At 71.9% G+C, this 450,708-nt stretch carries 451 protein-coding genes, 6 tRNA genes, 2 pseudogenes and 2 riboswitches (1 of these 461 only partly in view); of the genes and pseudogenes, 310 read left to right on the top strand and 149 right to left on the bottom strand.

Annotated features, from left to right (window positions below; translation table 11 throughout):
* On the top strand, positions 1-136 hold the final stretch of the coding sequence (locus IRX98_RS02280; protein WP_224273530.1) for a DUF4193 domain-containing protein. The gene continues 161 nt to the left of window position 1, outside the view; only the last 136 of its 297 coding nucleotides appear in the window; its start codon lies off the left edge, out of view; it ends in the stop codon at positions 134-136.
* A 485-nt stretch (positions 137-621) separates the two neighbouring features.
* Here the strand turns inward: IRX98_RS02280 and IRX98_RS02275 are convergent, their stop codons facing one another.
* The 8 genes from IRX98_RS02275 to IRX98_RS23285 all read right to left on the bottom strand — a co-directional run bounded on the left by IRX98_RS02275 (position 622) and on the right by IRX98_RS23285 (position 9,416).
* Positions 622-2,133: a sodium/solute symporter gene (locus IRX98_RS02275; RefSeq protein ID WP_224273529.1), complete on the bottom strand. Its 1,512-nt coding sequence runs from the start codon at positions 2,131-2,133 to the stop codon at positions 622-624.
* Positions 2,134-2,140: 7 nt separating this feature from the next.
* Positions 2,141-2,533, bottom strand: coding sequence for a hypothetical protein (locus tag IRX98_RS02270; protein ID WP_224273528.1), 393 nt, complete (start codon positions 2,531-2,533; stop codon positions 2,141-2,143).
* Positions 2,530-3,252: a LytR/AlgR family response regulator transcription factor gene (locus tag IRX98_RS02265; protein WP_224273527.1), complete on the bottom strand. Its 723-nt coding sequence runs from the start codon at positions 3,250-3,252 to the stop codon at positions 2,530-2,532. Before IRX98_RS02265 ends, IRX98_RS02270 begins: the two co-directional genes overlap by 4 nt.
* On the bottom strand, positions 3,249-4,379 hold the full coding sequence (locus IRX98_RS02260; protein ID WP_224273526.1) for a sensor histidine kinase: 1,131 nt from the start codon (positions 4,377-4,379) through the stop codon (positions 3,249-3,251). The genes IRX98_RS02265 and IRX98_RS02260 overlap by 4 nt, the downstream gene beginning before the upstream one ends.
* A 27-nt stretch (positions 4,380-4,406) precedes the next feature.
* Positions 4,407-5,681, bottom strand: a complete 1,275-nt coding sequence (locus IRX98_RS02255; RefSeq protein WP_224273525.1) for a calcium-binding protein — start codon at positions 5,679-5,681, stop codon at positions 4,407-4,409.
* On the bottom strand, positions 5,678-7,150 hold the full coding sequence (locus tag IRX98_RS22945) for a calcium-binding protein (RefSeq protein ID WP_268928593.1): 1,473 nt from the start codon (positions 7,148-7,150) through the stop codon (positions 5,678-5,680). The genes IRX98_RS02255 and IRX98_RS22945 overlap by 4 nt, the downstream gene beginning before the upstream one ends.
* 68 nt (positions 7,151-7,218) lie before the next feature.
* On the bottom strand, positions 7,219-8,085 hold the full coding sequence (locus IRX98_RS02245; RefSeq protein ID WP_224273524.1) for a class I SAM-dependent methyltransferase: 867 nt from the start codon (positions 8,083-8,085) through the stop codon (positions 7,219-7,221).
* A 20-nt stretch (positions 8,086-8,105) separates the two neighbouring features.
* Positions 8,106-9,416, bottom strand: coding sequence for a hypothetical protein (locus IRX98_RS23285; RefSeq protein ID WP_308044383.1), 1,311 nt, complete (start codon positions 9,414-9,416; stop codon positions 8,106-8,108).
* 98 nt (positions 9,417-9,514) lie between these two features.
* Between IRX98_RS23285 and IRX98_RS02235 the strand changes: the two genes are divergently transcribed.
* A complete protein-coding gene (locus tag IRX98_RS02235) occupies positions 9,515-10,231 on the top strand; it encodes a Fic family protein (RefSeq protein ID WP_224273522.1) in 717 nt (238 codons plus the stop codon).
* A 275-nt stretch (positions 10,232-10,506) separates the two neighbouring features.
* On the opposite strand, the gene IRX98_RS02230 is transcribed toward IRX98_RS02235, so the two are convergent.
* On the bottom strand, positions 10,507-11,298 hold the full coding sequence (locus IRX98_RS02230; protein ID WP_224273520.1) for an HAD family hydrolase: 792 nt from the start codon (positions 11,296-11,298) through the stop codon (positions 10,507-10,509).
* A gap of 134 nt (positions 11,299-11,432) precedes the next feature.
* Between IRX98_RS02230 and ssd the strand changes: the two genes are divergently transcribed.
* The 7 genes from ssd to IRX98_RS02195 all read left to right on the top strand — a co-directional run bounded on the left by ssd (position 11,433) and on the right by IRX98_RS02195 (position 15,989).
* Positions 11,433-12,440 (top strand): septum site-determining protein Ssd, encoded by a 1,008-nt coding sequence (gene ssd, locus IRX98_RS02225; protein WP_224273518.1) that lies wholly within the window; start codon positions 11,433-11,435, stop codon positions 12,438-12,440.
* Positions 12,437-13,612, top strand: coding sequence for a TadA family conjugal transfer-associated ATPase (locus IRX98_RS02220; protein ID WP_224273517.1), 1,176 nt, complete (start codon positions 12,437-12,439; stop codon positions 13,610-13,612). The genes ssd and IRX98_RS02220 overlap by 4 nt, the downstream gene beginning before the upstream one ends.
* Positions 13,609-14,286: a type II secretion system F family protein gene (locus IRX98_RS02215; protein ID WP_224273516.1), complete on the top strand. Its 678-nt coding sequence runs from the start codon at positions 13,609-13,611 to the stop codon at positions 14,284-14,286. The genes IRX98_RS02220 and IRX98_RS02215 overlap by 4 nt, the downstream gene beginning before the upstream one ends.
* Positions 14,283-14,969, top strand: coding sequence for a type II secretion system F family protein (locus IRX98_RS02210; RefSeq protein WP_224273515.1), 687 nt, complete (start codon positions 14,283-14,285; stop codon positions 14,967-14,969). Before IRX98_RS02215 ends, IRX98_RS02210 begins: the two co-directional genes overlap by 4 nt.
* Positions 14,970-15,109: 140 nt before the next feature.
* Positions 15,110-15,283 carry a DUF4244 domain-containing protein gene (locus IRX98_RS02205; protein ID WP_224273514.1) on the top strand — a complete coding sequence of 58 codons (174 nt, stop codon included), beginning with the start codon at positions 15,110-15,112 and terminating at the stop codon, positions 15,281-15,283.
* The gene (locus IRX98_RS02200; RefSeq protein WP_224273513.1) at positions 15,283-15,645 is read left to right on the top strand and encodes a TadE family type IV pilus minor pilin; all 363 of its coding nucleotides are present in this window, start codon (positions 15,283-15,285) and stop codon (positions 15,643-15,645) included. Before IRX98_RS02205 ends, IRX98_RS02200 begins: the two co-directional genes overlap by 1 nt.
* Positions 15,642-15,989 (top strand): Rv3654c family TadE-like protein, encoded by a 348-nt coding sequence (locus tag IRX98_RS02195; protein ID WP_224273512.1) that lies wholly within the window; start codon positions 15,642-15,644, stop codon positions 15,987-15,989. Before IRX98_RS02200 ends, IRX98_RS02195 begins: the two co-directional genes overlap by 4 nt.
* Positions 15,990-15,993: 4 nt before the next feature.
* Here IRX98_RS02195 and IRX98_RS02190 read toward each other — a convergent pair whose 3' ends face one another.
* Positions 15,994-16,299 (bottom strand): CgeB family protein, encoded by a 306-nt coding sequence (locus IRX98_RS02190; protein WP_224273511.1) that lies wholly within the window; start codon positions 16,297-16,299, stop codon positions 15,994-15,996.
* 15 nt (positions 16,300-16,314) lie between these two features.
* Positions 16,315-18,657 carry a DEAD/DEAH box helicase gene (gene sftH / locus IRX98_RS02185; RefSeq protein ID WP_224273510.1) on the bottom strand — a complete coding sequence of 781 codons (2,343 nt, stop codon included), beginning with the start codon at positions 18,655-18,657 and terminating at the stop codon, positions 16,315-16,317.
* 177 nt (positions 18,658-18,834) lie between these two features.
* On the opposite strand from sftH, the gene IRX98_RS02180 reads away from it, so the two are divergent.
* Both IRX98_RS02180 and IRX98_RS02175 read left to right on the top strand, forming a co-directional pair.
* Positions 18,835-19,170, top strand: a complete 336-nt coding sequence (locus IRX98_RS02180) for an anti-sigma factor antagonist (protein ID WP_224273509.1) — start codon at positions 18,835-18,837, stop codon at positions 19,168-19,170.
* Positions 19,171-19,340: 170 nt separating this feature from the next.
* Positions 19,341-21,674: a sodium-translocating pyrophosphatase gene (locus IRX98_RS02175; RefSeq protein WP_224273507.1), complete on the top strand. Its 2,334-nt coding sequence runs from the start codon at positions 19,341-19,343 to the stop codon at positions 21,672-21,674.
* Positions 21,675-21,784: 110 nt separating this feature from the next.
* Here IRX98_RS02175 and IRX98_RS02170 read toward each other — a convergent pair whose 3' ends face one another.
* Positions 21,785-22,678, bottom strand: coding sequence for an aminoglycoside phosphotransferase/kinase family protein (locus tag IRX98_RS02170; RefSeq protein WP_224273505.1), 894 nt, complete (start codon positions 22,676-22,678; stop codon positions 21,785-21,787).
* A 38-nt stretch (positions 22,679-22,716) separates the two neighbouring features.
* Here IRX98_RS02170 and IRX98_RS02165 point away from each other — a divergent pair, with 38 nt between their 5' ends.
* A complete protein-coding gene (locus IRX98_RS02165; RefSeq protein ID WP_224273503.1) occupies positions 22,717-24,201 on the top strand; it encodes a DUF7059 domain-containing protein in 1,485 nt (494 codons plus the stop codon).
* On the opposite strand, the gene IRX98_RS02160 is transcribed toward IRX98_RS02165, so the two are convergent.
* On the bottom strand, positions 24,185-24,976 hold the full coding sequence (locus IRX98_RS02160) for a hypothetical protein (protein WP_224273501.1): 792 nt from the start codon (positions 24,974-24,976) through the stop codon (positions 24,185-24,187). The genes IRX98_RS02165 and IRX98_RS02160 overlap by 17 nt on opposite strands.
* Before the next feature lie 160 nt (positions 24,977-25,136).
* Here IRX98_RS02160 and IRX98_RS02155 point away from each other — a divergent pair, with 160 nt between their 5' ends.
* The 8 genes from IRX98_RS02155 (at position 25,137) to IRX98_RS02120 (ending at position 34,114) form a co-directional block, all read left to right on the top strand.
* Positions 25,137-26,285, top strand: a complete 1,149-nt coding sequence (locus IRX98_RS02155; protein ID WP_224273500.1) for a baeRF2 domain-containing protein — start codon at positions 25,137-25,139, stop codon at positions 26,283-26,285.
* Positions 26,285-26,626, top strand: coding sequence for a DUF3140 domain-containing protein (locus IRX98_RS02150; RefSeq protein WP_224273499.1), 342 nt, complete (start codon positions 26,285-26,287; stop codon positions 26,624-26,626). Before IRX98_RS02155 ends, IRX98_RS02150 begins: the two co-directional genes overlap by 1 nt.
* Positions 26,627-26,751: 125 nt before the next feature.
* Positions 26,752-29,466, top strand: a complete 2,715-nt coding sequence (topA, locus tag IRX98_RS02145; RefSeq protein WP_224273498.1) for a type I DNA topoisomerase — start codon at positions 26,752-26,754, stop codon at positions 29,464-29,466.
* 52 nt (positions 29,467-29,518) lie between these two features.
* Entirely contained in the window at positions 29,519-30,226 is a 708-nt protein-coding gene (locus tag IRX98_RS02140) for a hypothetical protein (RefSeq protein ID WP_224273497.1), read from the top strand.
* 100 nt (positions 30,227-30,326) lie between these two features.
* Complete coding sequence (locus tag IRX98_RS02135) at positions 30,327-30,716, top strand: hypothetical protein (RefSeq protein ID WP_224273496.1); 390 nt, start codon at positions 30,327-30,329, stop codon at positions 30,714-30,716.
* 46 nt (positions 30,717-30,762) lie between these two features.
* Positions 30,763-31,401, top strand: a complete 639-nt coding sequence (gene tmk / locus IRX98_RS02130) for a dTMP kinase (RefSeq protein ID WP_224273495.1) — start codon at positions 30,763-30,765, stop codon at positions 31,399-31,401.
* Positions 31,398-32,555, top strand: a complete 1,158-nt coding sequence (locus IRX98_RS02125) for a DNA polymerase III subunit delta' (protein ID WP_224273493.1) — start codon at positions 31,398-31,400, stop codon at positions 32,553-32,555. Before tmk ends, IRX98_RS02125 begins: the two co-directional genes overlap by 4 nt.
* A complete protein-coding gene (locus tag IRX98_RS02120; protein WP_224273491.1) occupies positions 32,552-34,114 on the top strand; it encodes an alpha/beta hydrolase in 1,563 nt (520 codons plus the stop codon). Before IRX98_RS02125 ends, IRX98_RS02120 begins: the two co-directional genes overlap by 4 nt.
* A 64-nt stretch (positions 34,115-34,178) precedes the next feature.
* Here IRX98_RS02120 and IRX98_RS02115 read toward each other — a convergent pair whose 3' ends face one another.
* Positions 34,179-34,622, bottom strand: coding sequence for an OsmC family protein (locus IRX98_RS02115; protein WP_224273489.1), 444 nt, complete (start codon positions 34,620-34,622; stop codon positions 34,179-34,181).
* Positions 34,623-34,760: 138 nt separating this feature from the next.
* Here IRX98_RS02115 and IRX98_RS02110 point away from each other — a divergent pair.
* Positions 34,761-34,833 (top strand) — tRNA-Thr (locus tag IRX98_RS02110).
* Here IRX98_RS02110 and IRX98_RS02105 read toward each other — a convergent pair.
* The gene (locus IRX98_RS02105) at positions 34,802-35,290 is read right to left on the bottom strand and encodes a GtrA family protein (protein ID WP_224273488.1); all 489 of its coding nucleotides are present in this window, start codon (positions 35,288-35,290) and stop codon (positions 34,802-34,804) included. The genes IRX98_RS02110 and IRX98_RS02105 overlap by 32 nt on opposite strands.
* Positions 35,291-35,334: 44 nt before the next feature.
* Between IRX98_RS02105 and IRX98_RS02100 the strand changes: the two genes are divergently transcribed.
* From IRX98_RS02100 to IRX98_RS02085, 4 genes are read left to right on the top strand one after another with little or no spacing between them, the layout of a single operon-like run.
* A complete protein-coding gene (locus IRX98_RS02100; RefSeq protein ID WP_372455982.1) occupies positions 35,335-36,075 on the top strand; it encodes a (Fe-S)-binding protein in 741 nt (246 codons plus the stop codon).
* The gene (locus tag IRX98_RS02095) at positions 36,072-37,562 is read left to right on the top strand and encodes a lactate utilization protein B (RefSeq protein WP_224273486.1); all 1,491 of its coding nucleotides are present in this window, start codon (positions 36,072-36,074) and stop codon (positions 37,560-37,562) included. Before IRX98_RS02100 ends, IRX98_RS02095 begins: the two co-directional genes overlap by 4 nt.
* Positions 37,559-38,143 (top strand): LutC/YkgG family protein, encoded by a 585-nt coding sequence (locus IRX98_RS02090; RefSeq protein ID WP_224273485.1) that lies wholly within the window; start codon positions 37,559-37,561, stop codon positions 38,141-38,143. Before IRX98_RS02095 ends, IRX98_RS02090 begins: the two co-directional genes overlap by 4 nt.
* 53 nt (positions 38,144-38,196) lie before the next feature.
* The gene (locus IRX98_RS02085; RefSeq protein WP_224273484.1) at positions 38,197-38,721 is read left to right on the top strand and encodes a flavin reductase family protein; all 525 of its coding nucleotides are present in this window, start codon (positions 38,197-38,199) and stop codon (positions 38,719-38,721) included.
* Here IRX98_RS02085 and IRX98_RS02080 read toward each other — a convergent pair.
* The 5 genes and pseudogenes from IRX98_RS02080 to IRX98_RS23695 all read right to left on the bottom strand — a co-directional run.
* Positions 38,691-40,307: an ABC transporter permease gene (locus tag IRX98_RS02080; RefSeq protein WP_224273483.1), complete on the bottom strand. Its 1,617-nt coding sequence runs from the start codon at positions 40,305-40,307 to the stop codon at positions 38,691-38,693. The genes IRX98_RS02085 and IRX98_RS02080 overlap by 31 nt on opposite strands.
* Positions 40,304-41,194, bottom strand: coding sequence for an ABC transporter ATP-binding protein (locus tag IRX98_RS02075; RefSeq protein ID WP_224273481.1), 891 nt, complete (start codon positions 41,192-41,194; stop codon positions 40,304-40,306). The genes IRX98_RS02080 and IRX98_RS02075 overlap by 4 nt, the downstream gene beginning before the upstream one ends.
* Before the next feature lie 26 nt (positions 41,195-41,220).
* Positions 41,221-42,033: an IclR family transcriptional regulator domain-containing protein gene (locus IRX98_RS02070; RefSeq protein WP_224273479.1), complete on the bottom strand. Its 813-nt coding sequence runs from the start codon at positions 42,031-42,033 to the stop codon at positions 41,221-41,223.
* Positions 42,034-42,036: 3 nt separating this feature from the next.
* Positions 42,037-42,657 carry an amidohydrolase family protein gene (locus IRX98_RS23700; protein ID WP_372455981.1) on the bottom strand — a complete coding sequence of 207 codons (621 nt, stop codon included), beginning with the start codon at positions 42,655-42,657 and terminating at the stop codon, positions 42,037-42,039.
* A gap of 64 nt (positions 42,658-42,721) precedes the next feature.
* Positions 42,722-43,333, bottom strand: a pseudogene (locus IRX98_RS23695) (amidohydrolase family protein); the annotation flags it as partial.
* Positions 43,334-43,693: 360 nt separating this feature from the next.
* On the opposite strand from IRX98_RS23695, the gene IRX98_RS02060 reads away from it, so the two are divergent.
* The 7 genes from IRX98_RS02060 (at position 43,694) to IRX98_RS02030 (ending at position 50,230) form a co-directional block, all read left to right on the top strand.
* Complete coding sequence (locus IRX98_RS02060; protein WP_224273478.1) at positions 43,694-44,863, top strand: CaiB/BaiF CoA transferase family protein; 1,170 nt, start codon at positions 43,694-43,696, stop codon at positions 44,861-44,863.
* The gene (locus IRX98_RS02055) at positions 44,860-45,654 is read left to right on the top strand and encodes a citryl-CoA lyase (RefSeq protein ID WP_224273477.1); all 795 of its coding nucleotides are present in this window, start codon (positions 44,860-44,862) and stop codon (positions 45,652-45,654) included. Before IRX98_RS02060 ends, IRX98_RS02055 begins: the two co-directional genes overlap by 4 nt.
* A gap of 11 nt (positions 45,655-45,665) precedes the next feature.
* Positions 45,666-46,544: a DODA-type extradiol aromatic ring-opening family dioxygenase gene (locus tag IRX98_RS02050; RefSeq protein ID WP_224273476.1), complete on the top strand. Its 879-nt coding sequence runs from the start codon at positions 45,666-45,668 to the stop codon at positions 46,542-46,544.
* On the top strand, positions 46,541-46,900 hold the full coding sequence (locus IRX98_RS02045) for a hypothetical protein (protein ID WP_224273475.1): 360 nt from the start codon (positions 46,541-46,543) through the stop codon (positions 46,898-46,900). Before IRX98_RS02050 ends, IRX98_RS02045 begins: the two co-directional genes overlap by 4 nt.
* An 11-nt stretch (positions 46,901-46,911) precedes the next feature.
* The gene (locus IRX98_RS02040) at positions 46,912-47,883 is read left to right on the top strand and encodes a quinone oxidoreductase family protein (protein ID WP_224273474.1); all 972 of its coding nucleotides are present in this window, start codon (positions 46,912-46,914) and stop codon (positions 47,881-47,883) included.
* A gap of 75 nt (positions 47,884-47,958) precedes the next feature.
* A complete protein-coding gene (locus IRX98_RS02035; protein ID WP_224273473.1) occupies positions 47,959-49,158 on the top strand; it encodes a thiolase family protein in 1,200 nt (399 codons plus the stop codon).
* Positions 49,159-49,216: 58 nt separating this feature from the next.
* A complete protein-coding gene (locus IRX98_RS02030) occupies positions 49,217-50,230 on the top strand; it encodes an NADPH:quinone reductase (protein WP_224273472.1) in 1,014 nt (337 codons plus the stop codon).
* Here IRX98_RS02030 and IRX98_RS02025 read toward each other — a convergent pair whose 3' ends face one another.
* Positions 50,231-51,436, bottom strand: coding sequence for an ROK family transcriptional regulator (locus tag IRX98_RS02025; RefSeq protein WP_224273471.1), 1,206 nt, complete (start codon positions 51,434-51,436; stop codon positions 50,231-50,233).
* A 92-nt stretch (positions 51,437-51,528) separates the two neighbouring features.
* Here IRX98_RS02025 and zwf (IRX98_RS02020) point away from each other — a divergent pair, with 92 nt between their 5' ends.
* From zwf (IRX98_RS02020) to IRX98_RS01990, 7 genes are all read left to right on the top strand, one after another.
* Positions 51,529-53,007, top strand: coding sequence for a glucose-6-phosphate dehydrogenase (gene zwf / locus IRX98_RS02020; RefSeq protein ID WP_224273470.1), 1,479 nt, complete (start codon positions 51,529-51,531; stop codon positions 53,005-53,007).
* Positions 53,004-54,887, top strand: a complete 1,884-nt coding sequence (gene edd, locus IRX98_RS02015; protein WP_224273469.1) for a phosphogluconate dehydratase — start codon at positions 53,004-53,006, stop codon at positions 54,885-54,887. The genes zwf (IRX98_RS02020) and edd overlap by 4 nt, the downstream gene beginning before the upstream one ends.
* Positions 54,871-55,515, top strand: a complete 645-nt coding sequence (eda, locus tag IRX98_RS02010) for a bifunctional 4-hydroxy-2-oxoglutarate aldolase/2-dehydro-3-deoxy-phosphogluconate aldolase (RefSeq protein ID WP_224273468.1) — start codon at positions 54,871-54,873, stop codon at positions 55,513-55,515. Before edd ends, eda begins: the two co-directional genes overlap by 17 nt.
* 11 nt (positions 55,516-55,526) lie before the next feature.
* Positions 55,527-56,531 carry an aldo/keto reductase gene (locus tag IRX98_RS02005; RefSeq protein WP_224273467.1) on the top strand — a complete coding sequence of 335 codons (1,005 nt, stop codon included), beginning with the start codon at positions 55,527-55,529 and terminating at the stop codon, positions 56,529-56,531.
* 36 nt (positions 56,532-56,567) lie between these two features.
* On the top strand, positions 56,568-57,134 hold the full coding sequence (locus IRX98_RS02000; protein WP_224273466.1) for an ankyrin repeat domain-containing protein: 567 nt from the start codon (positions 56,568-56,570) through the stop codon (positions 57,132-57,134).
* 70 nt (positions 57,135-57,204) lie between these two features.
* Positions 57,205-58,218 carry an App1 family protein phosphatidate phosphatase gene (locus IRX98_RS01995; protein ID WP_224273465.1) on the top strand — a complete coding sequence of 338 codons (1,014 nt, stop codon included), beginning with the start codon at positions 57,205-57,207 and terminating at the stop codon, positions 58,216-58,218.
* An 11-nt stretch (positions 58,219-58,229) separates the two neighbouring features.
* Positions 58,230-58,898, top strand: a complete 669-nt coding sequence (locus IRX98_RS01990) for a Type 1 glutamine amidotransferase-like domain-containing protein (RefSeq protein ID WP_224273464.1) — start codon at positions 58,230-58,232, stop codon at positions 58,896-58,898.
* On the opposite strand, the gene IRX98_RS01985 is transcribed toward IRX98_RS01990, so the two are convergent.
* A complete protein-coding gene (locus IRX98_RS01985) occupies positions 58,877-60,298 on the bottom strand; it encodes a hypothetical protein (RefSeq protein WP_224273463.1) in 1,422 nt (473 codons plus the stop codon). The two genes, IRX98_RS01990 and IRX98_RS01985, sit on opposite strands and share 22 nt — an antisense overlap.
* Positions 60,299-60,386: 88 nt before the next feature.
* Here IRX98_RS01985 and IRX98_RS01980 point away from each other — a divergent pair, with 88 nt between their 5' ends.
* The 3 genes from IRX98_RS01980 (at position 60,387) to IRX98_RS01970 (ending at position 63,277) form a co-directional block, all read left to right on the top strand.
* A complete protein-coding gene (locus IRX98_RS01980; protein ID WP_224273462.1) occupies positions 60,387-61,427 on the top strand; it encodes an aldose epimerase family protein in 1,041 nt (346 codons plus the stop codon).
* Between the two features lie 53 nt (positions 61,428-61,480).
* Entirely contained in the window at positions 61,481-62,464 is a 984-nt protein-coding gene (locus IRX98_RS01975) for a hypothetical protein (RefSeq protein ID WP_224273460.1), read from the top strand.
* 132 nt (positions 62,465-62,596) lie between these two features.
* Positions 62,597-63,277 (top strand): GAF and ANTAR domain-containing protein, encoded by a 681-nt coding sequence (locus IRX98_RS01970; protein WP_224273459.1) that lies wholly within the window; start codon positions 62,597-62,599, stop codon positions 63,275-63,277.
* A gap of 18 nt (positions 63,278-63,295) precedes the next feature.
* Here the strand turns inward: IRX98_RS01970 and IRX98_RS01965 are convergent, their stop codons facing one another.
* Positions 63,296-63,736 (bottom strand): SRPBCC family protein, encoded by a 441-nt coding sequence (locus IRX98_RS01965; RefSeq protein WP_224273458.1) that lies wholly within the window; start codon positions 63,734-63,736, stop codon positions 63,296-63,298.
* Between the two features lie 70 nt (positions 63,737-63,806).
* On the opposite strand from IRX98_RS01965, the gene IRX98_RS01960 reads away from it, so the two are divergent.
* From IRX98_RS01960 to IRX98_RS01950, 3 genes are read left to right on the top strand one after another with little or no spacing between them, the layout of a single operon-like run.
* Positions 63,807-64,280 (top strand): PPOX class F420-dependent oxidoreductase, encoded by a 474-nt coding sequence (locus IRX98_RS01960; protein WP_224273457.1) that lies wholly within the window; start codon positions 63,807-63,809, stop codon positions 64,278-64,280.
* Between the two features lie 5 nt (positions 64,281-64,285).
* Positions 64,286-64,876 carry a rhomboid family intramembrane serine protease gene (locus tag IRX98_RS01955; RefSeq protein WP_224273456.1) on the top strand — a complete coding sequence of 197 codons (591 nt, stop codon included), beginning with the start codon at positions 64,286-64,288 and terminating at the stop codon, positions 64,874-64,876.
* A 50-nt stretch (positions 64,877-64,926) separates the two neighbouring features.
* Positions 64,927-65,367 carry a hypothetical protein gene (locus IRX98_RS01950; protein WP_224273455.1) on the top strand — a complete coding sequence of 147 codons (441 nt, stop codon included), beginning with the start codon at positions 64,927-64,929 and terminating at the stop codon, positions 65,365-65,367.
* Here IRX98_RS01950 and IRX98_RS01945 read toward each other — a convergent pair.
* Positions 65,339-66,772, bottom strand: a complete 1,434-nt coding sequence (locus IRX98_RS01945) for an FAD-dependent oxidoreductase (protein ID WP_224273454.1) — start codon at positions 66,770-66,772, stop codon at positions 65,339-65,341. The genes IRX98_RS01950 and IRX98_RS01945 overlap by 29 nt on opposite strands.
* A 324-nt stretch (positions 66,773-67,096) precedes the next feature.
* Complete coding sequence (locus IRX98_RS01940) at positions 67,097-67,777, bottom strand: HAD family hydrolase (RefSeq protein WP_224273453.1); 681 nt, start codon at positions 67,775-67,777, stop codon at positions 67,097-67,099.
* A gap of 133 nt (positions 67,778-67,910) precedes the next feature.
* Between IRX98_RS01940 and IRX98_RS01935 the strand changes: the two genes are divergently transcribed.
* Positions 67,911-68,579, top strand: a complete 669-nt coding sequence (locus tag IRX98_RS01935; protein WP_224273452.1) for an ANTAR domain-containing protein — start codon at positions 67,911-67,913, stop codon at positions 68,577-68,579.
* Positions 68,580-68,654: 75 nt separating this feature from the next.
* Positions 68,655-69,320 (top strand): helix-turn-helix transcriptional regulator, encoded by a 666-nt coding sequence (locus tag IRX98_RS01930; protein ID WP_224273451.1) that lies wholly within the window; start codon positions 68,655-68,657, stop codon positions 69,318-69,320.
* A 7-nt stretch (positions 69,321-69,327) separates the two neighbouring features.
* Here IRX98_RS01930 and IRX98_RS01925 read toward each other — a convergent pair whose 3' ends face one another.
* The 4 genes from IRX98_RS01925 to IRX98_RS01910 all read right to left on the bottom strand — a co-directional run bounded on the left by IRX98_RS01925 (position 69,328) and on the right by IRX98_RS01910 (position 71,745).
* Positions 69,328-69,780 (bottom strand): hypothetical protein, encoded by a 453-nt coding sequence (locus tag IRX98_RS01925; protein WP_224273450.1) that lies wholly within the window; start codon positions 69,778-69,780, stop codon positions 69,328-69,330.
* Between the two features lie 10 nt (positions 69,781-69,790).
* Positions 69,791-70,510, bottom strand: coding sequence for a GAF and ANTAR domain-containing protein (locus tag IRX98_RS01920; RefSeq protein ID WP_224273449.1), 720 nt, complete (start codon positions 70,508-70,510; stop codon positions 69,791-69,793).
* A 70-nt stretch (positions 70,511-70,580) separates the two neighbouring features.
* The gene (locus IRX98_RS01915) at positions 70,581-71,255 is read right to left on the bottom strand and encodes a DUF6766 family protein (RefSeq protein ID WP_224273448.1); all 675 of its coding nucleotides are present in this window, start codon (positions 71,253-71,255) and stop codon (positions 70,581-70,583) included.
* An 82-nt stretch (positions 71,256-71,337) separates the two neighbouring features.
* Complete coding sequence (locus IRX98_RS01910; protein WP_224273447.1) at positions 71,338-71,745, bottom strand: hypothetical protein; 408 nt, start codon at positions 71,743-71,745, stop codon at positions 71,338-71,340.
* 135 nt (positions 71,746-71,880) lie between these two features.
* Here IRX98_RS01910 and IRX98_RS01905 point away from each other — a divergent pair, with 135 nt between their 5' ends.
* The 4 genes from IRX98_RS01905 (at position 71,881) to IRX98_RS01890 (ending at position 74,768) form a co-directional block, all read left to right on the top strand.
* Positions 71,881-72,309, top strand: a complete 429-nt coding sequence (locus IRX98_RS01905) for a CBS domain-containing protein (protein WP_224273446.1) — start codon at positions 71,881-71,883, stop codon at positions 72,307-72,309.
* A 118-nt stretch (positions 72,310-72,427) separates the two neighbouring features.
* Complete coding sequence (locus IRX98_RS01900) at positions 72,428-73,609, top strand: zinc-dependent alcohol dehydrogenase (protein WP_224273445.1); 1,182 nt, start codon at positions 72,428-72,430, stop codon at positions 73,607-73,609.
* Between the two features lie 20 nt (positions 73,610-73,629).
* Positions 73,630-74,562, top strand: coding sequence for an iron-containing redox enzyme family protein (locus tag IRX98_RS01895; RefSeq protein WP_224273444.1), 933 nt, complete (start codon positions 73,630-73,632; stop codon positions 74,560-74,562).
* Positions 74,559-74,768: a CDGSH iron-sulfur domain-containing protein gene (locus tag IRX98_RS01890; protein ID WP_224273443.1), complete on the top strand. Its 210-nt coding sequence runs from the start codon at positions 74,559-74,561 to the stop codon at positions 74,766-74,768. Before IRX98_RS01895 ends, IRX98_RS01890 begins: the two co-directional genes overlap by 4 nt.
* Here the strand turns inward: IRX98_RS01890 and IRX98_RS01885 are convergent.
* Genes IRX98_RS01885 through IRX98_RS01875 form a run of 3 tightly spaced genes read right to left on the bottom strand, consistent with a single transcriptional unit; the run spans position 74,765 to position 77,438 of the window.
* Positions 74,765-75,385, bottom strand: coding sequence for a methyltransferase domain-containing protein (locus IRX98_RS01885; RefSeq protein ID WP_224273442.1), 621 nt, complete (start codon positions 75,383-75,385; stop codon positions 74,765-74,767). The genes IRX98_RS01890 and IRX98_RS01885 overlap by 4 nt on opposite strands.
* Entirely contained in the window at positions 75,382-77,004 is a 1,623-nt protein-coding gene (locus IRX98_RS01880; protein ID WP_224273441.1) for a phytoene desaturase family protein, read from the bottom strand. Before IRX98_RS01880 ends, IRX98_RS01885 begins: the two co-directional genes overlap by 4 nt.
* Positions 77,001-77,438: an SRPBCC family protein gene (locus IRX98_RS01875; RefSeq protein ID WP_224273440.1), complete on the bottom strand. Its 438-nt coding sequence runs from the start codon at positions 77,436-77,438 to the stop codon at positions 77,001-77,003. Before IRX98_RS01875 ends, IRX98_RS01880 begins: the two co-directional genes overlap by 4 nt.
* A gap of 166 nt (positions 77,439-77,604) precedes the next feature.
* Here IRX98_RS01875 and IRX98_RS01870 point away from each other — a divergent pair, with 166 nt between their 5' ends.
* Positions 77,605-78,315, top strand: coding sequence for a GAF and ANTAR domain-containing protein (locus IRX98_RS01870; RefSeq protein WP_224273438.1), 711 nt, complete (start codon positions 77,605-77,607; stop codon positions 78,313-78,315).
* A 9-nt stretch (positions 78,316-78,324) separates the two neighbouring features.
* Here the strand turns inward: IRX98_RS01870 and IRX98_RS01865 are convergent, their stop codons facing one another.
* Entirely contained in the window at positions 78,325-79,035 is a 711-nt protein-coding gene (locus IRX98_RS01865; protein WP_224273436.1) for a GAF and ANTAR domain-containing protein, read from the bottom strand.
* A complete protein-coding gene (locus IRX98_RS01860; protein ID WP_224273434.1) occupies positions 79,032-79,379 on the bottom strand; it encodes an ANTAR domain-containing protein in 348 nt (115 codons plus the stop codon). Before IRX98_RS01860 ends, IRX98_RS01865 begins: the two co-directional genes overlap by 4 nt.
* 174 nt (positions 79,380-79,553) lie before the next feature.
* On the opposite strand from IRX98_RS01860, the gene IRX98_RS23280 reads away from it, so the two are divergent.
* Together IRX98_RS23280 and IRX98_RS01850 are read left to right on the top strand one after the other, a co-directional pair.
* Positions 79,554-80,525: a helix-turn-helix transcriptional regulator gene (locus IRX98_RS23280; RefSeq protein WP_224273432.1), complete on the top strand. Its 972-nt coding sequence runs from the start codon at positions 79,554-79,556 to the stop codon at positions 80,523-80,525.
* Between the two features lie 109 nt (positions 80,526-80,634).
* Positions 80,635-81,402: a sigma-70 family RNA polymerase sigma factor gene (locus IRX98_RS01850; RefSeq protein WP_224273430.1), complete on the top strand. Its 768-nt coding sequence runs from the start codon at positions 80,635-80,637 to the stop codon at positions 81,400-81,402.
* A gap of 7 nt (positions 81,403-81,409) precedes the next feature.
* Here the strand turns inward: IRX98_RS01850 and IRX98_RS01845 are convergent, their stop codons facing one another.
* On the bottom strand, positions 81,410-81,982 hold the full coding sequence (locus IRX98_RS01845) for a carboxymuconolactone decarboxylase family protein (protein WP_224273428.1): 573 nt from the start codon (positions 81,980-81,982) through the stop codon (positions 81,410-81,412).
* Between the two features lie 45 nt (positions 81,983-82,027).
* Here IRX98_RS01845 and IRX98_RS01840 point away from each other — a divergent pair, with 45 nt between their 5' ends.
* The 3 genes from IRX98_RS01840 (at position 82,028) to IRX98_RS01830 (ending at position 85,365) form a co-directional block, all read left to right on the top strand.
* Positions 82,028-82,423 carry a hypothetical protein gene (locus IRX98_RS01840; protein WP_224273426.1) on the top strand — a complete coding sequence of 132 codons (396 nt, stop codon included), beginning with the start codon at positions 82,028-82,030 and terminating at the stop codon, positions 82,421-82,423.
* A 55-nt stretch (positions 82,424-82,478) separates the two neighbouring features.
* Positions 82,479-83,228: a SurA N-terminal domain-containing protein gene (locus tag IRX98_RS01835; protein ID WP_235744549.1), complete on the top strand. Its 750-nt coding sequence runs from the start codon at positions 82,479-82,481 to the stop codon at positions 83,226-83,228.
* Positions 83,229-83,349: 121 nt separating this feature from the next.
* A complete protein-coding gene (locus IRX98_RS01830; protein ID WP_224273424.1) occupies positions 83,350-85,365 on the top strand; it encodes a sensor histidine kinase in 2,016 nt (671 codons plus the stop codon).
* A 21-nt stretch (positions 85,366-85,386) separates the two neighbouring features.
* Here IRX98_RS01830 and icmF read toward each other — a convergent pair whose 3' ends face one another.
* From icmF to IRX98_RS23275, 4 genes are read right to left on the bottom strand one after another with little or no spacing between them, the layout of a single operon-like run.
* Positions 85,387-88,665, bottom strand: coding sequence for a fused isobutyryl-CoA mutase/GTPase IcmF (icmF, locus tag IRX98_RS01825; protein WP_224273423.1), 3,279 nt, complete (start codon positions 88,663-88,665; stop codon positions 85,387-85,389).
* 55 nt (positions 88,666-88,720) lie between these two features.
* Positions 88,721-89,212: a MarR family winged helix-turn-helix transcriptional regulator gene (locus IRX98_RS01820; RefSeq protein ID WP_224273422.1), complete on the bottom strand. Its 492-nt coding sequence runs from the start codon at positions 89,210-89,212 to the stop codon at positions 88,721-88,723.
* Positions 89,213-89,221: 9 nt separating this feature from the next.
* On the bottom strand, positions 89,222-89,965 hold the full coding sequence (locus IRX98_RS01815) for a helical backbone metal receptor (RefSeq protein ID WP_224273421.1): 744 nt from the start codon (positions 89,963-89,965) through the stop codon (positions 89,222-89,224).
* 15 nt (positions 89,966-89,980) lie between these two features.
* Positions 89,981-91,198 carry an FAD-binding domain-containing protein gene (locus IRX98_RS23275; RefSeq protein WP_224273420.1) on the bottom strand — a complete coding sequence of 406 codons (1,218 nt, stop codon included), beginning with the start codon at positions 91,196-91,198 and terminating at the stop codon, positions 89,981-89,983.
* A 75-nt stretch (positions 91,199-91,273) separates the two neighbouring features.
* Between IRX98_RS23275 and IRX98_RS01805 the strand changes: the two genes are divergently transcribed.
* Complete coding sequence (locus IRX98_RS01805) at positions 91,274-92,413, top strand: aldehyde dehydrogenase family protein (protein WP_224273418.1); 1,140 nt, start codon at positions 91,274-91,276, stop codon at positions 92,411-92,413.
* Here the strand turns inward: IRX98_RS01805 and IRX98_RS01800 are convergent.
* Positions 92,341-92,793, bottom strand: a complete 453-nt coding sequence (locus IRX98_RS01800) for a hypothetical protein (protein ID WP_224273416.1) — start codon at positions 92,791-92,793, stop codon at positions 92,341-92,343. The genes IRX98_RS01805 and IRX98_RS01800 overlap by 73 nt on opposite strands.
* Before the next feature lie 290 nt (positions 92,794-93,083).
* On the opposite strand from IRX98_RS01800, the gene IRX98_RS01795 reads away from it, so the two are divergent.
* Both IRX98_RS01795 and IRX98_RS01790 read left to right on the top strand, forming a co-directional pair.
* The gene (locus IRX98_RS01795) at positions 93,084-93,362 is read left to right on the top strand and encodes a DUF4212 domain-containing protein (RefSeq protein ID WP_224273414.1); all 279 of its coding nucleotides are present in this window, start codon (positions 93,084-93,086) and stop codon (positions 93,360-93,362) included.
* Positions 93,359-95,044, top strand: coding sequence for a sodium:solute symporter family protein (locus tag IRX98_RS01790; protein ID WP_224273412.1), 1,686 nt, complete (start codon positions 93,359-93,361; stop codon positions 95,042-95,044). The genes IRX98_RS01795 and IRX98_RS01790 overlap by 4 nt, the downstream gene beginning before the upstream one ends.
* Positions 95,045-95,050: 6 nt before the next feature.
* Here IRX98_RS01790 and IRX98_RS01785 read toward each other — a convergent pair whose 3' ends face one another.
* The 4 genes from IRX98_RS01785 to IRX98_RS01770 are packed head-to-tail and all read right to left on the bottom strand — an operon-like array spanning position 95,051 to position 98,920.
* Positions 95,051-95,686 carry a 3'-5' exonuclease gene (locus tag IRX98_RS01785; protein ID WP_224273411.1) on the bottom strand — a complete coding sequence of 212 codons (636 nt, stop codon included), beginning with the start codon at positions 95,684-95,686 and terminating at the stop codon, positions 95,051-95,053.
* A complete protein-coding gene (locus IRX98_RS01780) occupies positions 95,683-97,557 on the bottom strand; it encodes a putative nucleotidyltransferase substrate binding domain-containing protein (protein ID WP_224273410.1) in 1,875 nt (624 codons plus the stop codon). Before IRX98_RS01780 ends, IRX98_RS01785 begins: the two co-directional genes overlap by 4 nt.
* A gap of 26 nt (positions 97,558-97,583) precedes the next feature.
* Positions 97,584-98,024 (bottom strand): GNAT family N-acetyltransferase, encoded by a 441-nt coding sequence (locus IRX98_RS01775; RefSeq protein ID WP_224273409.1) that lies wholly within the window; start codon positions 98,022-98,024, stop codon positions 97,584-97,586.
* Complete coding sequence (locus IRX98_RS01770) at positions 98,021-98,920, bottom strand: alpha/beta hydrolase (protein ID WP_224273408.1); 900 nt, start codon at positions 98,918-98,920, stop codon at positions 98,021-98,023. Before IRX98_RS01770 ends, IRX98_RS01775 begins: the two co-directional genes overlap by 4 nt.
* Before the next feature lie 40 nt (positions 98,921-98,960).
* Positions 98,961-99,070: riboswitch (TPP riboswitch) on the top strand.
* Here IRX98_RS01770 and IRX98_RS01765 point away from each other — a divergent pair.
* From IRX98_RS01765 to IRX98_RS01745, 5 genes are all read left to right on the top strand, one after another.
* Positions 99,060-100,142, top strand: coding sequence for a thiamine ABC transporter substrate-binding protein (locus tag IRX98_RS01765; protein WP_224273407.1), 1,083 nt, complete (start codon positions 99,060-99,062; stop codon positions 100,140-100,142). (Overlaps the previous riboswitch by 11 nt.)
* Positions 100,143-100,152: 10 nt before the next feature.
* On the top strand, positions 100,153-101,787 hold the full coding sequence (locus IRX98_RS01760; protein WP_224273406.1) for an ABC transporter permease: 1,635 nt from the start codon (positions 100,153-100,155) through the stop codon (positions 101,785-101,787).
* Positions 101,788-101,807: 20 nt separating this feature from the next.
* Complete coding sequence (locus IRX98_RS01755) at positions 101,808-102,803, top strand: ABC transporter ATP-binding protein (RefSeq protein ID WP_224273405.1); 996 nt, start codon at positions 101,808-101,810, stop codon at positions 102,801-102,803.
* 21 nt (positions 102,804-102,824) lie between these two features.
* Positions 102,825-103,871 (top strand): phosphatase PAP2 family protein, encoded by a 1,047-nt coding sequence (locus tag IRX98_RS01750; RefSeq protein WP_224273403.1) that lies wholly within the window; start codon positions 102,825-102,827, stop codon positions 103,869-103,871.
* A 319-nt stretch (positions 103,872-104,190) separates the two neighbouring features.
* Entirely contained in the window at positions 104,191-105,660 is a 1,470-nt protein-coding gene (locus IRX98_RS01745) for a C40 family peptidase (protein ID WP_224273401.1), read from the top strand.
* Positions 105,661-105,682: 22 nt separating this feature from the next.
* On the opposite strand, the gene IRX98_RS01740 is transcribed toward IRX98_RS01745, so the two are convergent.
* Positions 105,683-106,558, bottom strand: a complete 876-nt coding sequence (locus IRX98_RS01740) for a sulfotransferase domain-containing protein (RefSeq protein WP_224273400.1) — start codon at positions 106,556-106,558, stop codon at positions 105,683-105,685.
* A gap of 36 nt (positions 106,559-106,594) precedes the next feature.
* On the opposite strand from IRX98_RS01740, the gene IRX98_RS01735 reads away from it, so the two are divergent.
* Genes IRX98_RS01735 through IRX98_RS01715 form a run of 5 tightly spaced genes read left to right on the top strand, consistent with a single transcriptional unit; the run spans position 106,595 to position 111,416 of the window.
* On the top strand, positions 106,595-108,667 hold the full coding sequence (locus tag IRX98_RS01735) for an acyl-CoA dehydrogenase family protein (protein ID WP_224273399.1): 2,073 nt from the start codon (positions 106,595-106,597) through the stop codon (positions 108,665-108,667).
* Between the two features lies 1 nt (position 108,668).
* Complete coding sequence (locus IRX98_RS01730) at positions 108,669-109,334, top strand: class I SAM-dependent methyltransferase (protein WP_224273398.1); 666 nt, start codon at positions 108,669-108,671, stop codon at positions 109,332-109,334.
* Positions 109,335-109,341: 7 nt separating this feature from the next.
* A complete protein-coding gene (locus IRX98_RS01725) occupies positions 109,342-109,917 on the top strand; it encodes a hypothetical protein (protein WP_224273397.1) in 576 nt (191 codons plus the stop codon).
* A 51-nt stretch (positions 109,918-109,968) separates the two neighbouring features.
* Complete coding sequence (locus IRX98_RS01720) at positions 109,969-110,556, top strand: carboxymuconolactone decarboxylase family protein (RefSeq protein ID WP_224273396.1); 588 nt, start codon at positions 109,969-109,971, stop codon at positions 110,554-110,556.
* A complete protein-coding gene (locus tag IRX98_RS01715) occupies positions 110,553-111,416 on the top strand; it encodes an RNA polymerase sigma-70 factor (RefSeq protein ID WP_224273395.1) in 864 nt (287 codons plus the stop codon). Before IRX98_RS01720 ends, IRX98_RS01715 begins: the two co-directional genes overlap by 4 nt.
* 16 nt (positions 111,417-111,432) lie before the next feature.
* Here the strand turns inward: IRX98_RS01715 and IRX98_RS01710 are convergent, their stop codons facing one another.
* Positions 111,433-111,969, bottom strand: coding sequence for an inorganic diphosphatase (locus IRX98_RS01710; protein WP_207085351.1), 537 nt, complete (start codon positions 111,967-111,969; stop codon positions 111,433-111,435).
* 130 nt (positions 111,970-112,099) lie between these two features.
* Between IRX98_RS01710 and dacB the strand changes: the two genes are divergently transcribed.
* The 13 genes from dacB (at position 112,100) to IRX98_RS23270 (ending at position 124,293) form a co-directional block, all read left to right on the top strand.
* Positions 112,100-113,587, top strand: coding sequence for a D-alanyl-D-alanine carboxypeptidase/D-alanyl-D-alanine endopeptidase (gene dacB / locus IRX98_RS01705; protein WP_224273394.1), 1,488 nt, complete (start codon positions 112,100-112,102; stop codon positions 113,585-113,587).
* A gap of 9 nt (positions 113,588-113,596) precedes the next feature.
* On the top strand, positions 113,597-114,613 hold the full coding sequence (locus IRX98_RS01700; protein ID WP_224273392.1) for an Rv3626c family coenzyme F420 biosynthesis-associated protein: 1,017 nt from the start codon (positions 113,597-113,599) through the stop codon (positions 114,611-114,613).
* Positions 114,610-115,584, top strand: coding sequence for a tRNA lysidine(34) synthetase TilS (tilS, locus tag IRX98_RS01695; protein WP_224273390.1), 975 nt, complete (start codon positions 114,610-114,612; stop codon positions 115,582-115,584). Before IRX98_RS01700 ends, tilS begins: the two co-directional genes overlap by 4 nt.
* Before the next feature lie 185 nt (positions 115,585-115,769).
* Positions 115,770-116,705, top strand: a complete 936-nt coding sequence (locus IRX98_RS01690; RefSeq protein WP_224273388.1) for a DUF559 domain-containing protein — start codon at positions 115,770-115,772, stop codon at positions 116,703-116,705.
* Positions 116,706-116,841: 136 nt separating this feature from the next.
* Positions 116,842-117,393 (top strand): hypoxanthine phosphoribosyltransferase, encoded by a 552-nt coding sequence (gene hpt, locus IRX98_RS01685; protein WP_224273387.1) that lies wholly within the window; start codon positions 116,842-116,844, stop codon positions 117,391-117,393.
* A 101-nt stretch (positions 117,394-117,494) separates the two neighbouring features.
* Positions 117,495-119,558 (top strand): ATP-dependent zinc metalloprotease FtsH, encoded by a 2,064-nt coding sequence (gene ftsH / locus IRX98_RS01680; protein ID WP_224273386.1) that lies wholly within the window; start codon positions 117,495-117,497, stop codon positions 119,556-119,558.
* Entirely contained in the window at positions 119,555-120,175 is a 621-nt protein-coding gene (gene folE, locus IRX98_RS01675; protein WP_224273385.1) for a GTP cyclohydrolase I FolE, read from the top strand. The genes ftsH and folE overlap by 4 nt, the downstream gene beginning before the upstream one ends.
* Positions 120,176-120,207: 32 nt before the next feature.
* Entirely contained in the window at positions 120,208-121,050 is an 843-nt protein-coding gene (gene folP, locus IRX98_RS01670; protein ID WP_224273384.1) for a dihydropteroate synthase, read from the top strand.
* Positions 121,047-121,460: a dihydroneopterin aldolase gene (gene folB / locus IRX98_RS01665; protein ID WP_224273383.1), complete on the top strand. Its 414-nt coding sequence runs from the start codon at positions 121,047-121,049 to the stop codon at positions 121,458-121,460. Before folP ends, folB begins: the two co-directional genes overlap by 4 nt.
* Entirely contained in the window at positions 121,453-122,022 is a 570-nt protein-coding gene (gene folK, locus IRX98_RS01660) for a 2-amino-4-hydroxy-6-hydroxymethyldihydropteridine diphosphokinase (protein WP_224273382.1), read from the top strand. The genes folB and folK overlap by 8 nt, the downstream gene beginning before the upstream one ends.
* Complete coding sequence (locus tag IRX98_RS01655) at positions 122,019-122,513, top strand: DUF3180 domain-containing protein (RefSeq protein WP_224273380.1); 495 nt, start codon at positions 122,019-122,021, stop codon at positions 122,511-122,513. The genes folK and IRX98_RS01655 overlap by 4 nt, the downstream gene beginning before the upstream one ends.
* Before the next feature lie 9 nt (positions 122,514-122,522).
* Positions 122,523-123,140 (top strand): hypothetical protein, encoded by a 618-nt coding sequence (locus IRX98_RS01650; RefSeq protein ID WP_224273379.1) that lies wholly within the window; start codon positions 122,523-122,525, stop codon positions 123,138-123,140.
* Positions 123,141-123,201: 61 nt separating this feature from the next.
* The gene (locus IRX98_RS23270; RefSeq protein WP_224273378.1) at positions 123,202-124,293 is read left to right on the top strand and encodes a GNAT family N-acetyltransferase; all 1,092 of its coding nucleotides are present in this window, start codon (positions 123,202-123,204) and stop codon (positions 124,291-124,293) included.
* A 3-nt stretch (positions 124,294-124,296) separates the two neighbouring features.
* On the opposite strand, the gene IRX98_RS01640 is transcribed toward IRX98_RS23270, so the two are convergent.
* The gene (locus tag IRX98_RS01640) at positions 124,297-125,280 is read right to left on the bottom strand and encodes an ABC transporter ATP-binding protein (protein ID WP_308044382.1); all 984 of its coding nucleotides are present in this window, start codon (positions 125,278-125,280) and stop codon (positions 124,297-124,299) included.
* 3 nt (positions 125,281-125,283) lie between these two features.
* On the opposite strand from IRX98_RS01640, the gene IRX98_RS01635 reads away from it, so the two are divergent.
* The 3 genes from IRX98_RS01635 to IRX98_RS01625 all read left to right on the top strand — a co-directional run bounded on the left by IRX98_RS01635 (position 125,284) and on the right by IRX98_RS01625 (position 127,764).
* A complete protein-coding gene (locus IRX98_RS01635; RefSeq protein WP_224273377.1) occupies positions 125,284-125,982 on the top strand; it encodes an ABC transporter permease in 699 nt (232 codons plus the stop codon).
* A complete protein-coding gene (locus IRX98_RS01630) occupies positions 125,982-126,752 on the top strand; it encodes an ABC transporter permease (protein ID WP_224273376.1) in 771 nt (256 codons plus the stop codon). Before IRX98_RS01635 ends, IRX98_RS01630 begins: the two co-directional genes overlap by 1 nt.
* A 64-nt stretch (positions 126,753-126,816) precedes the next feature.
* Positions 126,817-127,764 carry a glycine betaine ABC transporter substrate-binding protein gene (locus IRX98_RS01625; protein WP_224273375.1) on the top strand — a complete coding sequence of 316 codons (948 nt, stop codon included), beginning with the start codon at positions 126,817-126,819 and terminating at the stop codon, positions 127,762-127,764.
* Between the two features lie 105 nt (positions 127,765-127,869).
* Here the strand turns inward: IRX98_RS01625 and IRX98_RS01620 are convergent, their stop codons facing one another.
* Positions 127,870-128,988, bottom strand: a complete 1,119-nt coding sequence (locus IRX98_RS01620) for a glycosyltransferase family 2 protein (protein WP_224273374.1) — start codon at positions 128,986-128,988, stop codon at positions 127,870-127,872.
* 58 nt (positions 128,989-129,046) lie between these two features.
* On the opposite strand from IRX98_RS01620, the gene IRX98_RS01615 reads away from it, so the two are divergent.
* Positions 129,047-130,153, top strand: a complete 1,107-nt coding sequence (locus IRX98_RS01615; protein ID WP_224273372.1) for a sulfotransferase family protein — start codon at positions 129,047-129,049, stop codon at positions 130,151-130,153.
* Positions 130,150-131,100 carry a glycosyltransferase family protein gene (locus tag IRX98_RS01610; protein ID WP_224273370.1) on the top strand — a complete coding sequence of 317 codons (951 nt, stop codon included), beginning with the start codon at positions 130,150-130,152 and terminating at the stop codon, positions 131,098-131,100. Before IRX98_RS01615 ends, IRX98_RS01610 begins: the two co-directional genes overlap by 4 nt.
* Positions 131,101-131,107: 7 nt before the next feature.
* Here the strand turns inward: IRX98_RS01610 and IRX98_RS01605 are convergent, their stop codons facing one another.
* Both IRX98_RS01605 and IRX98_RS01600 read right to left on the bottom strand, forming a co-directional pair.
* A complete protein-coding gene (locus IRX98_RS01605; RefSeq protein WP_224273368.1) occupies positions 131,108-131,836 on the bottom strand; it encodes a hypothetical protein in 729 nt (242 codons plus the stop codon).
* Positions 131,833-132,144, bottom strand: coding sequence for a PadR family transcriptional regulator (locus IRX98_RS01600; protein WP_308044387.1), 312 nt, complete (start codon positions 132,142-132,144; stop codon positions 131,833-131,835). The genes IRX98_RS01605 and IRX98_RS01600 overlap by 4 nt, the downstream gene beginning before the upstream one ends.
* Before the next feature lie 225 nt (positions 132,145-132,369).
* Here IRX98_RS01600 and IRX98_RS01595 point away from each other — a divergent pair, with 225 nt between their 5' ends.
* From IRX98_RS01595 to IRX98_RS01560, 8 genes are all read left to right on the top strand, one after another.
* Positions 132,370-133,281, top strand: a complete 912-nt coding sequence (locus tag IRX98_RS01595; RefSeq protein ID WP_224273366.1) for a Rossmann-like and DUF2520 domain-containing protein — start codon at positions 132,370-132,372, stop codon at positions 133,279-133,281.
* Entirely contained in the window at positions 133,278-134,213 is a 936-nt protein-coding gene (gene panC, locus IRX98_RS01590; protein WP_224273365.1) for a pantoate--beta-alanine ligase, read from the top strand. Before IRX98_RS01595 ends, panC begins: the two co-directional genes overlap by 4 nt.
* Positions 134,213-134,629 (top strand): aspartate 1-decarboxylase, encoded by a 417-nt coding sequence (panD, locus tag IRX98_RS01585; RefSeq protein ID WP_224273364.1) that lies wholly within the window; start codon positions 134,213-134,215, stop codon positions 134,627-134,629. Before panC ends, panD begins: the two co-directional genes overlap by 1 nt.
* Before the next feature lie 9 nt (positions 134,630-134,638).
* A complete protein-coding gene (locus IRX98_RS01580; protein ID WP_224273363.1) occupies positions 134,639-136,309 on the top strand; it encodes an L-aspartate oxidase in 1,671 nt (556 codons plus the stop codon).
* Complete coding sequence (gene nadC / locus IRX98_RS01575; RefSeq protein ID WP_224273362.1) at positions 136,306-137,211, top strand: carboxylating nicotinate-nucleotide diphosphorylase; 906 nt, start codon at positions 136,306-136,308, stop codon at positions 137,209-137,211. The genes IRX98_RS01580 and nadC overlap by 4 nt, the downstream gene beginning before the upstream one ends.
* 7 nt (positions 137,212-137,218) lie before the next feature.
* On the top strand, positions 137,219-137,989 hold the full coding sequence (locus IRX98_RS01570; RefSeq protein WP_224273361.1) for a type III pantothenate kinase: 771 nt from the start codon (positions 137,219-137,221) through the stop codon (positions 137,987-137,989).
* Positions 137,990-138,064: 75 nt separating this feature from the next.
* A complete protein-coding gene (locus tag IRX98_RS01565) occupies positions 138,065-138,388 on the top strand; it encodes a histone-like nucleoid-structuring protein Lsr2 (RefSeq protein ID WP_224273360.1) in 324 nt (107 codons plus the stop codon).
* A gap of 163 nt (positions 138,389-138,551) precedes the next feature.
* Positions 138,552-141,131 carry an ATP-dependent Clp protease ATP-binding subunit gene (locus IRX98_RS01560; protein ID WP_224273359.1) on the top strand — a complete coding sequence of 860 codons (2,580 nt, stop codon included), beginning with the start codon at positions 138,552-138,554 and terminating at the stop codon, positions 141,129-141,131.
* A gap of 37 nt (positions 141,132-141,168) precedes the next feature.
* On the opposite strand, the gene IRX98_RS01555 is transcribed toward IRX98_RS01560, so the two are convergent.
* The gene (locus IRX98_RS01555) at positions 141,169-142,053 is read right to left on the bottom strand and encodes an iron-sulfur binding domain-containing protein (protein WP_224273358.1); all 885 of its coding nucleotides are present in this window, start codon (positions 142,051-142,053) and stop codon (positions 141,169-141,171) included.
* Between the two features lie 67 nt (positions 142,054-142,120).
* Here IRX98_RS01555 and IRX98_RS01550 point away from each other — a divergent pair, with 67 nt between their 5' ends.
* The gene (locus tag IRX98_RS01550) at positions 142,121-142,927 is read left to right on the top strand and encodes a hypothetical protein (protein ID WP_224273357.1); all 807 of its coding nucleotides are present in this window, start codon (positions 142,121-142,123) and stop codon (positions 142,925-142,927) included.
* Positions 142,928-143,317: 390 nt separating this feature from the next.
* Here the strand turns inward: IRX98_RS01550 and disA are convergent, their stop codons facing one another.
* On the bottom strand, positions 143,318-144,400 hold the full coding sequence (disA, locus tag IRX98_RS01545) for a DNA integrity scanning diadenylate cyclase DisA (RefSeq protein WP_207083819.1): 1,083 nt from the start codon (positions 144,398-144,400) through the stop codon (positions 143,318-143,320).
* A gap of 119 nt (positions 144,401-144,519) precedes the next feature.
* Complete coding sequence (gene radA, locus IRX98_RS01540) at positions 144,520-145,914, bottom strand: DNA repair protein RadA (RefSeq protein ID WP_224273356.1); 1,395 nt, start codon at positions 145,912-145,914, stop codon at positions 144,520-144,522.
* Between the two features lie 255 nt (positions 145,915-146,169).
* Here radA and IRX98_RS01535 point away from each other — a divergent pair, with 255 nt between their 5' ends.
* A complete protein-coding gene (locus IRX98_RS01535; protein WP_224273355.1) occupies positions 146,170-147,213 on the top strand; it encodes a LacI family DNA-binding transcriptional regulator in 1,044 nt (347 codons plus the stop codon).
* Here IRX98_RS01535 and IRX98_RS01530 read toward each other — a convergent pair.
* The 3 genes from IRX98_RS01530 to IRX98_RS01520 all read right to left on the bottom strand — a co-directional run bounded on the left by IRX98_RS01530 (position 147,210) and on the right by IRX98_RS01520 (position 149,410).
* A complete protein-coding gene (locus IRX98_RS01530; RefSeq protein WP_224273354.1) occupies positions 147,210-147,893 on the bottom strand; it encodes a class I SAM-dependent methyltransferase in 684 nt (227 codons plus the stop codon). The two genes, IRX98_RS01535 and IRX98_RS01530, sit on opposite strands and share 4 nt — an antisense overlap.
* Positions 147,894-147,900: 7 nt before the next feature.
* Positions 147,901-148,539 carry a VOC family protein gene (locus tag IRX98_RS01525; protein ID WP_224273353.1) on the bottom strand — a complete coding sequence of 213 codons (639 nt, stop codon included), beginning with the start codon at positions 148,537-148,539 and terminating at the stop codon, positions 147,901-147,903.
* 94 nt (positions 148,540-148,633) lie between these two features.
* Positions 148,634-149,410, bottom strand: coding sequence for a DUF3109 family protein (locus tag IRX98_RS01520; protein WP_224273352.1), 777 nt, complete (start codon positions 149,408-149,410; stop codon positions 148,634-148,636).
* Between the two features lie 45 nt (positions 149,411-149,455).
* Here IRX98_RS01520 and IRX98_RS01515 point away from each other — a divergent pair, with 45 nt between their 5' ends.
* From IRX98_RS01515 to IRX98_RS01495, 5 genes are all read left to right on the top strand, one after another.
* Complete coding sequence (locus IRX98_RS01515; protein WP_224273351.1) at positions 149,456-150,400, top strand: Ppx/GppA family phosphatase; 945 nt, start codon at positions 149,456-149,458, stop codon at positions 150,398-150,400.
* A 3-nt stretch (positions 150,401-150,403) separates the two neighbouring features.
* Complete coding sequence (locus tag IRX98_RS01510) at positions 150,404-151,201, top strand: sugar phosphate isomerase/epimerase family protein (protein ID WP_224273349.1); 798 nt, start codon at positions 150,404-150,406, stop codon at positions 151,199-151,201.
* Positions 151,198-151,791, top strand: a complete 594-nt coding sequence (locus tag IRX98_RS01505) for a TetR/AcrR family transcriptional regulator (protein WP_224273347.1) — start codon at positions 151,198-151,200, stop codon at positions 151,789-151,791. Before IRX98_RS01510 ends, IRX98_RS01505 begins: the two co-directional genes overlap by 4 nt.
* Positions 151,792-151,910: 119 nt before the next feature.
* Complete coding sequence (locus IRX98_RS01500; protein WP_224273345.1) at positions 151,911-152,624, top strand: ABC transporter ATP-binding protein; 714 nt, start codon at positions 151,911-151,913, stop codon at positions 152,622-152,624.
* The gene (locus tag IRX98_RS01495) at positions 152,621-153,358 is read left to right on the top strand and encodes an ABC transporter permease (RefSeq protein WP_224273343.1); all 738 of its coding nucleotides are present in this window, start codon (positions 152,621-152,623) and stop codon (positions 153,356-153,358) included. The genes IRX98_RS01500 and IRX98_RS01495 overlap by 4 nt, the downstream gene beginning before the upstream one ends.
* 3 nt (positions 153,359-153,361) lie before the next feature.
* Here IRX98_RS01495 and IRX98_RS01490 read toward each other — a convergent pair whose 3' ends face one another.
* Positions 153,362-153,754 (bottom strand): hypothetical protein, encoded by a 393-nt coding sequence (locus IRX98_RS01490; protein WP_224273340.1) that lies wholly within the window; start codon positions 153,752-153,754, stop codon positions 153,362-153,364.
* A gap of 83 nt (positions 153,755-153,837) precedes the next feature.
* On the opposite strand from IRX98_RS01490, the gene IRX98_RS01485 reads away from it, so the two are divergent.
* From IRX98_RS01485 to IRX98_RS01450, 8 genes are all read left to right on the top strand, one after another.
* Positions 153,838-154,773 (top strand): proline dehydrogenase family protein, encoded by a 936-nt coding sequence (locus IRX98_RS01485; RefSeq protein ID WP_224273338.1) that lies wholly within the window; start codon positions 153,838-153,840, stop codon positions 154,771-154,773.
* A gap of 9 nt (positions 154,774-154,782) precedes the next feature.
* On the top strand, positions 154,783-155,583 hold the full coding sequence (proC, locus tag IRX98_RS01480; RefSeq protein WP_224273336.1) for a pyrroline-5-carboxylate reductase: 801 nt from the start codon (positions 154,783-154,785) through the stop codon (positions 155,581-155,583).
* Positions 155,584-155,617: 34 nt separating this feature from the next.
* A complete protein-coding gene (locus IRX98_RS01475) occupies positions 155,618-156,757 on the top strand; it encodes a Kelch repeat-containing protein (protein WP_224273334.1) in 1,140 nt (379 codons plus the stop codon).
* Positions 156,758-156,832: 75 nt separating this feature from the next.
* Complete coding sequence (locus IRX98_RS01470; RefSeq protein WP_224273332.1) at positions 156,833-158,014, top strand: acetoin utilization protein AcuC; 1,182 nt, start codon at positions 156,833-156,835, stop codon at positions 158,012-158,014.
* Positions 158,015-158,202: 188 nt separating this feature from the next.
* Positions 158,203-158,409 (top strand): helix-turn-helix domain-containing protein, encoded by a 207-nt coding sequence (locus IRX98_RS01465; RefSeq protein WP_129424401.1) that lies wholly within the window; start codon positions 158,203-158,205, stop codon positions 158,407-158,409.
* Between the two features lie 97 nt (positions 158,410-158,506).
* The gene (locus tag IRX98_RS01460; RefSeq protein WP_008356322.1) at positions 158,507-158,608 is read left to right on the top strand and encodes a 30S ribosomal protein bS22; all 102 of its coding nucleotides are present in this window, start codon (positions 158,507-158,509) and stop codon (positions 158,606-158,608) included.
* 13 nt (positions 158,609-158,621) lie between these two features.
* Positions 158,622-159,599, top strand: coding sequence for an SDR family oxidoreductase (locus tag IRX98_RS01455; protein ID WP_224273330.1), 978 nt, complete (start codon positions 158,622-158,624; stop codon positions 159,597-159,599).
* A complete protein-coding gene (locus tag IRX98_RS01450) occupies positions 159,592-160,746 on the top strand; it encodes a lysophospholipid acyltransferase family protein (RefSeq protein WP_224273328.1) in 1,155 nt (384 codons plus the stop codon). The genes IRX98_RS01455 and IRX98_RS01450 overlap by 8 nt, the downstream gene beginning before the upstream one ends.
* 9 nt (positions 160,747-160,755) lie before the next feature.
* Here IRX98_RS01450 and IRX98_RS01445 read toward each other — a convergent pair whose 3' ends face one another.
* The 3 genes from IRX98_RS01445 to IRX98_RS01435 form a co-directional block, all read right to left on the bottom strand.
* Entirely contained in the window at positions 160,756-161,988 is a 1,233-nt protein-coding gene (locus tag IRX98_RS01445) for a DUF5667 domain-containing protein (RefSeq protein ID WP_224273326.1), read from the bottom strand.
* Between the two features lie 79 nt (positions 161,989-162,067).
* On the bottom strand, positions 162,068-162,805 hold the full coding sequence (locus tag IRX98_RS01440) for a sigma-70 family RNA polymerase sigma factor (RefSeq protein WP_224273324.1): 738 nt from the start codon (positions 162,803-162,805) through the stop codon (positions 162,068-162,070).
* Positions 162,806-162,932: 127 nt separating this feature from the next.
* Entirely contained in the window at positions 162,933-163,820 is an 888-nt protein-coding gene (locus IRX98_RS01435; RefSeq protein ID WP_224273322.1) for an HAD family hydrolase, read from the bottom strand.
* A 31-nt stretch (positions 163,821-163,851) separates the two neighbouring features.
* Between IRX98_RS01435 and IRX98_RS01430 the strand changes: the two genes are divergently transcribed.
* Both IRX98_RS01430 and IRX98_RS01425 read left to right on the top strand, forming a co-directional pair.
* A complete protein-coding gene (locus IRX98_RS01430; RefSeq protein WP_224273321.1) occupies positions 163,852-165,408 on the top strand; it encodes a class I adenylate-forming enzyme family protein in 1,557 nt (518 codons plus the stop codon).
* Positions 165,405-165,650, top strand: a complete 246-nt coding sequence (locus IRX98_RS01425) for a glutaredoxin family protein (RefSeq protein ID WP_224273320.1) — start codon at positions 165,405-165,407, stop codon at positions 165,648-165,650. The genes IRX98_RS01430 and IRX98_RS01425 overlap by 4 nt, the downstream gene beginning before the upstream one ends.
* A gap of 21 nt (positions 165,651-165,671) precedes the next feature.
* Here IRX98_RS01425 and IRX98_RS01420 read toward each other — a convergent pair whose 3' ends face one another.
* A complete protein-coding gene (locus tag IRX98_RS01420; RefSeq protein ID WP_224273319.1) occupies positions 165,672-166,265 on the bottom strand; it encodes a hypothetical protein in 594 nt (197 codons plus the stop codon).
* A gap of 419 nt (positions 166,266-166,684) precedes the next feature.
* Between IRX98_RS01420 and IRX98_RS01415 the strand changes: the two genes are divergently transcribed.
* The 5 genes from IRX98_RS01415 to hemB are packed head-to-tail and all read left to right on the top strand — an operon-like array spanning position 166,685 to position 172,251.
* Positions 166,685-167,359: a redox-sensing transcriptional repressor Rex gene (locus IRX98_RS01415; RefSeq protein ID WP_224273318.1), complete on the top strand. Its 675-nt coding sequence runs from the start codon at positions 166,685-166,687 to the stop codon at positions 167,357-167,359.
* Entirely contained in the window at positions 167,356-168,642 is a 1,287-nt protein-coding gene (locus tag IRX98_RS01410; RefSeq protein WP_224273317.1) for a glutamyl-tRNA reductase, read from the top strand. The genes IRX98_RS01415 and IRX98_RS01410 overlap by 4 nt, the downstream gene beginning before the upstream one ends.
* Positions 168,639-169,604 (top strand): hydroxymethylbilane synthase, encoded by a 966-nt coding sequence (hemC, locus tag IRX98_RS01405; RefSeq protein WP_224273316.1) that lies wholly within the window; start codon positions 168,639-168,641, stop codon positions 169,602-169,604. Before IRX98_RS01410 ends, hemC begins: the two co-directional genes overlap by 4 nt.
* Positions 169,601-171,256, top strand: coding sequence for a bifunctional uroporphyrinogen-III C-methyltransferase/uroporphyrinogen-III synthase (locus IRX98_RS01400; protein ID WP_224273315.1), 1,656 nt, complete (start codon positions 169,601-169,603; stop codon positions 171,254-171,256). Before hemC ends, IRX98_RS01400 begins: the two co-directional genes overlap by 4 nt.
* Positions 171,253-172,251 (top strand): porphobilinogen synthase, encoded by a 999-nt coding sequence (gene hemB / locus IRX98_RS01395; protein WP_224273313.1) that lies wholly within the window; start codon positions 171,253-171,255, stop codon positions 172,249-172,251. The genes IRX98_RS01400 and hemB overlap by 4 nt, the downstream gene beginning before the upstream one ends.
* Before the next feature lie 9 nt (positions 172,252-172,260).
* Here the strand turns inward: hemB and IRX98_RS01390 are convergent, their stop codons facing one another.
* Positions 172,261-173,448 (bottom strand): lytic transglycosylase domain-containing protein, encoded by a 1,188-nt coding sequence (locus IRX98_RS01390; protein WP_224273312.1) that lies wholly within the window; start codon positions 173,446-173,448, stop codon positions 172,261-172,263.
* A 182-nt stretch (positions 173,449-173,630) separates the two neighbouring features.
* Here IRX98_RS01390 and hemL point away from each other — a divergent pair, with 182 nt between their 5' ends.
* The 6 genes from hemL to ccsB are packed head-to-tail and all read left to right on the top strand — an operon-like array spanning position 173,631 to position 179,590.
* Complete coding sequence (gene hemL / locus IRX98_RS01385; protein WP_224273311.1) at positions 173,631-174,959, top strand: glutamate-1-semialdehyde 2,1-aminomutase; 1,329 nt, start codon at positions 173,631-173,633, stop codon at positions 174,957-174,959.
* Position 174,960: 1 nt separating this feature from the next.
* Complete coding sequence (locus IRX98_RS01380; protein WP_224273310.1) at positions 174,961-175,638, top strand: histidine phosphatase family protein; 678 nt, start codon at positions 174,961-174,963, stop codon at positions 175,636-175,638.
* A gap of 2 nt (positions 175,639-175,640) precedes the next feature.
* Positions 175,641-176,207: a TlpA family protein disulfide reductase gene (locus IRX98_RS01375; RefSeq protein ID WP_224273309.1), complete on the top strand. Its 567-nt coding sequence runs from the start codon at positions 175,641-175,643 to the stop codon at positions 176,205-176,207.
* Complete coding sequence (locus IRX98_RS01370; protein WP_224273308.1) at positions 176,200-176,949, top strand: cytochrome c biogenesis CcdA family protein; 750 nt, start codon at positions 176,200-176,202, stop codon at positions 176,947-176,949. The genes IRX98_RS01375 and IRX98_RS01370 overlap by 8 nt, the downstream gene beginning before the upstream one ends.
* A complete protein-coding gene (gene resB, locus IRX98_RS01365) occupies positions 176,946-178,604 on the top strand; it encodes a cytochrome c biogenesis protein ResB (RefSeq protein ID WP_224273307.1) in 1,659 nt (552 codons plus the stop codon). Before IRX98_RS01370 ends, resB begins: the two co-directional genes overlap by 4 nt.
* Positions 178,601-179,590 (top strand): c-type cytochrome biogenesis protein CcsB, encoded by a 990-nt coding sequence (ccsB, locus tag IRX98_RS01360; protein ID WP_224273306.1) that lies wholly within the window; start codon positions 178,601-178,603, stop codon positions 179,588-179,590. The genes resB and ccsB overlap by 4 nt, the downstream gene beginning before the upstream one ends.
* Here ccsB and IRX98_RS01355 read toward each other — a convergent pair.
* A complete protein-coding gene (locus IRX98_RS01355; RefSeq protein WP_224273305.1) occupies positions 179,504-179,689 on the bottom strand; it encodes a hypothetical protein in 186 nt (61 codons plus the stop codon). The genes ccsB and IRX98_RS01355 overlap by 87 nt on opposite strands.
* Before the next feature lie 37 nt (positions 179,690-179,726).
* Between IRX98_RS01355 and IRX98_RS01350 the strand changes: the two genes are divergently transcribed.
* Positions 179,727-180,008, top strand: a complete 282-nt coding sequence (locus IRX98_RS01350; protein ID WP_224273303.1) for a DUF4229 domain-containing protein — start codon at positions 179,727-179,729, stop codon at positions 180,006-180,008.
* Positions 180,009-180,026: 18 nt separating this feature from the next.
* Here the strand turns inward: IRX98_RS01350 and IRX98_RS23265 are convergent, their stop codons facing one another.
* From IRX98_RS23265 to IRX98_RS01325, 5 genes are read right to left on the bottom strand one after another with little or no spacing between them, the layout of a single operon-like run.
* Positions 180,027-181,283, bottom strand: coding sequence for a GNAT family N-acetyltransferase (locus IRX98_RS23265; protein ID WP_224273301.1), 1,257 nt, complete (start codon positions 181,281-181,283; stop codon positions 180,027-180,029).
* Between the two features lie 39 nt (positions 181,284-181,322).
* Positions 181,323-182,198: a 1,4-dihydroxy-2-naphthoate polyprenyltransferase gene (locus tag IRX98_RS01340; RefSeq protein WP_224273299.1), complete on the bottom strand. Its 876-nt coding sequence runs from the start codon at positions 182,196-182,198 to the stop codon at positions 181,323-181,325.
* The gene (locus IRX98_RS01335) at positions 182,182-183,537 is read right to left on the bottom strand and encodes an MFS transporter (protein ID WP_224273297.1); all 1,356 of its coding nucleotides are present in this window, start codon (positions 183,535-183,537) and stop codon (positions 182,182-182,184) included. Before IRX98_RS01335 ends, IRX98_RS01340 begins: the two co-directional genes overlap by 17 nt.
* Positions 183,538-183,580: 43 nt before the next feature.
* Positions 183,581-183,745, bottom strand: coding sequence for a hypothetical protein (locus IRX98_RS01330; protein WP_224273295.1), 165 nt, complete (start codon positions 183,743-183,745; stop codon positions 183,581-183,583).
* Between the two features lies 1 nt (position 183,746).
* Entirely contained in the window at positions 183,747-184,034 is a 288-nt protein-coding gene (locus tag IRX98_RS01325) for a DUF1330 domain-containing protein (protein ID WP_224273293.1), read from the bottom strand.
* A 34-nt stretch (positions 184,035-184,068) separates the two neighbouring features.
* On the opposite strand from IRX98_RS01325, the gene IRX98_RS01320 reads away from it, so the two are divergent.
* From IRX98_RS01320 to menD, 3 genes are read left to right on the top strand one after another with little or no spacing between them, the layout of a single operon-like run.
* The gene (locus tag IRX98_RS01320) at positions 184,069-185,088 is read left to right on the top strand and encodes an AMP-binding protein (protein ID WP_224273291.1); all 1,020 of its coding nucleotides are present in this window, start codon (positions 184,069-184,071) and stop codon (positions 185,086-185,088) included.
* Entirely contained in the window at positions 185,088-186,038 is a 951-nt protein-coding gene (locus IRX98_RS01315) for an o-succinylbenzoate synthase (RefSeq protein ID WP_224273289.1), read from the top strand. The genes IRX98_RS01320 and IRX98_RS01315 overlap by 1 nt, the downstream gene beginning before the upstream one ends.
* Complete coding sequence (menD, locus tag IRX98_RS01310; RefSeq protein ID WP_224273287.1) at positions 186,035-187,639, top strand: 2-succinyl-5-enolpyruvyl-6-hydroxy-3-cyclohexene-1-carboxylic-acid synthase; 1,605 nt, start codon at positions 186,035-186,037, stop codon at positions 187,637-187,639. Before IRX98_RS01315 ends, menD begins: the two co-directional genes overlap by 4 nt.
* A gap of 55 nt (positions 187,640-187,694) precedes the next feature.
* Here menD and IRX98_RS01305 read toward each other — a convergent pair whose 3' ends face one another.
* A complete protein-coding gene (locus IRX98_RS01305) occupies positions 187,695-188,894 on the bottom strand; it encodes a glycoside hydrolase family 16 protein (RefSeq protein WP_224273285.1) in 1,200 nt (399 codons plus the stop codon).
* Between the two features lie 138 nt (positions 188,895-189,032).
* Here IRX98_RS01305 and IRX98_RS01300 point away from each other — a divergent pair, with 138 nt between their 5' ends.
* Positions 189,033-189,668, top strand: a complete 636-nt coding sequence (locus IRX98_RS01300; protein ID WP_224273283.1) for an MBL fold metallo-hydrolase — start codon at positions 189,033-189,035, stop codon at positions 189,666-189,668.
* Positions 189,669-189,689: 21 nt separating this feature from the next.
* Here IRX98_RS01300 and IRX98_RS01295 read toward each other — a convergent pair whose 3' ends face one another.
* Positions 189,690-190,943 (bottom strand): isochorismate synthase, encoded by a 1,254-nt coding sequence (locus IRX98_RS01295; protein ID WP_224273282.1) that lies wholly within the window; start codon positions 190,941-190,943, stop codon positions 189,690-189,692.
* Between the two features lie 119 nt (positions 190,944-191,062).
* Between IRX98_RS01295 and IRX98_RS01290 the strand changes: the two genes are divergently transcribed.
* Positions 191,063-192,250: an AMP-binding protein gene (locus IRX98_RS01290; protein WP_224273281.1), complete on the top strand. Its 1,188-nt coding sequence runs from the start codon at positions 191,063-191,065 to the stop codon at positions 192,248-192,250.
* 2 nt (positions 192,251-192,252) lie between these two features.
* Here the strand turns inward: IRX98_RS01290 and IRX98_RS01285 are convergent, their stop codons facing one another.
* A complete protein-coding gene (locus IRX98_RS01285; protein ID WP_224273280.1) occupies positions 192,253-193,272 on the bottom strand; it encodes a L,D-transpeptidase family protein in 1,020 nt (339 codons plus the stop codon).
* Between the two features lie 112 nt (positions 193,273-193,384).
* On the opposite strand from IRX98_RS01285, the gene IRX98_RS01280 reads away from it, so the two are divergent.
* The 18 genes from IRX98_RS01280 to IRX98_RS01195 all read left to right on the top strand — a co-directional run bounded on the left by IRX98_RS01280 (position 193,385) and on the right by IRX98_RS01195 (position 212,717).
* Entirely contained in the window at positions 193,385-194,074 is a 690-nt protein-coding gene (locus IRX98_RS01280) for a demethylmenaquinone methyltransferase (protein WP_224273279.1), read from the top strand.
* A gap of 182 nt (positions 194,075-194,256) precedes the next feature.
* The gene (locus tag IRX98_RS01275) at positions 194,257-194,616 is read left to right on the top strand and encodes an NADH-quinone oxidoreductase subunit A (protein WP_207083869.1); all 360 of its coding nucleotides are present in this window, start codon (positions 194,257-194,259) and stop codon (positions 194,614-194,616) included.
* Positions 194,617-194,618: 2 nt separating this feature from the next.
* Positions 194,619-195,173, top strand: coding sequence for a NuoB/complex I 20 kDa subunit family protein (locus IRX98_RS01270; protein WP_207083870.1), 555 nt, complete (start codon positions 194,619-194,621; stop codon positions 195,171-195,173).
* The gene (locus tag IRX98_RS01265) at positions 195,170-195,976 is read left to right on the top strand and encodes an NADH-quinone oxidoreductase subunit C (protein WP_224273278.1); all 807 of its coding nucleotides are present in this window, start codon (positions 195,170-195,172) and stop codon (positions 195,974-195,976) included. Before IRX98_RS01270 ends, IRX98_RS01265 begins: the two co-directional genes overlap by 4 nt.
* Positions 195,976-197,334, top strand: coding sequence for an NADH-quinone oxidoreductase subunit D (locus IRX98_RS01260; RefSeq protein WP_224273277.1), 1,359 nt, complete (start codon positions 195,976-195,978; stop codon positions 197,332-197,334). Before IRX98_RS01265 ends, IRX98_RS01260 begins: the two co-directional genes overlap by 1 nt.
* The gene (nuoE, locus tag IRX98_RS01255; protein WP_224273276.1) at positions 197,331-197,993 is read left to right on the top strand and encodes an NADH-quinone oxidoreductase subunit NuoE; all 663 of its coding nucleotides are present in this window, start codon (positions 197,331-197,333) and stop codon (positions 197,991-197,993) included. The genes IRX98_RS01260 and nuoE overlap by 4 nt, the downstream gene beginning before the upstream one ends.
* A complete protein-coding gene (nuoF, locus tag IRX98_RS01250) occupies positions 197,990-199,300 on the top strand; it encodes an NADH-quinone oxidoreductase subunit NuoF (RefSeq protein ID WP_224273275.1) in 1,311 nt (436 codons plus the stop codon). Before nuoE ends, nuoF begins: the two co-directional genes overlap by 4 nt.
* Positions 199,297-201,705, top strand: a complete 2,409-nt coding sequence (locus tag IRX98_RS01245) for an NADH-quinone oxidoreductase subunit G (protein WP_224273274.1) — start codon at positions 199,297-199,299, stop codon at positions 201,703-201,705. The genes nuoF and IRX98_RS01245 overlap by 4 nt, the downstream gene beginning before the upstream one ends.
* A 5-nt stretch (positions 201,706-201,710) precedes the next feature.
* Positions 201,711-203,039: an NADH-quinone oxidoreductase subunit NuoH gene (nuoH, locus tag IRX98_RS01240; protein WP_372455986.1), complete on the top strand. Its 1,329-nt coding sequence runs from the start codon at positions 201,711-201,713 to the stop codon at positions 203,037-203,039.
* On the top strand, positions 203,032-203,574 hold the full coding sequence (gene nuoI, locus IRX98_RS01235; RefSeq protein ID WP_224273272.1) for an NADH-quinone oxidoreductase subunit NuoI: 543 nt from the start codon (positions 203,032-203,034) through the stop codon (positions 203,572-203,574). Before nuoH ends, nuoI begins: the two co-directional genes overlap by 8 nt.
* Positions 203,571-204,416 carry an NADH-quinone oxidoreductase subunit J gene (locus IRX98_RS01230; protein WP_224273271.1) on the top strand — a complete coding sequence of 282 codons (846 nt, stop codon included), beginning with the start codon at positions 203,571-203,573 and terminating at the stop codon, positions 204,414-204,416. Before nuoI ends, IRX98_RS01230 begins: the two co-directional genes overlap by 4 nt.
* Positions 204,413-204,706, top strand: coding sequence for an NADH-quinone oxidoreductase subunit NuoK (gene nuoK / locus IRX98_RS01225; protein WP_207083879.1), 294 nt, complete (start codon positions 204,413-204,415; stop codon positions 204,704-204,706). Before IRX98_RS01230 ends, nuoK begins: the two co-directional genes overlap by 4 nt.
* Before the next feature lie 58 nt (positions 204,707-204,764).
* Positions 204,765-206,696 carry an NADH-quinone oxidoreductase subunit L gene (nuoL, locus tag IRX98_RS01220; RefSeq protein ID WP_224273641.1) on the top strand — a complete coding sequence of 644 codons (1,932 nt, stop codon included), beginning with the start codon at positions 204,765-204,767 and terminating at the stop codon, positions 206,694-206,696.
* Positions 206,696-208,180, top strand: coding sequence for an NADH-quinone oxidoreductase subunit M (locus tag IRX98_RS01215; RefSeq protein ID WP_224273270.1), 1,485 nt, complete (start codon positions 206,696-206,698; stop codon positions 208,178-208,180). Before nuoL ends, IRX98_RS01215 begins: the two co-directional genes overlap by 1 nt.
* Entirely contained in the window at positions 208,177-209,769 is a 1,593-nt protein-coding gene (gene nuoN / locus IRX98_RS01210; protein ID WP_224273269.1) for an NADH-quinone oxidoreductase subunit NuoN, read from the top strand. The genes IRX98_RS01215 and nuoN overlap by 4 nt, the downstream gene beginning before the upstream one ends.
* Positions 209,766-210,764 (top strand): polyprenyl synthetase family protein, encoded by a 999-nt coding sequence (locus IRX98_RS01205; RefSeq protein WP_224273267.1) that lies wholly within the window; start codon positions 209,766-209,768, stop codon positions 210,762-210,764. The genes nuoN and IRX98_RS01205 overlap by 4 nt, the downstream gene beginning before the upstream one ends.
* 4 nt (positions 210,765-210,768) lie before the next feature.
* On the top strand, positions 210,769-211,461 hold the full coding sequence (locus tag IRX98_RS01200; RefSeq protein ID WP_224273265.1) for a hypothetical protein: 693 nt from the start codon (positions 210,769-210,771) through the stop codon (positions 211,459-211,461).
* A gap of 26 nt (positions 211,462-211,487) precedes the next feature.
* Positions 211,488-212,717, top strand: coding sequence for an MFS transporter (locus IRX98_RS01195; RefSeq protein WP_224273264.1), 1,230 nt, complete (start codon positions 211,488-211,490; stop codon positions 212,715-212,717).
* Positions 212,718-212,778: 61 nt separating this feature from the next.
* Here the strand turns inward: IRX98_RS01195 and IRX98_RS01190 are convergent, their stop codons facing one another.
* Positions 212,779-214,239, bottom strand: coding sequence for an HNH endonuclease signature motif containing protein (locus IRX98_RS01190; RefSeq protein ID WP_224273262.1), 1,461 nt, complete (start codon positions 214,237-214,239; stop codon positions 212,779-212,781).
* A gap of 202 nt (positions 214,240-214,441) precedes the next feature.
* Positions 214,442-215,350 (bottom strand): EamA family transporter RarD, encoded by a 909-nt coding sequence (gene rarD / locus IRX98_RS01185; RefSeq protein ID WP_224273261.1) that lies wholly within the window; start codon positions 215,348-215,350, stop codon positions 214,442-214,444.
* Positions 215,351-215,450: 100 nt separating this feature from the next.
* Between rarD and IRX98_RS01180 the strand changes: the two genes are divergently transcribed.
* Positions 215,451-215,861 (top strand): hypothetical protein, encoded by a 411-nt coding sequence (locus tag IRX98_RS01180; RefSeq protein WP_224273260.1) that lies wholly within the window; start codon positions 215,451-215,453, stop codon positions 215,859-215,861.
* 43 nt (positions 215,862-215,904) lie between these two features.
* Here the strand turns inward: IRX98_RS01180 and IRX98_RS01175 are convergent, their stop codons facing one another.
* Entirely contained in the window at positions 215,905-217,011 is a 1,107-nt protein-coding gene (locus tag IRX98_RS01175) for a 2-oxoacid:ferredoxin oxidoreductase subunit beta (protein WP_224273259.1), read from the bottom strand.
* Positions 217,004-218,929 (bottom strand): 2-oxoacid:acceptor oxidoreductase subunit alpha, encoded by a 1,926-nt coding sequence (locus tag IRX98_RS01170; RefSeq protein WP_224273258.1) that lies wholly within the window; start codon positions 218,927-218,929, stop codon positions 217,004-217,006. Before IRX98_RS01170 ends, IRX98_RS01175 begins: the two co-directional genes overlap by 8 nt.
* 180 nt (positions 218,930-219,109) lie before the next feature.
* Between IRX98_RS01170 and IRX98_RS01165 the strand changes: the two genes are divergently transcribed.
* A complete protein-coding gene (locus IRX98_RS01165; protein ID WP_224273257.1) occupies positions 219,110-219,766 on the top strand; it encodes a cobalamin B12-binding domain-containing protein in 657 nt (218 codons plus the stop codon).
* Between the two features lie 268 nt (positions 219,767-220,034).
* Here IRX98_RS01165 and IRX98_RS01160 read toward each other — a convergent pair whose 3' ends face one another.
* Both IRX98_RS01160 and IRX98_RS01155 read right to left on the bottom strand, forming a co-directional pair.
* The gene (locus IRX98_RS01160; protein WP_224273256.1) at positions 220,035-220,775 is read right to left on the bottom strand and encodes an HAD family hydrolase; all 741 of its coding nucleotides are present in this window, start codon (positions 220,773-220,775) and stop codon (positions 220,035-220,037) included.
* A gap of 122 nt (positions 220,776-220,897) precedes the next feature.
* Positions 220,898-221,389: a YajQ family cyclic di-GMP-binding protein gene (locus IRX98_RS01155; protein ID WP_207083894.1), complete on the bottom strand. Its 492-nt coding sequence runs from the start codon at positions 221,387-221,389 to the stop codon at positions 220,898-220,900.
* A gap of 82 nt (positions 221,390-221,471) precedes the next feature.
* Between IRX98_RS01155 and IRX98_RS01150 the strand changes: the two genes are divergently transcribed.
* From IRX98_RS01150 to IRX98_RS01135, 4 genes are all read left to right on the top strand, one after another.
* Positions 221,472-221,553, top strand: a tRNA-Tyr gene (locus IRX98_RS01150).
* Between the two features lie 63 nt (positions 221,554-221,616).
* Positions 221,617-222,846, top strand: coding sequence for an AGE family epimerase/isomerase (locus IRX98_RS01145; protein WP_224273255.1), 1,230 nt, complete (start codon positions 221,617-221,619; stop codon positions 222,844-222,846).
* A 7-nt stretch (positions 222,847-222,853) separates the two neighbouring features.
* Positions 222,854-223,810 carry a carbohydrate kinase family protein gene (locus IRX98_RS01140; protein ID WP_224273254.1) on the top strand — a complete coding sequence of 319 codons (957 nt, stop codon included), beginning with the start codon at positions 222,854-222,856 and terminating at the stop codon, positions 223,808-223,810.
* Complete coding sequence (locus IRX98_RS01135; protein WP_224273253.1) at positions 223,807-225,147, top strand: MFS transporter; 1,341 nt, start codon at positions 223,807-223,809, stop codon at positions 225,145-225,147. Before IRX98_RS01140 ends, IRX98_RS01135 begins: the two co-directional genes overlap by 4 nt.
* Here IRX98_RS01135 and IRX98_RS01130 read toward each other — a convergent pair.
* Together IRX98_RS01130 and IRX98_RS01125 are read right to left on the bottom strand one after the other, a co-directional pair.
* The gene (locus IRX98_RS01130) at positions 225,144-225,824 is read right to left on the bottom strand and encodes a histidine phosphatase family protein (RefSeq protein WP_224273251.1); all 681 of its coding nucleotides are present in this window, start codon (positions 225,822-225,824) and stop codon (positions 225,144-225,146) included. The genes IRX98_RS01135 and IRX98_RS01130 overlap by 4 nt on opposite strands.
* An 8-nt stretch (positions 225,825-225,832) precedes the next feature.
* On the bottom strand, positions 225,833-226,747 hold the full coding sequence (locus tag IRX98_RS01125; protein WP_224273250.1) for a metallophosphoesterase: 915 nt from the start codon (positions 226,745-226,747) through the stop codon (positions 225,833-225,835).
* A gap of 25 nt (positions 226,748-226,772) precedes the next feature.
* Here IRX98_RS01125 and mptB point away from each other — a divergent pair.
* Positions 226,773-228,206, top strand: a pseudogene (gene mptB / locus IRX98_RS01120) (polyprenol phosphomannose-dependent alpha 1,6 mannosyltransferase MptB); the annotation flags it as partial.
* Here the strand turns inward: mptB and IRX98_RS01115 are convergent.
* The 3 genes from IRX98_RS01115 to IRX98_RS01105 are packed head-to-tail and all read right to left on the bottom strand — an operon-like array spanning position 228,200 to position 231,507.
* Positions 228,200-229,381: a glycosyltransferase gene (locus IRX98_RS01115; RefSeq protein WP_224273249.1), complete on the bottom strand. Its 1,182-nt coding sequence runs from the start codon at positions 229,379-229,381 to the stop codon at positions 228,200-228,202. The pseudogene mptB and the gene IRX98_RS01115 overlap by 7 nt on opposite strands.
* A gap of 51 nt (positions 229,382-229,432) precedes the next feature.
* A complete protein-coding gene (gene fahA / locus IRX98_RS01110) occupies positions 229,433-230,653 on the bottom strand; it encodes a fumarylacetoacetase (RefSeq protein WP_224273248.1) in 1,221 nt (406 codons plus the stop codon).
* Positions 230,650-231,507 carry a hypothetical protein gene (locus tag IRX98_RS01105; RefSeq protein ID WP_224273247.1) on the bottom strand — a complete coding sequence of 286 codons (858 nt, stop codon included), beginning with the start codon at positions 231,505-231,507 and terminating at the stop codon, positions 230,650-230,652. The genes fahA and IRX98_RS01105 overlap by 4 nt, the downstream gene beginning before the upstream one ends.
* Positions 231,508-231,573: 66 nt before the next feature.
* Here IRX98_RS01105 and IRX98_RS01100 point away from each other — a divergent pair, with 66 nt between their 5' ends.
* From IRX98_RS01100 to IRX98_RS01085, 4 genes are read left to right on the top strand one after another with little or no spacing between them, the layout of a single operon-like run.
* Positions 231,574-232,806 (top strand): homogentisate 1,2-dioxygenase, encoded by a 1,233-nt coding sequence (locus tag IRX98_RS01100; RefSeq protein ID WP_224273246.1) that lies wholly within the window; start codon positions 231,574-231,576, stop codon positions 232,804-232,806.
* Positions 232,807-232,845: 39 nt separating this feature from the next.
* Entirely contained in the window at positions 232,846-234,279 is a 1,434-nt protein-coding gene (gene zwf / locus IRX98_RS01095) for a glucose-6-phosphate dehydrogenase (protein WP_224273245.1), read from the top strand.
* Complete coding sequence (locus IRX98_RS01090) at positions 234,269-236,104, top strand: glycoside hydrolase family 15 protein (RefSeq protein WP_224273243.1); 1,836 nt, start codon at positions 234,269-234,271, stop codon at positions 236,102-236,104. Before zwf (IRX98_RS01095) ends, IRX98_RS01090 begins: the two co-directional genes overlap by 11 nt.
* Positions 236,101-237,330 (top strand): multidrug effflux MFS transporter, encoded by a 1,230-nt coding sequence (locus IRX98_RS01085; RefSeq protein WP_224273241.1) that lies wholly within the window; start codon positions 236,101-236,103, stop codon positions 237,328-237,330. Before IRX98_RS01090 ends, IRX98_RS01085 begins: the two co-directional genes overlap by 4 nt.
* Before the next feature lie 73 nt (positions 237,331-237,403).
* Here the strand turns inward: IRX98_RS01085 and IRX98_RS01080 are convergent, their stop codons facing one another.
* The 3 genes from IRX98_RS01080 to nemA form a co-directional block, all read right to left on the bottom strand.
* Complete coding sequence (locus IRX98_RS01080) at positions 237,404-239,329, bottom strand: ABC transporter ATP-binding protein (RefSeq protein WP_224273239.1); 1,926 nt, start codon at positions 239,327-239,329, stop codon at positions 237,404-237,406.
* Positions 239,326-241,209: an ABC transporter ATP-binding protein gene (locus IRX98_RS01075; RefSeq protein WP_224273238.1), complete on the bottom strand. Its 1,884-nt coding sequence runs from the start codon at positions 241,207-241,209 to the stop codon at positions 239,326-239,328. The genes IRX98_RS01080 and IRX98_RS01075 overlap by 4 nt, the downstream gene beginning before the upstream one ends.
* Positions 241,210-241,270: 61 nt before the next feature.
* Positions 241,271-242,365 carry an N-ethylmaleimide reductase gene (gene nemA, locus IRX98_RS01070; protein ID WP_224273237.1) on the bottom strand — a complete coding sequence of 365 codons (1,095 nt, stop codon included), beginning with the start codon at positions 242,363-242,365 and terminating at the stop codon, positions 241,271-241,273.
* 96 nt (positions 242,366-242,461) lie between these two features.
* Between nemA and IRX98_RS01065 the strand changes: the two genes are divergently transcribed.
* The 10 genes from IRX98_RS01065 to IRX98_RS01020 all read left to right on the top strand — a co-directional run bounded on the left by IRX98_RS01065 (position 242,462) and on the right by IRX98_RS01020 (position 250,396).
* Positions 242,462-244,870, top strand: coding sequence for an FdhF/YdeP family oxidoreductase (locus tag IRX98_RS01065; RefSeq protein WP_224273236.1), 2,409 nt, complete (start codon positions 242,462-242,464; stop codon positions 244,868-244,870).
* Between the two features lie 41 nt (positions 244,871-244,911).
* Complete coding sequence (locus IRX98_RS01060) at positions 244,912-245,853, top strand: pirin family protein (RefSeq protein ID WP_224273235.1); 942 nt, start codon at positions 244,912-244,914, stop codon at positions 245,851-245,853.
* 5 nt (positions 245,854-245,858) lie between these two features.
* Entirely contained in the window at positions 245,859-246,443 is a 585-nt protein-coding gene (locus IRX98_RS01055; protein WP_224273234.1) for a DNA-3-methyladenine glycosylase I, read from the top strand.
* A gap of 55 nt (positions 246,444-246,498) precedes the next feature.
* On the top strand, positions 246,499-247,905 hold the full coding sequence (locus IRX98_RS01050; RefSeq protein ID WP_224273233.1) for an amidase: 1,407 nt from the start codon (positions 246,499-246,501) through the stop codon (positions 247,903-247,905).
* Between the two features lie 58 nt (positions 247,906-247,963).
* Positions 247,964-248,036 (top strand) — tRNA-Thr (locus IRX98_RS01045).
* Positions 248,037-248,072: 36 nt separating this feature from the next.
* Positions 248,073-248,149, top strand: a tRNA-Met gene (locus IRX98_RS01040).
* Positions 248,150-248,201: 52 nt separating this feature from the next.
* On the top strand, positions 248,202-248,372 hold the full coding sequence (gene rpmG, locus IRX98_RS01035; protein ID WP_056602159.1) for a 50S ribosomal protein L33: 171 nt from the start codon (positions 248,202-248,204) through the stop codon (positions 248,370-248,372).
* Positions 248,373-248,542: 170 nt separating this feature from the next.
* A complete protein-coding gene (locus tag IRX98_RS01030) occupies positions 248,543-248,950 on the top strand; it encodes an FAS1-like dehydratase domain-containing protein (RefSeq protein ID WP_224273232.1) in 408 nt (135 codons plus the stop codon).
* Entirely contained in the window at positions 248,947-249,351 is a 405-nt protein-coding gene (locus tag IRX98_RS01025) for a MaoC/PaaZ C-terminal domain-containing protein (RefSeq protein WP_224273230.1), read from the top strand. The genes IRX98_RS01030 and IRX98_RS01025 overlap by 4 nt, the downstream gene beginning before the upstream one ends.
* A complete protein-coding gene (locus tag IRX98_RS01020; protein WP_224273229.1) occupies positions 249,344-250,396 on the top strand; it encodes a UDP-N-acetylmuramate dehydrogenase in 1,053 nt (350 codons plus the stop codon). The genes IRX98_RS01025 and IRX98_RS01020 overlap by 8 nt, the downstream gene beginning before the upstream one ends.
* A 4-nt stretch (positions 250,397-250,400) precedes the next feature.
* Here IRX98_RS01020 and IRX98_RS01015 read toward each other — a convergent pair whose 3' ends face one another.
* Positions 250,401-251,432 (bottom strand): adenosine deaminase, encoded by a 1,032-nt coding sequence (locus tag IRX98_RS01015; protein ID WP_224273228.1) that lies wholly within the window; start codon positions 251,430-251,432, stop codon positions 250,401-250,403.
* A gap of 126 nt (positions 251,433-251,558) precedes the next feature.
* On the opposite strand from IRX98_RS01015, the gene IRX98_RS01010 reads away from it, so the two are divergent.
* The 6 genes from IRX98_RS01010 (at position 251,559) to IRX98_RS00985 (ending at position 255,306) form a co-directional block, all read left to right on the top strand.
* A tRNA-Trp gene (locus IRX98_RS01010) sits at positions 251,559-251,631 on the top strand.
* Between the two features lie 41 nt (positions 251,632-251,672).
* Positions 251,673-251,927 (top strand): preprotein translocase subunit SecE, encoded by a 255-nt coding sequence (gene secE, locus IRX98_RS01005; protein ID WP_207083917.1) that lies wholly within the window; start codon positions 251,673-251,675, stop codon positions 251,925-251,927.
* Between the two features lie 109 nt (positions 251,928-252,036).
* Positions 252,037-252,828 carry a transcription termination/antitermination protein NusG gene (gene nusG / locus IRX98_RS01000; RefSeq protein WP_224273227.1) on the top strand — a complete coding sequence of 264 codons (792 nt, stop codon included), beginning with the start codon at positions 252,037-252,039 and terminating at the stop codon, positions 252,826-252,828.
* A 214-nt stretch (positions 252,829-253,042) separates the two neighbouring features.
* A complete protein-coding gene (gene rplK, locus IRX98_RS00995; protein WP_207083919.1) occupies positions 253,043-253,471 on the top strand; it encodes a 50S ribosomal protein L11 in 429 nt (142 codons plus the stop codon).
* Between the two features lie 62 nt (positions 253,472-253,533).
* On the top strand, positions 253,534-254,256 hold the full coding sequence (gene rplA / locus IRX98_RS00990; RefSeq protein ID WP_224273226.1) for a 50S ribosomal protein L1: 723 nt from the start codon (positions 253,534-253,536) through the stop codon (positions 254,254-254,256).
* A 186-nt stretch (positions 254,257-254,442) separates the two neighbouring features.
* Entirely contained in the window at positions 254,443-255,306 is an 864-nt protein-coding gene (locus IRX98_RS00985; RefSeq protein ID WP_224273225.1) for an SCO4651 family lipoprotein, read from the top strand.
* Between the two features lie 86 nt (positions 255,307-255,392).
* On the opposite strand, the gene IRX98_RS00980 is transcribed toward IRX98_RS00985, so the two are convergent.
* The gene (locus tag IRX98_RS00980) at positions 255,393-256,382 is read right to left on the bottom strand and encodes a DnaB-like helicase C-terminal domain-containing protein (RefSeq protein ID WP_207083922.1); all 990 of its coding nucleotides are present in this window, start codon (positions 256,380-256,382) and stop codon (positions 255,393-255,395) included.
* Positions 256,383-256,669: 287 nt separating this feature from the next.
* Between IRX98_RS00980 and rplJ the strand changes: the two genes are divergently transcribed.
* The 15 genes from rplJ (at position 256,670) to IRX98_RS00905 (ending at position 277,122) form a co-directional block, all read left to right on the top strand.
* The gene (rplJ, locus tag IRX98_RS00975; RefSeq protein WP_224273224.1) at positions 256,670-257,326 is read left to right on the top strand and encodes a 50S ribosomal protein L10; all 657 of its coding nucleotides are present in this window, start codon (positions 256,670-256,672) and stop codon (positions 257,324-257,326) included.
* A gap of 78 nt (positions 257,327-257,404) precedes the next feature.
* A complete protein-coding gene (rplL, locus tag IRX98_RS00970; protein WP_207083924.1) occupies positions 257,405-257,791 on the top strand; it encodes a 50S ribosomal protein L7/L12 in 387 nt (128 codons plus the stop codon).
* 226 nt (positions 257,792-258,017) lie between these two features.
* A complete protein-coding gene (locus tag IRX98_RS00965) occupies positions 258,018-258,974 on the top strand; it encodes an ABC transporter ATP-binding protein (protein ID WP_224273223.1) in 957 nt (318 codons plus the stop codon).
* Positions 258,975-258,994: 20 nt separating this feature from the next.
* Complete coding sequence (locus IRX98_RS00960; RefSeq protein WP_207085364.1) at positions 258,995-259,768, top strand: MlaE family ABC transporter permease; 774 nt, start codon at positions 258,995-258,997, stop codon at positions 259,766-259,768.
* A gap of 1 nt (position 259,769) precedes the next feature.
* Positions 259,770-260,594, top strand: a complete 825-nt coding sequence (locus tag IRX98_RS00955) for an MlaE family ABC transporter permease (RefSeq protein ID WP_207083926.1) — start codon at positions 259,770-259,772, stop codon at positions 260,592-260,594.
* 5 nt (positions 260,595-260,599) lie between these two features.
* A complete protein-coding gene (locus IRX98_RS00950) occupies positions 260,600-261,874 on the top strand; it encodes an MCE family protein (protein ID WP_224273222.1) in 1,275 nt (424 codons plus the stop codon).
* A complete protein-coding gene (locus IRX98_RS00945; RefSeq protein ID WP_224273221.1) occupies positions 261,871-262,908 on the top strand; it encodes an MCE family protein in 1,038 nt (345 codons plus the stop codon). The genes IRX98_RS00950 and IRX98_RS00945 overlap by 4 nt, the downstream gene beginning before the upstream one ends.
* A 64-nt stretch (positions 262,909-262,972) precedes the next feature.
* On the top strand, positions 262,973-263,935 hold the full coding sequence (locus tag IRX98_RS00940) for an MCE family protein (RefSeq protein ID WP_224273220.1): 963 nt from the start codon (positions 262,973-262,975) through the stop codon (positions 263,933-263,935).
* Between the two features lie 3 nt (positions 263,936-263,938).
* A complete protein-coding gene (locus IRX98_RS00935; RefSeq protein WP_224273219.1) occupies positions 263,939-265,084 on the top strand; it encodes an MCE family protein in 1,146 nt (381 codons plus the stop codon).
* Entirely contained in the window at positions 265,081-266,520 is a 1,440-nt protein-coding gene (locus IRX98_RS00930; RefSeq protein WP_224273218.1) for an MCE family protein, read from the top strand. The genes IRX98_RS00935 and IRX98_RS00930 overlap by 4 nt, the downstream gene beginning before the upstream one ends.
* The gene (locus IRX98_RS00925) at positions 266,517-267,830 is read left to right on the top strand and encodes an MCE family protein (protein ID WP_224273217.1); all 1,314 of its coding nucleotides are present in this window, start codon (positions 266,517-266,519) and stop codon (positions 267,828-267,830) included. Before IRX98_RS00930 ends, IRX98_RS00925 begins: the two co-directional genes overlap by 4 nt.
* A gap of 51 nt (positions 267,831-267,881) precedes the next feature.
* Complete coding sequence (locus tag IRX98_RS00920; protein ID WP_224273215.1) at positions 267,882-268,592, top strand: hypothetical protein; 711 nt, start codon at positions 267,882-267,884, stop codon at positions 268,590-268,592.
* Complete coding sequence (locus tag IRX98_RS00915) at positions 268,589-269,374, top strand: J domain-containing protein (protein ID WP_224273213.1); 786 nt, start codon at positions 268,589-268,591, stop codon at positions 269,372-269,374. The genes IRX98_RS00920 and IRX98_RS00915 overlap by 4 nt, the downstream gene beginning before the upstream one ends.
* 232 nt (positions 269,375-269,606) lie before the next feature.
* The gene (gene rpoB / locus IRX98_RS00910) at positions 269,607-273,188 is read left to right on the top strand and encodes a DNA-directed RNA polymerase subunit beta (protein ID WP_224273211.1); all 3,582 of its coding nucleotides are present in this window, start codon (positions 269,607-269,609) and stop codon (positions 273,186-273,188) included.
* Between the two features lie 88 nt (positions 273,189-273,276).
* Positions 273,277-277,122: a DNA-directed RNA polymerase subunit beta' gene (locus tag IRX98_RS00905; protein WP_224273210.1), complete on the top strand. Its 3,846-nt coding sequence runs from the start codon at positions 273,277-273,279 to the stop codon at positions 277,120-277,122.
* Positions 277,123-277,255: 133 nt separating this feature from the next.
* Here the strand turns inward: IRX98_RS00905 and IRX98_RS00900 are convergent, their stop codons facing one another.
* A complete protein-coding gene (locus IRX98_RS00900) occupies positions 277,256-278,029 on the bottom strand; it encodes a cytochrome c biogenesis CcdA family protein (protein ID WP_224273209.1) in 774 nt (257 codons plus the stop codon).
* A gap of 15 nt (positions 278,030-278,044) precedes the next feature.
* Positions 278,045-278,638 (bottom strand): TlpA family protein disulfide reductase, encoded by a 594-nt coding sequence (locus IRX98_RS00895; protein WP_224273208.1) that lies wholly within the window; start codon positions 278,636-278,638, stop codon positions 278,045-278,047.
* 108 nt (positions 278,639-278,746) lie between these two features.
* Between IRX98_RS00895 and IRX98_RS00890 the strand changes: the two genes are divergently transcribed.
* Both IRX98_RS00890 and IRX98_RS00885 read left to right on the top strand, forming a co-directional pair.
* Entirely contained in the window at positions 278,747-279,994 is a 1,248-nt protein-coding gene (locus IRX98_RS00890; protein ID WP_224273207.1) for a geranylgeranyl reductase family protein, read from the top strand.
* Positions 279,995-280,058: 64 nt separating this feature from the next.
* The gene (locus IRX98_RS00885) at positions 280,059-280,850 is read left to right on the top strand and encodes a lysophospholipid acyltransferase family protein (RefSeq protein ID WP_224273206.1); all 792 of its coding nucleotides are present in this window, start codon (positions 280,059-280,061) and stop codon (positions 280,848-280,850) included.
* Here the strand turns inward: IRX98_RS00885 and IRX98_RS00880 are convergent.
* Positions 280,842-281,894, bottom strand: a complete 1,053-nt coding sequence (locus IRX98_RS00880; RefSeq protein WP_224273205.1) for an acyltransferase family protein — start codon at positions 281,892-281,894, stop codon at positions 280,842-280,844. The genes IRX98_RS00885 and IRX98_RS00880 overlap by 9 nt on opposite strands.
* Positions 281,895-281,924: 30 nt before the next feature.
* Between IRX98_RS00880 and IRX98_RS00875 the strand changes: the two genes are divergently transcribed.
* Together IRX98_RS00875 and IRX98_RS00870 are read left to right on the top strand one after the other, a co-directional pair.
* The gene (locus IRX98_RS00875; protein WP_224273204.1) at positions 281,925-282,809 is read left to right on the top strand and encodes an NUDIX hydrolase; all 885 of its coding nucleotides are present in this window, start codon (positions 281,925-281,927) and stop codon (positions 282,807-282,809) included.
* A gap of 103 nt (positions 282,810-282,912) precedes the next feature.
* Positions 282,913-284,163 carry a class I SAM-dependent methyltransferase gene (locus tag IRX98_RS00870; protein ID WP_224273203.1) on the top strand — a complete coding sequence of 417 codons (1,251 nt, stop codon included), beginning with the start codon at positions 282,913-282,915 and terminating at the stop codon, positions 284,161-284,163.
* Here the strand turns inward: IRX98_RS00870 and IRX98_RS22935 are convergent.
* Genes IRX98_RS22935 through IRX98_RS22930 form a run of 3 tightly spaced genes read right to left on the bottom strand, consistent with a single transcriptional unit; the run spans position 284,153 to position 285,542 of the window.
* A complete protein-coding gene (locus IRX98_RS22935; protein ID WP_268928586.1) occupies positions 284,153-284,281 on the bottom strand; it encodes an MFS transporter small subunit in 129 nt (42 codons plus the stop codon). The two genes, IRX98_RS00870 and IRX98_RS22935, sit on opposite strands and share 11 nt — an antisense overlap.
* Positions 284,278-285,261: an MFS transporter gene (locus IRX98_RS00865; RefSeq protein ID WP_308044381.1), complete on the bottom strand. Its 984-nt coding sequence runs from the start codon at positions 285,259-285,261 to the stop codon at positions 284,278-284,280. Before IRX98_RS00865 ends, IRX98_RS22935 begins: the two co-directional genes overlap by 4 nt.
* A complete protein-coding gene (locus IRX98_RS22930) occupies positions 285,195-285,542 on the bottom strand; it encodes an MFS transporter (RefSeq protein WP_268928604.1) in 348 nt (115 codons plus the stop codon). The genes IRX98_RS00865 and IRX98_RS22930 overlap by 67 nt, the downstream gene beginning before the upstream one ends.
* 305 nt (positions 285,543-285,847) lie before the next feature.
* On the opposite strand from IRX98_RS22930, the gene IRX98_RS00860 reads away from it, so the two are divergent.
* Positions 285,848-286,690 carry a hypothetical protein gene (locus IRX98_RS00860; RefSeq protein WP_224273202.1) on the top strand — a complete coding sequence of 281 codons (843 nt, stop codon included), beginning with the start codon at positions 285,848-285,850 and terminating at the stop codon, positions 286,688-286,690.
* Positions 286,691-286,696: 6 nt separating this feature from the next.
* Here IRX98_RS00860 and IRX98_RS00855 read toward each other — a convergent pair whose 3' ends face one another.
* The gene (locus tag IRX98_RS00855) at positions 286,697-287,386 is read right to left on the bottom strand and encodes an aspartate/glutamate racemase family protein (protein WP_224273201.1); all 690 of its coding nucleotides are present in this window, start codon (positions 287,384-287,386) and stop codon (positions 286,697-286,699) included.
* 17 nt (positions 287,387-287,403) lie between these two features.
* Complete coding sequence (locus tag IRX98_RS00850; protein ID WP_224273200.1) at positions 287,404-288,162, bottom strand: SDR family NAD(P)-dependent oxidoreductase; 759 nt, start codon at positions 288,160-288,162, stop codon at positions 287,404-287,406.
* A 42-nt stretch (positions 288,163-288,204) separates the two neighbouring features.
* Here IRX98_RS00850 and IRX98_RS00845 point away from each other — a divergent pair, with 42 nt between their 5' ends.
* From IRX98_RS00845 to IRX98_RS00830, 4 genes are all read left to right on the top strand, one after another.
* Entirely contained in the window at positions 288,205-289,080 is an 876-nt protein-coding gene (locus tag IRX98_RS00845) for a ribonuclease HI family protein (protein ID WP_224273199.1), read from the top strand.
* A gap of 38 nt (positions 289,081-289,118) precedes the next feature.
* On the top strand, positions 289,119-289,484 hold the full coding sequence (locus IRX98_RS00840) for a hypothetical protein (RefSeq protein ID WP_224273198.1): 366 nt from the start codon (positions 289,119-289,121) through the stop codon (positions 289,482-289,484).
* Between the two features lie 97 nt (positions 289,485-289,581).
* Positions 289,582-290,838, top strand: a complete 1,257-nt coding sequence (gene mshA / locus IRX98_RS00835) for a D-inositol-3-phosphate glycosyltransferase (RefSeq protein WP_224273197.1) — start codon at positions 289,582-289,584, stop codon at positions 290,836-290,838.
* Entirely contained in the window at positions 290,835-291,332 is a 498-nt protein-coding gene (locus IRX98_RS00830) for a type III secretion system chaperone family protein (protein WP_224273196.1), read from the top strand. The genes mshA and IRX98_RS00830 overlap by 4 nt, the downstream gene beginning before the upstream one ends.
* A 3-nt stretch (positions 291,333-291,335) precedes the next feature.
* On the opposite strand, the gene IRX98_RS00825 is transcribed toward IRX98_RS00830, so the two are convergent.
* The 3 genes from IRX98_RS00825 to IRX98_RS00815 all read right to left on the bottom strand — a co-directional run bounded on the left by IRX98_RS00825 (position 291,336) and on the right by IRX98_RS00815 (position 294,268).
* The gene (locus tag IRX98_RS00825; RefSeq protein WP_224273195.1) at positions 291,336-292,253 is read right to left on the bottom strand and encodes a DMT family transporter; all 918 of its coding nucleotides are present in this window, start codon (positions 292,251-292,253) and stop codon (positions 291,336-291,338) included.
* Positions 292,254-292,337: 84 nt separating this feature from the next.
* On the bottom strand, positions 292,338-293,015 hold the full coding sequence (locus tag IRX98_RS00820) for a response regulator (protein WP_207083951.1): 678 nt from the start codon (positions 293,013-293,015) through the stop codon (positions 292,338-292,340).
* Positions 293,012-294,268, bottom strand: coding sequence for a sensor histidine kinase (locus IRX98_RS00815; protein WP_224273194.1), 1,257 nt, complete (start codon positions 294,266-294,268; stop codon positions 293,012-293,014). Before IRX98_RS00815 ends, IRX98_RS00820 begins: the two co-directional genes overlap by 4 nt.
* 120 nt (positions 294,269-294,388) lie before the next feature.
* On the opposite strand from IRX98_RS00815, the gene phoU reads away from it, so the two are divergent.
* The gene (gene phoU / locus IRX98_RS00810) at positions 294,389-295,039 is read left to right on the top strand and encodes a phosphate signaling complex protein PhoU (protein WP_224273193.1); all 651 of its coding nucleotides are present in this window, start codon (positions 294,389-294,391) and stop codon (positions 295,037-295,039) included.
* Between the two features lie 138 nt (positions 295,040-295,177).
* On the opposite strand, the gene IRX98_RS00805 is transcribed toward phoU, so the two are convergent.
* From IRX98_RS00805 to IRX98_RS00795, 3 genes are read right to left on the bottom strand one after another with little or no spacing between them, the layout of a single operon-like run.
* Positions 295,178-295,921, bottom strand: coding sequence for a phosphoglyceromutase (locus IRX98_RS00805; RefSeq protein ID WP_224273192.1), 744 nt, complete (start codon positions 295,919-295,921; stop codon positions 295,178-295,180).
* On the bottom strand, positions 295,918-296,391 hold the full coding sequence (locus IRX98_RS00800; protein WP_224273191.1) for a hypothetical protein: 474 nt from the start codon (positions 296,389-296,391) through the stop codon (positions 295,918-295,920). Before IRX98_RS00800 ends, IRX98_RS00805 begins: the two co-directional genes overlap by 4 nt.
* 21 nt (positions 296,392-296,412) lie before the next feature.
* Positions 296,413-297,123 carry a UbiA prenyltransferase family protein gene (locus tag IRX98_RS00795; RefSeq protein WP_224273190.1) on the bottom strand — a complete coding sequence of 237 codons (711 nt, stop codon included), beginning with the start codon at positions 297,121-297,123 and terminating at the stop codon, positions 296,413-296,415.
* 157 nt (positions 297,124-297,280) lie between these two features.
* Here IRX98_RS00795 and IRX98_RS00790 point away from each other — a divergent pair, with 157 nt between their 5' ends.
* Both IRX98_RS00790 and IRX98_RS00785 read left to right on the top strand, forming a co-directional pair.
* Positions 297,281-297,766, top strand: a complete 486-nt coding sequence (locus tag IRX98_RS00790) for a CarD family transcriptional regulator (protein WP_056602200.1) — start codon at positions 297,281-297,283, stop codon at positions 297,764-297,766.
* A 2-nt stretch (positions 297,767-297,768) separates the two neighbouring features.
* Entirely contained in the window at positions 297,769-298,350 is a 582-nt protein-coding gene (locus IRX98_RS00785; protein WP_224273188.1) for a 2-C-methyl-D-erythritol 4-phosphate cytidylyltransferase, read from the top strand.
* On the opposite strand, the gene IRX98_RS00780 is transcribed toward IRX98_RS00785, so the two are convergent.
* Positions 298,331-299,014: an IspD/TarI family cytidylyltransferase gene (locus tag IRX98_RS00780; RefSeq protein WP_224273186.1), complete on the bottom strand. Its 684-nt coding sequence runs from the start codon at positions 299,012-299,014 to the stop codon at positions 298,331-298,333. The genes IRX98_RS00785 and IRX98_RS00780 overlap by 20 nt on opposite strands.
* Positions 299,014-299,520 (bottom strand): 2-C-methyl-D-erythritol 2,4-cyclodiphosphate synthase, encoded by a 507-nt coding sequence (gene ispF, locus IRX98_RS00775; protein WP_308044380.1) that lies wholly within the window; start codon positions 299,518-299,520, stop codon positions 299,014-299,016. The genes IRX98_RS00780 and ispF overlap by 1 nt, the downstream gene beginning before the upstream one ends.
* 37 nt (positions 299,521-299,557) lie before the next feature.
* Here ispF and IRX98_RS00770 point away from each other — a divergent pair, with 37 nt between their 5' ends.
* A complete protein-coding gene (locus IRX98_RS00770; RefSeq protein WP_224273184.1) occupies positions 299,558-301,075 on the top strand; it encodes a molybdopterin-dependent oxidoreductase in 1,518 nt (505 codons plus the stop codon).
* A 6-nt stretch (positions 301,076-301,081) separates the two neighbouring features.
* Here IRX98_RS00770 and IRX98_RS23260 read toward each other — a convergent pair whose 3' ends face one another.
* A complete protein-coding gene (locus IRX98_RS23260) occupies positions 301,082-302,284 on the bottom strand; it encodes a C39 family peptidase (RefSeq protein ID WP_224273182.1) in 1,203 nt (400 codons plus the stop codon).
* Positions 302,285-302,398: 114 nt separating this feature from the next.
* On the opposite strand from IRX98_RS23260, the gene cysS reads away from it, so the two are divergent.
* The 4 genes from cysS to IRX98_RS00745 all read left to right on the top strand — a co-directional run bounded on the left by cysS (position 302,399) and on the right by IRX98_RS00745 (position 308,037).
* The gene (gene cysS / locus IRX98_RS00760) at positions 302,399-303,799 is read left to right on the top strand and encodes a cysteine--tRNA ligase (protein WP_224273181.1); all 1,401 of its coding nucleotides are present in this window, start codon (positions 302,399-302,401) and stop codon (positions 303,797-303,799) included.
* 73 nt (positions 303,800-303,872) lie between these two features.
* The gene (rlmB, locus tag IRX98_RS00755) at positions 303,873-304,832 is read left to right on the top strand and encodes a 23S rRNA (guanosine(2251)-2'-O)-methyltransferase RlmB (protein WP_224273180.1); all 960 of its coding nucleotides are present in this window, start codon (positions 303,873-303,875) and stop codon (positions 304,830-304,832) included.
* The gene (locus IRX98_RS00750) at positions 304,829-306,334 is read left to right on the top strand and encodes a metallophosphoesterase (RefSeq protein ID WP_224273179.1); all 1,506 of its coding nucleotides are present in this window, start codon (positions 304,829-304,831) and stop codon (positions 306,332-306,334) included. The genes rlmB and IRX98_RS00750 overlap by 4 nt, the downstream gene beginning before the upstream one ends.
* A gap of 194 nt (positions 306,335-306,528) precedes the next feature.
* Positions 306,529-308,037 carry a hypothetical protein gene (locus tag IRX98_RS00745; protein WP_224273178.1) on the top strand — a complete coding sequence of 503 codons (1,509 nt, stop codon included), beginning with the start codon at positions 306,529-306,531 and terminating at the stop codon, positions 308,035-308,037.
* 3 nt (positions 308,038-308,040) lie between these two features.
* Here IRX98_RS00745 and IRX98_RS00740 read toward each other — a convergent pair whose 3' ends face one another.
* Together IRX98_RS00740 and IRX98_RS00735 are read right to left on the bottom strand one after the other, a co-directional pair.
* Positions 308,041-309,249: a DUF4032 domain-containing protein gene (locus IRX98_RS00740; protein ID WP_224273177.1), complete on the bottom strand. Its 1,209-nt coding sequence runs from the start codon at positions 309,247-309,249 to the stop codon at positions 308,041-308,043.
* A gap of 10 nt (positions 309,250-309,259) precedes the next feature.
* Entirely contained in the window at positions 309,260-311,089 is a 1,830-nt protein-coding gene (locus IRX98_RS00735; protein WP_224273176.1) for a glycoside hydrolase family 13 protein, read from the bottom strand.
* A gap of 61 nt (positions 311,090-311,150) precedes the next feature.
* Here IRX98_RS00735 and IRX98_RS00730 point away from each other — a divergent pair.
* A tRNA-Thr gene (locus IRX98_RS00730) sits at positions 311,151-311,222 on the top strand.
* Between the two features lie 71 nt (positions 311,223-311,293).
* Here the strand turns inward: IRX98_RS00730 and pdxY are convergent.
* The 5 genes from pdxY to IRX98_RS00705 are packed head-to-tail and all read right to left on the bottom strand — an operon-like array spanning position 311,294 to position 316,502.
* Positions 311,294-312,157, bottom strand: a complete 864-nt coding sequence (gene pdxY / locus IRX98_RS00725; protein ID WP_224273174.1) for a pyridoxal kinase PdxY — start codon at positions 312,155-312,157, stop codon at positions 311,294-311,296.
* Positions 312,158-312,181: 24 nt separating this feature from the next.
* Positions 312,182-312,955, bottom strand: a complete 774-nt coding sequence (locus IRX98_RS00720; RefSeq protein ID WP_224273172.1) for a dioxygenase family protein — start codon at positions 312,953-312,955, stop codon at positions 312,182-312,184.
* A gap of 39 nt (positions 312,956-312,994) precedes the next feature.
* Positions 312,995-313,657: a uracil-DNA glycosylase gene (locus IRX98_RS00715; RefSeq protein WP_224273637.1), complete on the bottom strand. Its 663-nt coding sequence runs from the start codon at positions 313,655-313,657 to the stop codon at positions 312,995-312,997.
* Between the two features lie 32 nt (positions 313,658-313,689).
* Entirely contained in the window at positions 313,690-315,123 is a 1,434-nt protein-coding gene (locus tag IRX98_RS00710; RefSeq protein ID WP_224273171.1) for a pyridoxal phosphate-dependent decarboxylase family protein, read from the bottom strand.
* On the bottom strand, positions 315,120-316,502 hold the full coding sequence (locus tag IRX98_RS00705; RefSeq protein WP_224273169.1) for an MFS transporter: 1,383 nt from the start codon (positions 316,500-316,502) through the stop codon (positions 315,120-315,122). Before IRX98_RS00705 ends, IRX98_RS00710 begins: the two co-directional genes overlap by 4 nt.
* A 94-nt stretch (positions 316,503-316,596) precedes the next feature.
* Here IRX98_RS00705 and IRX98_RS00700 point away from each other — a divergent pair, with 94 nt between their 5' ends.
* Genes IRX98_RS00700 through IRX98_RS00680 form a run of 5 tightly spaced genes read left to right on the top strand, consistent with a single transcriptional unit; the run spans position 316,597 to position 319,272 of the window.
* Positions 316,597-316,920, top strand: a complete 324-nt coding sequence (locus IRX98_RS00700; protein WP_224273167.1) for a WXG100 family type VII secretion target — start codon at positions 316,597-316,599, stop codon at positions 316,918-316,920.
* On the top strand, positions 316,920-317,222 hold the full coding sequence (locus tag IRX98_RS00695) for a WXG100 family type VII secretion target (protein WP_224273166.1): 303 nt from the start codon (positions 316,920-316,922) through the stop codon (positions 317,220-317,222). The genes IRX98_RS00700 and IRX98_RS00695 overlap by 1 nt, the downstream gene beginning before the upstream one ends.
* Positions 317,219-318,517, top strand: a complete 1,299-nt coding sequence (locus IRX98_RS00690) for a WXG100-like domain-containing protein (protein ID WP_224273165.1) — start codon at positions 317,219-317,221, stop codon at positions 318,515-318,517. The genes IRX98_RS00695 and IRX98_RS00690 overlap by 4 nt, the downstream gene beginning before the upstream one ends.
* A gap of 12 nt (positions 318,518-318,529) precedes the next feature.
* The gene (locus IRX98_RS00685; RefSeq protein WP_224273164.1) at positions 318,530-318,931 is read left to right on the top strand and encodes a hypothetical protein; all 402 of its coding nucleotides are present in this window, start codon (positions 318,530-318,532) and stop codon (positions 318,929-318,931) included.
* The gene (locus tag IRX98_RS00680) at positions 318,928-319,272 is read left to right on the top strand and encodes a hypothetical protein (RefSeq protein WP_224273163.1); all 345 of its coding nucleotides are present in this window, start codon (positions 318,928-318,930) and stop codon (positions 319,270-319,272) included. The genes IRX98_RS00685 and IRX98_RS00680 overlap by 4 nt, the downstream gene beginning before the upstream one ends.
* Here the strand turns inward: IRX98_RS00680 and IRX98_RS00675 are convergent.
* A complete protein-coding gene (locus tag IRX98_RS00675) occupies positions 319,233-320,549 on the bottom strand; it encodes an alpha/beta fold hydrolase (protein ID WP_224273162.1) in 1,317 nt (438 codons plus the stop codon). The two genes, IRX98_RS00680 and IRX98_RS00675, sit on opposite strands and share 40 nt — an antisense overlap.
* 96 nt (positions 320,550-320,645) lie before the next feature.
* Here IRX98_RS00675 and IRX98_RS00670 point away from each other — a divergent pair, with 96 nt between their 5' ends.
* The 4 genes from IRX98_RS00670 to IRX98_RS00655 all read left to right on the top strand — a co-directional run bounded on the left by IRX98_RS00670 (position 320,646) and on the right by IRX98_RS00655 (position 324,361).
* Entirely contained in the window at positions 320,646-321,284 is a 639-nt protein-coding gene (locus tag IRX98_RS00670; RefSeq protein ID WP_224273161.1) for a fasciclin domain-containing protein, read from the top strand.
* A gap of 112 nt (positions 321,285-321,396) precedes the next feature.
* A complete protein-coding gene (locus IRX98_RS00665; protein WP_224273159.1) occupies positions 321,397-321,984 on the top strand; it encodes an RNA polymerase sigma factor in 588 nt (195 codons plus the stop codon).
* On the top strand, positions 321,971-322,708 hold the full coding sequence (locus tag IRX98_RS00660; RefSeq protein WP_224273158.1) for an anti-sigma factor: 738 nt from the start codon (positions 321,971-321,973) through the stop codon (positions 322,706-322,708). Before IRX98_RS00665 ends, IRX98_RS00660 begins: the two co-directional genes overlap by 14 nt.
* A 57-nt stretch (positions 322,709-322,765) precedes the next feature.
* Positions 322,766-324,361 (top strand): FMN-binding glutamate synthase family protein, encoded by a 1,596-nt coding sequence (locus tag IRX98_RS00655; protein ID WP_224273157.1) that lies wholly within the window; start codon positions 322,766-322,768, stop codon positions 324,359-324,361.
* 4 nt (positions 324,362-324,365) lie between these two features.
* Here the strand turns inward: IRX98_RS00655 and IRX98_RS00650 are convergent, their stop codons facing one another.
* Positions 324,366-325,808: an alpha,alpha-trehalose-phosphate synthase (UDP-forming) gene (locus IRX98_RS00650; RefSeq protein WP_224273156.1), complete on the bottom strand. Its 1,443-nt coding sequence runs from the start codon at positions 325,806-325,808 to the stop codon at positions 324,366-324,368.
* Between the two features lie 195 nt (positions 325,809-326,003).
* Here IRX98_RS00650 and napA point away from each other — a divergent pair, with 195 nt between their 5' ends.
* From napA to IRX98_RS00625, 5 genes are all read left to right on the top strand, one after another.
* Positions 326,004-326,297 (top strand): nucleoid-associated protein NapA, encoded by a 294-nt coding sequence (gene napA, locus IRX98_RS00645; RefSeq protein WP_224273155.1) that lies wholly within the window; start codon positions 326,004-326,006, stop codon positions 326,295-326,297.
* A gap of 104 nt (positions 326,298-326,401) precedes the next feature.
* On the top strand, positions 326,402-326,875 hold the full coding sequence (locus IRX98_RS00640) for a LytR C-terminal domain-containing protein (RefSeq protein WP_224273154.1): 474 nt from the start codon (positions 326,402-326,404) through the stop codon (positions 326,873-326,875).
* 55 nt (positions 326,876-326,930) lie between these two features.
* Positions 326,931-327,761, top strand: coding sequence for a trehalose-phosphatase (gene otsB, locus IRX98_RS00635; protein WP_224273153.1), 831 nt, complete (start codon positions 326,931-326,933; stop codon positions 327,759-327,761).
* A 76-nt stretch (positions 327,762-327,837) separates the two neighbouring features.
* A riboswitch (SAM riboswitch) is annotated at positions 327,838-327,977 on the top strand.
* 10 nt (positions 327,978-327,987) lie between these two features.
* Positions 327,988-329,259 (top strand): threonine synthase, encoded by a 1,272-nt coding sequence (thrC, locus tag IRX98_RS00630; protein WP_224273151.1) that lies wholly within the window; start codon positions 327,988-327,990, stop codon positions 329,257-329,259.
* Between the two features lie 52 nt (positions 329,260-329,311).
* Complete coding sequence (locus IRX98_RS00625) at positions 329,312-329,587, top strand: MoaD/ThiS family protein (protein WP_224273149.1); 276 nt, start codon at positions 329,312-329,314, stop codon at positions 329,585-329,587.
* Positions 329,588-329,594: 7 nt separating this feature from the next.
* On the opposite strand, the gene IRX98_RS00620 is transcribed toward IRX98_RS00625, so the two are convergent.
* The gene (locus tag IRX98_RS00620; RefSeq protein WP_224273148.1) at positions 329,595-330,092 is read right to left on the bottom strand and encodes a GDYXXLXY domain-containing protein; all 498 of its coding nucleotides are present in this window, start codon (positions 330,090-330,092) and stop codon (positions 329,595-329,597) included.
* Positions 330,089-331,318: a DUF2157 domain-containing protein gene (locus IRX98_RS00615; protein ID WP_224273147.1), complete on the bottom strand. Its 1,230-nt coding sequence runs from the start codon at positions 331,316-331,318 to the stop codon at positions 330,089-330,091. The genes IRX98_RS00620 and IRX98_RS00615 overlap by 4 nt, the downstream gene beginning before the upstream one ends.
* 123 nt (positions 331,319-331,441) lie before the next feature.
* Here IRX98_RS00615 and IRX98_RS00610 point away from each other — a divergent pair, with 123 nt between their 5' ends.
* The 8 genes from IRX98_RS00610 (at position 331,442) to IRX98_RS00575 (ending at position 339,460) form a co-directional block, all read left to right on the top strand.
* Entirely contained in the window at positions 331,442-332,296 is an 855-nt protein-coding gene (locus IRX98_RS00610) for an SGNH/GDSL hydrolase family protein (RefSeq protein ID WP_224273146.1), read from the top strand.
* Between the two features lie 9 nt (positions 332,297-332,305).
* Positions 332,306-333,163 carry a hypothetical protein gene (locus IRX98_RS00605; RefSeq protein ID WP_224273145.1) on the top strand — a complete coding sequence of 286 codons (858 nt, stop codon included), beginning with the start codon at positions 332,306-332,308 and terminating at the stop codon, positions 333,161-333,163.
* Positions 333,160-334,377 (top strand): ATP-grasp domain-containing protein, encoded by a 1,218-nt coding sequence (locus tag IRX98_RS00600; RefSeq protein WP_224273144.1) that lies wholly within the window; start codon positions 333,160-333,162, stop codon positions 334,375-334,377. Before IRX98_RS00605 ends, IRX98_RS00600 begins: the two co-directional genes overlap by 4 nt.
* Positions 334,301-334,630, top strand: coding sequence for a TadE/TadG family type IV pilus assembly protein (locus IRX98_RS00595; protein ID WP_235744544.1), 330 nt, complete (start codon positions 334,301-334,303; stop codon positions 334,628-334,630). Before IRX98_RS00600 ends, IRX98_RS00595 begins: the two co-directional genes overlap by 77 nt.
* A complete protein-coding gene (locus tag IRX98_RS00590; RefSeq protein WP_224273143.1) occupies positions 334,630-336,114 on the top strand; it encodes a pilus assembly protein in 1,485 nt (494 codons plus the stop codon). Before IRX98_RS00595 ends, IRX98_RS00590 begins: the two co-directional genes overlap by 1 nt.
* A 251-nt stretch (positions 336,115-336,365) precedes the next feature.
* Entirely contained in the window at positions 336,366-338,000 is a 1,635-nt protein-coding gene (gene groL / locus IRX98_RS00585) for a chaperonin GroEL (RefSeq protein ID WP_224273142.1), read from the top strand.
* A 234-nt stretch (positions 338,001-338,234) separates the two neighbouring features.
* On the top strand, positions 338,235-338,903 hold the full coding sequence (locus tag IRX98_RS00580; protein WP_224273140.1) for a hypothetical protein: 669 nt from the start codon (positions 338,235-338,237) through the stop codon (positions 338,901-338,903).
* A 41-nt stretch (positions 338,904-338,944) separates the two neighbouring features.
* Positions 338,945-339,460, top strand: coding sequence for a hypothetical protein (locus tag IRX98_RS00575; protein WP_224273138.1), 516 nt, complete (start codon positions 338,945-338,947; stop codon positions 339,458-339,460).
* Positions 339,461-339,473: 13 nt separating this feature from the next.
* On the opposite strand, the gene IRX98_RS00570 is transcribed toward IRX98_RS00575, so the two are convergent.
* Both IRX98_RS00570 and IRX98_RS00565 read right to left on the bottom strand, forming a co-directional pair.
* Entirely contained in the window at positions 339,474-340,871 is a 1,398-nt protein-coding gene (locus IRX98_RS00570) for an MFS transporter (protein ID WP_224273136.1), read from the bottom strand.
* Positions 340,868-342,208 (bottom strand): MFS transporter, encoded by a 1,341-nt coding sequence (locus IRX98_RS00565; protein WP_224273134.1) that lies wholly within the window; start codon positions 342,206-342,208, stop codon positions 340,868-340,870. The genes IRX98_RS00570 and IRX98_RS00565 overlap by 4 nt, the downstream gene beginning before the upstream one ends.
* A gap of 222 nt (positions 342,209-342,430) precedes the next feature.
* Here IRX98_RS00565 and IRX98_RS00560 point away from each other — a divergent pair, with 222 nt between their 5' ends.
* The 12 genes from IRX98_RS00560 (at position 342,431) to IRX98_RS00505 (ending at position 355,197) form a co-directional block, all read left to right on the top strand.
* Entirely contained in the window at positions 342,431-346,132 is a 3,702-nt protein-coding gene (locus tag IRX98_RS00560; protein WP_224273132.1) for a nitrate reductase subunit alpha, read from the top strand.
* A gap of 20 nt (positions 346,133-346,152) precedes the next feature.
* Complete coding sequence (narH, locus tag IRX98_RS00555) at positions 346,153-347,817, top strand: nitrate reductase subunit beta (protein ID WP_224273130.1); 1,665 nt, start codon at positions 346,153-346,155, stop codon at positions 347,815-347,817.
* Positions 347,817-348,518, top strand: a complete 702-nt coding sequence (narJ, locus tag IRX98_RS00550) for a nitrate reductase molybdenum cofactor assembly chaperone (RefSeq protein ID WP_224273128.1) — start codon at positions 347,817-347,819, stop codon at positions 348,516-348,518. Before narH ends, narJ begins: the two co-directional genes overlap by 1 nt.
* On the top strand, positions 348,515-349,249 hold the full coding sequence (gene narI / locus IRX98_RS00545) for a respiratory nitrate reductase subunit gamma (RefSeq protein WP_224273126.1): 735 nt from the start codon (positions 348,515-348,517) through the stop codon (positions 349,247-349,249). The genes narJ and narI overlap by 4 nt, the downstream gene beginning before the upstream one ends.
* A gap of 5 nt (positions 349,250-349,254) precedes the next feature.
* Positions 349,255-349,716 carry a hemerythrin domain-containing protein gene (locus tag IRX98_RS00540; RefSeq protein WP_224273124.1) on the top strand — a complete coding sequence of 154 codons (462 nt, stop codon included), beginning with the start codon at positions 349,255-349,257 and terminating at the stop codon, positions 349,714-349,716.
* 35 nt (positions 349,717-349,751) lie between these two features.
* Positions 349,752-350,084, top strand: a complete 333-nt coding sequence (locus IRX98_RS00535; protein ID WP_224273123.1) for a cupin domain-containing protein — start codon at positions 349,752-349,754, stop codon at positions 350,082-350,084.
* Between the two features lie 16 nt (positions 350,085-350,100).
* Positions 350,101-350,646 carry a nucleotidyltransferase family protein gene (locus tag IRX98_RS00530; protein WP_224273122.1) on the top strand — a complete coding sequence of 182 codons (546 nt, stop codon included), beginning with the start codon at positions 350,101-350,103 and terminating at the stop codon, positions 350,644-350,646.
* Between the two features lie 54 nt (positions 350,647-350,700).
* Positions 350,701-351,591, top strand: a complete 891-nt coding sequence (locus tag IRX98_RS00525) for an AAA family ATPase (RefSeq protein WP_372455975.1) — start codon at positions 350,701-350,703, stop codon at positions 351,589-351,591.
* Entirely contained in the window at positions 351,588-352,727 is a 1,140-nt protein-coding gene (locus IRX98_RS00520; RefSeq protein ID WP_224273121.1) for a vWA domain-containing protein, read from the top strand. The genes IRX98_RS00525 and IRX98_RS00520 overlap by 4 nt, the downstream gene beginning before the upstream one ends.
* Complete coding sequence (locus tag IRX98_RS00515; protein WP_224273120.1) at positions 352,720-353,853, top strand: XdhC family protein; 1,134 nt, start codon at positions 352,720-352,722, stop codon at positions 353,851-353,853. Before IRX98_RS00520 ends, IRX98_RS00515 begins: the two co-directional genes overlap by 8 nt.
* A gap of 65 nt (positions 353,854-353,918) precedes the next feature.
* On the top strand, positions 353,919-354,818 hold the full coding sequence (locus tag IRX98_RS00510; RefSeq protein ID WP_224273119.1) for an exonuclease/endonuclease/phosphatase family protein: 900 nt from the start codon (positions 353,919-353,921) through the stop codon (positions 354,816-354,818).
* 67 nt (positions 354,819-354,885) lie between these two features.
* Complete coding sequence (locus IRX98_RS00505) at positions 354,886-355,197, top strand: hypothetical protein (protein ID WP_224273117.1); 312 nt, start codon at positions 354,886-354,888, stop codon at positions 355,195-355,197.
* A 510-nt stretch (positions 355,198-355,707) separates the two neighbouring features.
* On the opposite strand, the gene IRX98_RS00500 is transcribed toward IRX98_RS00505, so the two are convergent.
* Positions 355,708-357,168: an HNH endonuclease signature motif containing protein gene (locus IRX98_RS00500; protein WP_224273115.1), complete on the bottom strand. Its 1,461-nt coding sequence runs from the start codon at positions 357,166-357,168 to the stop codon at positions 355,708-355,710.
* Between the two features lie 190 nt (positions 357,169-357,358).
* Between IRX98_RS00500 and IRX98_RS00495 the strand changes: the two genes are divergently transcribed.
* From IRX98_RS00495 to IRX98_RS00475, 5 genes are all read left to right on the top strand, one after another.
* A complete protein-coding gene (locus IRX98_RS00495) occupies positions 357,359-358,585 on the top strand; it encodes a sigma-54-dependent transcriptional regulator family protein (RefSeq protein WP_224273114.1) in 1,227 nt (408 codons plus the stop codon).
* Between the two features lie 100 nt (positions 358,586-358,685).
* The gene (locus IRX98_RS00490) at positions 358,686-359,159 is read left to right on the top strand and encodes a (2Fe-2S)-binding protein (RefSeq protein ID WP_224273113.1); all 474 of its coding nucleotides are present in this window, start codon (positions 358,686-358,688) and stop codon (positions 359,157-359,159) included.
* On the top strand, positions 359,156-361,618 hold the full coding sequence (locus tag IRX98_RS00485; RefSeq protein WP_224273112.1) for a xanthine dehydrogenase family protein molybdopterin-binding subunit: 2,463 nt from the start codon (positions 359,156-359,158) through the stop codon (positions 361,616-361,618). Before IRX98_RS00490 ends, IRX98_RS00485 begins: the two co-directional genes overlap by 4 nt.
* Entirely contained in the window at positions 361,615-362,460 is an 846-nt protein-coding gene (locus IRX98_RS00480) for an FAD binding domain-containing protein (protein WP_224273111.1), read from the top strand. Before IRX98_RS00485 ends, IRX98_RS00480 begins: the two co-directional genes overlap by 4 nt.
* Before the next feature lie 2 nt (positions 362,461-362,462).
* Positions 362,463-363,143 (top strand): SRPBCC family protein, encoded by a 681-nt coding sequence (locus tag IRX98_RS00475; protein ID WP_224273110.1) that lies wholly within the window; start codon positions 362,463-362,465, stop codon positions 363,141-363,143.
* Positions 363,144-363,149: 6 nt separating this feature from the next.
* On the opposite strand, the gene IRX98_RS00470 is transcribed toward IRX98_RS00475, so the two are convergent.
* Positions 363,150-363,761: an alpha-ketoglutarate-dependent dioxygenase AlkB gene (locus IRX98_RS00470; protein ID WP_224273109.1), complete on the bottom strand. Its 612-nt coding sequence runs from the start codon at positions 363,759-363,761 to the stop codon at positions 363,150-363,152.
* A 116-nt stretch (positions 363,762-363,877) separates the two neighbouring features.
* Here IRX98_RS00470 and IRX98_RS00465 point away from each other — a divergent pair, with 116 nt between their 5' ends.
* A complete protein-coding gene (locus tag IRX98_RS00465) occupies positions 363,878-364,600 on the top strand; it encodes a GntR family transcriptional regulator (RefSeq protein ID WP_224273107.1) in 723 nt (240 codons plus the stop codon).
* An 18-nt stretch (positions 364,601-364,618) separates the two neighbouring features.
* Here IRX98_RS00465 and IRX98_RS00460 read toward each other — a convergent pair whose 3' ends face one another.
* Together IRX98_RS00460 and IRX98_RS00455 are read right to left on the bottom strand one after the other, a co-directional pair.
* Positions 364,619-365,197 (bottom strand): HD domain-containing protein, encoded by a 579-nt coding sequence (locus IRX98_RS00460; RefSeq protein ID WP_224273105.1) that lies wholly within the window; start codon positions 365,195-365,197, stop codon positions 364,619-364,621.
* A complete protein-coding gene (locus IRX98_RS00455; protein ID WP_224273104.1) occupies positions 365,194-366,063 on the bottom strand; it encodes an oxygenase MpaB family protein in 870 nt (289 codons plus the stop codon). Before IRX98_RS00455 ends, IRX98_RS00460 begins: the two co-directional genes overlap by 4 nt.
* Positions 366,064-366,143: 80 nt before the next feature.
* On the opposite strand from IRX98_RS00455, the gene IRX98_RS00450 reads away from it, so the two are divergent.
* Both IRX98_RS00450 and IRX98_RS00445 read left to right on the top strand, forming a co-directional pair.
* Positions 366,144-366,605 (top strand): MerR family transcriptional regulator, encoded by a 462-nt coding sequence (locus IRX98_RS00450; protein WP_224273103.1) that lies wholly within the window; start codon positions 366,144-366,146, stop codon positions 366,603-366,605.
* Between the two features lie 51 nt (positions 366,606-366,656).
* Positions 366,657-367,697, top strand: coding sequence for an NAD(P)-dependent alcohol dehydrogenase (locus IRX98_RS00445; protein ID WP_224273102.1), 1,041 nt, complete (start codon positions 366,657-366,659; stop codon positions 367,695-367,697).
* A 10-nt stretch (positions 367,698-367,707) separates the two neighbouring features.
* Here IRX98_RS00445 and IRX98_RS00440 read toward each other — a convergent pair whose 3' ends face one another.
* The 3 genes from IRX98_RS00440 to IRX98_RS00430 are packed head-to-tail and all read right to left on the bottom strand — an operon-like array spanning position 367,708 to position 372,212.
* A complete protein-coding gene (locus tag IRX98_RS00440) occupies positions 367,708-369,357 on the bottom strand; it encodes a DNA repair helicase XPB (protein WP_224273101.1) in 1,650 nt (549 codons plus the stop codon).
* Between the two features lie 27 nt (positions 369,358-369,384).
* Positions 369,385-369,912: a CGNR zinc finger domain-containing protein gene (locus IRX98_RS23255; RefSeq protein WP_224273100.1), complete on the bottom strand. Its 528-nt coding sequence runs from the start codon at positions 369,910-369,912 to the stop codon at positions 369,385-369,387.
* Between the two features lie 32 nt (positions 369,913-369,944).
* Positions 369,945-372,212 (bottom strand): helicase C-terminal domain-containing protein, encoded by a 2,268-nt coding sequence (locus IRX98_RS00430; RefSeq protein WP_224273098.1) that lies wholly within the window; start codon positions 372,210-372,212, stop codon positions 369,945-369,947.
* A gap of 69 nt (positions 372,213-372,281) precedes the next feature.
* On the opposite strand from IRX98_RS00430, the gene IRX98_RS00425 reads away from it, so the two are divergent.
* The 3 genes from IRX98_RS00425 to IRX98_RS00415 are packed head-to-tail and all read left to right on the top strand — an operon-like array spanning position 372,282 to position 375,396.
* Positions 372,282-373,097: a PP2C family protein-serine/threonine phosphatase gene (locus tag IRX98_RS00425; RefSeq protein ID WP_224273097.1), complete on the top strand. Its 816-nt coding sequence runs from the start codon at positions 372,282-372,284 to the stop codon at positions 373,095-373,097.
* Positions 373,094-374,227: an FHA domain-containing protein gene (locus IRX98_RS00420; RefSeq protein WP_224273096.1), complete on the top strand. Its 1,134-nt coding sequence runs from the start codon at positions 373,094-373,096 to the stop codon at positions 374,225-374,227. Before IRX98_RS00425 ends, IRX98_RS00420 begins: the two co-directional genes overlap by 4 nt.
* 11 nt (positions 374,228-374,238) lie before the next feature.
* Positions 374,239-375,396, top strand: a complete 1,158-nt coding sequence (locus IRX98_RS00415) for an RDD family protein (RefSeq protein ID WP_224273095.1) — start codon at positions 374,239-374,241, stop codon at positions 375,394-375,396.
* Between the two features lie 27 nt (positions 375,397-375,423).
* Here the strand turns inward: IRX98_RS00415 and IRX98_RS00410 are convergent, their stop codons facing one another.
* Positions 375,424-377,529 carry a S8 family serine peptidase gene (locus IRX98_RS00410; RefSeq protein ID WP_224273094.1) on the bottom strand — a complete coding sequence of 702 codons (2,106 nt, stop codon included), beginning with the start codon at positions 377,527-377,529 and terminating at the stop codon, positions 375,424-375,426.
* Positions 377,530-377,739: 210 nt separating this feature from the next.
* Between IRX98_RS00410 and IRX98_RS00405 the strand changes: the two genes are divergently transcribed.
* Positions 377,740-378,135: a cold-shock protein gene (locus tag IRX98_RS00405; RefSeq protein ID WP_224273093.1), complete on the top strand. Its 396-nt coding sequence runs from the start codon at positions 377,740-377,742 to the stop codon at positions 378,133-378,135.
* Between the two features lie 24 nt (positions 378,136-378,159).
* Here IRX98_RS00405 and IRX98_RS00400 read toward each other — a convergent pair whose 3' ends face one another.
* Positions 378,160-379,590 (bottom strand): MFS transporter, encoded by a 1,431-nt coding sequence (locus IRX98_RS00400; protein ID WP_224273091.1) that lies wholly within the window; start codon positions 379,588-379,590, stop codon positions 378,160-378,162.
* Between the two features lie 100 nt (positions 379,591-379,690).
* Between IRX98_RS00400 and IRX98_RS00395 the strand changes: the two genes are divergently transcribed.
* The gene (locus tag IRX98_RS00395) at positions 379,691-380,485 is read left to right on the top strand and encodes a DUF3027 domain-containing protein (RefSeq protein ID WP_224273089.1); all 795 of its coding nucleotides are present in this window, start codon (positions 379,691-379,693) and stop codon (positions 380,483-380,485) included.
* A 122-nt stretch (positions 380,486-380,607) separates the two neighbouring features.
* On the opposite strand, the gene IRX98_RS00390 is transcribed toward IRX98_RS00395, so the two are convergent.
* Entirely contained in the window at positions 380,608-381,249 is a 642-nt protein-coding gene (locus IRX98_RS00390) for a class I SAM-dependent methyltransferase (protein ID WP_224273087.1), read from the bottom strand.
* Entirely contained in the window at positions 381,246-381,536 is a 291-nt protein-coding gene (locus IRX98_RS00385; RefSeq protein ID WP_224273085.1) for a DUF2530 domain-containing protein, read from the bottom strand. Before IRX98_RS00385 ends, IRX98_RS00390 begins: the two co-directional genes overlap by 4 nt.
* Positions 381,537-381,607: 71 nt before the next feature.
* On the opposite strand from IRX98_RS00385, the gene IRX98_RS00380 reads away from it, so the two are divergent.
* The 7 genes from IRX98_RS00380 (at position 381,608) to tuf (ending at position 389,528) form a co-directional block, all read left to right on the top strand.
* A complete protein-coding gene (locus tag IRX98_RS00380; protein WP_224273083.1) occupies positions 381,608-383,089 on the top strand; it encodes an NCS2 family permease in 1,482 nt (493 codons plus the stop codon).
* Positions 383,090-383,259: 170 nt separating this feature from the next.
* Positions 383,260-383,703, top strand: a complete 444-nt coding sequence (locus tag IRX98_RS00375; protein ID WP_224273082.1) for a MarR family winged helix-turn-helix transcriptional regulator — start codon at positions 383,260-383,262, stop codon at positions 383,701-383,703.
* Between the two features lie 13 nt (positions 383,704-383,716).
* The gene (locus IRX98_RS00370) at positions 383,717-385,000 is read left to right on the top strand and encodes an MFS transporter (protein WP_224273634.1); all 1,284 of its coding nucleotides are present in this window, start codon (positions 383,717-383,719) and stop codon (positions 384,998-385,000) included.
* 208 nt (positions 385,001-385,208) lie between these two features.
* On the top strand, positions 385,209-385,580 hold the full coding sequence (gene rpsL / locus IRX98_RS00365; RefSeq protein WP_056599611.1) for a 30S ribosomal protein S12: 372 nt from the start codon (positions 385,209-385,211) through the stop codon (positions 385,578-385,580).
* The gene (gene rpsG / locus IRX98_RS00360) at positions 385,580-386,050 is read left to right on the top strand and encodes a 30S ribosomal protein S7 (RefSeq protein WP_207084035.1); all 471 of its coding nucleotides are present in this window, start codon (positions 385,580-385,582) and stop codon (positions 386,048-386,050) included. The genes rpsL and rpsG overlap by 1 nt, the downstream gene beginning before the upstream one ends.
* A gap of 137 nt (positions 386,051-386,187) precedes the next feature.
* Positions 386,188-388,254, top strand: a complete 2,067-nt coding sequence (fusA, locus tag IRX98_RS00355; RefSeq protein ID WP_235744565.1) for an elongation factor G — start codon at positions 386,188-386,190, stop codon at positions 388,252-388,254.
* An 80-nt stretch (positions 388,255-388,334) separates the two neighbouring features.
* Positions 388,335-389,528 (top strand): elongation factor Tu, encoded by a 1,194-nt coding sequence (gene tuf / locus IRX98_RS00350; RefSeq protein ID WP_224273081.1) that lies wholly within the window; start codon positions 388,335-388,337, stop codon positions 389,526-389,528.
* Between the two features lie 90 nt (positions 389,529-389,618).
* Here tuf and IRX98_RS00345 read toward each other — a convergent pair whose 3' ends face one another.
* Positions 389,619-390,047, bottom strand: coding sequence for a hypothetical protein (locus IRX98_RS00345; RefSeq protein WP_224273080.1), 429 nt, complete (start codon positions 390,045-390,047; stop codon positions 389,619-389,621).
* 72 nt (positions 390,048-390,119) lie between these two features.
* Between IRX98_RS00345 and IRX98_RS00340 the strand changes: the two genes are divergently transcribed.
* Positions 390,120-390,743, top strand: a complete 624-nt coding sequence (locus tag IRX98_RS00340) for a mismatch-specific DNA-glycosylase (RefSeq protein ID WP_224273079.1) — start codon at positions 390,120-390,122, stop codon at positions 390,741-390,743.
* Here the strand turns inward: IRX98_RS00340 and IRX98_RS00335 are convergent.
* The 11 genes from IRX98_RS00335 to IRX98_RS00285 form a co-directional block, all read right to left on the bottom strand.
* Positions 390,704-391,114, bottom strand: coding sequence for a VOC family protein (locus IRX98_RS00335; protein WP_224273078.1), 411 nt, complete (start codon positions 391,112-391,114; stop codon positions 390,704-390,706). The two genes, IRX98_RS00340 and IRX98_RS00335, sit on opposite strands and share 40 nt — an antisense overlap.
* Positions 391,115-391,157: 43 nt before the next feature.
* Positions 391,158-391,607 (bottom strand): helix-turn-helix domain-containing protein, encoded by a 450-nt coding sequence (locus IRX98_RS00330; RefSeq protein WP_224273077.1) that lies wholly within the window; start codon positions 391,605-391,607, stop codon positions 391,158-391,160.
* Positions 391,604-392,962: a transaminase gene (locus IRX98_RS00325; RefSeq protein ID WP_224273076.1), complete on the bottom strand. Its 1,359-nt coding sequence runs from the start codon at positions 392,960-392,962 to the stop codon at positions 391,604-391,606. The genes IRX98_RS00330 and IRX98_RS00325 overlap by 4 nt, the downstream gene beginning before the upstream one ends.
* 7 nt (positions 392,963-392,969) lie before the next feature.
* Positions 392,970-394,427: an NAD-dependent succinate-semialdehyde dehydrogenase gene (locus IRX98_RS00320; protein ID WP_224273075.1), complete on the bottom strand. Its 1,458-nt coding sequence runs from the start codon at positions 394,425-394,427 to the stop codon at positions 392,970-392,972.
* A complete protein-coding gene (gabT, locus tag IRX98_RS00315; RefSeq protein WP_224273073.1) occupies positions 394,427-395,779 on the bottom strand; it encodes a 4-aminobutyrate--2-oxoglutarate transaminase in 1,353 nt (450 codons plus the stop codon). Before gabT ends, IRX98_RS00320 begins: the two co-directional genes overlap by 1 nt.
* A complete protein-coding gene (locus IRX98_RS00310; RefSeq protein WP_224273072.1) occupies positions 395,776-397,059 on the bottom strand; it encodes a saccharopine dehydrogenase family protein in 1,284 nt (427 codons plus the stop codon). The genes gabT and IRX98_RS00310 overlap by 4 nt, the downstream gene beginning before the upstream one ends.
* 10 nt (positions 397,060-397,069) lie before the next feature.
* Positions 397,070-397,939 carry an ABC transporter permease gene (locus IRX98_RS00305; protein WP_224273071.1) on the bottom strand — a complete coding sequence of 290 codons (870 nt, stop codon included), beginning with the start codon at positions 397,937-397,939 and terminating at the stop codon, positions 397,070-397,072.
* A gap of 10 nt (positions 397,940-397,949) precedes the next feature.
* Positions 397,950-398,870 (bottom strand): ABC transporter permease, encoded by a 921-nt coding sequence (locus IRX98_RS00300; RefSeq protein WP_224273070.1) that lies wholly within the window; start codon positions 398,868-398,870, stop codon positions 397,950-397,952.
* On the bottom strand, positions 398,867-399,922 hold the full coding sequence (locus tag IRX98_RS00295) for an ABC transporter ATP-binding protein (RefSeq protein WP_224273069.1): 1,056 nt from the start codon (positions 399,920-399,922) through the stop codon (positions 398,867-398,869). Before IRX98_RS00295 ends, IRX98_RS00300 begins: the two co-directional genes overlap by 4 nt.
* A gap of 46 nt (positions 399,923-399,968) precedes the next feature.
* Positions 399,969-401,219, bottom strand: a complete 1,251-nt coding sequence (locus IRX98_RS00290; protein WP_224273068.1) for an ABC transporter substrate-binding protein — start codon at positions 401,217-401,219, stop codon at positions 399,969-399,971.
* Between the two features lie 62 nt (positions 401,220-401,281).
* Positions 401,282-402,727, bottom strand: a complete 1,446-nt coding sequence (locus IRX98_RS00285; protein WP_224273066.1) for a gamma-aminobutyraldehyde dehydrogenase — start codon at positions 402,725-402,727, stop codon at positions 401,282-401,284.
* A 169-nt stretch (positions 402,728-402,896) separates the two neighbouring features.
* On the opposite strand from IRX98_RS00285, the gene IRX98_RS00280 reads away from it, so the two are divergent.
* The 28 genes from IRX98_RS00280 to IRX98_RS00145 all read left to right on the top strand — a co-directional run bounded on the left by IRX98_RS00280 (position 402,897) and on the right by IRX98_RS00145 (position 420,067).
* On the top strand, positions 402,897-403,355 hold the full coding sequence (locus IRX98_RS00280; protein WP_224273064.1) for an Lrp/AsnC family transcriptional regulator: 459 nt from the start codon (positions 402,897-402,899) through the stop codon (positions 403,353-403,355).
* On the top strand, positions 403,352-404,743 hold the full coding sequence (locus IRX98_RS00275; RefSeq protein ID WP_224273062.1) for an aspartate aminotransferase family protein: 1,392 nt from the start codon (positions 403,352-403,354) through the stop codon (positions 404,741-404,743). The genes IRX98_RS00280 and IRX98_RS00275 overlap by 4 nt, the downstream gene beginning before the upstream one ends.
* Before the next feature lie 45 nt (positions 404,744-404,788).
* On the top strand, positions 404,789-405,523 hold the full coding sequence (gene trmB, locus IRX98_RS00270) for a tRNA (guanine(46)-N(7))-methyltransferase TrmB (protein ID WP_224273060.1): 735 nt from the start codon (positions 404,789-404,791) through the stop codon (positions 405,521-405,523).
* A 467-nt stretch (positions 405,524-405,990) separates the two neighbouring features.
* Positions 405,991-406,299: a 30S ribosomal protein S10 gene (gene rpsJ, locus IRX98_RS00265; RefSeq protein ID WP_008360994.1), complete on the top strand. Its 309-nt coding sequence runs from the start codon at positions 405,991-405,993 to the stop codon at positions 406,297-406,299.
* A 7-nt stretch (positions 406,300-406,306) separates the two neighbouring features.
* Positions 406,307-406,972: a 50S ribosomal protein L3 gene (gene rplC, locus IRX98_RS00260; RefSeq protein ID WP_207084052.1), complete on the top strand. Its 666-nt coding sequence runs from the start codon at positions 406,307-406,309 to the stop codon at positions 406,970-406,972.
* A gap of 2 nt (positions 406,973-406,974) precedes the next feature.
* Positions 406,975-407,898: a 50S ribosomal protein L4, sunset domain variant gene (gene rplD, locus IRX98_RS00255; RefSeq protein WP_224273058.1), complete on the top strand. Its 924-nt coding sequence runs from the start codon at positions 406,975-406,977 to the stop codon at positions 407,896-407,898.
* The gene (gene rplW, locus IRX98_RS00250; RefSeq protein WP_129453375.1) at positions 407,895-408,200 is read left to right on the top strand and encodes a 50S ribosomal protein L23; all 306 of its coding nucleotides are present in this window, start codon (positions 407,895-407,897) and stop codon (positions 408,198-408,200) included. The genes rplD and rplW overlap by 4 nt, the downstream gene beginning before the upstream one ends.
* Positions 408,201-408,224: 24 nt before the next feature.
* Complete coding sequence (gene rplB, locus IRX98_RS00245) at positions 408,225-409,061, top strand: 50S ribosomal protein L2 (RefSeq protein WP_207084054.1); 837 nt, start codon at positions 408,225-408,227, stop codon at positions 409,059-409,061.
* Positions 409,062-409,066: 5 nt separating this feature from the next.
* Complete coding sequence (rpsS, locus tag IRX98_RS00240; protein WP_091109718.1) at positions 409,067-409,348, top strand: 30S ribosomal protein S19; 282 nt, start codon at positions 409,067-409,069, stop codon at positions 409,346-409,348.
* Positions 409,345-409,794: a 50S ribosomal protein L22 gene (gene rplV, locus IRX98_RS00235; protein WP_224273056.1), complete on the top strand. Its 450-nt coding sequence runs from the start codon at positions 409,345-409,347 to the stop codon at positions 409,792-409,794. The genes rpsS and rplV overlap by 4 nt, the downstream gene beginning before the upstream one ends.
* A complete protein-coding gene (gene rpsC / locus IRX98_RS00230; RefSeq protein WP_207084056.1) occupies positions 409,794-410,615 on the top strand; it encodes a 30S ribosomal protein S3 in 822 nt (273 codons plus the stop codon). Before rplV ends, rpsC begins: the two co-directional genes overlap by 1 nt.
* Positions 410,616-410,619: 4 nt before the next feature.
* Positions 410,620-411,039 (top strand): 50S ribosomal protein L16, encoded by a 420-nt coding sequence (rplP, locus tag IRX98_RS00225; protein WP_207084057.1) that lies wholly within the window; start codon positions 410,620-410,622, stop codon positions 411,037-411,039.
* Positions 411,039-411,281: a 50S ribosomal protein L29 gene (gene rpmC / locus IRX98_RS00220; RefSeq protein ID WP_207084058.1), complete on the top strand. Its 243-nt coding sequence runs from the start codon at positions 411,039-411,041 to the stop codon at positions 411,279-411,281. The genes rplP and rpmC overlap by 1 nt, the downstream gene beginning before the upstream one ends.
* Complete coding sequence (gene rpsQ / locus IRX98_RS00215) at positions 411,278-411,562, top strand: 30S ribosomal protein S17 (RefSeq protein WP_224273055.1); 285 nt, start codon at positions 411,278-411,280, stop codon at positions 411,560-411,562. Before rpmC ends, rpsQ begins: the two co-directional genes overlap by 4 nt.
* Positions 411,563-411,686: 124 nt before the next feature.
* Positions 411,687-412,055 carry a 50S ribosomal protein L14 gene (gene rplN, locus IRX98_RS00210; protein ID WP_056599693.1) on the top strand — a complete coding sequence of 123 codons (369 nt, stop codon included), beginning with the start codon at positions 411,687-411,689 and terminating at the stop codon, positions 412,053-412,055.
* A 3-nt stretch (positions 412,056-412,058) separates the two neighbouring features.
* Positions 412,059-412,412: a 50S ribosomal protein L24 gene (rplX, locus tag IRX98_RS00205; protein ID WP_224273054.1), complete on the top strand. Its 354-nt coding sequence runs from the start codon at positions 412,059-412,061 to the stop codon at positions 412,410-412,412.
* A 1-nt stretch (position 412,413) separates the two neighbouring features.
* Positions 412,414-412,983 carry a 50S ribosomal protein L5 gene (gene rplE / locus IRX98_RS00200; protein WP_207084061.1) on the top strand — a complete coding sequence of 190 codons (570 nt, stop codon included), beginning with the start codon at positions 412,414-412,416 and terminating at the stop codon, positions 412,981-412,983.
* Position 412,984: 1 nt separating this feature from the next.
* A complete protein-coding gene (locus tag IRX98_RS00195) occupies positions 412,985-413,170 on the top strand; it encodes a type Z 30S ribosomal protein S14 (RefSeq protein ID WP_056599702.1) in 186 nt (61 codons plus the stop codon).
* Positions 413,171-413,255: 85 nt separating this feature from the next.
* The gene (gene rpsH, locus IRX98_RS00190; RefSeq protein ID WP_224273053.1) at positions 413,256-413,675 is read left to right on the top strand and encodes a 30S ribosomal protein S8; all 420 of its coding nucleotides are present in this window, start codon (positions 413,256-413,258) and stop codon (positions 413,673-413,675) included.
* A gap of 34 nt (positions 413,676-413,709) precedes the next feature.
* On the top strand, positions 413,710-414,252 hold the full coding sequence (gene rplF / locus IRX98_RS00185; RefSeq protein WP_224273052.1) for a 50S ribosomal protein L6: 543 nt from the start codon (positions 413,710-413,712) through the stop codon (positions 414,250-414,252).
* Position 414,253: 1 nt separating this feature from the next.
* Entirely contained in the window at positions 414,254-414,637 is a 384-nt protein-coding gene (gene rplR / locus IRX98_RS00180; RefSeq protein WP_207084063.1) for a 50S ribosomal protein L18, read from the top strand.
* 46 nt (positions 414,638-414,683) lie between these two features.
* The gene (gene rpsE, locus IRX98_RS00175) at positions 414,684-415,304 is read left to right on the top strand and encodes a 30S ribosomal protein S5 (protein WP_224273051.1); all 621 of its coding nucleotides are present in this window, start codon (positions 414,684-414,686) and stop codon (positions 415,302-415,304) included.
* Positions 415,304-415,486, top strand: coding sequence for a 50S ribosomal protein L30 (gene rpmD / locus IRX98_RS00170; RefSeq protein ID WP_056599717.1), 183 nt, complete (start codon positions 415,304-415,306; stop codon positions 415,484-415,486). Before rpsE ends, rpmD begins: the two co-directional genes overlap by 1 nt.
* 1 nt (position 415,487) lies before the next feature.
* Complete coding sequence (rplO, locus tag IRX98_RS00165; RefSeq protein WP_224273050.1) at positions 415,488-415,928, top strand: 50S ribosomal protein L15; 441 nt, start codon at positions 415,488-415,490, stop codon at positions 415,926-415,928.
* Between the two features lie 200 nt (positions 415,929-416,128).
* The gene (gene secY / locus IRX98_RS00160; RefSeq protein ID WP_224273049.1) at positions 416,129-417,424 is read left to right on the top strand and encodes a preprotein translocase subunit SecY; all 1,296 of its coding nucleotides are present in this window, start codon (positions 416,129-416,131) and stop codon (positions 417,422-417,424) included.
* Entirely contained in the window at positions 417,425-418,000 is a 576-nt protein-coding gene (locus tag IRX98_RS00155; protein ID WP_224273047.1) for an adenylate kinase, read from the top strand. It begins immediately after the preceding gene.
* Positions 418,001-418,007: 7 nt separating this feature from the next.
* Positions 418,008-418,832 carry a type I methionyl aminopeptidase gene (gene map, locus IRX98_RS00150; protein ID WP_224273046.1) on the top strand — a complete coding sequence of 275 codons (825 nt, stop codon included), beginning with the start codon at positions 418,008-418,010 and terminating at the stop codon, positions 418,830-418,832.
* A 203-nt stretch (positions 418,833-419,035) separates the two neighbouring features.
* The gene (locus tag IRX98_RS00145; RefSeq protein ID WP_224273045.1) at positions 419,036-420,067 is read left to right on the top strand and encodes a TerC family protein; all 1,032 of its coding nucleotides are present in this window, start codon (positions 419,036-419,038) and stop codon (positions 420,065-420,067) included.
* A gap of 75 nt (positions 420,068-420,142) precedes the next feature.
* On the opposite strand, the gene IRX98_RS00140 is transcribed toward IRX98_RS00145, so the two are convergent.
* Positions 420,143-421,555, bottom strand: a complete 1,413-nt coding sequence (locus IRX98_RS00140; RefSeq protein ID WP_224273044.1) for a serine/threonine-protein kinase — start codon at positions 421,553-421,555, stop codon at positions 420,143-420,145.
* Positions 421,552-422,730: an FHA domain-containing protein gene (locus IRX98_RS23250; RefSeq protein ID WP_224273043.1), complete on the bottom strand. Its 1,179-nt coding sequence runs from the start codon at positions 422,728-422,730 to the stop codon at positions 421,552-421,554. The genes IRX98_RS00140 and IRX98_RS23250 overlap by 4 nt, the downstream gene beginning before the upstream one ends.
* 164 nt (positions 422,731-422,894) lie before the next feature.
* On the opposite strand from IRX98_RS23250, the gene IRX98_RS00130 reads away from it, so the two are divergent.
* From IRX98_RS00130 to rplQ, 11 genes are all read left to right on the top strand, one after another.
* Positions 422,895-429,155: a fibronectin type III domain-containing protein gene (locus IRX98_RS00130; RefSeq protein WP_224273042.1), complete on the top strand. Its 6,261-nt coding sequence runs from the start codon at positions 422,895-422,897 to the stop codon at positions 429,153-429,155.
* Between the two features lie 61 nt (positions 429,156-429,216).
* A complete protein-coding gene (locus tag IRX98_RS00125; RefSeq protein WP_224273041.1) occupies positions 429,217-430,188 on the top strand; it encodes an AAA family ATPase in 972 nt (323 codons plus the stop codon).
* A 7-nt stretch (positions 430,189-430,195) separates the two neighbouring features.
* Positions 430,196-431,374, top strand: coding sequence for a DUF58 domain-containing protein (locus IRX98_RS00120; RefSeq protein ID WP_224273039.1), 1,179 nt, complete (start codon positions 430,196-430,198; stop codon positions 431,372-431,374).
* Positions 431,371-433,833, top strand: a complete 2,463-nt coding sequence (locus IRX98_RS00115) for a transglutaminase-like domain-containing protein (RefSeq protein WP_224273037.1) — start codon at positions 431,371-431,373, stop codon at positions 433,831-433,833. Before IRX98_RS00120 ends, IRX98_RS00115 begins: the two co-directional genes overlap by 4 nt.
* Positions 433,834-434,055: 222 nt before the next feature.
* Complete coding sequence (gene infA, locus IRX98_RS00110) at positions 434,056-434,277, top strand: translation initiation factor IF-1 (protein WP_056599768.1); 222 nt, start codon at positions 434,056-434,058, stop codon at positions 434,275-434,277.
* Between the two features lie 32 nt (positions 434,278-434,309).
* Positions 434,310-434,423, top strand: coding sequence for a 50S ribosomal protein L36 (gene rpmJ, locus IRX98_RS00105; protein WP_038272979.1), 114 nt, complete (start codon positions 434,310-434,312; stop codon positions 434,421-434,423).
* Between the two features lie 154 nt (positions 434,424-434,577).
* Positions 434,578-434,952, top strand: a complete 375-nt coding sequence (rpsM, locus tag IRX98_RS00100; RefSeq protein ID WP_056599771.1) for a 30S ribosomal protein S13 — start codon at positions 434,578-434,580, stop codon at positions 434,950-434,952.
* 70 nt (positions 434,953-435,022) lie between these two features.
* On the top strand, positions 435,023-435,418 hold the full coding sequence (gene rpsK, locus IRX98_RS00095; protein ID WP_010831742.1) for a 30S ribosomal protein S11: 396 nt from the start codon (positions 435,023-435,025) through the stop codon (positions 435,416-435,418).
* A gap of 30 nt (positions 435,419-435,448) precedes the next feature.
* Positions 435,449-436,057 carry a 30S ribosomal protein S4 gene (gene rpsD / locus IRX98_RS00090; RefSeq protein WP_224273035.1) on the top strand — a complete coding sequence of 203 codons (609 nt, stop codon included), beginning with the start codon at positions 435,449-435,451 and terminating at the stop codon, positions 436,055-436,057.
* 127 nt (positions 436,058-436,184) lie between these two features.
* Positions 436,185-437,201, top strand: coding sequence for a DNA-directed RNA polymerase subunit alpha (locus tag IRX98_RS00085; RefSeq protein WP_056599781.1), 1,017 nt, complete (start codon positions 436,185-436,187; stop codon positions 437,199-437,201).
* A 99-nt stretch (positions 437,202-437,300) separates the two neighbouring features.
* Positions 437,301-437,876 (top strand): 50S ribosomal protein L17, encoded by a 576-nt coding sequence (gene rplQ / locus IRX98_RS00080; protein WP_224273033.1) that lies wholly within the window; start codon positions 437,301-437,303, stop codon positions 437,874-437,876.
* Between the two features lie 67 nt (positions 437,877-437,943).
* On the opposite strand, the gene IRX98_RS00075 is transcribed toward rplQ, so the two are convergent.
* From IRX98_RS00075 to IRX98_RS00050, 6 genes are all read right to left on the bottom strand, one after another.
* On the bottom strand, positions 437,944-438,900 hold the full coding sequence (locus tag IRX98_RS00075; protein ID WP_224273031.1) for a ketopantoate reductase family protein: 957 nt from the start codon (positions 438,898-438,900) through the stop codon (positions 437,944-437,946).
* A gap of 51 nt (positions 438,901-438,951) precedes the next feature.
* Positions 438,952-439,551, bottom strand: coding sequence for a dihydrofolate reductase family protein (locus tag IRX98_RS00070; protein WP_224273030.1), 600 nt, complete (start codon positions 439,549-439,551; stop codon positions 438,952-438,954).
* Entirely contained in the window at positions 439,548-440,126 is a 579-nt protein-coding gene (locus IRX98_RS00065; protein WP_224273029.1) for a maleylpyruvate isomerase family mycothiol-dependent enzyme, read from the bottom strand. The genes IRX98_RS00070 and IRX98_RS00065 overlap by 4 nt, the downstream gene beginning before the upstream one ends.
* A complete protein-coding gene (locus IRX98_RS00060; RefSeq protein ID WP_224273028.1) occupies positions 440,126-440,641 on the bottom strand; it encodes an SRPBCC domain-containing protein in 516 nt (171 codons plus the stop codon). The genes IRX98_RS00065 and IRX98_RS00060 overlap by 1 nt, the downstream gene beginning before the upstream one ends.
* Positions 440,638-441,000, bottom strand: a complete 363-nt coding sequence (locus IRX98_RS00055; protein WP_224273027.1) for an ArsR/SmtB family transcription factor — start codon at positions 440,998-441,000, stop codon at positions 440,638-440,640. Before IRX98_RS00055 ends, IRX98_RS00060 begins: the two co-directional genes overlap by 4 nt.
* Before the next feature lie 83 nt (positions 441,001-441,083).
* Positions 441,084-441,605, bottom strand: coding sequence for a hypothetical protein (locus IRX98_RS00050; protein ID WP_224273026.1), 522 nt, complete (start codon positions 441,603-441,605; stop codon positions 441,084-441,086).
* Between the two features lie 43 nt (positions 441,606-441,648).
* On the opposite strand from IRX98_RS00050, the gene truA reads away from it, so the two are divergent.
* Together truA and IRX98_RS00040 are read left to right on the top strand one after the other, a co-directional pair.
* Positions 441,649-442,485 (top strand): tRNA pseudouridine(38-40) synthase TruA, encoded by an 837-nt coding sequence (gene truA / locus IRX98_RS00045; protein WP_224273025.1) that lies wholly within the window; start codon positions 441,649-441,651, stop codon positions 442,483-442,485.
* Positions 442,478-443,080 carry a class I SAM-dependent methyltransferase gene (locus IRX98_RS00040; RefSeq protein WP_224273024.1) on the top strand — a complete coding sequence of 201 codons (603 nt, stop codon included), beginning with the start codon at positions 442,478-442,480 and terminating at the stop codon, positions 443,078-443,080. Before truA ends, IRX98_RS00040 begins: the two co-directional genes overlap by 8 nt.
* On the opposite strand, the gene IRX98_RS22925 is transcribed toward IRX98_RS00040, so the two are convergent.
* Positions 443,077-443,799 carry a class E sortase gene (locus tag IRX98_RS22925; RefSeq protein WP_224273022.1) on the bottom strand — a complete coding sequence of 241 codons (723 nt, stop codon included), beginning with the start codon at positions 443,797-443,799 and terminating at the stop codon, positions 443,077-443,079. The genes IRX98_RS00040 and IRX98_RS22925 overlap by 4 nt on opposite strands.
* A 62-nt stretch (positions 443,800-443,861) precedes the next feature.
* Here IRX98_RS22925 and mgrA point away from each other — a divergent pair, with 62 nt between their 5' ends.
* From mgrA to IRX98_RS00005, 6 genes are all read left to right on the top strand, one after another.
* Positions 443,862-444,893 (top strand): L-glyceraldehyde 3-phosphate reductase, encoded by a 1,032-nt coding sequence (gene mgrA / locus IRX98_RS00030; protein ID WP_224273021.1) that lies wholly within the window; start codon positions 443,862-443,864, stop codon positions 444,891-444,893.
* A complete protein-coding gene (locus tag IRX98_RS00025) occupies positions 444,890-446,272 on the top strand; it encodes an FAD-dependent oxidoreductase (protein WP_224273020.1) in 1,383 nt (460 codons plus the stop codon). Before mgrA ends, IRX98_RS00025 begins: the two co-directional genes overlap by 4 nt.
* Positions 446,273-446,421: 149 nt before the next feature.
* Positions 446,422-447,165, top strand: coding sequence for an N-acetyltransferase (locus IRX98_RS00020; RefSeq protein ID WP_224273019.1), 744 nt, complete (start codon positions 446,422-446,424; stop codon positions 447,163-447,165).
* Between the two features lie 42 nt (positions 447,166-447,207).
* Positions 447,208-448,887 (top strand): ABC-F family ATP-binding cassette domain-containing protein, encoded by a 1,680-nt coding sequence (locus tag IRX98_RS00015; protein ID WP_224273018.1) that lies wholly within the window; start codon positions 447,208-447,210, stop codon positions 448,885-448,887.
* Complete coding sequence (locus IRX98_RS00010) at positions 448,884-449,921, top strand: GNAT family N-acetyltransferase (protein ID WP_224273017.1); 1,038 nt, start codon at positions 448,884-448,886, stop codon at positions 449,919-449,921. Before IRX98_RS00015 ends, IRX98_RS00010 begins: the two co-directional genes overlap by 4 nt.
* A gap of 32 nt (positions 449,922-449,953) precedes the next feature.
* Positions 449,954-450,565 (top strand): nucleotidyltransferase domain-containing protein, encoded by a 612-nt coding sequence (locus tag IRX98_RS00005; protein WP_224273016.1) that lies wholly within the window; start codon positions 449,954-449,956, stop codon positions 450,563-450,565.
* Positions 450,566-450,708 lie beyond the last annotated feature (143 nt).

The raw sequence follows: 450,708 nt of genomic DNA, 5'->3' as shown, positions 1-450,708 counted from the left end.
CCTGTCGAACGAGGAGCTCAGCATCGAGGTGGTGCCGAAGCAGGACGACGAGTTCACGTGTTCGGTCTGCTTCCTCGTGCACCACCGCAGCGCGAGGATCACAGACACCCCGCCCGTTTGTCGCGACTGCGCGTAGTCGCGCGCACCGGTCGGTCTGACGGTCTGTACCGGGGACGCGGTCAGCGTTGACCTGTCGTTGACGGAGCGGTCGGCACGGCGGCAACGGACGTCCCCTCCTCACGCGTCGCACGCGGCGGAATGTCGGGGCTGGGGTGACCGCCTCGGTCACCACACCTCACGCCCTGTGTGGAGCGCAGAACGTACGCGCGAGCGAGCGGGCCGCCCACCATCGTTGGTCATCGACGGCGCTGCGGGAGTCTGCTTCGCTGGGCTCATGAGGGACCGGGAGCGATGGGCTGTCAGTGCTCTCTTCTTCACCAATGGCGCACTCTTCGCCTCGTTGCTCCCTCGTCTCCCTGAGATCAAGTCGGCCCTCGACCGCTACTCGACCAGCGAAGGGCGGAGAGTGGGTCTCGATACGCCGAGCTCGTTCCTCGCTCGGCTACTCGACCAGCGAAGAAGAGGAGCTCGGCTACTCGACCAGCGAGGGAGTGCGACGAATCAGCGCTGGAGGTCGACGGCCTCGGGCGTGTGGAGCCGCACCATGAACCGTCCGGCGTGCGCAGGCACCGACGCAGCGGTCAGCTTGGAGACGACGACCATCGTGGCGAGCGACGCCGGCACCGACCACGCAGCCGGCTGCCCGAGCAGCGCAGCAGCCCAGCCCGACGACGACGAGGTCGCCAAGGTCCAGGCGACAGCAGCTCCGGACCCCAGCCCGCCCACGAGCAGCCCCGCCACGGCACCGGCCGGAGTCAACCCCCGCCACCAGATCCCCAGCATCAGCAGGGGAGCGAAGGTCGAGGCGGTCACGGCGAAGGCCAGGCCGACGGTCCGCGCCACCGCGACGTCCTGCGCAGGCAGCGACATCAGCAGCGGCACCACCACCGCGATGGCCGCGGCGACGCGGAACGACGCGACGCCGCCGAGGCGGTAGGAGCCCCACCGCCGCCCGGTCACGTCCTGCGACAGCACGCCCGCGACCGCGATCGTCAGCCCCGAGCTGGTCGACAGGAAGGCCGCGAAGGCGCCCGCGGTGACCAGCCCGGTGAGCACGGCGCCCAGTAGCCCGCCCACCATCAGCGACGGCAGCTCGAGCACGAGCACGTCGGACCGGCCGTCGATCAGGTCGGGGGCGTAGATCCGGCCCAGGGCGGCGTACAGCGGGGGCAGGACGTAGAAGACGCCCAGCAGCACCAGCACCGCAAGGGTCGTACGACGCGCGGCCCGGCCGTCGGGGTTGGTGTAGAACCGCACGACCACGTGCGGCAGGCCCATCGTGCCGAGGAAGGTCGCGACGATGAGGGAGTACGTCGTGTAGAGCCCGACACCACCGCCCGAGGCCAGCGGGGTCGACCACGACGAGGCTGCGGTGGTGGTCGGGTCCGGCGCGCCGTCGGCCGCCCAGACCGCCAGCAGGACGAAGACGGGGACGAGCAGCGCGGTCAGCTTCAGCCAGAACTGGAAGGCCTGCACGAAGGTGATCGAGCGCATCCCGCCCGGGCTCACCGACGCGAGCACCACGAGCGCGACGACCAGCGACCCCGCCCACGGCGGCGCCCCGATCGTGGAGCGCAGCGTCACGCCGGCGCCCTGGAACTGCGGCAGGAGGTAGAGCCAGCCGATGCCGACGACCAGCACCGAGCAGAGCTTGCGCACCCCGCGCGAGCCCAGCCGCGCCTCGGCGAAGTCGGGCAGCGTGTAGGCCCCCGAGCGCCGCAGCGGGGCGGCGACGAGCACCAGCAGGACGAGGTAGCCCGCGGTCCAGCCGACGGGATACCAGAGCATCTCCGCGCCGAAGGTCAGCAGCAGCCCGGCGACGCCGAGGAAGGACGCGGCCGAGAGGTACTCCCCACCGATTGCGCTCGCGTTGAGCCGCGGCCGCACCGTGCGCGAGGCGACGAGGAAGTCGCTCGTGGTGCGCGAGATCCGCAGCCCCCACGTGCCGATCGCCAGCGTCGCGACCGAGACCAGGATGACCGCGACGACGCCGGGGACGACGTCGGCGTTCACGAGGCCCTCACCGTGGCTCCTCCGGCAGGACCGATCCGACCAGGTCGGCGAAGTCGCGCTCGTTGGCCTCGGAGCGGCGGATGTAGAGCCAGCCCAGCAGCACCAGCCACGGGTAGGTCAGCGCCCCGAGCAGCAGCCACGCCAGCGGGAACGGCCCCACGCGCACGTCGCCGAGCGCGGGAAAGAGGTGGAAGGCCAGCGGCAGCAGCCCGAGGGTGAGCGCCAGCGCCGCCAGCACCCGCAGCGCCAGGAGGAGCTGCTCGCGCAGCAGCGAGCGCATGAAGACCTCGCCCAGGGCGGTCTCGGCGTCGATCTCGCGTGTCCCGGCGGACCGTACGCCGGACGCGCGCCGCCGCGGCGGGCCGGTGACCCGGACCCGTGGCGGCGGCTGGTCGCTCACGCGAGCGGCTCCCGCTTCGTCAGGACGGATCGCAGCTCGCGGGTGTGGCGCCGGCTCACCGGCAGCTCGATCCCGCCGACCACCACGCTGACCCGACCGCCCTCGCTGCGCACCTCCTCGACGTGGGGGAGCGCGACCAGCACCGAGCGGTGGATCCGCACGAAGCCGGCCGGCGCCCACTGCTCGGCGAGAGACGACAGGGGAGTGCGCACCAGGTGCGAGCCCTCGGCGGTGTGCAGCCGGGCATAGTCGCCCTGCGCCTCGACGTGGGTGATCTCGGAGCGGTTGATGAAGCGGGTGACGCCGCCGCGCTCGACGGGGATCTGCACGTCGCCGGACGGCACCGGGGCGCCGGCCTCCACCACGCGGCGTACGGCCTCGGCGAGGCGCTCCTCGCGCACCGGCTTGAGGACGTAGTCGACCGCGCGCAGCTCGAAGGCCGCGACCGCGTGCTCCTCGTGGGCGGTCACGAAGACCACCGGCGGCGGGGCCTTGAAGCGCGACAGCACCTGGGCCAGGTCGAGTCCGGTCAGCCCGGGCATCTGGATGTCGAGGAAGACCGCGTCGACCTCCTCGGCCTGCAGCACCCGCAGCGCCTCGGTGGCGGAGTCGGTGCCGCGGACCTCGCCGATGCGCGGGTCGCGGCCGAGCAGGAAGGTCAGCTCGTCGAGGGCGGGGCGCTCGTCGTCGATGACGAGCACCTTCAGCGGTGGCGTCATACCTGGACTCCCGGGGCGAACTTGGGCACCCGCACGATGACCTTCGTGCCGGCGCCGGGTGCGGTCTCGACGACCAGACCGTAGTCGTCGCCGTAGGCGTTGCGCAGCCTCGCATCCACATTGCCCAGACCGACCGAGTCCATCGAGGCGTCGCCGGCCAGTGCCTGCCGCACCCGCTCGGGGTCCTCGCCGGTGCCGTCGTCCTCGACCTCGATGACGCACTCCTGGTCGAGGTCGCGCGCGGTGATGGAGAGCCGGCCGACGCCGTCCTCCTTGTCGGCGCTGGCCTCCAGCCCGTGGCGTACGGCGTTCTCCACCAGCGGCTGGATGCACAGGAACGGCACCGCCACCGGCAGCACCTCCGGCGCGATCTTGAGCCGCACCTGGAGCCGCTCGCCGAAGCGGGCCTGCTCGAGGAGGAGGTAGCGCTCGACGGAGCGAAGCTCCTCGGCGAGCGTCGTGTACTCCCCGTGGCGGCGGAAGGAGTAACGGGTGAAGTCGGCGAACTCCAGCAGCAGCTCGCGGGCGCGGTCGGGATCCGTACGCACGAAGCTGGCGATCGCGCCGAGCGAGTTGTAGATGAAGTGCGGGCTGATCTGGGCCCGCAGCGCGCGCACCTCGGCCTCCATCAGCCGGTTGCGCGAGAGGTCGAGCTCGGCCAGCTCGAGCTGCCCGCTCACCCACGACGCCACCTCGTCGGCCGCGCGCACGAGCCCGCCGGTGGTGTGCGGGGCGCCGACCACGAGCGCGCCGACGAGGGTGTCCTCGACGACCAGCGGGCTCACGATCGCCTGCCGCACCTGGCAGGCTCCGTCGTCACACACGAGCGTGCGCTCGTCGACGATCATCGTCCGCCCGGTCTCCGCGACCTGGCTGATCGTGGCGGCGAGCTGGCTGCGGTGGTGGCCGCCGAGGCCGTCCCACCCCAGCAGCCCGCTGGTGTCGCCGAGCCCGGCGGCCGGGGTGCCGAGCAGCGCCCGAAGGTGGCCGACCGACTTCTCCGCGCTGGCGGTGGTCAGGCCCTCCCGCAGCGCGGGGCTGGCGAGCGAGGCGTTGTGGAGGGCGCGGAAGGCCGCGCGGTCGGCCTCGCCGCCCAGCGACGTACGCCGCCACTTCCACCTCGCCACGTCCGCGACCCTAGTCGCGGACGGGCCTCAGCGCTCGCAGCGCTGCTTGCGCTCGGCCGCGCACTGGTCGCGCCCGGTGCCGCCGTCGGCGGTGTCGCGCCCCTTGCCGCCGCGCAGCACGTCCTTGTCGGCCTGGCCGACCAGCCGGTCGTCCCCGCCCCCGCCGACGAGGCGGTCGTCGCCGAAGCCGCCCTTCAGCACGTCCTTGCCCGCGCCACCCTTCAACGTGTCGTCCCCGCGCGTGCCGGAGAGCTTGTCGTCGCCGGAACCGCCGTTGGCGGTGAGCGTCTCGGCGCAGCGGATGTCGGTCTCGTAGCTGGAGTCGTACTGCCGGCGCACCGAGTCGTTGCCGCCGCCGAGGCGTACGACGCCGGCGCAGGCCGTGAGGCCGATGTCGTTGGGACCGTCGGTGCCGCGCACGGTGACGTTCGGCGCGAAGAGGTCGGCGTCCTCGAAGTCCGAGGCCGTCACGACGTACGCCGCAGGTGCGGCGACGGCCATCGTGCCGGCAGGCATGTCGAGGTCGATGCCGGCCTCCACGGACGCCATGTAGATGCTGTCGCGGCCAGGACCACCGACGAGGCGGCTCGTCGGCGTGAGCGCGGTCGCGCTGGACCAGCGGTCGTCACCGCGTCCCAAAGTCACGTCGAGGACGGCGTCGTCCACCGATGAGGTGGAGACCGACTCGTCGGCGGCGGTGCCGACGAAGGTCATCCGCTGGGACCCGGCGGACTGGTGGATCCCGAAGCCCTCGACCTTCGTCCACGTGGCGCGGACCTCGCTGCCGGAGGTGAAGTGCCCGATCGCGTTGTCGACGACCACGTCGCCGGGGCCGGTCTGGAGGCTGATGGTGTCGGAGCCGCCCCGCCCGTCGACGGTGTCGACACCGCCCGCGGCGTCGGGGTAGTCGAGCTCGACGGCGTCGTCGCCGCCTCCGCCGACGAAGGTGTCGGCGCCGGAGCCGAAGGACGCGTGGACCGGCTGCCGCCCCGCCCCGCTGGCGTCGACCACGTCGTTGCCGTCGCCGGCGCGGACGTCCACGGGGTAGTACTTGCCGAGGAAGCGGCCGGTGACGCAGACGAGGTCGTCGCCGCCCTTGGCGTAGACCGACCGGGCACCGTTCGTGACGATGACGTCCGGGCCCTCGGTGCCCTGGATGCTGTGCCCGGACCCGACGATCGTCGCGGTCCTGCCCTGGCAGGTCTCGGCTGCGCCGCTGGCCGCGGTCGGGCCGAGCAGGGCCAGCCCCGGGGCGGTCAGGCAGACCAGTGCTGCGGCGGTCAGGGAGGTCGTACGCCTCATCGCTCGCACCGCGTCTTCCGCTCGGCGACGCAGCGGTCGCGGCCGTTGCTGCCGTCGACCCGGTCGCGACCGGGGCCGCCGAACAGCACGTCGTCGGCCGCACGGCCCTTGAGCACGTCGTTGCCGGCTCCACCGCTGACCTTGTCGCGGCCCTCGCCGCCGTCGACCTCGTCGTTGCCGCGGCTGCCGCGGACCCGGTCGTCGCCGCCGCGTCCCTCGATCGTGTCGTGCCCGCGACCGCCGATGAGCAGGTCGCCCTTGTTCGATCCGCGCAGGGTGTCGCGGCCGTCACCGGCGTTCATCGAGACCTCGCCGGTGCAGTCGAACTTGTAGGACTCGAAGATCCCGTCGAACTGCCAGCCGAGGTAGTCGTCGCCCAGGCCGCCGCGCAGCGTGGCGTCGCAGCCGTTCCACCGGAGCTCGTTGTCGCCGTCGTCGCCGTTCATCACGACCTCGGGCGCCATCAGGAAGGCGTCCTCCAGCCCGACGGCGACCGCGTCGACCCCGCCGACACCGAAGCGCTGCGTCGCCAGGTCGAGGGACAGGCGGCCGGTGTCGGTCGCCGCGACGAGGTAGTCGGTGCCCGCGCCGGTGTCGATGCGGCTGCCGGTCCCGATCGCGGTGGCGGGCTCGATGGTGACGTCGTCGTCGCCACCACCAGCGGTCACGTCGAGCGTGGGTACGCCGTCGGTGGGCCGCAGCTCCACGTCGTCGTCGCCCTCGGTGCCGCGGTAGGTGACCGTGCCGGTCCCGACCTCGAGACTGGTGAAGTCGAACGCCGTGAAGGCGGCCGTGCCCTGCGGGGAGGTGAAGGTGCCCGCTGCCATGTCGAGGGTGAGGTCGCCCGACCCGCCGGTGAGGCGGAGGCCGTCGAGGCCCTCGCCGCCGTCGAGGACCGCGTCGGACGTGGCGTTGGCGGCGCCGAGGTAGAGCCGGTCGGTGCCGACGCCGAGGCGGACCACGTCGCGGTTCGGGGTGCCGGCAGCGCCGGTCCACGCGGTGTCGTCGCCCTCGCCGGTCTCGATCGTGTCCTTCTCGGTGTCGGCGCCGTGGGAGTAGCCGCCGTTGCTGGTGATCGCCTTCTCACCGGCGTAGACCGTGTCGGAGGCCGGGCCACCGGCGAACGTGTCGACGCCGCCGCCCAGGACGGTGCTGACGTAGAACCCCGCCGCGAGGGCGGTGGTGTCGACCACGTCGTCGCCGTTGCCGGCGTCGACGGACAGCAGGTTGGAGCTGCCGCCCGGGCCGGTCACGCAGACGAGGTCGTCGCCACCGAGCGCTTCGACCACGCCGGCCGATGCGGTCACGATGACGTCGCGACCCTCGGTGCCGGTCACGGTGGGCCCCGTCCCGACGATGGTGGCCGCCTCGCCGCGGCAGGTCTCGCCCGCGGCGGTGGCCGCGGTCGCCGGCGTGAGCAGGGCCAGGCCGAGCAGCGCGGCAGTGGTCAGTGGCGTCGTACGTCGCATGGGATCCCCCGAGTTCGTCGTCGTGCTTGCGGACGTGTGATGCGCGTGCGGCCCCGAAGGTTGCGGACTCAGCGGAAGTCGATGAGGAGCATGTCGGTGTCGGTCCCGTCGCTCACGACGGGACCGTTGGGCTGCTCGTCGTCGGGACCGTCAGTGCCGTCCGGGTGGGCCGGCGGCTCGTCGCGGTCCACGACCACCGCGCGGTAGCAGCGGGTGACGTAGGGGACCCGCATGCCGTCCATGCCGCGGCCGTAGTCGTCGTAGAAGGCGAGCACCTCGGCGAGGTGACGTTCGCGCTCGGCCTCGTCCATCACCGCGAAGCTCGAGCGCGAGCGGGCCATGTCGAGGATCGACTCGCGATCGATCTCCTGCCAGTGCTTGAAGGTCGTCTCCTCCATGAAGCCGAAGAGGTCGCTGTGCACGAGCTGCTCGGCCGACGACGTGTCGAGGTCCTGGCGCCCGAGGATGTCGCCCATCCGCCGCACCCACGGGATCCGCTCGTCGCGGCTGTTCCACACGAGCGCGACGTGGCCGCCCGGCTTGAGCACGCGCGCGATCTCGGGCAGCGCCGCCTCGTGGTCGAACCAGTGGAACGCCTGCGCGACCACGACCACGTCGACGGAGCGGTCGTTGGCCGGGATCTCCTCGGCCGTCGCGACCTTCGCGCTCACCTCCGGCACCCGCTCGCGCAGCACCTCCAGCATCGCCTCGTCGGGCTCGGTGGCGAAGACGGCGTGGCCCTGGTCGACGAGCTGACGGGTCAGCTTGCCGGTGCCCGCGGCGAGCTCGAGGACGACCTTGGCCTCCCCGCCGGCGAGCCACGCGGCCGCCTCGGCGGGGTAGCCCGGACGACCCCGGTCGTACGCCTCGGCGACGGGGCCGAAGGACCGCGCGCGGTCGACGGTGGCGGGGGACTCGGGGACTTCGTCGCTCATCCCCCTCACCGTATCGGGCGTCAGATCTTGCGCTCGCAGCCGCGGCGCTTCTCGCCCTGGCACACGTCGCGACCCGAGCCGCCGTCGAGGGTGTCCCGGCCCGCACCGCCGATCAGCCGGTCGTTGCCGGGCCCGCCGAAGAGCATGTCCTTGCCGCGCCCCCCGCTGAGGTAGGCCGAGTAGCGCCGGCAGTCGCGCACCGGCCACACGTCGTCGAGCTCGTCGGTGGCCGCGACGAAGTCCTTGCCGCGGTCGCCGCTGATGTTGACCCGGCAGGCGGCGACGATGATCTGCTCGCTGGCAGGGGTGCCGTCGACGACGCCGCGTCGGGCGGTGAGGGTGAGGTCCTCGAAGCCGGTCGTCTTCACGATCTTCTTGGTGCGGCCCTTGCGTGCGACGGCGCGGCCGCCGTCGAGGTCGGCGGTGACGTCGTACTTGGGCAGGGCCAGGAGCACCTCGTCGTGTCCGGTGCCGCCGCGCGCCTTCGACGAGCGGGTCCCGGTGCCGTTCGTGCCGTAGAAGTCGTCCCCGCCGCCCATCGTGACGTCGCGCTCGACGCCGTCGGGGGCGAAGACCTCGAGGCGCTCGTCGGCGTCGGTGCCGCGGAAGGTCAGCGTGTCGCCGGCGGTCCCGCCGCTGAAGGTGAACCCGGTGAACCCGGTGAAGGCCAGCGAGGTCGACTCCGAGGTGGCGTAGCCGATGCCGCCCCGGCTGGCGTCGATCACCGTGGATCCGGTGATCCCGCCGAGGACGAGGTTGCCCCGACCAGCGGCCGTCACGGGGCCGGGGCCGCTGGAACGGCCGCTCCACACGACGGTCCCGTCGTTGATCGCCACGGTGTCGCGGTTCTCGGTGTTGGGCTGGCCGCTGGTGACCGACGCGTTGCCGAGGGTGATCCGGATGCTGTCGGCCTCGATGTCGGTGCTCGAGGCGAGGCGGGAGGTGCCGGCGTACACCGAGTGCTCGGCGCCGTTGCCGGAGATGAACGTGTCCGCGCCGGCGCCCAGCGTCGTGGCGGTGCCTCGGCCCTGGACGGACGCCTCGACGTAGTCGTCGCCCGCGCCCGCGTCGATGTCGATGATCGCCTGGCCCGCGGTCACCGGCGTACCGGTCACGCAGATGGTGTCGTTGCCGCCGAGCGCGGTGAGGGACTGCGCACCGTTGGTGACGATGACGTCCGGGCCCTCGGTGCCGACGAGGCGCTGGTTGTCGGCGCCGACGATCGTGGCGGGCAGGCCCCGGCACGTGTCGGCGGCGGCCTGTGCGCCGGTCGGGACGAGGAGCGCGAGCCCCAGCAGTGCGGCGGTGGTCAGGGTGGTGGTGCGGATCATCGAGTCCCCCCGGGAGATCGGTGCGTGCGTCTGTTCGACCGTACTGCGATAGGACGCAGGGTCCGAGCCGAAGGTTGTCACGACTACCGTTCCTTCCCATGACCGATCCGCTCGCCTGGCTCACCGACCTCGAAGGGGTCCGCTCGGCCTACGCCGGCACCCGCGACGGGATCGACGTGATGCTGCGCGACCGCGGCCTGCGACGTACGTCGCCGGAGCTGACCGCCGAGTCGCTGCTGCGCGGCGCCCATGCCAGCGCCGTGCTCGAGGGCTCGTCCTCGACGCTGGACGAGGTCCGTGCGGGGGAGACCGACGAGATCGCCGCCGACGCCGTACGCCTCTCCACCTCGATGCTGGGACTCGCCCCGCTGCTCAAGACCGCGCCCCTGCAGGCGATCGCGCGGCTGCACGCCGTCGTCGGCTCCGCAGCGCTGGGCGCCGACGAGCTCGGCCGTCCGCGCGACGCGGCCTCGGCCGACCGGCTGCGCGGGGTCGCCGAGCTCCTGCTGTCCGACACCGACGCCCCCGCGCTCCTGGTGGCAGCGATCGCGCACGCCGACGTCGCCACCGCCGCCCCCTTCGCCTCTCACAACGGGATCGTCGCCCGCGCGCTCGAGCGCCTCGTGCTGGTCTCGCGCGGCGTCGACGCCAAGTCGCTGGTCGTGCCCGAGGCCGGGCACCTGGCCCAGCGGGCGGCGTACGAGTCGAACCTGCGCGCCTACAGCGACGGCGGGCCGCGCGGCGTGCACGCGTGGGCGCTCTACGGGGCGGAGGCGTTCTCCGCGGGCGCCGAGGCCTCGCCGCTGCGCAGCTGAGCCCTCACCGGTCCGGGCATGCGAGCGGCACCCGTTCACGAGGATCGGGTGCCGCCGCTGACACGTGATGCCTGGCTACCAAGCGTGCATTCTCTAAGTCGCCGCCCTCGGGAACATCCCGAATGGCTAGCACCCCATCGGATGGGTGGATCGCCGCGTGGGTACCTGGATCACGTGCTGCTCTGGAGTTCTGACTCAGTTGTAGTCCTGCCGGGCGGCACCTTCAAGGGTTGACTTCTGCCCCCGGCGGTGGGTGCACGGGGATCGGGCGGGGATCAGGTCGTCCGGCGGCGATGATTGGCCCACATCACGCCGCCAGCAGCCATCGCACCGCCCACGGCGAGGGCGGCGAGCGTCTGGCGCGCCGGCGGGAGCGGCACCCGCGAGCGCAGCGCGACCGGTCGCACGAAGCTCAGCACCGGCCAGTCCTTCGCGGTCGCGATCCGCCGCAGCTCACGGTCGGGGTTCACCGCGAACGGGTGGCCCACCACCTCGAGCATGTGCACGTCGGTGACCGAGTCGCTGTAGGCGTAGCACTCGTCGAGGTCGTAGCCGATGGTGGCGGAGAGGTGCTCGATCGCCCGCGCCTTCTCCTCGGCGTAGGCGTAGTAGTCGATCTCGCCGGTGTACTTGCCGTCGACGATCTCCATCCGGGTGGCGATCACCCGGTCCGCGCCGAGCATCTGGCCGATCGGCTCGACCACCTCGGCGCCGGACGCGGAGACGATGACGATGTCGCGCCCCTCCGCGCGGTGCTCCTCCATCAGCCGCACGGCCTCCTCGTAGACGAGGGGCTCGACGATGTTGTTGAGCGTGTCATGGACGATCTCGCGCACCGTCGCCACGTCCCAGCCGGCGCACAGCTGCGACATGAACAGCCGCATCTTGTCCATCTGGTCGTGGTCGGCGCCGCCGGTGAAGAAGACGAACTGCGCGTAGGCCGAGCGCAGCATCGCGCGTCTCGAGATGAGGCCGCCCGCCTGGAACTCGCGGCTGAAGGCCAACGTGCTCGACTTGGCGATGATCGTCTTGTCGAGGTCGAAGAAGGCCGCGGTGGGGCGGGTCATGGGCTCATCGTAGGGGGCTCCGGGCCTGCGGGACGGGCCATCTACCGTCCACAGGCGGGCTCCGGGACGCGTCGTCCACAGGGATCCGTACGCCGCACTGGCCGGCGTGGGTGGCCCGGCGCAGGCTCGTCGCCATGCCCGTCCTCCTCCTCACCCGCTCCGGTCCCGTCCACGACGCCGTCGTCCCGCTCTGCGCGGCGGCGGGCGTCGAGGTGGAGGTGGGTGGCGACCCCGCGCTCTGCCTGGCGACCTGGATCCGCGCCGACCTCGTGCTGGTCGGGGTCGATCTTGCCGACGAGGTCGTGGCGCTCGCCCCGCCGCGTCGACCCGACGTGCACGTCGTCGGCCTGTCGCCGGCCGACATCGTCTTCCGGGCCGCGGTGACGATCGGGGCGGCGTCGGTGGTCGACCTGCCGGATGCGGCTCCGTGGTTGGTGGAGGCCCTGGCCGACGTGGGTGAGCGGGCCTCGCCGGGGCGCACCGTCGGCGTGGTGGGCGGCGCGGGCGGGGCCGGGGCGACGACGCTCGCCTGCGCGCTCGCCCAGTGGCACTCCCTGAGTGCCCCGACGCTGCTGGTCGACGCCGACCCGCTGGGGGCGGGGCTGGACCGGTTGCTCGGGATGGAGGAGCGCCCGGGCGTGCGGTGGGAGGGCCTGGTCGACACGGCCGGACGCCTCGGCGCGCGGGCTCTGCGGGAGGCGGTCCCGCGGCGCGACCACCTCGGCGTGCTGACGTGGTCGGGCCTGCAGCGGCGGCTCGACGTGCCGACCGCGCGCCGGATCCTCCCGTCGGCGGCGCGGGGCCACGACCTCGTCGTGCTCGACCTCGCCCGGCAGGACCCGTGCCTGGCCGAGCTCGTCGAGAGGTGCGACGACCTGCTCGTCGTCACGCCCGCCACGGTGCCGGCCCTCGCCGCCACCGCACGCCTCGTCGCGACGCTGGGCCGCGACGCCGACGCCGGACTGGTGGTGCGACCCGGGGCGCTCGGCGACGCCGACGCGGAGCGCGTGACCGGGTTGCCGGTGGTGGCGTCCGTCGCCGACCAGCGCGGCCTGGCCGCCTCGGTCGACCGTGGGCTCGGCCCGCTCACCGGCCGCGGTCCGCTCGCGCGGGCCGCGCGGAGCCTCCTGGAGGCGGCATGAGTGCCCCCGCGGTCCCGGCGGTGCCCACGGCCGTCCTCGACGACGTACGCCGCCGGCTGGCCGGCTCCGTCGGCGACCTGACGCCCCACCGGGTGGCCGAGGCGCTGCGGGCGTCGGGATCACCGGTGGGGGACGCGACCGTGCTCGCCGTGCACGACCTGCTCCGACGCGACGTGCTCGGTGCGGGGCCGCTCGAGGAGCTGCTGCGGCTGCCCGACGTGACCGACGTGCTGGTCAACGGGCCCGACGACGTGTGGATCGACCGCGGCGCGGGGCTCGAGCGTGCTGCGGTGTCCTTCCCCGACGACGCCGCGGTGCGCCGCCTCGCGCAGCGGCTCGCGGCCTCCGCCGGGCGGCGCCTCGACGACGCGACCCCGCACGCCGACGTACGCCTCCCCGACGGCACCCGCTTCCACGCGGTGCTGGCCCCGGTCGCCCGCTCGGGCACGGTCGTGTCGCTGCGGGTGCCTCGCGGCCGGGTCTGGACGCTGCCCGAGCTCGTCGCGGCCGGAGCGGTGCCGCCTGACGGGGCCTTCCTGCTCGAGGAGGTCGTCGACTCCCGCTGCGCGTTCCTCGTGACCGGCGGGACCGGCACCGGCAAGACCTCGGTGCTGTCGGCCCTGCTGTCCCTGGTCGACGCCGGCGAGCGGATCGTGCTGGTCGAGGACGCCAGCGAGCTGAGGCCCGAGCACCCGCACGTGGTCGCGATGGAGAGCCGGCCACCCAACATCGAGGGCGCCGGCGAGATCACGCTGCAGACGCTCGTGCGCCAGGCGCTGCGGATGCGACCCGACCGGCTGGTGGTCGGGGAGGTGCGCGGGGCCGAGGTGGTCGACCTGCTCGCGGCGCTCAACACCGGCCACGGCGGCGGCTGCGGCACCCTCCACGCCAACTCCGCGGCCGACGTGCCCGCCCGGATCGAGGCCCTGTCGTTGGCCGCCGGGCTGCCGCGGGAGGCGGCGCACAGCCAGCTCGCCGCCGCGCTCGACGTGGTGATCCACCTGGGCCGCGGGCGTGACGGCCGACGCCGCGTCCTCGAGCTCGGGGTGCCCGAGCGCGACGCGTCGGGAATGGTGGTGCTGCGCACCGCGGTGACCTTCGAGGCCGACCGGGTGGTGCGCGGGCCGGCCGCGTCCACCCTCGCCGCACGGCTCGGGTCGGCGGTCCCGTGAGCGCCTGGCTGGTGGCGCTCCTCGCCGCGGCTGCGGTGGCAGCGTGGGTCCCGGCGGGAGGGACGAGTGCCGTCCGCGGGCCGGGGAGACCCGGCCGACCACGACCGCGCCCCGCGGTGCCCTGGGCCGGACGCCGCGAGACCGCGGCGACGCAGGCGGCGGTGCTCGAGGTGTGCGACCTGCTCGCCGCCGAGCTGGCAGCCGGCCGCCCTGCCGCCGCCGCGCTGGCCTCGGCGGCGGAGCGATGGCCACCGCTCGACGTCGCGGTGGAGGCCGCCCGCCTCGGCGCGGACGTCCCCGACGCGATGCGCCGCTTGGCCCACGAGCGCCGCGGCGCCACGGACCTGCGATGGGTCGCAGGCGCCTGGCAGGTCGCGCACGACTCGGGGCACGGCCTCGCGGCCGCGCTCGAACGCACCGCCCGCGGCCTGCGCGCCCACCGGCGCACTCGCCGCCTCATCGACTCCGAGCTGGCCTCGGCCCGGGCCACCGCCCGTCTCGTGGCCTGCCTGCCGCTGGCGGTCCTGCTCATGGGCTCGGGTGCGGGCTCGGACCCGTGGGCCTTCCTGCTGGCGACGCCCGTCGGGCTGGGCTGCCTCGTGCTGGGACTGGGCCTGCTGGGGCTGGGGCTGTGGTGGATCGAGCGGCTGGCGGACCGGGCGGCCGCGCCATGACGTGGGTGACGGTTCTCGCCGCGACCGCTGCCGTGCTGTGCTGGCTGCCCCCGTCGGTGGCGCCACCTCGGCAGCGCACCGCCGCCCGGCCCGGCGTGCGCCCGGTCGCCGTGGTGGGCGTCGCGCTCGCTGCCTGGCTCGTCGTCGGCGGTGTTGCCGGCATGGTGGCCGCGGTCGTCGCTGGTCTCGGTGCCCGGCACGTGCTGGCGCGGGCTGAGTCCTCGGCCTCGCGCCGCGAGAGGGAGGAGGTGGAGCGCTCGCTGCCGCACCTCGTCTCCCTCTTCGCCTCCACCCTGCGAGCGGGAGCCGAACCCGTCTCCGGGCTGGCCCGGGTCTGCGCGGCCATGCCCGGCCCGACGGCCGAGCGCCTGGCGCCCGTCGTGGAGCGCTCACGCTGGGGCGCGTCGGGTGCCGAGGCCTGGGACACCCTCGCCCGCGACCCCGCGCTCGCTCCGCTGGCCCGCGCGATGGTGCGTTCCCAGGCCTCCGGCGCCTCGGTCGTGCAAGCCGTCGAGCGGCTCGCCGACGAGCTCGAGCGCGAGTCGCTGGGCCGCGCCGAGGACGCCGCCCGCAAGGTCGGGGTGTCGGCCGCGGTCCCGCTCGGGGTGTGCCTGCTGCCGGCCTTCCTGCTGCTCGGGGTGGTGCCGACCGTCGCCTCCCTCTTCGGGTCGGTGGCCCCGTGACGGGCCACCAACCGTCCACAGGTCGCCCGCGGAGGACGCGATCCACAGGCCCGGGAACGGGCGGGTGCGCGGCGTCGGTCGGGCGGCCGAGGGTGGAGCCAGCGGGGCTCATCGGGAGCCCCGGGACGACAGGGGAAGCGATGAAGATCCGACGCCACGACGAGTCCGGCATCACCACGGCGGAGTACGCCGTCGGGACAGCTGCCGGGGCCGGCTTCGCGGGACTGCTCTACACGCTGCTCACCGGCAAGTTCGGTGACCAGCTGCTCGAGCGGCTCTTCGACCACGTCATGGGCCTGCTGGGCATCGGCTGATGGGCAGGCGGGCTCGGCGCGAGCGGGGAGCGGCCACCGCCGAGCTCGCCCTCGGCATCCCGCTGCTCGTCGCGCTGACCGCCGGGCTGGTGTGGATGCTGGCGCTCGGCGCGGCCCAGGTGCGGGTCATCGACGCCTCGCGGGAGGCGGCGCGCGCGGTGGCGCGGGGTGACGACGTCTCCTCGGCTCGCGCGGTGGCGCTCCGCATCGCCCCCGACGGGGCCCGGGTGAGCGTGGACGAAGGGGCCGGTCAGGTCGAGGTCACCACGAGCGTCCGGGTGGCCGGCCCGGGAGGGCTGCTCGGCGCGCTGCCGGGTGTCACGGTGTCGGCCCACGCGGTCGCGCTGGCCGAGGCGTCGTGAGCGCGGCGGGTCGGTCGCGCCGCGACGACGGTGCCGCGACGGTCCTGGTGGTGGCGATGGCGGGGGTGCTGATGTTCGTCGCAGCGGGGCTCGCCGCCGTCGGAGGCCTGGTGACCGCGCAGCGTCAGGCGCAGGCGGCTGCCGACCTGGCCGCCCTCGGAGGGGCCGACGACCCGGCGACGGGGTGCGACGCGGCCGCCCGGGTCGCGGCGGCCAACGCGGCCTCCCTCGACCGGTGCCAGGTGGTCGGGCGCGAGGTCACGGTCACCGTCTCGGTGCCCGGACCGCGGGTCCCGTGGCGTGACGTGCGGGTGAGCGCGGAGGCGAGGGCCGGTCCTGGCTAGGCCCTCAGACGGCGTCGCGGCGCTCGGGGTCGTCCGACCGGCGCTCGGCCTCGACCCGCTCGAGCTTCGCGTTGAGCTCGGTCAGCTCCTTGCGTTCCTTGCGGTGCGCGAGGCTGCGACGGGTGCCCCACTTGAGGATCGAGAAGCCCCACAGGATGGCCGCGCCCGCGGCGACGCCGACGAAGAAGGACTCGAGCGTGGTCACGTCGAAACCGAGCAGCTCACCACCCGACCCGGGCTCGCTGACGAAGACGGCGGAGAGGATCGCGATGCCGCCGAGGATCAGCAGGCCAAGACCGAGGATCACCATGTGCCGAATCTAGCGTCATTCCCCCTCGCGGGGTGCACCCGCGAGGAGGGCGTCCAGCAGGGCGATGGCGCCGGGCTTGTCGAGGGGGTTGTTCTGGTTGCCGCACTTCGGTGACTGGATGCACGACGGGCACCCGCTCGCGCACTCGCAGCTCGCGATCGCCTCGCGGGTGGCCGACAACCACGCCACCGCGGTGCGGAAGCCCCGCTCGGCGAAACCCGCGCCGCCCGGGTGGCCGTCGTACACGAAGACGGTGAGCAGGCCCGTGTCGGCGTGGCGGGCGGTCGAGACCCCGCCGATGTCCCACCGGTCGCACGTGGCGAAGAGGGGGAGGAGGCCGATCGAGCAGTGCTCGGCGGCGTGCGCCGCGCCCGGCACGTCGAGCATCGGGACGCCCGACTCGGTGACCACGTCGTCGGGGACCGTCCACCAGACGGCGCTCGTGCGCAAGGTCCGCTCGGGCAGGTCGAGCGGCTCCTCGGCGAGCACCTCCCCGCCGGGCTGGCGACGCTTGAGGAAGGACACGACCTGGTGAGACACGTCGACCTCGCCGAGCGCGAGCTCGCAGCCGCCCCACGACCGGCGCTCGTGGGTGGCGACGATGCTGATGTCGGTGGTCTCGCGCGCCGTGGTGCTGTACGCCGGCTCGTCGCGCCGCATCGTCGCAACGTGGTGCTCGAGGTCGAGCTCCTCGACCAGCCAGGTCTCGCCCTGGTGGACGTAGACCGCGCCCGGGTGCGCCTGGTTGTGCGCGCCACCGGCGTCGACCGTGCCGACCACACGGCCCGTGTCGGCCTCGACCAGCTGCACCGGCGACCCGCCCGCCGAGCGGATGTCGGCGAGGTCGGCCGCGCGTCCGGAGTCGGTCCAGAACCAGCCGCGCGGGCGCCGCCGCAGGAGTCCGAGCTCGACGAGCCGGTCCAGGACCTCGCGTGCCGTCGTCCCGAAGAGCGGCAGGTCCACCTCGGTGAGGGGCGCCTCCTGCGCCGCCGCGCACAGGTGCGGGCCCATGACGTGCGGGTTGGACGGGTCGAAGACCGACGCCTCGACCGGCGCCCCGATGAGCATCTCGGGGTGGGTGACGAGGTAGGTGTCGAGCGGGTCGTCCTTGGCCACCAGCACGCCGAGCGCGTCCTGCGCGCCGCGGCCGGCGCGCCCGACCTGTTGCCAGAAGGCCGCACGGGTGCCGGGGAAGCCGGCGATCAGGACCGCGTCGAGGCCGCTGATGTCGATGCCGAGCTCGAGCGCGTTGGTGGCGGCGAGCCCGACGAGGTCGCCGCGTCGCAGCGCCGACTCCAGTGCCCGGCGCTCCTCCGGTAGGTAGCCGCCGCGGTAGGCCGCGACGCGTCCCGGCAGCGACGGGTCGACCTCGGCGAGCAGCTCGGCGGCGGTCGATGCCACCTGCTCGGCGCCGCGGCGCGAGCGGATGAAGGCCAGGGTGCGCACGTCCTCGGCGACGAGGTCGGCCAACAGGTCGGCGACCTCCGACGACGCGGCGCGCCGCACGGGGGCGCCGTTCTCCCCGGCGTGCGAGGTGAAGGGCGGCTCCCACAGGAGCAGCGACACCCTGCCGCGCGGCGAGTCGTCGCGGGTCAGCGCGACGACGTCGAGCCCGGTCAACCGCGACGCGGTCACCTCCGGCTGCGCGACAGTGGCCGAGGCGAGCACGAAGGTCGGGTGCGCGCCGTACATCGCGCACACGCGTCGCAGGCGCCGCAGCACGTGGGAGACGTGCGCGCCGAAGACCCCGCGGTAGTGGTGGCACTCGTCGACCACGACGTACTTCACCGACCCGAGCAGCCGCGCCCAGCGGTGGTGCGAGGGGAGCAGTGAGCGGTGCAGCATGTCGGGGTTCGTCAGGACGTACTCCGCGTGGTCGCGGGTCCAGTCCCGCTCCTCGCGCGAGCTGTCGCCGTCGTGCGCGGAGAGGCGTACGTCGAGGCGCAGCGACTCCAGGCCGGCGAGCTGGTCGTGCGCCAGCGCCTTGGTCGGCGCGAGGTAGAGCACCGAGGCGCCCCGCTCGCCGCGGGGGCCGCGGGCCGCGCGGATCGCCGACAGGCCCGGCACCTGGTAGGCCAGCGACTTCCCGGACGCGGTCCCGGTGGCGACGATGACGTGGTCGCCGGCGTGCGCGGCGTCGGCGGCGACGACCTGGTGGCGCCACGGACGGGCCACGCCCTGGGCGGCGAAGGCGCCGCGTACGTCGTCGGGCACCCAGTCCGGCCAGTCCTCGTGGACCGCCTCACGGGCCGGCAGCACCTCGAGGTGCTGCAGCCGCTCCTCACGCCCCGGCACCCCCGTCAGCCGTCGGACCAGCGCGTCGACCGAGGGCAGCGCGCGGACTGGGGAGTGGCTCACCCACGCAGTCTGGCAAACGCCTGCGACGGTGAGCGGTGCGCGTGGCCCGTTCCCAAGTGCCGGGGACTCCTGCGCAACCCTTGTGACTCGTGGTTTGATACCACCCGGAAAGAACAAGGGGCACTCGCGTGCCCGCAGACGCACTGTCCGAACGAGTTCGGGGACCGGGGAGCAGTCGTGGATCTCACCCTTGCTACGCGCGAGGTGGACGGCCGCGCCGTCGTGGCCGTCGGCGGGGAGATCGACGTCTACACCGCACCCAAGCTGCGCGACTGCATCACCGACCTCGTCGGCGCCGGCACCTACGACATCGTCATCGACCTCGAGGCCGTCGAGTTCCTCGACTCCACCGGCCTCGGTGTGCTGGTCGGGGGGCTGAAGAAGGTCCGCGCCCACGACGGGTCGCTCGACCTGGTCTGCACCCAGGAGCGCCTGCTCAAGATCTTCCGCATCACCGGCCTGGCCAAGGTCTTCGTCATCCACGACGCCGTCGGCCTCGCGCCCGGCGCCTGACGCTTCTTGCGCCGCTCCACCTCACCCCTCCGAGCAGGTTCGGAGGGGTTTGTCGTGCGCCGGTCTGGTCGCCCGGTGTGGCGTAGGTCACGCCGCCACGTGATCTGGGTCACGTCTGCGTAGACTCCGGCGCGTTCGAGGTTGACGTTCACAGTCCTAGGAGGACGCGCATGACGGGGATCCTGCCCGCGGTCGTGAAGCCGGAGCTCGAAGGCAGCAACTTGGTCCTGGTCGTCGTCGTCGCCCTGATCGCGCTCGGCGCGCTCGGGATGGCCGCGATGTTCAGGTCCCAGGTGCTGGCCGCCGGCGAAGGCACCGACAGCATGAAGACCATCGCCCAGGCCGTGCAGGAAGGCGCCAACGCCTACCTGACCCGGCAGTTCCGGACCCTTGCCATCTTCGCGGCGATCGCGTTCTTCGCGCTGCTCGTGCTGCCGGCCGACGACATGACCGTGCGCATCTTCCGCTCGGTGTTCTTCATCGTCGGCGCCGGCTTCTCGGCAGCCGTGGGCTATCTCGGGATGAACCTCGCCGTGCGCGCCAACCTGCGCGTCGCGGCAGCTGCCGAGTCCACCGGCCGCGAGCCGGCCATGACGATCGGCCTGCGCACCGGCGCGATGGTCGGCATGCTGACCGTTGGCCTCGGCCTGCTGGGTGCCAGCCTCGTCGTGCTGTTCTTCCAGGCCTCTGCGCCCGAGGTGCTCGAGGGCTTCGGCTTCGGTGCGGCGCTGCTCGCCATGTTCATGCGCGTCGGCGGCGGCATCTTCACCAAGGCCGCCGACGTCGGCGCCGACCTGGTCGGCAAGGTCGAGCAGGGAATCCCCGAGGACGACCCGCGCAACGCCGCGACCATCGCCGACAACGTGGGCGACAACGTCGGTGACTGTGCCGGCATGGCTGCCGACCTCTTCGAGTCGTACGCCGTCACGCTGGTCGCCGCGCTGATCCTCGGCTCGCAGGCCTTCGGCGACAAGGGCCTCGTGTTCCCGCTGCTGATCCCGGCCATCGGTGCCCTCACCGCGGTCGCGGGCGTCTACCTGACCAAGCCCAAGGCCGACGAGAACGGCCTGACGACGATCAACAAGTCGTTCTACATCTCCTCGGGCATCGCGGCCGTGGCGAGCGTCGTGCTGTCCTACCTCTACCTGCCGAGCAGCTTCTCCGAGTTCACCAACATCGCCGCCGACCTCACCGGCGCCGAGGGTGACCCCCGGTTCATCGCCGCCTCCGCAGTGGTCATCGGCATCGTGATGTCCGCGGGCATCCTGGCCCTCACCGGCTACTACACCGGCACCGAGTACCGCCCCGTCAAGGACGTCGGCAAGACCTCGATCACCGGCCCGGCCACCGTCATCCTGTCCGGCCTCTCGGTCGGCTTCGAGTCGGCGGTCTACACGACCCTCGTCATCGGCGCCGCGGTCTTTGGTGCCTACCTCCTCGGTGGCGCCGCTCTCACGGTGTCGCTGTTCGCCGTGGCCCTGGCCGGCTGCGGCCTGCTGACCACCGTCGGCGTCATCGTCGCGATGGACACCTTCGGCCCGGTCTCCGACAACGCGCAGGGCATCGCCGAGATGTCGGGCGACGTCAGCCCCGAGGGCGCGCAGATCCTCACCGAGCTCGACGCGGTCGGCAACACCACGAAGGCCATCACCAAGGGCATCGCGATCGCCACGGCGGTGCTTGCCGCGACGGCGCTGTTCGGCTCCTACGCCACCTCGGTGTTCGAGTCGCTCGCCGAGGCCAATGTCGGCCTCGACGAGGCCTACCTGCTGGACTTCAGCGTCTTCAACCCGGCGGTCATCGTCGGCGTGCTGCTCGGTGCGGCCGTGGTGTTCCTCTTCTCCGGCCTCGCCATCAACGCGGTCGCCCGCGCTGCCGGGGCGGTCGTGATGGAGGTCCGCCGCCAGTTCCGCGAGATCCCCGGGATCATGGAGGGCACCGGTCGTCCGGAGTACGGCAAGGTCGTCGACATCGTCACCAAGGACTCGCTGCGCGAGCTCGTGACGCCCGGCATCCTCGCCGTCCTGGCGCCGATCGCCGTGGGCTTCGGCCTCGGTGCGACCGCCCTGGCCGGCTTCCTCGCCGGCGCCATCGGCACCGGCACCCTGATGGCCGTCTTCCTGGCCAACGCGGGTGGCGCGTGGGACAACGCCAAGAAGCTGGTCGAGGACGGCCACCACGGTGGCAAGGGCTCGTCGGCCCACGAGGCGACCATCATCGGTGACACCGTCGGTGACCCGTTCAAGGACACCGCCGGCCCGGCCATCAACCCGCTGATCAAGGTGATGAACCTCGTCTCGCTGCTCATCGCGAGCGCGGTCGTCTCCCTGAGCGTCGGTGACGACCAGAACGACGTGCTCCGCATCGTGATCGCGCTCGTCGCGGTCGCGATCATCGCGGGCGCGGTGATCGTCTCCAAGCGGCGCGAGGTGGCGATCGCCGACGACGGTGACAACACCGGCTCGTCGTCGTTCACCCCGCACCCGCACCCGGACCACGCCTGACGCTTCGGCGTCGGCCCCCCTCGGTCGCGATCCCCGGGTACCCGGGGAAACTGGAGCCTCACCCCCGAAACTTCGGGGGTGAGGCTCCAGTTTTGGTAGGGAAGCCCGCCTCAGCGCTCGCCGAAGTGCGGCCGGGTCAGCTCCTCGGTGAGCCCGCCGAGCGCGGTGTGGTCGTCGTCGTCCCCGACGTGCGGTCCCTGCAGCCACTGGGCGAACGACCAGATCTCACCGAGGCGCCACTCGAGGTCGAAGAGCCGCAGCATCCGAGGGTCGTGGTCGACGTCGCGGCCCTCGTGCACCAGCGTCGCGAGGTCCCGCTCGCGCGGCGCGAGCACCAGCGACTCCCAGTCGATCAGCCACGTCCGACCGCGCGCGACCCACTGGTTGCGCACGTGCGGCTCACCGTGCGTGACGACGTACGGCGACGGGTCGGCAAGGGCGAGCAGGCGCTCGTGCTCGCGTGCCCACCCGCCGACCTGGGACAGGTGCTCGACGACCAGCTCGCGTGCCGCGGGACCGAGCGGTCCGGACCAGTCCTGCTGGAGCAGGTCGCGGAGCCGGTCGCCCAGCAGGGGCTCGACCTCGGTCGACCAGGTGCGGGCGCCGGGCGGAGGCTGAGCCGCGTGCAGGCGGGCGAGCAGGTCGGGCAGCTCGGCCACCGACTCGGCCGGGCGCGACCCGTCGAGCCACCCGGTCACGCTGGCCTTCCGTGAGCGGAGAGGGACGACGTACGCCCCTCTGCGGGTCGGCAGCGACGGCCAGACGAAGTCGAGGTCGAGCGCGGCCGCGGAGGAGTACGCCGCCTCGAGGCTGGCGAGCGTGTGGCGCGGAAGGTCGATGTCGAGGGTCAGGAAGAGGGTCGGCTCGCCGGTGACCTCGACGCGCCAGTGGTGCGCGCCCCAGCCGACGGGAAGGTGCTCGACGGCGTCGGCGCGGTCGTCCCACTCCGCGCGGACCAGGTCGAGGATCTCGTCGTCGGTCACGTCGGGCGGTCGCTCGTGCACCCGCCGATGGTGGCACGCCAGTCTGGGAGGCTGGAGCCATGCCCCACGACCTCGACCTCGCCGCCCCGCTCCGTGAGGCGCTGCTCGCCGCCGACTTCACCTACGACCGCGTGGCCGAGGCGATCGGCGAGGACGCGCACCGCGCGCTCGGTCGCAACGAGACGCTCCCCGCGCTGCGGCGTACGTCGTCGGGCTCGGCGCTCGACACGCTGGTGCGGCTCTTCCTGCTCCAGACCCCCGTGGCGCGCGACGAGGCGGAGCGGGCGCTGCCCGGCCTGGTCGACCGGCTCTGCAACGCCGGGCTGCTCGAGCAGAGCGTCGGCGAGGTCGCCGCGCGGATGGACTGCCGGCCCTACGCCACCGAGGATCGTGACCTCTGGATCGTCTCCGACCTGACGCCCGGCCTCGACGGCGCGCCGGTCGCGGTCGGCCCCGACCACGTGCTCGGCATCTCGAGCGCGTCCACCAGCCTGGCCCAGCTCACCATGCGCGAGCCCGTCGGTCGCGCCCTCGACCTCGGCACCGGGTGCGGCGTCCAGGCGCTGCACCTCGCAGCCCACGCGGGCCACGTCGTCGCCACCGATGTCAACGCCCGTGCGCTGTGGATGACCCGCCTCAACGCCGCGCTCAACGACGTCTCCGTCGACGTGCGCGACGGCTCCTTCTTCGAGCCCGTCGCCGGCGAGCAGTTCGACCTGATCGCCACCAACCCGCCCTTCGTCATCTCACCGGCGACCGGCGAGCGTCTGGTCTACCGCGACTCCGGCCTGCCCGGCGACCGCGTGGTCGAGCACATCGTGCGCACCGGCCCCGACCACCTCACCGACGGCGGCTGGCTGCAGGTCCTGGCCAACTGGTCGATCGTCGACGGCCGGCCCTGGGACGAGCGCCTCGGATCCTGGCTGCGCGCCGACTGCGACGCCCTCGTCGTTCAGCGCGAGACCCTCGACCCGGCGTCCTACGTCGAGCTGTGGCTCAAGGACAGCGGCCACCACGGAGGACCGGACTACGCCCGCCGCTACGACACCTGGCTGTCCTGGCTGGAGGAGACCGGCATCGAGGGCATCGGGTTCGGCTGGATCAACGTGCGACTCGGCGCCGGGGCCAGCGGCCGCCACGAGCTCCTCGAGTGGCGCTACGACGTCGAGCAGCCCATCGGCCCGGCGATCCACGACTGGGGCACCGCCGTGGACGACCTGCGCGACCTCAGCGACGAGGCGCTGATGGGTACCTCGTTGCGTGCTCGCGAGGACGTGCAGCAGGAGACGGTCGGCCGTCCGGGCGCGGAGGACCCCGAGGCGATCGTGCTGCGCCAGCAGCGCGGCTTCCGTCGTGCCCGCACCGCCGACACTGTCGAGGCTGCCTTCCTCGGCGCGTGCGACGGCGACCTGGCTGTCGGCCAGCTCTTCGGGGCGCTCGCCCAGCTCACCGACACCGACGCCGACAAGCTGCGGAGCACCTACCTCCCCGTCGTGCGCGAGCTCGTCGGCGAGGGCTTCCTGGAGGTCATCCGACCGGCGTGAGCGCTGTGTCGGCGCGCGCCTGCTCGGCCAGCGACGTGTCGCGCAGCTCGACCAGGTCGCGACGCACCGACGCCGCGAGCAGCTCGACCCGACCGACCGCGAGCAGCGCCGGGGCACCGCACGACCACGGCCGGGCGCTGTCCCAGCCGAGGCGGCGTACGTGTCCGAGGACCTGGTTGCCGCACGCGTTGAGCGAGGTGGTGCCGAGCAGGTCGGCGACCCGGACCTGGGTGATCGGCCCCTCCGGGCCGATGGCGGCGTTGGCCTTGCCGACGACCCAGGCGACGCCTCCCGCGAGCCGGGCGGGCGTCATCCGCTCGGCGAGCTCGGGCAGCCGGTCACGGGCGAGCAGCAGGCACTCCCGCAGTGGCGCGGCCAGGTCGGCGGGCAGCAGTGTCTCGCGCAGGTCGCCCAGCAGCTCGTCGGCGACCAGCCACGCCTCGTCGGCGACCGGGTCGAGGTGGTCGCGCAGGCGCGGCAGCGCGACGGGGGAGCCGGTCATCGCCAGCAGCTCCTCGCGGCTGCCGGCCACGCAGTCCAGCCAGCGCAGCGCCTGCTGGTGGTGCGGGAGCGGCGGCGGGGCCTGGACGGCCGGGGGCCGCAGGTCCTCGTCGTGGCGTCGCGCCACGTCGGCGTACGTGCTGTCCTCGACGCGCTCGCTCCAGGCATCGACGAGCCGTCCGTCGACGAAGACGAGGTGGCTGAGCCGGCCGCCCTCGTGCAGTCGCTCGCGGGGCTCGCGCCAGAGAAAGGGGTCGTAGTGGTGGTCGTACATCGGTCCTCCTGGGTCGTGGGCGTGGGTCCACCGTCGGCAGCGGCTCCGACACCGGCGCGCGGTCGTCCACAGGTCGCCCCCGGAGCACTGTCGTCCACAGGCCCACGGTGCGTAAGTGGGCCGGGTCATGGACCCGCGGGGTCGTGGGTACAGGCCGCGCATGACCAACAGACGAGGACAGGCCCTGTCCATGCTGCGTCCCGCGGCCGAGCTCCACGGCGACGTGGTGACCGCCTACGTCGACGTCAGCCGGACCACGGAGAACGGCGCGCAGGAGGTGGAGACCCGCATCGCCAACCTGGTGCGTGACGCCGGAGCGAGCGGTGCCGACGAGGCGACCGTGCGCGAGGTGGCCGAACGCCTGGCGCGCCCGACCGGGCACGGGGGTGAGGCGTCGCGGGTCGTGGTCGCACGGGACGGCACGGTGGCGACCGACCTCGTGCTGGGCGGCGGCGCCGAGGACCACCACCACGTCGGCCCGATCGCCCACCTGCTGCCGCTGGGCCGCGCGCTGGCGGACGTGGTGTCCTACGTGCTGGTCCGGGTCGACCACTCGGGCGCGGAAATCGCCGTGAGCGACACGCTGGGCCTGGACGAGCGCGAGATGGTGAGCGAGGGCGACCACGACGTGCTGCACAAGGTGCCGGGCGGTGGATGGTCGCACCGGCGGTTCCAGACCCGCGCCGAGGACTCGTGGGACCGCAACGCCGACACGGTCGCAGGCGACCTCGACACCCTCGTCCGCGAGGTGGACCCGGACCTGGTCCTGCTCACCGGGGACTTGCGCGGGGTCGCTCGGGTCCGCGAGTCCGTCGCCGGCCACGTGACCGAGCGCCTCGAGGTGCTCGAGCACGGCAGCCGCGCCGAGGGGGCCTCCGACGAGCGGCTCGACGAGGAGGTCGCCGCGGCCGTCCGGCGGTGCCGGGCCCGCCGCATCGACGACGTGCTCGACCGCCTCGGCCCCGCCGACGCGCCCAAGGCCGTCGGAGTCGCCGAGACGCTGGAGGCGCTGCGACGCGGCGAGGTGGAGACGCTGGTGCTGCTGGCGGGCGCGCTCGAGGGCCGCGAGGCGTACGCCGGGCCGGCGCCGCTGCTGCTCGCCACCGACCCCGAGGAGCTCCGGGCGCTCGGCGTCGGGGAGCCGGGACGCGTCGTGCTCGAGGAGGCGATGTTCCGTGCCGCCCTCGGCCAGGACGCGGACCTGCTCCCGTTGCACGCCCCCGTCGGTGCGCTTCCCGACGGCGTGGGCGCGGTGCTCCGCTTCTCCACCCGACCCGACCCGACCCACAACGAAGGTGAGGACCAGTGATGGCCGAGTCCCTGATCGACGACGAGCTGTGGCAGGAGTTCCACGACGTGGTCAACATGACCTCGCGCGAGCTCTCCGACTGGCTGCGCACCGAGGCGTCCGACGAGGTGACCGCCGTCGACGGACCGCTGCCCGAGCTGGAGGTGGGCGAGCAGGTGGTGGCGATCCTCGGCAAGCGCCGCACGGACCTCACCCCCGACGACGTCGACACGATGCGCCACGTCGTCGAGCAGGTGCGCACCCTGCGCGGGGACGAGCCCGAGCCGGAGGCGTACGACGACCAGATCCGGCACGTGCTGATGTCGTTCGGGCACGACCCGCTCAGGCCGTCGGGCGCCTGAGCGACCCACCCGCGGACGCCACCCCGCGGCGGCCTGTGGACGCCGCGGGGTGGCGAACTGACGTTGTGGCGCTACCGTTGCGGCGCTGAGCAACATCGCAGCGCACACCTGAGGGAGCAACAGAAGTGGCAAAGCTCGTCATCGTCGAGTCCCCGGCCAAGGCCCGCACCATCGGCGGCTACCTGGGCTCGGACTACGTCGTCGAGTCCTCGATCGGTCACATCCGCGACCTGCCCAACAACGCCGCGGACACCCCGGCCAAGATCAAGGACAAGCCGTGGGGCCGCCTCGCGGTCGACGTCGACAACGGGTTCGAGCCCTACTACGTCGTGCCCCGCGACAAGAAGAGCCACATCGCCAAGCTGAAGAAGCTGGTGAAGGAGGCCGACGCCCTCTACCTCGCCACCGATGAGGACCGCGAGGGCGAGGCGATCGCCTGGCACCTCCTCGACGAGCTCAAGCCCCCGAAGGGCCTGCCGGTCCACCGGATGGTCTTCCACGAGATCACCAAGCCCGCGATCCTCGCCGCGGTCGACAACCCGCGCCAGATCAATGACGACCTCGTCGAGGCCCAGGAGGCGCGCCGCATCCTCGACCGCCTCTACGGCTACGAGGTCTCCCCGGTGCTGTGGAAGAAGGTCATGTCCGGCCTCTCCGCCGGCCGCGTGCAGTCGGTGGCGACCCGCCTGGTCGTCGACCGCGAGCGCGAGCGGATGAAGTTCCGCGTCGCGTCCTACTGGGACCTCGACGCCACCTTCGACGCCGGCACCGGCCACGACCCGCGGATGTTCCCCGCCAAGCTCTACAGCGTCGACGACGTCCGCGTCGCCCGCGGCTCCGACTTCGACAACACCGGCGAGCTCAAGGGCAAGGCCGAGCGCGTCCACCTCAGCCGCGCCGACGCCGAGGCGCTGGCCTCCGGCCTCACCGACACGGCGTACGACGTCCGCTCGGTCGAGTCCAAGCCCTACCGCCGCTCGCCGTACGCCCCCTTCCGCACCACCACGCTGCAGCAGGAGGCCAGCCGCAAGCTCGGCATGAGCGCGAGCGTGACGATGTCGGTCGCGCAGCGGCTCTACGAGAACGGCTTCATCACCTACATGCGTACGGACTCCACGACCCTGTCGGGAGCGGCCGTCGGCGCCGCCCGCGACCAGGTCCGCGAGCTCTACGGTGCTGAATACCTCCCCGACTCGCCGCGCACCTACGCCTCCAAGGTCAAGAACGCCCAGGAGGCGCACGAGGCCATCCGCCCGGCCGGCGAGTCCCTCCGCACGCCGGCCCAGACGGGGCTGTCGGGCGAGCAGTTCCGCCTCTACGAGCTGATCTGGATGCGCACCGTCGCCTCGCAGATGAAGGACGCGGTCGGCAACTCGGTCACGATCCGCATCGGCGGCGCCGCGGCCGACGGGCGCGACGTCGTCTTCAGCTCCAGCGGTCGCACGATCACCTTCCACGGGTTCCTCAAGGCCTACGTCGAGGACATCGACGACGCGTCCAAGCGCAAGGACGACGCCGAGACCCGCCTGCCCAACCTCACCAAGGGTGCTGCGGTCTCGGCCGCCACGCTGTCGCCGGAGGGCCACGAGACCAAGCCGCCGTCGCGCTACACCGAGGCGACGCTGATCAAGGAGCTCGAGGACCGCGAGATCGGCCGCCCGTCGACGTACGCCTCGATCATCGGCACCATCCTCAACCGCGGCTACGTCTACAAGAAGGGCACCGCGCTGGTGCCGGCGTGGCTGGCCTTCTCGGTGATCCGGCTGCTGGAGGAGCACTTCCCGCGCCAGGTGTCCTACGAGTTCACCGCCTCGATGGAGGACGTGCTCGACGAGATCGCGGGCGGTCGCAAGGACCGCGCCACCGAGCTCGGCGAGTTCTACTACGGCGCCGGCGACGTGGTCGGGCTCAAGACGCTCGTCACCGACCTCGGCGAGATCGACGCCAAGGAGATGGCGACCTTCCCGATCGGCGAGGGCATCGACCTCCGCGTGGGTCGCTACGGCCCCTACGTCGAGGGCCCGGGCGATGACGAGGCCGGCGCGCCGGTGCGCGCCAACGTCCCCGACGACCTCCCGCCCGACGAGCTCACCGTGGCCAAGGCCAAGGAGCTGCTGGCCAACCCGGCCGGCGAGGAGCAGGTCGTCGGCAACCACCCCGAGACCGGCCTCCAGATCGTGGCGAAGAACGGTCGCTTCGGCCCCTACGTCACCGAGGTGCTGCCCGAGGACGCGCCGAAGAGCGCCAAGCCGCGCACCGGCTCGCTCTTCAAGTCGATGACCCTCGACACGGTCTCCCTCGAGGAGGCGGTCAAGCTCCTCGACCTGCCCCGCGTCGTCGGCACCGACGAGGACGGCACCGAGATCACCGCGCAGAACGGTCGCTACGGGCCCTACCTCAAGAAGGGCACCGACTCCCGCAGCCTGACCTCCGAGGACCAGATCTTCGACATCACCCTCGACCAGGCCAAGGCGATCTACGCCCAGCCCAAGCAGCGCGGTCGCGGTGCGGCCACCCCGCCGCTCAAGGAGCTCGGCAACGACCCCGTCTCCGGGCAGCCGGTGGTCGTGAAGGCGGGCCGCTTCGGCGAGTACGTCACCGACGGCGAGTACAACGCCACGCTCCGCAAGGACGACACCGTCGAGTCGATCACCCTCGAGCGCGCGGCCGAGCTGCTCGCCGAGCGGCGCGAGCGCGGTCCGGCGAAGAAGGCGGCCAAGAAGGGCGCGAAGAAGGCCCCGGCCAAGAAGACCGCCGCCAAGAAGACTCCGGCGAAGAAGACCGCTGCGAAGAAGACGGCCGCCAAGAAGACGACGAAGGCCGCGGCGAAGAAGGCCTGACGCCCGTCTCCGTCGCCCACTACGCTGCCGATCACGGCAACGGGGGTAGGGCATGACGACGGTGACGGCGCAGCCGGCGCGGACGGCGTACGACGGGTGGGGCGAGCGCCGCTGGCGGACGACCGGCGGGTTCTTGGGCCTGCTGGCGGTGCTGGTCGCCGTGCTCTTCGTGACGTCCGGCGAGAAGCGCAGCGACTACGGCGACCTCCTTGGCGCAGTTGCGCGGGGCGAGGTGTCTGAGGTCGCCGTGGTCGGCCTCGACGGTGACCAGTGGCAGGGCCGACGCACCGTGGAGCTGCGCTGGACCGCGATGGTGGACCGCTATGCCGAGGTGGTGGTCGTCCGCGACGCCGACGCGCCACCGTCGTCGGCCGGGCGGGTCGTGACCGACCGTGACCCTCGAGCTGTCCTGCGCGCCATCGATCCGGACATCGAGCTTAGCTCCGCCTCCTACGCCGGCGGGTCATCGAGCTTCATGGACTGGCGGGTCGCGGGACCTGGAGCGCTGCTCCCGCTGGTCGCCTGGCTGTCGGTCCTCCTCCTGCTCGTCGGCGGCCCCGCGCCGTGGCGCGCCACCCGGTGGGCGTGGGCATGGATCGTCCTGCTGTGCGGCCCGCTCGGAAGCCTTGCCTACCTCTTGGTCGGCGGTCCGCTGGGCGTGCTACGGCCCCACTCCGGGCACCGACGGCTGACCGGCGGCTGGGCCTTCCTGCTCGCCTGGGTGCTCTTTGCCGGGTGGCGCGAGGCCAACGGGTGGTGACCGTCGTACGGACCCAACGACGCCGTACGCCGCCGGCGCACGCAGGTCGCGACGGCGAGGCCGACCGTTCGGTCCGTTCGGCGGCAGGGAGGGTGAGCGAGTGAAGCGCTGGTGGCTGGCCGCGGCCGTGCTCCTGCTGGCGGTGGGGACCCATGCCCTCGTCGGCCTGTGGACCCTCCTCGAGACCTGCGCGGTCACCGACACCGCGACGGAGGTTCCCGCGCCCGCGTCGGCGCAGGGCCGCGTGTGCGACGCGCAGGACCACTGGCTCAACCTCGCACCGTGGGTCCTCCTCGCCCTCGGCGTCGTCGCCTCGGTGGCGCTCGCCGTCCGACTGGTGGGGTCGCGCTGGCGCTGGGTTGGCCTCACGGCGTGCCTGTGGGTGCCGCTGGTCGTCGCGGGCGCGCTCGCGGTCCCGCCGGACGCGTGCTCGCCGGAGCAGTACGCCGACGCGCCGGCGTACGCCTGCTCCCGGACCGGCAACGGCTGAGCCGGCGCCGCGGCGGGTGTGGGCGCCCGCCCGTAGGGTGTGCCACGTGAGCGCTGGAGTGGTGTCGGAGACCGGGCTCTTCGTCTGCTTCGAGGGCGGCGAGGGAGCTGGCAAGTCGACCCAGTCGCGCCTGCTGCACGACTGGCTGGTCGCGCGCGGCGAGACGGTGCTGCTGACCTTCGAGCCGGGCGACACCCCGGTCGGCAAGGAGCTGCGGCGGATCGTGCTCGACCCGGCCACCGGCGATCTGTCCGACCGCACCGAGGCGCTGCTCTACGCCGCCGACAAGGCCGAGCACGTCGACCACGTGGTGCTGCCCGCGCTGGAGCGTGGCGAGGTGGTCATCACCGACCGCTACGTCGACTCGACCCTGGCCTACCAGGGCGCCGGCCGCACGCTCGACGTCGCCGAGGTGGAGGCGGTCGCTCGCTGGGCCACCCACGACCTGCGCCCCCACCTGACCGTCGTCCTCGACCTCGCGCCGGAGGCCGGCCTGGGTCGCTTCGACGAGCGCGACCGGATCGAGGGGCAGTCGCTGGAGTTCCACGAGCGCGTCCGGCAGGGCTTCCTCGACCTCGCGGCCGCCGACCCGGACCACTACGTCGTCCTCGACGCCCGCGCCCCGATCGAGGAGATCGCCGCCGCGATCCAGAAGCGCATCTCGCTCCTGCTGGGGACGCGATGAGCGTCTGGGACGACCTGGTCGGCCAGCGTGCCGTCCTCGACACGCTTCGCCACGCGGCCGCGGGCGAGGGGATGACCCACGCGTGGCTCTTCACCGGACCGCCCGGATCGGGCCGATCCAACGTCGCGCGGGCCTTCGCCGCGGCGCTGCAGTGCGAGACGCGCACCGGGTGCGGCGAGTGCGAGGCATGCCGTCTCGGCATCAAGGGCTCGCACCCCGACATCAAGTGGGTGCGTTCCGAGACGTCCGTGCTCTACGTCGACGACATGCGCGACCTCGTGCAGGCGGCGGCGAAGTTCCCGTCGGTGGGTCGCTGGCAGATCGTGGTCATCGAGGACGCCGACCGCCTCGGCACGCCCGAGAACCCGCGCACCGGCAACGCCCTGCTCAAGGCGATCGAGGAGCCCACCCCGCGCACGGTCTGGCTGCTCTGTGCGCCGACCCGTGCCGACGTGCTGCCCACGATCGCCTCCCGCTCGCGCCACGTCACCCTCGCCACCCCGACCGGCGAGCAGATCACCGACTTCCTCGTCCGGTCCGGGATCGACGCCACAGTCGCGTCCTTCGCCGCGCGCGCCAGCCAGGGCCACATCGGCCGGGCCCGCGCCCTCTGCGTCGACGAAGGCACCCGGAGCCGGCGCCGCGAGATCGTGTCGCTGCCCGCGCGGCTGACGGGCATCGGGAGCTGCATGACCGCGGCCACCAACCTCAACGAGCTGGCCAAGGAGGAGACCGAGGCGATCACCGCCGAGACCGAGCAGCGCGAGCTGAAGGACCTCCAGTCGATCTTCGGCAACGAGCGCAAGGACCTCGCCAGCCGCTCCTACCGCGCTGCCCTCTCCTCGCTGGAGAAGCTGCAGAAGCAGAAGGCCAAGCGCCGCGTGCTCGACGTCATCGACCGGGCGCTGATGGACCTCGTCTCCGTCTACCGCGACGCCATCGCGCTGTCGATGGGCGCCCCGGGCATGCTCGTCAACGAGGAGCTGCGCGGCGACGTCGAGACCATCGCGCGCGCCGCGACGTCCGAGGAGCTGCTGCGCATGATCGACGCGATCTTCACCGCCCGCGAGCAGATGCTGGAGTTCAACGTGCCCCCACAGCTGGCCCTGGAGTCGATGATGGTCGCGCTGCGACTGCCGGCAGGTCGTCCGTGAAGCGGGTCGTCGCCGTGATCGCCGTTCTCGTCCTCGCGGTCACCACCTTCGCCGCCGTCGGGCTCGCGATCCGCGGTGCGCTGCCCGACGACAGTGGCCCCACCGCGCAGCCGACGCCGTCGCCCACCACGCCGCCGCCCGCGTCGGTCACCGAGGCGCCCGCGCCGGACCTCGCCGACCTCTACTCCCAGCGCATCGACTGGCAGCCGTGCGAGAGCAACGACGACCACGACTGCGGCTTCCTCACCGTTCCCGTCGACTACGCCGAGCCGCAGGGCGAGACCATCGACCTCGCGCTGCTGCGCGTGCCCGCCAGCGGCGAGCGCGTCGGCTCGATGGTGGTGAACCCCGGCGGCCCCGGCGCCCGCGGGACGACGTACGCCGCTGCTGCCGGGCAGGTCTTCCGCGAGCCGCTGCTCCAGGGCTTCGACGTCGTCGGCTTCGACCCCCGCGGCGTCGGCCGCTCCGCCCCGATCGACTGCCTCAGCGACGAGGAGCTCACCGCCTCCCTGGCCGGTGACCCGACCCCGGACACCCCCGAGGAGCAGGCCGCCTTCAAGGACGGTGTGCTGTCCTACGGCGACAAGTGCGTCGAGAACTCCGGCCCGGTCATCGGGCACGTGACCACCGCCGAGGCCGCCCGCGACATGGACGTGCTCCGCGCGGCGCTGGGGGAGGAGACGCTGACCTACTTCGGCGCGTCCTACGGCACCAAGCTCGGCGCGACCTACGCCGAGCTGTTCCCCGAGCAGGTCGGGCGGTTCGTGCTCGACGGCGCCGTCGACGTCGCGCTCGACCCGCAGTCGCTGTCGCTCGACCAGGCCGAGGGCTTCGAGACCGCGCTGCGCGCCTACGTGCAGAACTGCGTCGACTCCACCGACAACTGCTTCCTCGGCGACAGCGTCGAGGAGGGCCTCGACACGATCACCGGGCTCCTCGACACGATGGAGGAGGAGCCGCTGCCGGCGGGCGACCGCGAGCTCACAGTCGGCAGCGCGTTCTACGGCATCATCACGCCTCTCTACAACCGCGACTACTGGTTCCTGCTCAGCACCGCGCTCGCCTCGGCCCTGGAGGGCAAGGGCTCGGCGCTGATGCAGCTCGCCGACGCGTACGCCTCGCGCAACGCCGACGGCACCTACCTCGACAACTCGGTCGAGGCCAACTACGCCATCAACTGCCTCGACGACCCGACGTCGGTGCCGTTCGGCAAGGTGCCGTCGCTGTTCGAGGTCTTCGAGGAGGCGTCGCCGACGTTCGGGCGCGTCTTCGCCTGGGGGATGACGAGCTGCCGCGGGATCGCGGTGACCTCGAGCGAGGAGCCGCTGACGATCCGCGGCGAGGGCGCCGCGCCGATCGTCGTGCTCGGCACCAGCCGTGACCCTGCGACACCGCTGAAGTGGGCGCGCACGCTCGCCGGCCAGCTCGACTCCGGCGTGCTGGTCGAGCGCGACGGCGACGGCCACACCGCGTACAACGCCGGCAACGAGTGCATCGACACGCTCGTCGAGGACTACCTGCTGGCCGGCGACGTGCCGCCTGGCGGCACGACCTGCTGAACGTCATACGGACCCGCACCCATGGGTGCAGGTCCGTATGACGCAGAGAGGTGCGGCGGCGAGGTCAGCCCTCGAGCGCCGCGTCGAGCGTGATGTCGACGCCTGCGAGCGCCTTGCTGATCGGGCAGCCGGCCTTGGCCTTCTCGGCCGCGTCCTTGAAGCCGGCCTCGTCGAGGCCCTCGACCTCACCGCGCACGGTGAGCTTGATGCCGGTGAGCTTGAACCCGCCGGCCTCCTTATCCTCGCCGAGCGCGACGTCGGCGGTGACCTCGAGGGACTGCGGGGTGCCGCCGGCCTCGGCGATGAGCGCCGAGAGCTGCATGGCGTAGCACGAGGAGTGCGCAGCAGCCACGAGCTCCTCGGGGCTGGTGGTGCCTCCGGCCTCCTCTGCGGCGCGCTTGGGGAACGAGACGTCGTACGTCCCGACGCCGGAGCTGGTCAGCTCGACCTGGCCGGAGCCGTCCTGCAGTCCGCCGTTCCAGGCGGTGCGTGCGGAGCGAGTGGGCATGGATCCTCCTCGTTGAAAGTTCTACGGACGCCTCGACCCTAGCCCGGCCGTCCACGGCGGGGCGGGGCTGATTTCAGTCCCGGGGCGCGCGCTCCGTATACTCGCCCGCGGTCCACTGAGCACTCCTCGGCGGACCACGCCGCCTTAGCTCAGTCGGTAGAGCGAGTCACTCGTAATGACTAGGTCGTCGGTTCGATTCCGACAGGCGGCTCTGACGCCCCCGGGGACCCGAGACCCTGGGGGCGTCTTCTATTTCGACCCACCATGACCACGCGGAACACGAAGAACCGTACGAGGCCCGTGCCGAGGTTGGCTGCGATCAGCACCGCCACCTCCTGCGTGCGCGATGGCGCGTCCACCAGCGCCCCCAGCAGCCACAGCGATCCGGCCGTCACGGCGAGGCTGAAGCCCAGCAGCGCCAGGCCCAGCGCCTGGTGGGTCGCGGTCCGCTCCGTGCCCCGGACGCCGAAGGTGATCCGGCGGTGCCCGAAGGTGCCGGCGATGGTCGACAGCACCAGGGCGATCGCGTTCGCCGGCTGGGCGCTCAGCTCCGCGCGCAGCAGGACGTAGAGCAGTCCGTAGAGCACGTTGAAGGCGCCGCCCACGCACGCGAAGACGACCAGCTGGACGAGGATCGCCTTCAACCGCGCGACATCGACCCGGCCCATGGCGCGAGGCTACTCGGCACGCGTCCGTGGCAGGATGCCGAGGCGTGAGAATCGCCCTCCAGATCACCTGCGTCAACGACGCCATGTTCCCCGACACGGGGAAGGCCGTCGTGAGGCTGCTGCGCCGTCTCGGCGTCGAGGTCGACTTCCCACGGGAGCAGACGTGCTGCGGGCAGCCGATGGTGAACACCGGCTACCTCGACGAGGCCGTCCCGGTCGTACGCCGCTTCGTGGACGCGTTCGCCGGCTACGACGCCATCGTGACGCCGTCGGGGTCGTGCGCGGGATCGGCGCGCCACCAGCACTCGATCGTGGCCGAGCGCTCGGGTGACCCGGCGCTGGCCGCCGCGGTCGCGGAGACCGGGCCGCGGACGTACGAGCTGTCCGAGTTCCTCGTCGACGTGCTGGGCGTGACCGACGTGGGGGCCTACTTCCCGCACCGGACGACCTACCACCCGACGTGCCACAGCTTGCGGATGCTCGGGGTCGGTGACCGGCCGACGCGGTTGCTGGAGGCGGTGCGCGGGATCGAGCTGGTCGACCTGCCGCACGCGACGGAGTGCTGCGGCTTCGGGGGCACCTTCGCGCTGAAGAACGCGGACGCCTCGATCGCGATGGGCGCCGACAAGGCGCGCCACGTGCGCGACACCGGCGCCGAGGTGCTGGTCGCGGGCGACAACTCGTGCCTGATGCACGTCGGGGGGATGCTGTCGCGCCAGCGCGCGGGTGTGCGGGTCATGCACCTGGCCGAGGTGCTGGCCTCGACCGAGGAGGACGAGGGATGAGCGGGACGTTCGTCGGGATGCCGGCCTTCCCCACCGCCGCGCGCGAGGCGCTCGGCGACACCCAGCTGCGCCGCAACTTGGCCCACGCCACCCACGTGATCCGTGACAAGCGGGCGAAGGTCGTGGCCGAGGTTGAGGACTGGGAGGAGCTGCGGCTCGCTGGGGCCGGGGTGAAGGAGGCCGCGCTGCGCGACCTCGCCACCCACCTGGAGACGCTCGAGGCGTCCTTGGTCCGCGCCGGCGCGACCGTCCACTGGGCGCGCGACGCCGAGGAGGCGTGCGCGATCGTCGCGCAGGTGACGAAGGCCCACGGCGTCGACGAGGTGGTCAAGGTGAAGTCGATGGCCACCGCCGAGATCGGCCTCAACGAGGCGCTCGAAGCCGAGGGCATCGCCGCGTGGGAGACCGACCTGGCCGAGCTCATCGTGCAGCTCGGCGACGACCTGCCGTCGCACATCCTGGTGCCGGCGATCCACCGCAACCGCGCCGAGATCCGTGAGATCTTCCTGCGCCGCATGGGCGACGTGGGCCGTCCCGCCCCGGTGGACCTGACCGACGAGCCGGCGGTCCTGGCCGCCGCCGCCCGCGCGCACCTGCGCGAGAAGTTCCTGCGCGCGAAGGTCGCCGTGTCCGGCGCCAACTTCGCGGTCGCCGAGACCGGCACCCTCGTGGTGGTCGAGTCCGAGGGCAACGGGCGGATGTGCCTGACGCTGCCCGAGGTGCTGATCAGTGTCGTCGGCATCGAGAAGGTCGTCGCGACCTGGGCCGACCTCGACCCGCTGCTGCGGCTGCTGCCGCGGTCCTCGACGGGCGAGCGGATGAACCCCTACACCTCGACCTGGTCCGGCGTGACGCCCGGGGACGGCCCGCAGGAGGTGCACGTCGTGCTGCTCGACAACGGCCGCACCCGTGCGCTGGCCGACGACGTCGGCCGCCAGGCGCTGCGCTGCATCCGCTGCTCGGCGTGCCTCAACGTGTGCCCGGTCTACGAGCGCGTCGGCGGCCACGCCTACGGCTCGGTCTACCCCGGCCCGATCGGCGCGATCCTCAACCCGCTGCTCCACGGCGTCTCCGACGAGCAGACCGCGTCGCTGCCGTACGCCTCCTCGCTGTGCGGGGCGTGCTTCGAGGTCTGCCCGGTGCGCATCGACATCCCGTCCGTGCTGGTCGACCAGCGCGCCGCCGTCGTCGACTCGCACCGCGGCGACCGAGTGCCCAAGGCCGAGGCCGTCGCCATGAAGGCGGCTGCGTGGGCGTTCTCCGACTCGCGCCGGCTGGCGTGGGCCGAGAAGGCGTCGGGCCTGGGCGGCCGTCTCCTGCGCCGCTTCGGTCGTACGACGCTCCCCGGCGGCCGTGCCGCAGCGGGCCGACTGCCCGGTCCGGCCGCGGGCTGGACCGGTGCGCGCGACCTGCCCGCGCCTCCGGAGGAGTCGTTCCGCGACTGGTGGGACCGCACCGACGGCGGACGCGACGGGGGAGCTCGATGAGCGCGCGCGACGACATCCTGCGAGGGGTGCGCCAGGCGCTGGCCGGTGTCTCCCCGGCCGTCGAGGTCCCGGCCGCGCCGCGAGTGCCCGACCGCGGCGACCTGGTCGCGCTCTTCGTCGAGCGCGTCGAGGACTACCGCGCCGTGGTCACCCGCTGCGCTCCGGACGAGGTCGACCAGGTGGTCCGCGACGTGCTCGGGTCCGCCCGCGCGGTCGTGCCACCGGACCTCGGACTCGACCTTCCCGGCGCCGTGGTCGACGACGTCTTCACCGCCACCGAGCTCGACGCGTACGACGCCGTGGTGACCCGTGCGGCCGTCGGGATCGCCGAGACCGGCACCGTCGTGCTCGACCACCAGCCCGACCAGGGCCGGCGTGCGATCACCCTGGTGCCCGACCTGCACGTGTGCGTCGTCGACGGCGGCCAGGTCGTCGCCGACGTGCCCGACGCGATCGCCCTGCTCGACCCGGCGCGACCGCTCACCTGGATCAGCGGTCCGTCGGCGACCAGCGACATCGAGCTCGATCGCGTCGAGGGAGTCCACGGTCCGCGGACGCTCCACGTCGTCCTCGTGGGGTGAGGTGTGCCACGACCGCTGGTGCTGAAGTACACCTGAACTCGTACGGTCGTGTCATGCACCGTCCCGCCATCGCCCCAGCACAGGTCGAGCTCTTCAAGCACGCCTTCCGTCGGCACGCCGCTGGCGTGTGCGTCGTGGTCGTGCACGACGACGCCGGCCCCGTCGGCGCGACGATGACCAGCGTGGCGTCGGTGAGTGCCGATCCCGCGGTTGTCTCGTTCTCGGCGGCGAGCTCCAGCCGGCTCGCGCTCGCGCTCGCTGACGGTGCGGAGGTGAGCGTGTACGTCCTCAGCGCGGCGCAGCGCCCGGTGGCCACGGCCCTGGCCAAGCCGGGGCCGGACGCGTACGCCGCGGACCTCGGCTGGGTCGCCGGACCCGACGGACGGCTGGCGCTGACCGGCGCGGCGAGCCAGCTGCACGGTCGGGTGGTGACCCGGGTGCCGGCCGGAGCCTCGGTGCTGGCCCTGATGGAGGTCGACGAGGTGGTGGTCGGGGACCCGGACGTGCGCCCGCTGGTCCACCACGACCGCGACTACTGGGAGCTTGCTCAGCCCGTGACGGCGTCCCGCCTGCGGTAGCCCCACAGCCCGGCCGCGACGAGCGCTGCGGTCAACAGGAGCAGGCCGGTGTAGGGCACGACCTCGAAGTCGTCGACCGGCACCGCTGCCAGGTGCCAGAACGGTGAGATGGCCTGGACGGCGTCGGGGAGCCCGAGGAGCTGTCCGAGGATGACCTGGAGGGCGATGAGCGCGACCGCGGCCCAGGCGAGCCCGGTCCCGCGGGGGAGCAGGCCGTGGAGCGCCACGGCGAGCGCGCCGACGACGAGCGTGCCCGGCAGGTAGGCCAACTGGCCGCCGACCTGGGGGAGCACCCGGTCCCACTCGCCGCTGCCGACGCCGTAGCCGACAGCGAGACCGAGCCCCATGAGGACGGTCAGCTTGGCTGCGGCGATCAGCGCCACGGCGGTGGTCGCCGCCATCCAGCTCGTCCGGCTGACCGGCGTCGCCAGCACCATCTCGGTGCGGCCGGCCTCCTCCTCCGCGCGCAGGCGCAGCACCGAGGAGACGACGAAGCCGCACGCGATGACGGCCATGAAGAGGTAGATGTAGCCCAGGAAGGCGTCGACCAGCGCGTCCTCGGCCGCCTGCCCGGACGCGCCGACGACGTCGGCCATCTCGGGGTTGGAGGCGATCAGGTCGGGCACGGTCGGGATCACCGCGCCGTAGAGCATCCCGAGCAGGAACAGCCCGACCGCCCAGCCGAGGAGCAGGCCGCGCTGGAGGCGGGCAGCGACGCCGAACGGTGTGCTGAGCAATCGGCCCGCGCGGGCCGGCCCGGGCCGGGTGGCGAGCAGGCCGCCGCCGAAGTCGCGGTGCGCCATCAGTCGTGCGGCCACCGCCAGCAGGAGCGCGGTGAACCCGAGCAGCAGCGCGGCCGGCCACCAGCGCTCGTCGCCGAAGGCGTCCATGCCCTGCGCCCAGCCGAAGGGGGAGAGCCACACGAGCGCGTTGTCCTCCATCGCGCCGAGCCCGCGCACGAGGTAGCCGACGGCGACGGCGGCGCCAGCGAGGCCGAGCGCCCCGCGGGCCGAGGTGGACAGCTGTACGGCGACCAGCGTCACGGCGGTGTAGGCCACCCCGAGCAGTGCCAGCCCGGTGCCGTACGTCAGGCTTCCGCCGGCGTCCAGCCCGGCGGCGAGCATCGAGGTCGTGGTGATCGCGCCGACGAGCAGCGCGGTCGCGACGCCGTAGACGAGACCGGCGAGGGTTGCTGCGTCACGGCCCAGGACCGTCGAGCGGAGCAGCTCGGCCCGCCCGGACTCCTCCTCGGCGCGCGTGTGCCGGACGACGAGGAAGACGACCATCAGGCAGATGCCGAGCTGGGCGACCTGGGAGATCTCGTTGGCGACGATGCCGCCGAGCGTGTCGAGCCCGACCTGGCGACCCGACATCAGGTAGCTCACCGGGCTGGCCCCGACGGTCCGGGCGTAGCCCGCGATCTTCTCCGGGGTGTCGTAGAGCGGCGGCACGGCCAGGGCGCTGGCGACGATCGTGCCGCCGAGGCCGACGACCCACAGTGGCAGCCGCACCCGGTCGCGGCGCAGGACCAGCCGCAGGAGGTGTCCGACGCCGGTCACCGACGTGCTGGACATCTGGGTGCTCACGAGTCGACCTCGTCGCCGTACTGGCGCAGGAAGAGCTCCTCCAGCGTGGGCGGGTGCGCGGCGAGGGAGCGTACGCCGAGCCCGGCGAGCGCGGTGACGGCAGCGTCGAGGTGGTCGGAGTCGACGTCGAAGGTGGTGCGGTTGCCGTGGACCTCGGGGTCGTGGACGCCCGGCACCTGGGCGATCCCGTCCGCCGGCCGGTCGGTCTCGACGATGACGGTCGTGCGGGTCAGGTGACGCAGCTCGGCCAGGGTCCCGGACTGCACGACCCGCCCGGCGCGGATGATGCTGATGCGGTCGGCGAGCGCCTCGGCCTCGGCGAGGATGTGGGAGCTGAGCAGGATGGTCGCGCCCTCCTGCTTGAGCTCGAGGACCGCCTCCTGGAACTCGGCCTCCATGAGCGGGTCGAGGCCGGACGTGGGCTCGTCGAGCAGGTAGAGGTCCGCGCGGCTGGCCAGTGCGGCGACGAGCGCGACCTTCTGCCGGTTGCCCTTGGAGTAGGTGCGCGCCTTCTTCGTCGGGTCGAGGTCGAAGCGCTCGAGCATCTCCGTGCGGCGTGCCTCGTCCAGCCCGCCGCGCATCCGGGCGAGGACGTCGATGACCTCACCGCCGCTGAGGTTCGGCCAGAGGGAGACGTCGCCCGGGACGTAGGCGAGCCGGCGGTGCAGGGTCGCTGCGTCGTGCCACGGGTCGCCGCCGAGCATGGTCGCCGTGCCGGAGTCGGCCCGCAGCAGTCCGAGCAGGACCCTGATAGTGGTGGACTTGCCGGCGCCGTTGGGCCCGAGGAAGCCGTGCACCTCGCCCTGCTCGACGGTGAGGTCGAGGTGGTCGAGAGCGTGGGTGGGGCCGAAGGTCTTCACGACGTCGTGCAGCTCGATGACAGCCATGGCCCGAGTCTGGCACCTTGCGCGCGTCAGCTGAGCGCTGCTGCGACCTCGGTGTGCGGGCGTGACTGCCACAGCGCCCAGTCGGCGCTGACCTCGCTGGCGGCGCGGACGAGCTGCGGGAGGTGGTCGTCGACCAGCGTCTCGCGCGACGTCTCGGCGGCGTGCACGGTGACGCTCATGGCCGCGTGCACCTCGCCCTGACCGTCGCGCACCGGGACGGCGATCGACCGGACCCCGGGGGCCAGCTCCTCGTCGGCCAGTGCCCACCCGCGGGCCCGCACCTGGCTGAGCTCGTCCATCAGCTCCTCGACGCTGCGCCCGGCGTACGGCGCCAGGCCGGCGCGGCTCGGGACCTCGAGCACGTCGGCGACCTTCCGGGGCGGCAGCGCGGCGAGCAGCACCTTGCCCTTGGACGTCTGGGCGGCGGGGAAGAGGGTGCCGATCTCCACGCGCAACGCGATGATCTTCGGCACCGACACCCGGGCGGTGTAGACGATGTCGGAGCCGTCGAGCTGCGCCAGCGACACCGACTCCCCGATCCGCGCGACGAGCTCCTCCATGTGCGGGCGGGCGACGTCCCAGAGTCCCAGCGAGCCGACGTACGCCATCCCGAGTCCGATCACCCGCGGCGTCAGCGTGAAGGCGCCGTCGCGCGAGCGGACGTAGCCGAGCTCCTCGAGGGTCAGCAGCAGCCGGCGCGCCGTCGGACGCGCCAGACCGGTGGCGGTCGCCACCTCCGAGAGCGTCATCGACGGCCGCTGGGGGCCGAAGCCGGCCAGCACGTCGAGCCCGCGGGCCAGCGACTCCACGAAGTCGGGCCCGCTGCCTCGACCGGCCATGGGCTACCTCCCCGAGTTCGGCTCGCCGAAGACCGTACCGCGTGCGCCGTGCGTGGTGTCGGAGCGGTAGTCGGTGTACTGGTAAGGGTTGTCGAGCACCTTGTCGTCGTCGCCGCCGGGCAGGTCGGGGTTCATGCCCTGCTGCCAGACCTCCTCGCCCATCGACGAGCGGAGGTGGTCGACGGTGTTCGCGACGTCGGTGCGCACGGACGCCAGGTCCGCGCCGACCAGTCGGTGGTCGCGCTTCACGACGCGACCGTCGACGACGACCGTGTGCACGTCCCCGCGCTGGGCCTGGAAGGCCACGTGGCCGTAGGGGTTCAGCAGCGGGAAGGACACGGGGGAGTCGTCGTTCTTGATGAGCACCACGTCAGCCTTCGCGCCGGCGGTGAGGTGGCCGAGGTCGTCGCGGCCCAGCGCGCGGGCACCACCGCGGGTCGCCCAGTCGACGACCTGCTCGGCGCGCAGGTGCGAGTGGGTGACGGTGTCGCCCGCCGCGTGCGCCTCGAGGTGCTCGCGCGAGCGGTCTGCGCCGAGCGTGGTGCGCATGGCGCTGAACAGGTCGCTGCTCCACCACACCGAGGTGTCCATCGACAGCGAGACGGGGATGTCGTGACGGCGCACCTGCCAGGTCGGGGTAGCCCTGGCCCGCGCTCTGCTCGGACTCCGTCGACACCGAGATGGACCCGCCGGTGGCGGCGATGCGGTGGTAGCTGTCGGTGGTCAGCGTCGCGGCGTGGACGTAGACGGTGTCGGGCTGCATGAAGCCGTGCTCGTGCATCAGCCGGATGCCGTCGTCGTTGGTCGCGCCCCACACCCCGGCGTGGGTGGTGACGGGGAGGCCGAGGTCGCGGGCGAGCTCGAAGGCCGCCTTCTCGGGGAAGGCCGGGTCGCCGGTGACGTCGAAGGCGAGCTGGAAGCCGAGCATGTCGCCGTCGGAGCCGCGGTTGCGGTCGAAGAAGGACCGGACCGCGGGGTCGGCCGTCCACTCCCACGGGGCCGCCTGGATGTTGCCGTAGGCCAGGACGAAGCGGCCCGGCACCGCGCGCAGCGCGTCGACGGCCGCCTCCGCGTGGTCGACGGTCTGGAGGCCGTGCGACCAGTCGACGGTGGTGGTGACCCCCGCCTCGAGCGCGTCCCAGGCCGAGAGCAGGTTGCCGGCGCGGACGTCCTCGGGGCGGAACTTCGCGCCGTGCTCGAGGTAGTACCAGACGAAGTACTGCGTGAGGGTCCAGTCGGCGCCGTAGGCCCGCATCGCGGTCTGCCACATGTGGCGGTGGGTGTCGATCATGCCCGGCATCACGATGCCGCCGCTGGCGTCGATGACCTCCGCGCCGTCGGGGGCGGACAGGCCGCGTCCCACCTCGGCGATCCGGTCGTCGACGACGAGCAAGTCGGCGTCGGACAGCACGGTGTGCTGGTCGTCCATGGTGAGCACGGTGCCACCGGTGAAGAGCACCGGCCGGCGGTCGGGGGTGGGGGGCATGTCGACCCGCTCCTGTTCTCGGACGTGTGTCCGTATGACGGTCGTTGTGGTGCACATCACTGTGATCCCGAGGTCCGGCGGATGTCAAGGGGGAGCCTTGACAAGTCGACACGAGCGTGCGAACACTGTCCGGACCACTTGCGGACACATGTCCGCCGATTGCGGGAGGCATGCGTGAGCGACGCACCAGAGTCGAAGCACGGCCCACTCGACGGTCTGCTCGTCGCGGACCTGTCCCGGATCCTGGCCGGGCCCTACGCCACGATGCTGATGGGCGACCTCGGCGCGGAGGTGGTGAAGGTCGAGGGACCGCAGGGCGACGACACCCGGTCGTGGCAGCCGCCCGTGCGTGACGGGGTGTCGACCTACTTCCTCGGGGTCAACCGCAACAAGCGCTCGATCGCGCTGGACTTCAAGGACGCTGCGGACCTCGAGGTCGCCCGCAAGCTGGTCGCCCGCGCCGACATCGTGCTGGAGAACTTCAAGCCCGGTGCGCTGGAGCGGTTCGGCCTCGACTACGCCACCGTCTCGGCGACCAACCCGGGCGTGGTCTACGCCTCGATCAGCGGCTTCGGCAGCGGCGAGCAGGGCGCGAAGCTGCCCGGCTACGACCTGATCGTCCAGGCCATCAGTGGGTTGATGAGCCTCACCGGCGACCCCGACGGGCAGCCCTTCCGCGCAGGCATCTCCGTCTTCGACGTCCTGGCCGGCCTCCACGCGACGATCGGCGTGCTCTCGGCGCTGCAGGACCGGCACCGCACCGGCCGCGGGCAGCACGTCGAGGTCAACCTGCTCTCCTCGGCGCTGTCGGGGCTGGTCAACCAGTCCAGTGCCTACGTCGCCGGCGGCACCGTGCCGTTCAGGATGGGCAACTCCCACCCCAGCCTGTTCCCCTACGAGCCGCTGCCCTGCTCCGACCGCGACCTCATCGTCACTGCCGGCAACAACGGGCAGTTCCGCAAGCTGACCGAGGTGCTCGGCGTCCCCGAGCTCGCCGACGACCCGCGCTTCGCCCGCAACGAGGACCGCACCGCCAACCGCGACGAGCTGCGCCCGCTGCTCGTCGAGCGGCTCGCCACCCGCACCGCGCAGGAGTGGTTCGAGGACATCATCGGCGCCGGTGTGCCGTGCGGGCCGATCAACACCGTCGACGGAGGCGTCGCCTTCGCCGAGAAGATCGGCCTCGACCCGGTCGTGACGGTCGGCAGCGGCGACGCCGCGCTCCCGGGCGTACGCCACCCGATCCGCTTCTCCGACGCCGAGGCCCGCTACGACCGACCGCCGCCGGCGCTCGACGAGCACGGTGACGAGATCCGTGCCTGGCTCAACGAGGAGACCCCGTGACACCTGAGTACCCCACCTCCCTCGGCACCTCCACGGCCGACGAGATCCGGCTGCTCGGCCAGGACCTCACCGCCGACCTCATGGGCGAGGTCGGGTTCGGTGAGCTCGCCTTCTGGCTGGTCGCGATGCGCCGGCCCACGCCCTCGGAGACGCGCCTCTTCGAGGCCGTGCTCGTCGCGCTCGCCGACCACGGCTTCACCCCGACCGCCATCGCGGCGCGGCTGACCTACCTCTCGGCCCCCGACTCCCTCCAGGGTGCGCTGGCCGCCGGGCTCCTTGGCGGCGGCTCACGCTTCCTCGGCGTGACCGAGGACTGCGGCGGCTGGCTCCACGACGTGGTCGTCGCCGCGGACGGCGACCTGCCCACCGACGACGCGGGCTACGACGCGCTCGCCCTCGACGCCGTACGCCGCACGAAGGAGTCCGGGCGCTTCGTCCCCGGCCTGGGCCACCCGGTCCACAAGGAGCAGGACCCGCGCACGCCCGTGCTGATGCGCATCGCGGAGGAGGAAGGCCTGCTCGGTCCGCACCTCCGGCTCTTCGCCGCAGTCGGCCGGGCGCACCCCGAGGTGCTGGGTCGCACGCTGCCGCTCAACGGCGCCGGCGTCTGCGGCGCCGCGCTGGCCGACCTCGGCCTGCCGGTGGAGATGCTCCGCGGCTTCGCGCTGCTGGCGCGTGCGGCGGGGCTGCTCGGCCAGATCGCGGAGGAGCAGCGCCGGCCGATCGGCATGGACGCCTACCTGAGCATCGACCGCAACGCGGTCTACGTCGACCCGACCGAGAAGAGCTGAGGACCGCTGCCATGGCCGAGATCGTCGCTGTCATCGCCTCGACGCACCACCCCTTCTACTACCGCGCGAGCACGGCGGTCGGCGAGGACCGGCCGCCCTTCGCCGACGAGTGGGTCCGCAAGATCGAGGCCTTCCGCGAGACGCTGACCCGCGCCCGTCCCGACGTCCTGGTGATGGTGGGCAGCGACCACTTCCACCAGCTGTGGCTGGACAACATGCCCCAGTTCCTCGTCGGCAAGGCGCCCTTCTACGACGCCAACTGGTACAACGAGGAGCGCGAGTTCGGCCTGCCGAAGATGACGCTCGCCGGCCAGGAGGACCTGTCTGCGCACGTGCTGCGCGGCGGCCTCGACCTGGGCTTCGACCTCGCCTTCAGCAACGAGCTGCGCATCGACCACAGCATCACCTGCCCGATCATCACGCTGCGTCCCCAGGCCGACCTTCCGATCGTGCCGATCTACACCAACATCTTCGCCCCGCCGCTGCCGCGTCCCGAGCGGTTCGTCGCGCTGGGCAAGGCGATCCGCGAGCTGGTGGAGTCGTGGCCCTCGGACCAGCGCGTGGCGATCATCGGCACCGGTCACCTCTCCCTCGAGCTCGGTGGCCCGCGCCAGTTCGGCGAGCACGGGCCGGACCCGGAGTTCGACCGGCGCGCGGTGGAGTGGATCGCCAACGGCGACATCGACGGCTGCTGCCGCGAGGTCACCCTCGACAGCCTCCACCTGCCGGGCAACGCGACCCACGGCTTCATGGACTTCATGCTGATGATGGGCGTCGCCGGCGAGGGCGCGAAGGCGCACCACGTCGACTCGCTCGACCTCTTCCACACGATGGAGGCCTACTTCACCTGGTACCCGAACGGGGCGCCCCAGATCGGAGTCACACCGTGAGCAAGTACCTGCTGGACAAGTTCCTGTTCACCGTCGACCGCGACCCGGAGTTGGTCGAGCGCTACCGCGAGGACCCGCGCGGCACGGTCGCGTGGTGGGAGGCGGAGGAGGCCAACCGGCTCCTCAACGCCATCTCCGACGAGCGCTCCACCTGGCTGGCCTTCGACGACGACGAGCGCGAGGCGCTCGCGTCGCACGACCACGTGCGGCTCTTCGAGCTCGGCGCCCACCCGTTCCTGACGCTCACCCTCTTCATCGCGATGTTCGAGCGCGACCACGGACCGATGGAGTACCAGCTGGCCTACGGGGCGGCGATGCAACACCTCTCGCTGCCCTATCCCGACATCTCCACCTGATGCGCGCCGCGGTGCTGCACGCACACGGATCCGCGCCGGCGTACGCCGACCACGCGGACCAGGTGGCGGGCGAGGGGGAGGTGCTGGTGCGCGTGACGGCCGCCCCGGTCGTGCCGCTCGACCTGCTGTGCGCCAGCGGCACCTCCTACTTCGGCGCCCGGGCGCTGCCCTACGTGCCGGGCGTGCAGGGCGTGGGCGAGGTGGTGTCCGGCGGGGACCTGCCGCCCGGGACGCGGGTCTTCGTCGCCACCTCGGCCGGGATGGCCGACGGTGACGGGGCGCTGGCCGAGCTGTGCGTCGTGCCGGCGTCCGCCGTCGTGGCCCTGCCGCGGGAGGAGGCCGACGTCGACGACGTCGCCCTCGCTGCGCTGGGGCTCTCCGGTGTCGCCGCGTGGCAGTCCCTGGCCTGGCGGGCCGGGCTGCGTCCCGGCGAGTCCGTCGTGGTGCTGGGTGCCGGCGGCGCCGTCGGGCAGGCGGCGATCGGCGCGGCCCGGGCCCAGGGGGCGGGACGGGTCGTCGCGGTGTGCAGGTCGGGCGGCTCGGCCGGCCGGGCGCGGGCACAGGGCCCAAACGCAGTGGTCGAGATCGGTGAGCCCGACCCGGCGGGCCTCACGGAGGCGCTCCGCGACGCGCTCCCGGACGGCGCGGACGTCGTCATCGACCCGGTCTTCGGCTGGGTGGCCGAGGCTGCGCTGCCGGCGATGGCTCCGGGTGGACGGCTCGTCAACCTGGGCGGGTCTGCCTCCGACGCCGCCACCCTCTCCTCCGCCGGCCTGCGCGGCCGCGGGCTGTCGCTCCTGGGCTACACCAACAACGCGCTCACCGCGGACCAGCGGGCCGAGGCGCTGGGCGCCGTCGCGCGGCTCGCTGCCGACGGGCTCGTCGGGGTCGCCCACGAGGCACGCCCGCTCGCCGACGTCGAGGAGGTCTGGCGCGCGCAGCAGGCCGGCGGGTCCGGCGTACGCCAGGTGCTGGTGCCCTGACGTCCCGGACCGACCCGGACGAACCTGTCGACCTGCGTCACACTCGGGTGTGCACGACGAGGAGAGGGAGACCCCATGACCGACTGCTACGTCTACGCCGCGGTCCGTACGCCGTTCGGCCGCTTCGGCGGTGCCCTCGCCGGGGTGCGCCCCGACGACCTGGCCGCGACCGCGCTGTCCGGCGTGCTGGACCGCGCGCCGGCCCTCGACCCGTCGCAGGTCGGCGACGTGGTCTGGGGCAACGCCAACGGTGCCGGCGAGGACAACCGCAACGTCGGCCGGATGGCCGTGCTGCTGGCCGGGCTGCCCACCTCGGTGCCCGCCACCACGGTCAACCGGCTGTGCGGGTCCTCGCTCGACGCCGTGATGATCGGGTCGCGGACCGTCGAGACCGGGGACGCCGACGTGGTCGTCGCGGGCGGTGTGGAGTCGATGAGTCGCGCGCCGTGGGTGCTGCCCAAGCCGTCCCGAGCGTTCCCCGCCGGTGATGTCACCGCCGTGTCCACGACGCTGGGCTGGCGACTGGTCAACGAGCGGATGCCGGCCGAGTGGACCGTGTCGCTGGGCGAGGCCAACGAGGCGCTCGCCGACCAGCACGACGTGTCGCGCCAGCGCCAGGACAGCTACGCCGCCGCGAGCCACGCGAAGGCGACCGCCGCCTGGGGCTCCGGCTTCTACGACCAGCTCGTCGTGCCGGTCCCCGGCGTCGACCTCGCCCGTGACGAGGGCATCCGCGACGGTGCGAGCCCCGAGTCCCTCGGCGGCCTCCGACCAGCCTTCCGGCCCGACGGCACCATCACCGCGGGCAACGCCTCGCCGCTGAGCGACGGAGCCGCGGCCGTGCTGCTCGGCTCGGCGGCCGCAGCCGACCGGATCGGGACCGCGCCGCTGGCACGGGTCGCCGGGCGGGCGGCGTACGCCCTGGACCCGCAGCAGTTCGGCTACGCGCCCGTCGAGGCGGCCACCATGGCGCTAGAGCACGCCGGCGTCGCGTGGTCGCAGGTAGGGGCCGTCGAGCTCAACGAGGCCTTCGCCGTGCAGAGCCTGGTGTGCGTCGACGCGTGGCTGGCCCGTGGCCTCCCTGCGCCCGAGGTGGTCAACGCGCGCGGTGGAGCCATCGCGATCGGCCACCCGCTGGGCGCCTCCGGCGCCCGGGTCGTGGGGACCCTGGTGGCCAGGATGCGCGAGGAGAACGTGCGGTGGGGCGTCGCCGCCATCTGCATCGGTGTCGGGCAGGGCCTCGCCGTCGTGCTGGAGAACCCGGAGGCGGCATAGTCCGGCGCCCGCCGGTGTTGGGCTCCTCGAACGACGATCCCCCGAGGAAGGACACCTGATGCGTGCAGTGGTCTACACCGAGAGCGGCGACTCCTCCGTGCTGGAGCTGGTCGAGCGCGAGGCGCCGGAGCCCGGACCGGGTGAGGTGCGGGTGCGGATCGTCCGCGCCGGCGTGAACCCGACCGACTGGAAGTTCCGCGCAGGGGGCATGGGCGAGCTCGCCTTCCCCGAGATCGTCCCCGGCCAGGACGGCGCCGGCGACGTCGACGCCGTCGGCCCCGGCGTCACCGACCTCGCGGTCGGCGACCGGGTCTGGACGATGCTCGCCCAGCACACCCGCCCGGGCGGCACGGCGCAGGAGCTCGTGGTCCTCCCGGTGGCCAACGTGGAGAAGCTGCCCGACGCGGCGTCGTACGACCTGGGCGCCTCGCTCGGCGTGCCCGCGGTCACCGCGCACCGGGCCCTCACCACCTCCGAGGACGGACCGGACCGGCTCGCCCCCGGCGCGCTGGCCGGGACGACGGTGCTCGTCGCGGGTGGCGCCGGCGCGGTCGGCAACGCCGCGATCCAGCTCGCTCGCTGGGCCGGTGCGACCGTGATCAGCACGGTGAGCAGCGACGAGAAGGCGGCCCTCGCGCGGGCCGCGGGGGCGCAGCACGTCGTGAACTACCGCGACGGCGACACCGCCGCGGCGATCCGCGACCTCGCGCCCGAGGGCGTCGACCTCGTCGTCGAGGTGGCTCCGGCGCAGAACCTCCGCCTCGACCTCGGCGTGATCAGGCCGCGCGCCACGATCGCGATCTACGCCAACAACGGCGGCGACGAGGTGACGCTCAGCGTGCGCGAGACCTTCTCCACCAACGCACGCTTCCAGTGGGTGCTGCTCTACACCGTGGGCCAGGAAGCGCTGCGTGCGGCGGCGGAGGACGTCAGCGCCGCGGTCGCCGACGGGGCGTACGGCGTCGGCGACGAGCACGGCCTGCCGCTGCACCACTACCCGCTCGAGCGGACCGCCGAGGCGCACGCGGCCGTCGAGGACGGCGCGGTGGGCAAGGTGCTGATCAGCCTCTGATCACGCCCTGAGCGCCGCGTCGACCGCGGCGGGGGAGAGCACAGCGTCGAGAGCGAGCTGGGCACAGCCGACGAGCCCGGCGCCCTCGCCGTGGGCGGCGGGCACGACCTGGAGGTCGCGCCCGGCCAGGGCGGTGGTGCTCCCGAAGAGGCCCTCGCGCAGGCCGGCGGCGAACATGTCGAAGGCACCCGCCATGTCCCCACCGACGGCGACGACGCGCGGGTTGGTGACGATGACGAGGGCGGCGAGGGCCTCGCCGATGTGACGGCCCGACTCGCGCACGACCGAGCGGGCGCCGCTGTCGCCCTGCACCGCCTGGGCGACGAGGTCGCGCACGTGGTGCACCTCGTGCCCGCCTGTCCGCAGCCGCTCGACGAGCGCCCACCCGCCGGCGACGGTCTCCAGGCAACCGACGTCGCCGCAGCGGCACGGCAGCCCGGCGCCGGCCGCGACCTTGACGTGCCCGAGCTGGCCGGCCGCGCCGCGGTGGCCGCGCCAGATCCGGCCGTCGGCGACCATGCCGACGCCGATGCCGGTCGAGGCCTTGAGGACGAGGGCGTCGTCGCGCTCGCGCAGGGTGGTGGGCTCCACGCGCAGCTGCGAGAGCGCCATGACGTTGCAGTCGGTGTCGATGGCGACCGGCGCGGAGGTGACCTGCCGGACCCAGGGGGCGAGGTCGACGCCGTCCCAGCCGACGAGGGCGGGGGACTCGACGCTCATCACTTGAGCGGGGTCGACGACACCGGCCAGCGACATGCCGACTCCCTTGACCTCGGCGGCGGAGCGACCGAGGTCGGCGAGCATCTCGCGCAGGTGGTCGACCACCACCGGCATCACCGTCTCGGGGCCGGCTCCCACCTCCTGCTCGTGGCTGACCTGGGCGAGCACGGTGCCGTGCAGGTCGCACACCGCCACCTGCGAGCGGCTGCGCCCGAGCGCGACGGCCAGCACGAGCCCGGCGTCGGCGTTGAAGACCAGGGTGCTGGCGGGCCGTCCGCCCGTGGCGGACTCCTGGGCCCCCTCGATGACGAGGCCGGCGCGCTCGAGCGAGGCCAGGCGCGCGCTCACCGCCGTACGGGACAGCCCGGTGATCCGGCCGAGCGCCCCGCGCGTCGAGGCGCGACCGGAGCGGATGAGGGCGAGGACGTCGCCCGCGCCGACGGACTGCGCCGGGGAGGGGGTGGGGGCGGTCGACGAGCTGGACATGGTGCGGTGATTGTGGCACCCGCGTCAAATAAGTCTTGAAAACACGGAAGTTCTGTTGCGCGAGGACCTAATCGGTCCGTACCGTCCTCGCCATGGCCTTCCCCTCGCCCGTCGAGCCCTGTGACTTCACGGTCTTCGGTGGCACCGGCGACCTCGCGCTGCGCAAGCTGCTGCCCGCCCTCTACCTCCGCGACCGCGACGGCCAGCTCCCCGACGGCTTCCGCGTCATCGGCGTCTCGCGCCACACCGCCGACGACGACGCCTACCGCGCGATGGTCCGCGACGCCCTCGCCCAGCACGTCAGCCCCGAGGACCTCGACGACGACGTGGTCGCCCGGCTCCTCGGCCGCCTGCACCACGTCGAGCTCGACATCGAGGACGTCGGCGCGTGGCACCTGCTGCACGCGCGGCTCAAGGACGGTGCCGCCAGCGAGGACGTGATCCGCGTCTTCTACCTCGCCGTCGCGCCCGGCCTCTTCGGCACGATCTGCGAGCACCTCGACGAGGTGGGCCTGGCGAGCGAGCGCTCGCGCGTCGTGCTGGAGAAGCCGATGGGCTCCGACCTCGCCACCGCGCGCCGCGTCAACGAGGCCGTCGGCCGGGTCTTCGACGAGTCCAACATCTTCCGCATCGACCACTACCTCGGCAAGGAGAGCGTGCAGAACCTGCTCGTCACGCGCTTCGCCAACACCTTCCTCGAGCCGCTGTGGAACAGCCACTGGGTCGACCACGTGCAGATCACGGCAGCCGAGTCGCTGGGCGTGGGCGAGCGCGGCTCCTACTACGACCGCTCCGGCGCGCTGCGCGACATGGTGCAGAACCACCTCCTCCAGTTGCTCTGCCTCGTGGCGATGGAGCCGCCGACCTACGTCGACCGCGAGACCGTGCGCGACGAGAAGCTCAAGGTGCTCCAGGCGCTGCGCCCGATGACGCCCGAGCTGGTCGACCGCGACGTCGTCGCCGGGCAGTACGCCGCCGGGCTCTGCGACGGCGCGCCCGCGAAGGCGTACGTCGACGAGGTGGGGCACGCCTCCGACACCGAGACCTTCGTGGCGCTGCGCACCGAGGTGCAGAACTGGCGCTGGGCCGGGGTGCCGTTCTACCTGCGCACCGGCAAGCGGCTGCCCGAGCGGGTCTCGGAGATCGTGGTCGTCTTCAAGGAGCCGCCGCACGCGATGTTCCCGCACAGCGAGGGCCCGACCGAGCCCAACCGGCTGCACATCCGGGTCCAGCCCGACGAGGGCATGCGCCTGCACATGACCGCCAAGGAGCCCGGTCCCGGCGGCATCCGGCTGCGGCCGGTCTCGCTCGACCTCAGCTACGCCGCGGCCTTCGGCGCCCGCTCGCCGGACGCCTACGAGCGGCTGCTGATGGACGTCGTGCGCGGCAACCCGACCCTCTTCATGCGCCGCGACGAGGTCGAGGCGGCGTGGACCTGGGTCGCCCCGATCCTCGACCGCTGGTCGCAGCCCACCCACCGACCCCGGCGCTACCCCGCGGGCACCAACGGCCCCGTCGCCGCCACGACGCTCCTCGAGCGCGACGGCCGAACCTGGCAGGAGACAGAATGAGCACCCCCAGCAAGCCCGGCATCCACCCCGTGGTGGCCGAGGTCACCGACCGCATCGTCCGCCGCAGCGCCGGCACCCGTACGGCGTACCTCGCGCGCGTCGACGCCGCGATTGGCACCGGCCCGGCCCGCGGCAAGCTGGCCTGCGCCAACCTCGCCCACGGCTTCGCCGCCGCCGAGGAGCCGGTGAAGTCCGGCCTGAAGTCCGGGCGCAAGCCCAACGTCGCGATCGTGTCGTCCTACAACGACATGCTGTCGGCGCACCAGCCCTTCCGCGACGTGCCGGAGGTGCTGAAGAAGTCGATCATCCGCGCCGGTGGCCTCGCGCAGTTCGCGGGCGGCGTGCCCGCGATGTGCGACGGCATCACCCAGGGCCGCGCCGGCATGGAGCTCTCGCTCTTCAGCCGCGACCTGATCGCGATGTCCACCGCGGTCGCGCTCTCGCACGACATGTTCGACGCCGCGATGATGCTCGGCGTCTGCGACAAGATCGTGCCGGGCCTGCTCATCGGGGCGCTCTCCTTCGGTCACCTGCCGACCGTGTTCGTACCCGCCGGCCCGATGCCCTCGGGCCTGCCCAACGGCGAGAAGGCGCGCGTGCGCCAGCTCTACGCCGAGGGCAAGGTCGGTCGCGAGGAGCTGCTCGAGGCCGAGTCGGCGTCCTACCACTCCGCCGGCACGTGCACCTTCTACGGCACCGCCAACAGCAACCAGATGCTGATGGAGGTCATGGGCCTGCACCTGCCCGACGCGACCTTCGCCAACCCCGGGACCCCGCTGCGCGAGGCCCTGACCCGCGCCGCGGGGGAGCGCGCGGTGGCCATCACGGCGGCCGGCGGTGAGCCGACGCCCGTCGGGCACCTGGTCGACGAGAAGGCGATCGTCAACGCGTGCGTGGCGCTGCTCGCCACCGGCGGCTCGACCAACCACACGATGCACCTCGTCGCGATCGCCGCGGCGGCCGGCATCTCCCTGACCTGGGACGACCTGTCCGACCTGTCGGCCGCGGTGCCGCTGCTGACCCGGATCTACCCCAACGGCAGCGCCGACATCAACCACTTCGTCGCCGCCGGCGGTACGCCGTTCCTCGTGCACACGCTGCTCAAGCACGGCTACCTCCACGACGACGTACGCACCGTGTCCGGCCGCGGCCTGTGGCGCCACACCCACGAGGCGCGCCTCGACGGGGCCGGCGTGACGTGGGAGGAGGGCCCGAAGCGCTCGCTCGACACCGACGTCCTGCGCGGTGCCGAGGACTCCTTCGCCCCCGACGGCGGGCTGCGGATGCTCTCGGGTCGCCTCGGTCGCGCCGTGGTCAAGACCTCCGCGGTCAAGCCCGAGCACCGCGTGGTCACCGCGCCGGCGATGGTCTTCGACGACCAGGCCGAGTTCCTCGCCGCCTTCGCCGAGGGCCGCCTCGACGGGCGCGACCTCGTCGCCGTCGTGCGCTACCAAGGCCCGGCCGCCAACGGCATGCCCGAGCTGCACAAGCTGATGCCGGCGCTCGGGGTGCTCCAGGACCGCGGCCAGCGCGTCGCGATCGTCACCGACGGCCGGATGTCGGGAGCCTCCGGCAAGGTCACCGCGGCCATCCACGTCACCCCGGAGGCCGCCCTCGGCGGCCCGATCGCCCGGGTCCGCGACGGTGACCTGCTGACCGTCGACGCCGAGACGGGCGTGCTGGAGGTCGCCCTCTCCGACGCCGACCTCGACCGCCGCGAGACCACCGGTCGCGCGCCCCACGACGTCGAGTGGGCCGGCACGGGCCGCGAGCTGTTCTCCGGCTTCCGCGCCATCGTCGGCACCGCCGAGACCGGCGCCAGCGTGATCCGACCCCTGCCCGCCCCCTCGGAGGAGGCCGCCCTTGCCCAGCACGTCTGAGCCCTCGCTGCTGTCGTTGGTCCCCGTGGTGCCGGTCGTCGTGCTCGACCACCTCGACCACGCGGTGCCGGTCGCGCGCGCCCTCGTCGCCGGCGGCCTGCCGGTCATCGAGCTCACCCTGCGCACCCCGGTCGCGCTGGACGCGATCGCGGCCATCGCCGCCGAGGTCCCAGAGATCCTCGTCGGCGCCGGCACCATCACCTCCCCAGAGCTCGTGGGTCGAGCGGTCGAGGCGGGGGCGCAGTTCCTCGTCTCGCCCGGCACCACGCCGTCGCTGCTGCAGGAGATGGCGGGCTCGGGTGTCCCGTTCCTCCCCGGCACCGCCACCGTGTCCGAGGCGATGACCGTGCTCGAGGCCGGCTTCACGGAGATGAAGTTCTTCCCCGCCGAGGCCTCGGGTGGAGCGGCGTACCTGAAGTCCCTGGCCTCGCCACTGCCGGCGGCCCGCTTCTGCCCGACCGGAGGGATCACCGCGGCCACCGCGGCGTCGTACCTCTCGCTGCCGAACGTCGGCTGCGTCGGCGGCTCGTGGCTGACGCCGGCGGACGCGCTCGCCGCCCGCGACTGGGACCGTGTGGCCGCGCTCGCGGCGGAGGCCGCGCTGACCGGGTCTCCCGGGGGTCTGTGACACTGACGGACATGTCTTCGATGGAGCACCGCACCCTGGGAAGGACCGGCCGCGAGGTCTCGGTCGTCGGACTCGGCACCTGGCAGCTCGGCGCCGACTGGGGCGACGTGACCGAGGCGGACGCGATGGCGGTCCTCGAGGCGTCCGCCGAGGCGGGCGTGACGTTCTACGACACCGCCGACGTCTACGGCGACGGCCGCAGCGAGCAGCTCGTGGGCCGCTTCGTCGCGGCCCACCCCGACGCCGGCTTCACCGTCGCCACCAAGATGGGCCGGCGGATGGACCAGGTGCCGGCCAACTACGTCGAGTCCAACTTCCGCGCCTGGCTGGACCGCTCGCGCAAGAACCTCGGCGTCGACACGATCGACCTCGTGCAGCTGCACTGCCCGCCGAGCGAGGTCATCGACGACGACGCGACGTACGACGTGCTGGACACGCTCGTCGACGAGGGCGTCATCGCGTCCTACGGCGTCAGCGTCGAGACCTGCGCCCAGGCGCTCAGCGCGATCGCCCGCCCCAACGTCGCCAGCATCCAGATCATCCTCAACGCCTTCCGGATGAAGCCGCTCGACGAGGTGCTGCCGGCCGCAGAGGCTGCCGGCGTCGGCATCATCGCCCGCGTGCCGCTGGCCTCGGGCCTGCTGTCGGGCAAGTACGACCTCGACACGACCTTCGCTGCGGACGACCACCGCACCTACAACCGCGACGGCAGCGCCTTCGACGTCGGCGAGACCTTCTCGGGCGTCGACTACGCCACGGGCGTCGAGGCGGCGCGGGAGTTCTCCTCCCTCGTCTCGTCCGCCGGCCTCTCCGACGTCACGCCGGCGCAGGCCGCCATCGCGTGGATCTGGCAGCAGCCCGGTGTCTCGACGGTGATCCCGGGGGCGCGCAACGTCTCGCAGGCCTCCGCCAACGCGGCCGCCGGGTCCGTGGGTGCGCTGCCTGCCTCGTTCCTCGAGGGTGTGGCCGGGCTCTACGACCGGAAGATCCGGGAGCAGGTGCACGGGCGCTGGTGAGAGGTAGGTCGGATGACTCCGGGACGCACTGACCGCATGGCGCTGTTCAACCGCAAGAAGCCGCGCGACACGAGCGCGCTGCACGCGGCCCTGACGCGGGGCACCCTCGACCACTTCGAGACGGTCTACGAACCGGCGTGGGTTCACTACCGGTACGAGCACGACACTCTCCTGACGCTCGCCCTCACCAACGCCGACTCTCCGTCCAGGGTCGCGATCTGCAACCGCCTCCTCGACGACGGCGCCGACGTGCGTGAAGCCACGCCCCTGCACCGCTTCCTCGCACGCAACCAGCACGACTTCACCGCAGAGGCCCCGCTGTTGCAGCGCCTCCTCGACGCCGGAGCGGATGTCAACGAGGTCGACTCCAAGGTCGGCACCCCGCTGGAGACCCTTGCGGGGAAGTTCAAGTTCAGCGACGTCGAGCTCGGTCCGTTCTACGACGTCCTCCTTGCTCGCCCCGACCTCGACCTCCTGCAGGTGAGCATCTTCGGACGAACGGTGTTGGGGAACCTGCGGAAATGGTCGGGCGGGCGTGGTGAGCTCGTCGTTCGTGCCGAGCAGACCCTCGCCGACCGCGGCATCCCCGTCCCACCCCCATAGCAGGAGCACTCACCCCGAATGAGGGCGATGCGCGCACGTCGAACTCCTCGAAAGTGCATACGGTGACCCCATGAACCTCCACCGCTTGGTCGTGGCCGCCGAGCGCGCGTGGGACGGCGCGCGCGGTCGGGAGCCGAAGACCCCCGAGCACTTCAGGATCGAGTGCTACATCGGCCACGGCGGTCCGGCCGGCACGATCGTGCGCGGACGGGTGCTCGACAACCCGCTGGAGAAGGAGGTCGAGGAGGGTGAGGACGTCGGCGCGGCAGTGCGGCGTACGGTCGGCAACTTCCTCACCAACGAGCTACCCGGGGTGCCGCTGCGGGTCACAGTGGGCGGGACGAGCCGCGAGACCGTCACCGACGGCGAGGGCTACTTCCTCCTCCGCATCCCTACGACGCCGGAGTCGCTCGATAGCCCGTGGACCCAGGGGCTCGTCGAGCTCAGTGGCGACTACCGCGGGGTGACGCGTCCGCAGACGGCGCAGATCGAGGTGCGCGTCCCGGACGCGACCGCGCAGTTCGGGATCGTCTCGGACGTCGACGACACGATCCTGATGACCGGCGTGCAGCGCGTGCGGCAGATGGTCGTCCAGACCTTCACCGGGTCCTCGCTCACCCGGACGGCGTTCCCCGGTGTGGTGGAGCTCTACCGCGACCTCGCAGTCGGCGTGAACCCGGTCTTCTACATCTCCTCGAGCCCGTGGAACCTGCACTCGTTCCTGCTCGGGTTCCTGCGCCACCGCGACTTCCCGATCGGACCGGTGCTGCTGCGCGACCTGCTCGGCACCCGCGCCGGGCGCGAGCAGAAGCACCAGCGCATCCGCGAGGTCCTCGACCTCCACCCGGATCTGCGGTTCGTGCTGCTCGGCGACTCCGGGGAGAGGGATCCGGAGATCTACGCCGACATCGTCCGCGAGTACCCCGACCGGATCATCGCGGTCTACATCCGCGAGGTGCGGCTGGACCCTGGCGACGGCCGCGTGGAGAAGGTGTCCGGTGCCTGGGCGTCCGACGTGCCGTTCGTGCTGGCCGCCGACTCCGACGTCGTACGCCAGCACGCAAGGACTCTGGGACTCATCTGAGAGGACACACCATGAAGCTGCTGCTCACCTCCGGTGGCGTGACCAACGCCAGCATCCGCGAGGCCCTCGTCGCCATGATCGGGAAGCCGATCGAGGAGTCGACCGCGCTGTGCATCCCGACCGCGATGTACGGCCACCCGTGGGTGGGGCCGGGGGAGCGGGCCTGGCAGTTCATCAGCGGACAGGCCGAGAACCCGATGGTCGACCTCGGCTGGAAGTCAGTCGGGGTGCTCGAGCTCACCGCGCTGCCCAGTCTCGACGAGGAGCGCTGGGTGCCGCTGGTCCGCGAGACCGACGTCCTCCTGGTGGCCGGCGGCGACGTCCTCTACCTGTGCCACTGGATGCGGGAGTCCGGCCTGACCGAGCTGCTCTCGTCGCTGGACGAGACGGTGTGGGTGGGGCTCAGCGCCGGCAGCATGGTGCTGACCCCCGAGGTCGGGGACGACTTCATCCAGTGGCGACCGCCGTCGGGTGACGACAGCACGCTGGGGCTCCTCGACTTCTCCATCTGTCCGCACCTCGTGCCGGACGGGGGTCCGGGCAACACCATGGCCGAGGCGGAGGAGTGGGCCTCGAAGATCGCCGGACCGGCGTACGTCGTCGACGACCAGACCGCCATCACGGTGGTCGACGGCAACGTCGAGGTCGTGTCAGAGGGTCACTGGAAGCAGCTGAAGTAGAGCTCGACCCCGTCGTCGATCGCCTGGACCATCGACTCGGCCTGGTCGTCGGTCAGCCGGGTGGTGCCGGTGTGGTCGACGAGGAACGCCTGCCGGTGGGGCGTGCGCCAGAGATGCCGTCCCGGTCCGACGACCCGGGTGGTGAGGCCACCGTGGGTCTTGGTGCGGTGGTGCCGCCGGCGCAGGGGGCCAGAGTTGTGGGGGCCGGTCTGCCCGGGTGGCCCGGTGTCATCGTAGGGGACGGCGTGGTCGTAGTCGACGCCGTCGCGGGTGGCGCTGCGCGGGGTCCAGGGGAAGCAGTCGCCGCCGGTCTGCACCCACACGTGGTCCTTGACCGTCTCGGGGTGCTCGTAGGCGTCGACGCGACGGCGGTGCGCGAGGTCGAGGACGGGGGTCACGGTGACGTCCGCGTGGCCGAGGACCTCGCGGAGCTGGCGTACGTCGATGGGGCCGACGCCCTCGATGCGGCCGACGCCGACGCCGGTCCGCAGCGCCTCGTCGGTCACGTGCACGAACAGGCGGCCGCGGCCGCGCAGCTGCGCCAGGCGTCGCGCCGGCATCGTCGTGATCCGGGCGACGGTCTCGGCGAGGTGATCCGACGCCCAGGCCGGGACCTCCCCGGTCGTGGTGTCGGTGTGCTCGAGCAGCAGCTTGAGAAGGTCGAGGGGGCGGGCGAGCCAGCCCATCGCGATCGAGCGGAGCTCGTCGTGGTTGTGGTCGTGGCCCATCGTCGCGGAGAGGATCTCGGCGACGCGCTCCACCATGGCGTCGATCCAGGCCGCGTCGCCGGCGCCGACCCGGGCGATGACGTGGCGGTAGCCGAACTCGTCGGCGCGCGAGAGCGAGACGTAGCGGCGGTGGCGCTCGCGCTCCCGCTCGGCGCGGTGGGTCTCGGGGTCGGCCTCGATGACCTTCGCCCGCGCGAGCTCGAGGACGGTGGACGGCGCGTGCCCGGCGATGGCCCTGGCGACCGCGCGGTCGACGGTGCGGACCTGGTCGTCGAGCAGGGCGCGCGAGAGGACCGCGACCTTGCGCGCCACCCACGGCTCGCACCCGCCCGTCTCGACCACCGCCCACGTCCGGGGCAGGCGGTGGACGAGGTCGAGGCCGTCGGCGATCAGCGCCCGCGTCGTGGCGGGGTGGGTCTCGCGGGCCATGGCCAGCTCGGGGATCGCGTGCTCGCGCACCTCCGGCGTGCCGTCGCCGCCGGGGGACACCATCGGGTCGCGGTCGTCGCGCGGGTGGCCCTGGACCGTCGCCCACCGGATCGCGAGCCGCAGCTCCTCCACCTCCGCCAGGTGGCGCGCTCGCAGCGCGTCGGCAGCCAGCACCAGCACCTGCGTGGCAGGTGCCTCAGCGGCCGCTGCGAGCGGCTCTGGAGCTGGGTGGGAGAAGGACATGTCTCATTCTATCGAACAGGTGTTCGAAGAGCAAGGATTCTGGCAGGCCGGATCCACGTGCGTGCGCGCACTCGACGAGGATGTGACCGTGACCCACGACGTTGTCTTCGGCCAGCTGCCCGACGGGCGTGACGTACGCCTGCTGACCATCGGCTCCGCGCCGGGGACCGAGGTGGAGGTGCTGGCGCTCGGGGCGACCGTCCACCGGCTCCTCGTGACCGGCGGGGACGGTGTACGCCGCAACGTGGTGCTCGGCCACCCCGACCTCGAGGAGCGGCTCGCGAGCGGCGACTACATCGGCGGCACCATCGGGCGCTACGCCAACCGCATCGCCGCCGGCCGGTTCCCGCTCGGCGGGCGCGAGGTCGAGGTCGGCACCCACGACCGCGGCCACAGCCTGCACGGCGGACCCGACGGCTTCGACCTACGCCTCTGGGACGTCGTCGAGCACACCGCCGACTCCGTGACGCTGGCCCTCACCAGCCCCGACGGCGACCAGGGCTTCCCCGGCACGGTGGAGGTGACGGTGCGCTACTCCGTCGTCGGCGACACCGTCCGCGTCGAGATGGGCGCGACCACCGACGCCACCACGGTCGTCAACCTCACCAACCACGCCTACCTCAACCTCGAGGGCGAGGGCGCCGGGACGATCGACGGCCACGAGATGCTCGTCGACGCCGACGACTACACCCCCGTCGACGCCAGCGGCATCCCGCTGGGCGCGCACGAGGCTGTCGCCGGGACGCCGTTCGACCTGCGCGAGCAGCGCGTGCTCGGTCCCGCGATCCGGGCCGAGCACCCGCAGGTCGTCGACGCGAAGGGCATCGACCACAACTACGTCGTGCGCGGCAGCGGGCTGCGCCGCGCTGGCCGGCTGGTCTCGCCGCGCACCGCCACGGCCGTCGAGGTGTGGACCGACCAGCCCGGCCTCCAGGTCTACACCGGCAACTTCCTCGACGGCAGGCGCCGTGGCACCGGCGGCGGTCGCTACCGCCAGGGCGACGGCATCGCGCTCGAGCCGCAGCTCTTCCCCGACTCGCCGAACCGGCCCGAGTGGCCGTCGGCGACGCTCGAGCCGGGAGAGGCGTACGCCGCTGTTCTCGAGTGGCGCTTCGACCCGCAGGGGTGAGCCGGCGAGCCTGCGGAGGTTTGCGACCTAGCCCGCGCTGGGACCATGGCTCCATGGGCTCACGGGGGATGACGCGGTCGACTCTGCGCGCGACGGCGCTGGTCGCCCTCGTGGTCGCCCTGGCCTCCTGCGGCTCCGGCAGTGACGTCGACCTCGACGACGACGCGGCCTGGCGCACCAGCACGGCGCCCGTCGAGACAGCTGGGTTGTCGTGGGCGGTCGGCGCCACCGTGCACCTGTCCGACGGGATCACGGTCGACGCCGGTGAGCCGATCCGCGAGTTCGTGGTCGCCGGCGACGGCGTCTTCTTCGTGCCCGAGGGCGAGGACGAGGCGTTGTTCGAGGAACCGCTCTGGTTCGTCGCGCCCGACGGCGAGCCCGAGGACACCGGCCTCGAGGTGACCCGGGACCACCTCGCCACGTCCCCGGACGGTCGCTACCTCACGGTCCTCGACACCGACACCGACGAGGGCAGCGCCGTGATGCGCATCTTCGACCTCGACACCGGGGAGGCCATCGAGTCCGAGGACGGGATGGACACCTCCGGCATCGACGACCCGGTCAACCGCCTGCTCGAGATGGAGGTCGACCTCCTCGGCATCGACGACGCGCAGCTCACCGCACGCGTCATCGAGGGGGAGTTCGTCTACGACCTCGCCACGGGGGAGGGCACCGAGACCGACGACGTCGAGCCGGCCGATCCGCTGGTCTCGCCCGACGGCGCCTGGCGGATAGACAAGAGCACACCCCTCCGGGAGGTGCTGGTGTCCGAGACCGGCGAGGAGGTGGTGCCCGACGCGGGCGCACGGCGGTGGGGCCTCACGTCGTGGATCGACGACACCACCGTCGTCGGTGCCGCCATCGACGGTCCCGGCACGGGCGGCCAGGTCGGTCCGGACAACTCGCTCGCCATGATGACGTGCACGGTGCCGGATGGCGCGTGCACGACCGTCGAGGGCACCCGGGGCCAGCGGGTGCTGCTGCCCTACGGCACCCGCGGGTCGACCGGCTTCAACCTGACGACGCCGGAGGGGTGAGATGACCGACCCGCTTCCGAGGGCTGGCTCCGGAGTGACGAACTGGTGGCATGTGGTCACAATGTCTCCGGGAGCGCGACCGTCGACCGGTCGCTGAGCAGAGGAGCGGCGTTGTCCGGGGAGCAGACGAAGGTGACCGATTTCGCAGACCTGGCGCAAGCCATGGGAGCGGCCGGGGCCGATCACGACCGCCTGATGCTGGCGGTGGATGCCGCGGTGGAGCTGATCGGGGTGTGCGCCCACGCCGGCGTCACGCTGAACCGGCAGGGCGAGTGCCTCACTCTCGCCGGGTCCAGCGAGGTCCCCTCGATGGCCAACAAGCTGCAGAACGAGACGGCTGAGGGTCCGTGTCACGTCCTGGACCGGGACGAGGAGACGATCATCAGCACCGACCTGCCCCAGGACCAGAGGTGGCCCACGTGGGGCGCGCGGGTCAAGGACGAGCTCGGTATCGGATCGTCGATGTCGCTGCTGATCTTCACCGCGCGCGGCTCCTACGGCACCCTCAGCCTCTACGCCGAGCGCCCCCGGGCGTTCTCGGCCGACGACCTCGCGACCGCACAGGCACTGGCTGGGCACCTCGCGGTGTCGATGGCCGCGAGCCGCGAGATCATGGGGCTCGGAGTGGCGCTGGCCAGCCGGACCGTGATCGGGCAGGCCGAGGGCATCGTGATGGAACGCCTCGGCGTCGACTCCGACCAGGCGCTGGCCTACCTCAAGCGGGTCTCGTCACACACCAACACCAAGCTGGTCGACGTCGCCCTCACGCTGGTGCGCACCCGTCAGCTGCCGGCCGCCGGCGCCCAGTCCTGACGGACCGGGCTCCGGGCCTCAGGCCAGGCGGTTCAGCACCGTGGTCATGTCGTCCTCGGTGTCGCTGCCGATCTTCTCGAAGACGATCTTCATGATCGGGTCGGCCAGCTTGGCCGCGCCCTGCATCTCGATGTTCGCCTCGTAGGTCACCCGGCTGCCCGCGCCGTCGGGGTTCGGCACGACGGTGATGGTGTCGGTGGAGACGGCGCTGTCGTTGCGCCCTACGAGCACGATCGTGTCGGTGGTCAGCTTCTCGAGGGTGTAGTCGAGCTCGGTGCTGACGCCGGCGATCTTCGACGTGTTGTGCCACGTCGAGCCGACCGCGACGGGGCCGGCGTCGGTGCGGGTGCAGGTCTCGGTGCCGGGGTCCCACTCCTCGGCGTTGCTGAAGTCCTTCAGGTAGGCCACCACCACGGCGGGCTCGGGGCGGACGTCGAACGTACGGCTCACAGTGGTCATGCCCTCGACGGTAGGCACGCGGCCGCGCGCGACAAACCGCCCGAAGGGGTGCCGGGCTAGCCTCGGGGACATGGCACCCACCATCGCGACCAACACCGACGTCGGGCTTGAGGAGCTGCTGGACTTCGTCCGGCCACGCCACCACATGGTGCTCGTCACCAAGCGTGCTGACGGGTCCCCGCAGGCCTCGCCGGTCGCCGGCGGCGTCGACGACAGCGGCCGGATCGTCATCGCCACCTACCCGCAGCGCGCGAAGACGAAGAACGCGCGCAAGCGCCCCGAGGTGTCGGTCCTGGTGCTCTCCGACGACTGGGACGACGCCTGGGTGCAGGTCGACGGCGACTGCGAGGTGCTCGACGCCGTCGACGGCGAGGAGGCGCTCGACGGCTTCGTGGAGTACTTCCGCAACATCGCCGGCGAGCACTCGGACTGGGAGGAGTACCGCGCCGCGATGGTCTCCCAGGGCAAGTCCCTGCTGCGCATCACCCCGACCCGCTGGAGCACCGTGTCCACCGGTGGCTTCCCGCCCGAGGTCGCCGGGTGACGGGGATGCAGACCACCGTTCGCGAGCCCGCCTGGAAGGCCGCCGCCCTGCTCACCGGCGGCTTCGTGGTGGTCCTGTGGGTGCTCGAGGTCTTCGACGCCGTGACGGGCAACCCGCTCGACTCCTACGGCGTACGTCCGCGCGACGAGGACGGGCTCGTCGGCGTCGCGGTCGCGCCGATGCTGCACTTCGGCTTCGACCACCTGATCAGCAACACCGTCCCCGTGCTGGTCCTCGGCTTCCTGACGCTGGCGACCGGGATCGGCCGCGGGCTGCTCGCCACGGCCATCATCTGGGTCGTCGGCGGGCTCGGTGTCTGGGTCGTCGCCCAGCCCGGCAGCATCCACGCCGGCGCGTCGATCCTCATCTTCGGCTGGATCGTCTTCCTGGTCGTGCGCGGCCTGCTCAACCGCCGTCCCACCGAGATCCTCATCGGCGTCGCGGTGTTCCTGCTCTACAGCAGCGCGCTGCTCGGCGTGCTGCCCGGGCAGCCGGGTGTCTCGTGGCAGGGGCACCTGTTCGGAGCGATCGGCGGCTTCGTTGCCGCACGGGTCCTCACCACTCGTGCTCGCGGTGAGTCGAGCGTCACGTACTGATCGGTAACAAACCGCGTACACCGCTGTTCGACGGCTCCTAGCCTCCACCCATGCGCGCCCTCGTCCTCGCCCTGGCCCTGCTCGCCCCCGCCCTCGCCGGCTGCTCCGGAGGAGAGGCCGCGACCCCCGCGGTCAGCGGCAACGTCGTGGAGGAGGACGCCGCGGAGACCGCGGAGTGGCGCTCCGACGTGGAGGAGCACCTCGGCACCGACGTGTTCGACTTCCTCGCCCTCCAGCAGGCGGCGGCGCTCGACTGCCAGCGCACGGACGTCTCGTCGTGGTCGGTCGAGCTCGCGCTGAGCGGCGACGTCTCGACCTCCGCGCTCACCCGGATCGGCCTCGAGCACGCGTGCGCCGACGTGGTCGAGGCCTTCGACGCCGGCCTGGCCGCGGTCGAGCGGGCCGCTGACCCGCTCGACCTGGTGTGCGGCCCGGACGTGCGGCTCTCGTCGGAGGACCGCCTCAAGGCCGATCTGGTCTGCGGCGCCTGAGCGGCTGGGTCGCCGGGCCCTCCAGCACGTCACCGTCGCGCGTGAAGCGCGAGCCGTGCAACGGGCAGTCCCACGACTCCTCCGCGTCGTTCCACCGCAGTAGCCCGCCGAGGTGGGTGCACACGCCGACCACCCCGCACTCACGGGCGGTCGCGGCGGCACCGGCTCCGGGCAGCCGCTCGCGGGCGACCCGCGCCGCACCTGCGGCGACGGCGCCGGCGACCCCGAGGTTGATCCGCGCGACCTCGCCGAGCCCCGTCACGCTGGGCCGACGGCCGTGGAGGGTCCGGGCCCACGGCGGCACGCTGCCGAGAATGTCGCCGGAGATCGTGCGGGCGGCAGCGACCGCGTTGGTCATGCCCCACTTCTCGTAGCCGGTGGCGACGTGGATGCGCCCGCGCGAGCCCGGCAGCCGGTCGACGACCGGCACACCGTCGGGGGCGCTGTAGTCCTGCGCGGACCAGTGGTGCGTCTCGACCGCATCCGGGAAGTACGTCGCGCTCCACGTCCGCAGCGCGTCGAGGTGCTCGAGCTCGGACGCAGTGCGGCCCACCACGTGGCCGCTGCCGCCGACGACGAGCGTGTCGCCGGGGGCGTCCCGCAGCGAGCGTGAGTCCGAGCCGCCGGACAGGTACATCCCGTCCAGAGGTCCACCGCCCGACAGCGCGAGGGCGTAGGAGCGCTGGGGCTCGAGCCGCGCGAAGTGGAGTCCGCGGTCGAGCACCGGCGTCCCGGTGGCCAGGACGACCTGCGCGGCACGCAGGACCTCACCGCCCTCGAGGTGGACGGCGGGCTCGCCGGTCAAGGAGACCGAGGTGACGCGCTGGTGCTGGTGCAGGGTGCCGCCGTGCTCGCGCAGCTGCACCGCCAGGGCGTGCAGCACCTCCATGGCGTCGAGCTGGGCCTGGTCGTGCAGCACCGTGGCCCCGACGTGCGGGACGGGCACGTCGAGCCGGTCGTGCCACGACACGGGCAGGTCGAGGGAGGCGGCTGCCCGGTGCTCGGCGCGCACGGAGTCGAGCTCGGTCGTCGTGGCGGCGTACGTCACCGCCGTGCGGCGCTGCACGGCGACGCCGTGGTCGTCGCAGAACCGCAGCAGCCACTCCATGCCTTCCCGGTTGGCCTGGACGTAGGCCGCGGCCACCGCCTGCGAGCGGTGGCGCCGGATGCGGGACAGGTGGGTGCCCTGGAGCAGCGAGACCTTGCCCGTGGTGCGCCCGGTGGTGACGGCGCCGACCTCGCGAGCCTCCACGCACGCCACGCGCAGGCCCGCGCGGGCGAGCAGGAGCGCGGTCGTCAGCCCGGTCAGCCCGGCGCCGACGACGACCGTGTGGAGCGTCTCGTCCGGCCCCGGCAGCGCGTCGTCCGCGACCGCCGCGGCTCGGTCCAGCCAGAGCGAGGTCACGCCTCGTCCTCGGCCTCGTCGTCCGGGTCGTTGACCGGGTCGGTGTCGAGATGGGTCTGCGGGTCGGCCATGGGGTCGGGTTTCGGGTCGTCGGACGGCATCGCTCGTGTCCCCTTTCGTGGAGGTCGTGACGTCGGGTCCCGTACCCCCGTCAGGCGGATATGAGTCGCGTGCATGAACAGCTCTCGGTGGGGTACCTCACTCCTACGCCGGGGCGCCCCGCCGCGTCCCGGCGGCCAGACCCACCAGGCCCGTCGCGGGCCACCTCCCGTACGCCGTGCGAGGAGCCCGCGATGGGTCTCGTGCTGTCGGTCCCGGCGGCGTTCAGTGCGAGCGGAGCGGGCCCTCGTCGAGGTGCTGGAGAAGGTCGCGGGGGCCGTCGTGGACCCAGGACGCCCCGGCCGAGAGCAGCCGCTCGGCGCTGACACCGCCGCTGCGCAGCCCGATGCAGCGTGCGCCCGCAGCCTCGGCGGACAGCGCGTCCCACACCGCGTCTCCCACCACGACGGCCGGACCGCCACCGGCGCGTGCGACGGCCAGCTCCACCAGGTCGGGAGCCGGCTTGCTGGCGGCGCCGTCGGAGGCCGTCACGACCGCGGTCAGGTGACGGCGTACGTCGAGCAGGTCGAGGAGGTCGTCGACGAGGTCGGTCGGCGACGAGGACGCCACGGTGACGGGGTGCCCGTGCGCGACGAGGGCCTCCACCAGGTCGGAGGCGCCGTCGAGCGGCGGGACCGAGCGCAGCACGGACCGGAAGTGCTTGTCGTGCAGGGCCCGGACGTCGTCGCCGACCGCGTCCTCGGCCGCGTCGCCCGCCACGTGGGCGACCAGACGGTCGCCGCCCATGCCGATGGACTCGTGCACCCGCATCGCGCTGACGTGCCGGCCGACGTCGTGGAAGGCGGCCTGCCAGGCCACGACGTGCTGGTAGACCGAGTCGACGAGGGTGCCGTCGAGGTCGAGCACGACGACGGGCGGGGACGGCTGCTGGGCGATCACGAGCACGCCAGTACCCCGCCCCGCGGACCCTCATGCGCCACGCGGGCGCACGCCCGGGCGGGTGTGGTGTGCCCGCACCCGGCGGAGGACCATCGGGGCAGGAGATCATCCGGTGTCGAGGGGGGCGAGGAGGATGGCCATGGAGTTGCTGCCCGAGAGCCGCGAAGCCCTGGACGAGTACGTCACGCCGTCGCTCGACGACGTCGAGACGCTGCTGCGGGTCATCGAGGGCTGGGCCGTGCGCGCGGTGCCCGAGTGCGTGGCGCTCAGCGTCACGCTGCTCGACGAGGACCTGACCTTCACGCTGGTCGACGACGCGACCGCCAGCGGCGCGCGGAGGACCGTCGAGGATGCGACGCCGGCCGGCGCGGCGGAGTCCGCGGAGGACGCGTACGCGCTCGACGAGCGCGGCTGGGCCGCGATGGCCCGCGAGCGCGCCTTCAGCGGCATCGAGAGCACCGTCTGCCTGCCGGTGGTCGAGCACGGGCGCGCGGTGCTCAACATCGACCTCTACGCCTCCACCGCCCACGCCTTCCGCGACCGCATCGACGGCCTCGTCGAGGCGCTCGGTGCCTGGCAGGCAGGGGCGGTGACCAACGCCGACCTCGGCTTCGACACCCTGCGGCGGGCCGAGGCGGCCCCCGAGCGGCTCCGCGAGCAGCGCCTGGTCGACGTCGCCGTCGGCCTCGTCGCCGCGCGTGCGGGCGTCACCACCGACGACGCGCTCGCGCTCCTGCGCCAGGGCGCGACCGCCGCCGGCATCTCCGAGAGCCAGGCGGCGACAGTGGCGCGGACCCTGCTGTCCTGACCCCGTCGGACCGAAAGGTCGCTGAGAGTCAGGTCACCCGGCGCATGGGCCCCGCCCATCGGGGTACCGGGGGCCATGGAACGACACCCTGCACCCGCCGCCCGACACATCAAGGTGGCGATCCTGGACGAGAGCGAGCTCGTCGTCCACGGACTCCGCACCATGCTCGATCCCCACGCCGCCATCGTCTCCGTGGTGCCCCACCGCGCCGGTGAGCCCGCACCCCTGTGCGACCTGACCCTCTACGAGCCCTCCCGCCGTGCGGTCGGAGCGCGCTCGGCGCCCAAGCGCTTCCCCACCCGCATGGTGGCCTACGGCTGGGACTGCAGCCCCGAGGTCGTCTCGACCGAGATGTCGCGCGGCGCCGCCGGCTTCGTCAGCAAGTGGCTGCCCGCCCGCCGCCTGGTGTGGAACCTGCTCCAGATCGCCGACGGACGCACCGTCGTCGATGCCTGGTCGGGCCAGCCCGAGGCGACGCGTCCGGGCACGGAGAAGTGGCCGCTCACCCAGCGCGAGACCGAGGTGCTCTCGATGATCGCCTCCGGCAAGGCCAACCGCGACATCGCCGAGGAGACGAACCTCAGCATCAACTCGGTGAAGTCCTACATCCGCGGTGCCTACTCCAAGATCGAGGTCACGTCGCGCTCGCAGGCGGTCCTCTGGGCCATCCAGCACGGCCTGCTCGTCCCCGGTGAGTCGGCGACGGACAACCTCCGCGTCTCCCACCCCGCCCGGGTCTGAGGGCGGCTCAGCCCTCCCGGCCGCTCGGCGCGCCGGGAGTGGCTTCGTGGCCCGTGCGCCCGTGGGTGCGGCGCAGCTCCTTCATCTCCGCCTCGAAGATGTGGCGTCGCCCCTCGACCAGCTCGTCCAGCGCACGCTGGTGCAGGCCCTTGGCCCGCGCGTAGAAGCCGTCGTCGAACGCCTCGACCATCTGGAACGACCACATCCCCGGCAACGGGTTCGCGCCGAGCGCGTCGCGGTCGAGGGCGTCTGCGAGGTCGTCGTGCCCCGCGGCACGGACCAGCTCCGTCGCCTCCTCGAGCGTGGTCTCGGCGCTTCCCATCAGCCGGTGGAAGGCGTAGAGGTGGCCGCGTGCGTCCTCGACGTGGTCGAGTGCGGCGGACAGCTTGCCCAGCGCCTCGACGGTCTCGTCGCTCACGCCCTCAGGACGTCGGTGCTCGGCATCGCGCTCGTCGCTCATCCCCCGACCCTCACACCTGCTCCGCGCTCCCACCACCCTCCAACGGATGATCGGGCAGTCCCCGCTCGGCGACCACCCTGACGGCGAGGTCGCGCAGCTTGACGTTCTCGTGCGAGGAGATGCGTCGCATGACGTCGAAGGCCCGCTTCTCGTCGAGGCCGTAGCGCTCCATGATGATGCCGGTCGCCTGGCCGATCACGGTGCGTGACTCCAGCGCCATCGCCAGGTGCTCGTCGTTGAGGGAGCGCGCCAGCGCGACCGCCGACATGGCTGCGACGACCTGGCCGTGGACCACGTCGTCGTCGGAGAAGGCGTGCGGCGTCCGGGAGTAGACGTTGAGCGCGCCCCACGAGTCGTCGTCACGGGTGAAGAGCCGGAAGCTCAGGCTCGAGCGGATCCCCAGCTCCTCCACCATCGTGGCGCCCCACGTCGGCCAGCGGGAGTCGGTGGCGAGATCGTCGACGCGGACCGTGCAGTGCCGGCGGATCGCCTCGCGGCACGGTCCCTCGCCCAGCTCGTACTGCCACTCGTCGAGCTCGCGGAGCCGCTCGTGCGAGGCCACCGGCGTGCGCAGCCGACCGTGCTCGATGATCGAGACGCCGACGTAGTCGGCCGCGGCGAAGAACTCCGGGGTGATCTCGACGAGCTCCTCGAGCGTGTGCGGCGTGTCGTCCGCGGCGTTCAGACGACGTACGGCTTCGGCGAGCTCGTGGTGGAACTGTTCGGTCATTTCCCGGCCTCCCTCGCACCCGGACTACGCCAGACTGGCACTGCCGACACCGGTCCGCAAGACGCCCGTGTCAGCCCTCGATCCCCGTCGCTCCATGGGGCTCGCCGACCGGCTTGCTCTGTGAGGAGCCGCGCTGACGGAGGTAGATGGCGAGCACGGCCAGGGTGCCCACGGCGAGGAACTCGCTCTGCCAGTTCTGGAGCGTGCGCGACCAGAAGTCCGCGTTGCGGACGTAGTCGGACCACGCGAGCGGGACCTGGAGCTGCTGGAGGCGCTGCTCGTTGAAGGCCGCCCACCCCGCCACCGACTGGACCAGCCACGACCCCAGGAAGATCGCCCCCATCACGATCGCCAGGCTCGAGGAGTAGACCCGTGTGCGCCAGCCACCGGTCCTGGCCCACGCGGGGGAGTCCGGCAGGGCGTGCGGACCGACCTTCTGGTCCTCGTCGGACTCCCGGCCCGCCTTGTCGAGCTCCTTCGACTCCGGCGAGCCCTTCTGCAGGAGCCAGACGGTGGCCATGAGGTACACCCAGAACTGGAGGAACTCGCTCTGCCAGTTCTCCGCCACGTCGACGGCGAAGTCCGACGATGCGACGTACGCCGTCCACGACACCGTGTCGAAGTGCTCGGCCGACTGCAGGTCGTTGAGCTGGAGCCACCCGGCCACGGACTGGCCCGCCAGGCTGACCAGGAAGAGGAGGCCGAAGGCGAGGCTGAGGGCGTTGTGCCGCAGGAACGTGCGCATCACACGTGCCTCAGTGCGACGACGAGCATGACCAGCAGACCCACTGCGATGACGGTGAGGTAGGCGACGAACATGGCGCGCATCAGGGCATCCCCACCGCACAGTCGTAGGGCTTGCCCGCGACCGGGTCGCACGCCGCCGCCACGACCAGCCAGCGACCGTCGAAGCGCGACAGGAAGAGGGTCTCGGAGCCCACGACGGCCCGCGCCATCGTGTCGAAGACCTCCACCTCGGTGGTGTCCGAAGGTGCGCCGACGTCCTCCTCCAGCACCGCCTCGGCGCAGGGGGAGCCGGAGGTGTCCTCCAGCTCGGTGCGGACGGGCGGGGCAAGCAGGGCGCAGGCGCCCGCGCCGTCCCCGCTGTCGACCGCGTCCAGCAGGCCGGTCGCGACGCGGGCGACGTCCGGGTCCTGGGCGCCGCCGCACGCCGCGACCAGCACGGCGACGGCGGCGACGGCCGTCAGACGGATCACGAGACGCAGCGGACTCACCGCTCAGGCGTACCACAGCAGTCGCCTGGGGGCACCGGTCTCCCACCCCGTCGGACCGGGCGGAGGAATCGTCGGGCGATCGTCGGGTACCGGATCTGCTCCCATCCGCCGACAGCAACAGGAAGTGAGAACGTCATGACCACTGCACGCGAAGTGATGACAGGCGGCGCCGAGTGCGCGTCCGTCGACGACACCGTCTCCGAGGCGGCTCGCAAGATGCGCGACCTGGAGGTCGGTGCGCTGCCGATCTGCGGCGAGGACAACCGCCTCAAGGGCATGATCACGGACCGCGACATCGTGCTGAACTGCGTGGCCGAAGGGATGGACACCACGCAGGTGCGCGTCGCGGACTACGCTGGCGACGAGGTCGTGACGATCGGCGCCGACGACGACATCGAGGAGGCGCTCGCCACGATGGCGCGCGCCGGCGTGCGCCGGCTCCCCGTCATCGACGGCCACGACCTGGTCGGGATGATCAGCCAGGCCGACATCGCGAAGAACCTCCCCGAGGAGAAGGCCGGGCGCCTCCTCGAGGCCATCTCGGCCGCCCCCTCGACCGACTGAGGTGCGAGGCTCCGGCCCCGGCCCCCGTTCGGGGGTCGGGGTCGGAGTGCCTCACCCGTCCTCACCCGACCGAGCGGGTCCGACGCATGGACCGCGCGCGCGTGGGAACTGATGGTCCATGAAGGCAGTCACGTGGCAGGGCAGGCAGGACATGCAGGTCATCGACGTCCCGGACGCGGTGGTCGAGGAACCGACCGACGTGGTCGTGGAGATCACCTCGACGGGGTTGTGCGGGTCCGACCTGCACCTCTACGACCCGCTCACCCCGTTCATGACCGAGGGCGACGTCGTCGGTCACGAGCCGATGGGCATCGTGCGCGAGGTCGGCTCGGCGGTGGAGACGCTCCAGGCCGGCGACCGCGTAGTCGTGCCGTTCAACATCAGCTGCGGCTCGTGCTGGATGTGCGATCGCGGCCTCTTCAGCCAGTGCGAGACCACGCAGAACCGCGACACCGGCACCGGCGCGAGCCTCTTCGGCTACAGCAAGCTCTACGGCCAGGTCCCCGGCGGCCAGGCCGAGCTCCTGCGCGTCCCGTTCGGCGACGCGCTGCCGATCAAGGTCCCGCACGGCCCCACCGACGACCGGTTCCTCTTCCTCTCCGACGTCCTGCCCACCGCATGGCAGGCGGTCGAGTACGCCGACGTCGAGGACGGCGGCACCCTCCTGGTGGTCGGCGCCGGCCCGATCGGCGACATGGCCGCACGCATCGCGATGCACCGCGGCCTGCGCGTCATCGCCGTGGACTCGGTCCGCGAGCGCCTCGCCCGCCTGCACGGACGCGGTGCGGAGACGATCGACCACACCGAGGTCGACGGCATCGGGGACCGGGTGCGCGAGCTGACCGACGGTCGCGGCGCCGACGCCGTCATCGACGCGGTGGGCATGGAGGCCCACGGGTCACCCGTCGCCGAGACCGCCCAGAAGGCGCTCGCCTTCCTGCCCAAGAAGGTGCAGGAGAAGCTCATGCTCAACGCCGGGTCGGACCGGCTCGCCGCCCTGATGAGTGCCATCGACGCCGTGCGCCGCGGCGGCACCATCAGCGTCTCCGGCGTCTACGGCGCCCCGACCGACCCGCTGCCGATGTTCCAGCTGTTCGACAAGCAGGTGCAGATCCGGATGGGCCAGGCCAACGTGCGCCGCTGGAGCGACGACATCCTCGCCCTGCTCGAGCAGGAGGACGACGTGCTCGGCGTCGAGTCCTTCGCGACTCACCACCTGCCCCTCGAGGACGCCCCGGAGGCCTACCGGAAGTTCCGCGACAAGGAGGACGGCATGGTCAAGGTGGTGTTCACCCCGTGAGGCTCCCCAAGCCTCGGGGCGTGCTGAGCGAGTGGCTCGTCGCCCGCCTCGCGGAGCCGGGCCTCACCGGCGAGGCTCCAGCGCCGGACTCCCGGGACGACGAGTCCATCGCGCTCTGGACGCTGCACGAGCTGTCCTTCCGCGGCTTCGAGGACGCCGACGAGCGCGCGGAGTGGGACCCCGGTCTCCTCGGCGTGCGCCGCGACCTGGAGGAGGCGCTCGAGGAGCGCCTGCGCTCGCGGTGGTCCGAGGCCGGCCGCGACTCGACGCCGCGCGCGGGCGGCGTACCCGAGGCGCTCGAGGAGCTCGTCGCCGAGGACGACGGCCCGTCGCTGGCCGACCACGTCCGCCGCCACGCCGACCGCGACCAGGTGCTCGAGCTGCTGCGCCAGCGCTCGGTCTACCACCTCAAGGAGTCCGACCCCTCGGCCTTCGTCGTCCCGCGGCTGCCGGTGCGTGCCAAGGCGGCGCTGATGGCGCTCCAGTTCGACGAGTACGGCGACGGCGATCCCAACCGGCTCCACTCCCACCTCTTCGCCCGCGGGCTCGAGGCCGTCGGCCTGAGGCCCGAGTACGGCGCCTACGTCGACGACGCCCTCACCGAGAACCTCGAGATGAACAACGCCGGGTCCCTCTTCGGCCTGCACCGCCGCCTGCGCGGTGCGGCGATGGGTCACCTGGCCGCGTTCGAGATGACCAGCTCGCTGCCGTCGCGCAAGATGGTGCAGGGGCTCGACCGGCTCGGCCTCGCCGGACCGATGGCGGACTACTACGACGAGCACGTCGAGGCCGACGCCGTCCACGAGCACCTCGCGGCCCGCGACATCTGCGGCACCCTGGCCGAGGACGAGCCCGACCAGGCCGAGGACATCCTCTTCGGCGCCTTCACGTGCCTCGACGTCGAGGCGCGCTTCGCGACCGTCATGCTGGACACGTGGGGGGTCGCGGGATGAGCGCGCGCGACTTCGACCATCCCGACGTCGTGCTGGTGCCGTACGGACCGATGCTGCTGCGCGGCGCCGAGTCGGTGCAGGACGCCGACGGCACTGTTCACCGTGTCGAGCGCCCGGTCGTGGCGCTGTGCCGCTGTGAGAAGTCGAGCCGGCTGCCGTGGTGCGACGGCACGCACAAGGTCATCCCGCGAGGGCCCCGGACCTAGCCGGGCCGGTCGATGCGGGCGAGCACGCCGCGATCGTGCTGGCGCAGCTCGGGCATCGTGAGGGTGCCGTCGGTGAAGCACTCCTCGTGTGCCAGTGCGGTGGCCTGGGCGACGGTGCCGAGCTGGAGGACCGCCGAGCCGCCGGGCGCTAGGTGCTCGGCGACCACGCGCAGGCACGCGCGTGCCACGTCGAGGCCGTCGTCGCCACCGTCGATGGCGCTCAGCGGGTCCTCGGGGAACTGACCTGTCTCGGAGCGAGGCACCCACGGCGGGTCGGCGATGACGACGGGGAAGACCTCGTCGTCGGCGAGCGCGGTCTCGAGGCGCGCCTCGCGCACCTCGACCCGGTCGGACATGCCGGCGCTCTCCGCGTTGGCCCGCGCGTAGTCGCACGCGACGGGGCTCGCGTCGACGCACACCAGCCGTCGGTCGCTCGCCGCGACGGCGAGCAGGCCGATGTGCCCGGCGCCGGCGCACAGCTCGAGCACCGGCCCGTCAGGTGCGGTGCGGATCAGCTCCGCTGCCCACTCGGACTGCGCCGCGGTCCACTCCCGCGGTCGCAGCACGCGGTCGTCGAAGGCGATGGTGAGCAGGCCGAAGGCCAGCGTGTCGGTCATGGGGCCACCAGTCTCGTGCGTCGTCGGGGCAGTGAGTGGGTGCGCTGGTGCCAGATCGCCGCGCGGGCCGCGTTGGCCCCGGCCGCTCCATGCACGCCGCCGCCGGGGTGGGCGGAGGCCGAGGCGAGGTAGAGCCCCGGCAGCCCGGTCGTCGCGCGACCGCGCATGGCGGGCACGGGCCGGAAGACCAGCTCCTGGTGCAGCTGGGAGGTGCCGCCGTTGACCGCGCCACCGATCAGGTTGGCGTTGCGTGCCTCGAGCTCGTGGGGACCCAGCACGCGGCGTGCGGCGACCAGGTCGCCGAAGCCCGGCGCGCGTTCCTCGATGCGCGCCTGCATGCGGTCGGCGAAGCGCTCGAGGTCGTCGTGGTCCCACCGTCCGCTGATCTCGCCGCCCGCGTCGGCGCGGGTCATGCCCGGTTGCGGCACGTGGGTGTAGGCCCACATCGACTCGGTGCCGGCCGGCGAGCGGCTGGGGTCGCTGGTGGTCATCTGGCCGGTGAGGAGGAACGGCCGATCCGGCACGACGCCGGAGCCGACCTGCGCCAGCGTCTCGGTCATCTCCTCCACGGAGTCGGCCACGTGGACGGTGCCCGGCGCGTCGTCCGGTCGTCCGGTCCACGGGACCGGCCCCGTCAGCGCCCAGTCCACCTTCACGGTGCCAGGGTCGAGCTCGAAGTCGCGCATCCCGCGCACCAGGCGGGCAGGCAGGTCCTCTGTCCGCACCAAGCCGCCGAACAACCGCGGGGCCACCACGTCGGCGAGCACGGCGGGGGCGGCGTACCAGCCCCCATCGGCCGTCACCACGCCGCTCACCCGCCCGTCGCGCACGACGACGCGCGTGACGGGGGTGCCGGTCGCCAGGGTGCCGCCGCGACTGACCAGGCGGGCGACGAGGGCGTCGGTGAGCGACTGCGCGCCGCCACGCGGCACGGGGAAGCCGACCGTCTGCCCGAGCATCGTCATCAGCACCCCGAAGACGCCGGACCCCGGGGAGGCCAGCGGGAAGTCGGCGTGGCCGGCGTTGCCGGCGAGAAGCAGGGGCGCCGCCGGCCCGGAGAAGAGCTCGCGCCCCAGGGACGCGACCGGCGTGGCCAGGCGGCGTACGACGTCGAGGCCGCCGGCCCGCGCCAGGGCGGGCAGCAGCCGCGCGCCGGCACGGACGGGTGGGAACGGTGAGGTGAGGCCGTCGACGAGGGACGGACCGATGCGGTCCCAGGTGGCGCACAGCTCGAGCCACGCCTCGCCGTCGCCGGCACGCAGCTCGTCGAGCCCGGCGGCGGTGCGCTCGCGGTCGCGGTGCAGCAGGGCCCACTGCCCGTCGCCGAAGGGGTGGCCGAGCACGGCCGGGGCGTGGTCCCACACCAGTCCGTGCTCCTCGAGACCCAGCGAGGTCATCGCGCGCGAGGCGCGCGCGAGGGGGTAGAAGGCGCTGAAGGTGTCGTGGACGAAGTCCGGGTGCACCTCGCGGTCGCTGCGGACCGCTCCGCCCGGGGTGTCCTGGGCCTCGAGGACCAGCACGCGCCAGCCGGCGTCGGCGAGCACGTTGGCGGCGACGAGCCCGTTGGGGCCGGCGCCGATGACGATCGCGTCGTGCGTGGCAGCCGCGGCCACCCTCACCGGGCCCGGCCCTCCGCCACGAACGCGAGGCGGCGCAGGGTCTCGGTGTTGCGCAGGTGGAGCTGGACGTCCTGCACCGGCTTGGGCACGAGGGCGCCGGGGCCGGCGGTCGCGTTCTCCACGATCGTCACGACCGTGGCGTCGGCGGTCGGACGCAGCGAGATCTCGACGCGTGCCTCGCCCGCGGGCCAGCCGCGCGCCTTCAGGACGATGCGCCGGTCCTCCTCGACCTCGAGCACCTCGGTGGTGTCATTGATGAGCAGTGGCCACGTGCCGACGCTGTGGTGCAGGCGGGACCCCACCGCGGGCCACGTCTCGTCGACGTCGCGCATCCGGGACGCGCCCACCACGAAGAGGGGGTAGAGCCACCCGTCGGAGAGGACCGACCAGACCTGCTGCGGGCTCGCGGAAATCGCGCGGCTCGTGGTGCTCATGCGAGGTTCTCCGGCATGCGGAGGCCGTACCCCCGCAGGCGCGGCGCCATGCGCGTGAACTCCATCCCAAGGTAGGTGTCGCGTTGAACGACGGTCGGGCGAGGCGATAACTTTCTGACTGACTCCAGAACACGGGTCGCAGATGAACGTCACACGAGGATCTTCATTGTCTTCCCTCGACTCCCTGCCCGTGTTCGCGCGGCTGGCCGCCGAGCTGCACCAGGAGCCCGACGAGGCCACCGTCTCGCAGGCCATCGTCACCCGACTGCGTGAGGTCGTGCCCGAGGCTCGGCGCGTGAGCCTCGCGGTCCGCGAGTCACGCGGACTGCGCACCGCGGCCAGCAGCGACCGCCTCGCCAACGAGGCCGACGCCCTCCAGTACGCCCTCGGCGAGGGCCCCGCCATCGACGTCGTGGACCAGGGCGGCTGGCTGCGGGTCGGCGACGTCGAGTCCGACGTCCGCTGGCAGGGGTGGGCGCCCCGCGCGTCCGCCGTGGGAGTGCGCTCGCTCCTCACCCTCGCGCTCGTCGAGGGGGAGGAGACCCTGGGTGCCCTCACCGCCTACGGCGCCGACACGGGTGGGTTCTCCGACCGTGAGGTTGTCGAGCACGCGCTGGCGTACGCCGCCCACGCGGCCACCGCGCTCGCGTGCACCCGCCGTGCGGCGACCCTCGAGACCGCGGTCAGCTCACGCCACGTGATCGGCATGGCGCAGGGCATCGCGATGGAGCGCTACGGCATCGACGCCCAGCAGAGCTTCGAGCTGCTGCGTCGGCTCTCCTCGACGACCAACGTCAAGCTGCGCGACGTCGCCGCGCAGATCGTCGAGACGAGGACCATCCCGGTCGAGCGCTCCCGCGAGCACGCCGAGGACTGACGCGACCGTTCAGGCGGGGAGGGCGCCGTGCTCGAGGACGTGCTCGGCGACGACCCCGATCTTGGTGCGGCTGGTCCGGGCCGCGGTGCGCAGCGCGTTGAAGGCCTCGACCGGATCGGTCGATTCCTTGGCCATCAGGAAGCCGACGGCCCGCTCGATCACGACGCGGTAGTCGAGGGCGTACTGGAGCTGTCGCGCGAGCTCGCCGGCGGTGTGGGCCTGCACGGCGGCCATGAGCGTGGTGGCGATGACCTCGGCGTAGCGCGCGAGCGCGGTCACCTCGCTCCCGTCCCACTCGTGGGCGTCCTCGCGGTAGACGTCGAGCGTCCCGACCGGCACGCCGCCGACACGCACCGGCGTGCCGAGCACAGCGCGCACGGGCTGCGCGGCCATCGCGCGGGCCAGGGTGGGCCAGCGCTCGGGCTCGGCGGTCACGTCGTGCGTGGTGACGACGCGCGCCTTGACGAACGCCTCGGTGCACGGGCCCTCGCCCGCCGCGGCCTCGGTCTTCTCCAGGATCCGCCCCGGGCCCTCGGTGGCGGCGACGTAGCGCAGCATGTCCTGCTCGTCGGCGACCAGCAGGCCTGCGCCCCGGACGTCGAAGAGGTCCACGCACGCGTCGAGGACCGCCTCCAGCGCGGAGACGACGCTGCCGTTGTCCTCACGCGAGAGGGTCAGCCGGCGCAGGCTCTCGGCCAGCGCCGCTGCATCGATGCTCATGGACCGGGATCTTCCCCCGTCCACGGACCCGTTGGCCAGCCGGAGGCGGGGAGCTGGTCCACGAAGGCGTCGAGGATGGCCGCGTCCGCGGCATCGGCGGTGTCGTCATGGGTCGCCACGAGCACCCGCGCGACGGTGCGGACCTTGGTGTTGCTGTCCTGCGAGACGCGCAGCATGGTGCGCCACGCCTGCTCGGTGCTGCACCCGAAGCGGGCCGATACCAGCCCGACGGCCATGCCGATGTCGCGCTGCGACCGCACGGCCTCGTGGAGCTGCGCGATCTCGTCGCGCAGGGCGGCTGCGGGCTGGGTGGAGCCGTCGGAGGGCAGGGATGTCCCAGACATGAGGTCACCTCTCAATGACGTCAGTCCGCGGACACAGGGCGGATCACGATGAAGCGTCACCATTGTACAGCGCTCCCGCTCGTCGCCCGACTGGGCAGGCAGCGGCAGGTGGACTAGTCTGGTCGACGGCTCCAGCACACGGGTCGTCCAACTCCTCCTCTCTGGGGGTGGCCGGTGCCGCACTCGATCTCGAAGCGCGTTCCGTCCGGCACCTACGACTTCGAAGGTGTCGGCGACGACGCCCGCGCCTGGCTCGACCGGGCCTACGGCACGTCGCTGCGACTCTCCGGTCGCGTCGGCACGGTGCGCCACAGCCGCGTCGACCACGGCACGGTCGCGTTCGACCACCTGCGGATCGACTCGGCCTTCACCGTCGACTCCGACCCCATGCCGGCCCTGGTGGTCGTCGACCTCATCGGCGGCGACTCCCAGTACTCCCGCGAGCAGGTCACCAGCCGCAACCGCGACGGCGACTCCGTGCTCATCGCCGGGTGGGACATGCCGTTCACCAACATGAGCCACGGCTTCGAGGTGCGGACCACCACGCTCACCACCGAGGCCGTGACGGCCGCGGTGGAAGAGCTGGTCCCCGACTACCCGTGGCACCGGATCACCTTCAGCTCCTACGTCCCGCGCACGCCGTCCGCGGGGGCGCGCTGGCGAGCCACCGTCGACCAGCTGAGCCACCGGATCCCGACTACGGGCGCCGAGAAGGACGAGGTCGGTCGCCTGCTGGCCCAGACGCTGCTCCAGACCTTCCCCAACAACGTGATGGCCGAGGCCTCCCGCCTCGACCGCGGGTCGGGCAGCCGCGACGCCACCCCCTCGCTGGTGCGCAACGCGATGCACCTCATGGAGGTCCGCGCCTACGAGGACCTGAAGCTCGACGACCTCGCCCGCGCGTGCGGGGTCTCCCCCCGCACCCTTCAGTACGCCTTCCGCCGCTACCTCGACTGCACGCCGATGGACTACCTCCGCCGGGTCCGGCTCGACCTGGTCCGGCGCTCCCTGCGGGAGGGCTCGGTCCCCAGCGTGACCGACGCGGCGGCCCGGCTCGGCTTCTTCAACCCGGGACGCTTCGCCTCGAGCTACCGCGAGGTCTTCGACGAGAACCCGCGCGAGACCCTCCAGCGCGCGACGTCCTGACGAAAGCGTTCGCTTTTCGGCTGTTGCTCCCCGTCGGCCCGTGGCAACGTCGACGAGGACGACTTGCTGGAGACCACGGTGAGATCTTCTACGACCGGAAGGAACTCTCGTGGTCCCCGTGTCGAACGCCCCGCTCTACCTTGCCCAGACCTCCTCCACCGCCGAGCGCGCCGCTGAGTCGGCTCCCGTCGATCGGCGCACCCCGGAGGAGCTCATCGCCCAGCACATCCCGCTGGCACGCTCGATGGCCGCCCGCTACCGCAACCGCGGCATCGACCTCGACGACCTCGAGCAGGTCGCCCTCCTCGGACTGACCAAGGCTGCCCGCCGCTTCGACGGCGACGCCGGTCACGACTTCCTGTCCTACGCCGTGCCCACCGTGCGCGGTGAGCTGCGCCGCCACTTCCGCGACGCCGGCTGGACGATCCGCCCGCCCCGACGCATCCAGGAGCTCCAGGCCAGGATCGCCGCGGCCCAGGAGGAGCTCGGTGGCAGGCTCGGTCGCTCACCGCGTCCCACCGAGATCGCCACCCACCTGGGTGCCAGCCTCGACGACGTGGTCGAGGCGCTGGGCGCCGACGGCTGCTTCACCCCGACCTCGCTCGACGTCCCCGTCGGCGAGGGCGGCTCGCCGCTCGGCGAGCTGATGGGCGGCGAGGACCGGGACATCGTCCAGGCGGAGGCACGCATCGTGCTCGCCCCGGTCGTACGCCTCCTGTCGGCCCGCGACCGGGAGATCGTGCACCTGCGGTTCTACGAGGAGCGGACGCAGCAGGAGATCGCCGACTCGGTCGGGCTCACGCAGGCGCAGGTCTCGCGGGTGCTCACCCGGATCCTGCGCAACCTGCGTGCCGAGCTCGCCGAGACAGCCGCCTGAGCCGACCTCAGCGCTGCTCGTCCGGCACCCCGACGTCGAAGACGTCGAGGAGCTGGGCGAGCGTGCGGTAGTAGCCGACCAGCACCACCAGCTCGGTGATCGTCGTGGCGCCGATGGTGTCGCGCAGCCTCGCGTAGGCGACGTCATCGACGTGCGAGGTGTCCTCCAGCAGGCGCCGGCAGAAGTCGTACGCCGCCTGCTCGGTCGTGTCGTCGGAGGTGAAGCGTCCGTCGGCCAGGGCCGCCAGCTCCGTGTCGTGGAGCCCGGCGGCCCGGCCGACGCGCTCGTGGGCCCACTGCTCGAAGGCGCTGTCGGTGGCCGCGGCCACCGACAGGATCGCGATCTCGCGCACCCGGTCGGACAGGCCCGTCGCGTAGCGCAGCGCGCTGCCGAGCTCCTGCAGAGGAGCACCGAGTGCGGGCTCGTGGAGCATCACGCCGAACGGGCCCGTGAGGGCGCCGTCGGGCGTGATGAGCGGGAAGTGCTGGGGCCCGCTGCCGCGCGGGCCGCCGACGATCCGGTCCCGCAGGTCGCGCTGGGCGTCGGTCAGGTCGGCGGGGTGGAGCTCCGGCAGGCGCATGGGACCCAGGATGCCCCCAGTGGCGGGGTCCGGCATGCTGATCACATGCGTTTCACCGAGCACGAGCTGACCGTCGCCGTGACCGCGGCCGCCAAGGTCGTCGCCGGCACGAAGGGGCGACGGCGCGCCAGGGGTAAGGAGGCGTGGGAGTCGATGAGCAAGATCGATCGCTACCACCTGCTCGAGGCCGTCGGCAGCCAGGTGCTGCCGGTGCTGCTCGCCCTGCCCGACGTCGAGGTCCCGGCCGGCACCCGACCGACGTTCACCGACGCCCAGATCGCCACCGCCGTCGAGGAGACCCTCGGCGAGAGCGGCGTCGGCCGCATCCGCCAGAAGGTGGCGGTCGCCGCGCGCCTCACCCTCGTGCGTACGGCCCTCGCGCAGCTGCCGGTGCGCCAGGACCCCGACGCGCTGATCGTGCCGGACACCCTCCCGGACTGACCCTGAAGAGCGTCCTCAGGTTCGGTGCGTACCGTCGGACGCGATGACTCACACGATGCGCACCCACCGAACCCGTACGTCCCTCGGCGCCCTCGCGGTCGCCGCGGTGCTGACCCTCTCGGCCTGCGGGGGCGGCGACGGCTCGTCCGCCGACGACGACGCCCCGGCCGCCACGTCCAGCGACTCGGCCAAGTCCGAGGCCGGCGCCGGGATCCCCGACGTCGTCGCCGAGGTGAACGGCGAGGAGGTCACCAAGGACGAGTTCGTGCCGATCTACGAGGCGCAGCTCGAGCAGGCCACCACGCAGTCGCAGATGACCGGTGAGGCCCCGGACGAGGAGGCGCTGAAGAAGGCGACCCTCGACGACCTCGTCGACACCGAGCTGCTCGCGCAGGAGGCCGAGGCCCGCGGGATCGAGGTCACGGACGAGGACGTCGACGCCGAGCTCACCTCGCTCGCCGAGCAGAACGGGATGCAGACCGGCGAGGAGCTGCTCGAGGCCATCGCCCAGCAGGGCATGGACGAGGAGACCGCGCGGGCCCAGGTCGAGACGCAGGTGCTGATCGAGCAGCTCGTCGAGGACGAGAGCGGTCCCTTCGAGCCGACCGAGAAGGAGCTGCGGGCGATCTACGACGACGCGAAGAAGCAGCAGGCTCAGTCGGGGCAGGACGGCCAGCAGATCCCGCCGTTCGCCGAGGTGCGCGAGCAGATCGTCGAGCAGGCCCGGGCGCAGGAGACCGGCTCGGTCGCCGGCGGCCTGGTGGAGGACCTGCGCGAGGCGGCGGAGATCACCGTCAACCTCTGACACCGGGTTCGCCATGTTGCCCCCGCGTGGGGGCGCGAGGCACTACTGTGCCTCCCGTGTGTTCGTCCCGAGTGTGTCCGACCCGCGCCCGCACGCGCGCGACGACGCCTGTGAGCCGCCTGTGACGACCCGCCCGGCGCTGCCGTTGCGGTGGGCGATCGGGTTCGCAGTGGCGTACGCCGTGCTCGGCGTCGTCGCGCGGCTCACCGTGGTGGAGGGCCAGGCGGTCAGCCTCATCTGGCCCGGCGCCGGGGTGGCGATCCTGTGGCTCCTGGCCGAGGCCCCACGACGCCAACGCTTCGTGCTGGTCCCGTTGCTGCTGCTCCATGCCGGGGTCGCCTGGGTGACAGGGGCGCCGCCGCTCGTGGTGCTGATGGGCTCGGTGTCGGTCACGGTGCAGACCTGGCTGACCGTCACGCTGCTGCGGCGCTGGTGCCCCACCCTGCTCGGCGCCGGCGGCACCGAGAGCTTCCGATCACCGCGCACGCTCTCGCGCACGTGTGCCGCGGGCGTCCTGGGCAGCATCGCCGGCGCCCTCATCGGCGCCCTCGGCGTGTGGGCCGCCAGTGGCAGCTGGGACTCCTGGGTGGTGCTGGCCTGGTTCGCCCGGCACTTCACCGGCATCCTCGTGGTGGGGTGCATCGGCCACCTGGCGTGGGAGTGGCACACCCAGCGCGTCGCGCCGAGGGCCCGCGGTGGACACCGCACCGAGCTGATCGTCCTCTGGGCCGTCTCCGCGGTGGGGGTCGTGGCGATCTACTCCCAGCCGCTGCCGATCGCGTTCCTCCTGATGCCGCTGTGCGTCTGGTCGGCCGCGCGGTTCCGGACCTTCCTCGGCGCCCTGCACGCCCTCGGCCTCGGTGTCGCCGCACTGGTGCTGACCCTGGCGGGGATGGGGCCCACCGTCGGCCTCGAGGACCCGGTCCAGGAGATCGTGGTGGCCCACGTCTTCCTCGTCGCGGTGCTCCTCACCGGGCTCGCGGTCGGCACGCTGGGCGACCGCATCGACGCCCTGGTCGTGCGCATGGGCCACGCCCGTGCCGAGGCCGCCGAGCAGGCCGAGCTGCTCGCCGAGATGACCGAGAGCATGGACGAGGGCCTCGTCGTGCTCGCGCGCGACGGGTCGATCGAGCGCAGCAACGGCGCCAGCCGACGCCTGGCCCAGCGCGTACGCCCCGGAGAGCCCGACGACGTCGCGCTCGTCGCGCTGGTCGGCCTCATCATGGATCCGGCCCCGCACCACACGGGCGCCTCGCGTGCCGAGCTCGGCGTGGGCGACGTGCAGGTGCCGCTCGAGTCCGGTGACGAGCTGGTGCTCGCCGTGACCCGCACCGCGCTCGCCGACCGGGGCGACGGATGCTCCGGCGTGCTGCTCGTCCTGCGCGAGGTGACCGAGCACCGGCGCGGGCTGCGTCCGCTGGTGAGCTTCGCCTCGACCGCCGCGCACGACCTGCGCGGACCGCTCACCGCCATCCGCTCGTGGCTCGACCTCGCCACCATGGATCTCGAGCCCGAGAGCGACACCGCGGCCTCGGTCGAGCGCGCGCAGCGAGCCGCGGAGCAGATGGCCGACCTCATCGACGACCTGCTCGCCCACGCGATGGCCCAGGCCGGCGACCTCGTCGCCTCCGACCTCGCGCTGGGCGGTCCCGACGGCGCGCTCAGCCAGGCCGTCGCGCTGCTCGGACCCGACGACGTCCTGGACGTGCCGGACGCGCTGCCGAGCGTGCACGCGGACGAGGTCGCCCTGCGCCAGCTCTTCGCCAACCTCGTCGGCAACGCCGTCAAGTACACCCGCCCCGACGTGCCGGCGGTCGTGCGGGTCCGGGCCGAGCGCCACGGTCCCCGCGTCATCGTCGAGGTCGAGGACAACGGCGTCGGCGTCGACGAGCGCGAGCGCGTGCTGATCTTCCAGCGCTTCCACCGCAGCGACACGGTCCGCGCCGGGTTCCGCGGCAACGGGATGGGGCTCTCCATCTGCCAGACCATCGTGCACCGCCACGGCGGCACCATCGAGTGCCTCGCCGCGGACCCCGGCCCCGGGTCGGTCTTCCGCTTCGACCTGCCTGCGGCCGTCGCGGCGGACGTGCCCGGGACGCCGCCGCTGACGGTGCGCGACGTCCTCAGCCGCGCCTGAGCGCCCGGCTGGGTTTCGAGCTCAGACGTTGCGGCGGTACTGCCCGCCCACCTCGAAGAACGCCTCGGTCACCTGCTGCAGCGAGCACACGCGTGCAGCGTCCATCAGGACCGCGAAGACGTTGTCCCCGGAGATCGCGGCCTCCTTGAGGCGCGCCAGTGCCTGCTGGGCCTCGGCGCCGTGGGCGGCCTGGAAGGCGCGCACCCGCGAGAGCTGCGACTCCTTCTCGGCGTCGGTCGCGCGGGCGAGCTCGATCTCCTTGGGCTGCGCGTCGGCGGCCGACTCCTTGACGAACGTGTTGACGCCGATGATCGGCAGCGATCCGTCGTGCTTGCGGTGCTCGTAGAGCATCGACTCGTCCTGGATCCGTCCGCGCTGGTAGCCGGTCTCCATCGCGCCGAGCACGCCGCCGCGCTCGTTGATCGAGTCGAACTCGGCCAGCACTGCGGCCTCGACGAGGTCGGTGAGGTCGTCGATGACGTAGGACCCCTGGAGCGGGTTCTCGTTCATCGCCAGGCCCCACTCGCGGTTGATGATCAGCTGGATCGCCAGCGCACGGCGTACGGAGTCCTCGGTCGGGGTCGTCACGGCCTCGTCGTAGGCGTTGGTGTGGAGGCTGTTGGCGTTGTCGTAGATCGCGATCAGCGCCTGCAGCGTGGTGCGGATGTCGTTGAAGTCCATCTCCTGCGCGTGCAGCGAGCGGCCGCTCGTCTGGACGTGGTACTTCAGCTTCTGCGAGCGCTCGGACGCGCCGTACTTCTCCTTCATCGTCACCGCCCAGATGCGGCGCGCGACGCGGCCCAGCACGGTGTACTCGGGGTCCATGCCGTTGGAGAAGAAGAACGACAGGTTCGGCGCGAAGTCGTCGATGTCCATGCCGCGCGCCAGGTAGGCCTCGACGTAGGTGAAGCCGTTGGCGAGGGTGAACGCGAGCTGGCTGATGGGGTTCGCCCCGGCCTCGGCGATGTGGTAGCCGGAGATCGAGACGGAGTAGAAGTTGCGGACCTGCCGCTCGATGAACCACTCCTGGATGTCGGCCATCATCCGCAACGAGAACTCCGTGGAGAACAGGCAGGTGTTCTGGCCCTGGTCCTCCTTGAGGATGTCGGCCTGCACCGTCCCGCGGACGTTGGCGAGGGCGTACGCCTCGAGCTCGGCGCGCTCCTCGTCGCCCGGCTCGCGGCCCTCGCGCTCGCGGAAGGCGTCGACCTGCTGGTCGATCGCGGTGTTGAGGAAGAACGCCAGCACAGTCGGGGCCGGGCCGTTGATCGTCATGCTCACCGACGTCGTGGGCGAGACGAGGTCGAAGCCGTCGTAGAGCGCCTTCATGTCGTCCAGCGTCGCCACGGAGACGCCGGATGTGCCGACCTTGCCGTAGACGTCCGGGCGCGGGTCGGGGTCGCGGCCGTAGAGGGTGACGGAGTCGAAAGCGGTCGACAGGCGGGTGGCGTCGTTGCCCTCGGAGAGGATCTTGAAGCGACGGTTGGTGCGCGCCGGGTCGCCCTCGCCGGCGAACATGCGCGCCGGGTCCTCGTTGTCGCGCTTGAACGGGAACACGCCCGCGGTGAAGGGGAAGTAGCCGGGCAGGTTCTCGCCCCGCCAGAACGTGACGAGCTCGCCGTGGTCGGCGGAGCGGGGCAGCGAGACGCGCGGGATCTTGTTGCCGCTGAGCGACTCCCGCGTGAGCTTCGTGGTGATCTCGCGGTCGCGGACCTTCACCGTCTGCTCGTCGCCGGAGTAGGACTCCACCACCGCCGGCCACCGCTCGATCTGGTCGGCGACCTCGTGGGGGACGGCCTTGCGGGCCTGCTCGAGCAGCTCGGTCAGCCCATCGCTGGTCGAGTGCCCGCCTCCCTCGGTGGTCGAGTGCCCGGCGAGGGACGAGCCGGGTGTATCGAGACCCAGCTCTGCCGCCACGGCCTCGATCCGCTGCAGCCGGCGCGCCGCCTCCGCCAGCTCGACGGTGCGTGCGTGGTAGCCGCGGACGGTCTCGGTGATCTCGGCGAGGTAGCGCACCCGGTCGGCCGGCACGACCTGCCGGATGCCGGAGGAGTGGCGTACGTCGACGTGGGGCAGCGTGCCCTCGCTGACGGCCAGGCCGGCGTCGGCGAGCGCGGTGCGCAGGTGCTGGTAGAGCGCGGTGACGCCGTCGTCGTTGAAGGTCGCGGCGCTGGTGCCGAAGACGGGCATGTCGTGCGGCTGCTTGCCGAACGCCTCGCGGTTGCGGACCAGCTGGCGGCCCACGTCGCGCAGTGCGTCCTTGGCGCCACGGCGCTCGAACTTGTTGATCGCCACGGTGTCGGCGAAGTCGAGCATGTCGATCTTCTCCAGCTGCGAGGCAGCACCGAACTCCGGCGTCATGACGTAGAGGGAGTGGTCGACCAGCGGCACGATGCCCGCGTCGCCCTGGCCGATGCCCGGGGTCTCGACGATGACGAGGTCGTGGCCGGCGGCCTTCATCACGTCGATCACGTCGGCGAGGTGGGCAGGCACCTCGTGCGCGCCACGCGTGGCGAGCGAGCGGAAGAAGACCCGGTCGCCGTCGAGGGAGCTGGCGCGGATCCGGTCGCCGAGCAGGGCACCGCCACCCTTGCGGCGGGTCGGGTCGACGGCGATGACGGCGATGCGCAGCTTGTCCTGCTGGTCGGTGCGGAAGCGGCGTACGACCTCGTCGGTCAGCGAGGACTTGCCCGAGCCACCGGTGCCGGTGATGCCGAGGACCGGGACGACGCGGCGCCCGGCCGCGGACCGGATCTCTTGGAGCATCGCCTCGTCGAGGCGGCCGCCCTCGGCGCCGGTGACGGCGCGCGCGACGGCGAAGCGGTCGCCCGAGAGCACCTGCTCGGCGGTGACCGCGCTGTCGGACCAGAGGTCGACGTCGCAGTCGGCGACGACCGAGTTGATCATGCCGACCAGGCCCATCTTCTGGCCGTCCTCGGGGGAGAAGATCGTGACGCCCGACTCGCGCAGGCGCTGGATCTCGCGGGGGACGATCACGCCTCCGCCGCCGCCCACCACGCGGACGTGGCCGGCGCCCTGGGCGCGCAGTGACTCCACGAGGTACTCGAAGTACTCGACGTGCCCGCCCTGGTAGGACGACACCGCGACGCCCTGCACGTCCTCCTCGAGCGCCGCGTCGACGACCTCCTGGACGGAGCGGTTGTGGCCGAGGTGGATGACCTCGCACCCCTGGCCCATGAAGATGCGCCGCATGATGTTGATCGAGGCGTCGTGGCCGTCGAAGAGCGCGGACGCGGTGACGAGGCGGATCGGGTTCTTCGGACGGTGCAGGTCGGCCATGGGTCGATAGTAGGACTTCCAAGTATTACGCGCGAGTATCCGGCGGGGCGGCAGCTCAGGCAGAGTCGCCCAGTCCCGCCCGGAGCGCCGTGAGCCGCCCGGTCAGGTCCCGTACGTCGTCCGCGGGCAGGCCCGGCGCCTCGAAGACCTCGGCGTTGAGCGCCGCCGTGGCCTCCTCGACCGCCTCGCGCCCGGCGTCGGTCAGCACGGCGCGCACCACCCGCTTGTCGGCCTCGCCGCGCACGCGCTCGACGTAGCCCTGCGCGACGAGGCGGTCGACCGCGTTGGTGACGCTCGTCGGGTGCACCTGGAGCAGCGAGCCCAGCCGTGACATCGGCATGGCCGCCTCGCGGGTGAAGGACAGCAGCCGCAGCACCTCGTAGCGGGCGAAGGTCAGGTCGCGGGGACGAAGCACTCCGTCGATGCGCTCCATCAGCAGCTGGTGGGCGCGCACGACCGAGGTGACCATCGCCATCCCGTCGGCGGCGCCGGGCCAGCCGTGGGCGACCCACTGGCGGTGGGCCTCGCTGATCGGGTCGCGGGTCATGGCTGGAGGCTAGCCATCGATCGCGGCCAGCATGGCGGACGCCTCGACCATCGCCGGGCCGTACCAGGTGAGCAGGCGCCCCGAGACCAGACGGGTCGGCGTCGTGAAGGCCTCCGGGCCGTCGTCGGCGGTGAAGACGTAGGGCTCGTCCGGCAGCAGCACGACGTCCGCACCGGCGCCGTCGACGTCGTCGGCCGTGACGGTCGGGTAGCGCCCGTCGAGGTGGGCCAGCGCGTTGGCGAGCCCGGCCCGGGCGAGCAGGTCGTCGGTGTAGGTCTGCGAGCCGACCACCATCCAGGGGTCGCGCCAGATCGGCACGGCGACCGACAGCCGGCGCCCGGCGGGCGTCGCCCACAGCGAGCGCGCCTCGACGAGCCACGGCGGGTCCGCGAGGCCGAGGGCCTCGGTGAAGAGCCGCGACATCGAGGCGAGCGCCTCCTCGACGGTCTCGATCCGGGTGACCCACACGGCGACGCCGGCATCGCGGAGGCGGCGTACGTCGAGCTCGCGGTTCTCCTCCTGGTTGGCGACGACGAGGTCGGGGGAGAGGGCGCGGATGGCGGCGAGGTCCGGGTTCTTCGTGCCGCGCACCCGCGCCACGTCGAGGTCGGAGGGGTGGGTGCACCAGTCGGTGGCACCGGCGAGCCGCTCCGGTGCGGAGGCGGCGATCGCCTCGGTCAGCGACGGCACGAGGGAGACGACCCGGCGCGCCGGGCCGCGGAGGGGGACGTCGGCACCGAGGTCGTCGCGCATGGGTCGAGGTTAGGCCTACCGCCGCACCCCCTTGCGCCACGCGCTGTAGGACGTGAGGCGCTGGCCGGCGGGGCGCACCAGCCAGGGCCACGGCAGCAGGTGCGCGACGTCGACGGCCGCCGAGCGGCGTACGAACCCGGGCACCGGGGCGAAGGTGACGGCCACCGGGGTCCCCGCCAGCTCCTCGACGGGTCCACCGAGGCGTACGTCGACCTCGCGCCGGTCCGCGAGGTCGGCCAGGCACTCGGCGAGGAAGACCAGCCGCTTTCCCGAGAGCCGCAGCGAGCGCAGCAGCGGCTCGTCGAGGACGAAGACGACCGGCAGGTCCGGGTGGGCCGCGAGGGCGGGGTCGCTGTCGCCGAGCGACTCGGCGGTGAGCCACACGGCCTGCGGCTCCCCGGTGCGTACGCCGGACTCCGGACCCGCGCCGGGTCCACCGTCCTGCGGGACCGCTGAGGTGCGCGGCCCCGGCGTCGCGTCGGGCCAGTCCTGGATCGGGCAGGCGTTGCTCAGCGGGCACGAGCGGCACAGCTGTGGCGCCCGCTTCTGCACCTGCCAGCGGCTGAACCCGTAGGGCTTCCCGGTGCCGGCGCCCACCGTCCACTGCCAGCCGAGACGGTTGGCGGCGCGCGAGCCGTCGAGCAGGTGGCGGAAGAAGTCGTCCTCGCCGTCACGCCAGCTGCGGCCGTGCCGCACGGTCCAGTGCGAGGCCCACCACATGCGGGTCTGGTTCACCAGCCAGCCGTCGCCCTCGAGCTCCTCGCGCAGCCGCGACGTGCAGGCCATCTGCCCGTGCTCGTCCCATTCCGGCGCCACCGCAGGTCGCGGGGGTTCGCGACGCAGCGGCTCGGCGAGCGCGGACCCGGTGCGGGCGTAGAGGTGGCGGGCGTACTCCTGCCACATCAGCTCGTCGCGGTAGCGGTTGCGGTCCGACGTGGGGGCGTCGGCCACCGCGTCCCACATCTCCGGCAGCGACACGAGCCCGTGGCGGATCCACGGCGACATCCGGCTCGCTCCGCGCCGGTGCTCGGGCAGCACCGTCGAGCGCGAGCGGGCGTAGCCGGTGATGTCGAGGGCGGCGAGGGCGGCGTCGGCAGCGGCCTGGCCGCCGCGGTGCCCCCCGGCGCGTACGCCGTCCGGTCCCTCCAGGGTCAGGTGGCCGAGGTGGGCCGCGACCCACGCGAGGACGGCGTCACGGTCGTCGACGTCCGGGAGGGGCGGGAGGGATGGCACCTGGTCACCTTGTCACCGCCATCCCAGCCCGACCGGGTGATGGGACGCGCGGCCCCGACGTGGTGGAGTTCTCCCATGAGCAAGCACGCCCGCTCCTCGGGACTGCCGGTCGACGGCGTCGAGGTCGCCACCGCCGAGGGCTGGACGTTCCCGGCGCGCAACCCCGCCACCGGTCAGCGGTTGTGGGACGTCCCCGACGCCGGCGTCCCCGACGCGCAGGCCGCCGTGGCCGCCGCTCGCCGGGCCTACGACGAGACCACGTGGAGCACCGACACCGAGCTGCGTCGCGAGGCGCTCTCGCGGCTGCAGGACGCCCTCCGCGAGCGGTCCGACGACCTGGCCGTCCTCATCGCCGCGGAGACCGGCGTCCCGGTCGGGCTCCGCGCCGCGCACGTCGACGCACCGATCGCCGGGATGCGCGGCGAGCCCGGTCCGCCGCCCGCCCAGCGGCCCGGCGTGACCGCGGTCGTCACCCCGTCGACGTCGCCGCTCGCCGTCGCGGTCACCGAGGTCGGCCGGGTGCTGGTCGCCGGCGGGACGGTGGTGCTGAAGCCGGCTCCCGAGACGGCGAGCGCCGCCCTCGAGCTGGGTCGCATCGCGCTCGACATCCTGCCGCGCGGAGTGCTGAACGTCGTCACCACGCGCGACGTCGACGTCGCGATCGCGCTCACCCTCGACCCGCGGGTCGACGACGTCTCCTTCACCGGCTCGGCCTTCGCCGGTGAGCGGGTGCGCGAGGCCGCCGAGCGTGCGGGCAAGCGCGTACGCCTCGACGTCGGCGCCCCGCGGACCGTCCAGCTGGGCGACGGCGACGACCTCGTCGCCGTCGTCTCCGCGGCCGCCGTCGCGGTCGCCGCGAACGCGGGCCAGGCCTGCCGGGTGCCCGCCACCGTCGTCGTGCCGGCCGACCGCCACGACGAGGCACTGGGCGTCGCCGTCGCCGCGATGGGCGACGTCGTCGTCGGCGACCCGACCGATCCCGGGACCGTGTGCGGCCCGCTGCGCTCGCCGGTCGCGCGTGACCGGGTGCTGCGCTACCTCGACCTCGCGCGGTCCGAGGGCGGCGACGTCGTGCTCGGCGGACACAGGCTCGACCGCCCCGGCTGGTGGGTCGCGCCCACCGTCGTCGGCGGGCTGTCGCGTCAGTCGCGCCTGGTGCGCGAGGAGGTGCTCGGCCCGGTGCTCATGGTGGTCGCGGCGGGACCGAACAGCTGAGCCGCTGCGGTGGCGCCGAGGACGCCCCCGCCGAGCACCAGCACCAGACCGGGTCCGGGGACCCAGCCGTTCAGGCCGACCAGGGTCAGCAGGTGCAGCACCTGCCACACCGGGACGACCACGGCTGTGGCGGCGAAGACCGTCGCGTGCACCGCGGCCACCCGTCGCAGCGGGATCAGCACGGCCGCGAGCCCCAGCATCGCGGCGTAGAAGGTCCACAACCCGGCGCCCCGGGCCCCTGACACCGATCCGACTGCGGTGTCGATCCAGGGAAGGAAGGAGCCGAGGAGGACCATCGCGACCGCCCCTGCCAGCCGGCGTCTCGCCGGGTCGGGGCTGCGCCGCGTCCGGACTGCACTGGCCGCCGTTGCACCGCTCATGGAGGGACTGTACGGAACGGACCGGGCGGTGCGGGCTGACCGAGGGGACGACGCCCGGTCGTCCTGCGCGACGAGCGGTCGCAGCCAGCGCGACGAACGGTCGGCCCTGCACGACGAACGGCGCTGATGGCCGGCTCGGAAGGCGGGCAACGGCCCCGCTGCGCCATCGGTCGACACAATCCGACCGTTCGTCGAAAAGTGTGATGCCCGTCACATCGCGCTGTTGACCCACCTCCGCCGCGCTGTTTCGCTTCCGGGCACGAAAGTCCGTCGTCAGCCAGGAGGACACCGTGGATGAACACCAGCGCCGGGAGTACTGGCGCCGCAATCTGAGACTCATGGCCGTGCTGCTCACCATCTGGGCGCTCGTGTCGTTCGGGGCGGGGATCTTGTTCGTCGAGCCCCTCAACGAGGTCGTGGTGGCCGGCTTCCCCCTCGGCTTCTGGTTCGCCCAGCAGGGCTCGATCATCACGTTCGTGATCCTGATCGCCGTCTACGTCACACGGATGGACAAGCTCGACGCGGAGTTCGGCATCGACGAGTACGAGGAGGAGGTGCACCACTCGTGAGCGACATCCAGACCTGGACCCTCGTCTTCGTGGTCCTCACCTTCAGCATCTACATCTTCGTCGCCTACCGCAGCCGGGTCAGCACGACGTCCGGGTTCTACGTCGCCGGCGGCGGCATCCCGGCGCCGGCCAACGGTGCGGCCATCGCGGCCGACTGGATGAGTGCCGCCTCGTTCATCTCGATGGCCGGCATCATCGCCTTCGCCGGCAACGGCTACGGCGGGTCGGTCTACCTCATGGGCTGGACCGGCGGCTACGTGCTGCTCGCGCTGCTGCTGGCCCCCTACCTGCGCAAGTTCGGCAAGTACACGATCCCCGACTTCGTCGGTGACCGCTACAACGAGACTGCCCGGCTGGTGGCCGTGGTCGCCGCCATCGTCGTGTCCTTCGTCTACGTCGCCGGCCAGATGGCCGGTGTGGGCCTGGTCTTCACCCGGTTCCTCAAGGTGGACCCGACCACCGGCGTCATCATCGGCATGGCCATCGTGTTCTTCTACGCCGTCCTCGGCGGGATGAAGGGGATCACCTGGACCCAGGTGACGCAGTACACCGTGCTGATCATCGCCTACCTGATCCCGGCCGTCGCCGTCTCCGCGAAGGTGACCGACGTGCCGATCCCGCAGATCGGGTTCGGCACGATCCTCGCCGAGCTCGACGCGCTCCAGACCGAGCTCGGCATCCCGGAGTACACCGCCGCCTTCGGCAGCACGAACATGCTCAACATGCTGCTGATCACGGCGTCGCTGATGTTCGGCACCGCGGGGCTGCCGCACGTGATCGTGCGCTTCTACACCGCCAAGAGCGTGCGGGCCGCGCGCTACTCGGCGTTGTGGGCGCTGTTCTTCATCGCCCTGCTCTACACGACCGCCCCGTCGGTGGCGGCCTTCAGCAAGCTCCAGATCATCGAGGACGTCAACGGGACCGCGCTGAGCGACATGCCGTCGTGGTTCAACACGTGGTCGGAGGTCGGCCTCATCACGCAGGCCGACGGCTCGGCGATCTCGGCGCTCCCGGCGGACACCACGGTCAACTACAGCGACATCCTGATCAACAACGACATCATCGTCCTGGCCTCGCCCGAGATCGGTGGCCTGCCGGCGCCGATCGTCGGCCTGGTGGCCGCCGGTGCTCTGGCGGCCGCGCTGTCCACGGCGTCCGGTCTCCTGCTGGTCATCTCCAGCGCGGTCGCGAACGACGTCTACTTCAAGAAGATCAACCCGCAGGCCACCGAGGCCCGCCAGCTGATGGTCGGTCGCATCGCGATGGCGGGAGCGATCGTGGTGGCCGGCTACCTCGGCATCAACCCGCCCGGATTCGTGGCTCAGGTCGTGGCGCTGGCGTTCGGGCTGGCAGCAGCGAGCTTCTTCCCGATCCTGGTGCTCGGGATCTTCTGGAAGAACTGCACAGCCATGGGCGCCACCGCGGGCATGCTGGCCGGACTCGTCACGACGATGGCCTACATGCTGTGGACGATCGACATCTACGGCAACGGGGCGGGCGTGTTCGGGATCCTGGAGACGGGCTTCGGCACGATCGGGATGCTGATCAACTTCGCGGTGACGATCATCGTGTCGCAGTTCACCCCGAAGCCCAGCCCGGTCATGCAGGAGCTGGTCGAGGAGATCCGCTACCCCGGCCGGACCGAGCTCGTCAGCAAGCACGCGCAGGGGGAGGTGGGCTGACGCCGCTCACCGACGTCCTCGCCACCACGCCCTGACACGGTCGAGCCACGGCTCGCGTCGGCGTACGTCGCCCAGGCTGAGGGGGCCGCTCACCCCGAGCTCCGCGGCCTGGGCGAGGTAGAGCTCGGCACAGGCCAGAGCGTCACCGAGCGCGTCATGGGCTGCCGTCACCGGCAGCCCATGACGCGCTCGTGCCGTCCAGAGACGGAGCTCGCCGGGGCCGATCTCGCCGTGACGGCCCAGCAGGCGCTGCTGGAGCTCCAGGGTGCACACCGCCGGCGGGAGGGCAGGCGTCTCACCCGCGGCGCGGAAGGCCGCGTCGAGGAAGGCCAGCTCGAACGGCGCGTGGTGGGCGAGGAGCACGCGTCCGGCCAGGGCCCGGCGCAGCTCGCCCAGCACCTCCGGGAGGGGCCGGCCCTCCTCGAGGTCGTCATGCGTCAGGCCGTGGATGGCGACCGCCTCGCCGGGGTCGCCGTGGCGTACGACGTGGCGCCGGCCGCCGGAGAGGACGATGCGCGCTCCGTCCACCGGCACCCAGCCCACGGCCAGCACGTGGTCGCGGGTCGGGGAGAGCCCGGTGGTCTCGAGGTCCACCGCGAGGAGGGGCAGCCGGTCGAGCGGGGTCCGGTCGTCGGGTGTCACGTCATCTCGCGGACGGGATAGCGCTGGGCGATGGCGACCTGCGCGGACCGGATGACGCCGAACGCCGCCTTGAGGTGCCGCTTCTCGAAGTCGCTGAGCACCGACGGGTCGACCCAGCTGTCGGCCGGTGCCCCCTCGCGCACCTGCTCGACCTGGTGCCGCAGCCTGAGGTGGGCGAGGAACTCCCACGCGTCGCGCAGGTCGGCTGCCAGCGTCGGGCTGACGCGGCCGGCGGCGACGGCGTCCTCGAGCCGCACCAGTGTCGACGTGGCCGACGACCCGCACGCCAGTCCGTGCAGCCGGGCGATCTCGACGATGGTGTTGATGCCGCCGCGCTTCACGTCGAGGGTGTCGCGGTGCTCCCCGGACCGGTCCACGACCAGCCCGCGGAAGAAGCCGAGCGGCGTGTGGTGCGACGCCGCGGCGGCCGCCAGGTGGGCCAGGAAGATCGGTGCGGCCTGCGCGGCCCGACGCTGGTAGGACGCCAGCGCTGCGGTCAGGGCGGGGTCGCCGTGCTGGTGGCGCAGGTCGAAGAACACGCTGGCCTCGAGGATCGCGTCCGGGGTGGGTGTGCCGACCCAGCCGGCCACGAGACCCCGCCAGGTGCCGAGCGGCTGGCGCCACCGGGGGTTGGTGGCCATCTTGTCGCCGCGGCACCGTGGGTAGCCGATGGTCTCCAGCCCGCCCGTGACCTGTTCGGCGAGGCCGGCGAAGTAGGCCGCGTGCAGGTCGGGCCGGTAGTCGTCGTGCAGCACTAGGGCGTGGTCCTGGTCGGGCGCCAGGGCCTGCTCGAAGCGGGCCCGGGAGCCCAGGGTCAGCCAGGCGTACGGCACCGGTGGCGGACCGAGCGCTGCCTCGGCGAGCGCGATGACCCGTTGCTCGATCGCGTCCCCGACGGTGGAGACGACGCGGCCGGCGTCGTGGGCCGACGTGCCCTGCCGGACCAGCCCGGCGACCACGCGCTGCAGCCGCGCCGCCAGCTCGGCGACCGTCGCCACGTCGGGCGCCCGGGCGATGTCGCCGACGAGGAAGACGGGGTTGGCCTGCTGCAGCCGGAGGAGGTCGGTGGCCGTGACCATGCCGACGGGCCGGTCGTCCTCGACCACGGGCAGGTGATGGATGTTGCGCCGCACCAGCTCGAGCAACGCCTCCAGGGCGGGGGCGTCGGGGCGGGTGGTCGCCGGGTCCGGCGTCATCACCGCGGACACCGGACCCGCCGGATCCACCGCGACGGCCAGCACCCGGGTGCGCAGGTCCCGGTCGGTCATGATGCCGACGAGCGCCTCGCCGTCGGTGACGAGCACCGAGGAGATCCGTTCGGCCGACATCAGCCGGGCCGCGTCGAGCACGGAGGCGTCGGCGCGGATGCTCACCGGTGGCCGGGTCACCAGCTCGCCCACCGTGCTGGACAGCACCGACCGGTCCGCTCCGCTCACGTGCTCGCGCTGTCGGGCCACGGCGTCGCGCAGCATGCCGGCGCGGTGCTCGAAGAAGGCAGCGAAGTCGGGGTGCTGCTCCCGGAGCCGGTGGAACAGCTCGGCGGGGACGGCCAGGACGAGGGTGTCCTCGATCGCCCGGACGGTCACCGGCTGGGGCGTGCCGGTCGCCAGCGCGGCGCCGCCGACGCAGGTGCCCGCCGCACCACGCTCGACCAGCTCGCCGTCCGCGTCCCGGAGGTCGACGGCGCCCGAGCGCACCACCAGCAGCTCGACCGGGGTGCTGCCCTCGGCGAGCACCACGCTGCCGCGACGGTGGTAGCCGATGCTCAGCCCGGGCGGGACGGACTCGAGGACGACGGCCGGGAGGGAGTCGAACGGGACGTGGGCGGCGAGGAAGTCCCGGACCTCCGCGAGCTCGACGTTGAGGGGCACGCTCCCATCATGACGACAGGAGCCCGCTAGTGGCGCGCCCCTCGACGCATCGGGACGTGCATGATCCCGTCCTCGTCGAACTCCGGCCCGGCCACCTCGAAGCCGTAGCCGGCGTAGAACCCGGCCAGCGGGGTCTGCGCGTCGAGGCGCGCCTCGCGGTCGCCGCACAGCGCCATCGCCTCGTCCATCAGCAGCGCCGCCAGGCCGCGACCGCGCGCCGCCCGGGCGAGCACGACCCGCCCGATGCGCGCCCGGCCGTCGTCGTCGAGGACGCGCAGGGTGCCGAGGACCGCGTCGTCCTCGAGCAGCACGACGTGGCGCGTCGCCGGCTCGAGGTCGCGGCCGTCGAGGTCGGGGTAGGGGCAGTCCTGCTCGACCACGAAGACGTCCTGGCGCAGCCGCCACACGGCGTACGCCGTCCGCGCGTCGAGGTCGTCGACGGTGGTCGTCAGCACGCGGACGCTCATCGCAGGAAGTCCACGACCTGGGTGAAGGCGCGGCGAGCCTCCGGGATCAGCGGGAGGATGCCGTAGACGTGGATCAGGTCCCGTTCCTCGATCGAGGTGAGGTCCCAGCCGGCCTCCGCGGCGCGCCGCGTGAGCAGCCGGCAGCCGGGGTTCAGCAGGTCGCGGGTGCCGTGGAGCATCAGCGCCTTCGGCAGTCCCGCCAGGTCGGCGAGCGCGGGGGAGACCTCGGGTCGGCCCAGCTCGGCCTCCGACCCGGCCCACCAGAGGGCGTACGCCTCGAGCTTGCTGTAGAACAGCCACGGGTCGACGGCGTCCACCTCGCGCGTCTCGGGCGTCGACGTGGTGAGGTCGACCCAGGGTGCGTGCATGACCAGGTGGGTCGCGGGCGTCAGGCCGCGGTCGCGCATCGACAGGGCCGTCGCCAGCGCCAGCCCACCGCCGGCGGAGTCGCCGGCCAGCACGATCCCGCCCTGCTCGTCCGCCCAGCGTGCTGCGTCCGCCACGAGGGCGTCGTGCGAGTCGGCCCAGGTGTGCTCGGGGGCGAGGGGGTAGTCGGGCATCACGACCCGGGCACCGATCGCGTCGGCCAGCCGGGTGGCGTAGCGCACGTGGACCGCGTCGATCGGGGCCATGAAGGCACCGCCGTGGACGTAGTAGAGCGTCCGGTGCGCGTGGCGCAGGCGCGGAGTCAGCACGTGGCACGGGAAGCCGATGTCGGCGACCTCGACCTCCCACCTCTTCGCGAAGCCGGGCGTGCTGCGGGTGGGGAGGCTCCGGTCGAGGGTGCGGTGGTCGGCCTCCACCCGGGCCCGCTCGGCGGGTTCGCTGTCGAGGTCACCGGCCTTGCGCAGGCGCGGGATGACGGTGGCCAGCAGGGCGTGGCGGAGGCTCGGCATGGGGGGAGCGTAGGCGCAGGGACCCCGGGGCTAGGGTGTTCCCACGAGACAGGGGAGCACGCGCAGGCGTGCTGAGAGTGCGGACCAGCCGCAGACCCTACGAACCTGATCCGGTTAGCACCGGCGATAGGGAGTCACCATGCACCGACCGACCGTCCGCGCCCTCACCACGGGCCTCGCTGCTGTGCTCCTGACCAGCTGCAGCCTCACCGGCGGGGAGGCCACCGACCCGTCGACGTCCGCGCCCGACGGCGGGAGCAGCCCGGCCGGCGAGGCCGGCGGCACCGTGGTCCTGGCCACCCACGAGTCCTTCAACCTGCCGAAGAAGCTCGTGCGTGCCTTCGAGGACGAGACCGGCTACACCCTCGAGGTCCGTGCGGCCGGGGACGCCGGCACGCTCGCGACCAAGCTCAGCCTCACCGCCGACAACCCGATCGCCGACGCCGCCTTCGGCATCGACAACACCTTCGCGTCGCGACCGCTCGGCGAGGGCGCCTTCGCCGAGGTCGCCACGTCGACGACCCCGCCGGAGGAGTACGCCCTCCCCGAGGGCAGCGACCGCCTCGTCGCGGTCGACTCCGCGAGCGTGTGCGTCAACGTCGACACCGCATGGTTCGACGCGGAGGGCATCACGCCGCCGCAGACGCTCGACGACCTCACCGACCCGGCGTACGCCGACCTCATGGTGACCCCGGGCGCCTCGACCAGCAGCCCCGGCATGGCGTTCTTCCTCGCCACCGTCGCCGAGTACGGCGACGACTGGCAGGACTACTGGACCGACCTGCTCGCCAACGGCGCCAAGGTCGTCGACGGCTGGGAGGACGCCTACTACGGCGACTTCACCGCCGGCTCGAAGACCGGCACCCGCCCGATCGTGGTGTCCTACGACTCGTCCCCGGCCTTCACCGTCGCCGACGGCGAGACCACCACGGCCGCGCTGCTCGACACGTGCTTCCGCCAGGTGGAGTACGCCGGCGTGCTGGCCGGCGCGGACAACCCCGAGGGCGCGGCTGCGCTGATCGACTGGATGCTCACCGACGAGGTGCAGAGCGCGCTGCCGGAGGCGATGTACGTCTTCCCGGTGATGCCCGGCGCGACCGTCCCCGACGACTGGGCCCGGTTCGCGCCGCAGCCGACCGACCCCTACGAGGTGTCGCCGGAGGAGATCGCGGCCAACCGTGAGCAGTGGCTGACCGAGTGGACGGACGTCATCTCGCGTTGACCACGTCGGCATGAGGCGGATCGCCGCCCTCCTCCTGCTCGCCGCAGGGCCGGTGCTGGTCCTCGGCGTGCTGTTCGTCCTGCCGGTGAGCGGCATGCTCGCGGAGGGCTTCGTGGTCGACGGCCGCCTCGCCCCGGGCGCGGTGATCGACGTGCTCGCCCGCCCGCGTGTCCACCGGGTCGCGTGGTTCACCGTGTGGACCTCGGGCACGGCGACGCTGCTGGCGGTCGTCCTGGGCCTGCCGGCGGCGTACGCCCTGCACCGGCTCTCGCTGCCCGGGCGGGCGGCGGTGCGCGCGGCGCTGCTGGTGCCCTTCGTGCTGCCGACCGTCGTGGTCGGCGTCGCCTTCCGCCAGCTGCTCGGCGAGGGCGGCCCGCTCGGCTTCCTCGGTCTCGACGGGACTCCGTTCGCCATCGTGTGCGGCCTGGTGTTCTTCAACGTCGCCGTCGTGGTGCGCACGGTCGGCGTCGCGTGGGAGTCGCTCGACCCGCGACCCGGACAGGCGGCCGCGGCGCTCGGCGCGTCGCCGTCGCAGGTGCTGCGCACGGTCACGCTCCCGGCGCTGCGCCCGGCGATCGTCGGCGCCGCCAGCATCGTCTTCCTCTTCTGCGCCACCGCCTTCGGCATCGTGCTCACCCTCGGCGGGGTCCGCCACGCGACCGTGGAGACCGAGATCTACCTCCTGACCACGACGGTCTTCGACCTCCGGGCAGCGGCCGCGCTGTCGGTGCTGCAGATCGTGGTGGTGGTCGGCCTGCTCGCGCTGGCGGCCCGGCTGCGCGCGACCCCCGACCCGACGGCCCAGCGCGCGGTGACCCCGGTGCGCGCCGTGCGTCGCAGTGACGCGCCCGTCGTCGTCGCCACCCTGCTGGTGCTCGGCGCGATGCTCCTGCCGATCCTCACGCTGGTGGCCGGCTCGCTCAGCGTCGGCGACGGGTGGGGGCTGGACAACTACCGCGCCCTCACGACCGCCGGCGACAACCAGGCGCTGCTGGTGCCGGTGACGACCGCGCTCGACACCAGCCTCCGCACGGCCGTCGACGCGACGTGGATGGCGCTGCTCGTGGGCGTCCTGGTCTCGGTCATCGTCACCCGCCGCTCGCACTCGGTCGCCGAGCGTCGGGTTCGCTCGACCCTCGACGGCTTGTTCATGCTGCCGCTCGGGGTGAGCGCGGTGACGCTCGGCTTCGGCTTCCTCATCACCCTCGACCAGCCGCCGCTCGACCTGCGTGACTCGCCGCTCCTGGTGCCGATGGCGCAGGCGCTCGTGGCGCTGCCCCTCGTCGTACGCACCCTCACGCCGGTGCTCGGCGGCATCGACGACCGGCAGCGCCAGGCCGCGGCCTCCCTCGGTGCGTCGGCCTGGCGCACCCTGCTCACCGTCGACCTGCCGGTGGTGTGGAAGCCGATGCTCGCCGCGAGCGGCTTCGCCTTCGCCGCCTCGCTGGGGGAGTTCGGCGCGACGTCCTTCCTCGCCCGCGACGAGAGCCCGACGCTGCCGGTCGTGATCTTCCGGCTGATCGGTCACCCCGGCGAGATGAACTACGGCATGGCGCTCGCCGCCTCGGTCGTGCTCGCCGTCGCCACGGCCGTGGTGATGCTGGCCGTCGAGCGGCTCCGGGTGCCGGGTGTGGGAGCGTTCTGATGGTGTTGAGGCTCCGGGACGTGACCGTCCGCTACGGCGACGCCGTCGCGGTCGACGCGGCCGTCGACCGCGTCTCGCTCGACCTCGCTCCGGGCCAGGTGCTCGCGGTCCTCGGCCCGTCCGGCTGCGGCAAGTCCACCCTGCTGCGCGCGGTGGCCGGGCTCGAGCCGCTGTCGTCCGGATCGATCTCCTTCGACGGCAAGGACCTCGCCGGCACTCCGACCCACAGGCGCGGCTTCGCGCTGATGTTCCAGGACGGCCAGCTCTTCGCCCACCTCACGGTCGCCCGCAACGTCGCCTACGCGCTGCGGCTGCGGCGTACGCCGTCCGCGCAGGTCGCCGTGCGGGTGCAGGAGCTGCTCGAGCTCGTCGGCCTGTCGGGCTTCGGTGACCGGCTGCCCGGCACCCTGTCCGGTGGGGAACGGCAGCGGGTCGCGCTGGCGCGGGCGCTGGCGGTCGAGCCGCGCCTGATCCTTCTCGACGAGCCGCTGTCCGCGCTCGACGCGACCCTGCGGGAGCGCCTCGCCGGCGACCTGCGCGAGATCCTCCACGCCGCCGGCACCACCGCACTGCTCGTCACCCACGACCACGAGGAGGCCTTCGCCCTGGCCGACCGGCTGGCCGTGATGCGCGACGGGCGGGTCGTGCAGTCCGGCGACATCGACGAGGTGTGGCGCGAGCCGGTGGACGAGGACACCGCGCTCTTCCTCGGCTACGCCCGCGTGCTGCGCGACGACGCCGCCCGGCTCGTGCTGGAGGCGGCCGGTCTCGCGCCGGCGCCGGCGGTCGCCGTACGCCGCTCCGCGCTCGTCGTCGACGACGCCGGCCCGGTGCGCGCGCGGGTCGAGTCGGCCCGCGTGACGCCGGAGCAGGTGCGCCTGGTGGTGCAGGTCGAGGGCGTCGGTGCCGTCGACGCCGTCGCAGCGCTGGGCAGCCGTGTCGCCCCCGGCGACGAGGTCACGGTGCGCGTCGATGTGACACGGCTCGCGGTCCTGCCGATCACGACCGGCCCTTGACCCGTCCCTACACTGACCTCCGTGTACAGACCGGCCTATGCCCTGCTCGTGGGAGTCGCTGCCCTCATGGGCGCGCTCGCGCTGGCGGCCTCGATCGCACTCGACCGGCCGCTGGTGGACCCCGAGGGCTTCCTCGGGCCGTCGTGGCTGCGGCTGCCGCTCCTCGTCCTCGGTGCCTTCCTGCTCGACCTGCTTCCGCGGACGCTGTGGTTCTCGCGGATGAAGCCGGCGCTGATGCCCGACATCGTGCGCGAGCGGATCCGGACCCACTGGGACCGTGAGCGGATCATCCTCGTCGTGCTCGGGCTCGTGTCCTTCTACATCACCTACGTCTGCTACCGGAACCTCAAGTCCTTCCTGCCCTTCATCATGGGCGAGGACAAGTACGACCGCGAGCTGCACCTCATCGACCGCGCGCTGATGTTCGGCAATGAGCCGGCCACGATCCTGCACACCATCTTCGGCACCGGGATCTCCGCGCACTTCCTCTCCACGATCTACCTGTGGTTCCTGCCGCTCGTGCCGCTGGCGCTCGCGGCCTGGCTGGTGTGGTCGCGCAACATCACCTTCGGCTACTGGTTCGCCACCTCGCAGTGCGTGGCGTGGGCCCTCGGCACCGCGTCCTACTACGCGCTGCCGACGCTCGGCCCCGGCTTCCAGTACAGCTACCTCTACACCGACCTGCCCGACACCGGCTCGACGGCGCTGATGGAAGCGCTGTTCTACGGCCGCAAGGGCGTACTGCGCGACGGGCTGGAGGGCTCCGTCCAGTCGGTCGCGGGCTTCGCGTCCCTGCACGTCGCGATCACGCTGCTCGTCGCGCTGATGGTGCAGTACACGCTGCGCAACCGGATCCTCCACATCGTCTTCTGGGCCAACTTCGCCATCACCGTCGTGGCCACCCTTTACTTCGGCTGGCACTACATCGCCGACGACCTCGCCGGCGTCGTGATCGCGCTCTTCGCCTTCTGGATCGGTGGGCTGGCCAGTGGTCAGAAGTTCGACCGGCACGGGTTGGCGTCCCACCCGACCTCCACGACCCGTCAGGTCCCCGTCGACGCCGACTGAGCGGCGTACTCGCTGCGGGCTCCCGGCGCCGTCGCGATCCCCGGGTACCCGGGGAAACCCGAGGTTCACCCCCGAAGTTTCGGGGTGGAGGCTCCAGTTCGGGGTGACAACCTCCTCCGACCACAGGTTGGCGGCAGCCTGCTCGAATGACAAACGTGTAGTTCGGAATGACAAGGCTGTCATTCGTCAAGGCGACACGCCGCAACAAAGTGAAGAAGTTGAGCAAAGTGTTCCCAGTGTGACGAAAGTTCACTAGCGTGCCTCGAGTTGCCCGTGCGAAGGGGAAGTCGCATGGGCCCCATACCCCCGAGGAGCCCCCGTGCCGGACGCACCGCTCACGCCCGCCCGACGTCGTACGACGTCGCGCTGGGCCACCGCGTGCGTGCTGGTCGCCGGGCTCGCCATCTCTGGCGGCCACGGTGTCGCCTTCGCCGACGACCACGACGGCCGCGAGGTGCCGAGCGAGGCGGACGTCACCCGCGCCGAGCAGGACGCGGTCGACAAGGGCCGCGACGTCGCAGCCGTCCAGGCCGACCTGATCCGCGCCGGCATCGCCCTCGAGTCGGCCGGCGACACCGCAGCCCAGGCTGCGGAAGCCTTCAACGGTGCCCGCTGGCGCGCCGAGCAGGCCCGCGAGGACGCCCGCCAGGCCGAGGCCGCCGCCACCTCGGCGCGCGCCGACGTCGAGGCACAGCGTGAGCTGTACGCCGACACGGTGGTGCGGTCCTACGAGGAGGCCTCGCAGGTGGAGGGGCTCTCCGCAGTCGTGGAGGCCGACGGCATCGAGTCGCTCCTCGACCGCACGGTGACCATGGGCAACACCTCCGACGCCCTCGACAGCCAGTACGACGCCTTCGTCGCCGCCTCCGCCGTCGCCGAGGTGACGGCCACGACGGCCACCGAGGCCGCCGAGCGGGCTGCGACCGCCGAGCGGGAGGCCGAGGCGGCCCGCGACGCCGCCGAGGCCGCACAGTCAGATGCCGGGGCGCAGGCGGAGGCGATCGCGGCCACCCAGGCCGACCTGATCGCCGAGCTCGCCGAGCTCCAGGGGATCAGCGTGCGCCTGGCCGAGAAGCGCCAGAGCGCGCTCGAGGAGGCAGCGGCCGAGGCCGCGGCGGCGGCCGCCCAGGCCCAGGCGGAGGCGGACGCGCAGGCCGAGGAGCAGGCGCAGGAGGAGGCCGAGCAGGAGCCGAAGTCGACCCCGACGCCGACCCCGACGCCCACCCCGACTTCGACGCCCACACCGACTTCGACGCCGACCCCGACGCCGACGCCCACCCCGACGCCCACCCCGACGCCCACCCCGACCCCCACCCCGACGCCCACCCCGACTTCGACGCCCACACTGACGCCGACGCCGACCCCCACCCCGACTTCGACGCCCACCCCGACCCCGACGCCGACCCCCACGCCCCCGACGCCCAGTAGCGGCGCGGACGCCGCGATCGCCTTCGCACGGGCCCAGATCGGCGAGCCCTACCGCTACGGCGCCGCCGGGCCGGACGCCTGGGACTGCTCCGGCCTCACCTCTGCCGCGTGGGCCGCCGGGGGTGTCTCGCTGCCGCACTACTCCGTGGCGCAGTACACCCAGTCGACCCGGATCACCGCCGCCCAGCTCGCGCCCGGAGACCTCGTCTTCTGGGGCTCCTCGAGCAGCCCGAGCTCGATCTACCACGTCGCCCTCTACATCGGCGACGGGCAGATCATCCACGCGCCCCGCACGGGACGCGACGTCAGCCAGGAGTCGATGTACTACTGGCGGGCGCCCACCTTCTTCGCGCGCCCCTAGGTCGTGGGGAGGGGCGCGCGACCTACGTGACCTTGCGAGCGAACCTGGCGGCCAGCTCGCCGGGGTCGAGGTCGCCGTCCAGGACGTGCCGCGTCGGCCACGCCGAGGTGTCGATGCCGGACAGCTCCTCGAAGAGCGCGAGGTCCTTGGCGTAGACCTCGGCCAGCCGGGCCAGGTCGTCGGCGGTCGGGGCGGTGCCCGGCACCTGCCCGGCACCGGCGTGCCAGTTCTTCAGCGGCGGCACCTGCTCGAAGCGCGGCAGGTCGAGGAAGTCGGTCGTGCGGTCGACGGTGGCCTCGAAGTCGCCGAGCATCGAGCGCAGCTCCAGGAGCAGCCACTGCTGGCGCCCGAACAGCTCGAAGCCGCGCTGCAGCTGCTCGCCGTAGAAGCCGCGCGCCAGGCCGGTCATGTGCCGCCACCGCATCGTGCGTACGTCGTCGGGCACCGCGTCGGGCAGGGAGGTGTGCGGCCACTCGGTGAGGAAGTCGGGCCAGTCGGGCCACGCGAGGTTGCGCGAGCGCAGCATCACCCAGTGGGAGAACAGCCGCTCCAGGGGGTCGCGGAACACCGCGACCAGCGGCATGTCGGGGTTGTAGGCACGCATCCGCTCCAGCGCGTGCGGCCAGTAGAGGTAGGTCGGGCTGGCGTCGCCGAGCAGGCGGTGCACCCGCGCGCGGCGGGGGGCGGTGTAGTCGGTGGCGTAGTCCGGCGACGACCAGTCCACGGTCTCGTCGTCGAAGTAGTGCCGCTCCTTGTCGGGCGCCTGGCACACGAGCGGGTGCTGGTTGAGCGTCACCGCCAGCGTCGACGTGCCGCCCTTCTGCACGCCGACGACGGCGAAGTTGTAGGCCATCACGCCCAGCGGGTCGCCCGGAGGGGTGGCATCGGACACGTTCATCGCGGTGAACCTACCGTCCGGACTACTTTGGGCGGTATGGCCACCGACCAGGTCCCGCCGATCGCGGACGAGATGCCCACGCCGCTGCCCGAGACAGCCACCCCGGAGCGGGTCGAGGACGACGCCGTCCACGCCGACGACCGCGGCTACCGCCAGCCGGACGTCGACGTCGACGCGCTGCGCGTCCTGCTCGACGGCCGCTACCGCGAGGTCCGCGACCTGGTGCGTGCCAACCTCGCCGAGCACGCGCAGGTCCTCCTCGACGAGGAGCAGATGAGCACCGCGGAGTTCCGCGAACGCGTCAAGGACGTCGTGGTGATGATGGCCGGGACGGGCCAGACCGGCATGGGCTTCCCCGAGGAGTACGGCGGTGGCGGCGACATCGGCGCCTCGATCGCCGCGTTCGAGACCCTTGCCTACGGCGACCTGTCGGTGCTGGTGAAGGTCGGCGTGCAGTTCGGCCTCTTCGGCGGCGCGATCCTCCAGCTCGGCACGAAGACCCACCACGACGCCCACCTCGCCGACCTCGTCACCGGTCGCACGATGGGCTGCTTCGCGATGACCGAGACCGGCCACGGCTCCAACGTGCAGGCGCTCGGCACCGTCGCGACGTACGACGTCGAGGCACAGGAGTTCGTCATCACGACCCCCGACGACGCGAGCCGCAAGGACTACATCGGCAACGCTGCCGCCCACGCCGAGCTCGCGGTCGTCTTCGCGCAGCTCGAGGTCGGCCGGGGGGAGGAGGTCGAGCGCCACGGCGTGCACGCCTTCGTCGTCCCGATCCGCGACGACGGACGGGTCCTGGACGGCGTACGGATCGAGGACTGCGGCCCCAAGATGGGCCTCAACGGCGTCGACAACGGCCGGCTCTGGTTCGACGGCGTCCGCGTCCCGCGCACCGCGCTGCTCAACCAGTTCGCCGAGGTCACGCCCGAGGGCCGCTACCTCTCGCCGATCGACAACCCCAACAAGCGCTTCTTCACCATGCTCGGCACCCTCGTGCAGGGTCGCGTGTGCGTCGGCGGCGCGGGCATCAACGCCGCCAAGGTCGCGCTGACGATCGCCACCCGCTACGCCGTGCGACGCCGGCAGTTCGAGGCGGTCTCGCCCGACGAGGAGCAGGTGCTCCTCGACTACGGCATGCACCAGCGCCGCCTGCTGCCGCTCATCGCGCGGACGTACGCCCTCCACTTCGCGCAGGAGGTCGTCGCCGGGCAGCTGCACGAGGTGTTCTCCGGCCCCGGCGGAGGCGACGAGGACAGCGACGAGCACGGGCGCCGGATGCTGGAGTCGCGCGCGGCCGGCACCAAGGCGCTCGGCACCTGGCACGCCACCCGCACGATCCAGGAGTGCCGCGAGGCGTGCGGCGGCGCCGGCTACCTCAGCGAGAACCGCTTCGCCGCGCTCAAGGCCGACACCGACGTCTTCACCAGCTTCGAGGGTGACAACCACGTCCTGCTGCAGCTCGTGGCCAAGGGGCTGCTGACCGACTACGCCGGCGAGTTCGAGGACATGGACCAGCTCGGCATGGCCCGTTTCGTGGCCGGGCTGGCCGTGGAGACCGTCGTCGAGCGCACCGCGGTGCACAAGCTGGTCCAGTCGGTGCGTGACCTCCTGCCAGGCGGCGACACGTGGGACCAGGAGGCCGGGCTGCTCGACCCCAACTACCAGCTGGCCATGCTGCGCTTCCGCGAGGAGCACATGATCGGCGGCGTCGCCCGCCGCCTCAAGCGCGGCATCGACCAGGGGATGAACCCCGGTGCGGTCTTCTCCCGGGTGCAGGACCACGTCATCGCCGCGGCGCGCGCCCACACCGAGCGCCTGGTGCTGGAGGCCTTCATCGCGAAGACGGCGGCGTTGCCCGACGGCGACCTCAAGGTGGCGCTCAACCTGCTGTGCGACCTGCACGCGCTGACCACGATCGAGGCCGACCGGGCCTGGTTCATGGAGCACGGCCGGTTGTCCAGCACCCGCTCCAAGGCGATCAGCCGCGAGGTCAACGCGCTGTGCCGCAAGGTCCGCCCGCTCGCCGTCGACCTGGTCGACGCGTTCGGGGTGCCCGAGGAGATGCTCCGCAGCCCGGAGCTGCTCGCCTGGGGCGAGTGAGGTGAGGATCCCGGGTCTCGGCGGCTGGAGCGAGGACCCGCTGTGGTCCTACGTCTACCCCCGGCTCGTCGACTCCGGTCCGCTCGGTCGCGCCGCCTGGCGCGCCGGGATGGGCAGCGACCTCGCGCTGCTCCACGACGCCGCCGCCGAGATCGGCACGCTGCCCGCGGGCTCCCGGGTCCTCGACGTGCCGACCGGGTCCGGCGTCGCGCTGCGCGGCGTACGCCCCGGCCAGGGGATCGAGGTCGTCGCCGCCGACATCTCCACCACCATGCTCGCCCGGGCGAGCGCCACCGCGAGGCGGCTCGGCGTGGCCGACCAGGTCACCCCGACTCTGGCCGACGTCGGGGACCTGCCGTTCGAGGACGCCACCTTCGACCTCGTCGTGTCCTTCACCGGGCTGCACTGCTTCCCCGACCCGCGACGCGCGATCGAGGAGATGGTGCGCGTGCTGGCGCCGGGCGCGGCACTGACGGGCAGCTCGCTCTTCACCGACACCGGTCCGCGCTGGGTGCCGCTGCGCGTGGCCGGCACCCGTGCCGGAGTCCTGGGGCCGATGTGCACCTCGACCGAGGCGCGCCGCTGGCTGCGCGAGGCCGGCTGCGACGAGGTCGAGCTCGCGCTCCACGGTGCGCTGGGCTACTTCCGCGCCGTCCGCGCGGCATGATCGGGACATGACCTTCGGAGGACTTCCCACCCGGTGGGAGCCCGCCGGCACGAGCCGCGGACTCGCGCTCGTCGCGCCCGGTCGGGCCTACCCACCCTCCGCGCCGCTCCTCGACTTCGCCCGGATCGCGCTGCTGCAGCACGGGTTCACCGTCCAGCAGCTGTGGTGGGACTCCACCTCCCGCGGCGACGAGGAGCCCGAGCCGTGGGTGCGCCGACACGTCGAGGCGGCGCTCGCGGCAGAGGACGCCGACCACGTCGTGGTGGTCGGCAAGTCGCTGGGCACCCGCGCCGCGTCGTACGCCGCCGAGCGCGGTCTCGACGCGGTCTGGTTCACCCCGCTGCTCGTCGACCCGGCCGTGGCCGAGGCTGTCGCCGCCAACCCCGGTCGGCAGCTGCTGGTCGGTGGGCTGGCCGACGAGCTCTGGGACGCGGCGATCGCGCGCGAGCTCGCCGACAACGGCTGCGCGGTGCTCGAGGTCCCCGATGCCGACCACGGCATGGGCACCCCTGATGCGGTGCGGACGGCGGAGATCCACCTCGAGGTGGCGCGCACGGTCCACGCCTTCCTGTCACGGATCTGAGCCGGCCGGTGTCTTGATGTCGTCCCCGTCCGGCCCACCCCAGGAGATGACATGCCCAGCCAGTTCCGGATCCCCCCGGCCCGCCTCGACGGCGCCTACGGAGCGCTCATGACCCGCGTCGCGCGACGGATGTGGGGCGAGGTGCCCGACAACGCCCGCGTCCTGTGGCACCACAGGCCGGTGATGCGAGCGGTCTTCGGCTTCGAGCAGAAGGTCGCGCGCTGGTCGGCGCTCGACCCCCATCTCAAGGCGTACGCCGAGATGGCGAGCGCGGGCGTGATCGGCTGCTCGTGGTGCCTGGACTTCGGCTACTTCCTGGCCCACACCCGGGGCCTCGACGAGGCCAAGGTGCGCGAGGTGCCGCGGTGGCGCGACGCGGACGTCTTCTCCGACCTCGAGCGCGAGGTGATGGCGTACGCCGAGGCGATGACCGTGACGCCGCCGGAGGTCACCGACGAGATGGTGGCGAGCCTGGACCGCCAGCTCGGTCACGCCGCGGTCGTCGAGCTGACCATGATGGTGGCGGTGGAGAACGAGCGCTCGCGCTTCAACTCGGCGATGGGCCTGGCCAGCCAGGGCTACAGCGACGTGTGCGCGCTCCCGCTGGCCGTGGCGGGAGAGGAGCCGGCCAGCCGATGAGCACCGAGCACCTCCTGGCCCACCGCAACCTGCTCTTCACCGTCGCCTACGAGATGCTCGGCTCGGCCGCCGACGCCGAGGACGTGGTCCAGGAGGTGTGGCTGCGCTGGGTCGACGTCGACGTCGAGCAGGTGCGCGACCCGCGCGCCTACCTGGTGCGGACGACCACGCGGCTCGCGCTCAACCGCCTGCGCACCCTCGCGCGGCGTCGCGAGGACTACGTCGGCACCTGGCTGCCCGAGCCGGTGCTGACCTCGCCCGACGTGGCGCAGGACGTCGAGCTCGCCGACAGCGTCTCGACAGCGATGCTGCTGGTGCTGGAGACCCTGCCGCCCACGGAGCGGGCGGTGTTCGTGCTGCGCGAGGTCTTCGACGTGCCGTACGCCGAGATCGCCGAGGCGGTCGGCAAGTCCGAGCCGGCCGTGCGGCAGGTCGCCAGCCGCGCGCGTGCCCACGTGGCCGAGCGTCGCCCGCGGTCCTCGGTGAGCACCGCTGAGCGCGACGCGGTCATCGAGCGGTTCCGCGCGGCCACCGAGACCGGCGACCTCCAAGGGCTGATGGACGTGCTGGCGCCCGACGTGGTGCTGATGACCGACGGGGGCGGCAAGGTGCAGGCGGCCCTCAACCCGATCCGCGGGCGCGACAAGGTGCTGCGCTTCCTCGCCGGCGTCACCCCCGACGCCCTCGAGCTCGAGCCGGTGTGGCTCAACGGGTCGCCGGCGGTCCGGTTCGTGGTCGACGGTCAGCGCGACGGGGTCGGCACGATGGTCGTCGAGGACGGCGTCGTGACGCGGCTGTTCCTCGTGCGCAACCCCGACAAGCTCGGGGCGGTGGGCACGGAGGTCGGCCTGGGCCGGTGAGGCCCGGGCCGGTGGCTCAGGCGTCCTCGCCGAGGCTCTCGTCGGCGATGTTGTCGAGGTCGTTGCCGTGGCCCTCGGTCTTGAAGCGCTCGAAGGAGGCGTGGACCTCCTCCTCGGCCTCGACGCGGCCGACCCAGTCAGCGCCCTCGACGGACTTGCCGGGCTCGAGGTCCTTGTAGACCTCGAAGAAGTGCTGGATCTCGAGGCGGTCGTACTTGGAGACGTGGTTGATGTCGCGCAGGTGCTCCAGGCGCGGGTCGTGCGCGGGCACGCAGAGGACCTTGTCGTCGCCGCCGGCCTCGTCGGTCATGCGGAACATGCCGATCGCGCGGCACTCGATGAGGCAGCCCGGGAAGGTCGGCGACTGGAGGATCACGAGCGCGTCGAGCGGGTCGCCGTCCTGGCCGAGGGTGTTCTCGATGAAGCCGTAGTCGGCCGGGTAGGCGGTCGAGGTGAAGAGCATGCGGTCCAGGCGGATGCGCCCGGTCTCGTGGTCGACCTCGTACTTGTTGCGCTCACCCTTGGGGATCTCCACCAGCACGTCGAACGTCAGCACGTCTTCCTCCACACTCTCCGGCACGCCTTCGGGCCCAGTTCATGATCGGGCCCGAGATCGAGCCCCCGTCGCGCCCGGCACTCACCCGACGCGTTGTCTGGGGGCAGTGTCGCGCACAATGGCCCCGATGCGCGAAGCGAAAGGGTCGAAACGTCGAGGACGTGACGTACGCCACTCCGGTGGCGGGTTCGTCCGCAACTGGCTGCCGCCGCTGCTCGTCGTCGCGCTGCTCGCCAGCGGCCTGGCCGCCTACCGCTTCGAGTGGGGCCAGCGCTACCTGCCCTGGCTGGCTGCCGACCCGGCGACCGAGCCCGAGCAGGTGCTCCTCCCGGCGGGGCTCGACCTCCCGGAGTGGTCCGCGCCGATCGCTCCCACCGCGGTCGACGACGCGGCAGCAGCGGTCGTGCCGGACCGCGTCGCCTCCGCCCTGCGCGCGGACCTGGCCGACCCCGACCTCGGCCGGCACGTCGTCGGCGCGGTGTCGTCGCTCGCCCCCGGCTCCGAGCCCTGGACGTCGGGTGACGGACGCTTCCTCCCCGCCTCGACCACCAAGCTGCTCACCGTGGGCGCGGCGCTGGAGACCCTCGGCCCCGACCACACCTTCACGACCCGCGTGGTGCGCGGGGACTCGCCCCGCGAGGTGGTGTTGGTCGGCGGGGGAGACCCGCTGCTGGCCAGCAGGCCGCTCACGGTCGCGGAGGCCGCGACGGCGTACCCCGCCCGTGCCGACGTCGCCACCCTGGCCCTCGAGGTCGCGGACGCCCTGGGCGGCGCCGGGCGGGTGCGCGTGCGCTACGACGACAGCCTCTTCACCGGCCCCACCGACAACCCCGCGTGGCGCCGCGACTACGTCCCCGACGACATCGTCAGCCCGATCACCGCGCTGATGGTCGACGGTGGCGTGGCCCCCGACGGGCTCTCGCGCTCCGACGACCCGTCCGCCGCCGCCGCCGACGCCTTCGCCGAGGCGCTGCGTGCCGCCGGCCTGCGGGTGGCCGGCGAGCCCCGTCGCGACGTCGTACGCCCCGGGGCGGAGCAGCTCGCTGCCGTCGAGGGTGCGCCGCTGGCCCAGGTCGCCGAGCGCGTCCTCGACGTCAGCGACAACGAGGGCGCCGAGGTCCTGGCGCACCACGTCGGCATCGCCACGTCCGGCACCGGCTCCTTCGAGGCAGGGGCCGCCGGCGTGCTGGCGACGCTGGACGCGCTCGGCATCGACGTGTCCGGCGACGAGGTGTACGACGGGTCCGGCCTCTCGCGGCGCAACCGGATCTCCACCTCGACGGTGCTCGGCCTCCTCCAGGAGGCCGCCGACCCCGACTCTGCCGCGCTGCGCACCCTCGTCACGGGTCTTCCGGTCGCCGGGTTCACCGGCTCCCTGACCTACCGCTTCGACGAGGGCCCCGCCCTCGCGCGCGGCCTGGTGCGGGCCAAGACCGGCACCCTCACCGGGGTCCACGCGCTCGCCGGTATCGCCGTCGACCGCGACGGCGTGCCGCTCGCGTTCGTGCTCGCCGCCGACAAGGTCGCGCCGGAGGACAGGTACGACGCCCAGGACGCGCTCGACCGGGCGGCGGGCTCGCTCGCGACCTGCCGCTGCTCGCGCACCCCCGGCTAGGGTCGTGGAATGAACCTCGTCGACTGGGACTTCGCCGTGACCGTCGGGTCGAAGGTGGCGGGCCCCGGGCCCGAGGTCAGCGCCGAGGAGGCTGCTGCCGCCGTGCTGGAGCTGCGTGAGGGCGCGGAGCGCTCGACGCCGCTGGTGCGCGAGTTCACCGGCCTCCACGCCGCCGCTGCCACCGCCCCGGTGCTCGTGGTCGACCGCGCGGGCTGGCTGCGGGCCAACGCCGACGGCTTCGCCACGATCCTCGCGCCCATCGTCGACAAGCTCACCGAGAAGAAGGGCCCGCCCTCGGCGATCGCCGAGGCCATCGGCTCCCGCGTGACCGGTGCCGAGGTGGGGCTGATGCTCGGCTTCCTCGGCTCGAAGGTGCTCGGCCAGTTCGACCCGTTCTTCGCCCCGCACGGCCGCCTGCTGCTCGTGGCGCCCAACATCGTCCACGTCGAGCGCGAGCTCTCCGCCGACCCGACCGACTTCCGGCTGTGGGTGTGCCTGCACGAGGAGACCCACCGGGTGCAGTTCACCGCCAACCCGTGGCTCGGCGACCACCTGCTCGCCCAGATGCACGCGGTGGCCGACACCATCGAGCCGAGCGCCCTGCTCGACGGCCTGCGCCGCGGGGCGGAGTCGATCCGCAGCGGCAACGGCAGCGTGCTCGACCTCGTCTCCTCGCCCGAGCAGAAGGAGATCCTGGACCGGGTCACCGGCGTGATGTCGCTGCTCGAGGGCCACGCCGACGTGGTGATGGACGGCGTCGGTCCCTCGGTGATCCCGTCCGTGGCCGAGATCCGCAAGAAGTTCAACCAGCGCCGCAAGGGCGCCGGCAGCCTCGACAAGCTGCTGCGCCGGCTCCTGGGCCTCGACGCCAAGATGGCGCAGTACCGCGACGGCGCGGTCTTCGTGCGCCACGTCGTCGACAAGGTCGGCATGGAGGAGTTCAACGCCGTGTGGACCGGTCCGGAGACGTTGCCGTCCAAGGCCGAGATCACCGACCCCGACGCGTGGGTCGCCCGCGTGCTGTGACCCTCCACCCGTCGATCGCGGCGGTCCGGCTCCCGGTCCGCCACGCACTCTCGGTCCTCGAGCCCGGCGACGTCGTCGCCGTGGCGTGCAGCGGGGGCGCGGACTCGCTCGCGCTCGCCTCGGCCGCGGTCTTCGAGGGCCACAAGCTCGGCCTGCGCGTCGTCGGCGTCACGGTCGACCACGGGCTCCAGCCGGGCTCGGACGCGCAGGCCGACCGTGTGGTCGCCCAGCTCGCCGGGCTGGGGGTCGACGAGACGCTGACCGCGCGCGTGCAGGTCGACACGGCTGCCGGGACGGGACCGGAGGCCGCTGCCCGGGAGGCGAGGTACGCCGTCCTCGAGCAGGTCGCCGAGCACCTCGGCGCACGGGTGGTGCTGCTCGGGCACACGCTGGACGACCAGGCCGAGACGGTGCTCCTCGGCCTGGCCCGCGGCTCGGGCGGGCGCTCGCTGCAGGGCATGCGGCCCGGCTTCGGCGTCTTCGTGCGCCCACTGCTCGGCGTACGCCGTGACGACACCGTCACCGCCTGCCGGGTGGAGGGCCTCGACGTCTGGGACGACCCGCACAACCACGACCCGGGCTACACGCGGGTCCGCGTGCGCGAGCGGGTCCTGCCCGTGCTCGAGGCCGAGCTCGGTCCCGGCGTCGCCGCCGCGCTGGCACGCACGGCGGACCAGCTGCGCGACGACACGGCGTTGCTCGACGACCTGGCGGCCGAGGCCCTGGCGGAGGCCCGCCGCGACGGGGCGCTCGACGCCGCCTGGCTGGCCGCCGTGCCTCCTGCGCTCCGGCGCCGCGCGCTCCGCCGGGCGACTCTCGACGCCGGTTCGCCACCGTCCGAGCTCACCCGCGACCACGTGCTCGCGGTCGACGCGCTCCTCACCGACTGGCGCGGCCAGAAGTGGATCGACCTCCCCGGCCCGCTGCGGGCCCTGCGGCGTGACGGGCTGCTGGTGTTCGAGCGTCCCTGAGCCCCCCGCTCCCGGCTCCCATGGATTTCCACTCGAGCGAGTGGAAGTCCATTGCCGGTCGAGCGTGGACGGCCCGCCGATCACCTGAACTTCCGCTCGTGGGAGTGGAAGTCCATCGCCGGGACCGCTGCGGTGCCTGTGGATGACGTACGCCGTCCCCGCCCGGTTGTGGGCAGGCTGGACCGATGCACCGCAACCGCCCCTTCGACCGGCGCCAGCCGTTTCCCCGGTTCCGGGCGCTCCAGGCGTGCCTGCCGCGTTCGGTGGTCGACTCACCGGCCTTCCGGCGCCTCCTGCACGGGGTGATCGTCGACGCGGACGTCCCCGACTCCGCCCTGCTGCGGGTCAAGGCTGCCCTCGCCTGCTTCTTCGACGACGCGCACGCCAGCCATGCCTCGGCTGCCCGCGTCTGGGGCGTGCCGGTGAAGACCCGTCCCGGGGAGCACGTCAGCGTGCCCGAGGACGGTCAGCGCCTGCGACGTGCGGGCGTCACCAGCCACCACCGGCCCGACGCCGCGGTGGTCGTACGCCGGGGGGTGCGGGTGTCCGTCCTCACCGACCTCTTCGTCGAGCTCGCGGAGGAGCTCGCGCTGGTCGAGCTCGTGGTCGCGGGCGACTGGATGGTGCGTCGCCACGGCGTACGGCTCGCCGACCTCCGACGCGTCACGCGAGACGCTCCCGGACCTGCGGGCGCCCTCGCCCGCAGGGCGGCGGGCCACGTGCGCGCCCGCGTCGACTCGCCGATGGAGTCGCGGCTGCGGATGCTGATCGTGCTCGCCGGCATCCCCGAGCCCCGCGTCAACATGAGCGTGCACGACGTCGACGGGCAACCGGTGCGGCGGTTCGACCTCAGCTGGCCGGAGGTGCGCGTGATCGTGGAGTACGACGGTCGCCATCACGTGGAGCGGGTCGAGCAGTGGGAGTCCGACCTCGTGCGCCGCGAGGAGATCGACGACGAGGGATGGCGGATCCTCGTGGTCGTCGCGTCGGGCGTCTACGTCGACCCCGGGCGTACGGTCGAGCGCGTGCACGGCCTGCTCCGCGCGCGCGGCCTCGAGGGACTGCCCGAGCGGCCGAGCCCGGACTGGCGCCCGCACTTCCCGGGGCGGGAGTCGGCCTGAACTTCCGCGCGTACGAGTGGAAGTGCATCGTCGGTCGAGCGCGGAAGGGTCATCCGGAGCCTGAACTTCCGCGCGTGCGGGTGGAAATGCATCGGGTGGGGACCGCGCACCCGCACCAGCGCCCTAGGCTGACGCCATGGACTCGTCCCACGTGGAGCACGACCTGGTCAACGTCCTCTTCACCGAGGCCCAGATCCAGCAGAGGCTGGGTGAGATGGCCCTCCAGATCACCGAGGACTACGCCGGTCGCGACCTGCTCGTGGTCGGCGTCCTGCGCGGCGCGGTGATGGTGATGGCCGACCTCGCGCGGTCGATGCCCGTTCACCTGGAGATGGACTGGATGGCGGTGAGCTCCTACGGCTCCGGCACCAAGTCCAGCGGTGTCGTGCGGATCCTCAAGGACCTCGACACCGACATCAGCGGTCGCGACGTGCTGATCGTTGACGAGATCATCGACACCGGCCTCACGCTCAGCTGGCTGGTCAACAACCTCTCGAGCCGCAACCCGGCGAGCGTCGAGATCGCCACCCTCCTGCGCAAGCCGGAGGCGCTGTCGATGCCGGTGGAGCCGAAGTACGTCGGCTGGGACATCCCCAACGAGTTCGTCGTCGGCTACGGCCTCGACTACCGCGAGCGCTACCGCAACCTGCGCGACATCGGCACCCTCGCACCCCACGTCTACTCCTGAGCGGGCCGCGCGCAGCGCTCCGCTTCACCCTGCCTGAAACAATGGGCGCCCGAGCGGCCTGTAGCGTCGCCCCACCAACTCCGAACCGGTGAAAGTTACCTGTGAAGCGCATATTCAAGGGTCCCTGGCTGTGGATCGTCCTGTCCGCCTTCGCGGTGCTGCTGGCGATCCAGTTCCTCGCGCCCAGTGACGGCTACGACGAGGTCGACACCTCCACCCTCGCCTCCTACATCGAGGAGGGCTCGGTCGAGGAGATCGAGTTCAACGGCGCCGACTTCGAGATCCAGGCCACGCTCGACGCCGGCACCCGCGACGCCGGCGACAAGGTCGTCGCGCAGTACGTCGACGGTCAGCAGGAGGGCCTGCTGTTCGCCGTCGACGAGCAGGTCGAGGCCGGCACGATCGAGTCGTCCAACTCGACGGTCCCCAAGCCGAGTTTCCTCGGCTCGCTGCTGGCGACCCTGCTGCCCTTCGCGCTGATCATCCTGCTGTTCATCTTCTTGATGAACCAGGCCCAGGGCGGTGGCGGACGCGGCGTGATGCAGTTCGCCAAGTCCAAGGCCAAGCTGATCACCAAGGACATGCCGAAGACGACCTTCAGCGACGTCGCCGGCTGCGAGGAGGCGATCGAGGAGCTCGGCGAGATCAAGGAGTTCCTCACCGACCCGGCCAAGTTCCAGGCCGTCGGCGCCAAGATCCCCAAGGGCGTCCTGCTCTACGGCCCTCCCGGCACCGGCAAGACGCTGCTGGCGCGAGCGGTGGCCGGCGAGGCGGGCACCCCGTTCTACTCGATCTCCGGCTCCGACTTCGTCGAGATGTTCGTCGGCGTCGGCGCCTCCCGGGTGCGCGACCTGTTCGAGCAGGCCAAGGAGAACGCCCCGGCCATCGTCTTCATCGACGAGATCGACGCCGTCGGTCGCCACCGCGGCGCCGGCATGGGCGGCGGGCACGACGAGCGCGAGCAGACCCTCAACCAGCTGCTCGTCGAGATGGACGGCTTCGACGTGCGCGGCGGGGTCATCCTCATCGCTGCCACGAACCGCCCCGACGTGCTCGACCCCGCGCTGCTGCGCCCGGGTCGCTTCGACCGCCAGATCCAGGTCGACGCCCCCGACCTCAACGGCCGTCACCAGATCCTCAAGGTCCACTCGCGCGGCAAGCCGATCGCGCAGGACATCGACCTGTTGAGCATCGCGCGCCGCACGCCCGGCTTCACCGGTGCCGACCTGGCCAACGTGCTCAACGAGGCGGCGCTGCTCACCGCGCGCACCAACGAGAAGCTGATCACCGACGAGGCCCTCGACGAGGCCATCGACCGAGTCATCGCCGGCCCCCAGCGTCGTACGCGCCTGATGAGCGAGCGCGAGAAGCTCATCACCGCGTATCACGAGGGCGGCCACGCCCTGGTCGCCGCGGCGCTGCCCGGCACCGACCCGGTGCACAAGGTCACGATCCTGCCGCGCGGTCGCGCGCTGGGCTACACGATGGTGCTGCCCGACCGCGACAAGTACTCCCAGACCCGCAGCGAGATGCTCGACTCCCTCGCCTACATGCTCGGCGGGATGGCCGCGGAGGCGCTGATCTTCCACGACGTCACCTCCGGTGCCGGCAACGACATCGAGAAGGCGACCGGCCTGGCCCGGGCGATGGTCACCCAGTACGGCATGACCGAGCGCCTCGGCGCGGTCAAGCTCGGCGACAACAACTCCGAGCCCTTCCTGGGCCGCGACATGGGCCACACGCGCAACTACTCCGAGGAGACGGCTGCCGCGGTCGACGGGGAGATCAAGAAGCTGCTGGGCCACGCCCACCAGGAGGCCTTCGAGATCCTCGAGAACAACCGCGACGTCCTCGACGCCCTGGTGCTCGCGCTGCTCGACAAGGAGACCCTCGACAAGGCGGAGATCGCGGAGATCTTCGAGGCCCTGAACCGCCGTCCCGCGCGTCCGGCGTGGACCGGCTCGCCGGAGCGCCTGCCCTCCACGATCCCGCCGGTCGACATCCCCCAGGAGATCCGCGACCGGGTCAACGCCGGCGTCTCCGCCCAGGAGGAGGAGACCCGCGGTGGTGCGATCCTGACCCCGCCGGGCGCCGGTGGCGACGTCCACGGCGGCCCCGAGCTGGGCCCCGACACGCCGACCCCGCCGTCCCCGGAGGCACGATGACCGACCCGATCACCGTCCCGGAGCGCGCTCCCGAGGACGTCCCGGACTTCGACCACGAGCGCGCCGAGGCCGCCGTGCGCGAGCTGCTCTACGCGATCGGCGAGGACCCCGACCGCGAGGGCCTGCTCGACACCCCGGCCCGCGTCGCGCGGGCGTACGCCGAGCTGACGCAGGGCCTGCGCCAGACCGCGGACGACGTGCTCACCACCACCTTCGACCTCGGCCACGAGGAGATGGTGCTGGTGCGCGACATCGAGCTGTGGTCGATGTGCGAGCACCACCTCGTGCCGTTCACCGGCGTGGCGCACGTCGGCTACATCCCCGCCGAGACCGGCAAGATCACCGGCCTGTCCAAGCTGGCCCGGCTCGTCGACGTCTACTCCAAGCGCCCGCAGGTCCAGGAGCGACTCACCACGCAGGTCGCCGACTCCCTCATGGAGATCCTCGAGGCGCGCGGCGTGATCGTGGTGATCGAGGCCGAGCACCTCTGCATGACGATGCGCGGCGTGAAGAAGGCCGGGGCCCGCACCATCACCTCGGCGGTCCGCGGCGCGTTCCTCACCCACCAGGCGACCCGGGCCGAGGCGATGGCGCTGATCCACTCAGGCACCAGGTGATCGAGGGCACCGCCCCCCACGCTCCCCGGGTCATGGGGATCGTCAACGTCACCCCCGACTCCTTCTCCGACGGCGGCCGCTACGACACCACCGAGCGTGCCGTGGGCCACGGCCACGCGCTGATCGCCGAGGGTGCCGACCTGCTCGACATCGGGGGCGAGTCCACCCGACCCGGCGCGACCCGCCCGCTCGTCGCCGAGGAGCTCGACCGTGTGGTTCCCGTGATCCGCGAGCTCGCCGGTGGCGGGGCAGTCGTGTCGGTCGACACGATGCGCGCCGAGGTCGCCGAGGCGGCGCTCGGGGCGGGAGCCACGATCGTGAACGACGTCTCCGGGGGACTGGCCGACCCACGGATCCTCGAGGTCGTCGCGATGGCCGGCGCGACCTACGTCGCGATGCACTGGCGCGCTCACGCCGACCGGATGCGGGACTTCACCGACTACTCCCCGGACGGCGTCGTGGCGACCGTGCGCCGCGAGCTGGCCGAGCGCCTCGCTGCGGCCGAGGCCGCCGGGATCCCGCGCGAGCGGATCGTCCTCGACCCCGGTCTGGGCTTCGCCAAGGAGCCGCACCACAACTGGGAGCTGCTGGCCCACCTCGACGTGCTGCGCGACCTCGGCTGCCCGCTGCTGGTCGGCGCGAGCCGCAAGTCCTTCCTCGGCGCCCTGCTGGCCGCCGACGGCGTCCCCCGCCCGGTCGACGACCGCGAGCACGCCCACGCCGCGCTGGTCGCCGTGCTGGCCGGCCGCAGCGTCGACGTGCTCCGCGTGCACGACGTACGCGCCACGCGGGACGCGCTGGCCGTGGCGGCCGCGATGGGCGTACGCCGCGAGGACGAGCCCCACCTGCTGACCTACAGGAGCGATGAGACATGACCGACGAGCCCTTCGGGACGGGCGCAGGGCGCCCTCCTCAGGATGAACTCTCGATCACAGGAATCGAGTGCTTCGCCCACCACGGTGTCTTCGACTTCGAGAAGCGCGAGGGGCAGGTGTTCGTCGTCGACCTCGTGCTCGGCATCGACACCAGCGCGGCGGCCGCCTCCGACGACCTGGAGGACACCGTGAACTACGGCTCCCTCACCCTGGACGTGAAGGCTGCTGTGGAGCGCGACCCGGTCGACCTGATAGAAACCGTCGCTCAACGCATCGCCGATGTGTGCCTGTTGGACACTCGTGTTGAATGGGCGCGAGTCACGCTCCACAAACCTGATGCACCCATCGACGCGACGTACTCGGACGTCGCGCTGACGATCACCAGAACGCGAGGCAACGCTCATGACTGAGACTCCCAACCCCAACATCGTGGACACCGACTCCCTCACCGGAGAGATGCACCCGATCCGGCGGGTGGTGGTGGCTCTGGGATCCAACCTCGGGGAGCGGATGGCCACGCTGCAGGGCGCGGTCGAGGCGCTCGCCGACACCCCCGACTTCTTCGTCACCGGCGTCTCCCCGGTCTACGAGACCGACCCGGTGGACGCCCCCGAGGGCTCCGGCCCCTACCTCAACGCCGTCCTGCTGGCCGACACCACGCTGCCGGCCGCGCGCCTGATGGAGCGCGCGCTGGCGATCGAGGACGCCTTCGAGCGCGAGCGCGGCGAGGTCCGCAACGCGCCCCGCACCCTCGACGTCGACCTCATCGTGGTGGGCGACCGCCGCTCCAACGAGGACTTCCTGCGCCTGCCGCACCCCCGCGCCCACGAGCGCGCCTTCGTGCTCCAGCCGTGGCACGACCTCGAGCCCGACGCCGTCTTCCCCGAGCTCGGACCGATCGCGGACCTCCTCGGCACCACCGATGCCACCGGGGTGCGCAAGCGCGAGGACCTCGCGCTCGAGGTCGGGTGAGGGACCCCGAGCCCGAGGAGGAGCGCCCGGAGCCGCGAGGCACCCTGCGCCCCACCTCGGCGGGCGCCCTGACGGCCCTGGCGGTCGTCGGCCTCGTCGCGGGGTGGGGAGTGCACCCGCTCATGGAGCGGCTCGCGGGGCGCGCACCCCTGGTGTCGTGGGCGCAGGCCCTCGCCCTCGTGCTGGTGGCCGCGATCATGTCGTTCGTCGCGTGGCACACCTGGCAGACCGTCCAGGTGCGGGGCGAGCGGCTCGAGCCCCACCGCTCGGTGAACCGGCTCGTCCTCGCCCGGGCGTGCGCGCTGGCCGGCGCGCTCGTGAGTGCCGGCTACGTCGGCTACGCGGTCAGCTGGCTGGGCGACGAGTCCGCGCTGGCGGACCGCTGGATCGTCCGCTCGGTCGTCGCCGCGCTCGGTGCGGCGGGCGTGATGCTCGCCTCGCTGGTGCTGGAGCGTGCGTGTCGCACCGACGGGGGCCGACCGCGGCCCTAGTCTGGCCGCATGTCCTCCCAGCAGCCTCAGCAGTCACAGGCGTCCCGCACCCCGGCTCGTCGTCGCCAGCGCAGCACGCGCCTGGTCGTGGCCGTGGCCCTGCTCGCCGTCTCCGCCGCGATCGTCCTCGGCGCCGTCGCGTCGTCGTCGGCCGGCCTGACCGCCGTCGCTGCTGTCCTTGCCGTGGTCCTCGGTGCCGCCGCGACCCGCATCACGCACTCCGAGGTGATGCAGGCCCGCCGCGACGCCGCGCGCGACCGTGCCGAGCAGGCCCAGGAGTACCGCGCCCTCACTGAGCGGCGTACGGCCGAGTCCGCGGTCTTCGCCGCCGACATGCGCCGCAAGATCCTCGAGCGCGAGGAAGCCATCGACGTGCTCGAGCGGGCCCTGTCCTCGGCGCAGAAGAACGCCGCCGAGCAGACGCTCAAGCGCGGCCAGGAGGCTCGCCGTGCCGACGCCGCCGACGCCGGCCGCGAGGCCGCCGAGCGTGGTCGCGACGAGGCCGAGACCCGCGCCGCCGAGGCGATCGTCATCATCGCCGAGCTCGAGGCCGAGATCGACGTCGTGCGCGCCGAGCTCGACTCGCTGCGCGCCGCGGCTGCGCGCCGCAACCACCGCAGCGCCTGACCCGCTTCGCCCCGTTGCGCCCGGCGGCCGCCAGTTCGTGGAGTACGGAACAATGGCGCTCGTGATCCCCGAGGACAACCGGTTCGAGAGCGACCCCGACGACGCGCTGCCCGAGGACCCGGGACTTCCCGCGGGCTGGGTCGCGGAGGCGCCCGACGGCTCCGACCCCGCCACGGTGACCCGCCTGGCCGAGCTGCTGCGCGGCCACGAGCGCGCCGGTCGCGGATGGGCGGGCTCCGGCGAGGACGAGGTCCGCGTCGAGGTGTCCGAGCACGGGCTGGCGATGCGCGAGAACCTCGTCGTCCGTGACGCCGACGGCCTGGTCCGCGCGTGGGGCAGCGTGCACGACCGCGCCGAGGGCCGGATGCTGTTCGTCCACATCGTCGACCGCGAGGTCGACGAGCGATCGGCCGGCCGTTGCAGCGACGTGCTCTTCGAGTGGGCCGAGGCGCAGGCGCGCGCCGTGGGCGCCGCGCGCGGACTGGCCGTGCAGCAGATCGACACCGGTGCCTTCGCCGACGACGAGCGCCAGCACGAGTGGCTGGCCGACGCCGGCTTCGAGCGCGTACGCACGTGGTGGCAGATGAGCCGCTCGGTGGAGGCCGCGGAGGCCGAGCTCGTGCCCGACCCCGCCCGCTGGGAGCGCAAGGGTGTGGTCTTCCGCCTCGTCGAGCGCGAGGGCGGTCCGGGCGGCATGCCGGACGTCGCCGACCTCCGAGCGGTGCACGAGGTGCTCGAGGGCGCCTTCACCGACCACTTCAACTCCGCCGAGGAGACCTTCCAGGAGTTCATCCATCGCCTGCGCGAGGACCCCGGTCACCGCTGGGACCACTGGTGGCTGGCCGAGATCACCGACGGCGACGGCGACCCCGAGCCGGCGGGCGCGCTCGTCGGCACCGTCAGCGAGTCCGACACCGGCCCCGACGGGTCGTACGTCTCCTACCTCGGTGTCCTGGAGTCCGCGCGCGGTCGCGGGGTGGCCACCGGCCTGCTCCGCACGATCATCGCCGACGCCGCGTCCCGCGGCCGGGACCGCGTCGGCCTCGAGGTCGACGCCGACTCACCGACCGGCGCGGACGGGCTCTACACCTCGATGGGCTGGGGGACGAAGTACGTCACCGAGTCCTGGCACAGGGACGTGACGGTCGACTGAGGCTCAGCGCAGCGACGCCCGCAGCGCGCGGTGCACGCCCGCGGGCGTGAGCACGCCGAGGAAGGTGGGGCCGCGGCGCACGCCGACCATCGGCTTGTCGTCGCGCAGCATCGCAGCGAGGGCGTCCTCGAGCGAGGAGTCGATGTCGATCGCCGACCCGAGGTCGCCGGTCGCGACGCCGTCGAGCGGCTCGAGGTGCTCCTCGCGCAGCCGGGTCACTGTGAGCGTGCGGAGGCCGCCCGAGCCCACGAAGTCGGCCACCTGCTCGTCGGCCGGGTGGGTCAGCAGGTCGGCGGGGGTGGCGTACTGCGCGAGGCGGCCGCCGGTGGCGAAGACCGCCACCCGGTCGCCCATCCGGATCGCCTCGTCGATGTCGTGGGTCACCAGCACCACCGTCTTGCCGAGCTCGGCCTGGAGGCGGCGGAACTCGTCCTGCAGCCGGCCGCGCACGACGGGGTCGACGGCGCCGAACGGCTCGTCCATCAGCAGCACGGGCGGGTTCGCGGCGAGCGCGCGGGCCACGCCGACCCGCTGGCGCTGCCCGCCGGAGAGCTCGTGCGGGTAGCGGCGGGCGTACTGCTCCGGGTCGAGGCCCACCGTGCTGAGCAGCTCGTGGGCGCGCTCGCGCGCGGTCGCCCTCGACTCTCCGTAGAGCAGAGGGACCGTCATCACGTTCTGCTCGATGCGCTGGTGGGGGAACAGGCCGATCTGCTGGATGACGTAGCCGATGCCGCGGCGCAGCTCGACCGGGTCGACCTCCGTGACGTCGTTGCCGTCGAGCCAGATCCGGCCGGTCGTCGGCTCGATGAGCCGGTTGATCATCTTGAGCGTGGTCGACTTGCCGCAGCCGGACGGGCCGACCAGGCAAACCATCTCGCCGCGCGCGACGTCGAGGTCGAGCTCGTGGACGGCCACGGTCCCGTCGGGATAGGTCTTGCCCACGCCCTGGAGCCGGATCATCGGCTCGTCGCCCCGTGTAGCGTCCATGCGGTGACCATACTGGGGGCCGCCGACTCAGGACCGAGCTGCTACAGCCGGTTCGTCAACGAATGGTTCTGCTGGCAGTACGTCGAGGACCGCCAGGGCCAGATCACCGACGCCCTCGTGGAGCACGTGCTCATCACCCTGTCCGCCCTCGCGCTGGGCATCGCGATCGCGATCCCGCTGGCGCTGCTCGCGCGCCGCATCCCCCGCCTGGAGTCGGCGGTGCTGGGCTTCAGCACCGGCGTCTACACCGTCCCGTCGCTCGCGCTGCTGCCGCTGCTGGTGCCGTTCACCGGTCTCTCGGCGGCCACGGTGGTGATCGGGCTCGGCCTCTACGCGCTCACCATCCTCGTCCGCGCGCTGCTCGACGGACTGCGGTCGGTGCCCGACGACGTGCGCGAGGCGGCCCGCGGGCTCGGCTACGGCCGCGCGCGGATGCTGACGCGCATCGAGATGCCGCTGGCCCTGCCGGTGGTGATGGCGGGACTGCGCGTGGCGGCGGTGTCGACCATCGCGCTCACCACGGTGGGGACGCTGGTGTCCTACGGCGGTCTCGGCGACCTGATCGCCCACGGCGTGCAGCGCGACTTCCGCGCCGAGCTGCTGACCGCCGCCGTGCTGTGCGTGGTGCTGGCGGTGGTGCTCGACGTGCTGCTGGTGCTGCTGCAGCGGGTGCTGACCCCGTGGACGGCGACGGTGCGCTGATGGAGCTCTTCGCCGAGACCTGGCAGTACCTCTTCGACGCCGACAGCTGGACCGGTGGCGGCGGCCTCGTCGCGCGTCTGCTGGAGCAGCTGCTCCTCACCGCCACCGCGCTGGCCGCAGCCATGCTGCTCGGCCTGCCGCTCGCGCTGTGGCTGGGCCACCTCGGGCGCGGCGGCTTCCTCGCCGTCAACATCTCCAACGTCGGTCGCGCGATCCCCACCTTCGCCCTGCTCGCCCTGCTCGTCGCGGCCGACTGGCCGGGGTCGGGTGACTTCGGCCCCTACGGCCGCGCCGGGCTCGCCACCCTGATCGCGCTCGTGCTCTTCGCCCTCCCACCCCTCATCACCAACGGCTACGTCGCCATGCGCGAGGTGCCGACGGACGTGAAGGAGGCTGCCGACGGCATGGGCATGTCGCGACGGCAGCGCTTCCGTCGCGTCGAGCTGCCCCTGGCGCTGCCGGTGGTCGCCTCGGGCGTACGCCTCGCGCTGGTGCAGGTGTGGGCCACCGCCACCATCGCCGCGCTCGTCGCGGGTCCCGGCCTCGGGCGCATCATCACCGAGGGGTTCGCCCGCAACGACTACGCCCAGGGCATGGCCGGGGCGGTCGTCGTCGCGCTCGTCGCCCTCGTGCTAGAGGTGGCGGCCGCGGCTCTGCAGCGTGCCGTCGACCCGATGTCGAACGCCGCCTCGCACTCCTCGTCACCCCGTGGAGTGGGGGAGATGTCGGAGCCCTCGACTACGGTGGAAGAGGCTCCCACCGGGAGCTGAGCGGACCCGCTCGCATCACCGGACACGCGCGGCCCGAGCCGCGGGACACAGAAGGTTGACACTCATGCACGTACGACGTCCGCTGATGGCGGTGACCGGCCTGGCGCTCACCGCGCTCCTCGCCGGTTGTGCCGGCGACGACCTCGCGGCCGAGAACGACGAGCCCGCCTCGGGCTCGGGAGGCGGCGAGGGCACGTCCGTCGTCATCGGCAGCCAGAGCTTCGACGAGGCCGCCCTCGTCACCGCGATGTACCAGCAGGTCCTCGAGGCCGAGGGCTACGAGGTCGAGACCCGCCTCGTCGACACCCGCCCGGTCTACCTCAATGAGATGCCCGACGCGGTCCAGATCGCCCCGGAGTACGTCGCCGGCATCGTCGACCAGCTCAACACCGACGCCAACGGCCCCGACGCCGAGCCGCTCTCGACCAGCGACGCGCAGGAGACCATCGACGCCGGCGCCTCGCTGCTGGAGGAGAAGGGCATCACCCTGCTCGAGCCGTCGGAGGCGTTCTCCGCCAACGGCTACTTCGCGAGCCAGGAGTTCTCCGACGCCGAGGGCGTGACCAAGCTGTCCGACCTCGAGGGCCAGGCCGTGACGCTGGCCGCGGCGCCGGACTGCAAGGGCCGCACCGACTGCGAGAAGGGCCTGGTCGACACCTACGGCATCGACGTCACCCTCGAGCCGCTCGGCTACGCCTCCACCGAGACGTTCCAGGCGGTCCTCGACGGCGAGGCCCAGCTCGGCCAGACCAGCACGCTCGACGGCACCCTCGAGGACCAGGGCCTGCTCCTGCTCGAGGACGACCTCGGCATCCAGCCCGCCCAGAACCTCGTCCCCGCGGTGTCGAGCGACTTCCTCGCCGACAACCCCGACGTCGAGGGCCTGCTCAACAACCTGATGGCCGTCCTGGACAACGACACGCTCGGCGAGCTCCTCGTCAGCGTCCAGATCGACCGTGAGCAGCCGGCCGACGTGGCCCAGGAGTTCCTGGAGTCCGAGGGCCTGCTGTAGTCGGGCCCAGCCAGCAATCGCTGGTTGAGGTGCGAGGAGCGCCAGCGACGAGCCTCGAAACCACGCCCTCAGCAGGGTGGTTTCGAGGCTCGCTGCGCTCGCACCTCAACCAGCGATCTCGTTCGGGCGGAGCGCCAGCGCCTCCGGGGCCACGGTGGTCTCGTCCAGCACCGAGGGCGGCACCGCCAGCCGCCACGTGCCCGTGGCCATGTCCTGCGCCCGTGGTGCCGGGCCGTCGAGGTTCTCCGACCACTCCATCAGGGCGGTGACGTCCGCGCGCCGGTCCTGCTCGACGAGCCAGCCCGCGAGCCGGTGGACCGGCGGCAGGCCGCTGTGCACCAGCGAGCGTTGTCCCCAGAGCTCCAGCACGCCCGAGCGGAGCAGGCGCCACCACTCGGGGGTGCAGCCGGGCACGAGCAGGAGGTAGCGCCACAGGTCCCCGGCCAGCACCCGGTCGACGAAGACCTCCTCCACCTGCGGCGAGCCGTGCGCCCGCACCGAGGCGAGCGACATCCGCTTGGTCTCCCAGCGGTCCGCGAGGTCCTGCACGGACGAGGCGCGGGTCTGGGTGATCGAGCCCTGCCTTATCCGCCAGCGGTAGACCACCTCGTCGAGCACGTCGAAGCGCCCCTCGAGGAACGCCCGGGTCGTGGTCGGCTGGTCCTCGTAGCGCACGCCCTCGGGCCACTCCAGGCCCGCCGCGTCCCACCAGGACCGACGGAACACCTTGTTCCAGGCGAAGACGTCGCCGAGGACCTCGGGCCGCTCCTCCACCCGCGTGCCCCGCAGGGGACGGTGCAGGCGCCGCATCCACGGCGGCTCGACGAGGTCGTCGCCCTCCCAGCGCACGATCGAGCCGGTCGCGAAGTCGGAGCCCGACTGCGTGAGCGCGCCCAGCAGGTCGGCGTACGCCGTGGGCGGCAGCACGTCGTCGGAGTCGAGGAAGGCGAGGTAGTCACCACGCACCTGCAGGGTGCCGAGGTTGCGGGCGGCGCCGAGCCCGCCGTTGACCGAGTGCACGACGCTGATGCGGTTGTCGCGGCGTGCCCAGCCGTCGGCGATCTCGCCGGTCCGGTCGGTCGACCCGTCGTCGACGATCACCGCCTCCCAGCGGGTGTGGGTCTGGGCGAGGAGGGAGCGGACGCAGTCGTCGAGGTAGTCCTCCACGCCCCAGGCGGGAATCACCACGCCGAGGAGGGGAGCCCGGGAGAAGAGCCTCTTCATGGGGCGCGAGCCTAGTGGTGCCGGAGGCTCGGCCCCGGGCGCCGGTAGGCTGCCCGCCGTGACCGAGCAGCCCAGAGCCATCGACGAGATGAACCCCGACGGAGTCGCGCGCAAGGTCCTCTTCGTCGCCGGTGCCGGCCGCAGCGGCACCAGCACCCTGGCCGGCATCGTGGCCCGGCTCGGCATGCACGTGCCGCTGCCCGAGGTGCCGCCGGACGACTCCAACCCGCGCGGCTTCAGCGAGCCGCAGTGGGTGGTCGACGTCCACGACGAGTGGCTCTCCGAGGCGCTCGTGCAGGTCAGCGACTCCCGTCCGAGCGCATGGTTCGACACCGGGCGGATCTGCAGCCGCGAGCCGGCCCGGATCCGGGTGAGCGAGTGGCTCGAGCCGCACTTCGCCGAGCACCCCGAGCTGGTCGTCAAGGACCCGCGCCTGAGCTGGTTCCTCGGCCTGTGGCGCGTCGCAGCGATCCGCACGGGCGCGACGCCCGTCTTCGCCACGATGCTGCGCCCGCCCGCGGAGGTGGTCGGCTCGAAGCAGAAGTACTACGCCAACAAGCTCGGCTCGTCCCACCTTGCCGCCAGCTGGGTCAACATGCTGCTCCACACCGAGCGCGCCACCCGTCCCGCCGAGGGCGACGGCGGCCGCGTCTTCGTCCGCTACGAGGACCTGCTGACCGACTGGGTGAAGACCACCACTGCGCTCGGCCACGCGCTCGACCTCCAGACGATCATCCACACCCGGAGCGACCAGATCCGCGAGGTCCACCGCTTCATCGACCCCACCCTGCGCCGCGTCTCCTCCAGCCTCGACGACCTCGCGCTGCCGAAGCGCCTGCACGAGCTCACCGGTCAGACCTGGGAGGAGCTCAACAAGCTGGCCGACGAGGGTGGTGACACCGTCGAGGCGCACCGCACCTTCGACGAGCTCCGCGCGGAGTACGTCGACCTCTACGAGGAGGCCGAGGCGATCAGCCGCTCGAGCGCCGAGCACGTCCGCCTGCGAGCGCGCCGCCGGGCGCTCGCCGAGGCCGCGGAGGCGTCGCCGCACTCGCTGGCCGACCGGCTGCCCCACGACGTACGCGCGGCGATCCCGCCGTCGGTGCGCCGAGGGGTGCGCAAGGCGCTCGGGCGTGAGCGCGACTCCTCGGGGGACGGGCAGTGACGGTCCCGATCGGGTCCGGCCACGGGATCACGAACCTCGAGGGCCACGAGGACTTCGACATCGTCTGGCCGTGGAACGGACCCGGAGGGCTGCGTCGCGGCGCCACCGCGGTGCTGCGCGTGAAGAACGAGGCGCCGGGACTGCGCTTCGTCCTGCCGCCGCTGCTGCGGGCGTGCGACCACGTACTGCTGGTCGACAACGGTTCCGACGACGGCACCGGCGAGGAGGCGCTGCGCGTCGCCGCCGAGCACGGCCTCGAGGACCGCTTCACGCTGAGGGAGTACCCCTTCCAGGTGGCCCGCGCGGGCGCCGAGCACCTGTCGGTCAACGAGCGGTCGGTGCACTCGCTGGCCTACTTCTACAACTGGTGCTTCTCCCACGTCCGCACCCGCTACTCGTGGAAGTGGGACGGCGACATGGTCCTCACCACCGAGGGCGAGGTGTCGATGGCGGACCTGTCGTGGCAGGTCGGCATGGCGGAGGCCGTGATCCGCTTCCCACGCCACGGCCTCTACATCGAGTCCGACCGGCGCGCCTTCCTCGACCTGGGCCTGCGCAACATCGAGGAGTGGGGCTTCCCGATGAGCCCCGACTACGTCTACACCAAGGCGCCGGAGTGGGAGATCCGCACGACGCCCGACCACATCGAGATGTTCGCGCTGCCGCAGGGCCTGTGCGTGGAGCTGAAGTGGCTCGACGGCGACGAGTTCGCCCACTGGACCAACCCGGAGTCCTTCGCGACCTCGATCCGCAACCGGCGCAAGCGCCGCGAGTGGCTGGTCTGGAACGCGCTGCACGCCGGCGAGGTGCCCGAGGGCGTGGTGGAGATCGTGTCGCCCGAGGGCGTCCACGTGGTCGACCACGTGACCCACGCATGGCTGCCGCGCGCGCCGCGACCCTTCGTGGTCGACGACCCGGACCACGCGAAGCTGCACCTGCGCGCCTGAGCGGCACCTAGCGCTGGATCAGCAGCAACGGCAGCGCCATCACCGCGGTGAGCACGGGGAAGAGCCACGGCGTCAGCCGCTGCAGGCCCCGCGACACCGCGTCCTCCGCCATGGTCCCCGCGCCGCCGGCCTCCGCAGGACCGACGACGGGATCGGCCGGGTCGGCGATGCGCAGGGCCATCGCGGTGCTCGCGGCCAGGAACACCACGCCGACGACCAGCGTCCCGGCCGGCGGCAGGGCCACGAGGGTCTGTCGACCGAGCAGCAGGATCGCCACGAAGAGACCGATCGGTGCCAGCGCGCCGACGACCGCCAGCCACCGGTGTCGCACCACCGCGCGGAGCACCCGGTCGGCGTAGCGCACGACCAGGGTGGTGCCGAGCACCGCGAGCGCGACCACGAGCACCAGCCCGGTGGTGAGCTCGACCTGCGTGCCGGCCCGGCTCGCACCCACGGCGCCGAGCGTGAGCATCATGCCGCTGAGCCCGAGGACCGAGGGGACCAGCTCACCGCGCCAGTCGAGCGACACGGTGCCGTCCGGTGCCAGCTCGACGGCGTACGCCGTGGGGTCGCCGAAGGCCTGCTGCGCGGTCTCGCCGCTCTCGGCGCAGTGGGCCTCGACCTCCGCGAGGGCCGCACCGATGCGACGACCCTCGACGCCCCGTAGCCGGAGCTCCACCAGGAAGGCCTCGGCCCAGGCGGGCTCGACGTGGGGCGTGTGGGTGTCGATCGTCATGACGGGTCCCTCCCGGACGTGGGTGCGGCGGTGCTGATGAAGGTGGTGGTGACCTCGGTGAAGGCCCGCCAGTCGGCGGTCTGGCGCTGGTGCTCGGTGCGGCCGGCGTCGGTGAGGTCGTAGAACTTGCGACCCGGGCCGCCGTCGCCGGCGCGCCACTCGACGGTGACCAGCCCGGCCTCCTCCAGGCGCGCGAGGAGGGGGTAGAGCGTGCCGCCCTTGATCGCGCCGAGCCCGGCCTCGGCCAGGGCGCTGGCGATGGCGTAGCCGTAGGTGGGGCCGTCGGCGATCACGTGGAGCACGCACATGTTGAGGGCGCCACGCAGCCACTCCGTGGGCCACGGCTGCGGGGCGGTCGGCGAGGGCACGACTAGATAGTGACGCGAACTAGTCAGGCTGTCAATCTACTTGGGGCGGGGCGGCGTGGCGTGCGTCACGCCCGCAGCCGTTCCCACCACGGAATCCGCAGGCGTAGGCTCGATGTTGATCGCAGTAGATCGGTACCCGCGAGGGACTGAAACGAAGAGGTCGACATGACGAAGCTCTCCATCGGCGTGGTCGGCGCCGGCCGGGTCGGCGCCGTGCTGGCAGCCGCCCTCCGCTCCGCGGGCCACGAGGTCGTGGCCGCCGCGGGCGAGTCCGACGCCTCCCGCCGGCGCATCGCCGCGCTGCTGCCCGGTGTCACGGTGGCCAAGCCCACCGACGTCGCCCGCGCGTGCGACCTGCTGCTGCTCACCGTGCCCGACGACATGCTGTCCAACGTGGTGAGCGTCCTCAGCGCCAGCGGCGCGATCCGCGAGGGCCAGGTCGTCGTGCACACGAGCGGCCGCCACGGCCTCGCCGTGCTCGAGCCGGCCCGCGAGGTCGGTGCCCGCACGATCGCGGTCCACCCGGCGATGACCTTCACCGGCACCGAGGTCGACCTGCCGCGCCTGCCCGGCTGTGTCTTCGGTGTCACCGCGGACGGTGCCGACCGTGCCCTGGCCGAGAGCCTCGTCGCCGACCTCGGCGGACGCCCCATGTGGGTGCCGGAGGAGCGGCGCGCGCTCTACCACGCGGGCCTGGCCCACGGCGCCAACCACCTCGTCACCCTCGTCACCGAGGCGATGGAGATCCTGTCCGCCGCCGGTGCCGACGACCCCGCCGCCACGCTGCGCCCGCTGCTCACCGCCGCGCTAGACAACGCGCTGGAGGAGGGGGACGCCGCCCTGACCGGCCCCATCGTCCGCGGCGACGTCGAGACGGTCCGGGCCCACGTCGCCGGCCTGCTCGCCGACGCGCCCCAGACGCTGGCGTCGTACGTCGCCCTGGCGCACGCCACCCTCGACCGTGCCGTGACCGACGGCCGGCTGCTGCCGATCCGGGCGTCGCGGATGCTCCGGGTGCTGGCCGACGCGGAGGCCGCGGCCGAGTCCGCCGCGGCACCGGCCGACCACCGTCGATGACCTCGACCCCCGTCCTCGCGAGCACCCGCGAGGAGCTCTCCGGGCTGCTCGCCGCCGCTCGGCGTGCGGGCGAGCGCGTCGCGTTCGTGCCCACGATGGGCGCCCTCCACGAGGGGCACGCGAGCTTGATGCGCACGGCGCGCGCGGCCACGACCGGCCCCGTGGTGGTCAGCATCTTCGTGAACCCCATGCAGTTCGCCCCGACGGAGGACCTTGATCGCTACCCCCGCACCCTGGAGGCCGATCTCGAGGTCTGTGCGCGTGAGGGCGTCGACGTCGTCTTCGCTCCCGGCGTCGAGGAGATGTATCCCGGCGGCTTCAGCCACGACTCGGTCCACGACGGCGTCACGGTCGCACCCGGGGCGCTCGCCACGATCCTCGACGGCGCCTCGCGCCCGGGCCACTTCGACGGCGTGCTCACCGTGGTCGCGAAGCTCTTCGGGCTGGTGCGCCCCGACGTCGCGGTCTTCGGCGAGAAGGACTACCAGCAGCTCGCCCTGATCCGCCGGATGGTCCGCGACCTGTGCCTGGACATCGAGGTCGTGGGCGGGGAGACGGTGCGCGAGCCCGACGGCCTCGCGCTGTCGAGCCGCAACCGCTACCTCGACGCCGACCAGCGGCGTACGGCCCTCGCGCTGAGCCGCGCGCTGCGCGCCGCGCAGGACCGGGCGGCGTACGGCGTCCCTGCCGCACGCTGGGCGGCGATGGCGGTGCTCAACGTGGAGCCGGGCCTCGAGCTGGACTACCTCGCGCTCACCTCGCCCGACCTCGGCGAGCCCCCGGAGACCGGCACCGGCCGGATCCTGGTGGCCGCACGGGTCGGCACCACGCGGCTGATCGACAACATGCCGCTCACCTTCGACCGGGTCGTCCCGGACGTGTCGGCGGGGACCGCTCCTGCGGCCTCGACCACCAGTGAAAGGAGCGGCTGATGCTGCGCACGATGATGAAGTCCAAGATCCACCGCGCCACCGTGACCCAGGCCGACCTGCACTACGTCGGGTCGGTCACGGTCGACGAGGACCTGCTCGACGCCGCCGACCTCCTGGCCGGCGAGCTGGTCCACATCGTCGACGTCACCAACGGCGCCCGTCTGGAGACCTACACGATCGCCGGCGAGCGCGGCTCGGGCGTCATCGGCATCAACGGTGCCGCCGCCCGGCTGGTGCACCCGGGTGACACGGTGATCCTCATCGCCTACGCCCAGATGGAGACCGCGGAGGCCAAGGAGCTCAAGCCCCACGTGGTCTTCGTCGACGCGGACAACAAGGTGATGGCGACCGGCTACGACCCGGCCGAGACGTTCGGGGACGCCTCGCTGACGCGCGGCGACGCCGTGGCTCGCTAGCCTGCACGGATGACTGACCACCGGCCGGTCCCGGGCCGCCTTCGCGCGCCCGCACCCGGTTGGACCACCCGCGCCGACGTGGTGGTGGTGGGATCCGGCATCGCCGGGCTCACCGCCGCCCTGCGGATCCATGCGGCTGATCCCTCCCTCCACCTCCTCGTCGTCACCAAGGACGTGCTGGCCGCGGGCTCCACGCAGTGGGCGCAGGGCGGCATCGCGGCTGCCCTCGGTCCCGGCGACACTCCCGAGCAGCACGAGCACGACACCCTCGTCGCCGGTGCGGGCGCCTGCGACGTCGACGCGGTGCGCGCGCTGGTGACCGAGGGGCCCGACGCGGTCCGCGAGCTGATCGCCCTCGGCACCCAGTTCGACCACCACCCCGACGGCGAGCTCTCGCTGACCCGCGAGGGCGGCCACCACCGCGACCGCATCGCGCACGCGGGCGGCGACGCGACCGGCGCCGAGATCCAGCGCGCCCTCATCGCCGCGGTCGAGCAGTCGCCGCTGATCGAGGTGGTCCAGCACGCGCTGGCCGTCGACCTGCTCCTCGCCGACGACGGCGGTGTCGCGGGGGTCACGCTCCACGTGCTCGGCGAGGGCCAGCGCGACGGTGTCGGCGCGGTCCACTGCCGGGCCGTCGTCCTCGCCTCGGGTGGCCTGGGGCAGGTGTTCAGCCAGTCCACGAACCCGAGCGTCTCGACCGGTGACGGCATGGCGGTCGCCCTGCGCGCGGGCGCCCGGCTGCGCGACCTCGAGTTCGTGCAGTTCCACCCGACCGTGATGTGGCTCGGCCCCGACTCGCAGGGCCAGCAGCCGCTCATCTCCGAGGCGGTCCGCGGGGAGGGGGCCTTCCTCGTCGACGACGACGGACGGCGCTTCATGCAGGGGGAGCACCCCCTGGCCGACCTCGCCCCGCGCGACGTGGTCGCCAAGGCGATCACCCGGCGGATGCTCGAGACCGACCGCCCGCACATGTGGCTCGACGCGCGTCACCTCGGCCCTGAGTTCTGGGGCAGGCGCTTCCCGACCATCCTGCGGGTCTGCCGCGAGCACGGCGTGGACCCGGTCACCGAGCTGATCCCGGTCGCCCCGGCCCAGCACTACGCCTCCGGCGGCGTCGCGACCGACCTGTGGGGGCGTACGTCCGTGCCGGGCCTCTACGCCACCGGCGAGGTCGCCTGCTCGGGCGTCCACGGCGCCAACCGGCTGGCGTCCAACTCCCTGCTCGAGGGCCTGGTCTTCTCGCGCCGCATCGCCGACGTGCTGCCCGGCGAGCTGCGCCCGTGGGCCGAGCCCGCCGCCGACGACCGGGTCGAGGGGCTCGTCTCCGGCGACCGGCGCCGGGGTCTGCAGGAGGTCATGACGACGCGTGTCGGGGTGCTGCGCCACGCCGACGGCCTGGCCGAGGCGCTCGACTTCCTGCACCGCCTCGACCCCGGTGACCCCGTCGTCGAGCCGGCCGCCTGGGAGACCACCAACCTGCTCGCCATCAGCACCGCGCTCGCCCAGGCTGCTGAGCTGCGCACCGAGACCCGCGGCTCCCACTGGCGCGAGGACTTCCCCGACCGCGACGACACGAGGGCCGGCCACGTCGACTCGTGGCTGGACGAGGGAGCCGTCCGCGTGGAGTGGATCCCCGCCCCCTCGACCGATCCGAGCACCGAAGGAGTCCGCGCATGACGAGCCTCGCCGACGTCCCTGCCGAGCTGCGCGAGGAGCTGGCCGCCGCAGGTCTGGACCCCGAGGCGCTCTGGCGCCAGGTCCGTGCAGCGGTCGAGGAGGACCTGCCCGACGGCACGGGCGTCGACCCGACCAGCTGGGCCACGATCGCGGACGACGCGACCGCCGAGGCCGTGTTCGGGGCCCGGGAGCCGGGGGTCGTGGCGGGCCTGGGCGTCGCGGCGCTGGTCTTCCACGCCTTCCTCGGCGCCGGCGTCCGGGTCACCGACCGGCTCCCCGACGGCACCCGGGTGGAGAAGGGGGACGTCGTGATGCGGGTGTCGGGTCGCACCCGTCAGCTCCTCGTCGCCGAGCGCACCGCGCTGAACCTCGCCTGCCACCTCTCCGGCGTCGCCACCGCGACCGCTCGCTGGGTGGAGGCGCTCGACGGCTCCCCGACCCGCGTGCTCGACACCCGCAAGACGCTGCCGGGCCTGCGCGCGCTCCAGAAGTACGCCGTGCGCTGCGGCGGCGGCGTCAACCACCGCACCAGCCTCCAGGACATGGCGATGGTGAAGGACAACCACGTCATCGCCGCCGGGGGAGTGCTGCCGGCGCTGGAGTCGATCCGCACCCGCTTCCCCGGGCTGCCGGTCGAGGTCGAGGTGACCACGCTCGACCAGCTCGACGACCTGCTCGCGCTGCCCGAGCCCCCCGAGCGGGTCCTGCTCGACAACATGGACGACGCGACGATGACCGAGGCCGTACGCCGTACGGCCGGGCGGGTGCCGCTCGAGGCGAGCGGCGGGATCACGCTCGAGCGGGCCGCCCGCATCGGCGCCACCGGCGTCGACTACGTCTCGGTCGGCGCGCTGACCCACTCGGTCGTCGTGTTCGACCTCGGCATGGACCTCGTGGAATGAGGGTCGAATGAGCCTGCTCGCCGCCGACATCGGCAACAGCCACACCTTCGTCGGGCTCCTCGACGGCGACGAGGTGACCGCCCACTGGCGGGTGGCGACCGACGAGCGCCGCACGGCCGACGAGTGGTCGGTGCTGCTGCGCGGCCTGCTGGCCGACCGCGTCGCCGACGTCGACGGCATCGCCGTGTGCGCGACCGTGCCCGCCGTGCTGCACGAGTGGCGCGAGATGCTCGAGCGCCACTTCCCCGACGTCGCCGCGATCGTCGTCGAGCCGGGCGTGCGCACCGGCATCCCGGTGCTGATGGACAACCCCCGCGAGGTCGGCAGCGACCGCATCGTGAACTCGCTCGCCGCGGCCACCCTCTACGGCGGCCCGGCGATCGTCGTCGACTTCGGCACCGCGACGACGTTCGACGTGGTCAATGGCTTGGGGCAGTACGTCGGCGGCGCCATCTCGCCGGGCATCGAGATCTCCCTCGAGGCCCTGGGTCGCCGGGGTGCGCAGCTGCGCAAGGTCGAGCTCGTACGCCCCCGTTCGGTGATCGCGAAGAACACCGTCGAGGCGTTGCAGAGCGGAATGGTCTTCGGGGTCGCCGCGCAGGTGGAGGGCCTGGTCGCTCGGATGATCGCCGAGCTCGGAGAACCCGCCGAGGACGTCACGGTGATTTCCACCGGCCATTTGGCGCCCTTGCTCGTCGATGATTGCGGGTGTTTCACGGTGCATTCCCCGTGGCTGACCCTGCAGGGTTTGCGATTGGTCTTCGAGCGCAATTCGTGAAGCTTTGTCGAAAGGCATGAATTGCTGCCACAATTCACTTTCGACGGGGAATTATCGACTGCAAAGGAAGAGACCATGGCGCAGAAGGTCAACATCGTCCTCGTGGACGACCTCGACGGCACCGAGGCCACCGAGACCGTCACGTTCGGCCTCGACGGCGTGAGCTACGAGATCGACCTCAACGACGGCAACGCCGCCGCCCTGCGCGAGGCGATGAGCGGCTACGTCGGCCACGCCCGCAAGGTCAGCGGAGGTGGCCGCCGCGCCCGCAAGTCCGGCGCCACCTCGACGTCCAACACCAAGGACGTGCGCGAGTGGGCCAAGGCCCAGGGCATGGAGGTCTCCGAGCGCGGACGCATCTCCGCCGACGTGCAGCAGGCCTACGACGCCGCGCACTGACGTACGCCCCTGGTCGCCGGTGGCGTCCGGTCACGTTCGCTGTGAGCGGACGCTCTGGTGACTGGGGTGGGAACACGTAGGCTGATCCCGGGCGTTGAGCCCAGTGTCCGCGCTCCCGCTCCGGCGGGGGACGGGCGGACCACGCAGACGTAGAGGAGCGCACATGTTCGAGCGGTTCACCGACCGAGCCCGGCGAGTTGTCGTGCTGGCCCAGGAAGAGGCCCGCATGCTCTCCCACAACTACATCGGGACCGAGCACATCCTGCTCGGTCTCATCCACGAGGGCGAGGGCGTCGCCGCCAAGGCCCTCGAGTCCCTCGACATCTCCCTGGAGGCCGTGCGCGCCCAGGTCGAGGAGATCATCGGCCAGGGCCAGCAGGCCCCGTCCGGCCACATCCCGTTCACGCCCCGCGCCAAGAAGGTGCTCGAGCTCTCGCTGCGCGAGGCGCTCCAGCTCGGCCACTCCTACATCGGCACCGAGCACATCCTGCTCGGCCTGATCCGCGAGGGCGAGGGCGTCGCGGCCCAGGTGCTGCAGAAGCTCGGCGCCGACCTCAACCGGGTCCGCCAGCAGGTCATCCAGCTGCTCAGCGGCTTCCAGGGCAAGGAGTCGGCCGCGGCCGGCGCCCAGACCTCCGGCTCCGGCGGCGAGGCCCCGTCGAGCTCGCTGGTGCTCGACCAGTTCGGGCAGAACCTGACCCAGGCGGCGCGCGAGGGCAAGCTCGACCCCGTCATCGGGCGCGAGCAGGAGATCGAGCGCGTGATGCAGATCCTGTCGCGCCGCACGAAGAACAACCCCGTCCTCATCGGCGAGCCCGGGGTCGGCAAGACCACGATCGTGGCCGGCCTCGCGCAGGACATCGTCAAGGGCAACGTGCCCGAAACGCTCAAGGACAAGCAGATCTACACCCTCGACCTCGGTGCGCTGGTCGCCGGTTCCCGCTACCGCGGTGACTTCGAGGAGCGCCTGAAGAAGGTGCTGAAGGAGATCCGCACCCGCGGCGACATCGTGCTCTTCATCGACGAGATCCACACCCTCGTCGGTGCCGGCGCGGCCGAGGGCGCGATCGACGCTGCCAGCATCCTCAAGCCGATGCTGGCCCGCGGTGAGCTCCAGACGATCGGCGCCACCACGCTCGACGAGTACCGCAAGTACCTCGAGAAGGACGCCGCGCTCGAGCGCCGCTTCCAGCCCATCCAGGTGCAGGAGCCCTCGATCGCGCACACGATCGAGATGCTCAAGGGCCTGCGCGACCGCTACGAGGCGCACCACCGCGTCACCATCACCGACGAGGCCCTGGTCTCGGCGGCGACGCTGGCCGATCGCTACATCTCCGACCGCTTCCTGCCGGACAAGGCCATCGACCTCATCGACGAGGCCGGTTCGCGACTGCGCATCCGCCGGATGACCGCGCCGCCGGACCTGCGCGAGTACGACGAGAAGATCGCCGACGTGCGCCAGCGCAAGGAGGCCGCCATCGACGGGCAGGACTTCGAGGCCGCGGCCCGCCTGCGCGACGAGGAGAAGCAGCTTTCCGCCCGCCGTGGCGAGCGTGAGAAGCAGTGGCGCGCCGGTGACCTCGACGAGATCGCCGAGGTCGACGAGGAGCTGATCGCCGAGGTCCTGGCCGTGGCCACGGGCATCCCGATCGTGAAGCTCTCGGAGGAGGAGTCCACCCGTCTGCTCAAGATGGAGGACGAGCTCCACAAGCGCGTCATCGGCCAGGAGGAGGCCGTCAAGGCCCTCAGCCGCGCCATCCGGCGTACGCGGGCGGGTCTCAAGGACCCCAAGCGACCCGGCGGCTCGTTCATCTTCGCCGGCCCCTCGGGCGTCGGCAAGACCTGGCTGTCCAAGACGCTGGCGGAGTTCCTGTTCGGCGACGAGGACGCGCTCATCCAGCTCGACATGAGCGAGTTCAGCGAGAAGCACACCGTTTCGCGCCTGTTCGGCTCGCCCCCCGGCTACGTCGGCTACGAGGAGGGCGGCCAGCTCACCGAGAAGGTGCGGCGCAAGCCGTTCTCGGTCGTGCTGTTCGACGAGGTCGAGAAGGCCCACCCCGACATCTTCAACAGCCTGTTGCAGATCCTCGAGGAAGGCCGTCTGACCGACTCGCAGGGTCGCGTCGTGGACTTCAAGAACACCGTCATCATCATGACCACCAACCTCGGCTCGCGTGACATCGCCAAGAGCGTCAACCTGGGCTTCGGCGCGGTCGGCGCCGACCCGGCCGGCTCCTACGAGCGGATGAAGAGCAAGGTGTCGGAGGAGCTCAAGCAGCACTTCCGTCCCGAGTTCCTCAACCGTGTCGACGAGATCGTCGTCTTCCCGCCGCTGTCGCAGGAGCAGATCGTCGCGATGGTCGACAACATGATCGCCGCCGTCGAGCTGCGCATGAAGGACCGCGACATGTCGCTGGAGCTCACCCAGCCCGCCAAGGCGCTGCTGGCCGAGCGCGGCTTCGACCCGGTCCTCGGAGCCCGACCGCTGCGCCGCACGGTGCAGCGCGAGATCGAGGACGTCCTCGCCGAGAAGATGCTCTTCGGTGAGGTGGGCCCCGGTCAGATCGTGCTGGTCGACATCGAGGGAGAGGGCCCGGCGGCGAAGTTCACCTTCCGCGGCCAGAAGAACTCCACGGTGCCCGACATGCCTCCGCTGGAGACGGTCGATGCCGAAGGGACCCCCGTCGTGGGTCCCGACGACACCGAGGGTCCGACGGACGTGCCGAAGACCACGGAGTCATGAGGGCTGGGGCCTGAGCCCTGTCTGACACCCCACCAGATCACCCCGGGAGCGCCCAGCGCCCCGGGGTGACCTGCGTCAGGAGGCCGTCGGCCTCGAGGCCGGCCAGACACCGCTCGCGCTGCTCGGCCTGCGGCCACGCCGCCTCGACCTGCGCGGCCCCGATGCTCGACTCGGCCTCGCGGGCCAGCGCCATGATCCGGCCGCGGCACTGGCGGTCGGTGCCCACCCAGGCCTGACCGCGCCGCGGCGGCCCGTCGTACGCCGGGAAGCCGGCACCGCGCCACGCGCAGAGCTCCGCGACCGGGCAGGCGTCGCACGACGGCTGTCGAGCCGTGCAGACCAGCGCGCCCAGCTCCATCGTCGCCACGGCCCACGTCGCGGCGGTCGCCTCGTCGTCGGGGAGCACGCTGGTGGCGACGTCCCGCTCCGCGCGGGTGACCGCGGTCGCCGGGAACTCCACGCCGGAGATCGTGCGGGCCAGGACGCGGCGCACGTTGGTGTCGAGCACGACGTGGCGCTGACCGAAGGCGAAGCTCGCGATCGCCGACGCCGTGTAGTCGCCGACGCCGGGCAGCGCGAGCAGGTCGTCGTACGACGTCGGCACCTCGCCGTCGTGGCGCTCGACGATCGCGGCGGCCGCGGCGTGCAGCCGCAGGGCCCGCCGGGGGTAGCCCAGCCGTCCCCACATCCGCACCGCCTCGCCCGTGGACTCCTCGGCGAGGGCCGCGGGGGTCGGCCAGCGCTCGAGCCACGCCGCGTGCACCGGCAGCACGCGGGTGACCGGGGTCTGCTGGAGCATGAACTCGCTGACCATCACCGACCACGGGCTGGCCGCCGCCCCGCGCCAGGGCAGCTCCCGCGCATGCGCGTCGTACCAGTCGAGCACGGCGTCGTGCAGGGCGGGGACAGCGGCGGCATCCATCGCGGCGATCGTAGGTGAGCCGGTGCGCCTCCGCCGATGCGGGCCGCCGGCTCCCTAACCTGACCCCATGGCCTCGACCGTACGACCTCGCGGGCCGCTGCCGGCACGGGTCTACTGGACCCGGCGCATCATCGTGCTCGGCATCCCGCTGCTCCTCGTCGTCGTGCTCGCGCGCGTCCTCGGTGGCTCCTCGGACGGCAAGGACGCGTCCACCCCGACCGCCACGCAGGCCGGCGCCAGCGTCACCGAGCCCGCCGCCGCGCCGACCGCCGGTCCGACGGCCGCCGTCGAGAAGGACCGCAAGGGCAAGAAGGGCAAGAAGAAGCGCGAGCAGGAGGTCGTCGTCCCGCCCGAGCCCGTGCTCGCCGAGCCGTCCGGGCCGTGCACCGACTCCGACATCGTCGCGACCCCCGCCCTCACCACCGCCACCGGCGGCGCCGACGTGCCGATCACGGTCAACCTGCGCACCGTCGTCGCGGAGGCCTGCACGTGGCAGGTGTCCCCGCAGACCCTGACGCTGACCATCACCAGCGGCAGCGACTTCATCTGGAGCACCCGCGAGTGCCCGACCGCGATCCCGGTGCAGGACGTCGTGGTGCGCCAGGCCGTCGACACCCCCGTCGTGGTGACGTGGGCGGACGGCAAGCGCTCCGACGAGACGTGCTCCGGTCGCACCGAATGGGCGTTCCCCGGGTTCTACCACGTCCTGGCAGCGTCCCTCGGTGGTGAGGCGACCGACGTCCAGTTCGAGCTCGTGGCGCGGGAACCCGCGGTCGTGACCACCACCGCCGACCCGAAGCCCGGCAAGAACAAGAAGAACGGCGACACCTCGCACACGCCCGGCGAGGACGGCGCGGGGAACTCCGCCGGCTGACCGGGCTTCCGGGTCGTTGGTTTCCCCGGGTACCCGGGGAAACTGGAGGTTCCAGTGCGAACCTTCGCGGGCAAGGCTCCAGTTTGGATACGGAAGCTCTGTGCCAGTCCTTCGTACGCCGCACTGCCGGCGGCTGTGAGCGGTGCGAGCGAGGGCCCCGACGATCTTGCACCGAGAGCGAGATCTCGATTCGGCCCGTCGCGGCTTCGTTCCTCAGCCGCGGGGCCTACTCGATCTGGCCGAGCCCCACGCGCCGACCTCGTGCCTCGGTCGACGCTGGCCGTCTCAATCTCGATACGGCCCGTCGCGGCTTCGTTCCTCAGCCGCGAGGCCTACTCGATCTGGCCGAGCCCACGCCGCGCGCTCCTTCGTCGCGCGCGGCTGCTCGTCTCAGATGTAGCGCTCGGTGATGCTCGACTCGGCCAGGCGGGAGAGGCCCTCGCGGACGCTGCGGGCGCGCAGCTCGCCCACGCCCTCGACTGCCTGGAGGTCGTCGATGCCGGCCGACAGGAGCTGCTGGAGCCCGCCGAAGTGGTCGACGAGGCGGTCGACGACAGCGGCGGGCAGGCGCGGCACCTTCGCCAGCAGCCGGTAGCCGCGAGGTGCGACGGCGGCGTCGAGGTGCTCGGCGCCGCCGAGGCCGATCGCGCGGGCCACTGACGCGGGGTCGACGAGCTCGGTGGGGGAGAGCCCCTCGAGCTCGGCGAGGTGGTTCTCCGGGCTGGCCTGGCGTCGCTTGCCCGAGGGGAGGTAGTCGCGCACGACCAGCTCGCGCTCGGCGTCGACGCCGGTCACGAGCTCCTCGAGCTGGAGGGAGAGCAGGCGGCCGTCGGTGCCGAGCTCGAGGACGTAGTCCTCGATCTCGCGGGCGATCCGGATGACCATCTCGAGACGCTGTGCCACCACGGCGACGTCGCGCACGGTGACGAGGTCCTCGATCTCGAGTGCGGAGAGCGTGGCCGAGACCTCGTCGAGGCGGAGCTTGTAGCGCTCGAGCGTGGCGAGGGCCTGGTTGGCGCGGGAGAGGATCTTGCCGGAGTCCTCGAGGACGTGGCGGATGTCGCCGACGTAGGCGGCGATGATCTGCATCGACTGTGAGACCGAGATGACCGGGTGACCGGTCTGCTTGGCCACGCGCTCCGCGGTGCGGTGGCGCGTGCCGGTCTCCTCGGAGGGGATCGTGTGGTCGGGCATCAGGTGGACCGCGGCGCGGTGGACCCGGGTGATGTCCTTGTCGAGGATGATCGCGCCGTCCATCTTGGCCAGCTCGCGCAGCCCGGTGGCGGTGAAGGGCACGTCGAGGGTGAAGCCGCCGGTGGCGATCGAGTCCACGGTGCGGTCCAGCCCGAGCACGATCAGGGCACCGGTCCGACCGCGCAGGATCCGCTCGAGGCCGTCGCGCAGCGGCGTACCGGGCGCGATCGATGCCAGGGTCGCGCGCAGCCTCAGCTGCTCGTCGATGCGCTCTGCCACCGGTCCTCCACCTGCTCGCTCCGCGGGCGCCCCCGCGCGCCGTCGGGTGAAGTGTAGGGGCGCGAGGACCGGATCCACCCTTCCTTTGCGTGCGGGGGCCTCGGGCAGCAGGTCGGCGCTCAGAGCGGAGGCGTGAGGTCGAGGGTCAGCAGGGCTCCGAAGACGTCGTCCACCTCGACCACCCGGATGCCGTCGACCACCCGCCGGGTCGGGATTCCGCGCTCACTGGCGAGCGCGCGACCGCGCGGGACGACGGCGACCTTGAAGCCCTGGCGCGCCGCCTCGGCGATGCGCTGGGGCAGGTCGCGGACCCGGCGCAGCTCGCCGGCCAGCCCGATCTCGCCGATCGCTACCGCGCCGCGCGGCGCGGGGACGCCGAGGTGGGAGCTGGCCACCGCGACGGCGATCGCGAGGTCGGCGGCGGGGTCGTGGAGCTTGGCCCCGCCGACGGTGGCGACGAAGGTGTCGCTGCCGGCGATGCGCAGCCGGGCATGGCGGGTCAGGACGGCGAGGACCATGTCCACGCGGGACGACTCGACGCCGGAGACGGTGCGGCGCGGACGCTCCAGGGGCGAGGGGGTCAGCAGCGCCTGGACCTCGGCGAGCAGCGGTCGACGACCCTCCATCGTCACCGCGACGCAGGTGCCGGAGACGTCCTGGGTGTGGTGCTCGACGAACAACCCGGTGGGGTCGGTGACCGCGGCGATGCCCTCCGACGACAGGTCGAAGCAGCCGACCTCGTCGACCGGGCCGTAGCGGTTCTTCATCGCCCGGACCATCCGGAAGCGGGAGTTGCGGTCGCCCTCGAAGTGGAGGACCACGTCGACGAGGTGCTCGAGCACGCGGGGGCCGGCGATCGATCCGTCCTTGGTCACGTGGCCCACGAGCACCGTGGTGATGTTGCGAGTCTTGGCCACCCGGATCAGGGCGGCCGCGACCTCCTTGACCTGCGTGACCCCACCGGGGACGCCGTCGATGCCGGAGGCGCCGATCGTCTGCACGGAGTCGACCACGACCAGGGTGGGTCGGACCTCCTCGATGTGGGTCAGCACCGCGCCGAGGTCGGTCTCGGCGGCCAGGAACAGCTCGTCGTGGACGCCGCCGGTGCGGTCGGCGCGCAGCCGCACCTGGGCGGCCGACTCCTCGCCGGTGATGTAGAGGGTGCGCTGGCGGGTGCGGGCGGTCTGCGCGGCCACCTCGAGCAGCAGCGTGCTCTTGCCGACGCCCGGCTCGCCGGCGAGCAGGATCGCGGCGCCGGGCACCAGGCCGCCGCCCAGCACGCGGTCGAGCTCGGGCACGCCGCTCGACCGGGCGACGGACTCGGTGATGGCGACCTGTCCGATCGGCACCGCCGGGGTGGAGACCGGGCCCGCCGCCGCACGCATCGTGGGGGCGCCGACCTCGGCGACCGAGCCCCAGGCCTGGCACTCGCCGCACCGGCCGACCCACTTGACGGTCTCCCAGCCGCACTCCGTGCAGCGGTAGGAGGAGCGGGTCTTCGCCTTGGTGGACATGGACGCCACGCTAGGCGAGGCCACCGACAGCGCGGGTACGCCGCGCCTCGACCGCGGGCCGGCGCCGATCGGGCCAGCCGTCCACAGCGCGTACGCCGTGCCTGTGGACAACGTGTGGAACCTGTGGACAACCCTTGCCCGGCTGGGGACGTGCCGGCCGCACACGCCGAACCCGCTCACCCGTTCGGGCAGACGTGCCGCCGCGTGTCGAAGGCTTATGCTGGCGCTCGTTGGATCGATCAAGGGGGCAGCAGCATGGGGCGCAGTGAGCATCGGAGCGGCAGTCAGCTGCCGGTCACGCCGACCACTCTCGCCGACGTCGCGGAGCGTGCCGGCGTCTCACGCCAGACCGTCTCCAACGCCGTCAACAACCCCGACCTGCTGCGTCCCGACACCCTCGAGCGGGTCCGCCAGACGATCGCGGAGCTGGGCTACTCGCCCAACCGCGCCGCCCGCAACCTGCGCACCCGCACCTCCTCGCTGATCGGGCTGCGCTTCACCCCGACGCAGGAGGGCACGGCCAACGCCGCGATGGACCGCTTCGTGCACTCGCTGGTGGAGGCGAGCGAGGAGGCCGGCTACGCCGTGCTGCTCTTCCCGGCCGACGACGAGGACCCGGTCGGCGGCTACGACAACCTGCTGCGCTCGACCGCCGTCGACGCCTTCGTCGTCACCGACACCTACCTCGGCAACCCCCAGGCCACCTGGCTGAGCCAGCAGCGCGCGCCGTTCGTTGCCTTCGGCCGGCCCTGGGACGACGACGGCGCCCGCCACGTCTGGGTCGACGTCGACGGGGCGGCCGGCACCCGCCTCGCGACCCAGCACCTCATCGATCGCGGGCACACCCGCATCGCGTGGATCGGCTGGCGCAAGGACTCCCCGATCGGCGAGGACCGTCGCTCTGGCTGGCTGACGACCATGCACGACAACGGACTGCCCACCACCGGTCTCGCCTCACGCGTCGAGGACGTCGTGCACAGCGGCGCCGAGGCGGCCGCGGTGCTGCTCGACGAGTCCGCACCCACCGCCTTCGTCTGCGCCTCCGACACCCTCGCGATGGGGGTGCTCCACACGCTCTGGATCCGCCAGCTCGCCCCGGGCCGCGACATCGCCGTGGTGGGCTTCGACGACTCGCAGGTGGCGCAGGTCTACCCCGTGGGGCTCACGTCGGTGCGCCAGCCGCTCGAGGACGTGGCGGTCGAGATCGTGCGGACCCTGCGCCAGCTCCTGTCGCACCAGCCGGTCGAGACCCGCGGCGTGCTGCTCGAGCCGACGCTGGCGATCCGCGAGTCGAGCTAGAAGTCGCGCCACCACAGGTTGACGGCGTAGTCGACCTCCGTGCCGGTGTGCGAGGTCAGCGCCTCCTCGGCGGCGGCCGGCGGCAGCTCGATGCGTACGACGGCCTCGAGCGCCTCGCGCGAGGTGAAGGACCAGCCCATGTCGATCTCCCGGCGCCGCCAGCCGTGCTGCGACCAGAACCGCTCCACGGCGCTCGCGTCGACCTCGGGGTAGCCGCGGCGGAACCAGGCTCCGAAGGTGGAGCGGGTGGGGTCGTTGTCGATCACGAACGCGGTGCCGCCACGGCGTACGACCCGGTCCAGCTCGCGCAGGCCCGGCTCGGACCCGGGACCGAAGAAGTAGGCCCAGCGGGCGTGCACCACGTCGACGGACGCGTCGGGCAGGGGCAGCGCCTCGGCCATGCCCTTGAGCACGGTGACGTTGCCCAGCCGCTTCGTACGCCGCTTCGCCAGCGACACCAGCGGTGGGTGCGGCTCGACGCCCACGACCTGCGCGGCGCGCTCGGCCCACAGGGGCAGGTGGAAGCCGGTGCCGCAGCCGACGTCCAGCACGGTGCGCCCGGACCAGTCGCCGAGCTCCTGCATGGCGGCGAGGATCCGACCGTGCGGGTCGGCGGCACGGTTCTCGAGCTCGTAGAGCTCGGGGGTGTGCCAGATGTTCGGTGAGGGGCGGGGCTTCACCCGGGTGCTAGATGCGGACGAGGCCGTGCGGGGTCTGGATCTGCACCGCGACGATGCCGGGGGTGCCGTTGGGGGCGACCCACTCGACCTTCACGTCCTCCAGCGGCGCCTCGACGGTCTCGCCGAGCCACTCGCTGACCCGCTGCGGGTCGCCGGCGATCTCGAGGCAGGCGAGCGAGTAGTCACCGGTGGCGCCGTTGCTCGGGTGCATCTCGGAAGGCGACTGCCACTGGATGAAGAACGGCAGCTGCGGGTCCGAGATGAGCCCGTTGACGCCGATCTGCTGCCAGACGAGCTCGGTGCCGTCGGGGCGGTGGCGGTTGCCCTTGACCGCCTCGCGGCCCAGGCGCGACTCGATGGGGGCGATGTCGCCGACGGAGACGACCCATCCCATCCAGCCTCCGCCGAGCGCCGAGCGCGCGCGCACGGCCTGGCCGAAGGGAGCCTTGTCGGAGGCGGGGTGGTCGAGGACCTCCACGATCTCCATGTAGGTGTCACCGGCCAGGGGCAGGGTGACGTTGCGGGTGCCGAAGCGAGGGTGCACACCCCCGTCGACGAACTCCGTGCCGAGCAGCCCCCCGATGCGCTGGGCGGTGCTGGCAAGTCCATCAGGTCCGGCGGCGAAGCTGACGTGGTCCAGGCGCATGACCAGATTCTGTGCTCACGCCCCGGGACGCGCGACACCGGGGTCGGGATCTCTCGACATCGAGCAATTCCGCGCTGCGGATTCCGTGGAGGCCTCAGCGCGGGTCGGCGGGGTGCAGCGCGAGGGCCGAGCGGGAGCGGACGTGCGCCTCGCAGTGGCGGGAGAGCTCGGCGTACGCCTCGGGCCCCATCAGCTCGACGAGCTCGGGCTCGTGGGTCACCCACACCGGCTCGAGCGCGACGTGCGCCTCGGTGTTTCCCGAGCAGTACCAGTCCAGGTCGTGCCCGCCCGGGCCCCAGCCGCGACGGTCGTACTCACCGATCGAGACCTCGGTGTACGACGTCCCGTCCTGCACCTCGACGGTGCGGAACTGGCGCCGGATGGGCAGCTGCCAGCAGACGTCGGGCTTGGTCTCCAGCGGGTTCCTGCCCTGGCGCAGCGCGAGGCCGTGCAGGGCGCAGCCGGCGCCGCCCGGGCCCTGGTCGGGGGCGAAGTCGGTGCGGTTGTGGAACACGCAGGCCTGCTGGCCGTCGACCTCCACGGCGAGCGTCTTGCGCTCCCCGTCGTCCTCGGTCTCGATCCAGTCGGACTTCTTCACCGCCCGGCCGGGGTGCAGCTGCCAGTCGTCGGGCGTGAGCTGGGCGACGAAGCCGGCGACCCGCAACTCGTCGTCCTTGTCGGCGAAGTGGGCGCCGAGGGTGCAGCAGCCGACGTCGGGGGCGTCGGCGTAGATGCCCTGGCACCCCTGGCCGAAGATGCAGGTGTAGGCCGAGGTCAGCCACGTCAGGTCGCAGCGGAAGACCTGGCTGTCGTCGGCGGGATCGGCGAACTCGACGTACGCGCGGGGGAACACCAGGTCGACTTCGGGCACTCGGCCAGCCTAGTGGCGTGCCACAGGCCTAGTAGCGTGGCAGTCATGCGCCTGGGCGTCCTCGACATCGGATCCAACACCGGTCACCTGCTGGTGGTGGACGCGCACGGCGGTGCCGCGCCGCTGCCGGCCTCGTCGCACAAGCAGGCGCTGCGCCTCGCCGAGCACCTCGACGCCGACGGCGCCGTCACGCCGCAGGGGGTGGAGGCCCTCACCGAGTTCTGCGCGTCCGCCACGCGGATCGCCGAGGACAAGGGCTGCGAGGAGATGCTGGGCTTCGCGACCTCCGCGGTGCGCGACTCGGTCAACTCCGACGAGGTGCTGGCCCACGTGGAGCGGCACAGCGGCGTCTCGCTCGAGGTGCTCTCGGGCGAGGACGAGGCACGGCTCACCTTCCTGGCCGTACGCCGATGGTTCGGCTGGTCGGCGGGCCGGCTGGCGATCTTCGACATCGGCGGCGGGTCGCTGGAGATCGCCGGTGGCGCCGACGAGGCGCCCGACGTGGCCTGGTCGCTCCCGCTGGGTGCGGCCCGGATGGCCCGCGCGTGGTTCGGCGGCGGCCGACCCTCGGAGGAGGAGATCCGCCAGCTGCGGCGCGAGATCCGCGCCGAGATCGCTCGTGACGCCGGCAACCTCCTGCGCCCGGGAGTGCCGGACAAGGCCGCGGCCACGTCGAAGACCTTCCGCTCCCTGGCCCGCATCTGCGGCGCCGCGCCCAGCGGTGACGGACCGCTGGTGCCGCGCACCCTCGAGCTCGAGACGCTCTCGGGCTGGATCCCCAAGCTGATGGACATGTCCGACGAGGAGCTCGCGGACCTGCCGGGCGTCTCGCCGAGCCGCACCCACCAGATCGTGCCCGGCGCGCTCGTCGCCGAGGCGTGCATGGACATCTTCGACCTCCCGGCGCTGGAGATCTGCCCGTGGGCGCTGCGCGAGGGCGTGATCCTCGAGCGCCTCGACCAGATCTCCGTCGTGACGAGGCTGCACTGACTCATGCCCTCGACCCCTCGGATCGGCCTCTCGACCGCCTCGGTCTACCCCGAGTCGACCGCGCACGCCTTCGGCTGGGCGGCCTCGCTCGGCTACGACGCCGTGGAGGTGATGGTCGGGATCGACGCACTGAGCCAGCAGATCGACGCCGTGAAGAAGCTCAGCGAGCACCACCAGGTGCCGATCTGCGCGGTGCACGCGCCCTGCTTGCTCTTCACCCAGCGGGTCTGGGGCACCGACCCGTGGGGCAAGCTGGAGAAGTCGGCGGAGATGGCCGCCGAGGTCGGCGCCGACGTGGTCGTCGTACACCCCCCGTTCCGGTGGCAGAAGGACTACGCCGCCGGCTTCGTGGAGGGGATCGCCTCCCTCGAGGCCCGCACCGGCATCGCCTTCGCGGTCGAGAACATGTACCCCTGGCGGGCGTCCTCGCGCCGCGGGATGGAGATGTACCTCCCCGGCTGGGACCCCAGCACGGAGGACTACGCCAACACCACGATCGACCTCTCCCACGCCGCGATCGCGCGCTCCGACGTGATCGAGATGGCCGAGCGGATGGGCGAGCGGCTGCGCCACATCCACCTCACCGACGGCTCCGGCTCCGCCAAGGACGAGCACCTCGTGCCGGGGCGCGGGGTGATGCGGGCCGCGGAGTTCCTCCGGCACCTGGCGGGTGCCGGCTTCTCCGGCCACGTCGTGCTGGAGATCAACACGCGCCGCGCAGCCGACCGTGCCGAGCGCGAGGCCGACCTCGCCGAGTCGCTGGCCTTCGCCCGGGCCCACCTCGGCGTCACCACCCCATGACCGCCCGCGCGTCACGCGGCCGTCGACCGGGCGCGCCGGACACCCGCGCCGAGGTGCTCGCCGCCGCGCGGACCTCCTTCGGAGAGCTGGGCTTCCGCGGCACCACGATCCGCTCGGTCGCTGCGGCGGCGGGCGTGGACCCGGCACTGGTGCACCACTACTTCGGCACCAAGGACGACCTCTTCGTCGCCGCCCTCGAGATCCCGGTCGATCCCCGCGAGGTGATGGCGCCGGTCGTGGCAGCCGGGCCGGACGGTGCCGGCGAGCGCCTGCTGCGGGCCTTCCTCGGCGTCTGGGACGACCCCGACGTCCAGCCCGGCCTGCTCGCCCTCGCGCGCTCGCTCCTCGGCGACGACTCCGGGCCGATGGTGCGCGACGCCTTCATCCCCGTCGTGGTGGGCCCGGTGCTCGCCCAGCTCGTGGCGGACCGCCCCGAGGTGCGCATCCCCCTCGTCGCGAGCCAGATCATCGGGCTCGTGGTCACCCGCTACGTCATCGCGCTCCCGGCCATGGCGCACGCGCCCGCCGAGGACCTCGTCGCCCGGATGGGGCCGGTGCTGCAGCACTACCTGACCGGCGACCTGGCCTGAGCCGACCTACGTCACTCCCCGCTGAGCGGTGAGCGAGGCGGGTTCTGCGCGCTCGGAACCCGCCTCACGCACCGCTACAGGGTTGACGCCGCCTCTGCCCCAGGCGCACAATTCAACACATGATGAAAAACGTCATCGAGGTGCGTGATCTGGTCGTCGTACGCGGTTCGCGGGAGGTGCTGCCCGGCATCTCGCTCGACGTGACGGCTGGCGTCACCGGGCTGCTCGGGCCCAGCGGCTGCGGCAAGACGACGCTGATGCGCGCGCTGGTCGGCGCCCAGCGCCTGCGCTCGGGATCGGTGGAGGTGCTGGGCGAGCCGGCGGGCAGCGCACCGCTGCGCACGCGGGTCGGCTACGTCACCCAGTCCGCCAGCGTCTACGACGACCTGACGGTCGCGGAGAACCTCACGTTCTTCGCGCGGGTGCTCGGCGTGGCGCGCGACTCGGCCGAGGAAGCGGTCGCGTCGGTCGGCCTCGCCGACCAGCGCCACCAGGTCGTCGGGCGGCTCTCGGGCGGCCAGCGCAGCCGGGTCAGCCTGGCCGTCGCGCTGCTCGGATCGCCCGACCTGCTCGTGCTCGACGAGCCCACGGTCGGCCTCGACCCGGTGCTGCGCCGCGACCTGTGGGGACTCTTCCACCGCATCGCCGAGGGCGGGGCCGCGGTGCTGGTCTCCAGCCACGTGATGGACGAGGCCGAGCGCTGCGACCGGCTGCTGCTGATGCGTGAGGGGCGGATCATCGCCGACGGCTCGCCGGGCGAGATCAGGACGCAGACCGGCGCCGACGACATCGAGCAGGCCTTCCTGCACCTCGTGGAGGGGGCGGCGGCATGAACGCGCGGATCACGTTCGCCGTCGCGGGTCGCGTGCTCACCCAGGTCCGTCGCGACCACCGCACGCTCGCGATGCTGCTGGTGGTGCCGTGCCTGCTCATCAGCCTCTTGTGGTGGATGTTCGACGAGCTGCCCGGCGACATGTTCGACCGCTTCGGGCCTGCGCTGCTGGCGATGTTCCCGTTCATCGTGATGTTCCTCGTGACCAGCGTGACCACGCTGCGCGAGCGCTCGTCGGGCACCCTCGAGCGGTTGCTCACGATGCCGATGGGCAAGCTCGACTTCCTCCTCGGCTACGCCCTCGCCTTCGGCCTGCTGGCTGCAGTGCAGTCGGCGCTCGCGGTGGCGGTCAGCGTCGGGCTGCTCGGCCTCGAGGTCAACGGCCCCGTCTGGCTGCTGGGCCTCGTCGCGGTCGTCGACGCGGTCCTCGGCACCGCGCTGGGCCTGCTGGTGAGCGCCTTCGCGACCACGGAGTTCCAGGCGGTGCAGTTCATGCCGGCCTTCGTGCTCCCGCAGATCCTGCTGTGCGGACTGTTCGTACCCCGCGAGGCGATGCCGGGCGTGCTCGAGGCGATCAGCGACCTGCTCCCGCTGTCGTACGCCGTCGACGCGATGCAGGAGCTGGTCGGCCGAGCCGACGAGGGTGAGGTCTGGCGCTCGGTCGGCGTCGTGGCCGGCTTCGCGGTCGCCTCGCTCGCGCTGGGTGCGGCGACCCTGCGACGGCGTACGCCGTAGGGGCTAGGCAGCGGTGCCGACCGCGGGGCGCTCGCTTAGCCGGAACAGCCATGCGGCGACGGCGAAGAGGGCGGCGTACATCCCGGTCAGCAGGACCACGTCGCCCACCGACGCGACCTCGCGGTCGGTGACGACCAGCCCCACCGCGACGGCGCCCGCCACCACGGTCACGACCGCCGCACCTGCGAGCGCGACCACCATCCCGCCGGGGCGGAAGCGGGTCGCCACCGCCACGAGGAGGGCGACGGCGGGCGCCGCGAGGTAGAGGGCGTCGCGGTCGCCGTCGCCGACGATCCCCAGGGCCCCGATGCCCAGCAGGAGGAAGAGCGTCGTGGCGACGGAGACGGTCAGGGCGAGGGCGTAGCGCGTGGTCGGCGAGGACGGGAATCGGGTCATGTCGTCCATGGTGGACCGGTCCGCGTGGGCGTGGGTGGAGGACCTGTGAAGGATCCGTCGAGGTTCGGCGTAGCCTTCTGGCCATGTCTTTGCTCCGCCAGCCGATCCTCCTGCTCGCCCGCAGCCAGGGGGTCAAGAAGCTCGTCTCGACCATGCCCGTCTCGAGCGGCATCGTCACCAGCTACGTCCCCGGCGAGACCACCGAGTCCGCCGTCGGGGCGACCCGGACGCTGGAGGCCGACGGGCTGCACGTGACCCTCGACTACCTCGGCGAGGACACCACCGACGCTGCTCAGGCCGAGGCCACGGTCCGGGCCTACAAGGAGCTCCTGGCCGACCTCGGCTCGCAGGGCCTCGCGCCCCATGCCGAGGTCTCGGTCAAGCTCAGCGCCATCGGGCAGTTCCTCCCCGACAATGGCCACAAGGTCGCGCTGGAGAACGCGCGCGACATCTGCCGCGCGGCGCGCAACGCCGGCACCACGGTGACCCTCGACATGGAGGACCACACCACCACCGACTCCACGCTCTCGATCCTGCGCGAGCTCCGCAAGGACTTCCCCGAGACGGGTGCGGTGCTGCAGGCGATGCTGCACCGCACCGAGGCCGACTGCCGTGCGCTGGCCTACGAGGGCTCGCGGGTGCGCCTGTGCAAGGGCGCCTACATGGAGCCCGCCGACGTCGCCTTCCAGGAGCGGGTCGAGGTCGACAAGTCCTACGTACGCTGCCTCAAGGTGCTGCTCGGCGGCCAGGGCTACCCGATGATCGCCACCCACGACCCCCGCATGGTGCAGATCGCCTCCTCGCTCGCGAGCCGCTTCGGCCGCCGCCCGGGGACCTACGAGTTCCAGATGCTCTACGGCATCCGTCCCGAGGAGCAGAAGCGCCTGGCCGCGGCCGGTGAGACCGTGCGCGTCTACGTCCCCTACGGCACCGAGTGGTACGGCTACCTGATGCGCCGGCTGGCCGAGAAGCCGCAGAACCTGGCCTTCTTCGCGCGTTCCCTCGTGTCGAAGAAGTAGGTTCCCCCCATGAGCACAGCGATCATCGGTGCCGGCGTGATGGGGGAGACCCTGCTGTCCGGTCTCGTACGCGCCGGGCGACGCGTCGACCAGCTGATGGTCGGCGAGAAGCGCTCGGACCGCGCCCGCGAGCTGGAGGAGCGCTACGGAGTGGCGGTGGTGTCCAACCGCGAGGCAGCGGCGAAGGCCGACACGGTGGCGCTGGTGGTCAAGCCGCAGGACATGGCCGACGTCCTCGCCGAGATCGCCCCGGACCTGCGCGCCGGGCAGCTGCTCGTCTCGCTCGCCGCGGGCATCACGACCGCCTTCATCGAGTCCCGCGTGCCCGAGGGCGTCGCCGTCGTGCGCGTCATGCCCAACACCCCGGCCCTCGTCGACGAGGGCATGGCCGCCATCGCGCCCGGCTCGCACTGCGACGAGTCGCACCTGACCGAGGCCGAGTCGCTGATGGCCTCGACCGGAAAGGTGCTCCGCATCCCGGAGAAGCAGATGGATGCGGTCACCGCCATCTCCGGCTCCGGACCGGCCTACATCTTCTTCGTCGTCGAGTCGATGATCGAGGCGGGCGTCCACCTCGGCCTGCCGCGCGCGACCGCCACCGAGCTGGTGGTGCAGACGCTGGTCGGCTCGGCCACGATGCTGCGCGAGACCGGCTCGCACCCCGTCGTGCTCCGCGAGCAGGTCACCTCGCCGGGCGGCACGACCGCCTCCGCGCTGCGCGAGCTCGAGATCCACAAGGTCCGGGCGGCCTTCCTCGCCGCGATGGAGGCCGCGCGCAACCGCTCGCGCGAGCTGGCCGAGGGCTCCTGAGGAACCCCACAGGCTCGGCGGCCGTCCACCCGTCATGAGCCGACGCGTTCTCGCCCTCCTGGCAGGAGCCGTGCTGCTCGCCCTCTCCTCCTGCGGTGCGTCGCCGGGGCCGTCGGCGGGAACCGGGACGGTCGGTGGGCCCGCTTCCGGTTGGGAGCGGATCGAGGCCTTCCCGCTGTCCCCACGCACCGATCCCGTCGTCGCCTGGACGGGGACGGAGGTGGTCGTGGTGGGTGGCAACACCGGCTGGGTCTGTCCGCCCGGTGCCGACTGCACGACCCCCACGGCCCTCGCCTCGGACGGCGCCGCGCTCGACCCGGCGACGGGGACCTGGCGGTCGATCGCCCCGGCTCCCGTCGGTCTCTGGAACAGCTGGGGCGGCGACTGGGACTCGGTGCTCGTGGGGGACCTGCTGGTCGTGCGCGGGACGAAGGACGCGAGCTGGCAGGGCTACGACGTGGTCGCGGACGTCTGGACGGACCTGACCCCGCCGGCCGGGTTCGAGGGTCGGCTCGTCGCGAGCGACGGCCGGCTCTGGGTGCACTCGGGCCGCCGGATCCTCAGCTGGGACCCGACCGCGGACGAGGTGCGGGTCGAGGCGTCGTACGCCCCGGCGCGCCCGCTGCAGGACACGCAGCTGTTCGTCACGCCCGCGGGTCCCGTGCTGTCCGGGATGCGCTACGACGACGCCGAGCCCGACGAGCCGACGCTCGCCCAGGTCGACGTCCCCGACGGCGCGGGCGGCTGGGAGCGGTTCCCCACCGGTCAGGTCGGGTGGTTGAGCCACTGGGACGGGACGCGGCTGGTCGGGGTCGAGCCGGGTGACGCCGACGGTGGCGAGGTCAACGGATGGGACCGCGCCTACCCGTACGCCGGTTCGTTCGACCTCGAAGCACGTCGCTGGCAGGCGCTCGACGTCCCGGCACGCGACTGGGACCTTGAGTGGCCGGTGTCTGCCTCGGTGGACACCCGCATCCTCGACCACGGGCGGCTCCTCGACACCACGACCGGTGCGTGGCACCACGTCGGACGACCGGAGTCCGAGCTCGACCACAACCTCACTGCCACCTGGGCCGGTGACCGGCTCTTCGTCGTCGGCGGCGTGGACGAGGACCTGGGGTTCGCCGCGCCGGCAGGACCGGAAGCCTGGTTCTGGACCCCGCCCGAGCGCTGAGGTCAGGCACGTCGAACACGTTCAAACTCCGTCCGCTGGTCGGACCAGCCCCGGGGCCGGAGTAACGTCCGCCACATGGAGTGCTCCGGGCCCACGTCGGTCGTGTTCGACCAGACCCTCTGCGAGTACAACTTCGGCCCCACGCACCCGATGTCGCCGGTACGCGTCGACCTCACGATGCGCCTCGCCGAGGAGCTCGGCGTGCTGGAGTCGATCAAGCGCGTCGACGCCCCCGTCGCGACCGATGCCCAGATCGCCACGGTCCACGACCAGGGCCTGATCGACGCCGTCACCCGGGCCGGCGAGACGCCGGGCTACGAGGACGCTGTGCGCGGCCTCGGCACCGAGGACGACCCGGTCTTCGCCGACATGCACCAGGCCAGCGCGCACGTCGTCGGCGCCACCCTCGAGGCCTTCCGCCAGGTGTGGAGCGGGGAGTCGCTGCACTCGGTGAACATCGCCGGCGGCCTCCACCACGCCATGCCGGAGAAGGCCAGCGGCTTCTGCATCTACAACGACGTGGCCGTCGGCATCACGCAGCTCCTGGCGGACGGCGCCGAGCGGGTGGCCTACGTCGACATCGACGTCCACCACGGCGACGGCGTGGAGAAGATCTTCTGGGACGACCCGCGCGTGCTGACGATCTCCCTGCACGAGACCGGCCAGATGCTCTTCCCCGGCACCGGCTTCCCGACCGACACGGGCGGCGCGGCCGCCGAGGGCTCGGCCGTCAACGTCGCGCTCCCGCCCGGGACGGCCGACGCGGGCTGGCTGCGCGCCTTCCACGCCGTCGTGCCGCCGCTGCTGCGCGAGTTCCGCCCCGAGGTGCTGGTGACCCAGCACGGGTGCGACTCCCACATGAACGACCCGCTCGCCCACATGATGCTCAGCGTCGACGGCCAGCGGGCGGCGTACCTTGCCCTCCACGAGCTCGCCCACGAGGTCTCCGACGGCCGGTGGGTGGTCACCGGCGGTGGCGGCTACAGCGTGGTCGACGTCGTCCCGCGCGCCTGGGCGCACCTGCTGGCGATCGCCGCGGGCCGTCCGCTCGACCCCGCGACCCCGACGCCGCCGGCGTGGAGGGCGTACGTCGAGGAGGTGCTGGGGGCCAGTGCGCCGCACCGGATGACCGACGGCCGCACGCCCGCCTACCGCGACTGGTCCGCCGGCTACGACCCCGAGGCCTGGCTCGACCGCGCGATCCACGCCACGCGCATGGAGACCTTCCCGCTCCACGGCCTCGACCCGCTGCCCTGAGCAGCGCCGAACGGAGTGCGAGGCTCGTCGGGTAAAGAATCAACCCGACACGCCGCCAGTCCCACATGTTTCTCTGGCATTCCTCTTCCCCACGCGTCACGCGAGCCCTATTGTCACCAGAAGCGGCACGCCTGTGACGCCGGCGCGGAAGCCGGCGCCGTCGCCGTACAGAAGGATCGGTGCACACCATGGCTGAGAACACCCCTGGCGACATGTCCGAGGCGCGGTTCCTGACCATTGCCGAGGTCGCGTCCAAGATGCGGGTCTCGAAGATGACGGTCTACCGGCTCGTCCACGGCGGCGAGCTGCCTGCGGTGCGCGTCGGCCGGTCCTTCCGGGTGACCGAGGACGACGTGAACGAGTACCTGCGCAAGAGCTTCTACAACGCCGGCTGAACCCTCCGCCGGACCGATTCCGCGCTGCCCACCCCTGCCAAGTAGGGTGGGCGGGTCCGGCCGACGAGCGTCGGCCGAAAGGAAAGGTCTGATCCACGTGGGTTCTGTCATCAAGAAGCGGCGCAAGCGCATGGCCAAGAAGAAGCACCGCAAGCTGCTCAAGAAGACGCGCGTCCAGCGCCGCAAGCTCGGCAAGTAACACCCCCTCGACCATGGGACGGGTCGTGCTGGTCACCGGGATCTCCCGGGACATCGGGCGACGATTCGCGCGCGCCGCGGCCGGCGACCCGTCCATCGAGCGGGTCATCGGGGTCGACGTCGTCCCTCCGCGGGGCGACATCGGGGACGTCTCCTTCGTCCGCGCCGACATCCGCAACCCCGTCATCGCCAAGGTCCTGGCCAAGGAGGACGTCGACACCGTCGTCCACATGAGCGTGATCGCCACGCCCGGATCCGCGGGCGGGCGCGGGACGATGAAGGAGCTCAACGTCATCGGCTCCATGCAGCTGCTCGCTGCGTGCCAGAAGTCGACGACCGTCGAGCGCCTGGTCGTGAAGTCGACCACCACCGTCTACGGCTCGAGCCCGCGCGACCCCGCGATGTTCACCGAGGACATGGGGCCCAAGCGTCAGCCGTCCTCCGGCTATGCCAAGGACGTCTACGAGGTCGAGGGCTACGTCCGCGGCTTCGCCCGGCGCCGGCCCGACGTCGACGTGACGATGATCCGCGCGGCCAACGTCATCGGGCCCCACGTGGCGAGCCCGCTGACCAACTACTTTCGCCTGCCGGTCATCCCACGGGTGCTGGGCTTCGACCCGCGCCTGCAGTTCCTCCACGAGGACGACCTGATGACGGTGCTGCGCCACGCCGCGACCTCGGGGATCCCGGGCACCTTCAACGTCGCCGGTGACGGGCTGCTGACGCTGAGCCAGGCCGTACGCCGCCTCGGCACGCCGTCGGTCGCGCTCCCGCGGTTCGCGGTCGGGCGCCTCGGCGCCACCATGCGCCAGGCCCGCCTGTCGGACTTCTCTCCCGAGCAGCTGGGCTACCTGACCTACGGTCGTGGTGTGGACACCACCCGGATGCGCACCCACCTCGGCTTCGAGCCGGCGTACTCCACCGCCGAGGCCTTCGCCGACTTCTGCCGCGCCCTGACGCCCGCCGAGCCGCAGGGGGCGGGCCGTGGCTGAGGAGGCCCGCGAGGACGCGGTCGTGATCCCGATCGGCACCGGCGGCCGGCCGGGCCGCGGCTCGGGCAGCGCCCGCCCGTCGTCGGCCGCGCGCAACCTCGCCCCGTCGGCCGCGAAGCCTGCGCCGAGGAAGCGCCCCGCGGCGAAGAAGACGACACCGAAGAAGCCCGCACCCGCTCCGGAGCCGGCTGCCGAGGCGCCGCCCGCGGACCCGACGCCCGGGCCCGCGACCACGAAGCCCCGCCTCGAGACCGGGATCCCCGTCGGAGACTGGCTCTCCGCGCTGCAGGGCGCGGCGCTGGAGGTCTTCGGCGACGACTGGGAGCGGCGCCTCGCCGAGCTGCTGGCCTTCGCCCGGCGCCGGCTCGAGGGTGACTACGAGGTCGACGACTACGGCTTCGACCGCGAGCTCACCGAGCGCTTCTTCATGACCGCGCTGCGCCCGATCGCCCAGAAGTGGTTCCGCCTCGAGGTGCGCGGACTGGAGAACATCCCCGCCGAGGGCGGCGCCCTGGTGGTCTCCAACCACTCCGGCACCGTCCCGCTCGACGGGCTGATGACGATGCTGACCGTGCACGACCACGCCCACCGCTTCCTGCGCCCGCTCGGCGCCGACCTCGTCTTCAAGCTCCCCGTGGTCAGCTCGCTGGCCCGCAAGAGCGGTGCGACGCTGGCCTGCGTCGAGGACGCCGAGCGGATGCTGTCGGGCGGTGACCTCGTGGGCGTGTGGCCCGAGGGGTTCAAGGGCATCGGCAAGCCGTTCAGCGAGCGCTACAAGCTCCAGCGCTTCGGCCGCGGCGGCTTCGTGTCGGCCGCGCTGCGCACCGGCGTGCCGATCATCCCGCTGTCCGTGGTCGGGGCCGAGGAGATCTACCCCCTCGTCGGCAACGTGCCCTCGCTGGCGCGGCTGCTGGGGGTGCCCTACATCCCCGTCACGCCGTTCTTCCCGTGGCTCGGTCCGCTCGGCATGGTGCCGCTGCCGTCCAAGTGGATCCTGGAGTTCGGCGAGCCGATCCGCACCGACTCCTACGACGCTGCGGAGGCCGAGGACCCGATGCTGGTCTTCAACGTCACCGACCAGGTGCGCGAGACCATCCAGCACACGCTCTTCGACCTGCTGCGCGAGCGCGACGGCGTCTTCAGCTGACGGTCCCCGTCAGGGGAGCAGGCCGCCGGTCGCGTTGCCGAGCGTGTTGCCGGTGAGCGGGTCGAGGGTGCCGGTGATCTCGCCGATCAGGCCACCCGTCGCGTCGTCGACCTCGCTGGTCAGCCCGCCGATGGCGCCGCCGGTGATCTCGTCGACCTCGTCCACGAGGTTGCCCGTCGTGTCGGTGACCTCGTCGGTGAGGTCCTTGATCGGCTTGCCGGGGTCGGTCGTGGTCGGGTCGGTCTTCGTCGGGTCGGGCAGCGTCGTCGTGGCCGGCGTCGGCAGCGTCGTCGGCAGGGTCGTCGGGGTCGGCACGGCCGTCGGCAGCCCCTTCAGCTCCTCGGGCACCTCGATCCCGGTGAGGTCCTGTCCCGAGACGGGCGCCGCCTCCAGGGTCAGCTCGTCGACGTCGAGCCCGGTGAGCAGGTCGACGGGAGCGCTGGTGAGCAGGAAGTCGGGGACGGCGGCGATGCCGCCGGAGCAGACCGGGCAGGCGCTGCTGACCTCGAGGTCGAGGTCGCTGAGCGTGCGCCCGGCGGCCAGCAGCTCGTCGCGCGCGCTCTCCGGCAGCTGCTCCTCGAGCGCGTCGAGCCGCTCCAGGCTGGTGGCAGTGAAGTCGCGGGCGCGCTGGGCGTCCTGCTCGACCCCGCGGTCGTAGGACGTCAGCAGGCTGCGTACGCCGGTGCTGGACTGCTCGGTGAAGGCGTCGAGCGTGTCGGGGATCAGCTGCTCGCGCCCGCCGTCGCCGGCCGCGAGCTGCTCGAGCTCGAGCAGGCGCGTGTCGGCCTGCGCCAGGAGCGTGCGCCCGCGCTGCGACTCGTCGTCGGCCAGCCGGACCTGGGCAGCCTCGATGCCGCGCTTGACGCCGTAGAGCGACTCACCGGGCAGGGAGGTCTGGGCGGCGACGGCCATGGTGGCCGTCGCGCCGACCAGGGCGGCGCCTCCGAGCAACGCGCCGAGGCGACGGTCCCGGCGACGGGTGGTGGCGGGCATCGCCAGGCGCTGCGGGGCGGGCGGCTGGCGCACGAGCGCCGTGTCGGCCTCCGCCATCAGGCGCTCGCGCAGCGACCCGACGAACTCGGGGCGTGCGGTGACCTCGGGCACGGACCTCAGGTCGGCGACGACCTCGAGGAGGTCGGCGTACTTCTGCATGTCGCGCTCGGAGAGGGAGGAGTCCGCCCCCCGTGAGAGGAGTGCCTCGAACTCGTCGGCACGTCGTCGTGCCGAGAATGCGGCTGTCATTGCTCTCGTCCTGTCTGGCTGCTCGTGGGTCCTCCCACACGGACGAACGAGCGGGAGGAGGTGCGAGTTACGGGTCGGGTCACGACTCCCTCAACCCCTCCGGCATGAGCTTGGCCAGATTGCGTACGCCGCGCAGCTGGAGCTGCTTGACGGCGCCGTCGGAACGAGCGAGCGCGAGCGCCGTCTCCGCGATCGACATGCCCTGCAGGAACCGCATGATCAGGCACTCGCGCTGCTCGGTCGGCAGCTGGGTCAGCGCCTGGAGCAGCACCTCGTTGGTGAGCCCGGCGATCACCGCGTCCTCGGGGCCCTCGGTGCTGTCGTCGTGCGGCGTCATGTCCTCGGTGGTCATCTCGAGGCGGGTGCGGCCGGACTTGAAGTGGTCGGTGGTGAGGTTGCGCGCGATGGTCATCAGCCAGGCGCCGAAGTCCTTGCCCTGCCACCGGAAGTTGTTCATGCTCCGCAGCGCCCGGAAGAACGTCTCCGAGGTGAGGTCCTCGGCCAGCGTCTGCGAGCGCGTGCGGTAGTAGAGGAAGCGGTAGACCGAGGCCTGGTAGTGGTCGTAGAGGAGGCCGAACGCCTCCTTGTCACCGGCGCGGGCCAGCTCGACGAGGGCGATCAGCCGCTCACGCTCGGCGCCGTCGACCTCCGAGGACGTCGCCTGGTCCTCGTCGCCGACGGGGCTGCCGGTCGCGCCGGCGCCACGGCTCGGCATGGGGGCGCGGGCGGGGCCGGAGGTGGCGGCCTCGGCCAGCAGGACGTGGGGGACCGGCTGGAGGGACAGGGCAGCGAGGACGGCGCGTCGGAGCGCGTCCATGCCTTCGTCGAAGGCATGCCCAAGGTCGTGTGATGACCGCATGCGGTGTCCCTCCCGGTGTGCAGCACCTCACACGATAAGTGGCCGGCGGGGAGTTGTGAACCCGTCGGTAACTATCAGTTACACCTCAGGCGGAGTGCGTACGTCCTCGAACGCTCACGCCGGCCGCGACTGCGCCCGAGACGGCACCGGCGACCGCGGCGGCCACCAGCCCGGCACGGGCGGCCTTGCGGCCGGTGCGGTAGTCGTGGACGCGCCAGCCTTGGGCGCGGGCGTGCGCCCGCAGCCGGGCGTCGGGGTTGATCGCGCACGGGTCGCCGACCATGGACAGCATCGGCAGGTCGTTGCTGGAGTCGGAGTACGCCGAGCAGCGGGCGAGGTCGAGGCCCTCGCGGGCCGCGAGCGCCTTGATCGCCTCCGCCTTGGCGGGACCGTGGAGGAGGTCGCCGACGAGCTGGCCGGTGTAGACGCCGTCGACGTGCTCGGCGACGGTGCCCATCGCGCCGGTGAGGCCGAGACGGCGGGCGATGATGCTCGCGATCTCGATGGGCGCGGCCGTCACCAGCCACACGCGCTGGCCCTCGTCGAGGTGGAGCTGGGCCAGCGCGCGAGTGCCGGGCCAGATCCGGTGCGCCATCGCCTCGTCGAAGATCTCCTCGCCGAGCTCCTCGAGCTCGGCGGTGGTGTGCCCGGCGATGAAGGACAGCGCGGAGTTGCGGGCGTCGGTGACGTGCTCGGGGTCCTCGACGCCGACGATGCGGAAGTAGGTCTGCTTCCACGCGGCCGAGGCGATCTCGCGGGTGGTGAAGAACTGGCGGCGGTGGAGGCCGCGGGCGAAGTGGAAGATGCTCGCGCCCTGCATGACCGTGTTGTCGACGTCGAAGAAGGCCGCCGCGGTCAGGTCGCTGGGGGTGCTGAGCGCGTTCTCGACCTCCGCAGAGGCCGCCGCGGCCTCGCCCGCGAGGGCCGAGCGCTGCTGCAGGTTGAGGCGTCGCGGTCGCTCGGACGGGGTCACCCGGCAAGCCTAGTCGTGCAAGGATCTGCGCATGCCGCGCAACGACATCTCCGCGTTCGTGGCCGAGGCGGCTGCCGACGTGCCCGACCGCCAGGCCCTCGTGGAGAGCGGTGGGCGCTCGTTGACGTGGGCCGCGCTCGAGGACGAGGTGGCCCGGATCGCCACCGGTCTCGGCCTGCACGGCATCCGCGCCGGCCAGCGCGTGATGATCGCCGTCGGCAACCGCATCGAGTTCGTCACCGCCTACCTCGGCGTGCTCCGCGCGCAGGTCGTCGCCGTCCCGGTCAACCCGCGCTCGGCGCCCGGCGAAGTGGCCCGGATGGTCGCCGACTCCGGCACGCGGCTCGTGATCGCCGACGCCACCGCCCTCGACGTCGTACGTGCGGGGCTGGCCGAGCTGGCCGCCGACGGTGAGGTGCCGGCGCCGATCGTGGTGGTCGTCGGTGCCGAGCCGGGCGAGGGCGAGCACGCCTTCGCCGAGCTGCGCGCGGACGTCGTACGCCCCGTGCCCCCGCTGCCCGACCCGGAGAAGCTCGCGGCCCTGCTCTACACCAGCGGCACCTCCGGGCGTCCGCGCGCGGCGATGTTGAGCCACCGCGCGCTCCTCGCCAACATCGAGCAGGTCGCCGCCGTCGAGCCTCCGATGATGCACGGCGACGACGTGGTGCTCGACGTGCTGCCGCTCTTCCACGTCTACGGCCTCAACGCCGTCCTCGGCGGCGTGCTGCGCCACCGCGCCAGGCTGCTCCTGGTGGAGAAGTTCGACCCCCAGGCCGTGCTGGACCTCATCGACGACGAGGCGTGCAGCGTGGTGCCGATCGCGCCGCCGGCGTTCGCCCACTGGCTGCCCGACGAGCACCTGCGCGAGCGGCTCGGCCCGGTGCGACTGGTGCTGTCAGGATCCGCGCCGCTCGAGGCGTCGGTCATCGAGGAGTTCACGGGCATCACCGGCATCCCGGTGCACCAGGGCTACGGGCTCACCGAGGCCTCGCCGGTCGTGACGAGCACGCTCTGCAGCGCCGACCCGGCGCCCGGCTCCGTGGGCGCCGCGCTGCCCGGCATCGAGCTGCGCCTGGTCGACGAGACGTGGGGCCAGGTCGAGGGCGAGGACCCCGGCCAGATCCAGGTCCGCGGCGACAACATCTTCTCCGGCTACTGGCCCGACGGCGCGGACGGCCCCGACGACGAGGGCTGGTACGCCACCGGAGACGTCGGCTTCCTCGACGCCGGGGGTGACCTCTTCCTCGTCGACCGGGTCAAGGAGCTGATCATCGTCAGCGGCTTCAACGTCTACCCCACCGAGGTGGAGGACGTGATCCGCGAGGTCGACGGCGTCACCGACGTCGCCGTCATCGGTGCCCCGGACGCCGAGACGGGCGAGGCCGTGGTGGCGTACGTCGTCGCGTCGCGGCCGCTGACCCACCTCGAGGAAGCGGTCCGTGCACACGCCGTCGTGCGGCTGGCGCGCTTCAAGCAGCCCACCCGCATCGAGGTCGTCGACGCCCTGCCGCTGACCGTGACCGGCAAGGTGCAGAAGGGCCGGCTCCGCGGGCTCGAGCGCCGCCGCCAGCTGGGGCTGCTCGAGTGAGTGCCGAGCCGCGCGTCACCTTCTACTCCCGGGTCGGCTGCCACCTCTGCGACGACGCACGGGCCGTGGTCGCGCGGGTGTGCGCGGACCTGGGGGAGTCGTTCGTCGAGGTCGACGTGGACAGCGACCCCGACCTCGAGGACCGCTTCGGCGAGGAGGTGCCCGTTACCTTCGTCGACGGTCGCCAGCACGACTTCTGGCGCGTGGACGAGGGTCGGTTGCGGGCTGCGCTGGGGGCGTGAGCTCCGGGCGCAGGGCGACCGTCAGTGGGCTCCTGGGCGACGACGTCGACGAAGCCCTGAGCCCAGCAGCACGGCTGCGCCGATGCCGGCGACGATGATGGTCCAGGCCGGGACGGCCTGCTGTTCGTGGTCGTCTGCGCCGACGGCTCCATCCGCAGCGCGAGGCTTCTCCGTGTCCACGCCCACCGCAGGTTGAGCGGGTGACCCGGTGAGCCGTTCGATCGCGTCCACTCGCCCAGGCGTGGCGGGAGCTGTCCCGCCGCACGAGGTCGCGGCCCGCTCCGAGCCATCGGTGGTGACGAAGACGAGGTAGCGCCGGTCGACCGCCATGCCTTCGAGGCCGCACGACGCACCGGACATCGCTGACTCGAAGAGGGCGACGGAACCGACGTCGCCGCGGTAGACCGCGTCGACGGCCACGGTGTAGGTGATCGGGTCGGTGCTGCTGACGACCCCGGTCCGGGGCGGCTCCGTCATGGCCGTGAGCGTCCCCGTGAAGATCTCGTCTGCGGCGGCCGCGAACTCGCCGGTTCGCTGGTAGGCGCAGGAGCATGCGAGCGCCGGCCCCGCGCCCCACGTCACCAGCGACGCTCCCGAGACGAGCACTGTCAGCACGATCGAGCCCCATCGGCGCATGGGGCTGTGACGACGTGGCGCAGGTGGTGGTTCCTACCGGGCATGCCTGTGACCCCGCCTCCTCGTGGGCAGCGGGGTGTGGGGCGGGATCATCTTCGAGGTGGTGGGATCCGGGGTGGGCCGGGGTCGGCGGGTCGATTGCGGTCCGAGACTGGGTTGGGTCTCGATACGCCTTCGCTCGTTCCTCGCTCCGGCTACTCGACCACCGAGGGTGAGGGGGCCCGGGACATCGCCCCTGATATGCCCTGCAGCACCCCGCGCGCAAGTCGAGGGGACCCCGTGTGGGGTGGGTCTTCTCACATGTGCTAGCCACCCCTGTTCTCGTTTTGTTCTCCCGTTCACAAACTCCTACAGTGGCGGAGTCCGAGCGAGGTTCGCGAGGACTGGAAAGAGCTGCTGTGACCGCACGGACCCCCGACTCCGCCCGGGACATCCCCGAGGCAACCGTCGCCAGGCTTCCCGTGTACCTGCGTGCCCTGATCAGCCTCGCCGAGGAGGGCACCACCACCTGCTCCAGCGAGGAGCTCGCGGCCTTCGCAGGCGTCAACAGCGCCAAGCTCCGCAAGGACCTGTCCTACCTCGGCAGCTACGGCACCCGCGGCGTCGGCTACGACGTCGAATACCTCCGCTACCAGATCGCCCGCGAGATCGGCGTGACCCAGGACTGGCCCGTGGTCATCGTGGGCATCGGAAACCTCGGCCACGCGCTCGCCAACTACTCCGGATTCCGCAGCCGCGGCTTCCGCGTCGTGGCGCTGCTCGACGCCGACCCGGACCGCCACGAGGAGGTCGTCGCCGGCCTCGACGTGCGCTCCTTCGAGGACCTCGAGTCCATCGTCGCCGAGCACGACGTCTCCATCGGCGTGATCGCCACCCCGGCCGTCGCCGCCCAGTCCGTCGCGGACCGGATGGTCGCCACCGGCATCACCAGCATCCTCAACTTCGCACCGGCGGTCCTGTCGGTGCCCGACGGCGTCGGCGTACGCAAGGTCGACCTGTCGATCGAGCTGCAGATCCTCGCCTACCACGAGCAGCGCAAGTCGATCGCGCCCGGAGCAGGAGCCGTGTCATGAGCGTCCTGGTCGTGGGGATCTCCCACAAGTCGGCGCCGGTCGAGCTGCTCGAGCGCCTCGCGCTCGACGCCGACGGCACCGTCAAGCTGATCTCCGACGTCATCGCCGGCGAGCACGTCTCGGAGGCCACGGCGATCGTCACCTGCAACCGCCTCGAGGTCTACGCCGAGGTCGACCGCTTCCACGGCAGCGTCGAGGACCTCTCCGGCCTCCTGGTGGAGCGCGCCGCGCAGTCGACCGAGGCGCTGCTGCCGCACCTCTACGTCCACTACGACGAGGGCGCGGTCTCCCACCTCTTCCAGGTCGCGGCCGGCCTCGACTCGATGGTCGTCGGCGAGGGCCAGATCCTCGGCCAGACCCGCGAGGCGCTGCGCGTCGGCCAGGAGCACGGCACCGTCGGCCCGGCGCTCAACACCCTCTTCCAGCAGGCCCTGCGCGTCGGCAAGCGGGCGCACGCCGAGACCGACATCGACCGCGCCGCCCCCTCGCTCGTCACCGCTGCGCTCGAGCGGAGCACGGTGCCGGTCGCCGGTGCCCGCGCCGTCGTGCTCGGCGCCGGTGCGATGGCGTCGCTCGCCGTGGCGCACCTGTCCCGCGGCGGAGCCGGCAGCATCTCGGTGCTCAACCGCACCGCCGCCAACGCCGAGCGGCTCGCCGCGGAGTACGCCGCCACGTCGGTGCCGCTGTCCGCGCTGGGCGACGAGCTCGCCGCCGCCGACATCGTCATCTCCTGCACCGGCTCGCCCGAGCCGCTGGTCCGCCTCGCCGACGTGGTGACCGCGCGCGGCGGCAGCGACCGCCCGCTCACCGTCATCGACCTCGCGCTGCCCCACGACGTCGACCCGTCGGTCGCCGACCTGCCGGGCGTCGAGCTGATCAGCCTCGCGGGCCTCGCCGACGAGCTGCGCGGCCTCGAGGCCACCGCCGGCGTCGAGGACGTCCGCACCATCGTCGGGCAGGAGATCTCCGCCTTCCTCGCCGTACGCCGCCAGGCGAGCGTGACGCCCACCGTCGTCGCGCTGCGCTCGATGGCCACCTCGGTGGTCGACGCGGAGATGGACCGCCTCGCCTCCCGGCTGCCCGGCCTCGACGAGGCCACCCGCGCCGAGGTGCTGCAGACCGTGCGCCGCGTGGCCGACAAGCTGCTCCACGAGCCGACCGTGCGGGTCAAGGAGCTGGCCGACGCCGAGCCGGCGGTGTCCTACACCGCCGCGCTGGCCGAGCTGTTCCGCCTCGACCCCGAGGCCGTGGACCGCATGACGCGAGCGGACGGCAAGCCATGAGTGCCCTTCCTGCCATCCGGCTCGGCACCCGCGCGTCCGCCCTGGCCACCACCCAGTCGGGCCACGTCGCCGACCTGATCCGCGAGCGCCTCGGCCGCGAGGTCGTGCTGGTCGAGGTCTCCACCGAGGGTGACCGGAGCTCGGCGCCGCTGGCCTCGATGGGGGGCACCGGCGTCTTCGTCAGCGCACTGCGCGACGCCCTGCTCGACGGCCGCGTCGACGTTGCCGTCCACTCGCTCAAGGATCTGCCCACCACGCCCGCCGACGGCATCGCGCTGGCGGCCGTGCCGCCGCGCGAGGACCCGCGCGACGTCGTCGTCGCCCGTGACGGCCTGACGCTGGGCGAGCTGCCGGTCGGCAGCCGCCTCGGCACCGGCTCGCCGCGCCGCGTCAGCCAGCTCGCGGCGCTCGGGCTCGGCCTGGAGCTCGAGGGCATCCGCGGCAACGTCGACACCCGGATCCGCAAGGTCCGCGAGGGCCAGGTCGACGCCGTCGTCCTCGCCCGCGCCGGCCTCGCGCGACTGGGTCGCCTCGACGAGGTCACCGAGGTCCTCGACCCGCTCCAGATGCTCCCCGCGCCCGGCCAGGGCGCCCTCGCCGTGGAGTGCCGCTCCGACGACGCCGAGCTGGTCGCCGGGCTCGCGCAGCTCGACGACGCCCCCACCCGCGCCGCGGTCACCGCCGAGCGCGCCGTGCTGTCCACCCTCGAGGCGGGCTGCTCCGCCCCGCTGGGTGCGCTCGCGGAGGTCGTGGACGGCGAGGACGGCGAGGAGCTGTGGCTGCGTGCCGTGGCCCTGTCGGAGGACGGCGGACTCTCGGTGCGGATGAGCGCGACAGGCCCGGTCGACGAGGCCGCCCGACTGGGAACACGCCTCGCGAGCGACATGCTCGACGAGGGAGCAGCAGACCTGATGACGGCACCACCTGAAGATGGACCACCAGTGAGGAACCAGCACGCATGACGCGAGTACAGACCCCGCAGGCCAGCAGCCAGGACAAGGGGGCCAACCCCGGGTGGGTGTCCTTTGTCGGCAGTGGACCCGGTGACCCGGGCCTGCTGACGGTGCGCGCCGTCGAGCTCCTCGGGAGTGCCGAGGTCATCGTCACCGAGGCCCCCGAGCACGTCGACCTCGTCCGCTCGGTGCTCGGCCTGGTCGAGGGCCCCGACGGGACCTGGGACGGCCCGGAGGTCGTCGACGGCGGGTTCGGCGAGGACGGCCAGCCCCTCACGCACGCCGCGCGCGCCAAGGTCGTCGTACGCCACGGCAAGAAGCAGCGCGTGGTGCGCCTGATGACCGGCGACCCGTTCCTCTACGCCTCCGGCCCCGAGGAGGCGCAGGCCTGCGTGAAGGCCGGCGTCGGCTTCGAGGTCGTCCCCGGCGTCTCCTCGGTGAGCGCGGTCCCGGCCTACGCCGGCATCCCGCTGACCACCAAGCGCCACCGCGAGATGTGCGTCGTCACGTGCGGCGAGAAGGTCGACTGGAGCGCCTACGCCGACGACCGCACCCTCGTCCTGCTCTCCGGCGTCGGCAGCATCGCCGAGACCGCCGCCGCCCTCATCGAGGCGGGCCGCTCGCCGCAGACGCCGGTCGCGATGACCCGCGTCGGCACCACCACCGAGCAGCAGACCCTGATCTCGACGCTGGCCGACATCGGCGCCGACGTCCGCGCGGCGCGCATCGCCCCGCCCGCGATCACCGTCATCGGCGACGTCGTCGACCTGCGCCAGACCCTGTCGTGGTTCGAGACCAAGCCGCTCTTCGGCTGGCGCGCCCTGGTGCCCCGCACCAAGGAGCAGGCCGGTTCGCTGTCGCGTCGCCTGCGCGAGTACGGCGCGGTGCCCGAGGAGGTGCCGACCATCTCCGTCGAGCCCCCGCGCAACCCGCTCCAGATGGACAAGGCCGTGCGCGGCCTCGTCGAGGGTCGCTACGAGTGGATCGCCTTCACCTCGGTCAACGCCGTCAAGGCGGTGCGCGAGAAGTTCGAGGAGTACGGCCTCGACGCCCGCGCCTTCTCCGGCCTCAAGATCGCCGCGGTCGGCGACAAGACCGCCGAGGCCATCGCCGCGTGGGGCCTGCGCGCCGACCTGGTGCCGTCGGGCGAGCAGTCCGCAGCCGGCCTCCTCGCCGAGTGGCCGCCCTACGACGAGGTGCTCGACCCGATCAACCGGGTCTTCCTGCCGCGCGCCGACATCGCCACCGAGAACCTCGTCGCCGGCCTGGTCGACCTCGGCTGGGAGTGCGACGACGTCACCGCCTACCGCACCGTGCGCGCCACCCCGCCGCCGGCGCCGGTGCGCGACGCGATCAAGACCGGCAAGTTCGACGCCGTCGTCTTCACCTCGTCCTCGACCGTGCGCAACCTCGTCGGCATCGCCGGCAAGCCGCACCCGTCGACGATCATCGCCGTGATCGGTCCCGCGACCGCCAAGACCGCCGAGGAGCACGGCCTGCGGGTCGACGTCCTCGCGCCGACGCCCGACGTCGAGGTGCTCGTCGACGCGCTGGCCGACTTCGGCTCGGCCCGACGCCTCGCGATGCTGGAGAGCGGCGAGCCCGTGACCCGGCCGAGCGAGCGCACCGCCTCGGGCCGTCGCAAGGCGCGCGCGAAGTGAGCGAGGAGCACCGCGATCTGGAGACGCCGCTCGTCCGTCCGCGCCGCCTGCGTCGTACGCCGGCGCTGCGGCGGATGGTGGCCGAGCACCACGTGGTGCCCAGCTCGCTGGTGCTCCCGGTCTTCGTGCGCGAGGGCCTCGCCGAGCCGCACCCGATCTCGTCGATGCCGGGCGTCGTCCAGCACTCGCGCGACTCGCTGAAGCGGGCCGTCGCCGAGGCTGCCGAGCTCGGGCTGGGCGGTGTGATGCTCTTCGGCATCCCCGAGCACAAGGACGCGACCGGCTCCGGCGCGATCGACCCGGGCGGGGTGCTGAACCTCGCGATCACCGACGTGGTCGCCGAGGTCGGTGACCAGCTCACGGTCATGTCGGACCTGTGCCTCGACGAGTTCACCGACCACGGCCACTGCGGGCTGCTGACGCCCGACGGCGAGGTCGACAACGACCAGACGCTGGCGGCGTACGCCGAGATGGCGCAGGCCCAGGCGGCCGCCGGTGTCGACATGGTCGGGCCCAGCGGGATGATGGACGGCCAGGTCGCCGTGGTGCGGCAGGCGCTCGACGCCGTTGCCTACAGCCACGTCTCGATCCTGGCCTACTCCGCGAAGTACGCCTCCGCCTTCTTCGGTCCGTTCCGCGAGGCGGTCGACTCCTCGCTGGTCGGCGACCGCAAGACCTACCAGCAGGACCCCGCCAATGCCGTCGAGGGCGTGCGCGAGGCGCTGCTCGACGTGGAGCAGGGCGCCGACATCGTCATGGTGAAGCCGGCCCTGGCCTTCCTCGACGTCGTACGCCGCGTGCGCGACGCCGTCGACGTGCCGGTCGCGGCCTACAACATCTCCGGTGAGTACTCGATGGTCGAGGCGGCCGCCGCCAACGGCTGGATCGACCGCGAGGCGGCGATCCTGGAGACCCTCACGTCCATCCACCGCGCCGGTGCCGACGTGATCCTCACCTACTGGGCCTCCGAGGCCGCGCGGCTGCTGCGCCGCTGACCCAGCGGCTCAGGGGTTGAGCAGCTGGGCCACGCAGGCGTTGAGCGCCGCGAGGTCGAGCGCGGAGATGCCCGAGGCCAGGCACTGCGCCCGGGCCTCCAGCTCGGTGAGCGGTGCCGTGATCGTCTCCGTGGGCAGCGGCAGCGGCGGGAGCGTCGTCGGCAGGACCGTGGGCAGCGTCGTCGGGACGGACGTCGGCACGGTCGTCGGGTCCTTGGTGGGCGTGGACGTCGGCGTCTGGGTCGGCGTCTGCGTCGGGGTGGTGGTCGGCGTCGTCGTGGGGGTGCTGGTCGGCGTCGGCTTCACGGTCGGGGTCGGCTTGTTGCCGCCCTTGTCGCCCGGATCGCGCTTGCCGTCCTTGTCGCCCTTGCCGTCGCGCGGACCGGGGTTCGCCGTCGTGTCGGGCATGGTCACGCCCGAGGTCAGCGTGGACGTCGGCACGGCGCTGAAGTCGCCGTCGAGGTAGGCCTGCATGATCTCCAGCACCAGGTCGACGTAGGCGTTGGAGTGGTTGTAGCGGTAGACCGAGGCGCGCTGCCCCTTCTCCTCCGACAGGTCGTCGTCGCCGGAGCAGAGGTAGACGGCCGTCGCCAGCGCGGAGTCGTCGACGTCCTGCGGGTTGCGGGTGCCGTCGCTGTCGCCGTCGACGCCCACGACCGACCAGGTCGAGGGGATGAACTGCATCGGTCCGACGGCGCGGTCCCAGCGGGTGTCGTCGTCGTACTGCCCGCCGTCGGTGTCGGCGATGGCCTGGGTGTCGTTCTTGCCGTTGAGGGCGATGCCGTAGATGCCCGGGCGGGCCACGCCCTGGTCGTCGAGGGCGTTGCCGCCGAATCGGCCGTGGTCGGACTCGACACGACCGATCGCGGCGATGAGCTCCCACGGGAGGTTGCAGCCGGGGTCGGCCTTGTTGATGACGCCCTCGGCGCGCTGGTAGGCCGAGAGGGCCGCCTGGGGGATGCTGCTGGCCGAGCCCGGGGTGAGGGCGGCGGCGCGGGTGACCGGGTCACCGATGCTGGCGGGCGCCTCGATGGCGGCGGCAGGGAGGACGGTGCCGTCGGGAAGGGTCTTCGAGCCGTCGGGGTCGGCGCTGGCCGACCCGACGCCCACGCCGGCGAGGCTGGCCGTCCAGGCGGCGGAGAGCACCGCAAGCGGGATGATCGCGGTCGCGCGGTGCAGCCGGCCGAAGCTCGCCATGTCTGTCATCTCCCCTGTGTCGTCCGGGTGTGATGATGCCCACTCAGGAGGCACCCACACCCGGGCAACGACGAATCCTGGCTCCACGTTACGCACGAGTTGCCTGTGGGCCAAGGCACACGGTCCGCGTGCGGGTGCGCACCGACTGGGGATCCTTTGTCCACCTGCGTGACAATGGCCGGGTGACCTCCGCGACGACCACCTCGACGACTGCGGCCAGCGAGGCCCTCTTCGAGCGCGCTCGAGCCGTGACCCCGGGCGGCGTGAACTCGCCCGTGCGTGCCTTCACCGCAGTCGGCGGGACGCCGCGCTTCATCACCTCCGCCTCGGGCGCCTGGCTCACCGACGCCGACGGCAACGACTACGTCGACCTGATCTGCTCGTGGGGCCCGATGCTGCTCGGCCACGCGCACCCCGACGTGCAGGCGGCGGTGGCCGGTGCCGTGGCCCGCGGTACGTCGTACGGCACCCCCACCGAGCCCGAGGTCGAGCTGGCCGAGGAGATCGTCGCCCGCACCCCGGTGGAGCGGGTGCGCTTCGTGTCCTCGGGCACCGAGGCGACCATGTCGGCGATCCGGCTGGCGCGGGGTGCGACCGGTCGCGACCTCGTCGTGAAGTTCGCCGGCTGCTACCACGGCCACGTCGACCCGCTGCTGGCCGAGGCCGGCTCCGGCATCGCCACGCTGGCGGTGCCCGGCACCAGCGGGGTGCCCGCGAGCTCGGCCGCCGAGACCCTCGTCCTGCCCTACAACGACCGCGACGCCGTGCAGGCGGCGTTCGAGGCGCACGGCCCGCGGATCGCCTGCCTGATCACCGAGGCCTTCCCGGGCAACATGGGCGTCGTCCCGCCCGCGCCGGGCTTCAACGCCTTCCTCGCCGAGACCTGCCGCGCCCACGGCGCGCTCTTCATCAGCGACGAGGTGATGACCGGGTTCCGCGCCACCGAGCAGGGCGGCTGGGGCCTCGACGGCGCGATCGAGGGCTGGGCGCCCGACCTGATGACCTTCGGCAAGGTGATGGGTGGCGGCTTCCCCGCCGCGGCGTTCGGCGGTCGAGCGGACCTGATGGCGCACCTCGCGCCCGAGGGCCGGGTCTACCAGGCCGGCACGCTCTCGGGGAACCCGGTGGCCACGACCGCGGGCCTTGCGACGCTGCGCCTGGCCACCCCGGAGGTCTACGCCCAGCTCGACGCGACCGCGCTGACGATCCGCACCGCCGTCGCGGAGCACCTCGCGGCCGCGGGCGTCCCGCACGTCGTCCAGGCGGCCGGCACGATGTTCTCGGTCTTCTTCCGCGACGCCGCGGTCCGCGACTTCGCGGAGGCCTCCACCCAGGACACCGCGGCCTACGCCGCCTTCTTCCACTCGATGCTGGACCAGGGCGTCTACCTCCCGCCGTCGGCGTACGAGGCGTGGTTCGTCTCCGCGGCCCACGACGAGCGGGCGGTCTCGACCGTCCTCGACGCGCTCCCGGCCGCCGCGCTGGCCGCCGCCACGGCAGGAGGTCACTGAGATGGCCGAGCAGACCACCGTCCACCTCCTGCGCCACGGTGAGGTCCACAACCCCGAGGGCGTGCTCTACGGCCGCCGCGACGGCTTCCACCTCTCCGCGCTGGGGCACCAGATGGCCCAGCGCATCGCCGAGACCATCGGCGAGCGCGACATCGTCCACCTCCGCACCTCCCCGCTCGAGCGCGCCCAGGAGACCGGCGCCCCGCTCGCGCAGGCCCGGGGCCTGACCCCCGTCGTGGACCCGCGCGTGATCGAGTCCACCAACGCCTTCGAGGGCCTCAGCTTCGGCGACGGCGCGATGACGATCATCAAGCGCCCGCGCCTGTGGCGCCACCTCTACAACCCCTTCACGCCGTCGTGGGGGGAGCCGTACGACGAGATCGCCGGGCGCATGGTCGCCGCGATCCACGACGCCCGCGACGCCGCCCGCGGCCACGAGGCGGTCGTGGTGTCGCACCAGCTCCCGATCTGGACGACGCGGCTCTTCCTCGAGAGGCGCAGCTACCTCCACCACCCCAAGAACCGCCAGTGCACCCTCTGCTCGCTGACCAGCATCGTCTTCGACGGCGACCGCTTGGTGCAGGTGCGCTACTCCGAGCCTGCCGGCGACCTGATCCCCGTCGCCGACCGCTCCGCCCCGTTCTCGGCCGGCGGGGCCGCGGCGAAGGAGCGACCCTGACCATGTCGCGCCGCCTCGCCGCGCCCCTCATGGCGCTCGCCTGCCTGCTCGCGCTGACGGGCTGCTCCGGCCTGTCCGGCACCGGTGAGAAGGGCTACATCTCCGGCACCGGGGTGCCCACCGAGGTGGAGGCGGTGGACAGAGGGGAGCCTGTCGAGCTGAGCGGCACGGACCTCGAGGGCGGCGACATCGACCTCGCCGACCTGCGCGGCAAGCCGGTCGTGGTCAACGTGTGGGCCTCGTGGTGCCCGCCGTGCATCACCGAGCAGCCCGACCTCAATGAAGCCGTGGCCGAGCTGGGCGACCAGGTGTCCTTCATCGGGCTCAACATCCGCGACGCCTCACGCCAGGACGCGCAGGCCTACGTCCGCGACCTCGAGGTGCCCTACCCCTCGATCTACTCCGCCGACGGGGCCGCGCTGCTGCCCTTCGCCGGCACCCTGACCCCGCGTTCGATCCCGAGCACGGTCGTGCTCGACGCCGAGGGCCGGATCGCAGCGTCGGTCAACGGCCGAATCCCCTCGACGCAGACGCTGGTCTCGCTGGTGGAGGCGGTCCTCGATGAGTGAGTGGTTCCAGGAGACGGCGCTGTCCGGGTCGATGCTGCTGGCGCTACCGGTGGCCCTGGCCGCCGGGCTCATCTCGTTCTTCAGCCCCTGCGTGATCCCGCTGCTGCCGGGCTACCTCTCCTACGCCACCGGCATCTCCGGCGGCGATCTCGAGCAGGCACGGCGCGGCCGCCTGGTGCTCGGCGCGGTCCTCTTCGTGCTCGGCTTCTCGGTCGTCTTCGTCCTCCTCGGCAGCCTCACCGGCGCGGCCGGCGCCTGGCTGTTCACCCACACGCGTCAGCTCAACGTCGTCCTCGGCGTCATCACGATCGGCCTCGGCGTCGCCTTCCTGGGTGGATTCGGGTTCCTCCAGCGGGACTGGCGGATCCACAAGGTGCCCGCCGTGGGCCTGGCGGCTGCGCCGCTCCTCGGCTTTCTCTTCGGCGTCGGCTGGACGCCGTGCGTGGGCCCGACGCTCGCTGCGATCAACGTGCTCTCGGTCAACGAGGCCACCGCTGGGCGGGGGGCACTGCTGTCCGGTGTCTTCGCCCTCGGCCTCGGGCTGCCCTTCATCGCGGCCGCGCTGGCCTACCGCCGGATGCTCGGCGCCTTCGCCGTCATCCGGCGCCACCAGGTGCTCATCGTTCGCGTGGGCGGCGCGATGATGATCCTCGTCGGCCTGCTGCTCGTCTCGGGCTGGTGGGACCGCATCGTCCAGTGGCTCCAGCTCCAGGTCGTCCAGGGATTCACGGTGCCGGTGTGACCGACCTCCAGCCCGACCTGCGCCAGCGGTCGTCCGACGACCGCCAGGCCACGTCACTTCCCAACGACCTCAACACGCGCGAGCTCGCGCGCTGGTCGTGGCGCCAGCTGACGTCGATGCGCACCGCCCTCGTGCTGCTCCTGCTGCTCGCGCTCGCGGCGATCCCCGGCTCGGTGATCCCGCAGGAGGACATCGACTCCCTCGCGGTCTCGCAGTGGCGCGACAACCACCCGCGCCTGGCCCCCATCTGGGACCGGCTCGACCTGTTCTCCGTCTACGGCTCGGTGTGGTTCTCCTCGATCTACATCCTGCTCATGATCTCGCTGGTCGGCTGCATCATCCCGCGCCTGTTCGTCTACGCCCGCGCGCTGCGCGCCCGGCCGCCCCGCGCCCCCCGGCACCTCACCCGGCTGCCCGAGTCGACGGCGTACACCACCGACGAGTCCCCCGAGGACGTGCTGGCGCGCGCCGCCGACGCGTTGCGGAGCAAGCGCTTCCGGGTGGAGACGTCGACCGGGTCCGACGCGGTGTCCGCCGAGCGCGGCTACCTCCGCGAGGCCGGCAACCTGCTGTTCCACCTCGCCGTGATCGTCGTCCTCGTCGGCGTCGCCGTCGGCAGCCTCTTCGGCTACAAGGGTGGCGTCATCATGCTCAACGGCGAGGACTACGGCTTCACCAACAACCTCACCCAGTACGACGACTTCGCCCCGGGCTCGCTCTTCGACCCCGACGTGATGGAGCCCTTCTCCTTCAGCATCACCGACTTCCAGGTGGACTGGCTCACCGAGGGCGGCCGGGCCGGCATGGCGCGCGAGTTCGTCGCCGAGCTCGACTACACGACCGAGCCGGGTGGCAAGACGCAGAACTACGACCTCCGGGTCAACCACCCGCTGACCATCGGCGGCACCGACATCTTCCTCATCGGCCACGGCTACGCCCCGGTCATCACGATCCGCGACGGCGAGGGCGAGGTCACCAAGTCCGGCCCCGTGGTGTTCCTGCCGACCAACGGCCAGACCTTCGAGTCCTTCGGCGTGGTCAAGGCGCCGTTCGCCCAGCCCGAGCAGATCGGGCTCGAGGGCACCTTCTACCCGACCTTCGCGATGGGCCGCGACGCCGACGGCAACCTCACCATGCCGTCGTCGATCTTCGGCTCCCTGGGTGACCCGCTGGTCTCGATGAGCCTGTGGACCGGTGACCTCGGCATCGACGACGGCTCCGCCTCGTCGGTCTACGTCCTCGACAAGGCCGACGCGACCCAGGTCCTGAAGGAGGACGGCCAGCCGTTCCGGATGGACCTGCGCCCCGGCGACACCGTGACGCTGCCGGACGGGCTCGGCACGGTGACGTTCGAGGGCGTGCAGCGCTGGAACAAGATCCAGATCAGCCGCAGCCCCGGCAAGCTGGTGGCCCTCGGCGGCGTGGTGCTCGCCCTGGTCGGCCTGCTGGGCTCGCTCTTCATCCGCCCGCGCCGGATGTGGGTGCGCGCGCGCAGGCAGGACGACGGCACCACCCGGGTCGAGGTGGCGCGGCTGGACCGGTCGTCCGGGGGAGACCCCGAGGACGGCGCGGCCGAGGTCGCCGAGATCGTGGCATCACTGCAGGCCCCCAGGGGTGCGCAGCCGACGAGCAGCAGCAGGAAGGATCAGTCGTGACCGACGCACAGTGGGAGGTCTTCAGCTACCAGGGCGTCATCGCCGCGGCGGTGCTCTACTTCCTCGCGATGCTGGCCTACTTCTTCGAGCTGGCCGGCCTGCGGAGTGTGGCGAAGGACGAGGAGGTCACGGACCAGCGCACCGCCATGGCCGGCCGTCTGGCGCTGGTGCTGTCCGTCTTCGGCGTGGTGGTCCACCTCGTGGCGCTCGTCGCGCGCGGGCTCGCGGCCGACCCCAACCGGGTGCCGTGGGGCAACATGTACGAGTTCACGATCTCCGGCACCTTCGTGGTGGCGCTGATCTTCGTGCTCTCGACCTTCCGCCTCGACATCGAGTGGCTGGGGCCCCTGGTCTCCACCTTCGTCGTCGCCGCGCTGATGGCGGCGTTCCTCGGCCTGGACGACGCCGTCCTCCCGCTGCCGGACGCGCTCAACTCACCGTGGCTGGTCATCCACGTCGTCTCGGCCGTGATCTCGACCGGCGCCTTCACCATCGGCGCGCTGCTGTCGGTGCTCTACCTCGTCAAGGCGCGCTCGAGCGCGACCACGGGCTACCTCGCCCGGGTGCCCGAGCCCAAGGTTCTTGACCGGCTGTCCTACCGGATGCACGCCTTCGGCTTCCCGGTGTGGACCTTCGCGGTCCTCATCACCGGCCCGATCTGGGCCCATCAGGCATGGGGCGCCTACTGGAACTGGGACCCGAAGGAGGTGTGGGCCTTCATCACCTGGGTGGTCTACGCCGCCTACCTGCACGCCCGCGCGACGGCGGGCTGGCGCGGGCGCAACGCCGCGATCCTGGCGCTGGTGGGTGTCTCGACGCTGTGGTTCAACTTCATCGGCATCAACTTCTTCAGCAGCTCCAGCCAGCACTCCTACGCCGAGGGCGCGGGGGCGGAGCGCTCAGTCGTCCTCCGGGTCGCGGCGGCGCCGGTCGAGTCCCCGCAGGAAGTCCGGGTCGTCGTCGGGGCCGACCACCCGCGGCGGTGAGGCACCGCCGCTGCCACCGTCGAGGCGGCGCAGCGCAAGCTTGACCAGCACCCACACGACAACCGCGATCGCGGCCACCACGAGCAGCACCTTCAGCATTCCTCCAATGTAGTCAGGTCCACCTAGGCTGGTCGCCGTGAAGGAGTTCGTGGTCTACACCGCCCTGCGGATCGTGCTGTTCCTTGCCTCGTTCGGGATCGTCATCGGGCTGATGGCGCTGGTCCTCGGCGGGCGCTACAACCTGTTCTGGGCGGTCGTGCTCGCGTTCCTGATATCCGGGATCGCGTCCTACTTCGTGCTGGACCGCCAGCGGGAGGCGTTCGCCCGGCGCGTCGAGGAACGGGCCGCGCGCGCCACCGCGGCCTTCGAGGAGCGCAAGGCGCGCGAGGACCGCGACGACCACGGGGACCCGCGCTGATCCCTGCTGGGCCCGCGCTCAGAAGCCCGTCAGGCTGTACGCCGGCGTGCTGAGGTCCGCCATCGCTGCGAAGCGGCGTACGTCGTCCTCCGCGCCCGTCAGGCGCCCGGCACGGTGCAGCTGCCGCACCGGCACGGCGCCGAGGTAGAGCGAGCCCAGCGTCTCGGCGCTGAGGCGTACGTCGGGCGCGTCGTCGGTGCGCGCGACCGTCGCGGCGCCGTCCGCGGTCGTGACCGCGAAGCGTCCTGCCGCGTGGCCCAGGGGGTCGTCGACCTCGACCACGACCGAGCCGTCGGCCGACCAGGGGCGGGCGGCGAGCGCGCGTGGGACGTCCAGCACCCGCAGCCAGAGGAACTCCTGGACCTCGGTCGTGCTCACCCGGTTGAGGTCGGTGAGGGCCCACATCAGCGGGTCCTCGGGGTGGAACAGGTTGAAGGTGACCTTGGCGGTCTGGTCCATGTGGCCGAGGAACGACCAGAGCGCGAGCTGGGCCTGCGGGGTGAGCGCCACCATCTCGTCGACCTTGACCGTCTTGTCCTCGCCGGGCTTCCAGATGGCGAAGCCGTCGACCGCGCCGCTCGCGTCGAGGTGCAACGCGACCCGGATCTTGCGGTTGGCGCCGCCGCTGCTGGGGTCCCAGGCGCCGGTGTGCATGTCCTCGTACGGGGCGGGCCAGGCCACCGAGCCCCGCTGGCGGGCGTGGAAGGTGTCGAAGACGGCCTTGACGTGCGGCCACGCGTCCGCGGGCTCGAGGAGCTCGACGCGGCCGGGATCGACGACGTCGCGCAGGCCGAAGCCGGGCGTGGTGTCGACGGTGACGCCCGTGCGGAAGGTGGCCGGGCCGAAGCCCCAGCGGCCGTAGATGGTGGCCTCGGCCGCGGTCAGGGCGGCCATAGGCACTCCCTGGGCGACGGCGTCGGCGAGGTCGTCCTCGATGAGCCGGCGCAGCAGGCCCCTGCGCCGGTGGGCCGCGCTGGTGGTGACGTCGGTGATCATCCGCAGTGGCAGCAGCTCGCGACCGGCGTTGAGGCTCTTGTCGAAGCTGGCGTAGGTCGCGACGGGCATGGGACCGGCGCCGAGCTCGCCCTCGGGCAGCCAGGCGCCGCGGACGATCACGTCGTCGGCGCGGTAGTGCCGCACCCACCGCTCGACGCTGTCGTCCTCGGGCCGGTCCTCGCGGAAGCCGCGCAGCACCGCCTCGATCCACCCGCGACGGCGGGCGGCCGCGGCAGGGGAGTCGTCGGAGAAGTCGAGGAGGGCGAAGTCGTAGTCCACCCGCTCACGCTAGTGAGCGGCCCGGTGGCCCGCCACGGGTTATCCGAGCAGGAGCAGCGGCACCGCGACGAGAACCGACCAGATCAGCTCGGAGGCGCCCGTGGCCGCGAGGACGGGGATGAGGGCGGGTCCCGTGGCGCCGCCGAGGACGGCGCGGGTCGGGGCGCCCGCGCGGGCCAGGAAGCCGAGCCCGACCAGCACCCACCATGTCATGGCGGCGGCGACCGCGACGACCGCGGCTGCGGCGACGAGGACGAGGAAGGCATAGAGGTAGCGGGTGCGCTCGTCGCCGAGGCGTACGGCCAGGGTGCGCTTGCCGGCGACGGTGTCGGTGGGGATGTCACGCAGGTTGTTGGCGACCAGGATCGCGCAGGCCAGAGCGCCGATGCCGACGCCGGCGTAGAGGGCGGCCCACTCCCAGGTCTGCGTCTGGACGTAGGTCGTGCCGATGACCGCGACGAGTCCGAAGAAGACGAAGACCATGACCTCGCCGAGCCCGAGGTAGCCGTAGGGCTTGTCGCCGCCGGTGTAGAACCAGGCGGCCACGACGCACACCAGGCCCACCGCCACCAGCCACCAGGCGGTCGTCGCGGCGAGGACCAGCCCGGCGAGAGCGGCCACGCCGAAGGCGGCGAAGGCGGCGGCCTTCACCGCTCCCGGGGTCGCCGCGCCCGAGCCCACCAGGCGCATCGGCCCGACCCGGTCGGCGTCGGTGCCGCGGATGCCGTCGGAGTAGTCGTTGGCGTAGTTGACCCCGACCTGGAGCGCGAGGCTCACCACGAGGGCCAGCAGGGCCTTCCACCACACCGCGTGGTCGGCGTGTGCCGCGACGCCGGTGCCGGCGAGCACGGGGGCGACGGCGGCGGGCAGGGTGCGGGGCCGGGCGCCGGCGAGCCAGTCAGCGGTGGAGGTCACCGACCGATTCTGGCAGGGGACCGTCCGGCTCCATCGGCAAGGGCTCCTGCGAGAGCGCGACGCCCGCGGGCTCGGGTCCGCCCGCCCGCGCGTCGGCGAGGACGTCGGCCGGGACGTGCTGCTCGAGGAAGCGTCGCCCGGAGTGCGCCGAGGCATGGAGGCCGACAGCACCGACGGTGACGATCGCCGCGATGGTGAGCCACCCGAAGGCGCCCCACTCCATCGCGAGGAAGCCGTAGGCCGCCGGCGCCCAGAACCGGCCGAGCGTGCCGCCGAGCTCGGAGACGCCCTGGTAGTCGCCGCGGCGGCGGGGATCCATCAGCTCGGCCTCCAGCGTCCAGCCCGACGCGGACAGGAACAGCTCGGCCCAGGTGAGGACGATGTGACCGACGAAGAACAGCACGATCGTGAGCCAGCCGGTCGTCTCGTGGGTGGCGAGCGTGACGAGGCAGGTCAGCACGAAGAACAGCGTCGAGAGGCGTACGGCGCGCAGGGCGGTCTCGACGTCGCGGATGCCGCGCGAGGCGAGCCGCGGCAGCACGATGCACATGACCGTGTTGGTGCCGAAGAGCACCGCGACGAGCACCTTCGGGGCGTCGGTCTCGGTCACCAGCCACACGGGGATGACGGTGTGCAGGAGCACCTGGTTGGTCCACATGACACCCGTGAAGAACGTGACCGCGATCCAGCTGCGGTTGCGGATGGCGGGGATGCCCTCGGGCTTCACCCGTGGCTCGGAGCTGCGCTTGTCGTGGGTGGCGTCGGGCAGGCGGGGGATCGCCGCGCTGTTGAGGAGGAACAGCACCGCGCTCACCAGCGGCGCCCACCGGAGGGCCTCGGTGCCGAAGGCGATCGCGCCCGCGCCGAGGAAGGCACCGATGCTGAAGCCGACGTTGAGTGCGGAGTAGAGGTAGGCGCGCGACTCCACCCGCTCCGCCGGCGGCAGGATGTCGATGACGTAGGCGCCGTGCGCCGTGCCGCCGAGGGTGCCCGCGACCTCCATCGCCACGGCGAGCGCGACGTACTCGGGGAAGCTGTCGATGAAGGGCCACGCCAGGAAGAGCGCTCCCTGGACCGCCGCCGACAGGGTCCACATCCGCTTGGGGCCGAAGTGGTCGACCAGCTTGCCCATCGGCACCGCGACGATGAAGCTCGCGATCGCCGCGATCGTGAGGCCGATGCCCACCTCGCCCAGCGAGAGGCCGACCACCAGGGTGAAGAAGACCGCCGACCCGGCGAGGAAGGTGCCGTCACCGGAGGCGAAGAGCAGCGACTGGATCGACAGCCGCCGGGCGAGGGTGGACGGTGGCGTGGCGTAGTTCTTCAGGGCGGTGAGCATCGCCGGTCATCCTCTCCCGCGGGGGCGCCGGGCGTCCTGTCATTTACCCGTCGCGGGAGTCGTCCTCGTCACGTCCGGGGTCGCGTCCCTCGGACATCCGCCGGGTGTCGCGCCGGATGCCCTCGGCACGCCGCTTCTCGAACAGCAGGATGGCCACGACCACGCCCGTCGTCACCAGGACGACGAGCACGAGCCGGAAGAGGTCCACGCTAGGCCCCCGGCACCACGCGCAGGTCACGGTCGGCGCCGTCGCCGAGGGCGCGCAGGGCCTCCTGGTAGGCCTCGCTGTCGTGGGCGGCGCGGGCGGCGTCCACCGACTCGAACTCGATGACGACCGTGCGCGTCTGCTCGCCCTGCTCGTAGGTCATCTCGGGATTGCCGCGCGCGAGGAACCGGCCGCCGGCCTCGCGGATGGCCGGCCCCGCCAGCTCGGCGTACGCCGCGACCTTGGCGGGGTCGTGCACGGACTTGTAGACACAGATCCAGTAGGCACTCATGACCCCGAGCCTACGGAGCACTAGCGTTCGGCGTGTGACTCACCTCCGGCCCTCGGACGAGCCCTCGGTCGCGATCAGGCAGCTGTCGCGCTGGCTCGAGGCCGACACCCCCGCCCCGCTGCTGATCGAGACGTCCGGCTCCACCGGCCGGCCCAAGGGCGTCGTGCTGCCCCGCCGGGCCGTCCTGGCGAGCGTGGAGGCGTCCGCGCGCAGGCTGGGCGCGTCGGGCCGGTGGCTGCTGGCGCTGCCGTCGTCGTACGTCGCCGGGGTGCAGGTCATCGTGCGCTCGCTGGTCGCCGGGCACGAGCCGGTCGTCGTCGACGGCCTCGACGTCGGGCGCGCCTCGGCGGCCCACCACGGCGACACCCCGACCTTCGTCTCCCTCGTCCCGACCCAGCTCCACCGGATCATGACCGACCCCGACCAGGTCGCGGCGCTCGCGCGCTGCCACACCGTGCTCGTCGGCGGGGCGGGGCTCGACCCCGACCTACGCCGGCGCGCCGAGGGGCAGGGCGTGCGGCTGGTCTCGACCTACGGCTCCTCGGAGACGGCCGGCGGGTGCGTCTACGACGGCGTGCCGCTCGACGGCGTGGGGGTGACCCTCGGCGCGGAGGGGCGCATCCGCATCGGCGGCCCCACGCTCTTCAGCCACTACGACAACGATCCCGGGCTGACCGCCGAGACCGTCGTGGACGGCTGGTACGTCACCTCCGACGCAGGCCGCTTCGACGAGGACGGACGCCTCCAGGTCCTCGGTCGCGTCGACGACGTCGTCATCAGCGGCGGGGTGAAGATCCCGCTCACCGCGGTCGCCGATCGGCTCCGCCGCCACCTGCTGGTGCAGGAGGCCGAGGTCTTCGGCGTGCCCGACCCCGAGTGGGGGCAGAAGCTCGTCGCGGTGCTCGTCGGCACCGCTCACGACGCGGAGCTGCGCGACTGGATCAGCGCCGAGCACCCGCGCTCGTGGGCCCCGCGCGAGTTCCGCTGGGTCGAGCAGCTCCCGCTCCTGCCCAACGGCAAGGTCGACCGCCAGGCTGTCCGGGCCGGCCTCTGATGCGCGACCTGCACGTCTTCGCGATCGGGCTGCGCACCCGCTTCCGTGGCATCACCGTGCGCGAGGGCGTGCTGCTGCACGGCGAGGCCGGCTGGGGGGAGTGGTCGCCCTTCCTGGAGTACGACGACGCCACCTCGCGGCCGTGGCTGGCGGCCGCCCGCGAGGCCGCCGACGTGGGCTGGCCGGCGCCGCTGCGCGACCGCGTGCCCGTCAACGTCACCGTCCCCGCCACCGATCCGGAGCGGGCGCACGCGATCGTCACCGCCGGCGGGTGCCGCACCGCCAAGGTCAAGGTCGCCGAGCGCGGCCAGGTGCTCGCCGACGACCTGGCCCGGGTCGAGGCCGTCCGCGACGCCCTCGGTCCCGCCGGCCTGGTCCGTGTCGACGCCAACGGCGCCTGGGACGTCGACGAGGCGGTCCGGGCGATCGCCGCCCTCGACCGCGCCGCCGGCGGGCTGGAGTACGTCGAGCAGCCGGTCGCCTCGGTCGAGGACCTCGCCGTCGTGCGCCGCCGCGTCTCGGTCCCGATCGCTGCCGACGAGTCGATCCGACGTGCCGAGGACCCCTACCGCGTGCGTGACCTCGAGGCGGCCGACATCGCGGTGCTGAAGGTGCAGCCGCTGGGCGGCGTACGTGCCTGCCTGCGGATCGCCGAGGACATCGGGCTGCCCGTGGTCGTCTCCAGCGCCATCGAGTCCAGCGTCGGCATCGCCGCCGGCGTCGCCCTCGCGGCCGCACTCCCCGAGCTCCACCACGCCAGCGGCCTCGCCACCGTGCAGATGCTCACCGGTGACGTCGTGGCGGACCCGCTGCTGCCGGTCGACGGCATGCTGGCTGTCGTCCGCCCCGACGTCGACGAGGCCGCCCTGGCCGGGGTCGCCGCCACCGACGACCGCGTCGCCCACTGGCGCGCGCGGCTGGAGTCGGTAGGGCAGGATCCCCGGACATGACCACCCCGTCGACCGCGCTCGCCCGCACCGTCGTGACCGCGCTCCGCGGGTCCGGGGTGCGCGAGGTGGTGCTCGCGCCCGGCTCGCGCAACGCCCCGCTGTCCTTCGCGCTGTACGACGCCGCACAGGCCGGCGGGCTGCGGCTGCACACCCGCATCGACGAGCGCACGGCCGGCTTCCTGGCGCTCGGCCTCGGCAAGGTGACCGGGCGCCCGGCCGCCGTGGTCTGCACGTCGGGCACGGCGGTGGCCAACCTGCTGCCCGCGGTGGTCGAGGCCGCGCACGCCGGCGTACCGCTCGTGGTCGTCACCGCCGACCGGCCGGCACGGCTGCGGGGCACCGGCGCCAACCAGACCACCGACCAGGTCGGCATCTTCGGCGCCTTCGCCCCCACGCTCGACGTGGCGGCGGCGGACCTCGACGAGCTGCTGGGCTTCGTCCGCACCCACGACTGGGTGCGCCCGGTCCACCTCAACGTCCAGCTCGACGACCCGCTGCTCCCCGACGACGACGGCTGGGACGGCGGGGACGTGCCCACGTGGGCGGTCACCCTCCAGGCGCCCGACCGGGACGTGGCCGAGCTCGCCCCGGGCCCGCGCACGGTGGTGGTCGCCGGCGACGACGCCGGCCCGCCGGCCCGCCAGCTCGCGGAGAGCGGCAGCTGGCCGCTGCTGGCCGAGCCGTCCAGCGGCTGTCGCACCGGCGACACGGTGATCCGCACCTATCGGCTCCTGCTCGGCACCGAGCTGGGCGACCGGATCGAGCGCGTGGTGGTCTTCGGCCACCCGACCCTGTCCCGCCCGGTGTCCCGGCTGCTCGCCCGTGACGACGTCGAGGTGGTGTCGGTCCGCCACCGCGGGACCTGGCCCGACCGGCCCTTCGCGGTGTCGAGCGAGCACGACGGCGTCAGGGTCGCGGTCGCCGACGACCCGGCCTGGCTGGAGGAGTGGCGACTCGCCGACCGGTCCGTCGGCCGGAAGCTCGACCGGCTCCTCGCCGTCGAGCCCGACCTCACGCCGCACGAGGTGGCGGGCGCGGTCAGTCGCTCGGTCCCCCCGGGAGGGCTGCTCGTCGTCGGCGCCTCGAACCCCGTCCGCGACCTCGACCTGATGGTCGCGCCCTACGAGGTGGGCGGGCGCCGCAAGGTGATCGCCAACCGCGGCCTGGCCGGCATCGACGGCACCACGAGCACCGCCATCGGCGCCGCGCTGGGCCGGCCGCGGTCCTCGCGCGCCTTCGCGCTCGTGGGCGATGTGACGTTCCTGCACGACACCACCGGGCTGTTCCTCGGTCCCCGCGAGGAGCGTCCCGACCTCACGATCGTGGTGGTCAACGACGACGGCGGCTCCATCTTCGCCACCCTCGAGCAGGGGGCGCCGGAGCACGCCGACCGCTTCGACACTCTCTTCGGCACCCCGCACGGCGTCGACCTGGCCAGCCTGTGCGCGGCCGCCCGGGTCCCGCACCTGCGCGTCGACAGCCTGCCCGAGCTCGAGCAGGCGCTGCTGATGCCCAACGGCGGCATCGAGGTCGTCGAGGCGCGAGTACGCCGCGACAACCGCCGCGAGCTGGACGAAAAGATCCGCGCGCTGACCCCCTGAGACAGGGGGCCAACGCGCGGATCGTGGTCGTGCGTGGTGGGTGTCGTTCAGCCGATCAGGCCTGCGGGGTCTCCCACACGCGGACCCAGTCGACGTACATGTGCTGCGGGAGCTTCTTGTCGTTCATCTCCAGCGCCTCGTAGTCGGAGGCCAGCAGGCTCAGGATGAGGTACTGGCGCTCCTTGGAGACGTGGGCCGACGTGCGCCAGGTCTCCTTGCCGTCGATGTAGAAGACGATCTTCTTCGGGTCCCACTTGACCGAGAACACGTGGTAGTTCTTCGACCAGCCGTCGCGCTTGTTCTTCAGGAACGACTTCGAGTCCTTGATCCACGAGCCGGTCTTGATGAGCTTGTTGCCCTTGTACCAGTGGATGAAGCTCGTCAGGCCGCCCTGCGGGTGCTTGTCACCGAAGTACTCGATGACGTCGATCTCGTGACCGGCGCTGCGCGGGCTGTTCTCGTCGATCGGCTGCGACCAGAAGCTGGCGTGCTGGCCCTGGAGCTTGTTCATCTTGATGCGGGCGGCGGCGACGCCGTACTTGAAGCTGAAGCCGTCCTTGGTGCCGACGTGGCCGTTGAGGCGGTAAGCGATCTTCTTCTTCAGCTTGCGCGACTTCGCCAGGCACTTGCCCTTGGCCTCGCGGTCCTTGATGACGCTCAGGCGCAGCGCGCCCGAGCCGACCTTGACGGCCTTCGGGTCACCCTTGGAGCAGGCCCGCTTGCTGGTGGGCTCGTAGTCCTGGCCGCGCATGCTCCACACGGGGTTCAGGGTGCCGCCGGAGAACTCGTCGGTGAAGGTCGGGGTCAGCCACTGCGTGGTGTCGGCGCTGTCGCTGGTGACCGGCTTGAGGCCCTTGTACTTCTGGGCGACGACCCGGTAGGCCAGGGGCGCACCGCCCTTGGAGACGGCGGCGGAGAAGTGGGCGCGGCCCGACTTCTCCTGCTTGGCCTTGCCGACCTTCTTCCACGAGGAGCCGTTGAGCTGCTGGAGGACCACCGGGCGGCCGACCTTGACCGGCTTGATGGTGGCGGTGACGGCGGCCTTGGCCGAGTTGGCGCTGGCAGTGCGCTTGCCCTGCTGGACGATCTGGGGAAGCACCTCCAACGAGATCTTCTGGTTCGCCTTCTTCGTCACCGCGACCGACGCGGAACGCGTCGTGGAGTCGGTGGCCGACCCGGTCTCGGTCGACAGGAGCAAGGACGCGGGCAGGAGCAGCGCGGCGACGCTGCCTGCGAGCACGCGGCGTGCAGACATGTGAACTCTCTTCGTCTCGGGTGCGATTCGGTGTTTCCCCCAGGGCACTCCACCCAGTCGGGAGCAGGTCACACCTTAACCTTGCGTCCCACCCGTCGGGCGATTCCCCGCAGGTTGGGCCGGGCCTAGTCTGGTCGTGTGCAGATCACCAAGCTCGGCCACGCGTGCGTCCGGGTCCGGGGTGACGGCGGTGTCGTCGTGATCGATCCGGGCGTCTTCACCGACCCCTCCGCGCTCGACGGCGCCGACGCGGTGCTCCTCACCCACGAGCACGCCGACCACGTGCACGCCGACCACCTGCGCGGGCGGGACGTGCCGATCTGGACCATCGCCGCCGTGGAACGCCTGCTGCGCGAGCAGGCGCCCGACGTGGCCGCGCGGGTCACGGTCGTCCGCCCCGGCGACCGCCTCGAGGTCGCCGGAACGGCGGTGGAGGTGGTCGGCGAGAAGCACGCCGTGATCCATCCCGACTACGACCGCTTCGACAACTCCGGCTACGTCCTGGAGTCGGACGGCACCAGCGTCTACCACCCCGGCGACGCCCTCACCCCGCCCGGACGGCCCGTCGACGTGCTGCTGGCGCCGGTGAGTGCTCCGTGGCTGAAGGTGTCGGAGGCCGTCGACTTCGTGCGCGAGGTGGGCGCGCCCACCTCGCTCGGCATCCACGACCGTGTCTACAGCGACGTCGGCCTCGACATGGTGGCCTCGCACATGGCCAACCTGCTGCCCGCCGGGCAGTCCTTCGAGCGCCGCGAGCCCGGCCAGCGCCTCTGACAGCGCGCGCTCCGGTGCGGGTCAGCCGGCGCTGAGCGCGTCGCGGACCGGGACGAACTTCGCCTGGGACTCCGCGAGCTCGGCCTCGGGGTCGGAGCTGGCGACGATGCCGCACCCGGCGAAGAGGCGTACGCCCTCCTCGATGACCATCGCCGAGCGCAGCGCGATGCCCCACTCGCCGTCGCCCGAGGCGTCCATCCAGCCGACGGGGCCGGCGTAGCGGTCACGCGGCATGCCCTCGACCTCGTCGATCAGCCGGATCGCGGCGGGTGTCGGGGTGCCGCCGACGGCGGCCGACGGGTGCAGCGACTCCGCGAGCTCCAGCGACGTCGCCTCGTCGTGGACGACCCCGTTGACGTCGGTGGCCAGGTGCATCACGTTGGGCAGGTGGAGGACGAACGGCGCCTCCGGCACGTTCATCGACGAGCAGTGCGGCTCCAGCGCGTCGGCGACCGAGCGCACGGCGTACTCGTGCTCCTCGAGGTCCTTCGACGAACGCGCGAGCGTGGCGGCGAGCGCCAGGTCGCGATCGTCGTCGCCCGTACGCCGGATCGTGCCGGCCAGCACGCGCGAGGTCACCAGGCCGCGCTCGCGGCGCACCAGCATCTCCGGGGTGGCGCCGAAGATGCCGTCGACGTGGAAGGTCCAGCACATCTCGTAGTGCTCGGCGAGGCGGAGCAGCGGCCAACGCACGTCGAGGGGGACGTCCGTGGTGGCGATCAGGTCGCGGGCCAGGACCACCTTCTCCAGGTCGCCCGCCCCGATGCGGCCGACCGCCTCCGCGACGACCGACATCCACTCCTCGCCGTTGAGCGCGCCGTCGGAGAAGACCAGGCCCACGGGCGGGTCGGGCGGCGTGGCGGGGGCGAGCACCGGCTCCTCGACGGAGACCGTGGTGAGCCAGGTGCGGTCACCGCGCCGACCGACGACGACCTGCGGGATCACCAGCACCGACTCGCCGGGCTCGTCGGCGAACGCGAAGGCGCCGAAGCACACCAGCCCGGTGCCGGGCTCGTTGACGCTGTCGTCGACCTCGGCGCGCGCGACGGTCTCGGACCACCACTTCACCGCGTCGCTGAACCGGGTGTGCCCGGAGGTCTCCAGGCGTGCCGCGACTCCCCAGCCCACCAGGCCCTCGCCGCGGCGCAGCCAGCTGACCGGCTCCTGCCGCGGCAGCAGGTCGAGGAGCGGGAGGTCCGCCAGGTCCACCGGGACGGTGCGCACGACGAGGGGCGCGGCGGGTCCGGGGACGGCGGCGGACGCGGGGGTCGTCACGAGGCGGCAGCCTACGCCGGTGGTCCGAACCGCCTGCGCGCAGATGGCGCAAAGCGTGAACAGGACGGCTGGTGCTGACCTAGGTTGCGGCGGTACACCAGGGAGTGAAGGGGACACCCGTGCCTGCTCAGGAATCGCCGCTCACGCGGCTCACGCGCCACGCCCGCGCCCGCGCCCTCGAGGTCGCGGTCGCCGAGCCGAGCGGTGCGTCCTGGTCGACGCTGACCTGGAACGAGCTCTACCGCCGTGTCATCGACGGCGCCGCCGGCATGATCGAGGCCGGGGTCAACCCCGGCTCCGTCGTCGTGATCCGGGTGCCCACCGGCATCCGGCTGCTCGAGCTCGAGCTCGCCACGCGCGTCGCCGGTGCCGTGCCGCTGCTGCTGCCCGAGCACCTCGACCCGGCGGAGGTCGCGCGGCTCCTCGACGAGATCGAGGTGCGCCTGGTGATCGTCGACGACGAGAGCCGCCTGGCCCTGCTGCGCCGTGCGGTGCTCGCCGAGGCGCAGCTCTTCGAGTGCGACGACCGGTCCTGGGAGCGGTTGCGTGGCATGGGCCTCGAGCGCCGCAAGCGCCAGCCCGACGTGCTGGGCTGGGTGGACGGCGTACGTGCCGGCTCCCCGAGCAGCGCCGTGCTCGGCCTGCCGCGCGAGAAGGGCCCGGCCTGGCTCTTCCGTCCGGAGTCGTCCGGCGCGCTGTCCGACCTGACCGCCGACGACGTGGTCGTGCTCACCGGCGAGGCCACCGACCGCTTCACCACCGTCGTGCGTGACGCCCACCTCGGCGCCGGCTGCACCCTGGTCTGGGTCGAGGGTCCCGAGCGGCTCGAGGCGGCGCTCGCGCAGTTCTCGCCCACCCACGTCCTGCTCGACCACGCCGCCGCCCGGGTCCTGGAGGACCTCATCGAGGTGGGCACCGTCGACGGCGCCCCCTGGCACCAGACTCCGCGGGACGTCCTCGAGGCGACCTCGGCGCGGGTGGCCGAGGCCCGGCTGGGATCACGTGGCCGCAAGCTGGCTGACGAGGTCTCGGCCCTCGTGCCGTGGTGGGGCGGCCGGGTCCGGGTGCTCGCCCTCGACGCGCGGGTGAACCGCACCATCAGCGGCCTCGCCACCACGCTGGGCTTCCGCATCGGTCGCATCGCCCACCACCCCGCGGTCCGGCTGGACCTGGCCCGGGAGCACGCGGTGGTGGACGTCCCCGCCGCGCCGACGGCCGAGGCTGCCTCGGAGGTGCTGCCCCGGCGCGGTGGCCGGACCAGCGACCTGGACAGCGCCTTCTCCCTCGCTGGCACACCCGGGAGCTGAGGTCAGGAGCGATAGACGATCACCTTGTCGCCGAGCCTGACCTGGTCGAACAGCCACGCCACCGCCGCCCGGTCGCGGACGTTGACGCACCCGTGCGACGCCCCGTTGTAGACGTTGGCGGCGAAGTCGGGGGAGTAGTGCACGGCCTGCCCGCCCGAGAAGAACATCGCGAACGGCATGGGGGTGTCGTAGAGGCTCGAGACGTGGTCGCGCGACTTGCGGAACACGGAGAACGCACCCTCGCGCGTCGGCAGCTCGTCGGAGCCGAACCGCACCTCCACGGTCCTCAGCACCACGCCGTCGACCACCCAGCGCAGCGAGCGTGACGACTTGTCGACGCACATGGCGCGGCCCGTCGTGCAGCGCGGGTCGAGGGCGGGACCCTGCGGCACGATGTTGAACAGCTCGGCCTTCGTGGGGGCGCTGGTCATGTCCTCGAGGCGCGTCAGGGTGCGGCGGTCGACCTGGCCGGTGACCGGGATCCGGCGCTTGGCCTGGAAGCCCTTCACGGCCTCGACGGTCGAGCGGGCGTAGCGGCCCGTCACCCGGCCGTCGTACCACCTGACCTGCTTGAGCCGCGCCTGCACCTGGCGCACCCGCATCCCCGCGTCGCCGCGCTCGAGCAGCGGTCGGCCGGGGGTGTAGACGTTGTGCAGAGCCTCGGTGGTGGGCTCGGTGGTGAGCGAGACGACCTTGAGCCAGGTGCGCTCGTCGACGACGCCGTCGGCGGTCCAGCCGCGGCGCCGCTGGAACGTCGCGACCCCGGCGCGGGTCTCCTCGTCGAAGCGGCTGGTCACCACCTCGGAGTGCAGGTCCAGCTGGTGGAGCCGGCTCTGCAGCACGCGCACCCGCCAGCCCTTGTCGCCGGGACGCATGGGCTCGAAGCCGCGCGCCGACGCGCCGGTCGACGGAGCCGCGGCCGAGGGGGACGACCCGACGGCGGTGAGCACCGCGACGGTGCACAGCAGAGCGAGCAGGACGGCGACGAGGCGCGACGAGGCGTACGGCGTGTGGTGCGGCATGAGGTTCCTCCCCCGGGAGCCGTCGACCGAGTGGTCGACGCGTCGATCATAAGGACGCGCACGGACACCCCCGCGTTGCACGGCCTCAGGCTGGGACGCCTACGCTCGGCGCGTGGCCCGCGCTGACCTGGACAAGCAACCGACCGACGTACGTCGCATGTTCGACACCGTCGCCAAGCGCTACGACCTCACCAACGACCTCATGACCGCCGGGATCCAGCGCAGCTGGCGACGCTCGATGGTCGCCGCCGTGGCGCCGCGCAGCGGCGACCTGGTGCTCGACCTCGCCGCGGGCACGGGGTGCTCCAGCGAGCCCTTCGCAGCCCACGGCGCCACCGCGGTGCCGTGCGACTTCTCCGTCGGGATGCTGCAGCAGGGCCGCAAGGACCGCCCGGGCCTGCCGTTCGTGGCCGGCGACGGCACGCGGCTGCCGTTCCTCGACGACACCTTCGACGCCGTGACCATCTCCTACGGCCTGCGCAACTTCGTCGACCCCGTCAAGGGGCTGCGGGAGATGCTGCGCGTCACCCGCCCCGGCGGTCGTCTGGTCGTGTGCGAGTTCAGCACTCCGACCAACGGCGCCTTCCGGTCGCTCTACATGGACGGCTTCATGCGAGCGCTGCCGCGGATCGCGTCGGTGACCGCCAGCGCGAGCGACGCCTACGTCTACCTCGCCGAGTCGATCCTCGCCTGGCCCGACCAGGCCGGCCTCGCCGACCTCGTCGCCGAGGCGGGCTGGACGAACCCCGAGTGGCGCAACCTCACGGGCGGCATCGTCGCCCTGCACCGGGCGACCGCCTGAGTGATTTAGCGCACGAGATCGTGCCTAAATCCGCAGGTCAGGTGGCGTGAGCCAGGTCACCACCCCGACGTGACGCACGCCGCATCCGAGTCCTAGACTGTGGCCCGCGCCACTCGTGAAGACATTCACAAGGTCACATGTCCTTCACTCCGCCCGGCGCTGGTCACACCGGAAGGGAATCGATGGAGCTCTACACCCCGGTCCTCGCCCTGGCGCTGCTCGCGACGGGCTTCGCGGTCTTCTCCGTCGTCATCAGCGCCTTCACCGGCCCCAAGCGCTACAACCGGGCGAAGCTCGACTCCTACGAGTGCGGCATCGAGCCGACGCCGCAGCCGATCGGCGGCGGCCGCATCCCGGTGAAGTACTTCATCACCGCGATGCTCTTCATCATCTTCGACATCGAGATCATCTTCCTCTACCCCTGGGCCGTCCACTTCGACGCGATGGCCCTGTTCGGGCTGGTCGAGATGGTCCTCTTCATCGGCACGGTCTTCGTCGCCTACGCATACGTGTGGCGACGCGGCGGATTGGATTGGGACTGATCATGGGACTCGAGGAGAAGCTGCCCAACGGGGTCCTGCTGACCACGGTCGAGGGCGTCGCCGGCTACATGCGCAAGGCCTCGTTCTGGCCTGCGACCTTCGGCCTGGCCTGCTGCGCCATCGAGATGATGACCACCGGCGGCCCGAAGTACGACCTCGCCCGCTACGGCATGGAGGTCTTCCGCGCGAGCCCGCGCCAGGCGGACCTGATGATCGTGGCCGGTCGCGTGAGCCAGAAGATGGCTCCCGTCCTGCGCCAGATCTACGACCAGATGCCCGAGCCGAAGTGGGTCCTGGCCATGGGCGTGTGCGCCTCGTCGGGCGGCATGTTCAACAACTACGCCATCGTCCAGGGCGTCGACCACGTCGTCCCCGTGGACATGTACCTCCCTGGCTGCCCGCCGCGCCCGGAGATGCTCATCGACGCGATCCTCAAGCTGCACGACCAGGTCCAGCAGACCAAGCTGGGCGTCAACCGTCGCACCGAGATCGCCGAGCTCGAGACCGCCGCGCTGCGCGCCCTGCCGACCTCGGACATGAAGGGCCTGCTGCGGTGAGCGACGACAAGACCGACGAGAACAAGGCGGCCCGCCCGGCCGAGGAGCGCAACCTCGAGAAGGCCAAGCAGGAGACCGGCACCGGCAGCGGTGTCGCCGAACCCGCGCCGGAGCAGTCCCCGGAGAACGTCCCCGCGCCGACCGGTGAGGTCCACGCGGTCGGCGTACGCCACGGCATGTTCGGCGCGTCCGGCACCGGCGACACCTCCGGCTACGGCGGCCTGGTCAGCGCCACGGTCTTCCCGGCCCCGTCGCAGCGCCCCTACGGCGGCTGGTTCGACGAGGTGGCGGACGCCCTGGAGGCCCGCCTGTCGGCCACCGACCTCACCTCGGCGATCGAGAGCGTCGTGGTCCACCGCGGGGAGATCACCTTCCACGTCCGCCGCGAGGACCTGCCCTTCGTCGCCCAGATGTTGCGCGACGACGAGGCGCTGCGCTTCGAGTTCTGCTCCGGCGTCAGCGGGGTGCACTACCCCGAGGACACCGGGCGCGAGCTGCACGCGGTCTACCACCTCACCTCGATGACCCACAACCGGCGCATCCGGGTCGAGGTGACCGCGCCGGACAGCGACCCGCACGTGCCGAGCCTGGTGAGCATCTACCCGACGCTCGACTGGCACGAGCGCGAGACGTACGACATGTTCGGGATGGTCTTCGACGGTCACCCCGCTCTGACCCGGGTGCTCATGCCGGACGACTGGCCGGGCCACCCGCAGCGCAAGGACTACCCGCTCGGCGGCATCCCCGTGGAGTACAAGGGCGGCAGCATCCCTCCGCCCGACCAGCGCAGGAGCTACAACTGATGAGCAGCGAGACGAGCACCGCCAACCAGCAGGACCTGTACGCCGCTCCCGGCGAGACGAGCCAGGGCCGCGTCTTCACCGTCACCGGCCAGGACTGGGACTCCATCACCCAGAGCATCGGCGACGCCGCCGAGGAGCGGGTCGTGGTCAACATGGGACCGCAGCACCCCTCGACGCACGGCGTGCTGCGCCTGATCCTCGAGCTCGAGGGCGAGACGGTCACCGAGGCGCGGTGCGGCATCGGCTACCTGCACACCGGCATCGAGAAGAACATGGAGTACCGCTCCTGGGTGCAGGGCACGACCTTCTGCACCCGCATGGACTACCTCTCCCCGTTCTACAACGAGGCGACCTACGTCCTGGGCGTCGAGCGGCTGCTCGACATCGAGGACGACATCCCGGAGAAGGCGCAGGTCATGCGCGTGCTCCTGATGGAGCTCAACCGGATCTCCTCCCACCTCGTCGCGATCGCGACCGGCGGCATGGAGATCGGCGCGCTCACCGTCATGACCATCGGCTTCCGCGAGCGCGAGCTGGTCCTCGACCTGTTCGAGCTGATCACGGGCCTGCGGATGAACCACGCGTTCTTCCGCCCCGGCGGTGTCGCCCAGGACCTGCCGCCCGGCGCGCTCGACGAGATCCGCGACTTCATCGCCCTGATGAAGAAGCGCCTGCCCGAGTACGCCGCCCTCTGCAACGCCAACCCGATCTTCAAGGGTCGCCTCGAGGGCGTCGGCCACCTCGACCTGGCCGGTTGCATGGCGCTCGGCATGACCGGCCCCGTGCTCCGCTCGACCGGCTACGCCTGGGATCTCCGCAAGACCCAGCCCTACAGCGGCTACGAGGACTACGATTTCGAGGTCCAGACCTGGGACACGTGCGACTCCTACGGCCGCTTCCGCATCCGCCTCAACGAGATGTGGGAGTCGCTGAAGATCGTCGGGCAGTGCGCCGATCGCCTCGCCGGCCTCGAGGGCGCCCCGGTCATGGTGTCGGACAAGAAGATCGCCTGGCCCAGCCAGCTCGCGATCGGCAGCGACGGCATGGGCAACAGCCTCGACCACATCCGCCACATCATGGGGGAGTCGATGGAGGCGCTGATCCACCACTTCAAGCTGGTCACGGAGGGCTTCCGGGTCCCCGCCGGCCAGGCGTACGTCCCGATCGAGTCCCCGCGCGGCGAGCTGGGCGCCCACGTCGTCTCCGACGGCGGCACGCGTCCCTTCCGCGCGCACTTCCGGGACCCGTCGTTCACCAACCTCCAGGCGACGAGCGTGATGAGCGAGGGCGGCATGGTCGCCGACGTCATCGTCGCGATCGCCTCCATCGACCCCGTCATGGGAGGAGTCGACCGATGAGCGAGCCCACGACCGGCCTCGACGAGAAGACCTGGACCGAGCTGCGCGAGATCGCGGCCCGCTACCCCCAGGCCCGTTCGGGCCTGCTCCCGATGCTGCACCTCGTGCAGTCGGTCGAGGGGCGCATCACCCCCGAGGGCATCGAGGCCTGCGCCGAGGTGCTCGGCATCAGCGCCGCCGAGGTCAACGGTGTCGCGACCTTCTACACGATGTACAAGCGCAAGCCCGTCGGCGACTACCACGTCGGCGTCTGCACCAACACGCTGTGCGCGGTGATGGGCGGCGACCTGATCTTCGAGCGGCTCAAGGACCACCTCGACGTCGGCAACGACGAGACGACCGCGGACGGCAAGGTCACCCTCGAGCACATCGAGTGCAACGCGGCCTGCGACTACGCCCCGGTGATGATGGTCAACTGGGAGTTCATGGACAACCAGACCCCCGAGTCCGCTGTCCAGGTCGTCGACGACCTGCGCGCCGGCAAGGAGGTCCACTCGACCCGCGGTCCGCGCCTGTGCACCTGGCGCGAGGCCGAGCGCGTGCTCGCCGGCTTCCCCGACGACCGCGCCGACGAGGGGCCGGCCGCCGGCCCGTCCTCGCTGGTCGGGCTGAAGATCGCCCGTGAGAAGGGCTGGACCGCTCCGGAGGGAGAGAAGTGACCGACACGCTGACCCCGGTCCTCACCGACAACTGGGACGCCGAGCGCGCCTGGACCCTGGCGTCCTACGAGGAGCGCGGGGGCTACGCCGCGCTCGACAAGGCCTTCGCGATGGCCCCCGACGACGTGATCAACGCCGTCAAGGAGTCCGGCCTGCGCGGTCGCGGCGGCGCGGGCTTCCCCACCGGCATGAAGTGGGGCTTCATCCCGCAGGACAACCCGAAGCCGAAGTACCTCGTCGTCAACGCCGACGAGTCGGAGCCGGGCACCTGCAAGGACATCCCGCTCATGATGGCCAGCCCGCACACGCTGGTCGAGGGCGTGATCGTCAGCTCCTACGCCATCCGCGCCAACACCGCCTTCATCTACGTCCGCGGCGAGGTCCTCCACGTGATCCGCCGCCTCCAGCGTGCGGTGCAGGAGGCCTACCTCGCCGGCCACCTCGGCAAGAACATCCACGGCTCCGGCTACGACCTCGACCTCGTCGTCCACGCCGGCGCAGGGGCCTACATCTGCGGCGAGGAGACGGCGCTGCTCGAGGGCCTCGAGGGCCGCCGCGGCCAGCCCCGCCTGCGCCCGCCTTTCCCCGCGGTCGCCGGTCTCTACTCCAGCCCGACGGTCATCAACAACGTCGAGTCGATCGCCTCCGTGCCGAGCATCATCGTCAACGGACCGGCCTGGTTCGCCGGCATGGGCACCGAGAAGTCCAACGGCTTCGGCATCTTCAGCCTCTCGGGCCACGTCGCCAACCCCGGCCAGTACGAAGCGCCGCTCGGCATCACCCTGCGCGAGCTCATCGACCTCGCCGGCGGCATGCGCGAGGGCCACGAGCTCAAGTTCTGGACCCCCGGCGGCTCGAGCACCCCGCTCCTGACCCCCGAGCACCTCGACGTCCCGCTCGACTTCGAGTCGGTGGGTGCGGCGGGCTCGATGCTCGGCACCCGCGCCCTGCAGCTCTTCGACGAGACCACCTGCGTGGTCCGGGCGGTGCTGCGCTGGACCGAGTTCTACAAGCACGAGTCGTGCGGCAAGTGCACCCCGTGCCGCGAGGGCACGTGGTGGTTGTCCCAGACGTTGGCCCGGATCGAGAAGGGCGAGGGCAGCGAGGCGGACCTCGACGTGCTGCTCGACCAGTGCGACAACATCCTGGGTCGCGCGTTCTGCGCGCTCGGGGATGGGGCCACCAGCCCGATCTCGAGCTCGATCCAGTACTTCCGCGACGAGTACCTCGCACACCTGACCCACGGCGGCTGCCCGTTCGACCACGCCGCCTCCACTGTCTTCGCACCCGTGGGAGCCACTGCATGACCACCACTCCTGAGCGCACGGAGGTCGAGACGGTCACGCTGACCATCGACGGCGTCCAGGTCAGCGTCCCCAAGGACACGCTGGTCATCCGCGCCGCCGAGCAGGTCGGCGTACAGATCCCGCGCTTCTGCGACCACCCGCTGCTCGACCCGGTCGGTGCCTGCCGCCAGTGCCTGGTCGACATCCCCGACGCCGGCAACGGGCGCGGCTTCCCCAAGCCGCAGGCCTCCTGCACACTGCCGGTGGCCGAGGGCATGGTCGTCAACACCCAGGCCACCAGCGAGGTCGCCGACAAGGCGCAGCAGGGCATCATGGAGTTCCTGCTGATCAACCACCCGCTCGACTGCCCGGTCTGCGACAAGGGCGGCGAGTGCCCCCTGCAGAACCAGGCGATGAGCAACGGTCGCGGCGAGAGCCGTTTCGCGGAGACCGGTGGCGTCAAGCGCACCTTCCCCAAGCCGATCAACATCTCCGCCCAGGTCCTGCTCGACCGCGAGCGCTGCGTGCTGTGCGCGCGCTGCACCCGCTTCTCCGAGCAGGTCGCCGGCGACCCGTTCATCGCCCTCGCCGAGCGTGGTGCGCTCCAGCAGGTCGCGATCTACGAGCGCGAGCCCTTCGAGAGCTACTTCTCCGGCAACACGATCCAGATCTGCCCGGTGGGCGCGCTCACCTCGGCCGACTACCGCTTCCGCTCGCGGCCCTTCGACCTGGTCTCCACGCCGGGCGTGGCCGAGCACGACGCCTGCGGTGCCGCCATCCGCGTCGACCACCGCCGTGGCAAGGTCATGCGTCGCCTCGCCGGCAACGAGCCCGAGGTCAACGAGGAGTGGATCAGCGACAAGGACCGCTTCGCGTTCCGCTACACCCAGGTCGAGGACCGCATCACCTACCCCCGGATCCGCGAGGACGGTGTGCTGCGTCCCGCCTCGTGGCCCGAGGCCTTCGCCGTCGCCGCCCGCGGGCTGCGCGACGCCGGTGCCGCCGCCGTGCTCACCGGCGGTCGCCTGACCGTCGAGGACGCCTACGCCTACGCCAAGTTCGCCCGCGTCGCGCTCGGCACCAACGACGTCGACTTCCGCGCCCGCCCGCACAGCGCCGAGGAGGCGAGCTTCCTCGCCTCGCAGGTCGCGCTGTCCGGCGGCGTGACCTACTCCGACCTCGAGGCGGCCCCCGTCGTGGTGCTGCTGGGGCTCGAGCCCGAGGACGAGGCGGCCACCATCTTCCTGCGGCTGCGCAAGGCGGCCCGCAAGGGACGTACGCAGGTCGTGTCCGTGGCGCCCTTCACCTCGCGCGGCCTGCACAAGATGAACGGTCGCCTCGTCGCGACCGCGCCGGGCGCCGAGGTCGAGGCCATCGGCTCGCTCCGGGACACCGAGCACGGCATCACCAAGGACGCCGTGATCCTCGTCGGCGAGCGCCTCGCGCAGACCCACGGAGCGCTGACCGCCGCGGTCGAGCTCGCCCGCAGCACCGGCGCCCGGCTCGCCTGGGTGCCGCGTCGTGCCGGTGACCGCGGTGCGGTCGAGGCCGGCGCGCTGCCCAACCTGCTGCCCGGCGGTCGGCCCGTCACCGAGGCGTCGGCCCGGGTCGACCTGGCCGCCGCGTGGGGTGTGGACTCGCTGCCTGCCAAGGTCGGTCGCGACGGCAACGCCATCGTCGCCGCACTCGCCAAGGGCGACCTCGGCGGCCTCGTGGTCGCCGGAGTCGACCCCGACGACACCGCGGACCCTGCCGCTTTCCGCGCCGCCCTCGGCGCGGCCGGCTTCGTGGTCAGCCTCGAGCTGCGGGAGACCGACGTGACCCGCGCCGCCGACGTGGTGCTCCCGGTCGCGCCGGTCACCGACAAGTCCGGCACCTTCGTGACGTGGGACGCCCGCACCCGCGACTTCGTCGCCGTCTTCAGCAACCCCGCGTCCCTGCCGGACCTGCGCGTGCTGTCGGGGATCGCCGACGAGCTCGGCCGCCCGCTCGGCTTCCGCACGGTGGAGCAGGTGCGCGCGGAGATGCAGGCCCTCGGCCCGTGGGACGGCGCCCGCCCGGCGCTCGATGCCGGCAAGGCACCGAAGGCGCCGAAGGCGAAGGCCGGTGCGCTCGCCCTCGCGTCCTGGAAGCAGCTGATCGACCTCGGGTCGATGCAGGACGGTGAGGCGCACCTGCGCGCCACCGCCCGCACGCCCGTGGCGCGCGTGAGCCGCGCGACGTACGAGTCGGTGTTCGGCATGCTCGACGCCGGCCAGGACCCGGTCGCCACCCTCTCCGGCGACCGCGGCAGCATCACGCTGCCGGTGGTGGTCGCCGACCTCCCCGACGACGTGGTCTGGGTCCCGGCCCGCTCCGTCGGCCGGGGTGTCCTCGCCGATCTCGCCTCGCCGGGCTCCTCGGTGATCGTGAAGGGAGCCAAGTGATGGCCATCTCGCCGCTGGCAGCCTCGCTGCCCGACGCGGACCTCGCCCAGTTCGGTCAGGACCCGTGGTGGGTGATCGTCCTCAAGGCGGTCTTCATCTTCCTGATCCTGGTGCTGCTGACGCTCTTCAACATCTGGTTCGAGCGCCGCGTCGTGGCCCGCATGCAGCACCGCGTCGGCCCCAACGTGCACGGCCCCTTCGGCCTGCTCCAGTCGCTCGCGGACGGCGTGAAGCTGGCGCTGAAGGAGGACATCGTCCCCAAGGCGGCCGACAAGGTCGTCTTCCTGCTCGCGCCGGTCATCGCCGTGGTGCCGGCCTTCGTGACGTGGGCGGTCATCCCGCTCGGCCCGGAGGTCAACTTCTTCGGCGAGCGCACGCCGCTGCAGCTCACCGACATGCCCGTGGCCGTGCTCTTCATGCTCGCCATCGCCTCGATCGGGATCTACGGCATCGTGCTCGGCGGCTGGTCCTCGGGCTCGACCTACTCGCTGCTCGGCGGCCTGCGCTCGAGCGCGCAGATGATCTCCTACGAGGTCGCGATGGGCCTGGCGCTCGTCGCGGTCTTCCTCTACGCCGGATCGATGTCGACCTCGGAGATCGTCGCCGCCCAGGACGACCTGTGGTTCGGCCTGATCCTGCTGCCGTCCTTCGTCATCTACGTCATCTCCATGGTCGGCGAGACCAACCGTGCGCCCTTCGACCTCCCCGAGGCGGAGGGTGAGCTGGTCGGCGGCTTCCACACCGAGTACTCCAGCCTGAAGTTCGCGCTGTTCTTCCTGGCCGAGTACATCAACCTCGCGACCGTGTCGGCCATCGCCACCACGCTCTTCCTCGGCGGCTGGGCCGCGCCGTGGGGCATCGAGCACGTCTGGGCCGGCGCCAACTCCGGCTACTGGCCGCTGCTGTGGTTCTTCGGCAAGGTCTTCATCTTCATCTTCATGTTCGTCTGGCTGCGCGGCTCGCTGCCCCGCATGCGCTACGACCAGTTCATGGCGCTGGGCTGGAAGGTCCTGATCCCGGTCTCCCTGGCCTGGATCGTGGCCGTCGCCACCATCCGCGTCATCTCGCTCGAGGGCGACATCAACCGCACCTACCTCGTGGCCGCGATCGCGGTCCTGCTCGTCATCACCGTCGGCCTGATGTTCCTGGGCGACGGCGACAAGGACGAGGAGGCGCCGGTCGAGGCCGACCGCGAGCCCCAGGACGCGTTCGCGGGCGGCTTCCCCGTCCCGCCGATGCCGCAGGGCGGTGCCGTACGCGGCGGCGCCGCGCCGCTGACGTTCGCGTCGGGCCGCACCACCGTCACCGCTGCAGCGGAGGAGAACCATGAGTGAGTCCCAGGACCCCACCAGCCCGGAGGGGGCCAAGCAGCGCGTCTGGGACCCGATCGCGGGGTTCGGCGTCACCTTCCGGACGATGTTCAAGAAGGTCGTGACCGAGCAGTACCCGTTCGAGAAGCTCCCCACGGCGCCGCGCTTCCACGGTCGGCACCAGCTCAACCGCTGGCCCGACGGGCTGGAGAAGTGCATCGGCTGCGAGCTGTGCGCGTGGGCCTGTCCGGCCGACGCGATCTACGTCGAGGGTGCCTCCAACACGGAGGACGAGCGCTTCAGCCCCGGCGAGCGCTACGGCCGCGTCTACCAGATCAACTACCTGCGCTGCATCCTGTGCGGGCTGTGCATCGAGGCGTGCCCGACCCGCGCGCTGACGATGACCAACGAGTACGAGCTGGCCGACGACAACCGCGCCGACCTGATCTACGAGAAGTCCGACCTGCTCGCCCCGCTGCTGCCCGGCATGGAGCAGCCGCCGCACCCGATGCGCCTCGGCGACGACGACGGCGACTACTACAGGGGGACCACGCGATGACCTTCTGGCTCCTCGCACCGATCATGGTGGCGGCGGCGCTCGGCATCCTGTTCGTCCGCAAGGCAGTGCACGCCGCGCTGCTGCTCGCGGTCGTGATGATCAGCCTGGCGGTCCTCTACGCCGTGCTCGACGCACCGTTCCTCTTCGCGGTGCAGATCATCGTCTACACCGGCGCCATCCTCATGCTGTTCCTCTTCGTGATGATGCTGATCGGCGTCGACGCCTCCGACTCCACCGTCGAGACGATCCGCGGCCAGCGGGTCATGGCCGTCGTCCTGGGCCTGCTCTTCGGCACCGTCCTGGTCGTCGGGATCAGCCAGGTCACCTTCGGCGCCGTGGTGGGCCTCGACGAGGCCAACGCCGGCGGCAACGTCCCGGCCATCGCCAACATCCTGTTCAGCAAGTACGTCTTCGCCTTCGAGGCCACCAGCGCGCTGCTCATCACCGCCGCGCTCGGTGCGATGGTGCTCGCCCACCGCGAGCGCCTCACCCCGAAGCTCGGCCAGGCCGACCTCGCGGCGCAGCGCATGCGTGACTACGCCGAGCACGGCAAGCACCTCGGTCCGCTGCCCTCGCCCGGTGTCTACGCCCGCCACAACGCGGTCGACACCCCGGCCCTGCTGCCCGACGGCACCGCCGCCGAGTCGTCGGTGTCCCGGGTCCTGGCCGCCCGCGGCACCGTTCGCTCGGCCCCTGCGCTCGCCGACGACATCGACGACGTACGCCGTCAGATCGGCGGCCTGGACGGGCACAGCGACCCGACCACGATGCCCGAGACCTCCGGCAAGGCCGGCGCGCCGGCGCACACCGAAGAGGACGTGCAGAAGGGCGAGGAGAAGTGACCCAGTACATCGTCCTGTCGGCGATCCTCTTCACCATCGGCTGCGTGGGTGTCCTCACCCGTCGCAACGCGATCGTGGTGTTCATGTGCGTGGAGCTGATGCTCAACGCCTGCAACCTCGCCTTCGTCGCCTTCGCCAAGCAGCACGGCAACCTCGACGGCCAGATCACCGCCTTCTTCGTGATGGTGGTGGCTGCTGCCGAGGTCGTGATCGGGCTCGCGATCATCATGACCATCTTCCGCACCCGACGCTCGGCCTCGGTCGACGACGCCAGCCTGCTGAAGTACTGAGGGAGAGCTCGTGAACCTGTTGTCCCAGTCGGTCCTTCGCGCAGCCGAAGGCACCGAGATCCCGGTCGTCGCACCCGACGCCGGTGCCGGTGGAGTGTTCGACCTGCTGTGGCTGGTCATCGCGCTGCCGCTGCTCGGCGCGTTCCTGCTGCTCGGCGTGGCGCCCTTCCTCAAGGGCTCCCTCAAGGAGGCCGTCGACAAGCACGGCCACCTGCTCGGCACCGCCACCTCGGTGGCGTCCTTCGTGCTCAGCCTGGTCCTGTTCGTCTCGCTGCTCGGTCGCGGCGAGGAGGAGCGCCAGATCGGCCAGCAGCTCTGGACGTGGTTCGAGACGGCGACGATCAGCGTCGGCATGGACCTGCTCTACGACCCGCTCGCCGCGCTGTTCCTGCTGCTCATCACCGGTGTCGGCTCGCTGATCCACGTCTACGCCATCGGCTACATGGAGCACGACCCGCGACGTCGCCGGTTCTTCGGCTACCTCAACCTCTTCGTCGCGGCGATGCTGACGCTGATCCTCTCGGCGAACTTCGTCGGCCTGTTCCTGGGCTGGGAGGGCGTCGGCCTGGCGTCGTACCTGCTCATCGGCTTCTGGCAGCACAAGCCGTCGGCCGCCGCCGCGGCCAAGAAGGCCTTCGTCATCAACCGCGTGGGCGACATCGGCCTCTCGCTGGCGATCGCCCTGATGTTCGCCACCTTCGGCACCACCGACTTCGCCGCGGTCAGCGAGGTGGCCGGCGAGGCCGACCAGGGCACGCTCAACGCCCTCGGCCTGCTGCTCCTCCTCGGTGCCTGCGGCAAGTCCGCGCAGGTCCCGCTGCAGGCCTGGCTGCTCGACGCGATGGAGGGCCCGACCCCTGTCTCGGCCCTGATCCACGCGGCGACCATGGTCACCGCCGGCGTCTACCTCGTGGTCCGGTCCAACTTCATCTACGAGCTCACCCCGGTCGCGCAGACCGCGGTGGTCGTCGTCGCGACCGTCACGCTCCTGTGGGGTGCGATCCTCGGCTGCGCGAAGGACGACATCAAGAAGGCGCTCGCCGGCTCGACGATGAGCCAGATCGGCTACATGATGCTGGCCGCGGGCCTCGGTCCGGCCGGCTACCCCTACGCGATCTTCCACCTGCTCACCCACGGCTTCTTCAAGGCCAACATGTTCCTGGGAGCCGGATCGGTGATGCACGGCATGAACGACGACGTCGACATGCGCCACTACGGCGCGCTGCGCAAGGCGATGCCGGTCACGTTCCTCACCTTCGCCATGGGCTACCTCGCGATCATCGGCTTCCCGGGCTTCTCCGGCTTCTGGTCCAAGGACCGGATCATCGAGACCGCGCTCGCCGAGAACCTCTTCGTCGGGCTGCTCGCCCTGCTCGGCGCCGGCATCACCGCGTTCTACATGACCCGGCTGATGCTGATGACGTTCTTCACCGAGAAGCGCTGGGCCAAGGACGTGCACCCGCACGAGTCGCCGAAGGTGATGACGTTCCCGCTCATCGTGCTGGCGGCGCTCTCGGTCCTCGGTGGCGTGCTGCTGCTCGGCGACTGGATCAAGAAGTGGCTCGAGCCGGTCACCGGGACCGTGGAGCACCACGAGCCCCCGCTGCCCGCCATCGTGATCACGCTGATCATCACCGCGGTGGTCGCGATCGGCGTCGCCGCTGCCTGGTTCCTCGTCGGCAGGCGGGAGATCCCGCGCGAGGCCCCGCAGGACGTGTCCTTCGCGACCCGTGCGGCCCGTGCCGACCTCTACGGCGACGCGATCAACGACGCCGTCGTGGTGCGTCCCGGCGCCTCGCTCGTCGGTGGCCTGGCCACCTTCGACCGGGTCGGCGTCGACGGCGCCGTCGAGGGCGGGTCCGCCGCCGTCGGTGGGCTCAGCTCCACGCTGCGCCGCGTCCAGAACGGCTTCGTCCGCTCCTACGCCCTGTCCCTCCTCGCCGGGGCCCTGCTGGTCGTCCTGGCCCTCCTGGCGGTGAACCTCGGATGATGCTCACAGTTCTCATTCTGCTGCCGCTCCTCGGCGCGGTCGTCACGGCCTTCGTGCCCGGCGCGCTCGCCCGACTGGTCGGCCTCGGCTTCGCGGCCGCGACCCTGCTCGCGGGCGTCGTCACCGCCACTCGCTACGACGTGGGCGGCGGCATGCAGCTCACCGAGACCCACGTGTGGATCGAGTCCCTCGGGGTGCACTACGCCCTCGGCGTCGACGGCCTCGGCCTGCTGATGGTGCTGCTGACCGTCGTGCTGGTGCCGATCGTGCTGCTCGCCGGCTGGAAGGAGTCCGACGAGCCGGGCAACAGCGGCGCCAAGGCGTTCTTCGCCTGGACCCTCGCCCTCGAGGCGATGTCGCTGGCGGTCTTCACCGCCACCGACGTGCTGCTCTTCTACGTCGTCTTCGAGGCCACGCTCATCCCGGCCTACTTCCTCATCGGCGGTTTCGGTCGCGCCGGGCGCGGCCGTGCGGCGACCAAGTTCCTGATCTACCAGCTCGCCGGCGGACTGATCATGCTCGCCTCGGTGATCGGCCTCTACGTCGTCTCCGCCGACGCCGGCAACCCGAGCTTCCTCATCAGCGACCTCGCCGCGATCGACATCGACCCGGTCACGCAGCGCTGGCTGTTCGTGGGCTTCTTCATCGCCTTCGCGATCAAGGCGCCGATGTTCCCGGTGCACACCTGGCTGGCCGACACGACGGAGAAGGCGACCACGGGCACCTCGGTGCTGCTGGTCTGCATCCTCGACAAGATCGGCACGTTCGGCATGCTCCGCTTCTGCCTCGGGCTGCTGCCCGACGCGTCGCAGTGGGCCACGCCTGTCGTGGTGGTGCTCGCGCTGATCTCGATCATCTACGGCGCGCTCGTGGCGATCGGCCAGGACGACGTGCTCCGCCTGATCGGCCTCACGTCGCTCTCGCACTTCGGCTTCATCGTGCTGGGCATCTTCGTCTTCAGCTCGACCGGCAGCGCCGGCGCGATCCTCTACATGGTCAACCACGGCATCGCGACCGCGCTGATGTTCCTGGTGGCCGGGTTCCTGATCCGCCGCACCGGCACGGCGTCCATCCGCGAGATGGGCGGCGTCGAGAAGGCCGCCCCGGTCCTCGCGGGCTTCTTCCTCGTCGGCGGCCTCGCTGCCGCCGGCCTGCCCGGGCTGTCGCCGTTCGTGTCCGAGATGATGGTCATCATCGCCGCCTTCGACCACCACTGGCTGGTCGGATCGGTGGCGGTGCTCGCCATCGTCCTGGCCGCGTTCTACGCGCTCTGGATGTACCAGCGCACGATGACCGGCCCCGGTCGCGAGGGCGCCGCCGTGGTGCCCGACCTCGACCGGCGTGAGGTCGGCATCCTCGCCCCGCTGCTGCTCGCGCTCGTGCTGTTCGGCTTCTACCCGATGCCGCTGCTCGACGTCATCAACCCGTTCGTCCAGGACTCGCTCGCGAGCGTGGGCATCGGCCAGGAGGGTGGTCCCCAGTGACCGAGTTCGTGAAGCCGAGCATCCAGTACTTCGAGCTCTGGCCCCTGCTGGCGGTCTTCGGTGTCGCCTGCCTCGGAGTCGTCATCGAGGCCTTCGCGCCTCGCGCGGTGCGCTACACCGCCCAGGTCACGGTGGCCCTGCTCGGCCTCGTCGGCGCCCTGGTCGGCGTCGTGCTCGTGGCCCGTGACGTCCAGTCGTACGACGACGGCGCGGCTCGCGGCATCCTCGCCGTGGGCGGCACGATCGCCGTCGACGGACCGAGCCTGTTCATCTGGGGCCTGGTGCTGTCGCTGGCGATCGCCGGCGTGCTGCTGTTCGCCGAGCGCCACCTCGACGGCGGCGTCTCCGCCTTCGCCGGTCAGGCGGCCACGGTGCCGGGCACCGACGCGGAGACCGCGGCGATCGCGGCCAACAGCGAGCACACCGAGGTCTACCCGCTCATGATGTTCGCGGTCTTCGGGATGATGCTGTTCCCCGCGGCCAACGACCTGCTGACGATGTTCGTCGGCCTCGAGGTGCTGTCGCTCCCGCTCTACCTCCTGAGCGGTCTCGCCCGGCGCCGTCGCCTGCTGAGCCAGGAGGCCGCGCTCAAGTACTTCCTGCTCGGCGCCTTCTCCTCGGGCTTCTTCCTCTACGGCGCGGCGCTCCTCTACGGCTACGCCGGGTCCATGGACTTCGCGGCCATCAACGAGGCCGTGCGCAACGACGTCGGCAGCTCCAGCCTCCTGCTCATCGGCACCGGACTGCTCTCGGTCGGCCTGCTCTTCAAGGTCGGCGCGGTGCCCTTCCAGGCGTGGACGCCCGACGTCTACCAGGGCGCGCCGACTCCTGTGGTGGCCTTCATGTCCGCCGGCACCAAGGTGGCCGCCTTCGGTGCGCTGATGCGCCTGTTCTACGTCGCCCTCGGTGCCGACCGCTGGTCGTGGCAGCCGATGCTGTGGATCATCGCGATCCTGTCGATGTTCGTCGGAGCGGCGCTCGCCATCACGCAGAGCGACATCAAGCGGCTGCTGGCCTACTCCTCGGTCGCGCACACCGGCTTCATCCTGACCGGCGTGCTGGGCGTCCAGGCCTCCGACCAGCTCGCGGTCGGCGAGATCACCTCGCTCCAGGCGGTGCTCTTCTACCTCGTCACCTACGGCTTCGCGACGATCGGCGCCTTCGCCGTCGTCAGCCTGGTGCGGGACAGCGGCGGCGAGACGACGGCCATCGACCGGTGGGCCGGGCTCGGCAAGGAGTCGCCCGTGGTGGCGGCGGTCTTCGCCTTCTTCCTCCTCGCGATGGCAGGCATCCCGCTCACGTCCGGCTTCGTCGGCAAGCTCGCGGTGTTCTCCGCGGCCCTCGCCGCAGGCGCCTGGCCGGTGGTCGTGGCGGCCGTGCTCGCCAGCATCGTGGCGGCCTTCCTCTACGTCCGGGTCATCAAGGTCATGTACTTCGACGAGCCCGTCGGGGCCGGCCCGAGCGTGGCCTACCCGTCGGTCCTGACCGCGACGACCATCGCCGTGGGCGCTGCGCTGACCCTCGTCCTGGGCGTCATCCCGGGCCCGGTGCTCGACCTGGCGGGGGTTGCAGGAGAATTCATCAGGTGACCGACTCGCCCCTCGCACTGCCCGTCGTCGACGCCGCGCTCGAGCAGCGGCTGGTCGGCCGCCTGACGCGCATCGAGGAGCTGCTCGAAGGCCACTGCCGCAGCCGTACGCCGTACGTCACGCGGGCCGCCACGCACCTGATGATGGCCGGCGGCAAGCGCTTCCGGCCGCTGCTGGTGCTGCTCGCCTCGGAGGTCGGCCCGCACCCGGAGGCCGACGAGGTGGAGACGGCCGCGTGCGTCGTGGAGCTCACCCACGTGGCCTCGCTCTACCACGACGACGTCATGGACGAGGCGGCCCTGCGTCGCGGGGCCGACACGGCCAACGCCCGCTGGGACAACCACGTCGCGATCCTCGCCGGCGACTTCCTCTTCGGCCGCTCCTCGGAGCTGACCGCCGACCTCGGCCCCGATGCCGTACGCATCCAGGCGCGCACCTTCACCCGCCTGGTCGAGGGTCAGATCCTCGAGACCGTGAAGCCGGAGCCGGGGGAGGACCCGCTCGCCCACTACCTCGAGGTCGTGGCCGGCAAGACCGGGTCCCTCATCGCGACGTCCGCGCGCTACGGCGCGATGTTCGCCGGTGCCCGCGAGGAGGTCGTGGAGGCGCTGAGCGCCTACGGCGAGATCGTCGGCTCGGCCTTCCAGCTCTCCGACGACATCCTCGACATCGCCTCGGAGTCCGACACCTCGGGCAAGACGCCCGGCACCGACCTCCGCGAGGGCGTACCCACCCTCCCCGTGCTGATGGCGCAGGCCTCGACCGACCCGGCCGACGCCCGCCTGCTCGAGCTCCTGGGCCGCCCGCTCACCGACGACGCCGAGCACGCCGAGGCCCTCGCCCTGCTGCGGGCGCACCCGGCCATGGTGCAGGCCCGTGACTACGTCCTCGGCCAGGCTGCGCAGGCCAAGAAGCTGCTCGAGGTGCTCGACCCCGGCCCCGTGCGCGAGGCGCTGGAGTCGTTCGCCGACATCGTGGCCAACCGCTCCGCCTGACCCCGTGCCCAGCAACCCGGTCTTCGACCGGCTGTACGACGAGGCGGTCCCCGCGCTGCTCGCCGGCGACCACCGCCAGGACGAGCCGCCCGTCGACGGCGGTCGCTGGCCCGTCAGCGTGGTCGGCATCCCGGACGAGGCGGCGCGCGAGGTGCTGGTCGGGGTGATGCGGGAGGCGCTGGCTCTCGCCGGTCCCGATCACTTCGAGACCGGTCGGTCGGACGCCAGCCACCTCACCGTGCGAGCGCTGGAGCCCTACCGCGAGGCCGCTGCCCCGCAGGACCCCATCAGCGCCGAGTGGGTCGCTGCGCTGGAGGAGGTGGGTCGGGCGTGCCCGCCAGTGCGGCTGTGCCTGACCGGCGTGACGCTGACCGCCAGTGCGGTCATGGTCCAGGCCGAGCCGAGCGGCGACGAGCCGTGGGAGCTGATGCGGCGCCTCCGCGCCGCGCTCGGCCCGCTCTCCTGGTTCGAGGACCAGTGGGGAGAGCGCGACATCTGGTACGCCAGCGTCGTGCACTTCGCGGCGTCCGTCCTTGATGTCCCGGGCCTGGTCGACTGGGCGGGCACGCGCAGGTCGTCCCTCGGCCACGACGTGGTGCTCGACGCACTCACGCTCACGCGGTTCCGCTACACCGAGGGCGGCGGACGGCGCCACATGGCGATGGAGCCGTGGCACAGCGTCGACCTGGTCGGTTGACGGGCCGCCGGTAGATGTTCCACTCCATGTCCTCGCTCGGGCGCGACTTCCGGTGGCTGTGGTCGGGCAACGCAGCGGGCAACCTGGGCGACGGCGTCGCCTTCGTGGCGATCCCGCTCGTCGCCACCTCCCTCACCACGAACCCGACGGCGATCGCCGGGCTGGCATTGACGTACTCCGCAGCTCGGATGCTGTTGGTCGTTCCCGTCGGCGTGGTCGTCGACCGGGTGGACCGACGACTCCTCATGTGGCTGCCGAACGTGCTGAGGGGCCTCATCCTCCTCGCGCTGTCCTTGGCCTTCGCGGTCGGGCTGGAGTCGTTGCTCCTTCTCTACGCCGCGTTCGCCCTGGTCGGGGTCATGGAGATCGCCGCCGACAATGCCGCCATCTCTGTCTTGCCGGACCTCGTCGAGCCGGACGACCTGGATCGCGCGAACGGACGGATCGCCACCGCGCAGCTGGTCGCCGACGAGTTCGTCGGCCCCCCGCTCGGAGGCTTCCTGTTCGCCCTCGCCGTCGCCACGCCCCTCGCCGCCACGGGAGCCCTGTACGCCGCGGCCGGGCTCATGTTCCTGGCCATCCCGCGACAGACGCGACCTCTAGCCGCCCCGGGGGCGGCGGGCAAGGGCGCCTCGATCTGGCGTGACGCGGCGGCCGGTGCCGCGTGGATCCGCGGCGAACCGCTGCTGCGCGGGCTGGCGATCACCGGTGGCCTCGCCAGCGTCGCCTACATGATGACGTTCTCGATCATCGTGCTGTACGCCACGGAGACGCTGGGCGTCACCCCCGTCGGCTACGGCTGGATCCTCGCAGTGTCCTCGCTCGGGGGACTGCTCGCCTCCTTCTCGACCGCCAGGATGAGGAGGGTCCTCGGGTACAGGCGCCTGGTCCCGTCCGCCCTCGCCCTGGGCGCGATCACGATGCTGGGGATCTTCCTCACCGCGAACCCCTACCTCGCAGCGCTCCTGCTGGCCGGCTACATCTTCCACGTGACGGTCTGGAACATCTGCGTCGTGTCGCTGCGGCAGCGGTTGGTGCCCGATGCCATGCGCGGACGACAGAACAGCCTGTTCAAGCTGTCAGGACTCACGGGCCTCGTCGTGGGAGCCGGCCTCGCGGGTCCGGTCGCCTCCGTCGGCGGGCTTGCCGCGCCCTTCGGCATCGCCGGACTCGTCTTCACCGGATGCGCGGCCTACACCGCGTGGCTGTTGAAGATCGAGCCCGAGCTGTCGAGCCGTCTCGCAGAAGAGCCGTGAACGGGTCAGCGAACGTGCTTGTGGCCCCGTCAACTCGTGGCTGACGGGGTGCGGGGTGGGGTCATCTTCGGGGTGGCGGGATCCGGGGTGGGCCGGGGTCGGGTGGGTCGAGTGCGGTGGTGCCGGTGTGGTCGCGGCGGTAGCGGTGGCCGTGGGGTGAGGTCCACTCGAAGATTCCGGGCGTGACCATGTCGTAGCGCCAGGCGGAGTGGGTCTTGAGGCGGTGGTGGAACCGGCACAGCGCGCCCAGGTTCTCGGTCTCCGTGGGTCCGGGCTGAGGTCGGCCTTCTGCTTCGGCGTCGTGGTCGTACTCGATGACGTGGTCGACGTCGCACCCCCGCGCGGGGCGCCCGCAGAATGGGAACACGCAGGTGCGATCTCGGAGGACCACGTGCTCGCGGATCCGGTCCGGGATCTCGTAGCCCGGCGCGGACTTCTCCTGGTTGAGGTCGATGACCGGCTCGACCGTGATCTGCGTCCGCGAATCGCGGCACCAGGACCTGAGCTGGTCGAGCAGAAGGAGGCGCTGGCCTTCTTCGAGCCGCCCGGTGGGAGCGAAGGCCGTGGTGTCGCCGGACAGGCTGGCATCGAAGTGGGCGTGGAGGACGACCTCCCGGGCGGCGGGGAGGTCGGGTCTCGATACGCCGGCTCGTTCCTCACCGGCTACTCGACCACCAGCAGAGTCACTTGCCAGTCGACCACCAGCAGAATCGTGGAGGTCAAGCGCGGTCTGCGTCCGGGCGAGGTCACCCAGCGCCTTCGCCCTGCGTGCGTCGAGCGGCAACTCGGACCCGAGGGCCTTCTGCGTCGCGGCCCCGTGGGCGAGTGCCTGGTGGACGTCGAGGCCGTCGGCAAGGTCGATCTCAGCCTCGAGCCGTACGGTCCCGGCGAAGTGGACGTTCTCGTCGTGGATCGTGACGTGGCGCGGGTCGACGTGGAGGTACCCGTCCTCCGGGTCAGCGGCCGGGTCGACGGTAGCGAGGTCGTAGCGCTTGATGGTCTCCGCGACGAGGCGGTCCAGCTGCGCGGGACCGATCTTCCCCGCGACGGCGGCGACCTGGGCGTCGACGAACCGCGCCGCCTCGACCGTCAGCGCCGGGGTGGAGTGGATGGTGATCTCCGCGACGGCCCGGGCGCGCCAGGCAGGAACTGATCCGGCGTGGACCTGCGCCCACAGGCGTGGGAGGCGGTGGCGGAGCTCGAGGGCATGGCCGATGAGCTTCTTCGCCGACACGCTCGTGATGCCCAGGACGGTGCCGAGCTCGGCGACGCAGAACTCAGCGACCAGCGGCGTACCGGGTCCGGCGATCGGCTCCTCGTGCTCGCACCCCGCCACGGTGAACGATGCGGCGGAGTGGATGGACTCCGGCGGGTGGAGGTCAGCCCACCGGGCGGCGAGGTCGAGCTGCTCCGCGGCGGCAGCGTCCTCAGCAGACCGGGCTGAGCGGATCGAGGCGAGCAGGGCTGCCGGGCCGAGGGCGTCTGCCCCGGCCTCTGCGCCTGCTTCCAGCATCTCGATCATGCGTTCGAGTCTAGGGAAGGGGTCCGACAGTGAGGTGGGGTCTCGATACGCCTGCGCTCGTCCCTCGCTCCGGCTACTCGACCACCGAAGATGGGAGGTCCCTCGGCTACTCGACCACCGAAGATGGAGGGTCCGCTCGGCTACTCGACCACCGACGGACAGGAGCTCGCTCGGATACTCGACTCCCGACGAGGGAGGGCGGTCAGGCGGCGCTGGCGTGGGCCACCAGCCGCAGCTGGCGGCGGCGGTGGTTGAGCGCCTCGACGGTGAACATCACGAGCGCGACCCACACCAGGCCGAAACCGATCCAGCGGCTGGCGGGCATGGCCTCCTCGAAGACCAGGATGCCGAGCGCGAACTGGATGGTCGGCGCGAGGTACTGCAGCAGCCCGAGCGACACCATCGACACCCGGATCGCCGCTGCGCCGAAGAGCATCAGGGGGATCGCGGTGATGATGCCGGTGGTGGTGAAGAGCAGCGCGTGGCCGAGGCCGTGCGAGCCGAAGTTGGACTCGCTCGTTGCGACCAGCCACGCGACGTACGCCATCGCGATGGGGGCGAGCACGAGGGTCTCGAGGGTGATGCTCTCGACCGCACCGACGCCCGCCTGCTTCTTCAGCAGTCCGTAGGTGCCGAAGGAGAAGGCGAGCACGAGCGCCACCCACGGCGGACGCCCGTAGTCGATGGCCAGCACGACGACCGCGATGAAGGCCATGCCCATCGCGACCCACTGCAGCCGGCGCAGCCGCTCACCCAGGACCAGCACGCCCATGAGCACGGTGACGAGCGGGTTGATGAAGTAGCCCAGCGACGTCTCGACGACCCGCCCGTTGTTGACGCCCCAGATGTAGCCACCCCAGTTGACCGAGATGACCACAGCCGCGCCACTGATGAGCAGGAGCTTGCGGCGGTCGCGCAGCAGGGCCTTGAGCTGGTCGACCCGGTGCCACAGCACGAGGATCAGCACCATGGTCAGCAGCGACCAGACGATGCGGTGCGCCAGGATCTCGACGGCGCCGCCGGGCTCGAGCAGCGTCCAGTAGAGCGGGAAGGTGCCCCAGAGGGTGTAGGCCAGGGCGCCGAGGATCAGGCCGCGACGGCTTTCTGGCACTCAGGGAGTCTAGGGCGGACCCGTCGCCTACGATGAGGGGGCTCGGGGTCGGGACCCCGTGCCGCACGTCCAGACATCGTCTCTCGAGGGGGAGTTCAACATGCGGGTCTTCCGCGCCGTCCTGGCGGCCTTCGTGGCCGCACTGCTCATGACCGGTGCGCTCAGCACCGGTGCCACCGCCGGCTCGCTGCCCGAGCGCATCATCGACGAGACGCCGCCGGGCAACAAGCAGGTGTCCTACAACGCCTTCAAGCTCAAGGGCAGCGTGATGGAGCCGCAGCTCGACGGCACCCTGCTGCCCTACGCGAACCAGAAGGTGAAGATCCTCAAGAAGAAGTGCGGCACCTGCAAGTGGAAGACGGTCAAGAAGATCAAGACCGATGACGCCGGCGTCTTCAAGACCCGCATCTACGCGCCCGAGAAGGGCCGCTGGAAGTGGCGCTCGAAGGTCGACCACTCCAACGGGTTCGGCAACACCAAGGGCAAGGTCTGGACCCTCTACTTCAAGTGATCCTCCGCCGGGGTGATCCCCTGAGCCTCCTGTGAGGGAGGGCTCAGAGGATCGTCCAGGTGTCGCCGCCGCCGATCAGTGCCGCCAGCCGCGCGGAACGGTCGGCGGCGTCGTCGTCTCCGGGCACGGTGGTCGCGGAGGCGACCTGCTCGCGCGCCGCGTCGTCGTACGTCGGGCGCTGGACCTGGCGGAAGATGCCGATCGGCGAGGTGTTGAGGTAGCCCGAGTCGGTCAGTCGCGAGATCGCGAACGCCATCGTCGGGTCCGGGTTGTGCGCGTCGTGCACGAGGATGTCCTCGGCGGCGACGTCGGCCGTCGCGACGACCTTCACGCCACCGGTCTCCTCGTCGCGCACCAGCGCCTTCGCGCCGCGACCGTCCTCGAGCGGGGCGCCGAAGAGCACCGGCTCGCCGTGGACGAGCGGGATGATCGCGTCGGCCTTGGTGTCGGGCGACTTGATGGCGTCGAAGGCGCCGTCGTTGAAGATCGGGCAGTTCTGGTAGATCTCGACCAGCGACGTGCCGCGGTGCGCGGCGGCGGCCGCGAGCACCGAGGTGAGGTGCTTGCGGTCGGAGTCGATGGTGCGGGCCACGAAGGTCGCCTCGGCGCCGAGCGCGAGGGACACCGGGTTGAACGGGTGGTCGAGCGAGCCCATCGGCGTCGACTTGGTGACCTTGCCGGTCTCCGAGGTGGGGGAGTACTGCCCCTTGGTGAGCCCGTAGATCCGGTTGTTGAACAGCAGGATCGTCATGTTCACGTTGCGGCGCAGCGTGTGGATCAGGTGGTTGCCGCCGATCGACAGCGCGTCGCCGTCGCCGGTGACGACCCACACCGAGAGGTCCTCACGGGCCGTGGCGATGCCGGTCGCGATCGTCGGCGCACGGCCGTGGATCGAGTGCATGCCGTAGGTGTCGAGGTAGTAGGGGAACCGCGACGAGCACCCGATGCCGGAGACGAAGACGATGTTCTCGCGTCGCAGGCCGAGGTCGGGCAGGAAGGACTGCACGGCTTTGAGCACGGCGTAGTCGCCGCAGCCGGGGCACCAGCGCACCTCCTGGTCGGAGGTGAAGTCCTTGCCCGTCTGCTTCTCGTCGGTCGTGGGGACCGACTCGGTGCCGGAGCGGAGTGCGGGAAGTCCCAGGTCAGTCATCGTGGCTCTCCTGCTGGATGGACGCGGGGGTGAGGTCGACGTCGATGCCCTCGGCATCGGCGACGAGGCCGCCGATCACGTCGGCGAGCACGGCCGCCTTGAGGGGCAGGCCGCGGACCTCGTTGTAGCCGACGACGTCGACGAGGTACTTCGCGCGCAGCAGCAGCGAGAGCTGGCCGAGGTTCATCTCGGGCACCAGCACCTTGTCGTAGCGCTTCAGCACCTCACCGAGGTCGTTCGGGAAGGGGTTCAGGTGGCGCAGGTGCGCCTGCGCGACGTGGTAGCCGGCCTTGCGCACGCGGCGTACGCCGGCGCCGATGGGGCCGTACGTCGATCCCCAGCCCAGCACGAGCACCTTGGCGTCGCCCGTGGGGTCGTCGACCTCGAGCGGCGGCAGCGAGTCGGCGATCCGGTCCACCTTGGCCTGGCGGGTGCGGACCATGAAGTCGTGGTTGGCGGGGTCGTAGGAGATGTTGCCGTGCCCGTCGCCCTTCTCGAGGCCGCCGATGCGGTGCTCGAGGCCGGGGGTGCCCGGGATCGCCCACGGGCGCGCCAGCGTGGCCTCGTCGCGGAGGTAGGGCCAGAACTCGGCGTCGTCGCCCGAGCCCTGGTTCTTCTCGGTGGCGAAGTCCGGGTCGATCGTCGGCAGCTCGTCGAGCCCCGGGATCCGCCACGGCTCGGAGCCGTTGGCGAGGTAGCCGTCGGAGAGCAGCATCACCGGGGTGCGGTAGGTGACGGCGATGCGCACTGCCTCCACGGCGGCTGCGAAGCAGTCACCGGGGGACTGTGGTGCCACGATCGGCACGGGCGCCTCGCCGTTGCGGCCGAACATCGCCTGCATCAGGTCGGCCTGCTCGGTCTTGGTGGGCAGCCCGGTCGAGGGGCCTCCGCGCTGGACGTCGACGACGACGAGCGGCAGCTCGGTCATCACCGCGAGGCCGACCGCCTCGGACTTCAGCGCGACACCGGGACCGGACGTCGTGGTGACGCCGAGCTGTCCGGCGAAGGAGGCGCCGATCGCGGCACCGACGCCGGCGATCTCGTCCTCGGCCTGGAACGTCGTCACGCCGAAGCCCTTGTGCTTGCTGAGCTCGTGGAGGATGTCGGAGGCCGGGGTGATCGGGTAGGAGCCCAGGAAGACCGACAGCCCCGACTGCACGCCACCGGCGATGAGGCCGTAGGACAGGGCCAGGTTGCCGGTGATGTTGCGGTAGTGGCCCGGTGCCATCTTGGCGGGCTTGATCTCGTAGCGGACGACGAAGGCCTCGGTGGTCTCGCCGAAGTTCCAGCCTGCCTTGAAGGCCGCGACGTTGGCGTCGCGGATGTCGGGCACCTTCGCGAAGCGCTTGGCCAGGAAGGCGTTGGTCGTCTCGGTCGGGCGGCCGTACATCCACGACAGCAGCCCGAGGGCGAACATGTTCTTGGCGCGCGAGGCGTCCTTGCGGGAGAGCCCGAACTCCTTGACCGCCTCGATCGTCATCCCGGTGAGGTCGACGGTGTGGAGGGCGTACTCCGCGAGGGTGTCGCCGTCGAGGGGGTTCTCGGTGTAGCCGGCCTTGGTGAGGTTGCGCGCGGTGAAGTCGTGGGTGTCCACGATGATCGTCGCGCCCTTGGGCAGGTCGCCGAGATTGGCGCGCAGCGCGGCGGGGTTCATCGCGACCAGCACGTCGGGGGCGTCGCCCGCGGTGAGGATGTCGTGGTCGGCGAAGTGCACCTGGAACGACGACACGCCCGGGAGCGTGCCCTGGGGCGCGCGGATCTCGGCCGGGAAGTTGGGGAGCGTTACCAGGTCGTTGCCGAAGGCCGCGGTCTCCTGGGTGAACCGGTCTCCGGTGAGCTGCATGCCGTCGCCGGAGTCGCCCGCGAACCGGATGATGACGCGGTCGAGCTGCTTGACCTCTTTTTCGGGTGCTACCACAAGCAGAGACGATAGCCGCCGGTCCAGCGCCGACCGGGCCTTCCTGCCCTGTGGGACGACCTCCACGCCTGTGGTGTGACAGGGGTCATGCCGGACGGCCTCGGTCGGGTGGGCGCCCCGAGGGGTGAGGGCGTACGCCGTTGGGGCGCGCGCCCGGCCCGCAGCCACTAGCGTGCGCCTGTGGACACCACGACGACGACGGCGGACGAGCTCTGGGCCGCGGTCGAGACCTTCGACGCGGAGGCTGCGGAGGTTGCCATCGCACGGCTGTTGTGGGACGTGCCACTGTCAGGGGCCGTCACGGGTGTCGTGCTGCCGTTCCTCCGCGAGGTCGGCGACCGCTGGGAGGCCGGCACCCTGTCCGTGGCACACGAGCACTTCGTCACCGACATGCTGCGCCGCACCCTGTCTGCGCTGACGGCGGTCCCTCCGCAGCAGGTGCTCGAGGACGCGTCCGCTCCCTCGCCCGTGGTGCTGCTGGCCTGCCCGCCCGGCGAGCGCCACGACCTGGTGCTGCTGTGCGTGGCGCTGATGCTGCGCGAGCGCGGGGTCCGCGCCCGCTTCCTGGGCGCCGACACCCCGATCCCCGCGATCCTCGCCGCGTCCCGCGTGACGGGCGCGGACGCGGTCGTGCTGGCCGCGACCCGGCCCACCGCCTTCACCGCGCACGCGTCGTCGCTGCGTCGCCTCGCCCAGGACTGCGCGCTCTACGCCGCGGGCCGCGGCGCTGACGACCAGGCGGTGGCCGAGATCGGCGCGGTCCCGCTGCCCGACAACCCGGTGCGCGCCGTGGTCTTCCTCGTCGGCGCGCTCACGAAGATCACCGACAGCTGGTGAGACCGGGCGCAGATTCGGTCACCGATTCTGCGTCATGCCCGTCGGGTGGAGCCGTCTCGTGTGCAGTAGGGATGCGAAAGGCGTCGCAGGGGAGCACCTGTCGCACCCGGTCGGTCGATCTCCCGTCACCCGATCGGTTCCCCCCAGGACGTGACAGGTGCCCCCCGACCTACGAAGTGCCGGCGGTGCGGCCCAGCTGAACGGGCCGCGCCGCCGGCCTCGGCGACAGCTGGTGAGCTGCGCGGCAGTCGTCGCTCTCGAGCGCGCGTCAGCCGCGCAGCAGACCGACCAGCTCGCCCAGGCGCTTGATCTCGGTGATGCCCTCCGCCGGCTGGAACGGCGACGCGTGGTCGGTGCGGTTGAGCCAGCAGGCGTTGAGCCCGGCCGCGCGGCTCCCCCGTGCGTCCGCATCGGGGTTGTCGCCCACGTAGAGCACGCGGTCGCGGACCCACCCCAGCGACTCGCACGCCACGGTGAAGGCCGTGGCCGAGGGCTTGGCCGCGCCCACGTCCGCTGGTGTGAGGACGCGCACGCCGTCGGGCAGCCGCAGGGTCGCGGCCTTGGCCAGCTGCTGGTCGCGATCCCCGTTGGTCAAGACGGCGTAGGGGACGCCGAGTCGAGCGAGCGCGCCGAGCGTGGGCTCGACGTCGTCGAAGGCGCGCCAGTTCGCCTCGTAGGCGGAGAGATAGGCGGTGAACGCTGCGTCGGCGCCGTCGTCGTCGTACGGGCGGTCGTCACCGAGCGCTGCGAGCAGCCCCCGCAGCCGGCGCCGGCGCTGCTCGGCGAAGTCGATCGTGCCGGCGAGGTACTCACCCATGTGCAGCGCCTCGAGCCGTGCCCACTCCGCGAGCACCTCGTCGGGCGCGACCGGGCGGCCGGGCAGCCAGCTCTCGGCCACCGCGTCCAGAACGGCTGCGTCGGAGGCCCCGACATGGTCCAGGAGCGTCCCGTCGAGGTCGAACATGACTGCGGTCGTCACTGCGGTCGTCACTGTCGTCGTGTCGCTCACGCGACCACCTCCGGCTGTGGTGAGGGATGGAGAAGGGACAGGTGGTCGCGATCGAGCGACCACATCGGGTTCCGATGCGCCCCGCCACTCGGTGCGGACCACGACCGGCTCCTGGGCGTGGCTCAGCGGTAGTTGGTGAACTGCACCGCGAAGTCGTAGTCCTGCGACTTCACCAGCTGCTGGACGGCCTGGAGGTCGTCGCGCTTCTTCGACGAGACCCGCAGCTCCTCGCCCTGCACCTGCGCCTTGACGCCCTTGGGGCCCTCGTCGCGGATCAGCTTGGAGATCTTCTTGGCGTCCTCGGAGGTGATGCCCTCCTTGAGCGCGATGTCGATCTTCGAGACCTGGCCGGACTGGCGTGGCTCGGAGGTGTCGAGGATCTTCAGGCTCTGGTTGCGCTTGATGAGCTTGTCCTGGAAGACGCTGAGCACGGCGCTCGCGCGGTCGTCGGCGGAGGCGGTGATCTCGATCGCCTTCTCGCCCTTCCACTCGATGCTCGCTCCGGTGCCCTTGAAGTCGAAGCGGGTCGCGATCTCGCGGGCTGCCTGGCTCAGGGCGTTGTCGACCTCCTGGCGGTCCAGCTTGCTCACGATGTCGAAGCTCGAGTCAGCCATGTGTGCCTCCTAGTGGGGCCTCGTGGTGGCGCCCCGGCGATTCGTAGTGAAGTCCGTGCCTTGCTATTGTTCCGCACGGCCCGGCAGGTTGCCCGAGCGGCCAAAGGGAGCTGACTGTAAATCAGCCGGCAACGCCTACAGAGGTTCGAATCCTCTACCTGCCACTGGACGAGTCCAGGGCGAGACCCCCGTCGACAGGCGGGGGTCTCGTGCATTTGACTCACCGCATGGACATCGCCCCTCCCGACGCTGCGTGGCTCGACGCCGAGTGCCGTCGCCTCCTCGACTTCGGGCGCCACGTCGTCCATCCCCTGGGCGGAGCCGCCTGGCTCGACGACGACGGCAGGCCGGACCTGTCGCGACCGGTGCACACGTGGATCACGAGCCGCACCGTCCACGTCTTCGGCCTGGGCGCGCTGCTCGGCCACGACGGCTGCGCCGATATCGCCGGGGCTGCCCTCGACGGGCTGCGTACGACGCTGCGCGACGCCGAGCACGGCGGGTGGTTCACCGCGGTCGACGCCACCGGCTCCCCGGTCGGGACCGCGAAGTCGTGCTACGACCACGCCTTCGTCGTGCTCGCCGGCTCGACGGCGGTCGTGGCCGGTCTTCCGGGCGCCGACGACCTCCTCTCCGAGGCGCTCGACGTCCTCGGGCAGCACTTCTGGGACGAGTCGACCGGTCTGGTGGTCGACGAGCGGGACCGCGGCTGGACCACGCCCGCGCCCTACCGCGGGCTCAACGCCGCCATGCACTCCGTGGAGGCGATGCTCGCGGCCGGCGACGCGACGGGTGATCCGCGCTGGCACGAGCGGGCGGGCCGCGTCGCGGCGTACGTCGTGGGTCTGGCGGCAGCGCACGACGCCCGCCTGCCCGAGCACTTCGGCCCCGACTGGACACCCGACCTGGATCTCAACCGCGACCGGCCCGACGACCCGTTCAAGCCCTACGGCGCGACGATCGGGCACGGACTGGAGTGGTCGAGGCTGCTGCTGCACGTCGAGGCGTCGCTCGGCGACCGGGCCCCGGCCGGACTGCTCGACACCTCGCGCGCCCTCTTCGACCGCGCCGTGGCCGACGGCTGGGACGTCGACGGCGCACCGGGCTTCGTCTACACCACCGACTGGGACGGCACGCCCGTCGTGCGACAGCGGATGCACTGGGTGGCCGCCGAGGGCATCGCGGCCGCCGCGGCGCTCCACCGACGCACCGGCGAGGAGCGCTACGCCGAGCTGTACGCCGCCTGGTGGCGCTACGTCGTCGAGCACGTCCGCGACGCCGAGCGGGGGTCGTGGCACCACGAGCTCGACCCGTCCAACCGGCCGCAGTCGTCGGTGTGGCCCGGCAAGCCCGACCTCTACCACGCGGTCCAGGCCACCCTCCTCCCGCGGCTCCCGCTCGCGCCCGGTCTCGCCCGGGCGGTGGCCCTGTCGGCACCCGGGCCGGCACCGGCATGATGGGTCCATGACGGACGCCCAGCCGCGCATCCTCGTCGTCGGCGAGGCGCTCATCGACGTGGTCCCCGACGCCGGGGGCACCCCTCGCGACCTGCCCGGCGGCAGTCCCGCCAACGTCGCGATCACCCTCGGTCGGCTCCAGCGCGACGTACGCCTCGTCACGCTGCTCGGCGACGACGCGCGCGGTGAGCTCGTCCGCACCTGGCTCGAGGCCAGCAACGTGACCGTGCTCGCGCAGCCCACCGGCAGCGGGCGTACGTCGAGCGCCGAGGTCACCCTCGACGACTCGGGTGCCGCGAGCTACGTCTTCGACCTCGACTGGGACCTCCCGGCCGTCCCGGAGGAGTCCTGCGACGTCCTGCACGTCGGCTCGATCGCGACCGTGCTCGACCCCGGCGCCGACGCGGTCCTCGATGCCGTGCGCGCCCACCGCGGCCGCGCGCTCGTCTCCCTCGACCCCAACGCCCGCCCGGCCATCACGCCGGACCGCACCGGCCCCGTCGCCCGCGTGGAGGAGCTGGTCGCGCTGTCCGACCTGGTCAAGGTCAGCGACGAGGACCTCGACTGGCTGCACCCCGGCCACGACCCCGTCACCACCGCCACGCGCTGGGCCGCAGCGGGCCCGGGGCTCGTCGTGGTCACCCGCGGCGGCGAGGGCGCGGTCGCCGTACGCCACGACGGCACGACGCTCGAGGTGCCCGGGGTCCCGGTGCGCGTGGCCGACACCGTCGGGGCCGGCGACACCTTCAGCGGCGTGCTGGTCGACGCCTTCATCGCCCTCGGTGTCCACGGCGCCGACGCGGCCGGTGCGCTGCGTGCGCTGTCGGACCGCGACGTGCTGGGCGTCGTGACCACGGCTGCCATCGGCGCCGCCATCAACGTCTCGCGCCCCGGGGCGGACCCGCCGTCGCGCGCCGAGCTCTCGGCCGCCCTGGGCACGACTCCCGAAGCGGACGAGGAGTGACCCGGGAGCAGATCCACGACATCGGTCAGCGACGGGCCTGGGTGATCTGGTTCGTCGCGCTCGCGGTCTACGTGCTGGCGGTCTTCCACCGCAGCTCGCTCGGCGTCGCCGGCATCGTCGCGGCCGACCGCTTCGACATCAACGCCACCAGCCTGGCGACGTTCACCGTCCTCCAGCTCGTCGTCTACGCCGGCATGCAGGTGCCGGTCGGCGTGCTGCTCGATCGCTACGGCTCCCGCGCGATGCTCATCACCGGTCTGGTGCTGATGACGGTGGGGCAGCTCGGCTTCGCCTTCGTGGAGTCCTTTCCGGCCGCGGTGGCCGCGCGCGCCGTGGTCGGCGCGGGGGACGCGATGGTCTTCGTCAGCGTGATCCGCCTGGTCACGGTCTGGTTCCTGGTCCGCCAGGGCCCGATGGTCACCCAGCTCACCGGCCTGTCGGGCCAGCTCGGCGCGATCGCGGCGGCCGGCCCCCTGTCGTACCTCCTCCACGAGCTCGGCTGGACCGGCGCCTTCGCGCTGACCTCGAGCATCGGCGTGGTGCTGCTGGTGGCGGTGCTCGCGCTGGTTAAGGACTCGCCCTACCGCCGCAGCGACGTCGTGGCCATCAAGCTCCGCGCGCTCGCGCTGTCGGTGCGGACGGTGTGGGGCAACCCCGGCACCCGGCTCGGCATGTGGTCGCACTTCGTCTCGCAGTTCTCCGCCACCGTCTTTGCGCTGCTGTGGGGCTACCCCTTCCTCGTCCAGGGCCTCGGCTGGTCGACGAGCGGGGCGAGCACCCTCCTGATGGCGATGACGGCCTGGGCGGTCGTGAGCGGGCTGGCCACCGCGCGGCTCGTGGCGCGGCTTCCCTACTACCGCTCGTGGATCGTGGTCGGCATCGTCATCGCGATGGTCGTGCCGTGGACCGCGGTCCTGCTGTGGCCCGGTGTGGCCCCGGGCTGGCTCGTCGTGGTGATGGCGTTCGCGACCGCCAGCGGGGGACCGGCCGCGATGGTCGGCTTCGACCTGGCGCGCTCCTTCACCCCGCCGCACGAGACCGGTCGCGCCAACGGCCTGGTCAACGTCGGCGGCTTCACCGCCTCACTGCTGACGATGGCGCTCATCGGCGTCGTGCTCGACCTGTCCGCGTCCGGTGGCATGGGGTCCTACACGCTGGGTGACTACAAGCTGGCGATGTCGGTGCAGTACGTCTTCTGGGCCTTCGGCATCGTGCAGACGCTGCGCTACCGGCGGCGCGGCCTCGCCCACCTCGCCCGGGTCCACCCGGGCTCGGTCGAGCAGATGAAGGCCGGCCGGCTCTTCGTGCACCCCGGGATCGGGACCGAGGGCGTCTAGCCGATCTCGCCGTCGTCGTCGGAGTCCAGGTCGCCGGTGGGGTCCTCGGCGGACGGATCCTCCAGGTAGTCGCCGCCGACCGGGTGCCCCTGCCACGACACCATCCGCCAGCCGGACTCGTGGTCTCCCTCGAGGACGATCAGGGCCGTGTTGTGCAGCGGCTGGTGCGCGGGCGGAGCGTCGGGGTGCGGCTCCATGCGCGTGGAGACCCACGTCCGGAGCGCGGCGCCGTGGCTGACGACGAGGGCGGCGCGGTGGCCGGCGTCGACGATGCGTCGCACCGCGGCGTCGAAGCGGGCCAGGAACTCCTCACCCGTCTCCCCGCCGGGCATCCGGTGGGTGAGGTCGCCCTCGAGCCAGGTCGCGACGCTGCCGATGTAGCCCGCGACCGCGTCGTGGTCGCTGCGCATCTCGACGTCGCCCGCCGCGATCTCCTCGAGCCCGTCGACCACGGTCAGGTCGAGGCCGCGGTCCTCGGCGGTCGGCGCCGCGGTCTGGTGCGTACGCACGCGGCTGGAGACGTAGACCGCGTCGAGGTGCTCGTCGGCGAGCGCCCTCGCGGCGGCCGCGGCCTGGGCGCGCCCGAGGTCGGTCAGGTCCACCCCGGGATGGGCGGTGTCGAGCTCGCCGGAGACGTTGGCGTGGGTCTGGCCGTGGCGCATGAGGAGGAGTCGCACAGGGGGTCCTAGCTGTTGAAGCGGGAGGTCTTGGACGAGGCGAGCTCGCGGGCCTGCTCCAGCGGCACACCCTCGAGGGCCTCGGCGACGTCGGAGCCGAGGTGGCTGACCTCGGTGCCGCGCTCGAGCGGGACCAGGGTGTGCACGAGGCGGTCGTCGTAGGCGTGCACCATGGTGAAGGCCTGGTTGGCGTCGACGCCCGAGACGAAGCGGTCCACCGGTGCCGGGTCGCTGGTGTAGCAGCTGGCCGAGGCCACCGACACCGGCACGCCGGCGAAGGTCGACCACGTCGACAGGTGGAGGTGGCCGGCGAGGATGCCGCGCACGTCGCCTCTGGCGCCGGTGATGACCTCGGCGAGCGCCTGCTGGTCGTGCAGCTCGATCAGCTCGGCGGCGCGCAGCATGGGCAGCGGCATCGGCGGGTGGTGCATGGCGAGCAGCGTCCCGTGCTCGGCAGGAGTCGCCAGGACGTCGGCGAGCCACGCGAGCTGCTCGGCACCGAGGTCACCGTGGTGGTGGCCCGGGACGCTGGTGTCGAGGGCGACGATGCGCAGCCCGTCGACCTCGTGCACCCGGTCCTGCGGGCCGTCGTCGTCGGAGTCGAAGAGGCCGCGCGCGAAGGGGGCGCGCTCGTCGTGGTTGCCCATCGTCCACACCACGACCGCGCCCATCGCGGCCGCGGCCGGCTCGACGATCGAGCGCAGCGTCGCGTAGGCGTCGGGCTCGGCACGGTCGGCCAGGTCGCCGGTGAAGACGAGGGCCTGTGGGGCCGGGCTCACGGCAGCGAGCCGGTCGAGGGCGCGGTGCAGCTGGGCGACGTTGTCGATCACGCCGTGGTGCAGCCCGCCGCCCCCGATGAGGTGCGGGTCGGAGAGATGCGCGACGACGTGGCGCGGTGCGGCGTACTGGCCCAGCTGCTTCACGGCCTCAGCCTAGGACCGCGGAAGGGTGGCGCCGCGCGTGGTCGAGGGGTCAGACGTTGTTCACCACGCGGTCAGTTCGCGGTCGCGGGCGGGCCCTACGGTCCGCAACGTGATCTCACGGGGAGTCGTCGGCAGCGTGCTGGTCCTGCTCGGCGGGCTGGTGGTCGCGACCCTGCCCGAGAGTGCCGTGGTGGCGGACGTCGACCTGCTGCAGCTGCTTCGCGGCACCGCGCCCGGCCGGATGGCCGGTCTCGTCGTGGTGCTCCTCGGGCTCGGCCTGCTGGCGTCGGCATGGCTGCGGCTGTGCCGGGTGGCCGCGCGCACCGAGGAGGCCGGGCAGACGGACGTCCTCGCCACGGTGCGCGCGGCGACCGTGGCCTGGTCGCTGCCGCTCGTGCTGGCCCCGCCGCTGTTCTCCCGCGACGGCTGGTCGTACGCCGCCCAGGGCACGCTCACCCACCGCGGCATCTCGCCCTACGAGCACGGGCCGTGGATGCTGGTCGGCCCGCGCTCGGTCCCCGGCCCGATCGTCGAGGGCGTGGACCCGCGCTGGATGGGCACGCCGGCGCCGTACGGCCCGGTCCCGCTGATCGGGGGTGACCTCGCCGCGGGCCTCACGTCCGACCCGTGGCTGCTGGTCGTCGCGCACCGGGGGATGGCGCTGGTCGGGCTCGTTCTCCTGGCGTGGGCGGTGCCGCGGCTGGCGCGCTGGTGCGGCGCCAACCCGGCGCTCGCCTCCTGCGTGGTGCTGGCCTCCCCGCTGATGGTCGCCAACGGTGTCGCGGGGCTGCACAACGACCTGCTCATGGTGGGCCTGATGGCGGCCGCGCTGGTCGTCGCCCGGGACCACGGGTGGGTGGCGGGTGCGGTGCTCGGCGGGCTGGCGGCCGGGGTGAAGCTGCCCGGGGGACTGGTCTGCGTGGCCGTGGTGCTGCTGACCGCGCCGGCGGCGGGTCTCCTCGCGCGGACGCGGCACGGGGCTCGGGTGGCTGCCGTCGCGGTCCTCGCCCTCGTCGGGCCCGGCGTGGTGTGGGGCCTCGGCGTCGGGTGGATCGGCGCCCTGGGTGTCCCCGGCACGGTGAACACGCCGCTGTCGCTGCCGACGCTGGTCGGCGGCTGGCTGGACCTCGTGGCCGCGTGGGTCGGGCTCGGCACCCCGGACGCGGCCTTCCTCGGACTGGTGCGCCTGGTCGCCCAGGTGGGCGCGGTCGGGGTCGCCGGGTGGGCGCTGCTGCGCCTGCCGGTCGGCGACCCGCGCGAGGCTGTCCGGGCGGTGGCGCTCGTCACGGCAGCGACCGTCGCCCTCAGTCCGGTGGTCCACCTCTGGTACTTCCTGTGGGTCGTGCCGTTCCTGGCCGTGCAGCGCCTCGGCCGCGGCGCGAGCGGCGCCCTGGTCTCGGTGTCGCTCGTCGCCGGGCTGGTGGCGCCGATGGACTCATCGCTGCACGGCGCCTACCTGGCGATCGTGATCGGGTCGCTGGTCGTGGCAGCGGTCGCGGTGCTGCTGCTGGCGACGCGTCGGGCCCGCGAGCGGCTCGACGGCATCGCCACCGACGAGTGGACGTCCAGCAGGGAGCCGACCGTGGCCGACCAGGGGTAGCGCTCGGCACGCGCGCGGGCAGCAGCCCGGCGCGCCGCCACCGGGCGTGCCGCGACCTCGAGCACCGTGTCCGCGAGCGCTCCCGCCACGGGGGCGCCCCAGCCTCCGGAGGCCTCGTCGACCAGCTCACGCGCCCCGCCCCGGTCGGCGGTCACGACCGGCGTGCCCGAGGCCAGCGCCTCGAGCACGGCCAGGCCGAAGGTCTCGCCGGGGCAGACGCTCAGCGCCACGTCGGCGTGGGCCAGCGCGCGGCTCAGCCGGGCAGGGGAGTCGACGTAGCCGCGGAACCGCACCGGCGCGTCGCCGGCGAGCTCGACGAGCTCGTCGCGGTGCGGCCCGACGCCGTAGACGTCCAGGCGCAGCGGGACCCCGCGACGGTGCAGCTCGACAGCCGTGGCGACCGCGAGGTGCGGGCTCTTCTCCCGCGACAGCCGCCCGGCGTGCACCAGCCGCAGCTCATCGACCCGTGGGCGTCGGTGCGGCCGGAAGGTGGCGAGGTCGACCCCCAGCGGGACGCGTACGACGGGGCAGCCCGCCGCCGCGGCGACCGTGGCGAACTCGTCCCGGGCGTAGGCAGAGGTGACCACGACCGTGTCGACGCTGCGCACCAGCAGCCGGTTGAGCAGCCCCGCCGACACCTTGGACGTGGCGTCGAGGCCGGTGCGTAGGGCCAGCATGTCGTCGAGGCGCTCGTGCGAGAGCAGCACCGAGCCGACACCGCTGCGGCGAGCCCAGCGCGCCACCGGCAGCAGCGTCGACTTGTCGCTCAGCTCGATCGACGTCGGCCCCCACTCCTCGAGCACCTCGATGACGCGCCACGGCTCGACGATCAGCCGGTAGCCGCCGCCGACCCGGGGCGCGCGGAGCTGGACGACGTCGCCCATCGGTCCGGACGTGCGGGCGTCCTCGGGGCCGGGTACGACGAGCAGGCGGCGGCAGCCGGCCTCCACGTATCCCGCCCCCAGGGCGCGCAGCGCGGTGCGCATGCCCCCCGACGCAGGTCCGACGAAGTTGGCCAGCTGGGCGATGCGCATGTGCGCACGGTGGCGCAACCGGGTGAACGGACCCCGACGGGAGCCTTGCCGTCAGCGGGCCGGGAGGATGCGGCCCGTGACCTCGCCGAGCGAGATCCGGCCCCCGCCCGTGCCGGGCGCGGTGTAGCGCAGGGTCACCTCGTCGCCGTCCTCGAGGAAGGTCCGCTCGCGGCCGGCGACGGTGAAGGGCTCCTTGCCGCCCCAGCTCAGCTCGAGCAGCGACCCGCGCTGGTCGCGCTCCGGTCCTGACACGGTGCCGGAGCCCCAGAGGTCTCCGGTGCGCACGCTCGCACCGTTGACGGTCGTGTGGGCCAGCATCTGCGCGGGCGACCAGTACATCGTGCGGTAGGGCGGGCGGGCGACGACCTCGCCGTCGAGCACCACCTCGACCTCGATGTCGAGACCGGCAGGGCCCTCGACGCGGAGGTAGTCGAGCACCTCCGGGTCGTCCTGGCCGGGCAGCTCGGTCCAGGCCGCGTCGAGCGCCGCGAGCGGGGTGACCCAGGCGCTGATCGAGGTCGCGAACGACTTGCCGAGGAACGGGCCGAGCGGGACGTACTCCCACGCCTGGACGTCCCTCGCCGACCAGTCGTTGAGGCCGACGACGCCGAAGGTGTGGCGGGCGAAGTCGGCGGTCGCGACGCGCTCACCGATCGCCGAGGGGACGCCGACGACGAAGCCGAGCTCGGCCTCGATGTCGAGGCGCGCCGACGGGCCGTAGGTCGGCCGGTCGGCGTCGGGCGCCTTGCGCTGCCCGCAGGGGCGTACGACGTCGGTGCCCGAGACCACGACGGTGCCGGAGCGGCCGTGGTAGCCGACGGGGAGGTGCTTCCAGTTGGGCAGCAGCGGCTCGGCGTCGGGGCGGAACATCCGCCCGACGTTGGAGGCGTGGTGCTCGGAGGCGTAGAAGTCGACGTAGTCGCCGACGGTGAAGGGCATCAGCATCCGCACCGAGTCCACCGGCGAGAGGGCGGGCTCAACGAGGTCGCGCTCGGTCTCGTCGGTCAGCAGCCCGGTGACCCAGGCGCGCGTCGACTCCCACACCGTCGGCCCGGCCGCCATGAAGGGGTTCAGCGTGGGCTGGTCGAAGAGCGCGTGGGTGTCGACCATGTCGGCGGCCGCCACGATGCTGAGGTCGAGCACCTGGTCGCCGATCCGGACCGCGACGCGCGGGTGCTCGCCGGAGCGCGCGAAGACGCCGTAGGGGAGGTGGTCGACGTCGAAGCCGGAGCCGGCGGCGCCGGGCACCCAGGTGGTGGCGTGGTGGGTCATGAGTCCTCCGCGGGGTGGGGGGTGAGCAGGCCGAGCGCGACCAGGTCGTCGAGGGGCTCGGTCACCGAGCAGGAGCCGAACGAGGTGAACCAGCGGCGCGCCGAACCGATGTCGGTCGCGGCGAGCGCCTCGCCGTCTCGCTGGCGCAGGGCGTCGGTCGCGTCGGCGACGGAGCCACCGTCCCAGAGCACCTGGGTGGCGACCAGGACGTTGAGGAAGCCGTGCATGCCTCCGTCCTCGGGGTCGTGGCGCACGGCGCGGTGCAGGCCGGCGGTGCCCTTGAACGGTGTCTCGCGGTCCAGGGTCGCGTCGATCCAGGAGGCCACCGTCGCCTCGTCGGGCACCAGGTCGTGGTCGACGTGACCCAGCCGCAGCTTGAGCCGGAGGTCGGCCGCGGCCACCTCGTCGGCGGCGGCGAGCCAGGCGGGGGTGACCGGTCCGGGGACCTCGACGTGGACGCGTACGTCGTCGGCGAGCGTGCCCTCGTCGCGGGCGTGGTCCAGCGCGGCCACCACCCGGCGTACGTTGCCGGCGAGGTCGTCGGGGTCGCGCAGCGCGATCTCCAGTGCGGCGACCTCGAGGCCCAGGCGCGCGGCGGCACCGAGGGGGCCGGCGACCTGCCCGGCACCGCCGGTCACCACGACCGACAGCGGCGCGCCGAAGCCGCGGACCAGCGGCACGTCGGTGTCCTTGAGCACGAAGGTCCCGACGAGGTCGGCGTACCACTCCCCGCTGCGGGCGCCCCACGACGCCGTCGCGTCGTGGAGCGGGACGTCACCGGGCGGGAAGATCGCGGCGTCGTCGACGAGACCGCGCCACTGGGCGGATTCGGCAGGTGCAGGGGAGGGGACCACGGGGCTACTCTAGCCACCAGATAGCGGACGCCTGCGTCCGATAATCGGAAGACAGGAGCGACCGTCATGGCCCACTACCGAGCCCTTGGCCGGCTGCCACGCCAGCGCCACACGCAGATGCGCGACGAGGACGGCCACCTCTTCCGTGAGGAGCTGATGGGCGAGGAGGGGTTCTCCTCCGACTCCTCCCTGCTCTACCGCCGCGGCGTGCCGAGCGCGATCACCGACAGCCAGGTCTGGGAGCTCGCCGACCAGTCGCGCACGCCCAACCACCCGCTCAAGCCACGGCACCTGAAGCTGCACGACCTCGAGACCGGCACCTGCCCGGTCGAGGGGCGCCGCCTGGTGCTCGGCAACAACGACGTCCGTATCGCCTACGTCGTCACGGGCACCGATCCGTCCCCGCTCTACCGCAACGCCATCGGCGACGAGTGCGTCTACGTCGAGTCCGGCTCGGGCACGGTCGAGACCGTCTTCGGCGTCGTGGCCTACCGGACCGGCGACTACGTCGTGATCCCGCGCGCCACCGACCACCGCTGGGTCCCGGCCGAGCCGTCGCGCCTCTACGCCATCGAGGCCAACTCCCACATCCACCCGCCCAAGCGCTACCTCTCGCGCTTCGGCCAGCTCCTCGAGCACGCGCCCTACTGCGAGCGCGACCTCCACGGCCCCGCCGAGACGCACCAGGCCGAGGGCACCGACGTCGAGGTGCTGGTCAAGCACCGCACGAGTGCGGGCGTCGTCGGCACCCGGCTCACCTACGCCACCCACCCCTTCGACGTGGTGGGCTGGGACGGGTGCCTCTACCCCTACACGTTCAACATCGAGGACTACATGCCGATCACCGGCAAGGTCCACCAGCCGCCGCCGGTGCACCAGGTCTTCGAGGGGTGGAACTTCGTGATCTGCAACTTCCTGCCCCGCAAGGTCGACTACCACGACCTCGCCATCCCGGTGCCCTACTACCACTCCAACGTCGACTCCGACGAGGTCATGTTCTACGTCGGCGGCGATTACGAGGCGCGCAAGGGCTCGGGGATCAACCTCGGCTCGATCAGCCTGCACCCCGGTGGCCACGCCCACGGCCCGCAGCCCAGCGCCATCGAGGCGAGCCTGGGTGCCGACTACTTCGACGAGTCCGCGGTCATGGTCGACACCTTCGCCCCGCTGGAGCTGGGCGAGGGCGGACTGGCCGTGGAGGACCCGGCGTACGCCTGGACCTGGGCGGGCCCTGGTCCCGGTCCGTCGGGAGGTGCGTCCGGCGAGGACGGCGGACCGGCGGTCTTCAGCAACTCCTGAGCCGGGCCCGCCCTTCGGGTGGGTCGTTAGCGTGGCGCCATGACCAGCACCGGGTCCGCCGACCCCGACCTGCCGCCCTACGTCTTCCTCCTCTTCGGCGCCCGCGGGGACCTCGCGGCGCGCAAGCTCTTCCCCGGCCTCTACCGCCTCGCCGCGGCCGGCCGGCTGCCGGAGGAGTACGCCGTCATCGGCAGCGGGCGCCACTCGCCGGGCACCGACGAGGAGTTCCGCGACGAGGTCCTCGGCGGCCTGCGTGACAGCGTGGACGACCTCGACGAGTCGGTCGCCCGCGACCTGCTCGAGCGCACCTCCTTCGAGACCTCCGACGCCGACGACGGGGCCGACCTGGCCGCTCGGGTGCGCGAGGTCGAGGAGTCCCTCGGTGACGGCGTACGCCGTCTGGTCTACCTCTCCGTGCCGCCCACCGCGATGTCCGGGATGGTCGCCATGCTCGGCCGCGAGGGCCTCGCCGAGCGCGCGCGGCTGGTGATCGAGAAGCCCTTCGGGCTCGACCTCGAGTCGTTCGAGGAGCTCGACCACGACGTGCACGAGGTCTTCGACGAGGACCAGGTCTTCCGCATCGACCACTTCCTCGGCAAGGAAGCCGTGCAGAACCTGCTGGCCCTGCGCTTCGCCAACGCGCTCTTCGAGCCGGCCTGGGACCGGCGCAGCATCGCCTCGGTGCAGGTCGACGTCCCCGAGACGCTGGCGATGGAGGGCCGCGGCTCGTTCTACGAGTCCACCGGCGCGCTGCGCGACATGGTCTCCACCCACCTGTTCCAGATCCTCGGTGCGGTGGCGCTGGAGGACCCGGGCGAGTGGTCGGCCAGCGCCGTGCGCCGCGCGCGGGCCGAGGTCTTCGACGCCGTACGCCCGCTCGACCCCGCACGGGTCGTGCTGGGGCAGTACGACGGCTACCACGACGAGGACGACGTCGACGCGGACTCGACCGTCGAGACCTACGTGGCGCTCGAGGCCTGGGTCGACAACGACCGGTGGCGTGACGTCCCCTTCCACCTGCGCACCGGCAAGGCGATGGCCGAGACCCGCCGCACGGTCACCCTGCGCTTCCGCCAGCCCGACTCCACGGTCTTCGGTGCCGGCCTCGAGCCCGACGAGCTCGTCCTCGAGCTCACCGACGAGGCCCAGGTGCACGTCGAGCTCCTCGGCAAGCGCCCCGGCCCCGAGATGGAGCTCGCGCCGGCCACGATGCGACTCGACCTCGGCGAGGAGCTGCCCCACGACGAGCCGCTCGAGGCCTACGAGCGGCTGCTGCTCGACGTGCTGCACGACGACCACACCCTCTTCGCCCACGCCGACGAGACGCGCCGGCTGTGGGAGGTCTGCCAGCCCGTCCTCGACGACCGACCCGACCCGTTGCCGTACGACCGGGAGTCGTGGGGACCGCGGGAGGCGCTCGACCTGCCGCCCGGCGGGTGGCGGCTCGGCCGGGACGCGGCCGATGCGGGCTGAGCGCCCCGACGGGCCGTCGATCGCCGACCACGGCCTGGTCGGCGACCTGCGCACAGCGGCCCTGGTGGCCACCGACGGCACCATCGACTGGTTCTGCCCCGGTCGCTTCGACGCCCCCAGCGTCTTCGCCTCGATCCTCGACCCCGATGCCGGCTCGTGGCGGCTGGGGCCCGACGACGAGGAGGCGCGCAGCCAGCAGTACTACCACCCCGAGACCAACATCCTCGTCACCCGCTTCATGACCGAGCAGGGCGTGGTGGAGGTCCAGGACTTCATGCCGGTGCTGCGCGCGCACGACCCCGACCACCGCCAACGGCTCGTACGCCGCGTGGTGGGGCTGCGTGGCTGCGTCGAGCTCACCATGGCGATGTCGCCGCGTCCCGACTACGCGACGACCATGCCCGAGCTGTCCACCGAGGACGACGTCGTGCGCTTCGCCGACGGCGACGTGCACCTCGCACTCTCGAGCACGGTGGACGTGGAGGTCGCCGACCACGCCGCGACGGCGCACGTCGCGCTGCGCACCGGCGAGTCCGCCCTCTTCGTGCTCGAGGTCCTCGCCCCCGGCGAGCCGGCCCGGGGATGCAGCGAGGCCGACGTGGACGAGCTCTTCGACGCCACGGCCGGGTTCTGGCGAGGCTGGCTCGCGCAGAGCACCTACACCGGCCGCTGGCGCGAGTGGGTCGACCGCTCGGCGCTCACCCTCAAGCTGCTGTGCCACGAGCCGAGCGGCGGCATCATCGCCGCGCCCACCACGAGCCTGCCCGAGCACATCGGTGGCACCCGCAACTGGGACTACCGCTACGTCTGGGTGCGCGACGCCGCGTTCAGCGTCTACGCGCTCCTGCGCCTCGGCTTCACCGACGAGGCCTCGGCCTTCGTCCGCTTCCTGTCCGAGCGGCTCGGCGAGGCCGCCGACGACGGCGTCGACACGGAGGAGCTCGGCCCGCTGCGGGTGCTCTACGACCTCGACGGCGCCATCCCCCACGAGCGCGAGCTCGACCACCTCGCCGGACACCGCGGCTCACGCCCGGTGCGGGTCGGCAACGGCGCGGTCGACCAGCTCCAGCTCGACGTCTACGGCGAGCTGATCGACTCGGTCTACCTCTTCGACAAGCACGGGCGGGGCATCAGCCACGACGCGTGGACCGACCTGCGTCGGATCGTGTCGTGGCTGATGGACAACTGGGAGCGACCCGACGCCGGCATGTGGGAGATCCGGGGCGAGCCGCGGACCCACACCACGTCACTGGTGATGAGCTGGGTCGCCGTCGAGCGGATGATGCGCGTCGCGCGGCGGCGCGGGCTGCCGGGTGACCTCACCGAGCTCGCTGCGACCCGCGACGCGATCTACGAGCGCGTCATGACCGAGTGCTGGAACGACGAGCTCGGCGCCTTCACGGCTTTCGAGGGTGGCGACGTGCTCGACGCCGGGACGCTGTTGATGCCGATGGTGAAGATGCTCGCGCCGGACGACCCGCGCTTCCTCTCCACCCTCGCGCTCGTCGAGGAGCGCCTGGTCTCCGACAGCCTGGTGCTGCGCTACGACGCCGACACCTTCGACGACGGGGTCGAGGGCGGCGCCGACGGCGAGGGCACCTTCTCGCTCTGCTCGTTCTGGTACGTCGAGGCGCTGACCCGCGCCGGTCGTCTCGACGACGCCCGGCTGGCGCTGGAGAAGATGTTCACCTACGCCAACCACCTCGGGCAGTACGCCGAGCAGGTCGGCCTCAACGGTGAGCAGCTCGGCAACTTCCCCCAGGGCTTCACCCACCTCGGCCTGATCAGCGCCGTGATCAACCTGGACCGTAGCCTCGACGCATGACCTCCGCGCCGGCCACCCGTCCGGCCGCCCGCACCCTGGCGCTGATCCCGCTGGTCCTGGCGATGCTGTCGATGATCGGCCCGTTCAGCATCGACACGCCCTTCCCGGCGTTCGCGCAGATGGGCGAGGCCCTCGACGTCACGGCCGGGGAGCTCCAGCTCGTCGTCACGGCCTACATGCTGGCCTTCGCGGCGATGAGCATCTTCCACGGACCGCTGTCCGACGCGATCGGCCGCAAGCCGGTGATCGTGTGGTCGCTCGCGGCGTACGCCGTCGCGTCCGTCGCGTGCGCCTTCGCGCCGACGCTGGAGTGGCTGCTGGTCGGCCGGGTGGTGCAGGGGCTGGCCGCCGGCGGCTCGACGATCGTGAGCCGCACGATCATCCGTGACCTGTTCGACGGCGTCGAGGCGCAGCGGATGATGAGCCAGGTCGCGGTGATCTTCGGGCTGGCGCCCGCGATCGCCCCGGTCGTCGGCGGGCTGCTGGTGCAGGTCGGGCCCTGGCAGACGGTCTTCTGGTTCATGGCGGCGCTCGCGGTCCTCCTCCTCGCCGGGTCGATCGCCTTGCTCCCCGAGAGCCACCCGCCCGAGCGCCGGGTCCCGCTGGCGGTCGGCGAGGTCGTCGCGGGTCTCCTGGCCGTCGTGTCCGTGCCCGCCTTCCACCGGATGGCCTGGGCCGGCACGCTCGTCTTCGGCGCGCAGTTCCTCTACATCGGCGGCGCGGCGATCTTCGTCGTCGACCTGCTGGGGGAGGGCGAGCTCGACTTCTGGAAGCTGTTCGTGCCGATGATCGGGGCGATGGTGGTGGGCTCGGTGCTGAGCGGTCGGCTGGGCCGGCTGGTGACCAGCACCCAGCTGGTGTCCGTCGGCTACGCCGTGAGCGGCGCGGGAGCGCTGCTGGGGATCGTCGTCGCGCTGACGCCGGCGGGCGAGGTGCTGCCGTGGGCGGCAGCGGGGGTCGCGCTGGTCGCGCTCGGCAACGGCCTGGCCTTCCCCAACATCCAGCTGCTGATGCTCGACCTCGTCCCGACCCGTCGGGGCGCGGTCATGTCGGCGGGGTCGTTCGTGACGCTCGTGTTCAACGCCGCCAGCGCGGCCCTGCTCGCCCCGTACGCCGGGCGCTCGGTCCTCGGCTTCGCCGTGGCAGCCGCGGTGTGCGTGCTGCTGGGCTGGGCGTGCTGGCGCTGGCACCTCTCCGCGACGCGTGCGGATCGCGTGACTGCCTGACGCGGAGCAGCGGTGAGCAGGACAGGTTCCGAGCGCCGAGAACCTGCCTCACGCACCGCCGCGCAGCAGGACCTCAGGAGGTCCAGGCGTGCCAGAGGTCGGCGTACTCCCCGTCGAGGGCGAGCAGCTCGTCATGGCTGCCCAGCTCGACGATCCGGCCGTCGATCACCACGGCGATGCGGTCGGCGTCGTGCGCGGTGTGGAGCCGGTGCGCGATCGCGACGACGGTGCGGCCCTCGAGGAGGTTGTTCATCGACCCCTCGAGGGTGCGCGCGGTCCGCGGGTCGATCAGCGAGGTCGCCTCGTCGAGGACCAGCGTGTGCGGGTCCGCGATGATCAGGCGCGCGAGCGCGACCTGCTGGGCCTGGGCCGGGGTGAGGGCGAAGCGGCCCGACCCGATGAGGGTGTCGAGGCCGTCGGGCAGCCGCTCGACCCAGGCGAGGGAGCCGACCGCCCGCAGCGCCTCGTGGACGTCGTCGTCGGTGGAGTCCTCCCGGGCCAGCACGATGTTGTCGCGCACCGAGCCGATGAAGACGTGGTGCTCCTGGGTCACCAGCGCGACCTCGACGCGCAGCACCTCCAGCGGCAGGTCGACGAGGTCGACGCCGCCGACGCGCGCGGTCCCGGTGCGGGGGCGGTTGATGCCGGCCAGCAGGCGGCCGAGCGTGGACTTGCCCGACCCGCTCGGACCGACGACGGCCAGCCGCTCGCCGACGGCGAGGTGCAGGTCGACGCCGTGGAGCACGTCGTGGCCCTCGCGGTAGGCGAAGCGCAGGTCCTCACCCACCAGCTCGACCCCGTCGGGGAGCCGGTCGCCGGGCTCGCGGTCGGGCGGCACCTCGGCGATGCCGAGCAGACGGCTGGTCGACGCGGCACCCACCTGGAGCCGGTCGACCTCGCCGATGACGGCGTCGAGCGGCTCGCTCAGCGCGACGACGTACAGCATCGCGGCGGTGATCTGGCCCAGGTCCACCCAGCCGCGGGAGTAGCCGTAGGCGCCCACGACGAGCGTGACCACCTGCGGCACCTGGAAGGCGGCGTTGAGCGCGGCGAAGAGCACGTTGCGCAGGGTCATGCCGTAGCGCTCGGCCTGCGCGGAGACCTCGATGTCGTCGCTGCCCGCGCGCACCCGGGCGCCGGAGAGGTGCAGTGCCTCGACGGTGCGGGCGCCCTCCACCGTCTCGGTGAGGGTGGTGTTGATCCGGGAGTAGGTCGCGCCCTCGGTGATGTACGCCTTCGGCGCGCGCCGCAGATAGGTGCGCACCGCCGGGGTGCACAGCGCGAAGACCAGCAGCGCCGGCAGGGCCAGCACGACGGAGTTGAGCATCATCGCCACGACGGAGAGCAGGACCGTCATCAGCGAGATCAGCAGCCGGGGCACGCCCCACTGCACCGAGCGGGCCATCGTGCCGACGTCACGGGTGACGCGGGTGACGAGGTCGCCGGTGCTCGCGCCCTCGACGCGCCCCACGGGCAGGCGCAGGATCGTGTCGACGACGTACTCGCGCGCCGAGGCCAGCAGGTCCTGGCCGAAGTGGGTCGAGGTGCGCTGGGCGCCGAAGGTGAGGAGCGACTGGAGGACGACCACGCCCACCACCGCCAGCGCGATGGCGTCGAGCCCCTCCACTGCTGCGCCCTGCGCCTGCACCCGGTTGACCAGCGAGCCGAGGAGGCGGGGCACGACGAGTGCCGCGCCGGCGGCGAGCGCGTTGAGGGCGACCATCAGCGCGAAGGAGCCCTTGCGGCTGCGGACGAGGTCGCGGAAGAAGGTGAGCACCGCGCGGTTGCCCGAGACCGGCCAGCCGCGCACCGGGTTGCGGGAGGCGGCGTAGACGTCCTCGGCGCGCTGGCGGCGCAGCTCGTGGCGCTGCCACAGGGCGCGGTTGCGCTCGCGGGGACTGCCGTGCCCGGGCAGGCGCAGCTCGTCGGGGATCACCGGCGGGTCGATGGTGCGGTCGCGCCACGTCTCGGCGGAGGTGGCGAGCAGGTCGGTGGTCATCGGACCACCTCCTCGTCGTCGAGCGCGCGGGCGACCACGCGGCGGTAGTCGTCGTTGCCGGCCAGCAGGTCGGCGTGCGCGCCCTCGGCCACGACGGTGCCGTCGTGCAGCAGCACGACGTGGTCGGCGTGGTGGAGCCAGAGCGGGGAGACGGTCATGACGACGGTGGTGCGACCCGAGCGGGTCACGGCGACGCGCTCGGCGATGCGCGCCTCGGTGTGGGCGTCGACGGCGGAGGTGGGCTCGACCAGCACCAGCACCGGCGGGTCCGCCGCGACGGCGCGGGCGAGGACCACGCGTTGCCGCTGCCCGCCGGACAGGCCGCGGCCGCGCTCGTCGAGCTCGCCCTGCCAGCCCTCGGGCAGCGCGTCGTAGACGTCCTCGGCGTTGGCCACGCGCAGCGCATGCTCGGCCTGCTCACGGGTGAGCCGGCCGTGCGGGTCGACGGCGTCCTGCAGGGTGCCGGCGAAGAGCTGGCTGCCGGTGTCGCTGACCAGCACCTGGCGGCGTACGTCGTCGAGCCCGGCGCGGGCCAGGTCGATCCCGCCGAGGGTGACGCCCCAGTCGTTGCCGGCGCGCTCCTCGTCGAGGGCGGCGATCCGGGCCCGCTCGAGCGCCCGGGCGGCACGGGCCTGGCGGGCCGCCCGACCGCGCGCGCCCTCCTCGCCCTCGGCGGGGACCGGCTCGGTGTCGGCCGGGAGGTAGCGCCCGAGGCGGTCGGCCAACGCAGCGCTCTGCTCCGGGACGGCGCTGACGACCACGGTCAGCCGGCCCGGCTCGACGGTGAGGCCGCTGGCGGAGTCGTGCAGGGCGGCGGATCCGTCGAGGGCGACCGGCTGCGCGGGATCGCGCCAGGGCGGGCGCTGCTCGAAGATCGCGATCGCCTTGCGGGCGCTCACCAGCGAGCGGGTGCCCTTCTGCACGAACTCGAAGAAGGTGCGGATCGGGCCGACCATGAAGAGGCCGTAGCCCAGGAAGGTGATCAGCTCGCCCACGCTGAGCGCGCCCTCGCGGACCTGGCGGGTGCCGAGCCACACCAGGCTCACGAGGAAGAGGCCGGAGAAGAGCACGCCGACGGCCTCGACGGCCGCCTGCCAGATGCCGGCCGAGATCCCGGCGCGCCGGGCCGACTGCGACTGGCGCGCGTAGTTGGCGCCGAAGGTCTGCTCGCCGCCGATGCCCCGCAGGATGCGGAGGCCGGCCACGATGTCGGTGGCCAGCGAGGTGAGCTCGGAGGTGCGCGAGCGCTCGACCTGCTGGCGTCGGTGCAGCGGGCGCAGGAGCGGCAGGGCGGCGCCGACCAGCAGGGGCGCCGCGACCAGGGTGAGCAGACCGAGCTGCCACGACATGGTCAGCACGATGAAGGCGACGGTCAGGTAGGACACCAGCTGCCCCACGGTGCGCGCGAGGATCTCGGTGAGCGCGCCGAACTCGTCGGAGTCGCTCGAGGCCACGCTCAGCACCTCGCCGGTGGGGGAGCGGCGTGGCAGCACGTGGCCCATCTGCGCGACCTTGCGGGTGACCATCTCGAGCGTGCCGTAGAGGCTCACCAGCCAGCTCCGCACGACCAGCGTGTGCGACACGATGCCGAAGACGCCGCCGATCACCACCACGAGCAGCAGGAGCGCGGCCCACCCGGCCAGCGCCCGCTCCGAGCCGCCGACGATGCCCTCGTCCACGGCGCGGCCGAAGATCCAGGGGCCGAGCGTCATCGGCAGGAACCACAGGGCGTAGCAGAGTGACGAGAGCGCGATCAGCGCCTTCTGGCGGCCCAGCACCCATCGCAGGAACGCCGCTGGCGACCGGGTGTCGGGGTCCGGCGTGGGTGCGTCGTCGGTGCCGGTGAAGAACGTCGCGATCCGGGGTGGGTAGTCCTGCATGTCGTGCCCGACCCTAGGCGCTCTCACCCGGTCGCCACGATGCAATTGACCGTGAGCGGCCTCACGCGGCGCCGTACGCCGGGTAGTCGGTGTAGCCCTCGGCGTCGCCGCCGTAGAACGACTCCGGTCGCTGCTCGTTGAGCGGCAGGTCCTCGGCCAGTCGCCGCGGCAGGTCGGGGTTGGCGATGAAGGTGCGACCGAACGCCGCGGCGTCGACGAGTCCGGCGCCGATCAGGCGGTCGGCCTTGGCGCGGTCGTAGCCGCCGGCGCCGACGATGGGTCCGGGGTGGGCCTCGCGCAGCGCCCGGCGGTAGTCGTCGTCGAGCTCGGGGCCGCCGGCCCAGTCGGGCTCGGAGAGGTGGAGGAAGGCCAGGTCGCGGCGGCCCAGCTCGCGGGCCACGTGGAGCCCTGCCTCGGCACCCTCGGGGTCGGAGGTGCCGTTGAAGGAACCGATCGGCGAGATCCGGATCGCGACCCGGTCCGCGGACCACGCGTCGACGACCGCGTCGGTGACCTCGAGCATCAGCCGTGCGCGGTTGACCAGCGAGCCGCCGTACGAGTCGGTGCGCAGGTTGCTGTCCGCGGCGAGGAACTGGTGGAGGAGGTAGCCGTGGGCGCCGTGGATCTCGACGAGGTCGAAGCCGGCCTCGCGGGCGTTGACGGTCGCGCGGCGGTAGTCCTCCACGACGCGCGGGATCTCCTCGGTCCGCAGCGCCCGCGGCACCGGGCACGCCACGCGCGTCGGGCGCCCGTCCTCGCCGCGCACGGTCGTGCGGTTGCGGTAGGGCCCGGCGCTGGCCGACACCGGAAGCGCGCCGTCGTGGAAGGACTCGTGGGAGACCCGGCCGACGTGCCACAGCTGCGCCGCGATCAGGCCGCCGGCCTCGTGGACGGCGTCGGTGACGCGGCGCCACCCGGCGACCTGCTCGTCGCTGTGGATGCCCGGGGTGTCCATGTATCCCTTGCCCTCGGGGCTGATCTGGGTGCCCTCGCTGATCAGCAGGCCGGCGCTGGCCCGCTGCACGTAGTACTCGGCCATCAGGTCGTTGGGGACGTCGCCGGGGACCGCGGCCCGCATCCGGGTGAGCGGTGCCATCAGGACGCGGTTCTGCGTCGTCACGGCACCGAGGGTCAGGGGATCGAGGAGGGAGGGCACGACAGGCGCCAACAGGGGCCCGCGCCCGGGTATTCCGACCGGTAGGACCCCTCCGGGCGGTGTGCCGGGCACCACCCCCGAGGCAGGATGGGCCGGGTGACGCTTCTCTCCCAGCTGCGAGACGTGCCCGCCCGCCTCCGCAACGAGGCCCGGCAGGTGCCCACCCGCGACATCGACGAGAAGGAGGTCGAGGTCGAGTCGACGGCCCACGCCGCCGCCGGCGTCACCGCCGTCGCGGTGGCCATGCGACGCGCCATCGGCCAGATGGGCGTACGCCGCACCGCGTCGACGCTGACCCGCCTCAACCAGGTCGACGGCTTCGACTGCCAGGGCTGTGCGTGGCCGGACCCCGCGCCCGGGCACCGGCATGCGGCGGAGTTCTGCGAGAACGGCGCCAAGGCCGTCGCGGAGGAGGCCACCCGCCAGCTGCTCGACCGCGAGTTCTTCGCCACCCACTCGGTGGAGGACCTCGCCGGTCGCACCGAGTTCTGGCTGGGCAAGCAGGGCCGCATCACCGAGCCGATGGTGCTGCGACCCGGTGCCACGCACTACACGCCGATCTCCTGGGACGACGCCTACGCGACCATCGCCGGGCACCTGAAGCGCCTGGACCACCCCGACCAGGCCACCTTCTACACCTCCGGCAAGACCTCCAACGAGGCTGCCTTCGTCTACCAGCTCTTCGTGCGCTCGCTCGGCACCAACAACCTGCCTGACTGCTCGAACATGTGCCACGAGTCGTCCGGCTCCGCGCTCGTGGACACGATCGGCATCGGCAAGGGGTCGGTCAGCCTCGAGGACATCCACCAGGCCAAGCTCCTGCTGGTGGTCGGGCAGAACCCCGGCACCAACCACCCGCGGATGCTGTCGGCGCTGGAGGAGGCGAAGTCCCGCGGGGCCCGCATCATCTCGATCAACCCGCTCCAGGAGGCGGGCCTGGTCCGCTTCAAGAACCCGCAGAACGCCAAGGGCATGACGGTCGGCACCGCGCTGGCCGACCTGCACCTGCCGATCCGGCTCAACGGCGACCTCGCCTTCTTCCAGGCCGTCGGCGCGCTGCTGGTCGAGTGGGACGCGGTCGACCACGACTTCCTCGAGCAGTACACGACCGGCTACGACGCCTACGTCGAGCACGTCGCCGACCTCGACTGGGACAAGGTCGAGGCCTCCACCGGCCTCACCCGCGAGCAGGTCACCGAGGCGGCCCGGATGATCGCGGAGTCGCCGGCCACCATCACCTGCTGGGCGATGGGCATCACCCAGCACCACAACGCGGTGGGCACGATCAAGGAGATCGTCAACGTCGCCCTCCTCCAGGGCAACATCGGCAAGCCCGGCGCGGGGGTGTGCCCGGTGCGCGGGCACTCCAACGTGCAGGGCGACCGGACCATGGGCATCTGGGAGCGGGTGCCCGACCACTTCCTCGACGCGATCCGCGACGAGTTCGGCTTCGAGCCGCCCCGCGAGCACGGCCTCGACACCGTCGGCTCCATCCAGGCGCTGCGCGACGGCAAGATCCGGGTCTTCTTCGGCATGGGCGGCAACTTCGTCGGGGCTGCCCCCGACACCGAGGCCACCGAGGCCGCGATGCGCAACGCCGCGCTGACCGTCCACGTCTCCACCAAGCTCAACCGCTCGCACGTCGTGCACGGCGGCGAGGCGCTGATCCTGCCCGCCCTCGGTCGCAGCGAGAAGGACCTCACCGGCGGTCGCGTGCAGCGGGTGACGGTCGAGGACTCGATGTCGGCCGTGCACGCCTCGCGCGGGCCCCTCGACCCGCCGTCGGAGCACGTGCGGTCCGAGGTCGACATCGTCTGCTCCCTCGCCCTGGCCACGCTCGGAGAGGACTCGCCGGTCCCGTGGGCGGCCTTCCGCGAGGACTACAGCGAGATCCGCCGCCGGATCGCACGTGTCGTGCCCGGCTGCGCGTCGTACGACGAGAAGGTCGACGAGCCGGGCGGGTTCGTGCTGCCGCACCCGCCGCGGGACAACCGGGTCTTCGAGACCCCGAGCGGGCGGGCGGTCATCACCGCGACGCCCCTCGACGTGCTTGACGTGCCGCGTGGGCGCTTCCTGCTCCAGTCGATGCGCTCGCACGACCAGTTCAACACCACGATCTACGGCCTCGACGACCGCTACCGCGGCGTCAAGGGCGGGCGCCGGGTCGTCTTCGTCAACCCCGACGACCTGCGCGACCTGGGCTACGCCGAGGGCGACCTGGTCGACCTGGTCAGTGAGTGGCGCGACGGGGTGGAGCGCTACGCGCGGTCCTTCCGGGTCGTCCCCTACGACCAGCCGCGCGGCTGCGTCGCGGCCTACTACCCGGAGGCCAATCCGCTCGTCCCGCTGGACTCCACGGCGGAGAAGAGCAACCAGCCGGTCTACAAGTCCATCGTCGTGCGGCTCGACCGGCCGGGCGAGGGCGACGGGCACACCGACTCGCACGGCTCGCCCGACCAGGACTCCGGCTCGCTCCGCGACGACCACCCCCACCACCTGAGCTGAGCCGCCCCGCGGATTCACCCGTACGGGTACGGTGGCGAGCGATGACCACGCAGATCGACGTGCTCTCCCCGCGCGAGGTCCCTCTCGGAGGTCCCCGGGCCATGCGCGTACGACGCACGCTCCCGCAGCGGCACCGGTCACTCATCGGCGCCTGGTGCTTCGTCGACCACTACGGGCCCGACGAGGTCGACGAGACGGGCGGGATGGTGCTGCCCGCGCACCCGCACACCGGCCTGCAGACCGCGAGCTGGCTCTTCGGCGGCGAGCTCGAGCACCGCGACTCCGTCGGCAGCCTCGCGACAGTGCGCCCGGGTGAGCTCAACCTGATGACGGCCGGCCGGGGGATCAGCCACACCGAGGTCTCCACGCCCGACACCACCGTGCTCCACGGCGCCCAGCTCTGGATCGCGCTGCCCGACGCCACCCGCCACTGCGACCCCGGCTTCGAGCACTTCGCGCCGGAGTCGGTGCGCGGCCCCGGCTGGGAGGCACGGGTCTTCATCGGCTCCCTGCTCGGCGCGAGCTCGCCGGTCCACACCCACACGCCCCTGCTGGGCGCCGAGCTGATGCTGGCGCCCGGCCGGAGCCTCGAGGTCGAGGTCGACGCGACCTTCGAGCACGGCGTGCTCCTCGACGTCGGCCTCGTCGAGGTGGACGGCACCGAGGTCAAGCCCAGCGACCTCGCCCACGTCGCCGAGGGGCGTACGTCCCTCACGATCACCGCGCTCGAGGAGTCGCGCCTGCTGCTGCTGGGCGGGCCGCCGTTCGGCGAGGCGATCGTCATGTGGTGGAACTTCATCGGTCGCACCCACGAGGAGATCGTGGGCTTCCGCGAGGAGTGGCAGGACCAGATCACCGCCGACGGCGAGGTCGTCGACGCGGGCACGTCCATCGCCGCCGGGCGCTTCGGCGTGGTCGACCTCGACCTCCCGCCGATCCCGGCCCCCGGCCTGCCCAACGTCCGCCTCAAGCTGAGGCACTGACCGCGGTGAGTGCCGGAGCCGTCGTCGGCGCGGACGGCGTCGCGCGCTGCCCGTGGGGAGCCGGCGACCGCGTCAACACGGCCTACCACGACACGGAGTGGGGGATGCGGGTGTCGGGGGAGAGCGCCCACCTCGAGCGGCTCACCCTCGAGGCCTTCCAGTCCGGACTCTCGTGGCTGACCATCCTCAACAAGCGGCCGCGCTTCCGCGAGGCCTTCGCCGGCTTCGACGCCGATGTCGTCGCCGCGTTCGGGCCGGCCGACATCGAGCGGCTGATGGCCGACGCCGGCATCGTGCGCAACCGGCGCAAGGTCGACGCCGCCATCGCCAACGCCCGCGCCACGATCGCCCTGCGGGCCGACGGCGGCCTGGAGTCCTTCATCTGGTCCTTCCGGCCCGAGCCCGGACCACCGCCACGCACCACCGCCGACGTGCCCACCACCTCGCCCGAGTCGGTCGCGCTGTCGAAGGCGCTGAAGAAGGCGGGCTTCGCGCACGTCGGGCCCACCACGATGTACGCCCTGATGGAGGCCATCGGCCTCGTCGACGACCACCTCGAGGGGTGCCACCGGCGCGGCTGCTCCGGCTGACCGTCGCCGCGGACGGGTCCTGTCGCCCGCACCGTGGGCTGGCTAGTCTCCCCGGATGGACCGCGTGCACGCCTTCTCCGCCGGCGACGCCCTGACCGACCTCGACGCCACCGGGCTGGTGGCGGCGCTCCGCGACGGGCTGGTCTCGGTGCCCGAGGTGGTCGAGGCGGCCATCGCCCGCACCCAGCAGGTCGACGCCGCGCTCGGTGCAGTGGCGTACGCCGCCTACGACCGCGCGCGCGAGGAGGCCCGCCACCCGCGCGGCGGCTTCTTCGCGGGGGTGCCGACCTTCGTCAAGGACAACGTCGACGTCGCCGGGATGCCCACCCAGCACGGCAGCGACGCGTTCACCGCCGAGCCGCAGCGCGCCGACGGAGACTTCGCCCGGATGTACCTCGCCACGGGCCTGGTCCCGCTCGGCAAGACCCAGCTCTCGGAGTTCGGCTTCTCCGGCGCCGCCGACCACGTACGCCTGGGGCCGGTGCGCTCGCCCTGGAACCCCGACCACTACGCCGGTGCGTCGTCCGCGGGGTCCGCCGCCCTGGTTGCCGCCGGTGCGGTGCCCATCGCCCACGCCAACGACGGCGGTGGATCGATCCGCATCCCGGCTGCGGTCAACGGCCTCGTCGGCCTCAAGCCGACGCGGGGGCGGCTCGCGCAGGACCGGATGATGCGGGACATGCCGGTGCGCATCGTCTCCGACGGCGTGCTGACCCGCAGCGTGCGCGACACGGCCGCGTTCTACCGCGAGGCCGAGAAGGTCTGGCGCAACCCGCTCCTGGCGCCGGTCGGCGACGTCACCCGGCCGAGCCGGGCCCGGCTGCGGGTCGCGGTGGTGACCCAGGGCATCGGCCGCGACTGCAGTCCCGAGGTCCGCGAGCTCACCCTGCGCACCGCCGAGCTGCTCCAGTCCCTCGGGCACCACGTCGAGGAGGTCGACAACCCCGTCCCGGCCAGCTTCCCCGAGCACTTCGTCCGCTTCTGGTCGATGCTCGCGCTCGTGATCGCGCGGAGGGGCAAGAAGGACTTCGGCCCCACCTTCGATCCGACCCGCCTCGACAACCTCACCCTCGGCCTGGCCCGTCACGCCGCCCGCAACCTGCACAAGCAGCCGTTCTCCATCGCCGTGCTGCGCAGCTCGCAGCGCCTCGCCGCGCGCCACCGGGCGACGTACGACATCACCCTCACGCCGACGCTGGCCACCGAGACGCCGCGCGTGGGACACCTGCGCCCCGACCAGGACTACGACGAGATCATGGGCCGGCTGATGGACTGGGTCGCCTTCACGCCGCTGCAGAACGCGACCGGCGAACCGGCCGTCTCGCTGCCCCTGGCGACCACCTCCGCGGGCCTGCCGCAGGGCATGATGCTGGGCGCCGGAGCGGGCCGCGAGGCCCGGCTCCTGGGCCTGGCCTACGAGCTCGAGGAGGCCGTCGGATGGCCCCGGATCCAGGCCGGATGAGGGCGTTCGGGAGCCGATTTCTCATCGTGACGGCGCATGTGTATCGTTCTCCGTCGTTGCCCCTTTAGCTCAGTCGGCAGAGCGTCTCCATGGTAAGGAGAAGGTCTACGGTTCGATTCCGTAAAGGGGCTCTGGGTCTGATCTCCTCCGGGTGGTCGGACCTCCGCGGCGGGGTAGCTCAGGTGGTTAGAGCACACGGCTCATAATCGTGGTGTCGCGGGTTCGAGTCCCGCCCCCGCTACCACCGAAATCTCATCCAGCTCCACTCCGCACCACCCGCAACCCAAGGATCTCCCATGGCCAGCAAGAGCTCTGACGTTCGCCCCAAGATCACGCTCGCGTGCACGGAGTGCAAGGAGCGCAACTACATCACCAAGAAGAACCGTCGCAACGATCCCGACCGGATCGAGCTGAAGAAGTTCTGCCCGCGCTGCCGCGCGCACACCGCGCACCGCGAGACCCGCTGACGTTCTTCGTCACCGCCGACCCGTCCGAGACTCTCGGGCGGGTCGATGTGTGTTCTAGGGTCGTGGGTCTCGATACGCCCCGTCGCGGCTTCGCGAGCTCAGCCGCGGGGCCACTCGACCTCCCGACCCACGCCGTGTGCGACTGCGTCGCTCCCGGCTAGGGTCGTGACATGCCCGTCGACCCCTCCCTGGTGGGGCGCGAGTTCCCCGCGCCGGCCCCCCTCACCGTGACCCCCGAGCGCGTCAGCGCCTTCGCCGCAGCCGTGGGACACCCCGGCGACGCCGGCTCCGTGGTCCCGCCGACCTTCCCGATCGTGCTCGCCTTCGACGCCATGCAGGCCTTCCTCGACGCCGAGCAGATCGACCTGCACCGCATCGTCCACGGCGAGCAGCGCTTCGCCTACGCCCGCCCTCTCGTGCCGGGCGACGAGCTGACCGCGACGCTCACCGTGACCGGCCTGCGCCAGATCGGCGGCGCCGACATCATCGCCACCGCCAGCGAGATCGCCGACGCCACGGGGGCGGTCGTGTGCACCGGCAAGGCCACGCTCGTCCACTCCGCCGGAGGTGCCGCATGAACCCCGGCGACAGCCTCCCGGTGAAGACCTTCACGATCACCCGCGCCGACCTCGTCGCCTACGCGGAGGCCAGCGGCGACCACAACCCGATCCACCAGGACGAGGACGTGGCGCGCAGCGTCGGCCTGCCCGGCGTCATCGCCCACGGGATGTACACCTTGGCGCTGGTCGGCCGGGCGGTCGCGGAGTGGACCGGTGGTGCGGAGGTCGTGGACCTCGGCGCGAAGTTCACCAGCCCCGTCGTCGTGCCCGCCGAGGGCGGCGCGGACGTCGTGGTCGCCGGCACCGTGAAGTCGGTGGCCGACGGCCTGGTCACCCTCGCCCTCGAAGTCACCTGCGGGGGCCAGAAGGTGCTGGGCATGCCCAAGGCCGTGGTGCGCGAGGCCACGATCCGTGCCTGACCTGCGCGACCACACGACGTTCCGCCTCGGCGGCCCCGGCCGCTCGTGGGTGCGCGCGACCACCGAGGCCGAGCTGGTCACCGCCGTCGCGGACGCCGACGCCGCCGGGACCCCGGTCCTCGTCCTGGCAGGCGGCTCCAACCTGGTCGTCGCCGACGACGGCTTCGACGGTCTCGTCGTCCAGGTCGCCACGACCGGCGTGCACGCCGAGCCCGACGACGTCGACGCAGGCCCCCAGTGCGGAGGAGTCGAGGTCAGGGTCGCCGCGGGCGAGGACTGGGACGCGCTCGTCGCCCGGGCCGTCGCGCGCGGCTGGTCCGGCATCGAGGCGCTGTCCGGCATCCCCGGCGCGGTCGGCTCGACGCCGATCCAGAACGTCGGCGCCTACGGCCAGGACGTCTCCCAGACCATCTCCCGGGTCCGCACCTGGGACCGCGTCGAGCGCACCCAGCGCACCTTCGCCGCGGGGGACTGCGGCTTCGGCTACCGCCACAGCCGCTTCAAGGCCGACCCCGGCCGCTACCTCGTCCTCGAGGTGACCTTCCAGCTGCGCGTCGGCGCGCTGGCCGCCCCGGTGGAGTACGCCGAGCTCGCCCGCCACCTCGGCGTCGAGGTCGGCGAGCGCGCCCCCCTGGCCGACGTACGCGACGCGGTGCTGGCCCTGCGGGCCGGCAAGGGCATGGTGCTCGACCCGGGTGACCACGACACGTGGAGCGCGGGGTCGTTCTTCACCAACCCCTTCCTCACGCCCGAGCAGGCCGCCGCGCTTCCCGACGCCGCACCCCGCTGGGAGCAGCCCGACGGCACGGTGAAGTCGAGCGCCGCCTGGCTCATCGAGCACGCCGGCTTCGGCAAGGGCTACGTCAGCGGGTCCGCGGGGGAGCGGGTGGCGCTGTCCACCAAGCACACCCTCGCCCTCACCAACCGCGGCGGCGCCACCACCGAGGAGCTGCTCGCCCTCGCCCGCGAGGTGCGCGACGGCGTCGAGGCCCGCTTCGGCGTCCGCCTGGTCAACGAGCCGGTCACCGTCGGCTGTTCGCTCTGACGTCTCAGGCGAGCCAGGTGGCGATGTCGCGACGAGCCGCCTCGAGCACGTCGGACGGCGCCCGGGAGGCCGCGAAGGACATCTCGGCGAGCCGGGCCAGGGTGGCGTCATCGAGGTCGTGGGCGGCACGCATCGTGGCGTACTGCCCGGCCAGGCGCGAGCCGAAGAGCAGCGGGTCGTCGGCGCCGAGCGCGACCGTCGCCCCGGCAGCCAGCAGCTGGGGGAGCGGCACCGAGGTGAGGTCGGAGTAAACCCCGAGCGAGACGTTGGAGACCGGGCACACCTCGAGCGCGACGCCGGCCTCGACCAGGCGGTCGAGCAGGTCGGGGTCCTCCGCACTGCGTACGCCGTGCCCCAGCCGCTGCGCCCCAAGGTGCTCGAGGCAGGTGCGGACGTGGTCGGGGCCGCGCAGCTCGCCGCCGTGCGGCACGAGCATCAGCCCCGCGCGCTCGGCGATCCGGAAGGCGCCCTCGAAGTCCTCGGTGCGCCCGCGCCGCTCGTCGTTGGACAGCCCGAAGCCGACCACCCCGCGCCCGGCGTACTGCGCCGCGAGCCGCGCCAGGGTGCGGGCATCGAGCGGGTGGCGCGTGCGGTTGGCGGCGATCACCACCGCGATGCCCAGGCCGGTGCGCTCGGAGGCGTCCCGGACGCAGTCGAGCACCAGGTCGGTGAACTCGGTGATGCCGCCGAAGCGCGCGGCGTAGCCACTCGGGTCGACCTGGATCTCCAGCCAGCGCCCGCCGTCGCGCACGTCGTCCTCGGCCGCCTCGAGCACCAGGCGGCGTACGTCGTCGGGCGTGCGCAGCACCGAGCGCGCCACGTCGTAGAGGCGCTGGAAGCGGAACCAGCCCTTCTCGTCGGCGGCGCTGAGGAGCGGCGGCCAGTCCTCCACCAGCGAGTCGGGGAGCACGATGCCGTCGCGCTCGGCGAGCTCGAGCAGCGTGCCGTGGCGCATCGAGCCGGTGAAGTGCAGGTGCAGGTGCGCCTTGGGAAGTCGCGACACCTCACGCGGCTGCTGTGCCCCCTGGTCCGCCATGGGTCGAATCGTAGGCGGGCGACCCCGCCGGTTCGACGCAGGCTGGACCCGCCCCGTATGCTTCCCGATTGGTGGTTTCACCACATGCTGCGGCATGCCCCGTCAACGCGGGGGCGGGACCACCGGAGGGCACTAGCTCAACTGGCAGAGCATCGGTCTCCAAAACCGAAGGTTGGGGGTTCAAGTCCCTCGTGCCCTGCGAGGAAACACTGCACAGCAACAACGACGAAGGTGGGAAACGTGGCCGACGGCAACGCGGTTCAGGACCGGCGCGACTCGCGCGGCGACGACCGTGGGCGCACCAGCCCCGTCACGTTCCTGCGCCAGGTGGTGGCCGAGCTCCGCAAGGTGGTGTGGCCCACCCAGCAGCAGCTCATCACCTACTTCTTCGTCGTGCTGGTCTTCGTCATCGCCGTGATGGCCATCGTGACGCTCCTCGACCTGGCCTTCGGAAGGCTGGTCTTCGAGGTCTTCACCGGCAGCGGCACCCAGTGACCCGCTGACCAGCGCGCGTCCCGCAGCGGTTCCGCCGCACTGATCCCGCCGGGTGAGCCCGGCCCCGGTCCCGCACCGGACCACCAGCAACGACGTACGGAGTGAAGACGTGTCTGAGAACAATGACGTGGACCAGGTCGACGACCAGGTCGAGTCGCTCGACGAGGCGACCACGGAGGGCGCCGTCGACGACGCCGTCGAGGTCGAGGACGTGACCGACGCGAGCGCCGAGGACGAGTCCGCCGAGGACGAGTCCGGCTCCGACGACGAGCCCGACGAGAACGACCCGCTCGAGGCGTTCCGCCGCGAGCTGTGGGCCAAGCCCGGCGACTGGTTCGTCGTGCACACCTACTCCGGCATGGAGAAGCGGGTCAAGCACAACCTCGAGAACCGCATCATCTCCCTCAACATGGAGGACTACATCCACGAGATCGTGGTCCCCACCGAGGAGGTCGCGGAGATCAAGAACGGCCAGCGCAAGATGGTCACCCGCACCGTGCTCCCCGGCTACGTCCTGGTCCGCATGGACCTGACCGACGAGTCCTGGTCGGCCGTTCGCCACACGCCGTCGGTCACCGGCTTCGTGGGCCACAGCCACCAGCCGGTCCCGCTCAGCATGAGCGAGGTCGAGGACATGTTGGCGCCCGCCGTCGTGGCCGTCGCCGAGGCCGAGGCCGCCGCCTCCGGCGAGAAGGGCGCCTCCACCACCCCGCGCAAGCCGGTCGAGGTGGCCGACTTCGACGTGTCCGACTCGGTCATGGTGGTCGACGGCCCGTTCGCCACGCTCCACGCGACGATCACCGAGATCAACGCCGAGTCCCAGCGCGTCAAGGCCCTCGTCGAGATCTTCGGCCGCGAGACCCCGGTCGAGCTCAGCTTCAGCCAGATCCAGAAGGTCTGAGCGCGGGATCGAGCTTGCTCGATCCCGATCAGCGAAGAGGTTGAGGAGCGTCGACCCGGACGCGCTGCGAAGCAAGCGACCGGGTGACGCGTCTCGAAACCCGTGAAGGCTCAATTTCACGGTGAGCCCGAGTCAGGGCGACAATGCAGTAGCGACAACCCGTGGCAGGGGGCGAAGTGCCCTCGTCATGACCACATGAGAGAAAGAGAAGGCTATGCCTCCCAAGAAGAAGATCGCCGCACTCGTCAAGGTGCAGCTGCAGGCCGGTTCGGCCACCCCGGCCCCGCCGGTCGGTACGGCGCTCGGCCCGCACGGCGTCAACATCATGGACTTCTGCAAGGCCTACAACGCCCAGACCGAGTCCATGCGCGGCAACGTGATCCCCGTCGAGATCACCATCTACGAGGACCGCTCGTTCGAGTTCATCACCAAGACCCCTCCGGCCGCCGAGCTCATCAAGAAGGCCGCCGGTCTCTCCAAGGGCTCCGGCGTCCCGCACAAGGAGAAGGTCGGCAAGCTGACCAAGGACCAGGTCCGCGAGATCGCGACGACCAAGCTCCCCGACCTCAACGCCAACGACATCGACGCCGCCATGAAGATCGTCGAGGGCACCGCCCGCTCGATGGGCATCACGACCGACTGATCCGTGGGAGAGCCGCGCTGGCTCGCTGACCACATCCTTCGCACCACAGAAACGAGAAGACAATGCAGCGCAGCAAGACCTACCGCGCAGCGGCTGAGGCGTTCGACCAGGACGAGCTCTACGCCCCGCTGGCAGCCATCAAGATCGCCAAGTCCGGCTCCAAGAAGAAGTTCGACGAGACCCTCGACGTCGTCATGCGCCTGGGTGTCGACCCGCGCAAGGCCGACCAGATGGTCCGCGGCACCGTCAACCTCCCGCACGGCACCGGCAAGACCGCCCGCGTCCTCGTGTTCGCGAACGGCGACAAGGCCGACGCCGCCCGTGAGGCCGGCGCCGAGTTCGTCGGCAGCGACGAGCTGATCGAGAAGGTCGCCGGCGGCTGGCTCGACTTCGACGCCGTCGTCGCGACCCCCGACATGATGGGCAAGGTCGGTCGCCTCGGTCGCGTCCTCGGCCCGCGCTCCCTCATGCCGAACCCGAAGACGGGCACGGTGACCCCCGACGTCGCCAAGGCCGTCACGGACATCAAGGGCGGCAAGATCGAGTTCCGCGTCGACCGCCACGCCAACCTGCACTTCATCATCGGCAAGGCGTCCTTCTCCGAGGCCCAGCTCGCGGAGAACTACGCCGCTGCCCTCGACGAGGTGCTGCGGCTCAAGCCGGCCAGCTCCAAGGGTCGCTACATCAAGAAGATCACCGTCTCCACGACGATGGGCCCCGGCATCCAGGTCGACCCCAACCGCATCAAGAACGTCGCGTCGGAGGACGAGGCCGACCAGGCCTGATCCTCGCCGGACCCCACGGGTCCGTGACCGCCGTGTCGGCCCGGTCCCCCCTCGCGGGGTGGCCGGGCCGATCTGCATGTCCCGGTGGGCTGCCGTCCGGCCGCGGCGTTTCGGTGTGGAAGCATCGGGTAGGAAGGCACCAAGCGCCCTGCTTGCCGCTCGTCCTCGTCCGTGTCAGGAGACACCATGCGCCTCACGCCCCTTGCCCGCCGCCTCGGCTCCGCCGCCCTGGTGCTGACGATCGGCGTGGGAGCCACCGCCTGCAGCAGCGACGACTCCGCCTCGGACTCCTCGAGCTCGGCGACCGACGAGTCGAGCGACACCAGCGCCGACGACTCCGGCGACGAGCCCGTCGCCGACGACGAGTCCAGCGACGAGGCGCCCAGCGAGCTGTCGGCCGCGGACTTCTACCCGGCCGTGATGGAGGCGATGCGCGAGGCGGAGACCTTCACCTTCGAGACGGTCACCGACGCCGCCGGCCAGGGCCAGACCATGACCGGCGAGGCGCGCTACGGCGACGACGGCATCGAGATGAAGGCCTCGAGCACCGGCGCGCAGCAGATGGAGCTGATCTTGCTGGGCCAGGCGATGTACATGAAGTCGCCCGAGCTCGGCACCGGCGACAAGTGGGTCAAGATCGACCTCAGCGACCCGAACTCGCTCTTCGGGATGATCGGCAAGGCCACCGACCCCGAGGTGATGTTCAAGGCCCTCGAGGAGCCCAAGAAGCTCGAGCTGGTCGGGGCCGAGGACGTCGACGGGGTGGCCACCAACCACTACCGGATCACCCTCGACCCCGCGAAGTACCTCGCCGCCATGGAGTTCCCCGCCGCGATGGCGGACATGCTGCCGAAGGAGCTGGTGACCGAGATGTGGGTCGACGCCGACAACCTGCCGCGCAAGTTCGCCCAGACCATCGAGGTCCCCGCCGTCGGCGGCGGCCAGCCCACGACCTCGAGCACCGAGGGCACCTACTCCGACTTCGGCACCGACGTCGAGATCGAGGCCCCGCCGGCCAGCGAGGTCACCGAGGACTTCCCCGGCGCCTGACCCGCTCCGGCTCGGCGCGACACGAGGGGCGTACGCACTGACCACCAGTGCGTACGCCCCTCGTCGTCACGGCGGGCTCGCGGGCCTCACTCGCGGAAGACGCGCTCGTCGATCAGCTGCTCCTTGACCTCGGTGCCCTCGTGCTCGTACCGGCCCTGGTCGAAGCGGGTCCGGAACTGCAGCACGACGCCGTCGCGCCCGAAGCGGTTCTTCTCCACCGTGAGGACGGCGAAGTCACGGAACCGCTCGGCGTTGCTGAGGTCGTAGGTCAGGTGGTGGCGCGCGACGATGTCGAACTTGTTGTTCAGCACCAGCACGACGTCGGCCTCGTACGCCAGCGCGCTGGAGCCGCGCAGGTCGCTCGCGCGCATCCGCTTGCCCGAGCGCAGTGCCGCCTTCTCGGCCGCGGCGATCGCCAGCACCGGGGCGTTGATGTCGATGGCGAGGTCCTTGAGGCCCTCGACGATCTCGGTCGAGCTGTCGTCCTCGTCCGGGTGCTGGGTCTTCACCTTCTGCAGGTAGTCGACGATCACGAGCGGGGTCGTGCCCGACAGCTCGCGCACGGCCTCGATGGCGTTCTGGATCGCGGCGAGGTCGGTGCGGGTCCCGGTCGAGCGGTGCACGAAGAGCATCTCGCTGTAGTGCGAGACCCGGGCGAGTGCCTCGACGCCGCACGGCACGGACTCGAGGCGGTGCTCGAGCGAGCTGACCCACAGGTCGTCGAAGATTGACCGGATGCTGTTGACCCGCACCTGGTCGGACTCGTCGAGCTCACCAGCCTCCATGGCGATGAGCTTCTGGGTGATGTCCTCGGCGTCGTGCTCGTAGGAGAAGAAGATGACCGGCCGCCCGGTCGCGGCGTTGTTGCGCGCGACCTGGAGGGCGAAGGTGGACTTGCCGAGACCCTGCGGCCCGGCCAGCAGCACCAGCGAGCCTGCCCGCATCCCACCGCCGATCAGCGGGTCGAGGCCGACGAAGCCGGTCTTCCAGACCCGGCCTGCGGCGTTGCGGCCGGTGAGCATGCGTTCGTCGCTCCGGGCCAGTGAGGCCCCGACGGTCGTGAGCTGGTGATCCACGCGTCCATGGAACCAGCGTCGGGGCGGTCGCGGCAGCGGATTGGGCCGTTTGCCCCGCCGGCGACGCCGATTTGTCTGCCCCGGGTCCCGACGCGTACTGTCTGGCTTCGAAACCAAAGACCGCAGGTTGTCACGAGCTCCTCGCCCGTGACTGAAGGTTCGCAGTGCGAACGGCCGGCGCAGGTGACAGAGCAGCGGCCTCGGCCGCATCCACGCCCTGAGCCTGTGCTCAGGGCGTTCGTCGTCTGTGGGCCGGACGCCGGTGGTCAACCCCGGAAGGAGACCCCATGGCGCGGCCAGAAAAGACTGCCGCCGTTGCGGAGATCGTTGAGTCCTTCAACGATTCCGCCGGCGCTGTGCTGACCGAGTACCGCGGTCTCACCGTGAAGCAGCTGCAGGACCTGCGGCGCTCCCTCGGCGAGAACGCCCACTACGCCGTGGTCAAGAACACGCTGGCCAAGATCGCCGCCACCGAGGTGGGCATCGAAGGCTTCGACGACCTGCTGACCGGCCCCACCGCCATCGCCTTCATCAATGGAGACGTGGTCGAGGCCGCCAAGGGTCTGCGTGACTTTGCCAAGGCAAACCCCGCTCTTGTCATCAAGGGCGGTGTCCTGGACGGCAAGTCCCTCGACGCTTCCGAGATCGCCAAGCTGGCCGATCTCGAGTCGCGTGAGGTCCTGCTGGGCAAGCTCGCGGGCGGCATGCTCGCCTCGCTGTCCCAGGCCGTCTACCTCCTCAACGCCCCGCTCGCCCAGGTCGCCCGGCTCGCCGGCGCCCTGGAGACGAAGGCGACCGAGGACCCCTCGATCCTCGCAGGTGGTGCCGGTACGCCGGCTGCTCCGGCTGCCGAGGACGCCCCGGTCGAGGAGGCCCCCGCGGGTCCCGACGCCGAGGCGACCGACGAGGCGGCCGACCAGGCCGCCGAGTCCACCGACGCCTGACACCGGGCCGACGTACACCACCTGGAAACCCCTGACCCGCGCGCACGCACGGGTCTCAGATCGGAAGGAACCGCCACCATGGCGAAGCTGTCCACCGTCGAGCTGCTCGACGCGTTCAAGGAAATGACCCTCATCGAGCTCTCCGAGTTCGTCAAGGAGTTCGAGGAGACCTTCGGCGTCACCGCCGCTGCCCCCGTCGCCGCTGCCCCCGCCGCGGGCGCCCCGGCCGCCGGTGGCGAGGCCGCTGCCGAGCAGGACGAGTTCGACGTCGTCCTCGAGGCCGCCGGCGACAAGAAGATCAACGTCATCAAGGAGGTCCGCGCGCTGACCTCCCTCGGTCTCAAGGAGGCCAAGGACCTCGTCGAGGCCGCCCCGAAGGCGATCCTCGAGAAGGTCGACAAGGCTTCGGCCGACAAGGCGAAGGAGGCCCTCGAGGCCGCCGGCGCCACCGTCACCGTCAAGTGACCCACTGACGGACGGGCCCCTCGCGGGCCCTCCGTCGACCGCCCAGGGCGGTCACCCCTTCACCGGGGTGACCGCCCTGTGGCGTCTCCAAGGGCACCTTCCCCGGCCCTGGCCCCGCCCCCGCCGCGGTCCGTGACGAGCGTCGCACCCGGTGCGTAACCTCCCGCGTCCTGCCGCGTTGGACTACTCAGGAGTAGCGACGGGGAGAGGAAGGGGTCCGCGCAACATGGGTGTCGAGATCAAGGTCAACGACCTCTCCAAGTCGTTCGGCAAGCAGCTCATCTGGGGCGACGTGACCCTCACCGTCCCCGCCGGCGAGATCTGCGTGATGCTCGGCCCGTCGGGCACCGGCAAGTCGGTCTTCCTCAAGACGCTCATCGGACTGCTCAAGCCCGACAAGGGCTCGATCCTCATCGAGGGCACCGACATCGCGAGCTGCTCCGAGCGCGACCTCTACGAGATCCGCAAGCTGTTCGGCGTGCTGTTCCAGGACGGCGCGATGTTCGGCTCGATGAACCTCTACGACAACGTCGCCTTCCCGTTGCGCGAGCACACCCGGAAGTCCGAGTCCGAGGTCCGCGAGATCGTCATGGAGAAGATGGACCTCGTCGGCCTCCTCGGTGCCGAGGACAAGCTCCCGGGCGAGATCTCCGGCGGCATGCGCAAGCGTGCCGGACTCGCCCGCGCGCTCGTGCTCGACCCCGAGATCGTGCTCTTCGACGAGCCCGACTCCGGCCTCGACCCGGTGCGTACGGCGTTCCTCAACCAGCTGATCGTCGACCTCAACGCCCAGATCGACGCCACCTTCCTCATCGTCACCCACGACATCAACACCGCGCGGACCGTGCCGGACAACATCGGACTGCTCTACCACCGCCACCTCGCGATGTTCGGCCCCCGCGAGCAGCTGCTCAGCTCCGAGGAGCCCGTGGTGCGCCAGTTCCTCAACGCCCAGAAGGTGGGCCCCATCGGCATGTCCGAGGAGAAGGACGCCGACGAGCTCGCCGCCGAGGCCGGCCAGGAGCTCCCGCCGCTGCCGCCGATCCCGCTGCAGCTCGACCCGTCCAACGGCATCCCGCGCCGCAGCCAGCGGCCCGCGGGGGAGTGGTGCCGCGAGCACGGCGTGACCCCGCCGCCCGGCTCGTTCGAGTCCAGCAACGCCGGCCTGGCCCCGGGAGCCTGACCGTGGCCACCTCCACCTCGCTGACCTCGCGCGCCCTCGCGCCCGTGGGCGTCGCAGGCAACCTGTTCGCCTTCGCTCTCGACGTGTTCCGCGGACTCTTCCGACGTCCCTTCCAGCTGCGGGAGTTCATCCAGCAGGCGTGGTTCATCGCGTCGGTGACGATCGTGCCCACTGCCCTCGTCGCCATCCCATTCGGCGCGGTCATCGCGCTCCAGGTGGGCGGGTTGATCAAGCAGTTCGGCGCCCAGTCCTTCACCGGCTCGGCGTCGGTCCTCGCGGTGGTCCAGCAGGCGGCACCGATCGGCACCGCCCTGCTGATCGCGGGTGCGGGAGGCTCGGCGATCGCCGCCGACCTCGGCGCACGCAAGATCCGCGAGGAGCTCGACGCGATGATGGTGCTGGGCATCGACCCGATCCAGCGGCTCGTCGTGCCGCGGGTGCTGGCGTGCATGCTCGTCGCGTTCTTCCTCAACGGCATGGTCAGCGTCGTGGGCGTCGCGGGCGGCTACGTCTTCAACGTGATCCTCCAGGACGGCACGCCCGGCGCCTACCTCGCCAGCTTCACCGCGCTCGCCCAGCTGCCGGACCTGTGGATCGGCCTCATCAAGGCGCTCATCTTCGGGCTCATCGCCGCGATCGTCGCCTCCTACAAGGGGATGAACGCCAACGGAGGGCCGAAGGGAGTCGGCGACGCGGTCAACGAGTCGGTCGTCATCACCTTCCTGCTGCTCTTCGTGGCCAACTTCGTCCTCAGCATGATCTACCTCCAGGTCGTCCCACCGAAGGGCGGATGACATGGCTCTCAAGGACGTCTACGCCAAGCCGCTGGCCTCGCTCGACACCCTCGGCGGGCAGCTCGCCTTCCACCTCGGCGTGCTGCGCGCGATCCCGCGCTCCATCGCCCGCTACCCCCGCGAGATCATGCGGATCCTCGCCGAGGTCACCCTCGGCACGGGCGCCCTCGCCGTCATCGGCGGCACGGTCGGCGTCATCATCGGCATGACCTTCTTCACGGGTGCGCAGGTGGGCCTCTCCGGCTACGCCGCGCTCAACCAGCTCGGCACCGCGGCGTTCGCCGGCTTCGTCTCGGCCTACTTCAACACCCGTGAGATCGCCCCGCTGGTGGCCGGGATCGCGCTCGCCGCCACCGTGGGTTGCGGCTTCACCGCCCAGCTCGGCGCGATGCGGATCTCGGAGGAGGTCGACGCGCTCGAGGTGATGGCGATCCCGTCGATGCCGTTCCTGGTCGCCACCCGCGTCGTCGGTGGGCTGATCGCGATCATCCCGCTCTACGTCGTGGGCCTGCTGTCGTCCTACTTCGCGAGCCGGCTCGTGGTGACCCAGATCTACGGCCAGTCGCCGGGCACCTACGACCACTACTTCAACGCGTTCCTGCCACCGGGCGACGTGCTGTGGTCCTTCGGCAAGGTCCTGGTCTTCGCGGTGACGGTGATCCTCATCCACTGCTACCACGGCTACAACGCCTCCGGCGGTCCCGCCGGGGTGGGCGTCGCCGTGGGCCGCGCCGTGCGGACCAGCATCGTGGCGATCAACGTGCTCGACCTGCTCCTGTCCATGGCGATCTGGGGCGCGGCCACGACCGTGCGGCTGGCGGGGTGAGGCAGATGAGGACCAAGTCCCTCGGCATCGTCTTCCTGGTGCTGATGCTCGCCTCGGTGTGGCTGACCTACGGCGTGTTCACGCAGAAGTTCAGCGACTACGACGAGGTCACCGTGAAGGCCTCGCGCATCGGCCTCCAGCTGCCCCAGCGCGCGGACGTCAAGATCAAGGGCGTCATCGTGGGCGAGGTGCTCGACTACGAGCCCACCGCGGACGGCGCCGACATCACGCTCGGGCTCTACCAGGACCGCACGACCCAGGTCCCGAGCGACGTGACGGCCTCGATCCTGCCCAAGACGCTCTTCGGCGAGAAGTTCGTCTCGCTCATCGTCCCCGAGGGCGGGTCGGACGCCGAGCCGATCGCCGACGGCGACGTCATCGAGCGCACGAACCTCTCGATCGAGGTCGAGCAGGTGCTCAGCGACCTCTACCCGCTCCTGCGCGCGGTCCAGCCCGCCGACCTCAACACGACCCTGAACGCCGTCGCCACGGCGCTCGAGGGTCGCGGCGAGCAGCTCGGCGAGAGCCTGGAGACCCTCGACGGCTACCTCACCCGCTTCAACCCCGAGCTCCCGGGGCTGATCGAGGACCTGCGCCTGACCGCAGAGGTCTCCGACACGTACGCCGACGTGCTGCCCGAGGTCGCGACGATCCTGCGCAACACGATCACGACCACCACGACGCTGGAGGGACGTGAGGACAAGCTGAAGGCGCTCTTCAACGACGTGAGCAAGCTGTCGACGGTCGCCGAACGCTTCACCCGCGACAACGGTGACAACCTGGTGCGCCTTGCCGACCTCGGCGCGGAGCAGCTCGAGGTGTTCGCGCGCTACGCCCCGGGCTACCCCTGCCTGCTCGGCGGCATCGTGGGTGCCGGCGACCTCCAGGCAGAGGCGTTCCGCGGCTTCACCCTCCACATCGTGCTGGAGACGCTGCCCAACCAGCCCCGCGGCTACGGACCCCAGGACGCACCGATCTACGGCGACAAGCGCGGCTACTACTGCGGCCGCCTGCCGAACCCGCCGTGGTCGCAGAGCAACCCGGTCACCCACCAGCCCGACTTCGTCGACGGCGTCGACGAGCCCACCGGCAAGGGCACCAGCCGGGTCGGCCCGGGCTGGTCGGGGACGGCCGCCGGCTTCGTCGGCGGCCGCGAGGAGTCGGCGCTGCTCAAGGCCCTGCTCGCACCCGGCCTCGGCGTCACTGCGGACGACGTACCCGACCTGGGGGTCCTGCTCGTCGGACCCATGGCCCGCGGGGCGGAGGTGTCGCTGCGGTGAGAGGACTGCTGGACAAGAAGACGTCGATCGACCTGGTCAAGCTCCTGGTCTTCGTGGTCGTGACCTCGCTCGCCACCACGGTGCTAGTGGTGACGATCGGCAACCTGGGCTTCGGCTCGTCGCGGGAGTACAGCGCGGAGTTCACCGACGCCACAGGTGTCACCAAGGGCGACGACATCCGCGTCGCGGGCGTCCGGGTCGGCACGGTGAGCGAGGTCGAGATCATCGACCGCTCCCGCGCACTGGTCACCTTCTCCGTCGACGACGACACCTCGGTCAACGGCGGCACCAACGCCGCCATCCGCTACCGCAACCTCGTCGGCCAGCGCTACATCTCGCTGACCCAGGAGGTCGGCGACACCCAGCGCCTGCCCGACGGTGCGACCATCCCGGTCTCCCGGACGCGCGCGGCGCTCGACCTGACGGTGCTCTTCAACGGCTTCAAGCCGCTCTTCCAGGCGCTGTCGCCCGAGGACGTCAACCAACTGTCCTACGAGCTGATCCAGGTGTTCCAGGGCGAGGGCGGGACCCTCGAGGGACTGCTGGCCCACACCGCCTCGGTCACCTCGACGCTCGCCGACCGCGACGAGGTCATCGGGGACCTGATCGACAACCTGTCGCTCGTGCTCGACCACGTGGCCGACCGCGACAAGCAGCTCACCCGCCTGATCCAGTCCTTCCGCACCCTCGTGGGCGGGCTGAAGAAGGACCGGTTCGCGATCCTCGGCTCGCTGGAGGAGGTCTCGACGCTGTCGGTGGAGACCGCGTCGCTGATCGACGGGATCCGCGAGCCCCTGGTGAAGGACATCAAGGAGCTGCGCACCGTCGCCGGCAACATCGACAAGAACAAGGCCGAGCTCGACCGGGCGCTGCAGGTGCTGCCGATCAAGCTCAACAAGATCGGACGCACCGCCATCTACGGCTCGTTCTTCAACTTCTACCTCTGCGAGTTCCAGGGCCGGGTCAACCTGCCCAACAACGTCTCGCTCCCGGTGAAGTACAACACCGGCTCCGACAGGTGTGATCTCGGATGAAGTCACCCCACGCCGTTCTTCTCCCCCGCTCCGCTCCTCCGAACAACGCCGAGGGGACCCCGACATGAAGCCCTTCCGTGAGCGCAACCCGGTCGTCGTCGGGGCCGTCAGCCTCGTCGTCCTGGCGATGGTGCTGGTCGCCGCGCTGCGCGCCGACGACCTGCCGGTCATCGGTGGCGGCGACACCTACCACGCGATGTTCACCGAGGCGGGCGGGCTCAAGGTCAACGACGAGGTCCGCATCGCCGGCGTACGCGTGGGCAAGGTCGACGAGATCGCGCTGGCCGGTGACGAGGTGCGGGTGAGCTTCAAGGTCGACGACGCCGCCGCCTTCGGGCCTGAGACCCGCGCCGCCATCAAGGTCAAGACGATCCTCGGATCGATGTTCCTCGCGCTGGAGCCCGCCGGTGGCGGCCAGCTCGACGAGGGCGCGACCATCCCGGCCGCGCGCACGTCGTCGCCCTTCGACGTGGTGGAGGCGTTCGAGGGACTGGCCTCGACCTCGGAGCAGATCGACACCGACCAGCTCGCCGAGTCGCTGACCACGCTGGCCGACCTGACCCGCAACACCCCCGACGAGTTCCGCGGCGCGCTCAGCGGCCTGAGCCGCCTGTCGGCCAACATCGCCGAGAAGGACACCCAGCTCAACAACCTGCTGGTCAACCTCGAGCGGGTCTCCACGGTCCTCGACGAGCGCGACGAGGACATCATCGCGCTGATGGAGGACAGCGACGTGCTGTTCCGCGCGCTGGTCGCGCGCCGCGACGCCGTCCACGACCTGCTCGTCTCCAGCACCCGGCTGTCGAAGGAGCTGACCACCTTGATCCGCCAGTCGCGCGAGGACCTCAAGCCCGCACTGGCGCACCTGGAGAACGTCATCGCCGTGCTCAACAAGAACGAGGACAACCTCGACAGCAGCCTGCGGCTGATGGCGCCCTTCTACCGCGTCTTCGCCAACACGCTCGGCACCGGTCCGTGGTTCGACACGTGGATCGCCAACTTCCCTCCCGTCCCGCAGGTGGGCTGACCCATGGACCTCGTGAAGCGCCTCCTCGTCCCCCTCGTCGTGCTCGGCTTCGTCGTCGCGGCGGCCGTCAGCGTCCTCGGCGGCGACACCGCCCGGACCGTCGTGGCCCACTTCCCGCGCACCATCTCCGTCTACGAGGGCAGCGACGTCCGCGTCCTCGGCGTGCCGGTCGGCACGGTGACCCGGGTCGAACCCACCGGCACCGACGTCGCGGTGACGATGACGTACGACGAGGAGGTGAAGCTGCCGGCCGACGCCAGGGCCGTCATCATCGCGCCGTCGGTGGTCGGCGACCGCTACGTCCAGCTGACGCCGGCCTACTCCGGCACCGGCGAGGTGCTCGCCGACGGGGCCGAGCTGAGCGTCGACCAGACCTCCGAGCCGCTGGAGCTCGACCAGATCTACGACAGCCTCGACCGCCTCAACGTGGCCCTCGGCCCGCGGGGGGCGAACCGGACCGGCGCGCTGTCGGACCTGCTCTCCGTCACGGCCGACAACTTCGGCGGCCAGGGCACGACCTTCCGCCAGACGATCAAGGACTTCTCGCGGCTCAGCGCGACGCTCGCGGGCAACTCCGACGAGCTGTTCGGGTCGGTGGAGGCGCTGGGCGGCTTCATGGCCACGCTCGCCGAGAACGACCAGACCGTGCGGCAGTTCAACCAGTCGCTCGCCGACGTGTCGACCATGCTGGAGGGCGAGCGCGAGGAGCTCGTCGCGGCGACGAGGAACCTGTCGGTCGCGCTGAACGCGGTCAAGGGCTTCGTGGAGGAGAACAAGGACTCGCTGAGCCGCAACATCAGCGGCCTCAACCGGGTCTCCAAGGTCCTGGTGCGCCAGCGCGCGGCGCTCGACGAGATCCTCCGGGTCGCCCCGGGCGCGCTGAACAACCTGGCACTGACCTACAACCCGCAGGCCGGCACGCTCGACACCCGTGCCAACTTCGGGCAGAGCATCGAGCAGCTCGAGGCCGACCCCGCCGCGCTGCTGTGCGGCTTCGTGGGGCAGGTCGAGCGCTCCGGCGAGGCGTGCGACACCATCACCGAGCTGCTCTCGCGCAGTCGCCCGGGTGCGCTGGGCAGGACGGACGTGCTGCCGGCCCGCGACGTGTTCGACCCCAGCCTCGGTGGACTCGTGGAGGTGGACCGATGACCCGCGTGAAGACCCTCGTGCTGGGCGTCCTGGCGGCGATGTTCCTCTCGGCGTGCGACGCCAGCGTCTACTCCCTGCCGCTGCCCGGCGGGCCCGATGTCGGGGACGACCCGATGACGGTCAAGGTGGAGTTCGCCGACGTGCTCGACCTGGTGCCGCAGTCGACGGTCAAGGTCAACGACGTCAGCGTCGGCAAGGTGACCGCGATCGACCTCCAGGGCTACCAGGCGCTGGTGACGATGGAGCTGCGACGCGACGTCGACCTGCCCGGCAACGCCGTGGCCGAGCTCCGGCAGACCAGCCTGCTCGGCGAGAAGTTCGTGCAGCTCAGCGCGCCCGCGGAGGGCGCCATCGCCGACCGGCTCGAGGACGGCGAGGTCATCCCGATCGAGCGCGCCGGCCGCAACCCGGAGGTCGAGGAGGTGCTCGGCGCCTTGAGCCTGCTGCTCAACGGCGGCGGCGTGGCCCAGCTCAAGACCATCACCCAGGAGCTCAACCTCGCCCTCGAGGGCCGCGAGGACTCGGCCCGCTCGGTGCTGCGCAACCTGCGCACCTTCACCGGCCAGCTCGACGACAACAAGGCCGACATCGTCGACGCGATCGAGTCGCTCAACCGGCTCGCGATCGCTGCGGAGAAGCAGCTGCCCACCATCGACAAGGCACTCGAGGAGCTGCCCAGCGCGCTCGACTCGATCAACCGCCAGCGCGACGACCTCGTCGAGATGCTCGCCGCGCTCAACGACCTCTCCGACGTCGCGGTGGACGTGATCGCGGAGTCGAAGGACGCCACCATCACCTCGCTGAAGCGGCTCAACCCGGTGCTCACCCAGCTCGCAGCCTCCGGCGACGACTTCACCAACGCCTTCCACGTCTTCCTCACCTACCCGTTCGTCGACGAGGTCGTCGGCCGCGACCCGCAGGTGGCGCGCAACCTGCACATGGGCGACTACACCAACCTGTCGATCACCCTCGACGTCGACCTCACCTCGATCCCCACCACGATCCCGACGACGCTGCCGACCGAGGCCTGCATCCCGCTCAGCCAGCTGCCGCAGGACGGGCCGCTGCCCGACACCAGTCGGCTGTGCCAGGACGCGCTCGACGCGATCAACGACTGCCTCGAGGGCCTGCGCCGCGGCGACGTCACGGCCTGCCTGGGTCTGCCCGGCTCGGTGATCGCCGCGGTCTGCGAGCAGGCCCCGGTCCCGGGCCTGTGCGGCGGCTCCGGCACCCCGACGCTCCCGCTGCCGACCCCGACCGTGCCGACCCTCCCGGTCCCGAGCCTGCCGACGATCACCCTGCCCGGCCTGCCCCGCCCGGCGGCGTACGACGACCCTCCCGACCCCGAGCGTGGACCCACGATGGGACAGCTCAGCGAGATGTACGACCCGGCCCTCGTGAGCCTGCTCGTGCCCGGGATGGTGGTGGAGCGATGATCACCCGTCGGACCAAGGTGCAGCTGCTGGTCTTCGCCCTCATCACGCTCGTGGGCGTCAGCTTCGTCGGCGCCCGCTACGCCCGCCTCGACCGCCTCGTGCTGGACCAGAGCTACACGGTCGTCGCCCACTTCGCCGACTCCGGCGGCGCCTTCCAGGGCGCGGAGGTCTCCTACCGCGGCGTGCGGGTCGGGGAGGTGAGCGAGCTCGTCCTCACCGACGACGGCGTCGACATCGTGCTCGACATCGACGACGAGTTCGACGACATCCCGGCCGACGCCCACGCACTGGTGGGCAACCGCTCCGCGGTCGGCGAGCAGTACGTCGAGCTCCAGCCGCAGAGCGACGACGGCCCCTTCCTCCGCGAGGACTCCGAGATCTCGCGGGACCGGACCGCCACGCCGATCCAGACCGACACCCTGCTCACCCACCTCGACGAGACGGTGCGCAGCGTCGACACCGACGACCTCCGCACGGTCACCTCGGAGTTCGGGCTGGCCTTCAACGGCGCGGGCGAGGACCTCCAGACGATCCTCGACAGCAGCAGCGAGTTCATCACCGCCGCGGAGCAGAACTTCGACGTCACCGTCGACCTGATCCGCGACAGCAACGTCGTGCTCAACGGCCAGATCGACTCCGAGGGCGCCTTCCGCCGCTTCGCCCGCGACCTGTCGGCGTTCTCCACCACCGTGGCGGACAACGACGACGACCTGCGCCGGCTCATCGACGACGGCTCGCTCGGCGCCAACGAGCTGCGCACCTTCCTCGAGGCCAACGAGGTCGAGCTCGGCGAGCTCATCAACAACCTGGTCACGACCGGTGAGGTCGTGGTCAAGCACCTCGACGGCATCGAGCAGCTGCTGGTGATCTACCCCTACGTCGTCGAGGGTGGCTTCACGGTGGTGTCGAAGTCGCCCGGCACGGGCCTGTACGACGCCCACTTCGGGATGGTGCTCACCCAGGATCCTCACGTGTGCCTCGGCGGCTACGAGGGCACCGACCGCCGCTCGCCGCTCGACGGCAGCGACCGTCCGATGAAGGAGGACGCCGGCTGCACGGAGCCTGCGTCGAAGTCGAACGCCCGCGGCGCGCAGAACATCCAGGCCCCCCGGGCCGCGACCGGCTGGGGCGAGGCTGACTTCGCCCACGACCCGGAGACGGGCGCCGTGACCTCCGACCCTGCGGAGATCCGGCGGCTGCTCGGCGAGCGCCCGACGGCGCCCGGGACCCTGGGGGAGGACTCCTGGAAGTGGCTCTACCTCGAGCCGCTGCTGGGCGGGGGCGTGACCTCGCAGACCACCGCTCGTTGAGACAGCAGGACCCCGGGAGGGGGTCCTGCCCGTTCTCGAGGGAGGGAACCGATGTCCGTGCTGTCCGACTCGGCCCGTCGCGACGACGTCGCGACCGCGCCGGCGTCCCCGGGTGCCGATCCCGGCACCGAACCCGGCGGCCCCGCCGACCTACGCCGTCCGCAGCGGCGACGCACCCTGCTCGCCGCCGCCCTCGCGCTGGTCGCGGTGGTCTGCGTCGCCCTCATGGCCTGGATGTCCTCCGGGGGCCGCGGCTCCGGGGCCGACGGCGCGCTGAGCCTGCCCGAGGAGCGCGAGCAGGTGATGGGCCTGACCAGCCAGTTCGTCAAGCGGCTCGGCACCTACAGCCCCGAGATGCTCGACGACTCCGGCCAGATGCCGGCCTACCGCGAGCAGGTGCGCGAGGTCATCACGCCCAAGTTCACCGCCGACTTCGACCAGGAGGTCGCCACCGCCGAGCAGCTCGTCGCCCAGGGCGGCATCACCCGCAGCGCGGACGTCTTCGCCACGGCGGTGTCCTCGATCGACGACGACTCGGCGCGGGTCCTCGTGGCCGGCGCCTTCACCGACAGCTATCGGCAGGGTGAGGGGGACGAGGCCCGGGTCGTCGACCAGGAGCCGCTGCCCTTCCGCTTCACCGTCGACCTGGTGGTGATCGAGGGGGAGTGGCTCGTCGACGACTTCTCCCCGGTGAGCAGTGGTGAGGGGCAGGGGCAGGCCCCCGGCACGGCGCCGGCCCCGGGAGAGGGGAGCACCCCGTGAGCGACACCCCGACCTGGTACGACCTCCTCGACGTGCCGCGGGACGCCTCCACGGAGGAGATCCGCGGCGCCTGGAAGACCCAGATCGCCGACCTCGAGCCGGGCGACCGACGCTTCGACGCGCTCAACCGCGCGGCGAAGGTGCTGCTCGACCCCGGCGCGCGGGCGGCGTACGACGCCGAGCACCCGGACGAGCCGCTGGTCGAGGAGGGCCGTCAGGCCGGTCACGAGACCGAGGACTCGGAGCCGCGTCGCGTGACAGGACGTCGTCCCTCCTCGACCACCGGGCGCGGCCGTGGCGTCCCGACGTGGCTGCTGGCGGGCCTCGGCGTCGTCGCGGCCGGGCTGGTCGCAGCCACGGCGTGGATGTGGACCGCGCAGGACGACGGCGGCGACGACTCCGCCGCACGCGCCGCCCAGGTGGCGGCCGAGCGCGCCGTCGTGCCGGTGCTGTCCTACGACCACGAGACCCTCGAGGCCGACCAGCAGGAGGCGCAGGCGCTGATGACCGGCTCCTACCGCGAGGAGTACGACAAGCTCTTCGCGGTCCTGGAGGAGAACGCGCCCCAGACCGAGACGACGGTGACCGCCTCGGTCATCTCCTCGGGCATCGTGCGCGCGAGCGGCGACCGGGTGCAGGTGCTGGTCTTCGTGGACCGTCCCACCACCAACCGGCTGAGCGCGGAGCCGGTGGTCTACAAGGACCAGGTGACCCTGTCGATGCAGCGCGTGGACGGCGACTGGCTGGTCGACGACCTGGTCACCTCGCCCGTCCAGGGCTGACCCGTACGGGTGGTCGCGGCGCGCCCTGCTTGACCCGGGAGGCTTCGGCGTTCACACTCGTGGCCAACGCGTGGCGCTCTCCCGTTCGGGACTTGACCCCGCGTTTGAGGCGTGTCCACAAGTGCGCTATCGTGAGTCCTTGCGCCTGCCCTCAGATGCCCGACACCTTCCGGACGGTTGTTGTGGTGGTCGGCCGGCGCCGAGATCACTTGATCATTTGTGAGGACACCTCTTGGCCGCGCGCAGCACCGCTGGTAACCACCGTCGCACCTCTTTCGCAAAGATCACCGAACCTCTCGAGGTTCCCCCCCTCATCTCGCTCCAGACGAGCAGCTTCGACTGGCTGGTCGGCGGAGAGCGTTGGGAGGAGGAGGTGGCTGCCCGCAGGGCCGCCGGTGATGACGTCTCCGAGAAGACCGGTCTGCAGGAGATCTTCGAGGAGATCTCCCCGATCGAGGACTTCTCCGAGACGATGATGCTCTCCTTCGACAACCCCGTCTTCCTGGACGAGAAGTACACCGAGGAGGAGTGCAAGGAGAAGGACTTCACCTACTCCCGCCCGCTCTACGTCTCGGCCGAGTTCATGAACCACGAGACCGGTGAGATCAAGGGCCAGACGGTCTTCATGGGCGACTTCCCCATGATGACCAAGAAGGGCACCTTCATCATCAACGGCACCGAGCGTGTCGTCGTCTCGCAGCTCGTGCGCTCGCCCGGCGTCTACTTCGAGTCGAGCCCGGACAAGACCTCCGACAAGGACATCTTCACCGCCAAGCTCATCCCGAGCCGTGGCGCGTGGCTGGAGTTCGAGATCGACAAGCGCGACCTGGTCGGCGTACGCCTCGACCGCAAGCGCAAGCAGAACGTCACCGTGCTGCTCAAGGCCCTGGGCTGGACGACCGAGCAGATCCGCGAGGAGTTCGGCCAGTACGAGTCGATGATGCTGACCCTCGAGAAGGACAGCGTCCGCTACGAGGTCGTCCACGAGGAGCTGCAGAAGAAGGCGCGGGGCGAGGCCCCCACCGCCGAGCAGGTCAACGACGAGGTCACCCGGCTCGCACTGCTCGACATCTACCGCAAGCTCCGCCCCGGCGAGCCGCCGACGGCCGAGGCCGCGCAGACGCTGCTGAACAACTACTACTTCAACCCCAAGCGCTACGACCTGGCGAAGGTCGGCCGCTACAAGATCAACAAGAAGCTCGGCCTCCACGAGGCGTTCGACCAGCAGACGCTGACCATCGACGACGTCGTGGCCGCGATCCGCTACGTCGTGCAGCTGCACGCCGCCGGCATCCAGGCCGACTCCCCGGACCTGGTCGACGCCGAGGGCAACCCGGTCGCGGGCCCGGACGGTGCCCCCGTCAAGGTCCAGGCCGACGACATCGACCACTTCGGCAACCGCCGCATGCGCACCGTGGGCGAGCTCATCCAGAACCAGCTCCGCACGGGCCTGGCCCGCATGGAGCGCGTGGTGCGCGAGCGGATGACGACCCAGGACGTCGAGGCCATCACGCCGCAGTCCCTGATCAACATCCGTCCCGTGGTCGCGGCGCTGAAGGAGTTCTTCGGCACCTCGCAGCTGAGCCAGTTCATGGACCAGACCAACCCGATCGCCGGCCTGACGCACAAGCGTCGCCTCTCGGCGCTCGGTCCCGGTGGTCTGTCCCGTGACCGTGCCGGCATGGAGGTCCGTGACGTCCACCCGTCGCACTACGGCCGCATGTGCCCGATCGAGACCCCGGAAGGCCCGAACATCGGCCTGATCGGCTCGCTCGCGTCCTACGGTCGGATCAACCCGTTCGGCTTCGTCGAGACCCCCTACCGCAAGGTCGAGGGCGGCGTGGTCACCGACCAGATCGACTACCTCACCGCCGACGACGAGGACCGCTACGTCATCGCGCAGGCCAACGCGCCGCTCGACTCCAAGATGCGCTTCGTCGAGGAGCGCGTGCTGGTCCGTCAGCAGAAGGGTGAGGTCGACGCGATCCTCGCCGACGAGGTCGACTACATGGACGTCTCGCCGCGCCAGATGGTGTCGGTCGCGACGGCCCTGATCCCGTTCCTCGAGCACGACGACGCCAACCGTGCCCTCATGGGCGCCAACATGCAGCGCCAGGCCGTCCCGCTCGTCGTCAGCGACAGCCCGCTGGTCGGCACCGGCATGGAGTACCGCGCCGCCGTCGACGCCGGTGACGTGGTCGTCGCCGACAACGCGGGTGTGGTGAAGGAGGTGTCGGCCGACTCCATCGAGACGATGAACGACGACGGCACCTACCAGACCTACAAGCTGGCCAAGTTCAAGCGCTCCAACCAGGGCACCTGCATCAACCAGCGCCCGCTGGTGAAGGCAGGGGACCGCCTCGAGGTCGGCACGCCGATCGCCGACGGTCCGTGCACCGACAACGCCGAGATGGCGCTGGGCACCAACCTGCTCGTCGCGTTCATGCCGTGGCAGGGCCACAACTACGAGGACGCGATCATCCTCAGCCAGCGCCTGGTGCAGGAGGACGTCCTCACCTCGATCCACATCGAGGAGCACGAGGTCGACGCCCGCGACACCAAGCTCGGCCCCGAGGAGATCACCCGGGACATCCCGAACGTCTCCGAGGAGGGCCTGGCCGACCTCGACGAGCGCGGCATCATCCGCATCGGCGCCGAGGTCACCACCGGTGACATCCTCGTCGGCAAGGTCACGCCCAAGGGCGAGACCGAGCTCACCCCCGAGGAGCGCCTGCTCCGCGCGATCTTCGGCGAGAAGGCGCGCGAGGTGCGCGACACGTCGATGAAGGTGCCCCACGGTGAGTCCGGCACGGTCATCGGCGTCCGGGTCTTCGACCGCGAGGACGGCGACGACCTGCCCCCGGGCGTCAACCAGCTCGTCCGCGTCTACGTCGCCCAGAAGCGCAAGATCTCGGTCGGTGACAAGCTCGCCGGTCGTCACGGCAACAAGGGCGTCATCGCCAAGATCCTGCCGGTCGAGGACATGCCGTTCATGGAGGACGGCACCCCGGTCGACGTCGTGCTCAACCCGCTGGGTGTGCCGCGTCGTATGAACATCGGCCAGATCCTCGAGCTCCACCTCGGCTGGCTCGCCAAGCAGGGCTGGGACATCGACCTCCACGCCGACAAGGGTTCGTCGGAGTGGAAGGACCGCCTGATCTCGATCCACGCCGAGAAGAACGAGCCCGGCACCAAGGTCGCGACCCCGGTGTTCGACGGTGCGCGCGAGGACGAGATCACCGGCCTGCTCGGTGCGACGCTGCCCAACCGTGACGGTGAGCGGATGGTCAAGGAGGACGGCAAGGCCAGCCTCTTCGACGGTCGCTCGGGTGAGCCGTTCCCGGAGCCGGTGGCCGTGGGCTACATGTACATCCTCAAGCTCCACCACCTCGTCGACGACAAGATCCACGCGCGCTCGACGGGCCCCTACTCGATGATCACGCAGCAGCCCCTGGGCGGTAAGGCCCAGTTCGGCGGCCAGCGGTTCGGCGAGATGGAGGTCTGGGCGATGGAGGCGTACGGCGCCGCCTACGCCCTGCAGGAGCTGCTGACGATCAAGTCCGACGACGTCCCGGGCCGCGTGAAGGTCTACGAGGCGATCGTCAAGGGCGAGAACATCCCCGACTCGGGCATCCCCGAGTCGTTCAAGGTGCTCGTCAAGGAGATGCAGTCCCTCTGCCTCAACGTCGAGGTGCTCACCCACGACGGTTCGACCATCGAGCTCAAGGATGCCGAGGAAGACGTCTTCCGGGCCGCCGAGGAGCTCGGGATCGACCTGTCGCGTCGCGAGCCCAGCTCGGTCGAAGAAGTCTGAGTGCGTCGGTACGCCGGCTCCGGCCGGCGTACCGCCCCTCAGTCCACAGCTCAGCTTTCCCACGTACTAACGAAGGACTCACAGCCAAGTGCTTGACGTTAACTTCTTCGACCAGCTTCAGATCGGCCTGGCCACCGCGGACGAGATCCGCACGTGGAGCCACGGCGAGGTCAAGAAGCCTGAGACCATCAACTACCGCACGCTCAAGCCCGAGCGTGACGGCCTCTTCTGCGAGAAGATCTTCGGTCCCACCCGGGACTGGGAGTGCTACTGCGGCAAGTACAAGCGCGTGCGCTTCAAGGGCATCATCTGCGAGCGCTGTGGCGTCGAGGTCACCCGCTCGAAGGTCCGCCGCGAGCGCATGGGCCACATCGAGCTCGCCGCGCCCGTGACCCACATCTGGTACTTCAAGGGCGTCCCGTCGCGCCTGGGCTACCTGCTCGACCTGGCGCCGAAGGACCTCGAGAAGGTCATCTACTTCGCCGCCTACATGATCACCTCGGTCGACGAGGAGGCGCGTCACCGCGACTCGGAGTCCCTCGAGAACAAGGTCGGGCTCGAGCGCGAGCGCCTCGAGAAGCGTCGCGACACGTCCGTGGACGACCGCGCCAAGAAGCTCGAGGAGGACCTCGCCACCCTCGAGGCCGAGGGTGCCAAGGCCGACGCCAAGCGCAAGGTGCGCGACGGTGCCGACCGCGAGATGAACCAGCTCCGTGACCGCGCCAACCGTGAGATCGCGCGTCTCGAGGAGGTCTGGGACACGTTCAAGAACCTCAAGGTCCAGGACCTGCTCGGCGACGAGCTGCTCTACCGCGAGATGAAGAACTGGTTCGGCAAGTACTTCGAGGGCCACATGGGCGCCACGGCGATCCAGAAGCGCCTCCAGGACTTCGACATCGAGGCCGAGGTCGAGTCGCTGCGCGACACGATCGCCAACGGCAAGGGCCAGCGCAAGGTCCGCGCCCTCAAGCGCCTCAAGGTCGTCGACGCCTTCCGCAAGACCGGCAACCAGCCCATCGGCATGGTGCTCGACGCCGTCCCGGTGATCCCGCCGGACCTGCGTCCGATGGTCCAGCTCGACGGTGGCCGCTTCGCCACCTCCGACCTGAACGACCTCTACCGCCGCGTCATCAACCGCAACAACCGCCTCAAGCGTCTCCTCGACCTCGGTGCCCCCGAGATCATCGTGAACAACGAGAAGCGGATGCTGCAGGAGGCCGTCGACAGCCTCTTCGACAACGGCCGTCGCGGTCGTCCCGTCACCGGCCCGGGCAACCGGCCGCTGAAGTCGCTGTCCGACATGCTCAAGGGCAAGCAGGGTCGCTTCCGCCAGAACCTGCTCGGCAAGCGCGTCGACTACTCGGGTCGTTCGGTCATCGTCTCGGGCCCGCAGCTCAAGCTCCACCAGTGCGGCCTGCCCAAGCAGATGGCGCTCGAGCTGTTCAAGCCGTTCGTGATGAAGCGCCTCGTCGACCTGTCGCACGCGCAGAACATCAAGTCCGCCAAGCGGATGGTCGAGCGTGCGCGCCCGGTCGTGTGGGACGTCCTCGAAGAGGTCATCACCGAGCACCCCGTGCTGCTCAACCGTGCGCCCACCCTGCACCGCCTCGGCATCCAGGCCTTCGAGCCGCAGCTGATCGAGGGCAAGGCCATCCAGATCCACCCGCTCGTGTGCGGCGCGTTCAACGCCGACTTCGACGGTGACCAGATGGCCGTGCACCTCCCGCTGTCCGCGGAGGCGCAGGCCGAGGCCCGCATCCTGATGCTGTCGACCAACAACATCCTGAAGCCCTCGGACGGCCGTCCGGTGACCATGCCCTCGCAGGACATGATCATCGGCCTGTTCTGGCTCACCGCGGACCGTGACGGGGAGGTCGGCGAGGGCCGCATCTTCTCCACGCCGTCCGAGGCGATCATGGCCTACGACCGTGGCGAGATCGGCCTGCAGAGCAAGATCAAGATCCGCCTCTCCGACATCGTCCCCCCGCTCGACCTCGAGATGGGTGCCGACTGGGAGGAGCGGACCGCGGTCCTGCTCGACACGACGCTGGGCCGCGTGCACTTCAACGACACGCTGCCGGCCGACTACCCCTTCGTCAACGAGGAGGTCGGCAAGAAGCGCCTCGGCGCGATCGTCAACGACCTGGCCGAGCGCTACACCAAGGTCCAGGTCGCTGCCTCGCTCGACGCCCTCAAGGACGCCGGCTTCCACTGGGCCACGCGCTCGGGTGTGACCGTCTCGATCGACGACGTCACCACGCCCGACAGCAAGGTCGAGATCCTCGGCCGCTACGAGGCCCAGGCCGAGAAGGTCCAGAAGAACTACGAGCGCGGTGTGATGACCGACGACGAGCGTCGTCAGGAGCTCATCGAGCTGTGGACCCAGGCTGCTGCCGAGGTCGGTCGTGCGATGGAGTCCAACTTCGACCGCAAGAACCCGATCTACATGATGGTCGACTCGGGTGCCTCCGGAAACATGAACCAGATCCGGCAGGTCGCGGCCATGCGTGGTCTGGTGGCCAACCCGAAGGGCGAGATCATCCCGCGCCCGATCAAGGCCAACTTCCGCGAGGGCCTCTCGGTGCTCGAGTACTTCATCTCGACCCACGGTGCCCGCAAGGGCCTGGCCGACACCGCGCTCCGCACCGCCGACTCGGGTTACCTGACCCGTCGTCTGGTGGATGTGTCGCAGGACGTCATCATCCGTGAGGACGACTGCGGCACCGAGCGTGGCCTGCCCAAGCGCATCGACGACGAGCACGTGGAGACCTCGGCCTACGCCCGGGCCTCTGCCGTCGAGATCACCCACCCGGAGACCGGCGAGGTCCTCGCCGCCGCCGGTGAGGACCTGGGCGACGTCAAGATCGGCGAGCTCGTGGCCGCCGGCGTCACCGAGGTCAAGGTCCGCTCGGTCCTGACCTGCGACGCCCGCACCGGCACCTGCGCCAAGTGCTACGGCCGCTCGCTGGCCACCGGCCAGCTGGTCGACATCGGTGAGGCGGTCGGCATCATCGCCGCCCAGTCCATCGGTGAGCCCGGCACGCAGCTGACGATGCGTACGTTCCACACCGGTGGTGTGGCCTCCGCGGACGACATCACGCAGGGTCTGCCCCGTGTGGTCGAGCTCTTCGAGGCCCGCTCGCCCAAGGGTCGTACGCCGATCTCGGAGTCCGCGGGTCGCGTGAAGATCGAGGAGAGCGACAAGGCTCGCGTCGTCGTGGTCACCCCCGACGACGGCACCGAGCCCCAGGAGATCCCGGTCTCCAAGCGCTCGCGCCTCAACGTGGAGGACGGTGACCACATCGAGGTGGGTCACCACATCACGTCCGGTACGCCCGACCCGCAGGACGTCCTGCGCATCCTGGGTGTCCGCAAGGCGCAGGAGCACCTCGTGGACGAGGTCCAGGAGGTCTACCGGTCCCAGGGCGTGTCGATCCACGACAAGCACATCGAGATCATCATCCGGCAGATGCTGCGCCGCGTGACGGTCATCGAGTCCGGCGACACCAACCTGCTCCCGTCCGACCTGGTCGACCGGGTGCGGTTCGAGGAGGAGAACCGTCGCGTGGTCTCCGAGGGCGGCAAGCCGGCCTCGGGACGCCCGGTGCTCATGGGCATCACCAAGGCCTCGCTCGCGACGGAGTCGTGGCTCTCGGCGGCCTCCTTCCAGGAGACCACCCGGGTCCTCACCGACGCCGCGATCAACGGTCGTTCCGACAGCCTGCGTGGGCTGAAGGAGAACGTGATCATCGGAAAGCTCATCCCGGCCGGAACCGGCCTCGAGCGCTACCGCAACATCCGGGTGGAGCCCACCGAGGAGGCGCGTGCAGCGGCCTACTCGGTGACCGGCTACGACTCCTACGACTACGACTTCGGTCCGTCGTCGCAGGCCGTCGCACTCGACGACTTCGACTTTGGTTCGTACCAGAACTGATCGCGCAGCGATCAGTTCTGGTGTGACGAACCAGATCGAGTAGCACCAACGCCCGCCCTCGCTCGCGAGGGCGGGCGTTGTGCGTATCGAGATCGACCGGTGGACGTCGCCGCCTCCGCGACAGGCGGACCCATCAGGGCGTGATCGCCCGGACCCACTCCGCGAGCGTGGCCTGCACGCGCGCGGCGAGCTCGATGACCGGGTCCGAGGGGTCACCGCCGTCGAGGACCCGCAGCTCCCACGCGCCGTACCAGGAGACGTAGGCGCCCACCACGAGCAGCAGCAGGCCCGAGACCCGGGGCACCCACTGCCCGCCGCGGCGGATGCCCGAGATGAGCCCGCGTCGCGCGAGCGCCACGGCCACGGCCGCCGCCCCGACGAGCAGCCCCATGCCGGCGCTGTAGGCGAGGAAGAGCGAAGCTCCCTCGGCGGTGGAGCCGCTGCGGAAGCTGGCCACGACGAGCGCCAGGAACGGCGCGATCGAGCAGGTGAGGCTCGCGGCGGCGTACGACATGCCGAAGCCCACCATGGTCGGCACGCTCCGGGTCAGGGGCTTCCCGCCCGAGCCCCCACGAGTCAGCTGCAGGCGGGGCAGCTCGCGCCCGAGCAGCAGCCAGAGGCCCGCGAGCGCGACCAGCGCGCCGAAGACCGTGGTGAACCACGGGAGGTACTGCTGGGCCTGGGAGGCCACCGGTGAGATGACGAGGCCGAAGACACCGAAGACGGCCACGAACCCGATCGTCATGCAGGCGGTCAGCCAGAGCGCCCGGGCGACGGCACGGCCCGAGCCCGGGCTGTCGTCGCCGAGGACCAGCACGGACAGGTAGGCCGGCAGCAGCGCGAAGCCGCACGGGTTGACCGCTGCGAGCATCCCCGCCGCCACGGCGAGGGCCAGGGTGTCGCCCACGGGTCGGTCTGCCGCTCAGCCCAGCAGGGCGTCGACCTCGGCGCCGAGGTCGTCCGAGCCGCCGTAGCCGGCCTCGAAGACGACCTTGCCGTCGGCATCGAGCACGACGAAGGAGGACTGCTCGGCGACCCCGAAGCGCGTCCACAGCTCCCCGTCGACGTCCTCGAGGTGGGTCACGCCCTCCGCGTCACCGGCGAAGTCCGCGATCGCCTCCGCGCTGTCGAGCGAGCCGATCCCGACCACGCCCACCCGGTCGCCGTAGGTCTGGGCGAGGTCCTGCACCTGCGGGATCTGGCTGCGGCACGTCGGGCACCACGGCGCCCAGAACCACAGGACCGTGGGCGAGCCGGCCAGGCTCGCGCCGTCGAAGGGGTCGCCCCCCACGGTGGTGGCGGTGAAGTCGAGCAGCTCCGGGGTGCCGGCCGCACCCTCGCCGGCGTCCGCGGGCTCTTCGGACGGCTCCGCGGAGGCGTCGTCGGAGGTGGCCGCAGAGGGCTCGTCGGAGGCGGAGGACGTCGTCGGCGAGGTGGCCGTCGTGGCCGGGTCGTCGCCGCACGCCCCGAGCAGCAGGAGGAGGGGGACGGCGGTCGCGACCACGAGGCGTCTCATGCGTTCCAGCATGACAGCGGCGGCCCAGCCACGGACGCCCGCGATGCTTACGAGAGCCTTACGCCGGGCTCTGCCGCGAGGTTGTGACCCGCCTGCGAGAATTCCGGTGTGACCACCCCCTCCTCGCGTCCCACCTCCGCCGACGTCCTCGTCGTCGGTGCCGGCCCCTCCGGCTCGGCCGCGGCGGCGTGGGCCGCGCGCGCCGGGCTCGACGTCGTGCTGGTGGACGCCGCCACCTTCCCGCGCGACAAGACCTGCGGCGACGGGCTGACGCCCCGCGCGATCGGCGAGATGCAGAAGCTCGGCCTCGAGGACTGGCTGCGCTCCCACACGGTCAACCACGGCCTGCGCGCGCACGGCTTCGGCCAGACGCTGCTGCTGCCCTGGCCGGGCGGCTCGCTGCCGGACTGGGGCTCGGCCGTCGCGCGCACCGAGCTCGACGACCACCTCCGCACGGTGGCCATCAAGAGCGGCGCCTTCGCCGTCGACGGCGCCCGCGCGGTCGGCGTACGCCGTGACGGCGAGCGCGTCGCGGCCATCGAGCTCCGCGACGCCGAGGGCACCTTCGAGATCGCCTGCGAGTGGCTGGTGGTCGCCGACGGCGTGCGCTCGCCGCTCGGCAAGATGCTGGGGCGCGAGTGGCACCGCGACACCGTCTACGCCGTGGCCGGGCGCTCCTACGTCGACTCCGCGATGTCCGACGACCCGTGGATCAGCTCCCACCTCGAGCTGCGCGACGAGCAGGGCGAGCTGGTCTCGGGCTACGGCTGGATCTTCCCCCTCGGCGACGGCACGGTGAACCTCGGCGCCGGCACCCTCGCCACGAGCCGCCGACCGGCCGAGGTGGCGATCAAGCCCCTGATGCAGACCTACGCCGACACCATCGGAGCGGACTTCGGGCTGTCCGGTGAGCTGCGGGCGCCGACCTCGGCGCTGCTGCCGATGGGTGGTGCGGTGAGCAACGTCGCGGGACCCAACTGGGCACTGATCGGCGACGCCGCAGCCTGCGTCAACCCGCTCAACGGCGAGGGCATCGACTACGGCCTCGAGACCGGCCGGTTCGTCGCCGAGCACATCGCCGGCGGTGTCGGGCTGGGGGAGGCGTGGCGCGCGACGCTCGTGGAGCACTACGGCGAGGCCTTCTCGATCGCGCGTCGGCTGGCCGGGGTCGCCACGCAGCCCAAGGTGGTGGCCGCGCTCGGTCCCGCCGGGATGCGCTCGGACTGGCTGATGACCCTGGCGTTGCGCTGGATGGGCAACCTGGTCGACGACGCCGACCGCGACCGGGCCGCGCGCGTGTGGCGCTGGGCCGGCAAGCGGTCGTTCGCCCGCGACGCGCGTCCGCCGTTCTCGTGAGCGAGCGCGTCCCGGTCGGCTCGCGCCGGCCGATCCGCGCGGCGTGCCGCGACGAACGACGGGCATGAGCGAGCACGTCTACCGCGCCACCAACCTCCTCGGTGGTGCTGCGCTGCGCGCGTTCGGCATCCGCACCGTGGCGACCGGTGTCGAGCACCTGCCGACGAGCGGGCCGGTGCTGCTCGCCGCCACCCACGTCAGCTACCCCGACTTCCTGATGATCGGCCAGGCGGTGCGCGAGCGGCAGCGCTTCGTCCGCTTCATGTGCCGCCACGACGTGTGGCACCTGCCGGTGGTGCGCGCCGCGATGGACCGGATGCGCCACGTCCCGGTCGACCGGGAGGCACCGGCGGGGGCGTACGTCACCGCGCGCCGGCTGCTGCGCGAGGGCGAGGCGGTCTGCGCCTTCCCGGAGGCGGGGATCTCCTACTCCTACACCGTCCGCTCCCTCATGCGCGGCGTCGCCAGCCTGGCGCGCGAGACCGGCGTCCCGGTCGTCCCGGTCGCGCTGTGGGGATCGCAGCGAGTGTGGTCCGTCGGCGTGCCCGACGAGCGGGGCAAGGAGCCGCGACCGTGCCTGGCGCGCGGACGCCGCGTCGACGTCGACTTCGGTGTGCCCCTGACGATCGGCGCGCGCGACGACCTCACCGACTGGACCCGTCACCTCGGTGCGGTGCTCACCGACCAGCTCGAGGCGCTCCAGCGCCGACCCCACCACCTGCCGCGCCCGGGTGAGCACGCTCCGTGGCACCCTGCGCACCTCGGCGGGCACGCTCCGACGCGCGCGCAGGCCGCCCACCTCGACGTGGTGCCCCGCTCGGCGATCAGCCCGACCTGGGGCCCGACCTCATCCTGAGGGTGTCGGCTTGGAGTCCTGGCGGGTTGTCGGCTCGTCGCGGCGGCGGGAGAGGCGCTTCTCCAGGGTCCCGGCCGGGTTGGTGAGCGGCTCCAGCACCCGGCGCACGGGCGGGCTGGCCAGCAGGAGTGAGAGGCCGACCGCGCCGACCATCGTCACGACGAGTCCGAGGGCGGGGTTGGCGGCGGTGAAGTCGGGCCACCCGAGGGCAAGGAACGTCTTGATCACGAAGCCGTGGAAGAGGTAGATCACCAACGACGCGGTGCCCATCGTGGTGAACCACCCGAGCGAGCGACGGGGTATGAGTGATATCGCAGCGAACGTGCCGAGCAGCCCCACCATCATCACCGTCAGCCGGGTCTGGAAGACGATCTCGTTGTCGATCGGGATCTCGGCGTAGCCGGTGTCGTACCAGAGCAGCGCGGTGTCGGACCAGATGTCGGTGTAGACGGCCATGACGCCGATGCCGATCAGGGTCGGCACCGCCGCGACCCGCACCCACACGTCGTCGAGGCGGTGCAGGTGGCGCGGCTTGAGGTGGAGGCCCAGCACGAAGAACGGCAGCAGGCCCAGGAAGCGCGGGATCATCAGGGTGTCGTCGTTCCACAGCCCGCCGAGCAGGCTGACGACCACCGACAGCGGCAGGAAGAGCCAGTGCCGCTTGAGGATCGGGGTGATCAGCCGCCACATGAGCAGGACGATGAGGTACCACATCGTCCAGTGCGGGATCAGCCACAGCGGGTACTCGACGCCCTCGCCGGCCACCTCGCGGCGGTAGTAGAACAGCGCCGGCTCGAAGAGGAGGTAGGGGATCGCGAGGGTGTAGACGAGGCTCTTGAGCCGACGGCGGTCCCACTCGAAGGACTTGGAGAGGTAGCCGCTGACGAAGACGAAGGCCGGGATGTGCCAGAGGTAGATGAAGTCGTAGACCCAGTGGCTGCCCGCGCTCTCCTCCACGAGGCCGATCGCGTGCCCCACGACGACGAGGGTGACGAGCACCATCTTGACGTTGTCGAGCCACGGATCACGGGACGGGGGAGCCACCCGCACACGCTACTTCACTAGGTTGGACCCATGGCATCCCTGCCGAGGCGACAGCGGGTGGCGGCGTACGCCGTCATCCTCCGCGAGCGCGCCGGTGCGGTCGAGATCCTGCTCAGCCGGCTCGCGCCCAAGGTGTCGCGCACCGAGATGTGGACCCTGCCCGGCGGCGGCGTCGACCACGGCGAGGACCCCCGGGCGGCCCTGCTGCGCGAGATCCAGGAGGAGACCGGGCTCGACGCCACCGTCGGCGAAACCGCCCGCGTCTACAGCGTCCACATGCCCCGCGCGGCCCGTGACGGCCTGCTCGTGGACGCCCACGCGATCCGCATCGTCTACGACGCCTGGGTGCGCACGGACGCCCCGGCGCCGCGGGTCGTCGAGGTGGACGGCTCCACCGTCGAGGCCGCATGGCACCGGGTCGAGGACGTCGCGTCGGGTGCGGTGCCGGTGGCCGCGCAGGTGACCGACGCTCTCGTCGACCACCAGCCGCACCGGCTGCAGCGGGTCGCGGCGTACGCCGTGGTGCTGCGCGGTCGCGACGTGCTGCTGACCCGGCTGTCGGCGCGGGCCGCGCACCCCGGGCTGTGGACCCTCCCGGGCGGCGGCGTCGACCACGGCGAGCGACCGGCGGTGGCGCTGGCGCGCGAGGTCGAGGAGGAGTGCGGCCTGGCCTGCGAGGTCGGTGACCTGCTCGGCGTGCACGACACCCACTTCTCCGGGCACGCCCCGTCCGGGCGGATCGAGGACTACCACGGCATCCACCTGCTCTTCACCGCCACGGTCGGGGACGGCGAGCCGCGCGTCATGGAGGTCGACGGCACGACCGACGAGGTCGCCTGGGTCGACCGCGCGGACGTCGAGTCCGGCCGGGTGCCGGTGCTCGACGTGGTGACGCACGCGCTGCGCCTGGCCTGACGCCGCGGACCTAGGATGGGGCCATGAACCCACGCCACCGCCGACTCGTCATCCCGGTGGCGCTGGGGGCCCTCATCCTCATCGTCGTCCTCGCCGCGGTCCTGTGAGCGACCGGCAGGCCGCGTCACCCGAGTGGGACCGCCTGCGGGCGACCGTGCTCGACGCCGACTCGCTGGTGCGCGCCCTGGCCAGCGGCCGCCGCAAGGGCGGGCCTGCACCAGTGGTGCAGGGGCGTGAGGTGCGCCGCGTGGAGGTCCGCGTCGTGGACCTCAAGGCGGGTCGCCGCCTGCAGGTGACGGCGTACGACGCGACGCAGGCGCACACCACCAACCACGCGCTCGGTGAGGACGCCCGGGCCGTCGTCGACGCGCTGCTGGCCGAGCCGTTCGCCAACTGGCACGTCGACACCGTCGACGCCACCCACCAGCTCCGCGTGACGAAGAAGGGCGCGCCGCTGCTCCACACGGCGGCGCGCCGCGAGGCGGTCGAGGTCTCGCGCGACCACGACCGGGCCAAGGACCGGCTGCTCGCGGAGGACGACCCCGTCCTCGTGGCCCTCGGGATCAGCGACGCACAGGGCCGGGTGAAGCCGACGCGACAGGCGAAGTACCGCCAGGTCGAGGAGTTCGTGCGCCTGCTCGACGCCAGCCTCGGCGAGGCGCTGGAGCAGGGGCACGTGCGCACGCCGACGCTGGACGACCCGCTGCGCATCGTCGACCTCGGCTGCGGCAACGCCTACCTCACCTTCGCCGCCCACCGGTTCCTCACCGCCCCGGTCGCCGAGGGCGGCCGCGGCCTGCCGGTGCGGATGACCGGCGTCGACGTGAAGCAGCAGTCGGCCGACCACAACACCCAGGTGGCCGCCGGGCTCGGGATCGAGGCCGACTTCGTGGTGGGCTCGATCGGCGAGGCGCGACTGGAGCAGGCACCCGACGTCGTGCTGGCGCTGCACGCCTGCGACACCGCCACCGACGACGCGCTGGCCCGGGCGGTGGACTGGGAAGCCTCCCTGGTGCTTGCGGCGCCGTGCTGCCACCACGACATCGCCAGCCAGCTGCGGACCGCGGAGGCGCCCGCGCCCTACGCGATGCTCACCCGCCACGGCATCCTCCGCGAGCGCTTCGCCGACACCCTCACCGACGCCCTGCGGGCCTCGCTGCTGCGCCGCGAGGGCTACCGCGTCGACGTGGTGGAGTTCGTCGAGAGCGCCCACACCCCGCGCAACACCCTGCTCCGCGCGGTGCGCACCGGCGCCCGCGGCGCAGGCGCGGTCGAGGAGTACGACGAGCTGCTCGCCGCGTGGGGCGTACGTCCCCGGCTCGGCGAGCTGCTCGGCGGTGGCCTCAGCCGGTGAAGAGCGCCGAGGCGCGCACCAGCGTCTGCCACAGCCCGTAGGCCAGCGGGACGCCGACCAGGAGCCACGCCAGCGCGACGAGGACGGGGCTGGTGGGGGAGCTCTGCGAGGTGCTCATCGGTTGGCCTCCTGGCGGTCGGCGACGCGCTCGTCGTGCGCGGCGTGGGCGTCGGTGTCGAAGTGGGACTCAGCGACCGGGCGGATCATCAGGTTGGCGATGAAGCCGACCGCCAGCACGCCCACCATGGTCAGCAGCGCCGGGCGGTAGTCCGAGGCGACCAGGTTGCCGGGCTCGCCGATCCGGTCGAGGATGCCGTTCACGATGAGCGGGCCGGCGACGCCGGCCGCGGCCCACGCCGTCAGCAGGCGGCCGTGGATGGCGCCCACCTCGAGGGTGCCGAAGAGGTCCTTGAGGTAGGCCGGCACCGTCGCGAACCCGCCGCCGTAGTAGGAGATGATCACGGCCGCGAGGGCGACGAAGACCAGCGGCGAGACGCTGCCGAACAGCGCGAGCAGCAGGTAGAGGACGAGGCCGACGCCGAGGTACATGACGTACGTCGGCTTGCGACCGATGCGGTCCGACAGGCTCGACCAGACGAAGCGCCCCAGCATGTTGGCCAGCGACAGCACGCCGACGAAGCCGCCGGCCGCGGCCGCGGTGACGGTGCTGCCCTCGGCGTCGCGGAAGAAGTCCTGGATCATCGGGGCGGCCTGCTCGAGGATGCCGATGCCGGCGGTGACGTTGCAGAAGAGCACGACCCACAGGAACCAGAACTGGGGGGTGCGGATCGCCGACGAGGCGCGCACCAGGGCGCCGTTGGTGCCGGGCGAGTGCTCGGCGGTGCTGTCGTCGCCGTGGCCCGGGGGGACGCGGACGAGCGCGGCGCCGACGAGCATGAACGCGGTGTAGACGATGCCGAGGGTCAGGAAGGTCTGCGCGAGCGCCGACCCGGAGGCGACCGCACCCGGCTCGGTGGCCACGAAGCCGGGGTCGTAGAGGCTCATCAGGCGGTTGGACAGCGGGGAGGCGATCAGCGCGCCGCCGCCGAAGCCCTGATCGCCATGCCGGTCGCGAGGCCGGGACGGTCGGGGAACCACTTGATCAGCGTGGACACCGGCGAGATGTAGCCGATGCCCAGGCCGATGCCGCCGATCACGCCGTAGCCGAGGTAGAGCAGCCAGAGCTGTCCGCTCGCGATGCCGGCCGAGCCGACGACGAAGCCGGTGCCCCAGCACAGGGCGGCGACGAGCATCGCCTTGCGCGGGCCGGAGCGCTCCACCCAGGTGCCGAGCAGCGCGGCCGACAGCCCGAGCATCACGATCGAGATCGAGAACACCCAGCCGATCGCGGTGAGGCTGGTGTCGAACGAGGCGACCAGCGAGTTCTTGAAGACCGAGAACGCGTAGACCTGCCCGATGGAGAGGTGGACCGCGAGCGCGGCCGGCGGGATCAGCCAGCGGCTGTAGCCCGGGTGCGCGACGATCGCCTTCTTGTCGAGGACCGACGTGGAACTCCCCTTCCCGAGAGTGACCAGCCACGGTACGGAGAGGTGGTTGAGATGTCACCTACCCGTAGGGGCGTGACGACGAGCGGGTCGTCCGGGCACGACGAGCGGTCGCGGCGAGGGGTCCCGGCTACGGTGGGGGTGTGGTGGAGGCGCGTCGACTGGGGCTGGCGTGCCTCGTGGCACTCCCGTTCCTGGTGGGTGCCGCCAGCGGCAGCGCTGCCGAACGGGACGAGGCCTTCGTCCTCCGCGATCCCGACATCGTCGAGTCGAGCGGCCTCATGGTGGCGGACGGGCTCGTCGTCACCACCAACGACTCCGGCGACAGCGGGCGGGTCTTCGCCGTCGATCCCGCGACCGGCGACACGGTGGGCACCACGTCCTGGTCCCCGGCGCCCGAGGACGTCGAGGCGCTGGCGCCGGCCGGTGCCGGCCACGTCTGGGTGGGCGACATCGGCGACAACCGCCGCGCCCGCGACTCGGTGCAGGTGCTGCGTGTGCCGGTCGGTCGCGAGGACGCGACCGTGGTCCCGGAGGCCTACGAGCTGGTCTACCCCGACGGCGCGCAGGACGCCGAGGCGCTCCTGGCCCACCCGCTGACCGGCCGGCTCCTCGTGGTCACCAAGGGCGTCTTCTCCGGCACGGCGTACGCCGCTCCGCTGCGGCTGCGGTCCGACCGGCCCAACCGCCTCGTCGAGGTCGGCCGGGCGCCGGGCATCGTCACCGACGCGACGTTCCTCCCCGGCGGTGGCGGCGTGGTCATGCGGACCTACGGCAGTGCCCACCTCGCGGCGTACCCGTCGTGGCAGCCCGTCGCGTCGTGGGACCTGCCGCCCCAGGACCAGGGCGAGGGCGTCGCGCTCGCAGGACGCGAGCTGCTGCTGAGCACCGAGGGTGCGGCCTCGCAGGTGCTGCGGGTCCCGCTCCCAGTCGCGGCCGGCGTCACCGACCTGCGCTCACCGGCGTGGACGGCCTTGCGCTGGCTCGCGACCGCCCGCGGGCTGCCCGTCACCGCTGGTTGAGGGACCTCAGGCCAGCGCGGCGTCCAGCGCGGCCTGCACGTGCAGGGTCGTGCAGGGGAAGACCGGGAGCTCGACGTCCGCCTGCTTGACCAGGAGCTCGAGCTCGGTGCAGCCGAGCAGCACGCCACCGGCGCCGGCGTCCCACAGCTCCTCGATGATCGACACGACGCGGGCCCGGGTGCGGGGCAGGACGACACCGTGCACGAGCTCCTCGTAGATGGCGTCGTTGAGGAAGTCGTGGTGGGCGGCGTCGGGCACGACCACGGACAGGCCGTGACCGGCGAGCCGGTCGACGAAGAAGGACTCCTGCATCGCGACCTTCGTGCCGATGAGCCCGACGGTCTCGATGCCGGCGGCGCGGACCGCGGCCGCGACCACGTCGGCGAGGTGCAGCACGGGGATGTCGACGGCCTCCTCGACCTGCTCAGCGACCTTGTGGAAGGTCGTGGTGCACAGGAGGAGGAAGTCGGCGCCACCGCGCTCGACCGCGCGCGCGGCGTCGGCCAGCAGCGTGCCGACCTGGTCCCAGCGTTCGTCGTCCTCGAGGTGGGTCACCTCGGCGAAGTCGACGGTGGTGAGCACGAGCTTCGGCGAGGAGAGCCCGCCCAGTCGGTCCCGCATCCCGAGGTTGAGGTCGCGGTAGTAGACCGCGCTGCTCTCCCAGCTCATGCCGCCGACGAGTCCGATGGTCTTCACGCGCGGAAGTCTGCCATCTACTCGGACCGGTGCACCTTGTGTGCCGCTGCTTGGGCGCGCGGCTTGATCACCAGCTCGTCGATGTCGACGTGGGACGGACGGGTGGCGACCCAGGCGATGGCGTCGGCGACGTCCTCGGCGAGCAGCGGCTGGTCGACCCCGGCGTAGACCGCGTCCGCCCTGGCCTGGTCGCCGCCGAAGCGCTTGAGCGAGAACTCGTCGGTCTGCACCATCCCGGGCGCGACCTCGCACACCCGGATCGGCTCGCCGTTGAGCTCGAGGCGCAGCGTCTCGGTCACGACCTTCACGCCGTGCTTCGCAGCGGTGTAGCCACCACCGCCCTCGTACGCCCAGCGCCCGGCGGTGGAGCCGACGTTGACGACGACCGCGTCCCCGCTCGCACGCAGGGCGGGCAGCAGCGCCTGCGTGACGCGCACCAGGCCGAGGACGTTGACGTCGTACATCCAGCGCCAGGCGTCGAGGTCGGCCTCGTCCACCCGGTCGACACCCACGGCCCCGCCGGCGTTGTTGACCAGCACGTGGCACACCGGCACGGCAGCGGCCAGCGCCTCGACGGAGGCGGCGTCGGTGATGTCGCAGGTGATCGCCTCGCCTCCGATCTCCGCGGCCAGCGCCTCGATCCGATCGGTGCGTCGCGCCGCGCAGACGACCCGGAAGCCCTGCGCGGCGAGGGCGCGGGCGGTGGCTGCGCCGATGCCGCTCGAGGCGCCGGTGACGACGGCGGTGCGGGGCTGAGGGGTGCTGTCATCGCTCATGCCGCCCATCCTGCCAAGATCCTGTGCTGCCAAGATATCGGCGTGATCATCGCGGCGGCAGACGGTTCGGCACTCGGCAACCCCGGCCCCGCCGGGTGGGCGTGGTACGTCGACGACGGCTGCTGGGCCTCCGGCGGCTGGCCCCACGGCACCAACAACATGGGCGAGCTGATGGCGGTGCTCGACCTCCTCCAGCAGACCGCGCACCTCGACGAGCCGCTGCTCGTCTACTGCGACAGCAAGTACGTCATCGACTCGATCACCAAGTGGATGAAGAACTGGAAGCGCAAGGGCTGGAAGAAGAGCGACGGCAAGCCCGTGATGAACGTCGAGCTGATGAAGGCGCTCGACGAGGCGATGCAGGGCCGCCGGGTGCAGTTCGAGTGGGTCAAGGGCCATGCCGGCCACCCGCTCAACGAGGCCGCGGACAAGCGGGCCAACGCCGCCGCCACCGCCCACCAGCGCGGCGCCGAGCCCGACCCCGGCCCGGGCTTCGCCGGCAGCAGCACCTCGCACCCGGCCGCCGCGGTCGGCCAGGTCGAGGAGGAGCCCGACCTCTTCTCCGACCTCGAGGACGCGGCCCCCACCGAGGAGGAGCACGTCGTCGCCATGGAGCGCGACCTGCTCACCGACGACGTGCGCGCGGACCGCGCCGCGGTCGCTGCGCTGCTGCACCCCGAGTGGCGCGAGGTCGGTCGCTCGGGCCGCCTGTGGACCCGCGAGGACTTCCTCGACGAGATCGGCCCGATCGCCCCGGTCGCGCTCGAGGTGGTCTCCGTCGACCGCATCGGCCCGGACGCGATCCTGCTGCTGTGGCGCGCCTTCGCGGACGGTCGCTCGACCCTGCGCAGCTCGCTGTGGGTGCGCGACGGAGGCACCTGGCGGCAGCGCTTCCACCAGGGGACCGACGAGCCGTGAGCGGCGAGCGGCCACCCGCGTTCTGGCACACTCCCCGGATGGCCCCAGCGAAGCTCGCCGCACCCCTCGCACTGGCCGGGGGACTCCTCTGGATCCTCCACGCGCTGATCGGCGGCGGCAGCGACCCGTTCGCCGCCGTCCTCCACTTCCTCGGCCTGGCGTGCGTGCTGGCCGCCGCCGGACTCTTCGGCTCCGGGCTCGTGAAGAGCGACGCGGTGGGGATGCGGGTCCTGGTGGGCCTGGCGAGCGCCCTGCTCGCGCTGTCGGTCGTCGAGGCGTTCCGACCACCGGACAGTGCGTGGTACGACGGCGGCTGGGGGATCGTGGCCGCGCTGCTCGGCGGCATCGCGCTGGTGCGGCGCCGCGGCAGCGGGCGTACGTCGGGTGGCGCCCACTCCCGCTGAGGCACCGATCACCCCGGGAATCCCCGGGGGCCCGACGTGGTTGTGCCGGAGGTGCCCTGAGTGGGCCCCCGAACCAGACCCCGACGAAGGAGACAGCGTGGGCGAGCGCGTGGCGATGATCAGCCTCCACACCTCACCGCTGGACCAGCCGGGCACCGGCGACGCGGGCGGGATGAACGTCTACGTCATCGAGCTGTCGCGGCGCCTGGCCGCCCAGGGCATCGACGTCGACGTCTTCACCCGCGCCACCTCCTCCTCCCTGCCGCAGGTCGTGGAGGCCGCCGACGGCGTCCTGGTGCGCCACGTCGCCGCCGGCCCCTTCGAGGGCCTCACCAAGGGCGAGCTGCCCGGCCAGCTGTGCACCTTCGCCCGCGAGGTGCTGCGCACCGAGGCGATGCAGCCGCTCGGCCACTACGACGCGGTGCACTCCCACTACTGGCTCTCCGGCCAGGTGGGCGCGCTCGCCCGCGACCGGTGGAACGTGCCGCTCGTGCACTCCATGCACACCATGGCCAAGGTGAAGAACACCGCGCTGGCCGCCGGCGACAGCCCCGAGCCGCTCTCGCGGGTCATCGGGGAGGAGCAGGTGGTCGAGGCCGCGGACCTCCTCGTGGCCAACACCGACACCGAGGCGCGACAGCTGGTGGACCTGTACGACGCCAGCCCCGACGCCGTCGAGGTCATCCACCCCGGCGTGGACCTCTCCGTCTTCGTCCCGCGTGGCCGCGCCCGGGCGCGCCGCGAGCTCGGGCTCCCGGCCGACGCCGTCGTGCTGCTCTTCGCCGGACGCATCCAGCCGCTGAAGGCACCCGACGTGCTGCTGCGCGCCGTCGGGGTGCTGCTCGAGCGGGACCCGTCGCTGCGGCACCGGCTCGTCGTGCCCGTCGTGGGCGGACCGTCGGGCTCCGGTCTCGAGCACCCCACGGCCCTCGCCGACCTGGCCGCCGACCTGGGGATCTCCGACGTGGTCCGCTTCGTCCCGCCGGTCACCCAGCGCGAGCTGGCGGTGTGGTCCTCGGCCGCCACGGCTGTCGCCGTGCCGTCGTACAACGAGTCGTTCGGCCTCGTGGCTGTCGAGGCGCAGGCCACCGGGACGCCCGTGGTGGCGGCCGCGGTCGGCGGCCTCACCACCGTCGTGCGCGACGGCATCAGCGGCCTGCTGGTCGACACCCACGAGCCGCGCGACTGGGCGGCGAGCCTGCGACGGCTGATCGACGACCCGGACCTGGTCGAGCGCCTCGGTCGCGGGGCGGTCGCCCACGCCCAGGAGTTCTCCTGGGAGCACACCGCCGAGCGGACCCTGCTCGCCTACGAGCGGGCCGGCAGCCGCATGCGTGCTGAGATGGCGTCATGACCACTGCCGTCGACGTCGTCCGGGCCTATCTCGCCGACAACGAGATCGAGCACGAGGAGCGCGCCCGTGAGGGCGTGGAGGGCGCGAGCTTCTCGCTCACCCTGCCGGGCGAGAAGAAGCTCCAGACGCCCGTCCGGCTCGACGTCGGTGCCCACGCGCTCGGCGTGCACGCCTTCGTGTGCCGCAACCCCGACGAGAACCACGCCCGCGTCTACCGCTGGCTGCTCGAGCGCAACCTGCGGATGTACGCCGTCTCGTTCGCCGTCGACCACGCCGGCGACATCTACCTCGAGGCCCGGCTCCCGCTGTCCGCGGTCGAGCCCGACGAGCTCGACCGGGTGCTCGGCTCCGTGCTGGCCAACGCCGACGAGTCCTTCAACGCCATCCTGGAGCTCGGGTTCGCCACCTCGATCCGCAAGGAGTGGGAGTGGCGGACCTCACGGGGTGAGTCGACCCGCAACCTCGAGGCCTTCCGCGGCTGGCTCGAGGCCTGAGCCTCAGCCCTGCCTCGGCCTCCGCCGGGTCATGAGCACGCCGACGATCGCCAGCGCGCCACCGAGGAAGGTCAGCGACGGCGGCACCTCGTCGATCGTGAGCCAGGCGATCAGGGTGGCGATCCCCGGGACGAGGAACGTGGTCAGCGACAGCGCTCCTGCGTCGGTGTGGGTGAGGGCGTACGCCCACGTCGTGAAGGCCACCGCGGTCGGCAGGACGCCGAGGTAGACGATCCACCACAGCTCCGCGCCGCCGTCGGCGACGATGCCCGGGAGGTCGCCGGAGAAGGGCAGGCAGATCAGCGCGCCGGTGAGGAACGAGACGAAGACGACCTGGACCGACGGGAGCCGTCGCAGCAGGACCTTCTGGGTCAGCACGCCGACGGCGTACATCGCGGCGGCCAGGACCACCAGCGCGACCCCCAGCAGGCTGGCGTCGGCGTCCGTGGAGGACCCCCGGGCGATGACGGCCACCCCGGCGAAGCCCACCACCATCCCGGCGATCAACCAGGCGTGCAGGCGCTCGCCGAAGAGCGGCACCGCCAGCAGCGCGACGATCACCGGCCCGACCTGGATGATCATCGCCGCGGTGCCGGCGTCGACGTAGCGCTCACCGGCGTTGAGCGCCAGGTTGTAGACACCGAACCAGCCGACACCGCCCAGGGCGAGCAGCGACCACTCGCGGCGGTTCGGGCGCACCCAGCCCCGGCGCAGCACCAGCGGCGCGACGACCAGTGCGGCCACGAGCAGGCGGCCGGCGCCCAGGGCCCCGGGGCTCACGTCGTGCGCCACGTGGCGGATCACGACGAACGCCGAGGCCCACATCACCAGGGTGATCGCGCCCGCCGTGATCGGCAGCCAGGGCGCTGGGGCCGTGGTGGCGGGAGTGGTGGGGGAGGCGGGGGAGGTCGTCGTGGTCACGGGTCAAGGCTAGGTTCGGTCATGACGGACCGCCAGCGGATTCCGGACGTCGTACGCCGACATCCCGCCGGACCTCGCCCGGGCTCAGAGATCCAATTTGTAGCCGAGCCCGCGCACGGTCACGAGGTACTTCGGCTCGCCCGGGTCGGGCTCGAGCTTGGCGCGGAGCCGCTTGACGTGCACGTCGAGGGTCTTGGTGTCGCCGACGTAGTCGGAGCCCCAGACCCGGTCGATGAGCTGACCGCGGGTGAGCACCCGACCCGGGTTGCGCAGGAACATCTCCAGCAGCTCGAACTCCTTGAGCGGCAGGCGCTGCTCGGTGCCGTCGACGGTGACGACGTGGCGCTCGACGTCCATGCGCACCGGCCCGGCCTCGAGGGTGTCGGGCATGAGCTCGGGCTCCTGGCCGCGCCGCAGCACCGCCCGGATCCGGGCGACGAGCTCGCGGGGGGAGTAGGGCTTGGTGACGTAGTCGTCCGCGCCGAGCTCGAGCCCGACGACCTTGTCGACCTCGTCGTCCTTGGCGCTGACCATGATCACCGGGACCGACGACGACTGCCGGATCTGGCGGCACACCTCGGTGCCCGGAACCCCGGGCAGCATCAGGTCGAGCAGCACGATGTCGGGCCCGAAGCGGTCGAACTCCGTCAGGGCGGTGTTGCCGTCGGCGGCGATGGCCACCTCGTAGCCCTCCTTGCGGAGCATGTAGGCGAGGGCGTCGCTGTAGCTCTCTTCGTCCTCGACGACGAGTACCCGGGTCATGCGGGGTGGTCCCTTCGGTGGGTGGTGCTGGTGGAGTGGGAGGCGTCAGGCGTGCTGACGAGCTCGGGTGCCGCGGTCTGCGCGGGCGCGACGACCTCGACCGGTGTGGTGCCGGACCCGGTGCCGGGAGTCGGCTCGGCGTTGCGGGGCAGCGTGAGCGTGAAGGTCGAGCCCTGACCCTGCACCGACCACACCGAGATGTCGCCGCCGTGGGTGGCAGCGACGTGCTTGACGATCGACAGGCCGAGCCCGGTGCCGCCGGTGGAGCGGTGACGGGCGGGGTCGACGCGGTAGAACCGCTCGAAGATGCGGTCGATGTCCTCGGCCGGGATGCCGATGCCCTGGTCGACGACCGAGATGTGCACCTGCGCACCCTCGGAGCGGGTGGTGACGACGACGCGCGAGCCGGCGTTGGAGTAGGCGACGGCGTTGGCGACCAGGTTGCTGATGGCGGCGCCGATCTGCTCCTGCGAGCCGTAGACCTGCAGGCCGTGCTCGCCGCGCGACTCCACGACGATCTCCTTCGCCGCGGCCTCCATGGCGCTGGTGTCGACGGCGGTGGCCACGGCGGCGTCGAGGTCGACCATCACCGGGGTCTCGAGGGGGTCGTGCCCCTGGAGGCGGGAGAGCTCGATGATCTGCTGGACGAGCTTGGAGAGCCGGTCGCTCTCGGTCAACATCCGGTTGGCGAAGCGCTGCACCGCCTCGGGGTCGTCGGAGGCGTCCGTCACGGCCTCGGCGAGCAGCCGGATCGCGCCCACGGGGGTCTTGAGCTCGTGGCTGACGTTGGCGACGAAGTCGCGCCGCACCGCCTCGACCCGCTTCTCACGCGTGCGGTCCTCGACGAGCGCCAGCACGAGCCGGGCGCCCAGGGGCGCGACGCGCGCCGTCAGGGTGCGGTTGAAGCCGCCGTCGGCCGCGGGCATGTCGATGTCGCTCTCGCGGATCTGCCCGTCGCGGCGCACCTGCGAGACGATGTCGAGCAGCTCGGGCACCACGACGCTGTTGCCGCGCACCAGCCCGAAGGCGTACGCCGGCGCGGAGGCCTTGAGGACGTGGTCGGACTCGTCGACGACGACCGCGCTCGAGCGCAGGATGCTGAGCACGGCGGCGACTCCCGCCTGCACGACGGGCTCCTCGACCTGCGGCAGCGTGTGGCGCTGCCGGTCGCTGATGTGCCAGGCGAGCATCGCGCCGCCCGCCACGATGGCCCCGATCAGCGCGGCCAGACCAGCCTGCATCGTCGGATCCACGCTCACATCGTACGCATCCGGCCGGGGTGCCCTGACCGGCTGGACGCCGGGCGCCGAGTGTTCACGCGCCGTTCATCGACCACGCACGGCTGTTCGCTTTGGCTGCCTAGGGTGGGGGGCATGCGTGAGGCTTTCCATGACCAGCTCGACGGCATCTTCGCCGACCTCTCCGACATCTGCGGGCAGGTGGAGGTCGCGGTCCGCGAGGCCACCCGGGCCCTGATGACCGGTGACATCCACACCGCCGACCAGGTGATCAGCAACGACAAGGCGATCGACGACGCCCGCGAGCGGGTCGACGACACCGCCTTCGCGCTGCTGTCGCTCCAGCAACCCGTCGCCGGCGACCTGCGGATGATCGTCTCCGCGTTGCGGATGGTCAGCGAGCTCGAGCGGATGGGCGACCTCTCGGTCCACGTCGCCAAGATCGCCCGGCTGCGGGTGCCGTCGGTGGCCGTGCCCGAGGAGCTGCGCCCGACGATGGAGCGCATGGCCGAGACCGCCGAGGACATGGTGCGCCGGGTCCGCGGGGTCATCGTGGACCGTGACGTCGACGCCGCGATCGAGCTCGGTCGCGACGACGAGGTGATGGACCAGCTGCGTCGCCGCAGCTTCACCGAGCTGCTCTCGACCGACTGGACGCACGGCGTCGAGGCCGCGGTCGACATCGCCCTGCTCGGGCGCTACTACGAGCGCATCGCCGACCACTCGGTGTCGGTGGCCAACCGCGTGGTCTTCGTCGTCACCGGCGAGCGGCCCGAGCGCGACTGACGTACGCCGCCCCTGGGTCGAGGCACCCGCCCTGCTGCCCGGATTTCGACGCGCCCGTCGCGGCTTCGTTCCTCAGCCGCGGGGCTTGCTCAATCTCGCTGAGCCCACGTCCGGACCGACTTCGTCGGTCCGGACTGCTCAGCGACCCTGGTTGGCGACGGCTGCGGCAGCGGCCGCCGCTGCCTCGGGGTCGAGGTACTCGCCGCCGGCGACGGTGGGACGCAGGTCCTCGTCGAGGCGGTAGACCAGCGGCATGCCGGTGGGGATGTTGAGCCCGGCGATGTCCTCGTCGGAGACGCCGTCGAGGTGCTTGACCAGGGCCCGCAGGCTGTTGCCGTGCGCGGCGACCAGGACGGTCTTGCCAGCCCGGAGGTCGGGCACGATCTCGCCGTCCCAGTAGGGGAGGAACCGCGCGATGACGTCCTTGAGGCACTCGGTGCGGGGCATCTCGTCGCCGAGGTCGGCATAGCGGGGGTCGCCCGCCTGCGAGAACTCGTCGTCGTCGGCGATCGGCGGCGGCGGGGTGTCGAACGAGCGGCGCCAGAGCATGAACTGCTCCTCGCCGTACTGCTCGAGCGTCTGCTTCTTGTCCTTGCCCTGCAGCGCGCCGTAGTGGCGCTCGTTGAGGCGCCACGACCGCTTGACCGGGATCCAGTGGCGGTCGGCGGCGTCGAGGGACAGGCTCGCGGTCGTGATCGCGCGACGCTGCAGCGAGGTGTGCACGACGTCGGGGAGCAGCCCGGCGTCCTTCATCAGCACTCCGCCGCGGACCGCCTCGCCGCGGCCCTTCTCGGTCAGGTCGACGTCGACCCAGCCGGTGAAGAGGTTCTTGGCGTTCCAGTCGCTCTCGCCGTGGCGGAGCAGGACCAGGGTGTAGGTCATGAGGCGTCCAAGCCTTCCCAGTAGCCGGAGTCGTCGGTCACGACGGGGACGTTGAGCATGACGCGCTCGCCGCTGCCGAAGTCGATCGCCAGCGGGACGACGTCGCCGGCACCGAACTCGCCGGTCAGGACGATCTCGGCCGGCGGCTCGGCGAGGTTGACCAGGCCGCCCGGCGCGATGGTGACGGGCTCGAACTCCGCCGCCTCCACGGTGGCGCCGTCACTGGCGGAGAGACCGGTGAAGGTCTGCTCCTCCTCGATGTCGTTGTTCGACAGCGACGCCACGAAGGTGCCGGAGCCCTCGGCTCCCGAGACCACGACGGCCGACAGGACGTCGACCACGCCCTCGCGGTTGTTGGCACCGCTGCCGGGTGTGTAGTCACGCTCGGTGGCGTAGTCGAAGCCGCAGGAGGACAGCGGAGCGGCGAGTGCGAGAACTGCCGCGGCGATCGCGAGGGGTCGGAGCTGCATGGCGCACAGCCTAGCGTCGGCTCAGGTCAGTCCGACGGTCCGCCCTGAGATCAGGATGCCGACCACGACCGCGGCCGTGAAGAGGCCCGCGAGCAGCAGCAGCCGGGGGGTGCCCAGACGCAGTGCGAGCACCATCGGGAGGGACCGTTCGCCCGCCTCGTGGTCGGCCACCAGGCCGGGCAGCGCGAGCAGCACGTGGACCCCGAGCCCGAGGGCCGCGGCGAGCGCGACCACGGCCGGCGTGGGGGGCGTCGTGGCACCCACGCCGTTCCACCCGCCGTACGCCAGGAACGCGGGGTAGAGCGCGAAGCTGACGACCCACGGCACGAACGACAGCACCCGCCCGTGCAGGAGACGGTCACCGACGGCGGAGACAGCGAGCAGGGAGAGGTACGCCGCTGCCGCGCGGCGGCCGTGGGCCACCGCGAGGGGCACCACGAGGAGCACCGCACAGGTCAGGGCGAACCACACCGTGCCGGGGTCGAGCACGCCACGGGCGAGGGGCTTGGTGGGGCGGTGGCGCTCGTCGCTGCGGCGGTCGGTGAGGTCGTCCGCCCACCCCAGCAGGCACTGCCCGACGAGCACGGTCGCAGCGACGAGGCCGACCTCGCGCAGCGGGCGTCCGGCCACGGCCGCGGCGGACGCCAGCGCGACGGCGGTGGCCGCGGCCTGGCGGGGGTGCGCCGCGCGCACGAGCAGCAGCGCCGGCCGCGCCGAGAGGTCACCGAGCATGCGCCGAAGTATGGCCCAGGCCTCCCGCGGAGGCGCCCCGCACCACAGGGACTGCCGATCTGTCAAGCCCCGAAGTGGCCTCTGACCTGCGGAAACGCTGTCCGGGAGCCGGTCGGACCCGTGTTAGAATGTTCACCTAGGAAGGGGAACTGAACATATGACTTTCACCGTTGGCGAAACGGTCGTCTATCCCAATCACGGGGCCGCGGTCATCGAGGACATCGAGATGCGGACGATCAAGGGAGAGGACCGGCAGTACCTCGTCCTCAGGATCGTCGCACAGCAGGACCTGGTCGTTCGCGTGCCGGCCTGCAACCTCGACCTCGTCGGCGTCCGCGACGTCGTCGACAAGGAGGGCCTCGACCGCGTCTTCGACGTGCTGCGGGCAGCCCACGTCGAGGAGCCGACCAACTGGTCGCGCCGCTACAAGGCGAACCTCGAGAAGCTGCACTCCGGTGACGTGATGAAGGTGTCGGAGGTCGTGCGTGACCTGTGGCGCCGTGAGCGTGACCGTGGGCTCTCGGCCGGCGAGAAGCGGATGCTGGCCAAGGCCCGGCAGATCCTGGTCTCCGAGCTCGCGCTCGCGGAGAAGACCAACGAGGACAAGGCAGAGGCCATGCTCGACGAGGTGCTCGCCTCCTGAGCGTGGACCACGCAGACCGAGGCCCCTGGGACGACGCTCCCCGGGGCCTCGGTCTCGTTCTGGACGAGGAGCGCGGCTCGCTGCCGTACGCCCTGATCCACGGGGAGTCGCTCGTCGCCTGCGCCGCGTGGGCGCTGGGGGAGTCGGGGGTCGACCTCGTCGACGCCAGCATCGACTGGGCCGCGATCGCGGAGTCGGGTGAGGACCTCGTGCTGCACGACGCGCTGTGCCCGATGACGCCCCCCGACTTCATCGCCTCCTGCCTGGAGCACGCCCGGGCCACGGGGCGCCCGGTCGTCGGCGTACGCCCGGTGACCGACACGGTCAAGGTGGTCGACGAAGGTCTCGTGGGCGACACGCTCGACCGTGACTCGCTCCTCGCGGTCGCCGCGCCCCTGGTGGTCCCGGCCGGCGTCGTCGCCGGCCTGCTCCGCCGTCCGGCCGCTGACCTGGCCCGAGCGGTGGCGGACCTCGCGGCCGCGGGTCACCCCGTGGAGACCCTGACCGCGCCGCCGCAGGCGCGACGCGTGGCCTCGCTCGAGGACGTACGCCTCCTCGGCGCCCTCACGTCCGCGCAGGGCTGAGCTCGACCGCGAGGGCCACGTCCTCGGGGAAGGTGACCTTGAGGTTGAGCGGGCTGCCGGGCACGGCCGCGACGGCCACGTCCCGATGGGCCCGCACGCAGGCCGCGGTGTCGGTGCCCTCGAAGCCACCCGCGGCCGCCGCGGCGTAGGCCGCCAGGACGTCGTCGGCCCGGAAGGCCTGCGGGGTCTGCACCCCACCGACCTCCTCGGTGACGGCGCTCAGGTCGGCGTGGAGCAGTTGGGTCGCCGGGACCACCGGGATCGCCCCGCCGACCTCGCGGGCGGCACCGATCACGGCCTGCCACAGCTCGGTGCCGGCGAGCGGGCGCGCGCCGTCGTGGATCGCTACGACGTCCACCTCGCCGGCAACGATGTCGTCGGCCAGGACCTGCAGGGCCGCCCACTCCGAGGCGTGGCGGGTGGCACCGCCGTCGACGACGACCACCTCGCGGTCGCCGAGGTGGGGCGCGACCGCCTCCGCGACGGCCGAGCGGTCCTCGGGGCGCACGACGAGCACGAGACGGCGTACGTCGGGCAGCGCGAGCGCGTCGCGCACCGACCAGACCAGGACGGGGACGTCGCGCAGCGGCAGCAGCACCTTGTTGACCTCGGCCCCGACCCGGCTCCCGGAGCCGGCGGCCAGGATGACGACGGCGGTGGGCATCAGCCGTCGACCGGGGCGGTGACGAGCGCGGTGGCGATGGCGGCCACGCCCTCGCCGCGTCCGGTCAGGCCCAGGCCGTCGGTCGTGGTCGCCGAGATGCTGACCGGGGCGCCGACGGCGGCCGTCAGCGCGGCGGCGGCCTCGTCGCGCCGCGGGCCCAGGCGCGGGACGTTGCCGATGACCTGCACCGAGACGTTGGACACCTGCCACCCCGCGGCGCGCACGCGGCGGGCCGTCTCGGCGAGCAGCGTCGCCCCCGACGCCCCCGCCCACTCGGGCTCAGCGGTGCCGAAGTGGGTGCCGAGGTCCCCGATCCCGGCGGCGGAGAAGAGGGCGTCGCAGGCGGCGTGGGCCGCGACGTCGGCGTCTGAGTGGCCCTCGAGCCCGGCCGGCTCGTCGGGCCAGGACAACCCGCCGAGGTGCATCGGGACTCCCTCGACGAGGCGGTGCACGTCGGTGCCGATGCCGACGCGGATGCCGGTGGGACCAGTGGTGGGGGTGCTCACGTCGGCATCATGCCCTGCGGCGCGTCACAATGGTCCGGTGACCACACGTCGTCCTCCCTGGGTGCTGGCCGGAGTCCTCGCAGGGCTCGCCGGACTGGCGACCAGCTATGCCACTGCGATGGTGCTGACCATCCGCGAGTCACCGGTCGTGGCGGTCGCCGAGCTGGTCATCAAGCTCGCCCCGGGGGCGGTCGCGGAGCGGGCGATCTCGATCCTCGGCACGGCGGACAAGCCGGCGCTCGTCGCGGGCATCCTCGTGCTGCTCCTGGCCTGCTTCGCCTGGGCCGGGTCGCTGGCCCGCGGGTCGTGGTGGCGACCCGTGCTCGTGTGGCTGGTGCTCGCCGGGGTCGGCCTCGGTGCCGTGATGGCGCAGCGCAACGCAGGCGTGGTCGACGCGCTCCCGGTGCTGGTCGGGCTGATGACGTGGGTCGCGGTGCACTCCGCGCTCATCGACGCCCTGCGCCGCCAGCAGCGCCGCCCCGACCTCGAGTCGCACGAGCGGCGCGTCTTCCTCATGGTCGCCGGCGCGATCTCCGTGGCCTCGATCGGGATCGCGGTCGCGGGCCGCTTCGTGGGTGCCGGGCGCCGCCACGTCGAGGTGAGTCGCCGGCTGCTGCGCATCCCCGGGGTCACCCGGCGCACGGCCCCCGCGGCGACGTCGCTGGGCGTGGCAGGCATCGCGCCGTGGCAGACCCCCAACGAGGACTTCTACCAGATCGACACCGCCATCGCGCTGCCCACGATCGAGCCCGACGACTGGTCGCTGCGCATCCACGGGATGGTCGACCGCGAGCTGGTGCTGAGCTACTCCGAGCTCGTGTCGCGCCAGGTCACCGAGTCGTGGATCACGCTCAACTGCGTGAGCAACGAGGTCGGGGGCGGGCTCGTCGGCAACGCCCGCTGGAGCGGCGTACGCCTGGCGGACCTGCTCGCCGAGGTCGGCGTGGATGCGGGCGCCGACTGCGTGCTGCAGACCTCCCAGGACGGGTGGACGTGCGCCACCCCGCTCGAGGCGCTGACCGACGACCGCGACGCGATGCTCGCGGTGGCCATGAACGGCCGCCCGCTGCCCATCGAGCACGGCTTCCCGGTGCGCACCATCGTGCCCGGGCTCTACGGCTACGTCTCGGCGACGAAGTGGGTCGTGGACCTCGAGGTGAGCACGTTCGCGGAGTCGATGGGCTACTGGACCGACAAGGGCTGGTCGGCGCTCGGTCCGGTCAAGATCGCTTCGCGCATCGACGTGCCCCGCTCGGGCGACGACGTCGAGGCCGGCGAGGTCACCTTCGGCGGCGTCGCGTGGCACCAGCACACCGGCATCGAGGCGGTGGAGGTGCAGGTCGACGGCGGCGCGTGGGAGCGCGCCGAGCTCGGTGAGGTGCCGTCGGTGGACACCTGGGTGCAGTGGGCGGTCACGCTCGACGTCCCCGAGGGCGACCACGAGGTGCGCGTGCGCGCGATCGGCCTCGACGGCGAGACGCAGACCAGCGTGCTGCGCGCGCCCGACCCGGACGGTGCGACCGGTCTGCACACGATCGAGATCAGCGCGGGCTGAGCTCGCTCACGCGTTGCGGATGACGTACGCCGTCCCGCCGGACGCTGCGATCCAGAGCCGCTCGAGCTGCGCGCGGTCGTAGACGCGGCGCACCTCACCGTTGGTGGCCCCGGCAGGATCGTTGACGACGACGTCACCGTCGGCCTCGAAGCCGACCACCACGAGCAGGTGGCCGTTGCTCGCCGAGATCGGGGCCCCGGTGAGCTGGCCGCGGCCGAACGCGATCGAGATGATGACCGGCACCCCCGCGGCGACGTGGTCCTCGGCCTCGCGCAGGTCGCGCATCCGGGTGACGTAGGAGTCGCCGGCCACCAGCGTGGCGGCGTACGCAGTGTTGAAGGCCCAGTTGCCGGTGCCGCGGTAGCCGTGGTCGTAGACCATCTTCGCGGTGTGGTCGACGACGGCGTCGGCGTGGCCGGCGGCGATCCCGCCCGGCGTCGGCGAGATGCCGTAGTGGGCGAGCACCATCGCGGTCGAGGTGGGCGAGCACCACGCCTCGCCCCCGCCGCCCCACTGTGGGTAGTGGCCCTCGTGGACCATCTGGCTGTACGTCGGCACGGGCAGCACGGTGCCGGCCGCGGGGCCGGGCTTCGAGGTCGGGCGGGGCGCGGTGGCGTCGGCGGAGGCGACCGCCCCGATCCGCTCGAGGCCCACCGGGAGGCTCGAGCCGCGGGGGCGCATCAGCGTCACCCGCACCTGCCACGAGGTGACGCCGCCGGGGGACTGCCAGGTGTCGGCGTTGACCGAGCCGAGGTCGTCGGCCTGCCCGGACCAGGTGCGGCGCGCGACGGGACGGTTCGTGCGGCTCCAGTCGGCGACGGTGTCCCAGGTGCCGGTGCGCCCGCCGGCGTCGCGCCCGCGCACCTCGACGCGGACCAGGCTCCGCCCGGGCGTGGTGGCCTCCCACGACGGGATGAGCGAGGTGGCTCCGAAGGTCGTGACGGCCCAGGGCGAGGTCCAGGTCCCGGCCTCGTAGGCGCGACCGGCCACCGTGCGCGGCTTCGCCTCCAGGAGCGAGACCTGCCCGCGGCCCATCTTCAGGCCGCGACGCTTGCCCGACTTGAGCTCGGCGTAGCTGCTCCACGAGGTCAGCTGGATCTGGGGGGTCGCGCGCGTGCGCGGCTCTGCCCGGTCCGTGGCACCCGCGGGCGGGACCAGTGCGGAGGCGAGCAGGAGGGGAAGGGCGAGGGCGGCGGCACGTCGGAGCACGCACGACGATAACCCGGCGTGACCCACGCGTCACAGGAGTCACACGAATCGCACTCCGGCGGTCGCGGTGGCGACGAAGTCGGGGGATCGAGCGCTGCGCCCTAGACTCGGACGGTGACTCTGAGGCTCCACGACACCGCTGCGCGCGAGACGCGCGACTTCGTCCCCCTCGTTCCGGGCCGGGCGGGGATCTACGTGTGTGGTCTCACCGTGCAGTCCGAGCCGCACGTCGGCCACGTGCGCTCGGCGGTCAACTTCGACGTGCTGCGCCGCTGGCTCGCAGCGAGCGGCTACGAGGTCGACTTCATCCGCAACGTCACCGACATCGACGACAAGATCCTGACCAAGTCGGCCGAGCAGGGCGTGCACTGGTACGCCCTCGCTGCCGCGATGAAGCGTGAGCTCGACAAGGCGCTGGCCGCGATCAACGTGCTGGCGCCGACCTACGAGCCCGGCGCCACCGGGCACGTCCCGGAGATCGTCGAGCTCGTCGAGCAGCTCATCGCCCGCGGCCACGCCTACGCCGCCGAGGACGGCAGCGGCGACGTCTACTTCGACGTCCGCAGCTGGTCGGCGTACGGCGAGCTGACGCGGCAGAAGGTCGAGGACATGGAGCCCGCCGGCGACGCCGACCCGCGGGGCAAGCGCGACCCCCGCGACTTCGCGCTGTGGAAGGGCCACAAGTTGGCCAGTGAGCCCGCCAGCGCGGCGTGGCCCTCCCCGTGGGGACCCGGTCGGCCCGGGTGGCACATCGAGTGCTCGGCGATGGCCGGCAAGTACCTCGGCCCCGCCTTCGACATCCACGGCGGCGGCGTCGACCTGCGCTTCCCGCACCACGAGAACGAGCAGGCCCAGTCCCGCGCCGCTGGTCGCCCGTTCGCCTCCTACTGGCTGCACAACGCGTGGATCACCACGGCCGGGGAGAAGATGAGCAAGTCGCTCGGCAACTCCCTGCTCGTCCCGTCGGTGCTCGAGCGGGTGCGGGGGATCGAGCTGCGCTACTACATGGTGGCCGCGCACTATCGCAGCCACGTGGAGTTCAGCTTCGAGGCGCTCGACGAGGCCGCCAAGGGCTTCCGTCGGGTCGAGGACTTCCTCGACCGCGCGGCGCCCGTGGTCGGGCAATGGTTTGCGGCTCTGCCGGAGGCGTTCGTCGCGGCGATGGACGACGACCTCGGCACGCCCGCGGCCGTCGCGGTCATCCACGACTCCGTCCGCGAGGGCAACCGCCTGCTGGCCGACGGCCCGTCGGAGGCGCTCGGCCAGAAGTTCGGCGAGGTCATCGCCATGCTCGACGTGCTCGGCCTCAACCCGGCCGACGAGGCGTGGGCGAGCGGGTCGTCCGACGACCGGCTCACCGAGGTCGTCGACGCGCTGGTGAAGGGCCTGCTCGCCGACCGCACGGCCGCGCGCGAGGCCAAGGACTGGGCCCGCGCGGACGCCATCCGAGACCAGATCAAGAGTGCCGGCATCGAGGTCGAGGACACCCCGACCGGACCGAAGTGGAGCGTGTGACCCGTCATGGCAGGGGTCTCGATACGCACGCTCGTTCCTCGCGCACTACTCGACCACCGAAAAGGACACTGACGTGGCTGGAAACAGCAAGCGCAAGGGCGCCATCAAGAAGACCGGCAAGGGCAACCCCACCGCCGGCTCCGGCGGACGCGTGCGACGGGGCCTGGAGGGCCGCGGCCCGACGCCCAAGGCCAAGGACCGCCCCTACCACCAGGCACACAAGGCCGCGAAGCGCGCCGAGAAGGCCAAGGACACCCGTCCGAAGCGGCGTACGTCCTCTGACGCCGAGTGGGCCGCGGGCCGCAACTCGGTCGTCGAGCTGCTGCAGGCCGGCGTGCCGGTCACCGCGATCTACGTCGCCGAGGGCGCCGAGCGTGACGGCCGGATGCGGGAGGCCTTCAAGCTGGCCGCCGAGCGCGGGCTGACGATGCTCGAGGTCACCCGCAACGAGATGGACCGGATGACCAGCGGCGCCGTGCACCAGGGCCTCGCGGTCCGGCTCCCGAGCTACGACTACGCCCACGCCGACGACCTGCTCGAGCGCGCCGCCGAGCTCAAGGAGCCGGCACTCGTCATCGCGCTGGACCAGGTCACCGACCCGCGCAACCTCGGTGCGGTGATCCGCTCGGCCGCCGGCTTCGGCGCGCACGGCGTGCTCATCCCGGAGCGGCGCGCGGCAGGCATGACCGCGTCGGCCTGGAAGACCAGCGCCGGTGCGGCCGCCCGCATCCCGGTGGCGCAGACGGTCAACCTCACCCGTCAGCTCAAGGCCTACCAGGAGGCGGGCTGCATGGTCGTCGGCCTGGCCGCAGACGGCGACCTGTCGCTGCCGGAGCTCGTCGCGCCCGGCGGGCTGGCCGAGGGGCCGCTCGTGGTCGTCGTCGGCTCGGAGGGCAAGGGCCTGGGACGCCTGGTGGCAGAGACCTGCGACCAGATCGTCTCCATCCCGATGGCCGGCCAGCTGGAGTCGCTCAACGCCGGTGTCGCCGCGTCGGTGGCCCTCTACTCCATCTCGCAGGCCCGCCTGACATGAGCTCCGCCCGCCGGCTGCTGGTCGGCGTCGCGCTGGTCGGCCTGAGCGTGACGCTCGGGCTGGCGGTCGCGGTCTCGCTCTTCCTCACCAGCAGCCGCACCGTGGTGCTGGTCGGGCACGACACCGTCGTACGCCCCACGCTGGGCGGCGACGCGGTGGTGCAGACCGGCCCCCTGCTGCCGGACCTGCGCTTCCGCGACGTCGGACCGGTCGGCGTCGACCTGGCCCTCGGCAAGACCGAGGTCGGGTCGATCGAGGAGCTGGTCGAGCGCTACGCCCTCATCGCCGGCGACCCGACGGCGCCGATCGACAAGGTCCGCTCGGTCGTGGTCGACATGGCGGTGACCGCCGCCTTGCGCGGCGTGGCGGTCGGACTGCTGCCCGTGGCGGTGTTCCTCCTCCTGGGGCGGCACCGCCGCGGCGAGCTCTTCCGCGGCCTGCGCACCCGCCAGGGCGCGGCCGCCGGCGTCCTGTTCCTGGCGCTGCCCGTGCTGGTGTGGCAGCCGTGGGAGTCGCGGGAGCGGACGCAGGAGGAGCAGGGGGAGTGGCAGACGCTCGCCGAGCTCGCCGGCCCCGACGTGGTGCTGCCCGATGAGGTCCGCGCGATCGAGGTGCGCACCGGTCCGGTCACCACCCAGTCCAAGCGCCTCGTGCTCAGCGCGATCGACACCTACGACCGCAGCAAGGAGTTCTACTCCACCGCCGCCGAGGGGGCTGCCGACCTCGACCTGCGCGCGGCCGAGGAGGGCGAGACGGTGGCGCTGCTGGTGAGCGACCGCCACGACAACATCGGCATGGACCGGGTCGCCCGCGCGATCGGCGACCGGGTCGGTGCCACCGTGGTGCTCGACGCCGGCGACGACACCTCCACCGGCGCCCCCTGGGAGGCGTTCAGCCTCGACTCGCTCACCGCCGCCTTCGAGGACTGGGAGCGCTTCGCGGTCGCGGGCAACCACGACCACGGCACCTTCGTCAGCACCTACCTCGCCGACCAGGGCTGGACGATGCTCGACGGCGAGGTCGTCGACGCCCCGTGGGGCGGCACGCTCCTCGGTGTCGACGACCCCCGCAGCAGCGGGCTGGGCAACTGGCGCGACGAGTCCGGACTCAGCTTCGCCGAGATGGGCGACCGGCTCGCCGATGCTGCGTGTGCGGCCGCCGAGGACGGAGAGCAGGTCAGCACGGTGCTCGTCCACGACGCCAACCTGGGCGACGAGGCGCTCGATCGTGGGTGCGTTGACCTCGTCGTCGGCGGGCACACGCACGTGCAGGCAGGTCCGGACCCGGTCGTCGGCGACGACGGCGCCATCGGCTACACCTGGACCAACGGCACCACCGGCGGGGCGGCGTACGCCATCGCGCTGGGCAGCAAGCCGCGGCGCGATGCCGACGTCAGCCTCATCACCTACGCCGACGGGCGCCCGATCGGCCTGCAGTGGGTGCGACTGCGGACCGACGGGTCGTGGGCGGTCGGCGAGTGGAGCCCGATCGTGCCGGGCTGAGGGTCCCCACGAGCCTCAGCCCGGCACGGCCGGTGTCCGGTGTGCGTCACGGGGGCGCACGGTGGTCGTCGCGATCCTCCATCGTCCGGGGCGCGAGTGCCCTCGGGATTCACGATCTGCCCGGACTGAAATTCTTTACCGCCACATCGCGGAAGGGTGAAGCGCCCGGCGGCGCTCCGGGAGATGCTCCCCGGGTGCCTGAACAGCCCCGCATGACCGTCGTCGACGACCCGACCTCGCTCAACGGCAGCACCATCGACGTGGCCGCGCGCACGGCGTGGACCCTGCGCATGGCGCGCCTCACCGCGCAGGTGGACGACAACCGGATGAAGACCGTGGCCGCCGCGATCGGGACCAGCCCGGCCCGCCTGTCGCGCGCCGAGACCGGCCAGCTGCGCGACGGGTCGCTGGTGGACGGCTACGAGCGTGTGCTCGGGCTCCCGGAGGGCTCCGTGCGCGCCCCGGTCGACGTGCTGGCCAGGACCTTCCCGTGGACGAGCCCCGTCGATGCCCGGCCGGGCTCCCCGATCTCCACCGTGTCCGAGCTCTCCGAGCTCACCGAGCGCCTCGAGGCGTCCCGGGACGTGACCGGCGGCGAATGGCTCCGGTGGGCGCGGGCCATCTCGGTGCGGGGCAACGTGGGCCTGCCGACGACTATCGCGGAGCGCATCATCGACCGCCTGGTGCAGGAGCTGTCCCGCTCGTGCGGCCACGGCTACCCCACGCGCTACGAGGCGCTGGCCAAGGTCCGGTGCAGCGACTACGGCTTCCTGGTCCTGCGCTCGGCGCGCCGCCAAGTGGCTCACCCGCATGCGCAGGGCCTGGGCGACCTGCTCAGCGCCGTCGGTGAGGCCGCGACCCCCGACGCCGTGCAGTGGTGCCTGGAGCTGCTGCGCGCCGAGCGGCCCTACGTCGCCATGTGTGGTGCGCTCGGGCTGGAGAACATGGCGGAGATCAGCGCGCGCGGCACGTTCTGGCCGACCGTGGTGCCCGACCTGATCGAGGCCTACGACGCCTCGGAGCCCGGCTCGGCGCAGGAGGAGTGGATCGCCCACCTGATCCGGTTGGTGCCCGCCTCGACGTGGACCGGTGCCCTGCGCAGGCCCGCCCGGACCCTGCCGCCGGCGCCCGAGGTCCAGGGCTTCGAGCGCCACGAGACCAACCGCCACTGGAAGCAGTGCGTCGCGATCGCCGCGGACGTGGCCCACGAGGTCGGCGTGGGGGAACAGCCGATGCTCGCGCGGTTGCTGTTCGACATCGGCTTCGGGCACTGGGAGAGCCGCGCCGTGACCGGTTACCTGCTCCTCGGTGCGGTGCCCGCGCTGGCCCACCCGCTGTGGGACCGGTTCGGCGAGCTGGTGGACGCCGAGCCGGACGAGCGCCTGCGCCACCGGATGGCGCGCCGGCTGCACGGTGCACTGGCGGGGCGCCTCGCCGCACCGGCGACCGGCTGGCTCGAGTCGCCGGACCCCGTGCTCCGGTCGGCGGGGATGCAGATCGTCGGCTCGTCCGGGGGAGTGCTCCCGCTGGACGTCGTACACCGGGCACTGGCGGACCCGGACACGGTGCGGGCGGCGACGTACAGCATCGGCATGGGTGGGCACCCGGCGCTGCCGGACATCGTGGCCGACGCCACCCTCGCCGAGGACGTGCGGGGCTCGGCGGCGTGGTGGCTGGAGCGCGGACCGCGCGTCGCGGTGTGAGCCTCACTCCTCGCCGGTGATCGCCTCGTCGGGCTTGGTGGTGAGGAAGCGCTCGATGTAGTCGCGGGCGGTCTCGTGGATGTCGACCTCGGTGCCGGCCTGCTCGGAGAGGTACCACCGGTGCTCGAGGATCTCGTGGAAGATCTCGGCTGGCTCGAGCTTGCGGGTCGCGTCGGGCGGGATCATCGCCATGATCGGCTCGAAGATCTGGTGCATCCACTTGCTCGCCACCAGGTGCCGGTCCTCGCGACCGAGGTCGTAGTGGGCGGTGAAGGACGCGATGTCGTTGAGCAGGCGGCGGGCCTGGTTGTCCTCGACCGTCATCCCCGTCAGCGACTGGATCTCGCGGGTGTGGTGGCCCAGGTCGACGACCTTGGGCTGGATGCGGATGGTGTCGCCGCCGAGGTCGGTGACGATGTCGAGCTCGTCGACGTCGAAGCCGAGGTCGTTGAGCCGCTCCACGCGGCGCTCGATGCGCCACATCTCGTCGGCGCGGAACTCCTCGAGACCCGTGAGCTCCCCCCAGAGCGCCTCGTAGCGGGTGCGGAGGAGCTCGATGATGCTGAAGCCGTCGATCGGCTGCTGCACGGCGCCGCTGGCGCTGAGGTCCATCAGCTCGGCGAAGATGTTCTCGCAGCCGACGGTGATGTCGTAGTCGCGCATCCGGTCGCTCACCTCCTCGTGCAGCTCGCCGGTCTCGGCGTCGACGAGGTAGGCCGCGAACTCGCCGGCGTTGCGGCGGAACAGCACGTTGGACAGCGACACGTCGCCCCAGTAGAAGCCCGCGAGGTGCAGCCGGACCAGCAGGACGACGATCGCGTCGATGAGCGTCGGCACGTGCTCGGCGGTCATGCCGCGGCTGAAGAGGCTGCGGTAGGGCAGCGAGAACTGCAGGTGTTGGGTGATCAACGCCGCGGGCAGCTCCTCGCCGTGCGGGTCCTCGCGGCCGGTGATGACCCCTTGGGGCACGACGGCGGGGAGCCCGAGTCGCTGGAGGTCGCGCAGCATGCGGTACTCGCGGAACGCGATGTCGTCCTGGGTCTCCTTGACGGCGTAGACCCGCTCGCGCAGCCGCACGATGCGGACGACGTGGCGCGAGAGGCCGCGCGGCAGCGGCACCACGACGTCGTCGGGCCACTGCTCGAGCGGGGTGTCCCACGGCAGGCCGAGGATGGCCGGGTCGGGCCGGCTGGCGACGATCCGCATGGCCATGACAGGAACGCTACTCCGTGTCGAGGGCCCACACGTCGCACCGCGGCCCGTCGGCGCCCGGCACCTGCGTGCCGTCCGGCCCGGGGACGAGGTCCGTCCCGCCCGGCTCCGAGCCGAAGAGGTGCCGCGAGGCGGTGACCGGGAGGGTGAAGCCGGCCCCGGCGGCCCGGCGCGTGATGACGAGGACCGATCCGTCCGGGTGCTCGCGGAGGTGGGCGATGGTGTCGGCGTCGACGTGGGCCCAGCGCAGCCCGCCGCGGCGCAGCGCCGGGTGCTCGCGTCGCAGCCGGGCCAGGTCGGCGTACGTCGCGAGGGTGCGGGTGTCCCACTCGTCGCGGCGGTCCCACGGCATCGGGCGGCGGGAGTCCTCGCCGTTGACGCCCTCGAGGCCGATCTCGTCCCCGGCGAAGATCATCGGGACGCCGGGCAGGGTGAACTGCAGGCCCGCGGCCACGCGGTGCACCGCCGCGTCGCCGCCGACGACGGTGCGGATGCGGGCGGAGTCGTGGGAGCCCAGGATGTTCCAGCTCGCCGCGGTCGCGCGCCAGCCGAGCGTGCCCTGCCAGGCGCGGAAGGTGTCGACGACCGCGGGGCCGTCGCGGCGGGCGACGGGGGCGGGGCGCCCGAAGGGCCGGGCCGGGGAGGACGGGTCGCGCAGCCACGACCAGACCGGCCAGGAGAAGCCGGAGTAGTTCATCGTGCCGTGCCAGCCGTCGCCGTCGACGTCGCCGGTCGCGTCGTGGTTGTGCTCGCCGATGACCCACGGGGCCGGACGCAGCGCCTCGGCCGTGCCGCGCACCGCGCGCGCCACCTCGTGGGCCACGTCGGTGGCGCCGAGCCGGCCGGTCATGTTGGCGACGTCGATGCGCCAGCCGTCGACGTCGAAGGGTGGGCGCAGCCACCGACCCACCACCGAGTCCGGGCCCTCGACCATGGCGTGGCGCAGGTCGAGGTTGGCGTGGTTGATCTTGGGCAGCGTGCCGTGGCCCATCCAGCAGGCGTAGGAGCCGTCGTCGTCGAAGTAGTAGAACGAACGGTGCGGGTCGTCGGGGTCGGCCTGCGCCGAGGTGAACCACTCGTGGGTGTCGCCGGTGTGGTTGGTCGTCAGGTCGCCCAGGATCCGCCAGCCCCGCGCGTGCACGGCGGTGCTGAGCCGGGCGTACGCCTCGTCGCCGCCGAGCAGCGGGTCGACGCTGGTGAAGGTGGTGGCGTTGTAGCGGTGGTTGCTCTCGCCGGGGAAGACCGGGGTCGTGTAGACGACGTCGGCGCCGACGTCCGCGACGTGGTCGAGGTGCTCGGTGATCCCGTCGAGGTCGCCGCCGAAGAGCTGCAGCGGGGTGCGGGGGTCGCTGCCCTCGAAGACCACCTCGTCGTCCCAGCCGGCCGGAACCGCCCAGTGCGGGGTCGGGTGCTCGGCTGCTGCGTCCGAGCGCGCGAAGCGGTCGGGGAACACTTGGTAGACGACCGCGTCACGACCCCAGTCTGGCGCCTCGGGGTAGGCGGTGAGGCGGAAGTCGGCGGAGTCGGGAAGGTCGTGCCCGACCAGGCCGGCTCCGGTGAGCCACTCCTGCTCCTGTCCACGGACGAGCAGGAAGCGGTAGTGCGTGACGGGGTTGTGCACCGGCAGCCGGGCCTCCCACCAGACCACGTCACCGCTGGTCGTGGAGGTGGTCGGGTGGAAGACGGGCTCGGCGTCGTACGTCGTCCGCAGCCAGATCTCGTCCACCGGGTCGCCCGCGCTCGTGCGCACCCGCACCGTGACCGTGTCGCCCAGCGCCGGCGCCTCGTCGGAGACGTAGAGGGGCGAGCCGTCGTGGTGGGGGAGGTGGAGGAGGCTCACGGGTGCCATCCTCTCAGCAGCCGGTCGCTGACTAGGATTGCCGCCGCGTCCCCGGACGCACGCCGCGTTAGCTCAGGGGTAGAGCACCAATCTTGTAAATTGGGTTGCGAGAGTTCGAATCTCTCACGCGGCTCCCATGATCTTCGGTGGTCGAGTAGTCGCGAGCGCCAGCGAGCGGCGTATCGAGACCCCTCCGCCGAGAGGTCAGCGGACCTGCCGCACCTCGAACTCGCACGCCGGCGACGCGATGGCCTCCTGCGCGGCGATGAGCCGCAGCTCCCGCTCCCCGGAGTCGAGGGTCTCCTTCAGCACAGCGAAGACCGACGAGGCGGTGCGGGCGAGGGCCTCGGCCGCCGAGCCGGTGCCCTTGAGGTGGGCGGTGAAGAGCGCCGCGGTGATGTCGCCCGAGCCGTTGGCCTTCATCGGCAGGCGCGGGGTCGTGACGAGCCAGGCGCCGTCCCCGGTCACCGCGAGCATCTCGATGACGTCGTCGGGTGCGCCGGAGCGGATCACCGAGGTCACCAGCACCGTCGAAGGTCCGAGCGCGCGCACCTCGTCGGCGGCGGCCAGGACGTCCTCGAGCGCCGAGGCGCCGCTGAGCGCGTCGTTGTCGGTGATGAACCCGAGCTCGAACTGGTTGGGCGTCAGCACGTCCGCGACCGGGATCACCGTCGAGCGGTACTTCGGGGGGATCGCCGGGTTCACGAAGCAGCCCGACGTCGCGTTGCCCATGACGGGGTCGCAGGTGTACGTCGCCTCCGGGTTGGCCGCCTTCACCCGGGCCACGGCGTCGACGATCACGTCGGCGATCTCCGGCGAGCCCTGGTAGCCGGACAGGACGGTGTCGCACGTCTCGAACGCGCCGCGCTCCTCGATGCCGGTGATGACCTCGGCGACGTCCTCGGCCGCGATCAACGGCCCGCGCCAGGCGCCGTACCCGGTGTGGTTGGAGAAGTTCACCGTCAGGACCGGCCACACCTCGTGGCCGAGGCGCTGGAGCGGGAAGACGGCTGCGGAGTTGCCGACGTGGCCGTAGGCGACGTGGGACTGGATCGAGAGGACGCGCATTCCCTGAGAGTAGATGAGGTCGCGTCAGGCCATCTGGAGCGACCTCTTGGACAGCCCCATCCAGTAGCCGTCGATCACCTGGGTCCCGGGGGCGTCGGCGGTCGTCGCCGCGCCGAGGGTCACGAACAGAGGCGTGTAGTGCTCGACGGTCGGGTGGGCGTACGGCATGCCCGGCGCCTTGGACTTGTAGTCGGCCAGCGTGTCCACGTCCCCGCGGGCGAGGGCATCGGCCGCCCAGAGGTCGAAGTCCTTCGACCAGCCCGGCACCTTCGCGTCGATGCGCCAGTCCTCGAGGAACGGCAGGCCGTGGGTGAGGAAGCCGGACCCGACGATGAGCACGCCCTCGTCGCGCAGCGGGCGGAGCCGCTCGCCGAGCCTCATCAGGCGGTGCGGGTCGTCGGTGGGCAGCGACATCTGCAGCACGGGGATGTCGGCCCCGGGGAACATGATCTTCAGCGGGACCCACGCGCCGTGGTCCAGCCCGCGGGTGGCGTGCTGGTGGACCGGCTCGGTGCTCGGCATCATCGCCGCGACCCGCTGGGCCAGCGCCGTGGCGTCGGGCGTCTCGTAGGTCATCTGGTAGTACTTCGGCGCGAACCCGCCGAAGTCGTAGACCAGCGGCGCACCGCTCGCCGACAGGCTCACCGGTGCCGACTCCCAGTGCGCGGAGACGATCAGGATCGCCTTCGGGCGCGGCAGGTCGCGTGCCCACGCCGCCAGCTGGCCGGACCAGATCGGGTCGTCGAGGAGGGGCGGGGCCCCGTGGCCGATGTAGAGAGCGGGGATCGCAGCGTTCATGACATCCTCAATAGTTTGAGATTCAACTATATTCCCTGGTCAGTCGGCGTACGACGGCAGGCTCCAGTCGACCGGGTCCGCCCCCTGCTCCTCGAGGAGCCGGTTGACGGTGCTGAAGGGCTTCGAGCCGAAGAAGCCGCGATAGGCCGAGAGCGGGGAGGGGTGCACCGACCTCACGCACGGGACCGGGCCCAGCAGCGGCTCCAGCGACTGGGCCGGCTTGCCCCAGAGGATGGCCGCGCAGGGACCGCCGCGCTCCGCGAGGGCGACGATCGCCCGCTCGGTGACCGCCTCCCAACCCTTGCCCTGGTGGGAGTTGGAGTCGCCGGGGCGCACGGTGAGGACCCGGTTGAGCAGCATCACCCCGCGGTCGGCCCAGGCCGACAGGTCGCCGTGGGCGGGCGGCTCGATCCCGAGGTCGTCGCGCAGCTCGGCGTAGATGTTGCGCAGGCTCGGCGGCAGCGGCCGCACGTGGCGCTCGACCGCGAAGCTCAGACCGATCGGGTGGTGCGGGTTGGGGTAGGGGTCCTGCCCCACCACCAGGACCCGTACGTCGGCCAGCGGGCGCGCGAAGGCACGCAGGACCAGGTCTCCCGCGGGCTGGTAGCGCCGGCCGGCCGCCACCTCCTCGCGCAGGAACCGTCCCATCGCCGCGACCTGGTCGTCCACCGGCGCCAGCGCCTCGGCCCAGTCGGGTGCCATCAGGCCCTTCTCGACGAGCCCGGCCAGCGCACTCACGACGACGTCCGGACGGGTCGCTGGAGCCGGTCGAGGAAGGCGACGAGCAGCGCCTCGCGCATGGCGGGCGAGGCCACGTCGAGCATCGCGTTGACCTCGGCCATCCGCGTCGGCAGCTCGAGGTCGCCCTCGGCGGAGGTGCCCACCAGTCCGGAGGCGGCGAGCAGGCCGTCGAAGTCGTCGTCGGTGAGCGCGGTCGGGTCGAGGGCCTCGATGAAGGCGACCACACCCTCGTCGACCGCGACCGGACCCGCCGCCTGCGCGGCCGCCACCGACTCCGCGAGCGCGGTCGCGAGCTCCTCGACGTGGGCGAGCGTGCCGGCGCTCACCGACAGGTGGATGCTCGGACCGCTGCCCTCGAAGGACAGCTGGGGCTGGACGTACCACCCGCGCGAGACGAGCTCGTCGGTCAGGGTGAACGGGTCGAGCGTCTCGTCGGTGACCAGCGTGACGAGGGTCGAGTCGGGCGTGACGACCAGCTCGAGGGCCGGCTCGCGCTCGACGCACGCCGCGATCGCGTCGACCGCGGCCAGAGCCTGCTCGGCCAGCGCGAGGTAGCCATCGTCGCCGATGTGCTGCACCACCGCCCACGTGCCGGCGATGGGCCCGCCCGATCGCGTCGACTGCGTGGTCGCGTTGAGCATCGTGTAGCCCGGCCACGCGGCTGAGGCGAAGAACTGCGGTCGGCGCAGCCCGGCGTCGCGGTGCAGCAGCAGCGACGTGCCCTTGGGCGCGTAGGCGTACTTGTGGGTGTCGACCGAGATCGAGGTGACTCCCTCGACCGCGAAGGTCCACGCCGGCACCGCGCGCCCCAGCCGGTCGGCGTACGGCAGCACCCAGCCGCCGATGCAGGCGTCGACGTGGCAGCGCACCCCGTGCGCGGCGGCCGCGGCGGCGATCTCGGTGACCGGGTCCACCACCCCGTGGGCGTACGACGGCGCGCTGGCGACGACCAGCACGGTGTCGTCGTCGATCGCGTCCGCCATCGCGGCGGCGTCGGCGCGGAAGTCCGGGCCGACCGGCACCATCACGGCCTCGACGCCGAAGTAGTGCGCGGCCTTGTGGAAGGCCGCGTGCGCCGTGGCCGGCAGCACCATCCGCGGCCGGGTGACGTCGGGGCGGCTGTCGCGCGCACCCTGCACGGCCAGCAGGATCGACTCGGTGCCGCCCGACGTCACCGTGCCGACCGCGGTGCCGGGGGCGTCGAGGAGGTCGCAGGCGAAGCCGACGAGCTCGTTCTCCATCTGCAGCAGCGAGGGGAAGGCGGTCGGGTCGAGCGCGTTGGACGCGGCGTAGGCGGCGACCGCCTCCCGCGCGATGCGGTCGACCTCGGCGTCGCCGGAGTCGTAGACGTAGGCCAACGTGCGCCCGCCGTGGACGGGCAGGTCGGCGCGCTGCAGGTCCCGCAGTCGCTCGAGGGGGTCGCTCACGGGTGGGCTCCTTGTGCTTCCGCGGCCGCCACCTCGGCGGCGTCGAGGGTGTACTGGCGCAGCCACCACAGGCTCAGCAGTGTCAGCGCCGCGGGGAGCAGCGAGAACCCGAGGGTGATGGCGGTCAGCGCCGAGTCGGGCTGGGTGATCTCGCGGCCCTGGCTGGACAGGTAGCCGCCGAGGGCGAGCACGACGGCGAAGACGGCCGGCCCGAGGGCCAGGCCGAGGGTCTCCCCGGCCGTCCACACGCCGGTGTAGACCCCGGTGCGGTTCTCCCCGGTCCGCGCGGAGTCGACCGCGGCGGCGTCGGGCAGCATCGCCATCGGGAAGACCTGGCAGCCGGCGTAGCCCACCCCGACGAGCGCGGTTGCGGCGAAGACCACGGCGGGCGGTGCGACGCGCGCGGTGGCGGCGAGGGTGGCGCCGGCCGCCAGCACGACCGAGGCGATGACGTAGCCGCGCCGCTTGCCGATCCGGGTCCCGACCGCGGCCCACACCGGGGTCAGCAGGAGGGCCGGGCCGACGAAGCAGACGAACAGGATCGTGGCAGCCGCGGGACGCTCCAGCACCTCGCCGGCGAGGTAGTCGACGCCGGCGAGCATGCAGCCCGTGGCCAGCGCCTGGAGCACGAACGTGGTCAGCAGGACCCGGAAGTCGCGGGCGTGCGCGACCACGCGCAGCTGCTCGCCCAGCGACCCGGCGCCGGCGGCGACCGTGCCGATCGGAGCGTTGCGCGTGCCCCACCACGCGCTCACCACGCCGACGACGATGAGGACCGCCATCACCACGCCCATCACGCGGTAGCCGTCGCGGCCGCCGACCGCGTCGCGGATCAGGGGTGCGCTCGCACCGGCGAGCATGATCGTGAAGGCCAGGATCGCCACCCGCCAGGTCATCAGCCGCGTGCGCTCGTCGTAGGAGGCGGTGATCTCCGCCGGCATCGCGACGTAGGGCACCTGGAAGAACGCGTACGCCGACGCGGCGAGCACGAAGAACACCAGCACCCATCCGGCCTCGAGCAGCGAGCTCCCCAGGTCGGGCGCCGCGAAGATCAGCGCGAACGCGCCCGCCAGCATCAGCCCGGCGCGGATCAGCCACGGTCGACGCGGACCGTCCGGGTCGACCGTCCGGTCGCTGACCCGGCCGGCGATCGGGTTCAGCACCACGTCCCACGCCTTCGGGAGGAAGACGATGACGCCGGCCCACAGCGCGGCGATGCCGAGCTCGTCGGTCAGGTAGGGCAGCAGCATCAGCCCGGGCACGGTGCCGAAGGCGCCCGTGGCCACCGACCCGCTGCCGTAGCCGATGCGTACGCCGCGGGGCAGCGGCGCTCCCGCCGGGTCCTCTGTCCGCCGCGTGGTCTCAGTGGCTCGGGACATGGCGGCACTCTAGGCGGCGAGGTTCGGACCACCTCGGCGTTTGGGTCGCGCCCGATGGGGGAATCTCGGTCAGGACCCGCGAGAGAGGTCCCGGATGTCAGAGGTACGGCTCGTCCACGAGGCGATGTCGCGCGCGATCGCGGAGACGCGCGCCGCCCACCAGCGCCTGTCGACGGATCGCCGGGCCGCCCAACGTCGGGTCGACTCGTTCCTCGGCTCCGGCTGGCAGGGCGTGGCCAACGAGGCGTTCTCTCAGGCGTGGGGCGAGTGGCTGGAGTCCGCGGACCGCGTCGAGGAGGGGCTGAGCGCGATGGTCGACCTTCTCCAGGCCCACCACCGCGACATGGTGGAGCAGGACGAGGAGTCGCAGCGGGCGATGGACCAGCTGGCCGCTCGCATCGTGGATCGGCTCGGCTGATGGACGACGGCGACTACGCGATCGACCTCGAGGAGCTCGAGGGCGTCATCGCCGACCTCGAGAAGTGCGAGCGTGCGCTCGAGGCCCTCACCAACGACATCGAGCACCAGATGAAGGCGCTGCAGTCCACCTGGGAGGGACTGAGCGCCCAGGCGCAGGCCGAGGCCCAGGCGGAGTGGGAGGAAGGCCTCGCCGAGATGCGGGCCTCCCTCGCCGACATGCGCCAGGCGGCGCGCGTCGCCAGCGACAACTACCACCTGATGATCACCACGAACACCGGCCTCTGGCGGAGGCTGACATGACCGTGAAGGTCCAGGCCATCAGGCTCGAGGCGGCGGCCGACCACTTCGCCACGGCCAACGGGTTCGCAGCCCAGACCTACCAGGGGCTCACCGATGCGGTGGGCGGGTTCTCCGGCATGGCCGGTGACGACTACACGTCCGACGAGTTCGTCTCCAGCTACGACGAGGCCGCGCAGGCTGCGGTGGACGGTGTGCGCGAGCTGGTCGCAGCACTTGCCGGGATGGCCCGTCTGTTGTGGATGACGGCCGGCAACCACCGGAGCGCCAACCGTGCGTCGGTCTACCAGGCGAACCCGCCGGTCTACGACGGCGGTCAGTTCGACGACCTGCCGGACACCACGGTGACGGTCGGCTCAGTGGCCGTGCCCACCGCCAAGGGCGCGGAGTCCTCCGACACCCCGGCGCTGTGGGACCTGATCACCGACTACCTGGAGGGCTGGACGTGGCCCGGTGCCAACACCGGGACCCTGCGGTCAGCCGCGTCGTCGTGGCGCCAGCTCCAGACGATGCTCGACACGATGCTGGTGCCGTGCCTCGAGGCAGCGGAGTCCGAGCTCGAGGGACAACGCTCGCCGGAGATCGCCGATGTCCGCACGGTGATCGCTGACCTCAAGTTGGACATCGAGCAGCTCGGCCTCCACTGCAAGGACCTCGGCGATGCGTGCGACGACTACGCGACCCACGTCGACACCGTGAAGGAGACGGTCAAGGGGATCCTCCAGGACCTTGCGATCGAGGCGGGCATCACCGTCGTTGCCGCCGGCGTCGTCACCTTCTTCACCGCCGGGCTGGGCGCAGGAGGTGGCGCTGCCGTCGCCGGTTGGCGCCTCGCGTCGGCGGCCCGCCGGGTGATCAAGGCGTTCACGGCCATGCGCGCCGCGGTCAAGGTCGCAGCGGTCGCCAAGCTGACGCGTGTCGCCAGCAAGGTCCCACTGATCGGGAGGCGCTTCAGGCGGATCAGCGACGCGGCCAACGTGGCCAAGCACGCCCGGTACAAGGACGCCCTGCGTCGGGCGATGGGCAAGCCGGCGACCCGCAACCCGAAGCTGTCGCGACTCATGGACGAGATGTGGCGCGACAATGCCAAGATCGGGAACGGCTCCACGGCCGCTGCCGTGCGGCACGAGCTCGCGACCGGGAAGCCGGTCGGAGGGGTGTTCCACACGCAGAAGGCACAAGACATGATCAGGGCACTGGAGAAGTGGCTGCGCAACAACCCCGAGGCCACGCCGGGGGACCGGGCAGCAGCGGAGAACGTCATCAAGGACCTGCGCGACGCGTTGGCGGGGAACTAGCGAGGAGGACCTGTGTCGACCGAGGAGTTCACGAGGTTCGTCGAGAAGCTCGCCGCCATCACGCCCGCCATCGGTGACGCGCTCGAGGCGGACGGAGAGCAGCGCACCCCGGACATGGAGATGCCGGTGCTCTGGATGAGCAGCGTCGGGCATGCCGTTGCCGCCGTCCTGCCCGCCCTGCCAGCGGCGACGCGGGTTGCTGTCCTCGACGTGGTGGAGGGCGGCATGGCGTCGGGCAGCGAGCTGCTCCGCACGGCAGTCGCGACAGGGCTGCTCGAGGCGCTCGCCCACGACATGGACCGCGCCTGGGTGCCGCGTGACCTCGTCACGCCGCTCCTCGGTGTGCAGTCGCGCGCCTACCTGGACGCATGGGACACCTTCACGCTCGGCGAACCTTCCTCGGGCACGCCGTGAGCGAGGAGCAGGACTCCTTGGTGGACTTCGTCGGTGGGGACGCCGAGGGAGCCCGGTCGCTGCGTCGTGCACTCGAGGCGCTCCGTGACTCGGCCGAGGTCGCACCCGGCCTCCAGGCCCGGGTCGCCGCCGTGCTGTCCGGGGACCTGACCATGCGCGAGCTGGCTTCGGACAGCGAGCTCGAGGGGATCGCCTGGCGGGGCATCGACCAGCTGCGTGAGGAGCTCGACGACATGTCCCCCGAGGACCGCTCAGTCCTGGTCCGCCGCTCGACGGCGCTCGCAGCGGAGTCCGACGGGGATCAGCGCTGGCCCAGCGCCCGCGAACCCGCCGACCCGTAGCGCCGCGAGGGGTTCGACCCGATCGTGCCGGCAGAGGCCTTCTTCGCGGGAGTCCTCTTCGCCGCGGCCTTCTTGGCGGGAGTCTTCTTCGCAGCCGTCTTGGCGGGGGTCGTCTGGGCGGTGGCCTTCTTGGCGGGAGCCTTCTTCGCCGGGGCCTTCCTGGCAGCCGACTTCTTCGCCGGTGCCTTCTTCCGTGCCGGCTTCACCACGCCCGCCGACCACTCGTCGACCCACTCGTCGATGACCGTCCAGGTCGTCCCGCGGGCCGCGCGGCCGGTCAGCATGCCGAGGTGACCGCCCGGCACGACCTCGAAGCGCACCTGCTGGGCGCCGGTCAGCAGCGGCACCACTGCGCGTACGGCGGGCAGGGGCGCGATGCCGTCGGTGTTGCCGGCGAAGACGAGCGTCGGCACCTTGATCGCGGCCAGGTCGATCGTGCGGTCGCCGACCTGCATGGAGCCCCGCGCGAGGGCGTTGCCCTTGACGAAGCGGTGGTAGAGCTGGCCGAAGGTCCGGCCGGGGTAGGCGAACATGTTGGCGCGGAAGCGATCGACCGCCTCGAGCTGGGCGAGGTAGTCGGTGTCGTCGAGGTGCGTCAGCACGGCCAGCGGCTTGGTCACCACCTTCTGCGCGGACGCGGCGGTGAAGGCCCAGTTGACGAGCGGCTGGGGGATGCCGCCCAGGGCCCGGTAGGCGCGGGTGATCGCGCCGCGACCCTGGGTGAGGTTGAGCAGCGGGCGCACCGGCGCGACCAGCGGGACCTTGGTGACGTCGACCGGCGACCCGACCACGGTGATCGAGGCGATGGGGAGGTCCTGGCGGTCGGCGGCGACCAGCAGGGTGAAGATCCCGCCGAGGCTCCAGCCGACGAGGTGCACGCCCCGGCCGCCGGAGTGCTCGTGGACGGCGCGGACGGCGTCGGGCAGGACGTCGTCGACCCAGTGCTCGACGCCGAGCGAGCGGTTCTTGAAGGAGACCTGGCCGTACTCCAGCAGGTAGGTCGGGCGACCCTGCGAGACGAGGTGCTCGACCAGCGAGCAGCCGCGCCGCAGGTCGAAGCACAGGGCCGGCGCGGCCAGCGGCGTGACGAGCAGGACCGGGTCGCCGGTCGCGGGCACGTCGGGGTCCGGCCGGTAGTGGTAGACCTCGCGCAGCTCCCCGTCGTCGATCAGCGTGCGGGGCATCGGCCGCAGGTCCGCGAGACCGCCGTAGAGGACGGTGTGCGCGACATTTCCGACGGCCGCGACGAGCTGGTCGGGCTTGGGGATGAGGTCCATGGAAGAAATCTACGGCCCGGGTGCATCCGGGGAGGGGTGTCGCGCCGAGAAGCAGTCGACGGGCGCGATCCGGCGCCCCCGATGGAAGGACTCCCCATGAAGCGACGCGTCTCCGCAGCCCTCGCCGCCTCGGCCCTCGCGCTCACCGCCGTCCCGGCCATGGCGCCTGCCGCCAACGCCAAGGCGATCGGTGAGGACAGCCTCGCCGGACTGCTCACCTCCGACGGCAACACCTTCGACAAGAACAAGAACGACTTCGACATCGTCACCGAGGCGGCCCTCGCCATCGTCGGCGCCAAGCCGGACTCGCCCGTCGCCCTCCTGGCCGACGGCACCCAGCGCCTGACGGTCTTCGCCCCGACCGACCAGGCCTTCCGCCTGCTGGTCAAGGACCTCACCGGCCAGACCATCAAGAGCGAGAAGAAGATCTTCGAGGCGCTGGTGGACCTCGCCGGCGTGGACACCATCGAGACCGTGCTGCTCTACCACGTCGTGCCCGGCAAGACCCTGACCAGCCCGAAGGTCCTCAAGGCCGACGGCGCGAAGCTCACGACCGTCCAGGGCGGCAAGGTCAAGGTCCAGGTCAAGACGAAGCCCCGCCTCTCCATCACCCTCAAGGACCGCGACCGCAACGACCGCGACCCGAAGGTCGTGCTGAAGGCCCTCGACCTCAACAAGGGCAACAAGCAGGTCGCGCACGGCATCGACCGGGTGCTGCGCCCGATCGACCTGTGACCCACGGGCCGTGAGCTGAGCACGAGAGAGCAATGACGCGCCGTCCGGGAGGGGAGCGCCGGTGACCGTCGTCGGCCTCCCCGCCCGGACACGCCCCCGCTACGGTGTAGCCGTGGTGGGAGGAGCAGCAGTCCTGGAGGAAGCGCCCGAGGAGTCCGTCGAGGCCCTCGCCGTCCGCTTCCGGGCCGGGCACGAGGAAGCCCTCGGTGAGGTCTACGACCGATGGGCGTCGCTGGTCCACTCCTACGCGCTGCGCGCCCTGCAGGACACCCACGACGCCGAGGACGTCACGCAGCAGGTCTTCGTCGCCGCCTGGCAGAGCCGGGACAAGATGACTCCCGGCCCGCACACGTTCCCCGCCTGGCTGATCGGCATCGCCCGGCACAAGATCTCCGACGCCCGCGCCGCCCGCGCCCGCGACGTACGCCGCATCGAGGCCGTGGCGGCGGTGACCCCATCCGACGAGGTGGTCGGCACCGAAGACGTCATGGAGCCCGACCGGCTCGTCGTCCGCCAGGCGGTCGACGAGATGGGAGAGCCGCGCCGCACCATCATGCTCCTCGCCTTCTGGCAGGACCTCACCCACGTCGACATCGCCGCGACCACCGGCCTCCCGCTCGGGACGGTGAAGAGCCACCTGCGTCGCGGCCTGACCCAGCTCCACCACACGCTCGAGGAGGTGCGCCATGGCTCACGCTGACGTCGACGACCTCGCCGCCCTCGTCATCGAGCCGGCCGACGTGCCCGACCCCGTACGCCGCCACGTCGGCGCCTGCTCGCGGTGCTCGGCGACCGTCGAGGCGCTGACCGCGACCAGGGGCGCACTCGGCGCTGACCCCTTGGTCGCCCCGCCGCCGGACCTCCGGGCGCGGGTCATGGCCGAGGCTCTCGGTCGACCGACCGCGGCCGCAACTGAGACCGGGACCGCGGAGACGCCGAGCGCCCCGGTCCCGCTGGCGAGCCGGCGACGCGGCGTGCCCGTCTGGCTGGCCTCCGCTGCTGCCGTCCTCGCACTGGTGGCCGGGCTCGGCGTCGGCCGGATGTCCGTGGGCGAGCCCGAGGCCGCCCCGGTCGAGCCCGAGCCCACCGGCTCGGTGCTGGCCGCCACGTCCCTCACCGCCCTCGACAGTGACGCCCCACGTGGTGCCGTCGAGGCGGTCAACGACGCCGACGACGTCGTCACCGTGTCCGTGCGAGCGACCGAGCTCGGCGACGAGCCCGGCTTCCACGAGGTGTGGCTGATCAACGTCGACGGCGAGCGCATGGTCGCGCTGGGCATCCTGGCCCGCAGCGACAACGGCACCTTCGAGGTCCCGCGCCGCCTCATCGAGGAGGGCTACCGGATCGTCGACATCTCGGTCGAGCCCGACGACGGCGACCCCACCCACTCGGGTGTGAGCCTCGCGCGCGGCGAGCTCGTCTGAGCGCACCCGGCGCGCCGGCCCCTCGACATCGCCCGCCCGGGCGACTAGGAACGACCCATGAGGTGGAGGTACGCGATCCTCGGCGGCACGGCCGTCGCGGGCGCAGCAACGGCGGTCCACGACCTGGTGCAGAAGAAGCACGCGATCCTGCGCAACTTCCCGGTGGTCGGCCACGGCCGGTTCCTGGTGGAGAAGGTGGGCCCCGAGCTGCGCCAGTACATCGTCACCAGCAACGACGAGGAGCGGCCCTTCAGCCGTGACCAGCGGCGCTGGGTCTACGCGAGCTCGAAGCTGGAGAACAACTACTTCGGCTTCGGGACCGACAACGACGTCGAGAACGGCGAGGGCTACCCCATCGTCAAGCACCGCACCTTCACCGGGCCCGGGGCGGCGACGATGCCGCACGCCCAGGAGGAGGTGGCCGTGCCGTGCGCGAAGGTGATGGGCGCGGCTCGCGGGCGGACCCGCGCCTTCCGGCCCGGCTCGGTGGTCAACATCTCCGGCATGAGCTTCGGATCCCTGTCGGGCAAGGCGATCGAGTCGCTCAACAAGGGCGCGGCCCTGGCGGGTTGCCTGCAGAACACCGGCGAGGGCGCGCTGTCGCCGCACCACCGCCACGGCGGCGACGTGGTCTTCCAGATCGGCACCTCCTACTTCGGTTGCCGCGACGGGCACGGCCGCTTCGACATGGCGCGCCTGGTCGACCTCGTGCAGTCGGCACCCGTGCGCGCGATCGAGGTCAAGCTCAGCCAGGGCGCCAAGCCGGGACTCGGGGGGATGCTGCCGGGGGAGAAGGTCAGCCGGGAGATCGCGGAGATCCGCGGCATCCCCGAGGGGGTGGACTGCGCCTCACCGAGCCGCCACGCGGTCTTCGGCGACGTCGACTCGATGCTCGACTTCGTCGAGTCGGTGGCCCAGGCGACCGGGCTGCCCGTCGGGATCAAGTCGGCCGTCGGCAACCTGACCATGTGGGACGAGCTCACCGAGGCGATGTCGGCGGGTGGTCGCGGCGTCGACTTCGTCAACATCGACGGCGGCGAGGGCGGCACGGGCGCGGCCCCGATGATCTTCGCCGACTCGGTGGCCTACCCCTTCCGGATCGGCTTCGCCGAGGTCTACCGGCGCTTCGCGCAAGCCGGGCTGAGCGACGACGTGGTCTTCGTCGGCGCCGGCAAGCTCGGCATCCCGGAGAACGCGGTCGTCGCCTTCGCGCTGGGCGTCGACATGGTCAACGTCGGGCGCGAGGCGATGATGGCCATCGGGTGCATCCAGGCCCAGAAGTGCCACACCGACCACTGCCCCGTCGGGATCGCGACGCAGAACCCGCGCTACACCCGGGGCCTCGACGTGGGCCTGAAGAGCGTGCGTGCCGCCAACTACGTACGCTCCCTGCGTCGCGACCTGCTGAAGGTGTCCGAGGCTGTCGGCGTGGTGCACCCCGGGCTCATCGCACCGCGTGACGTCGACCTCCTCGACGGCACCCGCACCGCCACGGCGCTGGGCACGACCTATGGGTACGACGCGTCCTGGCCGCGGCTGGGACCGCACCTGGTGAAGCAGATCGAGGCGATCATGGTCGCCCAGGACGCCACGCACCCGGACGTGGCCGACCCCGACGCCGGACAGCGCGGAGTGGCGGCGACCGGGCGCTGAGGGATCAGCCCGAGCGCGGGCGGCGCAAGCTCTTGTCGTGGTGGTCGGGCAGGTGCTCGAGCTCGCTGAGGAAGGACTCGGCCCAGCGCGCGACGTCGTGGTGCACCACGGTCTTGCGCATGGCGCGCATGCGACGACCGGTCTCCTTCTCGTCCGCGGCGAAGGCCTCGAGCAGCGTGGCCTTCATGCCGTCGATGTCGTAGGGGTTGACCAGCCACGCCTGACGCAGCTCGGCGGCCGCGCCGGCGAACTCCGACAGCACGAGCGCGCCGTCGTCCTCGAAGCGGCACGCGACGTACTCCTTGGCGACGAGGTTCATCCCGTCGCGGAAGGGCGTCACCACCATCACGTCGGCGGCGCGGTAGAGGGCGGCCATCTCCTCGCGGGGGTAGGAGGAGTGCATGTAGGAGATCGCTGGGCGGCCGATGCGGCCGTGGTCGCCGTTGATGCGTCCCACCAGCAGCTCGATCTCGTCGCGGAGGATGCGGTACTGCTCGACGCGCTCGCGCGACGGCGTCGCCACCTGGACGAAGACGGCGTCCTCGAGGTCGAGCCTGCCGTCGCGCACGAGCTCGCCGAAGGCGCGCAGGCGAGAGTGGATGCCCTTGGTGTAGTCGAGGCGGTCGACGCCGAGGAAGATCCGACGGGGGTTGCCCAGGGCCTCGCGGATCTCCGCAGCACGCTTCTCCACCGCCTCCGAGCGCGCCAGTGCCTCGAAGCCCGCGGTGTCGATGGAGATCGGGAAGGCGGTCGCCTTCACCGGACGGCCGTCGGGGAGGTAGATGGTGTCGCGGTGCGTCTTGTGGCCCACCCGGCTGCGGACCAGGCGTACGAAGTTGGCGGCAGCACCCGGCAGCTGGAAGCCGATCAGGTCGGCGCCGAGGAGGCCCTCGAGGATCTGGCGGCGCCACGGCAGCTGCGAGAACAGCTCGGCCGGGGGGAACGGGATGTGGAGGTAGAAGCCGATGCGCAGGTCGGGGCGCTGCGCGCGCAGCATCTGCGGCACCAACTGGAGCTGGTAGTCCTGGACCCAGACCGTCGCGCCCTCGGCCGCCACCTCGGCCGCCCGGTCGGCGAAGCGCTGGTTGACCCTGACGTAGGACTCCCACCACTCGCGGTGGAACTCCGGCTTGGCGATCACGTCGTGGTAGAGCGGCCAGAGCGTGCCGTTGGAGAAGCCCTCGTAGAACTCCTCGACCTCCTGCGCGCTCAGCGCCACCGGGACCAGGGAGAGCCCGTCCTCGACGAACGGCTCGAACTCCTCCTCGTCGGCCGAGCCCGGCCAGCCGATCCACGCCCCGTCGTTGGCGCGCAGGACCGGCTCGAGGGCGGTCACCAGCCCACCGGGGGAGGTGCGCCACGACGCGGTGCCGTCGGGGGCGACCACCCGGTCCACGGGCAGTCGGTTGGCCACGATGACGAGGTCGGCCTGCGGGGTGGGGCTCACACCGGCCACCCTAACGACGACCGGTGACGTCGGGACCACCCCGCGGTGTCGTCCCGGGCCGCACCCTTCTTACGAGCCGCCGGGTTTTGTCCAGACGACTCGCCGGAGGCGAATGACATCGTTGTCGTTCGTCGCCTAGACTGACCGCAGTCCGCCCGGCACGGGGTGGGCGTGGGGTCGAGGAGGAGATGGCAGATGGACGCCGCCAAGCACATCGCGTCGGAGCAGGAGACTGCGCCGGGGCTGAGCCAGCGCGACCGCGACATCCTCGAGTTCGAGCGGCACTGGTGGAAGTACGCCGGCGCCAAGGAGCAGGCCGTCCGCGAGAAGTTCGACATGTCCTCGACCCGCTACTACCAGGTGCTCAACGCCCTCATCGACCGTGCCGAGGCCCTCGAGGCCGACCCGCTGCTCGTCCGCCGCCTCCGCCGTCTGCGCGCCTCGCGGCAGCGCCAGCGCTCCGCCCGCCGCCTCGGCTTCGAGATCTGACACCGCGAGACCTGTCCACTCACTCACGATCGGCTTCCTTCCCCATGGCCTCCTTCCCCAGCTCCGGCCGCCTCCCGTCCCGCCGTCCCCGTGACGAGCGGGGCGTGGCCTTCCCCTCCCCGCTCGTGATGCTCTCGGTCCTCGCCGTCGCGATGGCTTCCATCACCTTCGTCGCCACCCGCGACCAGGCGCCCACCGAGCGCCGGGTCGAGACCGCCACCATCGCCAGCGCCGAGCAGACGCCGAGTGCCGAGCCCACGGCGAAGCCCACCAAGGAGCCGAAGCCCGAGCCGCGCGTCAGGCGCGGCGAGGTCTACGTCGAGGTCTACAACAGCTCCGGGATCAAGGGCCTGGCCGCGAGCACGGCCGGGAAGGCCACCACCGTCGGCTGGGCGGTCGTCGGCGAGGACAACTGGTACGGCGTCGTCCCCACCACCACGGTCTACTTCCCCCCGCGGCTCAAGGCCGCCGGCAAGCAGCTCGCGCTCGACCTCGGCATCCGCCGGACGGCACCGGCCGTCGGTGAGATGAAGCGCGACCGCCTGACGATCATCCTCACCACCGACGCCCCTCAGTAGTCCGCTGCGGCGGGACGGTTCGCGGGTCCCCGCCGTCGCGTGGTTGGCTGGTGCCATGGAGTTCACCTCCGACGACGCGCGCGCCCACTACGACGCCGTACGCGACGTCCTCGCCGGTGTGGTGGTCGGTCTCGACTTCGACGGCACCCTGTCCCCGATGGTCGACGACCCCGAGGCGGCACGCCTGCACCCCGGCGCCCCCGGCGCGCTGCTCGAGCTCGCCGAGGCGGTCCGCGCGGTCGCGGTGATCACCGGCCGCCCGGCGCGGCAGGCGATCGCGATGGGCGACCTCGACGCCCTCGGCAACGCGATGCTCGACCGCGGCGCGGAGCTCTTCGTCTTCGGCCAGTACGGCAACGAGCGCTGGTCGGCCACCGAGCAGCGGATCCGCTCGCCGCGCCCGCCGGCCGGTCTGGCCAGCTTCGAGCGCGAGCTGACGTCGGTGCTGCGCAGCGCCGACGCCGCCGACGCCTACATCGAGCAGAAGGGCCTGGCGGTCGCGGTGCACACCCGCCGGATGGACGACCCGGCGGGTGCCTTCGCCCGTCTCGTCTCCCCGATCGCCGACCTCGCGGGGCGCCACCACCTGACGGTCGAGCCCGGCCGCAACGTCATCGAGGTCCGCTCGGGTGACATGCACAAGGGGCACGCGCTGCGCACCTTCGTGGCCGAGCAGGGGGCCGACGGCGTGATCTTCGGCGGCGACGACCTCGGCGACGTGGAGGCCTTCGAGGCCGTCCGCGACCTGCGCGACGACGGCCTGCCCGGCCTGGTCGTGTGCTCGGCCTCCACCGAGCAGCCCGACCTCGTGGAGCTCGCCGACGTCGTCGTCGACGGCCCCGCCGGTGTGGTGGAGCTCCTCGGCGCCCTGCTCTCCCGACGCTGACCGCAGGTCGGACGGCTGCGATCCACATCGTGGACTCGGTGTGCGCATCGTGAGACGGCCCGCCTAGGGTTGACCTTGCTCATCACGAGGGACTGAGGGAACGGCCCGTAGAAGTCCCGGCAACCACCCATGAGCCTCCTGTCCGGACCCCGTCCGGCGGACATGGGAGCAGGTGCCAAATCCGACCCACGCGAGAGTCGCGGGGACAGATGAGAAGGAGGACTTCATGAGCACCCTGTTGGACGAGAACACGACGCACACGTTGCGCGAGGGTGCCTTCGGCCACGCCCGCGCCCTGGCCTGCCGCGAGTGCGGCCACGAAGTCGCCCTCGGGCCCTCGTACGCCTGTCCGGAGTGCTTCGGCCCCCTCGAGGTGGCCTACGACTTCCCGACCGTGACCCGCGAGGAGATCGCCGCCGGTCCGGCCAACATCTGGCGCTACAAGGCGCTGCTGCCGGTGCCCTCCGACATCGAGCAGAGCCCCAACACCGAGCCCGGCTTCACCCGGCTGCTCGAGGCGAAGAACCTGGCCCGCGAGCTGGGCATCGACCGGCTGTGGGTGAAGGACGACTCCACCAACCCCACCAACTCGTTCAAGGACCGCGTCGTGGCCTGCGCCCTGAGCGCGGCCCGCGAGCTCGACGCGAAGGTCTTCGCCTGCCCCTCCACCGGCAACCTGGCCAACGCGGTCGCCGCGGCCGGCGCCCGGGCCGGCATGAAGACCGTCGTCTTCATCCCGAGCAACCTCGAGCAGCCCAAGCAGGTCAACTCCGCCGTCTACACCGACCGCCTCGTCGCGGTCGACGGCAACTACGACGACGTCAACAAGCTCGCCTCGGAGATCGCCGGCGAGGAGGAGGGCTGGGCGTTCGTCAACGTCAACGTCCGCCCCTTCTACGCCGAGGGCTCCAAGACGCTGGGCTACGAGATCGCCGAGCAGCTCGGCTGGCGCCTGCCCGACCAGGTCGTCATCCCGGTGGCGTCCGGCTCGCAGCTGACGAAGGTCGACAAGGCCTTCCGCGAGCTCGTCGCGCTGGGCCTCGTCGAGGACAAGCCCTACCGGATCTTCGGCGCACAGGCCACGGGCTGCTCCCCGGTCTCGGTGGCCTACAAGGCCGGCACCGACGCGATCCGCCCGGTCAAGCCGGACACGATCGCCAAGAGCCTGGCCATCGGCAACCCCGCCGACGGCATCTACGTCCTCGACGTCTGCCGTCGCTCCGGTGGCGCGGTCGAGGACATCACCGACGACGAGGTCCGCGACGCGATCGTCCTGCTCGCTCGCACCGAGGGCATCTTCACCGAGACCGCCGGCGGCACCACGGTGGGCGTGCTGAAGAAGCTCGTCGAGACCGGCCAGCTCGACACCTCGCTGGAGACCGTCGTCATCAACACCGGTCACGGACTCAAGACCCTCGACGCGGTCTCCGACCGGGTCGGCGCCGCAGCCACCATCGCACCCAGCTATGACGCCTTCGTCGCGGCAAACATCGTCTGAGGGTTTCGAGGCTCGCAAGCTCGCACCTCAACCACCGAGAGAGAGTCACTGAATGAGCGTCTCCGTCCGGATTCCCACCATCCTGCGCACCTACACCGGCGGCGAGTCCGAGGTCAGCGCCGAGGGCGACACCCTCGCCGCCGTCCTCGACGACCTCGACGCGAGCTACGCCGGCATCAAGGGGCGCATCCTCGACGAGTCGGGTGCACTGCGCCGCTTCGTCAACGTCTACGTCGGCAACGACGACGTGCGCTTCCTCGACGACCTCCAGACCGCGACCCCCGACGGGGTCCAGGTCTCGGTGATCCCGGCGGTCGCCGGCGGCTGAGCCGGCCTCACGGCGCGCGTACGTCGACCACGGCGGCGTTGCCGCGCCCGTCGATGCGCACCTCGGCGACGGCTCCGTCGCGCAGCAGGTCCTCGGTCTCGCGGGCGGTGTCCTGCGGCAGGAAGAGGCTCTCGATCCCGCACCTGATCTGCCACGAACGGTCGTCGCACGCCAGGTAGGTCCCGTCGTCGGGGCGCTCCCGCGTCCAGTCCGCGGCGACCCAGGTCCCGTCCTTCTCGACGAGGGTGATGAAGACGTCGCCCTGCTCCCCGTCGTCGAGCGCGCCCAGCCCGGGCTCGACGACGGACTGCGAGTCGTCGTGCCGCAGTCCGGGGTAGTCGAGGGCGACGTACGCCCCGCGGAACGGGTCGATCGGGTCGAGGGGTGCGACCTCGAGGAGGTAGGTGTCGCCGGTGAGCCGGGCGGAGAGCTGCGGGCCCACCGCGACTCCGGCGAGGACGAGCTGGCTGACGGCGATGACGCCGGTGACGAGGATGCGCTTCATCGGGGTGCTCCTGGTGCAGGGGTGGCCGAGCCACCGGCTGAGTCGTCGACGAGGACCTGGGTGAGCTCGCGACGGGCACGGTCGAAGAGGAAGCCGGTGCCGAGGAAGACCGTGCCGAGCACGACGAACAGCCAGGCGCCGGTGACGATCGGCGCGAAGACGGCGAAGCTCTGGAAGGTCGTGAAGACGACGAGCCCGACCATCGCCATCGCGGTGAGGGGCGGGTGGTCACGCACCGTGCCGAGCGCCACCAGGGCGACGGCGAGTACGACGTAGGCCAGGACCGAGACGGCCGCGTGCAGCCAGTCGGCTGTGTCGATGTCGGAGGTGTCCGTGCTCGTGGTCCACAGCGCGAGCGCGGTGGCCGCGCCGAGCACGGCGACCGCGCCCAGCGGCTCCAGCAGGCGCTTCCCCGGGCGGGTGAGTGCAGCGCCGACGACGGCCGCTGCGGCCGCGACGAGGACGACCACGAGCCACACCGACCAGACGACACCGTCCGAGCCGATCCCCGGGATCGCGGCCACGAAGAGTGCGAGCAGCGCCATGCCCCCGGCGACGGTGCGCCACGTCCAGGCGAACGGGGTGATCCACCCGTCGTGCAGCACGGCCAGGCCGGAGGCGAGGACGGCGGCGGCGCCGAGGAGGACGACGACGGTGAGTCCGCTGGGGCCGTCCCAGAGCGGCTGGGCGAACCACCACGCGACGCCGGTGGCGACACCGACGAGGAAGGGCGTGGTGGCGCGGGTCAGGTAGCCGTGGAGCAGGGTGCCGGCCGCCCACAGCCCGAGCAGGCGGGGCTCGAAGGCCGGCACCTGCAGCGACTGCGCGGCCTGGAAGATCACCGCGCCGGCGCCGAGGGCGGCCATCAGGCGTACGGCACCCACGAGCGGGGGCGAGGCCTTGCGGGCGGCGAGTGCCTCGCCGCCGGCGAGGAACGCCAGCCAGAGCAGGGCGACGGCGACGAAGCGCGAGGTGGGGGAGAGCTGGTCGAGGTTGGCCGCGACCAGCCAGATGAGGCCGATGCCGACGAACCCGCCACCGAGCGAGAGCAGGACGCGACCGATGCTGAAACGGGTGTGGTCGCCGGGCCGGTAGCGCGAGGAGATCAGTCTGGCCTGGTCGTCGTCGATGATGCCCTGGGACGTCCAGTCGTCGAGCTCGGCACGCAGCCAGGCGAGCTGGCGGGGCGGGACCGGCCGGGGGAGGGTGGGGGCGGCTGGGTTCATACGTCCAGCGTGACGCGTTGCGCGCCTCCTGTGATGAGTACGTCGACCCACGTGTGTGGTGCCGTTGGGCCATTCGCCGGGCGGGGTTGACCGGCCGTTCAGGTCGGTGTGGTTGAAACAGGCGTGATCGACGACGACGACGCCGGGTCCCGCCTCACTCGCGCCTCCGTGGCCTTGACCCTCGCTGGGGGCGTCGCCGGCGTGACGGCGTACGCCGCCCGCACGCTCCTGCACCGGCAGGCAGCCCAGGCGCGCCGCGCGATCGGCAAGCCGCTGGGGGAGCAGGCGCCGGCCGCGGACCGGCACTACAAGAAGAAGCTCGGCGAGCCGGTCGACCTGCTGGTGCTCGGGGACTCGATCGCCGCCGGGCTGGGCGCGGAGCGGGCCAAGCACACCCTGGGCGGACGGCTGGCCCGAGGCATCGCCCGCAGCGCCGGGCGATCGGTCCGGCTGCGCACGGCGGCCGTGGTCGGCTCGGAGAGCAGCATGCTTGCCGAGCAGCTCGCGACGCTGCCCGAGTCCTACTCTCCTGACGTCGCGGTCATCGTGGTCGGGGGCAACGACGTCACCCACCGGGTGCCGGTGGCGGAGTCGGTGGCCCACCTCGGGGCCGCGGTCGACGCGCTGCGCGCACGCGGGGCCGAGGTCGTGGTGGGCACCTGCCCGGACCTCGGGGCGCTGCGGCCGGTGCCGCAGCCGTTGCGCGCGCTCGGCTCGCGCGCCTCCCGGCAGCTGGCGCAGGCCCAGCGCGAGACCGCCCTGGCCAGGGGCGCGCGCGTGGTCTCGCTGTCCCACGTGGTGGGGCCGTTCTTCATCACCAACCCCGACGAGATGTTCAGCCTGGACCGCTTCCACCCGAGCGCGCAGGGCTACAAGCGGACCGCCAAGGCGATGCTCCCGTCGGTCCTTGCCGCCCTGGGGGTGGTGGAGGTCGTGCCGTTCGGGCACCACGCGCCCGGGGTGGGCCGCTCAGGCTAGGGTTCCCGGGTGCGCACCACTGCTCGTCGAGCCGGCCAGGCGGTCAAGAAGGCTGCCCAGAAGACGGCTCAGAAGACGGCCCGGAAGACCGGTCGCAGCCAGGCCTCCCGGGGGCCGGCTCCGGCGCCGGACGATGCGAAGGCCGAGCGGCGGCGTCGCCTGCTCGCGAGCAACCTGACCGAGCTCGCGATCGAGTTCCGCACCGACAAGTGGGGCGTGCACAAGTACACGCCGCACTACGAGCGGCACCTCCAGCACCTGCGCCGCGAGTCCTTCACCCTGCTCGAGCTCGGCATCGGCGGCTACAAGAAGCGTCGCCGCAGCGGTGCGTCGATGAAGATGTGGCGCTGGTTCTTCCCGCGCGCGACCATCGTCGGCCTCGACATCGAGGACAAGACGTGGCTCACCCGCGGCCACATCCACGCCTACCTCGGCGACCAGACCGACCCCGAGGTCCTCCAGCGCATCATCGACGAGCACGGCGCCCCGATGGTCGTCATCGACGACGGCAGCCACATCCCGGCCCACGTGCGCGAGTCGTTCCGGATCCTCTTCCCGCTGCTGCCCGACGGCGCGATCTACTGCATCGAGGACACCCAGACGTCCTACTGGCCGGCCTGGGGCGGCCAGCTCGACCCGCGCGCGCCGGGCACCTCGATGGACCTCGTGAAGGACCTCGTCGACGGCCTCAACCACGAGGAGTTCCTCGTCGAGGGCTACGAGCCCACCTACACCGACCAGTGGGTGCGGGCCGTGCACTGCTACCACAACCTCGTCGTCATCGAGAAGGGCGACAACCGCGAGGGCACCAACCGCGACGCCGTCGCCCACCAGCTCTACGGGGCCTCCGAGCTCCCCGAGGCATGAGCGCCGCCCTCCCGACCGTCCTGCTGGCCACCAGCGCCGACCTGCCCGACGGGGAGCCCGGCGCCGCAGCGCTCGACGCCGCTCTCGTCGAGCGAGGGATCGACGCCGCGTGGGCGCGCTGGGACGACCCGGAGGTCGACTGGGCCGCCGCCGACCTGGTGGCGGTGCGCTCGACGTGGGACTACGTCACCCGCCACGGCGCGTTCGTCGGGTGGGCGCAGTCGCTCGACCAGTCCCGGCTGCTCAACGGCGCCGACGTGTTCGCCTGGAACCACGACAAGCGCTACCTCACCGACCTCGGCGACCTGCCGGTCGTCCCGACGCTGCTCGCCGACGACCGGGCAGGGCTCGCGGACGGCGTACGCCACTTCGGCACCGCCGTGGTCAAGCCGCGCGTCGGCGCGGGTGGCGCCGGGCTCCTCGTCGTCACCGACCCCGACGACGACCGGCTCGGACGGCCCGTCCGCAGCCACCCGGACTACCCGGAGGTCGACGGCCCCTGGGTCGTCCAGCCGCTGGTCGAGTCCATCCGCACGAACGGCGAGCTCTCGGTCTACGTCCTCGACGGGAGGATCACCCAGCGCTTCGACAAGGTGCCGGGCGAGGGCGACGTACGAGTGAACGAGGAGTTCGGCGGCCGGGTGCGTGCCGCCGAGACCGGGGACGTCGGCGACCTCGTGATGCAGGCGTACGACGCGCTCGCCGTGCGCTTCGGGCGGCCGATGGACTACCTGCGCGTCGACCTCCTGCGCTGGGAGGACGCGTGGGTCGTCAGCGAGCTCGAGCTCATCGAGCCCGGGCTCTACCTCGACGTCTCGCCGGCCAACGCCGGGCCCTTTGCCGACCTCGTCGCGGCGCGCACGCGCCACCGGTCGGTCAAGACGTTTCGCCACGTCGGGGTCAGGGCGGGCGCCGCTGCGCTACGTTCCCCCCAGCCTGTCTCCGTCTGGGGGCGAGGACAGGCTGAACCCGGCACTGGGGCCGGGGGATTCATCCAGTGCGGCGCAGGGGGCGACTCCGGCTCCGCACGTGCGGGAGGGACTTGTCATGCCCATTTCACGGCGCCGCGGCGAACGCGGCGCATCAGCGGTGGAGTTCGCGCTCGTCGTACCGCTCCTGCTGGCGATCCTCTTCGCGATGATCGACTTCGGGTTCGCGATCAACCGCTACACGATGCTCAACAACGCCACCCGCGAGGGAGTGCGGGCAGCTAGCCTCAGCGCCAGCGGGAGCGAGGTCGACAAGGTCGTCAACGACGCGCTGTCCGACCTCGAGGGCAAGGTCTCGGTCACCGTCACCTGCCAGACGCCCCTGGGCGGCACCTGCGGCTCGTGGGACGCCAACCACACCACCGGCGGCGTCGCCGTGGTCACCACGACCTACCAGCACGCCTGGCTGACGCCGGTCGGCAAGGCCATCTCCTCGACGCTCACGCTCACCAAGACCAGCCAGATGAGGATCGAGTGATGCGCCCGCTGCGCACGCGGCTGGCGCGTGGTCGCACGGACGACGAGGGCGCGGTCGCCATCCTGGTCGGCCTGCTGGCCGTCGTGATCTTCGCCTGCGCGGCCCTGGCCGTCGACATCGCGTCGCTGTCGATGGAGCGGCAGAAGCTGCACGACCACGTCGACTCCGCGGCCCACGCCGGCGCCTTCGAGCTGCCCTCCAGCGGCAGCTCGGCCAAGACCTGGGCGGTCACCATGGCCAAGCGCCAGGACCCGACGATGACCCCCGACACCGACCTGTTCTGCGTCGTCGCCTCGACCGGGTCGAGCAAGCAGGTCGCCGCCGGCCAGATCCCCGCGACGTGCGACCCCGGGACCTACAACAGCGCCACCGTGCGCTGCAACACCAAGATCTGCTCCATCCCCTGTCCGACCACCGGGCGGTGCAACACCATCCGGGTCAGTGACGCCAAGGACGTCGACTACGACTTCGCGCCCATCATCGGCCAGAACAAGGGCTCCACCGGGTCGGTGACGTCCGCGGCCTGCAAGGGCTCGTGCGGCGAAACCCTGCCCAACCCGATGGACATCGTCATCATGGCCGACCGCACCACGAGCATGCTGGACTCCGACCGCGAAGAGATGAAGACCGCGATCGTGGACAGCCTCGGGGTCATGGACCCCACGCTGCACTACGTCGCCTTCGGGGCGCTGCACAAGAGCAAGGCCACGGCGTCGTGCGCCACCGCTGCCACAGAGAAGTCGGACGGGGTCACCGGCGGAGACTGGATCGCGGTGCCCTTCACCAACGACTACAAGGCCAACCGCGACTCCGCGATCAACAGCTCCAGCAAGCTGGTCAAGGGCGTGCAGTGCATGCCAAGCGGGGCCGTGCAGGATCTGGCGACGAAGTCGTACGGCACCCACCTGGCCTCGGCGATGAAGGGAGCCGCGCGCTACCTGCTCGGCAAGCAGCCCAACAACCTGTCGTCCCTACCGAAGCGGCCGGGCACGCCGAAGAAGGTCATCATCTTCGAGACCGACGGCCAGCCCGACGAGCTGTTGGCGAGCGGCTCGGCGTCGCTCGACACCAGCGACGACCTCGGGGCCGACCGCAACTTCTACGGCAACGGCAACGGCAAGGACGGCTGCGACAACTTCAACCAGGTCGCGCAGTACGCCAAGGACAACAACATCACCGTGCTGGTGATCGGGTTCGGCGACGCCAACGACGCGCCGTGTGAGAAGCCGATCACCTCGGGCGGGTACAAGCGGGACCCGCGGTCGCCGTGGGTGCGCGACTACCTGGCGAAGGCGGCGTCGCCCGGTCCGAGCGGGGCGCCCAGCAAGGCCGAGAGCGACTGCTCGTCGAACGCCGAGCGGGTCGCGGAGAACAAGGACGGCGACTACTACTTCTGCGCCGTCTCGGGCTCGGAGCTCGGTCCGATCTTCGCCACGGCGATCGTCGCCGTCACCGAGAGCATCCGGCTCATCGAGATGCCCTGAGGTCCTGTCGGGGAGGACGCGGGCGGGGCGGGCCACGGGGCCGTTCCACCTGCGCTTCGGCGTTTGCACTCTCGGGGGTCGAGTGCTAAACATGATGCTGGCACTCTCGTCACGAGAGTGACAACGACCCAGGTGACGCTGAGGTCTGCAGAAGCCGGCGTGAATGGATCGCCGGCGGAGCGGGCCGTCCGTCGCGGGCAGCCCGCCTGGCGTCGACACACAGACTCACGTCGATAGGAATCGCACGCGATATGGCCAAGCTGATTGCTTTCAACGAGGAGGCCCGCCGCGGCCTCGAGCGAGGGATGAACACCCTCGCCGACGCGGTGAAGGTCACCCTCGGCCCCAAGGGCCGCAACGTCGTCCTGGAGAAGAAGTGGGGCGCCCCCACGATCACCAACGACGGTGTCTCGATCGCCAAGGAGATCGAGCTGGAGGACCCCTACGAGAAGATCGGCGCCGAGCTGGTCAAGGAGGTCGCCAAGAAGACCGACGACGTCGCCGGTGACGGCACGACGACGGCGACCGTCCTGGCCCAGGCCATGGTGCGCGAGGGCCTGCGCAACGTCGCGGCCGGCGCGAACCCGATGGGTCTCAAGCGCGGCATCGAGGCCGCCGTCGCCGCCGTGTCCGAGCAGCTGCTCGTGATGGCGAAGGACGTCGAGACCAAGGAGCAGATCGCCTCCACCGCCTCCATCTCGGCCGCTGACACCACCGTCGGCGAGATCATCGCCGAGGCGATGGACAAGGTCGGCAAGGAAGGCGTCATCACCGTCGAGGAGTCCAACACCTTCGGGCTGGACCTCGAGCTGACCGAGGGCATGCGCTTCGACAAGGGCTACATCTCGGCCTACTTCGCCACCGACCTCGAGCGCATGGAGGCCGTGCTGGAGGACCCCTACGTCCTCATCGCCAACTCCAAGGTGTCGACGGTCAAGGACCTGCTCCCGCTGCTGGAGAAGGTCATGCAGTCCGGCAAGCCGCTGCTGATCATCGCCGAGGACGTCGACGGCGAGGCGCTGTCGACCCTGGTGGTCAACAAGATCAAGGGCACCTTCCGCTCCGTGGCCGTCAAGGCCCCGGGCTTCGGTGACCGCCGCAAGGCCATGCTGCAGGACATCGCGATCCTCACCGGCGGCCAGGTCATCTCCGAGGAGGTCGGCCTCAAGCTCGAGTCGGCCGGTCTCGAGCTGCTCGGCCAGGCCCGCAAGGTCGTCATCACCAAGGACGAGACCACCATCGTCGAGGGCTCGGGCGACCAGGGCCAGATCGAGGGCCGGGTCAACCAGATCCGCGCCGAGATCGAGAAGTCGGACTCCGACTACGACCGCGAGAAGCTCCAGGAGCGCCTCGCCAAGCTGGCCGGCGGCGTGGCCGTCATCAAGGTCGGCGCGGCCACCGAGGTCGAGCTCAAGGAGCGCAAGCACCGCATCGAGGACGCTGTCCGCAACGCCAAGGCCGCGGTCGAGGAGGGCATCGTCGCCGGAGGTGGCGTGGCGCTCGTCCAGGCTGCTGCCACCGCGTTCGACAAGCTCGACCTGACCGGTGACGAGGCCACCGGCGCGAACATCGTCCGCGTCGCGACCTCCGCCCCGCTCAAGCAGATCGCCATCAACGCCGGCCTCGAGGGCGGCGTCGTGGCGGAGAAGGTCGCGAACCTGGAGGCCGGTCACGGCCTCAACGCCGCGACCGGTGAGTACGTCGACATGATCGCCGAGGGCATCATCGACCCGGCCAAGGTCACGCGCTCCGCCCTGCAGAACGCTGCGTCCATCGCCGCGCTGTTCCTCACCACGGAGGCCGTCGTGGCCGACAAGCCGGAGAAGGCGCCGGCCATGGGTGGCGGCGACGGCGGGATGGGCGGCATGGGCGGCATGGACTTCTGATCGCCGCCTGACGGAGTGTCCGCGGCGTTGGCGCCGCTCGACGCCCCGCTTCGCTCCAAGGGCGCCTTCGCGGCGCCGCCTTGCGGACACACACGTCAGGCAACGATCAGGTCAGCCGACTTGGTCAACACAGCATCACCAGCAGGGCCCCCGCTCCGGCGGTGGCCCTGCTGCCGTTCCGGGCCTCCGAGCCGGCTCGAGGTCCCTCGGGGCACCCGCTGGTATCAATGGCCCATGCGCCTCCCCGTTCCCGGCCCCCGTGACGTCCTCTCCGCCCTCGAACGAGGTGGCGAGCAGGTCGAGGCGCTGCTCGGGGCCGTGCCGCGGGTGCTGGCCCTGCTCGACCAGGCCGAGGCGCTGGTCGCGCGCGCGTCCGGCATCGTGGACCGGGTGGAGGCGGTCGCGGACGCGGCGACGGCCGAGGTGGCCCGAGTCGGCACGGTGGTGGATGCGGCGACCGCGGAGGTGGCCCGAGTCGGCACGGTGGTGGATGCGGCGACCGCGGAGGTGGCTCGCGTGGGCGGTGTCGTGGATGCGGCGACCGCGGAGGTGGCGCGCGTGGGCGGTGTGGTGGACGGCGCCGGTGTGCAGGTGGGTCGGGCGGCGGTCCTCATCGACCTCCTCGAGCCGTCGCTGACGACGCTCGAGCCCACGCTGCGTACGCTCGCCGACACCACGCACCCGGAAGAGGTCGCGGCGCTCGTGACCCTCATCGACCACCTGCCGGCGGTGACGCTGCAGGTCGAGCGCGACATCCTGCCGATCATGGCCAGCCTGGGCTCGGTGGCACCCGACCTCCACGAGCTCCTCGACGTCTCGCGCGAGCTCAACGAGATCCTGGGCAAGATCCCCGGCGTCGGACGCCTCAAGCGGCGGGTCGAGGAGGAGGACGAGGGCCGGTGACCGCCGGGAACCCGACGGGCACTCGCCGCGTCCGAACGAGTATGAGCCGACAGACCAGCCGAGTCCGCACCCTGCTCGTCGTACCCCTCGTCGTCCTCTCCGGCCTCACGGCCTGCGGCGGCGACGACGACGGCGCCGAGCGCGCGTCGGACGACACCTCGACGAGCCCGACCGGGACGGCCACGAGCGAGCCCGGCCCGGACGACGCGGGCACCCTGGCCCTCACCGCCGACGGTGCGGCGGCCGCCAAGTGCGCGGTCCCGGTCCCCGACACGCTGGCCACCTTCGACACCGCCTTCGCCGGCACGGTCACCGCCCTCGACGACGGCACGGCCACGCTGAGCGTCGACGAGTGGTACGCCGGTGGCGACGGCGCGGACACCGTGACCGTCACCTCGCCGAGCGAGCAGCTGCAGGACCTGCTGCTGGCCGTCGACTTCCAGGAGGGCCGGTCCTACCTCGTGAGCGCCGACGGCGACCGGGTGACGCTGTGCGGCTACTCCGGGGAGGACAACGCCGAGATGCAGGCGCTCTACGCCGAGGCCTTCGGGGGCTGATCCTCCGTCCGCGTCAGCTCGGCTTCGGAGCTCCCTTGCGGGCGTAGCGGCTCCAGGTGATGGCCACGCACATCACCGCCCACGCGATGCCGATGGCGTAGAAGGTCGTCGGGCCGAGCGTGGTGACGCCGATCCCGAAGAAGAAGGGGCCGAAGGCCGCGATCGCGGCAGTCCAGCCGATCACGCCACCGGCCTGCCGCTTCTCGAAGATCATCGGCATCTGCTTGAAGGTCGAGGCGTTGCCGATCCCGGCGAACAGGAAGATCGCGAGCATCCCCCACAGGAACTGGTCGAAGTCGCGCTCCAACGCGGCGGCCGAGCTGGCGTCCGGGGTCAGCGCGGGCAGGGTGAACGCGATCGAGACGATCAGTCCCACGCCCGAGACGAGCGTCCACACCGCACCCCCCGTCCGGTCCGTCAACGGCGCGAAGAGCACCCGCGCCCCGGCTCCGACCAGCGGCCCGAGGAAGACGTACTTCACCACGTCGGGGACGGCGTAGCCGTCGATGAGCACCTGTGCCTCGGCGCCGGTGCCGGAGACGATGTCGGCGTTGCCGATGCCGTAGAGGTTCGCCATGAGGAGGCCGAACTGGGCGGCCAGGCCGGAGAACGTGCCGAACGTCATGATGTAGAGCAGCGTCATCAGCCACGTGTCCACGTTGCCGAAGATGTCGAACTGCTGGCGCACGTTGGCCTTGATCGGCACCGACTTGAGCATCGTCCAGGCGAGCACCGACGAGAGGACCATCAGGGGGATCCAGATGAACGCGGCGTTCTGGTACCACACGTCTTGAGCCGCAGCGCCCGGCATCGAGATGGACTGGGTGCTTCCGAAGAACGCGAGCGCCGAGAAGCCGATGAAGTACGGCGTGAGCAGCTGCACCGCCGAGACGCCGAAGTTGCCGAGCCCGGCCTGCAGGCCGAGGGCCGTGCCCTGCTTGGACTTCGGGAAGAAGTAGGAGGTGCTGGGCATGAACCCGGAGAACGCGCCACCGCCGATGCCGGCCAGGAAGGCCAGCACCATCAGCTCCCAGTAGGGCGCCGTCGGTTCCTGGACGCGCACCCCCCAGCCCAGCGTGGAGAAGATCAGCAGCAGCGACGTGAGGGTGACCATCTTGCGCGTCCCCATCAGGGGAGGCAGGAGCATCCAGACCAGGCGGAAGAGACCGGCCGAGAGCCCGGGCATCGCCGCCATCCAGTAGAGCTGGTTGGTGCTGAAGCTGTAGCCGAGCGGGTTGAGCTTGGGGATCAGGGCGCTGGGCAGGAACCAGGCGACGAACGCGAGGAACAGGGCGAAAGTGGTCACCCAGAGCGTCCGCCACGCGAGCGGCTTGTCCCAGGTCTCCTCGTTCTCGGGGTCCCAGGACTCCAGCCACTCGCCGCCGGACCGGGTCTCTCGGGTGGTGCTCATGCCAGTGCCTCCTCGGGCGCTCGGACGACAGGATTCTCGGAGGGCGGGCTCTCCAGGTGGCGGGCCAGCTCGGGGGACTCCTGGTGGAGCATGTGGACGACCGTCCAGTGCATCCACACGGCGCACACCGCCGTGAGCACGAACAGGACGAAGAAGGTGCTGGACGGGAAACCCGACCAGGACTTGGTGTAGGCGAACAACGGTGGGAGGACGAAGCCCCCCAGCCCGCCCAGCATCCCCACCAGGCCGCCGACGGCGCCGACGTCGTGGGGGAAGTACTCGGGGATGTGCTTGAAGACGGCTGCCTTGCCGATCCCCATCGCGCAGCCCAGGAGGAAGACCAGGACGGCGAAGGGGACCAGTCCCAAGGAGTAGGCGAGGTGCTGCGTCTGCGAGCCGTCCGGGTGGCTGATGACGATGTGGCCGTTCGGCATCATCAGCAGTCCGTTCGTGACGAGCATGGCCGCGAAGGTCCAGTAGATGACCCGACGAGCCCCGAACCGGTCGGAGAGCGATCCGCCGAAGGGCCTCAACAGCGACGCGGGGAAGATGTAGGTCGCGGTGAGCAGGGCAGCGGTCTGCAGCGTCACGTCGAAGTTGTCCATGTAGTAGGTGGGCAGCCACGCAGCCAGGGCGACGTACGCGCCGAAGACGGCCACGTAGTAGAGGCTGAAGCGCCACACCCGCACCAGGCGCAGCGGACGCACCTGCTCGCGCAGCGGCCGGCCCGTGCCGGGAGCCCGGTCCTCGCTCGGCGTGCCGAACCACACCAGCGCGGCCATCACGACCAGCAGGACGGCGTACACGACAGGCACGAGCCGCCACCCGCCGTCGACGAACCCGAAGTAGGTCGCCCCGGCGGTGCCGGCGATCAGCGGCGGTCCGATGAACTTGGTGACGGAGGCGCCGACGTTGCCGGCGCCGAAGAGGCCGAGGGCGAATCCCTGGTGCTCACGCGGCTGCCACGCCGAGTTCCACGCGATGCCGGCGGAGAAGGCGTTGCCGGCGAAGCCGACGAGGAAGGCGAGCACGAGGAGCATCGCGTAGGACTCGACGCGGGAGACGAGGAAGGCCGGCACGGCGGTCGCGAGCAGCAGGGCCGTCAGCACCTTGCGGCCGCCGATCCGGTCCGTGAGCATGCCTGTCGGCAGCCGCCACAGCGACCCGTTCAGCGCCGCCACCGCGACCACCCATGAGAGCTGCACCTCGGTCAGCCCGAACTCCGTCTGGATCGGTTTGCCGAGGATCCCGAACATCAGCCACACGGCGAACATCAGCGTGAACGCCACCGTGGACAGCCACAGCACCCGGCTCCGACCAGTGGTCGTGTCGCTCATCTGGGTCCCTTCGGGTCGGGGCGGACGCTGTCCACCATGGCGGAATCTAGGACGGTTCGGAACCGTCTCGGCATCTGTCAGGACCTAGGTCCCGGATCGGCGGGACCTAGTCCCTGACTCGGTCGAGGGGGTGGCCGGGGACCGATCGGCCCCCCTAGGGTCGAGCTGCGGGGTCGCCCCGCTGTGCGTGCTGAGCAGACCATCGGACCGAAAGGCGTCCACGTGACCGACCTCGAGAACCAGCTGCAGAGGGCCCTGATCGGTGGGCGCCGCTTCTTCACCAAGGCCGAGGTGAGCGAGGACCAGCGCAGCCTGCACAAGAAGGGCGGGCGCGAGGGTGACGTGTTCTACCGGGACCGGTGGAGCCACGACAAGGTGGTCCGCTCGACGCACGGGGTGAACTGCACCGGGTCCTGCTCGTGGAAGGTCTACGTCAAGGACGGGATCATCACCTGGGAGGCGCAGCAGACCGACTACCCGAGCGCCGGGGCCGACCGTCCCGAGTACGAGCCCCGCGGCTGCCCGCGCGGCGCCGCGTTCAGCTGGTACACCTACAGCCCCACCCGGGTGCGCTACCCCTACGTCCGCGGCGTGCTGCTCGACCTGTACCGCGCGGCCAAGCAGCAGCACGGCGACCCGGTCGTGGCCTGGGGCTCGATCGTGCAGGACGAGGAGAAGGCGCGGGCGTACAAGAAGGCCCGGGGCAAGGGCGGCCTGGTCCGCGCGTCGTGGGACGAGGTCGCCGAGATCATCGCTGCGGCCCACGTCTACACCGTCAAGCGATGGGGGCCCGACCGGATCGCTGGGTTCTCGCCGATCCCCGCCATGTCACCGGTCTCCTACTCCTCGGGCTCGCGCTTCCTCGAGCTCATCGGCGCCCCGATGCTGTCGTTCTACGACTGGTACGCCGACCTTCCCAACGCCTCACCGCAGATGTTCGGCGACCAGACAGACGTCCCGGAGTCGGGCGACTGGTGGGACGCGGGATACCTGATGATGTGGGGCTCCAACGTCCCGACCACGCGTACGCCGGACGCGCACTGGATGACCGAGGCGCGCTACCGCGGCCAGAAGGTCATCGCCGTCGCGCCCGACTACGCCGAGAGCGTGAAGTTCGCCGACGAGTGGGTCAGCCCGGCGCCCGGCACCGACGGCGCGCTCGCGATGGGGATGGGGCACGTCATCCTCAAGGAGTTCTTCGTCGACGCCACCACGCCCTTCTTCGCCGACTACACCAAGCAGTTCACCGACCTGCCGCACCTGGTGTGCCTCGAGCCCTCCCCGGACGGCTCGTACCGCCCCGGCAAGTTCCTCGTCGAGGGCGACCTGGGCGGGACGAGCGAGAACGCCATGTGGAAGCCCGCGCTCATCGACGCCGGCACCGGCGAGGTGCGGATCCCGCACGGCTCGATCGGGGACCGCTTCGGCGAGGAGGGCATCGGGAAGTGGAACCTCGAGCTGGGCGACATCGACCCGGCGCTGAGCATGTACCGCGACCACCAGGGCGGCACCCGCGAGGCCGTCGAGCTCGAGCTCCCGCGCTTCGACGCGGCCGACGGCAAGGTCGTCCACGAGCGGCGCGGTGTCCCGGTCGCCCGCGTCGGTGACCGCGTCGTCACGACCGTGCTCGACCTGCTGCTCGCCCAGTACGGCGTGGCGCGCGAGGGCCTGCCGGGCCAGTGGCCGCGCACCGACGAGTCGGACCCGCACGGCTACGACGACCCCGCCGTGCCGGCCACCCCGGCGTGGCAGGAGCAGCACACCGGTGTCCCCGCGAGCCAGGTCACCCGCCTGGCGCGGGAGTGGGCGCAGAACGCCATCGACAGCAACGGGCGCGGGATGATCCTGCTCGGGGCGGGGGTCAACCACTGGTTCCACTCCGACCAGATCTACCGCGCGATCCTGCTGCTCACCACGATCACCGGCACGCAGGGACGCAACGGCGGCGGCTGGGCGCACTACGTCGGGCAGGAGAAGATCCGCCCGATCATGGGCTTCCAGCACATGGCCTTCGCCCTGGACTGGCACCGCCCGCCGCGCCACATGAACCAGGCGGCGTACTGGTACGTGAACACCTCCCAGTACCGCTACGACACGTTCAGCGCCGACGACCTCGACGCCGGGACGGGGGTCTTCGCGGGACGGTCGGTGATGGACCTGCTGGCCCAGTCGGTGCGACTGGGGTGGTCGCCGTCGTACCCGACGTTCGACCGCAGCAGCCTGCAGCTCGCCGACGACGCCGAGGCGGCGGGGATGGACGCGCCGGCGTACGTCGCCTCCGAGCTGAAGGCCGGCACCCTCCGCTTCGCGGTGGAGGACCCCGAGCACGAGGACAACCACCCGCGGATCCTGTCGTTGTGGCGCTCGAACCTGCTCGGCTCCTCGGCCAAGGGCAACGAGTACTTCCTGCGCCACCTGCTCGGCACCGACTCGGCCGCGACCGCGGTGGAGGCGCCGCCCGACCAGCGGCCGCAGGACGTGGTGTGGGCCGAGAAGGCGGCCGAGGGCCGCCTCGACCTGCTGATGACGATCGACTTCCGGATGACCTCGTCGACGATCTTCAGCGACGTCGTGCTGCCGGCGGCGACCTGGTACGAGAAGCACGACCTGTCGACCACCGACATGCACCCGTTCGTGCACTCCTTCAACCCCGCCATCGCCCCGCCGTGGCAGACCAAGTCCGACTGGGACACCTGGAAGGTCATCGCGAAGAAGTTCTCCGAGCTGGCGGTCGACCACCTGGGGACGCGCAAGGACGTGATCGCCAAGCCGCTGTGGCACGACACCCCGGAGGCGATGGCGAGCGAGCACGGCGTGGTGCAGGACTGGAAGACCGGGGAGGTCGACCCGATCCCCGGCAAGACCATGCCGGTGATCGCCGTGGCCGAGCGGGACTACACCGCGGTCTACGAGAAGATGACGTCAATCGGCCCGCTGCTGGAGAAGGTCGGCATGCTCACCAAGGGCGTCGCCTACGACGTCAAGCGGGAGGTCGAGATCCTGCGCACCCGCAACGGTGTCGCGCGCAGCGGCGCCGGCGCCGGCCAGCCCCGGGTCGAGACGGACGTCCAGATGGCCGACGCGATGCTCCACCTCGCCGGCGTCTCGAACGGGCACCTCGCGACGCAGGGCTTCCGGTTCCTGGAGAAGCGGACCGGCACGGAGCTCGCCGACCTCGCTGCCGAGCACGAGGGCAAGCAGATCACCTTCGCCGACACCCAGGTCGCGCCGGTGCCGGTGATCACCTCGCCGGAGTGGTCCGGCTCGGAGTCGGGCGGGCGGCGCTACAGCCCGTTCACGATCAACATCGAGCGGAAGAAGCCCTTCCACACCCTGACCGGTCGCCAGCAGTTCTACGTCGACCACGACTGGTTCCTGGGGATGGGCGAGATGCTCCCGGTCTACCGGCCGCCGCTCAACATGACGGCGCTCTTCGGCGAGGCCCCCATCGGCGAGCAGAACGAGCTCGGCGTCTCGGTGCGCTACCTGACCCCGCACAACAAGTGGTCCATCCACTCCGAGTACCAGGACAACCTGTTCATGCTCTCGCTCTCGCGCGGCGGGCAGTCGGTCTGGGTCTCGGACCGTGACGCGGCCAAGGTCGGGATCAAGGACAACGACTGGATCGAGATGGTCAACCGCAACGGCGTCGTCGCTGCACGGGCCATCGTGAGCCACCGGATGCCGGAAGGAACGGTGTACATGCACCACGCACAGGACCGGCTCATCGACGTGCCCCTCACCGAGCGCGACGGCAAGCGTGGGGGCATCCACAACAGCCTCACGCGCGTGCTGATGAAGCCCAACCACATCGTGGGTGGCTATGCCCAGCTCGCCTACTTCTTCAACTACATCGGACCGATCGGCAACAACCGCGACGAGGTCACGATGATCCGCAAGCGGACCGCCCCGGTCGAGTACTGAGCGGACGAGGAGCGACTGACATGCGCGTGATGGCTCAGATGGCCATGGTGATGAACCTCGACAAGTGCATCGGGTGCCACACCTGCTCGGTGACCTGCAAGCAGGCCTGGACCAACCGGACCGGCATGGAGTACGTCTGGTTCAACAACGTCGAGACCCGGCCCGGCCTGGGCTACCCCAGGACGTACGAGGACCAGGACGAGTGGCAGGGCGGGTGGGTCCGCAAGCCCAACGGCCGCCTCGACCTCCGCGCGGGTGGTCGGTGGAAGAAGCTGTTCACCATCTTCTCCAACCCCAAGCTGCCCTCGATCGAGGACTACTACGAGCCGTGGACCTATGACTACGAGACGCTCCTCAACTCGCCGCAGACCGACACGTTCCCGGTGGCCCGGCCCAAGAGCCTGATCTCCGGCAAGAACATGAACGTCGAGTGGTCGGCCAACTGGGACGACGACCTCGGCGGCTCGCTGGAGCACGCGGCGCGCGACGTGATGTTCAAGGGCATCGAGGACAAGGTCAAGCTCGAGTTCGAGGAGACCTTCATGTTCTACCTGCCGCGCATCTGCGAGCACTGCCTCAACCCCTCCTGCGCCGCGTCGTGCCCCAGCGGCGCGATCTACAAGCGCGAGGAGGACGGCATCGTCCTGGTCGACCAGGACCGCTGCCGCGGCTGGCGGATGTGCGTCTCGGGCTGCCCGTACAAGAAGGTCTACTTCAACCACAAGACCGGCAAGGCCGAGAAGTGCACGTTCTGCTACCCGCGCATCGAGGTCGGGATCCCGACCGTGTGCTCGGAGACCTGTGTGGGTCGGCTGCGCTACATCGGGCTGATGCTCTACGACGCCGACGCGGTCCTCGAGGCTGCCGCGGTCGAGGACGAGCACGCCCTCTACGAGGCGCAGCGCAAGGTCTTCCTCGACCCCCGGGACCCCGAGGTCGAGCGAGCGGCCCTCGCGGCGGGCATCGAGGCGGACTGGATCGAGGCGGCGAAGAAGTCGCCGGTGCTGCGGCTGATCACCGACTACAAGGTCGCACTGCCCCTGCACCCGGAGTACCGCACGATGCCGATGGTCTGGTACATCCCGCCGTTGTCGCCCGTGGTGGACGTGGTCAAGGAGACCGGCGTGGACGCGGAGGACCGGAGCAACCTGTTCGCCGCGATCGACACCCTGCGGATCCCCGTCGAGTACCTCGCCAACCTCTTCACCGCGGGCGACGTCGAGCCCGTGACCGGGGTGCTCAAGAAGCTCGCCGCGATGCGGTCCTACATGCGCGACATCAACCTGGGGCGTGAGACCGACCCGTCCATCCCCGCCGCCGTCGGCATGACCGAGGAGGAGATGTACGAGATGTTCCGCCTGCTGGCGATCGCCAAGTACGCCGATCGCTACGTCATCCCTCCGGCCCACGCGGAGCAGGCCCACGCGCTCGAGGAGCTGGCCACCGATTGCTCGGTCGACTTCGACGCCGCCGGCTCGTACTACGACCAGGCGCTGCTGGGCGAGGGTGCGGGCTACCCGACGCCGGTCGCGGTGGAGAACTTCCGGATGCTCCAGGACCGGCAGACCGCTGACACGGTCGCCTCACCGGACGACAAGTCGTCTCGGGTGAACCTGCTCAACTGGGACGGCAAGGGGACACCCGAGGGCTTGTTCCCCCCACGTGAGGACGGAGGCGAGCGGTGATGTTCCGGCGCAGGAGCACCCACAGTCGCCGCGAGGACGCGGCGAGGACCTGGGCCGTCTGCTCGGTCCTGCTCGACTACCCGACCGAGGAGCTGGTCTCCTCCCTCGACGAGCTCGAGGCACTGGTCGCCGACGACCCCCACCTCGTGCCGCTCATCGATCACATGCGGGGGCGGACCCTCGCAGAGCTGCAGCAGGACTACGTCGCCACCTTCGACCACACCCGCAAGTGCGCGCTCTACCTCACCTACTTCGCCTACGGCGACACGCGCAGGCGGGGCGCGGCGCTCGTGGCCTTCAAGGAGGCCTACCGCCGCGGGGGCGTCGAGTGGTCCGAGGAGCACGGCGAGCTGCCCGACCACCTGTGCGCCGTGCTCCAGTTCGGCGCCACCGTCGACGTGGCGATCGCGCGCCAGCTGCTGGAGGACCACCGGGCGGGGGTGGAGATGCTGCGCATCGCCCTCGCCGGCTGGCGCAACGACGACGGCTCGGTGGGCTCGCCGTGGGCGGGTGCCCTGGCGGCCGTCTCGGGCACCCTGCGCGAGCTGGCCGGCGACGAGGCCGAGGCCGTACGCCGTCTCGTCGAGCAGGGCCCCCCTGCCGAGGAGGTCGGACTGTCCGGCTACGGCGCGGACCCGGCCCTGTCCACCGGCCCGGCCCTCATCTCCACCGCGACCATCCCCGTAGGAGCCCCCCGATGACCGTGTTCCTCTGGGTGATCGTCCCCTACCTGTGCCTCGCGGTCTTCGCGGTCGGCCACGTCTGGCGATACCGCTACGACAAGTTCGGCTGGACCACGCGGTCCTCCCAGCTCTACGAGGACCGGCTCCTGCGGCTGGGCTCGCCGCTGTTCCACTTCGGGATGCTCGGCGTGGTCGGCGGCCACGTCATCGGGCTGCTCATCCCCCGGTCGTGGACCGAGGCAGTCGGGATCGACGACCACCTCTACCACTACGCCGCTGTCGGCGGCGGGCTCGTCGCCGGCTTCATGGCGCTCGTGGGCATGGTGATCCTGATCTACCGCCGCCGCACCGTCGGCCCGGTGTTCTCCGCGACCACCGTGATGGACAAGGTGATGTACGCCTTCCTGGCCGCCGCCATCGTGCTGGGGATGTGGAACACGATCGCCGGGTCGATCTTCAGCCTCGGAGGGGAGTACAACTACCGCGAGGGCGTCTCGGTCTGGTACCGCTCGTTCCTGGCCTTCCAGCCCGACGCCGAGCTGATGGCCGAGGCGCCGATCGGGTTCAAGCTCCACGCCCTCGTCGCGTTCGGGCTCTTCGCGCTCTGGCCGTTCACCCGGCTGGTGCACGTGTTCTCCGCACCCATCGGCTACCTGACCCGCCCCTACATCGTCTACCGCTCCCGCGACTCCCGCCCCGGCCAGCCCGGCAGCACGCCGACGCGGCGCGGCTGGGACCGGGTGGGGTGAGGGACGTGTGCGAGTACTGCGGCTGTCGCACGGTCCCGGCCGTCCGCGAGCTGATGGAGGAGCACGACGCGATCATCGAGGACGCGGGCGACGTACGCACCGCGCTCCTCTCCGGTGACCGGGCCGCGACCGTCGCCCGGCTGCAGCATCTCGCCAGCCATCTGGACCCGCACGTCCACCGTGAGGAGGTCGGCATCTTCGCCGCGCTCCGCGCTCAGGGGGACTGGAGCGAGGAGGTCGCCGAGCTCGAGGGCGAGCACCGCGACCTCGACGGCGCGATCGCGGACCTCGACCCCGCGGACCCCTCCTTCGGCACCCGGGTCCTCGCGTTCCTGGAGTCGCTCGAGGAGCACGTCGAGCGCGAGAACCTCGGGATCTTCCCGGTCTCGGTGGTCACCCTGGGCGCCTCCGGGTGGGACACCGTGGCAGAGGCGCACCGCGAGACGCCGACGTTCCTGACCACCTGAGCCCACTGCCACCGCATCACGTGAGGACACCGCACATGGAATCGACATCCCTGACCAGCCTGGTCGACGACCAGCTCGCCGAGGCCCGGGAGGCGAGCAGCGGGCGGGCGGCGGTGACCGTCTTCGGCGGGCGCGAGCACGACCTCCGGCAGACCCTGATCGCCCTGGCGGCCGGCCGGTCCCTCGGTGAGCACGAGGCGCCGGGGGAGGCGACCCTGCAGGTCCTCCTCGGCACGGTGCGGCTCACGGCCGGTGGGGACGCGTGGGAGGGCAGCGCCGGCGACCACCTGGTGATCCCGCCGCACCGGCACGACCTGCACGCCGTGACCGACGCGGCGGTGCTGCTCACCGTCGCGTCACGCGCCTGACCCGTAGCGTGGCGCCATGACGGTCGGGCTCCTCCTCGCTGCCGGCGCCGGGCGTCGCTTCGGCGGCCCGAAGGCGCTGGCTCGCGAGCCCGACGGCACGTCGTGGCTGCTCCGGTCCGTGCAGGCGCTGCGGCCCTGCGCGGAGATCGTGGTCGTGCTCGGCGCCGAGGCGGAGCGGGCTGCCGCGCTGCTGCCGATGTCGGTCTCGCGGGTCCGCGCCGACGACTGGGCCGAGGGGATGGGCGCCTCGTTGCGCGCTGGGCTCCTCGCCCTCGACCCGACCGACCACGACGTCGCGCTCGTGTCGCTGGTCGACCTGCCCGACGTCGACGCGGCCGTCGTGGCCCGCCTCGTCGCGGCTGCCACCGGGCCTGACGTCCTCGCGCGGGCGGCGTACGACGGGGTGCCGGGGCACCCGGTGCTGCTCGGGCGCGAGCACTGGGCCGGGGTGGTCGAGACCTCGACCGGTGACCGTGGTGCGCGCGACTACCTCGCCTCCCACGAGGTCGCGCTGGTCGAGTGCGGCGACCTGGCCACCGGCGCCGACGTCGACGCGCGCTGAGGCCTGTCCGCCGACCCAACGTCCGGCCAACGTGCCGGGTCGTAGCCTGACGCCATGGACCAAGGCATGGACCGAGCGATGGACTCCGCCGCAGACGTGGCCGCCCGGCTCGGCGCCACCGGGTACCTCGCCGACCAGGAGCTGGCCACGGTCGTCTTCCTGGCCTCGCGGATGCAGCGGCCGCTGCTGCTGGAGGGCGAGCCGGGCACCGGCAAGACCGCCCTCGCCGAGGCCCTCGCGCAGAGCCTCGACCTGCCGCTGGTGCGCCTGCAGTGCTACGAGGGGATCGACGCCAGCCAGGCGCTCTACGACTGGGACTTCCCGCGCCAGATCCTGCACCTGCGCGCCCTGGAGGCCGCCGGCGACGTCGACTCCGACGAGGCCGAGAAGAGCCTGTACGACGAGCGCTTCCTGCTCGCGCGACCGGTGCTCGCCGCGCTGCGCCAGGCTCCGGCGGTGCTGCTGGTCGACGAGGTGGACCGCGCCGACGACGAGTTCGAGGCCTTCCTGCTCGAGGTGCTCTCGACGTGGCAGGTCACCATCCCCGAGTTCGGCACCGTCACCGCCCCCGAGCCGCCGCTCGTGGTGCTCACCTCCAACCGCACCCGCGAGCTGCACGACGCGCTGAAGCGGCGCTGCCTCTATCACTGGATCGACCACCCGGGCCTGGACCGCGAGGTGCAGATCGTCCGCTCGCGTGCCCCCGAGGTCAGCGAGACCCTGGCCCGCCAGGTCGTCGGCCTGGTCCAGCAGCTGCGCGCCCGCGACGACCTGCTCAAGCCGCCCGGCGTCGCGGAGACCCTCGACTGGGCGCGGGCGCTGACCTACCTCGGGGCCGCCGAGCTGGACCTGGCGTCCGCCGCTGCGACCCTCGGTGCGCTGCTGAAGTACCGCGAGGACGCCGACCGGGTGAAGGCCGCGCTGGACCGGATGCTGGCGAGATGAGCCCCGTGTCGACGACCGCCGAGCCGCACGCCGCGGACGAGGTGCTGCTCGGTTTCGCGCGCGCCCTGCGCGCCTCCGGCGTCGCGGTGACGCAGGACCGGGCGATGGGCTACCTCGCCGCCGTCGCCGAGGTGGGGGCCGACGACCGGCAGGCGACCTACTGGGCCGGGCGCGCGACGCTGTGCAGCTCGCCCGACGACCTCGCCCGCCACGACCAGGTCTTCGCCGCGTGGTTCGACACGCGCGACGGCCTGCCGACCGCCCGGCCGCGGGAGGCCTCGCAGCCGGCGACGGCCCACATGCTGCCCGACACCGAGACCAGCGGCGGTGGCGACGACGAGGACGCCGAGGTGGTGCGGGCCGCGGCCTCCGCGGCGGAGGTGCTCCGCCACCGCGACGTGGCCTCGCTCGACGCTGCCGAGAAGCGGCGCCTGGCCGGGATGTTCGTCCGGCTCTCGCTGCGCCCGCCGAGTCGGCGTACGGCCCGGCACCGGAGGTGGCACCGCGGCCAGGTCGACGCCTCGCGCACGCTGCGGCACTCGCTGCGCCAGATGGGGGAGCCCGGCGAGATCGCCTGGCGCCGCCGCGGGATCCGGCCACGCCGGGTGGTGCTGCTGCTCGACGTGAGCGGCTCCATGACGGCGTACGCCGACGCGCTGCTGCGCCTGTCGCACCGGCTGACCCAATCGGCGCGTGCCGGCGGCGGCACGGTCGAGACCTTCACCGTCGGCACGCGCCTCACCCACGTCACCCGTGCCCTGCGCTCGCCCGACCCTGACCGCGCCCTCGCGGCCGCCGGCGAGGTGGTGCCGGACTGGTCGGGCGGCACGCGCCTGGGCGAGACGCTGCAGGTCTTCCTCGACCGCTGGGGCCAGCGCGGGATGGCCCGCGGGGCGGTCGTGGTCGTCTTCAGCGACGGGTGGGAGCGCGGCGACGCGGCCCTGCTCGGCGAGCAGATGGCCCGGCTGCAGCGCATCGCCCACCGCGTCGTGTGGGTCAACCCGCACCGCGGCAAGGCGGGCTACGAGCCGCTCCAGGGCGGCGTCGTGGCGGCGCTGCCCCACTGCGACGACTTCCTCGCCGGGCACTCCCTGGCGACCTTCGCCGACCTCACGGAGGTGATCGCACGTGCGTGACGTGCTGCCCGAGCTGATGCAGTGGTGGGAGGCCGGCGAGACGATCGGCGTCGGCACCGTGGTCGCGACCTTCCGGTCCGCGCCCCGCCCCGCCGGCGCCTCGATGCTGGTCGGGCCCGACGAGTCGGCCGTCGGCTCGGTGTCCGGTGGCTGCGTCGAGGGCGCGGTCTACGAGCTCGCCCAGACGGTGGTGGCCTCGGGGGAGCCGGTGCTGGAGAGGTACGGCGTCTCCGACGACGACGCCTTCGCGGTCGGGCTGACCTGCGGCGGGATCCTGGACGTCTTCGTCGAGCAGGTCTCGCGCGAGACCTTCCCGCAGCTGGGTGACGTGGCCGCCGACATCGAGGCCGGGCGACCGGTGGCGCTCGCGACCGTCATCGAGCACCCCGACCCTGCGTGGGTGGGCCGGCGCATGGTCGTACGCCCCGACGTCCCCGCCGACGGCAGCCTCGGCTCGCCACGGGCCGACGCGGCCGTCCACGACGACGCCCTCGGCCTGCTGGCCGCCGGCACCAACGCGACGCTGACCTACGGGCCCGACGGCGAGCGCCGCGGCGAGGGGATGCGGGTCTTCGTGTGGGGCTTCGCGCCCAAGCCGCGCATGCTGGTCTTCGGTGCCATCGACTTCGCTGCCGCCGTCGCCAAGGTGGGGTCGTTCCTCGGCTACCACGTCACGGTGTGCGACGCGCGGCCCGTCTTCGCGACGAGCTCGCGCTTCCCGGGCGCCGACGAGGTGGTCGTCGACTGGCCGCACCGCTACCTCAGTGCCGAGCTCGACGCCGGGCGCATCGACCGCCGCACCGTCCTCGCGGTCCTCACCCACGACCCGAAGTTCGACGTTCCGCTGCTCGAGGTCGCGCTGCGTCTCGACGACGACGTCCGCCCGGGCTACATCGGCGCCATGGGCTCACGGCGCACGCACGAGGAGCGGATGGCGCGGCTGGTCGAGGCGGGGCTCCGCGACGCCGAGCTCGCGCTGCTCTCCTCGCCGATCGGCCTCGACCTGGGGGCGCGCACGCCCGAGGAGACGGCCGTGTCGATCGCCGCGGAGATCGTGGCCCGCCAGTGGGGCGGGTCAGGCGAGCGGCTCGCCGCGACCGAGGGGCGCATCCACCACGACGACTGACGGGTGCGGACGTTCAACGAGCGGCGAATTGGCCCTTTCGGGTGACCCGACCTATGGTCTCCGGGATGTTTTTTCCAGCCGCGTTGCCCCGTGTCCTCGTCCGGTCGACCGCACTCCTCCTCGCGGCCCTGCTGCTGATCACCGGTGTCTCGCCGGGCGCGTCGGCAGCCGAGGCGCGTGAGCAGGAGCGCTCGCAGGCGGCGGCCGCAGGCCCCGCCGGCCGCTTCACGGTGGCCACGCTCAACCTGCGCAAGGGGATGCGGGTGCCGGGCATGCGGCACGACATCGGTCGGGTCCTGAGCGGTGGCGCCTCGGTCATCGGGTTCCAGGAGCGGCTGTTCAGCCGGCCGGCGCTGCGTGCGTCGCTGCCGAAGTCGTGGACGCTGCTGATGCCGGACGGCCCGACCGGCACCGACGACAACCCGATCGCGTTCGACAAGGACGTCTGGGAGCTCGAGAAGACCTGGTCGGCCCTCCTCACCGGCAAGACCTGGCGGCGTCAGACCGGCCGGATCGCCCACGACCAGTACGGCGTGGTGGCAGTGCTTCGGAATCGTGCGAGCGGTCACGTCATCCGCGCGGTGAGCTTCCACCTGCCCAACCACCTCCACAACCGGCGCACAGGCGGTCCCAACTGGGCCAACCGCGGCGGCGTCGAGGCCATGTGGCGGATGGCGGCCCGGGTCCGCTTCATCGCCCAGGACGCTCCCGAGGCGCACCAGTTCGTCGGGATGTGCGACTGCAACGTCACCGAGAACCGCGACACCACCGACCACCTCGTGAAGGGCCGGATCACCCGGCCGCTGCGCCTGGAGACCAACTACACCGGTCGCAAGGGCGGGTCGGGCATCGACTACGTGATGGGCGAGCGCGCCTCGGACTTCCGCATCCGTTCCTACCGCTCCTACCGCGACCTGGTCACCGACCACCCGGGCATCGTCGCCACCTTCGCGCGCAAGCGCTGAGCGGGGCGGCTCACGACGGTCGGGGTTCCGCGGCAACTCAGGGATTTCGTCAGGCTCACTCTGTCGCGTGTCGGACGTGAGTCGTGCACCGTGCGCGGCGAAGAAGCAGCCTTTCGTCAGTGCTCTGAACGCCGGCATCAGCAAGGCGCTCCGGACCGCGGACCGGTCGTTCGATGTCCGCGACGAGGAAGTCGAACTGGTCAAGATCGTCGCCCTCGTCGTCGTGACTCGGACGATGAGCATGCGCACATCGTCTCCCGCGCCGCCCCGACGCGGGCAGACGTGGCGCATCGCGGCTGACCCGGGCGTTCGCGTGGAAGGCTGCGGTCATGGCGAACCGTTGGGTGAAGTTCCGCTGGCAGGAGTCGCGAGGCGATGAGTACGCCCACTGGGGGCCTTCGACCTGGTTCCTCGAGGTGGACTCTGACACGTGGCCGGTTCGCCAGGTCGAGGTCTACGACTCCGGCCCATCGCTTCGCTATGGCCCAGCGCATGAGACCGATGAGTACGGCGGTCTCGGTCAGGCACGTGTGTGTGACGCCGATGACAGCTGGCCGTTCGTTTGGATCAGCTCAGACGAGTTCGAGGCGGCGTGGCACGACGGCGAGTGATGCCCCCATGTCGGGATGAGCGCGCACACGTCGAACGGGTCCCGACGGCTACCCCAGGACGCGCCTGAGACAGACGCCCAGTCCAAGTGTGAGACGAACACCACGACGCCTTCCGCTGCTAGGCCCTCCTGCACCACTACCTACATTTGCGGCGGGTGCGAGTGCAAGCATCGAGTCTCGTTGGCCACGTCAGTGAGGGTACGAGAAGCCGCCGCCCGCATGGCCCCGGCCATGTCTGCGACCCCGCCACCTGGCAGGCGGCGGGGTGTGGGGCGGGGTCATCTTCGGGGTGACGGGATTCCCGGTGGGCCGGGGTCCGGTGGGTCGAGTGCAGTGGTGCCGTCACGGTCGCGGCGGTAACGGTGCCCATGAGGGCTGGTCCACTCGAACACCCCGGGCGCGGTCATCTCGTAGCGCCAGGCGGAGTGGGTCTTGAGGCGGTGGTGGAACCGGCACAAGGCCCCGAGGTTCTCGGTCTCCGTCGGTCCGGGCTGAGGTCTGCCCTCCGCCTCGGCGTTGTGGTCGTACTCGATGACGTGGTCGACGTCGCACCCCCGCGCTGGTCGACTGCACCACGGAAAGACGCACACGCGATCGCGGAGAGCCACGTGCTCGCGGATCCGGTCCGGGATATCGTAACCCGGTGCTGCCTTCTCCTGGTTGAGGTCGATGACGGGCTTGACCGTGACCTTCGTCCGCGAATCGAGGCACCAGGACCTGAGCTGCTCGAGCAGGAGGAGTCGCTGGCCTTCCTCGAGCCTCCCGGTCGGGCCGAACACGGCGGTGTCGCCGGACAGGCTGGCGTCGAAGTGCGCGTGGAGGACGACCTCGCGAGCGGCGGGGAGGTCTGGTCTCGATACGCCGGCTCGTTCCTCACCGGCTACTCGACCACCAGCCGAGTCGCTAGCTGGTCGACCACCAGCAGAGTCGTGGAGGTCGAGGGCGGTCTGCGTCCGCGCCAGGTCACCCAGCGCCTTCGCCCGACGTGCGTCGAGCGGCAGCTCGGACCCGAGGGCCTTCTGGGCGGCGGCTCCGTGAGCGAGGGCCTGGTGGAGGTCGAGCCCGTCGGCGAGGTCGACCTCGGCCTCGAGCCGCACGGTCCCGGCGAAGTGCACGTCCTGGTCGTGGATGGTGACGTGGCGCGGGTCCACGTGGAGGTAACCGTCTTCCGGGTCCGCGGCCGGGTCGGCGTCGGCGAGGTCGTAGCGCTTGATCGCCTCCGCCACGAGTCGGTCCAGCTGCGCGGGGCCGATCTTCCCCGCGACGGCGGCGACCTGGGCGTCGACGAACCGGGCCGCCTCGACCGTCAACGCTGGCGTCGAATGGATCGTCACCTCGGCGACGGCACGCGCACGCCACGCAGGGACGCGTCCGGCGTGGACCTGGCCCCATAGGCGCGGGAGGCGGTGGCGCAGCTCGAGGGCGTGGCCGATGAGCTTCTTCGCCGCGGTCGAGGAGATCCCGAGGACCGTGCCGAGCTCGGCGACGCAGAACTCCGCGACCAACGGCGTACCCGGACCGGCGATGGGTTCCGCGTGCTCGCACCCCGGGACCATGAACGACGACGCGTCGTGGATCGACTCGGGTGGGTGCAGGTCGGCCCACCGGGCGGCGACCTCGAGGAGCTCCGCGGCGGCGCGGTCCTCGGCGGACTTCGAGTCGCGGGCGAGCGCGAGCAGGTCGGAAGCGGTGAGGTCCGCGACCTCACCTGCTCCGGGTCCTGCCAACGTCTCGATCATGCGTTCGATCCTATGGGAGCCCACCGACAGTAGGTCTCGATACGCCCGCTCGTTCCTCGCGGGCTACTCGACCGCCGAGTGGAGCCAGGCGCGGGCTGATTCGGCCACGCGTCCGAGCGAGTGGATGACGCGTTCCCTGTTGCGCTCATCACACCCGGGCTATGTTGGCCGCGACTCATCAGGAGTGGCCATGACCAGCGATGACCTGCACGCCCGCCGCGTGAGGGCGGTGCGCGCCTGGACGCAGTTCGTGTCCGCCGGCGAGGAGGAGGCCGAGGCCGCCGTCCGGCCCGAGATCCTGCGCAGCTGGCAGCTCTCGGGCGTGGTCTCGCCGACCGTGACCGAGGCGCCGCTCGCCGACGAGGGCGACACGGCGGAGTTCTGGAACACCTCGCCCCTGCAGACCGCGGTCCAGCGGGTCCAGGACGAGCTGCGTCGGACCGCCGAGGACGGCGACCTCGTCATCGCGGTCACCGACGAGCAGACCCGCATCCTGTGGACCTATGGCGGTCGCGTGATGCGTCGCAAGGCCGAGACGGTCAACTTCGTTCCGGGCGGTCGCTGGGACGAGGCCAGCGTCGGCACCAACGCGCTCGCCATCGCGGGACGCACTGCCGCACCGTCGATGGTGTTCAGCGCCGAGCACTACGCCGAGGTCGTGCACAACTGGGTGTGCTGGGCCGCTCCCGTCTTCGACCCCGCGACCGGTCGCTCCCTGGGCGTGATCGACCTGTCGACCACGTGGGACCGCACGCACCCGATCGGCCTCGCAACGGCACGGGTGATGGCCCGGCTGATCGAGGGTGCCCTGCCCGCCGACCGGCGTACGACGCACGTGGGGGCCGCCGGGCCCAGCGACCCCGGCCTCACGCTGACGCTCCTCGGCACGGCGGAGGTGTGGCTCGACGGCCAGCGGCTGCTGCTCAACCGGCGCCAGACCGAGATCCTCGCGCTGCTCGCGCTGCACCCCGAGGGGCTCTCGGTCGAGCACCTCCACGCGCTGCTCTACGGCGACTCGGCGGTCACCACCTCGACGCTCAAGGCCGAGGTCTCGCACCTGCGCGCCGCCCTGTCCGGCCAGCTGTCCTCGCGCCCTTACCGGCTGACGATGCCGGTGGCGACCGACATCGAGGAGGTGCAGCGGCTGCTGCGCCGCGGCGACGTACGCGCTGCCGTGCGCGCCTACGGTGGCGACCTGCTGCCCGGCACCGACTCCCCGGCGCTGGTGCAGATGGGCGACTACCTCGCGGTGAGCGTCCGGGAGGCGTTGCTGGCGCACCCGGACCCCGACGCCGTGCTGCGCTACAGCGAGCTCGCGCCCTACGACACCGCCGTCGTCGAGGCCTGCCTGGCGTCCCTGCCGGTGCACCACCCGATCGCCCCGCTGCTGAAGGGCAAGCTCGCGTCGGCGCGCTGAGACGGGCTGACCAGACCGACCTACCTCCGACCAACCACCGCGACCTAGGTTCGGCTCCAACGTGACCCGCCTCACACTGGACTCAACTGGGAGTGGCCTGATGACGAAGATCGAACTCACCGTCGACGGGGCTGCGGTCTCCGACGACGTCGAGCCGCGCATGCTGCTGGTGCAGTACCTCCGCGAGAAGCTCGGCAAGACCGGCACCGTGATCGGCTGCGACACCTCCAACTGCGGGGCGTGCACCGTGCACCTCGACGGCACGAGCGTGAAGTCGTGCAACGTGCTGGCCGTGCAGGCCAACGGCCGCACCGTCACCACGATCGAGGGGCTCGCCGACACGGCCGAGGGTGAGCTCCACCCCGTCCAGGAGTCGTTCCGCGAGTGCCACGGCCTCCAGTGCGGCTTCTGCACCCCCGGGATGATCATGCAGGCCGTCGACCTGCTCGGGGAGAACCCGAACCCGACCGAGGAGGAGGTGCGGCTCGGCATGGAGGGCAACCTCTGCCGCTGCACCGGCTACCACAACATCGTCAAGAGCGTGCTCCACGCAGCCGAAGGAGCCAAGGCATGACCGCCACCCAGGACCGTCCCGCCGCCGAGATCGGCAAGGACCGCCGCCGCAAGGAGGACCAGCGCCTCATCACGGGCCGCACGCGCTGGACCGACAACATCACCCTGCCGGGGATGCTGCACCTCGCGATGGTGCGCAGCCCCTTCGCCCACGCCACCATCACCTCGGTCGACGTCGAGGCCGCCAAGGCCTCGCCCAACGTCGTCGCGGTGCTGTCCGGCAAGGACTTCGGCGACGAGCTCGGCGTGTGCATCAACGCCTGGCCCATCACGCCCGACCAGAAGACCCCCGGCCACTCGCCGATGCCCGCCGACCGCGTGGCCTTCGCCGGCGAGATCGTCGCCGTCGTGGTCGCGCGCAGCGCTGCCGAGGCCCGCGACGCCGCGGAGCTCGTCGACGTCGAGTACGACGAGCAGCCCGCCGTGATCGGCATCAAGAACGCGCTGCGCGACGAGGTGCTCGCCCACCCCGACCTCGGCACCAACAAGTCAGCGCTGTGGGTCTTCGACTCCGCCGAGGCCGGCACCGGCTCCGACGTCGAGGCCGCGATCGAGACCGCGCGCACCGACGGAATCCTCATCGAGCGGGAGTACCGCCAGCAGCGCCTCATCCCCGCCTTCATGGAGCCCCGCAGCGTCGTCGTCGACCCGACCGGCGAGCAGATCACCATGTGGTCGGCCACCCAGATCCCGCACATCCTGCGCTTCGCGCTCGCCGCCACCACCGGTGTGCCCGAGTCGAAGATCCGCGTCATCGCCCCCGACGTCGGCGGCGGCTTCGGCGGCAAGCTCCAGACGACGCCGGAGGAGTGGATCGCCTGGGCCGTGGCCCGCCGGCTGTCGAAGCCGGTGAAGTACACCGAGACCCGCAGCGAGAGCCTGATGGCCGCCCACCACGGTCGCGACCAGGTCCAGACGCTGACCTTGGCGGCCGACAAGGAGGGCAACGTCACCGGCTTCAAGGTGCACCTCGACGCGGACCTCGGGGCCTACATCGCCGTCGTCGGCGGTGGCGTCCCTGTGCTGGGTGCCTTCATGTTCAACGCGATCTACAAGTTCCCGTCCTACCGCTTCGAGTGCCAGACGGTGCTGACGAACACCACCTTCACCGACGCCTACCGCGGCGCCGGCCGCCCCGAGGCGACGTACGCGATCGAGCGGATCATGGACGAGCTCGCCACGGAGGTGGGGGTCGACCCGCTGGAGATCCGCGAGCGCAACTGGATCAAGCACGAGGAGTTCCCCTTCACGACCGTCGCCGGGCTGGAGTACGACACCGGCAACTACGAGGCCGCGACCGCCAAGGCCAAGGAGTCGTTCGGCTACGACGCGCTGCGCGCGGAGCAGAAGGAGCGGCGCGAGCGCGGGGACCGGGTGCAGCTCGGCATCGGTGTCTCCACCTTCACCGAGATGTGCGGCCTGGCCCCGAGCCGGGTGCTCGGCAGCCTCGACTACGGCGCCGGCGGCTGGGAGCACGCGAGCGTGCGGATGCTGGCCACCGGCAAGGTCGAGATCGTCACCGGTGCCAGCGCCCACGGCCAGGGCCACGAGACGGCGTTCAGCCAGATCGTCGCCGACCGGCTCGGCGTGCCCTTCGAGGACGTCGAGGTGCTGCACGGCGACACCCAGATCGCCCACAAGGGCCTCGACACCTACGGCTCGCGCTCGCTGGTCGTCGGCGGCGAGGCGCTGGTGAAGGCGGTCGACAAGGTGATCGACAAGGCCAAGCACCTCGCGGCGCACCTGCTCGAGGCCAGCGAGGACGACCTCGAGTACAAGGGCGGCCGCTTCACCGTCGCCGGCACCGACCAGGGGGTGGCGATCCAGGAGCTCGCCACGGCGGCCTTCGCGGCGCACAACTACCCCGAGGACATGGAGCCGAGCATCGACGCCGAGGCGACCTACGACCCGGTGAACTTCAACTACCCGCACGGCACGCACCTGTGCGCGATGGAGGTCGACACCGAGACCGGCGCGGTCAAGATGCGCAAGTACACCTGCTGCGACGACATCGGGACGATCATCAACCCGCTCATCGTCGCCGGCCAGATCCACGGCGGTCTGGTGCAGGGCATCGCGCAGGCGCTGTGGGAGGAGGCGGTGCACGACGACGCGGGCACGCTCGTGAGCGGATCGTTCGTCGACTATCTGCTGCCGACGGCCGCGGACACGATCTCCTTCGACGTGGTCCACACCGACGACCCGAGCATCGCCACCACCAACACGCTCGGCACGAAGGGCGTCGGCGAGGCGGGGACGATCGCGTCCACGCCGGCGGTGGTCAACGCCGTCGTCGACGCCGTACGCCACCTCGGCGTCAGCGACATCCAGATGCCGTGCACCCCGGAGCGGGTGTGGCGCGCGATCCACGCAGGCGACGGAGACGCACCGACACCGGAGACGGCCATGCCGCACTTCCGAGAAGGTGCGCTCAACCAGGACGAAGGAGCAGGCCAGTGATCCCGGTGCAGTTCGACTACCTCGCACCCACGTCGGTCGAGGAGGCGCTGTCGGCCCTCGGCCAGCACGGCGACGACGCGAAGATCCTCGCCGGTGGGCAGAGCCTGCTCCCGGTGCTGAGGATGCGGCTCAACGCCCCCGAGGTCGTCATCGACCTCGGCGGCATCGCCTCCCTGCGCGGCATCCGCGACGACGGGGACGCGATCGTGATCGGCGCGATGACCACCCACCACGACGTACGCGACCACGCACTGGTCAAGGAGCACGCGCTGCTGCTCTCCAAGGCCGCCGCGGAGGTCGCCGACTCGCAGATCCGGCACCGTGGCACGTTCGGTGGCGCCCTGGCGCACGCCGACCCCGCGGGCGACCTCGGTGCCCCGGCGCTCGCGCTGGGAGCGCAGTTCGTCATCGCCGGCGCCGGCGGCACCCGGACGGTGGAGGCCTCGGACTTCTTCGTCGACCTCTTCGAGACCGCGATCGGCGAGGACGAGATCCTCACCGAGGTGCGCGTCCCCAAGCACACCGGGTGGGGCGCGCACTACGAGAAGTTCGTGCGGGTCGCGCACCAGTGGCCCATCGTCGCGATCGCCGCGACGGTGAAGGGCTCCATCGACGAGGCGCGCGTGGGCCTGACCAACATGGGCTCCACCCCGCTGCGAGCGACCGCCACCGAGCAGGCGCTCGCCGGCGCCACGGCCACCGGGGACGGCGTACGCGCTGCGGCGGAGCTGGCTGCGGAGGGCACCAACCCGCCCTCGGACCTCAACGGTGCCGCCGACTACCGCCAGCACCTGGCGCGCGTGCTCACCGGCCGGGCCGTCCTGAAGGCCGCGGGGGTCTAGGGATGGAGCTGAACCACCGCTTCACCGTCCCCATCGGCGTCGAGGAGACCTGGGCGCACTTCAACGACATCGCCTCGGTGGCCGAGTGCTTCCCCGGCGCCCAGGTCACCGAGGCCGACGAGAGCTCGTTCGCCGGCTCGGTGAAGGTGAAGCTCGGCCCGATCGCGCTGCAGTACAACGGCTCGGGCACCTTCGTGGAGAAGGACGAGGCGGCGCACCGCTTCGTCGTCGACGCCAAGGGCAAGGACAAGCGCGGCAACGGCACCGCCGGCGCGAAGGTCACCGTCACGATGACCGACGCGACCGGCGGCGCGACCGACGTGTCCGTGGAGACCGACCTCGCGATCACGGGCAAGCCCGCGCAGTTCGGCCGCGGGGTGATGCAGGACGTCTCCGACAAGCTCCTCGGCCAGTTCGTCGCCTGCCTCGAGCAGCGACTGGCGGCCCCGGAGCCCGAGCCGGAGACCGCGGCACCGGAGGCACCGGTCGCGACGCCCCAGCCGGGCGCCCACGCGGCCGCCCCGCCTACGCCGCCGACGCCGCTCAGGCCCCCGCCGCCCCCGCCCACCGAGGCGCTCGACCTCGGCAGCGCGGTGCTGCCGATCCTGGCTCGCACCTACTGGAAGCCGGCCCTGGCCGCGGTGGTGGGTCTGCTGCTGCTGAGGCGGCTGCTCAGGCGCTGAGGCGCTTCAGAACACGCCGAGCGGGCGGAACTGCACGGAGATGCGCGGCCCGGAGCGGGCCACCTTGGGCACGGAGTGCTCCCAGGTGCGCTGGCACGAGCCGCCCATCACCACGAGGTCCCCGTGCCCCATGGTCAGTGCGACCGATTCCCCGCCGCCGCGCGGACGCAGCAGCAGGCGGCGGGGGTCGCCGACGCTGACGATGGCCACCATCGTGTCGGCGCTGCTGCCGCGACCGATCGTGTCGCCGTGCCACGCCACGGAGTCGCGGCCGTCGCGGTAGTAGCAGCACCCGGCGCTCACGAACGGCTCGCCCAGCTCGGGGAGGTAGTGCGCGCTCAGGTCGTCACGTGCGCGCTCGAGCACCGCGTGGGGGAGACGGACGCCGGGCAGGTAGGTGTGCACCAGGCGGGGCACGTCGACCACGGCGTCGTACATCTCGCGACGCTCGGAGCGCCACGGCACGCGCTCGACGAGCGCGGTGAAGACGCCGTCGGGGTCGCCCAGCCAGTCGCGCTGGACGTCGACCCAGGCGCCGTGCGAGAGCGCCAGGCGCTCGGGCGCGAGCCCGCTCGCAGCGGGCGCGTGGTCGGCGAAGAGGGACGTCTGGAAGTCCACGTCGACAGCCTAGCGCATCGATCGAACGGATGTTCGATCCACAGGTTGTCCAAGTCTTTACCACAGACTCCGTCAAAGCGGAGACACCGGTCCAGCCCAGTCCTATGTTGGCAGGCATGGATCCGGTCGACGTCGTCGTCCCGCGACAGCGGGCGTTGAAGCACGTCCAGGTCCGGGAGCACGTCCGGAGCCTCATCGAGGAGCAGCCCCCGGGTTCGGCGGCCCCCTCCGAGCGCGAGCTCGTGGCACGCTTCGGTGTCGCCCGGATGACCGTGCGCCAGGCGCTCGACGCCCTCGTCGCCGAGGGCCTGCTCGAGCGCATCCCCGGCCGTGGCACGTTCGTGGCGCAGCCGCCGAAGACCGCCGGACGCCTGACGTCCTTCACCGAGGAGATCCGCCGCCGCGGCATGCTCCCGGAGTCGCAGACCCTGCTGGCCCGCGTCGAGCAGGCCGGCCCGGGCGTGGCACGCGCGCTCGACATCTCGCCCGGCGACCCCGTGCTGCACTGGCGTCGCCTCCGTCGCGCCGACGGGGCCATCGTGTGCGTCGAGGACGCCTACCTCAACGAGGTGCTCTTGCCCGGCTTCCTCCAGCACGGCACGCCCACCAGCCTCTACGAGGCGCTCGGTGCCCGCGGCCTGCGCCCGACCGAGGTCGAGGACTCCATCAGCGCCGACCGTGCGAGCGCCGACGAGGCCGCGGTGCTCGAGATCGCCGAGGGCGACCCGGTCCTGCGCCACGCCCGTCGGGCGGTGTCCGAGGGGCGCATCGTGGAGGTCTCGCGCACCTGCTACCGCCACGACCGCTTCACCGTCTACCTCCAGCTCGCCGACCGCTGAGCCGGCGCGGCGCCCGGCTCACCCCAGGTCGCTGATCTCCCGCTCGAGGTTGGCCCGCGCGGTGGCCTCCCACAGCGCGCGCCCCTGCGTGGTGTGGAAGAGGTGCGGCTTCGCGGCCAGGTCGCGCAGCACGGCCGCCCGCCCGGCACGGAAGTCCGCCTCCGCGACGTGGGCGAAGTCGGCCCGCACGCCGGCGGCGTAGGCGTCGTAGCGCTCCCGCGGAGCCGCCAGGATCGCCAGGTCGGCGTCGCTCAGCGCGCAGCCGGGAGCGTCGTCGTCGGCCGGTCGGTGGTGCGCGGTCATCCGCACCAACCGGGCCACCTCGTCGGCGTATGACGCCGGGAGGGCGCGCTCGGCCCACTGCGCCGACCGCTCCTCGTCGTCGGCGCCGCCGTCGTAGACGGCGTCGTGGAACCACGCCGCCAGCGCCACGGTCGTGGCGTCGAAGCCCGCGCCGGAGGCGGCGAGCAGCTCGAGGCGGTCGAGCACCTCGGCCAGGTGGAGCCGGTCGTGGTAGCCGGGGCGGTCCCAGGCGGTGAGCAGCTCGTCGCGCAGGTCGTGGTGGTCGGGCAACGGCCAACGCTCGGCGAGGCTCATGCCCGAGCTGTCTCCTGCTGGAGCCCCCGCGCGCGTTCGTGCCCTGACGACATCGCCCAGCGGATGGTGCGGGTGCCGAGCTGGCCCAGCACGCGGTTGGTCAGCGGCGGCACCGGCGGCAGGCGCAGCTCGCGCCTGGCCTCCGTCGGGAGCAGGCCGATCGCAGCGGCCGCCAGCGACAGGTAGCCCGGGCGGGCCGCGAGCGGCAGGTCGGGGTGGAGCAGGAGGAAGGAGATGGCCTCGCGGGCCTCGGGCGTGGCGCGCAGCTCGTGGGCGTAGGCCTCGAGGACCGTGCGCAGCTCGGCCTCGGTCCGCGGTGCCCCGATCACGCCGAGGTGCTCGGCCGCGACGGCGGTCTGCGCGACGTAGGTGTCGCGGTCGCGTCCGACGAGCCGCTGCTGGCCGTAGCGGTCGTGGGCGGCGAGGAAGCTGTCGATCTCGGCGACGTGGACCCAGCCGAGCAGGTGCGGGTCGTTGGCGGCGTACGCCGAGCCGTCGGGCATCGTGCCGGTGACCGACTCGTGCGCGCGCTGCACGGCGCGGATGACCTGGAGCGCGTCGCGCTCGGTGCCGAAGGTCGTCATCGCGATGTAGGTGGAGACCTGCGCGAGCCGGCCCCACATGTCGCCGCGGTAGCCCGAGTGGTCGGCCACGCCCTGCATGGCGGCGGGGTGGAGCGACTGGAGCATGACCGCGCGGATGCCACCGACGAACATCGACGCATCGCCGTGCACGCGCGCGATCGGGGAGTCGGGGGCGAACCACCGCGGCCCGGGCGTGCCGTGGACGCGCTCGCGTGCCTGCTCGCCGTTGGGCCCGGCCACCTTGCGGAACAGCTCGGCGCCGAGGCGCTCGCGGAGGGTCACGTGGTCGAGACTAGGACCCGCGGACAAGCGCGACGGCCGGCCTTTGACTTCGAGTGCTCGAAGTTCCTACCGTCGATGACGTGACCACCGACGCAGCTCCTCGCAGCTACTCCATCAAGGAGGCGGCAGCCCTCACCGGGCTGCCGGCCAGCACGTTGCGCTACTACGAGCAGGTGGGCGTCATCGCCCCGGTGAGCCGCGGCGCGAGCAGCGGGCACCGCGTCTACGGCGAGGGCGACCTCGACCAGCTCATGTGGGTCTCCTGCCTGGCCGCCACCGGCATGTCGATCGGTGACATGCGCGTCTACATGGACAACAACCGCCTGGGCGCCGAGGCGGCCGCCGACCAGCAGCGGCTGCTCGAGGAACAGCAGGTGCGGCTCGCGGCCGAGGCCGAGGCGCTCGTCCTGCGGCAGCGCTACGTCGACCTCAAGATCGCCTACTGGCAGGCCGTCCGCGAGGGCGACACCGCCCGGAGCGAGCGGATCTCCCGCAGCGCCCGCGAGCTCGCCGACGAGCTGCGCGCGGTCGCGCACGACTGACCCGGCACCCCGGATCGGTCCACACCCCTCGAGAGAACGGAAGACGTCCGCATGCGCGTCAACGCCTACGCAGCACCCTCCGCCGGCCAGCCCCTGGCCCCCACCACGATCGAGCGCCGCGAGGTCGGCGCCAACGACGTGCTGATCGCCGTCGACTACGCCGGCATCTGCCACTCCGACATCCACACCGTCAACGGCGACTGGGGCCCGCAGCCCTTCCCCGTCGTGCCCGGCCACGAGATCGTCGGCACCGTCACCGAGGTCGGCTCGGACGTCGCCCGCCACGCGGTCGGCGACCGCGTGGGAGTCGGCTGCATGGTCAAATCGTGCGGGACGTGCGACAACTGCCGCAACGGCGACGAGCAGTACTGCCGCGACGGCATGGTCGGCACGTACGCCGCCACCGACCGCGACGGCACCACCACCCAGGGCGGCTACTCCACCCACGTCGTGGTCGACGCCGACTACGTGCTCTCGGTGCCCGAGAGCCTCGACGCCGCGGCTGCCGCGCCGCTGCTGTGCGCCGGCATCACCACGTACTCACCGCTCAAGCACTGGCAGGCCGGCCCCGGCAAGAGGGTCGCGGTCGTCGGCCTCGGCGGGCTGGGCCACATGGCCGTCAAGATCGCGCACGCCATGGGCGCGGAGGTCACGGTGCTCTCGCAGTCGCTGAAGAAGCAGGAGGACGGCCTCCGCCTCGGTGCCGACCACTACTTCGCCACCAGCGACCCCGACACCTTCGAGGCGCTCGCGAGCTCCTTCGACCTGATCATCAACACCGTCAGCGCGAAGATCGACGTCAGCGCCTACCTCGGGCTGCTCGCCGTCAACGGCGCCATGGTCAACGTCGGCGCCCCGGCCGAGCCGCTGAGCCTCAACGTGTTCTCGCTGCTCAGCAACCGCCGCACGTTCGCGGGCTCCATGATCGGCGGCATCGCCGAGACCCAGGAGATGCTCGACTTCTGCGCCGAGCACGGCATCGTCAGCGAGGTCGAGGTCATCGCCGCCGACCAGGTCAACGAGGCCTACGAGCGCGTGCTCGCCTCCGACGTGCGCTACCGCTTCGTCATCGACACCAGCACGCTCGGCTGAGGTCGACGGGTTACTCGGCGCCGGCGGCCAGGTCGCCGGCGTCGATGATCCGGTAGGCGTAGCCCTGCTCGGCAAGGAAGCGCTGGCGGTTCTGGGCGAAGTCGGCGTCGACGGTGTCGCGCGAGACGATCGTGTAGAAGTGCGCGCTGCGGCCCTCGGTCTTGGGTCGCAGCAGCCGCCCGAGCCGCTGAGCCTCCTCCTGGCGCGAGCCGAACGACCCGCTCACCTGGATGGCCACCTCGGCCGAGGGCAGGTCGATGGAGAAGTTCGCCACCTTGCTCACCACGAGCAGCCCGATCTCGCCGGAGCGGAAGGCGTTGAAGAGCCGCTGCCGCTCCTTGACGGGCGTCTCGCCCTTGATGACCGGCGCGTCGAGCATCGCCGCGATCTCGTCGAGCTGGTCGATGTACTGCCCGATCACCAGCGTCGGCTGCCCGTCGTGCTGGCGCACCAGGTCGCGTACGACGTCGATCTTGGCGTGGGTGCACGACGCGAGGCGGTAGCGGGTGTCGGGGTCGCTCGTGGCGTACGCCAGCCGCTCGCCGTCGGGCAGCGTCACCCGCACCTCGACGCAGTCGGCGGGCGCGATGTAGCCCTGCGCCTCGATGTCCTTCCACGGGGCGTCGTAGCGCTTGGGCCCGATGAGGGAGAAGACCTCGCCCTCGCGCCCGTCCTCGCGGACCAGGGTCGCGGTGAGCCCGAGGCGCCGCCGGGCCTGGAGGTTCGCGGTCATCCGGAAGATCGGCGCAGGCAGCAGATGCACCTCGTCGTAGACGATGAGGCCCCAGTCGCGGGCGTCGAGCAGCTCGAGGTGGGGATAGACGCCCTTCCGCTTCGTGGTCAGCACCTGGTAGGTCGCGATGGTGACCGGGCGGACCTCCTTCACCGCTCCGGAGTACTCGCCGATCTCGTCGGCGGTGAGCGAGGTGCGCGCGACCAGCTCGTCCTTCCACTGCCGCGCGCTCACGGTGTTGGTGACCAGGATCAGCGTGGTGGCCTGCGCCTGCGCCATGGAGGCGGCGCCGACGATCGTCTTGCCGGCGCCGCAGGGGAGCACGACCACGCCCGACCCGCCGTCCCAGAAGGACTCGGCCGCCTCGCGCTGGTAGGGGCGCAGCGTCCAGCCGTCCTCGGCGAGGTCGATCGCGTGCGCCTCGCCGTCGACGTAGCCGGCGAAGTCCTCGGCCGGCCAGCCGAGCTTGAGCAGCGCCTGCTTGAGGTTGCCGCGCTCGCTCGGGTGCACCGCCACCGTGTCCGGGTCGAGCCGGGCGCCGACCATCCCGGCGACCTTCTTGGCCCGGAGCACCTCCTCCAGGACCGGACGGTCCACCGACGACAGCACCAGGCCGTGCACCGGGTGCTTCTCCAGCCGCAGCCGGCCGTAGCGGCCCATGGTCTCGGCGACGTCGACGAGCAGCGCGTGCGGGACGGCGTACCTCGACCACGTCAGCAGTGCGTCGACGACCTGCTCGGCGTCGTGCCCGGCGGCGCGGGCGTTCCACAGCCCCAGCGGGGTCAGGCGGTAGGTGTGGATGTGCTCCGGCGAGCGCTCGAGCTCGGCGAAGGGGGCGATCGCCTTGCGCGCCTCGGCTGCCGAGGGGTGGTCGACCTCGAGCAGGAGCGTCTTGTCCGACTGGACGATGAGGGGACCGTCATTCACCCGGCGAGTCTACGGACGACGCGGGCGTCAGCTCGCCGACGCCGCCTTCTGCCTGGCCCGGAAGGCCGCGACGTTGGCGCGCGAGGAGCAGCGGTCCGAGCAGTAGCGGCGCGACTGGTTGGGCGAGGTGTCGACGTAGACGTGGTCACACCGGGCCTCCGAGCAGATCCCCAGTCGCGTCGCACCGAGGTCGCACACCAGGTTGGCCAGGCCCATCAGCGCCTCGCCGACGAGCAGCTCGGCCACCGAGGCGGCCCGGTTGGCGACGTGCATGTGGAGGTTGTCGGGGTCGTGGTCGGAGATCATCGGGGTCACCGGGTGCGCGGCGAGGAGGTCGTTGAGCTGGCTCACCACGAGGGGTACGTCGTCGACGTCCGAGGCCTCGAAGACCGGGCGCAGGTCGGCCTGGAAGGCCTGCAGCGACGCCACGTCGCCCTCCACTACCGACCGGTGCAGCCACGAGCGGTCCGCGAGGTGCTCGTGCAGCGCCGTCTCGTCCGCCAGGTCGGCGTTGACGAGCGAGGCGGCGCGCTCGGCGTAGCGGATGAAGTCCACGGCGTCAGTCTACGGAGCGGGGCGTGGCCGGCTCAGGCACGGCGTACGCCCGTGATCCGGTGCACCGCGAACTCGCGCACGTCGTCGGCGCGGTGGTCGAAGGCCGAGAGCCGACCACCGTCGAGGCGCCGGGGGTCGACGACCCGCTCGCCGGTGGCACCGTGGTTGTCGACGTAGCCGATGACCACGGTGGTGCCCGCCTCGATGGCGTCGCGCAGTGCGGCCAGGGCGCCGGACGGGGTCGTGGCCTCGACGCTGGAGGGGCGCGAGGACTCGGCCCGGTCGCCGGCCCGGATCGCGGTCGCCACCGCCTGCACCTGGGCGACCTGGCGGGCCTCGACCGCTCCGGCAGGACGACGGCCGCGGCGCGAGCGGGCGCGCTGGAGGTCGGGACGGCTGACCCGGACGGTGCCGTCGGCGGCCTCCACCACGGGTGCCGCGCCGAGCTCGCGGAGCCGGGGGAGCAGCACGTCGATCGGCGAGGTCGCGATCGCGACGGTGGGCGCGAGCAGACGCAGGCCGAGCGAGCGTGCCCGGGTGTCGTGGACGAGTGCGGCGAGCGCGGCCTCGTCGTCCGCGCGCAGGAACGCCTCCGCGTGGCCGACCCGGACGCTGCCGAAGGTGCGGGCCACGTCGTCGACGAGGAACTCCAGCGGCTGCGGGACCGGTGTCTGCGACACGGACGTCAGGAAGTCGCGGACCTCGAGCGCGGACCATCCGGCGTCGAAGCCGCGGCGCAGGGAGCCGGAGGAGAAGCGGTAGACGGTGGCACCGCCGCGCGACTCCACGTCGGCGAGCAGGTGGAGCCGTCGTGCGACCTCGGTCTCGAGCGGGCCGGGGGCGACCGCGGTCAGGTCGGCCTGCAGCAGCACGTGGTCGACCGGACGGGGCAGGTGGGGCTCGAGGGCCGTGGCGGCCTCGCCCGGGTCTCCCGCGGCCACGTGCCGACCGCTCGGGGGCAGGCCGCCGGCTCCGCTGACACCGAGCACCGCGGCCTCGGTGAGCGCGGCGGCGACGAGCTCGCCGAAGACGGTGGGGCGGCGCGGCCGCAGCCAGCCGACCCGCTGCACGAGCGACGCGACGCCCGTCCCGGCAGCGAGGACCTCGCCCTCGGGCACCTCGGCCAGCACCCGTAGCGCCAGCCGTCTCGCCTCCTCCGCCAGGCCGCTGGACAGCTCGGGGGCCAGGGCGTTCCACGACTTGCCGGCGGCGTCGCGCGAGCCGACCAGCGACGGGACCCGGCTGCTCGCCAGCCAGCCGCCGACCAGCCGCGCCCACCGCTCGGCGATCGGCACTCCCGACCACACGTCGAACTCGTCGGTCGGCAGCCACGACGGGGTGCCGTCGGCCACCGCGGCCTCGGCGATCAGCCCGGCGGAGAGCGCGACCTCCACCACCAGCGCCGCGCCCGCTTCGTCGACGTGCAGCTCGCGGGCGACGGACTTGAGGTCGCGCACGGCCAGGCCGCCGCTGCGCAGCACGCTCGGCGGCTCGACGCCCCAGTGGTCGAGCAGCAGCTCCACCCGGCGTACGACGTCGAAGGCGGCGCCCGCGGCGCTGCGGGCCACGAGCGCGGCGTCGCGCTGCGTCGTCGCGAGGTCGGGCACGACGTCCACCGGCTCGGTGGTGGTGCGACCGCCCCGCAGGGCCAGCCCCACCTCGCCGGGGAGGACGACGGTGGCGCCCTCGCGGGGCACGAGCAGGCGCCTGCTGATCAGCTCCTCGGCTGGCGAGCGGGCGTCGCGAGGAGCCACGGTCCGCCGCGCGGCGCCGGTCGTGCCCTCGCCGCCGTGGGCGTCGACGTGGCGCAGCAGGGCGGTCGCGGCGGGACTCAGCTCGGCGAGCCGCGCCTCGATGTCGGCGGCCGGGGCGGGCTCTGGGCTCACCGGCCGCAGGCCGCTGGCCGACACCGGCAGGCCGCGCATCGCATCGGCCACGCCGCTGAGGGCGCGGATGCCGCTCGGGGTCTCCCAGGCGAGCGCCAGGTCGAGCAGGCGCTGCAGGGCCGCGGCGGTCCGGGCGGGGTCCGCGTGGACGATCGAGATCAGCTGCTCGGAAGTGGTTTGCCCGGCAACCAGCAGGGCATCAAGCACGGAGAGCTCGAGCCGGTCCAGGCCGTCGAGGGCACGATGGATCGACGAACGTGTGGCAGCCCGCGAGGCCAGCTGCGAGGAATCCTGAGGGGCGGGTGTGGCGAGATCCGGTCGCGCAGCGAGCAGCGCCACGAGTCGCTCGTCGGACCAGCCACGGAGCTGGTCGGCAAGGGTGCGTGCGGGTGTCGTCCGCCCTGAGCTGGACATTCCTCTTACGCTACTCGCCGGGTCGGCGTCGTCGACCCACATCTCGACACGGGGCGAAGAGGGCCGGGCATGAAGAACGTCGATCTCCACCACGGGGCGGCGACCGACGTCGGACTGGTGCGCAAGGTCAACGAGGACTCCTACCTGGTCGCGCCGCCGATCTTCGTGGTCGCCGACGGGATGGGTGGGCACTCCGGCGGTGACGTCGCCAGCCAGATGGTGGTCGAGGAGTTCCAGCGCCTCTCCGAGGTCTACGACCCGGCTCGCGGGGCCGAGCACGTCGCAGGCGCGTTCGCCCGCGCCCAGGCACGCATCGTCGACTTCGGCAACGCCCACCGCGCGCTGCAGCCGGGCTGGCACGCCGGCACGACCGCCGTCGTCGCGGCCCTCGTCGACGACAACGGCGTGGCCAAGTGGCTGCTGGCCAACCTCGGCGACTCCCGCATCTACCGCGTCACCGAGGGGCGGCTCGAGCAGATCAGCGTCGACCACTCGGTCGTGCAGGAGCTCATCGACGCCGGGCAGATCACCGAGCAGGAGGCGGCCGTCCACCCGGAGCGGCACGTCATCACGCGTGCCCTCGGCAGCCCCGAGGGCATCCAGCCCGACTTCTTCCTCCTGCCCCTCGGCTCGGTCGAGCGCCTCCTGCTCTGCAGCGACGGCGTCACCGGGATGATCGAGGACAAGGAGATCGAGGACATCCTCGAGACCATCGCCGACCCCCGCGACGCGGCCGACGGCCTGGTGCGCGCCGCGGTCGCGGCCGGTGGTCGCGACAACGCCACGGCCGTCGTCGTCGATGTGGTGGGATTGGTCAAGGACGCCACGTACGACTCGCAGCGCCAGCTGCAGAGTCTCGAATCGAAGCTGGGGGGACGACTGTGAGCGCAGAGCCGAGGTTCGCGGCAGGGGACTGGTACGCCGTCGCGGGCGAGCGCGTGACCGTCCTGCTGCCGGGCAGCCAGCGTGACCGTGTCGCGCACCTGTGGGACCTGACCGACTCCGGCGCCGACGTGGACGCCGTCCTCGACGCACTGCTCGCCGGCGGGCTCTCCTCCCTCGACCACTTCGCGCTCGTCGCCCACGGCGACGACGCGACGCGGCTCATCGTGCGCGGTGCCCCCACCGCCACCGTGTCCTCGTCGGCCGGCGACGACCTGGTGAGCGCGACCCCGGGCACGACCTGGGCCGAGCGGCTGGTCACCGGCGTCACCAGCCTCCGCGTCACCCTGACCGGCGACGGCGAGGCCGACCGCGTTCTCACGCCCGGCCTGGCGCGGGTGTCGGTCGTCGAGTTCGGTGCGCCCACCGCGTCCGGCACGCCTGCACCGGCCGCGGCGGCTGCGGTGATGGAGCCGGAGCCTGTCGCGACGGAGCCCGAGCCCGTCACTCCCGAGCCGGAGCCGGAGCCGGAGCCGGAGCCGGAGGCCGTCGAGCCCGAGCCGGTCGCCCACCCCGAGCCGGTCGTCGTGCCCGAGCCCGCCGCCGCTGCCCCGCTCCACTTCGGCGAGCCCGACGACGACCCGACCCCGACCGGCGAGACCCCGGTGGTCCGCGACGAGTGGTACGACCGCGACGGCCAGACGCAGGTCGGCAGCCCCGCGCCCGACTTCGACCGGCCGCCGATCCCCGGCCAGGAGATCGCCCCCGAGGTGGTCTCGCAGCCGGTCGCGTCCCTGATCTTCTCCACCGGGGACGTCGTCGCCGTCGACCGCACCGTCCTGGTCGGTCGTGCCCCCGAGGCCCGACGCTTCGCCTCCCACGACCAGCCCCACGTGGTGACCGTCGCCAGCCCGCAGCAGGAGATCTCCTCGACCCACCTCGAGATCCGGCCCGGCGCGGGGGCCGACCACGGCTCCGCGATCGCCACGGACCTCGGCTCGACCAACGGCACGGTGCTGGCGCAGCCCGGCCTCGAGCCGGAGGAGCTCACCCCCGGCATCGCGGTCAGCCTGATCCCCGGCGCCGTCCTCGACCTCGGCGACGGCGTCACCATCCAGGTCACCAACGCCTGAGCGACCCAGACGTGACCCAGCACCCCCAGTCCCTGACCTACCCCGTCGCCCAGCTCGAGCGACGCTTCACCGCCTTCGCCGTCGACCGGCTGCTGGCCTGGAGTCTGCTCGCGGTCGTCGGCGTCGTGACGGCGCTGGTCGTCGACGACGACCCGTGGGTCGTCGTCGGGACCGTGGCCGCGACGATGGTCGTGCTCTGGCTGGTCCTGGCGATCGTGACGGGCGTCAGCGGCACCTCGCCCGGCAAGGCGATGTCGGGCCTGCGCGTCGTGCACCACGGCACCGGCACCCCGATCGGCGTCGGGCCCGCACTGCTCCGCTCGCTGGTGCTCGGGGCCTCCGGCCTGCCCACGTTCGGCATCGGCATCGCCACCCTCGCGTGGACGGCGGTCGAGGACCGCGGGCGCCAGCGTCGCGGCTGGCACGACCACCTGGCGCACACCGTCGTGGTCGACGTACGCCCGGCTGCTGAAGTCGCCGACGCAGGGGGCGACGAGGGACCGCGCCACATCGTCAACCTGACCGCGATGCGGCTCATCCCGGCCCCGCCCGTCGAGGCGGTCCGCACCCCCGAGCGCTCGGAGCACTCGGTGCGCCGCCAGCCGCTGCCGCCCGAGGTGGTCGCCGCTCCCGCCGGGTCCCCGGCGCAGGCGCAGGCGCCGCTCCCCACGTCGTCCCCCGCGCAGCCACAGCCGCCCGCCCCGGCGCAGCCGCCCGTCCCGAGCGGTCCGCCCCCGGGCTGGCAGCAGCCGCCGCCCCAGCCCCAGCGGCCCCCGGCCCCGCCCCAGCAGCAGGTCCCGCCGCAGCAGCCGCAGCGCCCGGCTGCGCAGGCTCCCGCACGGTGGCGGGTGCACTTCGACAACGGCGAGAGCTTCGTCATCGCCGGGCTGGCGCTGGTCGGCCGGCGTCCCGAGGCCCGCAACGGCGAGCAGGTCGCGCACCTGATCCCGCTCGCGTCCGCGGACATGTCGGTGTCCAAGACCCATGCCCAGTTCGGCCCCGCTCCCGACGGCACCATCGTGGTCATGGACCGCGGCTCCACCAACGGCACCGTGCTCGTGCGCCGGGGCGTCTCGCGCCAGCTCGCACCGGGCAAGCCGGCCGCCCTCCTCGACGGCGACAAGGTCGTCTACGGCGACCGCGAGATGGTCATCTCGCGCGAGCACTGAGGCGCACGACGCCCGCGGTTCCGGCGGTCAGCGGGTCAGCGCGACCGGCACCCGGGTCACCCCACCGCGCGCGCCGAGCCACACCAGCTGGCCGTCGTCGAGGCGACCGGAGCGACCGGAGACGGTGACCGTGAAGTCGGCCGACTGCCCCGGCGCGAGGCGTACGGCGAGGGGTCGGACAGTGACCCGGGAGGTGAAGCCGCGGGCGGTGACGGAGAAGTACTCCGCGCGGCTGCCGACGTTGGTCACCGTGCGCACCGCCGATGTGCGTCCGGCCGAGAGGAGCACCGAGCTGGTGTTGAGCTCGGCCAGCGTGCTGGTGCGCAGTGCACGACGCCACGCCGAGGCGTCGACGTCGAGGGCCAGGTGCGCGGTGGGGACGCGGCCGGCGAGGGCGCCCGCGCCCTGCTGGAGCACGCTCGAGCCGCGGACCGGCCGGGCCGAGGTGACCAGGAGCGAGCGCACCCGCGCCGCCGACCAGCCGGGCCGCTCGGCCCGCAGGAGGGCGGCGAGCCCGGCGGCCTCTGCGGTCGCGGCCGAGCTGCCGCTGAAGACGCCCCACGTGCGGCCGGTGGCCTCGGGCAGCGCACCGAGCACGGCATCGCCGTCGGCGACGGCGTCGGGCTTGAGGGAGGCCCCGCGAGGGTCGCCCGACGCGCTCCACGGAGCCGTACGCCGGTTGCCGGGGGCGCCGCTGACGCGCGACATCCGCACCCGGGAGTCGGGGTTGCGCGCCACCCAGCGGGCGAACTGCCGGCCTGCGGTGGCCGCGAGGTGGACGGTCGGGACGGAGTGGAAGTCGGCGGTCACGGCGCCGGGTCGCTGGTTGACCAGCACCATGGCGCGGCCACCGGCCTGGGCGACGGCGCCGGACTTGTCGATGCGACCGATGCCGCCGCGACGGCAGACGACGATCCGGTCGGCCACCAGGCGCGAGTCCAGCGAGCCCGGTCGGCACTGACTGGCGTCGCGGCGCGGGACGCCCGGGGCCGGTGCGTCCTGTGCGCGCACGGCGCGGCCCGCGACCGGGCTCGGGCGGCCTCCGCCGGTCCACGAGCGACCACCCGGCAGCGTGAGACGGCCGCGCGACATCCGGCCCACGGCGGAGCCGACCGTCGTCACCCACGGGCCGGCGTGGGCGGCGTACGCCGAACCGGCGGCGTTGCCCGCTGCTCCGACGACGACCACGTCGGCCTCGGCGGCGCCGAGGAGGGCGAGCTGGAGGGTGTCGATCCGCTCACCGCCGGCGAGCGCGAGGCTCAGCACGTCGACGCCGTCGGCCACGGCCGCGTCGACCGCGGCGACCACGTCGGCGGTCGAGCACCCGTCGTCGGCCGGGTCGGGGGCTCCCCAGCACGCCTTGTAGGCGGCGATGCGCGCCTGGGGGGCGATGCCGCCGAAGGAGCCCGCGTCGCGGTCGTCGACCCGCACGCTCACCGCGGCATTGCCTGCTGCGACGGAGGAGACCTGGGTGCCGTGGCCGAGCTCGTCGAGGGCGGACAGCGACTCCGAGGAGCGGATGCGGTCGGCGCCGAAGCCGTCGACGAACCAGCGTGCCCCGACGACCTTGCGGCTGCAGTCCGAGGCCGACCAACCCTCCGCCTCGCTGCAGGCGCCGGTGAACCCACGTGGGTCGGCGCCGAGCCCGGGCACGTCGGCGAAGGCAGGGGAGTCGGGCGCGATGCCCGAGTCGACGACACCCACCACGACCCCGGCCCCGCCCCGCAGGCGCGGGCTGTCGGCGGCGCCGCGCACCGCAGCCGTCGACGTACGCCTGGCGAGCGGCCGGACCGTGTCGGCCTCGACCGTGGCGATGCCGGGCTGGTCCGCGAGGGCGCTGACCTGCGCGGGGCTCAGCTCGGCGGCGAAGCCGTTGAGCGCGGTGGTCCACCGGTAGACGGGCTCACCGGCGCCGACGGCCGTGAGCACCGCGTCCTGGCGGGCGAGCAGGTCCTCGGCGTCCGCGCGGCCGGCCGCGGTGCCGGCTCCCGCGAGGGTGACGAGGGTGAGGGGGCGGGACGTCGCGCCGGCGGCGGGGGCATCGTCCGCCGCGGCGGGGGGAGTGGTGGGGAGCGCGAGCGCGAGCGCGACGAGGCCGCATCCGAGGATCCGTCCTGCTGTCGGTGCCCGCATGCCGTGTGCTCCCTTCGAGCCGCTCCCGCTGTCCGGACGACGATTTTCCCATGGCGTCGTCCGCCCTCGCCGCCGGTCCCCGCCGGGGGCGTGAGCGGATCAGACTACGTCTTCGCGCAACCCGATGGTGGCCGGTCGCCGGGTCCGCCTATTCTTTGCCCGCGCCCGTGAACCCACGGTGTCGGCGGTTGAGGTGAGTGGAGTGGATCCGTGCCCAGTGGCAAGGTGAAGTGGTTCGACGCTGACAAGGGCTTCGGCTTCCTGTCCCAGGACGACGGCCCGGACGTCTACGTCCACTCCGACGCCCTCCCCGAGGGGATCGCCACGCTCAAGGCCGGCACCAAGGTGGAGTTCGGCATCGCCCAGGGCCGCCGCGGCGACCAGGCGCTGCAGGTGCGCGTGGTCGACGCGCCCGCCTCGGTGACGCGCAACCAGCGCAACGCCCAGCGCAAGCAGCCGGAGGCGATGGTCACCATCGTCGAGGACCTCATCAAGATGCTCGAGGGCGTCGAGGAGGCCTACCGCCGCGGCCGCCACCCCGAGCGCGCCTCGGCCCACGGCACCGCGAAGGTGCTGCGCGCGCTCGCCGACGAGCTGGAGATCTGAGCCCCGACCCGGAGTCGTACGCCGTCAGGTGCGAGCCGGGGCGGTCGACCCGGGACGACTGACCAGCACGAAGGCCGCCCACGCCCCGAGCACGGCTGCGGCGATGCCGAGGCCGAGCTGCGGCATGAGGGGCATGGCGATCCCGACGAAGCCGCCGATCACCCACGCCAGCTGGAGGGTGGTGTCGGAGCGCGCGAAGGCGCTCGCCTGGATGCGTCCGGGGACGTCGCGCTGGATCGTGGAGTCGAGCGACAGCTTGGCCAGCGACTGCGCCAGTCCGGCGGTGAGACCCAGCAGCACGAGCGTGACCAGCCCGTAGAACATGGCGGCGAGCGCGGCGACCGCGACGTCGGCGACGAGTGCCAGCACCACCGTGACCGCGGGGTTGAGTCGCTTGAGCACCGACCCGATCGTGATGCCGAGGGTGTTGCCGAGCCCGGCCGCCCCGATGACCAGGCCCAGCAGGACCTCGGGTCTCCACTCGCCGATCGGGTTGTCACGCAGCAGGAACGCCATGAACATGGTCAGGAACCCCGAGAGCCACCGGGGCCCGCAGTTGGCGCGGAGCGCGAAGGCGACCGCGGCCGGGATCCGGGTGCGCGGGCGACGCCCCCTCGGGCGGGTGGTCGAGGTGTCGCTCTCCCCGGTGAGCACGAGCTCGCCCTCGCCCTGGCTGGCGTCGACCTTGTCCGGCAGCCGGATCGCCCAGATCGTCGCGAGCACGAACACCACGAAGCCGTAGCGCAGCGACCACTCGGGACCGAACGTCGAGGCCAGGATCGCCAGCGGCGCCGAGATGCCGGCACCCACCACGCCGGCCAGAGAGACCCGGGCGTTGGCCTTGACGAGGGTGAGGTCCGGCGGCAGCAGGCGGGGGACCGCGGCGGCCCGCGTGACGCCGTACGCCTTCGAGGCCACCAGGCACCCGAGCGCGGCGGGGAACAACCACCCCGACTCCGTCACGACGGCAGTCGCGAGGACCCAGCACAGGAAGCACCGGATCGCCATGGTGGCGCCGACGGCCCACCGGCGACCGTGGCTGAACCGGTCGAGGAACGGTCCGATCAGCGGCGCGACGATCGCGAACGGGAGCATGGTCAGGCCGAGGAAGAGCGCGACCTGCCCGCGCGCCTCCCCCGTGGGGACCTGGAAGAACAGCGTGCCGGCCAGCGAGATCGCCACCGCGGCGTCTCCTGCAGCGTTGAAGGCGTGCAGCTCGATCAGCCGCGACAGCCCGGAGTCACCGGCGCCCTCGGCCCGCGCCGCGCGGCGCGCCTGGGACACGGCGTAGTGGCCGGCGGTGCCCGCGCCGCGGCCCGCCACCCGCGCACCCCGGCCGGCGGCCCTGACGCCACGCGCGGCGCCCGACAGCGAGCGGCGGGCGGTCCCGGACCGGGGCCGGGACGACGGCTGCGACCGGGGCCCCGGGGACGGGTCGGGGCGCTCTGAGGTCACGGGCACCATCTTGGCCTACGGACCCGACACCGCGGGCGCAGACGCCCCGGTGCGCGTCCCCGGGGGGACAGGACCGCCGTGCGTTTGCCACAATGCGCAGGTGATCGCTCTCCCCACCCGTGCCGGCAAGCCCGACGCCACCCTCGCCAAGGCCGTCGACCTGGCCCGAGAGGTGGTCCTCGAGGTCGCCGAACCCGGCGAGGTGGGCGACCACCTCGCCGCGCACGCCGAGGGCGAGCGCATCGTCACCCACCAGTTCGCGTGCGTCCGCCCCGGCTACCCCGGGTGGTACTGGTCGGTCACGCTGACCCGGGCCAAGCGCGGCAAGGACCTCACCGTCAACGAGGTCGTGCTGCTCCCCGGCGACGACGCGATCGTCGCGCCGGCCTGGGTCCCCTACAAGGAGCGGCTGCAGCCCGGCGACCTCTCGCCCGGCGATCTCCTGCCCGTCGAGGACGAGGACGTCCGCCTCGTCCCGACCTACCTCGTCGGCGACGACCCGCTCGACCCGCCCATGGACGCCGACGCCAAGGCGCAGGTGCGCCGCGTCGCCGAGGACCTCGGCCTGGGCCGGGTCCGCACCCTGAGCCGCGAGGGCATCGACATGGCCGCCGAGCGCTGGTACGCCGGCTCCGGCGGGCCCGAGTCGCCGCTGGCCAAGAGCGCCCCGGACAGCTGCTGGTCCTGCGGGTTCCTCGTGCGGATCAGCGGCTCGCTCTCGGAGACCTTCGGCGTCTGCGCCAACGGCAACGCCAACGACGACGGCCGGGTCGTCAGCCTCGACCACGGCTGCGGCGCCCACTCCGAGGTCAAGCTGGCCCGCAAGCAGCAGCCGCTGCCGATGCCCGAGCACGTCTTCGACACCCTCACCGACGACGAGTACGAGCTGATCTGAGCCGCCCGGTCACGACCGACGAAGGAGGTCGGGACGTGGGGGCGGCCAGATCGAGCAAGCGACGTGATTGAGGAACGAAGTCCCGTGAGCGCGTCGAAGTCTCCCCGGGCAGCGCTGTCCGGCTAGAGCGCGTGGCCGAACGACGTCTGCGCGCCCGGCGCCTCGTCGCGCGACAGCACCCACACGGCGTAGTCCGGCGACGACGGGTGCAGCTCGTAGGAGCCGAAGAGGTGGTCGACGCGCAGCCCGGCGGCCGTGGCGTCGGCCGCGAACTCGTCGGGGCTGTAGTCGCGGGCGGTGGCCGGCCCGTCGACGGTGTGGAAGCCCACCAGCACCCGGCCCCCCGGTGCGAGCGTCTGGCGCACCCGGCGCAGGACGTCCTGCTCGGTGCCCTCGGCGACGAAGACCATGACGTTGCCCACGAGCACGGCCAGGTCCACGCTCGCGCGCAGTCCTGACAGGTCGGCCTCGAGGATGTCGGAGCGGAGCACCTCGAGGTCGGGGTAGGTGCGGCGGGACTGCTCGACGAGGGCGGGGTCGGGCTCGACCGCGACCACCCGGTGCCCCCGCGCCTGCAGGGCGGCGGCCACCCGGCCCATGCCGGAGCCGACGTCGAGGATGCGCGCGCCGCGCGGGGCGAGCACGTCGGCCAGCCGGGCCTCGCCGTCCACGTCGGACCCCTCGGCCACCAGCTGGGCGAACTTCGCGCCGTAGCCCCGGTTGCCCTCGCCCGCGAGCTCCCAGCGGGTCGGGTGGTGGTTCATGAGGCCGCACCCTGCTGCGCTGCGCGCTCCTTGCGGCGCCGGCGGCAGTACTCCAGCCCGCAGAGGCCGAGGCCGAAGCCGGCCAGGCAGGTCCACAACCACCACGTGCGGCCGTTCTCCTGGAGCGTGCCCCAGAAGGGGAGGAGGGCCAGGAAGCCCAGCAGCCAGAGCGCGGTGCCGACCTCGGTGGTGCGTACGCCGTCGACGTCGAGCGGCTCGACCTGCGCCACGATGTAGGTGCGGCTGCCGATCTCGTGCTGCGTCGGCTGCTCGTCACCCAGGTCCACGCCGTCACGCTACACACGCGGGCGACCGCACGAAACACGGACGTAGCACGGTTCTGCCAGACTGCCGTCCCGTGAACGACGAGACCACGACCTCACCGCAGTCCACGAAGGCCTCCGGCCTCGACGGGTTCTTCGACATCAGCCGACGGGGATCGACGGTGGGCCGCGAGGTCCGCGGCGGCGTCGTCACCTTCTTGACGATGGCCTACATCATCGTGCTGAACCCGCTCATCCTCGGCTTCGTGCCCGACTCGACCGGCGCCTTCCTCGGCGGCGGCGCGGGGGACGGGTCGAACCTGCCCGTGATCGCGGCCGGCACGGCGCTGGTCGCAGGGGTGCTGACGATCCTGATGGGCACGGTCGCCAACTTCCCGCTCGCGCTCGCCACGGGCCTGGGCCTCAACGCGTTCGTCGCGAACGCCATCGCGACCCGGTCCACGTGGGAGGACGCGATGGGCCTCATCGTCCTCGAGGGCATCATCATCCTCGTGCTCGTGCTGACGGGCTTCCGCAAGGCCGTCTTCCACGCGGTGCCCCAGCAGCTGAAGATCGCGATCTCGGTGGGCATCGGCCTCTTCATCGCCCTCATCGGCTTCGTCGACGCGGGCTTCGTGACCCGCATCCCCGACGCCGCGCTGACGACCGTTCCGGTCCAGCTCGGCAACGGCGGCACGCTCAGCGGGTGGCCGGTGCTGGTCTTCGCCGTCGGCGTCGTGCTCATCATCGCCCTGTGGGTGCGCCAGGTGCGCGGCGCGATCCTGATCTCGATCGTCGCCACGGCGGTGCTCGCGTTCGTGCTGCAGGCCGTCCTCGACCTCGGCTCGGTCGCGGAGGAGGGCCCGGGCAACTGGTCGCTCAACGTCCCCGAGCTCAACGGCGTCGTCGACGTGCCCGACTTCGGCACCCTGGGCCAGTTCGACCTCTTCGGCGCGTTCTCCTCGGTCGGCGTGCTCGCCGCGCTCCTGCTCGCCTTCACCCTCCTGCTGGCCGACTTCTTCGACACCATGGGCACGATGACCGCGATCGGCGCGGAGGCCGGCCTGAACGACGAGGAGGGCATCCCGCCCAACGCCCAGCGGATCCTGATCGTGGACTCGGTCGCCGCGATGGCCGGCGGCGCGGCCGGCGTCTCGTCCAACACCTCCTACATCGAGTCCGCCTCCGGCGTGGGGGAGGGTGCGCGCACCGGGCTCGCCTCGGTGGTGACCGGGCTGCTGTTCCTGCTGGCCACCTTCTTCGCCCCGATCGTGGAGGCGATCCCGTCCGAGGCGGCCGTCCCGGCGCTCGTACTGGTCGGCTTCCTGATGATGCAGCAGGTCAAGGGCATCGCCTGGGACGACCTCGAGATCGCCATTCCGGCCTTCCTGACGATCGTGCTGATGCCCTTCACCTACTCGATCTCGGTCGGCATCGGCGCCGGCTTCCTGGCGTACGTCCTGATCAAGCTCGTCGTCGGCAAGGTCCGGGAGGTCCACCCCTTGATGTGGGTCGTCGCCGCGCTCTTCGTCGTCTACTTCGCGATCGAGCCGATCACCTCCTGGCTGACCGCCTGAGCGGGCGCTCGACCACTTGTGGGATCCCCGGCCAGCCGGTGATCCCACAGGTTGTCGGCCTCTGCAACGCCTGACAACGTGAGGGATCACCGGTCAGCCGGGGATCTCTCACGGGCGTAGAGGTCCTGCGGCAGGAATTGTTAGCAGAGGTAATGAGTTATGCTAACGACATGCCGACCGCCGACCTCCGCACCCACGCCGGGCTCGCCTCCGAGCTCCGGGCGGGTGTCATGCGCCTGCGTCGCCGCCTCGCCACCGAGCGCCACCCGGACAACGACCTGAGCATCGGGCAGATGGTCGTGCTGGGGCTGCTGGTGCGGTTCGGCGACCAGACCGTGGGCGAGCTGGCCCGCGCCGAGCGCGTGCAGCCGCCGTCGATGACCCGCACGGTCAACTGCCTGGAGTCCGATGGCTACGTCGTACGCCGTGCGCACGAGACCGACGGGCGCCAGGTCGTGGTCGCCGTCACCGACGCGGGCCGCGCGGCCGTGCTGGCCGACCGCCAGCGCCGCGACGCCTGGCTGGCCCAGCAGCTCGCGGGGCTCACCCCCGCCGAGCGGGCCACCCTGCGCGACGCCGCGCCGATCCTCGCCCGACTTGCCCTGACCGACTGACGACCGAGGAGTCATCACGAGTCCCACGTTCCGCTCCCTCGCCAACCCCAACTACCGCCGCTACGCCGCCGGCGGTGTCGTGTCCAACACCGGCACCTGGATGCAGCGCGTCGCCCAGGACTGGCTGGTCCTCCAGCTCGCCGTGGGCTCCGGCGCCACGGCGCTCGGCATCACGACCGGCCTGCAGTTCCTGCCGTTCCTCCTGCTGACGCCGGTGGCCGGCCTCATCGCCGACCGGATGCCCAAGCAGCGGCTGCTCCAGCTCACCAACCTCGGCATGGCGCTGCCCGCCGCCGCGCTCGGCCTGCTCGCCGTCACCGGCTCCGCCGAGGTCTGGCACGTCTACGTCCTGGCCTTCCTGCTCGGCTGCGCTTCGGCCTTCGACGCCCCCGCGCGCCAGTCCTTCGTCTCCGAGCTCGTCGACCCGGTCGACCTCACCAACGCGGTGGGCCTCAACTCCGCCAGCTTCAACGCTGCCCGCCTCGTCGGCCCCGGCCTGGCCGGCGTGCTGATCGCCGCCTTCGGCGGGGGAGCGGTGGCGACCGGGTGGGTCATCCTGCTCAACGCGGTGTCGTACGCCGCCCCGATCTGGTCGCTGCGCCACCTCGACCTGGCCCGGATCGACGCCGCGGCGCCCGCCGACCGGGGTCCCGGCGCCATCCGGGAGGGCGTGGCCTACGTCCGTGCCCGTCCCGACCTGATGCTGGTCCTGAGCATGGTCTTCTTCGCGGGCACCTTCGGGCTCAACTTCCAGATCACCTCGGCGCTGATGGCCACCGAGGTCTTCGGCAAGGGGCCGCAGGAGTTCGGGCTGCTCGGCACCTTCCTCGCAGTCGGCTCGCTCACGGGCTCCCTGCTCGCTGCGCGCCGCGCCGAGGTGCGCCACCGCCTCGTCGTCGGCTCGGCGATCGCCTTCGGGGCGACGGTGATGCTGGCCGGGCTGATGCCGTCCTACCTCACCTTCGCGCTCCTCGCGCCCGTCACGGGGCTCACCGCGCTGACCTTCATCACGAGCGCCAACACCTACATGCAGCTCAACACCGACGCGGGCGTCCGCGGCCGGGTGATGGCGCTCTACCTGATGATCTTCATGGGCGGCACTCCCGTCGGTGCCCCGATCATCGGGTGGATCGGACACGAGTACGGCGCCCGGTGGACGCTGCTCGGCGGCGGCCTCATGACGATCCTCGGCGTGGGGGTGTCTGCCATCATGTACCTGCGGCTCGAGAAGGCGCGCCGCGAGCGTGGCGCCGAGGCGGGCGCACCGCTCGCGGAACCGGCTCCTGCGGCGTTTTGACCGTGGCAGTCACGCCCGAGTAGCCTCAATCCTCGTGTCTGGCACGTCCAGACCCCTGCGCATGCTCCCAGAGCCGCGGCCCCTCGAGGTGCCGCGCCCGGCTCGGCGCAGCAGCTCCACAGCACAAGGCACGTCGCAGCAACGCACGACATCCGAGTCCGGCACCTCGCCGGGCCGTGACGAGAAGACAGAGAGAGGGAACCACCCGGTGCCCACCATTAACCAGCTGGTCCGCAAGGGCCGCCAGGACAAGGTGTCGAAGTCCAAGACGCCTGCCCTGAAGGGATCCCCGCAGCGCCGTGGCGTCTGCACCCGCGTCTACACGACCACCCCGAAGAAGCCGAACTCCGCCCTCCGCAAGGTCGCCCGCGTGCGCCTGAGCAGTGGCGTCGAGGTCACCGCCTACATCCCGGGTGTCGGTCACAACCTGCAGGAGCACTCGATCGTGCTCGTGCGCGGCGGCCGTGTGAAGGACCTTCCCGGAGTCCGCTACAAGATCATCCGCGGCACGCTCGACACCCAGGGTGTCAAGAACCGCAAGCAGGCCCGCAGCCGCTACGGCGCGAAGAAGGAGAAGTAATGCCTCGCAAGGGTCCCGCTCCGAAGCGCCCCCTCGTCTCCGACCCGGTCTACGGCTCGCAGCTGGTCACCCAGCTCGTCAGCAAGGTCCTCCAGGACGGCAAGAAGGCTGTTGCCCAGCGCATCGTCTACACCGCCCTCGAGGGCTGCCGCGAGAAGACCGGCACCGACCCGGTCGTCACGCTCAAGCGCGCGCTCGACAACGTCAAGCCGGCCATCGAGGTCAAGTCCCGCCGCGTCGGCGGTGCGACCTACCAGGTCCCCGTCGAGGTCAAGGCCAACCGCTCCACCACGCTGGCCCTGCGCTGGCTCGTGGGCTACGCCGCCGACCGTCGTGAGAAGACGATGGCCGAGCGCCTGATGAACGAGATCCTCGACGCCAGCAACGGCCTCGGTGCCGCTGTGAAGAAGCGCGAGGACACCCACAAGATGGCCGAGTCCAACAAGGCCTTCGCCCACTACCGCTGGTGAGGTCGGGAGGCTGCGGTCCCCGCACGGCGCGGTCCGCGGCCTCCCACTCCCACAACCCCACTACTTCGAGGGACTGAGACACAACAGTGGCTGTCGACATCACCACCGACCTCAACAAGGTCCGCAACATCGGCATCATGGCGCACATCGACGCCGGCAAGACCACCACCACCGAGCGCATCCTCTTCTACACCGGCATCACCTACAAGATCGGTGAGGTCCACGAGGGTGGCGCCACGATGGACTGGATGGAGCAGGAGCAGGAGCGCGGCATCACCATCACGTCCGCCGCGACGACCTGCTGGTGGAAGGACCACCAGATCAACATCATCGACACGCCCGGCCACGTGGACTTCACCGCCGAGGTCGAGCGCTCGCTGCGCGTCCTCGACGGCGCCGTGGCGGTGTTCGACGGCGTTGCCGGTGTCGAGCCGCAGACCATGACCGTGTGGCGCCAGGCCAACAAGTACTCGGTCCCCCGCATGTGCTTCGTCAACAAGCTCGACCGCACCGGAGCGGACTTCTTCCGCTGCGTCGACATGATGGTCGAGCGCCTCAACTCCACCCCGCTCGTGCTCCAGCTGCCCATCGGCGCGGAGTCCGACTTCCTCGGTGTCGTCGACCTGGTCGGCATGCGTGCCCTGACCTGGCGCGGCGAGACCACGATGGGTGAGGACTACGAGGTCGAGGAGATCCCCGCCGACCTCGCCGAGCAGGCTGCCGAGTACCGCGAGAAGTTCATCGAGACGCTCGCCGAGGCCGATGACGAGATCATGGAGAAGTACCTCGAGGAGGGCGACGAGAACTTCACCGTCGCCGAGCTCGAGGCCGCGATCCGTCGCGCCACGCTCGCCGACAAGCTGAACCCGGTCCTCTGTGGCACCGCGTTCAAGAACAAGGGCGTCCAGCCCCTGCTCGACGCGGTCGTCAAGTTCCTGCCCTCGCCGCTCGACATCGACGGGATCCAGGGCCACTCGGTCAAGGACGAGGACGAGGTCATCGTCCGCCAGCCGTCCGACGACGAGCCGTTCTCCGGCCTCGCCTACAAGATCGCCTCCGACCCGCACCTGGGCAAGCTGATCTACGTCCGCGTCTACTCCGGCAAGCTCGAGGCCGGCTCGACCGTGGTCAACTCGGTCAACGGCCGCAAGGAGCGGATCGGCAAGGTCTATCAGATGCACGCCAACAAGCGTGAGGAGATCGCGTCGGTCGGCGCCGGCCAGATCGTGGCCGTGATGGGCCTGAAGGACACCAAGACCGGTCACACGCTGTGCGACCCGCAGAACCAGGTCGTCCTCGAGTCCATGACGTTCCCGGCCCCGGTCATCGAGGTCGCGATCGAGCCCAAGACCAAGGGCGACCAGGAGAAGCTCGGCACCGCGATCCAGCGCCTCTCCGACGAGGACCCGACCTTCACGGTCAAGGCCGACGAAGAGACCGGCCAGACGATCATCGCCGGCATGGGCGAGCTCCACCTGGAGATCCTCGTCGACCGCATGAAGCGTGAGTTCCGCGTGGAGGCGACCGTCGGCAAGCCGCAGGTGGCCTACCGCGAGACCGTCCGCAACACGGTCGAGAAGCACTCCTACACCCACAAGAAGCAGACCGGTGGCTCGGGTCAGTTCGCCAAGGTCGTCATCAACCTCGGTCCGAACATCGACCCCGAGACCGGCCAGGGCGCGGGCTACGAGTTCGTCAACAACGTCTCCGGCGGCCGCGTGCCCAAGGAGTACATCCCCTCGGTCGACCAGGGCGGCCAGGAGGCCATGGAGTTCGGCGTCCTCGCCGGCTACCCCATGGTCGACGTGAAGTTCTCCCTCGAGGACGGCGCCTACCACGACGTCGACTCGTCCGAGCTCGCGTTCAAGATCGCCGGGAACCAGGCCTTCAAGGAGGCCGCACGCAGGGCCAAGCCGGTGCTGCTCGAGCCGATGTTCGCCGTCGAGGTGACCACCCCCGAGAGCTTCCTCGGCACGGTCATCGGCGACATCAACTCGCGCCGCGGCCAGATCCAGGCGCAGGAGGAGCGTCACGGCGACATGGTCGTGAACGCCCTTGTGCCGTTGTCGGAGATGTTCGGGTACGTTGGCGACCTGAGGTCCAAGACCTCCGGTCAGGCGTCGTACTCGATGGAGTTCGACTCGTACGCCGAGGTTCCCTCGAACATCGCCGAAGAGATCGTCAAGAAGGTTCGCGGCGAGTAGCTCGACCCGGACCCCTCGGTCCAGCACCACCCGTCCCACACCCATGAGTTCAAGTACCAAACCAACCAGGAGGAGCCCCAGTGGCTAAGGCGAAGTTCGAGCGGACCAAGCCGCACGTCAACATCGGCACGATCGGTCACATCGACCACGGCAAGACGACGCTGACCGCGGCGATCACCAAGGTGTTGCACGACAAGTACCCGAACCTGAACGAGGCCTCGGCCTTCGACCAGATCGACAAGGCTCCCGAGGAGCGCCAGCGCGGCATCACGATCTCGATCGCGCACGTCGAGTACCAGACCGAGGCGCGCCACTACGCGCACGTCGACTGCCCGGGTCACGCGGACTACATCAAGAACATGATCACCGGTGCCGCTCAGATGGACGGCGCGATCCTCGTGGTCGCCGCCACCGACGGCCCGATGCCGCAGACGCGTGAGCACGTGCTGCTCGCCCGCCAGGTCGGCGTGCCGGCCCTGGTCGTGGCGCTCAACAAGTGCGACATGGTCGACGACGAGGAGCTCATCGAGCTCGTCGAGATGGAGGTGCGCGAGCTCCTCTCCGAGTACGAGTTCCCGGGCGACGACATCCCCGTGGTCCGCGTTGCTGCCTTCCCGGCCCTGCAGGGCGACGAGAAGTGGGGCGACTCGATCGTCGAGCTCATGAACGCGGTCGACGAGTCGATCCCGACCCCCGAGCGCGAGACCGACAAGCCGTTCCTCATGCCCGTCGAGGACGTCTTCACGATCACCGGTCGCGGCACGGTCATCACCGGTCGCATCGAGCGCGGCATCGTCAAGGTCAACGAGGAGGTCGAGATCATCGGCATCCGCGAGACCGCCCAGAAGTCGACCGTCACCGGTGTCGAGATGTTCCGCAAGCTGCTCGACGAGGGCCAGGCGGGCGAGAACGTCGGCCTGCTCCTCCGTGGCACCAAGCGCGAGGACATCGAGCGCGGCATGGTCGTCATCAAGCCGGGCACCACGACGCCTCACACGAACTTCGAGGCCTCGGTCTACATCCTGTCGAAGGACGAGGGTGGCCGTCACACGCCGTTCTTCAACAACTACCGCCCGCAGTTCTACTTCCGCACGACGGACGTGACCGGCGTCGTGACCCTCCCCGAGGGCACCGAGATGGTCATGCCGGGTGACAACACCGAGATGTCGGTCGAGCTCATCCAGCCCATCGCGATGGACGAGGGCCTGCGGTTCGCGATCCGTGAGGGTGGCCGCACCGTCGGCGCCGGCCGGGTCGTCAAGATCACCAAGTGATCTGAGCGCCTGAGGGCGCACCAGCTCCACCTCGAGACCCCCGTCTCCCGCAAGGGAGGCGGGGTCTCGTGCGTCCAGGCTCCGCCGGGCTCAGGCGGCGTACGGCGGCGGGAGGAGGCCGTGGTGCTGGAGCAGCATCTCGACGCGCTGCCGCTCGCGGTCGAGCTCGCGCCCCGGGGGGAGCACCTCCATGAGGTGGGCCAGGCCCGCCATGTCCGCGGCCTCGGCCAGGACGCCGTCGTAGGCCTGACGACATCCCTCGTACTTCGCGAAGCGCATGTCGTCGCGGTGGAAGGACGCGTTGAGCCGCCGCAGGTCCGCACCCACCTCCTCGATGGGTCGCCGCGTGGGGCGCTCCTCGGCGGCAGGCGTACGCCGGCGCCGCAGCCGACGTGCCAGACGCGCCAGGGCGCGATAGGTGCGCCACTCATCGAGCTCCCCGACGAGGACCGCGAGGGCGACCCGCAGGACCACGGCGACGAGCAGCAGGACTGCGATCGTCGCGAGCAGACCCGTCATCCGTCCACGGTACGCCCGGCCGGGCGCCTCGTCACCGGGCCAGCGTCACCGCCGCCACGGCACGATGGCCCCATGGGATTCACGAGGGCCGAGCTCGAGTCGTACCGGGACGCCGTGGTGCCCGACCTGCTCCCGGAGGTGGGAGAGCCGCTGCGGCTCCTCTTCGTGGGGATCAACCCCGGGCTGTGGACCGCCGCGACCCAGACGCACTTCGCCCGCCCCGGCAACCGGTTCTACCCCGCCCTCCTGCGGGCCGGGATCCTGGAGCACCCCGTCGACCCCTCCGCCGGGATGACGGACGAGGACCGCGACGCCTTCCGGCGGCGCGGGATCGGCATCACCAACGTGGTGGCCCGCGCCACGGCCCGGGCCGACGAGCTCACCGCGGTGGAGCTGCGCGAGGGCGGGGTGCGGCTGCGCGCCCTGGTCGCCGAGCGGCGCCCCGACGTGGTGGCGGTCGCGGGCATCACGGCCTACCGGGCGGCGTTCGACGAGCGCAGTGCCCGGGCGGGTGAGCAGCCCGGACGCTGGGACGGATCGCGCGTCTTCGTGGTGCCGAACCCGTCCGGGCTCAACGCGCACGAGACGGTGGAGTCCTTGGCCGAGGCGTACGCCGATGCGGCCAAGGCCGCCGGGCTGGTCGCGGCCCCCGGGCCTCAGCCCATGTCCACGCCCTCGAAGTCCTCGGGGGAGTAGTCGCGCTTCTCGACGAGCACCATCCAGTTGCCCGAGTTGTCACGCATCAGCGCCTCGACGCCGTACGGCCGCTCCTCCGGCTCCTGGAGGAACTCCACGCCCTTGGCCCGCAGCTCCTCGTAGGTCGCGTGGCAGTCGTCGACGTTCAACCCCACCCCGGGGAGACCGCCCTCGTCCTGCGCGCGCGCCATCGCCTCGATCAGGTAGTCCGGGAGCGGACCGCTCGGGGTCGTGAGGTGGAGGTGGATCTCCGGCTGCCTCGGGTGGAACACCGTGCACCAGCGGAAGTCGGGCCCGAGCTGGAGGTCGTCGCCGACCTCGAAGCCGAGGACGTCGGTGTAGAAGGCGAGGGACTCGTCGATGTCCAACACCTGCGACGGACAGGAGGGAGATGTTGGTGATCATGCGACGAACCTACGGACCGTCCGCCCCCTCGCGCTTCTCCTGCGTTGCGGTGCGCTCGACGAGCCCGGCCATGAAGACGTAGCAGCCGGGGATGCGCGGGTTGCCGGCCGCGGCGTAGCGCCTCTGGAAGTCGCTCGGGCTCTCGCCGACGATCTCGCGGAACCGTGAGCTGAAGGACCCGAGGCTGCTGTAGCCCACCGCGTGGCAGACCTCGGTGACCGTCAGGTTCGCTGCCCGCAGCAGGTCCTGCGCACGCTCGACCCGGCGCTGGGCGAGGTACGCCGCCGGCGTCACGCCGTACGTCGTCGCGAAGGACCGGATGAAGTGGTAGCGACTCATCCCCGCGAGGGCGGCGACGTGGTCGAGGTCGAAGGGCTCGGCGAAGTGCCGGTCGAGGTGGTCGCGCGCGCGACGCAGGTGGACCAGCACGTCGCCCGGGACGCGACGCGGGTGGCTCATCCGAGCAGCGCCTCCACCGCGCCCCGGAAGGCCGAGGTGTGGGCGTCGACGTCGGTCTGGTCGTGGAACGGCGAGAAGAGCGACATGTTGTGGAACGGGGCGAGCAGCACCCCGCGGTTGACCGTCCAGAGGTGGAAGAAGGCGTCGAGCTCCTCGTCGACGGCGGCGGCCGCCTCCGCTCCCGCGCGCGGTGGCGGGCAGAACCAGTACTCCGCACGGCAGCCGAGGCGCTGGACGTGCCACGGCAGGCCGTGCTCGTCGATCACCCCGCGGATGCCGTCGGTGAAGCTCTCGGCGAGCGGGATCGCGACGTCGAAGTCCTCCTGGCGCAGGGCGGTCGACAAGGTCGCGCGCACCGCTGCCATCGCGAGCGCGGAGCCCGACAGCGTGCCGCCGACCCCGGCGACGTCGATGTCGTGACCGAGCATCGGGCCCTCGAGGCGCTCGGCGACCTCCGCCGTCATGCCGTACGCCGCGACGGGGATCCCGCCGCCGATGGGCTTGCCGATGACGACGAAGTCAGGCTCGAGGTCCCACGCCGCGGTGGCCCCGCCCGGGCCCGCACAGATCGTGTGGGTCTCGTCGTTGACGAGCAGCACGCCGTGGCGCCGGGTGATCTCGCGGACCCCGGCGAGGTAGCCCTCATCAGGAAGCACGATGCCGATGTTGGTGAGCGCCGGCTCCATCAGCAGGCAGGCGACGTCACCCGCGGCGAGGCGGGCGTCGAGGGCGTCGAGGTCGTTGAACGGCACCACCGCCGTGGTCTGCGCGACGTCGACCTGCGGCCCGAGCGCGCCCGGGCGGGCCACGACGCGGTCACCGGCCCGGCCGTGCTCGAGCACGCCGAGCGTCTCGTCGACGGTGCCGTGGTAGCACCAGTCCATGACCGCGATGCGCGGGCGCCCGGTGAGGTGGCGGGCGAAGCGCAGCACGAAGCGGTTGGCGTCGGTGGCGGTCATCGCCATCTGCCAGCGCGGCAGGCCGAAGCGGCGGCTGAGCTCCGCAGCGACCCAGGCCGCGTCGGTCGAGGGCAGCATCGTGGTGATCCCGCGCTCCGTGCGCTCGCGCACCGCCTCCGCCACGGCGGGCAGGCAGTGGCCGGTCATCGAGCCGGTGTCGCCCAGGCAGAGGTCGACGTAGTCGATGCCGTCGACGTCGGTGAAGCGACCGCCGCCCGCCGACTCGACGAACAGCGGGAACGAGCCCGGCCACCGCGTCATCCACGGCATCGGGACGCCGGCCAGCAGGTGCTCGCTCGCGGTGCGCGCCAGCAGCGCCGACGTCGGGTGCAGGTCGACGAACCGCTGCTCCTCCTCGGCGTGGAGCGCGGCCAGGCGGGTGCGGTCGATCGTCACGTGGTCCTCACAGCGCGCTGCCGACGTACTTGGTCTCGAGGTACTCCTCGATGCCCTCGAAGCCGCCCTCGCGACCGAAGCCGGAGTGCTTCACCCCGCCGAAGGGGGCGGCGGGGTTGGAGACGATGCCGGTGTTGATGCCGACCATCCCGAACTCCAGCGCCTCGCTGACCCGCAGCACGCGGGCGTGGTCGCGGGTGAAGACATAGGCGACGAGGCCGTACTCCGTGTCGTTGGCCCGCGCAAGCGCGTCGTCCTCGTCGCTGAAGGTCGAGACGGGCGCGACGGGACCGAAGATCTCCTCGCGGAACACCCGCGCCGAGGCAGGTACGTCGACCAGCACCGTGGGCGGGTAGAAGTGGCCGGGCCCCTCGGGGACCTCGCCGCCGACCAGGGCGCGGGCACCGCCGGACACGGCGTCGTCGACCAGCTCGTGCACCCCGGCGCGGGCCTTCTCGGTGATGAGGGGGCCGACGTCGACGCCGTCCTCGGTGCCGTCACCGACCGTCAGCGCGCCCATCCGCTCGGCGAGCCGGGACGAGAACTCGTCGGCGACCGACTCGTGGACCAGGAAACGATTGGCCGAGGTGCAGGCCTCGCCGATGTTGCGCATCTTGGCCAGCATCGCGCCGTCGACCGCGGCGTCGAGGTCGGCGTCGGCGAAGACCAGGAACGGGGCGTTGCCGCCGAGCTCCATCGACACCCGGAGCAGCTGGTCGGACGCCTGGGCGACGAGCACCTTGCCGACCGCGGTCGAGCCCGTGAAGGTCAGCTTGCGCAGCCGCGGGTCGCGGATCAGCGGCTCGCACACCCCGCCGGAGTCGGTCGTGGTGACGACGTTGAGCACTCCCGCAGGCAGGCCGACCTCCTCCAGCAGGCCCGCCAGCGCGAGCATCGTGAGGGGGGTCTCCGCGGCCGGTTTGACGACCATGGTGCACCCGGCGGCGATGGCCGGCCCGATCTTGCGGGTGCCCATCGCCAGCGGGAAGTTCCAGGGCGTGATCATCAGGGTCGGGCCGACGGGCCCCTTCATCGTGATCAGCCGGGTGTTGCCGGCAGGCGCGGGGGAGTAGCGGCCGTGGATGCGCACCGCCTCCTCGGAGAACCACCGGAAGAACTCGGCGCCGTAGGCCACCTCGCCCTTCGCCTCGGCGAGCGTCTTGCCCATCTCGAGGGTCATCAGCCGCGCGAAGTCGTCGGCCCGCTCGGTGAGCAGCTCGAAGGCGCTGCGCAGGATCTCCCCGCGCACGCGCGGCTCGGTGGCGCGCCACTCGCGCTGGGCGGCCGCCGCCGCGGCGAGCGCGCGCTCGCCGTCAGCGGGCGTCGCGTCCGCCACTGAGGTGAGCACGCTGCCGTCGGCGGGGTTGTGCACCTCGAAGGTCGCCGCGCCGGTGGCGTCGACCCACTCCCCGCCGACGAGGAGCTGGCGGGGCACGGTCGTCAGGACGGTCTCGTTGCTGGCCATCACCCCACCCTGCCATCCGCCGCCGCGTCGAAGGCGGCCTCGAAGATGTCGAGGCCCTCGGCGAGCAGGTCGTCGCCGATCGCCAGCGGCGGGAGGAAGCGGAACACGTTGCCGTAGGTGCCGCAGGTCAGCGTGACGAGGCCCTGGGCCGAGCAGGCCCGGTGGATGGCACCGGCGAGCGCTGCGTCGGGCGTACGACCCGGGCCGTCGGACACGAGCTCGACGGCCAGCATCGCGCCGCGGCCACGGATGTCCCCGACACGGTCCGGGTGGCGCTCGGCCAACGCCCGCAGGCGTGGCACGAAGGCCGCCTCGATGGCGCGGGCCCGCGACGGCAGGTCGTCGGCCTGCATGGTCTCGATCGCGGCGAGCGCGGCCGCGCACGCGACCGGGTTGCCGCCGTAGGTGCCGCCGAGGCCGCCGACGTGCACCGAGTCCATCACCTCGGCCCGGCCGGTCACCGCGGCCAGCGGCAGCCCGCCTGCCATGCCCTTGGCGGTGGTCACCAGGTCCGGCACGACGCCCTCGTGGTCGCAGGCGAACCAGTCGCCGGTGCGGGCGAAGCCCGTCTGGATCTCGTCGGCGATGAGCAGGATCCCCTGCTCGCGGCACCACTCGGCCACGCGCGGGAGCCAACCGGGCGGTGGCACGATGAAGCCGCCCTCGCCCTGGATCGGCTCGATGAGCACGGCCGCGCAGCTGTCCTCGCCGACCTGGGTGTGCACGGTCGAGACGAAGGCGTCGAAGGCCTCCTCGGCGCACGCCTCGGGCCCGCCCGGCCACCGGTAGGGGTAGGCCATCGGGGAGCGGTAGATCTCCCCGGCGAACGGGCCGAAGCCGTGCTTGTAGGGCATGGTCTTCGCGGTCAGCGCCATCGTGAGGTTCGTACGCCCGTGGTAGGCGTGGTCGAAGACGACGATGGCGTCGCGACCGGTGTGGTGGCGGGCGACCTTCACGGCGTTCTCGACCGCCTCGGCCCCGGAGTTGAAGAGCGCCGAGCGCTTCTCGTGGGTCCCCGGGGTGAGCTCGGCGAGCTTCTCGCAGACCGCGACGTACTCCTCGTACGGCGTCACCATGAAGCAGGTGTGGGTGAAGTCCGCGACCTGGCGCTGGACCGCCTCCACCACGCGGGGCGCGGCGTTGCCGACGGTGGTCACCGCGATGCCGGAGCCGAAGTCGATGAGCTGGTTGCCGTCGACGTCGCGCAGGATCCCGCCCCCGGCGCGCTCGACGTAGACGGGCAGCGTGGTGCCGACGCCGGCGGACACGGCTGCGACCTTGCGGGCGTGGAGGGCCTGCGAGCGCGGCCCGGGGATCTCGGTGGCGAGGATCCGCTCCTGCGAGAGGCTCATCCGCGCTCGTCCATTCCCCACGGGGAGCCGTAGCCCTCGGGCTTCGGCGCCGACAGCAGGTCGAGGAACGGCTTCGGCGGCAGCGCCTCGGGGCCGAGCACGCCGGTGCCCTTCCACGTGCCGTCCGACAGCAGCTCGAGGGCCACGACCGGGTTGATGGCCGTCTGCCAGACCACGCACTGCGCGCCGTAGTCGCGCATCGAGTCGGCGTTGTCGACCACGTGGTAGAGGTACGTCGACCGCGGCGCGCCGTCCTTGCCGGTGCCGGTGACGAAGAGCCCCGCACAGGTCTTGCCCTCCATCCGCGGACCGATGGTGGCCGGGTCGGGCAGGCAGGCCGCCACGACGTCGCGCGGCGAGACCTCCACGCCCTTCACCGTCACCGGCTGGGTCGAGTCGAGGCCCAGGGTGTGGAGCGTGCGCAGGATCGTGATCATCTCCTCGCCGAGGCCGTACTTGAAGGTCACCCGGTCGGCCTCCACCCACCGCGGCATCAGGAGCACCTCCTCGTGCTCGACGTGCACGCACTCGACCGGCCCGATGCCCTCGGGGAAGTCGAAGACCTCCGGCTCGGAGAAGGGCGGCAGCGTGAAGAACCCCTGCTCCAGCTCGCCACCGCCCCTCTCCCGCTCCCACACCACCGGGGGATTGAGGCACTCCTCGATGATCGTCCACATCGAGAAGCCGGGTGCGAACACCTCGTTGCCGTCGTCGTCGCGGATCACCAGGTTCGCGCCGTCGCGGGTGCCGAGCTCGTCGATGTGGTCGAAGAGCTCGTCGGCGGCGTAGCGCGCGAAGATGTCGGAGAGCCCGGGCTCCACGCCGATGCCGAGCAGCGCGAGCCGGCCGGCCGACTCCCACGCACCGGCCTGCGCGAACTGTTCGTCGCCGAGCTTGACCCCGACCTTCTCGTAGGGCGCGTCGGGGTGCGGCGCGGACAGGCTCATCGCCATGTCGAGGTAGTCGGCCCCGGCCGCCAGCGCGCCGGTGAAGATCGGCATCACGAAGCGAGGGTCGACGGCGTTGAAGACGTGCGTGGCCCGCACCTCGCGGGCGAGCGCGGCCACGGCATCGGCGTCGGAGGCGTCGACCTGAGCGGCGGTGAATCGCTCCTCGCCCGTACGCCGCTCGCTGGCCGCGGCGACCGTCCGCTCGGCGCGGGTGAGGTCGTAGTCGGCGACCACCCACGCCTCGAAGAAGTCACGCTCGACCGCGATCCGGGCGGCGGCGTCACCGACACCGCCGGCCCCGACCATCAGCACCCTCATCGGCTCTGGCACGGCTCTGCTCCTATTCCTTGGTCCGCGACGCCCGTGCCGAGCCGACCAGCTGGGCGCCCACCACCAGCAGGACGGCGAGGACGAACATCGAGAAGCCGATGACGTTGGCCTCGGCGGGGATGCCGCGGCGTGATGCGACGTAGACGAACTTGGGGAACGTGTTCTCGTTGCCGGAGACGAAGTTGGTGATGATGAAGTCGTCGAATGACAGCGAGAAGGCGAGCATCGCGGCGCCCGCGATGCCGGGCAGGATCAGCGGGAAGGTGACCTTCCAGAAGGTCTGCACGGGGCTGGCGTAGAGGTCCTGCGCCGCCTCCTCGATCCGCGGGTCGAGGGACTGGATGCGCGCCTTCACCGTCACCACCACGAAGCTCAGGCAGAACATGATGTGGGCGAAGACGATCGTGGTGAAGCCCAGGCTGATCCCGACGTTGGAGAAGCCCTGCACGAAGATCGTCAGCAGCGCGGCACCCATCACGATCTCGGGGGTCGCCATCGGCACGAAGATCAGCACGTTGCTCGCGGCCTTGCCGCGGTAGCGGTAGCGCACCATCGCCAGCGCCATCATGGTGCCGAGCACCGTGGCCACGAGCGTGGAGATCGCGCCGACCTGCAGCGAGGTCACCAGCGAGCTGCAGACCCCGGGCACGCCGCACGGGTCCTGCCAGTGCTCCCAGGTGAAGCCCTGCCACACGATGTTGGTCTTGCCGTGGTCGTTGAAGGAGAACGCGAAGGTGTAGGCGACCGGCAGGAACAGGTAGAGCAGCACCAGGATCGCCGAGAGCATCGCGAAGTGGCTGGCCAGCCACAGCTGGGCCCGCTTGGCCGTGGACGGGCGGTAGGCCGGGGAGGACTGCCCGGTGGTGGACGTCGTCGTCATGGTGGCCACCTCAGACCAGCTCGTCGGTGCCGAAACGGCGTACGTAGAGGAAGACCATGGCCAGGATCGCGGCCATCAGCGTGAACGACAGCGCGGCCGCCACGGGGTATCCGCCGGGGATGGCGAGGAACTGGTCGTTGATGACGTTGCCGACCATCTTCCCGCGCTGGGGGCCGAGCAGCTCCATGTTGACGAAGTCGCCGGCCGCCGGGATGAAGGTCAGGAGGGTGCCGGCGAGCACGCCGGGCATCGACATCGGCAGGGTCACGGTGCGGAAGGTGGTGAAGCCGTTGGCGTACAGGTCGCCGCCCGCCTCGATCACCCGCGGGTCGGCACGCTCGAGCGAGGCATAGATCGGCAGCACCATGAAGGGCAGGAAGTTGTAGGTCAGGCCCGCGACGACCGCGACCGGCGTGTTGATGATCGCGCCGCCGGGCAGCAGGTTGAGGAAGTTCAGCGTGCCGGCCACCCAGCCCTCGTCAGCGAGGATCTGCGACCACGCGAAGGTGCGCAGGATGAAGGAGGTGAAGAACGGCGCGATGACGCAGATCATCATCAGGTTGCGCCACTTGCCGGCCTTGAACGCCATCGCGTAGGCCAGCGGGTAGGCGATGACGAACGCGAGGAACGTCGCGAGCCCGGCGTAGAGGAACGACCGCGCGAAGTGCGGTGCGTAGTCGGTCAGCGCGGCGGCGTAGTTCGAGAAGTTCACGTCGCGGTAGTAGTAGCCGGGGAAGCCGGGGTAGCGGCTCTGCAGGCTGACCGCGGCCAGCTGCACCAGCGGCAGCAGGAAGAAGACGCCGAGCCACAGCACACCCGGCAGGAGCAGCAGGTACGCCGTCCAGCTCCGCTTCTGCGTCTCGGGGGCGGACGCGACGGGGTGGATCCCCGGGTCGCCCGCCACCTGCGAGACCGGCGCGAGGGCGCTCATCCTTCGTCCACCGCGACACCGAACGCGTGCCCGGGGTTCCAGGTCAGCCAGACCTCGTCACCGGGACGGAGGTCGAGCGGCTCGACGTCGAGGTTCTGCTCGTAGCAGCTCCAGGTCGTCCCGCTCGGCATGTCGACCAGGTAGCTCGTCGCGACGCCGAGGAACGACACGTCGCGCACCACGCCCTTGACGTCGTTGCCGACGCCGTCGGGCTGCTTGCGCGACACCGTCACCTTCTCGGGGCGTACGCCGAACAGCACCTGGCCCTCGTGCACCTGCGAGCGGGACTTGAGGATCCGCACCTTGGTGCCGAGCACGTCGGCGACGAGGTGGTCGCCGTCGGTGTCCTCGATCGCGCCGACCCCGGTGTTGGCCTGGCCCAGGAAGTTGGCCACGAAGCGCGTGCGGGGCAGGTCGTAGAGCTCGGCCGGCGGGCCGAGCTGCTCGATGTGGCCCCTGTTCATCACCGCGACCGTGTCGGCCATCGTCATGGCCTCCTCCTGGTCGTGGGTGACGTGGATGAAGGTGAGTCCGACCTCGGTCTGGATGCGCTTGAGCTCGACCTGCATCTCGCGGCGCAGCTTGAGGTCGAGCGCACCGAGCGGCTCGTCGAGCAGCAGCACCTCGGGGTGGTTGACCAGCGCGCGCGCCAGCGCGACGCGCTGCTGCTGGCCGCCGGAGAGCTGGTGGGGCTTGCGCCCGGCGAACTGGGTCATCTGCACCAGCTCGAGCGCGTCGTCGGTCCGGGCGGCGGCGTCCTTCTCCTTGCGGCGCTTGGGCCCGAAGGAGACGTTGTCGCGGATCGTCAGGTGCGGGAAGAGGGCGTAGGACTGGAAGACGGTGTTGACCGGGCGCTCGTAGGGGCGCGACCCGGTCAGGTCGGTCTCCCCGATCATCACCCGGCCGGCCGTGGGCTGCTCCAGCCCGGCGACCATCCGCAGGGTGGTGGTCTTGCCGCAGCCCGACGGGCCGAGCAGCGCGAAGAAGGAGCCCCGGGGGACGTGGAGGTCGATGCCGTCGACGGCGACGAAGTCGCCGAAGGACTTGGTCACGCTCTCGAGCCTGAGGTCGCCGCGGGCTTCTCGGAATCCGGCCATGTCAGTTCCCCATCACGTTGCTGGACCACAGGTCGGCGAACTCGATGTCCTCGTCGGCGCTCAGCACCCGGAACTGCTGGATGTTGCTGTCGGCGATGAACTCGGCGGTCGGGAAGATCCACGGGCTCTCGGCCAGCTCCGGGTCGATCTTCTCCATCTCGGCCTGCGCGCCGTCGACGGGACACACGTAGTTGACCCATGCGGCGACCTGGGCGGCCACGGCCGGGTCGTAGTAGTAGTCCATCAGCTTCTGGGCGTTGCGCCGGTGCGTGGAGGTGATCGGCACCATCATGTTGTCGGACCAGAGCGTGCCGCCCGACTCGGGGATGGTGAAGGTCCAGTTGGGGTCCTCGGTGTCGTAGGCCAGCACGAAGATGTCGCCGCTCCAGGTGATGCCCGCGACAGCGTTGCCGCTGGTGAGGTCCTCCATGTAGGAGTTGCCCTTCACCCGGCGGATGTAGCCCTCGTCGATCTTCTGCTCGATGAAGTCCAGCGCGCTCTCGAACTCGGCGCGCCCCCAGTCGCTGTCGATGTCGACGCCCTGCGACTGCATGACCAGCCCGGCGGTGTCGCGGAACTCCGAGAGCACCACGATGCGGCCCTTGAGGTCGTCGGTCCAGAGGTCGTCGAGCGACCGGAGCTCGCGGCCGACCTTCTCCCGGTTGTAGCCGATCCCGGCGAAGCCGCTCTGCCAGGTGATCGAGTTCTGCCGCCCCGGGTCGAACGAGACGTCCTTCAGCGGTTGGAGCAGGTTGCTGACCACGTTGGGCATCTGGATCAGCTCGAGCGGCTGGCAGAGCTGGTCGCGGATGACCCGCGCGGCCATCCAGTCGGTGAGGGTGATGATGTCGCGGTCGATGCTCTGCCCGGCGCGCAGCTGCGGCCCGACCTTGGCGTAGTAGGAGTCGTTGTCGTCGATGTCCTCGGTGTAGCTGACCTCGATGCCGGTCTGCTCCATGAAGGCCTCGAGCGTCGGGGACCTGGTCTCCTTGCCGTTCATGTCGAGGTAGGCCGTCCAGTTGGCCCACTTGAGGATCTTCTCCTCGTCCGAGAGGTCCGTCGGCAGGTCCAGGCTGGCGACGCCGCCCGACGGCGGCTCGGGCGGGGCGCACCCGGTGAGCGCGAGCCCGGTGCCGGCGGCGAGGCCGGTGCCGAGCAGCGCGCGTCGGCTCAGCGAGCCGGAGGCCGCCTGGGCCAGCGCGGCCGCCGGGGGCGACATGTGACGCCGTGACCGGCGCGGGATGGGTGTCATGTGTTCAGGTCCTCCGCTCAGCCCCCGAGCTGCTCTGGTGTGGTGCCGTCCAGCTCTGGTGTCTAGCTCTCGATGTTGGCCATCACGTGCTTGATCCGGGTGTAGTCCTCGAAGCCGTACATCGACAGGTCCTTGCCGTAGCCGGACTTCTTGTAGCCGCCGTGCGGCATCTCGGCCACCAGCGGGATGTGGGTGTTGATCCACACGCAGCCGAAGTCGAGGGCCTTCGACATGCGCATCGCGCGTCCGAAGTCGCGGGTCCACACCGAGGAGGCGAGCCCGTAGTCCACGCCGTTGGCCCACCGGGTCGCCTCGGCCTCGTCGGCGAAGCGCTGCACGGTGATGACGGGACCGAAGATCTCGTTCTGGATGGCGACGTCGTCCTGGCGCAGCCCCGAGAGCACGGTGGGCTCGAGGTAGAAGCCGTCGCCGAGGTCCGTACGCCGGTTGCCGCCGGCCGACACCGTGGCGTGGGAGGGCAGGTTGTCGATGAAGCCGCTGACGTGCGCGAGCTGGCGGGCGTTGTTGACCGGGCCGAAGAGCGCGTCCGCGTCGTCGGGCAGGCCGACCGGTGCCGAGGTGCGGGCGTAGTCGGCCAGGGCGGCCACGAACTCGTCGTGGATGCCCTCGGCCACCAGCACCCGGGTCGCGGCCGTGCAGTCCTGGCCGGCGTTGAAGTAGCCCGCGATCGCGATGCCCTCCACCGCGGCCTCGATGTCGGCGTCGTCGAAGACGACGACGGGTGCCTTGCCGCCGAGCTCGAGGTGGACGCGCTTCACGTTCGGCGCGGCGCTGGCCGCCACCTCCGCGCCGGCGCGCACCGAGCCGGTGATCGCGACCAGGGCGGGCGTGCGGTGCTCGACGAGCCGGCGTCCGGTCTCGCGGTCACCGGTCACGACGTTGAGCGTGCCCGCCGGGAGGAAGTCCGAGGCGAGCTCGGCCAGGCGCAGGGTGCTCTCGGGGGTGGTGTCGCTGGGCTTGAGGACGACGGTGTTGCCGGCGGCGAGCGCCGGCCCGATCTTCCAGACGGCCATGAGGAGGGGGTAGTTCCACGGCGTCACCTGGCCCACGACGCCGATGGGCTCACGGCGGATCCACGACGTGTGGCCGGCCATGTACTCGCCCGCCGCCTTGCCCTCCAGTACCCGCGCGGCCCCGGCGAAGAACCGGAGCTGGTCCACCATCGGCGGGATCTCCTCGCTCGCGGTGAGCGCCTTGATCTTGCCGGTGTTCTCCGACTCCAGGGCGATGAGCTCGTCCGCGTGCGCCTCGACGGCGTCGGCGATCTTCAGCAGCGCCTGCTGGCGCTCGCTGGGCGTCGTACGCCCCCACTCGCCGAAGGCCCGGTCGGCGGCGTCGTAGGCCGCGTCGACCTCCTCGGCGCCGCTGATGGGCGCGCGGGCCACGACCTGGCCGGTGGCCGGGTTGACGACGTCGCTCAGGGCGCCGGCACCGGCGTCGACGAAGGTGCCGCCGATGAAGTTGCGCAGCGTGCGTGGGCTGGTCACGTGGGTCCTCCCGGTCGGGTGCGGTGAAGGGAGAGTAGGACGACGCGCGGCCAGATCGCCATAGATGAGCGGAACAAAACTGTCGGAATCGTGGATTTAACGCCCCGGAAATGCGGATTCCGCGCCCGGCGGCTTGCGAATCGGGCCTGGCGCACAGCACGATGTGTCCATGAGTGAGGGAAATGTGCGCCTCGACGCGACCGCCAAGCGCATCATCGAGCTCCTCCAGGAGGACGGACGCATCTCGTACGCCGCGATCGCCAAGGCGGTCGGCCTCTCGGAGGCCGCAGCCCGTGCCCGCGTGCAGAAGCTCCTCGACTCCGACGTCATGCAGGTCGTCGCGGTCACCGATCCCACCCAGGTCGGGTTCACCCGTCAGGCGATGATCGGCGTGCGCACCGAGGGCGACCCGATGAAGGTGGGGGACCGCCTCGCCGAGGTGTCCGAGGTCGACTACGTCGTCACCACCGCGGGGAGCTTCGACCTCCTCGTCGAGGTGGTGTGCGAGGACGATCCGCACCTGCTCGACGTCATCCGTCAGGTCCGTGAGCTCGACGGCGTGGTCTCCTCGGAGACCTTCGTCTACCTCAAGCTCAACAAGCAGCACTACAACTGGGGAACACGATGAGCCTCCACTCCTCCGAAGGTGAGTCCTTCGACTACCAGACCGCCGGCCGCGACCACCTCTGGCTGCACTTCACCCGGCACTCGACCTACGAGAAGGGCGGCGAGATGCCGCTCATCGTCAAGGGCGAGGGGCACAAGATCTGGGACAGCCACGGCCGCGAGTACATCGACGGCCTGGCGGGCCTGTTCGTGGTCCAGGTCGGCCACGGCCGCGACGAGCTGGCCGAGGCCGCCGCCAAGCAGGCCAAGGAGCTCGCCTTCTTCCCGCTCTGGTCCTTCGCGCACCCGCGCGCGGTCGAGCTCGCCGACCGGATCGCGGCGATGGCGCCCGGTGACCTCAACCGCGTCTTCTTCACCACCGGCGGCGGCGAGGCGGTCGAGTCGGCCTGGAAGCTGGCCAAGCAGTACTTCAAGCTCACCGGCAAGCCCAACAAGCACAAGGTCATCTCACGCGCCGTGGCCTACCACGGCACCCCGCAGGGCGCGCTCTCCATCACCGGCATCCCGCCGCTGAAGGAGATGTTCGAGCCGCTGGTCCCGGGCGCGCACAAGGTGCCCAACACCAACTTCTACCGCCGCCCGGACTACCTCGGCGACGACGAGAAGGCCTTCGGCCGCTGGGCCGCCGACCGCATCGCCGAGGCCATCGAGTTCGAGGGCCCCGACACCGTCGCGGCCGTCTTCCTCGAGCCGGTGCAGAACGCCGGCGGGTGCTTCCCGCCGCCGCCCGGCTACTTCGAGCGGGTCCGCGAGATCTGCGACGAGTACGACGTGCTCCTGGTCTCCGACGAGGTCATCTGCGCCTTCGGGCGGGTGGGGGAGATGTTCGGCGCCGCCGAGTTCGGCTACCAGCCGGACATCATCACGTGCGCCAAGGGCATGACCTCGGGCTACTCGCCGATCGGCGCGATGATCGCCAGCGACCGGCTCTTCGAGCCGTTCAAGGAGGGCACGACGGCGTACGCCCACGGCTACACGTTCGGTGGCCACCCGGTGTCGTCGGCGGTGGCGATGGCCAACCTCGACATCTTCGAGCGCGAGGGCCTCACCGACCACGTCCAGCAGAACGCGCCGGCCTTCCGCTCGACGCTGGAGAAGCTGCTCGACATCCCGATCGTCGGGGACGTGCGCGGCCACGGCTACTTCTACGGCATCGAGCTGGTGAAGGACCGCGAGACCAAGGAGACGTTCGACGACGCCGAGTCCGAGCGGCTGCTGCGCGGCTACCTCTCCGGCGCTCTGTGGGAGGCCGGCCTCTACTGCCGTGCCGACGACCGCGGCGACCCGGTCATCCAGCTCGCTCCGCCGCTGATCATCGGCCAGCCCGAGTTCGACGACATCGAGCAGCGGCTGCGGTCGGTCCTCACCGGAGCCCTCGCGCACCTCTGAGCCACCGGCCGGCCGATGTGCGCCGGACCCGGGGAAGCGGGGAGGATGTCCGGCGTGAACGACGCCGTACGCCCTGCCCGACCGCACCACAAGCTCACCGCGGACGGGCGGCGCATGCGCGAGGTCCTCACCTACTCGCGACGCGGCAGCCGGTTCACCCCGCGGCAGGCCGAGGCGTGGGCGGCGCACCAGGCCGACTGGGTGATCCCGGAGGAGGCCGTCGACCGGCCCGACTTCGACCTCGCCGAGCGCTTCGGGCGCGAGGCCCCGTTGATCGTGGAGATCGGGTCGGGCATCGGCGAGGCGACGGCCGTGCTCGCCGCCGCGCGACCCGACCACAACGTCCTCGCGCTGGAGGTGTGGCTGCCCGGGGTGGCCGACTCGCTGTGGCGGGTGGCCGAGGCGGGCGCCGACAACGTGCGGTTCTGCTCGGTCGACGCCGTCTGGTCGCTCGAGCACCTGCTGGCACCGGACAGCCTCGCCGAGCTCTGGACCTTCTTCCCCGACCCCTGGCGCAAGACCAAGCACCACAAGCGGCGCCTGGTGAACCCGGCCAACGCCGCGCTGGCCTCCTCCCGCCTGGTGCCGGGGGGAGCGTGGCGCCTGGCCACCGACTGGGCCGACTACGCCGAGCAGATGCGCGAGGTCCTCGACGGCGAGCCGACCCTCGAGGGCGGGCCGGTCGAGCGGTGGTCCGAGCGCCCGGTCACCCGCTTCGAGCGCAAGGGCCTCGAGGTCGGCCGCGACATCAGCGACTTCCTCTACCGCCGCTCCTCGTAGGGCGGGCCCGCGATCAGGGTGCAACAGCGACCTGGGCGTAGGGTGTGCCCTACCGGTGCACTCCCCGGACGGGTCCTCCAGGGCCCCCGGGACGACGTGCTGGGCGTGCCTCCACTGCGATTTGGCGTGGGCACGCCGAGTCTGTCAAGATGTTCCGGTTGCTCCGGCGGGTCGCCGGGGTGCGGCACACCTTGACTTCTGAATCGCGTCTCCTTGATCGAAACAGTCGTCCTGCGTGCTCCGCACCGGATCGAGAAGCTTCTTGATCGGAGACCCGACCAGATCCGACAGCCGTCGGGTGCCACCCAGAGCAGTACCGCTTCCCCGAGGGGTCGTGTCCGGAGCAATCGCCGCGACACGCCCGACCGCGGGGGTCGGGGGTGGAGGAGAGACAGGCGGCGCTCGCCCACCAGGGGCCGAGAGCCGAAACCAGACCAGGCGTACGAGATCGAAGAGGACACGGACCTATGGCGGGACAGAAGATCCGCATCAGGCTCAAGGCCTATGACCACGAGGTGATCGACACCTCGGCGCGGAAGATCGTGGACACCGTCACCCGCACGGGTGCGAAGGTCGCCGGCCCTGTGCCGCTGCCGACCGAGAAGAACGTGTACTGCGTCATCCGCTCGCCCCACAAGTACAAGGACTCCCGCGAGCACTTCGAGATGCGCACCCACAAGCGCCTCATCGACATCATCGACCCGACGCCGAAGACCGTCGACTCGCTGATGCGTCTCGACCTGCCTGCCGGTGTCGACATCGAGATCAAGCTCTGAGGCTGACATGACGAACACTTTTGAGCGCAACGCGAAGGGACTGCTGGGCACCAAGCTCGGCATGACCCAGCTGTGGGACGAGAACAACAAGGTCGTCCCCGTCACCGTGATCGCGGCCGCGACCAACGTCGTGACCCAGGTCCGTCGACCCGAGGTGGACGGCTACAACGCCATCCAGGTCGCGTTCGGCGAGATCGAGGCCCGCAAGGTCAACTCGCCCGAGGCCGGTCACTTCTCCAAGGCCGGTGTCACGCCGCGCCGTCACGTCGCGGAGATCCGCACCGCTGACGCCGCGAGCTACACCGTGGGCCAGGAGATCGGCGTCGACACCTTCGCCGCCGGCGAGGAGATCGACGTCACCGGCACCAGCAAGGGCAAGGGCTTCGCCGGTGTCATGAAGCGTCACGGCTTCCACGGTGTCTCCGCCTCGCACGGTGCCCACCGCAACCACCGCAAGCCGGGCTCGATCGGCGCCTGCGCCACCCCGGGTCGCGTGTTCAAGGGCACCCGCATGGCGGGCCGCATGGGCAACGACACGGTGACCACCCAGAACCTGACGGTGCACGCCGTCGACGCCGACAAGGGCCTGATCCTGCTCAAGGGTGCCGTTCCCGGCCCCCGCGGCGGGCTCGTCATGCTCCGTTCGGCTGCCAAGAAGACGCAGGAGGCCTGAGCATGGCTGTCAAGACCGTCAAGGTCGACCTCCCCGCCGAGATCTTCGACGTCGAGGTCAACATCCCCCTGATCCACCAGGTCGTGGTCGCCCAGCAGGCTGCTGCGCGCCAGGGCACGCACGCCACCAAGACCCGCGCCGACGTGCGCGGTGGTGGCCGCAAGCCCTACAAGCAGAAGGGCACCGGCCGCGCCCGTCAGGGCTCGACCCGCGCTCCGCAGTTCGCCGGCGGTGGCGTCGTCCACGGCCCGCAGCCGCGCAGCTACGACCAGCGCACCCCCAAGAAGATGAAGGCCGCCGCCCTGCGCGGTGCCCTCTCGGACCGGGCCCGCAACGGTCGCATCCACGTGGTCGACTCCCTGGTGTCGGGCGACAAGCCCTCCACCAAGGCCGCGATCACGGCGCTGACCTCGCTGACCGACCGCGTGGGCTACCTCGTGGTGCTCGAGCGGACCGACGCGATCACCTGGCTCTCGCTGCGCAACGCGCCCGAGGTCCACATCGTCGCCGTCGACCAGCTCAACACCTACGACGTGCTGAACGCCGACGACATCGTGTTCACCCAGGGCGCCTACGACGCGTTCGTGGGTGGCGTGTCTGCCGCCCCGGCCAAGGCCGGGACGAAGACCGAGAAGCCCGTCGCTGCGAAGGCCGAGGCGAAGACCGAGGTCGCCGCATTCGCCGACGTGCCGGCCGACGACGAGTCCGACGCCCCGGCCCTGCCGAAGGGCGCCAAGGCCCCGCTGAAGAGCGGCAAGGCCCCGAAGGGCTACGAGGTCAAGGGCAACGCCGACTCGGGCAAGTACCACGAGCCCGACGGCCAGTGGTACGACGCCACCGAGGCGGAGTTCTGGTTCAAGAGCGCCGAGGACGCCGAGGCCGCTGGCTTCGTGCGTGCCGGTGGTCCGAAGGAGGACGACAAGTGAGCACCCTGCACAAGGACCACCGCGACGTCCTGATCGCGCCGGTCGTGTCGGAGAAGAGCTACGGCCTGCTCGACGCCAACAAGTACACCTTCATCGTCCACCCGGACGCCAACAAGACCGAGATCAAGATCGCGGTCGAGAAGGTCTTCGGAGTCAAGGTCACCTCGGTCAACACGATCAACCGCCAGGGCAAGACCCGTCGTACCCGCTACGGCATGGGCAAGCGTCCGAACACCAAGCGCGCGATCGTCAGCCTCGCCGAGGGTCACCGCATCGACATCTTCGGAGGTCCGGTCTCCTGACCGGGCTCCTGACTAGGAACTGATATGGCTATCCGCAAGTACAAGCCGACCACCCCGGGCCGTCGTGGCTCGTCGGTGGCCGACTTCGTCGAGATCACCCGGACCACGCCCGAGAAGTCGCTGACGCGTCCGCTGCCCAAGAACGGCGGCCGCAACAACCAGGGCCGCATCACCACCCGTCACAAGGGTGGCGGGCACAAGCGCGCCTACCGCATCATCGACTTCCGTCGCTACGACAAGGACGGCGTGCCGGCCAAGGTCGCTCACATCGAGTACGACCCCAACCGCACCGCCCGCATCGCGCTGCTGCACTACGCCGACGGCGAGAAGCGCTACATCGTGGCCCCCAAGGGCCTCGTGCAGGGCACGCCGGTCGAGTCGGGCCCCAACGCCGACATCAAGCCCGGCAACAACCTCCCGCTGCGCAACATCCCGGTCGGTACGACCATCCACTGCGTGGAGCTGCGTCCGGGCGGCGGCGCGAAGATCGCCCGCTCGGCCGGCAACTCCGCCCAGCTGGTCGCCCGTGAGGGAAGCCGCGCCACGCTGCGCCTGCCCTCGGGCGAGATGCGCTTCGTCGACGTGCGCTGCCGCGCCACGATCGGTGAGGTCGGCAACGCCGAGCAGTCCAACATCAACTGGGGCAAGGCCGGCCGCATGCGGTGGAAGGGCGTTCGCCCAACCGTCCGCGGTGTCGTCATGAACCCGGTCGACCACCCGCACGGTGGTGGTGAGGGCAAGACGTCCGGTGGTCGCCACCCCGTCTCCCCCTGGGGCAAGCCCGAGGGCCGTACGCGCAAGCGCAAGGCCAGCGACTCCCAGATCATCCGTCGTCGCAAGTCCGGCAAGGGTAGGAAGTAACCGACATGCCTCGCAGCCTGAAGAAGGGCCCCTTCATCGACGACCACCTTCAGAAGAAGGTGGACGCCGAGAACGCGAAGGGCAGCCACAACGTCATCAAGACCTGGTCGCGCCGGTCGATGATCGTGCCCGACATGATCGGTCACACCATCGCCGTGCACGACGGTCGCAAGCACGTCCCCGTCTTCGTGACCGACTCCATGGTCGGCCACAAGCTCGGGGAGTTCGCACCGACCCGCACCTACCGCGGGCACGTGAAGGAAGACCGGAAGGGACGTCGTCGATGAGCACCACCGAGCGCAGCCGCACCAGCGCGCGCCGCGAGTCGCTGCTCGGCGACCAGCCGGGCGCCTTCGCCAGCGCACGCTACGTGCGGATCACCCCGATGAAGGCCCGCCGTGTCGTCGACATGGTCCGCGGCCTCCAGGTCGACGAGGCCCTCACCCTGCTGCAGTTCGCGCCGCAGGCCGCCTCCGAGACCGTCTACAAGGTGCTGGAGAGCGCCGTCGCCAACGCCGAGACCACCGAGGGGCTCAACCGGGCCGACCTCGTGCTCTCGGTCGCGATGGTCGACGAGGGCCCGACGATGAAGCGTTGGCGTCCGCGTGCCCAGGGCCGTGCCACCCGTATCAACAAGCGCACCAGCCACATCACCCTCGCGGTGCAGCCGGCCGACGCGCTCACCGCGCCGGGCAAGAAGGCCCGCGCCTCGAAGAACGGAAAGGGTGCCTGATGGGCCAGAAGATCAACCCGAACGGGTTCCGCCTGGGCATCTCCACCGACCACAAGAGCCGTTGGTACGCCGACAAGCTCTACAAGTCCTACGTCGGTGAGGACGTCGCCATCCGCAAGCTGCTCTCCAAGGGCATGGAGCGGGCCGGCATCTCCAAGGTCGAGATCGAGCGCACCCGTGACCGTGTGCGGGTGGACATCCACACCGCACGTCCGGGCATCGTCATCGGTCGCCGTGGCGCCGAGGCCGACCGCATCCGCGGCGAGCTCGAGAAGCTCACGGGCAAGCAGGTCCAGCTGAACATCCTCGAGGTCAAGCAGCCCGAGATCGACGCTCAGCTGGTCGCCCAGGGCGTCGCCGAGCAGCTCGCGGGCCGCGTGCAGTTCCGCCGCGCCATGCGCAAGGCCATGCAGACCTCGATGCGCTCCGGTGCCAAGGGCATCCGGATCCAGTGCTCGGGTCGTCTCAACGGTGCCGAGATGTCGCGTACGGAGTTCTACCGCGAGGGCCGCGTGCCCCTGCACACCCTCCGCGCCGACATCGACTACGGCTTCTACGAGGCCAAGACCACCTTCGGCCGCATCGGCGTGAAGGTCTGGATCTACAAGGGCGAGGTCGCCGGCACCCGTGCCGAGCGCCAGGCCCAGCAGGCCGCCCGCGCCGGTGCCCCCGGTCGCAGCGGCGGCCGTCCCAACACCCGTGGCGGCGACCGTCCGAGCCGTGGCTCGCGCGGCGACCGCGCACCTCGCAGCGAGGCCACCGCCGAGACTTCAGCGGCCCCCGCCGCCGAGGCTGCACCGAGCACCGGACAGGAGGCCTGACCTCATGTTGATGCCCCGTCGCGTCAAGCACCGCAAGCAGCACCACCCCAAGCGCCGTGGCGTTGCCAAGGGCGGCACCACGCTGGCCTTCGGTGACTTCGGCATCCAGGCGGTCGAGGGTCACTACGTGACCAACCGACAGATCGAGTCGGCCCGTATCGCCATGACCCGTCACATCAAGCGTGGCGGAAAGGTCTGGATCAACATCTACCCGGACCGCCCGCTGACCAAGAAGCCTGCCGAGACCCGCATGGGTTCCGGCAAGGGTTCCCCCGAGTGGTGGGTGGCGAACGTCAAGCCCGGCCGCGTCATGTTCGAACTCTCCGGTGTCGACGAGGTGACTGCTCGTGAGGCCATGCGCCGCGCGATGCACAAGCTTCCGATGAAGTGCCGGTTCATCTCCCGTGAGGCCGGTGAATTCTGATGGCTACCAAGCTGAACGCCCACGAGCTCGACGAGCTCAACGCCACCGACCTGGAGGCGAAGCTGCGCGAGGCCAAGGAGGAGCTGTTCAACCTCCGGTTCCAGGCGGCCACCGGCCAGCTGGACAGCCACGGCCGGCTCCGCGTGGTCAAGAAGGACATCGCCCGCATCTACACCGTGGTCCGCGAGCGCGAGCTCGGCATCCGCACCACGCCGGGCACCAACGAAGAGGCGAAGGCATGAGCGAGAACACTGCGACCCAGTCGGCCGACGAGCGCAACCAGCGCAAGGTCCGTGAGGGCCTCGTCGTGAGCGACAAGATGGACAAGACCATCGTCGTGGCCGTCGAGGACCGCGTGAAGCACGCGCTCTACGGCAAGGTCATGCGCAAGACGTCGCGCCTGAAGGCCCACGACGAGACCAACGAGTGCGGCATCGGTGACCGGGTCCTGATCATGGAGACCCGCCCGCTGTCCGCCACCAAGCGCTGGCGCCTGATCGAGGTCCTCGAGAAGGCCAAGTGAGCCTCGGGTGAGGTGAGCCCCGCTCGCCCCGCCCGGACCCACTCCCAGCACAGAACCCCACCAGTTCGGCCAGGCTCGTGCCCCGCGAGGGCATGAGAACCAGCTCGACAACCAGGAGAAACCAATGATCCAGCAGGAGTCGCGACTCAAGGTCGCCGACAACACCGGTGCGAAGGAGATCCTCTGCATCCGTGTTCTCGGTGGCTCTGGGCGTCGCTACGCCGGCATCGGTGACGTCATCGTCGCCACCGTCAAGGACGCGATCCCCGGTGGCAACGTCAAGAAGGGCGACGTCGTCAAGGCCGTGGTCGTACGCACCGTCAAGGAGCGTCGCCGCGCCGACGGTTCCTACATCCGATTCGACGAGAACGCCGCCGTCATCCTCAAGAACGACGGTGAGCCGCGCGGCACGCGCATCTTCGGCCCCGTCGGTCGTGAGCTGCGCGAGAAGCGCTTCATGAAGATCATCTCGCTCGCCCCGGAGGTGTTGTGAGAGATGGGTAAGAGCATGAACATCAAGAAGGGCGACACCGTCAAGGTCATCGCCGGCAAGGACAAGGGTGCCCAGGGCAAGGTCATCTCGGTGCTCCGCGAGGAGGACCGGCTGATCGTCGAGGGCGTCAACCTCGTCAAGCGCCACACCAAGTCCGTCCAGCAGACCGGCACGACCGGGGGCATCATCACCCGCGAGGCGCCGATCCACGTGTCCAACGTGATGCTGGTCGAGGGTGACGGCGTCACCCGCGTCGGCTTCCGCCGCGACGAGGTCACCAAGCGCCGTCCCGACGGCTCGACCTACACCGCCAGCCGCTCGGTCCGCGTGTCCCGCAAGACCGGCAAGGAGATCTGAGATGGCCGAGACCACCCAGACCACCGAGATTCCTCGGCTCAAGGCGCGCTACCGCGAGGAGATCGTCCCCGCCCTGCGCACCGAGTTCGACATCGCCAACATCATGCAGGTCCCCGGCCTGACCAAGATCGTGGTCAACATGGGCGTCGGCGAGGCTGCTCGCGACTCCAAGCTGATCGAGGGCGCCATCCGCGACCTCACCGCGATCACCGGCCAGAAGCCGGCCGTGACGAAGGCCCGCAAGTCCATCGCGCAGTTCAAGCTGCGCGAGGGCATGCCGATCGGTGCGCACGTCACGCTGCGCGGCGACCGCATGTGGGAGTTCCTCGACCGCCTGCTGTCCCTGGCGCTGCCCCGCATCCGTGACTTCCGCGGTCTCTCGCCGAAGCAGTTCGACGGTCGCGGCAACTACACGTTCGGTCTCACCGAGCAGGTCATGTTCCACGAGATCAACCAGGACAAGATCGACCGGTCGCGTGGCATGGACATCACCATCGTGACCACCGCCACCAATGACGACGAGGGTCGTGCGCTGCTCAAGCAGCTCGGCTTCCCGTTCAAGGAGAACTGACATGGCGAAGACTTCCCTCAAGGTCAAGGCCGCTCGCAAGCCGAAGTTCGCTGTCCGCGGCTACACCCGCTGCCAGCGCTGCGGCCGTCCGAAGTCCGTCTACCGCAAGTTCGGCCTGTGCCGCATCTGCCTGCGCGAGATGGCACACCGCGGCGAGCTGCCCGGAGTCACCAAGTCCTCCTGGTGACCACGGTCTCCTGGTAACCACCTCAACACGTTGAAGGTCGGGCCGGCCGTGTGCCGCTCGAAACCACGACGAGAAAGAACCCATCATGACGATGACTGACCCGATCGCAGACATGCTCACGCGTCTGCGCAACGCCAACCAGGCGTACCACGACGTGGTGTCGATGCCTTACAGCAAGATGAAGGCCGGCCTCGCGGAGATCCTCAAGCAGGAGGGTTACATCACCTCCTACGACGTGGCCGACAACCTGTCCGCCGAGGGCGAGCCCGCCGTCGGCAAGACGCTGACCGTGACGCTGAAGTACGGCCGCAACCGGGAGCGCTCGATCGCCGGCGTACGCCGCATCAGCAAGCCCGGCCTGCGCGTCTACGCCAAGAGCACCAACCTGCCCAAGGTCCTCGGTGGCCTCGGCGTCGCGATCATCTCGACGTCGCAGGGACTGCTGACCGACCGCCAGGCGAACCAGAAGGGCGTGGGCGGCGAAGTCCTCGCCTACGTCTGGTGACCCGGACCAACTGAGACCAGGAAGAGAGAGAAGCATGTCGCGCATTGGCAAGCTCCCCATCGCGGTCCCGTCCGGTGTCGACGTCGCGATCGACGAGTCGCTGGTGACGGTCAAGGGCCCCAAGGGCACCCTGTCCCACACCATCGCGTCCCCGATCACGGTCGCCAAGGGCGAGGACGGCATCCTCGAGGTGCAGCGTCCCGACGACGAGCGCAACAGCCGCTCGCTCCACGGCCTGACCCGCACGCTCATCAACAACATGGTGGTGGGTGTCACCGAGGGCTACGAGAAGAAGCTCGAGATCGTGGGCGTGGGTTACCGCGTCCTGCCGAAGGGGCCGACCCAGCTGGAGTTCCAGCTCGGCTACTCGCACCCGATCATCTTCGACGCCCCCGAGGGCATCACCTTCACCGTCGAGGGCCCGACCAAGCTCGGTGTCGTCGGCATCGACAAGCAGCTCGTCGGAGAGACTGCGGCCAAGATCCGCAAGCTCCGCAAGCCCGAGCCCTACAAGGGCAAGGGCGTGCGCTACGCCGGCGAGCACATCCGTCGCAAGGTCGGAAAGGCCGGTAAGTGACATGGCGATCTCGCTGAGCAACAACAAGCACACCGCGAACCGCGTCCGTGCCCGGCTGCGCCGACAGGCGCGTGGTCGCAAGCGCATCAACGGCACCGCCGAGCGTCCGCGCCTGGTGGTCACCAAGTCGGCCAAGCACCTCTCGGTGCAGGTCGTCGACGACCTCCAGGGCGCCACGCTGGCCTACGCCTCCACGATGGAGGCCGACGTCCGCGGCACCGACGGCGACAAGACCGCCAAGGCGAAGAAGGTCGGCGAGCTCGTCGCCTCCCGCGCCAAGGCGGCCGGGATCGAGGACGTCGTCTTCGACCGTGCCGGGAACAAGTACCACGGTCGCATCGCGGCCCTCGCCGATGCCGCCCGGGAGGGCGGATTGTCCTTCTGATCGCCTCACGCGACCAGAGAGAGAACTTAGATATGGAGCACATCTCATGAGCGGAGCCCAGCGCGGACAGCGCAGCGGTGGCTCGGGCGACCGTCGCGGACGCGACAACGGTCGTGGCCAGGCCGAGAAGTCTGTCTACATCGAGCGAGTCGTGGCGATCAACCGTGTCGCCAAGGTCGTGAAGGGTGGTCGTCGCTTCAGCTTCACCGCCCTCGTGATCGTCGGCGACGGTGACGGACTGGTCGGCGTCGGCTACGGCAAGGCCAAGGAAGTTCCGGCCGCGATCGCCAAGGGTGTCGAGGAGGCCAAGAAGCACTTCTTCAAGGTCCCCCGCATCCAGGGCACCATCCCGCACCCGGTGCAGGGCGAGAAGGCCGCAGGCGTCGTCCTGCTGCGTCCCGCCGCTCCCGGTACCGGTGTGATCGCCGGTGGTCCGGTGCGAGCGGTGCTCGAGTGCGCCGGCATCCACGACGTGCTGAGCAAGTCGCTCGGCTCGTCCAACCAGATCAACATCGTCCACGCGACGGTCGAGGCCCTGCGGATGCTCGAGGAGCCCGAGGCCGTGGCTGCTCGCCGCGGCATGCGGGTCGAGGACGTCACCCCGGCTGCGCTGCTCCGTGCGCGCGCCGAGGGCCAGCTCGAGGCGACGGCGGGGGTGCAGCAGTAATGGCACAGCTCAAGGTCCAGCAGAAGCGCGGCCTGGTCGGCCTGAAGGCCAACCAGCGCGAGACGCTCCGCTCGCTCGGTCTCAAGCGGATCGGCGACGTCGTCGTCAAGGAAGACCGCCCGGAGATCCGGGGCATGATCAACACCGTCCGTCACCTGGTGACGTTCGAGGAGGTGGAGTGACATGACGCTCAAGCTGCACCACTTGCGTCCCGCTCCGGGTGCCAAGACCGCGAAGACCCGTGTGGGTCGCGGTGAGGCCTCGAAGGGCAAGACTGCCGGCCGTGGTACCAAGGGCACCAAGGCGCGCTACCAGGTTCCGGTCGCCTTCGAGGGTGGCCAGATGCCGATCCACATGCGCCTGCCCAAGCTGAAGGGCTTCAAGAACCCCTTCCGCGTGGAGTTCCAGGTCGTCAACCTCGACCGCCTCGGGGAGCTCTTCCCCGAGGGCGGCACCGTGACCGTCGCCGACCTCGTCGCCAAGGGCGCGGTCCGCAAGGGCCAGCCCGTCAAGGTGCTGGGCCAGGGTGACATCTCGGTGGCCGTCCAGGTCAGCGCCAACGCGTTCTCGTCCTCCGCCAAGGAGAAGATCGAGGCTGCAGGCGGCACCGCGACCGTGGCCTGAGGCCACAGATCGCTCATCTGATGAAGGCCCGGCCGCACAGTGGGAACTGTCGGCCGGGCCTTCGTCGTTCTCCTTGTGTCTCGGGGGGAAGCGGGTCCGACCCCGACTGTTAGGCTTCCCCGGGCTTCGCGCCGTGCAACGGTGCGGGACCCTCGTCCGCCCGCCGATCCTGGTTGGGCACCCTTACGAAAGAGGAACCAGTGCTAGGCGCGTTCGCCAACGCTTTCCGGACGCCGGACCTGCGGCGCAAGCTGCTGTTCGTGCTGCTGATCATCACGATCTTCCGGCTCGGCTCTCAGGTGCCCACCCCGGGTGTCAACGTGGCCAACGTCCAGGCCTGCATCAGCCAGCTGGAGGAGGGTGGGCTCTACAGCCTCATCAACCTCTTCTCCGGTGGTGCGCTGCTCCAGCTCACCATCTTCGCGCTGGGGATCATGCCCTACATCACGGCCTCGATCATCCTGCAGCTGCTCGTCGTGGTGATCCCACGGCTCGAGGCGCTGAAGAAGGAAGGTCAGGCCGGTCAGGCCAAGATCACCCAGTACACGCGCTACCTGACGTTGGGCCTCGCGGTGCTCCAGGCGACCGGCATCGTGGCCCTCGCGCGCAACGGCGCGCTTCTCGAGGGCTGCACCCGCGACCTGCTCCACGACAACGGCACCAGCACCTTCCTGATCATGGTCGTCACGATGACCGCCGGCACGGCCGTGATCATGTGGCTCGGTGAGCTCATCACCGACCGCGGCATCGGCAACGGCATGTCGATCCTGATCTTCACCCAGGTCGTCGCGACGTTCCCGGCCGCCCTGTGGGGCGTGCAGACCTCCCGCGGCTGGCTCGTCTTCGGCGTCGTGATGGTCATCGGCCTGATCCTCGTCGCGGCCGTCATCTTCATCGAGCAGGCGCAGCGGCGCATCCCGGTGCAGTACGCCCGCCGCATGGTCGGGCGCAAGATGTTCGGCGGCAACTCGACCTACATCCCGCTCAAGGTGAACCAGGCCGGCATCATCCCGGTCATCTTCGCCTCGTCGCTGCTCTACCTGCCGGCGATGGCGGTGCAGTTCAACCCCGAGACCAGCAACCCCGTGCTGGACTTCATCGGCACCTACCTCGTGGGCGGCGACCACCCGCTCTACATGATCACCTACTTCGCGCTGATCATCTTCTTCACGTACTTCTACGTCTCGATCACCTTCAACCCTGTCGAGGTGGCGGACAACATGAAGAAGTACGGCGGCTTCATCCCCGGGATCCGGGCGGGCAAGCCGACCGAGGACTACCTGTCCTACGTCCTGTCCCGCATCACGTTCCCTGGAGCGATCTACCTCGGCCTGATCTCGCTCGTGCCCCTGATCGCCTTCGCAGCGATCGAGGCCAGCCAGAACTTCCCGTTCGGAGGCACCTCGATCCTCATCATGGTCGGCGTCGCGCTCGACACGGTGAAGCAGATCGAGAGCCAGCTCCAGCAGCGAAACTACGAAGGATTCCTGAAGTAGATGAGACTCATCCTCATGGGCCCGCCGGGTGCGGGCAAGGGCACGCAGGCCCGCTTCGTGGCCGACCACTTCGGCGTGCCGGCGATCTCCACCGGCGACATCTTCCGGGCCAACGTCTCGCAGAACACGCCGCTCGGCGTGGAGGCCAAGGGCTACATGGACGCCGGTGAGTACGTCCCCGACGAGGTCACCAACCGCATGGTCCGCAACCGGATCGACGAGGAGGACGCCCGCCCGGGCTTCCTGCTCGACGGCTACCCGCGAACCCTCGCGCAGGTCACCGAGCTCGACGGGATGATCGGCTTCACCGGTCACCAGCTCGACGCCGTCGTGGTGCTGACGGTCGACCCCGAGGAGCTCGTGCAGCGCCTGCTCCAGCGCGCGCAGACCGACGGTCGTGCCGACGACACCGAGGACGTCATCCGGCGCCGGCAGGAGGTCTACTCCGAGCAGACCGAGCCGCTCATCGGTGTCTACCGCGAGCGCGGCATCCTCATCGAGGTCGACGGGATGGGTGAGGTCGACGACGTGACGGCCCGCATCTTCGCCGCTCTCGACGCGATCCCGCAGAGCTGAGCCTGCCGTGGGCTTCCGCGACCGCGGGATCGAGATCAAGACCCCCGAGCAGATCGACCTGATGCGGGTCGCCGGCCGACTCGTGGGGGAGACCCTCGAGCTCCTGCGCGCTGCGGTCCGCCCCGGGGTGACGACGCTCCAGCTCGACACGCTCGCGGAGGCCAACATCCGCGACCACGGCGGCATCCCGTCGTTCAAGGGCTACAGCCACCCGCCCTTCCCGGCGACGATCTGCGCCTCGGTCAACCACGAGGTCGTGCACGGCATCCCCGGGGACCGCGTGCTCGCCGACGGTGACGTGATCTCCATCGACTGCGGCGCGATCGTCGAGGGGTGGCACGGCGACGCAGCCATCACCGTCCCGGTCGGCGAGATCGCCGACGACGTCCGCGAGCTCCTGCGGGTCACCGAGGAGTCGCTGTGGCGCGGCATGGCCGCTGCCCGGCTCGGCGGGCGGGTGAGCGACATCAGCCACGCGATCGAGTCGCACGTCCGCTCCGAGGGGCGCTACGGCATCCTCGAGGACTACACCGGCCACGGGATCGGCACCGAGATGCACATGGCCCCCAACGTGCCGAACTTCGGGCGTCGCGGCCGCGGCCCCTCGATCGTCGAGGGCCTGGCGCTGGCCGTCGAGCCGATGGTGACGCTCGGCAGCAAGCACACCGACCTCCTCGAGGACGAGTGGACCGTGGCGACCGTCGACGGCTCGTACGCCGCCCACTTCGAGCACACCTTCACCGTCACGCCGACCGGCATGTGGGTGCTCACCGCCGTGGACGGCGGCGAGCAGCGGCTCGCCGCGCTGGGTGTCCCATTCGGCGGACGCTGAACGGCGATTTCACGTCCCGCCAGGGGTGCGTGGAAGACTGAGCGGGTTGGAGGGGAGTATTCCCCGTAGTGGTGGTGTCGTCAGCACGGCCCTTGCGCGAGCAGGGCCCGGTGCCACTGGTTCGCGCTGACGCGAGCGGAAGAGACCTCCGGCGTCCGCGTGCTGCGCGGACCCGCACCCCACCCATCCCAAGGAGCAACAGAGTGGACGTCCCCACCTGGGTCTGGATCGCCACGGCCGTGGTGACCCTCGCGATCTTCACCTTCGACCTCGCCGTCGTCGGGCGCCGCCCGCACGAGCCGAGCATGAAGGAGTGCGCGACCTACCTCTCCATCTACGTCGGCATGGCCGTCCTGTTCGGCCTCGGCGTCTGGTACACCTCGGGTGGCACGTCGGCCCTGGAGTTCTACTCCGGCTGGCTCGTGGAGTACTCGCTCTCCATCGACAACCTCTTCATCTTCATCATCATCATGGCGAAGTTCGCCGTGCCGCGGGAGCTGCAGCAGTACGCCCTGATGATCGGCATCGTGATGGCGCTGGTCATGCGCGCGATCTTCATCGCCGTCGGTGCCGCGGCCATCAGCAACTTCAGCTGGATCTTCTACCTCTTCGGCATCTTCCTGGTCTACACGGCGGTCAAGCTGGCCAAGGAGGGCGCCGAGGACGAGGACGAGGACGAGTTCGAGGAGAACAAGCTCGTCGCCTTCATCGAGCGTCGCTTCCCGGCCACCTCGGAGTGGCACGGCAAGAGCCTGTTCACCGTCGACAACGGCAAGCGGATGATCACCCCGATGTTCATCGTGATCCTGACGCTCGGCACCACCGACCTGCTGTTCGCCCTCGACTCGATCCCGGCGATCTTCGGCATCACCAAGGAGCCCTACCTGGTGCTCACGGCCAACATCTTCGCGCTGATGGGCCTGCGCCAGCTCTACTTCCTCATCGGTGGCCTGCTCCAGCGCCTGATCTACCTGTCGTACGGCCTGGCCTTCCTGCTCGCCTTCATCGGCGTGAAGCTGTTCATGCACGCGCTCCACGAGAACGAGCTGCCCTTCATCAACGGTGGCCAGCACCTCGACTACCCGTGGCTCGAGATCCCGATCTGGCTCTCGCTCGTGGTCATCATCGCCACGTTGGCGATCACCGCGGTGCTGTCGCTGTGGGCGTCCAGCCGGATGTCCGCCGCGGAGCAGGACGCGAAGTCGGGTCCGCGCCGCGACTTCCAGGACGACTGACGCCCTGACGCAGCCCTACGCCGCCCCGGTGCGCTCACCACGAGCGCGCCGGGGCATCGGCACGTCACCCTCCGGTCAGGTGACGCACTCCGAGGCGGTGGGGGAGTTGTCCGACCCACGCGTCATCCGCACGTCGAGGCAGATCGGCTCGTCGGTGCGCACCAGCAGCTGCTGCCGTGTGGTGCTGCCGTAGGCGCCGGTGTCGTCGCGGCGATAGCTGAAGGAGTCGCCCGGCTCGGGGGGGACCGGTGGACGCCACTCGAAGAGCACACCGCGCGGCGTACGAGCCCCGGTGAGGCTCGGCGCCTCGGTCAGCACGTCCGGCACGACGGCGCTCGGCGTCTGGGAGCCGGACGGGAGCACGACTCCCGGGTCCTCCTCGCGCTCACCCCCGCCGCCGAGGACCAGGTAGCCCACGACGAGTGCGAGCACGGCCGCACCGACACCGGCCCACACGAGGCCCGAGACCCGGCTGCGGTCCTGCTCGTCCTCGTCGGTGGGCGGGGTGGAGACCTGCGGAGCGATGCGGCGCGGTCCGCTGGCGGAGATGACGGTCACCGGCTTCATCGCGGTGGCGTCCTCGGGGGACTCCGGGACCTCGGGTGCCGCAACCGAGGAGTCGGGCCGGTCGCCCTCCACCGCGACCGCGGTGCGTGCCCAGCCGGCGGCCGACTCGATGCGCTGGAGCGCGCGGGCGAGCTCGAGCGCGCTGGAGGGCCGGTGCTCGGGGCGCTTGGCCAGGCACTGCTGGAGCAGGCGGTCGAGGGCGGGCGGCACGTCGGGTCGCTGGGTGGCCGGGGGAGCGGCATGCAGGATGCGCGCGCTCAGCGCCCGGGTGGAGTTGTCGCCGGAGGGGATGGAGAAGGGCGAGCGCCCCACCAACAGGTGCCAGATCGTGGCGCCGAGCGAGTAGACGTCGGAGGCCACCGATCCGTTGGAACGGCCGTCGAGGAGCTCGGGCGGCGACCAGGGGTAGGAGATCCTGACGTCGTTGTCGCCCTCCACGTCGGCCATGTGGCCGGCGATGCCGAAGTCGGTGAGGGCCGGCTCGTGGTAGGTCGTCACGAGCACGTTGCTCGGCTTGATGTCGCGGTGCAGGATGCCCGAGCGGTGGGCGGTCTCGATGGCGCTGGCCAGCTTGATGCCGGTGGCGACGGCGTCGACCGGCGCCATCGGGTTGGAGCGCACCCGGATCCCCAGGTCCGGCGGCGGGCAGTAGCGCATGACCAGGAACGGCCGGCCGCCCTCCGCCGTGACGCCGGCGGTGATCACCGAGACGATGTAGGGGTGGTCGGCCAGGCGGGCCATCGCGTTGGCCTCGGCGGTGAAGAGGTACTTCTCGCGGTCGGTGAGGGGCACGTCGGGACGCACGACCTTCACCGCGACCCGCTGGCGCGGCCACTGCTGCTCGTAGAGGAACACGTCGGCGAAGCCGCCGCTGCCCAGGTGCTCGACGAACGCGAACCCGGGGATGACCGGAGCGCTCACCGGGCGGTCGCCCCCGTCTCGTAGCGGACCGCGTAGACGTGCGCCATGTCGAGGACCGTACCTGCCTCGAGCACATAGGCGTCGCCGGCCGTCATGCGCTGCGGCTCCCGCCCGGGCAGGGCGATGGTGGTGCCGCCGCGGCTGTCGAGGTCGCGGGCCACCACGTCCCAGCCGTCGAGCTCGATCTGCAGGTGCCGGCGCGAGACGAACGAGTGGTCGGCGGGCAGGTGCACCAGGTGCGGCCAGTCGGTGCTGTCCTTGGCCGGCGCGGGCTTGCGGCCCAGGATGACGCCACGGTCGAGCGGCACGACCTCCCCGGTCGGCAGGCGCAGGCCACCGAGCGGCGGCCGGTCCACGCGCCGCGGCTCCTGCGGCGCGACCCGCTGGTGGCAGACGCGGCACTGCGGCGAGGCCGGGGGCGTGAGGTGGCCGAGCGGGCAGCTCACCGCCAGCACCGTGGGCGCGGTCGGGTGGGAGAGGTGGGCGGGCCGGAAGGTGGTGGACCCGTCGTGGTCGTCGGGCTCGGGGGTGGTGTGGGGCGCGGAGGCCGGCCGGATCGTGGTGTGGGCACCTTCCTCGATGCGCTGCACCAGCAGCGGGTCGGGCTCGGAGGTGTCGGTGAGCGAGCCGGTGTCCTGCGCCGGACGCATGGTCCGGGTGCGCGGCGGAGGCCCGTCCGGGCCCTTCGCGGCGAGGATCGCGGCCGGGATGCCGTCGATGAGGGGAGCACCTGCGGGCGCGGGTGCTGCGGATGTCTCGGCCTGCTGCACCGCTGGCGCGGTGCGGACCGACAACGGCCGCAGCTCGACACGATCGGCGCCCACCACGCCGCCGACGAGGCGCCGGGTGCTCGACAGGCCCTCGGGGTCGGCCCCGGCGTCCAGGCTCAGGACCCGCGCCGGTCCGGACAGGCGTACGTGCCCGGCACCGCGCGACAACGTCGTGGAGGCACCGGAGGTGAAGTCGACGACCGCGAGTCCCGGAGGGTCGCCCGCGAAGGCCTTCTCGACGATTGCCAGCACGCGCTCGACCACACCGGCCCCGGTCGGCGCGGTCATGGACAGGGCCTCCCAGACCTCCTCCACGACCTGCTCGTCGCCGGGGTCGGTCATCAGCACCCAGTGGGCGCCACTGCCGAGCAGCACACCGGTCCCCCCGGTGTACCTCGCTTCCACGATCAACGTCGGCTCCCCTCGTGCACGCCCACGCCTCCATCATCACCCATCGTCCACGTCCGCCGCAGGAGGTCCCGACTTGTCGGAACCTCGACTGCATACTTACCCTCCTGTGGTTGACTGCGGCGGGCGCACGTCATCGGGTGTGGCCAAGGGGGAATGGCGTGGCACGTGGGGCTTTCGTGCGCCGGCACCGGGTGGGCATCGCCTCGGGTGTCGCGCTCACCATCGCGACCGGCGCGGTCGTCGTCTATGCCGTCACGGCGAGCGGCTACAAGAAGCACGAGGCCGAGCTCAACGACGGCGGCATCTGGGTCGTCAACGGCAAGAAGGGCTGGTCGGGCCGGCTGAACAAGCCGATCAACCAGCTCGACGGCGTCGTGCCGAGCCCCGAGGGCAGGACGCGCCTCGACGTCGTCCAGGACGGCGCCGCCGTCGTCAGCATCAACACCAACGCCAGCCGCGGCCAGGCCATCGACACCAGCAAGCTGGAGTCCCAGGACGGCGGCACCGCCGCGATCCCCACCGCAGGCGACGTGCAGATGGCCGGGTCGACCCTGGCCAGCCTCGACGCGGAGACCGGCCAGTTCTGGGCCGTGCGCTACGACGACCAGCTGGGCAAGCCGGTGATGAGCGCCGTCGACAGCCAGGCCGACCCGATCGCCGAGGCCGGTGAGGGCGCGGCGCTCGCCGTCTCCCAGGACGGCACGATCGTCGTCACCTCCTCGGAGGAGGGCACCGTCACGACGGTGGCCCCCCGCGACGCAGGGTTCGCCGAGCCCGAGACCCGCGACCTGCCCGGCGGCGCCGGCCAGGTCACTCAGGTGACCACGGTCGGCGACCGGATCGTGACCCTCGACGCCGACGCCGGCGTGCTCAGCGTCGTCGGCGGCGCGACCGCCACTGTGCCGGTCGACAGCGTGCTCCAGCAGGCCGGCCCCTCCGCCGACGCCGTGCTCGTGGGTGCGCCCGACGGACTGCTGGGCGTCGACCTCGACTCCGGCGACGACACGTCCATCTCCGACAGGTCCGGAACGCCCGTGGAGCCCGTACGCCTCGGCGCCTGCGTCTTCGGCGCCTGGTCCGGCGGTGAGGGTGCCGTGGCCGTGCAGTGTGGGTCGGACGAGGTCAACCAGGACGCCCTGGGCGGCGACGCCACCAGCCTCGCCTTCCGGGTCAACCGGGACGAGATCGTGCTCAACGACGCCAACAGCGGCACGGTGTGGGACGTCCAGCAGGACAGTCCGCAGCGGATCGACAACTGGGAGTCCTTCACCTCGAAGAAGAAGAACCAGGACGACGAGAACGAGAACGAGAACCAGACCGACGCCGACCAGCGCCCGCCCCGGGCCGAGCCCGACTCCTACGGCGTGCGCGCCGGTCGCACCACTGTCCTGCACCCGCTCGACAACGACTCCGCCCCCGAGGGCCGGATCCTCAGCATCGTCGACGTCGACCAGCCCGGCGGCGGGGCCAGGGTCGAGATCAGCCCCGACGGCCAGACGCTGGTGCTGCAGATGCCGGAGGATGCGCGACCCGCGACCTTCGACTACTTCATCGACGACGGGCGCAACGGTGTCGCGGCCAACGCCAGCGTCGACGTCAGGGTGCGTGGCGAGCTGCAGAACGAGGCCCCGGACCTGCGCGAGGGCTACGAGAAGCCGACCTACAAGGTCCCCCACGGCGGTGCGTTGTCCGTCCCCGTGCTCGCCGACTGGCGCGACGACAGCGACGGCGACACCCTGCTGCTGGACTCGGCGACGGCCGTCAACGGCGAGGCGACCGGGGCGTCGGCCCGGACCACGGCTGACGGCCGGATCCGCTTCACCGCGCCCAGGACCGACTCCCAGGGCCAGCAGCTGGTGCGCGTGGAGTTCGCGGTCACCGACGGCCGGTCCGAGCCGGTCCGCAAGTCCATCGGGTTCCAGGTCCAGGCGCCCAAGGACCAGAAGACCTTCGCGCCCCGCGCCGAGCCCGACGTGGTGCGTGGCGAGGTCGGGCAGCCGATCAAGATCCGTCCCCTGCTCAACGACCTGCCGGGCTCGGACCCCAACGCGCCCAACGCCGAGCTCTCGCTCGCGGGCAAGGTACCGCAGCAGCCGGGCGCGAAGGTCGTCTCCGACCTCGACGCGGGCCAGCTGACCTTCACGGGCGAGCGAGCCGGCACCTTCTTCCTCAACTACAACGCCGGCTACGGCAACGCCCCGCTCGACCTGGGCACCATCCGGGTGGACGTGAAGCCCAGGCCCAAGCGGGCCGCGGAGCCCATCGCGATGCCCGACACGCTCACGGTCTACGGCCAGGCCCCGGGCATCGTCGACGTGCTGGCCAACGACCTCGACCCCGCCGGGGGCCTCCTGGTCGTGCAGCGCGCCGCCGCCGACAGGGTCGGCGACCTCGACGTGGCGATCATCGACGGCCGGTGGCTGCGGATCTCCGCGCTGCGCCCGGATGCAGCGGCGGTGACGCAGACCGTCTCCTATACGATCAGCAACGGCACCAGCTCCGGCGTACGCGGTGAGGTCGTGGTGACCCAGCGACCCAAGCCGGCCGACAACACGCCCATCACGGTGGCCGACCGGGTGGTCGTGCGCGCGGGCGCCTCCGTCTCCGCGCCCGTGCTCGACAACGACGTGTCGCCGTCGGGCGACCGGCTGACGCTGCTGGGCGACCTGGTGGACAGCCCCGCCCCGGGCCAGCTCGAGGTGGTCGCGCCGATCGACGTGACCGGCGACGTCGGCCAGGCGTTCGTGTCGGGCCGCATCGTGCGCTACGTCGCTCCCGAGCAGGTCGAGGAGCGTGACACCTACACCGTCACCTACGTCGCGCAGAACCTCGACGGCGAGCGCGCCAACGGCCGCCTTCAGGTGACCGTCATCCCGACCGACGACCCCAACGACCCGCCCGAGCCGCCGACCCTGGAGGGTCGGGTGGTCTCCGGCGACGAGGTCAAGATCCGCGTGCCCGGCGTCGGGGTGGACCGCAACGGCGACCCGGTCACCGTCACCGGCATCACCTCCGCCCCGCGGCTGGGGCGCATCGTGTCCTACGGCGGCAACGTCCTCGAGTACCAGGCCTACCCGCGCACCACCGGCACCGACGAGTTCACCTACGCCGTGGTCGACTCCCAGGGTGCCTTCGCCACCGGCACCGTGCGCGTGGCCGTGGTGGAGCCGGGACAGCCTCAGCCGCCACTGGCCGTCGAGGACCGCCTCACCGTCGAGCCGGGGCGCACGGCGACCTTCGACCCGCTCGCCAACGACTTCATCGCCCCGGGCGACTCCGTGGAGATCGAGCTGGTCGAGAAGCCGGACGGCGCTCGTCTCGACCCCGAGACCAACCTCGTGACGGTGCCGGCGCCGGACACGCTCGACGGCCCCCCCACGACCCTCGTCTACCGGGTGACCAACGGGCTCAACGAGTCCCGCTCCACGATGACCCTCGAGACGGCCGACCGCTTCAACAACCCGCCGATCGTCTACGACGCGTTCGGTCGCGCCGACGACAGCGGCAGCGTCGTGGTCGACGTGCTCGAGGGCGCCTACGACCCCGACGGCGACGCCGAGTCGCTCGAGGTGACCGGCGTGGGCGGCGACCCGTCGGCCCGCGTCGTCGACGGCGTGGAGGTCCGCGCCAACCGCGGCGAGGCGCCGAAGGTGCTGCCGTTCGAGGTGCGTGACGCCGACGGTGCCACCGCCGTGGCCTCGGTCTACATCCCGCCGACCGGCAACGGCCTGCCCTACGTCCTGCCGGACGCCCAGATCACGCTCGACGCGGGGGACACGGTGACCGGCAGGATCTCCGACTACGTCGCCGCGCCCGGCGGTGCCGACGTACGCCTGGCGTCGGGACGGCGCTCCTACTCGGCGTCGCCGCAGGAGCTGCAGGTCGGTCCCGACGGCGACAACGGCTTCTCGCTGTCCGCCGCCGCCGGCTTCCGCGGACCGGGGGCGCTGCTCGTCGAGGTGACCTCGGCGCGCAACGCCAGCGGCAACGAGGACTCCTCGACCACCGAGGACGGAGCGACGGTCCTGCTGTCGATCCCGGTCCAGGTCGGCGACGACACCCCGACGCTGGAGTGCCCCTCGACGGTGGTGCCGATCACGGCCGGCCAGCGCTACGACCTCGACATCGCGACCTTCTGCACCGTGTCGACCCCTGACCCCCGCGACGTCGCTGGCCTGTCCTACAGCGCCGAGTGGTCCCAGGGAGTCGACGGCGTGGACGTCGGCGACCCCGACGGTTCGGTCGTCGCGATCACGGTGGCCGACACCGCGACCGAGGGCGGCGAGGCGTCCCTCACCGTGCAGGCGGAGGACAGCAACACCCAAGAGATCCGATTCCTGCTCGACCAGGCCCCGGCGCCGCGCCTGCAGCCGATCCGGGTCGAGACGATGGAGGCCGGCCAGACCCGCACCTTCGACATCGCGTCCTACCTCCAGGCAGGGGTGGCCGACCCGGACCCGAGGATCGTGACGGTGGACAACACCGGAAGTCCCGGCGTACGCGCCTCGGTCAGCGGCAGCCGGCTCACGCTCACCGCGGCCAAGGACGCCCGCGGGGTCCGGGCGAGCTTCCGGCTGGTGGTCAGCGACGTGTCCACCGACGACCCGCCGAGCTCGCGTCGCGCCGAGGGGCGCATCGAGTTCCAGGTCGTCGGCGTTCCCGAGGCCCCCGGCGCGCCGCGTCCCTACCCTGACGCCCAGCGCTCTGGAGCGGTCGAGATGGGTTGGCCGCCGCCGGACGACGACGGCGGAGCGCCCGTCCTCTACTACGTGGTCCGCGAGGAGAAGACCGGCGCCAAGCAGCGCTGCGACACCAACGAGTGCGTCTTCCGCAACCTCGAGAACGGCCGCAACTACAACTTCCGGGTGCAGGCGGTCAACCGCGTCGGTCCGAGCGAGTTCAGCGACCTCTCGAAGACGGCGCAGGCCGACACGGCCCCGGGCCGCGTGCAGGACATCCGGATGACCGACCGGGGCGACGGGTCGATCACGATCGCGTGGGACAAGCCGACCACGACGACGTCCAAGATCATCGACTACACGATCACCTACGTCGGCAGTCCCAACGGCGTGACGGTGCCCGGCGACAAGACCAGCTTCCCCGCGAGCGGGCTCGACAACAACACGAAGTACGTCTTCTTCATCAAGGCCCAGAACGAGGCCGGCTACTCCGGGGTGCGCCAGTCGCCGGAGTTCCAGCCGCTCGGCACGCCCCCGCCCCCGGCAGCGCCCGCCGTCGCCGACCTCGAGTCGGGCCCGAACCAGACCGACCTGCGCATCGCGTGGCAGTCGGTGATGCCGGAAGGCCCCGGCCCGACCGTCTACTCGGTGAGCTACAGCAACGGCGCCACCACCGCCGGCGTGCCGGGCTGCCAGGGGATCACCTCCCTGACGTGCATCCACAGCGGGGTGCCCTACGACGGCCGGACCTATACCTACCGTGTCGTCGCCGCCAATGTCTCCAACAGCTCAGTCCCCAGCGAGGGCACGGCGATCCAGGCCGTCGGCCGGCCCGCCGCGTGGGGCGCCTTCCAGGTGGCGCCCACCGGGTCCAACCAGGAGGCCGAGGTCTCCTACACCGTGCCCGACTCCCGAGGCAGCACCAGCAAGGTCGAGATCCTGGTCGCCGGCCTCGTGGTCCGCACGTTCCCGCAGCAGACCGGCGCGGCCTCGGTGAGGATCCCCACGCCGGGCAACGAGCAGGCGTACGCCGTCCAGCTGCGGGTGTGCAACGAGGACGCGCCTGTCGGGTGCACCCTCAGTGGCGTGCAGAACGTGCAGACCTACGGTCCGCTCAGGGACACGCCACTGTCGATCCAGTCCTCGGTCAACGGCAGGTCGATCCAGTGGACGATCTCGGGCAGCAGCAACGGCAACCCCGCGGTGGTCGCCTACCAGGTCCGTAATGATGGGGATAGGGAGCTGCCAGTGCAGACCTTCCGTCCCACGGGCGTGGGCGCGTTCACCTTCACCACCCCGGCCTTCACCACGCCGAACTACCTGCAGGAGCAGGAGATCTTCGTGACCGTCTACGACGACGCCCCGGGCGACAGAGGTCAACGTGAGGGCAGAAGCAGTGCGACGTCGGGAGCACCCCCCACCCCGAGCATCGCGATCGGCCGTGGCGCGCGCTGCCAGGACGACAACCCCGACCAGCCCGCGTGTGCGCAAGCGCTCGAGACGAAGTGCACCGTGGACTCCTGCGCCTATGTCCTCCTGACCGTGAGGTTCGCCGAGGGTGCCCCGCAGACCCGCTGGTCCTGCGACTTCGACCAGTTCGACTTCCGCCGCGACCCGAGCGGCGACGGGGACTTCTCGGGGCAGGTGGCGCCTTTCTACTCCTCGGGCCAGCGCGTCTCGGGACGGTGCACCTTCTCCAGCATCTACACCGCAGCCGGTTTCGACGTGTCGTTCCCTTGACGCCCCACCGCCACGCTCCACGCCTGCACCGCGAGCCCGCCACCAGCAGAGGACCCCACGCATGACGATCAGCCCCGAACAGGCCGAGTGGTTCAAGTCCACCTTCGACCAGCTCACCGACAACATGGAGAAGGCCGTGCTCGGCAAGCGCCACGTCGTACGCCTGGCGCTGACCTGCCTGCTCTCGGAGGGCCACATCCTGCTGGAGGACTTCCCCGGCACGGGCAAGACGATGCTGGCCCGCGCCCTCGCCAACACGGTGCAGGGCAGTCACGCGCGCATCCAGTTCACGCCCGACCTGCTGCCCTCCGACGTCACCGGCGTCACGGTCTACGACCAGCACAAAGGCACCTTCGAGTTCCACCCCGGGCCGATCTTCCACACGATCGTCCTGGCCGACGAGATCAACCGCGCCTCGCCCAAGACCCAGTCCGCGTTGCTCGAGGTGATGGAGGAAGGACGCGTCACCGTCGACGGCGTCGCGCACCCGGTGGGCAAGCCGTTCCTGGTGATCGCCACCCAGAACCCGATCGAGCAGGCAGGCACCTACCGCCTGCCCGAGGCCCAGCTGGACCGCTTCCTGATGAAGAGCTCCATCGGCTACCCCGACCGGCAGGCCACCGTCGAGCTGCTCAACAACGCCGCGGTGCGCGACCGCGCATCCCTGGTCACCCCGGTGATCACGGCCGCGACCATCGCCCAGATGAGCGGCCTGGCCGACCAGGTCTACGTCGACCCGGCCGTGATCGGCTACGTCGCCGAGCTGGCCGAGGAGTCACGTCGCCAGCCCCACGTCAAGCTCGGCCTGTCGGCCCGCGGCTGCCTCGCGCTGGTCCGCGTCGCCAAGACCTGGGCGGCAGCGGACGGCCGCGACCACGTCGTGCCCGACGACGTCAAGGACCTCGCCGAGCCGGTGCTCTCGCACCGTGTGCTGCTCGACGCCGAGGCACAGTTCAGCGGGGTCGACGTCCAGACCGTGATCTCGCGCCTGCTCGACGCCGTCGCGCCGCCGACGGACCGCGTGGGGGCCTGAGGAGGCGATGAAGCGCATCACCCAGGCACTCGAGGTCGTTCGGCCGATCGGCTGGCTGCTCCTCGTGATCGGGCTCGGCACGGGCGTCGTCGCCGAGGTCGCGCAGTGGCGCGAGCTCGCCGTGCTGTCCGTGGCGTGCCTCGCCCTCCTGGTGCTGGCACTGCCGTTCCTGCTCGGCAGGACGTCGGTGGCGGTCGACCTGCGCCTGCAGCCCGAGCGGGTGGCAGCGGGGGAGTCCGTGGCGGCCGGCGTCGCGGTGACGAACCGGGCGTCCTCGCGCCTGGTCCCGACGACGCTCGAGGTGCCGGTCGGCTCCGCCATCCACCGCTACGGCATCTCCTCGCTCGCGCCCGGTGCCACCCACGAGGAGTCCTTCACCATCCGCACCGAGCGGCGCGGCGTGATCCCGGTCGGGCCGGCGATGACCCGGCGCGGCGACCCGGTCGGCGTCTTCTCCCGCGACGTGGTGTGGACGCCGGTCCGCGAGGTGCTCGTGCGCCCGCACCTGGTGCCGATGGAGTCGCTGGGCGCAGGCCTGCTGCGCGACCTCGAGGGCGTCTCGACCGACGCGGTCAGCCAGAGCGACCTCGCCTTCCACGCGCTGCGCGAGTACGTCCCCGGTGACGACCTGCGCCACATCCACTGGCGCTCGTCGGCCAAGGTGATGGCGTCGACGGGGGAGTCGGCCCTGCTGGTGCGCCAGTACCTCGACACCCGGCGCAGCCACGCCACGATCGTCGTCGACGACCGGCTCGCGTCGTGGAGCGACCCCGAGGACTTCGAGACCGCCATGGCGGTCGCTGCGTCCATCGCCGTGCGCGCCGTCCTCGACGAGTTCGACGTCTCGTTCGTCTGCGGCTCGCACGCCTCCTCCGGCTCCGACGGCCACCTGGCCCTCGACGCGGTGTGCCGCGCCGACTTCGGTCCGCGTGGCGTCGTGGAGTCCGGACGCCAGGCCAGCATGCTCGCGCCCGACACCAGCCTGGCGTTCTTCGTCGGTGGCAGCGCCACGGAGTTCACCGACCTCCTGCGCGCAGCCGCGGCGTTCCCGCCGGAGGTGCGCCGCTTCGGCATCGTGGTCGAGCCCGACGGCACCAGCCGGGTCACCGAGACCGGTGGCCTCCCCGTCCTCCACCTCGCCGCCAAGGAAGACCTCGGCGGCTTGCTGCGATGGAGCGTGCGATGACGGACAGCCCCCGACGCTCCGGCGCCACCGGGACCCGCACCCGGGTGCGTCCCCACGCGCTCCTGCCCGACCGGAATGCGTGGACCGACATCGCGTTCACGATCGCCCTCGCGGTCGTCGCCCTCACCGCCTTCGGCACCTCCTTCACCGGGTCGGCGTACCTCGTCGTGGGCGTGCTCGGCGTCGTCATCGCCGTCGTGGTGACCCACCTGACGCGTGCCGCGGGCTGGCCCGTCATCTCGGCCGTGGTGGTCTGCCTGGGCCTGTTCTTCCTGCTCGGCGGGCCGCTGTGCCTGCGCTCGCTGGGCGACACCTCCGTGCTCCCGGGCTCCACGACCCTGGCCCGTGTCGCCGACCAGGCGGTCTTCGGCTGGAAGGACCTGCTCACTACCCTGCCGCCGGTCGACGGCGACGGTCCGCTGCTCGTGCTGCCGTGGATGTCGGGCCTGCTCGCAGGGCTGGTCGGCCTCGCTCTCGCCCACCTCCCGGTCCGGCGCGCGTGGCTGTCGGCGGCACTGCCCGTGCTCGGGATGACCGTCGTGCTGTCGGGCGCCATCGTGCTCGGCGTACGCCACCCCCAGTCCCTGCTGCTCCAGGGCTCGGTCTTCGCCGGGCTGGCGCTGGCGTGGCTGGCGCTGCGCGCGCGCCGCGCGAGCGCCTCGGTGCAGGGCGGCACCACGTCGTGGCTCCGCAGTGCCGGTGCGGTCGCGATGCTGGTCGTCGCGGCGGGCCTTGCCCTCCCGGCGAGCGGCTGGGTCGGCGACGAGCGGGCGGTGGCCCGCAACTGGGTCGAGCCGCCCTTCGACATCGGCCGCTACCCGTCCCCACTGGCCGGGTTCCGCAAGTACATCGACCTCCAGGGCCGCAACCTGCCGGGCAACGTCTACGACAAGGTCCTCCTCGACGTCGACGGCGTCGAGCCCGGGACGCTGGTGCGCTTCGCGATCATGGACCGCTACGACGGCATGGTGTGGGGCGCGAGCGACAACGCGCTGCCCGGTCCGGCCGACGACTCCTTCCAGCGCGTCTCCTCGACCATCGACAACCCCGTCGAGGGCGAGGAGGTCGAGGTCAGCGTCACCCTCGGCGAGGGCTGGACTGGAGTCTGGCTCCCCACCGTGGGCGCGCTGCAGTCGATGCGGTTCGAGACCGCCGACGCGCGCGCCAAGGCCGACATCTTCCGCTACAACCTCGCCACGTCCACCGCGGTGGTCCCCAGCGGCCTCGCTCCCGGCGACACCTACTCCTTCACCGCCGTGCAGCCCGACGACGAGCTGACCGACGAGACGGTCGGCTCCGCCGAGCAGTCGTGGCCGCTGCCTCCCGGCGCCTCCTTCATCCAGGGCCCGACGGAGAAGTGGACCGAGGGGGCCGGCACCGACCCGATGGACCGCGTGCTGGCGGCCGCGGAGCACCTGCGCACCGAGGGCAAGTACTCCGACGGGGTCGGGCGCACCGAGCGCGTCTACGTCGCCGGGCACAGCGTGTTCAGGCTGTCCGACGAGTTCGTCAACGCCCCGCAGATCGTCGGCAACGACGAGCAGTACGCCGCCACGATGGCGCTGATCGCCAACGACATCGGAGTCCCGGCGCGGGTCGTGCTCGGGGCCGAGGTGCCCGAGGGCGGACGCATCACCGGCCAGGAGGTCGCGGCATGGGTCGAGCTGCGCGCGGCCGACGGGTCGTGGAAGACGTTGCCCACCGACGCCTTCATGTCGAGGACGCCGCCGGCCGACCAGGTGCCGGAGACCAACACCCCGATGTCCGGCACGGTGATCCCGCCGCCCAACCCCATCCCGCCGCCGAGCGACGCCGGCGAGCAGAGCGACGCCGACCTCAAGGAGCGCAAGGCCACCCGCAAGAAGGCCGAGGAGGAGGACGAGGGCCTGATCGCCGACCTGCCCGGGTGGGTGGGGATCATCGTCACCTACGTCGGTGGCCCGCTGCTGCTCCTCGTCCTGCTCCTGGCTGCGGTCGTCGGCCTCAAGGCGTGGCGTCGGCACCGGCGCCGCAGCGCCGACTCGCCCTCCGCGCGCTTCGTCGGCGCCTGGCGCGAGCTGGTCGACCACGCCCGGGACCTCGGCCAGGTCGTCCCGCTCGGCCCGACGGTCACCCGGCGCGAGCAGTCCGCCGGCATCGTCTCGGGCCAGGCCGGGGCCCTGGCGCGGCGTGCGGACAGCTTCGTCTTCGGCCCCAGCGTCCCGGAGGCCTCGGCCGCCGCGACCTATTGGGAGTCGGTCGACGCCGAACGGCGTGCGATGTCGCAGGAGGTCGGGCGCTGGCAGCGCGCGCGCGCCGCGATCAGCCTGCGCTCGCTGCGGCGTACGTCCTCGGCCCCCGCGTCCGACCCGGACACCGCCACGTCGACGACCCGCGCCCCCGCGTCCGGGCGTGTCGCCGCGGCGCTGGGACGCGTGCGGCGCCTCGCAGATTGGCGTTCTCGCAGGGCGCCTGACTAAACTGGCTCGTCGGCCCAACGTGGGCTGTGTTTCGTGGCGCCTCGCGGCTGCCCGGACCTCGACCGACTCGTCCCAGACGGCTCGCTCGCGTGCCCGGGATGAGGCTCTGCGGATCCGCCCACGAGGTCCACCGGACACCCGCTCGCGGGAGCCCGGGCGGTTCCCGGGCCACCGGTAGACACCGAGCATCATCAAACAGCACTGCAACAGATTGTGGAGGACATGCCGAAGAAAGAAGGCGTGATCGAGATCGAGGGCACCGTCGTGGAGGCCCTTCCCAATGCCATGTTCCGCGTGGAGCTGGCCAACGGGCACAAGGTGCTCGCCCACATCAGCGGCAAGATGCGCCAGCACTACATCCGGATCCTCCCCGAGGACCGCGTGGTGGTGGAGCTCTCGCCGTACGACCTCACCCGGGGTCGGATCGTCTACCGCTACAAGTGACAGTCCCAGCCGAGTAGCAAGGATTCGTTGACATGAAGGTCAACCCCAGCGTCAAAGCCATCTGTGACAAGTGCAAGGTCATCCGCCGTCACGGACGCGTCATGGTCATCTGCGAGAACCCGCGCCACAAGCAGCGCCAAGGCTGAGCAAGACCCACAACTGAAACACCACAACGTGATCGCTAGGTCGGGCACCACCTGACCGAAGTCACCTCCGGAGCAGTGGCCGGAGCCCACCCGAGGCGGGATGGGACGCGACACGACCAGAAACCACAGCGAGAACAGACAAGGAAACCGCCACATGGCACGCCTCGTTGGTGTTGACCTCCCGCGCGACAAGCGCATCGAGATCGCCCTCACCTACATCTACGGCATCGGCCGTACCCGCGCCCAGCAGCTGCTCGCTGCCACCGGCGTCGACCCGAACGCCCGGGTCCACACGCTCGGTGACGAGGAGCTGGTCAAGCTTCGCGACGAGATCGAAGCCAACTTCAAGATCGAGGGTGACCTCCGACGTGAGGTCCAGGCGGACATCCGCCGCAAGATCGAGATCGGCAGCTACCAGGGTCGCCGCCACCGCATGGGCCTCCCGGTCCGCGGTCAGCGCACCAAGACCAACGCGCGCACCCGCAAGGGCCCGAAGCGCACCGTCGCCGGCAAGAAGAAGGCGAAGTGATCGGCGCCCTGCGCTGATCACCGCCCACTTCCCAGAAGCTTCCAGACCAGACCTCATCAGGAGTTAGTGAATGCCTCCCAAGAGCCGCGCGACCAAGGTCCGCCGCAAGGAGAAGAAGAACATCGCTCAGGGCGAAGCCCACATCAAGAGCACGTTCAACAACACCATCGTCACCATCACGGACCCCACCGGCGCCGTGATCTCGTGGGCCTCTGCCGGCACCGTCGGCTTCAAGGGCTCGCGCAAGTCCACCCCCTTCGCCGCGCAGATGGCTGCGGAGGCCGCCGGCCGCCGCGCCATGGACCACGGCATGAAGAAGATCGACGTCTTCGTCAAGGGTCCGGGGTCGGGCCGCGAGACCGCGATCCGTTCGCTGGGTGCCATCGGCCTCGAGGTCGGCACCATCCAGGACGTCACGCCCACCCCCCACAACGGATGCCGGCCGCCCAAGCGCCGCCGCGTCTGACCGACCCGAGACTGAGAAAGAGAGACTGACATGGCCCGCTACACCGGCCCCATGACCCGCAAGTCGCGCCGTCTCGGTGTCGACCTCGTCGGCGGCGACGCCGCCTTCGAGAAGCGCCCCTACGCCCCCGGCCAGCACGGCCGGGCGCGCATCAAGGAGAGCGAGTACCGCTCGCAGCTCCAGGAGAAGCAGAAGGCTCGCTTCACCTACGGCGTGATGGAGAAGCAGTTCGTCCGCTACTACAAGGAAGCCAGCCGTCGCCAGGGCAAGACCGGCGACAACCTGCTGCAGCTCCTCGAGTGCCGCCTCGACAACGTGGTCTACCGCGCCGGCTTCGCCCGTACGCGTCGCCAGGCCCGCCAGCTCGTCGTGCACGGCCACTTCCTGGTCAACGGCAAGAAGGTCGACATCCCGTCCTACCAGGTCACCGACCACGACATCGTCGACGTGCGCGAGAAGTCCCTCGAGCTCACGCCGCTGATCGTGGCCCGTGAGACCCACGGCGAGCGCGTGACGCCCGCGTGGATGGAGGTCATCCCCTCGCGGATGCGCATCCTCGTGCACCAGGTCCCGGTCCGCGCACAGATCGACGTGCCGGTCCAGGAGCAGCTCATCGTCGAGTACTACTCCAAGAAGTGAGTCACCGTCGGTGGCCGTCCGATCGCTCGGGCGGCCACCGACGCCCCTCTTCCCACTCCTCTTCTCCGCCCTCCTCACCATGTTCGGATCCGTCATATAGCGGGTGGATCCGGAAAGGAAAAACTCCGTGCTTATCGCTCAGCGCCCGACCCTCACGGAAGAGACCGTCGACGAGTTCCGTTCGCGGTTCGTCATCGAGCCCCTCGAGCCCGGCTTCGGCTACACGCTCGGCAACTCGCTGCGTCGTACGCTCCTCAGCTCGATCCCGGGTGCCTCGGTCACCAGCATCAAGGTCGACTCCGTCCTCCACGAGTTCTCGACCATCGAGGGCGTCACCGAGGACATGACCGAGATCATCCTCAACCTCAAGGGCATCGTCGTCTCCTCCGAGCACGACGAGCCGGTCGTGATGTACCTCCGCAAGTCCGGTGCCGGTGACGTCACCGCCGCCGACATCACCCCGCCCGCCGGTGTCGAGGTGCACAACCCCGAGCTCAAGATCGCCACGCTGTCCGACAAGGGCAAGCTGGAGATGGAGCTCGTCGTCGAGCGTGGCCGCGGCTACGTCTCCGCCGTGCAGAACAAGGGTGCCGACAACGAGATCGGCCGCATGCCGGTCGACTCGATCTACAGCCCCGTGCTGAAGGTCACCTACAAGGTCGAGGCCACCCGAGTCGAGCAGCGCACCGACTTCGACAAGCTCGTCATCGACGTCGAGACCAAGCCGTCGATCCGTCCCCGCGACGCGATCGCCTCGGCCGGCAAGACGCTCGTCGAGCTCTTCGGCCTGGCCCGCGAGCTCAACGTCGAGGCCGAGGGCATCGACATCGGCCCGTCGCCCGTCGACGAGCAGCTCGCCGCCGACCTGGCCCTGCCGGTCGAGGACCTGCAGCTCACGGTCCGCAGCTACAACTGCCTCAAGCGCGAGGGCATCCACACCGTGGGCGAGCTCATCTCGCGCTCGGAGCAGGACCTGCTCGACATCCGCAACTTCGGCGCCAAGTCCATCGACGAGGTGAAGGCCAAGCTCGTCGAGATGGGTCTCTCGCTCAAGGACAGCGCGCCCGGCTTCGACCCGCACGCCGCCCTCGCCGCCTACGGCGACGACGACGACGATGCGTTCATCGAGGACGAGCAGCTCTGACCTCCTCCGACCTCCGGGTCGGACTCCACCGAAACCGGCCGACACGCGTCGGCCGTCTACCCGGGTACCTGACACGGCCCGAGAGAAAGAAGGCACTCCATGCCCAAGCCCAAGAAGGGCCCCCGCCTCGGCGGTAGCCCGGCCCACCAGCGCCTGATGCTGTCGAACCTGGCCACGGCCCTGTTCGAGCACGGTCGGATCACCACCACCGAGACCCGTGCGCGCCTGCTGCGCCCGGTCGCGGAGAAGCTGATCACCAAGGCCAAGCGTGGCGACCTGCACAACCGTCGTGAGGTCCTCAAGACCATCCGCGACAAGTCGGTCGTCCACACGCTGTTCACCGAGATCGCGCCGACCTTCGCCGAGCGTCCCGGTGGCTACACCCGCATCACCAAGATCGGCCCCCGCAAGGGCGACAACGCCCCCATGGCGATCATCGAGCTGGTGACCGAGGCCTACAGCCCCAAGGCGCCCTCGACCAAGAAGAACGAGACCGCTGCCGCTCCGGCGCCCGCCGCCGAGGAGTCGGAGGTCGAGGAGACCACCGACGCCACCGCCGCCGAGGAGCACGAGGCCGCGGCCGAGGCCCACGAGGCTGCTGCTGAGGAGCACGAGGCCGCTGCCGCCGAGCACGAGGCCGCTGCCGAGGCTGCCGAGGACGAGTCCAAGGCCTGATCTCCACGCACCATCGCGAGGCCCGTCACCCCACCGGGGTGGCGGGCCTTCGTGCGTCTGGCCGGAGTCAGAGGGCGCGCAGGACCTCGGCGGCGTCGAGGCTGCGCGGCTCGGCGCCGGCGTACGCCAGGGAGCGGGTCGCAGCGACCACGGCCTCGTTGACCGGGGTGGGGACGTCGTGGAGGCGCCCGAGCAGGACGATCTCACCGGCGAGGTAGTCGATCTCGGAGTCGCCGGTGCCGCGGCTCAGGCTCTGCCACGTCGAGCCCCCGCGGCGCTCGAGGGCGGTGCGGCGCTGGAGGATCGAGCCGCGACGCTCGCGGTCCTCGTCGGCCGTGACGAAGGACAGGCCGGCGGCAGCGAGCACCCGCTCGCCCTCGGCCTCGGCCCGCTCGGCCAGGTCGTCAGCGGCACCGCCCTGGGCGAAGGAGGCGTCGATCCCGTTGCCGAGGTTCATCAGGAGCTTGCGGCGCTTCCACGCCATGATGTCGAGGCGCTCCTCGGAGGCGATGCCGGCCGCACGCAGGTCGGCGGCCACGGCGGCCGTGGTCGCGTCGGTGCCCGCAGGAATGCGGCCGATGTCGAGGATGGCCGGGGTGGGGTGGCACCCCGCGACCACGACTCCCGGCTCGAGGTGGGTGGCGGGGAGCATCACGCACACGGCGTACGTCCGTGCGAAGAGGCGCAGCGCGGCCGTCTCGGTGGCGATGCCGTTGGTGGCGCAGACGAGCACCACGTCGTCGGGCGCGTGGCGGCGCAGGTCGGCGAGCGCCTCGTGCGCCTGGTGTGACTTCACCGCCAGGACGACCACCGTGTCGGAGCTCCAGTCCACGTCCGCAGCGGTGTCGGTGGCGGGGGCGTCGATGCGGCGGCGGCCGTCGCCGGCGTCGAGCACGAGCCCGTCGGAGCGGATCGCAGCCAGGTGCGCGCCGCGGGCGACGAGGGTGACCGGGAGGCCGGCGAGGTGGAGGTGGCCGCCGATGACCCCACCGACCGCGCCGGCGCCGTAGACGACGTACTTCATGACCCGACCCTACGAGGACGTGGGGTGCTTGCCGGGTGCCAGCCCGCCTGCTCAGCGGCGGACGCGGAACCTCAGGTGCAGCACCCGGTCGCCCTGGATGACGACGTGCGGGTCCTCGAGCAGGTGCGGGGCGTCGAGGGAGCCGAAGAACGGCCTGCCGGTGCCCAGCACGACAGGCGCGACGTCCATCGCCACCTCGTCGACCAGCCCCAGGGCGAGTGCTTGGCCGCCCACGTCCCCGGCCGCGACCGCGACCGTGGCGTCGCCGGCGAGCTCCCGCGCGGTGCTGAGCGCGGCGGACACGTCGTCGACGAAGTGGTACGCCGCTTCGGGATGCCACCCGTCGGGCCGCGGGCGGTGGGACACCACGACCACGTGGTGGCCGGTCGGCGGCCGGCCCTCCCACCCGTTGGTGATGTCGAAGAGCCGTCGGCCGATCACCATGCACCCCGTGGCGTCCCACTGGGACCTCACGTGGTCGTACGACGTCCGCGACACCCGGAGGCCGCCCGGAGCCGGATCGGCCATGTCCTGTGCCGCCAGGGGGTGGTCGCCGTTGAAGTACCAGTCGAACAGCGGACCCGGGTCGTCGTGCAGGTCGGCGACGTAGCCGTCCACCGAGACGACGGCGTGGAGCACGACGGTGCTCATGCCGTGCTCCTCGCCGACGGTTGCCAGCCGGGATCGCGCCCGACGAAGCCCATCAGCTGCTCGACGGCGGGTGCGTCGTCGGGCACGGGTACGGCGGGTCCGTACTGCCCCGAGTCGCGGAGCATCGCCTCGACGGGCCGCATGCCCTGGAGCATCTGCGCGGCGAAGCCCTCGTCGAGGTCGGGCTGCAGACCGCCGGCACGGGCGAGGTCCCAGGAGTGCATGAAGACGTCGGCGGTGTAGAACCGGTCCACCGCCTCGGCCAGGGGGCTCGTCCCGGCGAGGGGATGGGTGAACGTCTCGTCTCCGCGCTCGTCGAGCAGGGCCTGCACGCCCGAGGCGTGATGGTGCCAGGCGGCGACCGGGTCGTCGGCGACCGGCGGTCCGGCGGGGAGGTCGATGCCGCCGGAGGCGAGGAACCCGCCGAACCAGGTGACGAGGTGGTCGACGACGTCCATGGCGGTCCAGCCGTCGACCGGCGTGGGCGCGGACCAGTCGGTAGTGCCCTCGGCGATGCGGGAGAAGCCGGCTGCGACCGACGCGTGCCGAGCCGCAGGGGAGTCCGGCAGGGACATCAGAGCGTGCCGTCGGCGAGCATCCGGTCGACCGCGGCGTAGCCGTCGTTGACGCCGACCTCCATCCCGCTGCGCAGCCACGCGTCGCGGTCCTCGAACGAGTCGCACAGGCTGACCGCGTGGAGGCGGGTGCCGCCGTCGCCGAGGTCCTCGAAGGTCATCGTCTCGAGCGCCACGCCGTCGGGCATGCCCTCCCACGTGAAGGTCTGGACGATCCGGTCCTCGCGCACGGTGTGGAAGCAGCCGCGGAACGAGGTCGCGAAGTCCTCGCGTCCGTCGCTGCCCCGGGCGGTGTAGGTCCAGCTGCCGCCGTCGCGCGCGTCCCAGTGGGTGATGTCGGCGCCGACGTCCACCGGGCCGATCCACCGGGCGAACAGCTCGGGGTCGGTGTGCGCGCGGAAGAGCTGGGCGGGGGTGGCGGCGAAGTCGCGCCAGATGTGGATGGCCGGCACGTGCTCGTCGGCGACGATGGCGGCCTCGGGGTAGCGGGTCTGCGGGTCCTGCACGGTGCTCATGATGCGGTTCCTTCCTGCTGGGTGGGGTGGGGCTGCTCGTCGTCCTGCATCTGCGCGAGCACCCCGTCGAGCGCTGCGAAGCGCTCCTCGGCCCGGCGGCGGTAGCGCTCGATCCACTTCGTCATGAGGTCGAGCACCTCGGCTTCCAGGTGGACCGGTCGGCGCTGGGCCTCCCGGGTGCGGGTCACCAGCCCGGCGTCCTCGAGCACCTTCAGGTGCTTGGAGACGGCCTGGAGGCTGACGTCGTACGGCGCGGCCAGGTCGCCGACGGTGTGGTCGGCCTCGGTGAGGCGGGCCACCATGTCGCGGCGGGTCGGGTCGGCCAGGGCGGCGAAGACGCGGGAGAGCTGGTCGGCCACGGTTCGTCCTTGTCGTCAACTGATTGGTTGACAACAACGTAGAACGGCGTCGACGTCTTGTCAACCAAATGGTTGAAGAAGGGTCAGCGAGGCACGCGGACCGTGCGCGACGTGGCGCGACCGCACTCGGCGACTCCGGGGCTGTAGGACGGCGAGACCGACACGTAGTAGCTCGCCCGCCGGGGCACCTTGAACCGGGCCCGGCCGGAGAAGGAGACGTTGGCGCCGGCGACCTTGAAGTCGCGGTTCGGACGCACCCGCCACACGACGATGCGCGCGCGGGCGACGCACGCCTTCTCCGCGGACGTGACCCGGACCTGGAGGCGCTGCCTGCCGTCCAGCCAGGTCAGCGACGCCTTGCGGGACACCGTCGGACAGCCCGTCGGGTTGCCGGCGGGCACGGTGGGGCAGCCGTCGCCGGTGTCGGGCACGCCGTCGCCGTCGGTGTCCGTCGCGGTCGCGGCCGTGGAGGCGTACGCCGTCGCGGACGTCGGCAGGGCTCCCGCCATCGAGAGCGGGAGGACGAGCAGCAGGGCGGCGAGGCGACGCGGGGTGCGGAACATCATCAGGCGACCAGCGTAGGTGCCGTTCCCGCTGCTGGCCATGCGCGGCTGGGACCGGCCCCGGGGCTGCACCTAGGATCGGGGCGTGCGCCTGCGGATCGACTGTGCCTACGACGGCACCGACTTCTCCGGGTGGGCGGCCCAGCCGGGGCGGCGTACGGTCCAGGGCGAGCTGGAGGCGGCGTTCGCCACCGCTCTCCGGCTGGAGCGGGTGCGGGTCACGGTCGCCGGTCGCACCGACGCCGGCGTGCACGCCCGCGGCCAGGTGGTGCACCTCGACGTCGACCGTGAGGTCGTCGAGGCGTCCGCCGGTCGCGCGAGCGACGCGCCGCTGGACGCGCTGGCCCGCCGTGTCGACGGCATCCTCCCCGATGACGTGCGCGTGCGCCGGGTCCGTGAGGCAGCCGACGGCTTCGACGCGAGGTTCTCCGCGACCTGGCGCCGCTACGCCTACCGGATCGCGGACGCGCAGGAGCTGGGAGACCCGCTCGTCCGCCACCACGTCCTGACGTGGGGGCGCCGCCTCGACCTCGACGAGATGAACGCCGCCTCTGCGCCGCTGGTCGGTCTCCAGGACTTCGCGTCCTTCTGCAAGCAGCGGGAGGGTGCAACCACGGTGAGGACGCTGCTCGACCTCACGTGGCGCCGCGACGAGGCCGGCCTCGCGGTCGGCACCGTGCGGGCCGACGCGTTCTGCCACAACATGGTCCGCGCGCTCGTCGGCAGCCTCATCGCCGTCGGCGAGGGCCGCCGGCCGGCCTCGTGGCCGGCCGAGGTGCTGGCCGGCCGGCGCCGCGACCAGGGGGTTCGGGTCGTCCACGCGCACGGCCTCACGCTGGAGGAGGTCGGCTACCCCGACGACGACGAGCTGGCCGCCCAGGCCGAGCGCGCCCGAGCCCGACGAGAGGCGATCGATGCCTGAGCACTACTTCTCCGCCGACCCTGCGGTGCCCTTCGAGCGGGAGTCCTTCACCGCCGACCTGTGGGGCCACGAGCTGACGATCGACACGGGCTCGGGCGTCTTCAGCCGCGGCCACCTCGACCACGCGACCGCCGTGCTCTTCAGGGAGCTCGAGCCGCCGGTTCAGGGCCAGTTCCTCGACCTCGGGTGCGGCTACGGCGTCATCGGGCTGGCGATCGCCAGCGCGGTGCCGCTGGCCTCGGTCATCGGCGTCGACGTCAACGAGCGGGCGCTGCTGCTGGCCAACGACAACGCCCGCGCGGCCGGCGTGGCCTCGCGCTTCGTGGCGTGCCTGCCCGACCAGGTGCCCAGCGACCAGGTCTTCGACGAGATCTGGTCCAACCCGCCGATCCGCATCGGCAAGGAGGCGCTGCGCGAGCTGCTGCTCACCTGGCTGCCCCGGCTCGCGCCGAACGGCCGGATGGTCATGGTGATCGGCAAGAACCTCGGCGGCGACTCGATGCAGCGCTGGCTCACCGAGCAGGGCTGGCCGACCGAGCGGCTGGCCAGCCACAAGGGTTTCCGCGTGCTCGAGACCCGGCGGGGCCGGGCCTAGGCGGGACGCGTCGCCACGAGCACGCCGATCTTGTCGATGCGGTGCTCGGGGTTGTCGAACTCGTCGGACCAGTAGTTGCCCACCGCGTGGTCCTCGAGCGTCGCGCAGGTGGACAGCGTGATCATCGCCCGCGTCGCAGTCTCGCCCGGTCGCCCCGGGACCTCGGCCCGCTGGGCACGCAGCGACGCGGGCTCGCGGAACGACGTCCACCGGGTGCGGCGCACCTCGTAGACGAAGACGGTGTCGCCGCTGCGGACGCTGATCCGGTCGCCGCGGCGCAGCGAGGGTGAGTAGCGCAGGGGAGCGGTGCCGCTCAGGCGGTGGCCGGTGACGATGAAGTTGCCGACCTCGCCGGGACCGACCCCACCGCGCGGGCCGCGGGGGGACGCCATCTCGCCGGCGTTCTGCAGCGCGGTGCCGGGCGCGTCGTCCGGCGACCCGGGATAGCGCACGACCGGGAAGTCGCTCATGCCCAGCTCGGGGATGGAGACGAACGACCTGCGTGGCTCGGGGGTCTGCGCCTCGGGAGAGGGCGAGGCGGAGGGAGTCGGGGTGGGGGTGGGGGTGGAGGTGGCGCTCGGGGTCGGGGTGGGCGTCGGGGTCGTCGCGGACGGCGTACGCCTCTCGGCGGGCGCGGATGACCGCGGCTCCGGTGCGGCGCACCCCGCTGTCGCCACGACGACCGTCGCGGCGAGGAGGAGCGCGGACCTGGCTTCCACGACGTCGACGGTACGCCGGCGGTGGGAGCGGCGGCCCACCGTGGACCGGGCAGGATGGGGCCATGGCATACGTGGCAGCGGAGGACAGGTACGACCGCACGGGCATGCACTACCGCCGCACCGGCCGCAGCGGACTGAGGCTGCCGGCCCTCTCGCTCGGGCTGTGGCAGAACTTCGGCACCGACCGCCCGGAGGAGGTGCAGCGCGCGATCCTGCGCCGCGCCTTCGACCGCGGTGTGACGCACTTCGACCTCGCCAACAACTACGGCCCGCCCTACGGCCGGGCCGAGGAGAACGTCGGGCGCTACCTCGCCGACGACTTCAAGTCGCACCGCGACGAGCTGGTCATCTCCACCAAGGCCGGCTGGGACATGTGGCCCGGTCCCTACGGCCAGGGCGGCGGAGCGCGCAAGCACGTGCTGGCGTCCCTCGACCAGTCGCTGGGCCGGCTCGGGCTCGACTACGTCGACATCTTCTACAGCCACCGCTTCGACCCCGACACCCCGGTCGAGGAGACGGTGGCGGCGCTCGACACCGCGGTGCGCTCGGGGCGCGCGCTCTACGCCGGCATCTCGTCCTACTCGCCGGAGAAGACCCGCGAGGCGGCCACGATCGCCCGTGAGCTCGGCACACCGCTGCTCATCCACCAGCCGTCCTACTCGATGCTCAACCGCTGGGTCGAGGACGGTCTGCTCGACGAGCTCGAGGAGCAAAGGATGGGCTGCATCGCCTTCACCGCGCTGGCGCAGGGCCTGCTCACCGACCGCTACCTCGACGGGGTGCCCCCGGACTCCCGTGCCGCACGCGAGGACTCCACCGTGACCGGTCTCGACGACGACGTCCTCGCCCGGGTGCGTGCCCTCAACGGCATCGCCGAGCGCCGCGGGCAGAAGCTCGCCCAGCTCGCGCTCCAGTGGGTGCTGCGCGACGACCGGGTCACCAGCGCCGTGATCGGCGCCTCGAGCGTCGAGCAGCTCGACGCAAACCTCGACGCGCTGTCGGGCCCGCCGCTCACCGACGACGAGCTCGCCGAGATCGACCGCCACGCCGTCGAGTCCGGCATCAACCTCTGGGCGAAGCAGACCGAGGAGTGAGCGACCGGAGCGAGGCCACGCGCGTCGTCGTGGTCGGGGCCGACGCGGCCGGGATGTCGGCCGCCCACCAGGCGCTGCGCACCGCCGCGAAGCTCGGCAACGACCTTGCGATCACCGTGCTCGACAAGGGCTCCCACACCTCCTACAGCGCCTGCGGCATCCCCTACTGGATGGCCGGCGACGTCGACTCGGGCGACGAGCTCGTTGCGCGCACCGCCGACGCGCACCGCGAGTCGGGCATCGACCTGCGCCTGGGTGCCGAGGTGGTCGCGGCGGACCTGGCGGGCCGCACCGTGACGCTGGCCGGCGGCGAGGAGGTGGCCTGGGACGAGCTCGTCGTCGCCACCGGCGCACCGGCCGTCGTGCCCGACTGGGCGCTGCGCCCCGACGGGACGACGTACGACGGAGTGGGCACGGTGAAGACGCTCGACGACGGCGCGGCCTGGCTCGAGCGCTTCGCCGAGGCCGGCGACGGCGCCCACGTGGTGGTCGTGGGTGCCGGCTACGTCGGGGTCGAGGTGGCCGAGGCCGCCATGCGCCACGGCTTCGGCGTCACCGTCCTGACCCGTGGGCGGGGCATGTCGATGCTCGAGGACGAGATGGCCGAGCGCGTCGACGTCGCGCTGTGCGAGGCGGGCGCGGAGGTCGTGCTGGGCGCCGAGGTGACCGGCCTCGACACCGAGGACGGCCGGGTGACGGGCGTGCGCTGGGACGGCGGGAGCCGTGAGGCCGACCTCGTCGTGCTGGCGATCGGCGTACGTCCCGCGACGGACTTCCTCGCAGGCTCCGGGCTGGAGATGGCGGACAACGGAGCGCTGCGACCGGACCCGCACGGGCGGGTGGCCGAGCACGTCTGGGCCGCCGGCGACTGCTGCGAGGTGCGGCGGCGCATCGACGGCGCGTGGGTGTTCCGCCCGCTCGGGACGTACGCCACCAAGCACGGCCGTGCGCTCGGCGACACCCTTGCCGGCGGGTCGCTGTCCTTCGACGGGATGGTCGACACCTCGATCACCCGCTTCGCCTTCGACGAGGTGCACATCGAGGTCGCCCGCACCGGGCTGTCGCGCGCCGACGCGGACGTGGCCGGGTACGACCCGGTCGTGCTGGTCACGGAGGGCAGCACCGCCAGTGGCTACATGCCCGAGGCGGACCCGATCGCCATCTGGGTGATGGCGGACCGGACGAGCCGTCGGCTGCTCGGGGTGCAGGTCGTCGGTGGCCGCGGCGCGGGCAAGCGGATCGACGCCGCGGCTGCGGTGCTGTGGCACGGGGGATCGGTCGACGACCTCGCGTGGATGGACCTCGCCTACGCGCCGCCCTTCGCGACGGCGTGGGAGGTCCTCCAGGTGGCGGCGCGCCGGGTGGCCGAGCGGCTCTGACAACTCGGTGGCAGTGCGGCCGAGCCCCTGAGGGATCCCCGGCTGGCCGGTGATCGCGCAGGTTGTCGGCCCTTGCAAGGCCTGACAACCTGCGGGAGTCCCTGACAAGTCGGTGGCAGTGCGGCCGACCGGTGCGGAGAATGCCCGCCATGGACCTCGAGATCGTCACGCTGGCCGAGCGCCCGGAGCTCATGGACGTCTTCTGGGACATGGAGACGTCGTGGCCGGAGTTCATGAAGCACGACCCGGTCGGCAACGGCTACTACGCCTCGCTGGAGGAGTTCGCCGACTTCGTCCTGGTCTGCCTCGACGCGACGGGTCGGATGGTCGCCAAGGCGCACTCCGTGCCCTTCGTGCTGCCGGAGGGCGAGCTGCCCGACGCCGGCTGGGACTTCGCGATCCGCAGCGGGCTGCTCACCCGGCTCTGGGGTGAGGAGCCGAACGCCTGCTCCGCGGTGGAGATCGCCATCGTGCCGGAGCTCCAGGGCGCCGGCCTCTCGGGTCGCATCGTCGCCGCACTGCGGGACAACGCCGCCCGGCTCGGCTTCGGCGAGCTGCTCGCGCCGGTGCGCCCCAACGGCAAGGCCGACGTCGGTGAGCCGATGGCGACGTACGCCCTGCGCACCCGCGCCGACGGCCTCCCGGTCGACCCGTGGCTGCGGGTCCACGTGCGGGCCGGCGGGCGCATCGACCGGGTGTGCGCCCGCTCGATGGTCATCCCCGGCACCGTGGAGGAGTGGCGCGAGTGGACCGGGCTGCCCTTCGACACCACGGGCCCCGTCGTGGTGCCCGGGGCCCTGGCGCCGGTGATGTGCGACGCCGAGCACGGCACGGCCGTCTACGTCGAGCCCAACGTGTGGGTCCGGCACCCCACCGGCGCAGCGGGGCGATAACCACGAGACGCGGCGACCAGGGACAGGGGAGAATTCCTTCTCGTGGGTCACGTGGATGTCGCTGGAGTGCGTTACGAGCTGCCGGACGGGCGGGTGCTGCTCGATGACGTCAGCTTCCGTGTCGGCGACGGCCAGAAGGTCGCCCTCGTCGGCGCCAACGGGGCGGGCAAGACCACCCTGCTGCGCATCGTCACCGGGGACCTCACCCCCCACGCGGGCGTCGTGACGCGCTCGGGCGGGCTGGGCGTGATGCGCCAGTTCGTCGGCCACGGAGGTGGTGACGAGACCGTCCACGACCTGCTGCTGTCGGTGGCCCCGCCGCGGGTGCGCACCGCGGCTGCGGCGGTCGACGCCGCCGAGCTCGCGTTGATGGACACCGACGACGAGCGCACCCAGATGGCCTACGCCACCGCGCTGTCGGAGTACGCCGACGCAGGCGGCTACGACGTCGAGGTGACCTGGGACGTGTGCACCACCGCCTCCATGGGTCTGCCCTTCGACCGCGCCCGCCACCGCCTGCTCAGCACGCTGTCGGGCGGTGAGCAGAAGCGGCTCGTGCTGGAGTACCTCCTGCGCGGGCCCGACCAGGTGCTCCTGCTCGACGAGCCGGACAACTACCTCGACGTCCCCGGCAAGATCTGGCTCGAGGGCCGGATCCGGGAGTCGGCCAAGACGATCCTCTTCATCAGCCACGACCGCGAGCTGCTCGACAACACCGCGACCCGCATCGTGACCGTCGAGCTCGGCAGCGCCGGCAACCTCGTGTGGACCCACCCGGGCGGCTTCGCGAGCTACCACGAGGCGCGCAAGGACCGCTTCGAGCGCTTCGAGGAGATGCGTCGTCGCTGGGACGAGGAGCACGCGAAGATCAAGGCGCTCGTGCTCCGGCTGAAGATCAAGTCGGAGTACAACGACGGCATGTCCAGCCAGTACCGCGCCGCCCAGACGCGGCTGAAGAAGTTCGAGGACGCCGGTCCGCCGGTCGAGCAGCCGCGCGAGCAGCAGGTGACGATGCGCCTCAAGGGTGGCCGCACCGGCAAGCGCGCCGTCGTGTGCACCGATCTCGAGCTGTCCGGGCTGATGCGGCCGTTCGACCTCGAGGTCTGGTACGGCGAGCGGGTGGCCGTGCTCGGCTCCAACGGCTCCGGCAAGTCGCACTTCCTGCGGCTCCTGGCCGCCGGCGGCAGCGACCCCGACGTCGAGCACCAGCCCGTCGGCGTACCTCCCGTGCCGGTGCCGCACACCGGAAACGCCAAGCTCGGCGCGCGGGTGCGACCGGGGTGGTTCGTGCAGACCCACGAGCACCCCGAGCTGGTCGGGCGCACCCTGCTGGAGATCCTGCACCGCGGCGACGAGCACCGCGACGGGATGGGCCGCGAGGCGGCGAGCCGGGTGCTCGACCGCTACGAGCTCGCGCACGCCGGCGAGCAGCGGTTCGAGTCGCTCAGCGGCGGCCAGCAGGCGCGCTTCCAGATCCTGCTGCTCGAGCTGTCCGGCGCGACCCTGCTCCTGCTCGACGAGCCGACCGACAACCTCGACGTGCAGTCCGCCGAGGCGCTGGAGGCCGGGCTCGAGGCCTTCGAGGGCACCGTGCTCGCGGTCACCCACGATCGCTGGTTCGCCCGCGGCTTCGACCGGTTCCTGGTCTACGGCGCCGACGGCGAGGTCTACGAGTCCGACGGCCCCGTGTGGGACGAGGGACGGGTGGCGCGGTCGCGATGAGCACACGACCCGCGGGCCTCGAGGTGCGGGAGCTCGACGTCCACGACGACGCCGCGTTCGCGGCCTGGCACCACGTCTACGCGGCGGCCGAGCGGCACGAGCTCGGCGACGTCGCGAGCGTGTGGCAGCTCGAGGAGATCCGGGCGCTGATGCAGCACCCCGGCACGGCGGCCTGGTCCGGCGGCTGGTCGGGGATCCTCGACGACGAGGTCGTCGCGGTGGGCTGGATGCGGACGCCCCTGCTCGACAACACCGAGCTGGCCGAGCTGGCGGTGCACGTGCTCCCGTCCGCGCGCCGCCGCGGGCTGGGGACCAGGGTCCTCGACGTCCTGGAGGCGGCCGCCGTCGCCCGCGGACGGAGGGTCCTGACCGGTCTGGTCGGCTGGGAGCCCTCGCTCGGCTCGGACGGGGCAGGGGCCTCCGGTCCGGAGTTCGCCGGCGCCCACGGCTACGACCTGGCCCTGTCGGAGGTCCAGCGCGAGCTGCGGCTGCCGGTCGAGGAGACCCTGCTGGCCGGGCTCGCGGACGACGCGGCGCGCGCCCACGCGGCGTACACCCTGCGCTCGTGGGTCGGGCCGGTCCCCGACGACCTGGTCGTCGGCTGGGCGGAGCTGACCTCGAGCCTGGCCACCGAGGCGCCGACCGGGGAGCTCGACCTCGAGCCGGAGACCGTCAGCGTCGAGGTGGTGCGCGAGCGCGAGGCGACGCTCGCGAGGCAGGGCCGGACGAAGTACAACACCGTCGCGCTGGACGTCGACGGCACCGTCGTCGCCTACACCGACCTCGCGACCACGGTCCACGAGCCGGGGCGCGCCTATCAGTGGGGCACGCTCGTACGCCGTCGCGACCGCGGCCACCGCCTCGGTGTGGCCGTCAAGGTCGCCAACCTGCAGCTGCTCCAGCGCGAACGGCCCGACATCGTGCGGCTGACGACGTACAACGCTGAGGTCAACACGCACATGATCGGCGTCAACGAGGCCCTGGGCTTCCGTCCGGTCGCCTTCCTGGGGGACTTCCAGAAGCGGCTTGGCTGACGGGGCGGATCGATCCGGCTACCGTGCGTCCGGTGCCCGACCACGACGAGATCGTCCGCCTCTACGGCCCATGGCTGCGTCGTACGCCGGAGGACGCAGCCGCGCTCCTCGACGGCTACGAAGGCCCGTGGTGGATCGCCGGGGGCTGGGCCATCGAGGCGTTCACCGGCATCGCGCGGGAGCACGGCGACGTCGACCCCAGCATCCCTCGCTCCGACGTCGGCGCCCTCCGCCGCCACCTCGTCGGACGCCTCGACGTGTGGGAGGCCGACGAGGGCAGGCTGCGTCCGCTGGTCGAGGGGGCTGCCCCGCTGACGGACACGTGCGAGAACCTCTGGCTGCGCCGCAGCGGTGCCGACCCGTGGGAGTACGACGTCATCCTGATGAGCACCACGCGGACGACCTGGACCTTCAAGCGGGACTCCCGGATCAGCCTGCCGCTGGCGGAGATCCTGTGGGTCCGTGACGGCATCACCTACCTCCGGCCCGAGGTGCAGCTCCTGCACAAGGCGAGGGCGTTGCGGCCGCAGGACCAAGCCGACTTCGACGCGTGCGCAGCGCTGCTCGAGCCCTCGGCGCGCACGTGGCTGCGGGACTGCCTGCGCGCCGTCCACCCGGACCATCCCTGGCTCCACGAGCTCTGACCTCGTTGTGCGGTCAGGTGGATTCAAGCGGTGGATGCAACACCGGTTGGTTTTGGTGGGTTCGACAGTAGGTCGTCGAGGGCTTGTGCGGGAGTTTGCCAGCTCAGGGTCTTGCGGGGGCGGCGGTTCAGCTTGGCCGCGAC

It is taken from the genome of Nocardioides lacusdianchii (assembly GCF_020102855.1).
GTDB lineage: Bacteria > Actinomycetota > Actinomycetes > Propionibacteriales > Nocardioidaceae > Nocardioides > Nocardioides lacusdianchii.
The sequence above is the reverse complement of the archived record's forward strand: the minus strand, read 5'-3'. Positions and strand labels throughout refer to the sequence as shown.

Bases quoted from the DNA above. Each gene is read 5' to 3' on its own strand.
- IRX98_RS02265 (WP_224273527.1), bottom strand. From the start codon at position 3,252: ATGACGCCACCGCTGAAGGTGCTCGTCATCGACGACGAGCGCCCCGCC.
- IRX98_RS02255 (WP_224273525.1), bottom strand. From the start codon at position 5,681: ATGAGGCGTACGACCTCCCTGACCGCCGCAGCACTGGTCTGCCTGACC.
- IRX98_RS22945 (WP_268928593.1), bottom strand. From the start codon at position 7,150: ATGCGACGTACGACGCCACTGACCACTGCCGCGCTGCTCGGCCTGGCC.
- IRX98_RS02245 (WP_224273524.1), bottom strand. From the start codon at position 8,085: ATGAGCGACGAAGTCCCCGAGTCCCCCGCCACCGTCGACCGCGCGCGG.
- IRX98_RS23285 (WP_308044383.1), bottom strand. From the start codon at position 9,416: ATGATCCGCACCACCACCCTGACCACCGCCGCACTGCTGGGGCTCGCG.
- IRX98_RS02235 (WP_224273522.1), top strand. From the start codon at position 9,515: ATGACCGATCCGCTCGCCTGGCTCACCGACCTCGAAGGGGTCCGCTCG.
- IRX98_RS02230 (WP_224273520.1), bottom strand. From the start codon at position 11,298: ATGACCCGCCCCACCGCGGCCTTCTTCGACCTCGACAAGACGATCATC.
- ssd (WP_224273518.1), top strand. From the start codon at position 11,433: ATGCCCGTCCTCCTCCTCACCCGCTCCGGTCCCGTCCACGACGCCGTC.
- IRX98_RS02220 (WP_224273517.1), top strand. From the start codon at position 12,437: ATGAGTGCCCCCGCGGTCCCGGCGGTGCCCACGGCCGTCCTCGACGAC.
- IRX98_RS02210 (WP_224273515.1), top strand. From the start codon at position 14,283: ATGACGTGGGTGACGGTTCTCGCCGCGACCGCTGCCGTGCTGTGCTGG.
- IRX98_RS02205 (WP_224273514.1), top strand. From the start codon at position 15,110: ATGAAGATCCGACGCCACGACGAGTCCGGCATCACCACGGCGGAGTAC.
- IRX98_RS02200 (WP_224273513.1), top strand. From the start codon at position 15,283: ATGGGCAGGCGGGCTCGGCGCGAGCGGGGAGCGGCCACCGCCGAGCTC.
- IRX98_RS02190 (WP_224273511.1), bottom strand. From the start codon at position 16,299: ATGGTGATCCTCGGTCTTGGCCTGCTGATCCTCGGCGGCATCGCGATC.
- IRX98_RS02175 (WP_224273507.1), top strand. From the start codon at position 19,341: ATGACGGGGATCCTGCCCGCGGTCGTGAAGCCGGAGCTCGAAGGCAGC.
- IRX98_RS02165 (WP_224273503.1), top strand. From the start codon at position 22,717: ATGCCCCACGACCTCGACCTCGCCGCCCCGCTCCGTGAGGCGCTGCTC.
- IRX98_RS02160 (WP_224273501.1), bottom strand. From the start codon at position 24,976: ATGTACGACCACCACTACGACCCCTTTCTCTGGCGCGAGCCCCGCGAG.
- IRX98_RS02155 (WP_224273500.1), top strand. From the start codon at position 25,137: ATGACCAACAGACGAGGACAGGCCCTGTCCATGCTGCGTCCCGCGGCC.
- IRX98_RS02150 (WP_224273499.1), top strand. From the start codon at position 26,285: ATGGCCGAGTCCCTGATCGACGACGAGCTGTGGCAGGAGTTCCACGAC.
- IRX98_RS02140 (WP_224273497.1), top strand. From the start codon at position 29,519: ATGACGACGGTGACGGCGCAGCCGGCGCGGACGGCGTACGACGGGTGG.
- IRX98_RS02125 (WP_224273493.1), top strand. From the start codon at position 31,398: ATGAGCGTCTGGGACGACCTGGTCGGCCAGCGTGCCGTCCTCGACACG.
- IRX98_RS02115 (WP_224273489.1), bottom strand. From the start codon at position 34,622: ATGCCCACTCGCTCCGCACGCACCGCCTGGAACGGCGGACTGCAGGAC.
- IRX98_RS02105 (WP_224273488.1), bottom strand. From the start codon at position 35,290: ATGGGCCGGGTCGATGTCGCGCGGTTGAAGGCGATCCTCGTCCAGCTG.
- IRX98_RS02095 (WP_224273486.1), top strand. From the start codon at position 36,072: ATGAGCGGGACGTTCGTCGGGATGCCGGCCTTCCCCACCGCCGCGCGC.
- IRX98_RS02090 (WP_224273485.1), top strand. From the start codon at position 37,559: ATGAGCGCGCGCGACGACATCCTGCGAGGGGTGCGCCAGGCGCTGGCC.
- IRX98_RS02085 (WP_224273484.1), top strand. From the start codon at position 38,197: ATGCACCGTCCCGCCATCGCCCCAGCACAGGTCGAGCTCTTCAAGCAC.
- IRX98_RS02075 (WP_224273481.1), bottom strand. From the start codon at position 41,194: ATGGCTGTCATCGAGCTGCACGACGTCGTGAAGACCTTCGGCCCCACC.
- IRX98_RS02070 (WP_224273479.1), bottom strand. From the start codon at position 42,033: ATGGCCGGTCGAGGCAGCGGGCCCGACTTCGTGGAGTCGCTGGCCCGC.
- IRX98_RS02050 (WP_224273476.1), top strand. From the start codon at position 45,666: ATGGCCGAGATCGTCGCTGTCATCGCCTCGACGCACCACCCCTTCTAC.
- IRX98_RS02035 (WP_224273473.1), top strand. From the start codon at position 47,959: ATGACCGACTGCTACGTCTACGCCGCGGTCCGTACGCCGTTCGGCCGC.
- IRX98_RS02030 (WP_224273472.1), top strand. From the start codon at position 49,217: ATGCGTGCAGTGGTCTACACCGAGAGCGGCGACTCCTCCGTGCTGGAG.
- IRX98_RS02025 (WP_224273471.1), bottom strand. From the start codon at position 51,436: ATGTCCAGCTCGTCGACCGCCCCCACCCCCTCCCCGGCGCAGTCCGTC.
- zwf (WP_224273470.1), top strand. From the start codon at position 51,529: ATGGCCTTCCCCTCGCCCGTCGAGCCCTGTGACTTCACGGTCTTCGGT.
- edd (WP_224273469.1), top strand. From the start codon at position 53,004: ATGAGCACCCCCAGCAAGCCCGGCATCCACCCCGTGGTGGCCGAGGTC.
- IRX98_RS02005 (WP_224273467.1), top strand. From the start codon at position 55,527: ATGTCTTCGATGGAGCACCGCACCCTGGGAAGGACCGGCCGCGAGGTC.
- IRX98_RS02000 (WP_224273466.1), top strand. From the start codon at position 56,568: ATGGCGCTGTTCAACCGCAAGAAGCCGCGCGACACGAGCGCGCTGCAC.
- IRX98_RS01995 (WP_224273465.1), top strand. From the start codon at position 57,205: ATGAACCTCCACCGCTTGGTCGTGGCCGCCGAGCGCGCGTGGGACGGC.
- IRX98_RS01990 (WP_224273464.1), top strand. From the start codon at position 58,230: ATGAAGCTGCTGCTCACCTCCGGTGGCGTGACCAACGCCAGCATCCGC.
- IRX98_RS01985 (WP_224273463.1), bottom strand. From the start codon at position 60,298: ATGTCCTTCTCCCACCCAGCTCCAGAGCCGCTCGCAGCGGCCGCTGAG.
- IRX98_RS01975 (WP_224273460.1), top strand. From the start codon at position 61,481: ATGGGCTCACGGGGGATGACGCGGTCGACTCTGCGCGCGACGGCGCTG.
- IRX98_RS01965 (WP_224273458.1), bottom strand. From the start codon at position 63,736: ATGACCACTGTGAGCCGTACGTTCGACGTCCGCCCCGAGCCCGCCGTG.
- IRX98_RS01960 (WP_224273457.1), top strand. From the start codon at position 63,807: ATGGCACCCACCATCGCGACCAACACCGACGTCGGGCTTGAGGAGCTG.
- IRX98_RS01955 (WP_224273456.1), top strand. From the start codon at position 64,286: ATGCAGACCACCGTTCGCGAGCCCGCCTGGAAGGCCGCCGCCCTGCTC.
- IRX98_RS01950 (WP_224273455.1), top strand. From the start codon at position 64,927: ATGCGCGCCCTCGTCCTCGCCCTGGCCCTGCTCGCCCCCGCCCTCGCC.
- IRX98_RS01935 (WP_224273452.1), top strand. From the start codon at position 67,911: ATGGAGTTGCTGCCCGAGAGCCGCGAAGCCCTGGACGAGTACGTCACG.
- IRX98_RS01930 (WP_224273451.1), top strand. From the start codon at position 68,655: ATGGAACGACACCCTGCACCCGCCGCCCGACACATCAAGGTGGCGATC.
- IRX98_RS01925 (WP_224273450.1), bottom strand. From the start codon at position 69,780: ATGAGCGACGAGCGCGATGCCGAGCACCGACGTCCTGAGGGCGTGAGC.
- IRX98_RS01920 (WP_224273449.1), bottom strand. From the start codon at position 70,510: ATGACCGAACAGTTCCACCACGAGCTCGCCGAAGCCGTACGTCGTCTG.
- IRX98_RS01915 (WP_224273448.1), bottom strand. From the start codon at position 71,255: ATGCGCACGTTCCTGCGGCACAACGCCCTCAGCCTCGCCTTCGGCCTC.
- IRX98_RS01905 (WP_224273446.1), top strand. From the start codon at position 71,881: ATGACCACTGCACGCGAAGTGATGACAGGCGGCGCCGAGTGCGCGTCC.
- IRX98_RS01900 (WP_224273445.1), top strand. From the start codon at position 72,428: ATGAAGGCAGTCACGTGGCAGGGCAGGCAGGACATGCAGGTCATCGAC.
- IRX98_RS01890 (WP_224273443.1), top strand. From the start codon at position 74,559: ATGAGCGCGCGCGACTTCGACCATCCCGACGTCGTGCTGGTGCCGTAC.
- IRX98_RS01885 (WP_224273442.1), bottom strand. From the start codon at position 75,385: ATGACCGACACGCTGGCCTTCGGCCTGCTCACCATCGCCTTCGACGAC.
- IRX98_RS01875 (WP_224273440.1), bottom strand. From the start codon at position 77,438: ATGAGCACCACGAGCCGCGCGATTTCCGCGAGCCCGCAGCAGGTCTGG.
- IRX98_RS01865 (WP_224273436.1), bottom strand. From the start codon at position 79,035: ATGAGCATCGATGCAGCGGCGCTGGCCGAGAGCCTGCGCCGGCTGACC.
- IRX98_RS01860 (WP_224273434.1), bottom strand. From the start codon at position 79,379: ATGTCTGGGACATCCCTGCCCTCCGACGGCTCCACCCAGCCCGCAGCC.
- IRX98_RS01845 (WP_224273428.1), bottom strand. From the start codon at position 81,982: ATGCGCCTGCCGGAGCTCCACCCCGCCGACCTGACCGACGCCCAGCGC.
- IRX98_RS01840 (WP_224273426.1), top strand. From the start codon at position 82,028: ATGCGTTTCACCGAGCACGAGCTGACCGTCGCCGTGACCGCGGCCGCC.
- IRX98_RS01835 (WP_235744549.1), top strand. From the start codon at position 82,479: ATGCGCACCCACCGAACCCGTACGTCCCTCGGCGCCCTCGCGGTCGCC.
- icmF (WP_224273423.1), bottom strand. From the start codon at position 88,665: ATGGCCGACCTGCACCGTCCGAAGAACCCGATCCGCCTCGTCACCGCG.
- IRX98_RS01820 (WP_224273422.1), bottom strand. From the start codon at position 89,212: ATGACCCGCGACCCGATCAGCGAGGCCCACCGCCAGTGGGTCGCCCAC.
- IRX98_RS01815 (WP_224273421.1), bottom strand. From the start codon at position 89,965: ATGCGCGACGACCTCGGTGCCGACGTCCCCCTCCGCGGCCCGGCGCGC.
- IRX98_RS01805 (WP_224273418.1), top strand. From the start codon at position 91,274: ATGAGCAAGCACGCCCGCTCCTCGGGACTGCCGGTCGACGGCGTCGAG.
- IRX98_RS01800 (WP_224273416.1), bottom strand. From the start codon at position 92,793: ATGAGCGGTGCAACGGCGGCCAGTGCAGTCCGGACGCGGCGCAGCCCC.
- IRX98_RS01775 (WP_224273409.1), bottom strand. From the start codon at position 98,024: ATGAGCGTCCGCGTGCTGACGACCACCGTCGACGACCTCGACGCGCGG.
- IRX98_RS01770 (WP_224273408.1), bottom strand. From the start codon at position 98,920: ATGCCGAGCCTCCGCCACGCCCTGCTGGCCACCGTCATCCCGCGCCTG.
- IRX98_RS01765 (WP_224273407.1), top strand. From the start codon at position 99,060: ATGCACCGACCGACCGTCCGCGCCCTCACCACGGGCCTCGCTGCTGTG.
- IRX98_RS01760 (WP_224273406.1), top strand. From the start codon at position 100,153: ATGAGGCGGATCGCCGCCCTCCTCCTGCTCGCCGCAGGGCCGGTGCTG.
- IRX98_RS01740 (WP_224273400.1), bottom strand. From the start codon at position 106,558: ATGAACGTGTCCGATGCCACCCCTCCGGGCGACCCGCTGGGCGTGATG.
- IRX98_RS01735 (WP_224273399.1), top strand. From the start codon at position 106,595: ATGGCCACCGACCAGGTCCCGCCGATCGCGGACGAGATGCCCACGCCG.
- IRX98_RS01725 (WP_224273397.1), top strand. From the start codon at position 109,342: ATGACCTTCGGAGGACTTCCCACCCGGTGGGAGCCCGCCGGCACGAGC.
- IRX98_RS01720 (WP_224273396.1), top strand. From the start codon at position 109,969: ATGCCCAGCCAGTTCCGGATCCCCCCGGCCCGCCTCGACGGCGCCTAC.
- IRX98_RS01715 (WP_224273395.1), top strand. From the start codon at position 110,553: ATGAGCACCGAGCACCTCCTGGCCCACCGCAACCTGCTCTTCACCGTC.
- dacB (WP_224273394.1), top strand. From the start codon at position 112,100: ATGCGCGAAGCGAAAGGGTCGAAACGTCGAGGACGTGACGTACGCCAC.
- IRX98_RS01700 (WP_224273392.1), top strand. From the start codon at position 113,597: ATGAACCTCGTCGACTGGGACTTCGCCGTGACCGTCGGGTCGAAGGTG.
- IRX98_RS01690 (WP_224273388.1), top strand. From the start codon at position 115,770: ATGCACCGCAACCGCCCCTTCGACCGGCGCCAGCCGTTTCCCCGGTTC.
- hpt (WP_224273387.1), top strand. From the start codon at position 116,842: ATGGACTCGTCCCACGTGGAGCACGACCTGGTCAACGTCCTCTTCACC.
- folE (WP_224273385.1), top strand. From the start codon at position 119,555: ATGACCGACCCGATCACCGTCCCGGAGCGCGCTCCCGAGGACGTCCCG.
- folP (WP_224273384.1), top strand. From the start codon at position 120,208: ATGGGGATCGTCAACGTCACCCCCGACTCCTTCTCCGACGGCGGCCGC.
- folB (WP_224273383.1), top strand. From the start codon at position 121,047: ATGACCGACGAGCCCTTCGGGACGGGCGCAGGGCGCCCTCCTCAGGAT.
- folK (WP_224273382.1), top strand. From the start codon at position 121,453: ATGACTGAGACTCCCAACCCCAACATCGTGGACACCGACTCCCTCACC.
- IRX98_RS01650 (WP_224273379.1), top strand. From the start codon at position 122,523: ATGTCCTCCCAGCAGCCTCAGCAGTCACAGGCGTCCCGCACCCCGGCT.
- IRX98_RS01640 (WP_308044382.1), bottom strand. From the start codon at position 125,280: ATGGACGCTACACGGGGCGACGAGCCGATGATCCGGCTCCAGGGCGTG.
- IRX98_RS01630 (WP_224273376.1), top strand. From the start codon at position 125,982: ATGGAGCTCTTCGCCGAGACCTGGCAGTACCTCTTCGACGCCGACAGC.
- IRX98_RS01625 (WP_224273375.1), top strand. From the start codon at position 126,817: ATGCACGTACGACGTCCGCTGATGGCGGTGACCGGCCTGGCGCTCACC.
- IRX98_RS01620 (WP_224273374.1), bottom strand. From the start codon at position 128,988: ATGAAGAGGCTCTTCTCCCGGGCTCCCCTCCTCGGCGTGGTGATTCCC.
- IRX98_RS01605 (WP_224273368.1), bottom strand. From the start codon at position 131,836: ATGACGATCGACACCCACACGCCCCACGTCGAGCCCGCCTGGGCCGAG.
- IRX98_RS01600 (WP_308044387.1), bottom strand. From the start codon at position 132,144: ATGTGCGTGCTCCACGTGATCGCCGACGGCCCCACCTACGGCTACGCC.
- IRX98_RS01595 (WP_224273366.1), top strand. From the start codon at position 132,370: ATGACGAAGCTCTCCATCGGCGTGGTCGGCGCCGGCCGGGTCGGCGCC.
- panC (WP_224273365.1), top strand. From the start codon at position 133,278: ATGACCTCGACCCCCGTCCTCGCGAGCACCCGCGAGGAGCTCTCCGGG.
- panD (WP_224273364.1), top strand. From the start codon at position 134,213: ATGCTGCGCACGATGATGAAGTCCAAGATCCACCGCGCCACCGTGACC.
- IRX98_RS01580 (WP_224273363.1), top strand. From the start codon at position 134,639: ATGACTGACCACCGGCCGGTCCCGGGCCGCCTTCGCGCGCCCGCACCC.
- nadC (WP_224273362.1), top strand. From the start codon at position 136,306: ATGACGAGCCTCGCCGACGTCCCTGCCGAGCTGCGCGAGGAGCTGGCC.
- IRX98_RS01570 (WP_224273361.1), top strand. From the start codon at position 137,219: ATGAGCCTGCTCGCCGCCGACATCGGCAACAGCCACACCTTCGTCGGG.
- IRX98_RS01565 (WP_224273360.1), top strand. From the start codon at position 138,065: ATGGCGCAGAAGGTCAACATCGTCCTCGTGGACGACCTCGACGGCACC.
- IRX98_RS01560 (WP_224273359.1), top strand. From the start codon at position 138,552: ATGTTCGAGCGGTTCACCGACCGAGCCCGGCGAGTTGTCGTGCTGGCC.
- IRX98_RS01555 (WP_224273358.1), bottom strand. From the start codon at position 142,053: ATGGATGCCGCCGCTGTCCCCGCCCTGCACGACGCCGTGCTCGACTGG.
- IRX98_RS01550 (WP_224273357.1), top strand. From the start codon at position 142,121: ATGGCCTCGACCGTACGACCTCGCGGGCCGCTGCCGGCACGGGTCTAC.
- radA (WP_224273356.1), bottom strand. From the start codon at position 145,914: ATGTCCACCAAGGCGAAGACCCGCTCCTCCTACCGCTGCACGGAGTGC.
- IRX98_RS01535 (WP_224273355.1), top strand. From the start codon at position 146,170: ATGGGGCGCAGTGAGCATCGGAGCGGCAGTCAGCTGCCGGTCACGCCG.
- IRX98_RS01525 (WP_224273353.1), bottom strand. From the start codon at position 148,539: ATGCGCCTGGACCACGTCAGCTTCGCCGCCGGACCTGATGGACTTGCC.
- IRX98_RS01515 (WP_224273351.1), top strand. From the start codon at position 149,456: ATGCGCCTGGGCGTCCTCGACATCGGATCCAACACCGGTCACCTGCTG.
- IRX98_RS01510 (WP_224273349.1), top strand. From the start codon at position 150,404: ATGCCCTCGACCCCTCGGATCGGCCTCTCGACCGCCTCGGTCTACCCC.
- IRX98_RS01505 (WP_224273347.1), top strand. From the start codon at position 151,198: ATGACCGCCCGCGCGTCACGCGGCCGTCGACCGGGCGCGCCGGACACC.
- IRX98_RS01500 (WP_224273345.1), top strand. From the start codon at position 151,911: ATGATGAAAAACGTCATCGAGGTGCGTGATCTGGTCGTCGTACGCGGT.
- IRX98_RS01495 (WP_224273343.1), top strand. From the start codon at position 152,621: ATGAACGCGCGGATCACGTTCGCCGTCGCGGGTCGCGTGCTCACCCAG.
- IRX98_RS01490 (WP_224273340.1), bottom strand. From the start codon at position 153,754: ATGACCCGATTCCCGTCCTCGCCGACCACGCGCTACGCCCTCGCCCTG.
- IRX98_RS01485 (WP_224273338.1), top strand. From the start codon at position 153,838: ATGTCTTTGCTCCGCCAGCCGATCCTCCTGCTCGCCCGCAGCCAGGGG.
- proC (WP_224273336.1), top strand. From the start codon at position 154,783: ATGAGCACAGCGATCATCGGTGCCGGCGTGATGGGGGAGACCCTGCTG.
- IRX98_RS01475 (WP_224273334.1), top strand. From the start codon at position 155,618: ATGAGCCGACGCGTTCTCGCCCTCCTGGCAGGAGCCGTGCTGCTCGCC.
- IRX98_RS01470 (WP_224273332.1), top strand. From the start codon at position 156,833: ATGGAGTGCTCCGGGCCCACGTCGGTCGTGTTCGACCAGACCCTCTGC.
- IRX98_RS01465 (WP_129424401.1), top strand. From the start codon at position 158,203: ATGGCTGAGAACACCCCTGGCGACATGTCCGAGGCGCGGTTCCTGACC.
- IRX98_RS01455 (WP_224273330.1), top strand. From the start codon at position 158,622: ATGGGACGGGTCGTGCTGGTCACCGGGATCTCCCGGGACATCGGGCGA.
- IRX98_RS01445 (WP_224273326.1), bottom strand. From the start codon at position 161,988: ATGACAGCCGCATTCTCGGCACGACGACGTGCCGACGAGTTCGAGGCA.
- IRX98_RS01440 (WP_224273324.1), bottom strand. From the start codon at position 162,805: ATGGACGCGCTCCGACGCGCCGTCCTCGCTGCCCTGTCCCTCCAGCCG.
- IRX98_RS01430 (WP_224273321.1), top strand. From the start codon at position 163,852: ATGCCGCGCAACGACATCTCCGCGTTCGTGGCCGAGGCGGCTGCCGAC.
- IRX98_RS01410 (WP_224273317.1), top strand. From the start codon at position 167,356: ATGAGCGTCCTGGTCGTGGGGATCTCCCACAAGTCGGCGCCGGTCGAG.
- hemC (WP_224273316.1), top strand. From the start codon at position 168,639: ATGAGTGCCCTTCCTGCCATCCGGCTCGGCACCCGCGCGTCCGCCCTG.
- IRX98_RS01400 (WP_224273315.1), top strand. From the start codon at position 169,601: ATGACGCGAGTACAGACCCCGCAGGCCAGCAGCCAGGACAAGGGGGCC.
- IRX98_RS01390 (WP_224273312.1), bottom strand. From the start codon at position 173,448: ATGGCGAGCTTCGGCCGGCTGCACCGCGCGACCGCGATCATCCCGCTT.
- IRX98_RS01380 (WP_224273310.1), top strand. From the start codon at position 174,961: ATGGCCGAGCAGACCACCGTCCACCTCCTGCGCCACGGTGAGGTCCAC.
- IRX98_RS01375 (WP_224273309.1), top strand. From the start codon at position 175,641: ATGTCGCGCCGCCTCGCCGCGCCCCTCATGGCGCTCGCCTGCCTGCTC.
- IRX98_RS01370 (WP_224273308.1), top strand. From the start codon at position 176,200: ATGAGTGAGTGGTTCCAGGAGACGGCGCTGTCCGGGTCGATGCTGCTG.
- IRX98_RS01355 (WP_224273305.1), bottom strand. From the start codon at position 179,689: ATGCTGAAGGTGCTGCTCGTGGTGGCCGCGATCGCGGTTGTCGTGTGG.
- IRX98_RS01335 (WP_224273297.1), bottom strand. From the start codon at position 183,537: ATGCTCACCGCCCTGAAGAACTACGCCACGCCACCGTCCACCCTCGCC.
- IRX98_RS01325 (WP_224273293.1), bottom strand. From the start codon at position 184,034: ATGAGTGCCTACTGGATCTGTGTCTACAAGTCCGTGCACGACCCCGCC.
- IRX98_RS01315 (WP_224273289.1), top strand. From the start codon at position 185,088: ATGCGCGACCTGCACGTCTTCGCGATCGGGCTGCGCACCCGCTTCCGT.
- menD (WP_224273287.1), top strand. From the start codon at position 186,035: ATGACCACCCCGTCGACCGCGCTCGCCCGCACCGTCGTGACCGCGCTC.
- IRX98_RS01305 (WP_224273285.1), bottom strand. From the start codon at position 188,894: ATGTCTGCACGCCGCGTGCTCGCAGGCAGCGTCGCCGCGCTGCTCCTG.
- IRX98_RS01285 (WP_224273280.1), bottom strand. From the start codon at position 193,272: ATGCCGCACCACACGCCGTACGCCTCGTCGCGCCTCGTCGCCGTCCTG.
- IRX98_RS01275 (WP_207083869.1), top strand. From the start codon at position 194,257: ATGGAGCTCTACACCCCGGTCCTCGCCCTGGCGCTGCTCGCGACGGGC.
- IRX98_RS01270 (WP_207083870.1), top strand. From the start codon at position 194,619: ATGGGACTCGAGGAGAAGCTGCCCAACGGGGTCCTGCTGACCACGGTC.
- IRX98_RS01260 (WP_224273277.1), top strand. From the start codon at position 195,976: ATGAGCAGCGAGACGAGCACCGCCAACCAGCAGGACCTGTACGCCGCT.
- nuoE (WP_224273276.1), top strand. From the start codon at position 197,331: ATGAGCGAGCCCACGACCGGCCTCGACGAGAAGACCTGGACCGAGCTG.
- IRX98_RS01245 (WP_224273274.1), top strand. From the start codon at position 199,297: ATGACCACCACTCCTGAGCGCACGGAGGTCGAGACGGTCACGCTGACC.
- nuoI (WP_224273272.1), top strand. From the start codon at position 203,032: ATGAGTGAGTCCCAGGACCCCACCAGCCCGGAGGGGGCCAAGCAGCGC.
- IRX98_RS01230 (WP_224273271.1), top strand. From the start codon at position 203,571: ATGACCTTCTGGCTCCTCGCACCGATCATGGTGGCGGCGGCGCTCGGC.
- IRX98_RS01215 (WP_224273270.1), top strand. From the start codon at position 206,696: ATGCTCACAGTTCTCATTCTGCTGCCGCTCCTCGGCGCGGTCGTCACG.
- IRX98_RS01195 (WP_224273264.1), top strand. From the start codon at position 211,488: ATGTCCTCGCTCGGGCGCGACTTCCGGTGGCTGTGGTCGGGCAACGCA.
- IRX98_RS01190 (WP_224273262.1), bottom strand. From the start codon at position 214,239: ATGATCGAGATGCTGGAAGCAGGCGCAGAGGCCGGGGCAGACGCCCTC.
- IRX98_RS01180 (WP_224273260.1), top strand. From the start codon at position 215,451: ATGCGGGTCTTCCGCGCCGTCCTGGCGGCCTTCGTGGCCGCACTGCTC.
- IRX98_RS01175 (WP_224273259.1), bottom strand. From the start codon at position 217,011: ATGACTGACCTGGGACTTCCCGCACTCCGCTCCGGCACCGAGTCGGTC.
- IRX98_RS01155 (WP_207083894.1), bottom strand. From the start codon at position 221,389: ATGGCTGACTCGAGCTTCGACATCGTGAGCAAGCTGGACCGCCAGGAG.
- IRX98_RS01145 (WP_224273255.1), top strand. From the start codon at position 221,617: ATGGACATCGCCCCTCCCGACGCTGCGTGGCTCGACGCCGAGTGCCGT.
- IRX98_RS01140 (WP_224273254.1), top strand. From the start codon at position 222,854: ATGACGGACGCCCAGCCGCGCATCCTCGTCGTCGGCGAGGCGCTCATC.
- IRX98_RS01115 (WP_224273249.1), bottom strand. From the start codon at position 229,381: ATGCGCATCGCCCAGCTGGCCAACTTCGTCGGACCTGCGTCGGGGGGC.
- fahA (WP_224273248.1), bottom strand. From the start codon at position 230,653: ATGACCCACCACGCCACCACCTGGGTGCCCGGCGCCGCCGGCTCCGGC.
- IRX98_RS01100 (WP_224273246.1), top strand. From the start codon at position 231,574: ATGGCCCACTACCGAGCCCTTGGCCGGCTGCCACGCCAGCGCCACACG.
- zwf (WP_224273245.1), top strand. From the start codon at position 232,846: ATGACCAGCACCGGGTCCGCCGACCCCGACCTGCCGCCCTACGTCTTC.
- IRX98_RS01090 (WP_224273243.1), top strand. From the start codon at position 234,269: ATGCGGGCTGAGCGCCCCGACGGGCCGTCGATCGCCGACCACGGCCTG.
- IRX98_RS01085 (WP_224273241.1), top strand. From the start codon at position 236,101: ATGACCTCCGCGCCGGCCACCCGTCCGGCCGCCCGCACCCTGGCGCTG.
- IRX98_RS01080 (WP_224273239.1), bottom strand. From the start codon at position 239,329: ATGACCACCGACCTGCTCGCCACCTCCGCCGAGACGTGGCGCGACCGC.
- IRX98_RS01075 (WP_224273238.1), bottom strand. From the start codon at position 241,209: ATGCAGGACTACCCACCCCGGATCGCGACGTTCTTCACCGGCACCGAC.
- IRX98_RS01060 (WP_224273235.1), top strand. From the start codon at position 244,912: ATGACCACGCAGATCGACGTGCTCTCCCCGCGCGAGGTCCCTCTCGGA.
- IRX98_RS01050 (WP_224273233.1), top strand. From the start codon at position 246,499: ATGGACCGCGTGCACGCCTTCTCCGCCGGCGACGCCCTGACCGACCTC.
- rpmG (WP_056602159.1), top strand. From the start codon at position 248,202: ATGGCCAGCAAGAGCTCTGACGTTCGCCCCAAGATCACGCTCGCGTGC.
- IRX98_RS01030 (WP_224273232.1), top strand. From the start codon at position 248,543: ATGCCCGTCGACCCCTCCCTGGTGGGGCGCGAGTTCCCCGCGCCGGCC.
- IRX98_RS01025 (WP_224273230.1), top strand. From the start codon at position 248,947: ATGAACCCCGGCGACAGCCTCCCGGTGAAGACCTTCACGATCACCCGC.
- IRX98_RS01015 (WP_224273228.1), bottom strand. From the start codon at position 251,432: ATGGCGGACCAGGGGGCACAGCAGCCGCGTGAGGTGTCGCGACTTCCC.
- rplK (WP_207083919.1), top strand. From the start codon at position 253,043: ATGCCTCCCAAGAAGAAGATCGCCGCACTCGTCAAGGTGCAGCTGCAG.
- rplA (WP_224273226.1), top strand. From the start codon at position 253,534: ATGCAGCGCAGCAAGACCTACCGCGCAGCGGCTGAGGCGTTCGACCAG.
- IRX98_RS00985 (WP_224273225.1), top strand. From the start codon at position 254,443: ATGCGCCTCACGCCCCTTGCCCGCCGCCTCGGCTCCGCCGCCCTGGTG.
- rplJ (WP_224273224.1), top strand. From the start codon at position 256,670: ATGGCGCGGCCAGAAAAGACTGCCGCCGTTGCGGAGATCGTTGAGTCC.
- rplL (WP_207083924.1), top strand. From the start codon at position 257,405: ATGGCGAAGCTGTCCACCGTCGAGCTGCTCGACGCGTTCAAGGAAATG.
- IRX98_RS00965 (WP_224273223.1), top strand. From the start codon at position 258,018: ATGGGTGTCGAGATCAAGGTCAACGACCTCTCCAAGTCGTTCGGCAAG.
- IRX98_RS00955 (WP_207083926.1), top strand. From the start codon at position 259,770: ATGGCTCTCAAGGACGTCTACGCCAAGCCGCTGGCCTCGCTCGACACC.
- IRX98_RS00950 (WP_224273222.1), top strand. From the start codon at position 260,600: ATGAGGACCAAGTCCCTCGGCATCGTCTTCCTGGTGCTGATGCTCGCC.
- IRX98_RS00940 (WP_224273220.1), top strand. From the start codon at position 262,973: ATGAAGCCCTTCCGTGAGCGCAACCCGGTCGTCGTCGGGGCCGTCAGC.
- IRX98_RS00935 (WP_224273219.1), top strand. From the start codon at position 263,939: ATGGACCTCGTGAAGCGCCTCCTCGTCCCCCTCGTCGTGCTCGGCTTC.
- IRX98_RS00930 (WP_224273218.1), top strand. From the start codon at position 265,081: ATGACCCGCGTGAAGACCCTCGTGCTGGGCGTCCTGGCGGCGATGTTC.
- IRX98_RS00925 (WP_224273217.1), top strand. From the start codon at position 266,517: ATGATCACCCGTCGGACCAAGGTGCAGCTGCTGGTCTTCGCCCTCATC.
- IRX98_RS00920 (WP_224273215.1), top strand. From the start codon at position 267,882: ATGTCCGTGCTGTCCGACTCGGCCCGTCGCGACGACGTCGCGACCGCG.
- IRX98_RS00895 (WP_224273208.1), bottom strand. From the start codon at position 278,638: ATGAGACGCCTCGTGGTCGCGACCGCCGTCCCCCTCCTCCTGCTGCTC.
- IRX98_RS00885 (WP_224273206.1), top strand. From the start codon at position 280,059: ATGAGCGAGCACGTCTACCGCGCCACCAACCTCCTCGGTGGTGCTGCG.
- IRX98_RS00875 (WP_224273204.1), top strand. From the start codon at position 281,925: ATGGCATCCCTGCCGAGGCGACAGCGGGTGGCGGCGTACGCCGTCATC.
- IRX98_RS22935 (WP_268928586.1), bottom strand. From the start codon at position 284,281: ATGAGCACCTCGCAGAGCTCCCCCACCAGCCCCGTCCTCGTCGCGCTG.
- IRX98_RS00850 (WP_224273200.1), bottom strand. From the start codon at position 288,162: ATGAGCGATGACAGCACCCCTCAGCCCCGCACCGCCGTCGTCACCGGC.
- IRX98_RS00840 (WP_224273198.1), top strand. From the start codon at position 289,119: ATGGCCCCAGCGAAGCTCGCCGCACCCCTCGCACTGGCCGGGGGACTC.
- IRX98_RS00830 (WP_224273196.1), top strand. From the start codon at position 290,835: ATGACCACTGCCGTCGACGTCGTCCGGGCCTATCTCGCCGACAACGAG.
- IRX98_RS00820 (WP_207083951.1), bottom strand. From the start codon at position 293,015: ATGACCCGGGTACTCGTCGTCGAGGACGAAGAGAGCTACAGCGACGCC.
- phoU (WP_224273193.1), top strand. From the start codon at position 294,389: ATGCGTGAGGCTTTCCATGACCAGCTCGACGGCATCTTCGCCGACCTC.
- IRX98_RS00805 (WP_224273192.1), bottom strand. From the start codon at position 295,921: ATGACCTACACCCTGGTCCTGCTCCGCCACGGCGAGAGCGACTGGAAC.
- IRX98_RS00800 (WP_224273191.1), bottom strand. From the start codon at position 296,391: ATGCAGCTCCGACCCCTCGCGATCGCCGCGGCAGTTCTCGCACTCGCC.
- IRX98_RS00795 (WP_224273190.1), bottom strand. From the start codon at position 297,123: ATGCTCGGTGACCTCTCGGCGCGGCCGGCGCTGCTGCTCGTGCGCGCG.
- IRX98_RS00790 (WP_056602200.1), top strand. From the start codon at position 297,281: ATGACTTTCACCGTTGGCGAAACGGTCGTCTATCCCAATCACGGGGCC.
- IRX98_RS00780 (WP_224273186.1), bottom strand. From the start codon at position 299,014: ATGCCCACCGCCGTCGTCATCCTGGCCGCCGGCTCCGGGAGCCGGGTC.
- IRX98_RS00750 (WP_224273179.1), top strand. From the start codon at position 304,829: ATGAGCTCCGCCCGCCGGCTGCTGGTCGGCGTCGCGCTGGTCGGCCTG.
- IRX98_RS00740 (WP_224273177.1), bottom strand. From the start codon at position 309,249: ATGGCCATGCGGATCGTCGCCAGCCGGCCCGACCCGGCCATCCTCGGC.
- pdxY (WP_224273174.1), bottom strand. From the start codon at position 312,157: ATGCGCGTCCTCTCGATCCAGTCCCACGTCGCCTACGGCCACGTCGGC.
- IRX98_RS00720 (WP_224273172.1), bottom strand. From the start codon at position 312,955: ATGAACGCTGCGATCCCCGCTCTCTACATCGGCCACGGGGCCCCGCCC.
- IRX98_RS00715 (WP_224273637.1), bottom strand. From the start codon at position 313,657: ATGGCACCCGACTGGGCCGAGGCGCTGGCGCCGGTGGACGACCAGGTC.
- IRX98_RS00705 (WP_224273169.1), bottom strand. From the start codon at position 316,502: ATGTCCCGAGCCACTGAGACCACGCGGCGGACAGAGGACCCGGCGGGA.
- IRX98_RS00700 (WP_224273167.1), top strand. From the start codon at position 316,597: ATGTCAGAGGTACGGCTCGTCCACGAGGCGATGTCGCGCGCGATCGCG.
- IRX98_RS00695 (WP_224273166.1), top strand. From the start codon at position 316,920: ATGGACGACGGCGACTACGCGATCGACCTCGAGGAGCTCGAGGGCGTC.
- IRX98_RS00690 (WP_224273165.1), top strand. From the start codon at position 317,219: ATGACCGTGAAGGTCCAGGCCATCAGGCTCGAGGCGGCGGCCGACCAC.
- IRX98_RS00675 (WP_224273162.1), bottom strand. From the start codon at position 320,549: ATGGACCTCATCCCCAAGCCCGACCAGCTCGTCGCGGCCGTCGGAAAT.
- IRX98_RS00670 (WP_224273161.1), top strand. From the start codon at position 320,646: ATGAAGCGACGCGTCTCCGCAGCCCTCGCCGCCTCGGCCCTCGCGCTC.
- IRX98_RS00660 (WP_224273158.1), top strand. From the start codon at position 321,971: ATGGCTCACGCTGACGTCGACGACCTCGCCGCCCTCGTCATCGAGCCG.
- IRX98_RS00655 (WP_224273157.1), top strand. From the start codon at position 322,766: ATGAGGTGGAGGTACGCGATCCTCGGCGGCACGGCCGTCGCGGGCGCA.
- napA (WP_224273155.1), top strand. From the start codon at position 326,004: ATGGACGCCGCCAAGCACATCGCGTCGGAGCAGGAGACTGCGCCGGGG.
- otsB (WP_224273153.1), top strand. From the start codon at position 326,931: ATGGAGTTCACCTCCGACGACGCGCGCGCCCACTACGACGCCGTACGC.
- thrC (WP_224273151.1), top strand. From the start codon at position 327,988: ATGAGCACCCTGTTGGACGAGAACACGACGCACACGTTGCGCGAGGGT.
- IRX98_RS00625 (WP_224273149.1), top strand. From the start codon at position 329,312: ATGAGCGTCTCCGTCCGGATTCCCACCATCCTGCGCACCTACACCGGC.
- IRX98_RS00620 (WP_224273148.1), bottom strand. From the start codon at position 330,092: ATGAAGCGCATCCTCGTCACCGGCGTCATCGCCGTCAGCCAGCTCGTC.
- IRX98_RS00615 (WP_224273147.1), bottom strand. From the start codon at position 331,318: ATGAACCCAGCCGCCCCCACCCTCCCCCGGCCGGTCCCGCCCCGCCAG.
- IRX98_RS00600 (WP_224273144.1), top strand. From the start codon at position 333,160: ATGAGCGCCGCCCTCCCGACCGTCCTGCTGGCCACCAGCGCCGACCTG.
- IRX98_RS00595 (WP_235744544.1), top strand. From the start codon at position 334,301: ATGATCGACTTCGGGTTCGCGATCAACCGCTACACGATGCTCAACAAC.
- IRX98_RS00590 (WP_224273143.1), top strand. From the start codon at position 334,630: ATGCGCCCGCTGCGCACGCGGCTGGCGCGTGGTCGCACGGACGACGAG.
- groL (WP_224273142.1), top strand. From the start codon at position 336,366: ATGGCCAAGCTGATTGCTTTCAACGAGGAGGCCCGCCGCGGCCTCGAG.
- IRX98_RS00580 (WP_224273140.1), top strand. From the start codon at position 338,235: ATGCGCCTCCCCGTTCCCGGCCCCCGTGACGTCCTCTCCGCCCTCGAA.
- IRX98_RS00575 (WP_224273138.1), top strand. From the start codon at position 338,945: ATGAGCCGACAGACCAGCCGAGTCCGCACCCTGCTCGTCGTACCCCTC.
- IRX98_RS00570 (WP_224273136.1), bottom strand. From the start codon at position 340,871: ATGAGCACCACCCGAGAGACCCGGTCCGGCGGCGAGTGGCTGGAGTCC.
- IRX98_RS00565 (WP_224273134.1), bottom strand. From the start codon at position 342,208: ATGAGCGACACGACCACTGGTCGGAGCCGGGTGCTGTGGCTGTCCACG.
- narH (WP_224273130.1), top strand. From the start codon at position 346,153: ATGCGCGTGATGGCTCAGATGGCCATGGTGATGAACCTCGACAAGTGC.
- narJ (WP_224273128.1), top strand. From the start codon at position 347,817: ATGTTCCGGCGCAGGAGCACCCACAGTCGCCGCGAGGACGCGGCGAGG.
- narI (WP_224273126.1), top strand. From the start codon at position 348,515: ATGACCGTGTTCCTCTGGGTGATCGTCCCCTACCTGTGCCTCGCGGTC.
- IRX98_RS00535 (WP_224273123.1), top strand. From the start codon at position 349,752: ATGGAATCGACATCCCTGACCAGCCTGGTCGACGACCAGCTCGCCGAG.
- IRX98_RS00530 (WP_224273122.1), top strand. From the start codon at position 350,101: ATGACGGTCGGGCTCCTCCTCGCTGCCGGCGCCGGGCGTCGCTTCGGC.
- IRX98_RS00525 (WP_372455975.1), top strand. From the start codon at position 350,701: ATGGACCAAGGCATGGACCGAGCGATGGACTCCGCCGCAGACGTGGCC.
- IRX98_RS00520 (WP_224273121.1), top strand. From the start codon at position 351,588: ATGAGCCCCGTGTCGACGACCGCCGAGCCGCACGCCGCGGACGAGGTG.
- IRX98_RS00510 (WP_224273119.1), top strand. From the start codon at position 353,919: ATGTTTTTTCCAGCCGCGTTGCCCCGTGTCCTCGTCCGGTCGACCGCA.
- IRX98_RS00500 (WP_224273115.1), bottom strand. From the start codon at position 357,168: ATGATCGAGACGTTGGCAGGACCCGGAGCAGGTGAGGTCGCGGACCTC.
- IRX98_RS00495 (WP_224273114.1), top strand. From the start codon at position 357,359: ATGACCAGCGATGACCTGCACGCCCGCCGCGTGAGGGCGGTGCGCGCC.
- IRX98_RS00490 (WP_224273113.1), top strand. From the start codon at position 358,686: ATGACGAAGATCGAACTCACCGTCGACGGGGCTGCGGTCTCCGACGAC.
- IRX98_RS00485 (WP_224273112.1), top strand. From the start codon at position 359,156: ATGACCGCCACCCAGGACCGTCCCGCCGCCGAGATCGGCAAGGACCGC.
- IRX98_RS00475 (WP_224273110.1), top strand. From the start codon at position 362,463: ATGGAGCTGAACCACCGCTTCACCGTCCCCATCGGCGTCGAGGAGACC.
- IRX98_RS00465 (WP_224273107.1), top strand. From the start codon at position 363,878: ATGGATCCGGTCGACGTCGTCGTCCCGCGACAGCGGGCGTTGAAGCAC.
- IRX98_RS00460 (WP_224273105.1), bottom strand. From the start codon at position 365,197: ATGAGCCTCGCCGAGCGTTGGCCGTTGCCCGACCACCACGACCTGCGC.
- IRX98_RS00445 (WP_224273102.1), top strand. From the start codon at position 366,657: ATGCGCGTCAACGCCTACGCAGCACCCTCCGCCGGCCAGCCCCTGGCC.
- IRX98_RS00430 (WP_224273098.1), bottom strand. From the start codon at position 372,212: ATGTCCAGCTCAGGGCGGACGACACCCGCACGCACCCTTGCCGACCAG.
- IRX98_RS00425 (WP_224273097.1), top strand. From the start codon at position 372,282: ATGAAGAACGTCGATCTCCACCACGGGGCGGCGACCGACGTCGGACTG.
- IRX98_RS00410 (WP_224273094.1), bottom strand. From the start codon at position 377,529: ATGCGGGCACCGACAGCAGGACGGATCCTCGGATGCGGCCTCGTCGCG.
- IRX98_RS00390 (WP_224273087.1), bottom strand. From the start codon at position 381,249: ATGAACCACCACCCGACCCGCTGGGAGCTCGCGGGCGAGGGCAACCGG.
- IRX98_RS00375 (WP_224273082.1), top strand. From the start codon at position 383,260: ATGCCGACCGCCGACCTCCGCACCCACGCCGGGCTCGCCTCCGAGCTC.
- rpsG (WP_207084035.1), top strand. From the start codon at position 385,580: ATGCCTCGCAAGGGTCCCGCTCCGAAGCGCCCCCTCGTCTCCGACCCG.
- fusA (WP_235744565.1), top strand. From the start codon at position 386,188: ATGGCGCACATCGACGCCGGCAAGACCACCACCACCGAGCGCATCCTC.
- IRX98_RS00345 (WP_224273080.1), bottom strand. From the start codon at position 390,047: ATGACGGGTCTGCTCGCGACGATCGCAGTCCTGCTGCTCGTCGCCGTG.
- IRX98_RS00340 (WP_224273079.1), top strand. From the start codon at position 390,120: ATGGGATTCACGAGGGCCGAGCTCGAGTCGTACCGGGACGCCGTGGTG.
- IRX98_RS00330 (WP_224273077.1), bottom strand. From the start codon at position 391,607: ATGAGCCACCCGCGTCGCGTCCCGGGCGACGTGCTGGTCCACCTGCGT.
- IRX98_RS00320 (WP_224273075.1), bottom strand. From the start codon at position 394,427: ATGGCCAGCAACGAGACCGTCCTGACGACCGTGCCCCGCCAGCTCCTC.
- gabT (WP_224273073.1), bottom strand. From the start codon at position 395,779: ATGAGCCTCTCGCAGGAGCGGATCCTCGCCACCGAGATCCCCGGGCCG.
- IRX98_RS00305 (WP_224273071.1), bottom strand. From the start codon at position 397,939: ATGACGACGACGTCCACCACCGGGCAGTCCTCCCCGGCCTACCGCCCG.
- IRX98_RS00300 (WP_224273070.1), bottom strand. From the start codon at position 398,870: ATGAGCGCCCTCGCGCCGGTCTCGCAGGTGGCGGGCGACCCGGGGATC.
- IRX98_RS00290 (WP_224273068.1), bottom strand. From the start codon at position 401,219: ATGACACCCATCCCGCGCCGGTCACGGCGTCACATGTCGCCCCCGGCG.
- IRX98_RS00280 (WP_224273064.1), top strand. From the start codon at position 402,897: ATGAGTGAGGGAAATGTGCGCCTCGACGCGACCGCCAAGCGCATCATC.
- IRX98_RS00275 (WP_224273062.1), top strand. From the start codon at position 403,352: ATGAGCCTCCACTCCTCCGAAGGTGAGTCCTTCGACTACCAGACCGCC.
- trmB (WP_224273060.1), top strand. From the start codon at position 404,789: ATGTCCGGCGTGAACGACGCCGTACGCCCTGCCCGACCGCACCACAAG.
- rpsJ (WP_008360994.1), top strand. From the start codon at position 405,991: ATGGCGGGACAGAAGATCCGCATCAGGCTCAAGGCCTATGACCACGAG.
- rplC (WP_207084052.1), top strand. From the start codon at position 406,307: ATGACGAACACTTTTGAGCGCAACGCGAAGGGACTGCTGGGCACCAAG.
- rplD (WP_224273058.1), top strand. From the start codon at position 406,975: ATGGCTGTCAAGACCGTCAAGGTCGACCTCCCCGCCGAGATCTTCGAC.
- rplB (WP_207084054.1), top strand. From the start codon at position 408,225: ATGGCTATCCGCAAGTACAAGCCGACCACCCCGGGCCGTCGTGGCTCG.
- rpsS (WP_091109718.1), top strand. From the start codon at position 409,067: ATGCCTCGCAGCCTGAAGAAGGGCCCCTTCATCGACGACCACCTTCAG.
- rplV (WP_224273056.1), top strand. From the start codon at position 409,345: ATGAGCACCACCGAGCGCAGCCGCACCAGCGCGCGCCGCGAGTCGCTG.
- rpsC (WP_207084056.1), top strand. From the start codon at position 409,794: ATGGGCCAGAAGATCAACCCGAACGGGTTCCGCCTGGGCATCTCCACC.
- rplP (WP_207084057.1), top strand. From the start codon at position 410,620: ATGTTGATGCCCCGTCGCGTCAAGCACCGCAAGCAGCACCACCCCAAG.
- rpmC (WP_207084058.1), top strand. From the start codon at position 411,039: ATGGCTACCAAGCTGAACGCCCACGAGCTCGACGAGCTCAACGCCACC.
- rpsQ (WP_224273055.1), top strand. From the start codon at position 411,278: ATGAGCGAGAACACTGCGACCCAGTCGGCCGACGAGCGCAACCAGCGC.
- rplN (WP_056599693.1), top strand. From the start codon at position 411,687: ATGATCCAGCAGGAGTCGCGACTCAAGGTCGCCGACAACACCGGTGCG.
- rplX (WP_224273054.1), top strand. From the start codon at position 412,059: ATGGGTAAGAGCATGAACATCAAGAAGGGCGACACCGTCAAGGTCATC.
- rplE (WP_207084061.1), top strand. From the start codon at position 412,414: ATGGCCGAGACCACCCAGACCACCGAGATTCCTCGGCTCAAGGCGCGC.
- IRX98_RS00195 (WP_056599702.1), top strand. From the start codon at position 412,985: ATGGCGAAGACTTCCCTCAAGGTCAAGGCCGCTCGCAAGCCGAAGTTC.
- rpsH (WP_224273053.1), top strand. From the start codon at position 413,256: ATGACGATGACTGACCCGATCGCAGACATGCTCACGCGTCTGCGCAAC.
- rplF (WP_224273052.1), top strand. From the start codon at position 413,710: ATGTCGCGCATTGGCAAGCTCCCCATCGCGGTCCCGTCCGGTGTCGAC.
- rplR (WP_207084063.1), top strand. From the start codon at position 414,254: ATGGCGATCTCGCTGAGCAACAACAAGCACACCGCGAACCGCGTCCGT.
- rpsE (WP_224273051.1), top strand. From the start codon at position 414,684: ATGAGCGGAGCCCAGCGCGGACAGCGCAGCGGTGGCTCGGGCGACCGT.
- rpmD (WP_056599717.1), top strand. From the start codon at position 415,304: ATGGCACAGCTCAAGGTCCAGCAGAAGCGCGGCCTGGTCGGCCTGAAG.
- rplO (WP_224273050.1), top strand. From the start codon at position 415,488: ATGACGCTCAAGCTGCACCACTTGCGTCCCGCTCCGGGTGCCAAGACC.
- IRX98_RS00155 (WP_224273047.1), top strand. From the start codon at position 417,425: ATGAGACTCATCCTCATGGGCCCGCCGGGTGCGGGCAAGGGCACGCAG.
- IRX98_RS00125 (WP_224273041.1), top strand. From the start codon at position 429,217: ATGACGATCAGCCCCGAACAGGCCGAGTGGTTCAAGTCCACCTTCGAC.
- IRX98_RS00120 (WP_224273039.1), top strand. From the start codon at position 430,196: ATGAAGCGCATCACCCAGGCACTCGAGGTCGTTCGGCCGATCGGCTGG.
- IRX98_RS00115 (WP_224273037.1), top strand. From the start codon at position 431,371: ATGACGGACAGCCCCCGACGCTCCGGCGCCACCGGGACCCGCACCCGG.
- infA (WP_056599768.1), top strand. From the start codon at position 434,056: ATGCCGAAGAAAGAAGGCGTGATCGAGATCGAGGGCACCGTCGTGGAG.
- rpmJ (WP_038272979.1), top strand. From the start codon at position 434,310: ATGAAGGTCAACCCCAGCGTCAAAGCCATCTGTGACAAGTGCAAGGTC.
- rpsM (WP_056599771.1), top strand. From the start codon at position 434,578: ATGGCACGCCTCGTTGGTGTTGACCTCCCGCGCGACAAGCGCATCGAG.
- rpsK (WP_010831742.1), top strand. From the start codon at position 435,023: ATGCCTCCCAAGAGCCGCGCGACCAAGGTCCGCCGCAAGGAGAAGAAG.
- rpsD (WP_224273035.1), top strand. From the start codon at position 435,449: ATGGCCCGCTACACCGGCCCCATGACCCGCAAGTCGCGCCGTCTCGGT.
- rplQ (WP_224273033.1), top strand. From the start codon at position 437,301: ATGCCCAAGCCCAAGAAGGGCCCCCGCCTCGGCGGTAGCCCGGCCCAC.
- IRX98_RS00075 (WP_224273031.1), bottom strand. From the start codon at position 438,900: ATGAAGTACGTCGTCTACGGCGCCGGCGCGGTCGGTGGGGTCATCGGC.
- IRX98_RS00070 (WP_224273030.1), bottom strand. From the start codon at position 439,551: ATGAGCACCGTCGTGCTCCACGCCGTCGTCTCGGTGGACGGCTACGTC.
- IRX98_RS00065 (WP_224273029.1), bottom strand. From the start codon at position 440,126: ATGTCCCTGCCGGACTCCCCTGCGGCTCGGCACGCGTCGGTCGCAGCC.
- IRX98_RS00060 (WP_224273028.1), bottom strand. From the start codon at position 440,641: ATGAGCACCGTGCAGGACCCGCAGACCCGCTACCCCGAGGCCGCCATC.
- IRX98_RS00050 (WP_224273026.1), bottom strand. From the start codon at position 441,605: ATGGCCAGCAGCGGGAACGGCACCTACGCTGGTCGCCTGATGATGTTC.
- IRX98_RS00040 (WP_224273024.1), top strand. From the start codon at position 442,478: ATGCCTGAGCACTACTTCTCCGCCGACCCTGCGGTGCCCTTCGAGCGG.
- mgrA (WP_224273021.1), top strand. From the start codon at position 443,862: ATGGCATACGTGGCAGCGGAGGACAGGTACGACCGCACGGGCATGCAC.
- IRX98_RS00020 (WP_224273019.1), top strand. From the start codon at position 446,422: ATGGACCTCGAGATCGTCACGCTGGCCGAGCGCCCGGAGCTCATGGAC.
- IRX98_RS00010 (WP_224273017.1), top strand. From the start codon at position 448,884: ATGAGCACACGACCCGCGGGCCTCGAGGTGCGGGAGCTCGACGTCCAC.